447 protein-coding genes, 1 tRNA gene, 1 other RNA gene, 2 pseudogenes, 1 riboswitch and 1 other annotated feature (1 of these 453 cut by a window edge) are annotated in these 458,015 nt (G+C 55.0%); of the genes and pseudogenes, 235 read left to right on the forward strand and 216 right to left on the reverse strand.

The genetic code is table 11. The features are described 5' to 3' along the window. From C0557_RS04345 to C0557_RS04405, 13 genes are all read left to right on the forward strand, one after another. On the forward strand, positions 1-389 hold the 3' end of the coding sequence (locus C0557_RS04345; RefSeq protein WP_208657614.1) for a hypothetical protein. Its footprint begins 676 nt before the window's first position; 389 of the gene's 1,065 nt are visible here — the last part of the coding sequence; its start codon lies beyond the left edge, outside the window; its stop codon occupies positions 387-389. A gap of 13 nt (positions 390-402) precedes the next feature. Further along, positions 403-1,689, forward strand: coding sequence for a beta-ketoacyl-[acyl-carrier-protein] synthase family protein (locus C0557_RS04350; RefSeq protein ID WP_208657615.1), 1,287 nt, complete (start codon positions 403-405; stop codon positions 1,687-1,689). 10 nt (positions 1,690-1,699) lie between these two features. Continuing rightward, positions 1,700-3,106: an AMP-binding protein gene (locus C0557_RS04355; protein WP_208657616.1), complete on the forward strand. Its 1,407-nt coding sequence runs from the start codon at positions 1,700-1,702 to the stop codon at positions 3,104-3,106. Between the two features lie 15 nt (positions 3,107-3,121). Then, complete coding sequence (locus C0557_RS04360) at positions 3,122-3,799, forward strand: hypothetical protein (RefSeq protein ID WP_208657617.1); 678 nt, start codon at positions 3,122-3,124, stop codon at positions 3,797-3,799. 52 nt (positions 3,800-3,851) lie between these two features. After that, positions 3,852-4,514: a class I SAM-dependent methyltransferase gene (locus C0557_RS04365; RefSeq protein ID WP_208657618.1), complete on the forward strand. Its 663-nt coding sequence runs from the start codon at positions 3,852-3,854 to the stop codon at positions 4,512-4,514. A gap of 6 nt (positions 4,515-4,520) precedes the next feature. Then, positions 4,521-5,729, forward strand: a complete 1,209-nt coding sequence (locus tag C0557_RS04370; RefSeq protein WP_208657619.1) for an AMP-binding protein — start codon at positions 4,521-4,523, stop codon at positions 5,727-5,729. After that, positions 5,729-6,538 carry a class I SAM-dependent methyltransferase gene (locus C0557_RS04375; RefSeq protein ID WP_208657620.1) on the forward strand — a complete coding sequence of 270 codons (810 nt, stop codon included), beginning with the start codon at positions 5,729-5,731 and terminating at the stop codon, positions 6,536-6,538. Before C0557_RS04370 ends, C0557_RS04375 begins: the two co-directional genes overlap by 1 nt. A gap of 3 nt (positions 6,539-6,541) precedes the next feature. Then, positions 6,542-7,615 carry a citrate/2-methylcitrate synthase gene (locus tag C0557_RS04380; protein WP_208657621.1) on the forward strand — a complete coding sequence of 358 codons (1,074 nt, stop codon included), beginning with the start codon at positions 6,542-6,544 and terminating at the stop codon, positions 7,613-7,615. Continuing rightward, positions 7,606-8,406 (forward strand): beta-hydroxyacyl-ACP dehydratase, encoded by an 801-nt coding sequence (locus tag C0557_RS04385; RefSeq protein ID WP_208657622.1) that lies wholly within the window; start codon positions 7,606-7,608, stop codon positions 8,404-8,406. Before C0557_RS04380 ends, C0557_RS04385 begins: the two co-directional genes overlap by 10 nt. Positions 8,407-8,549: 143 nt before the next feature. Beyond that, positions 8,550-8,948 (forward strand): hypothetical protein, encoded by a 399-nt coding sequence (locus tag C0557_RS04390; RefSeq protein WP_253073781.1) that lies wholly within the window; start codon positions 8,550-8,552, stop codon positions 8,946-8,948. Position 8,949: 1 nt separating this feature from the next. Continuing rightward, positions 8,950-9,459: a DUF6622 family protein gene (locus tag C0557_RS04395; RefSeq protein ID WP_208657624.1), complete on the forward strand. Its 510-nt coding sequence runs from the start codon at positions 8,950-8,952 to the stop codon at positions 9,457-9,459. A 187-nt stretch (positions 9,460-9,646) separates the two neighbouring features. Next, a complete protein-coding gene (gene gcvA / locus C0557_RS04400; RefSeq protein ID WP_208657625.1) occupies positions 9,647-10,552 on the forward strand; it encodes a transcriptional regulator GcvA in 906 nt (301 codons plus the stop codon). A 137-nt stretch (positions 10,553-10,689) separates the two neighbouring features. After that, positions 10,690-11,580 carry an oxidoreductase gene (locus tag C0557_RS04405; RefSeq protein ID WP_208657626.1) on the forward strand — a complete coding sequence of 297 codons (891 nt, stop codon included), beginning with the start codon at positions 10,690-10,692 and terminating at the stop codon, positions 11,578-11,580. Between the two features lie 139 nt (positions 11,581-11,719). Here C0557_RS04405 and C0557_RS04410 read toward each other — a convergent pair whose 3' ends face one another. Continuing rightward, a complete protein-coding gene (locus C0557_RS04410) occupies positions 11,720-12,181 on the reverse strand; it encodes a hypothetical protein (RefSeq protein WP_208657627.1) in 462 nt (153 codons plus the stop codon). 58 nt (positions 12,182-12,239) lie between these two features. Next, a complete protein-coding gene (locus C0557_RS04415) occupies positions 12,240-13,706 on the reverse strand; it encodes an efflux transporter outer membrane subunit (RefSeq protein ID WP_208657628.1) in 1,467 nt (488 codons plus the stop codon). 89 nt (positions 13,707-13,795) lie between these two features. Here C0557_RS04415 and C0557_RS04420 point away from each other — a divergent pair, with 89 nt between their 5' ends. The 7 genes from C0557_RS04420 to C0557_RS04450 all read left to right on the forward strand — a co-directional run bounded on the left by C0557_RS04420 (position 13,796) and on the right by C0557_RS04450 (position 22,743). Continuing rightward, a complete protein-coding gene (locus C0557_RS04420) occupies positions 13,796-14,410 on the forward strand; it encodes a TetR/AcrR family transcriptional regulator (RefSeq protein WP_208657629.1) in 615 nt (204 codons plus the stop codon). A gap of 74 nt (positions 14,411-14,484) precedes the next feature. After that, positions 14,485-15,594 (forward strand): efflux RND transporter periplasmic adaptor subunit, encoded by a 1,110-nt coding sequence (locus C0557_RS04425; RefSeq protein WP_208657630.1) that lies wholly within the window; start codon positions 14,485-14,487, stop codon positions 15,592-15,594. Continuing rightward, on the forward strand, positions 15,591-18,692 hold the full coding sequence (locus tag C0557_RS04430; RefSeq protein WP_208657631.1) for an efflux RND transporter permease subunit: 3,102 nt from the start codon (positions 15,591-15,593) through the stop codon (positions 18,690-18,692). Before C0557_RS04425 ends, C0557_RS04430 begins: the two co-directional genes overlap by 4 nt. A 319-nt stretch (positions 18,693-19,011) precedes the next feature. Beyond that, the gene (locus C0557_RS04435) at positions 19,012-19,737 is read left to right on the forward strand and encodes a MerR family transcriptional regulator (protein WP_208657632.1); all 726 of its coding nucleotides are present in this window, start codon (positions 19,012-19,014) and stop codon (positions 19,735-19,737) included. Positions 19,738-19,890: 153 nt separating this feature from the next. After that, positions 19,891-20,850 (forward strand): DUF523 and DUF1722 domain-containing protein, encoded by a 960-nt coding sequence (locus C0557_RS04440; RefSeq protein ID WP_208657633.1) that lies wholly within the window; start codon positions 19,891-19,893, stop codon positions 20,848-20,850. A 116-nt stretch (positions 20,851-20,966) separates the two neighbouring features. Continuing rightward, the gene (locus C0557_RS04445) at positions 20,967-21,602 is read left to right on the forward strand and encodes a carbonic anhydrase (protein ID WP_007373397.1); all 636 of its coding nucleotides are present in this window, start codon (positions 20,967-20,969) and stop codon (positions 21,600-21,602) included. A gap of 172 nt (positions 21,603-21,774) precedes the next feature. Then, a complete protein-coding gene (locus C0557_RS04450; protein WP_208662786.1) occupies positions 21,775-22,743 on the forward strand; it encodes a helix-turn-helix domain-containing GNAT family N-acetyltransferase in 969 nt (322 codons plus the stop codon). Between the two features lie 46 nt (positions 22,744-22,789). Here the strand turns inward: C0557_RS04450 and C0557_RS04455 are convergent, their stop codons facing one another. Both C0557_RS04455 and bhsA read right to left on the reverse strand, forming a co-directional pair. After that, positions 22,790-22,999: a DUF1471 domain-containing protein gene (locus C0557_RS04455; RefSeq protein WP_007373399.1), complete on the reverse strand. Its 210-nt coding sequence runs from the start codon at positions 22,997-22,999 to the stop codon at positions 22,790-22,792. Between the two features lie 87 nt (positions 23,000-23,086). Further along, positions 23,087-23,344, reverse strand: a complete 258-nt coding sequence (bhsA, locus tag C0557_RS04460; protein WP_007373400.1) for a multiple stress resistance protein BhsA — start codon at positions 23,342-23,344, stop codon at positions 23,087-23,089. A gap of 250 nt (positions 23,345-23,594) precedes the next feature. On the opposite strand from bhsA, the gene C0557_RS04465 reads away from it, so the two are divergent. Next, positions 23,595-24,230, forward strand: a complete 636-nt coding sequence (locus tag C0557_RS04465) for a TetR/AcrR family transcriptional regulator (protein WP_208657634.1) — start codon at positions 23,595-23,597, stop codon at positions 24,228-24,230. Positions 24,231-24,268: 38 nt separating this feature from the next. Here C0557_RS04465 and C0557_RS04470 read toward each other — a convergent pair whose 3' ends face one another. The 6 genes from C0557_RS04470 to C0557_RS04495 form a co-directional block, all read right to left on the reverse strand. Beyond that, complete coding sequence (locus C0557_RS04470; RefSeq protein ID WP_208657635.1) at positions 24,269-24,559, reverse strand: putative quinol monooxygenase; 291 nt, start codon at positions 24,557-24,559, stop codon at positions 24,269-24,271. 109 nt (positions 24,560-24,668) lie between these two features. Further along, positions 24,669-25,604, reverse strand: a complete 936-nt coding sequence (locus tag C0557_RS04475; RefSeq protein WP_208657636.1) for a GlxA family transcriptional regulator — start codon at positions 25,602-25,604, stop codon at positions 24,669-24,671. Continuing rightward, entirely contained in the window at positions 25,534-26,811 is a 1,278-nt protein-coding gene (locus C0557_RS04480; protein WP_371813230.1) for an MFS transporter, read from the reverse strand. The genes C0557_RS04475 and C0557_RS04480 overlap by 71 nt, the downstream gene beginning before the upstream one ends. A 39-nt stretch (positions 26,812-26,850) precedes the next feature. After that, positions 26,851-27,612 carry an SDR family oxidoreductase gene (locus tag C0557_RS04485; protein ID WP_208657637.1) on the reverse strand — a complete coding sequence of 254 codons (762 nt, stop codon included), beginning with the start codon at positions 27,610-27,612 and terminating at the stop codon, positions 26,851-26,853. 26 nt (positions 27,613-27,638) lie between these two features. Next, positions 27,639-28,454 (reverse strand): SDR family oxidoreductase, encoded by an 816-nt coding sequence (locus C0557_RS04490; protein WP_208657638.1) that lies wholly within the window; start codon positions 28,452-28,454, stop codon positions 27,639-27,641. 139 nt (positions 28,455-28,593) lie between these two features. Beyond that, a complete protein-coding gene (locus C0557_RS04495; RefSeq protein WP_208657639.1) occupies positions 28,594-29,487 on the reverse strand; it encodes a LysR family transcriptional regulator in 894 nt (297 codons plus the stop codon). Between the two features lie 141 nt (positions 29,488-29,628). Here C0557_RS04495 and C0557_RS04500 point away from each other — a divergent pair, with 141 nt between their 5' ends. Beyond that, positions 29,629-30,558, forward strand: a complete 930-nt coding sequence (locus C0557_RS04500) for an aromatic alcohol reductase (RefSeq protein ID WP_208657640.1) — start codon at positions 29,629-29,631, stop codon at positions 30,556-30,558. A gap of 14 nt (positions 30,559-30,572) precedes the next feature. On the opposite strand, the gene zinT is transcribed toward C0557_RS04500, so the two are convergent. Beyond that, on the reverse strand, positions 30,573-31,217 hold the full coding sequence (gene zinT, locus C0557_RS04505) for a metal-binding protein ZinT (protein WP_208657641.1): 645 nt from the start codon (positions 31,215-31,217) through the stop codon (positions 30,573-30,575). A 224-nt stretch (positions 31,218-31,441) separates the two neighbouring features. Here zinT and mntP point away from each other — a divergent pair, with 224 nt between their 5' ends. The 3 genes from mntP to C0557_RS04520 all read left to right on the forward strand — a co-directional run bounded on the left by mntP (position 31,442) and on the right by C0557_RS04520 (position 33,146). Continuing rightward, complete coding sequence (gene mntP, locus C0557_RS04510; protein WP_208657642.1) at positions 31,442-32,011, forward strand: manganese efflux pump MntP; 570 nt, start codon at positions 31,442-31,444, stop codon at positions 32,009-32,011. A 30-nt stretch (positions 32,012-32,041) separates the two neighbouring features. Beyond that, positions 32,042-32,111, forward strand: a riboswitch (Fluoride riboswitch). Positions 32,112-32,189: 78 nt separating this feature from the next. Then, a complete protein-coding gene (gene crcB, locus C0557_RS04515) occupies positions 32,190-32,567 on the forward strand; it encodes a fluoride efflux transporter CrcB (RefSeq protein WP_074776965.1) in 378 nt (125 codons plus the stop codon). Between the two features lie 372 nt (positions 32,568-32,939). Continuing rightward, positions 32,940-33,146, forward strand: a complete 207-nt coding sequence (locus C0557_RS04520) for a hypothetical protein (protein ID WP_208657643.1) — start codon at positions 32,940-32,942, stop codon at positions 33,144-33,146. A gap of 443 nt (positions 33,147-33,589) precedes the next feature. On the opposite strand, the gene C0557_RS04525 is transcribed toward C0557_RS04520, so the two are convergent. Beyond that, on the reverse strand, positions 33,590-33,874 hold the full coding sequence (locus C0557_RS04525; protein WP_007373416.1) for a SelT/SelW/SelH family protein: 285 nt from the start codon (positions 33,872-33,874) through the stop codon (positions 33,590-33,592). Positions 33,875-34,102: 228 nt separating this feature from the next. Between C0557_RS04525 and C0557_RS04530 the strand changes: the two genes are divergently transcribed. The 5 genes from C0557_RS04530 to C0557_RS04550 all read left to right on the forward strand — a co-directional run bounded on the left by C0557_RS04530 (position 34,103) and on the right by C0557_RS04550 (position 40,185). Then, positions 34,103-36,475 (forward strand): TonB-dependent receptor domain-containing protein, encoded by a 2,373-nt coding sequence (locus C0557_RS04530; RefSeq protein ID WP_208657644.1) that lies wholly within the window; start codon positions 34,103-34,105, stop codon positions 36,473-36,475. Between the two features lie 75 nt (positions 36,476-36,550). Further along, complete coding sequence (locus tag C0557_RS04535; RefSeq protein WP_208657645.1) at positions 36,551-37,603, forward strand: hemin-degrading factor; 1,053 nt, start codon at positions 36,551-36,553, stop codon at positions 37,601-37,603. Next, positions 37,600-38,418, forward strand: coding sequence for a hemin ABC transporter substrate-binding protein (locus C0557_RS04540; RefSeq protein WP_208657646.1), 819 nt, complete (start codon positions 37,600-37,602; stop codon positions 38,416-38,418). The genes C0557_RS04535 and C0557_RS04540 overlap by 4 nt, the downstream gene beginning before the upstream one ends. Beyond that, positions 38,418-39,413, forward strand: coding sequence for an iron ABC transporter permease (locus C0557_RS04545; RefSeq protein ID WP_208657647.1), 996 nt, complete (start codon positions 38,418-38,420; stop codon positions 39,411-39,413). The genes C0557_RS04540 and C0557_RS04545 overlap by 1 nt, the downstream gene beginning before the upstream one ends. Continuing rightward, positions 39,406-40,185: a heme ABC transporter ATP-binding protein gene (locus C0557_RS04550; protein ID WP_208657648.1), complete on the forward strand. Its 780-nt coding sequence runs from the start codon at positions 39,406-39,408 to the stop codon at positions 40,183-40,185. The genes C0557_RS04545 and C0557_RS04550 overlap by 8 nt, the downstream gene beginning before the upstream one ends. A 10-nt stretch (positions 40,186-40,195) precedes the next feature. Here C0557_RS04550 and C0557_RS04555 read toward each other — a convergent pair whose 3' ends face one another. The 5 genes from C0557_RS04555 to C0557_RS04575 form a co-directional block, all read right to left on the reverse strand. Further along, positions 40,196-40,930 (reverse strand): proteasome-type protease, encoded by a 735-nt coding sequence (locus C0557_RS04555; RefSeq protein WP_074776972.1) that lies wholly within the window; start codon positions 40,928-40,930, stop codon positions 40,196-40,198. 29 nt (positions 40,931-40,959) lie between these two features. Beyond that, entirely contained in the window at positions 40,960-41,781 is an 822-nt protein-coding gene (locus C0557_RS04560; protein WP_208657649.1) for a transglutaminase family protein, read from the reverse strand. Beyond that, positions 41,778-42,707, reverse strand: coding sequence for an alpha-E domain-containing protein (locus C0557_RS04565; RefSeq protein ID WP_208662788.1), 930 nt, complete (start codon positions 42,705-42,707; stop codon positions 41,778-41,780). The genes C0557_RS04560 and C0557_RS04565 overlap by 4 nt, the downstream gene beginning before the upstream one ends. After that, the gene (locus C0557_RS04570) at positions 42,707-44,140 is read right to left on the reverse strand and encodes a circularly permuted type 2 ATP-grasp protein (RefSeq protein WP_074776974.1); all 1,434 of its coding nucleotides are present in this window, start codon (positions 44,138-44,140) and stop codon (positions 42,707-42,709) included. The genes C0557_RS04565 and C0557_RS04570 overlap by 1 nt, the downstream gene beginning before the upstream one ends. A 170-nt stretch (positions 44,141-44,310) precedes the next feature. Beyond that, positions 44,311-45,204 carry a DMT family transporter gene (locus tag C0557_RS04575; protein ID WP_208657650.1) on the reverse strand — a complete coding sequence of 298 codons (894 nt, stop codon included), beginning with the start codon at positions 45,202-45,204 and terminating at the stop codon, positions 44,311-44,313. 116 nt (positions 45,205-45,320) lie between these two features. On the opposite strand from C0557_RS04575, the gene gcvA (C0557_RS04580) reads away from it, so the two are divergent. Then, positions 45,321-46,220, forward strand: a complete 900-nt coding sequence (gene gcvA, locus C0557_RS04580; protein ID WP_208657651.1) for a transcriptional regulator GcvA — start codon at positions 45,321-45,323, stop codon at positions 46,218-46,220. Positions 46,221-46,971: 751 nt separating this feature from the next. Here gcvA (C0557_RS04580) and C0557_RS04585 read toward each other — a convergent pair. The 5 genes from C0557_RS04585 to C0557_RS04605 are packed head-to-tail and all read right to left on the reverse strand — an operon-like array spanning position 46,972 to position 51,543. Next, positions 46,972-47,667: an ABC transporter ATP-binding protein gene (locus C0557_RS04585; RefSeq protein WP_043954714.1), complete on the reverse strand. Its 696-nt coding sequence runs from the start codon at positions 47,665-47,667 to the stop codon at positions 46,972-46,974. Continuing rightward, complete coding sequence (locus tag C0557_RS04590) at positions 47,660-48,442, reverse strand: ABC transporter ATP-binding protein (protein ID WP_074776977.1); 783 nt, start codon at positions 48,440-48,442, stop codon at positions 47,660-47,662. Before C0557_RS04590 ends, C0557_RS04585 begins: the two co-directional genes overlap by 8 nt. Further along, positions 48,429-49,475 carry a branched-chain amino acid ABC transporter permease gene (locus C0557_RS04595; RefSeq protein WP_208657652.1) on the reverse strand — a complete coding sequence of 349 codons (1,047 nt, stop codon included), beginning with the start codon at positions 49,473-49,475 and terminating at the stop codon, positions 48,429-48,431. The genes C0557_RS04590 and C0557_RS04595 overlap by 14 nt, the downstream gene beginning before the upstream one ends. Then, positions 49,475-50,374, reverse strand: a complete 900-nt coding sequence (locus C0557_RS04600) for a branched-chain amino acid ABC transporter permease (protein WP_074776979.1) — start codon at positions 50,372-50,374, stop codon at positions 49,475-49,477. Before C0557_RS04600 ends, C0557_RS04595 begins: the two co-directional genes overlap by 1 nt. Before the next feature lie 32 nt (positions 50,375-50,406). Beyond that, positions 50,407-51,543, reverse strand: a complete 1,137-nt coding sequence (locus C0557_RS04605) for an ABC transporter substrate-binding protein (protein WP_371813231.1) — start codon at positions 51,541-51,543, stop codon at positions 50,407-50,409. Positions 51,544-52,097: 554 nt separating this feature from the next. Between C0557_RS04605 and dgcN the strand changes: the two genes are divergently transcribed. The 3 genes from dgcN to C0557_RS04620 are packed head-to-tail and all read left to right on the forward strand — an operon-like array spanning position 52,098 to position 54,945. Then, positions 52,098-53,099: an N-acetyltransferase DgcN gene (gene dgcN / locus C0557_RS04610; RefSeq protein WP_208657653.1), complete on the forward strand. Its 1,002-nt coding sequence runs from the start codon at positions 52,098-52,100 to the stop codon at positions 53,097-53,099. Further along, on the forward strand, positions 53,099-54,076 hold the full coding sequence (gene dgcA / locus C0557_RS04615) for an N-acetyl-D-Glu racemase DgcA (RefSeq protein ID WP_208657654.1): 978 nt from the start codon (positions 53,099-53,101) through the stop codon (positions 54,074-54,076). The genes dgcN and dgcA overlap by 1 nt, the downstream gene beginning before the upstream one ends. A 23-nt stretch (positions 54,077-54,099) precedes the next feature. Then, on the forward strand, positions 54,100-54,945 hold the full coding sequence (locus tag C0557_RS04620) for a D-amino-acid transaminase (RefSeq protein WP_074776983.1): 846 nt from the start codon (positions 54,100-54,102) through the stop codon (positions 54,943-54,945). A 1,047-nt stretch (positions 54,946-55,992) separates the two neighbouring features. Here the strand turns inward: C0557_RS04620 and C0557_RS04625 are convergent. The 9 genes from C0557_RS04625 to ampH all read right to left on the reverse strand — a co-directional run bounded on the left by C0557_RS04625 (position 55,993) and on the right by ampH (position 67,846). Then, positions 55,993-56,820, reverse strand: a complete 828-nt coding sequence (locus C0557_RS04625) for a glycosyltransferase family 8 protein (protein ID WP_208657655.1) — start codon at positions 56,818-56,820, stop codon at positions 55,993-55,995. Then, a complete protein-coding gene (locus C0557_RS04630) occupies positions 56,817-58,199 on the reverse strand; it encodes a D-arabinono-1,4-lactone oxidase (RefSeq protein ID WP_208657656.1) in 1,383 nt (460 codons plus the stop codon). The genes C0557_RS04625 and C0557_RS04630 overlap by 4 nt, the downstream gene beginning before the upstream one ends. A gap of 113 nt (positions 58,200-58,312) precedes the next feature. Further along, positions 58,313-59,269, reverse strand: coding sequence for a D-2-hydroxyacid dehydrogenase (locus C0557_RS04635; protein ID WP_208657657.1), 957 nt, complete (start codon positions 59,267-59,269; stop codon positions 58,313-58,315). A gap of 141 nt (positions 59,270-59,410) precedes the next feature. Further along, positions 59,411-60,190 (reverse strand): ethanolamine ammonia-lyase subunit EutC, encoded by a 780-nt coding sequence (gene eutC / locus C0557_RS04640; protein WP_208657658.1) that lies wholly within the window; start codon positions 60,188-60,190, stop codon positions 59,411-59,413. Further along, positions 60,187-61,575, reverse strand: a complete 1,389-nt coding sequence (locus C0557_RS04645; protein WP_208657659.1) for an ethanolamine ammonia-lyase subunit EutB — start codon at positions 61,573-61,575, stop codon at positions 60,187-60,189. Before C0557_RS04645 ends, eutC begins: the two co-directional genes overlap by 4 nt. A 9-nt stretch (positions 61,576-61,584) precedes the next feature. Beyond that, complete coding sequence (gene eat / locus C0557_RS04650; RefSeq protein WP_208657660.1) at positions 61,585-62,961, reverse strand: ethanolamine permease; 1,377 nt, start codon at positions 62,959-62,961, stop codon at positions 61,585-61,587. A gap of 721 nt (positions 62,962-63,682) precedes the next feature. Next, positions 63,683-65,401 carry a lysophospholipid acyltransferase family protein gene (locus C0557_RS04655; protein ID WP_074776990.1) on the reverse strand — a complete coding sequence of 573 codons (1,719 nt, stop codon included), beginning with the start codon at positions 65,399-65,401 and terminating at the stop codon, positions 63,683-63,685. Positions 65,402-65,596: 195 nt separating this feature from the next. Beyond that, positions 65,597-66,568: a porphobilinogen synthase gene (gene hemB / locus C0557_RS04660; protein ID WP_208657661.1), complete on the reverse strand. Its 972-nt coding sequence runs from the start codon at positions 66,566-66,568 to the stop codon at positions 65,597-65,599. A gap of 120 nt (positions 66,569-66,688) precedes the next feature. Then, positions 66,689-67,846, reverse strand: a complete 1,158-nt coding sequence (ampH, locus tag C0557_RS04665; RefSeq protein WP_208657662.1) for a D-alanyl-D-alanine-carboxypeptidase/endopeptidase AmpH — start codon at positions 67,844-67,846, stop codon at positions 66,689-66,691. A gap of 190 nt (positions 67,847-68,036) precedes the next feature. On the opposite strand from ampH, the gene C0557_RS04670 reads away from it, so the two are divergent. The 3 genes from C0557_RS04670 (at position 68,037) to C0557_RS04680 (ending at position 71,047) form a co-directional block, all read left to right on the forward strand. Beyond that, on the forward strand, positions 68,037-68,570 hold the full coding sequence (locus tag C0557_RS04670; protein WP_208657663.1) for an isochorismatase family protein: 534 nt from the start codon (positions 68,037-68,039) through the stop codon (positions 68,568-68,570). Positions 68,571-68,703: 133 nt separating this feature from the next. Further along, a complete protein-coding gene (gene sbmA, locus C0557_RS04675; RefSeq protein WP_208657664.1) occupies positions 68,704-69,924 on the forward strand; it encodes a peptide antibiotic transporter SbmA in 1,221 nt (406 codons plus the stop codon). Between the two features lie 13 nt (positions 69,925-69,937). Then, on the forward strand, positions 69,938-71,047 hold the full coding sequence (locus C0557_RS04680; RefSeq protein ID WP_208657665.1) for a DUF1615 domain-containing protein: 1,110 nt from the start codon (positions 69,938-69,940) through the stop codon (positions 71,045-71,047). Here the strand turns inward: C0557_RS04680 and C0557_RS04685 are convergent. Then, positions 71,044-71,352 carry a DUF2755 family protein gene (locus C0557_RS04685; RefSeq protein ID WP_074776995.1) on the reverse strand — a complete coding sequence of 103 codons (309 nt, stop codon included), beginning with the start codon at positions 71,350-71,352 and terminating at the stop codon, positions 71,044-71,046. The genes C0557_RS04680 and C0557_RS04685 overlap by 4 nt on opposite strands. 280 nt (positions 71,353-71,632) lie before the next feature. Between C0557_RS04685 and C0557_RS04690 the strand changes: the two genes are divergently transcribed. Further along, the gene (locus C0557_RS04690; RefSeq protein WP_208657666.1) at positions 71,633-71,854 is read left to right on the forward strand and encodes a DUF2754 domain-containing protein; all 222 of its coding nucleotides are present in this window, start codon (positions 71,633-71,635) and stop codon (positions 71,852-71,854) included. 3 nt (positions 71,855-71,857) lie between these two features. Here the strand turns inward: C0557_RS04690 and ddlA are convergent, their stop codons facing one another. Then, a complete protein-coding gene (gene ddlA / locus C0557_RS04695) occupies positions 71,858-72,958 on the reverse strand; it encodes a D-alanine--D-alanine ligase (protein ID WP_208657667.1) in 1,101 nt (366 codons plus the stop codon). Positions 72,959-73,109: 151 nt separating this feature from the next. Between ddlA and C0557_RS04700 the strand changes: the two genes are divergently transcribed. The 6 genes from C0557_RS04700 to C0557_RS04725 all read left to right on the forward strand — a co-directional run bounded on the left by C0557_RS04700 (position 73,110) and on the right by C0557_RS04725 (position 79,271). Continuing rightward, positions 73,110-73,748 (forward strand): extensin family protein, encoded by a 639-nt coding sequence (locus C0557_RS04700; protein WP_371813261.1) that lies wholly within the window; start codon positions 73,110-73,112, stop codon positions 73,746-73,748. Between the two features lie 169 nt (positions 73,749-73,917). Then, positions 73,918-75,108, forward strand: coding sequence for a multidrug efflux MFS transporter (locus C0557_RS04705; RefSeq protein ID WP_208657669.1), 1,191 nt, complete (start codon positions 73,918-73,920; stop codon positions 75,106-75,108). A 269-nt stretch (positions 75,109-75,377) separates the two neighbouring features. Then, complete coding sequence (gene iraP, locus C0557_RS04710; protein ID WP_074776997.1) at positions 75,378-75,638, forward strand: anti-adapter protein IraP; 261 nt, start codon at positions 75,378-75,380, stop codon at positions 75,636-75,638. Positions 75,639-75,737: 99 nt separating this feature from the next. Further along, positions 75,738-77,153, forward strand: a complete 1,416-nt coding sequence (phoA, locus tag C0557_RS04715) for an alkaline phosphatase (RefSeq protein WP_208662792.1) — start codon at positions 75,738-75,740, stop codon at positions 77,151-77,153. 91 nt (positions 77,154-77,244) lie between these two features. Continuing rightward, on the forward strand, positions 77,245-77,565 hold the full coding sequence (psiF, locus tag C0557_RS04720; RefSeq protein ID WP_208657670.1) for a phosphate starvation-inducible protein PsiF: 321 nt from the start codon (positions 77,245-77,247) through the stop codon (positions 77,563-77,565). A gap of 182 nt (positions 77,566-77,747) precedes the next feature. Next, positions 77,748-79,271 carry an FAD-dependent oxidoreductase gene (locus C0557_RS04725; RefSeq protein ID WP_208657671.1) on the forward strand — a complete coding sequence of 508 codons (1,524 nt, stop codon included), beginning with the start codon at positions 77,748-77,750 and terminating at the stop codon, positions 79,269-79,271. A 38-nt stretch (positions 79,272-79,309) separates the two neighbouring features. On the opposite strand, the gene proC is transcribed toward C0557_RS04725, so the two are convergent. Beyond that, entirely contained in the window at positions 79,310-80,116 is an 807-nt protein-coding gene (proC, locus tag C0557_RS04730) for a pyrroline-5-carboxylate reductase (protein WP_007373462.1), read from the reverse strand. Between the two features lie 138 nt (positions 80,117-80,254). Here proC and C0557_RS04735 point away from each other — a divergent pair, with 138 nt between their 5' ends. The 5 genes from C0557_RS04735 to ppnP all read left to right on the forward strand — a co-directional run bounded on the left by C0557_RS04735 (position 80,255) and on the right by ppnP (position 83,020). Continuing rightward, positions 80,255-80,716 carry a YaiI/YqxD family protein gene (locus tag C0557_RS04735; RefSeq protein WP_208657672.1) on the forward strand — a complete coding sequence of 154 codons (462 nt, stop codon included), beginning with the start codon at positions 80,255-80,257 and terminating at the stop codon, positions 80,714-80,716. Positions 80,717-80,986: 270 nt separating this feature from the next. Then, entirely contained in the window at positions 80,987-81,511 is a 525-nt protein-coding gene (aroL, locus tag C0557_RS04740; protein ID WP_074777001.1) for a shikimate kinase AroL, read from the forward strand. A gap of 49 nt (positions 81,512-81,560) precedes the next feature. Further along, the gene (yaiA, locus tag C0557_RS04745; protein WP_208657673.1) at positions 81,561-81,752 is read left to right on the forward strand and encodes a protein YaiA; all 192 of its coding nucleotides are present in this window, start codon (positions 81,561-81,563) and stop codon (positions 81,750-81,752) included. A gap of 219 nt (positions 81,753-81,971) precedes the next feature. Next, a complete protein-coding gene (locus tag C0557_RS04750; protein WP_208657674.1) occupies positions 81,972-82,649 on the forward strand; it encodes an AroM family protein in 678 nt (225 codons plus the stop codon). A gap of 86 nt (positions 82,650-82,735) precedes the next feature. Continuing rightward, entirely contained in the window at positions 82,736-83,020 is a 285-nt protein-coding gene (ppnP, locus tag C0557_RS04755; RefSeq protein ID WP_043954677.1) for a pyrimidine/purine nucleoside phosphorylase, read from the forward strand. A gap of 45 nt (positions 83,021-83,065) precedes the next feature. Here ppnP and rdgC read toward each other — a convergent pair whose 3' ends face one another. Then, positions 83,066-83,977, reverse strand: a complete 912-nt coding sequence (gene rdgC / locus C0557_RS04760) for a recombination-associated protein RdgC (RefSeq protein WP_007373468.1) — start codon at positions 83,975-83,977, stop codon at positions 83,066-83,068. Between the two features lie 100 nt (positions 83,978-84,077). Between rdgC and mak the strand changes: the two genes are divergently transcribed. After that, positions 84,078-84,986: a fructokinase gene (mak, locus tag C0557_RS04765; protein WP_208657675.1), complete on the forward strand. Its 909-nt coding sequence runs from the start codon at positions 84,078-84,080 to the stop codon at positions 84,984-84,986. 101 nt (positions 84,987-85,087) lie between these two features. On the opposite strand, the gene sbcC is transcribed toward mak, so the two are convergent. Both sbcC and sbcD read right to left on the reverse strand, forming a co-directional pair. Then, a complete protein-coding gene (gene sbcC / locus C0557_RS04770; RefSeq protein WP_208657676.1) occupies positions 85,088-88,228 on the reverse strand; it encodes an exonuclease subunit SbcC in 3,141 nt (1,046 codons plus the stop codon). Continuing rightward, a complete protein-coding gene (gene sbcD / locus C0557_RS04775; protein WP_208657677.1) occupies positions 88,225-89,427 on the reverse strand; it encodes an exonuclease subunit SbcD in 1,203 nt (400 codons plus the stop codon). The genes sbcC and sbcD overlap by 4 nt, the downstream gene beginning before the upstream one ends. A gap of 201 nt (positions 89,428-89,628) precedes the next feature. Here sbcD and phoB point away from each other — a divergent pair, with 201 nt between their 5' ends. The 4 genes from phoB to proY all read left to right on the forward strand — a co-directional run bounded on the left by phoB (position 89,629) and on the right by proY (position 94,798). Beyond that, positions 89,629-90,318, forward strand: a complete 690-nt coding sequence (gene phoB / locus C0557_RS04780; protein ID WP_007373472.1) for a phosphate response regulator transcription factor PhoB — start codon at positions 89,629-89,631, stop codon at positions 90,316-90,318. 21 nt (positions 90,319-90,339) lie between these two features. Further along, complete coding sequence (gene phoR, locus C0557_RS04785; RefSeq protein WP_074777007.1) at positions 90,340-91,638, forward strand: phosphate regulon sensor histidine kinase PhoR; 1,299 nt, start codon at positions 90,340-90,342, stop codon at positions 91,636-91,638. Between the two features lie 406 nt (positions 91,639-92,044). Beyond that, positions 92,045-93,364, forward strand: coding sequence for a branched-chain amino acid transporter carrier protein BrnQ (gene brnQ, locus C0557_RS04790; protein WP_208657678.1), 1,320 nt, complete (start codon positions 92,045-92,047; stop codon positions 93,362-93,364). Positions 93,365-93,448: 84 nt separating this feature from the next. Then, complete coding sequence (gene proY, locus C0557_RS04795) at positions 93,449-94,798, forward strand: proline-specific permease ProY (RefSeq protein WP_208657679.1); 1,350 nt, start codon at positions 93,449-93,451, stop codon at positions 94,796-94,798. A 120-nt stretch (positions 94,799-94,918) separates the two neighbouring features. Here the strand turns inward: proY and C0557_RS04800 are convergent, their stop codons facing one another. Further along, positions 94,919-95,860, reverse strand: coding sequence for a 2-hydroxyacid dehydrogenase (locus tag C0557_RS04800; RefSeq protein ID WP_208657680.1), 942 nt, complete (start codon positions 95,858-95,860; stop codon positions 94,919-94,921). A gap of 228 nt (positions 95,861-96,088) precedes the next feature. Between C0557_RS04800 and malZ the strand changes: the two genes are divergently transcribed. The 4 genes from malZ to C0557_RS04820 all read left to right on the forward strand — a co-directional run bounded on the left by malZ (position 96,089) and on the right by C0557_RS04820 (position 101,367). Next, a complete protein-coding gene (gene malZ, locus C0557_RS04805) occupies positions 96,089-97,906 on the forward strand; it encodes a maltodextrin glucosidase (protein WP_208657681.1) in 1,818 nt (605 codons plus the stop codon). A gap of 339 nt (positions 97,907-98,245) precedes the next feature. After that, a complete protein-coding gene (locus tag C0557_RS04810) occupies positions 98,246-98,887 on the forward strand; it encodes a hydrolase (protein ID WP_208657682.1) in 642 nt (213 codons plus the stop codon). A 47-nt stretch (positions 98,888-98,934) separates the two neighbouring features. Next, the gene (locus C0557_RS04815; protein ID WP_208657683.1) at positions 98,935-99,480 is read left to right on the forward strand and encodes an antibiotic biosynthesis monooxygenase; all 546 of its coding nucleotides are present in this window, start codon (positions 98,935-98,937) and stop codon (positions 99,478-99,480) included. Between the two features lie 18 nt (positions 99,481-99,498). Continuing rightward, complete coding sequence (locus C0557_RS04820) at positions 99,499-101,367, forward strand: amidohydrolase (protein ID WP_208657684.1); 1,869 nt, start codon at positions 99,499-99,501, stop codon at positions 101,365-101,367. 60 nt (positions 101,368-101,427) lie between these two features. On the opposite strand, the gene C0557_RS04825 is transcribed toward C0557_RS04820, so the two are convergent. Further along, positions 101,428-102,030, reverse strand: coding sequence for a peroxiredoxin C (locus C0557_RS04825; protein ID WP_208657685.1), 603 nt, complete (start codon positions 102,028-102,030; stop codon positions 101,428-101,430). 115 nt (positions 102,031-102,145) lie between these two features. Then, entirely contained in the window at positions 102,146-102,727 is a 582-nt protein-coding gene (gene acpH, locus C0557_RS04830) for an ACP phosphodiesterase (RefSeq protein WP_208657686.1), read from the reverse strand. Between the two features lie 184 nt (positions 102,728-102,911). Here acpH and queA point away from each other — a divergent pair, with 184 nt between their 5' ends. From queA to C0557_RS04880, 10 genes are all read left to right on the forward strand, one after another. Further along, positions 102,912-103,982 carry a tRNA preQ1(34) S-adenosylmethionine ribosyltransferase-isomerase QueA gene (gene queA, locus C0557_RS04835; protein WP_208657687.1) on the forward strand — a complete coding sequence of 357 codons (1,071 nt, stop codon included), beginning with the start codon at positions 102,912-102,914 and terminating at the stop codon, positions 103,980-103,982. A gap of 51 nt (positions 103,983-104,033) precedes the next feature. Beyond that, on the forward strand, positions 104,034-105,161 hold the full coding sequence (gene tgt / locus C0557_RS04840; protein ID WP_208657688.1) for a tRNA guanosine(34) transglycosylase Tgt: 1,128 nt from the start codon (positions 104,034-104,036) through the stop codon (positions 105,159-105,161). A gap of 22 nt (positions 105,162-105,183) precedes the next feature. Continuing rightward, positions 105,184-105,516, forward strand: coding sequence for a preprotein translocase subunit YajC (yajC, locus tag C0557_RS04845; protein ID WP_208657689.1), 333 nt, complete (start codon positions 105,184-105,186; stop codon positions 105,514-105,516). 28 nt (positions 105,517-105,544) lie between these two features. Then, positions 105,545-107,392: a protein translocase subunit SecD gene (gene secD, locus C0557_RS04850; RefSeq protein WP_208657690.1), complete on the forward strand. Its 1,848-nt coding sequence runs from the start codon at positions 105,545-105,547 to the stop codon at positions 107,390-107,392. Positions 107,393-107,402: 10 nt separating this feature from the next. Continuing rightward, complete coding sequence (gene secF, locus C0557_RS04855) at positions 107,403-108,374, forward strand: protein translocase subunit SecF (protein WP_208657691.1); 972 nt, start codon at positions 107,403-107,405, stop codon at positions 108,372-108,374. Between the two features lie 215 nt (positions 108,375-108,589). Then, a complete protein-coding gene (locus tag C0557_RS04860) occupies positions 108,590-109,222 on the forward strand; it encodes a response regulator transcription factor (RefSeq protein ID WP_074777020.1) in 633 nt (210 codons plus the stop codon). 74 nt (positions 109,223-109,296) lie between these two features. Next, the gene (locus C0557_RS04865; protein WP_208657692.1) at positions 109,297-109,950 is read left to right on the forward strand and encodes an Hpt domain-containing protein; all 654 of its coding nucleotides are present in this window, start codon (positions 109,297-109,299) and stop codon (positions 109,948-109,950) included. Further along, positions 109,943-112,450, forward strand: a complete 2,508-nt coding sequence (locus tag C0557_RS04870) for an ATP-binding protein (RefSeq protein ID WP_253073782.1) — start codon at positions 109,943-109,945, stop codon at positions 112,448-112,450. The genes C0557_RS04865 and C0557_RS04870 overlap by 8 nt, the downstream gene beginning before the upstream one ends. 129 nt (positions 112,451-112,579) lie before the next feature. Continuing rightward, complete coding sequence (locus C0557_RS04875; RefSeq protein ID WP_208657693.1) at positions 112,580-114,274, forward strand: glycosyl hydrolase family 18 protein; 1,695 nt, start codon at positions 112,580-112,582, stop codon at positions 114,272-114,274. 267 nt (positions 114,275-114,541) lie between these two features. Then, positions 114,542-115,471: a lytic polysaccharide monooxygenase gene (locus C0557_RS04880; protein WP_217273282.1), complete on the forward strand. Its 930-nt coding sequence runs from the start codon at positions 114,542-114,544 to the stop codon at positions 115,469-115,471. Positions 115,472-115,849: 378 nt separating this feature from the next. On the opposite strand, the gene C0557_RS04885 is transcribed toward C0557_RS04880, so the two are convergent. Then, entirely contained in the window at positions 115,850-116,533 is a 684-nt protein-coding gene (locus C0557_RS04885; protein WP_007373494.1) for a response regulator transcription factor, read from the reverse strand. A gap of 275 nt (positions 116,534-116,808) precedes the next feature. Between C0557_RS04885 and gspG the strand changes: the two genes are divergently transcribed. The 13 genes from gspG to C0557_RS04950 all read left to right on the forward strand — a co-directional run bounded on the left by gspG (position 116,809) and on the right by C0557_RS04950 (position 126,817). Next, on the forward strand, positions 116,809-117,228 hold the full coding sequence (gene gspG / locus C0557_RS04890; RefSeq protein ID WP_043954658.1) for a type II secretion system major pseudopilin GspG: 420 nt from the start codon (positions 116,809-116,811) through the stop codon (positions 117,226-117,228). A 2-nt stretch (positions 117,229-117,230) separates the two neighbouring features. After that, entirely contained in the window at positions 117,231-117,680 is a 450-nt protein-coding gene (locus C0557_RS04895; RefSeq protein WP_208657695.1) for a lytic transglycosylase domain-containing protein, read from the forward strand. Between the two features lie 5 nt (positions 117,681-117,685). Then, positions 117,686-118,864, forward strand: coding sequence for a type II secretion system F family protein (locus C0557_RS04900; protein ID WP_208657696.1), 1,179 nt, complete (start codon positions 117,686-117,688; stop codon positions 118,862-118,864). Beyond that, on the forward strand, positions 118,864-120,504 hold the full coding sequence (locus C0557_RS04905) for a GspE/PulE family protein (protein ID WP_208657697.1): 1,641 nt from the start codon (positions 118,864-118,866) through the stop codon (positions 120,502-120,504). Before C0557_RS04900 ends, C0557_RS04905 begins: the two co-directional genes overlap by 1 nt. Then, on the forward strand, positions 120,482-121,153 hold the full coding sequence (locus tag C0557_RS04910; RefSeq protein ID WP_208657698.1) for a hypothetical protein: 672 nt from the start codon (positions 120,482-120,484) through the stop codon (positions 121,151-121,153). Before C0557_RS04905 ends, C0557_RS04910 begins: the two co-directional genes overlap by 23 nt. A 152-nt stretch (positions 121,154-121,305) precedes the next feature. Beyond that, the gene (locus C0557_RS04915; protein ID WP_074777030.1) at positions 121,306-121,818 is read left to right on the forward strand and encodes a hypothetical protein; all 513 of its coding nucleotides are present in this window, start codon (positions 121,306-121,308) and stop codon (positions 121,816-121,818) included. Between the two features lie 4 nt (positions 121,819-121,822). Beyond that, positions 121,823-122,356: a hypothetical protein gene (locus C0557_RS04920; RefSeq protein ID WP_208657699.1), complete on the forward strand. Its 534-nt coding sequence runs from the start codon at positions 121,823-121,825 to the stop codon at positions 122,354-122,356. Continuing rightward, positions 122,353-122,847, forward strand: a complete 495-nt coding sequence (locus C0557_RS04925; RefSeq protein ID WP_208657700.1) for a hypothetical protein — start codon at positions 122,353-122,355, stop codon at positions 122,845-122,847. Before C0557_RS04920 ends, C0557_RS04925 begins: the two co-directional genes overlap by 4 nt. Before the next feature lie 11 nt (positions 122,848-122,858). Then, positions 122,859-124,730, forward strand: coding sequence for a type II secretion system protein GspD (locus C0557_RS04930; protein WP_253073783.1), 1,872 nt, complete (start codon positions 122,859-122,861; stop codon positions 124,728-124,730). Further along, the gene (locus tag C0557_RS04935; RefSeq protein WP_208657702.1) at positions 124,727-125,200 is read left to right on the forward strand and encodes a type II secretion system protein; all 474 of its coding nucleotides are present in this window, start codon (positions 124,727-124,729) and stop codon (positions 125,198-125,200) included. Before C0557_RS04930 ends, C0557_RS04935 begins: the two co-directional genes overlap by 4 nt. Beyond that, positions 125,187-125,549, forward strand: coding sequence for a type II secretion system protein (locus tag C0557_RS27380; protein ID WP_007373505.1), 363 nt, complete (start codon positions 125,187-125,189; stop codon positions 125,547-125,549). Before C0557_RS04935 ends, C0557_RS27380 begins: the two co-directional genes overlap by 14 nt. After that, positions 125,536-126,072 carry a type II secretion system protein gene (locus tag C0557_RS04945; protein ID WP_208657703.1) on the forward strand — a complete coding sequence of 179 codons (537 nt, stop codon included), beginning with the start codon at positions 125,536-125,538 and terminating at the stop codon, positions 126,070-126,072. Before C0557_RS27380 ends, C0557_RS04945 begins: the two co-directional genes overlap by 14 nt. Further along, on the forward strand, positions 126,062-126,817 hold the full coding sequence (locus tag C0557_RS04950; protein WP_208657704.1) for an A24 family peptidase: 756 nt from the start codon (positions 126,062-126,064) through the stop codon (positions 126,815-126,817). Before C0557_RS04945 ends, C0557_RS04950 begins: the two co-directional genes overlap by 11 nt. 53 nt (positions 126,818-126,870) lie before the next feature. On the opposite strand, the gene C0557_RS04955 is transcribed toward C0557_RS04950, so the two are convergent. Both C0557_RS04955 and C0557_RS04960 read right to left on the reverse strand, forming a co-directional pair. Further along, the gene (locus C0557_RS04955) at positions 126,871-127,755 is read right to left on the reverse strand and encodes a nucleoside-specific channel-forming protein Tsx (protein WP_208657705.1); all 885 of its coding nucleotides are present in this window, start codon (positions 127,753-127,755) and stop codon (positions 126,871-126,873) included. A gap of 292 nt (positions 127,756-128,047) precedes the next feature. Then, positions 128,048-128,590, reverse strand: a complete 543-nt coding sequence (locus C0557_RS04960; protein WP_074777038.1) for a DUF3251 domain-containing protein — start codon at positions 128,588-128,590, stop codon at positions 128,048-128,050. Between the two features lie 153 nt (positions 128,591-128,743). Here C0557_RS04960 and nrdR point away from each other — a divergent pair, with 153 nt between their 5' ends. The 6 genes from nrdR (at position 128,744) to pgpA (ending at position 132,843) form a co-directional block, all read left to right on the forward strand. Further along, positions 128,744-129,193 carry a transcriptional regulator NrdR gene (nrdR, locus tag C0557_RS04965; protein WP_007373510.1) on the forward strand — a complete coding sequence of 150 codons (450 nt, stop codon included), beginning with the start codon at positions 128,744-128,746 and terminating at the stop codon, positions 129,191-129,193. A gap of 2 nt (positions 129,194-129,195) precedes the next feature. Continuing rightward, the gene (gene ribD, locus C0557_RS04970; RefSeq protein ID WP_208657706.1) at positions 129,196-130,299 is read left to right on the forward strand and encodes a bifunctional diaminohydroxyphosphoribosylaminopyrimidine deaminase/5-amino-6-(5-phosphoribosylamino)uracil reductase RibD; all 1,104 of its coding nucleotides are present in this window, start codon (positions 129,196-129,198) and stop codon (positions 130,297-130,299) included. A gap of 89 nt (positions 130,300-130,388) precedes the next feature. Further along, positions 130,389-130,859, forward strand: a complete 471-nt coding sequence (gene ribE / locus C0557_RS04975; RefSeq protein WP_208657707.1) for a 6,7-dimethyl-8-ribityllumazine synthase — start codon at positions 130,389-130,391, stop codon at positions 130,857-130,859. A 19-nt stretch (positions 130,860-130,878) separates the two neighbouring features. Beyond that, positions 130,879-131,298, forward strand: a complete 420-nt coding sequence (gene nusB / locus C0557_RS04980) for a transcription antitermination factor NusB (protein ID WP_074777041.1) — start codon at positions 130,879-130,881, stop codon at positions 131,296-131,298. Positions 131,299-131,372: 74 nt separating this feature from the next. Continuing rightward, positions 131,373-132,350 carry a thiamine-phosphate kinase gene (thiL, locus tag C0557_RS04985; RefSeq protein WP_064568194.1) on the forward strand — a complete coding sequence of 326 codons (978 nt, stop codon included), beginning with the start codon at positions 131,373-131,375 and terminating at the stop codon, positions 132,348-132,350. Then, on the forward strand, positions 132,313-132,843 hold the full coding sequence (gene pgpA / locus C0557_RS04990) for a phosphatidylglycerophosphatase A (protein WP_208657708.1): 531 nt from the start codon (positions 132,313-132,315) through the stop codon (positions 132,841-132,843). Before thiL ends, pgpA begins: the two co-directional genes overlap by 38 nt. A 106-nt stretch (positions 132,844-132,949) precedes the next feature. Here pgpA and C0557_RS04995 read toward each other — a convergent pair whose 3' ends face one another. From C0557_RS04995 to xseB, 4 genes are read right to left on the reverse strand one after another with little or no spacing between them, the layout of a single operon-like run. After that, positions 132,950-133,924, reverse strand: coding sequence for an aldo/keto reductase (locus C0557_RS04995; protein ID WP_208657709.1), 975 nt, complete (start codon positions 133,922-133,924; stop codon positions 132,950-132,952). A 59-nt stretch (positions 133,925-133,983) separates the two neighbouring features. After that, complete coding sequence (gene dxs / locus C0557_RS05000; protein WP_208657710.1) at positions 133,984-135,846, reverse strand: 1-deoxy-D-xylulose-5-phosphate synthase; 1,863 nt, start codon at positions 135,844-135,846, stop codon at positions 133,984-133,986. A 24-nt stretch (positions 135,847-135,870) separates the two neighbouring features. Continuing rightward, positions 135,871-136,770 carry a (2E,6E)-farnesyl diphosphate synthase gene (ispA, locus tag C0557_RS05005; RefSeq protein WP_208657711.1) on the reverse strand — a complete coding sequence of 300 codons (900 nt, stop codon included), beginning with the start codon at positions 136,768-136,770 and terminating at the stop codon, positions 135,871-135,873. Positions 136,771-136,772: 2 nt separating this feature from the next. Beyond that, a complete protein-coding gene (gene xseB, locus C0557_RS05010; RefSeq protein WP_208657712.1) occupies positions 136,773-137,015 on the reverse strand; it encodes an exodeoxyribonuclease VII small subunit in 243 nt (80 codons plus the stop codon). A 214-nt stretch (positions 137,016-137,229) separates the two neighbouring features. Here xseB and thiI point away from each other — a divergent pair, with 214 nt between their 5' ends. Next, positions 137,230-138,678, forward strand: coding sequence for a tRNA uracil 4-sulfurtransferase ThiI (thiI, locus tag C0557_RS05015; protein ID WP_208657713.1), 1,449 nt, complete (start codon positions 137,230-137,232; stop codon positions 138,676-138,678). Positions 138,679-138,820: 142 nt separating this feature from the next. On the opposite strand, the gene yajL is transcribed toward thiI, so the two are convergent. Beyond that, positions 138,821-139,414: a protein deglycase YajL gene (gene yajL / locus C0557_RS05020; RefSeq protein ID WP_007373521.1), complete on the reverse strand. Its 594-nt coding sequence runs from the start codon at positions 139,412-139,414 to the stop codon at positions 138,821-138,823. Further along, positions 139,377-140,288, reverse strand: coding sequence for a 2-dehydropantoate 2-reductase (panE, locus tag C0557_RS05025; RefSeq protein ID WP_208657714.1), 912 nt, complete (start codon positions 140,286-140,288; stop codon positions 139,377-139,379). The genes yajL and panE overlap by 38 nt, the downstream gene beginning before the upstream one ends. Before the next feature lie 139 nt (positions 140,289-140,427). Here panE and C0557_RS05030 point away from each other — a divergent pair, with 139 nt between their 5' ends. Further along, entirely contained in the window at positions 140,428-140,919 is a 492-nt protein-coding gene (locus C0557_RS05030; RefSeq protein WP_072438179.1) for a YajQ family cyclic di-GMP-binding protein, read from the forward strand. A 40-nt stretch (positions 140,920-140,959) separates the two neighbouring features. Here the strand turns inward: C0557_RS05030 and C0557_RS05035 are convergent, their stop codons facing one another. The 6 genes from C0557_RS05035 to cyoA form a co-directional block, all read right to left on the reverse strand. Next, on the reverse strand, positions 140,960-142,321 hold the full coding sequence (locus tag C0557_RS05035) for an MFS transporter (RefSeq protein ID WP_208657715.1): 1,362 nt from the start codon (positions 142,319-142,321) through the stop codon (positions 140,960-140,962). 195 nt (positions 142,322-142,516) lie between these two features. Then, on the reverse strand, positions 142,517-143,404 hold the full coding sequence (gene cyoE, locus C0557_RS05040) for a heme o synthase (RefSeq protein ID WP_035887280.1): 888 nt from the start codon (positions 143,402-143,404) through the stop codon (positions 142,517-142,519). 11 nt (positions 143,405-143,415) lie between these two features. Further along, positions 143,416-143,742, reverse strand: a complete 327-nt coding sequence (locus C0557_RS05045) for a cytochrome o ubiquinol oxidase subunit IV (RefSeq protein WP_043954629.1) — start codon at positions 143,740-143,742, stop codon at positions 143,416-143,418. Next, positions 143,742-144,356, reverse strand: a complete 615-nt coding sequence (locus C0557_RS05050) for a cytochrome o ubiquinol oxidase subunit III (protein ID WP_074777048.1) — start codon at positions 144,354-144,356, stop codon at positions 143,742-143,744. The genes C0557_RS05045 and C0557_RS05050 overlap by 1 nt, the downstream gene beginning before the upstream one ends. Then, entirely contained in the window at positions 144,346-146,337 is a 1,992-nt protein-coding gene (cyoB, locus tag C0557_RS05055; protein WP_208657716.1) for a cytochrome o ubiquinol oxidase subunit I, read from the reverse strand. Before cyoB ends, C0557_RS05050 begins: the two co-directional genes overlap by 11 nt. 19 nt (positions 146,338-146,356) lie before the next feature. Further along, positions 146,357-147,304 (reverse strand): cytochrome o ubiquinol oxidase subunit II, encoded by a 948-nt coding sequence (gene cyoA / locus C0557_RS05060; RefSeq protein ID WP_208657717.1) that lies wholly within the window; start codon positions 147,302-147,304, stop codon positions 146,357-146,359. Between the two features lie 550 nt (positions 147,305-147,854). Between cyoA and C0557_RS05065 the strand changes: the two genes are divergently transcribed. After that, positions 147,855-149,558, forward strand: coding sequence for a molecular chaperone HscC (locus C0557_RS05065; RefSeq protein ID WP_208657718.1), 1,704 nt, complete (start codon positions 147,855-147,857; stop codon positions 149,556-149,558). After that, a complete protein-coding gene (locus C0557_RS05070; protein WP_208657719.1) occupies positions 149,558-150,901 on the forward strand; it encodes a J domain-containing protein in 1,344 nt (447 codons plus the stop codon). The genes C0557_RS05065 and C0557_RS05070 overlap by 1 nt, the downstream gene beginning before the upstream one ends. Positions 150,902-150,943: 42 nt before the next feature. Here the strand turns inward: C0557_RS05070 and ampG are convergent, their stop codons facing one another. Next, entirely contained in the window at positions 150,944-152,419 is a 1,476-nt protein-coding gene (ampG, locus tag C0557_RS05075; protein WP_208657720.1) for a muropeptide MFS transporter AmpG, read from the reverse strand. Between the two features lie 40 nt (positions 152,420-152,459). Then, a complete protein-coding gene (locus tag C0557_RS05080; RefSeq protein ID WP_083416294.1) occupies positions 152,460-153,038 on the reverse strand; it encodes a lipoprotein in 579 nt (192 codons plus the stop codon). A gap of 301 nt (positions 153,039-153,339) precedes the next feature. On the opposite strand from C0557_RS05080, the gene bolA reads away from it, so the two are divergent. The 9 genes from bolA (at position 153,340) to C0557_RS05125 (ending at position 163,764) form a co-directional block, all read left to right on the forward strand. After that, complete coding sequence (gene bolA, locus C0557_RS05085; RefSeq protein ID WP_043954618.1) at positions 153,340-153,657, forward strand: transcriptional regulator BolA; 318 nt, start codon at positions 153,340-153,342, stop codon at positions 153,655-153,657. Between the two features lie 351 nt (positions 153,658-154,008). Continuing rightward, positions 154,009-155,307 carry a trigger factor gene (gene tig, locus C0557_RS05090; protein ID WP_208657721.1) on the forward strand — a complete coding sequence of 433 codons (1,299 nt, stop codon included), beginning with the start codon at positions 154,009-154,011 and terminating at the stop codon, positions 155,305-155,307. 285 nt (positions 155,308-155,592) lie between these two features. Then, positions 155,593-156,216: an ATP-dependent Clp endopeptidase proteolytic subunit ClpP gene (gene clpP, locus C0557_RS05095; protein ID WP_007373538.1), complete on the forward strand. Its 624-nt coding sequence runs from the start codon at positions 155,593-155,595 to the stop codon at positions 156,214-156,216. 128 nt (positions 156,217-156,344) lie between these two features. Further along, positions 156,345-157,619 carry an ATP-dependent protease ATP-binding subunit ClpX gene (gene clpX, locus C0557_RS05100; RefSeq protein WP_043954617.1) on the forward strand — a complete coding sequence of 425 codons (1,275 nt, stop codon included), beginning with the start codon at positions 156,345-156,347 and terminating at the stop codon, positions 157,617-157,619. Between the two features lie 183 nt (positions 157,620-157,802). Then, entirely contained in the window at positions 157,803-160,157 is a 2,355-nt protein-coding gene (gene lon, locus C0557_RS05105) for an endopeptidase La (protein ID WP_043954616.1), read from the forward strand. Positions 160,158-160,367: 210 nt separating this feature from the next. Next, positions 160,368-160,640, forward strand: coding sequence for a nucleoid-associated protein HU-beta (hupB, locus tag C0557_RS05110; RefSeq protein WP_007373541.1), 273 nt, complete (start codon positions 160,368-160,370; stop codon positions 160,638-160,640). Between the two features lie 209 nt (positions 160,641-160,849). After that, the gene (gene ppiD / locus C0557_RS05115) at positions 160,850-162,721 is read left to right on the forward strand and encodes a peptidylprolyl isomerase (RefSeq protein ID WP_074776637.1); all 1,872 of its coding nucleotides are present in this window, start codon (positions 160,850-160,852) and stop codon (positions 162,719-162,721) included. A gap of 156 nt (positions 162,722-162,877) precedes the next feature. Then, positions 162,878-163,258 (forward strand): helix-hairpin-helix domain-containing protein, encoded by a 381-nt coding sequence (locus tag C0557_RS05120; protein ID WP_074776638.1) that lies wholly within the window; start codon positions 162,878-162,880, stop codon positions 163,256-163,258. Positions 163,259-163,356: 98 nt separating this feature from the next. Beyond that, entirely contained in the window at positions 163,357-163,764 is a 408-nt protein-coding gene (locus C0557_RS05125) for a YbgC/FadM family acyl-CoA thioesterase (RefSeq protein WP_208657722.1), read from the forward strand. A 109-nt stretch (positions 163,765-163,873) separates the two neighbouring features. Here the strand turns inward: C0557_RS05125 and queC are convergent, their stop codons facing one another. Further along, a complete protein-coding gene (queC, locus tag C0557_RS05130; RefSeq protein ID WP_208657723.1) occupies positions 163,874-164,569 on the reverse strand; it encodes a 7-cyano-7-deazaguanine synthase QueC in 696 nt (231 codons plus the stop codon). 66 nt (positions 164,570-164,635) lie between these two features. Beyond that, a complete protein-coding gene (locus tag C0557_RS05135) occupies positions 164,636-166,333 on the reverse strand; it encodes an SgrR family transcriptional regulator (RefSeq protein ID WP_208657724.1) in 1,698 nt (565 codons plus the stop codon). Positions 166,334-166,433: 100 nt separating this feature from the next. Between C0557_RS05135 and cof the strand changes: the two genes are divergently transcribed. Continuing rightward, positions 166,434-167,252 carry an HMP-PP phosphatase gene (cof, locus tag C0557_RS05140; RefSeq protein WP_208662797.1) on the forward strand — a complete coding sequence of 273 codons (819 nt, stop codon included), beginning with the start codon at positions 166,434-166,436 and terminating at the stop codon, positions 167,250-167,252. Between the two features lie 41 nt (positions 167,253-167,293). On the opposite strand, the gene C0557_RS05145 is transcribed toward cof, so the two are convergent. Next, entirely contained in the window at positions 167,294-168,340 is a 1,047-nt protein-coding gene (locus C0557_RS05145) for a PLP-dependent cysteine synthase family protein (protein WP_208657725.1), read from the reverse strand. Between the two features lie 115 nt (positions 168,341-168,455). Between C0557_RS05145 and C0557_RS05150 the strand changes: the two genes are divergently transcribed. From C0557_RS05150 to amtB, 5 genes are all read left to right on the forward strand, one after another. Then, on the forward strand, positions 168,456-168,914 hold the full coding sequence (locus C0557_RS05150; RefSeq protein WP_043954606.1) for an Lrp/AsnC family transcriptional regulator: 459 nt from the start codon (positions 168,456-168,458) through the stop codon (positions 168,912-168,914). A 49-nt stretch (positions 168,915-168,963) separates the two neighbouring features. Then, on the forward strand, positions 168,964-170,727 hold the full coding sequence (locus C0557_RS05155) for a SmdA family multidrug ABC transporter permease/ATP-binding protein (protein WP_208657726.1): 1,764 nt from the start codon (positions 168,964-168,966) through the stop codon (positions 170,725-170,727). Further along, on the forward strand, positions 170,720-172,498 hold the full coding sequence (locus C0557_RS05160; RefSeq protein WP_208657727.1) for a SmdB family multidrug efflux ABC transporter permease/ATP-binding protein: 1,779 nt from the start codon (positions 170,720-170,722) through the stop codon (positions 172,496-172,498). The genes C0557_RS05155 and C0557_RS05160 overlap by 8 nt, the downstream gene beginning before the upstream one ends. 256 nt (positions 172,499-172,754) lie before the next feature. Next, positions 172,755-173,093, forward strand: a complete 339-nt coding sequence (glnK, locus tag C0557_RS05165; RefSeq protein WP_002891893.1) for a P-II family nitrogen regulator — start codon at positions 172,755-172,757, stop codon at positions 173,091-173,093. 32 nt (positions 173,094-173,125) lie between these two features. Continuing rightward, positions 173,126-174,412 (forward strand): ammonium transporter AmtB, encoded by a 1,287-nt coding sequence (gene amtB, locus C0557_RS05170; protein ID WP_007373552.1) that lies wholly within the window; start codon positions 173,126-173,128, stop codon positions 174,410-174,412. An 80-nt stretch (positions 174,413-174,492) separates the two neighbouring features. On the opposite strand, the gene tesB is transcribed toward amtB, so the two are convergent. Further along, on the reverse strand, positions 174,493-175,353 hold the full coding sequence (tesB, locus tag C0557_RS05175; protein ID WP_074776646.1) for an acyl-CoA thioesterase II: 861 nt from the start codon (positions 175,351-175,353) through the stop codon (positions 174,493-174,495). Positions 175,354-175,568: 215 nt separating this feature from the next. On the opposite strand from tesB, the gene C0557_RS05180 reads away from it, so the two are divergent. Beyond that, a complete protein-coding gene (locus C0557_RS05180; RefSeq protein ID WP_043954601.1) occupies positions 175,569-176,138 on the forward strand; it encodes a YbaY family lipoprotein in 570 nt (189 codons plus the stop codon). 32 nt (positions 176,139-176,170) lie between these two features. Here the strand turns inward: C0557_RS05180 and C0557_RS05185 are convergent, their stop codons facing one another. Continuing rightward, positions 176,171-176,482 carry an MGMT family protein gene (locus C0557_RS05185; RefSeq protein ID WP_007373555.1) on the reverse strand — a complete coding sequence of 104 codons (312 nt, stop codon included), beginning with the start codon at positions 176,480-176,482 and terminating at the stop codon, positions 176,171-176,173. A 165-nt stretch (positions 176,483-176,647) separates the two neighbouring features. On the opposite strand from C0557_RS05185, the gene ffs reads away from it, so the two are divergent. After that, positions 176,648-176,744, forward strand: an RNA gene (gene ffs, locus C0557_RS05190) — signal recognition particle sRNA small type. Positions 176,745-176,800: 56 nt separating this feature from the next. Here the strand turns inward: ffs and C0557_RS05195 are convergent. Then, the gene (locus C0557_RS05195; RefSeq protein WP_208657728.1) at positions 176,801-178,222 is read right to left on the reverse strand and encodes a PLP-dependent aminotransferase family protein; all 1,422 of its coding nucleotides are present in this window, start codon (positions 178,220-178,222) and stop codon (positions 176,801-176,803) included. Between the two features lie 84 nt (positions 178,223-178,306). Between C0557_RS05195 and C0557_RS05200 the strand changes: the two genes are divergently transcribed. From C0557_RS05200 to C0557_RS05230, 7 genes are all read left to right on the forward strand, one after another. Then, complete coding sequence (locus C0557_RS05200; RefSeq protein WP_208657729.1) at positions 178,307-178,918, forward strand: YitT family protein; 612 nt, start codon at positions 178,307-178,309, stop codon at positions 178,916-178,918. Between the two features lie 90 nt (positions 178,919-179,008). Continuing rightward, complete coding sequence (locus tag C0557_RS05205; protein WP_208657730.1) at positions 179,009-179,551, forward strand: GNAT family N-acetyltransferase; 543 nt, start codon at positions 179,009-179,011, stop codon at positions 179,549-179,551. Between the two features lie 234 nt (positions 179,552-179,785). Continuing rightward, entirely contained in the window at positions 179,786-180,037 is a 252-nt protein-coding gene (locus tag C0557_RS05210) for a hypothetical protein (RefSeq protein ID WP_007373564.1), read from the forward strand. Next, positions 180,034-180,252, forward strand: a complete 219-nt coding sequence (locus C0557_RS05215; RefSeq protein ID WP_007373565.1) for a hypothetical protein — start codon at positions 180,034-180,036, stop codon at positions 180,250-180,252. The genes C0557_RS05210 and C0557_RS05215 overlap by 4 nt, the downstream gene beginning before the upstream one ends. 265 nt (positions 180,253-180,517) lie before the next feature. Continuing rightward, positions 180,518-181,600 (forward strand): LacI family DNA-binding transcriptional regulator, encoded by a 1,083-nt coding sequence (locus tag C0557_RS05220; RefSeq protein ID WP_208657731.1) that lies wholly within the window; start codon positions 180,518-180,520, stop codon positions 181,598-181,600. 105 nt (positions 181,601-181,705) lie between these two features. Further along, complete coding sequence (locus tag C0557_RS05225) at positions 181,706-184,780, forward strand: beta-galactosidase (RefSeq protein WP_208657732.1); 3,075 nt, start codon at positions 181,706-181,708, stop codon at positions 184,778-184,780. A 59-nt stretch (positions 184,781-184,839) separates the two neighbouring features. Beyond that, positions 184,840-185,193: a DUF1428 domain-containing protein gene (locus C0557_RS05230; RefSeq protein WP_043954590.1), complete on the forward strand. Its 354-nt coding sequence runs from the start codon at positions 184,840-184,842 to the stop codon at positions 185,191-185,193. An 8-nt stretch (positions 185,194-185,201) separates the two neighbouring features. On the opposite strand, the gene C0557_RS05235 is transcribed toward C0557_RS05230, so the two are convergent. The 6 genes from C0557_RS05235 to C0557_RS05260 form a co-directional block, all read right to left on the reverse strand. After that, positions 185,202-185,747, reverse strand: coding sequence for a flavin reductase family protein (locus C0557_RS05235; protein ID WP_208657733.1), 546 nt, complete (start codon positions 185,745-185,747; stop codon positions 185,202-185,204). A 29-nt stretch (positions 185,748-185,776) separates the two neighbouring features. Further along, on the reverse strand, positions 185,777-187,351 hold the full coding sequence (locus tag C0557_RS05240; protein WP_208657734.1) for an EAL domain-containing protein: 1,575 nt from the start codon (positions 187,349-187,351) through the stop codon (positions 185,777-185,779). A gap of 211 nt (positions 187,352-187,562) precedes the next feature. Next, positions 187,563-188,222: a methionine ABC transporter permease gene (locus C0557_RS05245; RefSeq protein WP_208662799.1), complete on the reverse strand. Its 660-nt coding sequence runs from the start codon at positions 188,220-188,222 to the stop codon at positions 187,563-187,565. Continuing rightward, positions 188,219-189,010 (reverse strand): methionine ABC transporter ATP-binding protein, encoded by a 792-nt coding sequence (locus tag C0557_RS05250; protein ID WP_208657735.1) that lies wholly within the window; start codon positions 189,008-189,010, stop codon positions 188,219-188,221. Before C0557_RS05250 ends, C0557_RS05245 begins: the two co-directional genes overlap by 4 nt. Beyond that, on the reverse strand, positions 189,007-189,813 hold the full coding sequence (locus C0557_RS05255) for a MetQ/NlpA family ABC transporter substrate-binding protein (protein ID WP_074776656.1): 807 nt from the start codon (positions 189,811-189,813) through the stop codon (positions 189,007-189,009). The genes C0557_RS05250 and C0557_RS05255 overlap by 4 nt, the downstream gene beginning before the upstream one ends. 25 nt (positions 189,814-189,838) lie before the next feature. Continuing rightward, on the reverse strand, positions 189,839-190,867 hold the full coding sequence (locus tag C0557_RS05260; RefSeq protein ID WP_074776657.1) for an isopenicillin N synthase family oxygenase: 1,029 nt from the start codon (positions 190,865-190,867) through the stop codon (positions 189,839-189,841). A 264-nt stretch (positions 190,868-191,131) separates the two neighbouring features. On the opposite strand from C0557_RS05260, the gene C0557_RS05265 reads away from it, so the two are divergent. Continuing rightward, a complete protein-coding gene (locus tag C0557_RS05265; protein WP_043954585.1) occupies positions 191,132-191,392 on the forward strand; it encodes a type B 50S ribosomal protein L31 in 261 nt (86 codons plus the stop codon). A 3-nt stretch (positions 191,393-191,395) separates the two neighbouring features. After that, on the forward strand, positions 191,396-191,536 hold the full coding sequence (ykgO, locus tag C0557_RS05270; protein ID WP_007373577.1) for a type B 50S ribosomal protein L36: 141 nt from the start codon (positions 191,396-191,398) through the stop codon (positions 191,534-191,536). Here ykgO and C0557_RS05275 read toward each other — a convergent pair. Next, the gene (locus C0557_RS05275; RefSeq protein ID WP_208657736.1) at positions 191,533-192,234 is read right to left on the reverse strand and encodes a GNAT family N-acetyltransferase; all 702 of its coding nucleotides are present in this window, start codon (positions 192,232-192,234) and stop codon (positions 191,533-191,535) included. The two genes, ykgO and C0557_RS05275, sit on opposite strands and share 4 nt — an antisense overlap. Positions 192,235-192,331: 97 nt before the next feature. Between C0557_RS05275 and C0557_RS05280 the strand changes: the two genes are divergently transcribed. Further along, positions 192,332-193,777 carry a PLP-dependent aminotransferase family protein gene (locus C0557_RS05280; protein WP_208657737.1) on the forward strand — a complete coding sequence of 482 codons (1,446 nt, stop codon included), beginning with the start codon at positions 192,332-192,334 and terminating at the stop codon, positions 193,775-193,777. Here the strand turns inward: C0557_RS05280 and C0557_RS05285 are convergent. From C0557_RS05285 to acrA, 6 genes are all read right to left on the reverse strand, one after another. Then, positions 193,743-194,222 carry a YlaC family protein gene (locus tag C0557_RS05285; RefSeq protein WP_208657738.1) on the reverse strand — a complete coding sequence of 160 codons (480 nt, stop codon included), beginning with the start codon at positions 194,220-194,222 and terminating at the stop codon, positions 193,743-193,745. The two genes, C0557_RS05280 and C0557_RS05285, sit on opposite strands and share 35 nt — an antisense overlap. 100 nt (positions 194,223-194,322) lie before the next feature. After that, positions 194,323-194,883, reverse strand: coding sequence for a maltose O-acetyltransferase (gene maa / locus C0557_RS05290; RefSeq protein WP_208657739.1), 561 nt, complete (start codon positions 194,881-194,883; stop codon positions 194,323-194,325). A gap of 65 nt (positions 194,884-194,948) precedes the next feature. Further along, positions 194,949-195,167, reverse strand: a complete 219-nt coding sequence (locus C0557_RS05295; RefSeq protein WP_007373583.1) for an HHA domain-containing protein — start codon at positions 195,165-195,167, stop codon at positions 194,949-194,951. Positions 195,168-195,190: 23 nt separating this feature from the next. Then, entirely contained in the window at positions 195,191-195,565 is a 375-nt protein-coding gene (gene tomB / locus C0557_RS05300; RefSeq protein ID WP_007373584.1) for an Hha toxicity modulator TomB, read from the reverse strand. Positions 195,566-196,076: 511 nt separating this feature from the next. Further along, positions 196,077-199,226: a multidrug efflux RND transporter permease subunit AcrB gene (gene acrB, locus C0557_RS05305; RefSeq protein ID WP_208657740.1), complete on the reverse strand. Its 3,150-nt coding sequence runs from the start codon at positions 199,224-199,226 to the stop codon at positions 196,077-196,079. Between the two features lie 22 nt (positions 199,227-199,248). After that, positions 199,249-200,442 carry a multidrug efflux RND transporter periplasmic adaptor subunit AcrA gene (gene acrA, locus C0557_RS05310; protein WP_074776664.1) on the reverse strand — a complete coding sequence of 398 codons (1,194 nt, stop codon included), beginning with the start codon at positions 200,440-200,442 and terminating at the stop codon, positions 199,249-199,251. Between the two features lie 142 nt (positions 200,443-200,584). Between acrA and acrR the strand changes: the two genes are divergently transcribed. Continuing rightward, on the forward strand, positions 200,585-201,238 hold the full coding sequence (gene acrR, locus C0557_RS05315) for a multidrug efflux transporter transcriptional repressor AcrR (protein WP_208657741.1): 654 nt from the start codon (positions 200,585-200,587) through the stop codon (positions 201,236-201,238). 128 nt (positions 201,239-201,366) lie between these two features. Next, positions 201,367-204,723 carry a mechanosensitive channel MscK gene (mscK, locus tag C0557_RS05320; RefSeq protein WP_208657742.1) on the forward strand — a complete coding sequence of 1,119 codons (3,357 nt, stop codon included), beginning with the start codon at positions 201,367-201,369 and terminating at the stop codon, positions 204,721-204,723. Positions 204,724-204,756: 33 nt separating this feature from the next. On the opposite strand, the gene rsmS is transcribed toward mscK, so the two are convergent. Together rsmS and priC are read right to left on the reverse strand one after the other, a co-directional pair. Next, on the reverse strand, positions 204,757-204,900 hold the full coding sequence (gene rsmS / locus C0557_RS05325; RefSeq protein WP_064568146.1) for a pleiotropic regulatory protein RsmS: 144 nt from the start codon (positions 204,898-204,900) through the stop codon (positions 204,757-204,759). A gap of 14 nt (positions 204,901-204,914) precedes the next feature. After that, positions 204,915-205,442 carry a primosomal replication protein N'' gene (gene priC, locus C0557_RS05330; RefSeq protein WP_074776667.1) on the reverse strand — a complete coding sequence of 176 codons (528 nt, stop codon included), beginning with the start codon at positions 205,440-205,442 and terminating at the stop codon, positions 204,915-204,917. 63 nt (positions 205,443-205,505) lie between these two features. On the opposite strand from priC, the gene C0557_RS05335 reads away from it, so the two are divergent. The 9 genes from C0557_RS05335 (at position 205,506) to C0557_RS05375 (ending at position 214,924) form a co-directional block, all read left to right on the forward strand. Next, on the forward strand, positions 205,506-205,883 hold the full coding sequence (locus C0557_RS05335; RefSeq protein ID WP_007373591.1) for a DUF454 family protein: 378 nt from the start codon (positions 205,506-205,508) through the stop codon (positions 205,881-205,883). A gap of 151 nt (positions 205,884-206,034) precedes the next feature. Next, the gene (apt, locus tag C0557_RS05340; protein WP_208657743.1) at positions 206,035-206,586 is read left to right on the forward strand and encodes an adenine phosphoribosyltransferase; all 552 of its coding nucleotides are present in this window, start codon (positions 206,035-206,037) and stop codon (positions 206,584-206,586) included. Between the two features lie 120 nt (positions 206,587-206,706). Then, the gene (gene dnaX, locus C0557_RS05345) at positions 206,707-208,647 is read left to right on the forward strand and encodes a DNA polymerase III subunit gamma/tau (RefSeq protein ID WP_208657744.1); all 1,941 of its coding nucleotides are present in this window, start codon (positions 206,707-206,709) and stop codon (positions 208,645-208,647) included. Next, positions 207,980-208,044 (forward strand) — a sequence feature (DnaX frameshifting element). Its footprint overlaps the gene before it by 65 nt. 81 nt (positions 208,648-208,728) lie before the next feature. After that, on the forward strand, positions 208,729-209,058 hold the full coding sequence (locus tag C0557_RS05350) for a YbaB/EbfC family nucleoid-associated protein (RefSeq protein WP_007373594.1): 330 nt from the start codon (positions 208,729-208,731) through the stop codon (positions 209,056-209,058). Then, entirely contained in the window at positions 209,058-209,663 is a 606-nt protein-coding gene (gene recR, locus C0557_RS05355) for a recombination mediator RecR (RefSeq protein ID WP_007373595.1), read from the forward strand. The genes C0557_RS05350 and recR overlap by 1 nt, the downstream gene beginning before the upstream one ends. Before the next feature lie 109 nt (positions 209,664-209,772). Beyond that, the gene (htpG, locus tag C0557_RS05360) at positions 209,773-211,647 is read left to right on the forward strand and encodes a molecular chaperone HtpG (RefSeq protein ID WP_208657745.1); all 1,875 of its coding nucleotides are present in this window, start codon (positions 209,773-209,775) and stop codon (positions 211,645-211,647) included. 175 nt (positions 211,648-211,822) lie between these two features. After that, positions 211,823-212,467 carry an adenylate kinase gene (adk, locus tag C0557_RS05365; protein ID WP_074776672.1) on the forward strand — a complete coding sequence of 215 codons (645 nt, stop codon included), beginning with the start codon at positions 211,823-211,825 and terminating at the stop codon, positions 212,465-212,467. A 125-nt stretch (positions 212,468-212,592) separates the two neighbouring features. Then, positions 212,593-213,555: a ferrochelatase gene (gene hemH / locus C0557_RS05370; RefSeq protein WP_208657746.1), complete on the forward strand. Its 963-nt coding sequence runs from the start codon at positions 212,593-212,595 to the stop codon at positions 213,553-213,555. A 64-nt stretch (positions 213,556-213,619) separates the two neighbouring features. Further along, complete coding sequence (locus tag C0557_RS05375) at positions 213,620-214,924, forward strand: inosine/guanosine kinase (protein ID WP_074776674.1); 1,305 nt, start codon at positions 213,620-213,622, stop codon at positions 214,922-214,924. A 431-nt stretch (positions 214,925-215,355) separates the two neighbouring features. Here C0557_RS05375 and ybaL read toward each other — a convergent pair whose 3' ends face one another. Both ybaL and C0557_RS05385 read right to left on the reverse strand, forming a co-directional pair. After that, positions 215,356-217,032, reverse strand: a complete 1,677-nt coding sequence (ybaL, locus tag C0557_RS05380) for a YbaL family putative K(+) efflux transporter (protein WP_208657747.1) — start codon at positions 217,030-217,032, stop codon at positions 215,356-215,358. A gap of 229 nt (positions 217,033-217,261) precedes the next feature. Beyond that, the gene (locus C0557_RS05385; RefSeq protein WP_208657748.1) at positions 217,262-218,461 is read right to left on the reverse strand and encodes an MFS transporter; all 1,200 of its coding nucleotides are present in this window, start codon (positions 218,459-218,461) and stop codon (positions 217,262-217,264) included. Positions 218,462-218,630: 169 nt separating this feature from the next. Between C0557_RS05385 and ushA the strand changes: the two genes are divergently transcribed. Beyond that, positions 218,631-220,283 carry a bifunctional UDP-sugar hydrolase/5'-nucleotidase UshA gene (gene ushA / locus C0557_RS05390; RefSeq protein WP_208657749.1) on the forward strand — a complete coding sequence of 551 codons (1,653 nt, stop codon included), beginning with the start codon at positions 218,631-218,633 and terminating at the stop codon, positions 220,281-220,283. Between the two features lie 14 nt (positions 220,284-220,297). Here ushA and ybaK read toward each other — a convergent pair whose 3' ends face one another. From ybaK to C0557_RS05415, 5 genes are all read right to left on the reverse strand, one after another. Then, on the reverse strand, positions 220,298-220,777 hold the full coding sequence (ybaK, locus tag C0557_RS05395) for a Cys-tRNA(Pro)/Cys-tRNA(Cys) deacylase YbaK (RefSeq protein ID WP_208657750.1): 480 nt from the start codon (positions 220,775-220,777) through the stop codon (positions 220,298-220,300). 79 nt (positions 220,778-220,856) lie between these two features. Beyond that, positions 220,857-221,666 (reverse strand): TraB/GumN family protein, encoded by an 810-nt coding sequence (locus C0557_RS05400; protein WP_208657751.1) that lies wholly within the window; start codon positions 221,664-221,666, stop codon positions 220,857-220,859. Between the two features lie 90 nt (positions 221,667-221,756). After that, a complete protein-coding gene (gene copA / locus C0557_RS05405; protein ID WP_208657752.1) occupies positions 221,757-224,255 on the reverse strand; it encodes a copper-exporting P-type ATPase CopA in 2,499 nt (832 codons plus the stop codon). Between the two features lie 191 nt (positions 224,256-224,446). Next, complete coding sequence (locus tag C0557_RS05410) at positions 224,447-224,695, reverse strand: ogr/Delta-like zinc finger family protein (RefSeq protein ID WP_074776680.1); 249 nt, start codon at positions 224,693-224,695, stop codon at positions 224,447-224,449. Between the two features lie 48 nt (positions 224,696-224,743). After that, positions 224,744-225,895 carry a phage late control D family protein gene (locus C0557_RS05415; RefSeq protein ID WP_208657753.1) on the reverse strand — a complete coding sequence of 384 codons (1,152 nt, stop codon included), beginning with the start codon at positions 225,893-225,895 and terminating at the stop codon, positions 224,744-224,746. A 150-nt stretch (positions 225,896-226,045) separates the two neighbouring features. Here C0557_RS05415 and C0557_RS05420 point away from each other — a divergent pair, with 150 nt between their 5' ends. From C0557_RS05420 to C0557_RS05445, 6 genes are read left to right on the forward strand one after another with little or no spacing between them, the layout of a single operon-like run. Then, on the forward strand, positions 226,046-227,227 hold the full coding sequence (locus tag C0557_RS05420; RefSeq protein WP_208657754.1) for a phage tail sheath subtilisin-like domain-containing protein: 1,182 nt from the start codon (positions 226,046-226,048) through the stop codon (positions 227,225-227,227). After that, a complete protein-coding gene (locus C0557_RS05425; RefSeq protein ID WP_208657755.1) occupies positions 227,228-227,743 on the forward strand; it encodes a phage major tail tube protein in 516 nt (171 codons plus the stop codon). A 56-nt stretch (positions 227,744-227,799) separates the two neighbouring features. Continuing rightward, a complete protein-coding gene (locus tag C0557_RS05430) occupies positions 227,800-228,099 on the forward strand; it encodes a phage tail assembly protein (protein ID WP_208657756.1) in 300 nt (99 codons plus the stop codon). A 41-nt stretch (positions 228,100-228,140) separates the two neighbouring features. Continuing rightward, positions 228,141-228,266 (forward strand): GpE family phage tail protein, encoded by a 126-nt coding sequence (locus C0557_RS27385; RefSeq protein ID WP_256371265.1) that lies wholly within the window; start codon positions 228,141-228,143, stop codon positions 228,264-228,266. Beyond that, positions 228,256-231,210 (forward strand): phage tail tape measure protein, encoded by a 2,955-nt coding sequence (locus C0557_RS05440; protein WP_371813232.1) that lies wholly within the window; start codon positions 228,256-228,258, stop codon positions 231,208-231,210. Before C0557_RS27385 ends, C0557_RS05440 begins: the two co-directional genes overlap by 11 nt. Before the next feature lie 11 nt (positions 231,211-231,221). Next, positions 231,222-231,710 carry a phage tail protein gene (locus tag C0557_RS05445; protein ID WP_208657758.1) on the forward strand — a complete coding sequence of 163 codons (489 nt, stop codon included), beginning with the start codon at positions 231,222-231,224 and terminating at the stop codon, positions 231,708-231,710. Here the strand turns inward: C0557_RS05445 and C0557_RS05450 are convergent. The 17 genes from C0557_RS05450 to C0557_RS05530 form a co-directional block, all read right to left on the reverse strand. Then, on the reverse strand, positions 231,694-232,950 hold the full coding sequence (locus C0557_RS05450) for an acyltransferase (RefSeq protein ID WP_208657759.1): 1,257 nt from the start codon (positions 232,948-232,950) through the stop codon (positions 231,694-231,696). The genes C0557_RS05445 and C0557_RS05450 overlap by 17 nt on opposite strands. Before the next feature lie 340 nt (positions 232,951-233,290). After that, positions 233,291-233,734 (reverse strand): tail fiber assembly protein, encoded by a 444-nt coding sequence (locus C0557_RS05455; RefSeq protein WP_208657760.1) that lies wholly within the window; start codon positions 233,732-233,734, stop codon positions 233,291-233,293. A gap of 1 nt (position 233,735) precedes the next feature. Beyond that, positions 233,736-235,061, reverse strand: coding sequence for a phage tail protein (locus C0557_RS05460; protein WP_208657761.1), 1,326 nt, complete (start codon positions 235,059-235,061; stop codon positions 233,736-233,738). Next, positions 235,058-235,666 carry a phage tail protein I gene (locus C0557_RS05465; RefSeq protein ID WP_208657762.1) on the reverse strand — a complete coding sequence of 203 codons (609 nt, stop codon included), beginning with the start codon at positions 235,664-235,666 and terminating at the stop codon, positions 235,058-235,060. Before C0557_RS05465 ends, C0557_RS05460 begins: the two co-directional genes overlap by 4 nt. Continuing rightward, positions 235,659-236,555, reverse strand: a complete 897-nt coding sequence (locus C0557_RS05470) for a baseplate J/gp47 family protein (RefSeq protein WP_208657763.1) — start codon at positions 236,553-236,555, stop codon at positions 235,659-235,661. The genes C0557_RS05465 and C0557_RS05470 overlap by 8 nt, the downstream gene beginning before the upstream one ends. Further along, entirely contained in the window at positions 236,542-236,910 is a 369-nt protein-coding gene (locus C0557_RS05475) for a GPW/gp25 family protein (protein WP_208657764.1), read from the reverse strand. Before C0557_RS05475 ends, C0557_RS05470 begins: the two co-directional genes overlap by 14 nt. After that, positions 236,907-237,491 carry a phage baseplate assembly protein V gene (locus tag C0557_RS05480; protein WP_208657765.1) on the reverse strand — a complete coding sequence of 195 codons (585 nt, stop codon included), beginning with the start codon at positions 237,489-237,491 and terminating at the stop codon, positions 236,907-236,909. Before C0557_RS05480 ends, C0557_RS05475 begins: the two co-directional genes overlap by 4 nt. Continuing rightward, positions 237,491-238,132 carry a phage virion morphogenesis protein gene (locus tag C0557_RS05485; RefSeq protein ID WP_208657766.1) on the reverse strand — a complete coding sequence of 214 codons (642 nt, stop codon included), beginning with the start codon at positions 238,130-238,132 and terminating at the stop codon, positions 237,491-237,493. Before C0557_RS05485 ends, C0557_RS05480 begins: the two co-directional genes overlap by 1 nt. After that, positions 238,129-238,590 (reverse strand): phage tail protein, encoded by a 462-nt coding sequence (locus C0557_RS05490; protein ID WP_208657767.1) that lies wholly within the window; start codon positions 238,588-238,590, stop codon positions 238,129-238,131. Before C0557_RS05490 ends, C0557_RS05485 begins: the two co-directional genes overlap by 4 nt. Beyond that, positions 238,587-239,150 carry a hypothetical protein gene (locus C0557_RS05495; protein WP_208657768.1) on the reverse strand — a complete coding sequence of 188 codons (564 nt, stop codon included), beginning with the start codon at positions 239,148-239,150 and terminating at the stop codon, positions 238,587-238,589. The genes C0557_RS05490 and C0557_RS05495 overlap by 4 nt, the downstream gene beginning before the upstream one ends. Further along, positions 239,147-239,632, reverse strand: coding sequence for a lysozyme (locus C0557_RS05500; RefSeq protein ID WP_305798049.1), 486 nt, complete (start codon positions 239,630-239,632; stop codon positions 239,147-239,149). Before C0557_RS05500 ends, C0557_RS05495 begins: the two co-directional genes overlap by 4 nt. Then, positions 239,632-239,934 (reverse strand): hypothetical protein, encoded by a 303-nt coding sequence (locus tag C0557_RS05505; RefSeq protein ID WP_208657769.1) that lies wholly within the window; start codon positions 239,932-239,934, stop codon positions 239,632-239,634. Before C0557_RS05505 ends, C0557_RS05500 begins: the two co-directional genes overlap by 1 nt. 39 nt (positions 239,935-239,973) lie before the next feature. Then, complete coding sequence (locus C0557_RS05510) at positions 239,974-240,174, reverse strand: tail protein X (RefSeq protein ID WP_208657770.1); 201 nt, start codon at positions 240,172-240,174, stop codon at positions 239,974-239,976. Next, on the reverse strand, positions 240,174-240,671 hold the full coding sequence (locus tag C0557_RS05515; protein ID WP_149289068.1) for a head completion/stabilization protein: 498 nt from the start codon (positions 240,669-240,671) through the stop codon (positions 240,174-240,176). The genes C0557_RS05510 and C0557_RS05515 overlap by 1 nt, the downstream gene beginning before the upstream one ends. A gap of 102 nt (positions 240,672-240,773) precedes the next feature. Further along, positions 240,774-241,688 (reverse strand): phage terminase small subunit, encoded by a 915-nt coding sequence (gpM, locus tag C0557_RS05520; RefSeq protein WP_208657771.1) that lies wholly within the window; start codon positions 241,686-241,688, stop codon positions 240,774-240,776. A gap of 48 nt (positions 241,689-241,736) precedes the next feature. Further along, positions 241,737-242,786, reverse strand: coding sequence for a phage major capsid protein, P2 family (locus C0557_RS05525; RefSeq protein ID WP_208657772.1), 1,050 nt, complete (start codon positions 242,784-242,786; stop codon positions 241,737-241,739). 23 nt (positions 242,787-242,809) lie between these two features. Next, on the reverse strand, positions 242,810-243,643 hold the full coding sequence (locus C0557_RS05530) for a GPO family capsid scaffolding protein (protein WP_208657773.1): 834 nt from the start codon (positions 243,641-243,643) through the stop codon (positions 242,810-242,812). A gap of 159 nt (positions 243,644-243,802) precedes the next feature. On the opposite strand from C0557_RS05530, the gene C0557_RS05535 reads away from it, so the two are divergent. Then, positions 243,803-245,524 carry a terminase large subunit domain-containing protein gene (locus C0557_RS05535; RefSeq protein WP_208657774.1) on the forward strand — a complete coding sequence of 574 codons (1,722 nt, stop codon included), beginning with the start codon at positions 243,803-243,805 and terminating at the stop codon, positions 245,522-245,524. A 2-nt stretch (positions 245,525-245,526) separates the two neighbouring features. Further along, positions 245,527-246,579, forward strand: a complete 1,053-nt coding sequence (locus C0557_RS05540) for a phage portal protein (RefSeq protein ID WP_208657775.1) — start codon at positions 245,527-245,529, stop codon at positions 246,577-246,579. Between the two features lie 481 nt (positions 246,580-247,060). On the opposite strand, the gene C0557_RS05545 is transcribed toward C0557_RS05540, so the two are convergent. The 14 genes from C0557_RS05545 to C0557_RS05610 all read right to left on the reverse strand — a co-directional run bounded on the left by C0557_RS05545 (position 247,061) and on the right by C0557_RS05610 (position 255,970). Further along, entirely contained in the window at positions 247,061-247,300 is a 240-nt protein-coding gene (locus C0557_RS05545) for a hypothetical protein (protein ID WP_208657776.1), read from the reverse strand. A gap of 16 nt (positions 247,301-247,316) precedes the next feature. Further along, entirely contained in the window at positions 247,317-247,529 is a 213-nt protein-coding gene (locus tag C0557_RS05550; protein WP_208657777.1) for a hypothetical protein, read from the reverse strand. A gap of 266 nt (positions 247,530-247,795) precedes the next feature. Continuing rightward, complete coding sequence (locus C0557_RS05555) at positions 247,796-248,434, reverse strand: hypothetical protein (RefSeq protein ID WP_208657778.1); 639 nt, start codon at positions 248,432-248,434, stop codon at positions 247,796-247,798. A 3-nt stretch (positions 248,435-248,437) separates the two neighbouring features. Continuing rightward, positions 248,438-249,436 (reverse strand): ImmA/IrrE family metallo-endopeptidase, encoded by a 999-nt coding sequence (locus tag C0557_RS05560; RefSeq protein ID WP_208657779.1) that lies wholly within the window; start codon positions 249,434-249,436, stop codon positions 248,438-248,440. Positions 249,437-249,584: 148 nt separating this feature from the next. Further along, positions 249,585-251,948, reverse strand: a complete 2,364-nt coding sequence (locus tag C0557_RS05565; protein WP_208657780.1) for a replication endonuclease — start codon at positions 251,946-251,948, stop codon at positions 249,585-249,587. Beyond that, positions 251,945-252,964, reverse strand: coding sequence for a phosphoadenosine phosphosulfate reductase family protein (locus tag C0557_RS05570; protein WP_208657781.1), 1,020 nt, complete (start codon positions 252,962-252,964; stop codon positions 251,945-251,947). Before C0557_RS05570 ends, C0557_RS05565 begins: the two co-directional genes overlap by 4 nt. After that, a complete protein-coding gene (locus C0557_RS05575) occupies positions 252,954-253,826 on the reverse strand; it encodes a DNA adenine methylase (RefSeq protein ID WP_208662803.1) in 873 nt (290 codons plus the stop codon). The genes C0557_RS05570 and C0557_RS05575 overlap by 11 nt, the downstream gene beginning before the upstream one ends. Then, complete coding sequence (locus C0557_RS05580; protein ID WP_208657064.1) at positions 253,826-254,269, reverse strand: hypothetical protein; 444 nt, start codon at positions 254,267-254,269, stop codon at positions 253,826-253,828. The genes C0557_RS05575 and C0557_RS05580 overlap by 1 nt, the downstream gene beginning before the upstream one ends. After that, the gene (locus tag C0557_RS05585; protein ID WP_208657782.1) at positions 254,266-254,490 is read right to left on the reverse strand and encodes a TraR/DksA family transcriptional regulator; all 225 of its coding nucleotides are present in this window, start codon (positions 254,488-254,490) and stop codon (positions 254,266-254,268) included. The genes C0557_RS05580 and C0557_RS05585 overlap by 4 nt, the downstream gene beginning before the upstream one ends. After that, positions 254,490-254,729 (reverse strand): DUF2732 family protein, encoded by a 240-nt coding sequence (locus C0557_RS05590; protein ID WP_208657783.1) that lies wholly within the window; start codon positions 254,727-254,729, stop codon positions 254,490-254,492. The genes C0557_RS05585 and C0557_RS05590 overlap by 1 nt, the downstream gene beginning before the upstream one ends. 3 nt (positions 254,730-254,732) lie before the next feature. Then, the gene (locus tag C0557_RS05595; protein WP_208657784.1) at positions 254,733-254,939 is read right to left on the reverse strand and encodes a hypothetical protein; all 207 of its coding nucleotides are present in this window, start codon (positions 254,937-254,939) and stop codon (positions 254,733-254,735) included. An 83-nt stretch (positions 254,940-255,022) separates the two neighbouring features. Further along, a complete protein-coding gene (locus C0557_RS05600; RefSeq protein ID WP_208657785.1) occupies positions 255,023-255,253 on the reverse strand; it encodes a phage filamentation protein Fil family protein in 231 nt (76 codons plus the stop codon). After that, positions 255,243-255,446, reverse strand: coding sequence for a DUF4761 family protein (locus C0557_RS05605; protein ID WP_071920381.1), 204 nt, complete (start codon positions 255,444-255,446; stop codon positions 255,243-255,245). The genes C0557_RS05600 and C0557_RS05605 overlap by 11 nt, the downstream gene beginning before the upstream one ends. Positions 255,447-255,478: 32 nt before the next feature. Next, the gene (locus C0557_RS05610; protein WP_253073784.1) at positions 255,479-255,970 is read right to left on the reverse strand and encodes a hypothetical protein; all 492 of its coding nucleotides are present in this window, start codon (positions 255,968-255,970) and stop codon (positions 255,479-255,481) included. 96 nt (positions 255,971-256,066) lie between these two features. Here C0557_RS05610 and C0557_RS05615 point away from each other — a divergent pair, with 96 nt between their 5' ends. Continuing rightward, positions 256,067-256,261, forward strand: coding sequence for a hypothetical protein (locus C0557_RS05615; RefSeq protein WP_208657786.1), 195 nt, complete (start codon positions 256,067-256,069; stop codon positions 256,259-256,261). Positions 256,262-256,263: 2 nt separating this feature from the next. On the opposite strand, the gene C0557_RS05620 is transcribed toward C0557_RS05615, so the two are convergent. Continuing rightward, complete coding sequence (locus C0557_RS05620) at positions 256,264-256,482, reverse strand: hypothetical protein (RefSeq protein ID WP_208657787.1); 219 nt, start codon at positions 256,480-256,482, stop codon at positions 256,264-256,266. Positions 256,483-256,605: 123 nt separating this feature from the next. Here C0557_RS05620 and C0557_RS05625 point away from each other — a divergent pair, with 123 nt between their 5' ends. After that, positions 256,606-256,905 carry a helix-turn-helix transcriptional regulator gene (locus C0557_RS05625; protein WP_208657788.1) on the forward strand — a complete coding sequence of 100 codons (300 nt, stop codon included), beginning with the start codon at positions 256,606-256,608 and terminating at the stop codon, positions 256,903-256,905. A 69-nt stretch (positions 256,906-256,974) separates the two neighbouring features. Further along, complete coding sequence (locus C0557_RS05630) at positions 256,975-257,997, forward strand: tyrosine-type recombinase/integrase (RefSeq protein ID WP_208657789.1); 1,023 nt, start codon at positions 256,975-256,977, stop codon at positions 257,995-257,997. A gap of 165 nt (positions 257,998-258,162) precedes the next feature. Here the strand turns inward: C0557_RS05630 and C0557_RS05635 are convergent, their stop codons facing one another. Then, positions 258,163-258,459 carry a TM2 domain-containing protein gene (locus C0557_RS05635; protein WP_007373606.1) on the reverse strand — a complete coding sequence of 99 codons (297 nt, stop codon included), beginning with the start codon at positions 258,457-258,459 and terminating at the stop codon, positions 258,163-258,165. Between the two features lie 171 nt (positions 258,460-258,630). Between C0557_RS05635 and cueR the strand changes: the two genes are divergently transcribed. After that, the gene (cueR, locus tag C0557_RS05640; RefSeq protein WP_208657790.1) at positions 258,631-259,038 is read left to right on the forward strand and encodes a Cu(I)-responsive transcriptional regulator; all 408 of its coding nucleotides are present in this window, start codon (positions 258,631-258,633) and stop codon (positions 259,036-259,038) included. 3 nt (positions 259,039-259,041) lie between these two features. Here the strand turns inward: cueR and C0557_RS05645 are convergent, their stop codons facing one another. From C0557_RS05645 to tesA, 5 genes are all read right to left on the reverse strand, one after another. After that, positions 259,042-259,500, reverse strand: a complete 459-nt coding sequence (locus C0557_RS05645; protein ID WP_074776717.1) for an NfeD family protein — start codon at positions 259,498-259,500, stop codon at positions 259,042-259,044. After that, positions 259,497-260,414 (reverse strand): SPFH domain-containing protein, encoded by a 918-nt coding sequence (locus C0557_RS05650; RefSeq protein WP_035887325.1) that lies wholly within the window; start codon positions 260,412-260,414, stop codon positions 259,497-259,499. The genes C0557_RS05645 and C0557_RS05650 overlap by 4 nt, the downstream gene beginning before the upstream one ends. Positions 260,415-260,499: 85 nt before the next feature. Then, positions 260,500-261,354: a co-chaperone YbbN gene (locus tag C0557_RS05655; protein ID WP_208657791.1), complete on the reverse strand. Its 855-nt coding sequence runs from the start codon at positions 261,352-261,354 to the stop codon at positions 260,500-260,502. A gap of 61 nt (positions 261,355-261,415) precedes the next feature. Beyond that, a complete protein-coding gene (locus tag C0557_RS05660; RefSeq protein WP_208657792.1) occupies positions 261,416-262,186 on the reverse strand; it encodes an SDR family oxidoreductase in 771 nt (256 codons plus the stop codon). 28 nt (positions 262,187-262,214) lie between these two features. Continuing rightward, positions 262,215-262,838: a multifunctional acyl-CoA thioesterase I/protease I/lysophospholipase L1 gene (tesA, locus tag C0557_RS05665; RefSeq protein ID WP_043956930.1), complete on the reverse strand. Its 624-nt coding sequence runs from the start codon at positions 262,836-262,838 to the stop codon at positions 262,215-262,217. Between tesA and ybbA the strand changes: the two genes are divergently transcribed. The 6 genes from ybbA to C0557_RS05695 all read left to right on the forward strand — a co-directional run bounded on the left by ybbA (position 262,809) and on the right by C0557_RS05695 (position 270,124). Then, a complete protein-coding gene (gene ybbA, locus C0557_RS05670; protein WP_208657793.1) occupies positions 262,809-263,495 on the forward strand; it encodes a putative ABC transporter ATP-binding protein YbbA in 687 nt (228 codons plus the stop codon). The two genes, tesA and ybbA, sit on opposite strands and share 30 nt — an antisense overlap. Continuing rightward, entirely contained in the window at positions 263,492-265,906 is a 2,415-nt protein-coding gene (gene ybbP / locus C0557_RS05675) for a putative ABC transporter permease subunit YbbP (protein ID WP_208657794.1), read from the forward strand. The genes ybbA and ybbP overlap by 4 nt, the downstream gene beginning before the upstream one ends. Positions 265,907-266,102: 196 nt before the next feature. Then, positions 266,103-267,254: a porin gene (locus tag C0557_RS05680; RefSeq protein WP_074776723.1), complete on the forward strand. Its 1,152-nt coding sequence runs from the start codon at positions 266,103-266,105 to the stop codon at positions 267,252-267,254. A 301-nt stretch (positions 267,255-267,555) separates the two neighbouring features. Further along, positions 267,556-268,392 (forward strand): MetQ/NlpA family ABC transporter substrate-binding protein, encoded by an 837-nt coding sequence (locus tag C0557_RS05685; protein ID WP_208657795.1) that lies wholly within the window; start codon positions 267,556-267,558, stop codon positions 268,390-268,392. A gap of 57 nt (positions 268,393-268,449) precedes the next feature. Continuing rightward, positions 268,450-269,472 carry a methionine ABC transporter ATP-binding protein gene (gene sfbB / locus C0557_RS05690; protein ID WP_208657796.1) on the forward strand — a complete coding sequence of 341 codons (1,023 nt, stop codon included), beginning with the start codon at positions 268,450-268,452 and terminating at the stop codon, positions 269,470-269,472. Continuing rightward, entirely contained in the window at positions 269,465-270,124 is a 660-nt protein-coding gene (locus C0557_RS05695; protein WP_007373618.1) for a methionine ABC transporter permease, read from the forward strand. The genes sfbB and C0557_RS05695 overlap by 8 nt, the downstream gene beginning before the upstream one ends. Positions 270,125-270,182: 58 nt before the next feature. Here C0557_RS05695 and mnmH read toward each other — a convergent pair whose 3' ends face one another. Beyond that, on the reverse strand, positions 270,183-271,268 hold the full coding sequence (gene mnmH, locus C0557_RS05700) for a tRNA 2-selenouridine(34) synthase MnmH (protein WP_208657797.1): 1,086 nt from the start codon (positions 271,266-271,268) through the stop codon (positions 270,183-270,185). Between the two features lie 322 nt (positions 271,269-271,590). On the opposite strand from mnmH, the gene C0557_RS05705 reads away from it, so the two are divergent. After that, entirely contained in the window at positions 271,591-272,223 is a 633-nt protein-coding gene (locus tag C0557_RS05705) for a hypothetical protein (protein WP_208657798.1), read from the forward strand. Positions 272,224-272,519: 296 nt separating this feature from the next. Next, positions 272,520-273,068, forward strand: a complete 549-nt coding sequence (locus tag C0557_RS05710) for a hypothetical protein (protein ID WP_208657799.1) — start codon at positions 272,520-272,522, stop codon at positions 273,066-273,068. 98 nt (positions 273,069-273,166) lie between these two features. On the opposite strand, the gene purK is transcribed toward C0557_RS05710, so the two are convergent. The 4 genes from purK to ppiB all read right to left on the reverse strand — a co-directional run bounded on the left by purK (position 273,167) and on the right by ppiB (position 276,089). Next, positions 273,167-274,234, reverse strand: a complete 1,068-nt coding sequence (gene purK / locus C0557_RS05715) for a 5-(carboxyamino)imidazole ribonucleotide synthase (protein WP_208657800.1) — start codon at positions 274,232-274,234, stop codon at positions 273,167-273,169. After that, entirely contained in the window at positions 274,231-274,740 is a 510-nt protein-coding gene (purE, locus tag C0557_RS05720; RefSeq protein WP_007373622.1) for a 5-(carboxyamino)imidazole ribonucleotide mutase, read from the reverse strand. Before purE ends, purK begins: the two co-directional genes overlap by 4 nt. A gap of 129 nt (positions 274,741-274,869) precedes the next feature. After that, complete coding sequence (gene lpxH / locus C0557_RS05725) at positions 274,870-275,592, reverse strand: UDP-2,3-diacylglucosamine diphosphatase (protein ID WP_208657801.1); 723 nt, start codon at positions 275,590-275,592, stop codon at positions 274,870-274,872. Between the two features lie 2 nt (positions 275,593-275,594). Then, complete coding sequence (gene ppiB / locus C0557_RS05730) at positions 275,595-276,089, reverse strand: peptidylprolyl isomerase B (RefSeq protein ID WP_074776730.1); 495 nt, start codon at positions 276,087-276,089, stop codon at positions 275,595-275,597. Between the two features lie 173 nt (positions 276,090-276,262). Between ppiB and cysS the strand changes: the two genes are divergently transcribed. Continuing rightward, positions 276,263-277,648, forward strand: a complete 1,386-nt coding sequence (cysS, locus tag C0557_RS05735) for a cysteine--tRNA ligase (protein WP_208657802.1) — start codon at positions 276,263-276,265, stop codon at positions 277,646-277,648. Positions 277,649-277,743: 95 nt separating this feature from the next. Here the strand turns inward: cysS and malI are convergent, their stop codons facing one another. From malI to C0557_RS27555, 5 genes are all read right to left on the reverse strand, one after another. Next, the gene (gene malI / locus C0557_RS05740; RefSeq protein ID WP_208657803.1) at positions 277,744-278,760 is read right to left on the reverse strand and encodes a Mal regulon transcriptional regulator MalI; all 1,017 of its coding nucleotides are present in this window, start codon (positions 278,758-278,760) and stop codon (positions 277,744-277,746) included. 81 nt (positions 278,761-278,841) lie between these two features. After that, positions 278,842-280,341 (reverse strand): PTS transporter subunit EIIC, encoded by a 1,500-nt coding sequence (locus tag C0557_RS05745; protein WP_074776733.1) that lies wholly within the window; start codon positions 280,339-280,341, stop codon positions 278,842-278,844. 286 nt (positions 280,342-280,627) lie between these two features. Then, positions 280,628-280,840, reverse strand: a complete 213-nt coding sequence (gene ybcJ / locus C0557_RS05750) for a ribosome-associated protein YbcJ (RefSeq protein WP_043954536.1) — start codon at positions 280,838-280,840, stop codon at positions 280,628-280,630. Between the two features lies 1 nt (position 280,841). Continuing rightward, positions 280,842-281,708, reverse strand: a complete 867-nt coding sequence (folD, locus tag C0557_RS05755) for a bifunctional methylenetetrahydrofolate dehydrogenase/methenyltetrahydrofolate cyclohydrolase FolD (protein ID WP_007373630.1) — start codon at positions 281,706-281,708, stop codon at positions 280,842-280,844. Positions 281,709-281,852: 144 nt separating this feature from the next. Next, positions 281,853-281,975, reverse strand: coding sequence for a hypothetical protein (locus C0557_RS27555; RefSeq protein WP_256371250.1), 123 nt, complete (start codon positions 281,973-281,975; stop codon positions 281,853-281,855). Between the two features lie 159 nt (positions 281,976-282,134). Here C0557_RS27555 and C0557_RS05760 point away from each other — a divergent pair, with 159 nt between their 5' ends. Continuing rightward, entirely contained in the window at positions 282,135-282,308 is a 174-nt protein-coding gene (locus C0557_RS05760; RefSeq protein WP_208657804.1) for a hypothetical protein, read from the forward strand. 41 nt (positions 282,309-282,349) lie between these two features. After that, positions 282,350-282,426, forward strand: a tRNA-Arg gene (locus C0557_RS05765). Between the two features lie 13 nt (positions 282,427-282,439). Here C0557_RS05765 and C0557_RS05770 read toward each other — a convergent pair. From C0557_RS05770 to C0557_RS05785, 4 genes and pseudogenes are all read right to left on the reverse strand, one after another. Continuing rightward, positions 282,440-282,589: pseudogene (locus C0557_RS05770) on the reverse strand (integrase); the annotation flags it as partial. A 74-nt stretch (positions 282,590-282,663) separates the two neighbouring features. Next, positions 282,664-282,867, reverse strand: a complete 204-nt coding sequence (locus C0557_RS05775; protein WP_208657805.1) for a hypothetical protein — start codon at positions 282,865-282,867, stop codon at positions 282,664-282,666. A 238-nt stretch (positions 282,868-283,105) separates the two neighbouring features. Further along, on the reverse strand, positions 283,106-284,494 hold the full coding sequence (locus tag C0557_RS05780) for a HAMP domain-containing sensor histidine kinase (RefSeq protein WP_208657806.1): 1,389 nt from the start codon (positions 284,492-284,494) through the stop codon (positions 283,106-283,108). Next, entirely contained in the window at positions 284,494-285,171 is a 678-nt protein-coding gene (locus C0557_RS05785; RefSeq protein ID WP_208657807.1) for a response regulator transcription factor, read from the reverse strand. Before C0557_RS05785 ends, C0557_RS05780 begins: the two co-directional genes overlap by 1 nt. A gap of 205 nt (positions 285,172-285,376) precedes the next feature. Here C0557_RS05785 and C0557_RS05790 point away from each other — a divergent pair, with 205 nt between their 5' ends. Next, positions 285,377-286,222 (forward strand): MipA/OmpV family protein, encoded by an 846-nt coding sequence (locus C0557_RS05790; RefSeq protein ID WP_208657808.1) that lies wholly within the window; start codon positions 285,377-285,379, stop codon positions 286,220-286,222. Between the two features lie 303 nt (positions 286,223-286,525). On the opposite strand, the gene C0557_RS05795 is transcribed toward C0557_RS05790, so the two are convergent. Then, positions 286,526-286,756 (reverse strand): hypothetical protein, encoded by a 231-nt coding sequence (locus tag C0557_RS05795; RefSeq protein ID WP_208657809.1) that lies wholly within the window; start codon positions 286,754-286,756, stop codon positions 286,526-286,528. 21 nt (positions 286,757-286,777) lie between these two features. Between C0557_RS05795 and C0557_RS05800 the strand changes: the two genes are divergently transcribed. The 3 genes from C0557_RS05800 (at position 286,778) to C0557_RS27560 (ending at position 287,990) form a co-directional block, all read left to right on the forward strand. Then, the gene (locus C0557_RS05800; protein WP_208657810.1) at positions 286,778-287,125 is read left to right on the forward strand and encodes a hypothetical protein; all 348 of its coding nucleotides are present in this window, start codon (positions 286,778-286,780) and stop codon (positions 287,123-287,125) included. 31 nt (positions 287,126-287,156) lie between these two features. Beyond that, positions 287,157-287,624, forward strand: coding sequence for an Hsp20 family protein (locus C0557_RS05805; RefSeq protein ID WP_208657811.1), 468 nt, complete (start codon positions 287,157-287,159; stop codon positions 287,622-287,624). A gap of 231 nt (positions 287,625-287,855) precedes the next feature. Further along, entirely contained in the window at positions 287,856-287,990 is a 135-nt protein-coding gene (locus tag C0557_RS27560) for a hypothetical protein (RefSeq protein WP_256371251.1), read from the forward strand. 58 nt (positions 287,991-288,048) lie between these two features. Here the strand turns inward: C0557_RS27560 and C0557_RS05810 are convergent, their stop codons facing one another. The 7 genes from C0557_RS05810 to C0557_RS05840 form a co-directional block, all read right to left on the reverse strand. Next, entirely contained in the window at positions 288,049-289,188 is a 1,140-nt protein-coding gene (locus C0557_RS05810) for a response regulator (RefSeq protein WP_208657812.1), read from the reverse strand. Continuing rightward, positions 289,181-290,257 (reverse strand): HDOD domain-containing protein, encoded by a 1,077-nt coding sequence (locus C0557_RS05815; RefSeq protein ID WP_208657813.1) that lies wholly within the window; start codon positions 290,255-290,257, stop codon positions 289,181-289,183. Before C0557_RS05815 ends, C0557_RS05810 begins: the two co-directional genes overlap by 8 nt. A 2-nt stretch (positions 290,258-290,259) precedes the next feature. Continuing rightward, positions 290,260-291,354: a sensor histidine kinase gene (locus tag C0557_RS05820; RefSeq protein WP_208657814.1), complete on the reverse strand. Its 1,095-nt coding sequence runs from the start codon at positions 291,352-291,354 to the stop codon at positions 290,260-290,262. Next, positions 291,354-292,469: an FIST N-terminal domain-containing protein gene (locus tag C0557_RS05825; protein ID WP_208657815.1), complete on the reverse strand. Its 1,116-nt coding sequence runs from the start codon at positions 292,467-292,469 to the stop codon at positions 291,354-291,356. The genes C0557_RS05820 and C0557_RS05825 overlap by 1 nt, the downstream gene beginning before the upstream one ends. A 72-nt stretch (positions 292,470-292,541) precedes the next feature. Continuing rightward, entirely contained in the window at positions 292,542-294,206 is a 1,665-nt protein-coding gene (locus C0557_RS05830) for a methyl-accepting chemotaxis protein (RefSeq protein ID WP_208657816.1), read from the reverse strand. A 100-nt stretch (positions 294,207-294,306) separates the two neighbouring features. Continuing rightward, complete coding sequence (locus tag C0557_RS05835; RefSeq protein WP_208657817.1) at positions 294,307-296,913, reverse strand: EAL domain-containing protein; 2,607 nt, start codon at positions 296,911-296,913, stop codon at positions 294,307-294,309. 514 nt (positions 296,914-297,427) lie between these two features. Next, positions 297,428-299,884 (reverse strand): autotransporter outer membrane beta-barrel domain-containing protein, encoded by a 2,457-nt coding sequence (locus tag C0557_RS05840; RefSeq protein ID WP_208657818.1) that lies wholly within the window; start codon positions 299,882-299,884, stop codon positions 297,428-297,430. Between the two features lie 460 nt (positions 299,885-300,344). On the opposite strand from C0557_RS05840, the gene scpA reads away from it, so the two are divergent. The 4 genes from scpA to C0557_RS05860 are packed head-to-tail and all read left to right on the forward strand — an operon-like array spanning position 300,345 to position 305,772. Next, on the forward strand, positions 300,345-302,489 hold the full coding sequence (scpA, locus tag C0557_RS05845) for a methylmalonyl-CoA mutase (protein ID WP_208657819.1): 2,145 nt from the start codon (positions 300,345-300,347) through the stop codon (positions 302,487-302,489). Continuing rightward, positions 302,482-303,480 (forward strand): methylmalonyl Co-A mutase-associated GTPase MeaB, encoded by a 999-nt coding sequence (gene meaB / locus C0557_RS05850; protein ID WP_208657820.1) that lies wholly within the window; start codon positions 302,482-302,484, stop codon positions 303,478-303,480. Before scpA ends, meaB begins: the two co-directional genes overlap by 8 nt. A 12-nt stretch (positions 303,481-303,492) precedes the next feature. Beyond that, a complete protein-coding gene (gene scpB / locus C0557_RS05855; RefSeq protein WP_074776751.1) occupies positions 303,493-304,278 on the forward strand; it encodes a methylmalonyl-CoA decarboxylase in 786 nt (261 codons plus the stop codon). Between the two features lie 15 nt (positions 304,279-304,293). After that, complete coding sequence (locus C0557_RS05860) at positions 304,294-305,772, forward strand: acetyl-CoA hydrolase/transferase family protein (RefSeq protein ID WP_208657821.1); 1,479 nt, start codon at positions 304,294-304,296, stop codon at positions 305,770-305,772. Here C0557_RS05860 and C0557_RS05865 read toward each other — a convergent pair. Beyond that, positions 305,769-306,641 (reverse strand): LysR family transcriptional regulator, encoded by an 873-nt coding sequence (locus tag C0557_RS05865; protein WP_074776753.1) that lies wholly within the window; start codon positions 306,639-306,641, stop codon positions 305,769-305,771. The genes C0557_RS05860 and C0557_RS05865 overlap by 4 nt on opposite strands. A 477-nt stretch (positions 306,642-307,118) precedes the next feature. Between C0557_RS05865 and C0557_RS05870 the strand changes: the two genes are divergently transcribed. After that, the gene (locus C0557_RS05870; protein ID WP_208657822.1) at positions 307,119-307,661 is read left to right on the forward strand and encodes a hypothetical protein; all 543 of its coding nucleotides are present in this window, start codon (positions 307,119-307,121) and stop codon (positions 307,659-307,661) included. Positions 307,662-308,239: 578 nt separating this feature from the next. Here the strand turns inward: C0557_RS05870 and C0557_RS05875 are convergent. From C0557_RS05875 to C0557_RS05895, 5 genes are all read right to left on the reverse strand, one after another. Continuing rightward, the gene (locus C0557_RS05875; protein WP_007373671.1) at positions 308,240-308,644 is read right to left on the reverse strand and encodes an H-NS family nucleoid-associated regulatory protein; all 405 of its coding nucleotides are present in this window, start codon (positions 308,642-308,644) and stop codon (positions 308,240-308,242) included. A gap of 301 nt (positions 308,645-308,945) precedes the next feature. Continuing rightward, the gene (locus C0557_RS05880) at positions 308,946-309,239 is read right to left on the reverse strand and encodes a hypothetical protein (RefSeq protein ID WP_074776755.1); all 294 of its coding nucleotides are present in this window, start codon (positions 309,237-309,239) and stop codon (positions 308,946-308,948) included. Between the two features lie 42 nt (positions 309,240-309,281). Beyond that, the gene (gene bamA / locus C0557_RS05885; protein ID WP_208657823.1) at positions 309,282-311,705 is read right to left on the reverse strand and encodes an outer membrane protein assembly factor BamA; all 2,424 of its coding nucleotides are present in this window, start codon (positions 311,703-311,705) and stop codon (positions 309,282-309,284) included. A 667-nt stretch (positions 311,706-312,372) separates the two neighbouring features. Further along, complete coding sequence (locus C0557_RS05890; RefSeq protein WP_208657824.1) at positions 312,373-314,631, reverse strand: TonB-dependent siderophore receptor; 2,259 nt, start codon at positions 314,629-314,631, stop codon at positions 312,373-312,375. Positions 314,632-315,053: 422 nt separating this feature from the next. Continuing rightward, positions 315,054-315,959 (reverse strand): LysR family transcriptional regulator, encoded by a 906-nt coding sequence (locus C0557_RS05895; RefSeq protein WP_208657825.1) that lies wholly within the window; start codon positions 315,957-315,959, stop codon positions 315,054-315,056. A 167-nt stretch (positions 315,960-316,126) separates the two neighbouring features. Here C0557_RS05895 and C0557_RS05900 point away from each other — a divergent pair, with 167 nt between their 5' ends. The 4 genes from C0557_RS05900 to C0557_RS05915 all read left to right on the forward strand — a co-directional run bounded on the left by C0557_RS05900 (position 316,127) and on the right by C0557_RS05915 (position 320,110). Continuing rightward, positions 316,127-316,876, forward strand: coding sequence for an SDR family oxidoreductase (locus tag C0557_RS05900; protein WP_208657826.1), 750 nt, complete (start codon positions 316,127-316,129; stop codon positions 316,874-316,876). A gap of 272 nt (positions 316,877-317,148) precedes the next feature. After that, positions 317,149-318,114: a fatty acid desaturase gene (locus tag C0557_RS05905; protein WP_208657827.1), complete on the forward strand. Its 966-nt coding sequence runs from the start codon at positions 317,149-317,151 to the stop codon at positions 318,112-318,114. Continuing rightward, positions 318,080-318,898: a phosphate/phosphite/phosphonate ABC transporter substrate-binding protein gene (locus C0557_RS05910; RefSeq protein WP_253073786.1), complete on the forward strand. Its 819-nt coding sequence runs from the start codon at positions 318,080-318,082 to the stop codon at positions 318,896-318,898. The genes C0557_RS05905 and C0557_RS05910 overlap by 35 nt, the downstream gene beginning before the upstream one ends. A gap of 120 nt (positions 318,899-319,018) precedes the next feature. Next, positions 319,019-320,110 (forward strand): NADH:flavin oxidoreductase/NADH oxidase, encoded by a 1,092-nt coding sequence (locus C0557_RS05915; protein WP_208657828.1) that lies wholly within the window; start codon positions 319,019-319,021, stop codon positions 320,108-320,110. Between the two features lie 57 nt (positions 320,111-320,167). Here the strand turns inward: C0557_RS05915 and C0557_RS05920 are convergent, their stop codons facing one another. The 3 genes from C0557_RS05920 to C0557_RS05930 all read right to left on the reverse strand — a co-directional run bounded on the left by C0557_RS05920 (position 320,168) and on the right by C0557_RS05930 (position 323,054). Then, positions 320,168-320,365, reverse strand: a complete 198-nt coding sequence (locus C0557_RS05920) for a hypothetical protein (protein WP_043954449.1) — start codon at positions 320,363-320,365, stop codon at positions 320,168-320,170. 214 nt (positions 320,366-320,579) lie between these two features. Further along, on the reverse strand, positions 320,580-322,289 hold the full coding sequence (locus C0557_RS05925) for a pectate lyase (protein ID WP_208657829.1): 1,710 nt from the start codon (positions 322,287-322,289) through the stop codon (positions 320,580-320,582). A gap of 57 nt (positions 322,290-322,346) precedes the next feature. Further along, the gene (locus C0557_RS05930; RefSeq protein ID WP_208657830.1) at positions 322,347-323,054 is read right to left on the reverse strand and encodes an oligogalacturonate-specific porin KdgM family protein; all 708 of its coding nucleotides are present in this window, start codon (positions 323,052-323,054) and stop codon (positions 322,347-322,349) included. An 802-nt stretch (positions 323,055-323,856) separates the two neighbouring features. On the opposite strand from C0557_RS05930, the gene C0557_RS05935 reads away from it, so the two are divergent. Beyond that, complete coding sequence (locus tag C0557_RS05935; protein ID WP_208657831.1) at positions 323,857-324,417, forward strand: helix-turn-helix transcriptional regulator; 561 nt, start codon at positions 323,857-323,859, stop codon at positions 324,415-324,417. Here the strand turns inward: C0557_RS05935 and sgrR are convergent. Then, positions 324,414-326,150, reverse strand: a complete 1,737-nt coding sequence (sgrR, locus tag C0557_RS05940; protein WP_208657832.1) for an HTH-type transcriptional regulator SgrR — start codon at positions 326,148-326,150, stop codon at positions 324,414-324,416. The two genes, C0557_RS05935 and sgrR, sit on opposite strands and share 4 nt — an antisense overlap. A 98-nt stretch (positions 326,151-326,248) precedes the next feature. Between sgrR and C0557_RS05945 the strand changes: the two genes are divergently transcribed. Then, entirely contained in the window at positions 326,249-327,067 is an 819-nt protein-coding gene (locus tag C0557_RS05945; RefSeq protein WP_208657833.1) for a shikimate 5-dehydrogenase, read from the forward strand. 72 nt (positions 327,068-327,139) lie between these two features. Here C0557_RS05945 and C0557_RS05950 read toward each other — a convergent pair whose 3' ends face one another. Further along, positions 327,140-328,033 carry a proline iminopeptidase-family hydrolase gene (locus tag C0557_RS05950; RefSeq protein WP_007373690.1) on the reverse strand — a complete coding sequence of 298 codons (894 nt, stop codon included), beginning with the start codon at positions 328,031-328,033 and terminating at the stop codon, positions 327,140-327,142. An 84-nt stretch (positions 328,034-328,117) separates the two neighbouring features. Continuing rightward, positions 328,118-328,870, reverse strand: a complete 753-nt coding sequence (locus C0557_RS05955; RefSeq protein WP_035889779.1) for a LuxR family transcriptional regulator — start codon at positions 328,868-328,870, stop codon at positions 328,118-328,120. A gap of 267 nt (positions 328,871-329,137) precedes the next feature. Between C0557_RS05955 and C0557_RS05960 the strand changes: the two genes are divergently transcribed. The 5 genes from C0557_RS05960 to C0557_RS05980 are packed head-to-tail and all read left to right on the forward strand — an operon-like array spanning position 329,138 to position 334,427. Next, the gene (locus C0557_RS05960) at positions 329,138-330,076 is read left to right on the forward strand and encodes an ABC transporter permease (protein WP_074776767.1); all 939 of its coding nucleotides are present in this window, start codon (positions 329,138-329,140) and stop codon (positions 330,074-330,076) included. After that, entirely contained in the window at positions 330,073-330,918 is an 846-nt protein-coding gene (locus tag C0557_RS05965; protein WP_208657834.1) for an ABC transporter permease, read from the forward strand. The genes C0557_RS05960 and C0557_RS05965 overlap by 4 nt, the downstream gene beginning before the upstream one ends. Continuing rightward, entirely contained in the window at positions 330,915-331,898 is a 984-nt protein-coding gene (locus C0557_RS05970; protein WP_208657835.1) for an ABC transporter ATP-binding protein, read from the forward strand. Before C0557_RS05965 ends, C0557_RS05970 begins: the two co-directional genes overlap by 4 nt. After that, a complete protein-coding gene (locus C0557_RS05975; RefSeq protein ID WP_208657836.1) occupies positions 331,895-332,932 on the forward strand; it encodes an ABC transporter ATP-binding protein in 1,038 nt (345 codons plus the stop codon). The genes C0557_RS05970 and C0557_RS05975 overlap by 4 nt, the downstream gene beginning before the upstream one ends. Next, complete coding sequence (locus tag C0557_RS05980; protein WP_074776770.1) at positions 332,913-334,427, forward strand: ABC transporter substrate-binding protein; 1,515 nt, start codon at positions 332,913-332,915, stop codon at positions 334,425-334,427. Before C0557_RS05975 ends, C0557_RS05980 begins: the two co-directional genes overlap by 20 nt. Positions 334,428-334,496: 69 nt before the next feature. Here C0557_RS05980 and C0557_RS05985 read toward each other — a convergent pair whose 3' ends face one another. Next, a complete protein-coding gene (locus C0557_RS05985) occupies positions 334,497-335,363 on the reverse strand; it encodes a LysR family transcriptional regulator (RefSeq protein WP_208657837.1) in 867 nt (288 codons plus the stop codon). Positions 335,364-335,491: 128 nt separating this feature from the next. Between C0557_RS05985 and C0557_RS05990 the strand changes: the two genes are divergently transcribed. After that, positions 335,492-335,782, forward strand: coding sequence for a YciI family protein (locus C0557_RS05990; protein ID WP_208657838.1), 291 nt, complete (start codon positions 335,492-335,494; stop codon positions 335,780-335,782). A 58-nt stretch (positions 335,783-335,840) separates the two neighbouring features. Here the strand turns inward: C0557_RS05990 and C0557_RS05995 are convergent, their stop codons facing one another. From C0557_RS05995 to C0557_RS06015, 5 genes are all read right to left on the reverse strand, one after another. Further along, positions 335,841-336,773 (reverse strand): nucleoside recognition domain-containing protein, encoded by a 933-nt coding sequence (locus C0557_RS05995; protein ID WP_208657839.1) that lies wholly within the window; start codon positions 336,771-336,773, stop codon positions 335,841-335,843. 151 nt (positions 336,774-336,924) lie between these two features. Beyond that, a complete protein-coding gene (locus C0557_RS06000) occupies positions 336,925-337,023 on the reverse strand; it encodes a YoaK family small membrane protein (RefSeq protein WP_035889721.1) in 99 nt (32 codons plus the stop codon). A gap of 103 nt (positions 337,024-337,126) precedes the next feature. Next, positions 337,127-337,360: a KTSC domain-containing protein gene (locus tag C0557_RS06005; protein ID WP_074776774.1), complete on the reverse strand. Its 234-nt coding sequence runs from the start codon at positions 337,358-337,360 to the stop codon at positions 337,127-337,129. Positions 337,361-337,485: 125 nt separating this feature from the next. After that, positions 337,486-337,713 carry an Hha/YmoA family nucleoid-associated regulatory protein gene (locus C0557_RS06010; protein WP_208657840.1) on the reverse strand — a complete coding sequence of 76 codons (228 nt, stop codon included), beginning with the start codon at positions 337,711-337,713 and terminating at the stop codon, positions 337,486-337,488. A 402-nt stretch (positions 337,714-338,115) separates the two neighbouring features. Then, positions 338,116-338,682 carry a LuxR C-terminal-related transcriptional regulator gene (locus C0557_RS06015; protein ID WP_208657841.1) on the reverse strand — a complete coding sequence of 189 codons (567 nt, stop codon included), beginning with the start codon at positions 338,680-338,682 and terminating at the stop codon, positions 338,116-338,118. Between the two features lie 304 nt (positions 338,683-338,986). On the opposite strand from C0557_RS06015, the gene yjbE reads away from it, so the two are divergent. The 10 genes from yjbE to arsC all read left to right on the forward strand — a co-directional run bounded on the left by yjbE (position 338,987) and on the right by arsC (position 348,070). After that, a complete protein-coding gene (gene yjbE / locus C0557_RS06020) occupies positions 338,987-339,235 on the forward strand; it encodes an exopolysaccharide production protein YjbE (protein WP_074776777.1) in 249 nt (82 codons plus the stop codon). 533 nt (positions 339,236-339,768) lie between these two features. Beyond that, a complete protein-coding gene (locus C0557_RS06025) occupies positions 339,769-341,379 on the forward strand; it encodes a methyl-accepting chemotaxis protein (protein ID WP_208657842.1) in 1,611 nt (536 codons plus the stop codon). Between the two features lie 651 nt (positions 341,380-342,030). Further along, entirely contained in the window at positions 342,031-342,423 is a 393-nt protein-coding gene (locus C0557_RS06030; protein ID WP_208657843.1) for a winged helix-turn-helix domain-containing protein, read from the forward strand. Positions 342,424-342,513: 90 nt separating this feature from the next. Next, a complete protein-coding gene (locus tag C0557_RS06035) occupies positions 342,514-342,966 on the forward strand; it encodes a hypothetical protein (protein ID WP_208657844.1) in 453 nt (150 codons plus the stop codon). A gap of 235 nt (positions 342,967-343,201) precedes the next feature. Further along, on the forward strand, positions 343,202-343,534 hold the full coding sequence (locus tag C0557_RS06040; RefSeq protein WP_007373714.1) for a helix-turn-helix domain-containing protein: 333 nt from the start codon (positions 343,202-343,204) through the stop codon (positions 343,532-343,534). Between the two features lie 156 nt (positions 343,535-343,690). After that, complete coding sequence (locus tag C0557_RS06045; RefSeq protein ID WP_074776781.1) at positions 343,691-344,383, forward strand: heavy metal response regulator transcription factor; 693 nt, start codon at positions 343,691-343,693, stop codon at positions 344,381-344,383. An 11-nt stretch (positions 344,384-344,394) separates the two neighbouring features. Next, the gene (locus C0557_RS06050; protein WP_208662807.1) at positions 344,395-345,801 is read left to right on the forward strand and encodes a heavy metal sensor histidine kinase; all 1,407 of its coding nucleotides are present in this window, start codon (positions 344,395-344,397) and stop codon (positions 345,799-345,801) included. 177 nt (positions 345,802-345,978) lie between these two features. Further along, positions 345,979-346,299, forward strand: coding sequence for a metalloregulator ArsR/SmtB family transcription factor (locus tag C0557_RS06055; protein WP_208657845.1), 321 nt, complete (start codon positions 345,979-345,981; stop codon positions 346,297-346,299). Positions 346,300-346,342: 43 nt separating this feature from the next. Further along, positions 346,343-347,632 (forward strand): arsenic transporter, encoded by a 1,290-nt coding sequence (locus C0557_RS06060; RefSeq protein WP_208657846.1) that lies wholly within the window; start codon positions 346,343-346,345, stop codon positions 347,630-347,632. 12 nt (positions 347,633-347,644) lie between these two features. Next, positions 347,645-348,070, forward strand: coding sequence for a glutaredoxin-dependent arsenate reductase (arsC, locus tag C0557_RS06065; protein WP_208657847.1), 426 nt, complete (start codon positions 347,645-347,647; stop codon positions 348,068-348,070). Between the two features lie 74 nt (positions 348,071-348,144). Here the strand turns inward: arsC and C0557_RS06070 are convergent, their stop codons facing one another. The 4 genes from C0557_RS06070 to C0557_RS06090 all read right to left on the reverse strand — a co-directional run bounded on the left by C0557_RS06070 (position 348,145) and on the right by C0557_RS06090 (position 351,156). Beyond that, positions 348,145-348,399 (reverse strand): DUF1471 domain-containing protein, encoded by a 255-nt coding sequence (locus C0557_RS06070; RefSeq protein WP_074776785.1) that lies wholly within the window; start codon positions 348,397-348,399, stop codon positions 348,145-348,147. A 209-nt stretch (positions 348,400-348,608) separates the two neighbouring features. After that, positions 348,609-349,736 carry a porin OmpC gene (gene ompC, locus C0557_RS06075; RefSeq protein WP_208657848.1) on the reverse strand — a complete coding sequence of 376 codons (1,128 nt, stop codon included), beginning with the start codon at positions 349,734-349,736 and terminating at the stop codon, positions 348,609-348,611. Positions 349,737-350,441: 705 nt separating this feature from the next. Then, positions 350,442-350,798, reverse strand: coding sequence for a helix-turn-helix domain-containing protein (locus C0557_RS06085; protein WP_208657850.1), 357 nt, complete (start codon positions 350,796-350,798; stop codon positions 350,442-350,444). Between the two features lie 103 nt (positions 350,799-350,901). Beyond that, positions 350,902-351,156, reverse strand: a complete 255-nt coding sequence (locus C0557_RS06090) for a YdgH/BhsA/McbA-like domain containing protein (RefSeq protein ID WP_074776789.1) — start codon at positions 351,154-351,156, stop codon at positions 350,902-350,904. Between the two features lie 272 nt (positions 351,157-351,428). On the opposite strand from C0557_RS06090, the gene C0557_RS06095 reads away from it, so the two are divergent. Next, complete coding sequence (locus C0557_RS06095; RefSeq protein WP_208657851.1) at positions 351,429-352,322, forward strand: LysR family transcriptional regulator; 894 nt, start codon at positions 351,429-351,431, stop codon at positions 352,320-352,322. Positions 352,323-352,687: 365 nt separating this feature from the next. After that, positions 352,688-353,584 (forward strand): LysR family transcriptional regulator, encoded by an 897-nt coding sequence (locus C0557_RS06100; RefSeq protein ID WP_208657852.1) that lies wholly within the window; start codon positions 352,688-352,690, stop codon positions 353,582-353,584. On the opposite strand, the gene C0557_RS06105 is transcribed toward C0557_RS06100, so the two are convergent. The 12 genes from C0557_RS06105 to C0557_RS06160 form a co-directional block, all read right to left on the reverse strand. Beyond that, positions 353,553-353,960, reverse strand: coding sequence for a helix-turn-helix domain-containing protein (locus tag C0557_RS06105; protein ID WP_208657853.1), 408 nt, complete (start codon positions 353,958-353,960; stop codon positions 353,553-353,555). The two genes, C0557_RS06100 and C0557_RS06105, sit on opposite strands and share 32 nt — an antisense overlap. A gap of 138 nt (positions 353,961-354,098) precedes the next feature. Further along, a complete protein-coding gene (locus C0557_RS06110; protein ID WP_208657854.1) occupies positions 354,099-355,334 on the reverse strand; it encodes an EAL and HDOD domain-containing protein in 1,236 nt (411 codons plus the stop codon). Between the two features lie 282 nt (positions 355,335-355,616). Further along, the gene (locus C0557_RS06115) at positions 355,617-356,903 is read right to left on the reverse strand and encodes a Zn-dependent hydrolase (RefSeq protein ID WP_208657855.1); all 1,287 of its coding nucleotides are present in this window, start codon (positions 356,901-356,903) and stop codon (positions 355,617-355,619) included. Positions 356,904-356,918: 15 nt separating this feature from the next. Then, on the reverse strand, positions 356,919-358,367 hold the full coding sequence (gene hydA / locus C0557_RS06120) for a dihydropyrimidinase (RefSeq protein ID WP_208657856.1): 1,449 nt from the start codon (positions 358,365-358,367) through the stop codon (positions 356,919-356,921). 25 nt (positions 358,368-358,392) lie between these two features. Further along, the gene (gene preA / locus C0557_RS06125; RefSeq protein ID WP_208657857.1) at positions 358,393-359,697 is read right to left on the reverse strand and encodes an NAD-dependent dihydropyrimidine dehydrogenase subunit PreA; all 1,305 of its coding nucleotides are present in this window, start codon (positions 359,695-359,697) and stop codon (positions 358,393-358,395) included. Beyond that, entirely contained in the window at positions 359,690-361,084 is a 1,395-nt protein-coding gene (locus C0557_RS06130; protein ID WP_253073787.1) for an NAD(P)-dependent oxidoreductase, read from the reverse strand. Before C0557_RS06130 ends, preA begins: the two co-directional genes overlap by 8 nt. Before the next feature lie 203 nt (positions 361,085-361,287). Continuing rightward, positions 361,288-361,935 (reverse strand): TetR family transcriptional regulator C-terminal domain-containing protein, encoded by a 648-nt coding sequence (locus C0557_RS06135; protein WP_074776798.1) that lies wholly within the window; start codon positions 361,933-361,935, stop codon positions 361,288-361,290. Positions 361,936-361,976: 41 nt separating this feature from the next. Beyond that, entirely contained in the window at positions 361,977-362,990 is a 1,014-nt protein-coding gene (locus tag C0557_RS06140; protein ID WP_208657858.1) for an ABC transporter substrate-binding protein, read from the reverse strand. A 42-nt stretch (positions 362,991-363,032) separates the two neighbouring features. Next, on the reverse strand, positions 363,033-364,112 hold the full coding sequence (locus C0557_RS06145) for an ABC transporter permease (RefSeq protein WP_253073788.1): 1,080 nt from the start codon (positions 364,110-364,112) through the stop codon (positions 363,033-363,035). Continuing rightward, positions 364,109-364,990, reverse strand: coding sequence for an ABC transporter permease (locus C0557_RS06150; RefSeq protein WP_074776800.1), 882 nt, complete (start codon positions 364,988-364,990; stop codon positions 364,109-364,111). Before C0557_RS06150 ends, C0557_RS06145 begins: the two co-directional genes overlap by 4 nt. Beyond that, positions 364,980-365,819, reverse strand: coding sequence for an ABC transporter ATP-binding protein (locus C0557_RS06155; RefSeq protein ID WP_208657859.1), 840 nt, complete (start codon positions 365,817-365,819; stop codon positions 364,980-364,982). Before C0557_RS06155 ends, C0557_RS06150 begins: the two co-directional genes overlap by 11 nt. A gap of 509 nt (positions 365,820-366,328) precedes the next feature. Then, positions 366,329-367,096 carry an SDR family NAD(P)-dependent oxidoreductase gene (locus tag C0557_RS06160; RefSeq protein ID WP_208657860.1) on the reverse strand — a complete coding sequence of 256 codons (768 nt, stop codon included), beginning with the start codon at positions 367,094-367,096 and terminating at the stop codon, positions 366,329-366,331. Between the two features lie 182 nt (positions 367,097-367,278). Between C0557_RS06160 and C0557_RS06165 the strand changes: the two genes are divergently transcribed. Together C0557_RS06165 and C0557_RS06170 are read left to right on the forward strand one after the other, a co-directional pair. Continuing rightward, entirely contained in the window at positions 367,279-368,616 is a 1,338-nt protein-coding gene (locus tag C0557_RS06165) for an aspartate aminotransferase family protein (RefSeq protein WP_074776803.1), read from the forward strand. 160 nt (positions 368,617-368,776) lie between these two features. Further along, entirely contained in the window at positions 368,777-369,484 is a 708-nt protein-coding gene (locus C0557_RS06170) for a GNAT family N-acetyltransferase (RefSeq protein ID WP_208657861.1), read from the forward strand. 34 nt (positions 369,485-369,518) lie between these two features. On the opposite strand, the gene C0557_RS06175 is transcribed toward C0557_RS06170, so the two are convergent. From C0557_RS06175 to C0557_RS06220, 10 genes are all read right to left on the reverse strand, one after another. Further along, entirely contained in the window at positions 369,519-370,223 is a 705-nt protein-coding gene (locus C0557_RS06175; RefSeq protein ID WP_208662812.1) for an ABC transporter ATP-binding protein, read from the reverse strand. Next, positions 370,210-371,046: an ABC transporter ATP-binding protein gene (locus C0557_RS06180; protein ID WP_208657862.1), complete on the reverse strand. Its 837-nt coding sequence runs from the start codon at positions 371,044-371,046 to the stop codon at positions 370,210-370,212. The genes C0557_RS06175 and C0557_RS06180 overlap by 14 nt, the downstream gene beginning before the upstream one ends. After that, positions 371,039-371,872: an ABC transporter permease gene (locus C0557_RS06185; protein ID WP_208657863.1), complete on the reverse strand. Its 834-nt coding sequence runs from the start codon at positions 371,870-371,872 to the stop codon at positions 371,039-371,041. Before C0557_RS06185 ends, C0557_RS06180 begins: the two co-directional genes overlap by 8 nt. Next, complete coding sequence (locus tag C0557_RS06190) at positions 371,872-372,921, reverse strand: ABC transporter permease (RefSeq protein WP_253073789.1); 1,050 nt, start codon at positions 372,919-372,921, stop codon at positions 371,872-371,874. The genes C0557_RS06185 and C0557_RS06190 overlap by 1 nt, the downstream gene beginning before the upstream one ends. Before the next feature lie 55 nt (positions 372,922-372,976). Beyond that, complete coding sequence (locus C0557_RS06195; RefSeq protein WP_208657864.1) at positions 372,977-374,545, reverse strand: ABC transporter substrate-binding protein; 1,569 nt, start codon at positions 374,543-374,545, stop codon at positions 372,977-372,979. Positions 374,546-374,732: 187 nt separating this feature from the next. Further along, positions 374,733-375,905 carry a hypothetical protein gene (locus C0557_RS06200; protein ID WP_208657865.1) on the reverse strand — a complete coding sequence of 391 codons (1,173 nt, stop codon included), beginning with the start codon at positions 375,903-375,905 and terminating at the stop codon, positions 374,733-374,735. 129 nt (positions 375,906-376,034) lie between these two features. After that, a complete protein-coding gene (locus C0557_RS06205; protein ID WP_208657866.1) occupies positions 376,035-377,540 on the reverse strand; it encodes an FGGY family carbohydrate kinase in 1,506 nt (501 codons plus the stop codon). A gap of 18 nt (positions 377,541-377,558) precedes the next feature. Further along, positions 377,559-378,977, reverse strand: coding sequence for an L-fucose/L-arabinose isomerase family protein (locus C0557_RS06210; RefSeq protein ID WP_208657867.1), 1,419 nt, complete (start codon positions 378,975-378,977; stop codon positions 377,559-377,561). 36 nt (positions 378,978-379,013) lie between these two features. Continuing rightward, a complete protein-coding gene (locus C0557_RS06215; RefSeq protein ID WP_208657868.1) occupies positions 379,014-379,958 on the reverse strand; it encodes a transketolase family protein in 945 nt (314 codons plus the stop codon). After that, entirely contained in the window at positions 379,951-380,781 is an 831-nt protein-coding gene (locus C0557_RS06220) for a transketolase (RefSeq protein WP_007373752.1), read from the reverse strand. The genes C0557_RS06215 and C0557_RS06220 overlap by 8 nt, the downstream gene beginning before the upstream one ends. A gap of 318 nt (positions 380,782-381,099) precedes the next feature. Here C0557_RS06220 and C0557_RS06225 point away from each other — a divergent pair, with 318 nt between their 5' ends. Continuing rightward, positions 381,100-382,053, forward strand: coding sequence for a sugar-binding transcriptional regulator (locus C0557_RS06225; protein WP_074776813.1), 954 nt, complete (start codon positions 381,100-381,102; stop codon positions 382,051-382,053). 692 nt (positions 382,054-382,745) lie between these two features. Then, on the forward strand, positions 382,746-384,428 hold the full coding sequence (locus tag C0557_RS06230) for a methyl-accepting chemotaxis protein (RefSeq protein ID WP_208657869.1): 1,683 nt from the start codon (positions 382,746-382,748) through the stop codon (positions 384,426-384,428). A 72-nt stretch (positions 384,429-384,500) separates the two neighbouring features. Here C0557_RS06230 and C0557_RS06235 read toward each other — a convergent pair whose 3' ends face one another. The 6 genes from C0557_RS06235 to C0557_RS06260 all read right to left on the reverse strand — a co-directional run bounded on the left by C0557_RS06235 (position 384,501) and on the right by C0557_RS06260 (position 391,787). Further along, positions 384,501-385,589 (reverse strand): ABC transporter permease, encoded by a 1,089-nt coding sequence (locus tag C0557_RS06235; RefSeq protein ID WP_007373755.1) that lies wholly within the window; start codon positions 385,587-385,589, stop codon positions 384,501-384,503. Between the two features lies 1 nt (position 385,590). Continuing rightward, complete coding sequence (locus tag C0557_RS06240) at positions 385,591-387,117, reverse strand: sugar ABC transporter ATP-binding protein (RefSeq protein WP_208657870.1); 1,527 nt, start codon at positions 387,115-387,117, stop codon at positions 385,591-385,593. Next, positions 387,117-387,725, reverse strand: coding sequence for a DUF2291 family protein (locus C0557_RS06245; RefSeq protein ID WP_208657871.1), 609 nt, complete (start codon positions 387,723-387,725; stop codon positions 387,117-387,119). Before C0557_RS06245 ends, C0557_RS06240 begins: the two co-directional genes overlap by 1 nt. A gap of 12 nt (positions 387,726-387,737) precedes the next feature. Next, the gene (locus C0557_RS06250) at positions 387,738-388,679 is read right to left on the reverse strand and encodes a D-ribose ABC transporter substrate-binding protein (RefSeq protein ID WP_208657872.1); all 942 of its coding nucleotides are present in this window, start codon (positions 388,677-388,679) and stop codon (positions 387,738-387,740) included. Between the two features lie 117 nt (positions 388,680-388,796). Further along, on the reverse strand, positions 388,797-389,459 hold the full coding sequence (entD, locus tag C0557_RS06255; RefSeq protein ID WP_208657873.1) for an enterobactin synthase subunit EntD: 663 nt from the start codon (positions 389,457-389,459) through the stop codon (positions 388,797-388,799). A 72-nt stretch (positions 389,460-389,531) separates the two neighbouring features. Next, complete coding sequence (locus tag C0557_RS06260; RefSeq protein ID WP_208657874.1) at positions 389,532-391,787, reverse strand: TonB-dependent siderophore receptor; 2,256 nt, start codon at positions 391,785-391,787, stop codon at positions 389,532-389,534. Positions 391,788-392,040: 253 nt separating this feature from the next. On the opposite strand from C0557_RS06260, the gene fes reads away from it, so the two are divergent. From fes to entF, 3 genes are read left to right on the forward strand one after another with little or no spacing between them, the layout of a single operon-like run. Continuing rightward, entirely contained in the window at positions 392,041-393,249 is a 1,209-nt protein-coding gene (fes, locus tag C0557_RS06265) for an enterochelin esterase (RefSeq protein ID WP_208657875.1), read from the forward strand. Positions 393,250-393,276: 27 nt separating this feature from the next. Beyond that, a complete protein-coding gene (locus C0557_RS06270) occupies positions 393,277-393,495 on the forward strand; it encodes an MbtH family NRPS accessory protein (protein WP_208657876.1) in 219 nt (72 codons plus the stop codon). Next, the gene (entF, locus tag C0557_RS06275; RefSeq protein ID WP_208657877.1) at positions 393,492-397,379 is read left to right on the forward strand and encodes an enterobactin non-ribosomal peptide synthetase EntF; all 3,888 of its coding nucleotides are present in this window, start codon (positions 393,492-393,494) and stop codon (positions 397,377-397,379) included. Before C0557_RS06270 ends, entF begins: the two co-directional genes overlap by 4 nt. A 641-nt stretch (positions 397,380-398,020) precedes the next feature. Here entF and fepC read toward each other — a convergent pair. Genes fepC through fepD form a run of 3 tightly spaced genes read right to left on the reverse strand, consistent with a single transcriptional unit; the run spans position 398,021 to position 400,820 of the window. Further along, positions 398,021-398,830: an iron-enterobactin ABC transporter ATP-binding protein gene (fepC, locus tag C0557_RS06280; protein ID WP_208657878.1), complete on the reverse strand. Its 810-nt coding sequence runs from the start codon at positions 398,828-398,830 to the stop codon at positions 398,021-398,023. Beyond that, positions 398,827-399,819 carry an iron-enterobactin ABC transporter permease gene (fepG, locus tag C0557_RS06285; RefSeq protein WP_208657879.1) on the reverse strand — a complete coding sequence of 331 codons (993 nt, stop codon included), beginning with the start codon at positions 399,817-399,819 and terminating at the stop codon, positions 398,827-398,829. Before fepG ends, fepC begins: the two co-directional genes overlap by 4 nt. After that, positions 399,816-400,820 carry a Fe(3+)-siderophore ABC transporter permease gene (fepD, locus tag C0557_RS06290; RefSeq protein ID WP_074776825.1) on the reverse strand — a complete coding sequence of 335 codons (1,005 nt, stop codon included), beginning with the start codon at positions 400,818-400,820 and terminating at the stop codon, positions 399,816-399,818. Before fepD ends, fepG begins: the two co-directional genes overlap by 4 nt. A 112-nt stretch (positions 400,821-400,932) precedes the next feature. On the opposite strand from fepD, the gene entS reads away from it, so the two are divergent. Further along, positions 400,933-402,168 carry an enterobactin transporter EntS gene (gene entS, locus C0557_RS06295; protein ID WP_208657880.1) on the forward strand — a complete coding sequence of 412 codons (1,236 nt, stop codon included), beginning with the start codon at positions 400,933-400,935 and terminating at the stop codon, positions 402,166-402,168. 263 nt (positions 402,169-402,431) lie between these two features. Here the strand turns inward: entS and fepB are convergent, their stop codons facing one another. Beyond that, positions 402,432-403,355: a Fe2+-enterobactin ABC transporter substrate-binding protein gene (gene fepB, locus C0557_RS06300; RefSeq protein WP_208662817.1), complete on the reverse strand. Its 924-nt coding sequence runs from the start codon at positions 403,353-403,355 to the stop codon at positions 402,432-402,434. 223 nt (positions 403,356-403,578) lie between these two features. Between fepB and entC the strand changes: the two genes are divergently transcribed. From entC to C0557_RS06335, 7 genes are all read left to right on the forward strand, one after another. Beyond that, positions 403,579-404,754, forward strand: a complete 1,176-nt coding sequence (gene entC, locus C0557_RS06305; RefSeq protein WP_208657881.1) for an isochorismate synthase EntC — start codon at positions 403,579-403,581, stop codon at positions 404,752-404,754. A gap of 9 nt (positions 404,755-404,763) precedes the next feature. Then, positions 404,764-406,362, forward strand: coding sequence for a (2,3-dihydroxybenzoyl)adenylate synthase (entE, locus tag C0557_RS06310; protein ID WP_208657882.1), 1,599 nt, complete (start codon positions 404,764-404,766; stop codon positions 406,360-406,362). Positions 406,363-406,372: 10 nt separating this feature from the next. Further along, positions 406,373-407,230, forward strand: a complete 858-nt coding sequence (locus tag C0557_RS06315) for an isochorismatase (protein WP_208657883.1) — start codon at positions 406,373-406,375, stop codon at positions 407,228-407,230. Then, entirely contained in the window at positions 407,230-407,985 is a 756-nt protein-coding gene (entA, locus tag C0557_RS06320) for a 2,3-dihydro-2,3-dihydroxybenzoate dehydrogenase (protein WP_208657884.1), read from the forward strand. Before C0557_RS06315 ends, entA begins: the two co-directional genes overlap by 1 nt. Next, the gene (gene entH, locus C0557_RS06325; protein ID WP_208657885.1) at positions 407,986-408,399 is read left to right on the forward strand and encodes a proofreading thioesterase EntH; all 414 of its coding nucleotides are present in this window, start codon (positions 407,986-407,988) and stop codon (positions 408,397-408,399) included. A gap of 167 nt (positions 408,400-408,566) precedes the next feature. Further along, the gene (cstA, locus tag C0557_RS06330; protein WP_208657886.1) at positions 408,567-410,672 is read left to right on the forward strand and encodes a pyruvate/proton symporter CstA; all 2,106 of its coding nucleotides are present in this window, start codon (positions 408,567-408,569) and stop codon (positions 410,670-410,672) included. A gap of 48 nt (positions 410,673-410,720) precedes the next feature. Then, positions 410,721-410,918, forward strand: coding sequence for a YbdD/YjiX family protein (locus C0557_RS06335; protein ID WP_090118712.1), 198 nt, complete (start codon positions 410,721-410,723; stop codon positions 410,916-410,918). 19 nt (positions 410,919-410,937) lie between these two features. On the opposite strand, the gene C0557_RS06340 is transcribed toward C0557_RS06335, so the two are convergent. After that, positions 410,938-411,681 (reverse strand): SDR family NAD(P)-dependent oxidoreductase, encoded by a 744-nt coding sequence (locus C0557_RS06340; protein ID WP_208657887.1) that lies wholly within the window; start codon positions 411,679-411,681, stop codon positions 410,938-410,940. A gap of 111 nt (positions 411,682-411,792) precedes the next feature. Between C0557_RS06340 and C0557_RS06345 the strand changes: the two genes are divergently transcribed. After that, on the forward strand, positions 411,793-412,380 hold the full coding sequence (locus tag C0557_RS06345; protein ID WP_208657888.1) for a TetR/AcrR family transcriptional regulator: 588 nt from the start codon (positions 411,793-411,795) through the stop codon (positions 412,378-412,380). A gap of 56 nt (positions 412,381-412,436) precedes the next feature. Here C0557_RS06345 and C0557_RS06350 read toward each other — a convergent pair whose 3' ends face one another. The 3 genes from C0557_RS06350 to C0557_RS06360 all read right to left on the reverse strand — a co-directional run bounded on the left by C0557_RS06350 (position 412,437) and on the right by C0557_RS06360 (position 414,253). Next, entirely contained in the window at positions 412,437-412,712 is a 276-nt protein-coding gene (locus C0557_RS06350; RefSeq protein WP_007373777.1) for a type II toxin-antitoxin system RelE/ParE family toxin, read from the reverse strand. Positions 412,713-412,715: 3 nt separating this feature from the next. Beyond that, positions 412,716-412,994, reverse strand: a complete 279-nt coding sequence (locus C0557_RS06355; RefSeq protein WP_208657889.1) for a CopG family ribbon-helix-helix protein — start codon at positions 412,992-412,994, stop codon at positions 412,716-412,718. A 170-nt stretch (positions 412,995-413,164) separates the two neighbouring features. Beyond that, positions 413,165-414,253: an oxidoreductase gene (locus C0557_RS06360; protein WP_208657890.1), complete on the reverse strand. Its 1,089-nt coding sequence runs from the start codon at positions 414,251-414,253 to the stop codon at positions 413,165-413,167. Positions 414,254-414,415: 162 nt separating this feature from the next. Between C0557_RS06360 and C0557_RS06365 the strand changes: the two genes are divergently transcribed. The 4 genes from C0557_RS06365 to C0557_RS06380 all read left to right on the forward strand — a co-directional run bounded on the left by C0557_RS06365 (position 414,416) and on the right by C0557_RS06380 (position 419,385). Then, entirely contained in the window at positions 414,416-415,918 is a 1,503-nt protein-coding gene (locus C0557_RS06365; protein ID WP_208657891.1) for a sugar ABC transporter ATP-binding protein, read from the forward strand. After that, complete coding sequence (locus C0557_RS06370; protein WP_074776838.1) at positions 415,915-416,910, forward strand: ABC transporter permease; 996 nt, start codon at positions 415,915-415,917, stop codon at positions 416,908-416,910. The genes C0557_RS06365 and C0557_RS06370 overlap by 4 nt, the downstream gene beginning before the upstream one ends. A 19-nt stretch (positions 416,911-416,929) precedes the next feature. Beyond that, entirely contained in the window at positions 416,930-417,994 is a 1,065-nt protein-coding gene (locus tag C0557_RS06375; protein ID WP_007373783.1) for a sugar ABC transporter substrate-binding protein, read from the forward strand. Between the two features lie 146 nt (positions 417,995-418,140). Next, positions 418,141-419,385 (forward strand): LVIVD repeat-containing protein, encoded by a 1,245-nt coding sequence (locus tag C0557_RS06380; RefSeq protein ID WP_208657892.1) that lies wholly within the window; start codon positions 418,141-418,143, stop codon positions 419,383-419,385. 452 nt (positions 419,386-419,837) lie between these two features. Here C0557_RS06380 and mtnK read toward each other — a convergent pair whose 3' ends face one another. Continuing rightward, a complete protein-coding gene (gene mtnK / locus C0557_RS06385) occupies positions 419,838-421,037 on the reverse strand; it encodes an S-methyl-5-thioribose kinase (RefSeq protein WP_208657893.1) in 1,200 nt (399 codons plus the stop codon). A gap of 102 nt (positions 421,038-421,139) precedes the next feature. On the opposite strand from mtnK, the gene mtnA reads away from it, so the two are divergent. The 4 genes from mtnA to C0557_RS06405 all read left to right on the forward strand — a co-directional run bounded on the left by mtnA (position 421,140) and on the right by C0557_RS06405 (position 425,595). Beyond that, complete coding sequence (gene mtnA / locus C0557_RS06390; protein WP_208657894.1) at positions 421,140-422,162, forward strand: S-methyl-5-thioribose-1-phosphate isomerase; 1,023 nt, start codon at positions 421,140-421,142, stop codon at positions 422,160-422,162. Between the two features lie 456 nt (positions 422,163-422,618). Then, positions 422,619-423,737, forward strand: a complete 1,119-nt coding sequence (locus C0557_RS06395; protein WP_208657895.1) for an ABC transporter substrate-binding protein — start codon at positions 422,619-422,621, stop codon at positions 423,735-423,737. 44 nt (positions 423,738-423,781) lie between these two features. Then, positions 423,782-424,810 carry an iron ABC transporter permease gene (locus C0557_RS06400; protein WP_208662819.1) on the forward strand — a complete coding sequence of 343 codons (1,029 nt, stop codon included), beginning with the start codon at positions 423,782-423,784 and terminating at the stop codon, positions 424,808-424,810. After that, complete coding sequence (locus tag C0557_RS06405) at positions 424,807-425,595, forward strand: ABC transporter ATP-binding protein (RefSeq protein ID WP_208657896.1); 789 nt, start codon at positions 424,807-424,809, stop codon at positions 425,593-425,595. The genes C0557_RS06400 and C0557_RS06405 overlap by 4 nt, the downstream gene beginning before the upstream one ends. Positions 425,596-425,598: 3 nt before the next feature. On the opposite strand, the gene C0557_RS06410 is transcribed toward C0557_RS06405, so the two are convergent. Further along, the gene (locus C0557_RS06410; RefSeq protein ID WP_208657897.1) at positions 425,599-426,522 is read right to left on the reverse strand and encodes a LysR family transcriptional regulator; all 924 of its coding nucleotides are present in this window, start codon (positions 426,520-426,522) and stop codon (positions 425,599-425,601) included. 309 nt (positions 426,523-426,831) lie between these two features. On the opposite strand from C0557_RS06410, the gene C0557_RS06415 reads away from it, so the two are divergent. From C0557_RS06415 to C0557_RS06435, 5 genes are all read left to right on the forward strand, one after another. Beyond that, positions 426,832-428,121, forward strand: a complete 1,290-nt coding sequence (locus C0557_RS06415; RefSeq protein ID WP_253073790.1) for a PAAR domain-containing protein — start codon at positions 426,832-426,834, stop codon at positions 428,119-428,121. Further along, on the forward strand, positions 428,114-428,506 hold the full coding sequence (locus C0557_RS06420) for a DUF943 family protein (RefSeq protein ID WP_208657898.1): 393 nt from the start codon (positions 428,114-428,116) through the stop codon (positions 428,504-428,506). The genes C0557_RS06415 and C0557_RS06420 overlap by 8 nt, the downstream gene beginning before the upstream one ends. Before the next feature lie 86 nt (positions 428,507-428,592). Then, a complete protein-coding gene (locus tag C0557_RS06425) occupies positions 428,593-428,985 on the forward strand; it encodes a DUF943 family protein (RefSeq protein ID WP_208657899.1) in 393 nt (130 codons plus the stop codon). A gap of 341 nt (positions 428,986-429,326) precedes the next feature. Further along, a complete protein-coding gene (locus C0557_RS06430) occupies positions 429,327-430,751 on the forward strand; it encodes a M20 family metallopeptidase (RefSeq protein ID WP_208657900.1) in 1,425 nt (474 codons plus the stop codon). Beyond that, on the forward strand, positions 430,748-432,022 hold the full coding sequence (locus C0557_RS06435; protein ID WP_208657901.1) for an MFS transporter: 1,275 nt from the start codon (positions 430,748-430,750) through the stop codon (positions 432,020-432,022). Before C0557_RS06430 ends, C0557_RS06435 begins: the two co-directional genes overlap by 4 nt. A gap of 1 nt (position 432,023) precedes the next feature. Here C0557_RS06435 and C0557_RS06440 read toward each other — a convergent pair whose 3' ends face one another. After that, the gene (locus tag C0557_RS06440; protein WP_208657902.1) at positions 432,024-432,497 is read right to left on the reverse strand and encodes a tetratricopeptide repeat protein; all 474 of its coding nucleotides are present in this window, start codon (positions 432,495-432,497) and stop codon (positions 432,024-432,026) included. Positions 432,498-432,854: 357 nt separating this feature from the next. Between C0557_RS06440 and C0557_RS06445 the strand changes: the two genes are divergently transcribed. Further along, the gene (locus tag C0557_RS06445) at positions 432,855-434,132 is read left to right on the forward strand and encodes an oligosaccharide flippase family protein (protein ID WP_208657903.1); all 1,278 of its coding nucleotides are present in this window, start codon (positions 432,855-432,857) and stop codon (positions 434,130-434,132) included. Between the two features lie 38 nt (positions 434,133-434,170). Here C0557_RS06445 and C0557_RS06450 read toward each other — a convergent pair whose 3' ends face one another. Then, a complete protein-coding gene (locus C0557_RS06450) occupies positions 434,171-434,968 on the reverse strand; it encodes an IclR family transcriptional regulator (RefSeq protein ID WP_074776853.1) in 798 nt (265 codons plus the stop codon). A 245-nt stretch (positions 434,969-435,213) separates the two neighbouring features. Here C0557_RS06450 and yiaK point away from each other — a divergent pair, with 245 nt between their 5' ends. The 14 genes and pseudogenes from yiaK to C0557_RS06515 all read left to right on the forward strand — a co-directional run bounded on the left by yiaK (position 435,214) and on the right by C0557_RS06515 (position 445,863). Next, positions 435,214-436,212: a 3-dehydro-L-gulonate 2-dehydrogenase gene (yiaK, locus tag C0557_RS06455; RefSeq protein ID WP_043954346.1), complete on the forward strand. Its 999-nt coding sequence runs from the start codon at positions 435,214-435,216 to the stop codon at positions 436,210-436,212. A 9-nt stretch (positions 436,213-436,221) separates the two neighbouring features. Then, a complete protein-coding gene (locus C0557_RS06460) occupies positions 436,222-436,689 on the forward strand; it encodes a YhcH/YjgK/YiaL family protein (RefSeq protein WP_208657904.1) in 468 nt (155 codons plus the stop codon). Positions 436,690-436,713: 24 nt separating this feature from the next. Further along, on the forward strand, positions 436,714-437,643 hold the full coding sequence (locus tag C0557_RS06465; protein ID WP_208657905.1) for a DUF4862 family protein: 930 nt from the start codon (positions 436,714-436,716) through the stop codon (positions 437,641-437,643). Between the two features lie 52 nt (positions 437,644-437,695). Then, positions 437,696-439,015: an MFS transporter gene (locus tag C0557_RS06470; RefSeq protein ID WP_208657906.1), complete on the forward strand. Its 1,320-nt coding sequence runs from the start codon at positions 437,696-437,698 to the stop codon at positions 439,013-439,015. A gap of 310 nt (positions 439,016-439,325) precedes the next feature. Beyond that, positions 439,326-440,831, forward strand: coding sequence for an FGGY-family carbohydrate kinase (locus C0557_RS06475; RefSeq protein ID WP_208657907.1), 1,506 nt, complete (start codon positions 439,326-439,328; stop codon positions 440,829-440,831). Next, complete coding sequence (gene ulaD / locus C0557_RS06480; RefSeq protein WP_208657908.1) at positions 440,828-441,484, forward strand: 3-keto-L-gulonate-6-phosphate decarboxylase UlaD; 657 nt, start codon at positions 440,828-440,830, stop codon at positions 441,482-441,484. Before C0557_RS06475 ends, ulaD begins: the two co-directional genes overlap by 4 nt. Beyond that, positions 441,484-442,344, forward strand: coding sequence for an L-ribulose-5-phosphate 3-epimerase (locus C0557_RS06485; RefSeq protein ID WP_007373807.1), 861 nt, complete (start codon positions 441,484-441,486; stop codon positions 442,342-442,344). The genes ulaD and C0557_RS06485 overlap by 1 nt, the downstream gene beginning before the upstream one ends. Continuing rightward, the gene (gene araD / locus C0557_RS06490; protein WP_208657909.1) at positions 442,338-443,033 is read left to right on the forward strand and encodes an L-ribulose-5-phosphate 4-epimerase; all 696 of its coding nucleotides are present in this window, start codon (positions 442,338-442,340) and stop codon (positions 443,031-443,033) included. The genes C0557_RS06485 and araD overlap by 7 nt, the downstream gene beginning before the upstream one ends. Positions 443,034-443,130: 97 nt before the next feature. Next, complete coding sequence (locus C0557_RS06495) at positions 443,131-443,409, forward strand: hypothetical protein (RefSeq protein WP_371813234.1); 279 nt, start codon at positions 443,131-443,133, stop codon at positions 443,407-443,409. A gap of 254 nt (positions 443,410-443,663) precedes the next feature. Next, positions 443,664-443,927: a type II toxin-antitoxin system antitoxin HipB gene (hipB, locus tag C0557_RS06500; protein ID WP_208657910.1), complete on the forward strand. Its 264-nt coding sequence runs from the start codon at positions 443,664-443,666 to the stop codon at positions 443,925-443,927. A gap of 20 nt (positions 443,928-443,947) precedes the next feature. Next, positions 443,948-444,174 (forward strand): annotated as a pseudogene (locus C0557_RS27640) (HipA N-terminal domain-containing protein); the annotation flags it as partial. A 168-nt stretch (positions 444,175-444,342) separates the two neighbouring features. Beyond that, the gene (locus tag C0557_RS06505) at positions 444,343-445,239 is read left to right on the forward strand and encodes a HipA domain-containing protein (protein ID WP_371813262.1); all 897 of its coding nucleotides are present in this window, start codon (positions 444,343-444,345) and stop codon (positions 445,237-445,239) included. A gap of 31 nt (positions 445,240-445,270) precedes the next feature. Further along, the gene (locus C0557_RS06510) at positions 445,271-445,600 is read left to right on the forward strand and encodes an SdpI family protein (RefSeq protein WP_208657911.1); all 330 of its coding nucleotides are present in this window, start codon (positions 445,271-445,273) and stop codon (positions 445,598-445,600) included. Further along, positions 445,597-445,863, forward strand: coding sequence for a MafI family immunity protein (locus C0557_RS06515; protein ID WP_208657912.1), 267 nt, complete (start codon positions 445,597-445,599; stop codon positions 445,861-445,863). Before C0557_RS06510 ends, C0557_RS06515 begins: the two co-directional genes overlap by 4 nt. A 90-nt stretch (positions 445,864-445,953) precedes the next feature. On the opposite strand, the gene C0557_RS06520 is transcribed toward C0557_RS06515, so the two are convergent. The 4 genes from C0557_RS06520 to C0557_RS06535 form a co-directional block, all read right to left on the reverse strand. Continuing rightward, a complete protein-coding gene (locus tag C0557_RS06520; protein WP_208657913.1) occupies positions 445,954-447,492 on the reverse strand; it encodes a methyl-accepting chemotaxis protein in 1,539 nt (512 codons plus the stop codon). Between the two features lie 420 nt (positions 447,493-447,912). Then, positions 447,913-448,485 carry a DUF1349 domain-containing protein gene (locus C0557_RS06525; RefSeq protein ID WP_208657914.1) on the reverse strand — a complete coding sequence of 191 codons (573 nt, stop codon included), beginning with the start codon at positions 448,483-448,485 and terminating at the stop codon, positions 447,913-447,915. Positions 448,486-448,594: 109 nt separating this feature from the next. Continuing rightward, entirely contained in the window at positions 448,595-448,786 is a 192-nt protein-coding gene (locus tag C0557_RS27645; RefSeq protein ID WP_208657915.1) for a DUF1778 domain-containing protein, read from the reverse strand. After that, positions 448,786-449,040: a helix-turn-helix transcriptional regulator gene (locus C0557_RS06535; RefSeq protein WP_208657916.1), complete on the reverse strand. Its 255-nt coding sequence runs from the start codon at positions 449,038-449,040 to the stop codon at positions 448,786-448,788. The genes C0557_RS27645 and C0557_RS06535 overlap by 1 nt, the downstream gene beginning before the upstream one ends. A gap of 107 nt (positions 449,041-449,147) precedes the next feature. Between C0557_RS06535 and C0557_RS06540 the strand changes: the two genes are divergently transcribed. Together C0557_RS06540 and C0557_RS06545 are read left to right on the forward strand one after the other, a co-directional pair. After that, on the forward strand, positions 449,148-449,372 hold the full coding sequence (locus tag C0557_RS06540; RefSeq protein ID WP_208657917.1) for a helix-turn-helix domain-containing protein: 225 nt from the start codon (positions 449,148-449,150) through the stop codon (positions 449,370-449,372). A gap of 62 nt (positions 449,373-449,434) precedes the next feature. Continuing rightward, positions 449,435-450,223, forward strand: coding sequence for a hypothetical protein (locus C0557_RS06545; RefSeq protein ID WP_208657918.1), 789 nt, complete (start codon positions 449,435-449,437; stop codon positions 450,221-450,223). A gap of 422 nt (positions 450,224-450,645) precedes the next feature. On the opposite strand, the gene C0557_RS06550 is transcribed toward C0557_RS06545, so the two are convergent. From C0557_RS06550 to C0557_RS06560, 3 genes are read right to left on the reverse strand one after another with little or no spacing between them, the layout of a single operon-like run. Beyond that, positions 450,646-451,188 carry an acireductone dioxygenase gene (locus tag C0557_RS06550; RefSeq protein ID WP_208657919.1) on the reverse strand — a complete coding sequence of 181 codons (543 nt, stop codon included), beginning with the start codon at positions 451,186-451,188 and terminating at the stop codon, positions 450,646-450,648. Then, a complete protein-coding gene (gene mtnC / locus C0557_RS06555; protein WP_208657920.1) occupies positions 451,185-451,874 on the reverse strand; it encodes an acireductone synthase in 690 nt (229 codons plus the stop codon). Before mtnC ends, C0557_RS06550 begins: the two co-directional genes overlap by 4 nt. Continuing rightward, positions 451,871-452,485, reverse strand: a complete 615-nt coding sequence (locus tag C0557_RS06560; RefSeq protein WP_208657921.1) for a methylthioribulose 1-phosphate dehydratase — start codon at positions 452,483-452,485, stop codon at positions 451,871-451,873. The genes mtnC and C0557_RS06560 overlap by 4 nt, the downstream gene beginning before the upstream one ends. 116 nt (positions 452,486-452,601) lie before the next feature. On the opposite strand from C0557_RS06560, the gene C0557_RS06565 reads away from it, so the two are divergent. Further along, positions 452,602-453,762 carry a pyridoxal phosphate-dependent aminotransferase gene (locus tag C0557_RS06565; protein WP_208657922.1) on the forward strand — a complete coding sequence of 387 codons (1,161 nt, stop codon included), beginning with the start codon at positions 452,602-452,604 and terminating at the stop codon, positions 453,760-453,762. A 30-nt stretch (positions 453,763-453,792) separates the two neighbouring features. Here C0557_RS06565 and dsbG read toward each other — a convergent pair whose 3' ends face one another. Continuing rightward, a complete protein-coding gene (gene dsbG, locus C0557_RS06570; protein WP_208657923.1) occupies positions 453,793-454,548 on the reverse strand; it encodes a thiol:disulfide interchange protein DsbG in 756 nt (251 codons plus the stop codon). A gap of 366 nt (positions 454,549-454,914) precedes the next feature. Between dsbG and ahpC the strand changes: the two genes are divergently transcribed. Both ahpC and ahpF read left to right on the forward strand, forming a co-directional pair. Next, positions 454,915-455,478, forward strand: a complete 564-nt coding sequence (ahpC, locus tag C0557_RS06575) for an alkyl hydroperoxide reductase subunit C (protein ID WP_007373826.1) — start codon at positions 454,915-454,917, stop codon at positions 455,476-455,478. A 243-nt stretch (positions 455,479-455,721) separates the two neighbouring features. Continuing rightward, positions 455,722-457,287: an alkyl hydroperoxide reductase subunit F gene (gene ahpF / locus C0557_RS06580; protein ID WP_007373827.1), complete on the forward strand. Its 1,566-nt coding sequence runs from the start codon at positions 455,722-455,724 to the stop codon at positions 457,285-457,287. 211 nt (positions 457,288-457,498) lie between these two features. Here the strand turns inward: ahpF and uspG are convergent, their stop codons facing one another. Beyond that, positions 457,499-457,927: a universal stress protein UspG gene (gene uspG / locus C0557_RS06585; protein ID WP_074775203.1), complete on the reverse strand. Its 429-nt coding sequence runs from the start codon at positions 457,925-457,927 to the stop codon at positions 457,499-457,501. Between the last annotated feature and the right edge of the window lie 88 nt (positions 457,928-458,015).

Raw genomic sequence — 458,015 nt, forward strand, 5'->3', positions numbered from 1 at the left:
TGTCTTTAGACAATGACAGCCGTAATGCGCTGGCTGAATTAACTTCTGTCACTGTTCGCTATTGCCCCAAAGTCAGGTTTGAACAAGAGGACTGGGAAAGTCTGTTGGGTAAACAGCGAACGCAACAGGGAGAACCGGATGTTATTATCAGTTATAACAACGGTATTCGCGCGCAAAAAATAGCGGAGTATTCTGCGCTGGAGAAATTTTTCCCCCGGACCAGGATTATCAATTATAAAGCGAAAACCGGCTACACCGGGAAACTCAATAATATACTGGATATTTTATGCTGCCTTAATGATCCCGCTATTCCTTCAGGAGCCCGGGTCATGCTGAATGGCGCTGGTATCAATTATGGTATCGGGAACATTTGGTTAATTAAACGCTGAGGAACGGATCACAATGAATACCCATTTCGATGCAGATACTTTATGTATCAGTGCATATGGCGCCGTCACGCCATTAGGCAGCAATCTGGATGAAATTCACGCCAGCTTTATGAATGAGCAAAGCGGTATACGGGAGATAAAGAAGTTTGATCATCACTATTTTCAGACACATGAAGCCGGTATCCCTGTAGAAGGCAATGCCGCAATCAGTTGGCCTAAAAAAAGCCCTTTCAGAAACGGCGAGCTTTTTTACGCCGGATTAGCGGCAAAGCGGCTGCACGATCGGCTGCGGCTGCCGGCGTATTATTCTGCGGAAGAAATTGGTTGCATCGTGGGAATCGATGAACCGGCGATCGATATTGAACAGTGCATCGGTTTCTCGGAAAAGGTTCCCGCCGATGCGGATAAACAATGCCTGGTCGATGCCGCGCTGGAGCATTTTAAAATTGGTGATTTTCTCGATCTTGATACCACTGCCGTTTTGAAAACGATACATGACATCATCCCTTTCGCGGGTCTCAGCTTTGCACATTTAGGTCTCTGCTCGGCTTCTACGCAAAGTATCGGCCTGGCTATGCGAGCCATCCGCAGCGGTGAAATTAAAGCGGCAATTTGCGGCGGTGTTTCCGCCAAAGTTACGCCGTTGAACCTTGCACGCTTAGAAGGAATGGGGGTGATCTCGACCGATGAACACTATTGTGGCACCGCGCGTTCGCGGCCCTTCGATCGGCACCGCAGCGGATTTGTCTTAGCAGAAGGCGCGGGTCTGTTCGTCATTGAAAAGCTATCCAGCGTATTGGCGCGGCAGGACAAGCCGCTGGCCTATTTATTGGGCTATGGGGGCGCACTCTGCGCGCAGCATATTGTGATGCCGCATCAAGACGATCTCGAAATGCAATTGTCGATGGAGCGGGCCATCGAACATGCGGGGGTTGACCGTAATACGATTGACTTTGTGAATACGCACGGAACATCGACATTACAAAATGACCAGCACGAAGCCAGCGCAATCAGAAAAGTTTTTGGTGAACACAACCCGGCGATTGTGGCGACGAAATCGTATCACGGGCACCTGATTGCCGCAGCCGGGGCAATGGAAATTCTGGGCGTGCTGGTTTCATTTCAGCATGATCTCTTACCCAAAATTTTGAATTGCGATGAACCCGATCCGCAATTACCCGATGGCATTGCGCTTGTGAAGGAGCATCAGCACCGGCCGCTTAAATACGCATTGAAAAACTCATTTGGTATGGGTGGTGGCGCAGGCAGTCTGGTTTTAGGAAATCCAAAATATCTGTAAGGTAGACATCATGCTAACAATGCATTCCTTATTAGAAAGAAACTGGCAAGTGATTTGTCATGACAGTCAATATTCGTCAGAAGATATAGCTACGATGACAAAGGGCTGTGCCGGTAGCGTGGTCAGATATTTTCGTCAGCGCCCGCAGGCGGAACAAAATAAGCTGTTTGTTTTTGTGATTAGAAATAATTTCGAAGGAATGATCAGCTATTTTGTTGCTTCTGCGCTCAGGTTGAAAGCCTGGATAGTGAATGTTCATGACCTTGGCATTGTTGATATGCTGGTGGATACCGATTGCATTGCGGCTTTTGTTATGAGCAATGAAGTCAGAGATATTAATACGATAAACCAGCGGATTAATATCTCGTTTGATCGCAATCCTTCGCTCGCGAGCGAGACGCTTGATGGTTTTACTGAGTCTCCATGTGCACGCTTTTATTTTTGCACCTCCGGAACAACCAGTACACCGAAGCTGATCCAGTATCATGAAAATACACTGATTGAAAACGCATGCGCGGTGAGCCAGTATCTTAAGCTCGGCAATGAAGATCGCTCATTGTGTTATTTCCCGGTGCAGTATATGTATGGCCTTTCAACCATGCTGTGTGCGTTTTTGTCGGAAAGTAAATTGGTATTTGAAAAATTTCACATCAGCAATATTGGTGAACTTGTTTCCCATTACAGCATTACTAATTTGCCTTTAATCGGTGACTGGATGCTGCCTGTTAGCGAAATTTTTACCAAAAGCCGAATTCACGTAAACAATATCCTGAATGCATCCGATCGTCTGCTTACCGTGCAGGCAGCGAGTATCCTTTCATCCTGCAATACGTTGTGGAATAACTTCGGCCAGACCGAATCCGGGCCTCGCTTATTTCATAATGAGATCCGATCGCCGGGTGATATTGAAAAAACCAGCAAATATGGCGTGGTGGCGCCCGGTAAAGTCATGACGGACAGCATCAAAATTGATTTGCATCCCGTCGATTCGCAGGCGTCTGATTCGGTGTGCCGGATGTTTTATAAAACGCCTTTCGCTTGTGATGGCTATGTTGATAGTTATCTGCAATTAAAACCGCGCGCGGAATGGTTTGATTCCGGCGATCTGTTTGTGAAAGATGAAGCCGAATGCTACTACTGGATAGCCAGAGCGGTGAATGAATTCAAACACAATGGCAAGTTTATTCCGGTTCAGCTTATTTCAAATGATATTGTGAAGTACGCCGGTGGCTTACGACACTATTTTTCAAAAGCGCAGAACGGCGAGCTTTATCTCAATCTTGATATGTCCGCGAACAGTGCGCAGATAAAGATAATCACTAAGATATTAACGGATAAATGGTATCAGTATGCATTTAAAATAAATGTCAGAGAAATCGCGACGACAAAAACAGGGAAGATAAAATGTGCAGTATAGAATTAAAACCATGACATGAATAAAGTGTATGTTAATCGTCATGCAAATAATTATCTGTGCATAGTAAGTCACTCTTTTTATACCGCTTATTTGCATATCGACAGGCTTCATCGTTATTTGCCGGTCTCAACAAAGCGTACAGCGGAAAAGATATTGTATCGTGAAATGGCCAGGGTGCTTTTTGTTGATATATTTAAAAGGATTTTTCCTGGCGTAGATGTGGCACACAGTTCCGTAAGCCATGGACGGAATAAAAGCGTTATGTTGGTGAATAACGATCCGCGGATTCATTCTGTCGGGATTGATATCGAATTTATCGAAAAGGCGAAAGCACCAAGGCCATTTATGTTGAACTACTGTGAAAAATATTGCCGTTTCCCGGTGGGACAGGTGCCGGATAACCGCTTATGCACCACGATATTCAGCTGTATGGAGAGTTTATATAAGGCACTGTGCGCCATTTCTGCGTGTGCTTTTGATATCAATGATTACTTATTAGTTGCACATAACCGGGTGAGATGTGTTTTTCGCTATGTTGGCAAGGTATCCGAATTTAAGGGGAAGATATTTATTTGTAACTGCTATTACCTTGAGCAATCCGTAATAACCGTCGTTTTGCTGGATGCGTCTTTAACATCAATCATTTTAGATGATCTGTTATATGAAGAGATGAACGTCGCAATACCCGGTTAACTTTTTAACACTCCTGTGGCAGAGCCATAAATATATTTAGAGGAATATTGGTATGAACGATTTGCTGGTAGATATCACACCTGAACACTATGAAACTTACGCGACAGAAGGCACATCACCGTGGAATGCGTATTTAAAAGAAAGGATTCTGGAAGAAGCAGCCAGTATTACTTCGCCGAGGAAAAAGATTCTCGATATTGGTATGGGAACCGGCCACATGCTTTTCGACCTGTTCCAGTCGCAAAAACTCACTGATTACTCCTTTTATGGGGTTGATATTGATCCGCGCATGGTGCGTTTTTGCGTTAAAAAATGTAGCGAGCTGAAATGCCAGCATGCATTCAACATTGTTGAAGCCAGCGTCAGTAGTTTACCGTTTCCCGATAATTCATTTTCAATGATCTATGCCCGCTCCGTCATTCATCACTGGGCTGAACCTGCAAAAGGGTTGCAGGAGCTGTGTCGTGTTCTGGATAGCGGCGGTCGCATTATTATCCACGAACCGCTGGCCGATGCAGAAGAAAGCGCACTGGGTGTTTTTAATCAATCACGTAGCGAGTGTGGTGTGACGGATATGTCCACGGAAGAAAAATTCACGCTGGCGAGTCTTACCGCTCTTATGCACTGCTGCGATCTTGACGGGATAAGCTGGACCGTGACGCGCGGAGAAGGTCTTGCTGCCCTGGGCTGTGAAATTTTCATTAAAAAGGCCTGAGTCATCATGGATTATTGCTGCGCTGAGATGTATGCAAAAATGCAACCGCGGATTACGGCAATCACCGGATGCCAGGCATTCGATTATGCGGCCTTCCGTGATTCAGTCAGGATGAGTTCCCACGTTTATTCAACCACTGGCGACAGTGGTTCTTTGACACAACGGGACCCAGCGGCTGAGCAAATACCGATGCTGCTTGGTGCCACAAGCGGCACCACCGGGGCGATGAAAATGATCAGCGTCCGTTTAAAATCCAGTAAGGACGCGGTCAGCGCATCGGAGCACAACTTAATTCATAACCTGCGGTCGCGGCAGGTTTTTTCCGCCGGCGACGTCGTTGGCAACCTCTTTACGATTAACCTGTTTTCATCCTTACACTATTCGGCGTGTGAAATTTTAAAACATTGTCGCGCGCATGTGGTGCCGGTCGGCGATATTGCATTGCTGCGGAAGAGTCATTTCGATTTTCTGGCCGACATTCAGCTCTCGACGCTGTTTGGTGTGCCGGCCACTCTCGTTCAGTTTGTGGAAACCATGATCCGGCTTGGGGTTCCGCTGGCAATTAAAAAAGTGGTTTTTACCGGTGAACCGATGTTGGCCGCACATGAAAAGTATTTGCGCGAGATGCTGGGCGGCGACCTGCGGATAATCGGTTTGTACGGCCTGTCGGAGTGCGGTTTCATTGGGATGTCTGTCGAGGGGCATCATAATAAGTATCTGCTGTTCAGCGATGATTTTTTCTTTGAATATGAAGATAAAAAGGGGCTATTGGTTACGTCGCTGGACCCGGATGCCTCGCGTAAACTTGTCAGATATCCGGTGGGGGATAGGGGCAAATTATCCGTTGAAAATAATCAACTCTATTTTCAGGGTATTAAACGCAACGCTATAGATTTTAATTTCATGGGCAATCTGATTAGCCATGAAAAAATAGCCAGAATGATTAATCAACGATTGCCCGAGGCGATTGTTCAAATCGTCTTGTCGTTATCCGCTGAGAGACAAGAAATTATGGATATTAAAATCTGCTGCGGATTATCTCATGGCGTTGATTTGTCCGAACTGGAGGATGAAATCTGTCATTTGCCGGATATTTATGAAGCCTATATGAAAAACCGGGGGCGTATCAATCTCACCGTTGTTGAGCATAACGCTTTGCTTTTTTCACCCAGAGGGAAATGTCTGCTGGTTTGCGACACAAGGGAGTCATGCTAATGCAACTTGATAACTTACTTCATGAAATTGTGTTAGTGAATTCGCATCCGATTGATGAGCATTCACTCTTTTCTATGGATTTTTACGACAGGCTACAGCATATCAGTACGCAATTTTCTGCTGCGCGCAGAGAGAACGCCGCCGTTTTTAATACCTTCATTAATACCCACAAGGATCTTCTTGCGGAACTGGATCGTAAAGCGCTCGACTATGAAATGAAATATGAAGAGCAGATGTCAGGGATGATGTCCAGGCGCCTGGCGATCCCGCAATCTGAACTCGAGAGTGTCAGCAATAACAGAAATAAGTTTATCGATTTTTATCGCCAACTCTACAACGCAGAAAGGGCGCTTATCCGCAGTGACGCGGCGAATATTTGTCATGTAGGTTGCGGGCCGATGCCAACCAGCGTGCTGATGTGGGCAAAATATTCAGCATGTCAAATCACCGCGCTGGATATTATTCAGGATGCGGTAGCGCAGGCGCAAAATGTTTTCGATTGCTGGCGTATACCTAAAGACGTGGAGGCACATCGCGTTCACTTTTTATGTCAGCCGGGAGAAGCGTTTGATTATAAGGATATGGATGTCATCATTTTGTCCTCCTCCATTATGAATAAGAAAAACCTCTACGCTGCCATTAAAAAAACGATCACCAAAACGGTCGATGTGATAGAGCGGGAACCTAACTTTCTGTATGAGTCAGGGTATCTGAATGCTGATGAAATGGCTGAGCAGCTTATCGCCAAAACCACGCTCAATAATGTCAACATCAGGCTTTACCGCCTATCGCCAGAGCAACAGGAGTAAATCATGTCGGATGATGTTATCGATAATTATGATTTAGATAATAACGTGTTGTTTATTCGTGGATGCAATTTGATCGAGATTGCCGATGCAAACCGTTATTTGCAGAACGCCTGGTTTGCACTGACCGGTAGCCTTGTTAATGAAGAACAGATGGATCGGCTTATTCAGAGCGCCAATACCGAACTGAAACAAACGGACCCTGTATCCAAAATTAAAGCGATGCATCAACTGATCAACGCATTGCCATCACTGACCTTAATGCAGAGATTTATGATGTTATTGTCGCAAGTTGAGGTGTCGGCGGCGCAGTGTAAGGTTATGGCACCGGTAAATGATGGCGACTGTCTGAAAATTATCTTGCTTATGCCGTGGATTATTTCGCTGGCGCGTTCCTCTGAGCCATTTTTTGATTTACCGGCGATCGAAAATTGCAAATCCTTTGAACACTATTTTTGGTTAGCGTTAACCGGGAAGGCGGCGTCTTCCGGCCTGGAGGATGAGGCGCGTTGCCGGTTTATGTCTCTGCTGTTGGGCGGGTTTGGTATTGTGACGCCCACGACCACCACGGTGAGGTTTATTGCCAGTACCAAGAGCGATGTTATTTCTGCATTAATCGGTGGGTTTTGTGCCACCGGGCCTGCACATATGGGCGCCTGTAAATATGCGATCATGAGACTGTCCAGCGTCATTGATGATGTTGAAAAAGGGAATATTGATGCTGCGGTAAACCATTACTGCAAGGACAAGCCCTGGCCGGGGTTTGGACATCCGATCATGCGCAATGATGTCCGGGTTGATTTCTTCTTTTCACGCTTTCAGACGTCGATGCGGCCCTTCAGTGCGCTTGCCCGCGCCATTTCGGACAACACCGGCCTGCAACCCAATGTCGATTTTTTAATTGCCAGCGTCATGAGCGCGCACCGGGTTGCGCCTGAGCTGGGGCTGCTGGCCTTTTTTGTCTGTCGGATGCCGATACTTCTCGCGCACTATCAAGCGCGGTTTAGCGCTCACTCCTTTGGTTTGTCCTCAGAGGATTTAAGAGAAAAATATAAAAAGGTTCCCCAATCATGGCTATAAGTCATCGCATCGAGCCAAATTTCTTGGGGATATGTCAGGGCATCACCTTAACGAAATCGACGGCTGCTTGCGGGCAAATCAATATTTCCCACTGGGATTTAGCGCATAACTACCTGAAACCGGGTTTGTTACTCGAAGCCTTGCATCAATTTGCCGTTCGCTTCGCCACTGCGGTGGCGAAAAATACCGATCCAACCTGGCGCTATCTTCCGGTGATGGTGGAACAGTTTAACTCTGCCGCCAATTTTGATAGCGATCTGTTACGCGTTGAAGGGCATATTGAACTTATTAATGATGCTTACCGTATTCACTGTAAGGCCACTTCCCGCGATAATCACCGTGCTGTTATTGCGCAGGCTATTATCATTGTCAGCAAGGTCTATTTACCTGAATCGGCATCAGACAATGCCTCGCCATCATTCCCCGGTGATTTATATACAGTTTCTCCTTTAACCGGAGATGCTTATCCTTTTTCCTTTAACGCGCATCATCCGCTTTTTCAGGAGCACTTTCCCTCCCGGGCTGTATGTCCCGGTTCATTGTTAATTGACATGGTGCTCGCATTAGTGTCGTGCGAGACGGCGGAAAATATCGTTTCTGTTGCGCTGGAAAAAGTCAAATTCATTGAAGCGGTTTATCCGGGGAATGCCTATCTGCTGGCCATTAAACGAGATGCGGAGTGTGATTCGAGCGGTGTTTTTTATATTCATTCAGAAACTAAAAAACGGTGCACGTGTGGCAAGTTTTCTATTAAATATAGAAAGGATGATGCGATATGTTCAATATTATAATTTCCTTTATTCCGTGGAGTATTTACTCATGGGTGGTAAACGAAAACGTGTTAACCATCTTTGAAAGGTCACTGATCTTAAGTGTGATCTTACTGTTTATTATTGTGGTGAACATTAAAATTGTCCGGCAGGGAGAGCCAGTGATGATTACCAATATTCTGACGGTTATCATCCTGTTTATTAATTACTTTGTCGGCTGGTCTACGCTGTTACTGAATTACCCAACAAGCTTTTGTTATCTGTCACTCGCGTTCGTCTCGTTTGTGAGTCTGCTGGTCAGGAAACCCTTTACCATTTTTTATGCCAGCGCCGGTGTTTCTGAGGAAAAACGCAGGCATATTATGTTTTACCTTATCAATAAATATATTACATGGATTTGGACGATCATCTTTCTTGCCAATGGTCTGCTCAATGCATTTTTTGCGTGGACTCCCCAGCTTCGCCTGGCAACTATTGGCCTGGTCTGTGTTGGTATTCTTTTTTCTAAATATCTTCCTAACATCATGCGATATTTTTATCGCGTCAAACACCATGGTGCATAATATGTCATTATTAAATATTTTGACCGGAACTCCTGTATGGGTCTGGATTTTACTTGTTTTTCTCATTGCGAGGGGAATAAATGCATTGAATGACCGGGAAATGGAAGTTAAACGGCTTTTTCTTTTGCCGTTAATCTTCCTTTTTTGGGGCGGAAGCGGCGTGATTAATGAGCTGGCGTTCCCGCACTGGGGGATGGTATCCATGCTGGCGGGGCTACTTATTGGCGGCAGCGTGGGCTGGTTGCTCTGGCGCGCCGGTCCGCGTTTAAAAATCAAAGAGGGAACGGATTTAATTATTCGTCCGGGTACGCCGTTGACCCTGATATTTATCATTATTGCTTTTGCCACCAAATTCGCGTTGATTTTTTTTCTCAATGTCGAACCGGATTTGAAATACGCGTTTAATTTTAATCTTATGTTTGGTCTGTTAAGTGGGATCATCGACGGTGTGTTTTGGGGCGGAACACTAAATTTATATTTTACGCCCCGCCAGGCCGAGAAAGGCATCTGAATACATTGGCGCCTGCGTATTGCTGCCTGGCCTCCGGGCCGCCGATAAGCGCATACGCGGGAGAATATGCAGAACGCTCCCAGGCTGAGGAGCGTTTCTGAGCGTGTTTTCTCTGCGGCACCGTTTCCCTGGTAATCAATCGAGCCTATTGTGTTATGAGTATTAGCTCATTACAGGGAACAGAAAGATGCGTGACCTTCCTCCTACTGCCACGCTGCGTGCATTCGAAGTGGCAACCCGCCACACGACGTTTACTTCCGCCGCAGAAGAGCTGTGTATTACACAAAGCGCAGTCAGCCATCAGTTAAAAAACCTTGAAGAACTCTGGGGACTGCAACTTTTTCAGCGCGGTAAACCCCTCAGACTGACCCCCGCTGGCGCCGCGCTCGCTCCTCTGGTACGTGAATTTTTTAGCAAACTGGAAACCACCCTTAGCGATCTGCGTGAACAAAAAGGCCGGGTGCGATTGCGCGTCAATACCACTTACTCCTTTGCGCTAAAGTGGCTACTTCCACGGCTGCCGGGGTTAGCGCGGTTGCACCCGGAGATCCTGGTCAGCCTGGAAAGTACGGATAAAGCCATTCACTTCGCCAGCACCGATGCGGATGTGGCGATCCGTTTCGGCCACGGTAACTATCCGGCGCTGCACACGGAATTTATGTTTCGCGAGCAGCTCTTTCCGGTAGCCAGCCCGGCGCTTTTACAGCGGTTTGGCACGCCGGATGAGCCTGCTGAACTGTTGCGCTATCCGCTACTGACGCGTGATGGTGCCGATCTGGTCCCGAAATGGGACGCCTGGTTTAAGCGGGTTGGCGTCAACACCGATGTGCTGCACGAGAGCGTCCGCTTTGCCGATACCAATATGACGATTGAAGCTGCGCTACTTGGGCAGGGGATTGCCCTGGCGCGTAGCGGGCACGTTGAAAAAGAGATTGGCGATGGCTCTCTGGTCCGGCTCTTTGCTATCCCTTTTCCTTCTCCGGCCGCCTATTACTTCGTCTGCCCTCTGGGAACGGAAACCCAGCCCCATATTGTGAAATTCCGCAGCTGGTTGCTGGCCGAATCTCAGCAGGCGCAGCGCAGTTATCGTTAAAGCATGAGTATTTACTCATGGCGCGATGATGACACTTCACTTTTCATCCGTGGGGGCGCTGTTTAGCATCGCTCTGTGCTGACCGCGAGAGCGCGCAATAGGCACGCTGATGATTCAATCAACCAGGAGGGCTCAAGATGTCTGACTATCCTTCCATCGCGCTTATCGGCCCTGGCGCGATCGGTACGACTATCGCTGCGGTACTGCATGAAGTTGATCGCACGCCGTTACTGTGCGGGCGCACTGCTCACTCACAGTTAGTTCTGCGCCATGATGAGGGGGAAATTGTTGTGCCGGGGCCGGTGTTGAACAATCCGGCTGCGATCGAGCATCCTGTCGATCTGGTGTTGGTGGCGGTGAAAACGACCCAGGTCGCTGACTGTGCTGACTGGCTGGCCGTACTGTGCGATGAAAACACCGTGGTGTGCGCGCTGCAAAACGGCGTTGAGCAGAAAAATCAGCTGGAAAGCCGTGTTAACGGTGCCAGCATACTGCCTTCTGTCGTCTGGTTTCCGGCGCAGCGTGAGCCAGATGCTTCAGTGTGGCTGCGCGTCAAACCACGTCTTACGCTGCCGGATGTGCCGCAGGCAAAGCGGGTGGCTGAGGCGCTCAGCGGCACTCGCTGTGCGGTTGAACTGTCGTCCGATTTTACGTCGATTGCCTGGCGCAAGCTGCTGCAAAATGCCGTTGCAGGTCTGATGGTGCTGGCTAATCGCCGCGCCGGAATGTTTTCTCGCGGTGATGTCACGGCACTGGCGCTGGCTTACCTGCGCGAATGCCTGACGGTTGCGCGTGCGCAGGGCGCGGTACTGCACGATAACGTTCCGCAAGAGATAGTAGAGGGTTTTCAACGCGCGCCTGCGGATTTAGGCACCTCGATTCTGGCCGATCGGCAGGCTAATCGCCCCATGGAGTGGGATATTCGCAACGGCGTAATACAGCGTTATGGTCATGCGCAGGGCATCCCCGTCCCCATCAGCGATGTGCTGGTTCCGCTGCTGGCGGCCGGGAGCGAGGGGCCGGGTTAATGTGTTTTCGGCCTCTATGATAATGAGTTGCCGATCGGTAAGGCCATGAATACGCGATAAAGCCCAGCCAGGACAAGACCGGCGCGGTCATTTTGCCGTTGTCGAGCGCGGATATCAGCATAATGGATAAATAACAGCGCTATGGCTGGCGCAATGCAGGACAAGGCGACGTTCGATAACTAAGCTCGATGGAATTTGCTGTTTTGATTGCAGGTAAGAATGCGTGAAGAAGAAAAAGGAGATCATCGATTTGCACAGCGGAAAAGGCCATAGACGGCGTGGCGGTCAGTAAAGCGAGGGTTACCTGGCTCGCTTCACTCTCCGTCTGTACATACACCACGGTTTGTGAAGGCCGGTATGTTGCGGCTTGCTGGTGGTGCTCTGCGGCGCGGGCCGCTGAACTGACAACAATCAGATCGGCTTCGTCGATGACCGCCCGATCGTTATCAAGGATCCAGCAGGGAAATTGCCTTGCCAGATCCTCTGCGCGATGAAGGCTATCGGCGCAGAGAAAAACATGGGCGTCAGGCGCAAGCCGGAATAACCCGGCTAAAAAGATTTCGGTCAGATCAGTGATACCCAGAATGCCGATTCGTTTCACTATTCCCCCTCCTCATTCAGCGCACAGAATTTTTTCACGACGCCAGAACAGCCGCTTTTTAACCGGATTGCTGGGCCGTTCCGTCATCTGACGCGGGTTGCCAGCCGCCACCCAGCGCCGTGAAAGCGGCCACGGCTGCGCGTGCAGAGGCTGTCTGCGCCTGCGCCCTTGCATCGGATGCCTGAAGAAGATTTTCATCGTTATGCAGAACATCAATCAGGCTGGCGGCCCCTTGCTGAAAAGCGACAAAGGAAGCCTGACGCGCGCTGGCCAGCGCGGTTTCGCCCGTCGTCAGCGTCGCTGTCTGCGTTTCCCGGTTGATCAGCGCGGAGAACGCATTTTCAACATCTTCGGTTGCGCGTAATACCGACAACCGGTAAGCGGCAAGCGCTTCCGACTGCTGGCCTTTCGCCTGTTCTATCTGCGCGTTGATACGGCCAAAATCAAAAAGCCGCCAGCGTAAACCCAGCAGGCCAGCCGACTGGCTGGCCCCCGCAGTGAACAGATTCCCGCTGGAGACTGTTGTTGCGCTGCCGAGCAGGGCGTTGAGTGAAAATTTTGGATAATACTCGCTGACCGCCACGCCGATGCGGGCGCTTGATGCGGCCAGGTGGCGCTCCGCCACGATGATATCGGGCCTGCGGCGTAGCAGGTCCGCCGGAGTCCCCATTGAGGCGATCTGCGGTGTTTGCGGGATTGCAGCGGGCGAAGAGAGTTGTGCCCGGTGCGTGCCCGGCGGAGTACCGAGCATCACATCCAGCGCATTCATCGCGGCATCAATGCCGTTCTGCAAAACCGGAACGGTAGCCTCAACCTGCGCCAGCGCACCTTCGGTCTGGTGTACCTGATATTCAGGCGCTAACCCTTTGCTGTGGAGCAGTTGTACCTTTTCCAGCAGTTGTTGCTGCGTATTGACCTGATTCGTTGCAATGGCCAGCCGGGCCTGTAACCCGCGCAACGTAATATAGATATCGGCCGTTTGCGCCGCCACGGCAAGGCGCGTCGCGGCGACGCCCGCCTCAGAGGCTTGATAATCCGCCAGCGCAGCCTGACGCGCGCGGCGCAGCCCGCCGAACAGGTCGATCTCCCAGCTTGCGTTGAGATCGGTTTCATATGAATTACCGTAGCGATTATAATCCGGCGTCGAGTTGAGAACCTGTCCCAGCGGGGTTTCGACCGATTGATACGCGCGAGCGGCTTGCCCGCTGATATTTCCCGAGGGGAGTAGCGCCGCTGTTGCTGTTCCGAGCCCGGCGCGAGCCTGTGTCATTCTGGCGGATGCTTGGGCAAGATCGAGATTTTGTGCGAGCGCGTCTGAAACCAACTGACTCAAGAGAGGATCCCCGAAACCCTTCCACCAGGTGGGGAAACTGACGGGGGCAGATGTATTTCGCTGCTGTTGCGCTGGCTGAGCCTGGTAGCGCTCCGCCAGCGGGGCGGCAGGACGATGGTAATCCGGTCCAACGGCGCAGCCCGCCAGAATGCAGGTACTCACAACCAGAGCAAGAGTACGTTGGGGAAACATGGTGAATCCTTGAGGCGAAATAAGGTTGTGACTACATTACCAAATGGTCACTCGTTGTCAATCCGGGCGCATTGAGCTAAGCTGAAAAAATGACTAAAGATATGAACACCACCCCTTCACGAGGCCCGACGGATCACAATGTCCGCGATCAGGTCGTTGAAGCGGCCACAGAGCACTTCAGCCATTTTGGCTATGAGAAAACCACGGTGTCCGATCTGGCGAAAGCGATCGGTTTCTCTAAGGCGTACATCTATAAATTTTTCGACTCCAAGCAGGCTATTGGCGAAGTTATCTGTGCTAACCGGCTGGCGATGATCATGGACATTGTCAATGCGGCAATCGCCGATGCGCCGACCGCTTCTGAAAAAATACGGCGTTTACTCAAAACGTTAACGGAAGCTGGCAGCGATTTATTTTTTTGCGATCGCAAGCTATACGACATTGCCGCTGTGGCCGCGCGCGATAACTGGCCGTCAGTCATGGCCTACAAGCAGCACCTGCGACAACTGATTGAAACGATCCTTGTTGAAGGGCGTCAGGCGGGGGAATTTGAAAGAAAAACGCCGTTGGACGAGGCCGCGCATGCGATTTATCTGGTCATGCTCCCGTATATCAGCCCGGTTGAGCTGCAATATAATCTGGAAACGGCCCCGACGGCTGCTGTATTGCTGGCGTCACTGATATTGCGAAGCCTGTCGCCATAGATTGTGACTATTGACAATATTGGTCACTAGTTTGAGAATGAGGTTCCTGCTCTGTTAAATAAATAAGGGAACCCATGCTCAGGCCCACACTTGCCACCTTTGCTTTTTGCCTGTTGCCGTTTGCGCTTGTCGCCTGCGGCGACGCTTCCAGCGTCGACGATCCCCGTAGCCAGCCACCTTTGGTGAGGTCTGTAACGGTGGTGGGCGCCGCCGATTCCTCTCGTGCCTTTACCGGTACTGTCGTGGCACGCATTCAAAGCGCTACGGGCTTCCGGGTGTCTGGCAAGATCCTTGAACGTCTCGTTGATACCGGCCAGACCGTCAAAAAAGGGCAGCCGTTAATGCGTCTGGACCCCATCGATCTCCATCTCCAGGCGCAGGCCCAGCAGCAATCCGTTGCGGCAGCGCAGGCGCGCGCCAGGCAGACGGCCGATGATGAGGCGCGTTATCGGGGGCTGGTTGCGGCAGGCGCGGTCTCTGCTTCGGCTTACGATCAGATAAAAGCGGCTGCGGCGACGGCGAAGGCGGAATTGAGTGCCGCTCAGGCGCAGGCCAGCGTGGCGCAAAACGCGATGAGCTATGCGTTACTGGTGGCTGACGCCGATGGCGTGGTCATGGAAACGCTGGCCGAACCCGGCCAGGTGGTCAGTGCCGGAGAGCCGGTGGTCAGGCTGGCCAGAGCCGGGCAGCGCGAGGCGATTGTCCAGTTGCCGGAAACGTTGCGCCCGGCACCTGGAAGCGAAGCGAGGGCGACGCTGTACGGTAATGAAAGCGGAGCCGTGACGGCAAAACTACGCTTGCTGTCAGATGCCGCCGATCCGCTGACGCGTACATTTGAGGCGCGATACATCCTTGAGGGCGCTCTGGCGAACGCTCCGCTCGGCGCCACCGTTACGCTCCATATTGGCGAAGAGAATGTGTCCCATCCGTTACTCCAGGTGCCACTGGCGGCGATTTATGATGCCGGTAAAGGGCCGGGTGTCTGGCGAATTTCAGGTAAGCCCGCCAAAGTGACATGGCAACCCGTGCAGGTGATGAGTCTGGGGGATGATGCGGCAAGCGTGACCGGTAGCCTTAAGCCTGGCGAGCAGGTCGTGGCGCTGGGGGCGCATCTGCTGCATGACGGTGAGGCCGTCCGGCTGGCTAAGCAGAACGATGCCAGTGTCGCCGGGAGTCAGCCATGAGCACGCCACGGTTTAACCTTTCGGCGCTCGCGGTGCGCGAGCGTTCAATCACACTGTTTCTTATCCTGTTGATTACCGTTGCCGGTATTCTCTCGTTCCTTGGACTGGGGCGCGCCGAAGATCCCCCGTTTACCGTCAAACAGATGACCATCATTTCAGCCTGGCCTGGTGCCACGGCGCAGGAGATGCAGGACCAGGTGGCCGAACCGCTGGAAAAGCGTTTGCAGGAGCTTAAGTGGTATGACCGTAGCGAGACCTACACACGGCCAGGGCTGGCTTTTACCACGCTCTCGTTACAGGATGGAACGCCGCCTTCCCAGGTTCAGGAGGAGTTTTACCAGGCGCGTAAAAAGCTGGGTGATGAGACAAAAAACCTGCCCGCAGGCGTGATCGGCCCGATGATCAACGATGAGTTCTCCGATGTCACGTTTGCGCTCTTTGCCCTGAAGGCAAAGGGCGAGCCGCAGCGCCTGCTGGTGCGTGATGCCGAGTCATTACGCCAGCGTTTATTGCATGTTCCCGGCGTTAAAAAGGTCAATATTATCGGCGAACAGACAGAGCGGATATTTGTCTCGTTCTCCCACGATCGGCTGGCAACGCTGGGCATTTCTCCGCAGGACATTTTTTCTGCCCTGAACAACCAGAACGTGCTGACGCCTGCCGGTTCGATAGACGCCCGGGGGCCGCAGGTTTTTATCCGTCTTGATGGCGCTTTCGACGATCTGGAGAAAATCCGCAACACGCCCGTTGTCGCTCAGGGCAGAACATTGCAACTCTCCGATGTGGCGACGGTGGAGCGCGGTTACGAAGATCCGGCCACGTTCCTGGTGCGCAATCAGGGGGAACCGGCATTGCTGCTGGGGATCGTGATGCGTGAGGGCTGGAACGGTCTGGAGCTGGGTAAGGCGTTGGATGCGGAGGCGGCCAATATTAATGCGCAGATGCCGCTCGGTATGACTTTTAGCAAAGTGACCGATCAGTCCGTCAATATCAGCTCGGCAGTAGACGAATTCATGATCAAATTTTTCGTCGCGTTGCTGGTGGTGATGTTGGTCTGCTTTCTCAGTATGGGCTGGCGCGTCGGTGTCGTGGTTGCCGCTGCCGTACCTTTAACATTGGCTGCCGTTTTTGTGGTGATGGAAGCCACGGGCAAGAATTTTGACCGAATAACTCTGGGATCGCTCATCCTGGCGCTGGGGCTGCTGGTGGATGATGCCATCATTGCCATCGAAATGATGGTGGTGAAAATGGAGGAGGGATACGACCGGATCAAAGCCTCAGCCTATGCCTGGAGCCACACCGCTGCGCCAATGCTGGCCGGTACACTGGTAACGGCCGTTGGCTTTATGCCCAACGGGTTTGCGCAATCCACGGCGGGCGAATACACCAGCAATATGTTCTGGATTGTGGGAATTGCATTGATTGCTTCCTGGGTGGTGGCGGTGGTGTTTACGCCTTACCTTGGGGTGAAAATGCTGCCAGACATCAAAACGGTTGAAGGGGGCCACACCGCCATCTACAACACCCGCCGCTACAACCGTTTTCGTGCATTCCTGACCCGTGTTATCGCGCGGAAATGGCTCGCCGCTGGCTCGGTTATTGCGCTTTTTATCATCGCCATTCTGGGGATGGGGCTGGTTAAAAAACAATTTTTCCCCACCTCCGATCGCCCCGAAGTATTGGTGGAAATACAACTGCCTTACGGTAGCGCCATTGAGCAGACCAGCGCCTCGGCGGCAAAAATCGAAAACTGGCTCAAGACACAACAAGAAGCCAAAATCGTCACCGCGTACGTAGGGCAGGGATCGCCACGCTTTTATCTGGCGATGGCGCCGGAACTGCCCGATCCTTCATTTGCGAAAATTGTTGTGCTCACCGACAGCGAGGAAGCGCGCGAGGCGCTCAAGCACCGGCTTCGCGAAGCGGTGGCTGATGGGCTTGCGCCCGAAGCGCGCGTTCGCGTCACGCAGCTGGTGTTTGGCCCCTATTCGCCGTATCCGGTGGCATTCCGCGTGATGGGGCCGGATCCTGCCAGACTGCGCGACATTGCCGACAAAGTGAAAACGGTGATGCAGGCCAGCCCGTTGATGAGAACCGTCAATACCGACTGGGGAACGCGCGTGCCTGCGCTGCATTTCACGCTTGATCAAAACCGCCTGCAAGCGGTGGGATTGACATCAGGCAGCGTGGCGCAACAGCTTCAGTTCCTGCTTTCGGGCGTGCCAGTCACCCAGGTGCGTGAAGATATTCGTTCGGTACAGGTGATGGCGCGCGCGGCGGGGAATATTCGTCTTGATCCGGCAAGAATAGGCGACTTTACCTTAGTCGGATCGGCCGGGCAGCGCGTTCCGCTGTCGCAGATCGGGACGGTTGAGGTACGAATGGAAGATCCTGTCCTGCGCCGTCGCGATCGTACGCCAACCATTACCGTGCGGGGCGATATCGCCGAATCCCTTCAGCCGCCGGATGTTTCAATGGCGATGATGAAGCAACTTCAGCCGATCATGACGACGCTGCCGGATGGATACCGTATTGAGATGGCGGGTTCCATTGAGGAGTCAGGAAAGGCCACCAAAGCGATGGCACCTTTATTTCCTATCATGATAGCCATGACACTGCTGATCATTATCCTCCAGGTGCGTTCTATGTCGGCAATGGTGATGGTCTTTATGACCGCGCCTCTGGGATTGATTGGGGTCGTGCCAACGCTGCTGCTGTTTGATAAACCTTTTGGTATCAATGCGCTGGTGGGTTTGATAGCGCTTTCGGGAATTCTCATGCGCAACACGTTAATCCTTATCGGTCAGATCCATCACAACCAACAGGAAGGGCTTGCGCCGCTCCCGGCGGTTGTTGAGGCAACCGTACAGCGCGCCCGGCCGGTACTGCTCACGGCGCTGGCAGCCATTCTGGCGTTTATCCCACTGACGCACTCAATATTCTGGGGCACACTGGCTTATACGCTGATCGGCGGGACATTCGGTGGAACGATTATTACATTGGTATTTTTGCCCGCGATGTACGCTATCTGGTACCGGATAAAAGTCCCTGCTTCAGCAACCCCACCGGTGGAACATGCAGTAAAACAAACTGAATAATCCTAATTCTGTGCTGGCCCGGCATGCGTTGCGATACCAGCAACGCATGCCGCTGTACTAAAATTATTGCTGACTGAATGCCGGATGATTAACCCCTTACCGCAGTGCTTCCTCGTTCGGCAGGCGTGATGATGGTGACGTCGCTGGTCGCCTGAAACTGGGCCGCATCAGTTACAACTGGACGCAGTGCTATCCTTTGGAGTAGCCCAATAGCAACCTGGACGTGATTACGGCGCTCCGGCTAACGGGCAGGTGCTTCATTCAACAGGGAAATATCCGTGATATATTGAACGTTATCCTCTTTCATCAGGCGCAACCCATGTCCTACTCGATCGGCGAATTTGCCAGGCTTTGCGGGATCCCCGCCACGACGCTGCGTGCATGGCAGCGCCGTTATGGTCTGCTCAAGCCGCTGCGCACGGAAGGCGGGCACAGGTTGTACAACGATAACGATGTGCAGCAGGCGCTTAAAATACTCGACTGGGTAAAAAAAGGCGTGCCTGTCAGCCAGGTGAAGCCACTGCTGGCGCGTCCGGGTAGCCGTCACGCGAATAACTGGCTGACGCTTCAGCAGACGATGCTTCAGCATCTGAAAGAGGGCAAAATCGAATCCCTGCGTCAGCTCATTTATAACTCAGGCCGTGAATATCCAAGGGGGGAGCTGGTGCGCGAAGTGCTGCGCCCGCTGCGCGGCCAGGTGTCGGCCAATGTCGCGGCGATGATGACCCTGCGGGAAATTCTCGATGGCATCATTATTTCCTATACGGCGTTTTGTCTGGAAGGGGATAAAAAAGCGCCCGGCGAAAACTACCTGCTCACCGGCTGGCACCTTAACGATCCCTGTGAAATCTGGCTTGAAGCGTTATTGCGCACCGGGCAGGGGCAACGTATTGATATTCTTCCGTCTCCTCCGGCAATGCTGGCGCCAGAGATTTTCCCGCAGCGCAAATGGCTGCTGGTGACCAGTGGAAAACTCACCGCCGCGCGCAAAAAACAGATTTTACAGTGGCAGCAGGTTGTCTCCCTCGACGTTATCACTCTTTAAAAACGTTCCCGTTAGCTTAATTTTTTGCTGACTCATAACTATTTGTAATGCTTATTCATTAACAAATTTTATCTTTAAAACTTAGACAAACATCCTCTGTTGTGTAACTTTTAAGGTAGGTCTTTCTATACCCGTTAAGCGCAGGGGGCATTTATGAACCATCAACCCACAATTGGGATTAGCGGCTGTCTGACCGGCTCCGCAGTGCGCTTCGACGGTGGACATAAACGCATGGGGTTTGTCATGGATGAACTGGCGCAGTGGGTCACCTTTAAGCCTGTCTGCCCGGAGATGGCCATCGGCCTGCCGGTTCCTCGTCCGGCGCTGCGCCTGATCCAGACTAGCGATGGCGACACCCGCATGCGTTTTAGTCACGATCCGCAGGAAGATGTGACGGCTAAAATGGCTGCTTTCGCCGAACGGTTTTTGCCTTCCGTCAGTAACTTTTCCGGCTTTATTGTCTGCGCGAAATCGCCCAGTTGTGGAATGGAACGCGTACGGCTGTATGACGAGCAGGGCCATCGCGGGCGTAAAGCGGGCATTGGGCTGTTTACCGCGGCGCTGCTGAAAAAATACCCGTGGCTGCCGGTCGAAGAGGACGGGCGCTTGCACGATCCGCAGTTGTGCGAAAACTTTGTCGAGCGGATCTTCGCGCTGCATGAGCTGAATGCGCTGCGTGAAGAGGGGTTAACCCGCAGCAATCTGCTGGCGTTTCACAGCCGCTACAAACTTCAGTTGCTGGCTCATCATCAGGCGGGTTATCGCAAAATCGGGCCCTTTGTTGCCCGGCTCGGCGAGTGGAAGGATCTGGACGCTTTCTTTGTCGCTTACCGCGAGCAGTTTATGGCGCTCCTTAAGCATGTCGCTTCGCGCAAGAATCACACCAACGTGCTGATGCATATTCAGGGCTATTTTACCCGGCACCTCACCAGCCGGCAGCGTGCCGAGCTGCTGTCGGTGATCACCAACTACCGGCTTGGGTTATTGCCGCTCCTTGCGCCATTAACATTGCTGCAACACTATCTGGCGGAATATCCAGACAGTTATCTGCAAACACAGAGCTATTTCGCGCCTTATCCCGCCAATCTTGGCCTGCGTCTCGCCGTGAACTGACGGGACGCAAAAAGAGATGCAGACAGAGAACTATTGCAATTTGCGTCAAGATGCGGGACTTTTGGCGTGAGGTTTTTCTCAAACCGAAATGAAGACCGAAAAAAAGAGAACGTGCTATGCAACATATCATTGAAGGCTTTCTCAGCTTCCAGAAAGAAATTTTCCCACAACGTAAAGAGCTTTTCCGTAGCCTGGCCTCCAGCCAGAACCCGAAAGCATTGTTTATTTCCTGCTCAGATAGCCGTCTGGTGCCGGAGCTGGTGACGCAACAGGAACCGGGTCAGCTTTTCGTTATCCGCAATGCCGGTAATATTGTGCCGTCGTTCGGACCGGAGCCGGGCGGTGTATCCGCGACAATCGAATATGCGGTTGTGGCGCTGGGCGTGACGGATATCGTGATTTGTGGTCACTCCAACTGCGGCGCGATGAAAGCGATCGCTACCGCGCAGAGCCTGGAGCCAATGCCTGCGGTGGCCCACTGGCTGCACTATTCAGATGCAGCAAGAGCCGTTGTTGAGAAGAGAACTTTCGAAAACGAGACCGACAAAGTCAATGCGATGGTCGAAGAGAACGTGATTGCGCAACTGAACAATATCAAAACGCATCCTTCTGTGGCCGTCGGGCTTCGTGACAACGCGCTGCGTTTGCACGGGTGGGTTTACGATATTGAAAGCGGCGAGATCCGTACGCTGGATAAAAACAGCAAGAAATACGTTTCGCTGGCCGAAAATCCGACGGTTTATTTTGAATAAAACTTTATCGCGTGGCTGAAGCGTCAGCCCCGATAAATGCGTAAAGGCTGCCTGGCAGCCTTTTTTTATGCGCGGTGACGGCGCTTTTCCGTGAGCGTCAGTCTGTTGCATTGACAGGATGCACAACAGGTGGTTGTATAGTACAACTAATTATCCTGTACGCGGAAAGATGATGACAGCGCCCAACCTGATTAACGACATTCGTGTCGCCTCCCGGCTGATGGTTCGTGAGCTCGGTTTTATGAATACGACGCTTGCCGCCACGGATTACTCGCCCTCCGCCGTGCATACCTTGCTGGAAGTTGAACATCACGGCGCCATCACCGCCGCGCAGCTGGTCACTATTCTGGGGCTGGAAAAATCCAGCGTCAGCCGCATGCTGGCGAGGCTGATTAAAGCGGGAGAGTTACAGGAAGTTCAGGCCACTGACGATGCGCGCTTTAAGACACTGCAATTGACTGCAAAAGGGAAAGAGAGCGTTGCCCGCATTAACCGCTACGGCGCGATGCGCGTGCGTGAGGCGATGGAGCATCTGAGCGATGCGCAACGTGAAGCGGTCGCCCGTGGCTTATCCGCTTACGCTTTTGCGCTGGAAAGCTGCCGCAACGGGGCGGCGCAACTGGGCGGTGCAAAACCGGAAATTGTCAGCGGTTATCTGCCTGGGATGATTGGCCGGATCAGCGAAATGCATGCCAGCTATTATTCGCAGCACTATGATTTTGGCTATTTTTTTGAAGCAAAAGTCGCGGCCGGGCTGGCGGAGTTTGCCGGGCGGCTGGACAATCCGCGTAACGGCATCTGGCTCGCCGTTCGCCACGGGCGCATTGTGGGATCGGTTGCTATTGACGGTGAGGATCTGGGAAATAACGAGGCGCATCTGCGCTGGTTTATTCTTGATGAGGAGTGCCGGGGCAGCGGCGTCGGGCGAGAACTGCTGGCCCGCGCGATGGCATTTTGCGACGAGCAACAGTTCGACGCGGTACAGCTATGGACATTCAGCGGATTGCATGCGGCCCGCCGCCTGTATGAATCCTGGGGCTTTACACTCAGCAAAGAGTGGCAGGGCGATCAGTGGGGACGCCCGATGCTGGAGCAACAATTCACCCGTTACAGCCATGCGGGTTCGCCTTCGCGGACATAAAAAAAAGCGCCCGAAGGCGCCTCTCACACAGTACATCGCAACAAACTTATTTGGTCAGTTCGGCTGTCATGTGTACGTTGTTATTGGTATTAGCTTCAATAATTTTGTAAGACGCGCCTTCTTTCTGCGCCTGGGCAGCAATCACGGATTCTGCATCATCCAGCGTGCGGCCTGTTGCCGTAACGGTCTGGGCGAAAGCGCCAAAAGAGAGAGCAGAAAGTGCAGCAGCGATAGCGATAGTATTGAAAGTTTTCATGGTGTTATTCCTTAAATTTCTCATTCGTGTTGGGCGTTATTGCCCGAATCTAAAAATCTTCTGTTGCGGCTGGTGAGCAGCCACGTCTTATTTGTAAATAACCGCAGTGCCGTGCAGGGTGTTCGGGCCGGTCACTGAGGTGATACGGAACGATTTCGCGCCCATTTCATCGGCTTTCTGCGCCAGTTCACTTTCCAGCGAAGAGAGGTTGGTACCGGCATTGGCGGAAATCACGCCCACTTTCTGCTGGTCAGCCGGAGAAGACTGAACTTCTACCGCAGCCATGCTGGCGAAAGAGAGGGAACTGAGGACGGCAACGGCGATCAGGGATTGAATGCTTTTCATGTGATTTACCTTTCTAAAATGGTTTGTTTGGGCGTCGTAAGTATTAACTTAACGATCGATAGGTAAATCATAAGTGTGATCTGCATCACTCGTCAATGTTATTTTTATAGTGATCATTAAAATAATTATAAATACTTTATTATTCAATTTGTTATGTGGTGAAATTTTTTTAAAAATCTTCGCTGGTCATCGCCCTTGCAATGTTTTTATAATGATTAGTAATTAAATCCATGTGGACAAGGGAGGAACCATGACAACCGATGTCACATGCGGTACGAAAAAAAGTCGTGGACGACCAAAAGTCTTCGACAGAGCGGAGATGATGGACAAAGCGATGATGCTGTTCTGGCAGCACGGCTATGAAGCGACATCGCTGGCCGAGCTGGCGGAAGCCACCGGCGCGAAAGCGCCAACGCTATATGCGGAGTTCACCAATAAAGAAGGGCTATTTATGGCGGTTCTCGACCGCTATATGGCGCGCTTTATTGCCAAACACCAGGCGACGCTGTTTTGTGATGAGAAGAGCGTAACCCAGGCGCTGCGGGATTATTTCACCGCGGTAGTGGGCTGTTTTACCCGTAGCGACACGCCAGCGGGCTGCTTTTTGATCAATACCTCTGCCACGGTATCATCGTCGGCTGAGCCTATCGTCGAGACGATCCGGGAAAAGCATGCCTCGCAGGAACAGACCCTGCTGACGTTTTTGCAGCAGCGCCAGTTGCGCGGTGAGATCCCGCCGCACAGCGATCTGCCGGTTATTGCGCATTTTTTAATGTGTATTGTGCAGGGGATGGCGGTCAGCGCGCGGGAAGGCGCGACGCGGGAAAAGCTGATGGATATTATCGACACCACGCTGCGCTTATGGCCGGAGCTGGTGAAAGCGTGAAGACAAGAAACCCAGGCCAGAATGCCTGGGTTTGGTTGTCAGGCGACGGTAGTCAGCGTCGTTACCTGCAAATCGGCTAAGCCGTCAATGGCGCTGACCAGCGCTTTGAACGGCGCGGCCTGTTCATGCTGCGCCAGCATTTGCGCCGATTGCCAGCGCTCAATCATCACGAACTGATGATCGTTTTTGCTGTTGACATGTAACTGGTACAGCTCGCATCCCGGCTCGCCCTGAACGTCTCGTTCCACGGTTTTCAGCGCCTGGGCTACTTTGTCGCGCGCGCCTGCATGGGCGGTAATGGTGGCGACAATGGTGATTTTTTCCTGCATTTTTCTGCTCCTTTAAGCGTATAAAACTGCGATCAGTCTACGCCGCCTGGGCGAACAAATAATCCCCTTTCGGGCGACAGCACTTTTATCCGCGAAGAGAAAATAGGGCTTAGCGCCCGGTACGCAACGACTGCGGCGGAATGCCATAGCCGCGAATAAAGACTTCCCGCATATGGCGGCGATCGCGAAAACCCGATTCGCGGGCGATGGCGTCCAGCGACAAACGGCTTTGCTCAATCATTAGCCGCGCAGCTTCCAGACGTAATCCCTCAATCGCCTTGGCTGGCGATTTCCCCGTCTCCTGGCGAAACAGGCGGCTAAGCTGGCGGGCGCTCAGGTGGACGGCATCGGCCAGCAGTTCCACCGTCAGCGCTTTGCTCAGGTTGCTGCGGGCGTATTCGAGCGCGCTTTGCAGACGATCGGAACGCGGCGCCAGCGCCAGCATCTCCGAATGCTGCGTTTGCCCGCCGGAGCGCCGCTGGTTCATCACCAGATTGTGCGCCACCGCGCGGGCGATCTCCGCACCCTGATCTTTTTCCACCATGCCGAGCGCCATATCTAGCCCGGCGGTCATGCCGGCGGAGGTCCAGATCCGGTCATCAATGATAAAAATGCGGTCATCTTCAAGCTGAATGTCGGGATGCAACTGCGACAAACTGCGGGCGTGCGCCCAGTGCGTGGTCGCACGTTTTTTATCCAGTAATCCGGCCTGCGCCAGCACAAAGGCGCCGGTGCAGACTCCCGCAATGCGGCGTGCCCGCAGCGCAGTGGTTTGCAAAAAATGGACGATGCCAGCCGATGCCGGTTCTGCAACCGGTGTCAGTACGCCCGCCACCAGCCAGCTATCCACCTGGGTGTCATCCGAAAGCGGCAGCGAATCCACGCCAATGCCCGATGATGAGCGCACCGTGCCGCCAAATTCGGAGTAGACCACCGGCTGGTAAAAGGCTTTGCCGCTGACCGTGTTGGCAAACTCAAACACGGTCAGCGTGGACAGCGCCAGCATCTGGAAATGGTCGGCAATGATGAAGCCAATTTTGTGCATCGCGACTCCCTAAGATCGCAGGCTGGCGGGCTGGGCAGCGAACGCGTAATCGCTCCGAAATCAGCAGGCTGATTAACGCCAGTAATAAGAACAGGACAGCGCTGAGCATCACACCATAAAAACCCAACAGCGGGTAGATCCACGATGCGACGGCCGAGCCAAAACCAATCCCACAGAACATAAAGGCGCTGGTTAACGCCAGCGAAATCCCGCGCGTTTCGGCCGTGGCGATTTCCACCACTCGCCGCTGCTGGGACGGCCACAGCAGATCTGTAGAGAAAGCCCACAGTACCAGCAGCAGATAAAGCAGCATCAGGTTTGCGGGCAGGATCATCATCGCCAGCATATCCACAATCAGCAGCGTGATACCCACCACCAGTAAACGCTCGGCGCTGTAGCGGCGCGCTGCGCGGCCAACAAACAGGTTGCCAAAAATCCCGGCGACACCAATCACCGCTAAGGCCACAGAAACGCTGGCGGCTGTGCCGTGCCAGTTATCGCGGATCAGCGGAGAGATAAACGCGTACATGTCATAGACGCCGGAAGTGATAAAAAATACCACCAGGAACGCCGCCAGCGATTTCCCCTCCGCCAGCACAGCGACCAACTGGCGAAAGCGGATATCCGCGCCTTTAACGATGTTTGGCACGCTTAACCACACCGCCAGTGCCGTAAGCAGGCTGAATAAGGCGACCAGCGCAAACAGTTCACGCGCCCCCCATGTCGTTGCAATCCAGGCGGCCAGCGGGATCCCCACCATGCTCGCCATTGAAACGCCAAGCAATATCATGGCGATAGCACTACCGCGATCGTGCTGTGCCACTAACTCCGCGCCGAGCGCCACCAGTACCGGGCCAATCAACGAAGCGCCGAGCCCCATCACAATGCGCGAAGCGATCAGCATCGGGTAATCTGCTGCCATCGCAAAGAGAAGTGCGCCGAGGCCAAATACCAGCATCCCGGCCAGCACCTGATATTTACGCATCAGATGCCCGAAAAAGATCTGCGCCAGCGGAGCGGCCAGCGCGAAGGTTAAACCAAAAATGGAGAGCAGGCGGGCGCTTTGCCCGTCACTTAATCCCCATTCATGGGAGACAGCGGCCAGGCTGCCGGCAACCGACAGTGCGCCCGTCGCCTGAACAAAATAGGCCAGGCTCAGCGCCCACAGGGCGCGTCTTTGCGAAAGGGGGATTGGGTTCTGCATCATCAACTCCAGCAAAGGGGCAGCGGGCTGCCCCGTCATCGGTTATGCAACAGGAATGGGGTTATCGACAAGGGACTGGTTGAACGCGTTAACCATCGCATGCTCATTCGCGCCGGGGTTGTCGCGCGCGGGCAGTACGCTGTCCACAATCGCTTCAAGGGTATCGGTGCCCAGTTTGTCGAAGGTCTGCTGAATAAAGTCCTGCAACGGCATCGCGCGCGGATCGCCGCTTTTATAAATCAGGTCGGTATCTACCCACGGCGGCGAAATTTCAATCACTTTGACGCGACTGTCGCGCAGCAGGAAACGCTGCGACAGGGTGTAGGAGTGAATGGCCGCCTTCGTTGCCGAGTAGAGCGCATTCGCCGCCAGCGGCAGAAACGCCAGAATCGAACTGTTATTGATCAGCACCGCATCCGGCTGCTGTTTCAGATGTTCGATAAACGCGGCGCTGACGCGCACTGGCCCCAGCAGGTTAGTGTTAAGCAGCGTGACTGCCATCTCGTCATCCAGCTCACCGGCGGCGTTATCAAACGGCATAATGCCTGCGTTGTTGATCACCACGTTCAGCGCCGGATAGCGTAACAACACCTCTTTTGCTGCGGCGTTGATACTCTCCGCGCGGGTTACATCCAGCACGACTGCGCCCATGCCAGGGTTGGCGGCGGTGACACTATCCAGCAGCGCCTGGCGCCGTCCGGAAATGATCACCTGGTTGCCAAGCTGGTGGAATTTTTCAGCCATCGCGCGGCCAATACCCGAGGTGCCGCCGGTAATAAAAATCGTATTGCCTGTCAGTTTCATGATCTCATTCTCTGTTCTGTTAACGGTCAGTGGGTGACGGTTGCGCGATAGCGCTCTGCCGGTACGTTCGTGGAGAGTTGCGGCATCAGCGCCCGGCGATGCTGTTCCAGTGCCTGCCAGTCGGCGTCGTTATGCAGGGAAGGAATGGTCACCAGCTCGCGCTGCTGAAAGCCCACCAGCGCCGCATCCACCATGTCCGTGGCGCTCATGACAATGGCTTTGTCGAGCTGTTCCAGCGGCAGTCCGCCGTTGTCCCAGAACGGCGTTGCCGTTGCGCCAGGCAGTACGGCCTGCACCTGAATGCCTTTATCGGCCAGTTCGTGATGCAGTGACTGACTAAACGCCAGCACAAAGGCTTTTGTCCCGCCGTATACGCCGTTCAGCACTTCGGGGGCGATGGCGACGATGGACGAAATATTGATGACCGCGCCTGCGCCACGGGCGACGAAGCCGGGCACCACCGCGTAAGTGAGGCGGGTGAGGGCGGTGACGTTCAGGTTAATCATCGCTTCCATGCGATCGATTTCGCTTCCCAGCAGCGGCGTATGCGTGCCGACGCCAGCGTTATTGACCAGCAGTGTGATGCTGGCGTCTTCGCGCAGTCTGGCTTCCAGCGCACGGAGCTGTTGCGGATCGTTGAGGTCGGCGGCGATCGCTTCCACGTTACGCGACGTATCTGCGGTAATGTGGCTGGCCATCTGGTTCAGGCGGTTATGGTTGCGGGCAACGATAATCAAGTCGTAACCCATACGGGCCAGACGGTTGGCGTAAATCGCGCCGATACCGGTTGATGCGCCGGTAATAATGGCAGTGCCTTTGTGGTGTTGTGTTGCGATGTTCATAGCAGACTCCCAGGTTCAACAATGGATGCGATGGAAGCATCATAAGTGAGGCTGGGATGTCTTAAATGACGTTGATAGTGCTGATTCAGGACATTTATAAAAATAACTTCCCGCAACGGAAATCTGCCGATCGCCCGGTTTATTGCTGATTGAGCACCGCTTTACTCCAGTCATAAAATGCCCGCACGGAGGGCGGTAAATAGCGACTTTGCGGGTAAACCAGCGACAGGGGCAAGTCAAAGGCGTAGTTCTCCATACAGCGCACCAGCGCTCCGCTTGCCAGCCAGGGTTGCGCCAGATAACTGGCGACGCGAATCAGCCCCAGCCCTTGTATCCCGGCCTGAATATAGGCATCCGTATCGTCAACGATCAGCGTCTCGCTGAGGCGAATTTCGTGATCGTCGCCTGCGTGGCTCAGCAGCCAGTCGGTGGTGCGCCCGGTGCGGTGATTCAGATAACCCACGGCCTTATGCTGGCGTAACGTCTGTAAATCAGCGGGATTGCCATACTGCGCGATGTACTGTGGGGAGGCCAGCACCACCCAGCTAAATTTCGCCAGCGGGCGGGCCACCAGGGTGGTAGAATCCTCCACTCTGCCGGTGCGAATCACGCAGTCGTACCCTTCCTGTATTACATCCTCAACGTTATCGCTGGAGCACAGCGTCACCGCCAGTTGCGGGTAGCGGTGCAAAAATTCACCCAGCCGGGGCAGAATGCAGTGTCGCGCCAGCGATTGCGGCATGCCGATTTTCAGGCGACCTGCGGGCTGGCCGCGAGTGCCGGGAAAGGAGGACTCCAGCGCGGTGATATCATCCAGTATCCTTTTGCACGCCTCGTAGTAGCGGCTTCCTTCCGTCGTCACGCTGAGTTTGCGCGTGGTGCGCTGTAAAAGCTGCAAACCCAGCCCGTTTTCCAGCTCTTTAATGACCCGCGAGACGGTTGATCGCGGCAGGCCGAGCGCTTCTGCGGTGCGGGCAAAACTGCGCGTTTCCACCACCTGCACATAAACGCGCATTGATTCCAGTTTATCCACTTTTCCCCCTCCGCCTGTTTTCGATTATCCCATTTTAACGAACAGTCTAACCTGAATTTTGTACCTTATCGCCATCATACCTTCGCCGTAATCTTTTGTGCAGTGCAGTAAAACTGCTGCCTGATTGAATGAGGACGCGAAATGAATATACAGAACGAAAACGTATTGGTGCTTGGGGCGGGACAACTCGGCGCGGCGGTGCTGAATGCGCTGGTACCTGCCGTGACGCAGGCGCAGGGCACAGTCACGGTTGTGGTTTCGCCAGGCGCGTGGGATGAACGCGGCCATTTGCGCTCGGCGACACATCAAAAATGGGTTGATCGCGGTGCGAGATTTATCGCTGTCGATATTGCGACCAGCACGGTTGACTCGCTCATCCCGCTGCTGGCGCAGTTTGATACGGTGATCAATTGCATGGGCTTTGTCGCCGGAGCGGGTACGCAGCTTAAAATTACCCGCGCGGTGCTGGCCGCCGGTGTGCGCCGCTATTTTCCATGGCAGTTTGGCGTGGATTACGACGTGGTGGGAAAAGGCAGCGGCCAGCCGGTGTGGGACGAGCAGTATGATGTCCGGGAACTGTTGCGGGCGCAAACCGGCACCGAATGGGTGATCGTGTCGACCGGTATGTTTACCAGTTTCCTGTTTGAACCGGCATTCGATGTGGTGAATCTGGAGCAAAAAACGATAAATGCGCTGGGCGGATGGGAGACGCGGGTGACGGTAACTTCGCCTGCGGATATTGGTCGGCTAACTACCGCTATCTATCTGCATCAACCGCGCATTGTGAACGAAGTGGTGCTGATTGCCGGGGAAACGCTCTCGTATGCCACGCTTGCGGATACCGTTGAAGCCGTAACCGGGCAGGCGTTTAAAAGAGGCGTCTATACGCTGCCTGCGTTAACGGATGCCTTACGCCTGCAACCGGAGGATCAAATGTGCCGCTATCGCACCGCTTTCGCCCGCGGCGAAGGGGTCTGGTGGCCGATGGAGCAGACCTGGAACGCCCGGCATCAAATAGCGACGCAGGACGTTAAAGGCTGGTTGCAGGAACATCTGGCGCAAGCGGGCTGAACCGCCCGCAGACATCAATGGTGCAGCATTTCGTCGACGATCTGCGTTTTGTTCAAATTGTACGGATAGAAGGTCGGCCAGTTATTCATCTCTTTCAGCAGTGCTTGCTGGGATTCATTGCCCATAAAAATATGAAAATGCAGCGACTGGCGCGGCGCAATAATGTGATCGCTGAACTGCACAAATTTCGGTGCTTTTGACTGCGCGTCTTTACATTCAAACAGATAGCGCACGCCTTTCTTGCCGGAGGCGTAGGTCAGAATTTTATAACCGGCGTAGTCATAGCGGCAGCGGGTGACCGTTTTGCCGGTGTGAAACTCAATCACGTTATTTTCAATGCCGATGGTGTCGATGTTGGTCGCATACCCTTTTTTGTAGTAAGCGCGATACTCCTCCACCGTTTTGTCGCCGTGCTGCGCTTTTTTCTTTAGCACCGGATCGAGATCGCCGTTCAGCAGATATGGGTTCAGCGATTGCCAGATGCCGTCCCAGTCCGACAGTGACCGGTCCTTGACATCTTTATCGTCGATAATGCCTTCGCTGGCTTTGCGTTCCACCTCTGTCAGCGGCTTTCCGTGGTGATGATCGTGAGCCATACCCTGTGTGCTACCCAGTAATACGCCCATACCCAGAACAAAGGCGGATTTCTTCATGATCATACTGCGCTCCCTGATGATTTGTCATGTAATGAAATGTTATAATATAACAATATTAGAAATCATCAATGCGTGCAACTTAGCTTTGGTTATAAAACATAGCATCATCTATATGTTGATGATAAATAAGTAATTTTTGCCTTTTTCTCATTGCTGTGGCACCATTGCCGCTCTTTTCGCAGCGCAGTGTTTTTCCCCTCTGTTGAGGCGGTTTTAAAGGGTGAGCAATGAGTTTCTATGCAATGACTATTCTGGCCTTCGGTATGTCGATGGACTCCTTCGCCGCTGCCATTGGCAAGGGCGCGGTGTTACAACGTCCGCCCGTTCGCGAAGCGCTGAGAACAGGGTTGATCTTCGGCATCATTGAGGCTATCACGCCGGTAATTGGCTGGGCTGTGGGGCTGGCCGCCAGCCAGTACATCATGCACTGGGATCACTGGATCGCCTTTGTGCTGCTGCTGGCGCTTGGCGCGCGGATGGTGAAAGAGGGGGTGAGCAAATCGTCTGACGAAAACGTTGAAGCGCCGCGCCGTCACGGTTTTTGGCTGCTGGTGACCACCGCCATTGCCACCAGTCTGGATGCGATGGCCGTGGGCGTCGGGCTGGCGTTCCTCAATGTTAATATCGTGGCGACCGCGCTGATGATTGGCCTGGCGACAACCATTATGGCGACCACGGGCATGTTGCTGGGGCGTTTTCTGGGCGCAGCGATCGGCAAATGGGCGGAAGTGCTCGGCGGCGTGGTGCTGATGGGTATTGGCAGTTCAATTCTGGTTGAGCACCTGGGCTTACTGTAACTTGCCTCGAGGGGCAAAATCATTAACAATGCGCCAGAAGGTGATGGCGTTCCACCTTACCCAACCGCTTCCCGGAGAAGCTGATGACGCCTGATATGACTCTTAAATGGAGGCATGTCGGGCGTTTTTCTTTTGTCCCTCCCGCATGCCTCAACGTGATGTATTGATGAGGTAAAACATGCTGAAGTCTTTATTTGCCGTCATTGTGGGTGGTTCCGCAGGCTGCGTTATCCGCTGGCTGCTCTCTGTGCGTTTAAATGCGCTTTTTCCCAATCTGCCGCCGGGTACGCTGCTGGTTAACTTGCTGGGTGGCATGATCATTGGCGGCGCGCTGGCGTTCTTTACGCGCCAGCCGCATCTCGATCCCACCTGGCGATTGCTGATCACCACGGGCCTGTGCGGCGGCATGACAACGTTTTCAACCTTCTCGCTGGAAATTTTCGCGCAGTTGCAAACGGGAAATTATCTGTGGGCAATGACCTCCGTGCTGGTACACGTGCTGGGATCGTTGCTGATGACGGCGCTGGGTTTTACGCTGGTTAACGCCCTGTATTGAGCCTGTGCGCAGGGGGAGATAAATATCTTCCCCGCTCTTTAACCGTAAAAATGCCAGGACTATTAGCAACCTTTTTATTTTAATCTTGCGAAGATGTTTTTTCTGAATTTTTAAATGGCACCATGAGTGAGTATTGACTAATGACACTAAATAAGCAGAATTAGGAACATTGACGCAACGGACACACACCATATAGCCCGTAATAATTATTAAGAACAAGCGCTTTGGCAATATCAGTTGTTGGAAAAATCTGATAGCGGGAAATATTATATTTGTGTTTTTTTTGTTTTATTTTGCTTGCTGGGAAACGGTAAGCCAAAATGGTTCGCAAACCAGGTTTTTCGCCATTTACATGTGAGTCTGGAGTGGTTGATGGGCAAAGAACAAGAGAGTTACGGAATGCACGATTTTTTCAGAGGTGACACTTCAGGCCATGAAATGATTGAGCGCTATACGTATGTAAAAATTATTAATTTTGATGCGGCTGATACGATTAGTTTTGAGTTTTCCCCATATCAAAAATATTTTATTTCAATTATGGCGAATCGCAAACCACCTGCCGAAATTAGCAATCAATAACGTCCATTACTGAATGTGAAAATAAATTTATTGGCAGCGCAGCGAACGCGCAATGTACTGCCCATCATATTGGACGAAAAATCCGAAAAAGAACCTTCAGACCCAGGAAATCCGCTCTGTGTCTGAAGGCATGCAAATGCATCTTCGTTACTAACAATGAGCGTGCTAACAAATTGTAAAACTATGATCAGAGTACCCCTATAAAACAGGGAGTTGTAATGAAAATAAAAGATCTTTGTGAATGAATATTTTCATCATTAGTGCATTGAAGTTATTGATAATCTGATCATATTTCATCCATTCCGACGTTTGAAACCCTGGTGTCGCACTTGCAGCCGTCCCTTGCGGGCGGCTTTTTTTTTACCAGCTAAAGATTTTTGTTGGTCGCGATGCGCATCATCAGCTGCTGTCTGCGCAGCTTGACGTCTTCCGTACGCTGGAGCCTAATCGCTTTTTTTCTCTACGTGCCCAAGTGGTTTTTCCGGGAAGCAGTAGTCGCGCACGCGGCGTTTTAACTCTGCCGCATCGGGAAAACCGCCTTCCTGCTTGCGATCCCAGATGACTGTGCCATCGATATCAATCACAAAAATGCCGCCGGTGCCGGGGATCAGGCGCACCGATCCGAGATCGGTACTGAACGTATGCAGCAGTTCTTGCGCCATCCAGCTGGCGCGCAGCATCCAGTTACACTGCGAGCAATAATGTAAAGTAATCGCCGGTTTGTTCATTTTCTCGTCCCTCCAAAAGACGAATCAGACAGCAAAGTGTATGCAAATTGCGGACGCAAAGGTGAGAAGTTTATGAACCTATTGCAAGTGATAATCATTATCATTAATATCTAATCTCATAACATAACGATAACCTGCTTTTTTGTCCTGACGTATTCTCGTTTCGTGGAACGACTGGAAGTAAGACGTGAGCCTGATACTAATAAATTCTAAGGCTTACAAAATATTATGTGCAAATCGCAACTTTCTCCGCGTCGCTTCAGGAAGCGCGTGTTGGTGACTTCATTACTCGCAGCCCTGTATCAGAACACCGCGCTGGCAGCGGATACCGATACCTCGACGACTACCGCAACGAATGCGAAACAGGATACGGCCGAACAGATGGTCGTTACGGCACCTGCGCCGGTGCTGAAAGCAGGAAGTAGCCATTCCGTTAGCGCACAGGATTTACAAAACAAAGGCGCGAACGATTTCGGCTCAATCATGCGTTACGAACCGCTGATCAGCGCGACCGGCGCAAGCGGCGGTTCCGGTAACGGCAAAAGCGGTTTTGACCGTGGCGGTTACACCGGTTACAACATTCGCGGCCTGGAAAGTAACCGCGTGGGAATCGATGTTGATGGCATTCCGCAGCCGGATGCAACCGGCCGTAGCTACGTCAGCCGCGCGGGCCTGAACACCTTCGGCATCGGCCGTGACTATATCGATCCGTACATGTACGGCAATGTGGATATTCAGTCCGGCGCGACGCCCACCGATCAAGCGAACACCTCAATTGGCGGCAATGTCTCCTTCCGCCCGAAATCACCGGACGATTATCTGCGCCCGGGCAAAAACAGCTACTTTGGCTACCAGAGCGATTATGACTCCGCCGACCGCAGCTGGCACAACGGCGTGACCGGCGCAGCAGGGGATGAAACCCTGCGCGGCATCTTTGTTTATAGCCGCCGCGATGGTCAGCAAACCCGCAACAACAGCGGCTCCATCGATGCGTACCCGGCGAACTGGCACTCCGATGCGATGATGGCCTCCGGTATCTGGCAGCCCAACGATGAGCATAAACTGACCGGCACGCTGGATTACTACCACAAAACCAATCACACCCATTACGACTCGTGGGACAACAGCGGCAGCACCATCCTTGGCGACGCGCAGCAAACCAGCCAGACTCGCCGCTGGGGCGTCAGCCTGAAAGATGACTGGACGCCAATGAACGACTGGCTAGACAGCATGTCCAGCAAAGTCTATTACCAGCACACCGAAGCGCATGACCGCACTTACATGCCGGACAGCACCACCGCCACCATGGAAACGGTGTACTCCAATTACGATACCGATACCTGGGGCATACAGAATGCGCTGGCGAAAACCCTTGGCCGCCACGATCTGAGCGCCGGTTTCAACGCCAGCACCACCAAAACCAAGCGTCCGTTTAACCAGTCGCCGGTGCCAAGTCTCTTCAGCGAAATCATGCAGCCGGAAGCGGACAGCAGCAGCTACACGCTGGGCGCATTCGTGCAGGATCAGGTTAACTTCGATGCAGATGGCCACCATTTCGCCATCATTCCTGGCGCGCGTGTCGTTCATCAATCAATGAAGCCGGATAACCTCTCCAGCCTGACCACTAACAGCACCGCGCTGGACGAGTCGGAGGTCTCCACCCTGTACGGGAAAAATTCCGACACCCAACTGTTGCCGTCGTTAACCTTCCAGTACGACATCACGCCGCGCCTGATGACCTACCTGCAATACAAGCGCGGCGCCGAGTTCCCGAACGCCAGCCAGCTTTACGGCTCCTGGAACCTGGGTTCCAGCTATGCCGGTAGCCAGCAATATGCGCTGATCGGCAACACCGATCTGAAAACCGAAACCAGCAATAACTTCGAATGGGGCATGAAAGGGGAGGTCACCGAAGGCGTTACGCTGCATACCGCGCTGTTCTACAACAGCTATAAAAACTTTATCGCTTATACCCGTTATACGCGCGCCAAAAACCCGGATAAATTCACCAACGTTCCGTCGAACATCTACACCACTTATCAGGCGGAAAACCGTGATAAAGCCTTTATCTACGGCGGCGAAATCAGCGCGAAATTTAACTTCGGCACCTGGTTTGAGCAGGTCAATGGCCTGAGCGCCACGCTGGCTTACGGCTACACCGAAGGGAAAGCGAAATCCAGCTATATGGGCGACAAATACATCGATCTCGACAGCGTCGCGCCGATGAAAGCGATCGCGGGCGTTGCCTGGGACGATCCGGCGAAACGCTACGGTACCGCGCTGACCGCCACCTTCGTGAAGGGGAAACGCGCCACCGCCACCAGCCGCGAGTCTTACACCAATACTGGCTCCGCGATTAACGACGCCAGCACCGAGTATATGCGCGTGCCGGGTTACGGCCTGCTGGACTGGACGGCTTACTGGCAAGTGGCGAAACACGTGAAAATCAACGGCGGCGTTTACAACATTACCGACCGTAAATACTGGGATTACCTGAGCAGCCGCACGCTTGAGGAATCCACCAATCAGGATGCCTACGACAAAGCGTTGGCCGTCATGCCGGGCCGAACCTGGCAACTGGGCGTCAACGTCGATTTCTGATCGCGCACGTGTTCTGGGTCTTCATCCCCCGGTATCGCTGCCGGGGGTTTTAACCTTATAAAGGAAGCGAATGCTATGCCTGTTTCGTCAAACGATTTTCCCGCAATTTGGCAGCACTATCAGACAATTAAAGCGCAGGAGCCTGCTAAGTACGCCCGCGATATCGCCACCGGGATGGCGATCAGCGAAGCCGAATTAACCCGCTCACGCGTCGGGCATGATGCCGTGCGCCTGAACGGCGATATGCGCGGGCTTCTCGCCGCGCTGGAATGTGTCGGCGACACCAAATGCATCTGCCGCAACGAGTATGCCGTGCATGAACAGATTGGCCGTTTCACCAACCTGCATATCGGCGAACGCGCCGGGCTGGTGCTCAACCCGCGCGCGCTCGATCTGCGCCTGTTCGTTAATCAGTGGGCCAGCGCCTTTAGCCTGCGTGAGCAAAGCCCGCGCGGCGAGCGTCACAGCATTCAGTTCTTCGACCAGCAGGGCGATGCGGTGCTGAAAGTCTACGTTACCGAACAGACTGATATGGCGGCGTGGAGCGAAGTGATTGCGCGTTTCGCGGCGCAGGCCGATCTGCCGTTAGAAATCAGCAAAGCGGTTGCCGAACCGCACGCTGAAAGCGCCGATGGCGCAGCGCTGGATCAGGCATGGCGGGCGATGACTGATGTGCATCAGTTCTTCGGGCTGCTGAAAAAACATCACCTCTCGCGCCAGCAGGCGTTTCGCCTGGTGGGCGACGATCTGGCCTGCAAGGTCAGCAACGACGCGCTGCCGCGCCTGCTGGAGACGGTGTTACAGCAGGGCAATGAAATCATGATCTTCGTCGGCAACCGCGGCTGTGTGCAGATCTTCACCGGTGCGCTGGAGACGCTGACGCCGATGAAAGGCTGGATCAACATCTTCAACGAACACTTCACGCTGCACCTGCTTGAGAGTGGGATCGCCGAAAGCTGGGTCACCCGTAAACCGACCGCCGATGGTCATGTCACCAGCCTTGAACTGTTCGCCGCCGATGGTACGCAAATCGCGCAGCTTTACGGCCAGCGCAGCGAAGGGCAGCCGGAACAGAGCCAGTGGCGCAGGCAAATTGATGCGCTGTGCAACGAAGGACAAACCGCATGAAAACGTTACTGATGCTGCTGGCGGCGCTGCCGCTGATGGCGAGCGCCGCTGCGGAAAAAGTGGTGACGCTCGGCGGTGATGTCACCGAAATCGTCTACGGGCTGGGCGCACAGGCACAACTGGTGGGGCGCGACACCACCAGCAACTGGCCGCCAGAGGCGAGCAAACTGCCGGATGTCGGTTATGTTCGCCAGCTCAACGCCGAAGGCATTCTGTCGCTGCGCCCGACTATCGTGCTGGCCAGCGAACAGGCGCAGCCGTCAACGGTGTTGCAAACAGTCGCCGGGAACAACGTCAAAGTGATCCCGGTTCCGGGCGGGTACACGCCAGCAGCCATTGATAACAAAGTAGCGGTGATTGCCGCTGCGCTCGGTAAAACCGCCGAAGGCGAACAGTTGCGGCAAAAAGTGGCGGCGCAAATCGCCGCGCTGCCGAAAACGGCGCTCAATAAGCGGGTACTGTATCTGTTAAGCCACGGCGGGATAGGCACGATGGTGGCCGGGCAGGAGACGGCGGCAGACGGCGCGATCCGCGCGGCAGGTTTACAGAATGCGATGCAGGGCTTTGCCCACTATCGCGGCCTTTCGCAGGAAGGAGTGATCGCCAGCCAGCCGGATCTGATTGTCATCTCCGCCGATGGCGTGAAAAGCATGGGCGGCGAAGCGAACCTGTGGAAGTTGCCAGGCCTGGCGCAGACGCCCGCCGGGCGGCATAAACAGTTGCTGATTGTCGATGATATGGCGCTGATCGGCTTTGGTCTGCGTACGCCGCAGGCGCTGCTGGATCTGCGCAAAAAAGCGGAGCAGTTACCCTGATGAGCCGCGCCGTTGTTCGCGCGCTGTGGGGAATGTTGTTGTTGCTGCTCGGGCTGACGTTTCTGGCGAGTACGCAGGGTGCCATGCATCTGCCGCTCACCAGCCTGTGGCAGGCGGGCGACGACGCGCTGCGTCAAATCTGGCTGACCATTCGCCTGCCGCGCGTGCTGCTGGCGCTGGTGGTCGGCGCGGCGCTGGCGCTCTCCGGCTGCGTGATGCAGGGGCTGTTTCGCAATCCGCTCGCCGATCCCGGTTTGTTGGGGATCAGCAGCGGCAGCGCGCTGGCGGTGGCCTGCTGGCTGGTGTTGCCGCTGCCGGTGCCCGCGCTGGTGGCGCTCTACGCACCGATGGTGGCGGCCTTTATCGGTAGCCTGGCGGTAATGGTGGTTATCTTCCTGCTCAGCAAAGCCCGCGACAACACACTGTCGCGCTTGCTGCTGGTCGGTATCGCCATTAACGCCCTGTGCGGCGCGGCTGTCGGGGTGCTCTCCTGGCTGAGTAATGATGCTCAGCTTCGCCAGCTTTCGCAGTGGGGAATGGGCAGTCTCGGCCAGGCGCAGTGGTCTACGCTTGCGATCGCCGCCACGCTGATTGTGCCGTCATCGCTGGTGGTGTGGCGCATTGCCCGTCAGCTCAATCTGCTGCAACTGGGCGATGAAGAGGCGCACTATCTCGGCGTCAACGTTCCGGCGCTGCAACGGGTGATGCTGCTGTGCAGCGCGCTGCTGGTGGCCGCGTCGGTCGCCATCAGCGGGATCATCGGTTTTATCGGCCTGGTGGTGCCGCACCTGATGCGCATGTGGCTGGGGCCGGATCATCGCGCGCTGGTGCCCGGTTCGCTGCTGGCCGGGGCGACACTGCTGCTGATTGCCGATACCGCCGCCCGCACGCTGGTGGCTCCGGCAGAGATGCCGGTAGGGCTTATCACCAGCCTGCTCGGCGCGCCGTGGTTTTTATGGCTGATTTTTCGACAACGAGGAACCGCGTATGGATAACACCTTAACCGCCGCACATTTGCGCCTGCAACGCGGGCAGCGCTGGGTGATTGATGATGTGTCGTTAACGCTGAGCGGTGGCGAACTGGTGGCGCTGATTGGCCCGAACGGCGCGGGAAAATCAACGCTGCTGCGGCTGCTGAGCGGTTATCTGCCCGCCGATGCGGGGGAATGTCAACTGGCGGCGCGCGCCCTGGCACAGTGGTCGGCAGAGACGCTCTCCCGCCGTCGGGCGGTGATGCTGCAACAAACGCAGTTGCGGTTTGACTGGCCGGTGGCGGCGATTGTCGCGATGGGGCGCGCACCGTGGGGATCGCAGCGCGAAGCCGACATTGTGCGTGAGGTGTTAACGCTGACCGGCTGCGATGAGCTTGCGCATCGGCGCTATGCCACGCTCTCCGGCGGCGAGCAGCAGCGCGTACAACTGGCGCGCTGCCTGGCGCAACTGTGGCGCGACAGCGCGCCGGAAGGCTGGCTGTTTCTCGATGAACCCACATCAGCGCTGGATCTTTACCACCAGCAACAGTTGCTGCGGCTGCTGAAAAAGCTCACCGCCAGCGGCAAGTTGCACGTCTGTGTGGTGCTGCACGATCTGAATCTGGCGGCGCTGTGGGCCGATCGTATTCTGCTGTTGCATCAGGGAAGGCTGGTGGCGCAGGGGGCGCCGCAGCAGGTGATCCAGACGCCGGTGATTGCGCAGTGGTACGGCGCTGATGTGCAGGTGAGTGCGCACCCAGGCGGCGATGCGCCGCACGTTTTCCTCTGCGCATAAACCGCCCGGCTCAGGGTTTAGTGGGGAAGGGTGTTAACTGGCGGAAGGTGTTGAGCAGCCCTTCGGACCAGGCTTTGCGGATGGCAATAAAATAGGGATCGCTTTCAATAATGCGTTGTTGTTCGCGGGCGTGGAAACTTTCGCGGCGGTAGATCATCACATCCAGCGGCATGCCGACGGAGAGATTGCTGCGCAGCGTGGAGTCGATCGAGATCAGCGCGCAGCACATCGCCTGCTCCAGCGGCGTATCCGGCGTTAACACCCGATCGATAATCGGTTTACCGTACTTGCTTTCGCCAATCTGGAAGTAGGGCGTGTCGTTGGTCGACTCGATAAAATTCCCTTCCTGATAGATATGAAACAGCCGGTGCTCTTCGTTGCCAATCTGCCCGCCCAGCAGCATGTTGCAGCCAAAGTTGGTGTTGCTGCCGTTTTGCTGTGCCTTGCTGTCGCGGTGGATAACTTCCCGCACGGTTTCACCGATCAGCGTTGCGGCGTCGTACATGGTTTCGGCCTGCATCAGGTTGGGCGTCTGCTGGCTCTCAATGCGCGAGGTCAGCAGACTGATAATGCTCTGCGTGGTTGCCAGATTACCGGCGGACTGGATCACCAGCACCCGTTCGCCTTCACGCTGAAAAACGTGAAGTTTTTTGAACGTCGCAATGTGATCGACGCCCGCATTGGTCCGGGAGTCGGAAGCGAAGACCAGCCCGTCGCACAGACGCATGGCCACACAGTAGGTCATTACCTCACCTTTCTACATAACAGTTAACGCTATTGCTGCTGAACCTGTTGCTGCTGTTGCGTAAACAGATTCACTTCAGCGGTGGAAAACAGCTCTTCGCAGCCGCCGCCCAAACGGCTGCCGCGCACCGGGCAGGCATCCAGATAATCCATCCCCACCGCCAGCCGCAAATGCTGGTTGAGCAGGCGGGTATTGTTGGTGATATCAAAACTGTGCCAGCGGTCGTTGATCCAGGCTTCCGCCCAGGCATGCATCGCCACGTGCTCGGTATCCCGGCTATAGACATAACCGCTGACATAGCGCGCCGGGATCTTCAGGCTACGGCAGCAGGCCAGAAATACATGGGTATGATCCTGGCAGACGCCTTTCCCTTTGGCGAATGCGTCCGCTGCGCTGTCCTGCACATGCGTCGCGCCGGGAGTATACGGCATTTTTAGCCGTAATTCCGCCATCAGCGATGTGAGGCTCTCTTCGGGCGCCGCTTCCTGATAATAGCGGCTGGCGAAACCGCGGATCAGATCGTCCGCTTCCGTCAGCGGCGTGACGCGTAAAAAGACCAGCGGCGATAACGTTTCATCGCTGTTATCGTGGCTCTCTTCCACAGTATCGGCGATTTCCACCACCCCTTGAGCGTGGATAAAAATCTCCTGGTGCGGGTTGTCCAGCGTCAGCACATGCATCAGGTTGCCATAAGCATCACGGGTGGCGACGGCCGAGGCGGGCAGCGTCAGTTTCCACTCGCTCACCTGCTGGCGCGCGGAGTTTTGCGGCGTCAGCCGCAAATACTGGGTGCTGAATTTCACCTCTTCATCGTACTGATAATGCGTTAAATGGTTGATGGTGAGTTTCATAGCGCCTCCAGATAAGTCTGGCGAATGCTGTCGGCCAGCTCGTTAATTTGGGTGAGGAAGTGGTTCAGCCAGCTTTGCAGTCCCTGCGCCAGCACATCGTCGAGGGAACCAAAGCGCAGTTCCACATGCAGCAGGTGCGCCTGGCGCAGCGGAACATGCGCCCGTGTGTTACCGATCATCTCCAGTTGCTGCACCAGATCCGCCACGCAGGCATGCAGCGAACGCGGCACATCATTACGAAATACCAGCAGTTCGCTGACGGTTTCGCGGCTGATCGGCTGGCGGTAGATGCTGTGATAGGCCTCGCGGGCGCTTACTGCGCGCAGCAGGGTGTCGAGGCGATAATATTCACGTACCGGATCCGGATCGTTGTTCAGTTGCTGATCTTTAAGCGCCAGCAGTTGGGCGGTGGCGTAGGCGCGCTCAATCAGCGTACCGACACGAATAAAACACTGCGCATCGTTGCGCAGCAGCGTGCCGAACATCGCACCGCGAAACAGATGCGAGCGCTCTTTCACCCAGTCAAAAAAGGTATCAATACCGATTTTATCCACCCCGGACTGACGCAGATTGCGGATGTCGATACGCGTGGTGTTGATGCACTCCCACACTTCTGACGACAGGCTGCCGCGTACCGCGTGGGCGTTATTCCACGCCATTTCAATACAGCTATAAATGCTGCTCGGGTTGTGGCTGTCGAGGGCGAAGAAGTTCAGCAGGTTGTTCATGGAAAAGCGGGCGTAACGCTGCTGAAACAGCTCATGGGAAAAGGTGAGATTGAGCGGCAGCGCCAGATCGTGTTGCTGCTGGCGGTGGCGCGGCATCATTGACAGCTTCCAGGTGACATCCAGCACGCGGGCAAAGCTCTCTGCCCGCTCCAGGTAGCGGGCCATCCAGTACAGTTCGCTGGCTGTGCGGCTTAGCATCATTCATCCTCCTCCATCACCCAGGTATCTTTGGTGCCGCCGCCCTGCGACGAGTTCACCACCAGCGAACCTTCGTTCAGCGCCACGCGCGTCAGGCCGCCCGGCACCAGGCGAACCTCTTCGCCGGAGAGCACAAACGGGCGCAGATCGATGTGGCGCGGCGCCAGTCCCTCTTCGACAAAGGTCGGGCAGGTGGAGAGCGCCAGCGTCTCCTGGCCAATATAGTTGCCGGGGTTTGCCAGCAGCCGCTTGCGGAAATCCTCAATCTGCTGGCGGGTTGATTTTGGCCCGACCAGCATGCCGTATCCGCCCGCACCGTGAACCTCTTTCACCACCATGCTGTCGAGGTGGGCCAGCACATAGTTAAGATCGTCGGGTTTGCGGCACTGCCAGGTGGCGATATTGCCGAGAATCGGCTCCTCGCTGAGGTAGAAGCGGATCATCTCCGGCACATAGGGGTAAATGGATTTATCATCGGCAACGCCGGTGCCGATCGCGTTCGCCAGTACCACGCCGCCCGCCCGGTAGACCGACAGCAGGCCAGGAACACCGAGCATTGAATCGGCGCGAAACGCCAGCGGATCGAGAAACGCGTCGTCAATGCGGCGGTAGATCACATCCACCCGGCACGGGCCTTCGGTGGTGCGCATATAGAGCGCACCGCCTTTGACAAACAGGTCGGCGCTTTCTACCAGCTCAACGCCCATCTGCTGTGCCAGAAAACTGTGCTCAAAATAGGCGCTGTTAAAACGCCCTGGCGTCATCACCACCACCGTGGGATCGTCCACCGGCGTACTTTCACGCAGGGTTTGCAGCAAGTAGCCGGGGTAGCGCTCGACCGGCGCAATATGCTGGCTGGCGAAGAGATCCGGGTAGAGGCGCATCATCATCTTGCGGTTCTCCAGCATATAGGAGACGCCGGACGGGGTGCGCAGGTTATCTTCCAGCACGTAATAGCGGCCATCGCTGTTACGTACCATGTCGATACCGGTGATGTGAGCATAAATATTGTTGTGCAGATCCACGCCCTGCATACAGGGCTGGTACTGCTCATTCGCCAGAACCTGCTCGCGCGGGACAATACCGGCGTTGAGGATATTTTGCTGATGGTAGATATCGTACAGGAAAGCGTTTAGCGCTTTGACGCGCTGGCGGATGCCCTGATCGAGGATGCGCCACTCATGGGCCGGGATAATTCGCGGTACGCTGTCAAAGGGGATCAGGCGTTCAGTGCCGCCCTCTTCACCATAAACGTTGAAGGTAATGCCCACCCGGTGAAATAGCAGTTCTGCCTGTTCTTTCTTTTGATGGATAGCGTGCTGGTCGGTCTGTTGAAGCCACTGCCACCAGGCATCGTAATGCTGGCGTTGACTGCCCTCTGCGCTGAGCATCTCATCGTAGTAAGGTGCTGTCGGAAGCGTTATTTTTATCATTGTCATCCCCTGCATTGCGCGTGTGAAGATTCTGTAAAAATGCAGAAAGCATGCCAGCATGGCTGGCAATGCGTTTTCGTGGCGAGTACAGGCGCAAATGCACCATTTTGAGGCGAAGCGCAGCGGCAGCGCGCTAAAGTGGTGTGAAGGTAAGCGTAGCAGAAGCTGTACTAACGGCGTTTCGCGGCCGTCGGGCTGACCACCAGCCACACCGCCAGGCAGACAATCAGCGCGCCGATAACAAACCCACCGTTCAGCGTTTCGCCCAGCGCGAGGTAGCCCCACAGCACGGCAAACGGCGGGATAAGAAAGGTGACAGTCAGGCTGCGCAGCGGCCCGATATCGGCAATCAGGCGAAAATAGAGAATATACGCCACGGCGGTACAAAGCAGGCCCAGCGCCAGCACGCAGGCCCACACGGACGGCTGCGCCCAGTTGATGGTTGCGCCGCTGCCAATCGACCAGGCGCAGAACGGTAGCAAAAACAGCGTAGCGCCCGCCTGGCTACCGAAGGCGACCAGCGTCGGCTCCAGACCGCCGCGCGCCGTTATCCAGTGGCGGGTGAGAAAACCGGCAATGCCATAGCAGCCGGTCGCCACCAGGCAAGCCGCCACGCCAGCGGCGACCTCCTGCACGTTGCGCATTTCGCCGAGCGTGGTAATCGTCAAAATCCCCACCAGCCCGAGCACAACGCCCGCCCACTTTTTCCCGCTCAGGCGTTCGCCAAAAAACGCCACGCCCGCCAGCGCGCCCATCAACGGCGTGGTGGCATTGAGAACGGCGGAATACCCGGCAGGCAGCCAGCGCGCAGCCAGGCAGTACATCAAAAACGGCAGCCCGGAGTTGATCACCCCAAGCAGCAAGGTCGCGCGCAACTTACCGGAAAACTGAAACGCGCGGCGAAATAGCGCCAGCAGCGCCGCCAGGCCAGCAAAGCCAAACAGCACGCGGAGAAAAGCGGTGTTGATGGCGCCGAATTCCGGTGCGGCAATCCGCATAAACAGAAAGCTGGCGCCCCAGATGGCCGCCAGCATCACTAATCTCAGGTAATCAATGGCCCGCATTGTGCAACTCCTCGTGTTGCGTTTTTAACTAAAAATGTTTTACCCCGGCGGCATCAGGCTGACAAACCAGCATTTTTGCTACAGTTTAGTTGCACTTAATTATGCGGAGAGCCGCGATGACCCTACCGCCCCTGCAGGCGTTGATCTGTTTTGCTACTGTCGCCCGACATATGAGTATGAAAGCGGCGGCCGAGGAGTTATGCATTACCGCCAGTGCCGTGAGCCAGCAAATTGCCAGGCTGGAAGCGTGGCTGAATATCCGGCTGTTTATGCGCGGTCCGCGTTTTCTGGCGCTGACGGCAGAAGGGCACATTTATCTGCGCGCTATCCAGCCCGCGTTTAACCAGATATCGCAGGCCACGCAGCGGCTGATGGATAACGCCTGCCAGAACAAAGTCACCGTCAGTTGCACGCCTGGTTTCGCCATTCAGTGGTTGTTGCCGCGATTGGGCGCTTTCGAAAAACTGCATCCCGGCGTGGAGGTGCAGATTAATACCACTAACCGGGTGGTCAATCTGCGCAATGAAGGGATCGATTTTGCCGTACGTCACGGCGCGGGCGTGTATCCGGGGCTTCAGTCGCACTGCCTGGTGAACGACCATCTGTTGCCGGTGTGCAGCCCGGCGCTGCTGGCGGAAAATCGCCCCGGCTCGCCGCGCGAATTACTGAATTACCCGCTGCTGCACGATGAACACCGGCTGGACTGGCGTTTGTGGTTCGACACGCAGGGCATAGAGGATGTGGATACCGATAAAGGGCCGGTGTTTATCGATTCGAACGGCGTGATTGACGCCGCGCTGGCGGGCAGAGGCGTTGCGCTGGTGCGCCGGGTGCTGGTGGCGGAGGCATTAAGCCGCGGGCGGTTGATCTGCCCGCTGGCCATTACCGTCGCTTCACCGATTGCCTATTACCTGGTGTACGACGAATCCGCCGTATTACAGCGGATGAGCCGGGATTTTCGCGACTGGCTGCTGGCAACGGCGGCCTCCGAGGAGCATCGCTGGCCGCAACCGTGATCTTACCCCCATGCCCGATGGCGCTAACGCTTATCGGGCCTACAGCTTATCGTGCCTGGAAAAAAAAGGTGATCGCTCACCCGCAGGCCGGGTAAGGCGGAGCCGCCACCCGGCATCAAGCCCGGAGCTGATTGCCCGATGGCGCTAACGCTTATCGGGCCTACAGCTTATCGGGCCTGGAAAAAAAGGTGATCGCTCACCCGCAGGCCGGGTAAGGCGGAGCCGCCACCCGGCATCAAGCCCGGAGCTGATTGCCCGATGGCGCTAACGCTTATCGGTCCTACAGCTTATCGGGCCTGGAAAAAAAGGTGATCGCTCACCCGCAGGCCGGGTAAGGCGGAGCCGCCACCCGGCATCAAGCCCGGAGCTGATTGCCCGATGGCGCTAACGCTTATCGGGCCTACAGCTTATCGTGCCTGGAAAAAAAGGCGGTCGCTCATCCGTAGGCCGGGCAAGGCGGAGCCGCCACCCGGCATCAAGCCCGGCGCTGATTGCCCGATGGCGCTAACGCTTATCGGGTCGACAATTTATCGGGCCTGGAAAAAAAGTGATCGCTCACCCGCAGGCCGGGGCGCTCATCCGTAGGCCGGGTAAGGCGTAGCCGCCACCCGGCATCAAGACCGGAGCTGATTGCCCGATGGCGCTAACGCTTATCGGGCCTACAGCTTATCGTGCCTGGAAAAAAAGCGGTTGCTCATCCGTAGGCCGGGCAAGGCGCAGCCGCCACCCGGCATCAAGCAACGAATTCGGCTTACCCGCCGAGATACATCTTTTTCACTTCCGGGTTGGCAAGCACCTCCTGCGCCGCGCCGGAAAGCACAATCTTGCCATTCTCCAGCACATAAGCGCGATCGGCGATGGTCAGCGCCGCGGTGGCGTTTTGCTCCACCAGCAGAATGGTGATGTTCTCTTCGCGCAACTGACGGATGGTGGTAAACAGCTCGCCCACCACCTTCGGTGCCAGACCGAGGCTTGGCTCATCCAGCATCAACAACACCGGCTCACTCATCAAGGCGCGGGCGATCGCCAGCATCTGTTGTTCGCCGCCGCTCATGGTGCCCGCCATTTGCTTACGTCGCTCCTTCAGGCGCGGAAACAGGGTAAACATGCGATCCCGCAGGCGGGTGAAGTTTGCGAGGTTGTTATACGCCCCCATGCGCAGGTTTTCTTCGATGGTCAGGTTGGTGAAGATTTTGCGGCCTTCCGGTACCAGCGCCAGCCCTTTACGCACAATGTGGTGCGTCTGGCTGCGCGAGATATCCTCATTGAGGAAATTCACCGTCCCGGTGGAGCGCACCAGGTTGATGATGCCGTTCAGCGTCGAGGTTTTTCCTGCGCCGTTGCTGCCAATCAGCGTCACAATTTCGCGGTCGTTGATCTCAATATCAACGCCTTTCAGCCCCTGAATTACGCCGTAAAACACTTTTAACTCGCGGGCGCTAAGCATAACGTACCTCTCCCAGGTAGGCGGAGATCACCTCCGGATGTTGGATCGCCTCAGACATCAGCCCGCTAAACAGCGGTTTGCCATACTCCAGCACCATTACCCGTTCGCACAATGCGTTGACGAAAGGCATGTCATGTTCAATGAGCAGCACGCTCAGTTGATAATCCTTGCGCATGCGGAAAATCAGCCCGGCCAGATCCTCCGTCTCTTTCGGGTTCATCCCGGCGGCGGGCTCATCCAGCAACAGCAGTTGCGGCGCCGTGGCCAGCGCGCGGGCGATCTCCACTTTACGCTGGTTGCCGTAGCTCAGATTGGTGGCCTGCAAATTGGCATATTCAGCAATGCCGATATACTCCAGCAGTTCCATCGCTTTTGCCCGTGCGGCGCGTTCAGCCGGGAAGTAGCGGCCAATATGCAACGCCGCTTCCAGCAGCGAATAGCGGCTGGCGTGATCCAGCCCGACCATCACGTTTTCCAGCACCGTCATGGAGTTAAACAGGCGGATGTTCTGGAAGGTACGCGCAATACCGGCATTCACCACCTGGTTGGGCTTCAGCCCTTTGATCGATTTCCCCGCCAGCGTCACGCTACCGCTGGTTGGTTTGTAGTTCGCGGTGATGACGTTAAACAGCGTGGTTTTCCCTGCGCCATTGGGGCCGATAAGGCCGAAAATCTCCGCTTCATCAACATGAAAACTGACGTTGTCGATGGCCCGCAACCCGCCGAACTGCATCACAATATCCTCGACGTGCAGGATGACGTTATTTGCTGTCATGACGGCTCCTTCTGCGCAACTGCCACAGCTCTTTTTTCCCCAGCAACCCTTCGCGGGCGAACAACATAATCAGCAACAGCAGCAGCGAGAAGACCACCATCCGCAGCCCCGGATAGGAGCCAAGATCGTGGCCGAACAGCGACAGCGGCTGGTCAAGGAAACGCAGCCATTCGCCGCTTCCCACCACCACAATGGTGCCCAGCAGCGCGCCGGTGGTGCTGCCCAGACCGCCGAGCACAATGATGATCAGCAATTGGAAGGTGAGCATAAAGTCGAACAGCCCCGGCGAGATCGTCGTCAGCAACGAGGCCAGCAGGCCGCCGCCAATCCCTTCAAAAAAAGCGCTGGTGGCGAACGCGCAGGTCTTAATGCGGAAGGTATTGATGCCCATCGCAATCGCCGCATCTTCATCGTCGCGAATCGCCTTCATCATGCGACCATACTTCGACCACACCAGTTGCAGGATCATCCCGGTTGCTGCCAGCGCGAACAGGCCGCACCAGAACAGCAGATGCGGCTGCTGGGGAATATCGTTCAGCCCAATCGCGCCGTTGGTGATTTGCGGGTTATTAATGGCGAGGATCTTGATAATAAAACCGAAGCCCAGCGTGACAATCGCCAGATAGTCGCCGCGCACGCGGAACACCGGAAACGCCAGACACACCGCCAGCACGGCAGCGCACACGCCGCTGATTAACAGTGCGGGCAGGAAGCTGGCGTGCAGCACCATAATAAATGGGCTCGGCGCCGCCATTTCGAACATATCCATTTTGCTGTCGCTGGAGAGAATAAACAGCGCGGTGACATACGCGCCAACGGCGACAAAGCCGTTGGGTTCCAGCGAAAGCTGGCCGGTGACGCCGTTAATCAGGTTGTAGCTGACGGCGAGGATCATAAAGACGAAAACGGTGCTGATCACCCGCACAATGTAGTCGTTAAACAGCAGGTTAATCCCCACCAGTAGCGCAATGGTGATAAGAATAATCAGCAGGTTACGCCCCTGCGCGGCAAGCGTCGTGGTCGGGTTCAACATCAGAAACGGCTCCTTTCCAGGCGTTCGTCACCCATGATGCCTACCGGGCGGAACAACAAGACCAGAATCAAAAACATGAAAGCGAACGCGTCCTTATAGCCGCCAAGCTCCGGGAAAAGGGCAACTGCGACCACTTCGGTAAAACCGAGAATAAAGCCGCCGAGCACCGCGCCGGTGACGCTGCCAATACCGCCAAGTACCGCCGCCGCAAAGGCTTTCAGGCCAATCAGCACGCCCATTAACGGGTCAATGGTGGGGTAGCTGATGGAATAAAACACGCCGCCCAGCGCCGCGAGGCTACTGCCGAGGGCAAACACCAGCGAGATAATGCGGTTCGCGTCGATGCCCATCAGTCGCACGGTATTAACGTCAAACGCCACTGCGCGGATCGCCATACCATAGCGGGTGCGATAGAGCAGCCAGAGGATCGCCAGCAACAGCAGCACGGTGATCAGCGGCACGATCCACGCCACGTTGGTAATGATGATATGGCCGAAGGTCAGCGTTTTGTTGAAGTAGTCCGGCGCGGAGAAGAAGCGCGAACTGCCGCCAAACAGCACGTTGAACAGGTTTTCGAGAAAAAAACTGACGCCGATGGCGGTGATCAGCATCGAAATTTTCGATGCCTGGCGCAGCGGGCGATAGGCGACCCGGTCAATGAACATGCCCAGCAGGCCGCACAAACCGAGGGTCAGAAAAATGGCTACCCCAAAGGGCAGCCCAATCGAGGAAAACAGAAACAGGGTGGCAAATGCGCCGACCATCATCACATCCGCATGCGCGAAGTTAATCAGGCGCAGAACCCCGTAAACCATGGTGTAGCCGATAGCGATCAGGGCGTACATGCCGCCCAGACTCATGCCGTTGACTACCTGCTGGAGAAAAATGGCGCCATCCATTAAAAAACCTCTTATTAACAGCCGGTTACTGCTTACGGATTGACTACGGTTTTAAAGGCGAGCTGGCCATCTTTCACTTCGTTGATCACCGCACTGCGCACTGCATCGCCATCTTTCAGCGTCAGCGTACCGGTTACGCCCTGGAAGTCTTTAGTGGCGCGGATTTTCTCGTTAACACAGACGCGATCGCGCGGGTTATTACACTGGTTCATGGCGTTGACGATCACGTTGTACGCATCGGCCGCCATTGCGCCCCAGGTGTGGGTCGGGGTTTTGAACTTCTCTTCCCAGGCTTTGATAAACGCTTCGCCGGCTGGCGTCTGCTCTTTGGCGTTCGGTGAGTAGTAATCGGTGGTCATATAGCCGTTGACCGCATCTTTACCCACTTCGAAAAATACCGGGTCTGCCGCCAGGCCATCGCCGCCCACGACCGGTTTGTCGAGGCCGAGCTGTTTCGCCTGTACGGCAATCAGCGCACCTTCGGTGTAGTAAATCGGCATGTAGATCATGTCGACGTTTTTCGCTTTCACGCTGGAGAGTTGCGCTTTGAAATCTTTGCTGCCCGACGGCGCCTGCACTTCGATAGGAATGGTGCCGCCGTTTTTCAGGAACTGGGTGCGGAAGGCTTTCGCCAGGCCAACCGAGTAGTCGTTGCTGCTGTCAAACACGATGGCGGCGGTTTTGGCTTTCAGATCGCGGGACGCCAGGTTTGCGCCAACCACGCCCTGGAAGCTGTCCGAGAAGCAGACGCGGCTGACATACGGATGGTTGCGGGTAACACGGTCGTTCGTCGCCGTCGAAGAGACCAGCGGCGTTTTGGTGTCGTCGGCGATTTTCACCATCGCCAGCGTATTCGAAGAGGTCACTTCACCGATCACGGCATCGACTTTATCGCTGGACACCAGGCGCTGCATGGCGTTCGCCGCTTCGACTTTGTCACTCTTATCGTCGATGACGATAAGTTTAATGGTGTCGCCGTTTTTCAGCGTCGGAGTGATGCCCTGAATCAGATCCAGACCTTTTTGTGAAGGTTGACCATAGCCGCTCAGCGCGCCGCTCAGCGGCAGCACCACACCGATTTTAATTTCTTCTGCCAGTGCACTGTGTGCGCCCGCCAGGCCGGAAATCAGTACGGCCATTAAAGAGACTTTCCCACCAAAACTCTTCATTGTTACCTCACGTCCGTCAGTTGATTGTTTATGTTTAACCATCAATTAATGCGCAACACTGGAATAACGAAGCGGCCGGAATACAGGAATTAACGGCCTGATGCTTTTGATTTATCGCATTTATTTAATAAAGGATTTGCCTGTTAATAACGATTTCACCATACATCCATTAATTAGATTTTTCTCATCCATTCTTCTTATAGATTTGCCCGCCGTGATAGCACTGTTTTGGTTGCCTAAAATAGTGCAGATGCGCCGTTGTGGTGCATGAATAAATAAGTGAGGTAGCGCGCAAAATATTTTTATGCCCTCGCTGTCTGCAATCGTCTTGTTTAAAGATAAAAATATTTTCAGTCGTTTTTTACAAACTCTTTAGCAGAATAAAAAACTGGATAATTGCAATAAATATGGTAATTAAGGCCTGCATTAGCGGTTGTTGACAATAATAAAACCCTTGTTATTCTGCATTGGCAGTCAGTTTATTATTGCATTTTTCAGAAATGTTATTTCTGCGTTAATTATTTTATTCAGTCTTATCCTGAGGGGGATAAATAATGAATATTCAAAAACCCTATCTGCTTTTTTTAGGTGATGCGCACGATCAACTGGCGGCGAAAGTCGCCGAAGGAATTAAACAATGGCATCCGGAATATTGCGTCGGACAATACCGTATGGCGAACTGTCATGCCAATTGTCAGTTGCCGGATATGGATATTGACGCAGCGGTAAAAGCGGGCGCAAAAACGTTGGTGGTCGGCGTCGCTAACCGTGGCGGCATTATTTCAAAAGAGTGGATTTCCATCCTCAGCCATGCGCTGGAAAGTGGGCTGGATCTGGCGGCGGGCCTGCATAATAAACTGGCTGATGTCCCGGAACTGAAGGTGCTGGCTGACCGTCTTGGCCGCTCGCTGTTTGATGTTCGCCACCCGACTCAGCAATATCCGGTCGCCAGCGGGCGTAAACGCAGCGGCAAACGTCTGTTGCCGGTTGGTACGGACTGTTCCTGCGGCAAGATGTACACGGCGCTGGCGATTGAAAAAGAGATCCTCGCCCGTGGCGGCAAAGCCACCTTCCGCGCGACCGGGCAGACCGGCATTCTGATCAGCGGCAGCGGTATCAGCGTGGACGCGGTGGTCTCTGACTTCGTCTCCGGCGCGGTGGAAACCCTCGCCCCGGATAACGACGCCGATCACTGGGACATCATCGAAGGGCAGGGTTCGCTGTTTCACCCTTCATTTGCCGGGGTGACCACCGGGCTTATCCACGGCGCGCAGCCGGATGCGCTGGTGCTGTGCCACGAACCCACCCGCACACATATGCGCGGCGTTGACTATCCTGTACCGGATATTCTCGATTGCATGGCGCTGAACCTGAAAATGGCGCAACTGACGAACCCGAAAGCGAAATTTATCGGCATTTCCGTCAATACCTCGGCGCTGGATAAGGCAGAGGCGATTGCGCTGATGTCCTCCCTGCAGCAGCGTACCGGGCTGCCAGTGGTTGATCCGTTCCGTCAGGGCGTTGGCGCGCTGGTTGACGCGCTGGCGACGCTGTAATGGAACTGTCGGTAGCGCATGAGCGCTGGCCGCTGCGCCAGGCGTTTACGATCTCGCGCGGTAGCCGCACGGCGGCCGATGTGGTGTCGGTCACGTTGCAGGCGCAGGGCATTACCGGGCGCGGTGAATGCCTGCCTTACGCCCGCTACGGCGAAACCGTTGAAAGCGTGATGGCGCAGATTGAGGCGCTGCGCGGCGATCTCGCCGCCGGAATGAGCCGCGAGCAGTTGCAGCAGCGGCTACCGGCAGGCGCGGCGCGCAATGCGCTGGACTGCGCCTTCTGGGACTGGCAGTGCAAACGCAGCGGGAAGAGCATCTGGCAACTGACCGGCAGCGGAGCACCGCACCACCTGCAAACGGCCTATACGCTGTCGCTGGATACGCCAGCGAAGATGCAGCAGGCGGCGCGGGAAAACGCCTGGCGCCCCTTGCTGAAACTGAAGCTGGCCGATGAGCAGGATATCGCCCGCGTGACGGCCGTGCGTGAAGGCGCGCCGCAGGCGCGGCTGATCGTTGATGCCAATGAAGGCTGGAACGAGAGCATCTATTTACCGCAGGCGACGGCGCTGGCGGCGCTTGGTGTCTCGCTTATCGAGCAGCCGCTTGCGGCGGGGCAGGACGCCGTGCTGGCGCAGTTGCCGCATCCGGTGCCGCTGTGCGCCGATGAATCCTGCCATGATTCCGCCACATTGGCGCAACTGGTCGGGCGCTATGAGTTTATCAATATCAAGCTCGACAAGACCGGCGGCCTGACCGAAGCGCTGCGCGTGCGGGCACAGGCGCAGCAGCTTGGGCTGCAAATCATGGTGGGCTGCATGGTGGCGACGTCGCTGTCGATGGCGCCCGCCGTGGTAGTCGCGCAGCAGGCCAGCGTTGTCGATCTCGACGGGCCGTTGCTGCTGGCGGACGATCGCCCGCACGGGCTGCATTATGATGGCAGCGAACTTTTTCCACCGACACCGGCTCTGTGGGGCTGATGGCGAAGCGTAAGGAGAGAATAATGTCACGCACAGTGTATGTGAATGGCGAATACCTGCCGGAAGCGGCGGCGAAAGTATCGGTCTTTGACCGGGGTTTTTTATTTGCCGATGCCGTGTATGAAGTGACCGCCGTGGTGAATGGCAAGCTGGTGGATTTTGCCGGGCACTATGCGCGGCTGGTGCGCTCCTGCGGCGAGCTGGGATTAACGCTGGCGGTGGATGAAAACGGCCTGCGCGAGATCCACCAGCGGCTGATTGTCGAAAATGCGTTGCAGGAAGGCGGCATTTACCTGCAACTGACGCGCGGTAACGCGGGCGATCGGGATTTCCATTTTCCGCCTGCCAGTACACCGCCGACGCTGGTGTTATTCACCCAGGCGCGCGCGGTGGTGGATCACCCGGCGGCCAGCAAAGGCATCCGTGTGGTGACCTGCCCGGATATTCGCTGGCAGCGCCGGGATATTAAAACCGTGCAGTTGCTGGCGCCCTGTCTGGCAAAAGCTTTTGCCGAAGCGCAGGGCGCGGACGACGCTTTTCTGGTGGAAAACGGCTATATCACCGAGGGGAGTTCCTGTAACTGCTATATCGTGCAGGACGATAACACTGTCGTGACCCGGCCGCTGAGCAACAGTATTTTGCACGGCATCACCCGCAAAGCGCTGGTGAAGCTGGCCGAGGAGCACGGCGTGACGATCGAGGAGCGGCTGTTCACCCCGGAAGAGGCGCGCAACGCCCGTGAAGTGTTTATCAGCTCGGCCACCACGTTTGTCTGGCCGGTGATTGCCGTTGACGGGCAGACCATCGGCGACGGTAAACCGGGGCCGATCACCCAGCTTTTGCGCCGGATCTATTTGCAGATGCTTTGAGGTTTTAGCGTCGTTCGGTGAAATCTGCGACGCGAGTTAAGTGCCGGATGGCGCTGCGCTTATCCGGCCTACACATGGATGCCGGTTTGATGTGTGTTGCACAATCCGTAGGCCCGGTAAGGCGCGGCCGCCATCGGGCGATATTGCAAATGCAGGGAGTGATTTCTGTGCCGGATGGCGCTGCGCTTATCCGGCCTGGGCATGGATGCCGGTTTGATGTGTGTTGCACAATCTGTAGGCCCGGTAAGGCGCAGCCGCCACCGGGCGATATTGCAAATGCAGGGAATGATTTCTGTGCCGGATGGCGCTGCGCTTATCCGGCCTGGGAATGGATGCCGGTTTGATGTGTGTTGCACAATCCGTAGGCCCGGTAAGGCGCAGCCGCCACCGGGCGATATTGCAAATGCAGGGAATGATTTCTGTGCCGGATGGCGCTGCGCTTATCCGGCCTGGGCATAGATGCCGGTTTGATGTGTGTTGCACAATCCGTGGGCCCGGTAAGGCGCAGCCGCCACCGGGCGATATTGCAAATGCAGGGAATGATTTCTGTGCCGGATGGCGCTGCGCTTATCCGGCCTGGGCATGGATGCCGGTTTGATGTGTGTCGCACAATCTGTAGGCCCGGTAAGGCGCAGCCGCCACCGGGCGATATTGCAAATGCAGGGAATGATTTCTGTGCCGGATGGCGCTGCGCTTATCCGGCCTGGGCATAGATGCCGGTTTGATGTGTGTTGCACAATCTGTAGGCCCGGTAAGGCGCAGCCGCCACCGGGCGATATTGCAAATGCAGGGAATGATTTCTGTGCCGGATGGCGCTGCGCTTATCCGGCCTGGGCATGGATGCCGGTTTGATGTGTGTCGCACAATCCGTAGGCCCGGTAAGGCGCAGCCGCCACCGGGCGATATTGCAAATGCAGGGAATGATTTCTGTGCCGGATGGCGCTGCGCTTATCCGGCCTGGGCATGGATGCCGGTTTGATGTGTGTCGCACAATCCGTAGGCCCGGTAAGGCGCGGCCGCCACCGGCAAATCAACCGAACCCTGATTTTACGCGTATTCCCACCACAACTTATCTAATTCGTACCACTTATCTCCCGGCTGCGGCGTCTTCTCCCACGGTTTATCAATGATGTAATGGATATTCTTCACCCGCGCGAGATCCCACATCTGCGGATGCTGGAGCGCCAGGGTTTTTAATGCGTTATAACCGTAATGCAACGGTAGCCAGCGATCGCGGAACACCTCGTTGAGAAAATCCTGCTCGGCAAAAACGTACGCTGAAATATCAGCTTTCTCCGCCAGCCGCAGCATCATCTGCTGATACATCGCCTCGTCCGGCGTCAGCACCAGAAAACCGCCGTTGAGGTAGTTATCCAGCGACGCGGGCGGATGGCCGTGCATCCCGGGATCATCACACCAGCTGTAGTAGCAGTTTTCCGGCCGCCAGCTTGCCGGGTAGCTGGCAATGCGATTGGGATTACAGCGACAGGCATGGCAGGCGGCAATGGTGTCTGCGGCGAGCGGCAGCGAAAACACCTCATCCATATTGTGAATCACCAGCATATCGGCATCGAGGAAGGCCACCCGCTGGTATTCCGTCAACCGCCACACCGCCAGCTTGCTCCACACCTCGGCAAAACGTTCATTGGCATAGCGCTGCGCCAGCGCCGGATCCGGGCCTATCACCGGCACTTCCTGCACCCGGCAGCCCCGCGTTTGCAGATGCTGGCGCATCTTGTCATCAATCGCAGGCGTCACCATAACCACCAGCGGCCACGGCGAACCGCTGGCGCGCAGCGAGCGCTGCAACGTCTCCACGCCGCGCAGATAATCCGGCTGCGTCAGCAGCGTCACCCAGGCAAATGCGCCGCTCATGCCAGTAGCTCCGCCATAAAGGCGTTGAGGAATTTCCCCTGCGGATCGAGCTGCTGGCGAACCGCCTGAAACGCCGACCACTGTGGATAAAGCGTGGGCCAGTCGTACAGTGTCGGATCGTAATATTTTCCCCAGTGCGGCTTACCGCCTTCTTCCGCCAGCAGCCGCTCGGCGGCGCGCAGGAATTCCAGCCCCTCTTCAGAGAGCGAGCCATCGGCGGCGTAATAGACCACAAAACCGAAAAAACAGGTCGGTTCCTGCCATGCCGGGCTGAGCCAGGCCTGTGAAGGCCCGGTGCAGCGCAAAATAATCGGGTAGTGCATATGCGGATGCGAGCGGGTATGCCACGCCTTAATTCGCGCTATCACCGCCGGCGCGCGCGCCATGGGAACGCTGATTTCAATATTGATTTGCGGCGTGGCAATCCCCCGGCAAAAAAGCTGGTAAATGTCGCCAATCACATCGGTGAAATCTTTAAAGCGCGTGACGGTGCGAAACGGTTTGCCGTTGTCATCGACAATCTGTGTGTCGTCGCGCATCTGCTCCAGCGTTTTATCGACGGTAGCGTTCATCTCCGTGTCTGTCTCTTCCATCTCGACCAGATCGCCGTGATTGGCGTGCCAGCGCGCCTGCTCTTCGGCGGTGGCTTCGCGGGCCTTCCACGCATGAATTTTATTTTCATCCGGGAACCACCAGGCTTTGCTGAACGCCCATTGTGCGTTCCAGTCGCTCAGATCTTCCGCCAGCGTATCGGCAGGGCTGGCGCTTTTGAAGCAGGTAAAAAGGGTAAAAGGGCGGGTACGCAGTGTGACGGCGCTGATGGCACCGAGCGTGCCCAGACCAAGCTGTGCTGCGCCAAACCAGCGATGCTGGCGATCGATCTCATGCACGTTGCCTGTGGCATCAACCAGCCGGATACGCAGCGCTTCATCCGCCAGCGAGCTTTGCTGCATTCCCTGGCCGTGGGTGCCGGTGGAGATCGCGCCCGCCAGCGTCTGCGCATCAATCACGCCCGGCGAGGCGACCAGCATGCGGTTCATCGCGGTCAGCGTTTCAAACATCTCATGCAACGGCGTTCCTGCGCCAAAGGTCACGCTGTCGTTGTCCACTTCCAGCACGCCCCGCAGGCGAGAAATATCGATAAGCCGGTCTTCCGGGCCGCTAAGCGCCAGCATTCTGCCCGGCGACATCCGATTGCCGATAAAGCGAATTTTGCCCGTCGCAGCGGCGATCATCTCCTGCAATTGCGCTTCGTTCTCCGGCGTTTGCAGGGCATTTTCTGCCGCCAGCGTGGCGTTTTTCGCCCAGTTGAGAATCGCCGGATCGCGTGGGTCCGGGTGCGGCAGGCGGCGCGGAAACAGGGTTTGCGTGGCAATCATCGACGGCTCCTTGCTGAAACAGGGGTGATTAACCAAGCGTAGCCCATCAGGCAATCGCGTGAAGCAGATTGCGCCTGGTTGTACGCTCAAGCGATCAAACGGGCGCCGATCGCTTAATCCACGCGGTTTTGCGGTTGTCCGGCAATAAACGCGGCGACGTTTTCCACGGTTGTTGCAAGAATGCGCCCGCGCGCTTCCACCGACGCCCAGGCAATATGCGGGGTGATCAGGCAGTTTTTGGCGCACAGCAGCGGGTTATCGGCAGCAGGCGGTTCGCTGGAGAGCACATCTACCGCCGCGCCTGCAACATGGCCTTCATTCAGCGCGGCAGCCAGATCCGCTTCATTTATCAGATCGCCGCGCGAGGCGTTAAGCAGCAGTACGCCGGGTTTCATTTTTTGCAGCGTGCTGCGGTTGATCATCCCTTTGGTGGCGGGCGTCAGCGGGCAGTGCAGGCTGATGACATCGGCTTCGGCGTACAGCGTGTCGGGATCGACATAACGCACATTACTGTTTTCCGCCCTTTTTGCTGAGCCTGTCGCGCAGGCCAGCACCGTCATCCCCATCGCCTGGGCGATAGCGCCAACCGCCTGGCCGATGCGGCCATAACCGATAATGCCGATCTTTTTGCCCGCCAGTTCAACCATCGGGTTCAGCCAGTAACACCAACTGTTACGCTGCTGCCAGCCACCAGCGCGAACATCCGCACTGTGTTCGCTGACGCGGTTACACAGCGCCAGCAGCAGCGCGGTGGTGAATTGCGCCACCGTGGCGGTGCCGTAGGAGGGCACATTGGCGACGGCAATACCGCGCAAACGCGCGGCGCTCAGATCGATAATGTTATAGCCGGTGGCGGTGACGGCGATAAATTTCAGCTCCGGACACTGGCTGAACACCGCTTCGCCCAGCGCCACTTTGTTGGTTATGGCAACATCAGCGTTCGCCAGCCTTTCTGCCACTTGCTCCGGCGTGGAGTTGTCATATACCGCCACTTCGCCCAGTTGCTCCAGCCCCTGCCAGCTCAGATCGCCCGGATTAAGAATACCGCCATCTAACACGACAATTTTCATAGGTTACCCGTTTGGTTTTTTTATCACGCCATCAACTTAGACGATGTGCTGCCGGGGAGTAAGCACTTTCTTCATGCCTTTCAGGGGGGAATTAGGAGGGGGGAGAGCAACGTGGCAATGCGGAGCCGCATTGCCAACGGGTTAGTTTGTTGCGGTAATTCGCGGCGTGACGCGGCCATGCAGCGCCGGGTTGTCGCTCTCATCTTTCAGGTGTACGCCGGTCAGACGGCGCAAAAACGCCTGTTCCAGCAGCCACGCCAGTTTGAAGGCTGCCGCTTCGTAATTCAGCCCTTCCGGGCGAATGTTGGAGATGCAGTTGCGTTCCGACTCAATGCGCACGCGCTGCGGTTTCCAGGTGAGATAGACGCCCAGGCTGTCCGGCGAGGACAAACCGGGCCGCTCGCCAATCAGGATTGCCACCGCTTTGCTGCCCAGCGTTTCGCCGATATCGTCGCCCAGCGCCACGCGTGACTGGTGCGCCAGCACAATCGGCCCGAGCGAAATCCCCAGCGTTTCAAGGTAGGGCAGCAGGGCGCGGATTAAGCCCACGGACTGGCGGTGTACCGCGTGCGATGACAAGCCATCGCCAATCACCAGCAGCAGATCGTGCGCGGGCGTGCGGCTGGCGGCGAGATCGGCACGGCTCTCTTCGCTCAGCATGCGCCCCAGATCCGGGCGGTTGAGATAGATATGTCGGTCCGACGCCGCGCTGTGCGCTTCCAGCGTGCTCAGCCCCAGTTCATGGAGCTGGCTTGCCAGGCTGTCGCTGTCGAAGGGCTGATGGATGGCGTCACGCGCCTGGGCGTGAGCAAGACCAAATTTCAGCACTTCATCGGTTGGCAGGCTGGCGCCGCTGCGCCCCAGCGCAATGCGGGCGTCGGTGAATTCGCGCAGCAGGGACCAGGCATCAGGCGAGTTCATGCAGGCGCTCCTTGTGGTATCACGGTCAGTAACGGATGGTTTGCGCCGGTAAGGCGTAACTGGCCGTGGGTGTCGATAATCTGCATCCGCGTCAGCCAGTCGGCGAACTCCGGCGCGTGCTTCAGCCCCAGTAGGCGGCGCGCGTAGAGCGCATCATGGAATGAGGTGCTCTGATAGTTGAGCATGATGTCATCTGCGCCCGGTACGCCAATCAGGAAGGTCAGCCCGGCGGTGCACAGCAGCGTCAGCAGTGTATCCATATCGTCCTGATCCGCTTCGGCATGATTGGTGTAACAGACGTCGCAGCCAATCGGCAGCCCCATCAGTTTGCCGCAGAAGTGATCCTCCAGCCCGGCGCGGATAATCTGCTTGCCGTCATACAGGTATTCCGGGCCGATAAACCCGACCACCGTGTTAACGAGCAGCGGTTTAAAGTGCCGCGCGACCGCATAGGCGCGCGCTTCACAGGTTTGCTGATCGACGCCATGATGGGCATTCGCCGACAGGCAACTGCCCTGGCCGGTTTCGAAATACATCACGTTATCGCCCAGCGTTCCGCGCTTCAGCGAAAGCGCGGCCTCATGCGCCTCCTGCAACAGCGCGAGGTTGATACCAAAGCCGCTGTTTGCCGCTTCCGTACCGGCGACCGACTGAAACACCAGATCCACCGGCGCGCCGCGCTCAATTAGCTGTAACGTGTTGGTGACATGCGTCAGCACGCAGGACTGGGTGGGAATGGCAAAACGGTCGATGATGTCCGCCATCATATGGTTCAGCTTTTGCAGCACCGGCAGGCTGTCGCTGGCCGGGTTGATGCCGACTACCGCATCGCCCGCGCCGTAAAGCAGGCCATCCAGCATGCTGGCGGCAATGCCTTTCAGATCGTCAGTCGGGTGGTTGGGTTGCAGGCGCACGCTGAGGTGGCCGGGCAAACCGATGGTGTTGCGAAAGCGGGTGATGACGCTGCATTTGCTGGCGGCAAGGATCAAATCCTGGTTGCGCATCAGTTTGCTGACGGCGGCGGCCATTTCCGGGGTGATCGCCGGGGCAACCTGGCTCAGCAGCGCGGTATCGGTGGTATCGGCCAGCAGCCAGTCACGAAATTCGCCCACCGTCAGATGGGCGATTAACGTAAAAGCGGCGCTGTCGTGGGTGTCGATGATGAGGCGAGTCACCTCATCTTTTTCATAGGGAACCAGCGGGTTGTCGAGGATCTCGCGCAGCGGTATATCGGCAAGGGCGATTTTTGCCGCCATGCGCTCTTCGGCTGATTGTGCCGCAACCCCGGCCAGCACATCCCCGGAACGTGCCGGGGACGCTTTGGCCATGACCTCTTTCAGGCTGGCGAACCGCCATGTGCGGTGCGCCAGAGTGGTTTTATACATTGCGTCTCCTCAGGAGATAGCGCGCAGTTGCGGGTCCAGCGCGGCACGTTCACGCGCCGATGCGGTTTTACGAAACCACATATAACCGCCCAGCATCATCACGGCGAAAATCAGCGCCAGCAGGGTGTTGTACCAGACCATCGCCACCAGGCAGAGAACCGCCATGCCGAGCGCAAAAGCCGGCGCGTACGGGAACAACGGCGCTTTAAACGGACGCTCAAGTTCCGGCTCGCTGCGGCGCAGCTTGAACAGCGCGGCCATGGAGATGATATACATAACAATAGCGCCAAAGACCGACATCGTCACAATGCAGGCGGTGAGCGGCATGCCGCTGATGGTGATCAGCGAATCGGAGAAGATCGCCGCAATCCCCACCACGCCACCGGCGAGGATCGCCAGAATCGGCGTACGGGTTCTACGGTTCAGGTTAGCCAGGCTGGCAGGCAGATAACCCGCGCGCGCCAGCGAGTAGATCTGGCGGGAGTAGCCCATAATAATGCCGTGGAACGAGGCGACCAGGCCAAACAGACCGAGCCAGACCAGCATATGCAGCCAGCCGCTGCTGCTGCCGACCACCACTTTCATTGCCTGCGGCAGCGGATCGTTGATGTTCGACAGCGTGCGCCAGTCGCCAACGCCGCCCGCCAGAATCATCACGCCAACCGCCAGTACCGTCAGTGTCAGAATGCCGCCGCCGAGCGCACGCGGAATGGTGCGTTTCGGATCTTTGGCTTCTTCTGCCGCCATTGATGCGCCTTCAATCGCCAGGAAGAACCAGATAGCAAACGGGATAGCTGCAAACATGCCCGGCAGCGCGAGGCCGCTGAAGCTTTCTGCGCCAGCCCAGCCGTTGGCGGTGAAGTTGCTCCACGAGAAACCCGGTGCCACCACGCCCATAAATACCAACAGCTCGAAAATTGCCAGCAGGGTGACAATCAGCTCGAAGGTGGCGGCAATACCGACGCCCAGAATGTTAAGCACCATAAAGATGACGTACGCGCCGCAGGCCACCCATTTTGGATCGAGTGACGGGAACTGCACGTTCAGGTAAGCGCCAATCGCCATGGCGATCGCCGGTGGTGCAAAGACGAACTCAATGAGCGTGGCAAACCCGGCGATAAACCCGCCGGTAGGCCCGAAGGCTCGATAGGCGTAAGCGAAAGGCCCGCCCGCATGTGGGATCGCTGTGGTCAGCTCGGTAAAGCTAAAAATAAAAGCGCAGTACATGGCGGCAATCGCCAGCGCGACAATCAGAAAGCCGAGCGTTCCGGCTTGCGACCAGCCATAACTCCAGCCGAAGTATTCCCCTGAAATAACCAGTCCGACGGCAATGCCCCACAGACGGAAGCTGCCGAGTGTTCTTTTTAGTGTTGTTTGTGTGTTCATTCTTTTTACTGCCTCGCCATTAATACAGTTGCAGGCAGAGTTGCAAAGTCAGTGCCAGAAAAAAGAAACCTTCTGGCTCATGGGGTTACAGGCAACACAGCGGTAAATGCACGATAAGAGTGCACCGCCGACGACCGAAAACGGGTGCAGGCTGCCCTGCAATGGTGAAAGCGAGGAAGAAACTCTCTAAGGTGAAATTAACTGTGCAAGTGGGGGCAGAAACAGCCACTGCGGCGATTTTTGGAAATATAATAGGGAATAACTGGAAATTTAAATCCGATAATTCTTACGTCGCTTTGCGCATTGGATGCTTTAATTAATACAACGGCGCTACGTTTATTTTTTTATTTTCACAATAAGTTAACACATTGATTTTATGGCGTGATTTGGCTCTTTTTTGTGAGCGGTTACACATATTAATCAGGTGAATGCCTGATGTTAAATATTCTTCTGGATAATAGATTGACCTGATTTTTCTCAGCCATTAATTTGGAAAAAAACAGTTTCAGGCAAATCCAGGAATATTTAACAAAGGAGGATATATATGGCCTGGCGACCGATTTTATATGTCATCCTGACGCATAATCCTCGTCTGAACAACAGGCGGGCTCAACTGCGGCTGGTGCAGAGTTGAATGCATTCGTGCCGGAAAAGGATGTCGCCTTCTCCGGCACGAAAGCCAGCGCTCAGACCTGCGGCGCGTTACACTTTTTAGCAACATTCAGCCCGCTTTTTGCTCCGGCAGATGCGCGGCGATATAACGCTCGTAGCGGTTTGCTTTCAGCCGCGTTAAATCCACCAGCACCAGACCATCGACACAGTTATTGAAATCGGGATCGCAACCGAAGTCGATAAACTGCACGCCGCCCGGTTCACACAGTTCAGAGTACTGCTTATAGAGCGGTGGAATGCCGCAACCAAGGTTGCCGAGCAGCGATTTCAGCCGGGTTAAATCTTCGGTGTAATCGTCACCGCTAAACTGGGCGAGCACGTCCGGCATCGAGGCGGGCCACGGCCGACGCGATGAGGCCAGAGGCCAGGTTGCCGGGAACCACAAGCGGTAGAACGCTACCAGCAGATCCCGCGCCGCTGGCGGCAGGCCGCCGGAGATAGAGACCGGGCCAAACAGGTAGCGGTATTGCGGGTAACGCGCCAGGTAAGCGCCAATGCCCGACCACAGATAATCCAGGCCGCGACGTCCCCAGTAGCGCGGCTGAATAAAGCTGCGCCCCAGTTCGATGCCGTGACGCAGCACATCGGACATTCGATCGTCGTAATGGAACAGGCTGTAACTGTATAAGCCTTCAACGCCGCGCGCTTCAACCTGCAGTGACGTCGGCATAAAGCGGTACGCGCCGACGATTTCCAGATCGGCCTCGTCCCACAGGATCAGGTGCAGGTAATCGTCGTCATATTTATCCGTATCACGACGTTTACCGCTGCCTTCACCCACCGCACGGAAGGCGATTTCGCGTAGCCGTCCCAGCTCGCGCAGTAACGGCGAGTCTTCCTGCCCGTTGCGCTGCCAGAGGTAAATAACTTTTCCGTCCGCGGTGCGGCCGAGGCACTCGGCATTATTAAGTGCGCGGCGCAGCGTGACGCGCTCTTCCGGGCGCGCGATGGCGCACTCGGTTTTGAAGGGGCCGGGGAGTCCTTTACCCAGACGCAACACATGTTGGCGACACTTATCGGCCAGTTCGCGCGGGGCGAGTTGCGGCGTATGCCAGCTATCCCAGGGAATGCGCTGGCCGATTTTGATCGGCAGGTTGCTGTCCCGGCGGCGAAACATCTGCTGCATAAGCAGCAGGAAGGGCAGCGTATCCGACACCATCGCGCTGGCGTAGAACAGCGCGCTGTTACGCGCGTCGATCCAGGCGGGCAGCAGCGGCGCGCGAAACTTACTCGCCAGTTTGATAAACCCGGCATGCCAGCTTTTATCGCGGATACCTTTACGCGTCATGCGTGAGACTTCTCCCGCCGGGAAGAAGATCAGCACGCCGCCGCCCTGCAAATGGTTTTCCATCTGTTGCAGCGAGGATTTCCGCGTGCGGCCGCCCATGTTATCCACCGGGATAAACAGCGAGCTGAGCGGTTCAAGGTGGGTCAACATGCGGTTGGTGACCACCTTCACATCGCGGCGAACGCGCGAAACCGCGTACATCAGCGCCATCCCGTCAAGCGTACCTGTCGGATGGTTAGCGATGATGACCAGTGGGCCTTGTTCGGGGATTTGTTCGAGGTCGTGAGCGGGAACGGTGCAGCGGATTTGTAGATGTTCAAGCACTTGCTCCACCATATCCAGCCCTTTCAGGTGGGGATGGCTTGCGGCGAACTGCTGGAACTCCTGTTCGTAAAGCAGGCGCCGCAGCAGGTTTTTTTGCCAGGGCGCAGGTCTGGCCTGCGGCCAGAGATCCTCAAGTACGTTGTCGAGACTAAACATGATGGTTTCTCCTCCCGTCTTGCCGATGACAGTAACGGGAGAAGATGACGTTTACATTTCATTACAATGAAGATATGACAACGGCAAGACGGCTGGATGACAGCAAAAGCGGTGCGGAAGGGATGTTTCTCTCCCCCGCAGGGGAGAGAAAGGGGAAGGGATAGCTCTCTCCCCCGCAGGGGAGAGAAAGGCGGCTCAAAGAATGCCGCGTTCGGCGAGGTCGAGGGCGAAGTAGCTGAAGATCAGGTCTGCGCCCGCGCGTTTGATCGCGCCCAGGCTTTCCAGCACCACTTTGTCTTCATCGATTGCACCCGCCAGCGCGGCGAATTTGATCATCGCGTATTCACCGCTCACCTGATAGGCGCCCAGCGGTAACTCGGTGCGTTCACGGATATCGCGCAGGATGTCGAGGTATGCGCCTGCTGGTTTCACCATCAGGCAGTCTGCGCCTTCGGCCTGATCGATCAGCGATTCACGGATCGCTTCGCGGCGGTTCATCGGGTTCATCTGGTAGGTTTTGCGATCGCCTTTCAGCGCTGTTCCTGCCGCTTCACGGAACGGGCCGTAGAACGAAGAGGCGAACTTGGTCGAGTAGGACATGATGGCAGTATCGGTAAAGCCTGCTGCATCCAGCGCATGGCGAATCGCCTGCACCTGGCCATCCATTGCTGCGGAAGGGGCGATAAAGTCCGCGCCTGCGGCGGCGGCAATGACAGCTTGTTTGCCGAGGTTAATCAGGGTCGCATCGTTATCGACTCCGTGATCGCACAGCACGCCGCAATGGCCGTGAGAGGTGTATTCGCAGAAACAGGTATCGGACATCACGATCATCTCCGGCACCGTCTCTTTACAGATACGCGACATGCGCGCCACCAGGCCATCTTCACGCCAGGTGTCGCTGCCGGTCTCATCAGTGTGGTGAGAGATGCCGAAGGTCATCACCGAGCGAATACCGGCTTTGGCGATGCGTTCAATTTCGCGGGCGAGATACTTTTCCGGAATGCGCATCACGCCGGGCATCGCCTCAATGGCTTTGTAATCGTCTAGCTCTTCTTCAACAAAGATCGGCAACACCAGGTCGTTTTTGCTCAGTGTTGTCTCTTCAAACATGGCGCGCAGGGCAGGTGATTTGCGCAGGCGGCGTGGGCGAGTAATTAAATCGGTCATGGTATGCCTGATGTTTGTGGAACAGATGGCGGCATTGTAGCCGAAAAGCTGAGGTTCTGTTTTACCAAAATCGCCGTTAAGGGCAGAGGCAAACGGCGAAACCGTCTGCCTCTGATGTTGTCAGGAGGCGGGGATCACTTGCGGCACGTTGCTGCTTAACGCACTGACCAGATCGTTAACGCCGTCGCTCATATTGGCAAAGCGCGTCAGCGGCGAACGGGTGATGACGACAAAAACGCCGACATTATGCTGCGGCACCATCGCAATGTAGGTGATAAAGCCGCCGCCGCCGCCGGTTTTCTGAATGATCCCAGGATGCCCCTCTTTGGGCGCCATATAGACCCAGCCGAGGCCGAGCGCATCGGCTTTGCCGGGCACATCCATGCCGATCACCCGCGTTAACTGGTTGCGCGGGTAGATCAACGTTTGCATGCGATCCGCCTGGCTGTTACGGGTGTAGAAATCCGACGACAGGAACTGCTGCATCCAGCGCATCATGTCTCCCGGCGTGGAGTAGACGCCGCCGCTGCCGATGGCGGCCAGCGTGTTATTGCACGGGCTGGCGCCTTTCTCGGCGATCATCAGGCGCTTGCACTGATCCGGCGATGGGGTAAAGGTGGTGTCTTTCATCCCCAGCGGGCGGGTGATCTGCTCTTCGAAAAGCTGCGGGTAAGGCTTGCCTGCCGCCTTCGACAAGGCATCCGCCAGCAGATCGAAGGCCAGATTGGAGTAAGCCGCCTGCGTACCCGGCGCGGTTTTCAGCGTGGCGGTTGAGAGCCAGTTCCAGCGCTGTTCGTACGTTGGCCAGACGAAAACGGGACGTCGCGCTGCGCCGCCGGGTTGTTCGCGCGGCAGAGCGCTGGTATGCGTCGCCAGGTTCACCAGCGTAATTGGCGTGCCCAGGTAGGTCGGCACGCGCGTGCCGGGAGGCGCATATTTACTTAACGGATCGTCGAGACGGACTTTGCCCTGATCGAGCATCTTCACCAGCATTTCGCTGGTCATCAGCTTGGAGAGGGAAGCAATACGAATCACCGAATCAAGCTGTGGGCGAACGTTGCTGCCGGGGCGGGTTTCGCCGTAGCTTTTAAACACGCGCTGGTTGCCGTCAATCACCACCATCGCCATGCCGGTTGCGCCACTACCGTAATAAATATGGTTGGCGTAACGATCAACAATATCAGATGCAAATACCGGGTCAGGAGACTGAACAGCCGCCTGAGCGGAAGTCAAGCTCTGCGCGCAGAGCAGCGCAGAGAGAAGCAGACAACGTTTCAACGCAGGATCCATAAATAAATGGGATAGATAGAGCGTATTTATACTACTTAGTGCGGTGTTGCAAAGGCCCAATTAGCGGATTCTTTCCCCCTAATACGTAACGATGGGTAAAAATGGTTATTTTGCCGCCAGACCACGACATTCGCCGGATGTGGTAATCTCCTTCTTTCCCACTGACAGGAGAGAGCAGATGGCAGGTAAACGGGTCGTGATGGTGGTGGATATGCAAAATGGCGTGTTCGCCACCGAGCGTATTCAGCGGGCGCAGTGTGTCGCCCGCATTAACCAGTTAACGCAGGCCGCCGATACGGTGATTTTTATTCAGCATGTGGAAGCGGGCGGGCTGGAAGAGGGGAGCGAAGGGTTTGCGCTGCTGCCGGAGCTGCATCAGCCTGCGAACGCCCTGTACGTCACCAAAACCGCCTGCGACGCGTTCTATAAAACGCAGCTTGAAGCGGTGCTGCGCGAGCACGATATCAATGCCTGGGTGATGTGCGGTTGCGCCACCGATTACTGCGTGGATACCACGCTGAAAAACGGCGCCAGCCGGGGCTATTCCATCACAATGGCGCAGGATGCCCATACCACCGCTAACCGCCCGGCTGCGCAGGCCACAACCCTGATCAATCACTACAACGACGTGTGGCGCACGTTGACCGTGCCTGGCAACCCGGTGTATGTGAAACCGGTCGAAACAATTCTTCACGAATGGCAAGCGAACTAAGGGGTTACCCTCAGGTCTGATACAACGACACGGCGTCGCACTGCGCGGCGCTTTTTTATCCCTGCGCTATGCCCGGTGCAGGAATCCGCTACACAGCATTTTTGTAAATAATAAGAAGTAAGCAGGAGTACCCATGTTTAAATCTTTCTTTCCTAAGCCGACGCTGTTCTTTTTGTCGGCCTTTATTTGGGCGCTGATCGCTGTCGTATTCTGGCAGGCTGGTGGTGAGGGCTGGTTAATGCGCTTAACCGGCGCATCGGCGGAAGTGCCAATCAGCGCCACGCGTTTCTGGTGCCCCAGCTTTTTACTTTTTTATGCTTATTATGCCGTTTGCGTCGGCCTGTTTGCGCTGTGCTGGTTTGTCGCCTCACCGCACCGCTGGCAGTACTGGTCGGTACTCGGTACGGCGTTGATCGTCTTTGTGACCTGGTTTTTGGTGGAGGTGAACGTTGCCATCAACGCCTGGTATCAGCCGTTTTTCGATTTGGTGCAAACCGCGCTCAGTGCGCCCAACAAGGTCAGCCTGAACCAGCTTTATAGCGAGATTGGCGTCTTCCTGTGGATCGCGCTGATTGCCGTGACGGTGGCGGTGCTGAATAACTTTTTCGTCAGCCACTATGTGTTCCGCTGGCGTACGGCGATGAACGAATACTATATGGCGCACTGGGCGCATCTGCGTCATATCGAAGGGGCCGCGCAACGTGTGCAGGAAGACACCATGCGTTTTGCCCAGACGCTGGAAGATATGGGCGTCAGCTTTATCAATGCGATCATGACGCTGATTGCGTTTTTGCCGGTGCTGGTGGCGCTGTCGCCGCATGTGCAGGAGCTGCCGCTGGTGGGACATGTTCCTTACGGTCTGGTGATTGCAGGCGTGGGCTGGGCGTTGTTCGGCACCCTGTTGCTGGCCTTAATCGGTATCAACCTGCCTGGATTACAGTTTAAGAATCAGCGCGTTGAAGCCGCCTACCGTAAAGAGCTGGTCTACGGCGAAGATGACGCCACGCGCGCGCAACCGCCGACCGTCGCCGAACTGTTCAGCGCCGTGCGCCGCAACTATTTCCGCCTCTATTTTCACTACACCTATTTCAACATCGCCCGTATTCTCTATATGCAAGTTGATGTGGTGTTTGGTCTGATTATGCTGTTTCCGACCATTGCCGCTGGCGCGATTACGCTGGGTCTGATGCATCAGATTACCAACGTTTTCGATCAGGTCCGCAGCTCGTTCCAGTACTTGATCACCTCCTGGACGACGCTGGTGGAGCTGATGTCCATCTACAAACGTTTGCGCAGTTTTGAGTATGAATTGAACGGCCAGGAAATTGTGCCTGTGCCTCACCGTTTTGGTTAACACAAGGAACGTTATGGTTTACGTCCCCCGTTTTGGCTGGCTGCTGGCGGCTCTGATCCTCGCCGGTTGTAGCACGCAAGGCCCGGTTTCCCAGCGGGAAGCGGAGAAAGAAAAAGAGAGCAACAAACCGTTGGATGTGGCAAGCGTGGTGCGGCAGAAAATGCCCGCCAGCGTGAAAGATCGCAATGGCTGGGCGCAGGATATCGCCACCACATTTAGCAGCCAGAAGCTGGCGCCGACGCTGGAGAATATCTGCTCGGTGCTGGCGGTGGCGCAGCAGGAATCGAACTATCAGGCCGATCCGGCCGTGCCGGGGCTGAATAAAATCGCCTGGAAAGAGATCGATAAGCGCGCGCAGCGGATGCACATTCCGCCGCTGCTGGTGCATACCGCGCTGAAAATCCCTTCGCCGAACGGCAAAAGCTACAGCGAGCGGCTGGATAACGTCAGAACGGAAAAAGAGCTGAGCGCCATTTTTGACGACTTTATCAATATGGTGCCGATGGGGCAGACGCTGTTTGGTTCCTTCAACCCGGTGCGTACCGGCGGGCCGATGCAAATCAGCGTGGCGTTTGCCGAGCAGCATACCGAGGGTTATCCGTGGAAGATGGATGGCACGGTACGCCAGGAAGTGTTCAGCCGTCGCGGCGGTTTGTGGTTCGGCACTTACCATCTCCTGAATTATCCCGCCAGCTACAGCGCGCCGATTTACCGTTTCGCCGACTTTAACGCCGGGCTGTACGCCAGCCGCAATGCGGCGTTCCAGAATGCGGTCAGCAAAGCGACCGGCGTGAAACTGGCGCTGGATGGCGATGTGATCCTTTACGGCAGCAGCAATACGGGCGCGACGGAACAGGCGGTAAGAAAGCTCGGGCCGAAACTGGGGATGAGCGATCGCGATATTCGCCGTCAACTGGAGCGCGGCGACAGCCAGAAGTTTGAAGAGACGAAGCTGTACCGCGAAGTTTATCGTCTGGCGGAACAGAAAAGCGGGAAAACGCTGCCGAGAGAGATTTTGCCGGGGATCCAGTTAGAAAGCCCGAAGATCACGCGTAACCTGACGACAGCATGGTTTGCGAAGCGCGTCGACGATCGTCGGGCTGCCTGTATGGCGCAGAATTAATCTGAGTGGTGTCGTCGCCAGCGCAGGAAAAGGCCGATGACACCCAACAATGCGCTTCCCGCAAGGAACGGCACGAGACCAAACAGCGTGCCGACGCCAAACCCCAGTTCAACGTGGGGGCGGGAGGCGTCCTGAACCTGCATCAATCTTTCGAACACGCCAGGCGCGTGTACCAGCAGGTTCAACAACTGCGCGCCAGCCCAGAAGCAGAGCAGGACAAACACGGCATAAGCCAAATTGCCTGGCCTTGAGGCATCACGTTTTTTCACGCCCGTGAAGGGTTTTGACAGGGAAAAATCAGCCATAAGACCTCCGGTACTCTTTACTCAATTCGTTGCTTACCTTTCAGTGATGCAGCAGCGGGTGCTGGTCAGAATTCAGGCTAATTGTGACAGTTGCGCCCCGTTGTCAACATCAGAATGGTGATAATTTCCCACCGGGAAGGATTCCGTTTGAACAATTTTTGTTAGTGATCACATTTTTTTAACATTTTCATTATTCAAGTAACATTTCAGATTTTCCATACATCACACAGACCTGAAAGAGAGTCTATGCGATGATGCATTTTTGACTGCCGGAGTTGTCATGAAGCTGCCTGCGAAAATACGCCGTGACTGGCACTATTACGCGTTTGCGATTGGGTTGATTTTTATTCTGAATGGGGTCGTGGGCCTGCTGGGGTTTGAGGCCAAAGGCTGGCAAACCTATGCCGTCGGGCTGGTGACCTGGGTGATTGGATTTTGGCTGGCCGGGTTGATTATCCGCCGCCGCCCGGAAGAGGAGGAGACAGCGGATAAGGCAAAGTAATGCTTAACCGTTGACGGAAATTTTCAGCGTGCTGTTTACCTGATGGCGCGCGATAGCCAGTTCAATCAGGCGGGTGATCAGGTCAGGGTAGCTGATGCCGCTCGCCTGCCACAGTTTTGGATACATGCTGATGTTGGTAAAGCCCGGCAGCGTGTTGATCTCATTGATAACAACTTCGTTGTCCGGCGTCAGGAACACATCGACGCGCGCCATCCCTTCACAGCCCAGCGTCTGGTACGCCTGCACTGCAATCTGGCGGATCTTATCGTTGATCTCCGGCGCGATATCCGCAGGCACCACCACCTGCGCGCCGTTTTCATCGATGTATTTGGTGTCGTAAGCGTAGAACTCGCTGTGCAGTACGATTTCGCCGCAGGTACTGGCTTGCGGATCGTCATTGCCGAGCACCGCGCATTCGATCTCGCGGCCTTTGATGCCTTTCTCAACGATCACTTTTTTGTCGAACTCAAACGCCAGGCGCACCGCTTCATGATACTGCGCTTCGCTGGTCACTTTGCTGACGCCAACGGACGAGCCCTGGTTGGCCGGTTTGACGAACAGCGGCAGGCCGAGTTGCGCTTCAACGTCGCTAAAGGCGATCTGCTGACGGTTGGCGCGCGTCAGGGTAATAAATGGCGCGATAGCTAATCCGGCATCACGCAGCAAACGCTTGGTGACATCTTTATCCATGCAGGCCGCCGAAGCGAGCACGTCGGAGCCGACAAACGGCAGGTTCGCCAGGCGCAGCATGCCCTGCAAGGTACCATCTTCGCCCAACGTACCGTGGACGATAGGGAAAATCACATCAACATCCGGCAGCGGCGCGCTGTTTTGCGCCTGGATAAGCTGCTGCGCACTGTTGCCCGGCACCAGCGCCACGCTGTTTTGCGACGGATTCAGCGCAATACGCGCCGGATCGCTGGCGTTAAGCAGGTAATTATTCGCATCGCTGATATGCCATTGACCCTGTTTATCAATCCCCAGCAGCACAACCTCAAAGCGCGACTTATCCATGGCATCGACAATATTTTTTGCTGACTGTAACGACACCTCGTGTTCCGCTGATTTGCCGCCGAAGACGACCCCTACCCGCAGTTTTGCCATTTCTACGTTCACCCACACTTATTCACAAAACACATACCATAGCACGACGAAACGCACGATTCGCGGCCTTCTGCCATAATGTTTTGAGGAAAACTGAGGGGGAGACGTGCGCGTAAAGAGCCTGATCGTTGTCTGCACTCTGCTGGCGCTGATGCTGGTGGGTTATCGCTATTTACCGTCTTATTACAATCCCTTCGCGCCGCTACAGTTGAGCGATCCGCCGGGACGCATCACCCAGTTTAAGTTACGCCGCTTGTCGCCGTCTGCCTGTGCCGCGCTGCTGGCGCAGGCCAATCAGCAGCGGCTCGTTACTTCTGTTGCGGTAGCGAACAGCGGCGGCGATTGCCCGTTAACCGATGTGGTGCGGGTGCGTGATTTCGGCGCAGTGAAACTGAGCAGCAGTTTTCTGGCAAGTTGCCCGCTGGCGCTCAGCTCTGCGTTGTTTATCGAACAGCAGGCGCGGCCGCTGACCGAACGTTTTACCGGCCAGCCGCTGCGCCAGATCGACCATCTGGGCAGCTACGCGTGCCGCAACATTTATAACCGTGCTGATGCGCGGCGTAGCGAGCATGCCAGTGCTGAAGCGCTGGATCTGAGCGCCTTTCGCCTGGCGGATGGCCAGCGGGTAACGGTGCTCAATGGCTGGCGGCAGCCTGAAACAGCGCCGTGGTTACGGGCGATGCTGAGCGCCAGTTGCGGCTATTATGGCAATGGTCTGGGACCCGAATACAATGCCGCTCATGCCAACCATTTTCATCTGGGGATGCGCGGTTTCGGGCTCTGTCGCTAAGCATAATCCACTGTAAGATCGGGGTTTTTATGCGCGCACTGTGGCGGTGTGCGATGCCGGACAGATAAAACACCGAATTCGCCGTAACCGCATCTCTGGTGACTCATCCGTGGCGCATTCTTGTTAACCTGTGCGCTGTTTGTCAAAACTTCAACAAATACCCGTACTTATGGAATCCTGGAAGGTCAATCTTATCTCGGTGTGGTTCGGCTGTTTTTTCACCGGCCTCGCTATCAGTCAAATTTTGCCGTTTTTGCCGTTATACGTTGCGCAGTTAGGCGTGACCTCGCACGAAGCGTTGTCGATGTGGTCGGGGCTGACGTTCAGCGTGACCTTTCTCGTCTCTGCCATTGTGTCGCCGATGTGGGGGAGCCTTGCGGATCGCAAAGGGCGCAAGCTGATGCTGCTGCGCGCCTCGTTGGGCATGGCGATCGCCATTCTGTTGCAGGCGTTTGCCACCAACGTCTGGCAGTTGCTGATCCTGCGCGGCATCATGGGGCTGACTTCCGGTTATATTCCGAATGCCATGGCGCTGGTGGCATCGCAAGTTCCGCGCGAGCGCAGCGGCTGGGCGCTGAGTACGCTCTCAACCGCACAGATCAGCGGCGTGATTGGCGGGCCGCTAATGGGCGGTTTTCTGGCCGACCATTTGGGGCTGCGCATCGTATTTATCATCACCGCGCTGTTGCTAATCGTGAGCTTTCTGGTCACGCTGTTTCTGATTAAAGAGGGCGTGCGCCCGACGGTGAAAAAGGGCGAGCGGTTGAGCGGTAAAGCGGTGTTCTCCACCTTGCCCTATCCGGCGCTGGTCATCAGTCTGTTTATCACCACGATGGTGATTCAGTTGTGTAACGGTTCTATCGGCCCGATCCTCGCCCTGTTTATTCAGTCGCTGTCGCCGCATACCACCAATATTGCTTTTCTCAGCGGATTGATCGCCGCGGTACCCGGTGTTTCAGCGCTGCTTTCCGCACCGCGCCTCGGCAAGCTGGGCGACCGGATTGGCACATCACGAATTTTGATGGGCACACTGGCTTGCGCGGTGGTGCTGTTCTTCGCCATGTCGTTTGTCACCTCGCCGCTACAGCTTGGCATTCTGCGCTTTATGCTCGGCTTTGCCGATGGCGCAATGCTGCCGGCGGTGCAGACGCTGTTGCTGAAATACTCCAGCGATCAGGTGACCGGACGTATCTTTGGCTATAACCAGTCGTTTATGTATCTGGGAAATGTCGCCGGGCCGTTAATGGGCGCGTCGGTATCGGCAATGGCGGGTTTCCGTTGGGTATTTATCGCCACCGCCGTGGTAGTCCTGATTAATTTCTGGCAACTGGTGCTGGCATTTCGCCGGGTGAAACGCTAATTCTGCAAACGGGCCGAAAATTCTTTTTCGGCCTTACTATAATTATTCCTTATATAAAATAACGCTTCAGCCGCTTCGTATTCCTTTTTTTTAGCACCACTAACAAATTAATTGGTTTGGCTTAAATTTCCGGAGAAACGTTTCGTTACCCCTTTTATTTCTGTGTGTTTAAGGAGTGTGAAAAAATGCACAAAATAAGAGATGTATTTTCTTTGCAACATCAGAACTGAGTGCTAACGTCTTTCCACCTCACATAAGGAAATCGTGCTATGAAAAATCTCATTGCTGAGTTGTTGGTTAAGCTTGCAGAAAAAGAAGAGGAGTCGAAAGAGCTGGTCGCCCAGGTGGAAGCACTGGAAATTGTAGTGACCGCACTGCTGCGTCAAATGGCCGCCTCTGAACAACAGGCGCTGATTCTGAGTATTGAAGGCGCGCTGGACGAAGTGAGGCAGGGAACGCACGTTACCGATCAGGACACGGAGTTGCTGCAACAGTACCTAAAGAAGCTTTTAAGGCATCCGCGTAGCTAAATCTCAGGCTCCCCGCCACTGTCATCTGACTGTCATACGCGCTGCCTATAGTCGCTCTGTTTTATTTTCTTTAAGTATTTGTACATGGAGAATATTAAAGTGAAACAGAGCGCATTATACCTCGCATTATTACCTGTGTTTTTTACCTCTGTTATTTATGCAGAAACAACGGATACCTCCGTTCTTGAACATCGTGCTGCTCAGGGCGATATTTCCACGCCTGGCGGCGCGCGTCGTCTGACTGCCGATCAAACCGCTGCACTGCGTGATTCGCTCATCGATAAGCCCGCCAAAAATATTATTTTGTTAATTGGCGATGGCATGGGCGATTCAGAAATAACCGCCGCACGAAATTATGCCGAAGGCGCAGGTGGGTATTTCAAAGGGATTGACGCATTACCGTTAACCGGCCAGTACACGCACTATGCGCTGGACAAAAAAACCGGTAAACCGGACTACGTGACGGATTCGGCCGCCTCGGCCACCGCCTGGAGCACCGGCGTCAAAACCTACAACGGCGCGCTCGGCGTCGATATTCATGAAAAAGATCATATGACCATCCTCGAGATGGCGAAAGCGGCGGGGCTGGCGACCGGCAACGTCTCTACCGCTGAATTGCAGGATGCCACCCCGGCGGCGCTGGTTTCGCATGTGATCTCCCGTCGCTGTTACGGTCCGACGGTGACCAGCGAAAAATGCGCCCTCAACGCGCTGGAAAAGGGCGGTAAGGGCTCGATCACCGAGCAATTGCTGAATGCCCGTGCGGATGTGACGCTGGGCGGCGGCGCGAAAACCTTCAGCGAAACCGCTACGGCGGGCGAGTGGCAGGGGAAAACGCTACGCGAGCAGGCTCAGGCTCGCGGTTACCAGATGGTGAGCGATGCCTCTGCGCTGGCGGCCATTACCGAAGCAAACCAGCATAAACCGCTGCTCGGCCTCTTCGCCGATGGCAATATGCCGGTACGCTGGGAAGGGCCGAAAGCGTCGCTGCATGGCAATCTCGATCAACCCGCCGTGACCTGTACGCCGAATGCCAAACGTACCGACAGCGTACCGACGCTGGCGGCAATGACCGAAAAGGCCATTGATCTGCTGAGCAAAAACGAGAAGGGCTTCTTCCTGCAGGTGGAAGGCGCGTCTATCGATAAACAGGATCACGCGGCGAATCCGTGCGGTCAGATTGGCGAAACCGTCGATCTGGATGAAGCGGTGCAGAAGGCGCTGGCATTTGCGAAAAAAGACGGCAATACGCTGGTGATTGTGACTGCTGACCACGCGCACGCCAGCCAGATTATCCCGCCGGATACCAAAGCACCGGGGCTGAGCCAGGCACTGAATACCAAAGATGGCGCGGTGATGGCGATAACCTACGGCAACTCGGAAGAGGAGTCGATGGAGCACACCGGTACGCAAGTTCGCATTGCGGCTTACGGCCCGCGTGCTGGTAATGTGGTGGGGTTAACCGATCAGACCGATCTGTTCTACACCATGAAAGCGGCACTGAACCTGAAGTAACGGCTGCCCGGCGGTAAATCTCTGCCGCCGGGTGGTTTTTTCAGTAATTAAGACCATCCTTAAAGGGTCACTTTGACAGAAGGATGGAGCAATGAAAATAACAGTTCTGGTTACCCTCATCTTCGGTCTGTTGTTTGTCGGCGCGCTCAGCGCGGCGGAAAAAACACTGACCCCGCAACAACAACGTATGACGCTTTGTAATCAACAAGCCAAGACCCAAACCCTGACAGGCGATGCCCGTAAGACGTTTATGAGCAACTGCCTGAAAAACACCAAAACGGAGCCGGGGCAAAAAAGCCTGACGCCGCAGCAGCAGCGAATGCGCGAATGTAATGCGCAGGCGACGCAGCAATCGCTGAAAGGCGAAGACCGCAGCAAATTCATGAGCGGCTGCCTGAAAAAACCGCAGTAATTCAGCCGGGTGGGCGTTCCACTTCGCTCACCCTTTTACCCTTCCTCCCGCGTTCTTATTGCCCGTTCCTCAATCTCTGCCAGGCTTAAACGGTGAGCAATGTTTCGCTTTGGTCTCTCTTGGCGGTTGTGCGCTGTCCGGCGTTACGCCCGTTTTTGCAACACTGACCCGGGAGAAAAAATATGAATTATCACTACGTTACTGATTTGAATTCCCTGCCGGAAAACCAGCCGGTGAAAGTTGATGTCGCAGGGACGTCGATGATCCTTATCCGTACCCTTGCGCAGGTTCGCGCCTTTCAAAGTAAATGCCCGCATGCTGGCGCGCCGCTGGAACAGGGCGCGGTGTGCGATGGCAAACTGGTTTGCCCCTGGCATAAAGCCAATTTTGATATCACCAATGGTGAATGGCGCGAGCCGCTGGCGCTGAAGAGCCTCAAACAATATCCGGTCACCCTTGAAGGGAACCGCGTACTGGTTAGCCCGCGCGCGCTCTCGCCTGCCAGCCATACGCTGATCCGTGGCGAACGCCCGCAAACGGCGGTGATCCTCGGTACCGGCGCGGCAGGCAGCGCGGCAGCAATTACCCTGCGTGATGCCGGGTTTAACGGCCATCTGATCCTGATTGATAAAGAGGACAGCGCGCCTTATGACCGCACGGCGCTCAGTAAATTTGTCCCCGCCGGGAAGATGAAGATCAGCGAAGTCCCGCATATTCTCGACGATGCCTTTTATAACCAGCCCGGCGTGGAGAGCTTGCGTGAAGAGGTGACTGACCTCGATTGCGAAGGGCATCAACTGACGCTGGCGAATGGCCGTCACATTACGTTCGACAAATTGCTGCTGGCCACCGGCGGGCAGCCGGTATGGCCGGAGATCCCCGGCAACCATCTGGCAGGCGTGCATGTGTTGCGCGATATCCACCAGGCGCAGGTGTTGCTCAATGAAGTCGAACAGGAGCAGCAACTGGTGGTGATCGGTAACAGCTTTATTGCGATGGAGCTGGCAGCCGCACTGCGCAATCAGGATATCGATGTCACGGTGGTGTCGCGCCACGCGCTGCCGTTTGTGCCGCAATTTGGTGAAGAGATCGGTCAGCGCTTCTTCAACCTGCATCAACAAAACGGCGTGAAATTTGTCACCGGCGAGCCGGTGGCGCTGGAAGGCAACGGCCACGTACAAGGCGTGACGCTGAAAAATGGCCGCACGTTGCCCGCGCATGTGGTGGTTTTCGCCACGGGCGTACAGCCTGCCACCGGGCTGGCTCACGATCTTCATCATGAACAGGACGGTAGCCTGACGGTAGATGAAACCCTCAGCGCGGCGCCGGATGTCTGGGCCGTCGGCGATATTGCCAGCTACCCGGCGCCGGAAGGGCGTCGCCGTATTGAGCACTGGCGCGTGGCGCAACAGCAGGGAAGGGTGGCCGCTCTCAATATGCTTGGCGAACACCGTCCGTTTGATCGGGTACCGTTTTTCTGGACCATGCAATACGGTAACCGCTTCGAATACCTGGGTTACACCCGCGAGTGGGATAGCATGAAAATGCTCGGCTCGTTTGACGACAAACGTTTTGCCGTGCTGTACGGCGAAGAGGGCATGCTGAAAGCGGTGCTGAGCTGCGGCGAGAACAGCGCCACTGCGGGATTGCTGTTGAAGATGCAAAAGCCTCTCAGCATGAAAACGGCCAGCGAACTGCTGGCCTGACAGGACTACGCCCTCTCCTGGCAGGGAGAGGGTGGCGGTTATTTGCTCAGTTTTTCTGACTTGTTCATGCAGGCTTCCATCGCCTCAATCACCGCTGCGCGGAAACCGCGCTCTTCCAGCACTTTGACCGCTTCAATGGTGGTGCCGCCAGGCGAGCAGACCATATCTTTTAACTCGCCGGGGTGTTTCCCGGTTTCCAGCACCATCTTCGCGGAGCCCATCACCGCCTGCGCGGCAAATTTATAGGCCTGCGCACGCGGCATACCGCCCAGCACGGCGGCATCGGCCATCGCTTCAATAAACATAAAGACATAAGCGGGCGCAGAACCGCTCACGCCGACAACCGGATGGATCATCGCTTCGGCAATCACTTCCGCTTCGCCAAAGCAGCGGAAAATATTCAGCACGTCCGCCGTATCTTCCGGCGTGACCAGCGCGTTCGGGGTAATGGAGGTCATGCCCGCATTAACCAGCGACGGGGTATTGGGCATCGCACGTACAATTTTGCGATCGTGCCCAAGTGCGCGCGCCAGTTGATCGAGCGTCACGCCTGCGGCAATCGACACCACCAGCGTCTCTTTATTCAGGCTGGAGGCGATTTCGCCCAGCACTTTCACCATGATGTTCGGTTTCACCGCGCCGAAGACGATATCAGCAATCTGCGCCACTTCCTGCGCGCTTTGCGCGGCGTTAATACCAAACTGATCGTGCAGAGCGGCCACTTTATCCGGCGACGGGGTATAGACCCAAATCTGTCCTGGCAGCACCTGCCCACTGGCAATCAGCCCGCCGAGAATCGCCTTGCCCATATTGCCGCAGCCGATAAAACCGATTTTCTTCTCCATCACGTTTGTCTCTTTTGCTTGTCATTGTGTGTGGCGTATAGCTTAACGTGGAATGGCAATCAGGGCTAAAGCTAAAAGATCTCTGCTTTCCCCTGGGAGAAATTAAAGCGACAATGCGCCACCAACTGAGGAGCGAGAATGGCGATTTGGGTTGATGCGGACGCTTGTCCGAATGTGATTAAAGAAATTTTATTCCGCGCCGCCGAGCGCACGCAGACGCCGCTGACGCTGGTGGCGAACCAGAACATCCGCGTGCCGCCGTCGCGCATCATCCGCTCGCTGCGCGTTCCGGCGGGGTTTGACGTGGCCGATAACGAAATCGTGCGGCTGTGCGAGGCCGGCGATCTGGTGATTACCGCTGATATTCCGCTGGCGGCGGAAGTGCTGGCCAAAGGTGCGGCGGCGCTGAACCCGCGTGGTGAACGCTATACTGAAGCGACCATACGCGAAAGGCTGACGATGCGCGACTTTATGGATACGCTGCGCGCCAGCGGGATTCAGACCGGCGGCCCGGATAGCCTGTCGCAGCGGGATCGGCAGCAGTTTGCCGCCCAGCTTGATAAATGGCTGCTGGAAGTTAAACGCCGTCAGCTGGAGTAAATTCGGAATCGGCAGGCAGGATATGCTACTGTTTGCCGCTTCGTAGACTTGCCAGCCTTAAGTAGATTCAGTAAGGTTGCCGCTACACTGTCGCCACGGAATCTTTACAGGTTGAACCTATGTCAAATCAGGTTTCATTTGTAGTCCATGCCCCGGGTGACATTAATGTGTAACGTTATATTTACGATTAGTATTGTACTCGCTTGATGATATCATCGCTGTCTTATTTTCCGTCCCTCCTCGCGTGGGACCTGGAGGGAACACCTGCTCATGACGCTACCCATTTTTTTAGTCGGCGCACGCGGTTGCGGTAAAACCACTGTGGGCCAGGCGCTGGCGCTGGCGCAGGGATGTCAATTTATCGATACCGATTTCTGGTTACAGGAAACGGCTCAACAGACCATCGCGGATATCGTTGCCCGTGACGGATGGGAGGCGTTCCGCGCCTGGGAAACTGAAGCGCTGAAAACCGTCACCGCACCCGCGCGGGTGATTGCCACCGGCGGCGGTATTATTTTAAGTGAATATAATCGGCACTTTATGCGCGAAAAAGGCATCGTCGTTTACCTTTGCGCGCCTGTCGCGGTGCTGGCGGACAGGCTGGAAGCCTTTCCGGAAGAGGGACAACGACCGACGCTGACCGGTAAGCCGATTAGCGAAGAAGTCAGCGAAGTGCTGGCGCTTCGCGATGCGCTGTATCGCGAAGCGGCGCACCACGTGGTGAATGCGGCGCAGTCGCCCGATCAGGTGGTGTCTGATATTGAGGCCGCATTACAGCTGGCGCGCGCCAGTTAGCGAAACGATTGTCTATACTTATAGCTCGACCGGAAAATGAGGAAGAGCTATGCCGACAAAACCGCCTTATCCGCGTGAAGCCCGCATTGTTGCGATTGAAAAAGGCACGGGAAACCCGACCGTCACCTGGTATCAATTACGCGCCGATCATCCGAAACCGGACTCCTTGATCAGCGAACACCCCACCGAGCAAGAAGCGCTCGACGCCAAAAGGCGTTATGAAGATCCTGACAAAAGCTAAGTCGGGCGACGATTATTCTGACTGAGCGCCTGAACATTACAGAAACGGACTTGCATCACATTTTTTGACTGGCTTAACGCTGTTCAACGGTTACTATTGCATGGTTGCTGGAATTTATTTGAACACGGGAGTGTGATGTTCTCTTTACACGGCATAAGCTGTACTGCCGTGTAAAGAGAGCAAATAAGAACGAGTAGTATTGAAAGGCGGGAAGTAGAAATGAGTGCGACTTTGGCTATCCTGACCATTGGTGTAGTGCCGGTGCAAGCTATCTTACCGCTCCTGACGGAGCATGTTTCAGAGCAGCAGATCACGCATATCAGCCTGCTGGGGAAGATGGACCCACAAGAGGTGCGTGAGGAGTACGGCGCAGAAGCTGGCGAGTTTGCGATTCCGATGCAATTGCGCGATGACAGCCTCGGCATGCTCTCCCGTGCCCGGGTGGAGCGTGATTTGCAGAACGTTATCGAAGTGCTGGATAACCAGGGCTACGATGTCATTCTGCTCATGAGCACCGCCGATATTCGGGGATTTGTAACGCGCAATGCGATTTTAATCGAACCGCAGCGCATTATTCCGCCGCTGGTGGCGTCAATTGTCGACGGGCATCAGGTTGGGGTAATTGTTCCGGTACCGGAACTGATGGCGCAGCAGAAGAAAAAGTGGACGGTTCTGGAAAAAGAGCCGTATTACGAACTGGCGCATCCTTTCCTCACGACAGAAAGAGAATTTATTGATGCCGGACGAGCGTTGCTGGAGCGCGGTGCGGATGTGTTGATGCTGGATTGTCTTGGCTTCCATCAGCAGCACCGTGATTTGCTCCAGAAGGCGCTGGATGTCCCGGTATTATTGTCTAACGTACTGGTGGCGCGCCTCGCATCTGAACTGCTGGTCTAGTCGCAGCGCTGTGCAATTTCGCGTGACAGAAGTGAATACCGGCCCCTATAGTGGCTTTTCATACATTTTCTTTATAAGGGCCAGTCATGCTTCAAAGTAACGAATACTTTTCCGGTAAAGTGAAATCCATTGGTTTTACCAGCAGCAGCACTGGCCGTGCCAGCGTGGGTGTAATGGCGGAAGGGGAATACACATTTAGTACCGCGCAGCCGGAAGAGATGACGGTGGTCAGCGGGGCGCTGAATGTTTTGCTGCCAGGGGAAACCGAGTGGAAAACTTACACGGCGGGTGAAGTATTCAATGTGCCTGGCCAGAGTGAATTCCATTTGCAGGTCGCCGAGCCAAGCTCCTATCTCTGCCGCTACCTGTAATGCAAAACGCCCGGAAAACCCGGGCGTTTCTCTTTTGCTGAAGACTTAGCGCTGAGCTTCGCCGCCCAAACCTTCTACCAGATTTTGAATCAATGCCGCCAGCTCGCCGGTCATCAGAATAAAATCGGCATCAAAGCGCTGGGCGTAATCTTCCCGGTCGATATCTTCGTTCTGATCGCGAATCTCGTCGCAAAACTTCAGGCGTTTCACTGAACCGTCGTCGCAAATCATAAACTGGATGCGCTGCTGCCAGTCGAGCGCCAGCTTGGTCACCACTTTCCCGGCTTCAATGTGCACCGCGATTTCGTCGCTCACCAAATCCTGTTTTTTCGCGCGGATCACGCCGCCATCTTCCAGCATCGCTTTCAGTTCTGCTTCGTCCAGCAGTTGGAAACCCTGCGCCACGTTGCCGGAACGTACCCACTCGGTCAGCGTCAGCTCAATCGGGTTTTCCAGCGCCAGTGGCACAACCGGCAGCGAACCGAGGCTTTTACGCAGCAGCGCCAGCGTATCTTCCGCTTTTTTGGCGCTGGCGCAGTCAACCATAATTAAGCCGTTAACGGTGTCGATCCACATCATGGTCTGGCTGAAACGACTAAACGCGCGCGGCAGCAACGAATGCAGTACTTCATCTTTCAGCGAATCTTTTTCTGTTTTCTTCAGCTTGCGGCCCTGTTCGGCTTCAAGACGGGAGATTTTCGCTTCCAGCGCCTGTTTAACCACCGGCGTCGGCAGAATTTTTTCTTCTTTTCGGGCGCAGATAATAATCTGACCATTGGCGGTATGGGTCAGCGCGTCGCTGTGTGAACCCATCGGTGGAACCCATCCGGTTTTCGCCATATCCTGACTACCGCATGGAGTAAACGATAGTGGGGCAAGCTGTTTTTCCATCTCTTCCGCTCGCAGCGCCACATCGCGGCTGAGACGGTATACCATTAAATTTTTGAACCACAGCATGATTTTTTTCCACGGCCTTGTCGTTAAATGCAGCGGGCATGATAGCGAATTGTTGTCCGCCTTGCATTGCTAATGCGTGGTCCACCATGAGGAGTTTGATGTGCGTATCGGTATCGATTTAGGTGGTACAAAAACAGAGATTATTGCGCTGGGCGAGCGCGGCGAAGAACTTTTCCGCCATCGGCAGGCCACGCCGCGCGACTATCTGCAAACCATAGAGTTGATTGCGACGCTGGTGGATCTGGCGGAAAAAGAGACCGGTCAGCGGGGAACCGTCGGCATGGGGATCCCCGGTTCCATTTCGCCCTACACCGGCGTGGTGAAAAACGCCAACTCCACCTGGCTGAACGGTAAACCGTTCGACAAAGATTTAAGCCAGCGGCTGCAACGGGAAGTGCGGCTGGCCAACGATGCCAACTGCCTGGCGGTGTCTGAAGCGGTCGATGGCGCCGCGGCCGGGGCGCAAACGGTGTTCGCGGTGATCATTGGCACCGGTTGCGGTTCCGGCGTGGCGATCAACGGACATGTGCATACTGGCGGTAACGGCACGGCGGGCGAGTGGGGGCATAATCCGCTGCCGTGGATGGACGATGACGAACTGCGGTATCGCGCCGAAGTACCCTGTTACTGCGGCAAGCAAGGCTGCATCGAAACCTTTATCTCCGGCACCGGCTTTGCCACGGATTATCAGCGCTTAAGCGGCAATGCGCTAAAAGGTAATGAGATTATGCGTCTGGTTGGCGAGCAGGATGCGGTGGCTGAACTGGCGCTCGGCCGTTATGAGCTGCGGCTGGCGAAGTCGCTGGCGCACGTGGTCAATATTCTCGATCCGGATGTGATTGTCCTCGGCGGCGGCATGAGCAATGTCGACAGGCTGTACCAGACCGTTCCTGTGCTGGTGCGCAACTGGGTGTTTGGCGGCGAATGCGAAACGCCGATCCGCAAAGCGTTGCATGGCGACTCCAGCGGCGTGCGCGGCGCGGCCTGGCTGTGGCCGCAGGGCGAGTAAAACCGCAGGCGGAACAGCGGCTTCGCAGGCCAGATAAGGCGAAGCCGCCAGCCGGCAAAACAACCGGTGGCGGCTTCTTTCGCCGGATAACGGTTCAATACCTACGAAACCGCATATTTCCCGTCGAGCTTGCTGTAACCCAGCCCGTTGATTTTCTTCACCTTGATCTGCACCGGGATCCGCTCTTTCATCGCTTCGACGTGGCTGATCACGCCGATGGTTTTGCCGCTGGCATTCAGCGCATCGAGGGCGTCGAGCGCGGTATCCAGCGTTTCGCTGTCCAGCGTGCCAAAGCCTTCATCAAGGAACAGCGAATCGATGCGGGTTTTATGGCTGACCAAATCCGACAGCGCCAGCGCCAGCGCAAGGCTGACAAGGAAGCTTTCACCGCCGGAGAGCGTACGCGTATCGCGCACCGCATCCGCCTGCCAGGTATCCACCACTTCCAGCTCCAGCGCCTCGCTGGCTTTGCGTTTCAGCAGATAACGGCCGTGCAGACGGGTAAGCTGGTTGTTCGCCAGCCAGACGAGGTTATCCAGCGTCAGCCCCTGCGCAAATTTGCGGAATTTATCTCCCTCTTTCGAGCCGATAAGCGCATTGAGATGGCCCCAGTCGTCATACAGCGCACTGGCCTGCTCGATCTCCTGCAACACCGCCTGCTGGCGCGTACGGTTATCGCCATCCTGTTTTAACTGCTGGCGAAGTTCCCCCTGGCGGGTGGTGTTTTCGCGCAGTTGACGTGAAACCTGTTCCAGCGCCTGCGCGATGCTGTCGGCTGTGGCGTTTTCCTCCAGCCCGGCAGGCGGCTGCGCCCGATGGGCGGTAACGGCTTGTTCGGCGCTGGCGGCCAGCGCCTGTTTCTGCTGGCAATCGGCGTCGAGCTTCTGGCGCAACTGCTCCAGCCGCTGGTGTTCATCATCGGAAAGCAGTGCGCTGAGAAACGCGTGTTTATCGGCAAAGACGCTGTTTTCCAGCGCCGCAACGAACTGTTTCTCCAGCGCTTCAGCCGTTTCGTTCTCCTGCGCCAGTTGCTGGTGCAGGGTTTGCCATTGGCTTCGCAGCGACACGCAGCCGTCATGCACCTGGCGCCAGCCCTCCAGCGCCACGTTTTGCGCGTCGGCGGGCGTTTCGTCTGTGGGCAGCGTATCGAGGATGGGCGTAAGCTGGGTGATCTGCTCTTGCAGCGCGGTCTGCTGTTGCTGCTGCTGTTGCCATTGCTCCGCTTCCTGCGCGCGCGCTGCCAGCCACGCGGCTTCTTCGCCTTCCGGCGGCAGAGTCAGATCCAGTTGTCGCAGCGCCGCCGCTAAGGTGTCGCGGCGGGTGGTGACAGCCTGCTGATACTGTTCGCTCTGCTGTTGCAGTTCATTGATTTGAAAAAGTAATGTCTGGCGCTGGTTGAGCAGATAGAGCTGGTGTTCATAGGCATCCTGCGCGCTTTGCCAACTGGTCAATTCGCGGTGCGGATCCAGCGTGACGTTCAACTGCTCGCACAGCGTGGCCCACTCCTGCAATCCCGTTTGTTCATCCTGCTGGAGCGAGCGGACTTCACGCTCGTCTTTTTCATAGCGCTCGGCTAAGCCTTTCAGCCGCTCGCCCAGCGCCACGCCTTCTTCTTTTACCTTTTGCACTTCGTCAGACAGCACCTGACGGCGAGCCTGATTCACTCCCGGCTCGATCGTCTGGTAGTGCGCAACCGCCGGATGTTCCGTAGCACCGCACAGCGGACAGGGCTGACCCGCCTGCAGGCGCGCGCGCTCGCTCTCCAGACTTTTGATGGTGTTTTCCAGCTCGCAGATGGTGGTGACTTCCGTCAGCAACTGGTTCTTTTCTTTATACAACGCGCGCTTTTGTTCCCGCTCTGCGTTGAGCTTTTCCTGCTCGGCTTGCAGATCCCGCAGGCTTTGCTGGCGCAGGCTCAGTTGTTTACGCAGCGGGGCGAAGCGAGCGTGCAGGGCGGCGAGCTGCTGGCGTAACGGGCGATGCTGTGCGCACTGCGCCATTGCCGCAGCCGTCTCTTCTGCTGTCAGTTCCAGCGTGGCTTCCGGCAGCGCACGCAATTTCTGCTGATGTGTCAGCACGCGCTGTTGCAGGCTTTGCCACTGCTTTTTCTCCTCTTCCAGTTGGTTAAACAGCACGCGCCAGCCGGTCAGCTCGCTGTGCCACTGTTGAAAGCGGGCATGTTCGGTCAGCCAACTGGCAACCGTTTTTTGACGGCTCAGCAGACTGGCATGCTGCCCGACGGCGGTTGCGCGGATACGCGCGCGCTGTAGCAGGCTGGCATGTAAGCGAGCATTTACTTCTTCACTCTGGCTGCGGGTGCGGGCCAGCGCTTTATGTTGCTCTTCAAGGCGTTCCCACAGCGGACGTAACTGCAGAGCCGGTTGCGCCAGGGCAAGCCGCGCCAGCTGCGGCTGTGCGGCAGCCAGCGCCTGCTGCGCCTGCACCTGCGCGGCCTGCGCCCGTCCGAGCGCGGTGCGTAGTTCGGCTTCGCGGTTTAGCCATTGCGCCTGCGCCTGCGTGGTTTGTTGCCCGGCCAGCAGCGTTTTTTCTTCGTCAGTAAGTGCCTGCAAACCTGTACTCAGTTGCTGGCGCTGTTCATCATTGAGCAGCACTACGCCTTCCGCCTGCGCCTGTAGCTGTTCCAGCCGGGTTTTGGCCGCTTTATGTTTCTCAAACACCATCGCCGAAATCTGACCATAGATTTCCGTGCCGGTCAGCTCTTCCAGCAGCTCGGCGCGTTCGCGCGGTTTGGCATTGAGGAACGCGGCAAACTGCCCCTGCGACAGCAGCATTGAGCGGGTAAAGCGGCCGTAATCCAGCCCGGTTAATGAGGCGGTGAGATCGAGTTTATCTTTGACTTTATCGGCGAGGATTTTGCCGTCGGCGCAAGCCGCCAGCTCAACGCGCGGCGCTTGCAGATTGCCCTCTGCCTGACCGCGCGCGCGGCTCTGGCTCCAGAAAGCGCGGTAAGCGATGCCTTTTACTTCAAATTCCACTTCCGCCAGGCACTCGGCGGTATCGCGGGTCATCAGATCGTTTTGCGATTGTGACAGGGTGCTAAGGCGCGGCGTTTCGTGGTACAGCGCCAGACAAATGGCGTCGAGCAGGGTGGTTTTCCCTGCGCCCGTCGCGCCGGTAATGGCGAACAAACCGTTGCTGGCGAACGGCTCTTCGGTAAAGTCGATTTTCCATTCGCCTTTCAGCGAGTTGAGGTTTTTTAACCGCAAACTGAGGATCTTCATGCCTCTTTCTCCGCATCCAGCGCCTGGCGCGCTTCACTGAACAAAGCTTGCAGGCGCGCCGTTTGCTTCTCATCGATCTCTTCCTGCGCCAGACGGCGGGCGAAGACCTCTTCCACTTTCAATTCACTGAGCGTTTCCCGCAGCTCACCGGCGAGGATCCGCTCCCGCTGTTCGCGGCTGCGGCGCACCAGCAGCACTTCGACGGGCAAATCTTCGGTAACTTGCTGAATTTTACGTTGCATATCAGCCAGATATTCTTGGCTTACAATTTCAATATCCAGCCAGACTGGCGTGTCGGCGGGCGCATCGCGCCACTGCTCAAGCTGGCGGCAAATCTCGGCGAAATCGCCCTTGATCACCGCCAGCGGCTGCGTGGCCGGAATGTCGAGCGCGGTCACTTCCGTCAGCTTGCCGTCGCTGAAGGTGACCAGATTGACGCTTTTACGCTTTCCAGTTTCATCAAAACTCAGCGGGATCGGTGAACCGCAGTAGCGAATGTGCTGCAGGCCGCCAATTTTCTGCGCCCGGTGAATATGTCCGAGCGCAATATAGTCGGCTGGCGGGAAATTCTCCGCCGGGAAGGCATCCAGTGTGCCAATATAGATGTCACGTACGGCGTCACTTTTGCTGGCGCCAACGGTGGTCAAATGGCCGCTGGCGATAATCGGCAGCGCCTGCTCGCCGCGCAGGATGCAGGCGGCGTCATACTGCTGCTGGTAGTAATCGGTAATGGCCGCCAGCAGATGCTGCTGTTTTTCCTGCCCTGATAATCCGGCCTGGCTGATGACCATGTCACGCGGGCGTAAAAATGGAACCGGACAGAAAACGGCGCCGGGCGTACCATCCCGGTGTTTGAGCCAGAAAGGCGCGGCGCCAGCGCTGGCGACCACGGTGGTGTTCAGGTAAGCGAGGATCTCTTTCGATTCGTTCAGCGTCGCCACGGAATCATGGTTGCCCGCCAGTACCACTAACTGGCAGCCGGTTTGCTGGAGTTTCACCACAAAGCGGTTATATAACTCGCGGGCATAACTGGGCGGGGAACCGGTATCAAAGATGTCGCCTGCGACAATAATGGCGTCGGCCAGGTGCTGTTCTGCCGCATTCAGCAGCCAGTCGAGAAAGGCGTCATGTTCGGCAGCGCGGCTTTTACTGTAAAAGTTCTGACCCAAATGCCAGTCTGAAGTGTGAATAATGCGCATAGCGATTCCGTGGCGAAAATGGATAAACGCGATTATAACATTCAGGGTGTTAGAGACATTAACTGCGTGAATATTCACGCTGTCATAATGCTGCGGGCAGGGTCATCTGGCGGTCATGTTATTCATAAATCTGTCATAAAACTGACGCATAATGGCGCCGCTATACAAACAGACGACTTATATGAGAAAACAGGGCGAATTATGGCGAGACGAATTCTGGTCGTTGAAGATGAAGCACCGATCCGTGAAATGGTGTGCTTTGTGCTCGAGCAAAATGGATTTCAACCGGTAGAAGCTGAAGATTATGACAGTGCGGTGAACCAACTTAACGAACCCTGGCCAGACCTGGTTTTACTGGACTGGATGTTGCCTGGCGGTTCCGGTATTCAGTTTATTAAGCACCTGAAACGTGAGGCCATGACCCGCGATATTCCGGTGATGATGCTGACAGCGCGTGGTGAAGAGGAAGATCGCGTGCGCGGTCTGGAAACCGGGGCGGACGATTACATTACCAAACCCTTCTCACCGAAAGAGCTGGTTGCCCGTATTAAAGCGGTTATGCGCCGTATTTCGCCGATGGCGGTGGAAGAAGTGATTGAAATGCAGGGACTTAGCCTCGATCCCTCTTCGCATCGCGTGATGACCGGCGAAAATCCGCTGGATATGGGGCCGACAGAGTTTAAACTCTTACACTTCTTTATGACTCACCCGGAACGCGTGTACAGCCGTGAACAACTGCTGAACCATGTCTGGGGAACCAATGTTTACGTCGAAGACAGAACGGTTGATGTCCATATTCGTCGCCTGCGCAAAGCGCTGGAACACAGCGGTCACGATCGTATGGTGCAAACGGTGCGCGGCACGGGATATCGTTTTTCGACCCGTTTCTGAAATTTGACAGGAGTGTGACGCGTGCTGGAACGGCTGTCATGGAAAAGGCTGGTGCTGGAGCTCCTCCTTTGTTGTCTACCCGCCTTTATACTCGGCGCGATTTTCGGTTACCTGCCCTGGTTTTTATTTGCCGCGGTAACCGGGCTGTTGATCTGGCATTTCTGGAATTTACTGCGCCTCTCCTGGTGGTTGTGGGTCGATAAAAGTATGACGCCACCGCCCGGCACGGGAAGCTGGGAGCCGCTGTTATACGGGCTGCACCAGATGCAGATGCGTAATAAAAAGCGGCGGCGCGAGCTGGGTAATCTCATCAAACGCTTTCGCAGCGGTGCGGAATCGCTGCCGGATGCGGTGATCCTCACCACCGAAGAAGGGTCGATTTTCTGGTGTAACGGCCTGGCACAACAGCTACTGGGGCTGCGTTGGCCGGATGATAACGGGCAGAACATCCTGAACCTGCTGCGCTACCCCGAATTTACGCAGTATCTTAAAAAACAAGAGTTTACCCGGCCACTGAACCTGGTACTGAACAGCGGGCGCCATCTGGAGATCCGCGTGATGCCTTACAGCGAACAGCAACTGCTGCTGGTGGCGCGCGATGTGACGCAGATGCACCAACTGGAAGGCGCGCGACGTAACTTTTTCGCTAACGTCAGCCATGAGCTACGCACGCCGTTGACGGTGCTGCAAGGCTACCTGGAGATGATGCAGGAGCAGACGCTGGAAGGCGCGCCGCGCGAAAAAGCGCTGCATACCATGCGAGAGCAAACATCGCGCATGGAAGGGCTGGTGCGCCAGTTGCTGACGCTGTCGAAGATTGAAGCGGCGCCGACGCTGCCGCCCAATGAGACCATCGATGTGCCGATGATGCTGCGCCTGGTTGAACGGGAAGCGCAGACGCTCAGCCAAAAAAAGCACAGCCTGGAATTTGAGGTTGATAACGCCTTAAAAGTGCTTGGCAATGAGGAGCAATTGCGCAGCGCCATCTCCAACCTGGTGTATAACGCGGTGAACCATACGCCCGCCGGAACGCATATTATTGTGCGCTGGCAGCATGTGCCGCAGGGGGCGGAATTCAGCGTGGAGGATAATGGTCCGGGGATTGCCGCCGAACATATTCCGCGTCTGACCGAGCGTTTTTACCGCGTCGATAAAGCCCGTTCCCGGCAAACCGGCGGTAGCGGACTTGGGCTGGCGATCGTTAAACATGCCGTCAACCATCACGAAAGTCGCCTTGATATTGCGAGTACGCCAGGCAAAGGGACGCGCTTTAGCTTTGTTCTGCCGGAACGTCTGGTTGCCAAAACTCCTGCTGCCTGACGCCCCTGTCAGCTTATCTTTCCAGCGGCCTGTCAAAACAGGCCGCCATTTCCTGCTGTTTCCCCGCGATGAAACCTATTTTGTACGGGTGATGCTTTTTTGTTCGCATGATCAGCCATGTGTTTTTCTTATAAATGGAGTATTGAACTGGTTATTTTTCTTGATCCAGCATATCCATCTGGTTTTGCGATCCCATCTTGCCTTCAAACGTTATAAGCGTTTAAATTGCGCCCCTGACGTTGTCAGACCGACTATGTTTACGTGGTAAATCGAAAAACTATACTCCGCCACGTTGCGTATTAAGCATTTCCCGCTGATTTTTCGCGGTTTACACGCGTTATTGTTCGGCAGGGAAGGCGAAAAATTCACCATTATTTACAACACCACATCCACAGGCAGTAAAATTATGACCTATCACTTAAAACCACGAGACATAGTTGCTCTGGGCTTTATGACCTTCGCTTTGTTCGTTGGCGCAGGGAACATCATTTTTCCGCCGATGGTCGGCTTGCAGGCGGGTGAACATGTCTGGACCGCGGCATTTGGTTTTCTGATTACTGCCGTAGGCCTGCCGGTGCTGACCGTCGTTGCGCTGGCTAAAGTGGGTGGTGGTGTGGATAGCCTGAGTACGCCGATCGGTAAAGTCGCGGGCGTGCTGCTGGCAACCGTTTGTTATCTGGCGGTAGGGCCGCTGTTCGCCACGCCGCGTACGGCGACCGTCTCGTTTGAGGTGGGGATTGCGCCGCTGACTGGCGATGGCGCAATGCCGCTGCTGATCTACAGCATCGTCTATTTTGCGCTGGTGATCCTAGTGTCGCTCTATCCGGGCAAACTGCTGGATACCGTGGGCAACTTCCTTGCTCCGCTGAAAATTATCGCGCTGACCATTCTCTCGATTGCCGCGATCGTCTGGCCGGCTGGCCCTATCAGCCATGCGCTGGAAGCTTATCAAACTGCGCCGTTCTCTAACGGTTTCGTTAATGGCTATCTGACGATGGATACGCTGGGCGCGATGGTGTTCGGTATCGTGATCGTGAATGCTGCCCGTTCGCGCGGCGTGACCGAAGCGCGTCTGCTGACCCGTTACACTGTCTGGGCCGGGCTGATGGCGGGCGCGGGTCTGACGCTGCTCTATCTGGCGCTGTTCCGCCTGGGTTCAGACAGCGCGGCGCTGGTGGATCAATCCGCTAACGGCGCAGCGATTCTGCATGCTTACGTTCAGCACACCTTTGGTGGCGCGGGCAGCTTCCTGCTGGCAGCCTTGATCTTCATCGCTTGCCTGGTCACAGCGGTTGGCCTGACCTGCGCCTGCGCCGAGTTTTTCGCGCAGTATCTGCCGTTCTCTTATCGTTCGCTGGTGTTTATTCTGGGCATCTTCTCGATGGCGGTTTCCAACCTCGGGCTGAGCCATCTGATTCAGATCTCCATCCCGGTGCTGACGATGATCTACCCGCCGTGCATCGTGCTGGTGGTGCTGAGCTTCAGCCGTTCGTGGTGGAACAACTCAACCCGCGTGATTGCGCCGGCCATGTTTATCAGCCTGCTTTTTGGTATCCTTGACGGCGTGAAAGCATCCGCCTTTGCTGAGCATTTACCGGCCTGGACGCAGCGTTTGCCGCTGGCGGAACAGGGGCTGGCCTGGCTGATGCCGAGCCTGGTGATGGTGATTCTGGCGGCAGTCTGGGATCGCACCGCAGGGCGTCAGGTAACTTCCAGCGCGCATTAACAGTCGCGGATACGGTTTGTTTAACCACGGGGTTTGGCGCCCCGTGGTTTTTTATTTTTGTGTTGAATAATGGCAGTGGAAACAATGGAAAGTACGAATAAGCTGAAGCGCGGGTTAAGCACCCGCCACATCCGCTTTATGGCGCTGGGATCGGCGATCGGCACCGGGCTGTTTTATGGCTCCGCCGATGCCATCAAAATGGCCGGGCCGAGCGTGTTGCTGGCCTACATTATTGGTGGCGTCGCCGCGTATATCATTATGCGTGCGCTGGGTGAAATGTCGGTACATAACCCTTCCGCCAGCTCGTTCTCTCGCTATGCACAGGAAAACCTCGGCCCGCTTGCCGGCTATATCACTGGCTGGACCTACTGTTTTGAAATCCTGATTGTGGCGATTGCCGACGTGACGGCTTTCGGCATCTATATGGGCGTCTGGTTCCCGACAGTGCCGCACTGGATCTGGGTGCTGAGCGTGGTGATGATCATCTGCGCCATTAACCTGATGAGCGTAAAAGTCTTCGGCGAACTGGAGTTCTGGTTCTCGTTCTTTAAAGTCGCCACCATTATCATCATGATCCTCGCCGGTTTCGGCATCATCATCTGGGGTATCGGCAACGGCGGGCAGCCGACCGGGATCAGCAATTTGTGGAGCCACGGCGGTTTCTTCAGTAATGGCTGGCTGGGCACGGTGATGGCGCTGCAAATGGTGATGTTCGCCTACGGCGGCATCGAAATCATCGGCATCACCGCCGGTGAAGCGAAAGATCCGGAAAAATCGATCCCGCGCGCCATTAACTCCGTACCGATGCGCATTCTGGTGTTTTATGTCGGGACGTTGTTCGTCATCATGTCCATCTACCCGTGGAACCAGGTCGGTACTGACGGCAGCCCGTTTGTCCTGACCTTCCAGCATATGGGCATTACCTTTGCCGCCAGCATTCTTAACTTTGTGGTGCTGACCGCTTCGCTTTCGGCGATCAACAGCGATGTTTTTGGCGTGGGGCGTATGCTGCACGGCATGGCGGAGCAGGGCAGCGCACCGAAGATGTTTGCCAAAACCTCCCGTCGCGGTATTCCGTGGGTGACGGTCGTGGTGATGACCGTTGCGCTACTGCTGGCGGTCTGGCTGAACTACATCATGCCGGAGAACGTTTTCCTGGTGATTGCGTCGCTGGCGACCTTTGCCACGGTATGGGTGTGGATCATGATTTTGCTGTCGCAAATCGGTTTCCGCCGCCGTCTCTCTGCCGATGAAGTGAAGGCGCTGAAATTCAAAGTGCCGGGCGGCGTCATCACCACCGTGGCAGGCCTGCTGTTCCTTGTGTTTATCATCGCGCTGATTGGCTGGCACCCGGAAACCCGCATTTCGCTGTACGTGGGCCTGGCGTGGATTGTGCTGTTGCTGATTGGCTGGAAGTTTAAAAAATCCGCCTGATGGCGGCTACGCCTTATCAGACATGCAGGGCTTGTTGGCCTGATAAGCATCGTGCCACCCGGTAATTTCACCCGATATGGCTTTGTAGGCCGGGTAAGCGCAGCGCCACCCGGCAAAAAATTACACCACCGGGGTCAGCATTTTCCCGTCCTGAAAGTAACTCACCAGGTTGTTGATGGTCAGATCCGCCATCGCCTGGCGGGTTTCCGCCGTGTTACTGGCAATATGCGGCAGCAGCACGACATTTGGCAGCTCGCGCAGCGGCAGGGGGATATTCGGCTCGTTCTCAAACACATCCAGCCCCGCGCCGCGTAACTTCCCTTCCTGTAACACCGCGATCAGCGCGTCGGTATCCACCACGCTGCCACGCGCAATATTCACCAGAATCCCTTCCGGCCCCAGCGCTTCCAGCACTTCACGATTAATGACATGATGCGTTTTCGCCCCGCCGGGTAGCGTCAGCACCAGAAAATCCACTGCCCGCGCCAGTTCGACGATGCTCTGATGGCGCTGCCAGTGATTGTTACGGGCTTCCCGTGGGCTAAAATAGTGGATCGGCATATTGAATGCCGCCGCGCGTTGAGCGACGTCGTGGCCGATATTGCCCATGCCGACAATCCCGCAGCGTTTCCCGCTCATTTTCCAGGCACCGGGAAATGCGGCATGCTCCCATTGCCCCGCGCGGGCGAAACGGTCGGCTTCGCAAATTTTACGCGTCACCGCCAGCATCAGCGCTAACCCGGTATCGGCGACGCACTCATTGAGCACGTTTGGCGTGTTGCTGACGGTGATTCCCAGGCGACGGCAGGTTTCGAGATCGGTCGCATCAACGCCCACGCCAAAACCGCTGATCGCCTCCAGCGCCGGAAGCTGCTCAATCAGCGCGGTACTGATCCCTTTGGCCGCGCGGGTTAATGCACCGCGAATGGCATGCGCATGGTCGCGCAGCAGGGTTTGCGCATCCTGCTGCCAGTATTTATGCACCACAAAATGCTGTTCGAGGGTGGTAATCATCGGTTGGGGAATTTCAGTAATGACAAGGATTTCGGGTTTATTTTTCATACTTATTCCTGGCGGTTATCATTTTTAACAGTATAAAAAGCAGCCAGGCCGGAGACTTCGGGCATCGGCACGAAGCGGGCCTGCAAAAATTCACGCATTTGCCCGGCGGTAGCCCTGCCGGATCACATCTGCGCCCCGTCTCTCAGCCCTGTAAAAAAAGCGAAAGAAGGAGGCGGCAGACGTGCGGGTGTGGAAGAGTGGCGTCATTTTGAGCAAAGGGGATTTTTGATGTTGAATGCATGGCACCTGCCCGTCGCGCCGTTTGTGAAACAGAATAAAGATCAGTTAATTATCACGCTCTGGCTAAGTGGGATTGGTTTGCCGGAGCGGGTGATGTTGCGCACCGAAATCGACAATGAAGAGACGCCGCTTGCCATGCACCGGCGGCGGAAAACTGCGGCGAACGGCGTCAGTGCCTGGCAAGTTGCGCTGGATATCAGCAGCGGACAACCGCGCCGCCGCTACAGCTTTAAGCTTCTGTGGGAGAATCGACAACTGTGGTTTACACCGCAGGGGTTTAGCCGTTTTCCGCCCGCCCGCCTCGAACAGTTCGCCGTTGATGCGCCGGATGACGGGCCGCAATGGGTGGCCGACCAGGTGTTCTACCAGATTTTCCCGGACCGTTTTGCGCGCAGCCAGTCGCGCGGTGAACAGCAGGATAAGGTTTACCATCATCATGCCGCGGGTCATCCGATTGTGCTGCGTGACTGGGACGATCCGTTAACGGATCAAGCTGGGGGATCAACCTTTTATGGCGGCGATCTCGACGGGATCAGTGAAAAGCTGCCCTACCTGAAAAAGCTGGGCGTTACTGCGCTCTATCTCAACCCGGTTTTTGTCGCCCCCAGCGTGCATAAATATGACACCGAAGATTACCGCCATGTCGATCCGCAGTTTGGCGGCGACGAAGCCCTGTTGCGCCTGCGGCACAATACGCAGCAACTGAACATGCGGCTGATCCTCGATGGTGTCTTTAACCACAGCGGCGATTCCCATGCGTGGTTCGATCGCCACAACCGTGGCACCGGCGGCGCCTGTCATAATCCCGATTCCCGCTGGCGTAGCTGGTACAGTTTTGACGAGCAGGGCCACGCCCGCGACTGGCTGGGTTATGCCAGTCTGCCGAAACTCGACTATCAGTCGCCGACGCTGGTTGAAGAGATTTATCAGGGAGAGGAGAGCATTGTGCGCCACTGGCTGAAAGCGCCGTGGAACATGGACGGCTGGCGGCTGGACGTGGTGCATATGCTGGGCGAAGACGGCGGGGCGCGTAACAATCTGCACCATATTTCGGGGATCACCCGCGCGGCGAAAGAGACGCTGCCGCAGGCCTATGTTTTCGGCGAACATTTTGGCGATGCGCGCCAGTGGCTGCAGGCGGATGCTGAAGACGCAGCCATGAACTATCGCGGTTTTACGCTGCCGGTGTGGGCGTTTCTGGCGAATACGGATATTGCCTACGATCCGCAGAAGATCGATGCGCAAACTTGCGCGGCATGGATGGATAACTACCGGGCCGGGCTGTCGCATCAGCAGCAGTTGCGCATGTTTAACCAGCTCGACAGCCACGATACGCCGCGCTTTAAAACCGTGCTCGGCAAAGATGTTGCCCGGCTACCGCTGGCGGTGGTCTGGCTGTTTAGCTGGCCGGGAACGCCGTGCATCTATTATGGCGATGAAGTGGGTCTGGACGGGGCGAACGATCCTTTTTGTCGTAAGACCTTCCCGTGGGATAAAAAGCGCCAGGATGCGCAACTGCTGGCGCTCTACCAGCGAATGGCGAAACTGCGCGCGCGGAGCCAGGCGTTGCGGCGCGGCGGCTGCCAGGTGATTTACGCCCACGAGAATGTGCTGGTTTTTGTCCGCGTCTGGCAGCAACAGCGCGTTCTGGTGGCGATCAACCGCGGCGAAGCCTGCGAAGTGGTGCTGGAGGATTCACCGCTGCTGGAAAACCGACGCTGGCAAGCGAAAGAGGGAACCGGTCTGGCGCAGGATGGCATTCTCTCACTGCCTGCCATTTCAGCCTGCGTGTGGATGGGGCATTAACATTATCGGTGGCTGCGCCAGGCAATGTGAAACAGACTGTCCTGGCGCAAAATAAGAATATTCACGACAAAATTGAAGTGTTGCGTTTATTGAGAGTATTAAGAAAATTCAATACCTGATATTTTACCGGAGGAGGGTATTGGGTATTTAAATAATGTCTGGTTATTCCGGGTAATAAATATCGCTAACGCGCCATGTCTCTTTTTTATTTACTCCATTTATTCAAATAGGATGAATCAAAATAAATAGTCTCTATTCCCTCCTATACTCAGAATAGTTTGCCTGTCTGCATCCCAGTGTTTGTGATGCAGTATTTAATTCATTGAACGGGAGGGAAATATGTCGATTCGTGAATTAATTGATGCTGGTAACTCTGCGCTTATCTTTATCGACCATCAACCGCAAATGGCCTTCGGCGTTGCCAGTATAGATCGCCAGCTTCTTAAAAATAACACCGTTGCACTGGCTAAAGCAGGAAAGATATTTAATGTTCCCGTTATTTACACCTCGGTGGAATCAAAAGGTTTTAGTGGCTATATCTGGCCAGAGTTATTGGCTGTGCATCCCAATATTACACCGATTGAACGTACCTCAATGAATTCATGGGAAGATGCGGCTTTTGTGAAAGCAGTAAAAGCAACCGGGCGTAAGAAACTGATTTTATCCGCCCTGTGGACGGAGGTTTGCCTGGCTTTCCCGGCGCTGATGGCGCTGGAAGCGGGTTATGAAGTGTATGTTGTCACGGATACCTCTGGTGGCACCTCTCCTGATGCGCATGAGCGCGCGATTGACCGTGTCGTGCAGGCAGGGGCAGTGCCGGTAACCTGGATTCAGGTGCTACTGGAGTACCAGCGTGACTGGTCGCGTAAAGCAACCTATGACGCAGTGATGGATCTGGTTCGCGAACATGCAGGCGCCTACGGAATGGGCGTGGACTACGCTTATACACTGGTGCATGGCGCACCGCAACGTACTGCGTAAGCCACCGGGCGGGCGACCTCCGCTCCTTCTCAGAGGAATGTTACTGCATGGCGCAAAATAAGCCGGTCACGCTGGTCATAACCCATTCATTACTGCCGGAGCAAGGAGAGAAGTATGAACAGTGGCTGGGCAAAATAATGCCCGTTGCGGCAGAGTTTCCCGGCCATCTGGGGGCGAATGTTATTCGCCCTGCGGAAGGGCAAAATTTGTGGAGTGTCATTATTCGCTTTGACACGCTCGAACACCTTTACGCCTGGACCCAGTCCGACACGCGCAATGCGCTGGTGCAGGAGATTGCGCCGCTGCTGGCTGAGGGAGATAAAACCGAAGTTCATACCGAGGCGGCTTTCTGGTTTACGCCTCCGGCTGCCCATGTACGCCCGCCGAAGCGCTGGAAACAGTTTCTTCTCACTTTGCTGGTGATTTTCCCCAGTACCAATCTGGTTCCCTCGTTGACGGGACTCCTGCTTCCGGGGCTGAAGGGAACCTTACTGCTGCATTTTATTAACGATGCCTGCGTGGTTGCGCTGGTCGTCTGGTTGTGGATGCCCATTGTGACCCGCCTGTTTGCGGGCTGGCTGAAAAAAGCCTGACCGCCCAAGGAGTGCGTTATGCCCCACACTGCAACCCTGATATTAACCCGGGGTAAAATTCATACGCTCGATCGCGAAAAACCGCTGGTCGAAGCGGTGGCGATAGCTGACGGCAAGATTCTCGCTACCGGCAGCCACGATCATATCCTCAGCTATGCAACTGAGGCGACGCAGGTGATCGACCTGCGCGGTCAGACAGCGATCCCCGGTCTTAACGATTCCCACCTGCACCTGATCCGCGGCGGGCTGAATTACAATCTGGAGCTGCGCTGGGAAGGCGTACCGTCGCTGGCGGATGCCCTGCGTATGCTGAAAGATCAGGCGGCGCGAACGCCCTCACCGCAGTGGGTTCGCGTGGTCGGCGGCTGGAGCGAATTCCAGTTCGCAGAACGGCGCATGCCGACACTTGATGAGCTGAATGCTGCCGCACCGGATACCCCGGTATTTGTGCTGCATCTTTACGATCGAGCGCTGCTTAACCGGGCGGCGCTGAAGGTAGTGGGCTACACCAAAGAGACGCCCAATCCGCCAGGGGGCGAGATCGTCCGTGACGAACAGGGTAACCCGACCGGAATGCTGGTGGCGAAACCCAATGCGATGATCCTCTATTCAACGCTGGCAAAAGGGCCAACATTACCGCTGGAGATGCAGATCAACTCCACGCGTCAGTTTATGCGCGAGCTTAACCGGCTGGGGCTGACCAGCGCCATTGATGCGGGCGGCGGATTCCAGAACTACCCGCAAGATTACCAGGTTATTGAGCAGTTGCATGCCAAAAAGCAGATGACCATCCGCATCGCCTATAACCTTTTTACCCAGCGCCCAAAACAGGAGCTGGACGATTTCTCGCGCTGGACGGATATGTTGAAACCGGGACAGGGAACCGATTTTTACCGCGCGAATGGCGCCGGGGAGATGCTGGTTTTCTCTGCCGCTGATTTTGAAGATTTCCTGCAGCCGCGTCCCGATTTACCGCAGGGAATGGAGGAGGAACTGGAGCGCGTGGTGCGTCATCTGGTCGAGCACCGCTGGCCGTTCCGCCTGCACGCCACCTATGACGAATCCATCAGCCGTATGCTGGATGTGTTTGAAAAAGTGAATCGTGATATTCCCTTCAATGGACTGCACTGGTTTTTCGATCATGCGGAAACCATCTCCGAACGCAATATCGAACGGGTAAAAGCGCTGGGCGGCGGGATAGCCGTGCAGCACCGGATGGCGTTCCAGGGGGAATATTTTGTTGATCGCTATGGTAAAGAAGCGGTAAAACAGACGCCGCCGGTGGCGAAAATGCTGGCGCAGGAGGTACCGGTTGGTCTCGGCACTGACGCGACGCGCGTAGCGAGTTATAACCCGTGGACCGCGCTCTATTGGCTGGTTTCCGGGAAAACTGTGGGCGGGCTGGCGATGTATGACGACAATAACCGCCTGTCTCGCGAGGTGGCGCTGGAACTGTGGACGGCGGGCAGCGCCTGGTTCTCCAGCGAACAGGGTAAGAAAGGGCGCATTGTGAAAGATCAGCTCGCCGATCTGGTGGTGCTGTCAAAAGATTACTTCAGCGTAGCGGAAGAGGAGATCAAAGGAATTGAATCGGTGATGACGGTTGTCGATGGCAAAGTGGTTTACGCCGCCGGGCCGTTCAGCCCGTATTCGCCGCCGCCCATTCCGGTTGTCCCTGAGTGGTCGCCGGTTGTGAAGGTCGCCGGACATTACCGCTCAGCGCCGCCGGTTGCCGCAAAAGTCGGGATGGCACAGCAGATGCACCAGTGCATCGGCAGTTGTGGAGTGCATGGGCATCAGCATGATTTTGCTCGCTGGTCTGCGATCCCCGTCTCTGATGTGCAGGCATTCTGGGGTGTAATGGGCTGTTCGTGCTTTGCGTTTTGACAGTTCGCCCAGAGATAACAAAAAGGCCCGCAGTGCGGGCCTTTTGTCAAACGCTGCCGATTACAGGCTGGAGACGTTTTCGCTCAGGTATTTTGCCACGCCGTCCGGAGAAGCGCTCATCCCTTCTTTACCTTTTTCCCACTGCGCCGGGCAAACTTCGCCGTGCTCTTCGTGGAATTGCAGCGCGTCAACCATACGCAGCATCTCGTCGATGTTACGCCCCAGCGGCAGGTCGTTAACTACCTGATGGCGCACGATACCCTCTTTGTCGATCAGGAAAGAACCGCGCAGCGCAACGCCTGCGTCCGGGTGTTCGATACCGTAAGCCTGCTGGATTTCACGTTTGATATCCGCAACCATCGCGTATTTCACCGCGCCGATACCGCCTTTCTCAACCGGCGTGTTACGCCATGCGTTGTGAACAAACTCGGAGTCGAAGGAGACGCCAACCACTTCAACGCCGCGCTTCTGGAACTCTTCGTAGCGTTTGTCGAAAGCGATCAGTTCAGACGGGCAGACGAAGGTGAAATCCATCGGCCAGAAAAACAGCACGGTGGCTTTGCCGTTGGTGTGCTGTTTGAAATTAAAGTTTTCTACGATTTCACCGCTGCCCAGTACGGCTGCTGCTGTAAAATCCGGTGCCTGACGAGTGACCAGTACCATGTGTACTCCTGTGATTTACAAGGTTAATTAGAACGCAACGCGGGCCAGTATAGGGAGAGGGCGAAAGTGGCTCAAAGCGCCATTGACAATCGTTGAGACAGGTTTTGCCTATCAATTAAAGCGTGCGTGAAATTGCCTGGTCCATCATGCGCGGGTAAAACTGCCAGAACAGGCTTTCCAGCTCGGCGTAGTTGGCGTCGAGATCCTGCCAGGAGTCGCGCAGCGCATCAAGCCGCGGGCGGCGGTTCGCCATGCCGTTGAGTACATTCTGAATAAAGGACATCTCCCGGTAGCGCTCCAGCCAGCGTTCCGACCACAGGTAGTTATTCAAATTCACAAAACGCGGCGGGGACTCCGGCAAAATGGTGGCTACCTGCGCATGGGCATAACGAATGAAATCCTCCAGCGAAAAGTCGGGGGAGAGCTGCGCCCAGTGCCGGGAGAGAAAGTGATCCCACATCACGTCCAGCGTGATCGGCGCGACCCGGCGTGTTTGCGCACGGAATCCTTCACGGGCGATTTTGACTTCCGGCAGGTTGTCGGTCAGCACGTCAATACGGCGGTGCATATGAATGCCGTCCACCACGGCTGGCGCGTAGAGATTTTCCGGGTTGCCGCGAACGAAGTCCGCCAGCAGGTTGCCGGGCAGCGAACTCTCCGCCAGGTGTGCAAGATGCAGGTGCGCTAAAAAATTCATGTTCTGTCCATCATTGTCGATTGCAGGTGTTCCGGCTTTCGCGAGCGCCCGGCGGAGCCAGCGCCGGTGCTGTTATGCCACTTTGTCTTTTAGGTTATTTTTTGAACCCAAAGTGGCTAACGGTTGCAGCGAAAGGGCGCGGGCACTAGACTACCCGCCTCTTATTTTGTCTTGAGTTAGTGTCATGCGCGTTGCCGATTTTTCCTTTGAATTACCCGAATCCCTGATTGCCCACTACCCACAGCCCGAGCGCAGCAGTTGCCGCTTACTTTCGCTGGATGGCCCAACAGGCGCGCTGACGCACGGTACTTTCACCGATTTACTGGATAAGCTCAACCCCGGCGATCTGCTGGTGTTCAATAATACCCGCGTGATCCCTGCACGCTTGTTTGGCCGTAAGGCGAGCGGCGGTAAGATTGAAGTGCTGGTTGAGCGCATGCTCGATGATAAACGTATTCTGGCACATATTCGCGCCTCTAAAGCGCCAAAACCCGGCGCGGAGCTGCTGCTGGGCGATGCGGAAGATGTTCAGGCAACCATGGTGGCGCGCCACGATGCGCTGTTTGAAGTTGAGTTTCATGATGAACGCCCGGTGCTGGATATTCTTAACGCCATTGGGCATATGCCGCTGCCGCCGTATATCGACCGTCCGGACGAAGATGCCGATCGCGAACTCTATCAGACGGTCTACAGCCAGAAGCCGGGCGCAGTTGCCGCACCGACGGCGGGCCTGCATTTTGATGAGCCGCTGCTGGAACGTCTGCGTAATAAAGGCATTGAAATGGCTTTCGTTACCCTGCATGTCGGTGCCGGGACTTTCCAGCCGGTACGAGTCGACAGCATTGAAGATCACATCATGCACTCCGAATATGCCGAAGTGCCGCAGGAGGTTGTGGACGCGGTGCTGGCGGCGAAAGCGCGCGGCAACCGTGTTGTCGCCGTGGGAACCACTTCCGTACGCTCGCTGGAGAGTGCCGCGCAGGCCGCCAACGACGCGCTGATTGCGCCGTTCTTCGGCGATACGCAGATCTTCATTTATCCGGGTTACCAATATCAGGTGATCGATGCGCTGGTGACCAACTTCCACCTGCCGGAATCGACGCTGATCATGCTGGTTTCCGCATTTGCCGGATATCAGCACACCATGAACGCTTACCGCGCCGCCGTTGCGCAGGAATATCGTTTCTTTAGTTATGGCGATGCGATGTTTATCACGTACAATCCGCGGGCCATTACTGAACGCGTCGGGGAATAGGTCCGCGGCGCTGGCTTTAAACGTCAGACTGTCTTTCTGGCTGGAGAAAAAATGAAATTTGAACTGGATACCACCGACGGACGCGCCCGCCGCGGTCGTCTGGTGTTTGAACGCGGCGTGGTTGAAACGCCGGCGTTTATGCCTGTGGGCACTTACGGCACCGTAAAAGGGATGACGCCGGAAGAAGTGGAAGCCACTGGCGCACAAATTATTCTGGGCAACACCTTCCACCTGTGGCTGCGCCCGGGCCAGGAAATCATGAAGCTGCATGGCGATCTGCACGATTTTATGCAGTGGAAAGGCCCGATTCTGACCGATTCCGGCGGCTTCCAGGTCTTCAGCCTTGGCGACATTCGCAAGATCACCGAATCGGGCGTGCACTTCCGCAACCCGATCAATGGCGATCCGATTTTCCTCGACCCGGAAAAGTCGATGGAAATTCAATACGACCTCGGTTCCGACATCGTGATGATCTTCGATGAGTGTACGCCGTATCCGGCCGACTGGGACTATGCGAAACGCTCTATGGAAATGTCTCTACGCTGGGCGAAGCGCAGTCGCGACCGATTCGACGGATTAGGCAACAAAAATGCGCTCTTTGGCATCATTCAGGGCAGTGTTTACGAAGATTTACGAGATATATCGGTCAAAGGTCTGGTAGAGATTGGCTTTGATGGCTACGCTGTCGGCGGTCTTGCTGTAGGGGAGCCAAAAGAAGATATGCACCGCATCCTGGAGCATGTCTGCCCGCAAATCCCTGCAGACAAACCACGATACCTGATGGGCGTGGGTAAACCGGAAGATTTAGTTGAAGGTGTGCGTCGCGGTATTGATATGTTCGACTGTGTTATGCCGACGCGTAATGCCCGTAACGGTCACCTGTTTGTGACCAACGGCGTGGTGAAAATCCGTAACGCGAAATATAAAAGCGATACCGGCCCGCTCGATGCTGAGTGTGATTGCTACACCTGTCGCAATTATTCACTCGCGTATTTGCATCATCTCGATCGTTGCAACGAAATATTGGGCGCGCGTCTCAATACGATTCATAACCTGCGGCATTATCAGCGTTTAATGGCTGGTTTACGCAAGGCTATCGAAGAGGGTAAATTAGAGCGCTTCGTAGCGGATTTTTACCAACGTCAGGGTCGACCGGTTCCACCTTTGAACGTTGATTAATTAAATAAATGAGGGAATTTGAATGAGCTTTTTGATTTCTGATGCGGCAGCGGCAGCAGATGCGCCGGCACAGGGCAGCCCGATATCTCTGATCCTGATGCTGGTGGTGTTTGGTCTGATTTTCTACTTCATGATCCTGCGCCCGCAGCAAAAACGCACGAAAGAGCATAAAAAGCTGATGGACTCCATCGCCAAAGGTGATGAAGTACTGACCAACGGTGGTCTGGTCGGTCGCGTAACCAAAGTAGCTGAAACCGGCTACATTGCGATTGCGCTGAACGACACCACTGAAGTGGTAATCAAACGTGACTTCGTAGCTGCCGTTCTGCCGAAAGGCACCATGAAGGCGCTGTAATCATTTCGTTTTCCCAAAGGGAACTGCCGTGTTAAACCGTTATCCTTTGTGGAAGTACATCATGCTGGTCGTCGTGATTATCGTCGGCCTGCTTTACGCACTTCCCAACCTGTATGGTGAGGATCCGGCTGTTCAGATCACTGGCGCGCGCGGCGTCGCCGCCAGTGAGCAAACGCTGATCCAGGTCCAGAAAAATTTACAAGAAGAAAAAATCAACGCGAAGTCCGTGGCACTGGAAGATGGCGCTATTCTCGCTCGCTTTGATTCGACTGACACACAGCTGCGCGCCCGCGAGGTGCTGGTCAGCGCGTTAGGCGATCAATACGTCGTAGCTCTTAACCTTGCTCCTGCAACGCCTCGCTGGCTGACCGCTATCAAAGCCGAGCCGATGAAACTCGGTCTCGATTTACGCGGCGGTGTGCACTTCCTGATGGAAGTGGACATGCAAACAGCGCTGACCAAGCTGCAGGAACAGAATATGGACAGCCTGCGCAGCGATCTGCGCGATAAAGGGATCCCTTACACCACCGTGCGTAAGGAAGATAATTATGGCCTGAGCATCCAGTTCCGCGACAGCGCGGCGCGCGATCAGGCGAATACTTACCTGACCAGCCGCCACCGCGATCTGGTGATCACCAACCAGGGCGACAACGTACTGCGTGCGGTGATGAGCGATGCGCGTCTGAATGAAGCGCGTGAATATGCTGTTCAGCAGAACATCAATATTCTGCGTAACCGTGTGAACCAGCTCGGCGTTGCCGAACCGCTGGTGCAGCGCCAGGGCGCTGACCGCATCGTGGTTGAACTGCCGGGGATTCAGGATACTGCGCGTGCTAAAGAGATCCTGGGTGCGACCGCAACGCTGGAATTCCGTCTGGTAAACAGCAGCGTGGACGCTTCTGCCGCGGCTGCCGGTCGTGTACCGGGTGATTCCGAAGTGAAACAGACTCGCGAAGGCCAGCCGGTTGTGCTGTACAAACGCGTGATTCTGACCGGTGACCACATTACCGACTCCACATCCAGCCAGGATGAGTACAACCAGCCGCAGGTGAACATTTCACTGGATAGCGCGGGTGGCAACATCATGTCGAACTTCACCAAGGACAATATCGGCAAGCCGATGGCGACCCTGTTTGTGGAGTACAAAGACAGCGGTAAGAAAGATGCCAATGGCCGCGCGGTACTGGTGAAACAGGAAGAGGTGATTAACATCGCCAACATCCAGTCTCGCCTCGGTAACAGCTTCCGCATTACTGGTATCAGCAACCCGACCGAAGCGCGTCAGCTCTCGCTGCTGCTGCGTGCCGGTGCGCTGATTGCGCCGATTCAGATTGTTGAAGAACGTACCATTGGTCCAACACTGGGTGCGCAGAACATCACTCAGGGTCTGGAAGCCTGCCTGGCGGGTCTGGTTGTGTCGATCATCTTCATGATCTTCTTCTATAAGAAGTTTGGTCTGATCGCAACGTCTGCGCTGGTGGCGAACCTGGTGCTTATCGTCGGTATCATGTCGCTGTTGCCTGGCGCGACGCTGACCATGCCGGGGATTGCGGGCGTCGTGTTAACCCTTGCGGTTGCGGTGGATGCGAACGTACTGATAAACGAACGTATTAAGGAAGAGCTGAGCAACGGGCGTTCCGTCCAGCAGGCGATTCACGAAGGTTATCAGGGCGCATTTTCATCGATTTTCGATGCGAACGTCACCACGTTGATTAAAGTGCTTATTCTGTACGCAGTAGGTACTGGCTCGATTAAAGGGTTCGCAATTACCACCGGTATCGGTGTGGCGACCTCCATGTTTACCGCTATCGTCGGTACCCGTGCCATCGTCAACCTGTTGTACGGCGGCAAACGCATTAACAAGCTGTCTATCTGAGGAGTGCGTTGTGGCACAGGATTATACTGTTGAACAATTGAACCACGGCCGTAAAGTCTGGGACTTTATGCGCTGGGACAACTGGGCTTTTATCATTTCCGGCGGGCTGCTGATCCTCTCCATCGTTGTGATGGGGGTTCGCGGCTTTAACTGGGGCCTGGACTTTACCGGCGGTACGGTTATTGAAATTTCGCTGGAAAAACCAGCGGATATGGATTTAATGCGTGATGCGCTGGAGAAAGCGGGCTTTGCGGATCCGCTGTTGCAGAACTTCGGCAGCAGCCGTGACATTATGGTGCGTATGCCGCCTGCGCAGGGTGAAACCGGCGGGCAGGTACTGGGCAGCAAAGTTGTCAGCGTAATTAACGAAGCGACCAACCAAAACGCTGCGGTGAAACGCATCGAATTCGTCGGCCCGAGCGTCGGGGCGGATTTGGCGCAAACCGGCGGCATGGCGCTGCTGGTTGCGCTGATCTGTATCCTGATTTACGTTGGGTTCCGCTTCGAATGGCGTCTGGCAGCGGGTGTGGTTATCGCTCTGGCGCACGACGTGATCATTACCATGGGCGTGCTGTCGCTGTTCCATATCGAGATTGACCTGACCATCGTGGCATCGCTGATGTCGGTGATCGGCTACTCGCTCAACGACAGTATCGTGGTATCGGACCGTATTCGTGAGAACTTCCGCAAGATCCGTCGCGGTACGCCGTATGAGATCTTCAACATCTCGCTGACGCAGACCCTGCATCGTACCTTGATCACCTCCGGCACCACGCTGGTTGTGATCCTGATGCTGTATCTCTTTGGCGGCGCGATGCTGAAAGGCTTCTCGCTGACCATGCTGATCGGGGTTTCTATCGGTACGGCGTCTTCCATCTACGTTGCTTCGGCGCTGGCGCTGAAGCTGGGGATGAAGCGCGAACATCTGTTGCAGCAGAAAGTGGAGAAAGAAGGGGCGGATCAGCCGTCAATTCTGCCGTAAGCTTGCTCTCAGCGCTAAAAAACCGCAGCCGGTGCTGCGGTTTTTTTATATCTGCTGATTATAAGAACGCCGTTTTTATCCCCGTTTTAAATTAGTCCTGGAATTAACAAAGCTATAAGCGCGCATTTCTGTTTCATTCGAAATATTCATTCCGCCTGTTTTTGTTTTTTTGATAGAGTCTGCGGCACTTTCATTTTGCCCGCGAGAATCCAGATGTGCTGAAGCTAAAAAAGGTGCTGATTGCTGACGATCATCCTATTTATCTGATGGGATTACGGGCACTGCTTAACCCACTTTCCGGTCAGTATCACATTGTTGATGAAGCCATGACTACCGACGAACTGGTGGTGAAGCTTGAGCAGCAATCTGCGGATATTTTAATCACCGACTTCAGCATGCCGGGTACCCGGTACAATGACGGGCTGGCGCTGATACAGCTTGTGAAAAGACGCTGGCCTGAACTATTAATCATCGTCGTTACCATGGTGAGCAATCCTGGTCTCCAGCGTTCGCTAATGCGTCTTGGCGTACATCGCGTGCTGAATAAAGCCAGCCTCTCTACCGAATTGCTGCATACGATGAAAAGCCTGACCTCCACAATGGCGGCAGGCCGGATCGGTAGCATCAAAGAGCGAACAACGACGAAAACAGCGGTTCACTTAACACCGAAAGAGAATGAAGTTCTGCGTCTGTTGCTGCGCGGAATGACGGTGAATGAAATCAGCGTCAGGCTGAGCCGTACCAAGCAGACCGTTAGCGCGCAAAAGAAGAGCGCGATGCGGAAATTAGGCGCCACGTCGGAGTATGAGCTTTATCAGTCCGTGCAGCAGCTCGGATTAATCAGTTAAGCCAGGTTGTTATGCAGGGATTGCCACTTCTTGTTATTACTCACCGTTGTGAGCAGCAGTACAGATTACAGCGCGTGTACCCACAAAAGCGTGTTGCTGGATTCAACGAAGCACTCGGCCTGCTTAAACAACATCGGTACCACGCCATAGCTGTCGAGCTCGACGAGCAGGAAAAGGCGGGTTGTGACGCTCTGGAAAGCATTCTTGCCGCAGAACTGGCGGGCGAGGTGGCGACAACGCCGCTGCTGCTGGGCTGTGGTGATGGGTCGCAGGCGCAGGAGGAGAATCGGCTGCGGCTCAAAGGCTTTGATCGACTGCTGCCGCGGATGTTTTCTGATGAGCAGGTCAGGGCTATTCCACTCAGGCCAGAGCCGGATCTGCATGAACTCTGCGCGCTGGCCGGTCACCAGCAGCCGGTTATAGAGGCGATGATCCCCACGCTGCTGCGAACGTTAAGCAGCGATCTCCGCCAACTGGAAAACCTGCAACGTGATGGATCGCTGAACCAGATAGCCGATCTGGCGCACCGCATGAAATCCTCTTTTCACCTGTTGGGCATGCGCTATGCCCGGCGCCGTTGCATCACCATGGAAAGATTGCCTGTGCTACTCCACGAGCAACGGGTAAGCGAAGCGCAGGCCACGAAGATGCGCCATCGCTTTGGTATTGCGGTGCATGAAAGTTATCAATTTTTGCAGAGAGCGTTGGGCGTTACATCGAATGAGTAGATCAGACGGGATGGCAAAATACCCGATTTTTCCTTTTCTCAAGCGCGCAGGGGCTGTGCTGTGGCTTCTCTGTACGTTTGTTGTGGCGGCGCAGGGAGCCGATGAGGTGAAGGACGCCCGGCGGCCTTTCTTCTCGCCCAGCGAAAAGCAGTGGATCCGCGAGCATCCGGTCATCCGCGTGCTGGCTTTTGATGCCAGCGCGCCGATGAGTTTTATCGATAAGAAACTGAATTTCAGTGGTATCAGCGCCGATCTGCTGACCATGGTGCGTATCCGTACCGGCCTCAATTTTGTGGTCTCCGATGTCAGCAGTTTCGAGGTGCTGAGCGAAAAGATCGCCGCCGGAGAGGCCGATATGGTGGCCGGTATCCCCGCCGGTCGTTTGCCGGAATTACGCTATTCGCGCGTCTGGCTGACCAGTAAATATGTCCTGTTGACGCGGAGCAAAACGCCAGCGGTAAGCACGCTTGATGCGCTTTCTGAGCGTTTCGTTGCCGTGCGTGAAGGCACGTTGATCGCACGCTATCTCGCTGCGCAATATCCGCAGATCAACGTGATCGGCACCCGCAGTCTGACGGATGCCGTGGATATGCTGTCCGCAGGCCAGGTGGATGCGGCGATTGGCATTGAAGCGAATACGGATTATCAAATCAGACGGATTGGCCGCGATAAAATTGATATTTCCAGCCTGCAAGAGGTCAATCCCCTGCACGTCGCTTTCGGTGTTTCAGCGGCCGCGCCGGAACTGCTCTCGATCCTCGATAAAGTGCTGGATACCATTCCGGATAATGATTATCAGCGGCTTGGCAGCGGCTGGCGCTACGAAGGCGGCGCATTCTGGCAGCGCTGGCGGCAACATCTTTGGCAAATCGGCGTACCCGCAACGATGGTGTTGATTCTCTCGCTGCTGTGGGGGCTTTCATTGCGGCGCCAGGTTAAACAGCGCACGCGCATGCAGTTGCGGCTCAAAGAGCAGCTTACGTATATGTATAACATTATGCATGCCGTTCCCTGGCCGATGGTGGTGCGTAACCTTGAAGGCAAGATGATTGATTGCAATGCTCGCTTCCTGGCTGAAATGAAGGTTGCGCGCGGCGATGTGCTTGGTGAAACCATCGACGTTTTGCCGTTGCCTGAATATCTGAAACGCGGATTTCGCCACGATTATGTGGACGTTATTGAGACGGGACGGCCGCAGATGGGCGATCGGGTACTGGCGCTGGATCACAGCACCAAACCGCGCACCGTTTTCCACTGGATCATTCCTTTCCATGATAGCGATGGGGCGATCGGCGGGGTCTGCGGTGGCTGGATGGATGTCACGGAACGCGAAGAGCTGGTGCAACAGCTTAATGATGCCCGGGATGAGGCACTGGCATCGAGCCGGGCAAAGAGCAATTTTCTTTCGGTGATGAGCCATGAAATCCGCACGCCGCTGAATGCGATTCTCGGCATCCTCGAACTGCAAATTAAGCAGAACGTGAAAGAGCACCACTCTCAGCCGATGCTGGAAGTGGCACATGATGCGGCGAAAAATTTGCTGACGGTGGTGGGCGATATTCTCGATATTGCGCGCATCGAATCGGGCCGTATGGCCATTGAGCCACAGAAAGAGGATCTGATCGCCTTAACCCGTTCGGTGGTGTTGCTCTTCCAGGAAGCGACCGATCAGAAGCAAATCAGCATTGATTTGCGGGTGACTGGCGGCAATACCTGTCTGTTGAAGATCGATCCCTGCCGCTATAAACAGATCCTCTCTAACTTGCTGAGTAATGCCATTAAATTTACCCACGAAGGGGGAATTGAGGTCATTTTGCAGCATCAACCCACTTCTGATGGCAGGGTTGAGGTTGCGCTCACGGTTAAAGACACCGGCATTGGCATCGCACCGGAGGATCAACAGCGCCTTTTCAAACCGTTTACGCAGTTGGGCATGGAGGGAGAAAACTCCCGGCTGGGAACCGGGCTAGGGTTGTTTATTTGCCGTACACTCTGCGACTTGATGAAAGGCACGCTCTCGTTGACCAGTGCGCCAGGTGAAGGGACCACGGTCGCGCTACAGCTTTGTCTGCCCGCGGCTATTGCCAGCGTGGCGAAGCCGCTGGATAAAACGCCCAGAATTAAATCGCTGGTTACCGTTAAGCGAGTATTAATCGTGGATGATTATCCCCCCAATCTCATGTTGTTACGACATCAACTTGAATTTTTGGGCCACCGGGTGAGCGAAGCGCAGAATGGCGAGGAGGCGCTGACGCTGTGGCGAATGTATGACAATTTCGACTACGCCTTAATTGATTGCAATATGCCGGTGATGGATGGCTTCACACTGGCGCAGCGGTTACGCGCAGAGGAGCGGGAAAATGACCGCGATCGGGCAACGTTACTTGGCTTTACGGCCATTGCGCAGGAAGAGGTTCTTGATCAATGTCTGGCCGCAGGAATGGATGGTTGTTTATTTAAACCTTGTTCTCAGGAAGAAATAGCGAAATGGATTAAATAATATTGAGAATATTCAGAATGGACCTCGGTTATTCTCAACTATTAAGAGATGTAACGCATTGGAATAAAATTCGTAGCCCCTATTATTGATGACGCATTTTTAATTCGTTCTTGTAACAGGAGGTTACTTTTGAAAAAGTTATCATTGGCTGCATTAATTACTACGGCGTTACTCTCTCAGTCAGCATTGGCTGAATCAAATAACCATATGATGAGCTATCTGACTTCCTGGGGATTACCTCAGGACGCAGCTACTCAAATGATGAATGCGGAAGTTGATACTTATTTGCTTTCGTTCGGTGGTTGGGATCAGGACGGTGCAATTTATACTTCTGATAATATCGTTGGTGATGTTGCTTATAACGATTACTGGTTACCGCCAGCTTATACTTCCTGGACTCAAGTAAAACTGGCTGCCCCGTATAAAAAAATGATGGTGGCATTCGGTGGCGCAACTTACGAAAGCATTTGGGCGCATCTGTCTAATGATGCCAGCCGTGAAAATATTGCTCAGGGTCTGGTACAACTGCTGCGTAAGGATTTCCCGGTCTATCAAAAAGGCCTGCAGGCGGATCAGGTTCAGGGTCCATGCTCCAGCGCTAACTGGGATGGTTCCTGTAACCTGGCGAACTACCAGAAAGCGGGCACCGTACAGATCGACGGTATCGACTTTGACTTCGAGAAAACCGCTCGTCTGACTCCGGAAGAGAACAACAACCTGATCAAACTGGTTAAACGCGTACGTGAACTGCTGGGTCCGAACAGCGGCAAGCTGATCAGCCTGACCACTTACCACGTGGGTGCTGACCCGCTTGAGTGCTCTAGCTCTTCTGTGACCGACGGTTGCTCCTTTGTTGAAAATGATCGTTCCACTCACCACGGTGAAGTCCTGGATCTGCTGAAAAACAGCCGCGATCTGTTTGATTTCTACAACGTAATGGCATACGACGCGGGTCCGCGCTTCAAGTATGACGTTGCGATGGCTAACTACGCGAAAGCGGTTGGCGATGCGAAGAAAATCATCCTCGGTAACACCCTGACCACCCAGTGGGGCCCGGAAGGTCGCTATGCTGAAACTCGCGAAAACAACATCGCGCGTGCCGCATGGCAGGCTGCAAATGGCTACGGCGGTGTATTCGTATGGGCGATGGGCTCTAACGATACCGGCCTGAGCTTTGGTGACCAGATCGATTACATCAACGATATGAAGAATGCCGCCAGCGGCGGCGTGCCGGAAACCGGCAACACCGTTCCGGTTGCTCGTGCCAGCTACCAGAAAGAAGTGCAGGGTTCAGCGACAGTAACGCTGGATGCTTCCTCTTCTTATGATGCGGATGGCGACACGCTGACTTACACCTGGACTCAGGTTGCAGGGCCGCAGGTTACACTGAACAATGCAAATCAGCAGAAAGCGACTTTCACGCTGAACAGCACCGATGTGGATACCACGCTGGGCTTCAAACTGATGGTTAACGATGGTACAGATGATTCTCTGCCGCTGGAGTTTTCCATCAAGCACCTGGCTGACGATGTAGCAGAAGAGCCGGAAGAACCGGGTGAAGAACCAGGCGAAGAGCCGGGTGAAGAGCCGGGCGAAAACCCAGGCGATAACCCGGGTGAAGATCCGGATGACAACCCGGGCAACGGTGCCATCCCGGCATGGAACGCTTCTACCATCTATGCTCAGCCTTGCCAGAAAGTGGCTTATCAGGGCAAAGTCTGGATGAACGGCTGGTATGTTCAGGGCGAAGCGCCGTCTGACGCTAACCCGTGGGGCGCATGGCGTCCAGAGGGTTCTGCAACCATGCACACCCAGTGTAAATAATATTTTTGTCCTTCGGCGCCCATTGTGACGCCGAAAAAGAAAAGACGAGATATTAATAAAAATATTCGTCTGTTCGGGAAAAAATATAGCAAAGCCATATCCTTCGGGGTATGGTTTTTTTTATTTTATTACCACCATGTCAATAGCAGAATATTCCCGTGTGAGCGGAGGGAATCTTATAAAGTAATGGAATGTTGATATTATTAACACAGCGATAATTCATTAATTTAACCGGGCAGTAAATACTACACATGGATGGAGTTATTAATGAAATTATCAAAAGTTTTTCTCGCAGTCACAACCCTTTGTATGGCTGGCGGCGCTTTGGCGCACGGTTATGTTACCGAACCCGCTTCCCGCGCAGCGTTATGTACTGCTGCTCAGGGAAACCAGAACAAAGATTGTGGCGCTGGTCCGCAGTATGAACCGCAGAGCGTTGAAGGGCCGGATGGCTTCCCTGCTTTAAACGCGGGCCCGGCTGATGGACGTCTGGCGAGCGCTGGCGTGGCATCAATGGTTAACCTGGATCAGCAGAGCGCTTCTCGCTGGACTAAGCATCCAATGAAAGCGGGCAAAAACTCCTTTACCTGGAATTTTACCGCTGCGCATAAAACTGGCACCTGGAAATACTACATCACTAAAGCAAACTGGAACCCGAATCAGCCGCTGACTCGCGGCTCTTTCGAAGCCCAACCTTTCTGCGAGATTGCAGGTAACGGCGCGATCGCGAATACCAATCCGAAGCACGAATGTGACGTACCGGAACGTGAAGGCTATCAAGTCATTATGGCTGCCTGGGACGTCTCTGATACCGGCGCTACCTTCTACAACGTGATTGACGTTGATTTCGGCGGCAACAACCCGGCTCCGGCTCCGGGTGATGAAGAAGAAACCCCGGCACCGGGCGACGAGGGTGAAACCCCGGCACCGGGCGATGAGGGTGATACTCCGGCTCCGGGCGATGAAGGTGATACTCCGGCTCCGGGTGACGAGGGTGATACCCCGGCTCCGGGCGACGATACTGTTGCAGCATGGAACGCCACCACGGTCTACTCTGAAGCTTGCCAGAAAGTGTCTTATCAGGGCAAAGTCTGGGTCAACGGCTGGTGGACTCGCGGTGAAGCGCCGTCCAGCGCTAACGCGTGGGGCGTATGGCGTGAGCCAGGCTCTGCTTCTGCACACACTGCCTGTAAATAAGTCTGCTCTTCTCCGGCGTCCCTTGTGGCGCCGGCATTCTGAGGAGCGCTCGCTCCTCAGAACCCGATTTCGCCCTGGTTCATCATCCCGTCCGCTGTTTCCTCTCTTGCTCCTCTTTCGTTAGAGACCTGTTCCCCGACATTACTGCGGCCAGGCTGATTCTGAGCGCCATTGCATGTAAAAGAAGTGAATGGTGGAGGTGATTCAGGCGCAGTTTTGCAGGCGCGAGCTTCAGTAACGCGAATAAGGAAGGCAATAAAAAACCGCTTTGTGAAATAAAGCGGTATTTTATCGGCGAAAAAGAGTGAGTTTTAAAACAAGGGATAACAACAGAACCAGCGAAATTCTCCGCTGGCGGACATGAATCTGCGTTCGGACTTACATCGCAATATCAAACATACGGGTCTGGAATAAAAGACAATAAAGCTGGCAGTCTGTTCTTACATTCAGTTTTCCCATCGCGCGTAATTTATGGGCGCTCACCGTTTTGATACTGATGTTCATACGCGTCGATATCGTGGTCAGGGAGAGCCCCCGGCATAATAAGCGTAAGACTTCACTTTCACGCGTTGATAGTTCCTGCGGGGTGATGGCTTCACGGCGGAACAGCGAATCCATTAAACCGCGTTCAATATAAACTTCATCCATCATCACGTTGGTGATTGCGCGCCACAGCGTGCGTTCGCTGGTATTTCTGCTGATATAGCCTTTTGCGCCCGCTTCAAGAACAATGCGTACAAGGTTGGTATTGTTATAGGGGGATAAGACAATAATTTTAGTTTTGAGATAACGGCTGGAGATCCACTTAACTAACGCAATACCATCTAATTCGGATACCGGATTACCGGTTTTAACCGTGGTAAGTCCATAGCCCAGGAAAAGAAGATCGACTTTTTGCGTTGCGAGAATGTTAAGTAATTCTGCTTGCTCACTGGTATCGCCAACGACATCGATGTCTAATTTGTCAGTATTTATATTGCTGGTTTTTAATGAGTTTATCATCGAGGTCATCCCCCGACGAATAATAGTGTGTTCATCTGCAATTAATATATTAATTGACATCCTTAAACCTCATTGCTATCTCCATGAATGTTTACCAGAAAAGATACGGATATTATCGGGTTTTTTCTATCTGACCAGTAAGAAAAATCAACATTACCTTTAAGCGGTTTGGTTTAGCGTTGCAGGCAATAAATCGAGTTCTTACTGTATATGTAACGACGTTTCTGGCGGCTTAAAGAATATTCGTTGTACGCGCGGGAGCAATCATCTTTCCTTAAACTGAAAGACCGGGACAATAACAGGGGTGAACAGCAAATTAGAGTGTGCAGGCTATTATGAAAAAAATAGATCTTAAGTTTAAAGCTCAGCAGGGATTTACGCTTCTTGAACTGCTGGTGGTATTAATGATTATTGCGTTGTTGGCCGGGTTTGTCGGGCCGAAACTTTTTTCGAATGTCGATCAGGCAAAAGAGAAAACCGCAATGCGCCAGATGCACTCCTTCGCAGATGCATTAATCCAGTACCGACTGGATACCGGAAGCTACCCGACAGAGCAGCAAGGGTTAAGTGTTCTGGTTGAAAAGCCGTCGGATGCGACCAACTGGAATGGCCCATATCTGGCACAGCAAATTCCGCAAGATCCGTGGGGCCACGAGTACCAATGGCATAACCCTGCGCGAGCAGAACAAAAAGTCTATGAAGTTGAAATTTCCACCGCAGATAAAAACGGGAAGGATATCACTTACGGATTTTAATTATGATCAGGCTGCTCATCGTGTTAGCTCTGCTCTCCGTGCAGCCAGCGATGGCAAATTGCTGGCGTAGCGCTGGCGAACGTTATGGTATCGAACCTGAATTGTTGCAAGCGATTGGTATCGTGGAGTCAGGATTATTGCCCTCGGCAATCAATGGAAATAAAAATGGCTCCACGGATATTGGCCTTATGCAGATTAATAGTCAGCATTTCAGCCAATTAAAAAAATATAACATCACACAACACGCATTAATGAATGACCCTTGCCAGAACATTATGGCGGGAGCCTGGGTTTTAGCGGGGCAGATGCGTTTATTTGGCTACAGCTGGGAAGCGGTCGGCGCATATAACGCCGGCAATGGTCGTGACAGTAAAAGTAAAATGTGGCGCAAGCGCTACATCAAGAAAGTTGCTCCCGTTTATCTGCGGTTGAAAAATAAGCATAAGGATTGAGCTTTATGAGCAAAACGCATAGCTGGGAAGTCACTTATTTAGATAATGGCAAACGCAAAAAAATGCGTACTCAGGCAGAAAGCGCAATAGCTGCCCGTCATCAATTACAGCAAGCGGGTCATGCCGTCGTGCGGGTTATTCCGCAAAAGCAACGGCAGATTAAACGTTTCGCCCTTGGTTTATTTCTTCAGGAGCTGGTGGCGCTGCTTGAAGCGGGCCTGGTGGTCACTGAAGCCATCGAAACGCTGCGCGCCTGCTCTACCGATGAGCAGGTTCTTGAAATGCTCGAAAGGTTGCTGGAAAAACTCTATGCCGGTTGCCAGCTTTCGCAGGCGATGAGCGCACAACCGGAAATCTTCCCGCCTTTACTGGTGAATACGGTGGCTTCATCGGAGCAAACCGGGCATCTGGCCAACGCGCTGAAGCGTTATCACTATTACGAACAACGGATTGAGCAACTGCGTAAACGTATTCGCGGAACGCTCACCTACCCGGTGATTGTGCTGTCAGTAGGTGGGTTAATCATCTGTTTTCTTTTGGGTTTTATCGTCCCCAGCTTTTCACAAGTGTTTGAAGGGATGAACACGCTGACTGACAGCGCCCGGCTTATTTTGTGGTGGGGAAATCTGGTCAAGCAGTCGGGGCAGGAACTGTTGCTGGCGCTTGCCGCCTGTCTGGCGTTTTTCTTCTTTCTTTTCCGACAGCCAGCGGTGAAACAAACCTTGTTCAGCCTGGTGCTGAAAATTCCCCAGCTCCGGCAGCAACAGTTTCTGGGCATTCTGGTGCGTTTTTACCGCACGTTAGGTCTGTTGATTGAGGGGGGCGTCCCCGTGCCGCATGCGCTGCGCCTGGCAAAAGCCGTTCTGCCAGCCAGCCACCATCAGCGCCTTAACCGCGTGCTGGAACACGTGCTGGCGGGCAATACGTTATCGGAATCTCTTGAAAGCCAGCAACTGACGACGCCGGTTGCCATGCGCCTGATCCAGGTGGGCGAGCGCAGCGGCGAACTGGCGGGAATGTGCGAGCGCATTGCGGCTTTTTATGATGAGGCGCTGGAACGCGCCATTGATTCATTTACCCGCATCTTTGAACCCGTATTGATGATGATTGTCGGCGGGATTGTCGGGTTAGTGGTGTTTTTACTCTATATGCCGATTTTCGAAATGGCAGGGAGCATGTCCTGATGAATGTAATGCCGAATGAGATTTCTACCGTAATCGATCGCCTGCTGGCGCTCAGCGAACCCCAGCGCGGAGAGGCGTTGCAGCAGGTTCTGCTGGAACAGCCGGGCGCTTTAACATGGATGGCGGCGGAACTGGGGCTGAAAGCGCTGACAGCAGAAGAGCTGCATGCCGCAGAGATCCATTTTGAATATGTCTCGCTCAACGACGCGGTGGGACGGAAGGTGCTACCGGTGCGCTGGCAGCAGCAAGAGTGGCTGTTGCTGAGCGATCCTTTTTCGCTGGATCTTCGCCAGTGGGCGCAGCGTTTGCCGGCTACGCTGGCGATTGCGCCTCCGCTCTGGCTTCAGGAGCAGTTGCAGGCGCTGGCCGGTCAGCAGCGCACCATGGATCAGCTTGAACAGCAGGTCAATGAAGGGGCGGAAGATGAGATGATCCTTGAGATCACGCCCGCCATCATCGCCAACGAGACGAATCCCATTATCAAGCTGCTCGACGCCACGCTGTACGATGCGATGCAGAGCCGCGCCAGCGATATTCACCTTTCGGCCGTTCCCGATGGCCTTGCGGTGAAATATCGCGTCGATGGGGTGATTCACGCAATCCGCCATTGCCAGGGAATTCACTATTCCGAGCAGGTGATTTCACGCCTGAAAGTGCTCAGCAATATGGATATCTCTGAACGACGGGTTCCGCAGGATGGGCGTTTTAAAGCGATTATTCACCAGCGTCCCGTTGATTTTCGCGTGTCGATTGTGCCCGGCATTCATGGTGAAGATGCGGTTCTGCGTGTGCTGGACAAGTCGCACAGCAGTACGCTTAGCCTGGAAATTCTCGGTTTTGACGATCATACCCTGCGGGAAATTCGCCAGCTGACCAACCGGCCGCATGGCATGGTGCTGGTGACAGGCCCGACGGGAAGCGGCAAATCCACCACGCTGTATGCGGCGCTTAGCGAGCTGAATAACGGTGAGAGCAAAATCATCACCATTGAGGATCCGGTTGAGTATCAGCTCAATGATGTCCTGCAGATCCCGGTGAATGACAAAAAAGGGCTGACCTTTGCCCGTGGCCTGCGCGCCATTCTGCGTCACGACCCGGACACCATTCTGGTCGGGGAAATTCGTGACAGCGAAACCGCAGGTATCGCCGTACAGGCGGCGTTAACCGGGCACCTGGTGTTATCCACGGTGCATGCCAACGATGTGTTTAGCGTACTTGAACGTTTTCTCTATATGAACGTGGAAACGGAAAGCTTACTGACCGCCTTACAGGGCGTACTTGCCCAGCGGCTGGTGCGTAGCGTGTGCCCGGATTGTCAGGAAGAGGTTGAACCGACTGAACAGGATCTGGCGCAGTGGCAGCAGAGCGATCTCAAACATCTGCAACCAGTGTGGCGCAAAGGGCGCGGCTGCCCGTCCTGTCGGCAGAGCGGCTATCGCGGACGGCTGGCGCTGGCGGAGATACTGCCTTTTAACGATGTGATGAAAGAGGCGTTGCAGTCGCGGATGCCGGTGCGGCAACTGCGAGAAATTGCGTTAGCACAAGGGTTTGTCCCACTGCATAACGTGGCCATTCGCGCCGTTCTTGAAGGGAAAACCACATTTCAGGAGATTAACCGTGTTATCACTGCGCCCGCGTAAATTTTTGTGTGAAATATATGAACATCATCTGGTGCTACGCTGTGCGGGTCACCGCATCGGCGAGTGTGAAATCACTGATGATGCCATGCTGGAAGAGGCGATAGATGGCCTGATTGCGCCGCATGTCGGGCGTGTGCCGTGGCGAGACACGCTGGGATTCTGGCTGGAAAGCAGCCGGGTCCACCACTTTACGGTGCCGTGGCAGGAGGGGATTACCAACCCGGAAGATTTTCGCGGTTACGCGGCCTCCCAGGCGTCAAAGCAGTGGCCTGGCGGACAAGAGCAGTCGCTGAAGACCGATTTTATCTCGGTCAACTACGCATCAACGGCACTGGCCGCTACGATCGACGATCGTCTGTGGCAAATACTGCTGTGCATCGGCAAACAGCGAAAACTGCGCGTGGAGGGCATTGCGATTGAATTTCAGGTGCAACTGCATCCGTGGCTGCGGCAGTTGCCGCAGGAGGCGCTGTTTTGTCTGCGCGGCGCGCATTCCAGCATTTACGCAGCGCGACAGCAGGGCGAGTGGCATCAGGTCTGGCGGCTGAATAATGACAGTGACGGAGATGCCCAGCGGCAACTGGCGTTAGTGGCGCGATTGATGGGGCTTGATAATAATGCGCCGCGTCATTTCCTTAATGCCTGTTAGCACGCTGATAATAAAGTGAACTGAAAACATATCTTTTGGCTCCGCAGACCATTTTTCTGACTAGTACTATATCCGTAGTATGCCGTTAGTTTTATTTTGATGGTCTGTATTCAGAACGTCATTTATCAAGACTGTCATTCATGGGAAGAATTATGTCTTTTGAACTCCGTCTAAAAGGAATGCCGTTCCTTTGTAACTATTCACGTTCCGTTTATGCGTGCCCGGTTATTATTATTGCGCTGATCCTGACGCTGTATTTATGTGTGACGATGTTTGATCAATATCAGGAACATCAGATTCTTGATCAACAAAATCAGCATATGACTGCGGCAGCCGACAGACAAAATGAGATTGCCCGTGCGCTAAAAGTCAAAGCGCAACAAAATCAATCAAATGAAAAAGCATCGGTTTCTATTATTCCGATGCTCAACCCTGTTGCGCAGCTACTCACTTCTGATATTGCGATTGTTTCTCTGGATGCTAACCCAAATAAGAAAATCGTCACGCTGGATGTCAGTGCGACATCATTGTCGGCACTGATGGATTTTAGCGCGCGACTTGAGCAAATTCCTGCCCGGGTAGAGTTAAAAAATCATACTCCAGCAAAGAACGCTACTGATAAATGGGCCGTGAATTCGACTCTGATGATCATTTTTGCAGGTTAATCATATGAGACTTTCCTTATCCAATATTCACTGGAGGCTCTCTTGCCTTCTGGAAAAAACGGGGAAAAAAACGCTACTTGCGCTGTTAGTGCCTGTCGGTTTGTTGTGCTATCAGCATATTTATATGCTGCCTGACATCACCCGGTTGCGTGATGACAACACGCGTTTACAGCAACAATTAAAGAAACCGCTACCGGTATTGGCTAACGATAAAGTGCAATTGCAAAACGCGCTGAACGAGACCGAATATCAGCAAGTTAAAACCCTGTTTGATATTCTCCAGCAGAATAATTTACAGGTTGATGGCAGTCATTATCAGTTCAGCAAAGAAGAAAAAAACCGCCAACGTAAGCTTTCGCTTGATATCCCGCTGCAAGGGAAGTGGGCCGGATTAACACGTTCGCTGAGCAAGATGAGAAACAGCCTGATCTTTAATATCGACAGAGTATCGGTTACGCGTGCGAACCCGGACGGTGAGCGTTTGCAAATCAATCTGCAACTGACACTTACGCTGGCGTCACGTCTGGAGCCATCATGAAAATACCGTTATATCTGAAAGTGTCCCTGGCACTCACCTTGGGTCTGGTGGTATGGGCGCAATTCTTTGGTGATGATTCAGCCGTGGCGTTATCCGGCACGCAGACGAAACCCGCCGTCGCGCAAAAAGCGAAGGAAGGTAAAAAGCCTGTGGTGCATAACGAAAGTGATGAACTGGCCGATTTATTTCCTGTGTACACCCTATCCGTAAAAGAGAAACCCTCTACGGCCCCGGTAGTACAGGAAGTTGCTTTTCCTTTTCAGTTGGCAGGGCTCTGGTTAAGCGATAGCCAGAAAATCATCATTATTACAGATGGCACGCGAAACTGGTTGCTTTGTAGCAATTGTGAAAAGAAAGACTTTATTCGGCCCGGCGATTTACTTACCCCGGACTGGAAATTGCAGGCAATAGAACCTGATCACGTGACAATTAAAGCGATGTCCGGCCAGGTTGAAAAACGTATCGATCTTAATTCTCTGAAAATTAAATAACCGTGAAGCAGATGAAAAAAAATATCCTCAGCGTTGCCTGCTCGTTAATTCTGTTAACAGGCTGCGCAAGCGACAGGCTTCCAGAGCCTGAAAAAGTGAATATTGGTAATATTGACACCCTAGTCAGTGAAATACAGCAGATTGATAATTCGATTAAAACCAAACCGGGTGATATTGAACTGCGTACTGAACGTCAGTCAATGGTGACACAATTGGTTAATTATTATCTGTTGGCAGCCAACCAGGCCGTTGCACGTAATGACTACCTCTCTGCGACGAAATTCTGGCGTTCAGCATTGTCGTACCAGCCAGGAAATTTTAGCGCGCAACAGGGGCTAAAAAAGATCGAAGGCTCTCGTGCTCTCGATAAATTATACCAACAGGCTGTTGTCCAGTATAAAACCGAGCCGGAACTGGCGTTGCAAAAAATTCAGCAGGTTCTTGAGGAAGATCCTAACTGGCCGCAGGCTGCTGAAATGCGCGATCATCTGATGCGTGAAATTGCATTGCAGAATCAACCAGAAACAAAAATGAACCGTGAGCTGCGTAAGCCGGTGAGTTTTAATTTCCAGAAACATAAGTTGATGGATATTTTCGCCTCGATTAGCAAGATCACCGGCATTAATATTATTTACGATAAAGACGTTCCGGAAACGGCCACCGCCAGCCTGATTGCTAACGATACCACGGCAGAAAATGCCCTGAATTTACTGCTGCTCTCTAATCAGTTACGTAAGAAGATACTCAACAGCAATACCTTGTTGATTTATCCCGCGACGGCGCAAAAAGAGAAAACCTATCGCGACACCTTAGTGAAAACGGTGTTCCTCGGCTATGCCAAAGCGAAGGATCTCAATGTTGCGCTGCGTAATCTGATTAAGATCCGTGATGTTCATGTTGATGAGCGGACCAACTCGATCACGTTTCGTGGACCGCGCGAAAGCGTAGAGAAGGCGGAACAATTGCTGATGACTCTCGATCGCCCGGAAGCGGAAGTGACGCTCGGTGTGGAAGTGCTGGAGATTAACGCCAAAGACGAACAAATTCTCGGCATTAACTTCCCGGGCCAGGTGGGCGTTGGTTTTAACGCCAGCGAAGACAGCACCAACATTCCGCTGAATGGGTTTAACCAGGGCAATATGTTTATCAACCTTGGCGCCAGCCAGGGGATTTCCGCCAATCTGCAAAAAGTGCGTTCTCATGCGCGGGTTCTCGCCAATCCGCGAATTCGTGTGAAAAACAATAAAAAAGCGGTGATCGATATTGGCGAGCGTATTCCGGTACTGACCAGCAGTATTTCAGAGAGTTTTTCTCAGGAGCAGGTTGAGTATCAGGATGTCGGGCTGAAACTCGAAGTGACGCCGGATATCAGCGTTGATAGCACCATCTCCATGGATGTGAAATTCAATCTCAGCACCATTGGCGGCGCTGAGCATTCGAAGGACGGCGTGGCGTATTACCGCACCAACAACCGTGAAGCCACGACCGTGTTGAGCAGCCAGAATGGCGAAACACAAGTGCTGGCAGGTCTGATCAAAGAGAGCGACAGCGATTCGCTGACCGGCTTGCCCGGATTATCCGATCTCCCGCTGCTGGGCAAACTTTTTGGCAGCAACGATAACAGCACAGAACGTACGGAAGTGGTGTTGCTGATTACGCCAACCATTGAACGTAACATCGATCTGCCGGGAACCCATATCAATACTATTGAGATGGGCAGCGAAGAGTCGCAGGGAGAGAGCGGTTATCTGCCTTCCGCCCAACAAGCGAAGGATAAAAAAGAGACCTTTACACCGCCGCCGCTGATGCCGCCAGCGGACTTCCCGCCGGCCGGTAAACTGCCTGCGCCGACGCTGGCGAAAAGCGAGGGGGATGCGCGGTGAAGTTTCAGCGTGGCTTTACGCTGATCGAAATGATGGTCTGTCTGGCGCTGCTGGCGACGCTTGCCAGTGCCGCCATTCCCATCTATCAGCGGCAGGAGCAGCAGCGTAATGAAGAGGAGTTGCGCGTCGCGCTGCGCGACATTCGCAGCGCAATCGATCGGTACGGGCAGTTGGTCGAGGAGGGGGTTATTGAGAAAGATGCCGATATGACCAACTGGCCTGCTTCGCTCGATCTGTTGGTCGATGGCGTGGTGAATAAAAAGTCCCCGAATAAAGAAAAAATCTATCTGTTGCGCCGGATCCCACGCGATCCCTTTTGTGACTGCGACGGCAGGAAGAACACCGAAACCTGGCGGGTGCGCGCATCCACCCAGGCGCCGGGAGAGACGACAGGTGGCAAGGATGTCTGGGATGTCAGCTCCACCAGCAGCCAGCCAGGATTGAATGGAATACCCTATGCGCAATGGTGAAAAAGGCTTTACGCTCATCGAGTTACTGGTCGTTATGGCGATCATCGCCACCTTAATGACGCTGGTGGCACCGCGTTTTTTCGGCCAGACCGAATATGCGAAAGTCGTGGTGCTAAAACACAACCGTAATGCGCTGCGCTCGGCGATTGCGGCGTATCGTCACGATCGACTGCTCGGCCCGGAAGAGCTGGAAGATCTGGTGAATAATGGTTATCTATTTGAAATCCCAATGGATCCTGTGGCTAATACCCGCGATAACTGGGACGTAAAACGCGATGATGACGGCCAGATAACGGATGTCACTTCTCCCTCGCTGGAAGAAAAGAGCCCGTCAGATGATGAGGAGTAGCCAGCGGCAGGGAGGATTCACCTATCTGTGGGTGTTACTGATGCTGACGATGCTTTCGCTGGCGCTGCTGAAAGAGAGCAGTTACCGCCAGGCGATTTATCGGCAGCAGCAGGAAGAGGAGCTGTTTTTCCGCGGCGTGCAGATCCGTAATGCTATTCAGCAGTATCAGAAAGCGGGGAATGGCTGTCTCCCGCTGAGTTTTGACGATCTGCTGCGCGATCCTCGCGGCAAAAAAGTGGTTTATCACCTGCGCCGCTGGTTTACCGATCCGTTAACCGGATCGCGGCAGTGGGGGATGAGTTACGACAAGCAAGGCCGCTGGGTGGGCGTTTTCAGTAAAGGGAAAGGGCGACCGCTTCGCACGGCGGCATTTCCGAAAGCGCTGGTGGATTTTAAAAAAGCAGACACCTATCCGAAGTGGATCTTTAAAGTGGATGATGCGGCAAACGCGCCACTGCCGTCTGCTTGCCGATCTGCTGACGGCACAACGCACGGCATTACGGTGAAGCAAGATGATCGGTAATACGCTTTTCTCTGCGTTATTAGGCGCGATTCTCGGCAGCTTTGCCAACGTCGTCATTTATCGCTTGCCCCGCATGATGCACGGGGAGGCATTTACGCTGAGCTGGCCGCCTTCGTTTTGCCCGCATTGCCGACAGCGAATCAGAAAGCGTTACAACGTTCCTCTGCTTGGCTGGCTCTGGTTGAAGGGGCGCAGCCAGTGCTGTCATCAACCCATTAGCTGGCGCTATCCTGGCGTTGAATTCATCATGGCGCTGCTGTTTGCGCTGCTGATCGGCTGGCAGGGCGTCAATGCGGCCAGCCTCCTCGATTTGTCATTGCTGTTCTTGTTGGTTGTCATGCTGTTTATTGATTATGACTACCTGTTGCTGCCCGATAAATTGACGTTGCCCTTTCTGGGGCTGGCGATGTTATCGGCATGGACAAAACAGCCCGACAGTGCGGCAATGAGCGGTATTGTTGCGGGCGCGGCGGTGGGCTTTCTCATCCCCTGGGCGCTGAATCGCCTGTTTCTGTGGCGCAGCGGACAAGCCGGGATCGGCGCTGGCGATATGAAGTTGTTTGCCGGTATTGGTGCCTGGCAGGGGTGCGAAGCGCTATTTCACATCATGCTTATCGCGTCGCTTTTAGGTCTGGTATATGGCTATTTCATTATTAAAGCCAGGCGCTCGGAAGCTTTTCCCTTTGGCCCGGCGATAATTATTGCAGCCGTTGGCTGGCTATTCGGGGCAATGTTTACTGCGTGACAGAAATAAAAAAGCCGATCGTGCGATCGGCTTTTTTGTCATTACGCGCGGGTTTAGAAGTTGTAACCCACAACCAGGTAACCACCCCAGCCGGTAGAATGTACGCTGAAGTCGCCGTTGCCGAAGTTCAGGCTGGCGTCGTCGTTCCACTGGCCGCCGTGGTGCCAGTAACGGGCAACAACAGAGTAGTGCCAGTGATCGTAACCCAGAGAGAGGATGTGGCTGGAGGCGATGGAATCATTGGTACGGGTTCTGATGCCGTTGTTCGCGTTACCGCTCTCATCACCCAGATCCGAACCCCAGTCAAAGTTGGTAAAGCCGATGTAGCTTAACTGGCCGCCCCACAGGGTGGTGATCGGTACAAAGTATTTCACTTTGAAGCGGTAGCCATCCCATTCGTTCTGGTTAGCGGCGCCGTAGTTCTGCCACTGGTATTTTGCATACACGTTCAGGGAGAGGCTCATCGGCAGGCCGGTGTCGATGTCGGTACCGAGACCCATATACCAGGTGCTCTGACGACCAGAGGCATTGCGGCCCATGTCGTAGATGTAGTTGTTCGCGAAGTACCACTCTTTGAACGGACCGAAGCTCAGATCGGTACCCGTCAGTTTATCGATGGAGAAACGCGGTTCGATTTCCATAAACAGCGGAGAACCGTGGTTCCAGATACCTTTCGCATCCGTATTACCACCGAAGAATACCGGCGCATCCGCATAACCGTAGAAGTCAAACCAGTCTTTTTTGGCGAACGCTTCGTACTCAAGGTAGGTATCGTTGCGGATCTGCGGTCCGAAGCGGGTGTGATAGCTGCCCACCACGTTGACGCTCTGGTGCCACCAGTCGGAAACGTATTCAGGTTTAGCGTTATCCGCTGCGTTTGCAGTAAAAGACGCAGAAAGCGCCAGAGCAGCACCGGCTGCGAGGATTGTTTTTTTCATCTTTTCGCCACTGATTGAGATCCCAGAAGGGAGTGAAAGAAAGCACGCATTGCAACTAAATATTTCATATTTCTGCGCGCCTATTATAAGTATCCGCGCTCACAAAAATATGTGGTGTTTCACATTATTGACACACGCGTAATCGATTGCGTTCACGTTTGCGTGCAATAAACGAGGCGATTGTACTGGCATTTACCAATATTGCAAATTCGTGAATGTGATGACTGAATGTGGAAAAAGAAGAAAAAGCGTTACAAAGCGCAATAAAGGGCGACATCGTCGCCCCGGGGAATTACTGCGCGCTGGCGGGCTGAATATCGTGGATACGGACGAAACCTAATTGCTCCGGCGTGATGCCGTTCAGCTGCAACGGAATATCGACGTCGCTTGGCGCAAGCGTGCTGGCCGGTGCGTTAATAAGCTGATTCTGTACGTTAACTTCCTGGTAATTCTGCGTAGTGCCCTGAATCTGTCCCCACTCAACCGTACCGCTAAACGCCGGTAACGGATCGTTCGATTCGCCCTGAATGCGCAGCAGAACGCGGGTTCCGGCGGCATTTGGCGCGACGTTTTGCAAAGACATACGCAACATACCAATCTGGCTGTTCAGACGAGCAGGCGTGTTTGCGCCAGGCAGCAGATAGACACCGCTGCCGGATTTCGCATTCAGCGCGTTCTGCTGGGTGATTTTCACCGTTTCTTTGTTCAGTTTGCTCATCTCGCTATTGAGCGTGCTGACGCTTTGATGCAACTGACTGACTTCGCTTTGCTGGGCGCAGGCACTGAGGGCAAAAAGGCTTCCCAGTAAGAGTGTTCTTAGGTAACGTCTTGTCATTATGTCTGTTTCCGTGAAAAGAAAGAGTGTTGTAATGGTAGATCGCAACGGCTGCGTTGCCATCGATCCATTATCTCAAAAACGGTCTGCCTTTGTTGTCATGCCAGTCCAGGGTAAAATAGATTTCAGTTAACTCACACGTCAGGACGCCGTATGCATTGCCCATTCTGTTTCGCCGTGGATACCAAAGTAATCGATTCTCGTCTGGTGGGGGAAGGCTCTTCTGTGCGCCGCCGTCGGCAGTGTCTGGTTTGTAATGAGCGTTTTACCACTTTTGAAGTGGCTGAGCTGGTGATGCCGCGCGTGGTGAAAAGCAATGAAGTGCGTGAACCCTTCAATGAAGACAAGTTACGTAGCGGTATGCTGAAAGCGCTGGAGAAACGTCCGGTAAGCGCCGACGACGTGGAAATGGCGCTCAACCACATTAAATCGCAACTTCGCGCAACAGGCGAACGCGAAGTTCCCAGTAAAATGATCGGCAATCTGGTAATGGAGCAGTTGAAAAAACTCGATAAAGTGGCTTACGTCCGCTTTGCCTCCGTTTACCGCAGTTTTGAAGATATTCGCGAATTTGGCGAAGAGATCGCACGCCTACAGGACTGATCATGCAGGACGAAATGTACATGGCGCGGGCGCTGAAACTGGCGCAGCGCGGGCGTTTTACCACCCATCCGAACCCACGCGTCGGCTGCGTTATCGTCAATAATGGCGAGATCGTTGGCGAAGGTTTTCACTATCGCGCTGGCGAGCCGCATGCCGAAGTGCATGCGCTGCGTATGGCGGGTGAGCGCGCGCGCGGCGCGACGGCCTATGTGACGCTGGAACCGTGCAGCCATCACGGGCGCACACCGCCCTGCTGCGAAGCGCTGATTGCCGCTGGCGTCGCACGCGTTGTCGCGGCGATGCAGGATCCCAATCCGCAGGTTGCCGGGCGCGGTCTGTATCGCTTGCAGCAGGAAGGTATTGATGTCAGCCACGGGCTGATGATGAGTGAAGCCGAAGCGCTGAACAAAGGTTTCCTCAAACGGATGCGCACCGGGTTTCCGTATGTGCAGCTTAAGCTCGGCGCATCGCTGGACGGCCGAACGGCAATGGCCAGCGGCGAAAGCCAGTGGATCACCTCCGCACAGGCGCGCCGGGACGTGCAGCGTCTGCGGGCGCAAAGCCATGCTATTCTCACCAGCAGCGCCACTGTGCTGGCGGACGATCCCTCGCTGACGGTGCGCTGGGAAGAGCTGGGCGCCAACAGCCAGGCGCTCTATCCGCAAGAAAATGTGCGCCAGCCGGTGCGCATTGTGATCGACAGCCAGAATCGGGTTACTCCAGCGCACAAACTGATCGGACTACCGGGTGAAACCTGGTTTGCCCGCACAAAAGCGGATGAACGCAGTTGGCCTGCGAGCGTGCGTGAGATTATCGTGCCGGAACATAACGGCCACGCCGATCTGGTGATGCTGATGATGTTGCTGGGAAAACAGCAAATTAACAGCATTTGGGTGGAAGCGGGCGCAACGCTTGCCGGTGCGTTATTGCAGGCCGGTCTGGTGGATGAACTGGTGGTTTATCTTGCGCCGACGCTGTTAGGTACGGACGCGCGCGGCCTGTGCGTATTGCCGGGGCTGTCGGCGCTTGCCGATGCACCGCACTTTAAATTCAATGAGATACGGCAGGTTGGCCCGGATGTCTGCCTGCATCTTACCCACGCGTGATGCCTGCTGTAAAAGGGAAGCAGCGCGCAAAATATTATGCTAAAATCCGCCCCCCTGCGGGGTCCGAACTGAACCTGTGAAGGAAGTGTATGAACATTATTGAAGCCAACGTTGCTGCTCCGGACGCTCGCGTCGCCATCACCATTGCGCGTTTCAACAACTTTATCAACGACAGCCTGCTTGAAGGCGCGATTGATGCGCTGAAACGCATCGGTCAGGTCAAAGATGAAAACATCACTGTCGTGTGGGTCCCGGGCGCTTACGAACTGCCGCTGGCGGCTGGCGCACTGGCGAAAACCGGCAAATACGGCGCGGTGATCGCGCTCGGCACGGTGATTCGCGGCGGTACTGCGCACTTTGAATATGTTGCTGGCGGTGCAAGCAATGGCCTGGCGCATGTTGCCCAGGACAGCGAAATTCCGGTCGCTTTTGGCGTGCTGACTACTGAAAGTATCGAACAAGCTATCGAACGCGCTGGCACTAAAGCCGGTAATAAAGGTGCGGAAGCCGCACTGACCGCGCTTGAAATGATTAATGTATTGAAAGCCATCAAGGCCTGATTTTAGTAAGGGGAATTCCGTGAAACCTGCTGCTCGTCGCCGCGCCCGTGAGTGTGCCGTCCAGGCGCTCTACTCCTGGCAGTTGTCCCAGAACGACATCGCTGATGTTGAATACCAGTTCCTGGCGGAACAGGACGTAAAAGATGTCGACGTTCTGTACTTCCGTGAGCTGTTGACCGGGGTGGCGACTAATAGCGCATATCTCGATGGCTTAATGCAGCCGTACCTGTCCCGTCAGCTGGCAGAGCTGGGCCAGGTTGAGAAAGCGGTATTGCGTATCGCACTGTTCGAACTGTCCAAACGTGATGATGTGCCCTACAAAGTGGCGATCAACGAAGCTATCGAACTGGCAAAAACCTTTGGCGCTGAAGACAGCCACAAGTTTGTTAACGGCGTGCTGGATAAAGCCGCTCCTGCGATCCGCCCCCACAAGAAATGATCCGTAAGCCGGTGATAAGCGATGCTTTGCGCGCCTGTCCCGGCTTTTTCTTTTTTCTACCGAGGCATTAACGTATGGCATGCGGCGAATTTTCCCTGATTGCCCGTTACTTTGACCGTGTACGAAATTCCCGTCGCGATGTAGAAACCGGCATTGGCGATGACTGTGCTCTGCTCAACGTTGTTGAAAAACAGACGCTGGCGATCAGCGTCGATACGCTGGTGGCGGGCAACCATTTTCTGCCGGAGATCGATCCTGCGGATTTGGCCTGCAAAGCACTGGCAGTGAATTTAAGCGATCTGGCTGCCGTGGGCGCAGATCCGGCGTGGATGACGCTGGCGCTTACGTTGCCGGAGGTAGATGAAAGCTGGCTGGAAAAATTCAGCGACAGCCTGTTTGAGCAGCTGAGTTACTACGATATGCAGTTGATTGGCGGCGATACCACGCGCGGCCCGCTGTCGATGACCATCGGCATTCATGGCTATGTGCCGCCGGGACGGGCAATGAAGCGCTCTGGCGCTAAACCGGGCGACTGGATTTATGTTACCGGAACGCCGGGCGACAGCGCTGCTGGCCTGGCGATTTTGCAGCAGCGTTTAGCCGTCGGCGATAAAGCCGATGCGGAGTATCTGCTTAAGCGTCATTTGCGGCCAACCCCGCGCGTGTTGCATGGTCAGGCGCTACGCAACCTAGCAAGCTCGGCGATCGATCTCTCCGACGGCCTGATCTCCGATTTGGCGCACATACTGAAAGCCAGCCAGTGCGGCGCGCGTATCGATCTGGATGCATTACCTTTCTCCGACGCGTTCAGCCGCCACGTAGAGCCTGAGCAGGCGCTGCGCTGGGCGCTTTCCGGCGGTGAAGATTATGAATTGTGTTTTACCGTGCCGGAGCTGAACCGTGGGGCGCTGGATGTCGCCATCGGCCAGCTCGGCGTGCCTTTTACCTGCATCGGGCAGATCAGCGCCGATGTGGAGGGGCTGCATTTTACCCGTGGCGGCAAGGCTGTCGCCCTTGACTGGAAAGGATACGACCATTTTGCCGAGAGCTAAAGATATAGCCAAAAGCCGTCTGAACTTGCGAAACCCCTGGCATTTGCTGGCAACCGGGTTTGGTAGCGGTTTAAGCCCGATTGTGCCGGGCACCATGGGTTCGTTGGCGGCGATCCCCTTCTGGTGGGCGATGATATTTCTGCCCTGGCAGCTCTATTCGCTGGTGGTCATGCTGGGGATTTGCCTCGGCGTGTATCTGTGCCACCAGACGGCAAAAGATATGGGCGTACACGATCACGGCAGCATTGTCTGGGATGAGTTCATTGGAATGTGGATCACGCTGATGGCGCTTCCGACCAATGACTGGCAGTGGGTCGCCGTCGGCTTTGTGCTGTTCCGTATTCTGGATATGTGGAAACCGTGGCCGATTCGCTGGTTCGATCGCAATGTTCACGGCGGGATGGGGATCATGGTCGATGATATCATTGCCGGGATCATCGCTGCCGGGCTGTTGTATCTGATTGGCCACCACTGGCCGATTGGCTTGATCTGAGGGTGATGCGCCTTATCCGGCCATGGATTGTGCTCTGACATTCGATGATGATGTAGGCCCGGTAAGCGCCAGCGCCACCGGGCATTTTACTTTCTGGGGTTACGGGTTATTTAAATCCTACCACCGGGTGCTGTTTGTACGGGGTTTCCAGCTCGGCAATCTGTTCCGGTTTCAGCGTTAAATCCACCGCGCCTAACAACTCTTCCAACTGCTCTTCGCGGGATGTGCCAATAATCGGCGCAGCGACGCCTGGTTTACTCAGCAGCCAGGACAACGCCACCTGGGCGCGGGAAGCACCGACATCTTCCGCCACACCGGCCAGGCGCTCGGCAATCTGGCTGTCATTTTCATCGGTTTCGCTGTACAGCGTCTTGCCGAATTCGTCCGACACCAGACGCGCCGTGGTTTCTCCCCACGGGCGGGTTAAACGTCCGCGCGCCAGCGGGCTCCACGGAATAATCGCCACGCCTTCCTTGTAACACAGCGGCAGCATCTCGCGCTCTTCCTCGCGATAGATCAGATTGTAGTGATCCTGCATGGTGACAAAACGCGCCCAGCCATTTTCCTGCTGCAAGGCCAGCGCGTGAGCGAACTGGCGAGCGTGCATAGATGACGCGCCGATATAGCGCGCTTTGCCCGCTTTCACCACTTCATCAAGGGCTTCGAGCGTCTCTTCAATGGGCGTGTGGTAATCCCAGCGATGGATTTGCAGTAGATCGACATACTCCATGCCCAGCCGTCGCAGGCTATCGTCGATGGAGCGCAGGATCTGCGCGCGGGAGAGGCCTTCCGCCAGATCGCCCACCTGGTGATAGACTTTGGTGGCGACCACCACCTCGTCGCGGCGGGCGAAATCGCGTAGTGCGCGTCCGACAATCTCTTCGCTGCTGCCATTGGAATAGCTGTTGGCGGTATCAAAGAAGTTAATGCCGCCTTCCAGCGCGCGCTGAATGATAGGGCGGCTGCTCTCTTCCGGTAGTGTCCAGGCGTGTTTGCCCCGGTCAGGTTCGCCAAACGTCATGCAGCCAAGGCAAAGGCGGGAAACCTTAAGGTCTGTTTTTCCTAATGTGTTGTATTGCATGGTTCCACTCCTGCTATGAAAAACTTACGTTTAAGCATAGCAGGAGCGGCAGGGGAGGATCAGGCGAGCCAGTTACGGATGCGGGATTCGATGCCTGCGGCGTTCAGCCCCAGATCGGCGCGGGCTTCATCCTGCGTACCCTGCGGGATGAAGAAATCCGGCAGGCCGAGATTGAGCACCGGCACCGGTTTGCGGTGCGCCATCAGCACTTCGTTGACGCCGCTGCCAGCGCCGCCTGCAATAGCGTTTTCTTCCAGCGTTACCAGTGAGTCATGACGCGCAGCGGTTTCCAGAATCAGCGCTTCGTCCAGCGGTTTGGCAAAACGCATGTCGATAAGCGTTGCGTTCAGGGCTTCGGCGGCTTTTTGCGCTTCCGGCAATAATGTACCGAAGTTCAGAATCGCCAGCTTCTCGCCCTCGCGTTTCACCACGCCTTTACCGATCGGCAGTTTCTCCAGCGGCTCCAACGGTACGCCAACGGCATTGCCGCGCGGGTAACGTACGGCACTTGGGCCATCGGCATAGTGATAGCCGGTAAACAGCATCTGACGGCACTCGTTTTCATCGCTTGGCGTCATGATGACCATGCCCGGGATACAGCGCAGGTAGGAGATATCAAAAGCGCCCTGGTGCGTCTGCCCGTCGGCACCGACAATCCCGGCGCGATCGATGGCGAACAGCACCGGCAGTTTCTGGATCGCCACATCGTGGATCACCTGATCATAGGCGCGCTGCAGGAAGGTGGAGTAGATCGCCACCACTGGTTTGTAGCCGCCAATCGCCAGCCCGGCCGCGAAAGTCACGGCATGCTGCTCGGCAATGGCAACATCAAAATATTGATCCGGGTATTTGCGTGAAAACTCGACCATGCCGGAACCTTCGCGCATCGCTGGCGTGATCGCCATCAGCTTGTCGTCTTTGGCGGCGGTTTCGCACAGCCAGTCGCCGAAAATCTTCGAATAACTCGGCATGCCGCCGCTGCTTTTCGGCAGCGTACCGCTGGTCGGATCGAATTTCGGCACCGCGTGGAAGGTGATCGGATCTTTTTCGGCCGGCTCATAGCCGCGCCCTTTTTTGGTCATAATATGCAGGAACTGCGGACCTTTCAGATCGCGCATATTGCGCAGGGTCTGCACCAGCCCCAGCACATCGTGACCGTCCACCGGGCCAATGTAGTTAAAGCCCAGCTCTTCAAACAAGGTGCCTGGCACGACCATGCCTTTGATATGTTCTTCGGTACGCTTGATCAACTCTTTGATCGGCGGTACGCCGGAAAGCACTTTTTTGCCGCCTTCGCGCAGGGTGGAGTAGAGCTTGCCGGAGAGCAGCTGCGCCAGGTGATTGTTCAGCGCGCCGACGTTCTCGGAAATCGACATCTCGTTATCGTTCAGCACAACCAGCATATCCGGGCGGATATCACCGGCGTGGTTCATCGCTTCGAAGGCCATGCCAGCGGTGATCGCGCCATCGCCAATCACGCAGACGGTGCGGCGCTGTTTGCCCTCTTTGGCGGCGGCGACGGCAACGCCAATTCCCGCGCTGATAGAGGTGGAGGAGTGACCAACGCTGAGAACGTCGTATTCGCTTTCGCCGCGCCATGGGAACGGATGCAGACCGTTTTTCTGCCGGATGGTGTCGATTTTGTCACGACGCCCGGTAAGAATTTTGTGCGGATAGGCCTGGTGGCCGACGTCCCAGATTAACTGATCGAACGGCGTGTTGTAGACGTAATGTAACGCGACGGTCAGTTCGACCGTGCCAAGCCCGGAGGCGAAGTGCCCGCTGGAGCGGCTTACGCTGTCAAGCAGATAGCGACGCAGTTCGTCGCACAGCTTCGGTAGACTCTCTTTCGGCAGCAGACGCAACTCTTGTGTGGTATCTACCAGCGCCAGCGTCGGGTATTTGGCTATATCAAAACTCATCAGCAACTCATCTAGTGTGTCGTTTTATTTATCACGCTGGATTATATAATTCGCCAGTGCTTCCAGTGCCGTCGTATCAAGCGACTGTGCAGCCAGCAGGCTAAGCGCCTGTCGGGCATCGTCAATCAGGTCGCGGGCTTTTGTCCGGGCTTGCTCAAGGCCCAGAAGTGCGGGATAGGTACTTTTCCCCAGGTGCTGATCGGCGCCCTGGCGCTTACCAAGGGTGGCAGTATCGCCGACCACATCCAGAATGTCATCCTGAACCTGGAACGCCAGACCGATGCTCTGAGCGTAGCGATCGAGCTGAGGCAAGGCTTCCCGGCCTCTGTCGCCCGCGCTCAGCGCGCCCATTTTGACTGCCGCACGGATCAGCGCGCCGGTTTTGTGACGATGGATTTGCTCCAGCGATTCCAGCGAGATTTGCTCGCCTTCAGCCGCCAGATCCAGCGCCTGGCCTCCGCACATGCCAGCCACGCCGCTGGAGATCGCAAGCGTTGATACCATCGCCAGCCGATCGTGCGCCGCCACTTCCGGCATCGGCGCATCGGCGAGAATCGAGAAAGCCAGCGTCTGCAATGCATCACCCGCAAGAATGGCATTGGCTTCACCAAATTTAATATGGCAGGTTGGCAGGCCACGGCGTAAATCGTCGTCGTCCATCGCTGGCAGATCGTCGTGGATCAGCGAGTAAGCATGGATGCACTCCACTGCGGCTGCGGGCGCATCCAGCGTTTGCTGGCTGACGCCGAACATCGAACCGGTTGCGTAGACCAGAAACGGACGCAGACGTTTACCGCCTAATAGTGTGCCATACTGGATAGCCTCAACCAGAGGAGTGTTCTGAAAGGGCAACGGAGCGATAAAACGGCGCAGCGCGTCGTTGGCCCGATCGACGCAGGCCTGCAATTGTTGATTAAAATCCATCGTTATTCAGCGTCCGGTGCGAAAGGCTTTAACGCCGCCTCTTCGGAATCGGAAAGCAGGATCTGCACGCGCTGCTCCGCCTGCTGTAACTTTACCTGCCCCTGGCGCGCCAGTTGCACGCCACGTTCGAATTCATTGAGTGCCTCTTCGAGCGGAAGATCGCCGCTTTCAAGACGAGTGACAATCTGTTCCAGCTCGCTCAGCGCTGTTTCGAAACTGGCCGGTGCTTCGTTTTTCTTTGGCATAGTGAATGTCTGACTCTTCTATTATTCATCCTGACGCAATTTAGCTATGGTAGCGGAGTCGTGGCACTTAGCCAATTACGCTCAAGGGTAATGCATTGCGCAAGGTCTATTCGATGGTGGTATACTTCCGCGCCTGGATGCAGCCGCGGGTATGGGCTGCTGTATTATTTTCCCTCACAGGCCCAGCTGGGCTTGCCAACGAACCATTGCCGCCATGAAGTTTATCATTAAATTGTTCCCGGAAATCACCATCAAAAGCCAATCTGTGCGCTTGCGCTTTATTAAAATTCTGACCGGGAATATTCGTAACGTTCTGAAGCACTACGACGAAACCCTTGCCGTTGTGCGCCACTGGGACCATATCGAAGTCCGCGCCAAAGATGAAAACCAGCGTCTGGCTATTCGCGATGCGCTGACCCGCATTCCGGGGATCCACCATATTCTGGAAGTGGAAGATGTGCCTTTCACTTCTCTGCACGATATTTTTGAGAAAGCGCTGGTGCAGTATCGCGAGCAGATTGAAGGTAAAACCTTCTGCGTGCGCGTGAAACGCCGCGGTAAACATGAATTCAGCTCTATTGAAGTGGAACGTTACGTGGGCGGCGGGCTGAACCAGCATGTCGAATCTGCGCGCGTGAAGCTGACGCACCCGGATGTGACGGTGAATCTGGAAATCGAAGATGACCGTCTGCTGCTGGTAAAAGGCCGTTATGAAGGGATTGGCGGTTTTCCGATTGGCACTCAGGAAGATGTCCTGTCGCTGATTTCCGGCGGTTTCGACTCCGGCGTTTCCAGCTATATGCTGATGCGTCGCGGCTGCCGCGTACACTACTGCTTCTTTAATCTCGGCGGCGCAGCCCATGAAATTGGTGTTCGCCAGGTGGCGCATTATCTGTGGAACCGCTTTGGCAGTTCGCACCGTGTGCGTTTTGTGGCAATCAATTTTGAACCGGTGGTCGGCGAGATCCTCGAAAAAGTCGATGACGGCCAAATGGGCGTGGTGCTGAAACGCATGATGGTGCGCGCCGCATCGAAAGTCGCTGAACGTTACGGCGTGCAGGCGCTGGTGACCGGTGAGGCGCTGGGGCAGGTTTCCAGCCAGACGCTGACCAACCTGCGTCTGATTGATAACGTCTCCGATACGCTGATCCTGCGCCCGCTCATCTCTTACGATAAAGAGCACATTATCGATCTGGCGCGTGAAATCGGTACTGAGGATTTTGCCCGCACGATGCCGGAATATTGCGGCGTGATCTCCAAAAGCCCAACGGTGAAGGCGGTGAAAGCGAAGATCGAAGCGGAAGAAACGCACTTTGATTTCGCTATCCTCGACCAGGTTGTGGCGGAAGCCAGCAATATTGATATCCGTGAAATCGCTCAGCAAACCCAGCAAGAGGTGGTGGAAGTTGAAACGGTTAACGGTTTCGGCCCGAACGATGTGGTGCTGGATATCCGTTCGATTGACGAACAGGATGATAAGCCGCTGAAGCTGGAAGGCGTTGATGTGGTGTCGCTGCCGTTCTACAAGCTGAGCACCAAGTTTGGCGATCTGGATCAGAACAAAACCTGGCTGCTGTGGTGCGAGCGCGGCGTGATGAGCCGCTTGCAGGCGCTCTATCTGCGCGAGCAGGGCTTCCAGAATGTGAAGGTTTATCGCCCGTAAACACAATGCCGGATGGCGGCTTCGCCTTCATCCGGCCTGCAAGAGCACGAGCCTGAATCCGGTTGTGCCGGAGGAAGGGCTGGTGTAGGCCGGATAAGCGTCAGCGCCATCCGGCAATCAACGCCTCCGGGCACTGAAATGTCTACGCTTCGTAGTAGTTATAAATCCCCGCCGCCATCACCAGCTGCGACGCCACTTCATGGGCTTTTTCGCGCCCGACCAGCAGATCGATAATCTTCAGGCCAAAATCAATGGCCGTGCCTGGCCCCTGGCTGGTCAATAAATTCACCCGTGGATCCCACACCACGCGCTTATCCTGCCACTGTTCGGGCGGAATCGTCTCTTTCAGCCCCGGGAAACCGGTCATATTGCCAATCGGGAAGAGCTGATGCGGCACCAGCACTGTACCGGCGGCGGCACAAATGGCGGCAACAATGCGCCCGGAAAGGTGGAACTGGCGAACGGTTTCGACCAGCAGCGGGCTGTCGCGAAAGCACTCCGCGCCTTTCAGGCCGCCCGGCAACACGATCGCATCGAAATCCCCATCCGCCACTTCAACCAGCGGCGCATCGGCCAGCAGTTTAACCCCGCGCGAGCAGGTAATAACCAGGTTGCCGTCGCTGGCGACGCTGGCAGTAGTGACAGCAATACCGCCGCGGACCAGCAGATCGATCGTCGTGACCGCTTCGGTCTCTTCACTACCAGGGGCGAGGCATATCAGAGCTGATGCGCTCATACTCACTCTCCTTACGTTTAATCATTTCATACAGACGGGCGTTTTCCGGCACCGCAATACCGTGCGCGCGGGCGCGTTTGAGCAGGTAGCCAGTAATATAATCACTCTCGGTGTGCCGCAGGGCGCGCACATCCTGGAGCATTGATGAAATATTTTCCGCTGTATTTTCGATAATCTGCTTCACATAACTCAGCAAATCATCCGCAGAGATATGGTGGCCTTCACGTTCGATAACGGCAGCCACTTCGCGGGTGATTTTTGCCACCTCATCGGGAAATTCGCGCAGATTGCCATTTTTGCAGTCGTACAGGGCGGTCAATGGATTGATCACGCAGTTCACCGCCAGCTTGCGCCACAGCGCCGGGCGAATGGTGTTGTGCCAGGCTACATCCGGCAGCGCTTCTTGCAGGGTATCCGCCAGCGCGCTGAATTCACCGTCCTGCTGCCGCGCCGGGCCAATATGCGTCGTGCCGCTGGCCACATGCACAATCACGTTACCCTCGCGGCGAGCAGCGTGAGTCGTGGTGCCAATCAACAGGGGATTCGGCAGCGCTTTTAGCTCTTCCACGGTGCCCATACCGTTGTGAATCAACAGTACCGGCGCCGCGGGAGAAAGCGCTGTTGCCAGGCTTTTTACCGCATCAGAAACTTGCCAGGCTTTCAGCGTCACCAGCAGCAGATCGCTACGAGCCAAAAATTCAGGATCGTTAGCCGTCAGGGATTCATTAAAAACCGTGCCGTCTTCTTCCACGACATTCACACTGCAAAAAGGCTGAGGTACGCGTAACCAGCCCTGAACTTCATGTCCCTGTTTATACAGCGCTGTTAACCACAATTGCCCTAAAGCACCGCAACCGAGTACGGTAATTCTCATTGTTCCTCCTCACCTGCAACTGCGCCAGGTGTTACTTCAACCATTATAGTGCTGTCGGCTATGCTTCCAGTATTACAAGTTGAGTTATACCTCGTTGCGGGTATTATGCATCGCAACAAATAGAGAGGGAGAAGAAAAGATGCCATCTTTCGATATCGTTTCCGAAGTTGAAATGCGCGAAGTGCAAAACGGCGTTGAGAATGCGACCCGTGAAGTCGCGACACGCTTCGATTTTCGCAACGTTGAAGCCACATTCGATCTGAATGAAGAAAAGCAGACCATTAAGGTGCTGAGCGAATCTGATTTCCAGGTTAACCAGTTGCTGGATATTTTACGTGCCAAGCTGCTGAAACGCGGCATTGAAGGGGCATCGCTGGATGTGCCGGAAGAGTTCGTCCACAGCGGGAAAAACTGGTTTGTGGAAGCAAAGCTGAAGCAGGGGATCGATGCGCCGACGGCGAAGAAAATCATCAAGCTGATTAAAGACAGCAAACTGAAAGTGCAGGCGCAGATTCAGGGTGAAGAGATCCGCGTGACCGGGAAATCCCGTGACGATCTGCAAGCGGTGATGGCACTGGTGCGCGGCGGCAATTTGGGCCAGCCGTTCCAGTTCAAAAACTTCCGCGATTAATCTCTTTCCCCTCCCGTCGGGGGAGGGGAAAATGACCAGCTTAACCTGCGACAGCCTGTTCGACTTCAAAGCGGTTTGTCACTTTGCTGTCGATCTTCACGTAAGCGCTACGCTCTTCCGCTACGACCAATACTTCACTGACACCCGCCGTTGCGTGCAGACGCTGCTGTAGCGCGTCATCAATAGGCACATCGTCAGGAATAGCAATACGCAGGCTGCTGACATAGGGCGGCTCCTGCATGCTGCTGGCAACCAGCAGCCAGACCACGGCCAGCAATGCACCAAACAGGAACACTGTTTGCGAGTCAAATAAACCATCCACCCAGCCGCCGACCGCGCCGCCAATCGCGACGCCGAGAAACTGGCTGGTGGAGTAAATGCCCATTGCCGTTCCTTTATAACCGGCTGGCGCTTCTTTACTGATTAACGACGGCAGCAGCGCTTCCATCAGGTTAAAGGCGAGGAAGAAGGTCTGTACGCCAATTACAATTTCCCAGAAGTAAGCGCCGGCGCCCCACAGCACGATTTCGGCAATCAGCAGCAGCGCAACGCAGAGCACAAACACGCGCTTCATCCGGCGTTTCACTTCGGCGTAGATAATAAACGGCACCACCGAAGCAAAAGAGATAAGCATGGTGACGAGATAGATTTTCCAGTGCTCTGAGGCCGGGAAACCTGCAGACTCAAGCTGACCGGGTAGCGCCACAAACGTCGACATTAGCAGGATATGCAGGCACATAATGCCAAAGTTCAGCTTCAGCAGCTTTGGATTGACGATCACCATGCTAAAGCAATCTTTGACCATTCCCGATTCGCGGTTGCGCACGTGGTGTTTGCTGTCCGGCACGACCCACAGCGTCAGGATGATGCCGATCGTCGCCAGCACGGCAATCATCCAGAACAGTGCATGCAGGCCTAAAAGATGCGTGATGATCGGTCCTAAAACCATGGCAATGGCAAATGTGACGCCGAAGCTGACGCCGATAAATGCCATCGCCTTGGTGCGATTTTGCTCGCGAGTGAGATCCGACAGCAGCGCCATGACAGCGGCGGCAATCGCCCCGGAGCCTTGCAGCGCGCGGCCAAGAATAATGCCCCAGATGGAATCGGTGAGCGCGGCAATCACGCTGCCCAGCACGAAGATCGCCAGCCCGCCGACAATCAGCGGCTTGCGGCCGATGCGATCCGAAAGCAGCCCAAAAGGGATCTGAAATACCGCCTGGGCCAGGCCGTAGATGCCGATCGCCAGACCAATCAGGGCTTCCGATGCGCCCTGCAGCGCCATACCGTATGTGGTCAGAACGGGCAGGACCATAAACATGCCGAGCATGCGCAGTGAGAATACAGTCCCTAAACCCCAGGTGGCGCGCAACTCGCCCGGCGTCATTTTATAATCGTTCATTACCACCTCAATTTAAAAACCGGACATAGTGTAGTGCGGCGGCAGGGTAGGGTAAACATGCGGTTATTTAACAAATATTACATATCCTTAGATTTCGTCCTGTTATTGGCTTCACCGTCACAGAGCCAGCAAAGGGCTTACTCCGGACGAAAAAAAACCGGGTTTCCCCGGTTTTTCCAGTATGGTGCAGCAAGCTTACCAGACGTATGTCAGCAGGCTGTGTGAATCCGGCACCATAAAGTCCACGGACATCATCACGGAAAGGGAAGTGATAGCAACAATGGAGAACACAAACAGTTTGCGCGCCCACACTTTGTCATCTTCCACTTTGTAACCGCGCAGCGCCATGCCCAGCCACCAGAGGCTTACCGCAGCGGCAACGACCAGGTATTTGTACCCGGCATAGCCGCCCAGCGACAGCATCAGCGTGGCAATGGCAAACGCCAGGATGTACAGCGTGATATGGTTTTTGGCCACGGAAATGCCTTTCACCACCGGCAGTACCGGAATGTTCGCTGCCTGATAATCCTTAAAGCGGAAAATCGCGATGGCATAGGAGTGAGGCATTTGCCACAGGCTGAAAATCGCCAGCAGAATTGCCGCACCGCTATCGAACTCGTTGGTGACCGCGCAGTAGCCAATCACCGGCGGCGCAGCGCCGGAGAGAGAACCAATCAGCGTGCCGTAAACGGAGTGGCGTTTCATGTACAGGCTGTAAACGCCGACATAAACCACGAACCCCATCACCCCCAGCCAGCAGGCCAGCGGGTTGGCGCCAAACCACAGCAGCATAAAGCCAGCAATACCCAACAAGGCGGCGTACACCAGCGAGACTTTTGGCGAGATCAGCCCTCTGACCAGCACCCGGTTTTTCGTTCGTTCCATCTTTTTATCGATGTCACGATCGATGTAGTTGTTAAATACACAACCAGAGGCGACCACCAACGACACGCCAATCAGCGTGTAGAGGAACAGGGGATAGTCGATGTGGCCTTTGGAAGCCAGCAGGAACCCCCCAATCACGGAGATCAGATTGCCAAAAATAATGCCCGGTTTCGTAACTTGCAGGTATTGCTTAAACATACTCGCCGCTCTTAGTGAACCATCATGTTGTAGTTGAGGTTCCACATAATCCAGATGGAACCGACTACCAGGATAGCGATGATAATCACGGTAAAGATAAAGGCGGTAAGGTTCCAGCCTTCATCAGACTTGGTGTTCATGTGCAGGAAGCAAACCAGATGCACCAGAATCTGAACTACGGCGGTAACCAGGACAACGCCCAGAAGTACCGGCTTAGAAGCAGAACCGTTCATCACCATCCAGAACGGGATTAGCGTCAGGATGATCGACAGGATGAAACCTGTCATGTAGGTTTTTACGCTGCCGTGGGAAGCGCCATGATCGTTAGAATGACTCATTACATCGCCCCCATCAGATAGACAACAGAGAACACGCAGATCCATACCACGTCCAGGAAGTGCCAGAACAGGCTCAGGCACATGATCCGGGTACGGTTAGTGCTGGTCAGACCGCGACGGGAAACCTGGAACATCAGAACCGCCATCCAGATCAGACCCGAGGTCACGTGCAGACCGTGGGTGCCTACCAGCGCGAAGAACGCTGACAGGAAACCGCTGCGATCCGGGCCCATGCCTTCGGCAATCAGGTGATGGAACTCATAGAGTTCCATCCCGATAAAGCCTGCGCCAAACAACCAGGTCAACGCCAGCCAGGCAACAACCTGGCTTTTGTTGTTTTTGTACATGGCGATAGCCGCCATGCCGTAGGTGATGGAGCTGAACAACAGCAGCGCGGTTTCAACCAGTACGAACGGCAGCTCGAAAATGTCCTTACCGGTCGGGCCGCCCGCAGTGCCGTTCACCAGAACGGCATAGGTCGCGAACAGACAGCAGAACAGAATGCAGTCGCTCATCAGGTAGATCCAGAAACCGAAGACTTTATTCGGCCCTGCATCGTGGTGCCCGTGTTCGTGCGCGTGGGCGTGCGCGTTGGTCAGAGTATCAGTTGCCATTTTTCAGCCCTGCTTTAGTGATCTCATCGAAATGCTGGTTTTCCAGTTTCTCGATTTCTGCAACCGGTACGTAGTAATCCACGTCCTCGTCGAAGCTCTTCACAATCCAGCTGATGATGATGCCAGCGAAACCAACGATAGCCATCCACCAGATATGCCAGATCATGGCGAAACCAAACACGGTTGCAAACGCGGCGATAACAATGCCGGCACCGCTGTTTTTCGGCATATGAATTTCTTCATACTGCGCAGGTTTTTTGTACGCTTCGCCTTTCTCTTTCAGTTCCCAGAACGCGTCACGTTCGTGAACGTGCGGGACATGAGCAAAGTTGTAGAACGGCGGAGGAGAGGAGGTTGCCCACTCCAGCGTACGGCCACCCCACGGGTCACCGGTCAGGTCACGGTTCTGATCGCGGTCGCGAATAGATACATAGATCTGAATCAGCAGACACAGGATACCGATAGCAATCAGCACCGCACCGCAAGCTGCGACAATCAGCATGGTGTGGAACTGCGGATCAATCTGCTGGCTCAGGCGACGGGTCATACCCATAAAGCCCAGCACGTACAGCGGCATAAATGCAACGAAGAAGCCGATGATCCAGAACCAGAACGCGCGTTTACCCCAGGTTTCGTTCAGGGTGTAACCGAAGGCTTTCGGCCACCAGTAAGTCAGACCTGCGAAGCAACCGAAGACCACGCCGCCGATGATAACGTTATGGAAGTGCGCAATCAGGAACAGGCTGTTGTGCAGTACGAAGTCTGCGCCCGGAACCGCCAGCAGCACGCCGGTCATCCCACCTACGGAGAAGGTCACGATAAAGCCAATGGTCCACAGCATAGAGGAGTGGAACACAATGCGGCCCTGGTACATGGTGAACAGCCAGTTGAAGATCTTCACCCCGGTCGGGATGGCGATAATCATCGTGGTGATACCAAAGAAGGCGTTTACGTTCGCGCCAGCACCCATGGTGAAGAAGTGGTGCAGCCAAACGATGAACGACAGTACGGTAATACATACGGTCGCCCACACCAGCGAGGTATAACCAAACAGGCGTTTACGCGAGAAGGTGGCGGTGATTTCGGAGAACACCCCAAAGACCGGCAGCACCAGAATGTACACTTCCGGGTGACCCCAGGCCCAAATCAGGTTGATGTACATCATCATGTTGCCACCCATATCGTTGGTAAAGAAATGGGTGCCCAGATAACGATCCAGGGTCAGCAGCGCAATGGTGACAGTCAGAATTGGGAACGAAGCGATAATCAGCACGTTGGCGCACAAAGATGCCCAGGTAAATACCGGCATTTTGAACATCGTCATGCCCGGCGCACGCATCTTCAGAATGGTCACGAAGAAGTTGATACCGGTCAGCGTCGTACCGATACCCGAGAGCTGGAGACTCCAGATCCAGTAATCGACCCCAACGCCAGGGCTGTATTCAATTCCCGAAAGCGGCGGATAAGCCAGCCAACCGGTCTGCGCGAACTCACCAACGCCCAGAGAGATGTTGACCAGAATCACGCCCACAACCGTGAACCAGAAGCTCAGGTTGTTCAGGAACGGAAACGCAACGTCGCGCGCACCGATCTGCAACGGAACCACCAGGTTCATCAGACCGATAACGAATGGCATTGCCACGAAGAAGATCATGATCACACCGTGAGCGGTGAAGACCTGATCGTAGTGGTGAGGCGGCAGGAAGCCCGCTTCACCCGCGGAGGCCAGCGCTTGCTGGCTACGCATCATGACAGCATCTGCGAAGCCGCGCAGCAGCATCACAACGGCCACGAGGACGTACATGATACCAAGGCGTTTGTGGTCAACAGAGGTCAACCATTCTTTCCACAGCCAGGACCACTTACCGAAGTAAGAGATCAGGCCAACTACCGCCAGACCGCCGACGATAATCGCAGCTACTGTGACCATGATAATGGGTTCATGGTACGGCACTGCATCCAGTGTAAGTTTTCCGAACATCGTTTTCTTCCTCGACCCCTTAGTGAGAGGTTTCCGCGTGGCTCATGTCCATGCCTTCCATTCCTTCGTGCGCGCTATGCTCGCCTTCCGGTTGGGTCATGTCCATGCTCTTGCCGTGGCCCATAAATTTGTTGATAACGTCTTTAAACAAATCGGGTTTCACGCTGGAGAAGTATTCAACCTTGTTGTATTCGCTTGGCGCAGCAACTTTCTCATACGCCACCATATCTGGCAGGGTGCTTGAAGATTGTTTCGCTTTTGCGACCCACTGGTCGAATGCGGCGCGGTCCGGCGTAGCAATGGCTTTAAACTTCATGCCAGAGAAGCCCGGGCCGCTGTAGCTGGCGGAAATGCCATCGTACGTACCTGCTTCGTTGGCGATGAGATGCAGTTTGGTCTGCATACTGGCCATTGCGTAGATCTGGCTGCCCAGACGCGGAATAAAGAACGAGTTCATCACGGAATTGGAGGTCACTTTGAACTCTACCGGTGTATTCGCCGGGAAGGCGATTTCATTAACGGTAGCAATGCCCTGTTCCGGGTAGATGAAGAACCATTTCCAGTCCATGGCGACCACTTCAATGGTAAGTGGGTGTTCGTCATGTGCCAGTGGTTTGCTCGGTTCGAGCGAGTGGGTGGTTTTCCATGTCAGTACAGCAAGGAACAGGATGATCAGAATCGGCACCGTCCAGACCACAGCTTCCACTTTATTGGAGTGTGACCAGTTCGGGCTATACTTCGCATCTTTATTGCTCGCACGATACTTCCAGGCGAAACCAACGGCCATCAAGATGGCGGGAATAACGACAATCAACATCAGGCCAAAAGCCGTCAGTATCAGCGAACGTTGCTCCAGTCCAATCTGTCCTTTGGGGTCAAGAAGTGCAGAATCGCAACCACTGAGTAAAACAGTGCCGGCGATTAATGACAACCATCCCAAACTTTTATTGTATTTCCTGAGTCTCATTTAACGACCTCAATTCCACGGGATCTGGTGGCGCTTAAAGTGTGCGGGCATTTTACGGAAAGGTTACGTTACTGTAAACATACTTGGCTCTGTGTCAGTAAGGTGTTACTGGGTTCTGCCGTTTATGTCACACGGAATGCAACAAACTGTAAAATCGGGCATTCGCACAGCCTGAAGTTGAGATTATAACGAAAATATTACATTACAATCAGCGCTGAGGGTAAATTGGTATAACCAATCAATTAATTAAACAAATAATTAACATATATTCAGCAATTACCGCACATTATTGGAACTAATGTGAAACCCAATAATTAATAACAGTGCTGAATCGTTAAAGAATAGTCCTTAATTTATAGCGCACAAAATAATTAAAGAAAATGTATACATATAACGATAAATAACCAATTAGGCCGCGAGTAAAATAATGGTTATTAATTGTACGAAATAATAACCATCATGAATTATTTAGTTGAGTTTTTATCCTTGCGATTGATTTTAAAAACAAAAAAATCCGGGGAATTGTTAATTATGAAGGGATGATATTCAGATGGCTGGAAATACCTCGCCGATTATTGGCATCGACTTAGGAACCTCCAATAGCGCTGTCGCCTGGTTCGCTGAGGGCAACACGCAGCTGATCCCGGGCGCGCAAGGGGAGCGCTTAACCCCTTCTGTTATCGGTATCGATGATGAGGGGCACCTGCTGGTCGGCGCCGCCGCCAAAGCGCGTCTGGTCAGCCATCCGCAGATGACGGTCGCCAGCTTTAAGCGCTATATGGGTACGGATAAAACCTGGACGCTCGGTTCGCGACAATTTCGCGCCGAAGAGTTATCCGCTCTTATCTTACGTAAACTCAAAACCGATGCCGAAGTGGCGCTGGGCTGCCCGGTCACCCGTGCGGTGATCACGGTTCCCGCCTATTTTAATGATGCGCAACGCAAGGCAGTAAAAGCCGCCGGGCGCCTTGCCGGGCTTGAGGTAATGCGTCTGCTCAATGAGCCGACGGCTGCGGCGCTGGCTTACGGGCTGGCCGATAACAGCGAGCAAAAATTCCTGATTTTCGACCTCGGCGGCGGCACTTTTGATGTCTCTATCGTGGACATCTTCGAGGGCGTGATCGAAGTGCGTGCCAGCAGCGGTGATGCCTGGCTGGGCGGCGACGACTTTACCGATCTTATTCGCCAGTGGATGTTAAACGCTTCCCCGGCATTAAAGGACGCGCCATTAACCTGCTCGGCGCAATTAACCTCGCTGGCGGAAGAGCTTAAACAGACGCTCAGCGCACAGGAGAGCGCCACCGCGCAGCTCGCTTTTGCCGGTGAAACGTACCGCTGGCAACTGGATGGCGAAACCTTTGCCGGGCAGGCTGCCGGGTTACTTTCACGGCTGAAAAAAACAGTGGTGCAGGTTTTACAGGATGCGCAGTTTGATCCCCGCGATCTTGATCACGTCATCCTGGTGGGCGGCGCGACCCGGATGGCGCTGGTGCGCCAACTGGCAACACGAATGTTTGGCCGCTTTCCGCGTAATGAACTTAATCCGGATAAAGTTGTGGCGCTTGGCGCAGGCGTACAGGCCGGGCTTATCGCCGAAGACCGCGCGCTGGACGACATCGTATTGACCGATGTTATGCCGTATTCGCTGGGCGTGGCAGTGGCCCGGCGGCTCGAAGGCGGCAAAACAGACGACGGCTATTTCATGCCGCTGATTGAGCGCAATGCGTTTGTTCCGGTCAGCGTTGTCGAAACGGTAGAGACGATGAGTGACAACCAGGATCATATTGTGATCGCGGTCTATCAGGGCGAAGCCCGCCGCGTCAGCGACAATTTGCTGCTCGATCGTATGACCATTCCGGTTCCGGCCCGCCGCGCAGGCGAGGTGAAAATCGATGTGCGCTTCACCTATACGCTGGACGGTATTCTGGAAGTGGAATGTAAAGTGCAGAGCGAAAGCACCGCTTCAACGCTGATCATCGAAAAAGCCCCTGGCGTGTTAAGTGAAGAAGAGATCGCCGAGCGTTTACGTCAGCTTGATGGCCTGAAAATGCATCCTCGCGATGTGCCGGAAAACCGGCAATTGCTGGCGGAGGCGTCACGCCGTTACGAACAGCTTTTGGGGCAGCGTCGGCAACTGATCGACCACTACGCCACGCAGTTTGAAACGGCGCTTAATCGTCAGGATGTGCGCGTTATCGCTGCGGCGCGTGATGAACTGCGCCGGGCATTAGAGATGCTGGATGACGGGATGTAATGGCGATGACTATCTGGGAAACCCTTGGCATCGATGCCACTACGGATGAATCCGCCATTCGCCGGGCTTACGCCCGCCAGCTTAAACTGCATCGTCCTGATAAAGATCCTCAGGGTTACCAGCAACTGCGGGAGGCGTTCGATCTCGCAAAGCAATACGCCAGCAATGCGGCGATGTGGCTGGACGCAGAAGAGGTTGAACCCGCAGCGGACGAATCTGACCATAGCGGGGTGACGCTTTCCTGCGCGCAGGATTATCTGCGTACGCTGGAAGGGCATCACGACATCGCCCTGCAACCCGAATGGCAACGCGAGACGCTGGAAGATGACGCAGCGCGTTTTTCCGTCCGGCTGTTAACCGATGAAATGCCTGCGCTGAAAGCGTTGCGTGAGTATCTGGATCATGAACTGCCGGACGCCCTGGACGCGCGCGCTATTTTCAGCCTTGCGCTGGCGCAGGCGTTAAGTGAACGCAAAGGCATTACGCGCAGCCTGGTCAGTGAAGTCTCCACTATTATGGGCTGGGAACTGGACGGTTATCGCGTCAGGCATATCCCGCACTGGGTAGTTGAGGCCATTGAACAGCAGGTTGCGTTGAGTGAAGCCGGGGAGCACTGGGCGTATCTGGCGCGGCAAAGCACAAATGACAGGCAAGCGAAACTGGTCTGGCGGCTGCTGTCTGGCGAGGTGAAAAGGGTGCCGTGGTGGGCGAAACTGATCCCCGGTTTCATGCAACAACTGGTCAATCATGTTGCGACAATTAAATATCACTATCCGCAACTGCTGGAGCGCCTGAATCCCGAACTGCTGGAATATATCTCCTCGCCGCACTTTTTGTTGAGCTGGAGAGAGGTTGCAGCGCTCTGGTTCTGGGGCGTGGCCGCCTGGTTACAGGCGCGGGCCGCACCCGCAATGGCAGGGCAGGCTGCGGCGATAGTGGGGAGCCTTATCGTCTATCTGTGGGTCATGCCGCTTTTACTGGCGTATTATGCACAGGGAAAACGTATCGCCAGGGCAGTGCTGCCGCTCTTGTGGCTGCTGGGATGGATTATGCTGGCGATCCCGTTGTTTCATTTATATGAAGTGGTCTTCAGCTACCCGCCAGTCTACAAAGGTGTTTCTCGCGTCATGATGCTGACCGCAGTACTGGCTTATCCCGTCTGGTGGGTGATGAGCCGTAACCGACATCAGTGGTACGCGATACCCTTCAAAGGGGTTGCGTTTATGTTTATGTTACCCATTGCGTTTCTGCAGCAGTTTTCGCCAATAATCACCGCCGTCGGCGTGATTATTTTACCGGCGCTCTTCACCCACATTCTTCGCGGGTTATTTTTCTTCTATTAATAATAGTGCCAGCGCTTACCGTTTATCGGGTAAGCGCTGCGTTCACATCAACTGCGTTTTGCGCAGCGCCAGCAGATCCAGCAGCCCGCCGAACAGAATGCCGACAATCGCCAGCAGCACGCCGCCTTCGAGAAGCCAGGCGCCAATGGGCCAGTCCGCTATTCCGCTGGCTGTCACAATAAGCACCAACAGCCAGCCGCTAAGTAGCAGGCAGCCGACACTCAGTATGCGCAAGGCCAGACGGTAGGCCGCGGGATATTCGCTGCGCGGCATAAAATGCCCGGTCTGCTGGGTAAATTCCAGCGTCCGCTTACACATCGCCAGCAGTAGCAGGCCCGGCGCAGCGGCAATAATGGAGAAGAGATAAAACGTTGACCAACTGTAGGTTTCTACAAACCAGCCCGCCAGCGGACCGACGTACACGCGTCCAACAGCGGACAGCGCCGAAAGCAGCGCGAACTGGGTTGCGGAGAAGGATTTATTGCAAAGCGTCATTAATAACGCGACAAACGCCGCCGTTCCCATGCCGCCGCACAGATTCTCGAAGAACACGGCGGCACCCATGTTGACGATATCTTTCTGCGTGGTGGACAGCAGCCAGTAACCGGCATTGGAAACTGCCTGTAGAAATCCGAAGATCATTAACGCGCGGAACAGGGAGAGGCGCTGCATTAATACGCCGCCAAACAGCGCGCCGATGATTGTTGCCGCCAGCCCCAGCGTTTTGTTGACCACGCCGACTTCGCCCGCGTCAAACCCGATGCCGCGAATCAAAAAGGTGGTCGTCAGGCTCATGGCGAAAGCATCGCCGAGTTTATACAGCACGATCAGCAGTAAAATCAGCCAGGCATTATTGCGACCGAAGAAATCACGCAGCGGCTCGACAACCGCCTGCTCCAGCGTTTTCGGCACCGGGATGGTGTCCGTTGGCTCCGGCGCCAGCAGGGTGGCAATAATACAAGGGATCAGCAGCGCGGCCATCAGCCAGTACATTCCTTGCCAGCCGAGCCAGCGGTCGGCGAGCCACAGCGCCAGCCCACCGGAAACCAGCATGCCAAGGCGATAGCCGAGTACGCTAATGGCTGCGCCAGCGCCGCGCTCTTCAAAAGGCAGGACATCCGTCTTCCAGGCATCGAACACAATGTCCTGTGAGGCGGAACAGAAGGCAATCAGCACAGCCAGTGCCGCCATCCAGCGCAGATGGTTGGCCGGATCAAGGAAGCCCATACCGGCGATGGAGGCCAGCAGCAACAGTTGCGTCAGCAGTAGCCAGCCGCGACGCCTTCCCAATAGCGGCGGCGTGTAGCGATCCATGAGCGGCGACCAGAGGAATTTAAAGACGTAGGCCTGGCCGACCAGCGAGAAGAAACCGATGGTTTTAAGATCGACGTTTTCGACGGTCATCCATGCCTGAAGCGTACCGCTGGTCAGGGCAAGGGGTAAACCGGAGGCAAAACCCAGGATAAGCAGAATCGCTGATTTGGGCTGCGTGAAGATGCGTAAGTAGTGGCTCGACATGAGTTAAAAACTGGCCCGTAAAACCGGGCCAGTGCAGCAATTAGCGGGCGTTTTGCTTGATGAAATCGTGGACGCTGGTGTCCTGAGACATATCCGCGATAGTGTCGGTCAGCACGCTGTTAACCGCGGTAGTGATTTTGTCGTTAGTCGCCTGGAAAGCGCCTTCGACGTTATAGCTGGCGCGGTAGTTTTTCGTCATCTTGTTGCCATTGGCTGCGGTGGCAATGATGGCGATATCCGCTTTGGTGGCAATATTGTAACGCACGTTGCCCTGAGAAACGTCGGCATACAGTTGGTTAACAATGATTTGCAGGTTTACCGCACCGTTCGGCCCGATCATATAGCCGCGCGCCGTCATCTGTTTCTCCAGCACTTCCTGTAACAGGAAACGCAGATCGCGGGAGGCGGTTAAGGTGACCAACTGGTTGTCACGCGTTACTTTCGCCAGCGCCTGGTCCTGGCGTTGATCGGCACCGGTAATGCTAACGGTCACGCCCATCAGGCTCGGATCCTGCTGCGGCAGGGTGATTTTCGGTGAAACTTCAAGGGTTGTCGGCGGGGTAGCGCACCCAGCCAGCATAAATAAAGCGACCAACGGGAAGAGTAGTTTTTTAAACATGTTCAGGCTCTCAAGGGATCGTAAGCGTTTGGGGAAAAATTCTCGCCATCATAACATTGCCGCCGTTAAGGGGAAGTCCTCAACGTATGTAAATTCATCGCCTTGTGCTTTTTCGGCATCAAAAAACAGGTTGTTGAAGCGGGATGGCAAAAATCCGCCGTCTTTTAGTAGACTTCATCGCGTTGAGCGGGCAAATCAGACGAACGCTAATTTTTTGTTGTTTTATTGTTATGAAAACGGTAAAAGCGGCTAACATTTAAAGAGATGGCTGGCATCTCAGCGTTGTCGGAGGCGTAACATCATGATGATGCGTGAACAGATAGAAGCAAAATTGAAAGCGGCGTTCGAGCCTGTATTACTTGAAGTCGTAGATGAAAGTTACCGTCACAACGTTCCGGCGGGTTCCGAAAGCCATTTCAAAGTGGTGCTGGTAAGCGACCGCTTTACCGGAGAACGTTTTCTTAATCGCCATCGCATGATCTACGGTACGTTGACTGACGAACTGGCAACGACAATTCATGCACTTGCGCTGCATACTTACACACTCAAAGAGTGGGAAGGCTTGCAGGACACCCTCCTGACCTCGCCTGCATGCCGGGGCGCCGGAAGCATCGCTTAGAAAACCAGGTTGCAACCGTCTGAACTTTTCCAGTATGTTGCATGCAGATTATGTAAAAACGGCCTGCGGGCCGTTTTGTTTTGCCTGAATTTTGAGCGAGAAACGCAATTTTTTGAGCGAAATTGCTTCAGAAGTGTGAAAAATGGCGCATCATTGCGCCATTCCCCTTCTCGACTCATATCTGTGATGCCGCTATAATGCTGCGTCTTATTTTTCGGAATGTCTTCGGGATGCTTCTGACGACAGGGAATGTGTTTTCTGATTGGAGAGAACGTCCCGGTTCTGCAAAGCGAAAAGGTTTGCTTCGCAGAGTAGAGTTGACCGAGCACTGTGATTTTTTGAGGTAACAAGATGCAAGTTTCAGTTGAAACCACTCAGGGCCTTGGGCGCCGTGTAACGATTACAATCGCTGCTGACAGCATCGAGACCGCTGTGAAGAGCGAGCTGGTCAACGTAGCGAAGAAAGTGCGTATTGACGGCTTCCGTAAGGGTAAAGTACCGATGACCGTCGTTGCTCAGCGTTATGGCGCTTCTGTTCGCCAGGACGTGCTGGGCGACCTGATGAGCCGCAACTTTATCGACGCGATCATTCAGGAAAAAATCAATCCGGCTGGCGCGCCGAACTATGTTCCGGGCGAATACAAATTGGGCGAAGACTTCACCTACGCGGTAGAGTTCGAAGTGTACCCGGAAGTTGAGCTGAAAGCGCTGGACACCATCGAAGTTGAAAAACCGGTTGTTGAAGTGACCGACGCTGATGTCGATACCATGCTGGACACCCTGCGTAAGCAGCAGGCGACCTGGAAAGACAAAGACGGCGCTGTGGATGCGGAAGATCGCGTCACTGTCGATTTCACCGGTTCTGTTGACGGCGAAGAGTTCGAAGGCGGCAAAGCGACTGATTTCGTACTGGCGATGGGCCAGGGTCGTATGATCCCGGGCTTCGAAGACGGTATCAAAGGCCACAAAGCGGGTGAAGAGTTCACCATCGACGTGACCTTCCCGGAAGAATACCACGCAGAAAACCTGAAAGGTAAAGCGGCGAAGTTCGTCATCAACCTGAAGAAAGTTGAAGAGCGTGAGCTGCCGGAACTGACTGAAGAATTCATCAAACGTTTCGGCGTTGAAGATGGTTCTGTTGCTGGTCTGCGCGCTGAAGTGCGTAAAAACATGGAACGTGAGCTGAAAGGCGCTGTGCGTAACCGTGTTAAATCTCAGGCGATTGAAGGCCTGGTGAAAGCGAACGAGATCGACGTTCCTGCTGCACTGATCGACAGCGAAATCGACGTTCTGCGTCGTCAGGCTGCACAGCGTTTTGGCGGTAACGAGAAACAGGCTCTGGAGCTGCCGCGTGAGCTGTTCGAAGAGCAGGCAAAACGCCGCGTTGTCGTTGGTCTGCTGCTGGGCGAAGTGATTCGCACCCACGAGCTGAAAGCTGACGAAGAGCGCGTAAAAGGCCTGATCGAAGAGATGGCGTCTGCTTACGAAGATCCGAAAGAAGTGATCGAGTTCTACAGCAAAAACAAAGAGCTGATGGACAACATGCGTAACGTAGCGCTGGAAGAACAAGCGGTTGAAGCGGTTCTGGAAAAAGCGAAAGTGTCTGAGAAAGCCACTTCCTTTAACGAACTGATGAACCAACAGGCTTAATCGGCTTCAGCGTTAGCGAAATGTAATAAGCCCGTCACCTGCTGGTGGCGGGCTTTTTTTATCGTATTGACATTTACAGATGTGTGCTAAAAGAGCGTTTCAGTATTAGCGTAACAGCAAAAGATTGTTATGCTTGAAAACAGGCTTGGTCATCCCCACTAAAGAGGGTACTGGCAGTAAAGGCTCTGGCTGATAATCCGTCCGTGAGGGGTCATAGTCAGATCCCGCTCACTCAAGTACAATCAGTAAAGCAGGTTAGTTTATTTTTTTATCCAGGAGACGGAAATGTCATACAGCGGCGAACGAGATAACTTTGCACCCCATATGGCTCTGGTGCCAATGGTTATTGAACAGACCTCACGCGGTGAGCGCTCTTTCGATATCTACTCCCGTCTTCTCAAGGAACGCGTGATTTTTCTCACCGGCCAGGTCGAAGACCATATGGCAAACCTGATTGTGGCTCAAATGCTCTTTCTGGAAGCGGAAAATCCGGAAAAAGATATTTACCTGTATATTAACTCTCCGGGCGGCGTAATTACTGCCGGGATGTCGATTTACGACACCATGCAATTTATTAAGCCGGACGTCAGCACCATTTGTATGGGCCAGGCCGCGTCGATGGGCGCGTTTCTGTTGACGGCGGGCGCAAAAGGCAAGCGTTTCTGCCTGCCAAATTCACGTGTGATGATTCACCAGCCGCTGGGCGGCTATCAGGGGCAGGCGACGGATATCGAAATTCACGCTCGTGAGATCCTGAAAGTGAAAGGCCGTATGAATGAACTTATGGCGCATCACACGGGGCAATCTTTAGAGCAAATTGAACGTGATACCGAGCGTGACCGCTTTCTTGCTGCGCAAGAAGCCGTGGATTACGGCCTGGTTGACTCAATTTTAACCCATCGTAACTAATGCTCAGATTGCATGTGCCGCTATACTATGTGATGCAAGCGGCATCATGTTTGAGTAACGTTTTGCGCCTGGAATGGCATTTGCGTCGTCATGTGCGGCACAAAGAACAGATTAAGAGGTTTTGACTCATGACAGATAAACGCAAAGATGGTTCGGGCAAACTGTTGTATTGCTCTTTTTGCGGCAAAAGCCAGCATGAAGTGCGTAAGCTGATCGCCGGGCCGTCCGTGTATATCTGCGACGAATGTGTGGATCTGTGTAACGACATTATTCGCGAAGAGATTAAAGAAGTTGCGCCGCACCGCGAGCGCAGCGCACTGCCGACCCCGCATGAAATCCGCCACCATCTGGATGACTATGTCATTGGCCAGGAACAGGCGAAAAAAGTGCTGGCAGTGGCGGTCTATAACCACTACAAACGCCTACGCAATGGCGATACCAGCAACGGCGTTGAACTGGGCAAAAGTAACATTTTGCTGATTGGGCCGACCGGTTCCGGTAAGACGCTGCTGGCTGAAACGCTGGCGCGTTTGCTGGATGTGCCGTTCACCATGGCGGATGCCACTACGCTGACCGAAGCGGGTTACGTGGGGGAAGACGTCGAAAACATCATTCAGAAACTGCTGCAAAAATGCGATTACGACGTGCAGAAAGCGCAGCGCGGGATTGTTTACATCGATGAGATCGACAAGATCTCCCGGAAATCCGATAACCCGTCAATTACGCGTGATGTTTCCGGTGAAGGCGTGCAGCAGGCGTTGCTGAAACTGATTGAAGGCACCGTGGCTGCGGTTCCGCCGCAGGGTGGCCGTAAGCACCCGCAGCAGGAGTTTTTGCAGGTTGATACCTCGAAAATCCTGTTCATTTGCGGCGGTGCATTTGCTGGCCTCGACAAAGTGATTTCCCACCGTGTTGAAACCGGGTCGGGCATTGGCTTCGGTGCGACGGTGAAAGGCAAATCTGAAAAAGCCAACGAAGGCGAACTGCTGGCGCAGGTTGAGCCGGAGGATTTGATCAAATTTGGTCTGATTCCTGAGTTCATCGGCCGTCTGCCGGTGGTGGCGACGCTGAGCGAACTGAGCGAAGAGGCGCTGATTCAAATCCTGAAAGAGCCGAAAAATGCGCTGACCAAACAGTATCAGGCGCTGTTCAATCTGGAAGGTGTGGATCTTGAGTTCCGCGACGAAGCGCTGGATGCGATCGCCAAGAAAGCAATGGTGCGCAAAACCGGTGCGCGTGGCCTGCGTTCAATCGTAGAAGCTGCTCTGCTTGATACCATGTACGATCTGCCGTCGATGGAAGACGTTGAGAAAGTGGTCATCGATGAGTCGGTTATCGCTGGCCAAAGCAAACCGCTGCTGATTTACGGCAAACCGGAAGCACAGCAGGCATCTGGCGAATAATTCACCAATTCTTACAATCAGTTAACCAAAAAGGGGGGATTTTATCTCCCCTTTTATTTTTCCGTATTCCCGCCGTTGAATGTGTGGGAAACATCCCCATATACTGCTTTACATGTTAATGGTGCGTGTTGCACAGTCACGTCACCTGATTACCTGGCGGACTTTAAACTAAGAGAGAGCTCTATGAATCCTGAGCGTTCTGAACGCATTGAAATCCCCGTATTGCCATTGCGCGATGTGGTGGTTTATCCGCACATGGTCATTCCCTTATTTGTTGGACGGGAAAAATCGATCCGTTGTCTGGAAGCGGCCATGGACCATGATAAAAAAATCATGCTGGTTGCGCAGAAAGAAGCGTCAACGGATGAGCCGGGTGTAAACGATCTTTTCACCGTCGGGACCGTGGCGTCTATTCTGCAGATGCTGAAGCTGCCTGATGGCACTGTAAAAGTGCTGGTCGAGGGGTTGCAGCGCGCGCGCATTACTACGCTTGCCGATGATGGCGAGCACTTCTCTGCCAAAGCGGAATATCTCGACTCGCCAGCTATCGACGAGCGCGAGCAGGAAGTGCTGGTACGTACGGCGATCAGCCAGTTTGAAGGCTATATCAAACTGAATAAAAAAATCCCGCCGGAAGTGCTGACTTCGCTGAACAGCATTGACGATCCCGCACGTCTGGCTGATACCATCGCTGCCCATATGCCGCTGAAACTGGCTGATAAACAGTCTGTTCTGGAGATGTCCGACGTTAATGAACGTCTGGAATATCTGATGGCGATGATGGAATCCGAAATCGATCTGCTCCAGGTTGAGAAACGCATTCGCAACCGCGTTAAAAAGCAGATGGAAAAATCCCAGCGCGAGTACTACCTGAATGAGCAAATGAAAGCCATTCAGAAAGAGCTGGGTGAAATGGATGATGCGCCGGATGAAAACGAAGCGCTGAAACGCAAAATCGATGCGGCAAAAATGCCGAAAGAGGCGAAAGAGAAAGCCGAATCCGAGCTACAGAAGCTGAAAATGATGTCGCCGATGTCAGCGGAAGCGACCGTCGTGCGCGGCTATATCGAATGGATGGTGCAGGTGCCGTGGAACGCGCGCAGCAAGGTCAAAAAAGACCTTCGACAGGCGCAGGAGATCCTCGATACCGACCATTACGGCCTTGAGCGCGTGAAGGATCGTATCCTTGAGTATCTTGCGGTGCAGAGCCGTATGAACAAGCTTAAAGGGCCGATTCTGTGTCTGGTTGGGCCTCCGGGGGTGGGGAAAACCTCTCTGGGTCAATCCATTGCCAAAGCCACCGGGCGTAAATACATCCGCATGGCGCTGGGCGGCGTGCGTGACGAAGCGGAAATCCGCGGTCACCGCCGTACCTACATCGGTTCTATGCCGGGCAAACTGATCCAGAAGATGGCGAAAGTGGGCGTGAAAAACCCGCTGTTCCTGCTCGATGAGATCGACAAAATGTCGTCCGATATGCGCGGCGATCCGGCTTCGGCGCTGCTGGAAGTGCTGGATCCGGAACAGAACGTCGCCTTCAGCGATCACTACCTGGAAGTGGATTACGATCTCAGCGATGTCATGTTTGTCGCGACCTCGAACTCCATGAATATTCCGGCGCCGCTGCTGGACCGTATGGAAGTGATTCGTCTTTCCGGTTACACCGAAGACGAAAAACTGAACATTGCAAAACGTCATCTGTTGACCAAACAGATTGAGCGTAACGCGTTGAAAGAGAGCGAGTTGACTGTTGATGACAGCGCAATCGTCGGCATCATCCGTTACTACACCCGTGAAGCTGGCGTGCGTGGTCTGGAGCGCGAAATCTCCAAACTGTGCCGCAAGGCGGTGAAACAGCTGCTGCTGGATCCGTCGCTTAAGCACATTGAGATCAACGGCGATAACCTGCATGACTACCTGGGCGTGCAGCGCTTTGATTATGGTCGTGCGGATGATGAAAACCGTGTCGGTCAGGTGACGGGGCTGGCGTGGACGGAAGTGGGCGGCGATCTGCTGACCATTGAAACCGCCTGCGTTCCGGGCAAAGGTAAGCTGACGTATACCGGTTCGCTCGGCGAAGTGATGCAGGAGTCTATCCAGGCGGCGCTGACCGTTGTTCGCGCTCGTGCGGAGAAACTCGGCATCAACGGCGATTTCTACGAAAAACGCGATATCCACGTTCACGTACCGGAAGGCGCGACGCCGAAAGATGGCCCGAGCGCAGGTATTGCTATGTGTACCGCGCTGGTTTCCTGCCTGACCGGTAACCCGGTTCGCGCAGACGTGGCAATGACGGGTGAAATTACTCTGCGTGGCCAGGTGCTGCCGATTGGTGGTCTGAAGGAAAAACTGTTGGCTGCGCACCGTGGGGGCATTAAGACTGTTCTGATTCCTTACGAAAACAAACGTGACCTGGAAGAGATTCCGGACAACGTTGTGGCCGATTTGGATATCCATCCGGTTAAGCGTATCGAAGAAGTTCTCAGCCTTGCATTGCAGAACGAACCCTTTGGTATGCAAGTCGTGACGGCAAAATAGTGACCTCGCGCAAAGTGCGTTGATAAAAACAAGGCTGGTGAGTGATTTCGGACTTGCCAGCCTTTTTTTGTATAGCTAATTTAGATTGCTGGTTGGGTGTGTCATCATCAACTGGTGTTGTAAGGGCATGACAGGCCTGATATAACTGCTGCGCGGTCGCGCTGTGAAGGATTCAGGTGCGATATAAATTATAAAGAGAGGAAGAGAAGAGTGAACAAATCTCAGCTGATTGACAAGATTGCCGCAGGTGCTGATATTTCCAAAGCTGCTGCAGGACGTGCGTTAGATGCTTTAATTGCTTCTGTTACTGAATCTTTGAAATCCGGGGACGATGTAGCACTGGTAGGTTTCGGGACTTTCGCGGTTAAAGAACGTGCTGCACGCACTGGCCGTAACCCGCAGACCGGCAAAGAAATCACTATCGCTGCAGCTAAAGTGCCAGGGTTCCGCGCAGGTAAAGCGCTGAAAGACGCAGTAAACTGATTACTTTCCCCGCGTGGGGAGAGTAAGAAAATACAAGGCGCATCGCGAGATGTGCCTTTTTTTATTTGCGAATTCTTACTTTGTACGAGTTTCTGCACGTTGTGGACTAACAATTGCGCCGGTTTCTTGTCAAAATACGCGCTTACACGCAGCGGGCAACTCTTGCTGCCTGAGATCTAAAGTCACCTACAGCGGAGTGTTGTTACACCATGATGGACAATTTACGCGCGGCGGCGAATCACGTCGTGCTCAAGATCATTCTGGGTTTGATTATCGTGTCATTCATTTTGACTGGCGTGGGTAACTACCTGATTGGCGGTAACAATAATTATGCCGCAGAAGTTAACGGTCAGGAAATTAGCCGTCCGCAGTTTGAAAATGCGGTGACCAGCGAGCGCAATCGAATGGCACAGCAGTTGGGCGATCAGTTCTCTGAACTGGCAGCCAACGAAAACTATATGAAATCCGTGCGCCAGCAAGTGCTCAATCGCATGATTGATGAAGCGCTACTGGACCAGTATGCCAAAAAGCTGCACCTCGGCATTAGCGACGAGCAGGTGAAGAAAGCCATTTTTTCCACTCAGGCTTTCCAGACTAACGGCAAATTCGACAACAACCGTTTTAATGCCATCGTCAATCAGATGGGCATGAGCGCCGATCAGTACGCGCAGGCGCTGCGTAACCAGTTAACCTCCCAGCAGCTCATCAACGCTGTTGCCGGTACTGATTTTATGCTTAAAGGCGAAACCGACGAACTGGCGGCGCTGGTTGCCCAGCAGCGCGTTGTTCGCCAGGCGGTGATCGATGTGAACGCACTGGCGGCGAAGCAGACAGCCAGCGATGACGAAATCACCAGCTACTACGATCAGAACAAGAGCCGTTTCATTGCGCCGGAGCAGTTCCGCGTAAGCTACATCAAACTTGATGCTACTGCGATGCAGGAAAATGCCAGCGATGCAGAGATTCAGGCGTACTACGATCAGCATCAGGATCAGTTCACCCAGCCGCAACGCAACCGCTACAGCGTCATCCAGACGAAAACGGAAGACGACGCTAAAGCCGTGCTTGATGAGCTGAACAAAGGCGCTGATTTCGCCACCATCGCGAAAGCGAAATCCACCGATATTATCTCTGCCCGCAACGGCGGTGATATGGGCTGGCTGGAAGAGGGCACCACGCCGGATGAACTGAAAAATGCCGGCCTGAAAGAGAAAGGCCAACTTTCCGGCGTTATCAAATCTTCTGTGGGTTTCCTGGTTGCGCGTCTTGATGATATCCAGCCTGCGCAGGTGAAACCGCTCAGCGAAGTGCACGATGAACTGGCTGCCAAAGTGAAACAGGAAAAGGCGCTGGATGCCTGGTATGCGCTGCAACAGAAAGTGAGCGAAGCGGCGAGCAACGATAATGAATCTCTGGCTGGTGCAGAACAGGCCGCAGGGGCGAAAGCGGTGCAAACGGGCTGGTTCGGCCGCGATACTCTGCCGGAAGAGCTGAACTTCAAACCGGTGAGCGACGCGATTTTCAATGGCGGTCTTGTTGGTCAGAACGGCGCGCCGGGCAGCAACTCCGATATCATCACCGTTGATGGCGATCGCGCGTTTGTACTGCGTATCACCGATCACAAAGCGGAAGCCATCAAACCGCTGGCTGAAGTGAAAGCGCAGGTTACCGACATTGTGAAGCACAACAAAGCTGAGCAGCAGGCGAAGCTGGATGCAGAAAAACTGGTGTCTGAGCTGAAAGCGGGCAAAGGCGACGATGCGCTGAAAGCCGCGGGTCTGAGCTTTGGCGAGGCGAAAACGCTGGCGCGTACAGGCCAGGATCCGCTAAGCCAGGCTGCGTTTAATCTGCCGCTGCCGGAAAAAGATAAACCGTCTTTCGGCTCGACGACCGATCAGCAGGGTAACGTTGTGGTTCTGGCGCTGGACGAAGTAAAAGCAGGCACCATGCCGGATGCACAGAAAGAAGCGATGGTTAAAGGCATCACGCAGAACAATGCGCAGATCGCTTTTGAAGCGCTGATGAGCAACCTGCGCAAAGAAGCCAAAATCAAACTCGGCACGATCGCTGAACAGCAGTAACGGGTAAAGGCGCGAAGCGTCTCCCAAAAAAAAGCAAAATTTTGCAAATCACAAAGGCCGCTTTCGCGGCCTTTTCCATTTCTGCGTTTTGTCCTTTGCCCCTATTCCGGCTTCTGTTTATCGTTGCCTCACATTGAAAACAAAGGAGAAAGCAGCATGAAACATGGAATCAAAGCACTGATTATTACTCTGAGCATCGCCTGCTCGTCGCTGAGCTACAGCGCGCTGGCCGCCCCGGTAACCGCAGAGAAAGCACCGCTCTCGCTGAACAAAAGTGAAAACGCTTCATCAGGAAAAGCAAAAGTACAGGATATGGCAACCAACGCTGATGAAGGGGGCGGCACGCGGGTAAGTATTAACAGCGCCAGTGCGGAAGAACTCGCGCAGGTGATGAGCGGCGTCGGCATCAAGAAAGCCCAGGCGATAGTCAGTTATCGCGATGAGTACGGCCCGTTTAAAACGCTCGACGATCTCAAGCAGGTGCCAGGTATGGGCGGTACGCTGGTGGAACGTAATCTGGCGCACTTGAAACTGTAAGACGCTTGCGTAGTCGCTAATCTTTGCCAGAATAGAGAGGTCGTACCAGTTATGATCTCTCTGTCTCTATAACAATAAACGGTAAAGGTTAAAGCGCTATGCAGACACAAATCAAAGTTCGTGGTTTTCATCTCGATGTTTACCAGCACGTGAATAATGCTCGCTATCTGGAGTTTCTCGAAGAGGCCCGCTGGGACGGGCTTGAGAATAACGACAGCTTTAAATGGATGACGGCCAATAACATTGCTTTCGTGGTGGTGAACATCAATATCAACTATCGCCGTCCGGCGGTGCTCGGTGATTTGCTTACCGTCACCAGCCATGTACAGCAGATCAACGGTAAAAGCGGCGTTTTAAGCCAGGTCGTCACGCTGGAACCGGAAGGTCAGGTGGTTGCTGATGCGCTGGTGACGTTTGTCTGCATCGACCTGAAAAGCCAGAAGGCGCTGGCATTAGAAGGGGAACTGCGGGAAAAACTGGAGAAGATGATCAGCGCAGGCGATTAATAGTAAAAACGGGCTGGCGAAAACCGGCAAAGACAAAACCGCTGCCCGGCGAGATTGCGGACCGGATGAGCGTTAGCGCCCATCCGGCACAGATCCCGGTGAGTGTTTTTTATTTCAATCCGGTTTTCTGTTTCATGGCTGCCATCACGCCGCTTTTATCCGCGAGGTAATGTCGCAGGCCGTTGGCGCGCAGGTTGCAGGCCGCGCAATGGCCGCAGCCATCGCCTTTAATGCCGTTATAGCAGGTCAGCGTTTCGCTGCGCACCAGATCCAGTTTGCCCCAATAGTCTGCCAGCGCCCAGGTTTCGGCTTTATTGATCCACATCAGCGGGGTTTCAAAGCGGATATCTTTCGCCAGGCCAAGATTGACCGCATGGTTAAGAGCTTTAACAAACTCATCGCGGCAATCCGGGTAACCGGAAAAATCGGTTTCACAAACGCCGGTGATCACGGCTTCTGCCTGCACCTGATAAGCATATACCGCCGCCAGTGTCAGAAACAGAATATTACGCCCCGGCACGAAGGTATTTGGAATACCGGTGGCGTCAGGCTCGTAGTCCGGCACCGGAATGCTGTCGCGTGTCAGGCTGCTGACCGCCAGTTCATTGAGCAAGGTGACATCCAGCACTTTGTGCGCACGGGCGCCCAGCGTTAACGCCAGTTCACGGGCAACATCGATCTCTGCGCGGTGGCGCTGGCCGTAATCAAAGGTGACGCAATGCACTTCGTCATACTGCTGCAATGCCTGCACCAGGCAAGTTGTGGAGTCTTGTCCGCCACTGAACACGACAACGGCACGTTTCATAATTCTTCCTGACAATCGCGAATAAAACGCTATGGTAGCGCGTGCCGCTGACAGCGACCAGCTTCTTCACCGCGCCGGGGCGGGAAGCCACGCCTCGGCAAAGTCAAACCAGCCGCGCGTATTCAGATGGATTCCTTCAACGCCCGGCGGTGCGCTGATACGGTACTGATAATTAAACAGCGGTGTGAGCGTGGCGTTATCCATCAGGGTATCGAACACATCGTGCAGCGCCTGGTAACGCTCCTGCTCATTCGCCTGCCGCTGCACGGCATCCAGCGTCGCCTGCAAATGCGCGAATTGCGGCGCACTAAGCAGGTTGGGCCATAGCGGGTCGCAACGTATCCACTGCTCAAGGGTATATTCCGGCGTTTCGCCAATCAGCCTGTCTCCCATCATCAGGTCGGCAGTCGCAAGCTGGGGGCAGCCATCCCAGTTTTTGCTGTCGTGGAAAATAACCGTCAGTTCACAACCGAGCGTGGCGAGATAAAGCCTGAGTTGCTCCGCCATGATGTGCAGTTCCACCGGAAGATGGTAGAGCAGGGTGAGTTTTGCTGGCAGCGGAACCTGTTCGGCTGGCCATTCAGGCATTTGCCAGCCGGGTAAGAGCTCACGGCTGGGCGTGATCAGATTCTCGTCAAGCGGCAGCGTCTGTACCAGCGAGGTGTGATGAATAATCTGTACCAGACGGCGGGATTGCGCCGGGCTCAGGCGTGCGCCAGGTCGCTGGGCAAGATAACAAAACCCAAGGCTGATGCCGTTACTGACGGGTTGCAGGTGCCGAAGCTCATCCGGCTCGCCAATGGCAATTTGCACCGGATGGCGGCAACTGGTGCCTAAATCCTGCTCAAACAACTGTGGCGTGATCCAGAACTCCACCGCCTTCAGGAATGGATGCCCAAGATGATAGTGGTCGTGGCTCTCCAGCCGGACCAGTTCGCGGCTGTACGTTACCAGGCGAAACGGCCCGGTACCGACCATAGGCTGCTGCGGATGTGCCAGACGGCTGCCGTAGCTGGCAAGACGGTACGGTAGCCAGAAATCCGGGCGGTGCAGTTTGAATGTCAGACACCAGGGATGCGTGATTTCAATGCTCGCGACGCTGGCAAATAACGTTTGCAACACCGGCAATTGCAGCAGCCGATGTAGGCTCTCCTGCAACTGCGCAGCCGTGACGGTATCGCCGTTATGCCAGTGCAGCGTGGCATGCAAATAGAATCGCCAGCACAAACCGTCTGCGCTCACATCCCAGTGATGCGCCAAATCACCCTGCGGTTGAATGCTGTGACGGACAAAACGTGTCAGGCCGCTGAAGATCTGCCCGGCAAGATGCTGTTCCGCGCGTCCGGGAAGAAAACCCGGAACGAGGGGATCAAGGGGGCGATAGTAGGGAATGCGCAGCGTTGGCGTTTCGTTTTGCCACAAGCCGCCGAGAAACGGATTCAGCAATGCGCGCAGATCGTCCGGTGCAATTTGCGCCAGCGCCAACGCATTCTGCTGCTGACCAGTATTGAGCGCCTGTTCGAGCATCTCACTACGTATCGATTCCGGCGTGGCCAGCAACTGCAACTCGCCGCGTTTACCTCGTCCGGATTGTGATTGCCAGCGCAGCCAGCCCGCGTCCTGCATCTGGCGCAGCAGCGTGCGCATATGCCGCTCGCTACAAAAACAGTGCGCCGCCAGCTCGGTTACGCTGGCGGATTGTGTTTCCCCGGCAGAGATCTGCCACAGGCGTTGGTACTGATTGAGCCGATTGAGGAGTCGCATAAACCCGGAACAATATTTGTCATCTATTCACTATTACTTCCGTATATCTCACGTAATACTGGAACGCAACTGTGAATGAGACATAACCGGAGAAAAGATGATGGCGCGTTTGGCTGCTTTTGACATGGATGGCACCCTGTTAATGCCCGACCACCGTTTAGGCGAACAAACGGTCACCGCGCTCCAGCGTCTGCGCGAACGGGATATCACCCTGACTTTTGCGACCGGGCGGCACGCGCTGGAGATGCGTAGCCTGATCAGTAGCCTGGCGCTGGATGCTTTTTTAATAACCGGTAACGGAACACGCATTCATTCGCAGGAAGGCGAGCTCCTGTTCCGTCAGGATCTGAACCCGGAAGTGGCAGATCTTGTTTTGCACAGCACATGGGATACCCGCGCGACCGTTCACGTATTCAATGATTCTGGCTGGCTGACGGATAATGCGCTACCAGAGTTGCTGGAAGCGCATCTGCTCAGCGGTTTTACCTACCAACTGGCCGATCTCAGGCGCTTACCGGCTCACGATGTGACCAAGATTTGTTTTGTCGGCGATCATGACGATCTCTGCCGCCTGCGCATTCAACTGAATGAGGCGCTGGGAGCGCGCGCGCACTTGTGTTTTTCGGCCACCGATTGTCTGGAAATCCTGCCGCCAGGCTGTAACAAAGGTTCCGCGCTGGCGGCGCTGAGCCTGTCGCTGGGGCTGACATTGCAGGATTGCATGGCGTTTGGCGACGCGATGAATGACAGAGAGATGCTTGAAAGCGTGGGACACGGCATGATCATGGGCAACGCCATGCCGCAGTTACGGGAAGCGTTGCCGCATTTACCGGTTATTGGGCACTGCCGGAATCAGGCAGTATCCCACTTTTTGATGCACTGGCTGGACACACCTAATCTTCCTTATTCCCCCGAATGAAAAAGATTTTTCCAGCAAGCCGGGTTCTTACCCGGCTTTTTTTATGCCGTCAGACGGGCGATTTCCGCGCGCCAGGGATCGATATTGCCGATGTTTGCCGCCACCCATTGCGGGTTGTAGTAGGTTTCCAGATACCGCTCGCCGCTGTCGCACAGCAGCGTCACGATAGACCCGCTGCGTCCTTCTTCGCGCATCCGCGCGGCAAGCTGTAGCGCGCCCCACATATTGGTGCCGGTAGAGGCCCCCACTTTGCGGCCGATTTGTGTTTCCAGCCACTGCGCCGTTGCCACACTGGCGGCATCGGGAACCCGCAGCATCTCATCCACTACGTCGGCAATAAAAGAAGGTTCCACGCGCGGACGGCCAATCCCTTCGATTTTGCTGCCTGTTGTGCTGCGCAGGCTGGCGTCGCGCTGCTGCCAGTAATCAAGGAACACCGAGTTTTCCGGATCCACCACCATCAACTGCGTGCCGTAGCCCTGGCTGCGAATATAGCGGCCAATGGTCGCTGAGGTACCGCCGGTGCCTGCGCTCATCACAATGTAATCCGGCACCGGATGCGGCTCATTTTTCATCTGACGGAAGATGCTGTCGGCAATATTGTTGTTGCCGCGCCAGTCGGTTGCACGTTCAGCAAACGTGAACTGATCCATATAGTGTCCGTTCAGCTCTTTTGCCAGCCGTTCCGATTCCGCATAGATCTCACAGGCGCTGTCAACAAAATGGCAGCGACCGCCATAAAACTCGATCTGCTCAATTTTGCGTTTAGCGGTGCAGTAAGGCATGACCGCGATAAAGGGCAGCCCCAGCAACCGCGCGAACCAGGCTTCGGAGACGGCGGTTGAACCGGAGGAGGCCTCAATAATGGTCGTGCCTTCTTTGATCCAGCCGTTACACAAACCATACAGGAACAATGAGCGCGCCAGCCGGTGTTTCAGGCTACCGGTCGGGTGGGTGCTTTCATCTTTCAGGTAGAGATTGATCCCCGGAAAAGCGGGCAGCATCAGGCGAATAAGGTGCGTATCCGCAGAACGCTGTGCATCGGCGTTAATTTCATTGATAGCGTATTTGACCCAACTGCAATTCATGGCGGTTGTCCGTTTGTCATTTTGTGCCCAGTCTAGCGAAAGCAAAAGAAAAAAGGGTTGCCATTTAGCCTTTGTATTAGACTATAAAGAGAAAAATATTCTCCAGGATTCCCAAATGTTAGATAAAGTTGACCGCAAGCTGCTCTCCCTGCTGCAACAGGATTGTTCGCTCTCTTTGCAGGCGCTGGCAGATGCCGTTAATCTGACCACCACTCCCTGCTGGAAACGTCTGAAGCGGCTGGAAGACGACGGGATTTTGCTCGGTCGTGTCGCCGTGCTGGATGCTGAAAAACTGGGGCTGAATTTGACTGCCTTCGTGCTAATTAAAACCCAGCACCACAGTAGCGACTGGTACTGCCGCTTTGTCAGCGAAGTGACGCAAATGCCGGAAGTGCTCGGTTTCTGGCGTATGGCGGGAGAGTATGATTATCTGCTGCGCGTGCAGGTGGCAGACATGAAACGCTATGACGACTTTTATAAGAAGCTGGTGAACAGCGTGCCGGGGCTATCAGATGTCACTTCTAGCTTCGCCATGGAACAGATAAAATACACCACAGCTTTACCCATAGAATAACGCTTAGGCTAAACCAACAGCCGGAAAATCACCTTCAGGATATAACCGCGTGCGATTATTTGCCCAGTTAGGCTGGTACTTTCGCCGGGAGTGGCAACGCTACCTCGGTGCAGTGGCCTTACTTATCATTATTGCTATTCTGCAACTCATTCCGCCCAAAGTGGTGGGGGTGATTGTCGATGGCGTAACCGAACAGCATTACACCACATCACAGGTGTGGATGTGGATTGGCGTACTGGTCGCGGTCGCGGTCGTCACCTATCTGCTGCGTTATGTCTGGCGCGTCTGGTTGTTCGGCGCGTCTTATCAACTGGCCGTGGAGCTGCGTGAAGATTTCTACCGTCAGTTGAGCCGCCAGCATCCGGAATTTTACCTGCGTCACCGTACCGGTGATTTAATGGCGCGTGCAACGAACGACGTCGATCGCGTCGTGTTTGCTGCCGGTGAAGGCGTATTGACGTTAGTGGATTCACTGGTGATGGGCTGCGTGGTGCTGGTGGTGATGTCAACGCAAATTAGCTGGCAATTAACGCTGCTGTCGCTGCTGCCGATGCCGATTATGGCGCTGGTTATCAAGCGTTACGGCGATCAGTTGCACCAGCGTTTTAAATTAGCGCAGGCGGCATTCTCCGCGCTTAACGATCGCACGCAGGAGAGCATGACCAGTATCCGCATGATCAAAGCCTTCGGTCTGGAGGATCGCCAGTCGGCGCTGTTTGCGGCAGAGGCCGCCGACACCGGGGCGAAAAATATGCGCGTCGCCCGTGTTGATGCGCGTTTTGATCCAACCATTTACATTGCGATTGGCCTGGCGAACATGCTGGCGATTGGCGGCGGTAGCTGGATGATTGTCCACGGTACGCTGACGCTCGGTCAGCTCACCAGTTTTGCCATGTATCTGGGGCTGATGATTTGGCCGATGCTGGCGCTGGCGTGGATGTTTAATATCGTGGAGCGCGGAAGTGCGGCTTACAGCCGAATTCGCGACATGCTGGCAGAAGCGCCGGTAGTGAATGACGGCAGTGAGCCGGTGCCAGAAGGGCGCGGCAATCTGGCTATCGCTATCCGTGAATTTCGCTATCCGCAAACGGAAAGCGCCGTGCTGAATAATGTTAACGTGCTGCTGACGCCGGGCCAGATGCTGGGCATCTGCGGGCCGACCGGCGCCGGGAAAACCACCTTGCTGGCATTAATTCAGCGCCATTTTGACGTCGGGCAGGGGGATGTTCGTTTCCACAATATTCCTCTTCAGCAATTGAAGCTCGATGCCTGGCGCAGCCGTCTGGCGGTGGTGAATCAGACGCCGTTCCTCTTCTCCGATACGGTGGGCAACAACATTGCGTTAGGCAAACCCGGCGCTACGCAGGAAGAGATTGAACACGTGGCGAAGCTTGCCAGTGTGCATGACGACATTCTGCGTCTGCCGCAGGGCTATGATACGGAAGTGGGCGAACGCGGCGTGATGCTTTCCGGCGGTCAAAAACAGCGCATTTCGATTGCACGCGCACTGCTGCTCAATGCCGAGATCCTGATCCTGGATGATGCGCTGTCGGCCGTTGACGGTCGTACCGAACATCAAATTTTGCATAACCTGCGCCAGTGGGGCGAAGGGCGCACGGTCATTATCAGCGCGCATCGCCTGTCGGCGCTGACGGAAGCCAGTGAGATTTTAGTCATGCAGCATGGACATATTGCCCAGCGTGGCCAGCATGAGCAGCTTGCGCGCCAGCCGGGCTGGTATCGCGATATGTATCGCTACCAGCAACTGGAAGCTGCGTTGAACGACGTACCGCAGGAGGCCGCCGATGCGTAATCTCGCACGACAATGGCCGACGCTGAAACGCCTGCTGGGGTATGGCAAACCGTGGCGCAAATCGTTAATCAAAGCGGTGCTGATGCTGTGGGTTGCGGCGATTGCGGAAGTCTCCGGCCCGGCGCTGATCAGCTACTTTATCGATAATATGGTGGCGAAAAGCTACCTGCCGCTTGCGCTGGTTTCCGGTCTGGCTGCGGTTTATGTCGGCCTGCAACTGCTGGCGGCGCTGCTGCACTACAGTCAGTCGCTGCTGTTTAACCAGGCGGCGGTTGGCGTGGTACAACAACTGCGTACTGATGTGATGGATGCCGCGCTGCGCCAGCCGCTGAGCGAATTTGATACCCAGCCGGTCGGGCAGATTATCTCCCGCGTAACCAACGACACCGAAGTGATCCGCGATCTTTATGTCACGGTGGTCGCGACGGTGCTGCGCAGCGCCGCGTTGATTGGCGCGATGCTGGTCGCCATGTTCAGCCTGGACTGGCGGATGGCGCTGGTGGCGATGGGGATTTTCCCGGCGGTGCTGATCGTTATGCTGATCTATCAGCGCTACAGCACGCCGATTGTGCGCCGGATGCGTGCCTACCTTGCTGACATTAACGATGGCTTTAACGAAATCATTAACGGCATGGGCGTGATTCAGCAGTTCCGCCAGCAGGCGCGCTTTGGTGAGCGTATGGGGGATGCCAGCCGTTCCCACTATCTTGCGCGCATGCAAACTCTGCGGCTGGATGGCTTTCTGCTGCGCCCGCTGCTGAGTCTTTTCTCGGCGCTGGTGCTGTGCGGGCTGCTGATGCTGTTTGGTTTCTCCTCCGTGGGCACGGTGGAGGTCGGCGTACTGTATGCGTTTATCAGCTACCTTGGCCGTCTGAATGAACCGTTGATTGAGCTGACGACGCAGCAATCGATGTTGCAGCAGGCGGTTGTCGCGGGCGAACGTGTGTTCGAACTGATGGATCGGCCGCGCCAGTCTTATGGTGACGATGATACGCCGCTGCACAGTGGCGCCATTGATATTGAGAATGTTTCGTTTGCCTACCGCGACGATCAACTGGTGCTGCAGGATATTTCGCTGTCGATTGCGCCGCGCAGCTTTGTCGCCTTAGTGGGGCATACCGGTAGCGGAAAAAGTACGCTCGCCAGCCTGTTGATGGGGTACTACCCGCTCACCCAGGGCGAGATCCGCCTCGACGGAAGGCCGCTCTCTGCGCTCAGCCATACGGCGCTGCGCAAAGGCGTGGCGATGGTGCAACAGGATCCGGTAGTGCTGGCGGACAGCTTTTTCGCCAACGTGACGCTGGGGCGCGATATCAGCGAAGCGCAGGTGTGGCAGGCGCTGGAGACGGTACAACTGGCGGAACTGGCGCGCGGTTTGAGTGCGGGCATTCATACCCGGCTCGGCGAGCAGGGGAATAACCTCTCGGTTGGGCAAAAACAGCTGCTGGCGCTGGCGCGCGTGCTGGTCGATACGCCGCAGATCCTGATCCTCGATGAGGCAACGGCAAATATCGACTCCGGTACCGAGCAGGCAATCCAGCATGCGCTGGCAGCGGTGCGTAAGCAGACCACGCTGGTGGTGATCGCCCACCGTTTATCGACCATTGTTGAGGCCGAAACCATCCTTGTGTTACATCGCGGGCAGGCGGTGGAGCGCGGGACGCACCAGCAATTGTTGGCCGCGAAAGGGCGCTACTGGCAGATGTATCAACTGCAACTGGCCGGGGAAGAACTGGCGGCCAGCGCGCGAGAAGAGTCGCTTATCGCCTGATGCACCAAAATTAGGCATGCTACTGACAGGATCCTCTGTTGGTGCAAAAAAGTAACGCACCATGCACTGTTATGGTGCGTTTTTCTTTTCTGGCACCAGGCCGAATCGCGAGCCTGCATTTTTCTCCTTCCGCTTTTCCCGGCCTGTCTGCACTAACAATCTGAAATTCTCCTCGTTTTCATTGTTGGCACACCGCTTGCAATATCTGTCATGTGTTAGCTGCGGCCATTATCGAATTTCGACTGGAGGGGGATCTATGAAGCTGGTTACCGTGGTGATTAAACCATTCAAACTCGAAGACGTTCGTGAAGCACTGTCTTCTATTGGTATTCAAGGGCTGACCGTGACTGAAGTTAAAGGTTTCGGGCGTCAGAAAGGTCATGCCGAGCTGTACCGCGGTGCGGAATATAGCGTCAATTTCCTGCCCAAAGTGAAAATTGATGTGGCGATTGCTGATGATCAACTCGATGAAGTGATCGATGTGATCAGCAAAGCGGCCTACACCGGAAAAATTGGCGACGGCAAAATTTTCGTTGCTGAGTTGCAACGCGTCATTCGTATTCGTACCGGCGAAGCCGACGAAGCGGCACTGTAATAGCTGGCCACACAGTGATAGGGATTGGAACAATGAAAAACACAACATTAAAAACAGGTCTTGCTTCACTGGCATTGCTGCCAGGTCTGGCGATGGCGGCTCCCGCTGTGGCAGATAAAGCAGACAACGGCTTTATGATGATTTCTACTGCGCTGGTGCTGTTTATGAGCATTCCGGGCATCGCGCTGTTTTACGGCGGCCTGATCCGCGGGAAAAACGTGCTCTCTATGCTGACGCAGGTGGCTGTCACCTTCGCGCTGGTGTGCGTTCTGTGGGTGGTTTATGGCTACTCTCTGGCTTTTGGCGAGGGCAACAGCTTCTTCGGCAGCTTCAACTGGGTAATGCTGAAGAATATTGAATTGACTGCGGTCATGGGCAGCATCTATCAATATATCCACGTTGCTTTCCAGGGCTCTTTCGCCTGTATCACCGTCGGCCTGATTGTTGGTGCGCTGGCTGAACGTATTCGCTTCTCTGCGGTGCTGATTTTCGTGGTGGTATGGCTGACGCTCTCTTATGTGCCGATCGCGCACATGGTATGGGGCGGCGGTTTGCTGGCAGCGCATGGCGCGCTGGACTTCGCTGGCGGTACGGTGGTGCATATCAACGCCGCTGTTGCAGGCCTGGTGGGTGCTTACCTGATTGGTAAACGTGTGGGCTTTGGCAAAGAAGCGTTCAAACCGCATAACCTGCCGATGGTCTTTACCGGCACCGCTATCCTCTATGTCGGTTGGTTCGGCTTCAACGCGGGTTCCGCAAGTGCGGCTAACGAAATCGCCGGTCTGGCCTTTGTGAATACCGTTGTGGCTACCGCGGGCGCAATCCTGGCGTGGGTGTTCGGCGAGTGGGCGCTGCGTGGCAAACCGTCTCTGCTGGGTGCATGTTCCGGCGCGATTGCAGGCCTGGTAGGTATTACTCCGGCGTGTGGTTATGTCGGTGTCGGCGGCGCGCTGATTGTGGGCCTGGTTTCAGGTCTGGCAGGTCTGTGGGGCGTTACTGCACTGAAACGTATGCTGCGTGTTGACGATCCGTGTGACGTGTTTGGTGTGCACGGCGTGTGCGGTATCGTTGGCTGTATCCTGACCGGCATCTTTGCCGCAACGTCCCTGGGCGGCGTTGGTTACGCACAAGGCGTGACGATGGGTCAGCAGCTACTGGTTCAGCTGGAAAGTATCGCACTCACCATCGTGTGGTCCGGCGTCGTGGCCTTTATCGGCTACAAACTGGCTGACATGACTGTGGGCCTGCGTGTACCGGAAGATCAAGAGCGTGAAGGTCTGGACGTTAACAGCCACGGCGAAAACGCCTACAACGCCTGATCGAATTGAGTTATCTCCTGAGCATAAAAAAGCCTCCATTCGGAGGCTTTTCCTTTTGTAGAGCCTTATTTTGTAAAGCCTTAGTTGCGGTTGCGCATTACGCCTTCCTGCACGGTTGACGCCACCAGCACGCCCTGTTGTGTATAGAACTCGCCGCGAACAAAGCCGCGCGCCCCGGAGGCCGACGTACTTTCCACGCTATAAAGCAGCCATTCATTCATATTGAATGGGCGATGGAACCACATCGAGTGGTCGATGGTGGCGACCTGCATACCGTGCTCAAGGAATCCCACGCCGTGCGGCTGGAGCGCTACCGGCAGGAAGTTGAAATCAGAGGCGTAGCCCAGCAGGTATTGATGGACGCGAAAGTCTTCCGGCACCACGCCGTTCGCGCGGATCCATACCTGGCGCGCAGGCTCGGCAACATGCCCTTTCAGCGGGTTGTGAAATTCTACCGGCCGGATCTCCAGCGGTTTATCGCTGAGGAATTTCTCTTTCACCAGCGGCGGCAACAAATGGGAAAGTGCATGCGCGATATCGGTTTCGGATTTCAGTGAATCCGGTGCGGGCGCATCCGGCATCGTTTTTTGATGTTCGTAACCCGTCTCCGGTGCCTGGAACGAGGCGGTCATGTAAAAAATCGGCTTCCCGTTCTGGATCGCCGCCACGCGGCGGGCGCTGAAGCTGTTGCCGTCACGCAGAACTTCCACGTCATAGACAATCGGTTTCTGGCTATCGCCAGGACGCAAAAAGTAGCTGTGGAAGGAGTGCACCAGACGCTCGGCGGGGACGGTCTCTTTCGCGGCGTACAGCGCCTGGCCAACAACCTGGCCGCCAAAGACCTGGCGTAACCCTAAATCTTCGCTCTGGCCGCGAAACAGGCCTTCTTCGATTTTTTCCAGATTCAACAATGACAGCAGGTTAGAGAGTGCCTGACTCATAAATTTCCTCAAATAAATAGCGGCTGACTGAGCGAATAATCCGATAAGTATAACCTGGAACAATGAGTGGTCCGATGGGTTCAATAATCTGAATAAATGGGGCTTTGCAGGAATATATCGCGCTTATGTGCCAGACTTGTTCTCGTTACGATGGTTTAACCACCCATCCTGGCAGGCAAGCGTTCTGCCGGTGCATTGAAGATAAGGAGAAATCAATGAAACTCGTGCACATGTTAAGTGGTTTGGCAGTTGCAGTTGCGCTCTCTGCCTGCGCTCAAAAAGGCGCTGACATTCCGACACCAGCACCTAATCCCAGCGCGCCTGCGGCAACCAATAAAGCTGCGATTGCGCAACCTAACGTCTCCGGTACGATCTGGATCCGTCAGAAAGTGGCGCTGCCGCCAAATGCGGTATTAACCGTGACAGTTTCTGATGCGTCCCAGGCGGATGCGCCGTCGAAAGTGCTGGCGCAGAAAGCCGTGCGTACCGAAGGTAAACAGGCTCCGTTCAGCTTCGTGCTGCCGTTTAACCCGGCTGATATCCAGCCGAATGCCCGTATCCTGCTGAGTGCGGCCATTACCATCGACGATAAAATTGTCTTTATCACCGATACGGTTAAACCGGTTATCAACCAGGGCGGAACCAAAGTGGATCTGACGCTGGTGCCGGTGCAGCAAACGGCTGTGCCGTTGCAGCAAAACAGTGGCGCCGCCACGACCGTGCCTTCCACGTCGCCCACGCAAGTGAACCCGTCTGAAGCCACTCCGGCGCCGACACAATACTGATAACGGCTCCTCTCCTGCGGGGGAGGAGCGTTTTAGTAGATCCAACGGTAACGCTGTAAATCGATTTGCCCGCTGCCTGACACCACCACGCCTTCGGCCAGTAATGCCTGGCGCTGACGCTGTAAATCCGGCCCGGTCAATGAAATGCAGCCATGACGATTCACCACCCGATGCCACGGCAACGTACTTCCTTCCGGTAAGCGTTTCAGTACGCCGCCAACCTGTCGCGCGGCGCGCGGAGAGCCAGCCAGTTTCGCCACATCGCCATACGTGGTGACGTAACCTTCCGGTATTGCGGCAACGATTTGCCAGACCCGCTGCGGGAAAGAATCCTGTATATCCATGCTGATATCCTGAGGGAAGACTTTGCAGCATAAACAGCATAAAGCGTGCTGTGAAGAGACAGTTGCGCAATAAACCAGCATCCGCCCCGACGCGGCTTGCAATTGCCATCCTGGACAGGGATAATGCGCCAGCGCGTTGATTAACAACGCTCTCAATGGGGGCCCTGTTGGTTCTCCCGCAACGCTACTCTGTTCACCAGGTCAGGTCCGGAAGGAAGCAGCCAGGGCAGACGACGTGTGTGCCGGGATGTAGCTGGCAGGGCCCCCACCCATTTGTGCTTTTGAAGCCCCCTGATCCCTTTCCCTCTTCTTCCGGTATTACACCATGCTGCGTTTTAACGGGAGTTGCGAGTGGTTGAGTGCGAGCCATAGCGGTTTGATACGCAGTAATGCGTTTTCCAGCTCGGTTAATTCCAGTGAGAAAGGCATCCGTAAATAGCGGTCAAAGGCGCCGGAAAGTCCAAAACGTGTTCCCGCACCGAGGTGAATGCCGATAGTTTCCGCACGGGCGGCAAACTGGGTCGCCAGCATATCAGGCAGCTCTACCCAATAGGAGAGGCCGCCCTGCGGTGCCTGAAAGCGCCATTGTGGAAAATGTTCGCGCATTAACGCCGCGCAATCATCACGGCGGCTGGCGAGCATTTGGCGACGGCCGGGCAAAAATGCCTCTGCGTTTTGCATTAGCCACAGCGTTGCCAGTTGCTCCAGTAACGGGGAACCCAGATCCAGCGTGTCACGGGTCTGGGCGAGGGCGGCAATTGTGCGCGTTGAGGCGCGGATCCATCCCAGGCGTAAGCCACCCCAGAAACTTTTCCCCGCCGAACCGAGCGTGATCACGTTTCCAGCAGTATCGAAGGCCGCCAGTGGCGGCGGCGGCGGCGCGTCGTACCACAAATCCACCATCGTTTCATCGACCACCAGCGTCGTGCGCGTGCGCGCCGCGATGGCGGCGATGGTTTCGCGGGTATTGATATCCATACAGCGCCCGGTTGGATTGTGAAAATCGGGCATCAGATAGGCCAGGCGTGGCGCAGTCTGCGCCAGCGTGGCGGCAAAACCGTCGCAGTCCCAGCCGGTTTGTGGCAGCGATACGCCTACGGGGCGGCATGAAGCGCCCTGGATCGCGGCAATCGCCAGCGGGTAGGTTGGATGATCGACCACCACGCGATCGCCCGGCCCGGTCAGCATGCGCAGTACCAGCGCCAGTCCGCTGACTGCACCATTCACCACCATCACTTCATCGGCGTGAGTTGGCAGCCCGCGCGCGGTATAGCGTGAGGCAATGGCTTCACGCAGCGGCAGCAAGCCGAGCTGACCATAGCCAGTTCGCGTGAGGTAGTGCGGGATCATGCTCAGCGCGTGGGTATAGGCCTGGTGGATCTCCGGCCCGGCGCTCAGCGCCGCCGTAGAGAGATCCAGTGCCGTACCTGCTGTGGCGAGCGTTGGAACGCTACGGCTATCAGGCAGAATCACCCGCGATCCGCTACCGTGGCGGCTCTCCAGGTAACCCTCATCGCGCAAGTGCGCCAGCGCACTGGCAACGGTGGTGCGACTGATTTCCAGCGTCGAGGCCAGTTCGCGCTCGCCGGGCAGACGCGTGTCCAGCGCCAGCCTGCCATCAAGAATCAGCAAACGCAGGGCATCGGCAAGCTGACGCCAGAGCGGCATACGGGACTCGGATTGTTGCCAGTGCCCTAACAGGCGCTGCAAAGATTGGCTACCAAAGCGACGGGATGACATATGCAGTCCACTATATGAAAACTGGACATTAATCATAATGCCATTTGCGGAGAAGATGGAAGCATGAACAATCGGAGAACAAAAATGCTACGTCGATTACTGCAACTCTATATTGGTTTGGTCCTGTACGGTGTTTCTACCGCGATGTTTGTTCGCGCGGATTTGGGCGCCGATCCGTGGAACGTTTTCCACCTTGGTGTGGCGAAACTGCTGTCGATGGATATCGGTACAGTGATGATCGCGACCGGCGCGCTGGTGCTGTTGTTCTGGATCCCGCTGCGCCAGCGTCCGGGTCTGGGAACCATCAGCAATGTGATCGTGCTTGGGCTTGCCGCCGATGCTGCGCTGGCATTGATGCCGCCGCTGGAGACACTCCTGGCGCGCAGCGTAATGCTGGCGGCGGCGGTGATTGTCAATGCGCTGGCGACCGGAATGTATATTGGTGCCGGGTTTGGCGCAGGCCCGCGTGATGGCCTGATGACCGGTATTCATGCCCGCACGGGCTGGTCAGTGCGCAGTATCCGTACAGCGATTGAGATTTCAGTCCTGCTGGCAGGCTGTCTGCTGGGCGGTACATTTGGTGTCGGCACGGTATTTTACGCGCTGAGTATTGGCCCGCTGATTCAGCTTTGTCTGCCGTGGTTTCGTCAGAAACCGGCGCTAAGTGTGACGCCGCAAACCGAACCGGTGGCCTGATTTTTTCGTTAATATAGCGAAAATTCCCCGTTCTGGCGGAGCGTCTGCAATACTTGCTTCTCTCAGGAAGAAAAGGAGCGATCACCTGTGATGACACCAGAGCTTCAAACGGCACGTCTGCTTCTCAAACCGCTGGCATCGGAAGATGCCACGCAAATTCAGCGCATTTTCCCTCGCTGGGAAATTGTCCGTTATCTGGTCGCCAGCGTTCCCTGGCCCTATCCGGATAACGCGGCGCAGAACTATGTCGATAATGTTGCGCTGGCGGCAACGCGCGCCGGGAAAGGCTGGTTCTGGACGTTGCGGCGTAAAGAGCATGCCGATGAACTCATGGGCGTGATCTGCCTGATGGATACGCCGGACAATAACCGGGGATTCTGGCTGGCTCCGGAGTGGCAAGGGCAGGGGTATATGACGGAAGCCTGCCATGCGGTAACGGATTTTTGGTTTAACACACTCGAACGTGATGTACTGCGTGCGCCCAAAGCTGTCGCCAACGATCGTTCGAAGAGGCTTTCTCAACGCAGCGGTATGCATTTAGTTCGCCTGCAAAAAGGTGAGTACGTTTCCGGGGAACTGGAGACGGAGCTGTGGGAGATAACCCGCGAAAAATGGAACCAACTGCACCACTGAAACCTGTCAGCGTGCGCGCTGGCGGGTTTTATTCCCGCGATTAGCATTATATTTATTCGTTTTAAATTATAATGTCATTTAATTGAAATATTATCTTCATTTTTCTGTCATAAATATAAGGCAGATTATTTATGGGGATTTTTCGCCCTGTTATAATATTGAAATATAAATCTGGATCGGTTTCATAAGTTCGTGTATTAATTAGCATGTTTATTCACACAAGAAGGGATAATCATGGCCAGTGCAGTATTAAACGTCAAAATTGATGAAGCGCTAAAAGAAAAGCTGCGTCATTACGCAGAAGTAAATAGTGAAAATTTAAGCACGGCGACAGAAAAACTGCTGCTGCTGGCGTTTGAAGCAGCGGAAGAGGCGGGAGTCTCGGAAGACGACATTGACAACCAGCACACGGAAGAAGAGAGTGCAACTCCGTTCACTCCTAAAGAGATCAAAGCATTACGTAAACTCCTGAAGAAGAAAAAATGAACCAACAACTGCTATCAACCGCCAGTAACTACGGCGAAGCCTGTGCGATGTTGCGCTCAGGTTTTGTAAAACAAGTACGACTGGACTGGAATATCGGAAGTGATGAGTTTTTTCGTATCGCATCGGACTGGTGTGACGCTGGCGCGAAAATCAAAAAAGAGGGAAACAGTTTTATTATTTCAATAAAAGGATTTCCTATTCCTCGCCAGCAGTAACCTTGTTGTCATGAAACCGTCATTTAAATTGCATTAAAAACTGTGATGATTGTTTCATAATAACTCTACAGAACCATCTCAAAACACATTACGGATGATGTTTCCGGCGAGCCTTATGGTTCGCCGATATTTCTTTTTATCCCATTATCCCACGCAATATATTTTTTTACCGGTTGTCGTAATTCCTGGTATTTTTCACGAAGCGCTCACAAGCAGATCCGGGCAAAACGGATATACTTATGATCCCTTTGCTGCCAGGAACGCCATGAAAACTATCACACTTTACGACGTTGCCAGCCATGCAGGCGTCTCTTACCAGACCGTATCCCGGGTGATCAATGATGCGGCCCATGTTTCAGTTCGTACCCGTGAAAAGGTGCTCGCCGCCATGGCCGCGCTGCACTATGTTCCCAATCGTGGTGCCCAGCAACTTGCGGGCAAACGCAGCAGAACGCTGGGGCTACTGACTACCGATCTGGCGCTCCATGCGCCGTCACAAATTGCCTCGGCGGTGAAATCCCGCGCCGGTCTTGCCTCCACGAGCGTTATTATTTCGATGCTTGATGAGCATGACGCCGCCAGCTGTAGCGCGGCATTGCAGGAGTTGTTGGCACAGCGTGTGGAAGGCGTGCTGATTAATGTTCCGCTGGAAGATGCGCTGGCGCAGCAGTTGGCGGCACAGGCGCAGCCGACGCCGGTATTATTTCTGGATGTCAGTGATAAGGCGGCCGTTAACAGCCTGGTGTTTGATGCGGAGCAGGGCGCGCGACTGAGCGTGGAACATGTGCTGTCGCAAGGCCACCAGCGCATTGCCCTGCTGGGCGGGCCGCAGAGTTCGGTTTCAGCCCGCGCCCGTTTTAGCGGTTGGCTGGCGGCATTAGCGCAGGCGAAACTGGCCCCCTGCGCCAGCGAGCATGGGGACTGGAGTGCCGCATCGGGGTATGAAAAAGCCCATCTGCTGCTGGCGGGTCCCCGGTTGCCGCAGGCGATTCTGGTGGCCAACGATCAGATGGCGCTCGGCGTGATTCGCGCCTGCGCCGAGAAGGGTATTGATGTGCCAGGCCAGATTTCAGTGGTGGGGTATGATGACACGGCGGACAGCGCCTGGTTTTCTCCGCCGTTGACCACGGTGCGCCAGGCGTTCAAAGAAGCGGGCGAGCGTAGCGTGGACTGGCTGCTTAACCCGCCCGACGAGGAATTGACCCTCAGCCAGATTCGGCTGCCCGTCACGCTGATCGAACGCCAGTCTACCGCTCCGGCGCGCGAACGACAGATCCGCAGCGGTGAAACCCTGGCCCGGCAACTGAGTGAACTGGCGCAGCAGGTTGCCATGCTGGATCGCCGCTAATGCTTTTGTGATCCTCTTCGCTTTCAGCCGATCGCGGGCTTTACCCGCGATTAAAAATGCGTCATTGTTTCCCAAATTGTGAGCGCTTCGCAAAAAAGAGGTTTTATGTCTGCTACCGCGTTAAGTTCGCTGGTTTCCCGCCGCGACTGGGAAAATCCGGCGATCACCCACTGGCACCGTTTACCGGCTCATGCGCCCATGCGTAGCTGGCGCGATGAAAATGCGGCGCGCGATGATGCCGCTTCACCTGCGCGACGCCTGCTGAATGGCGAATGGCGCTTCAGTCTGTTTGGCTCGCCGGAAGCCGTACCAGAACGCTGGATAACAGAGGATTGCGCCGATGCGGTGGCGATGCCGGTGCCATCGAACTGGCAGATGCAGGGATTTGATACGCCCATTTATACCAATGTGACCTATCCGATTCCGGTGACGCCTCCGTTTGTCCCGCAGCAAAATCCGACAGGTTGTTACTCGCTCACATTTGTAATGGAAGAAGAGGCGCTGGCGCAGGGGCAGACGCGGATTGTTTTTGATGGCGTCAATGCGGCGTTTTATCTTTGGTGTAACGGCCAATGGATCGGCTATTCGCAGGACAGCCGCCTGCCCGCCGAGTTTGACCTCAGTAAGGCGCTAAAAGTGGGAGAAAACCGGCTGGCGGTGATGGTGCTGCGCTGGTGCGATGGCAGCTATCTGGAAGACCAGGATATGTGGCGGATGAGCGGGATTTTTCGCGATGTCTCCCTGCAACATAAACCGCAGACGCATATTGCCGATTTCCACTATACCAGCGAACTGAATGCGGAACTGACTCATGCGCAATTGCAGATTACCGTGCAGCTGGCCGGGGCGTTTGCAGAGTGTCGCGTTGCCGTTGCCCTGTGGCGCGACGGAAAAAACGTTGCCGCCGCGCAGCAGTCGCCGGGCAGCGCCGTGGTGGATGAGCGCGGCGCGTGGGCAGAACGCCTGTGCGTGACGCTGCCGGTTGCCGCGCCCGCGCTGTGGAGCGCGGAAACACCGAACCTCTATCGCCTGACATTAACCCTGCTCGACGTCCAGGGAAACGTACTGGAAGCGGAAGCCTGCGACGTGGGTTTCCGCAAGGTGGAAATCCGACATGGTTTGTTGCTGCTTAACGGTAAACCGCTGTTGATTCGTGGCGTAAACCGTCACGAGCATCATCCGGAAAACGGACAGGCCATTGATGAAGCCACCATGCGGCGCGACATTGAACTGATGAAACAGCACAACTTCAATGCCGTGCGCTGTTCTCACTATCCGAACCATCCGCTGTGGTATCGCCTGTGCGATCGGTACGGCTTATATGTCGTGGATGAAGCCAATATTGAAACCCACGGCATGGTGCCGATGAGCCGCCTGGCGGACGATCCGGGCTGGTTGCCGGCCATGAGCGAACGCGTGACGCGCATGGTACAGCGCGATCGCAACCATCCGTCGATCATTATCTGGTCGCTGGGCAACGAATCCGGTCACGGCGCGAACCACGATGCGCTGTATCGCTGGCTGAAAACGACCGATCCGACGCGTCCGGTGCAGTATGAAGGCGGCGGCGCGAACACGGCAGCCACCGATATTGTCTGCCCGATGTATGCCCGCGTCGACCAGGATCAGCCCTTTCCGGCTGTGCCAAAATGGTCGATTAAAAAATGGATCGGTTTGCCCGGCGAAAATAGACCGCTCATTCTCTGCGAATACGCACATGCGATGGGCAACAGTTTTGGCGGTTTTGCCAAATACTGGGAAGCGTTCCGCGCTTTCCCGCGTTTGCAGGGCGGTTTTGTCTGGGACTGGGTTGACCAGGCATTAACCAAAACCGGTGACGACGGGCAGCCATTCTGGGCCTACGGCGGCGATTTTGGCGATACGCCAAATGACCGCCAGTTCTGTATGAATGGGCTGGTGTTTCCCGATCGCACGCCGCATCCGGCGCTGTATGAAGCGCAGCGCGCGCAGCAATTTTTCCAGTTCAGCCTGCTTAGCACCACGCCGCTGGTGCTGGAGGTTGAGAGCGAATATCTGTTCCGCAGCACTGATAATGAATACCTGCGCTGGTCTGTCGCCCGCGATGGCGATGTGCTGGCGCAAGGAGAAATCACGCTGGATATCACGCCGCAAGGCAAGCAGCGTATTGAACTGAACATACCCGCGCTGGAGGCCGCGCCCGGCGAAGTCTGGCTGAATGTGGATGTTTTCCAGCGCGCGGCGACGCGCTGGTCGGCGGCGGATCATCACTGTGCCTGGGATCAGTGGCGTCTGCCCGCGCCGTTGTATATCGCTCCGCATGCGGTGCAGAACTCGCGCCCGACATTGCAGGCCAGCGAGCAGGAATTTGTCATCACGCATCAGTCACAGAGCTGGCACTTCTGTCGCCACAGCGGCAACCTGCAACAGTGGTGGCGCGATGAGCAGCCGACGCTGCTGACCCCGCTGAGCGACTGTTTTGCCCGTGCGCCGCTGGATAACGACATTGGTATTAGCGAGGTGACGCGCATCGATCCCAACGCGTGGGTGGAACGCTGGAAGGCGGCAGGCATGTACGATCTGTCGGCTGAACTGCTTTATTGTGACGTTGAAGAGCGCAGCAACGGGATCGTGGTGAGCACCGCTCAGCGCTGGCTGGGCGCAGGGAAGACCGCGTTTATCAGCCATAAATGCTGGCGAATTGATGGTGACGGCGCACTGCATGGCGATGTCACGGTTCAGGTGGCACGCGATATTCCGCCGCCCGCGCGGGTGGGCCTGGTCTGCCAGCTGGCGGAGAGGCATCCGCAGGTAAGCTGGCTGGGACTGGGACCGCATGAAAACTACCCGGATCGCCAGTTGGCGGCGCGTCAGGGACGGTGGACGCAGCCGCTGTCGGCGCTGCACACGCCCTATATTTTCCCCGGCGAAAATGGGCTGCGCTGCAACACGCGCGCAGTGTGGTACGGCGCACATCAGTGGCAGGGAGATTTCCATTTTTCCCTCGGCTGCTACAGCGATGAGCAACTGCGGGAAACCACGCACCACCACTTGTTGCGCGAAGAAGCCGGTTGCTGGCTGCATCTCGATGCTTTCCACATGGGCGTTGGCGGCGATGATTCCTGGAGTCCGAGCGTGTCGCCGGAGTTTATCCTGCGAGATGAGACGGTGCGTTACGCCTTTTGCTGGCGGCAGAACTAAACTTATCGGGTCTGATGCAGCGGGGCTGTCCCGCTGCGCAGTCATGCGGAGGCCGATGCATGAAATATGTCGATGGTTTTGTGGTCGCAGTGCCAGAGGATGAAAAAGAGGCGTATTGCCAGCTCGCGGCGAAAGCGGCGCCGATCTTCAAGGAGTTCGGCGCAACGCGCATTGTCGAATGTTGGGCTGACGATGTGCCGGATGGCAAACTCACCGATTTTCGCATGGCGGTAAAAGCTGAAGACCACGAAGCGGTCGTCTTCAGCTGGATTGAATACCCGTCCAAAGAGGTGCGCGATGCGGCGAATCAAAAAATGATGGCCGATCCCCGCATGCGCGAACTGGGCAATGCAATGCCTTTTGACGGTAAACGCATGATATACGGCGGCTTTGTGCCGGTACTCGATGAGTAATACAAAACTCAGGAGACTTTGGTGAAAAGCGCTTTGCGCTCAAGCACATCGCCATCGGTACGGAACACACCGTCACCGGTGTAATGCAGCGTTTGCGGCCACGCGGGTTCGCGGTTTACCCGCGCAGCAACCACTTCAAAAATAAAGAAGTTGTAGGTATCCACCATCGCGTCGTCATAAAGGCGGCATTCAAACTGGCCGTAGCACTCTTTAATGGATGGCGCGGACACATGCTCGCTTTTTTCGGCCGTCAGGCCAAATTGAGCAAACTTATCGACTTCATCGCCCGTACAGTTACCAATGCGGGAAACGGTGTCGATCATGCTGGCTTCAGGCAGGTTAATGACGCACTCTCCGCTTTGTCGGATGCGTTCGAAGCTGGCATTGCCACCGGAAATCATGCAGCCGACCAGCGAAGGGGAAAACTCCAGAATCGTGTGCCAGCCTAAGGTCATAATATTATTCCACCCTTGCCAGTGGCTGCTCAGCAGTACCACCGGGCCAGGTTCCAGCCAGTGCCGGACATCGTGCAGCGGCCAGGATTGTTTTTTCATTGTGCTTCCTCCGCGTTGTTAAAACCCTTTTAACAGTAGCAGAGCGCTTTCTCATGAAGGTTATTTTCCGCCCAGCGAATAAACACCTCCGCCGGTAGCGCTTTGCTGTAAAGCCAGCCTTGCCCATATTCCACGCCGCACTGTTTTAACCACTGCAACTGGGCTTCGGTTTCGATACCTTCGGCAACCATCGCCAGTTTTAAGGCTTTTGCCATCTCGATAATGTGCGGCGTTACGGTTTTTTGCTCCAGCGCATCGACAAATGATTTATCGATTTTAATGGTATCGACGTCGAGGTTTTGCAGGTAGCTCAGGCTGCAATAACCGGTACCGAAATCGTCAATGTAGATCGCATAGCCTGCGGCGCGCAGCGTGTTGATCGCCGGGCCGCTAACGACCGGATCGGCAAAACCCCGCTCGGTCAGTTCTAAGGCGATTTGCGACGGCGAAAGCTGCCAGCGCTGTAGTAATTCCGCGAGTAACGTCGGCAGGCCTGGATCCAGCAGATCGGCGGGTTCCAGATTGATAGAGATATGCTGCTCCGGGTGTTGTTGCAGCCATGGCCCCATATCGGCAAACACATTTTCAATAATCAACCTGGTTAACTGCGGCATCAGGCCGCTGTGTACCGCCAGCGGGATAAAGATATCCGGCGACAGAAAAGAGCCGTCCTTTTGCTGCCAGCGCGCCAGCGCCTCGGCTCCGACGATACGCCCGCTTTCCAGCGCCATAATCGGCTGGTAATGCGCCATGATTTCACGGCGATGGATGGCCTCTTGCAACTGATAGTGCGGTGATTGCAGACGACGCAGCACTTTGAGTAAAACAAAGGCGAGCAATAAACTCATCAGCAAGCTGAACGGAACCCAGATAGTCAATAAACGATGCCAGTTTTTTTCCAGCGGCGTGTCCGGCATCCAGGTCACGGTGGCCAGCCCCAGGCTGGCATCGTGTTTAATGTGGTAGGTTGATTCCCGGAAATGCTCTGTCGTTTGCGCGCGTTGCGCCATCTGCTCAAGTACGGCGCGGGGGATCTCCGTGCTGCCCGCGATGATTTGCCGGGTGCTGGTATTGACCAGCGAGAAGTGCAACGGAAGCGAGCCGTAAGAGAGGACATCGATAAACGACTGGGGATCGACCATCACGACATAATGCTCATTACCGATGGCAATCATGTACCGCGATAATCCCAAATCATTGTGACGCGTGAGCCAGACGCGAAAATTATCTGCGGTAATTTTCTTTGGCGGCGGGAAGGGAGACGTTGACGTGCTGCTTTGCAATGATGAGCAGCGCGGCTGAAGATCGTCAACGTATAAGACTTCCTGCACATAGCGATGGGCGTAAGAAGCGCGTTGCATCTCCAGCAGATGTTCGGCGGTACAAACCGGGCCTCGCCAGTTTTCCAGTTGCCGGAGCGCCGCTTTACCTTCGTTAACGACACGCAATGTGCGCATATCCGCCAGCTTTGAGTAGCTCTCAAGCTGATCCATAAATGTTTCTTCAGCCTCGCGATGGGTCATCCAGATACTCAGCCCTGGCGGCAGGATCAGCGCGAGCGCCAGAATCGCGATAATAAGCGTTACCAGCCGTCGATTAGTCATGATCAAAAATCCCTCTTTGATACTGATAAACATAGCGTATCTTTCACCCGCAAATGTTATATCACGCGGCAGCGGTTGTTTTCTTTCTGGATGAGCGGGGTAAAGGAAAAAAGAGTCTGTGGTGCAGGTTAGCTAAGAAATTTTTATCAAACAAGAAGGGATAAACGGCGTCTCTCTCCCGGTTGTCGGGGCAGCGAAACGCCGGAACAGCTTATCGGCGGTGTGCCAGTCGGCGAACCAGGCGATCTCCCACCATCTGCACGCCCTGTACCATCACCACCAGGATAATCACGGTGCCGAACATGACCTGGTTGTTAAAGCGTTGATAGCCGTAACGAATGGCTAAATCGCCCAGTCCGCCACCGCCAATGACGCCTGCCATCGATGAGAAGCCAATCAGCATCACCACCGTTAAGGTAATCCCGGCCAGCAGCGTGGGAAGCGCTTCCGGCAACAGCGCTTTCGCAATCACATGCCAGAGGTTACCGCCCATGGATAAAATGGCTTCAATGCGCCCGTAATCCACTTCGTCGAGCGCGGTTTCCGTCAGGCGCGCGAAGAAGGGAAATGCGCCAATGGTCACCGGCACGACGGCGGCGGTACTGCCCAGCGTGGTTCCGATCAGTAATCGGGTAAAGGGGATCAGCGCAATCAGCAGCACAATAAATGGCAGCGAGCGGCCAATGTTGATAATCGTACCGAGCAGCGCATTCAGCTTTGGCATTGGCGCTAAGCCATTGCTGCGGGAAATAAACAGCAGTACGCCCAGCGGCAGACCAATCAGCACGGTAAAGAGTGCCGACAGGCCGACCATGTAAATGGTCTCCAGCGAGCCGTTTAACAGCAGCGGCCAGAGATCCTCCCAGCTCATGCGACCCCACATAATGGCCTCCCGGTCACACCATGACGGGCAAGAAATGCCTGCTCTGCCTGCGGATCGTGCAGCAGCGCCTGGCGCAGCCGCGACCACGGAGCGACCAGCAAATCAGCGAGTTTTCCGCTCTCTATGACTTCGCCATTTTCCAGCAGCGCCGCGTGATCGCACAGCGTTTTGACCACTTCCAGTTCATGGGTGATCAACACAATGGTGAGTTGCAGTTTTTGGTTGATGTCCGCCAGTAGCTCCAGCACTGACGCGGTAGTTTCCGGATCCAGCGCGCTGGTGGCTTCGTCGCACAGCAGCACATCCGGGTGTGCCGCCAGCGCTCTGGCAATGCCGACACGCTGTTTTTGTCCGCCGGAAAGCTGTGACGGGAAGGCGTGCGCTTTTTCGCTTAATCCCACCAGCCACAGCAGTTCTTCTACGCGCGCCTGACGCTGCTCTTTCGCGACACCGGCGATTTCCAGCGGCACGGCGACATTATCGGCGACCGTACGCGCATGCAGTAAATTGAAGTGCTGGAAAATCATGCCGGTGCGCAGACGGTGCTCGCGAAGCCCGGCCTTATCCAGTTGGGTGATGTCATTACCGTTAACGATAATGCGGCCCGCAGTGGGCCGCTCCAGCAGATTAAGGCAACGGATCAGCGTACTTTTCCCGGCGCCGCTGCGCCCGAGGATGCCGTAAATCGCGCCTTTCGGTACGCTCAGCGACACCTCTTTTAACGCCGGTCGGCCTGCTCCGGCGTAGATTTTACTCAGCCCTTCAATCTCAATCATGACTGCGGCGCAACCGGGATCACGGAACCGTTATATTGCTTGCGGATAAACTCCGCGACCTGCGGTGATGTCAGATCTTTGGCCAGTTCTTTGATGCGCGGATCGTTAGCCAATTGCGGGTTGGTAACCAGAATATTGGCATAGGGGTTGTGCTTCGCACTTTCCAGACCGAGCGCATCTTTCGCCGGGCTTAGCCCTGCTTCCAGCGCGTAGTTGCCGTTAATCACCGCCAGATCGACATCATCCAGCGAGCGCGGGATTTGCGGCGATTCAATCTCCAGGATCTGCAAATGTTTCGGGTTCTGCGCGATGTCTTTTGGCGTCGCCAGCGTGGTGGCCGGATCGGTAAATTTGCTGTCGAGCTTGATCAATCCCTGGGCTTGCAGCAGGAACAGAGCCCGGCTCAGGTTCGTGGCATTGTTCGGCACGGCCACTTTGGCGTTATTCGGCAGCGATTTGAAATCCTTGTATTTATGTGAATAGATGCCGAGCGGTTCAATGTGTACCGTCGCGGCAACGGCAAACGTCTTGCCCAGCGCCTTTTCCTGATCCTTCAAGTAAGGCACATGCTGGAAGTAGTTGGCATCGACATCGCCGTTCGCCAGCAGCTCGTTAGCATTGGCGCCGTTGGTTAACTCAATGACTTTCAGATCCAGTTTCGGATCGATCTTTTTGATGTAATTGAGGATCTCCGCGTGCGGCACCGGGTCGGCGGCGACGCGCAGCGCTTCAGCCTGGGCGGAAGTCCATACCAGAGAAAGAGACAGTGCTACCCCTGCCAGAGTAAAAGCGGCATGTTTCATGATGTGTGTTCCTGTGTTGTTATGGTCAGACGATCAATTGTTCAGTGCGTTCGCGCAGCACATCGCGGTAATAACGTTCCGCCACATCCGGATGGGAGCGCAGGCGGCCTTTCAGGTAGTTCCAGCCGACGTCGCGCAGCAGCGGATTGTGCGGATCGCTCTCCGGCCCGCGCGCCTCTTGCGCCAGCTTCGGCGGCAGGGTGTACAACGGCACCACCGCATCAAGCTGGGCGCCGAGGAAGAAAGCAATCGACAAACGCTGCTGTTCCGCCGGGGGCGAAACCACGCGGTGAACGGTGGCGCGCAGATAACCGTTGGTGGCCAGTTCCAGCAACTCGCCAATGTTGACGACGAAACTGCCCGCCAGCGGCGCGGCATCGATCCAGTGGCCTGGTTCGACTTCCACCTGCAGCCCTTTTTGCTCGTCCTGCAGCAGAAAACTGAGAAAGCCGGAATCTTTATGGGCGCCAACGCCTTGCGCGCTCTGGGTCGAGTGCTGGCCAGGGTAACGGATCAGTTTGATATGCTCGTTCGGTTTATCGCCATACAGCGCGTCAAAGGCATCCGCAGGCAGTTGCAGTGCTTCGGCAAACGCCCGCAGTAGTGTGATGGCCATACCGGTCATCGCCTTTTGCCAGGCGAGCAGGGCGGGTTTCAGCGTAGGCAAGGCTTGCGGCCAAAGATTCGGGCCTTGTAAACGTCGCCAGCCGGGATCGCTGTCGCTGAACTGCAGCGCCGGGCGTTCCGCGCCAATATCGAACTGTTCGCGCCAGTCCGGCTGCCCGCGGGTTATCTCTGAGGCTGCGCGGTTATAGCCACGAAAATGGGGGGAGTGGATCATCGCCACTTGCTGTTTTTGCTCATCAGTCAGGGCGAAAAAACGTCGGGATTCTTGCTGGACAGCGTGTTGCAGTGCGTCATCGACGCCGTGGTTAATCAGGTAGAAGAAGCCGATATCGCGCGCAGCGTGGCGCAGATCGGCAAGAAAGCGTTCGCGTTCAGCGCCGTGTGTGTAGCGGGAAAGATCGAGGATCGGTAACGTCGTTGCGTTCATTGTGTTCTCCGAAGGCAGTCAATAATCGTGTTCTGGTCAGGCTCAGGGTTCGGGGACAACAACAGCGCATTTTCTTTTTCCTCTTCGTCAGGTGTGATGACAGCTTGCCTCAGGGGCAACAATTCAACCAATAACGTTCTTTTCTAATATATGTTCGCGCAGGATCACGTGCTTTTGCGAAAAACGCATAACGCGGATGGCTTGAAATGGAGAAATAATTTCGATAGACTTTTGTTATGTTATAACAAAACAGATGAGCGAATTATGAAAGCTGATATCCATCCTCACTATCGTACGGTGGTTTTCCACGACACCAGCGCCAACGAGTACTTTAAAGTGGGTTCAACCATTAAAACGGAACGCGAAATTGAACTGGAAGGCGTGACCTATCCGTACGTCACCATCGACGTTTCGTCGGCGTCGCATCCTTATTACACCGGTAAACAAAAAGTGATTGCTAATGAAGGCAGCGCGGCACGTTTCCAGCAACGTTACGGTCGCTTTTTTAGCGATAAAAAGGAGTAAGTGATGCAGGTGCTGAATTCATTGCGCAGTGCGAAACAACGCCACCCTGACTGCCAGATTGTCCGGCGCAAGGGGCGTTTATATGTGATCTGTAAATCCAATCCGCGTTTCAAAGCGGTGCAAGGCAAAAAGAAAAAACGTTAAGCGCGAAGTGATGCCAGGGAACTGCGCTGCTTGCCATCGGCCGTGAAGTTGTCGGCGGCAAGCCAGCGTTGCAGCGCGCGGTCAATCTGTGGCCATTCACTGTCAATAATTGAAAACCAGTCGGTATCGCGATTATGGCCTTTGAGCACCAGCGCCTGGCGGAAACGGCCTTCATACTGAAAACCGAGACGCAGCGCCGCCTGGCGTGAAGGCGCATTCAGGCTGTTACACTTCCACTCGTAGCGCCGGTATCCCAGCGTGGTAAAGGCATAGTTCATCAATAGCCATTGCGCTTCCGTCGAGGCGGGCGTACGAGCCAGCAACGGCGAGAAATGCACGCTTCCCACTTCCATAACACCGTTTTTCTCATCAATACGCATCAGCGCGAGGCTACCGACCGGCTGCGAAGTTTTGTTGTCTATGACGGCAAAATGCAGCGGATCGTGCAGCGTGCAGGTGCTGGCTATCCAGTCGCGAAATGCCGCTTCATCTTTTTCCGGCTCCCGCAGCAACCACGTCCAGCTCCGGTCATCGCCTGCTTGTTGATGCGCCTGAAACAGCGCGCTGGCGTGCTCAGTGCCCAGCGGCTCAAGACGGCAATAACGGCCCTCGAGAGTAACACGCTGCGGGAAAGGGCGCGGCTGCCAGTCGGGCAACGCATCGCCGATAGGTTGTTGATAGTGATTGAACTGGCTCATGGTGTCTCCTTGTGTATGCGGAAGCAGCGTAACGCCGTGCTGGTTCCATAAGAAGAACCATAAGGTTATAGTTTTATGGAGCCACGCGGAGAAAATAATGAATATTCCTGAGGAAGGATTGTACGCACTGCTGCGCCGGGCGCTGGAGGAGCGCGCCAGCCTGACGCGCCAGCGCGCGCTGTATGTGGCGTTGCGCGATGCGGTACGGCAGGGGATGTTAAAGCCCGGCAGCCTGTTGCCGGGATCGCGCGTACTGGCGGAGAGGCTGCATATTTCGCGCAATACCGTGAATGCGGCGCTGGAACAGCTGGCCGTTGAAGGGTATGTGTTGCGCGATCGCCAGGGAACACGAGTGGCGAAACTGGCAACAGTTGAGCGAACGGACCCAGCACCATCGGTAACGCTCGCGCAGCGTGTACAACAACTGCCGGGCGGGGCTTTACGTCATTCGCCCGCGCTGGCGCTGACGCCTGGCATTCCGGCGGCAAATTACTTCCCGCTGGCTGTCTGGCGACGGCTGGCTGAACGGGTGTGGCGCGATGAAGGCAGCCTGTTATTGAATTATGGTGAATCCGCCGGTGAATGGCGGTTACGTGTAGCGATAGCGCGCCATCTGGCGATATCTCGCGGCATTGATTGCGATGCTGAACAGATAGTGATCACCGAAGGCGCGCAGGAAGCGCTGATGCTTTGCGTGCATTTGCTCAGTGACGTGGGCGATCATGCATGGGTGGAAGAGCCGGGTTACGGAGGAGCCAAAAGCGCTTTTCTCGCCGCAGGCCTGGACGTTTCGGGGATGCCGATCGACGACGAAGGAATGGTGCTGAACTCTGCGGCCCCGCCGCCGCGCATGATTTACACTTCGCCGTCACATCAGTATCCGCTGGGCAAGGTAATGAGCGCGGCCCGGCGGCTGGCGCTGCTGGACTATGCCCGGCAAGTGGGAAGCTGGATTGTAGAAGATGATTACGATAGTGAGTTTCGCTATCCGGGCGAGCCCATTCCGGCGATGTCAGGCATGGTGGCGAATCCGCCCGTGGTTTATCTTGGCACTTTTAGTAAAACCTTGTTTCCCTCGTTGCGTATCGGTTTTATGGTGATGCCGCCCGCGCTGGCGCAGGCTGCCGGGCCAGCAATCGGTAGTTTGTTACGTGGCGGTCATCGTGCCGAGCAACTGACGCTGGCGCGTTTTATTGAAGATGGGCACTACGCACGTCATCTCGCCGCGATGCGTCGGCTGTATCGCAAGCGGCAAGCGCATCTGCTGGAAGCCGTTCGCAATGAGCTGCACGTTGCGCATCAGGTTTATGGCGGCGGCGGTGGGCTGCACTTAACGCTGGCGATCCCGGGGATTGATGATGAGGCGGTGGTCCGCGCGGCGCGGCAATGGCAACTTGCGCCCCATGCATTAAGCCGTTTCTGGCTGCACAAAAGTGCTGTATCCAGCGGGCTGGTTCTGGGTTACGGTAATACGTCCGCCAGCCGGTTTACGGCGGCGGTACGTACGCTTAACCGATTGATTGAGCAGTCTCGGGGCGGGTGAGGGTGAAGACGTCGTAAAACGAGAGTTCGCCCTTACGCGCGACCATTTTTTCCAGCCGGGATTTGCTCTCTTGCTCGACCTGCGGGGATTGCAGGATCGCGTTAATCAAACCTGACGGAACAAATCGCGTGTTGTACCACTCGCCGTTATAGCAGACCCGGAAATCGAGCACATCGATATCTTCGTAGTGGTAACGCGGATAAACGTCAAAAAAGAAGAAACCGTTCAGAACCACGAAGAGCACGATCAATAGCCAGACGGAGCCGGAGAGGGTTTCGGACTGCAGCATCACCGCCAGCGTGGCAAGCCAGGCCAGATACATGCCGACAAACAGGCCGGGGTGTTTGCGAATAAAACTGATGCTGAAGCGCGGGCGGTTATCCCGTTTCTCGCGCTGGTTGATCTCTTCAATCGTTTCGGTGAGCAGCCGCTGTATCTCTGTCATCTTACGCCTTTACTGATACTGTTTTGCAGGTGGACACGCTATTTTAAGTTGCCATTTTGTATGAAAAAAGTAACAGTTTTGCCGCAAAAAACGATAACAGTTAGATGGCTGGCAGAGGTTTGATGATACGCGCCGGGTTGCCGCCGACCACGACATTGGCCGGAACATCTTTCACGATGACCGCGCCGGAGGCGATGACGGCGTTATCGCCAATCGTTACGCCTGGGTTGATAATGGCGCGGCCACCTATCCAGACATTGTGACCAATGGTGACAGGTTTGCCATATTCCACGCCGCTGATGCGTTCGGCGGCATCCAGCGGATGCGTTGCGGTGTAGATATGCACGCCGGGTGCCAGCATACAGTTATCGCCGATATGAATTGGACAAACATCGAGCATGACGCAGTCGAAATTGGCGTAGAAATTGCGGCCGAGAAAAATATTGTAGCCATAATCGCAGCGAAAATTCGGTTCGATATAGGCCCCATCACTGTGGCCGAGAAGGCTGGAGAGAATATCTTTACGCTCGGCTTTTTCTTCCGGCGCCGAATGATTGTATCGATGCAGCAACTGCCTGGCCCGCAGACGATCGGCGCGCAAGACTTCATCTGCCGAAAGGTAGGGCAATCCGGCAATCATTTTTTGCTTTTCGTCATTCATCTGATTCGAAGACACTCGTCACGGAATCTGAACGCTCTGTTTGCGCAGAAAAAGAGTTAGCAGAATTATCGTACAAATTTCCACACGGAGGAGGGGATTTTGTCATACAGCTTATTCATGGTCAGTTCTGCCAGACGATGATCGGCTGCTGAATAAAACACCGCGAGTTCCTCATCCGGAAGTTCGTATTTATTTTTTTCAATTACACGTTCAAGGGTATCAATTGTCTGACAACGTCTGAGACGCATCAAATAATCAACTTTTGTTAATGGTTTTTCGGACATACCTTCACCTTAGTGTTGAAAAATTAACAAGAGTGGCTAACAGGATTAGCCTTGCTTACATTGACGAAGCAGCGGAACAGCTTGTTGCCTGTTTTACGCCATTTCTGTAAGTCATGTGTATTTATGCCATAGCTACTGAACAACATAAACGTATCGTCAAGATATTCGTCTATCTGTTCAATCAGTTTATTATCTTCATTGTACTTAATTTTATAATTAAGTGCGAAGGTCGCTATGTGTTCTATCAGCTCATTTAACTGCAGATTGACCGCTGATGTAGGATCGTTAACCCACCCATGATGGCTCTCTTCGAGATTAACAAGGCAGTCATGGTACAGCGTTTCGCAGAGAAATTTGAGCTGCGCGATATCATGCCTTTTTGGCGAGTATTCGTCCATAACGCATCCCCTTCTGAGTGGTAATTTTTTTACTGACCGACTGCTGTTTCAGGATGGGAACTTCTGCTCTGACCAGAGACAGACGCTGCTTTATGTTTGTCAATATAACTATAAGCTAGTCTGAATGGGATTTCATTGTGCTATCACGAAAAATTACAAATAATGTTTTTTTTGAGAAAAATGGACAAAATAGGAACATGACGTCGGGATGAAGCTTGTTACGCCCGTGGGCGTTATTGCTTGTTCATCCTTGAGATTCATTAAGTTAGCATGGCAGAGATTATTCCAGCCCGAACGGTATTTTTATACCAGGAATCGTCTGAGTTAAACTGATTGTACCAGATAATTAAGTTTTATAAATGGTAAATGATCGCTGCTTTCAAAATACATAGTTATTATAAGCCTTATATCGGCAGGACAAAATAAACAAACAGACAATAAATGCTTTTAATTGCGGATGTGCAGATATGAAAAAGGCCGCTAAGTGCGGCCTTTTCTATTAGAGAAACAATCAGTGTTCCTCAACCTTATGGCTGTGCTCAATATCCTCACCGCGGCGGCTAAAGCGGCGGCGTACCACCACGAAGAACACCGGAACGAAGAAGATAGCCAGTATGGTTGCGGTGATCATCCCGCCCATTACGCCAGTACCTACTGCGTTCTGCGCGCCGGAACCTGCACCGGAGCTGATAACCAACGGCAGCACCCCAAGGATAAATGCCAGCGAGGTCATCAGAATTGGACGCAGACGCATACGAACCGCTTCCAGCGTCGCCTCTACCAGGCCTTTGCCTTCTTTATCCATCAGGTCTTTGGCGAATTCGACGATAAGTATCGCGTTCTTCGCCGACAAACCAATGGTTGTCAGCAGGCCCACCTGGAAGTAAACGTCGTTGGTCAGACCGCGGAAGGTGGCAGCCAGCAATGCGCCCACAACACCCAGTGGTACAACCAGCATGACCGAGAACGGAATCGACCAGCTTTCATACAGCGCTGCAAGGCAGAGGAATACCACGATCAGCGAGATAGCATACAACGCAGGCGCCTGGTTGCCGGAGAGACGTTCCTGGAAGGACATCCCCGTCCAGTCATAACCGATACCGGTCGGCAGCTTACTGGCCAGTTGTTCCATCATCGCCATTGCTTCACCGGTACTTTTACCCGGTGCCGCCTGGCCGAGGATTTCCATCGACGGCAGACCGTTGTAACGCTCCAGACGCGGTGAACCGTATTCCCAGTGTGTGCTGGAGAAGGCGGAGAACGGCACCATCTGTCCATCGGTCGCCCGCACGTACCAGTTACCAATATCGCTTGGCAGCATGCGGTATTTGGCCTGCGACATGACGTACACTTTCTTCACGCGACCACGGTCGATAAAGTCGTTAACGTAGCTGCCGCCCCAGGCTGCACCCAGCGTGGTGTTGATGTCGCTAATCGACACGCCCAGCGCCTGTGCTTTTTCCTGATCGATATCGATCTTGAACTGCGGTGTATCTTCCAGGCCGTTAGGACGCACGCCCACCAGCAGATCCGGATGCTGAGCGATTTCGCCAAACAGCTGGTTACGCGCCTGGGTTAATTTCTCATGTCCCAGGTTCGCCTGGTCAATCAACTGGAAGTCGAAGCCGGTTGCCGTACCGAGTTCAACAATCGCTGGCAGGTTGAAAGCGAAGACCATTGCATCTTTAATCGATGCAAAGTGCGCGCTCGTACGGCCTGCGATTGCCGGTACTTTATTCGCTTCACCAGGACGTTCGTCCCAGTTTTTCAGCGATACGAACGCCAGACCGGTGTTCTGACCGCGACCAGAGAAGCCAAAGCCGTTAACGGTAAAGACGGAGTTAACGTTGTCTTTCTCGTTTTCCAGATAATATTTCGTCACTTCATCCAGCACCTTCTGCGTACGCTCTTGCGTCGCACCCGCAGGCAACTGGGCCATAGTGAGAAATACGCCCTGGTCTTCATCCGGCAGGAACGAACTTGGCAGACGCACAAACAGCACCGCCATACCCGCAACGATGACGATATAGAGCAGCAAGTAACGACCGGTGCTGCGCAGAATGTTCCCTACGCTGTCGGTGTAGTGGTGCGTGCTCTTCTCAAACATGCGGTTGAACCAGCCGAAGAAGCCTTTTTTGCCTTCACCGTGGTCGCCTTTGGCAACCGGCTTCAGCATCGTGGCGCACAGCGCCGGCGTCAGGATCAATGCGACCAGCACAGACAGCACCATCGCGGAAACGATAGTAATGGAGAACTGGCGATAGATAGCACCGGTAGAACCACCGAAGAACGCCATCGGGATAAATACCGCTGACAGCACCAGCGCAATACCAACCAGCGCGCCCTGAATCTGCCCCATGGAACGGCGCGTCGCCTCTTTTGGCGGCAGGCCTTCTTCCATCATCACACGTTCGACGTTTTCCACCACCACGATAGCATCGTCTACCAACAGACCTATCGCCAACACCATACCGAACATGGTGAGGGTGTTGATGGAGTAGCCAAAGGCGGCGAGTATCGCGAATGTCCCGAGCAGTACCACCGGCACCGCGATCGTTGGGATCAGCGTTGCGCGGAAGTTTTGCAGGAACAGGTACATGACCAGGAATACCAGTACGATCGCTTCAACCAGCGTTTTCACCACTTCGTTAATCGAGATCTTAACGAATGGCGTGGTGTCATACGGATAAACCACTTTCAGGCCGTGCGGGAAGAAAGGCTCCAGTTTGCCGATAGTCGCACGTACCGCTTCGGCAGTATCGAGCGCGTTCGCGCCGGTTGCCAGTTTGATACCGAGACCCGCAGCCGGTTGGCCGTTATAGCGCGCGATTACGTCATAGCTTTCGCCGCCCAGTTCAATCTTCGCCACGTCGCGCAGACGAACCTGCGAACCGTCAGCATTTACTTTCAGCAGGATCTTACCGAACTCTTCCGTGGAGGTCAGACGGGTTTGCGCGATGATAGAGGCATTTAACTGCTGCCCTTTCACCGGCGGAGTACCGCCTAACTGACCTGCCGCGACCTGGGCGTTCTGCGCTTTGATAGCCGCAATCACGTCAACTGGCGTGAGCTGGAAGTTATTGAGTTTGCTCGGGTCCATCCAGATACGCATCGCATACTGCGCACCGAACAGCTGAACGTCACCGACGCCGGAAGTACGGCTGACCGGATCTTTGATGGTTGCGCCGACGTAGTCCGCAATATCTTCCTGCGTCATGGAACCATCGGTACTGATCATCCCGAGAACCATCAAGAAGCTGCTGGATGATTTCTCGACGCTAACGCCTTGCTGCTGCACTTCTTGCGGTAACAGCGGCATGGCCAGTTGCAGTTTGTTCTGCACCTGAACCTGCGCGATATCCGCATCCGTTCCGGAATCAAAAGTAATTGTAATTTGTACCGTACCAGAGGAATCACTGGCAGAGGACATATAAAGCAGGTTATCGATACCGTTCATGTTCTGTTCGATGACCTGCGTCACGGTATCCTGTACCGTTTTCGCATCAGCACCCGGGTAGGTGGCCGTGATCTGAATTGCAGGCGGCGCAATGGTTGGATATTGCGCTACCGGCAATTTGAGGATCGAGAGAGCCCCTGCCAACATGATGATAATCGCGATAACCCACGCAAAGATGGGGCGATCGATAAAAAACTTAGCCATGTCTTAACGGCTCCTGTTTTAGTTAAGACTTCGGTTTTTCTGACTGGCCGCCTGCCTGGGCTTGCTCTTTGTTGTCAGAAGTCACTTCCTGAGCTTTAACCTGCACGCCCGGTTTGACTTTTTGTAAGCCGGCAATAATCACACGATCGCCGCTTTTCAGACCGTCAGTCACCAACCATTTGTCGCCAATGGCCTGGCTTGCGACGATATTACGGACTTCAACTTTATCGCCTTCACCCACCACCATCGCCGTTGCGTCACCGCGCGGCGTACGGGTAACACCCTGCTGTGGAACCAGCATGGCATTCGGGTTGACACCTTCTTCCAGTTTGGCGCGGACGAACATGCCCGGCAGCAACGAGTGATCCGGGTTCGGGAACACCGCACGCAGAGTGATGGAACCGGTGGTCTGGTCTACCGTCACGCCAGAGAACTCAAGCGTACCTTCCTGGGCGTATTGAACACCGTCGTTGGTAACGAGCTGAACTTTCGCTTTGCCGTTGTCCTGCTTCAGCGTACCGTTCGCCATTTCCTGCTGCAGACGCAGGAAATCATTGCTGGACTGGGTAACGTCAACGTAGATCGGATCAAGCTGCTGCACGGTAGTCAGCGCAGTGGTTTGCCCGCTCTGTACCAGCGCGCCTTCCGTGACGGTGGAAGTCCCGGTACGACCGCTGATGGGGGAAATCACTTTGGTATACGCCAGGTTGATGCGCGCGGTTTCTACTGCTGCTTTCGCTGCGACAACGGTAGCGTTAGCCTGCTGAGCGTCCGCCTGCGCGGTATCGTAATCCTGTTGGCTGATGTACTTGGTGCCCAGCAGTTTCTGATAACGGTTGACGGTCATCTGCGCGATGTTGGCAGCTGCTTGCGCTTTCGCCAGATCGCCTTTGGCGCTGTCATAAGCTGCCTGATAAGTAGCGGGATCAATCTGATAGAGCGAGACACCTGCTTCAACGTCACTGCCTTCCGTGAAGTTGCGTTTCAAAATAATGCCGCTGACCTGAGGACGCACTTCCGCAATGCGAAAAGCCGTCGTTCGGCCCGGTAGCTCAGTGGTGATTTGCAGAGGTTCCGTCTTGACCGTGACGACACCAACTTCCGGCATCTGACCCGCACCCTGCTGAGCCGGTTTTTCATCACATCCTGTAAGCGCTAAGCTGCCCGAAAGCATCAGAACGACCGCCAGAGGCGTAAACCCTCTGTTTTTGTTCATATGTAAACCTCGAGTGTCCGATTTCAAATTGATCAATGGATCAGTGGCCCAAAAACCCATTGCTGCGTTTATATTATGGTCGTGCTATGGTACAAACATTCACAAATGTATGTAAATCTGACTCCTGTAAATTCACCGACATATGGCACGAAAAACCAAACAACAAGCGCTGGAGACGCGACAGCACATTCTCGATGTCGCCATACACGTGTTTTCCCGGCAAGGCGTTTCTTCTACTTCGCTGGCTGACATTGCGCAGGCGGCAGGTGTGACTCGCGGCGCGATTTACTGGCACTTCAAAAATAAGTCGGATTTGTTTAGTGAAATTTGGAAATTATCAGAGTTCAGTATTGACGATCTTGAGCTTGAGTATCGGGCAAAATTCCCTGGCGATCCACTCTCAGTATTAAGAGAAATATTGGTTTATATCCTTGAAGCGACAGTCGTTGAAGAGCGGCGGCGATTAATGATGGAGATCATTTTTCATAAATGTGAGTTTGTCGGGGAAATGACGATTGTGCAAGAAGCGCAGCGTAACCTGTGCCTCGAAAGCTATGATCGAATCGAGCATACGCTTGCCCAGTGTATTCAGGCAAAATTGCTGCCCGCTAATTTACTCACTCGCCGCGTAGCGGTATTAATGCGCGCCTATATTTCCGGCATTATGGCAAACTGGCTGTTTGCGCCGCAATCTTTCGATTTGAAAAAAGAAGCGCGTGATTACGTGGCGATCCTGCTGGAGATGTGCCAGTTATGCCCGACGCTGCGAACAGACCCGGGCGTCGTCAGCGCCTGACTATCAGAGCCGCCAGGATTTCTCCTGGAGGCGAGTCACTTTTCTAGGTTGTTGCATAATGGCGTGATATTCTTGCGTTCGCGGCTATTCCGGCCGCCTTTCCCGTACAGAAAACGATCGCTCAAATTATGTTGCACAACTACCGCACGCGAAACACGCTCGCTGCTTTTGCCGCCGCACTGTTCCTTCTCTTCGCAAGCCTGGTGAGTAACGCCGCCCTTGCGCAGACCACGAACGATTTACCTTCCCGCAGCGACATACAAAGCCAGCTTGATACGCTAAACAAACAAAAAAATCATACCGCGCAGGACAAACTGGTTATTCAGGATTTGACCGAGACGCTGGACACGCTCGACAAAATCGACCGCGTGAAGCAAGAAACTGCGCTGCTGAAGCAAAAAATTGCCCAGGCGCCGGATAAATTGCGCCAGGCGACCGATTCCCTGAATGCGTTAAGTGATAAAGATAGCGACGACGAAACGCGCAAAACGCTGGCCTCGCTCTCCCTGCGCCAGCTGGAATCCCGCATCTCGCAATTGCTGGAAGATTTACAGTCTGCCCAGAACGATTTATCGAACTACAACAGCCAACTGGTCTCGCTGCAAACGCAGCCCGAGCGCGTACAAAACTCCATGTACTCCGCTTCCCAGCAGTTGCAGCAGATCCGTAACCGTCTGAACGGCACCGCGGCAGGCGAGGGCGCGCTGCGTCCTACGCAACAAACTCTGTTGCAGGTGCAACAGGCGTTGTTGAATGCGCAGATCGAGCAACTGCGCAAAAGCCTTGAAGGCAACACCACATTACAGGATACGCTGCAAAAACAACGCGATTACGTGACGGCGAACAGCAATCGCCTTGAGCATCAGTTGCAGTTGTTGCAGGAAGCGGTGAACAGCAAGCGTCTGACGCTGACGGAAAAAACGGCCCAGGAAGCGGTAACGCCGGATGAAACGTCGCGCATTCAGGCCAACCCGCTGGTGAAACAGGAGCTGGATATTAACCATCAGCTCAGCCAGAAGCTGATTGCCGCTACGGAAAATGGCAACTCGCTGGTGCAGCAGAATATTAAGGTGAAAAACTGGCTCGACCGCGCCCTGCAATCCGAACGTAATGTTAAAGAACAGATCTCGGTGCTGAAAGGCAGCCTGTTGCTGTCGCGTATTTTGTATCAGCAACAGCAGACATTGCCGTCGGCGGATGAGCTGGAAGACATGACTAACCGCATTGCGGATCTGCGTCTTGAACAGTTTGAAATCAACCAGCAGCGTGATGCGCTGTTCCAGAGCGATACCTTTGTCGCCAAACTGGAGGAAGGTCATTCCAGTGAGGTCAACGATGAGGTGCATGACGCGCTGTTGCAGGTTGTGGATATGCGCCGTGAACTGCTCGATCAACTGAATAAACAGCTGGGTACTCAGTTGATGATGGCCATCAACCTGCAAGTTAACCAGCAGCAGTTGATGAGCGTATCGAAAAGCCTGCAGGAAATTCTGACGCAGCAGATCTTCTGGGTGAACAGCAATAAGCCAATGGACTGGGACTGGATCAAATCCTTCCCGCAGGCGCTGCATGACCAAATCAAATCCATGAAGATCACCGGCAACTGGGAGAAAGCCTGGCCTGCGGTAGCCATCGCGTTCCTTGCAGGGCTACCGTTGCTGCTGATCGCCGGGCTTATCCGCTGGCGTCTGCGCTGGCTGAAAGATTATCAGGCGAAGCTGGCGGCGCAGGTTGGGCAACTGCGTAACGACAGTCAGTTGCATACGCCGAAAGCGATTCTGATCGATCTTATCCGCGCGCTGCCGGTGTGCCTGATTATTCTGGCGATTGGCCTGATTCTGCTGACCATGCAGCTTAACGTCAGCGAATTGCTGTGGGCATTCAGTAAAAAACTGGCATTGTTCTGGCTGGTCTTCGGCCTGTGCTGGAAAGTGCTGGAGAAAGACGGTGTCGCCGTCAGCCACTTTAACATGCCCGCCCAGCTTACCAGCCACTGGCGGCGGCAAATTGTGCGTATCAGCCTAGCGCTGTTGCCGCTGCACTTCTGGTCGGTCGTTTCTGAACTCTCTCCGCTGCATCTGATGGATGACGTGCTGGGGCAGTTTGTCATCCTGCTGAATCTGCTGGTGATCACCTGCCTGGTCTGGCCGATGTCCCGCGAAAGCTGGCGCGACAAAGAGTCTCACGCTATTCGCCTGGCAACCATCACCGTGCTGGCCATCGTGCCGATCGCGCTGATGGTGCTGACCGCGACGGGGTATTTCTATACCACGCTGCGTCTTTCCGGGCGCTGGATTGAAACCGTCTATCTGGTGATTATCTGGAACCTGCTTTACCAGACAGTTCTGCGTGGCCTCAGCGTGGCCGCCCGACGTATTGCCTATCGCCGTGCGCTGGCGCGTCGGCAGAATATGGTAAAAGAGGGGGCCGAAGGCGCTGAACCGCAGGAAGAGCCGAGCATCGCGCTGGAACAGGTTAACCAGCAAACCCTGCGTATTACGATGCTGGTGATGGTCGCGTTGTTTGGCGTGATGTTCTGGGCGATTTGGTCAGATCTGATCACTGTATTTGCCTACCTCGACAGCATTACGCTGTGGCACTACAACGGCACCGAAGCCGGTGCTGCGGTAATGAAGAGCGTAACGCTTGGCAGTCTGCTATTTGCGGTGATTGTTTTTGTTGTGGCCTGGGCGCTAATCCGCAACTTACCGGGTTTGCTGGAGGTGCTGATCCTCTCCAGGCTCAATATGCGGCAGGGCTCTTCGTATGCCGTGACGACGATCCTGAACTACGTCATCATCGCCGTCGGGGCGTTGACGGTATTCGGCTCGCTGGGCGTTTCGTGGGATAAACTGCAATGGCTGGCGGCGGCGCTGTCGGTTGGTTTAGGTTTCGGCTTACAGGAAATTTTCGGTAACTTTGTCTCCGGTCTGATTATCCTGTTCGAACGTCCGGTGCGTATCGGCGATACCGTGACCATCGGCACCTTCTCCGGAACGGTGAGTAAGATCCGCATCCGTGCGACCACCATTACCGACTTTGACCGTAAAGAGGTGATCATTCCGAACAAGGCGTTTGTTACCGAGCGTCTGATCAACTGGTCGCTCTCCGATACCATCACCCGCGTGGTGATCCGCCTCGGCGTGGCGTATGGGTCCGATCTGGATAAAGTGAAAAAAGTGCTGCTGAAAGCGGCGATGGATCATCCAAAAGTGATGCACGATCCGGAGCCGGCGGTGTTCTTCACCACTTTCGGCGCCAGCACGCTGGATCATGAACTGCGTCTGTACGTACGCGAACTGCGCGATCGCAGCTATACGGTTGATGAACTGAACCGCACCATCGACAAGCTGTGCCGCGAGAACAATATTGATATCGCCTTTAACCAGCTCGAAGTCCACCTGCGCAATGGCAAAGGTGATGAGCTGACTGAAGTTAAGCGTGAACTGAAAGGCGACGATCCGACGCCTTCTCAGGCGGGGTAAATCCTGTCGATCCTCTCCCCTCAGGGGAGGGGATCACTCCTCAAGTTTCTTCTCAAAATCCCGTTTGACGATCTCCAGCGCTTTCAGCACGACGTCTGGCGCAATCTCATGTTGTTCCAGCAACATGATCAGATCCACGGCCAGTTTGATCTCCTCCGGAGCGTTTTCCAGCGACATTTTCTCTCCTCACTTTAGCGGGTTAAGCGCGCCAGCACGCGCTCAATATTGTCCAGCGCCTGTCGGCAACGGGCGAGTCTGCCAGCCAGCGCCTCCACTTCTTTATGTAGCTGCTGCTGTTCGACCAGCGTGCTGACGGCGTTTAAGCGTTGCTCGCGCGCCTGTTTCATCGCCAGCAGACGACGCTCATACTCCTGATGCTGCAAACGCCTGCGCTGCCAGCGCGCAATGCCTGGCGATGCATGATCCCACTCGCGCAGCGGCCAGACGGCGCTTTCACGCGTGAGAGCGGCAATTTGCGCCGTCAGGCGTTCCGCCAGCCAGGCAACCTGCTCCAGATGGTTGCCCTCCACGGCGCGGCGCAGCGCCGCCAGATTGGCCGCCGCCTCATCCAGACAGGACTGCATCAACGTACTGCGGGTCTGGAAAAGATGGCGATCAAAGCGCGCGCCGATCGTCGCATGCTGCGCCAGCGGCGCGGCCAGCTGGCGTAGTTTGTCCAGTTGCTGCTCCAGCGCGTTTAAAAGCGCAGCGTTTTTCACGTCTCTTCCCCCGGTAAATATCAGTCTGTTACATTAACCGTTCATTTTCTGATGAAGCGCGCTATGCAACGGACTATTTTACTCATCATTGGCTGGCTGGCGGTAGTGCTAGGCACGCTTGGCGTGGTACTGCCGCTTCTGCCGACAACGCCGTTTATTCTGCTGGCGGCATGGTGTTTTGCGCGCTCATCGCCGCGTTTTCATCACTGGCTGCTCTACCGTTCCTGGTTTGGCGGCTATCTGCGGCACTGGCAAACGTACCGTGCCATGCCGCCTGGCGCGAAGCCGCGCGCCATTGCGGTGATTTTGTTGACCTTTGCCGTTTCTTTGTATCTGGTGAAGATGTGGTGGGTGCGCGTGTTGCTGCTGGTGATCCTGGCCGGTCTGCTGCTATTTATGTGGCGTATTCCGGTGATTGATGCAAAACAACAAAAACCATAAACCACAGCAATGACAGTTGCAATTGTGGCGCACAGTCAGTAAATTCGGGCGTTTTCGAGCACGGGTACGGCTGATTAAATGTTAATCAGTGGTTACATAAAGTGTAAACGCGTGTACCGTGAGTAATACCGTTTCTATCAGGCAAAAATCCATGACAGCGACTGCGCAGCAGCTTGAATTTCTTAAAAACAGCATCAAAAGCATTCAGGATTACCCAAAGCCGGGCATTCTGTTCCGTGATGTCACCAGTTTGCTGGAAGATCCGCAAGCGTATGCTCTTAGCATTGAATTGCTGGTTGAGCGTTATAAAAACGCCGGCGTAACCAAAGTAGTGGGAACCGAAGCGCGTGGCTTCCTGTTCGGCGCACCGGTTGCGCTGGGTCTGGGCGTTGGCTTTGTGCCGGTGCGTAAACCGCGTAAACTGCCGCGTGAAACCATCGCCGAGAGCTATGAGCTGGAGTACGGTACTGACCAGTTAGAGATCCATGTTGATGCGATCAAGCCGGGCGATAAAGTGCTGGTGGTCGACGATCTGCTGGCAACGGGCGGCACTATCGAAGCCACAGTGAAACTGATTCGCCGTCTGGGCGGTGAAGTGACCGACGCGGCATTCATCATTAATCTGTTCGATCTTGGCGGTGAACAACGCCTCGAAAAACACGGTGTTAACTGCTACAGCCTGGTGCCGTTCCCGGGACATTAATGCCATGTCCGCCTCCTCATCCTTCAGGCCTGCGCCTGAGGGATGAAGTGTATTAACAGCATGTGCTGTGTTAGCATTATCCCTTCGTAAATCCACCTTCCAGCGTTTCAGAGCCTGCCAATGAGTTATCAGGTCTTAGCCCGAAAATGGCGACCGCAAACTTTTGCTGACGTCGTCGGCCAGGAGCATGTGCTGACCGCACTGGCGAACGGCTTATCATCAGGACGCATTCATCATGCGTATCTGTTCTCCGGCACCCGCGGCGTCGGCAAAACCTCTATCGCCCGTCTGCTGGCGAAGGGGCTGAACTGCGAAACCGGCATCACCGCAACGCCGTGCGGCGTGTGTGATAACTGCCGCGAAATTGAGCAGGGCCGCTTTGTCGATTTAATTGAGATCGACGCCGCGTCGCGTACCAAAGTTGAAGATACCCGCGATCTGCTGGATAACGTGCAGTACGCCCCGGCGCGCGGGCGTTTCAAAGTCTATCTGATTGACGAAGTGCATATGCTCTCGCGTCACAGCTTTAACGCGCTGTTGAAAACGCTTGAAGAGCCGCCTGAGCACGTCAAATTCCTGCTGGCGACTACCGATCCGCAAAAACTGCCGGTGACCATTCTTTCCCGCTGCCTTCAGTTCCACCTGAAAGCACTGGATGTCGAGCAGATCCGCAGCCAGCTTGAGCACATTCTGACTGACGAGAAGATTGAACATGAACCCCGTGCGCTGCAACTGCTGGCGCGTGCGGCTGACGGCAGCCTGCGCGATGCGCTAAGCCTGACCGATCAGGCGATTGCCAGCGGCAACGGGCAGCTCTCCGCGGCGGTGGTCAGCTCCATGCTTGGCACGCTGAATGACGACCAGGCGCTTTCATTAGTTGAAGCGGTGGTTGCCGCCGACGGCGAACGCGCTATGGGGCTGGTGAACGAGGCTGCATCGCGCGGCGTTGAATGGGAAGCCTTGCTGCTGGAGATGCAAGCGCTGCTGCACCGTATCGCCATGGTGCAGCTGACGCCTGCGGCGCTCGGCAGCGACATGGCCCCGATTGAGCAGCGTTTGCGTGAACTGGCTCGCACCGTGCCACCCACCGATGTGCAGCTCTACTATCAGACGCTGCTGATTGGCCGCAAAGAGCTGCCTTACGCCCCGGATCGTCGCATGGGCGTTGAAATGACGCTGCTGCGCGCGCTGGCGTTCCATCCGCGCGCGCCGCTACCAGCGCCAGAAGTGCCTCAGCAATCTTTCGCGCCTGTGGCGCCCACTGCCGTAATGTCGCCGCAGCAGGTTCCGCCTGCGCCGCAGGCTCAACCAGCGGCGGCACCGGTGCAGAATGACGCACCGCTGCCCGAATCAACCAGCTCGGTGCTGGCGGCGCGCAGGCAGTTGCAACGCGCTCAGGGAGCAGACAAAGCAAAAAAGAGTGAACCGGCAGCCGCAACCCGCGCGCGGCCGGTGAGTAATGCCGCGCTGGAGCGTCTGGCTTCGGTCACCGAGCGCGTGCAGTCGCGCCCGGCGCCGTCGGCGCTTGAACAGGCTCCGGCTAAAAAAGAGGCCTACCGCTGGAAAGCAACCACTGTTGTCACCGAGACAAAAGAGGTTGTTGCCACGCCCAAAGCGCTGAAAAAGGCGCTGGAACACGAGAAAACGCCGGAGCTGGCGAAAAAGCTGGCGGAAGAGGCGATTGAACGTGATGCCTGGGCGAAAGAGGTCAGCCAGCTAAAATTGCCAAAACTGGTTGAGCAGGTGGCGCTGAATGCCTGGAAAGAGCAGGAGGGCGATCGCTGGTGTCTGCATCTGCGCAGCGCGCAGCGTCACCTTAATTCGCAGGGCGCACAGAAGGCGCTTAGCGACGCGCTTAGCGAATTGCACGGTTCGACGGTTGAACTGACTATCATTGAAGATGATAATCCGGCAGTGCGAACGCCGCTGGAGTGGCGTCAGGCAATCTATGAGGAAAAGCTCGCGCAGGCGCGTGAGGCAATTATTGCGGATAATAACATTCAGACGCTGCAACGGTTTTTCGATGCGGATCTGGATGAAGAGAGTATTCGCCCCCTTTGACGGCAAGCTGCGGCTTTCCGTTTTCAACCCTGAATGTGACTTATCACTCTGGTCAGTCACCACAGCTAAAGAGAGAAGCCTATGTTTGGAAAAGGCGGTCTGGGTAACCTGATGAAACAGGCCCAGCAGATGCAAGAAAAAATGCAGAAAATGCAGGAAGAGATCGCACAGCTGGAAGTGACCGGCGAATCAGGCGCGGGCCTGGTGAAAGTGACCATCAACGGCGCGCATAACTGCCGTCGCGTGGAGATCGATCCGAGCCTGCTCGAAGACGACAAAGAGATGCTGGAAGATCTGGTCGCCGCTGCATTTAACGATGCTGCGCGCCGTATCGATGAAACCCAGAAAGAGAAAATGGCTTCTGTTTCCTCCGGCATGTCTCTGCCGCCAGGCTTTAAGATGCCGTTCTGATGCAGACCAGTCCGCTGTTAACGCAGCTTATGGAAGCACTGCGCTGCCTGCCGGGCGTTGGCCCGAAGTCGGCGCAGCGCATGGCGTTTACGCTGTTGCAGCGCGATCGCAGCGGCGGTATGCGGCTGGCGCAGGCGCTCACCCGGGCGATGTCGGAAATCGGCCACTGCGCCGATTGCCGTACCTTTACCGAGCAGGAAGTGTGCAATATATGCAGCAACCCGCGGCGCCAGGAAAACGGTCAAATCTGTGTGGTGGAAAGCCCGGCGGATATTTATGCCATCGAGCAAACCGGGCAGTTCTCGGGGCGCTACTTTGTGCTGATGGGGCATCTGTCGCCGCTGGACGGTATCGGGCCGGATGATATCGGTCTCGATCGGCTTGAGCAGCGCCTGGCCGCAGAAAAACTCCAGGAAGTGATCCTCGCCACCAACCCGACGGTGGAAGGTGAAGCAACGGCTAACTATATTGCGGAGCTTTGCGCGCAATATGGTGTGGAAGCCAGCCGCATCGCGCACGGCGTGCCGGTGGGCGGTGAGCTGGAGATGGTTGACGGCACCACGCTGTCGCATTCGCTGGCCGGTCGCCACAAGATTCGTTTTTAATCAAACGGAGGCAGAAATTTTTGCCTCCGCTTGAAAATTCCCGCTTCTGTCCCCACTTCCCCCTCAACGCACTTTTTACCTTGTAAATGGCATTGTTGAGGTTTTCCCGATGAAAGGACAAGAAACTCGCGGTTTTCAGTCTGAAGTTAAACAGCTTCTGCACCTGATGATCCATTCTCTCTATTCGAACAAAGAAATCTTCCTGCGTGAGCTGATCTCCAACGCCTCGGATGCGGCGGACAAACTGCGTTTCCGCGCGCTGTCCAACCCGGATCTCTACGAAGGCGACGGCGAACTGCATGTCCGCGTCTCTTTCGATAAAGAAAAGCGTACGCTGACCATCGCCGATAACGGTATCGGTATGACCCGCGATGAAGTTATCGATCATCTGGGCACCATCGCCAAATCTGGCACTAAAGCGTTTCTCGAATCAATGGGCTCCGATCAGGCCAAAGATAGTCAGTTGATCGGTCAGTTCGGTGTCGGTTTCTACTCGGCGTTTGTCGTCGCGGATAAAGTGACCGTGCGCACCCGCGCGGCGGGCGAGAGCGCAGAAAACGGCGTTTTCTGGGAATCTGAAGGTGCGGGCGAATACACCGTCGCCGATATCACCAAAGCCGATCGCGGGACGGAAATCACGCTGCATCTGCGCGAAGGGGAAGATGATTTCCTCAATGACTGGCGCGTGCGTTCCATTATCAGCAAATATTCCGACCATATCGCTCTGCCGGTCGAGATCGAAAAACAGGAAGAGAAAGACGGCGAAACCGTGGTTTCCTGGGAGAAAATCAACAAAGCGCAGGCGCTGTGGACGCGCAACAAGTCTGAAATCAAAGACGACGAATATAACGAATTCTACAAACATATCGCCCACGACTTTACCGATCCGCTGACCTGGAGCCACAACCGCGTGGAAGGGAAGCAGGAGTACACCAGCCTGCTTTATATCCCGTCGCAGGCGCCGTGGGATATGTGGAACCGCGATCATAAACACGGCCTGAAACTCTACGTGCAGCGCGTGTTTATCATGGACGAAGCCGAACAGTTCATGCCGAACTACCTGCGCTTTGTTCGTGGCCTGGTGGATTCCAGCGATCTGCCGCTCAACGTTTCGCGCGAAATTCTGCAGGACAGCAGCGTCACGCGTAATCTGCGTACCGCGCTGACCAAACGCGTGCTGCAAATGCTCGATAAACTGGCGAAAGATGACGCAGAAAAATACCAGACGTTCTGGCAGCAGTTCGGCCTGGTGCTGAAAGAAGGGGCTGGCGAAGACAGCGCCAACCTGGAAGCGATTGCCAAATTGCTGCGCTTTGCCTCCACGCACAATGACTCTTCTGCGCAAACCGTGTCGCTGGAAGAGTACGTGTCGCGCATGAAAGAGGGCCAGGAGAAGATCTACTTCATTACCGCAGACAGCTACGCTGCGGCGAAGAGCAGTCCGCATCTGGAACTGCTGCGTAAGAAAGGTATCGAAGTGCTGCTGCTTTCCGATCGCATCGACGAATGGATGATGAGCTACCTGACCGAATTCGACGGCAAACCGTTCCAGTCCGTGGCAAAAGCTGATGCGTCGCTGGAAAAACTGGCCGACGAAGTGGACGAAAGCGCGAAAGAGGCGGAAAAAGCGCTTGAGCCGTTTGTTGAGCGCGTGAAAACCCTGCTTGGCGATCGCGTGAAAGAGGTGCGCCTGACGCATCGTCTGACCGAAACGCCAGCGGTGGTCGTAACCGATGCCGACGAGATGAGCACGCAGATGGCGAAACTGTTCGCGGCTGCCGGTCAGAATGCGCCGGAAATCAAATACATCTTTGAACTGAACCCGGATCACGCGTTGGTGAAACGTGCTGCGGAAACCCAGGATGACAGCCAGTTCAGCCAGTGGGTTGAGCTGTTGCTCGATCAGGCGCTGTTTGCCGAACGTGGCACGCTGGAAGATCCGAACCAGTTCATCCGCCGTATGAATCAGTTGCTGATTGCCTAAGTTTCTGTTTTTAGTCTGACCTTACCCCTCTCGTTTCACGCGAGAGGGGTACTCCCCAAAGTAATCTCTCTCATTAACCGTTTCAGCCAGCCCGGCTTCCTTGAGCGATACTCGTTCTGGTGGTATCTTTTAACGCTTTTGAAAAATTGAACCAACTTTTGAGGGGATTTTCGCAATGCGTATTATTCTGCTTGGCGCTCCGGGCGCGGGTAAAGGAACTCAGGCTCAGTTCATCATGGAGAAATACGGTATTCCGCAAATCTCTACCGGTGACATGCTGCGCGCGGCTGTTAAATCTGGCAGCGAACTGGGTAAACAGGCGAAAGACATCATGGACGCGGGCAAACTGGTGACCGACGAGCTGGTTATCGCGCTGGTGAAAGAGCGTATCGCCCAGGAAGATTGCCGTAACGGTTTCCTGCTGGACGGCTTCCCGCGTACCATTCCGCAAGCGGATGCCATGAAAGAAGCCGGCATCGCCGTGGATTACGTACTGGAATTCGATGTTCCGGACGAGCTGATCGTTGATCGCATCGTAGGTCGTCGCGTACACGCCGCTTCCGGCCGCGTTTATCACATTAAATTCAATCCGCCGAAAGTAGAAGGCAAAGACGACGTGACCGGCGAAGAGCTGACCACGCGTAAAGACGATCAGGAAGAGACCGTGCGTAAACGTTTGGTGGAATACCATCAGTTGACCGCACCGCTGATCGGCTACTACCAGAAAGAAGCGCAGGCGGGTAACACCAAATACGCTAAAGTGGACGGCACCAAAGCCGTTGCTGATGTACGCGCAGAGCTGGAAAAAATCCTCGGCTAAACGCGTTTCCTCACCCGGTTCCCTCCGGGTGAGAATATTTCTCATCTCACCTTTCGCTGCAATTGGTTCCGTTTAAACGCTTTTACGCTACAATTATCAACCATTCAAAAGGTTAAGAGGCGTGAATGAGTCAGGCGAAAACCGGCATCCTGCTTGCCAATCTTGGCACCCCCGATGCACCCACTCCGGCAGCAGTAAAACGTTATCTGCGGCAGTTTTTAAGCGACAGACGCGTTGTTGATACGTCGCGCTTGCTGTGGTGGCCGCTATTACGCGGTGTGATCCTGCCGATTCGTTCACCGCGCGTGGCAAAGCTATACCAGTCTGTCTGGATGGAAGAAGGTTCGCCGCTGATGGTGTACAGCCGCAGGCAGCAGCAGGCGCTGGCGGCGCGGTTGCCGGACGTTCCCGTGGCGCTCGGCATGAGTTACGGTTCGCCGTCGCTGGAAAGCGCCGTGGATGCCCTGCTGGAACAGGACGTTGACCATATTGTGGTGCTCTCGCTCTATCCGCAATACTCCTGCTCAACGGTGGCGGCGGTATGGGACGAACTGGCGCGAATTCTGGCGAAGAAACGCCATATTCCCGGCATCTCCTTTATCCGCGATTACGCCGACGATACGGATTACATCTCTGCGCTGGCCAACAGCGCGCGCGCCTCTTTTGCAAAGCACGGTGAGCCGGATCTGCTGCTGCTCTCTTATCACGGCATTCCACAGCGTTACGCGGCGGAAGGGGACGACTACCCGCAGCGCTGCCGTGATACCACGCGTGAACTGGTCTCGGCGCTCGATCTGCCGCCGGAAAAAGTGATGATGACCTTCCAGTCGCGCTTTGGCCGCGAACCGTGGCTGACGCCGTACACCGATGAAACGCTGAAAATGCTGGGTGAGAAAGGGGTGAAACATATTCAGGTGATGTCGCCAGGTTTTGCTGCAGATTGCCTGGAGACGCTGGAGGAGATCGCGGTGCAAAACCGTGAGTTTTTCCTTGAGGCGGGCGGCGAGAAGTATGAATACATACCAGCGCTGAATGATTCGCCAGAGCATATCGAGATGATGGTCAACCTGACAGCCAAATATCGCTGATCGTGCGCCGGGCTGAGAATGTGTTAACATTCACAGCCCATATGTTCAGCGCTTATTACAACCCATGAAATTTCCCGGTAAACGTAAATCCAAACACTATTTTCCCGTCAACGCCCGCGATCCGTTATTGCAACAAATCCAGCCAGAAAATGAAGTTGGCACCTGCTGGGTGGTCGGTATCGATCAGACACTGGTGGATATCGAGGCGAAAGTGGACGATGCGTTTATCGCGCGTTATGGTCTGAGCGCCGGGCATTCGCTGGTGATCGCCGATGATGTGGCCGAAGCGTTGTACCAGGAACTGGTGAGTAACGATCTGATCACCCATCAATTTGCTGGCGGCACGATCGGTAACACCATGCATAACTACTCGGTGCTGGCCGATGACCGTTCGGTGTTGCTCGGCGTGATGTGCGACAACGTGAAAATCGGCAGCTATGCCTACCGTTATCTGTGCAATACCTCCAGTCGTACCGATCTGAACTATCTGCAAGGCGTGAATGGCGCGATTGGTCGTTGCTTTACGCTGATCAGCGATAGCGGCGAGCGGACGTTTGCCATTAGCCCCGGGCAGATGAACCAGCTTCGCCCGGAGAGCATTCCGGAATCGGTGATTGCGGGCGCGTCTGCGCTGGTGCTCTCTTCGTATCTGGTGCGTTGCAATCCCGGCGAGCCGATGCCGGATGCCACCCTGCAAGCCGTAGCCTATGCCAAAAAGTATAACGTGCCGGTGGTGCTGACGCTGGGCACCAAATATGTGATTGCCGATAATCCGCAGTGGTGGCGCGATTTTCTCAAAGAGAACGTCTCGATTCTGGCGATGAACGAAGAGGAAGGCCATGCGCTGACCGGCGAAAGCGACCCGCTGCTGGCTGCCGATAAAGCGCTGGACTGGGTGGATCTGGTGCTCTGCACCGCCGGGCCAGTTGGCCTGTATATGGCCGGTTTTACCGAAGAGGATGCGAAGCGCAAAACCCAGCATCCGCTGCTGCCGGGCGCGATTGCCGAGTTCAACCAGTATGAGTTCAGCCGGGCGATACGCCATAAAGATTGCCAGAACCCGCTGCGAATCTACTCGCACATTGCCCCCTATATGGGCGGGCCTGAGAAGATCATGAACACCAATGGCGCGGGAGATGGCGCACTGGCGGCGTTGCTGCACGACATTACGGCGAACAATTACCACCGCACTAATGTGCCGAATTCCAGCAAACATAAATTCAACTGGCTGACCTATTCGTCGCTGGCGCAGGTATGCAAATACGCCAACCGCGTGAGCTACCAGGTGCTGAACCAGCATTCGCCGCGCTTAACCCGTGGCCTACCGGAGCGGGAAGACAGCCTCGAAGAGGCGTACTGGGAGCGTTGATTTCGTTTGTTTCGCCGGATGGCGGCGTTGCCTTATCCGGCCTACAAAATCGGCATTTATACGCAGGCCCGGTAAATGAAGCACCACCGGGCAATTCAGCTCCGCAGGTCCGGTAAACGAAACACCACAGGGCAATTCAGATCGTATGCCCGGTAAACGAAATACCACTGGGCAATTCAGATCGTATGCCCGGTAAACGAAACATCGCCGGGTAATCAGACTCGTAGGCCGGATAAGCGTAGCGCCATCCGGCAATTCAGCTCCGCAGGTCCGGTAAACGAAATACCACCGGGCAATCAGACTCGTAGGCCGGATAAGCGTAGCGCCATCCGGCAATTCAGCTCAGCAGATCCGGTAAACGAAACACCGCCGGGCATTCAGATTCGCAGGCCGGATAAGCGTAGCGCCATCCGGCAATTAAAGCCGTTGGTTTACCCCGTCACCGCTTCTTCAACCGGTGGTTTCTCCAGCAGTGTCAGCATGGTATTGGCGATTTCGCGTTCCCCCATCACCACCTGATTGGCGCCGCGCTCGGTAATGTAATCCACTTCGTCGTCGTAATGCGCACGGGCAATAATTTCAATGTCCGGGCATTTCTCACGCGCGGTCGCGACAATCTCCCCGGCTTCGTAACCATTCGGAATGGTCAGCAGCAGCCAGCGGGCGCAGTCGAGATGCGCCAGATTCATGATCTCTTCATTGGCGGCATTGCCCAGTACGGCGCGGATCCCACGCTCGCGCAACTCATCCACCCGGGTGCGCGAGGTTTCAATCACCACCAGCGGAATGCCCTGCGCCATCAGTTTTTCGCCCAGCAGGCTACCGACGCGGCCAAACCCAACCAGCAGCGCATGGTTGCAGATATCCACTGGAATCTGCTTTTCCTCTTCGATGGCTTCTTCCAGCGTTTGTTCTTCCAGCGTCTCGGTTTTGTCGAGGTACTTCTCCAGCAGCGTAAACAGCACCGGGTTGAGCATAATCGACAGGATCGCGCCCGCCAGCACCAGATTTTGCCCGGCCTGCGGCAGCAGCCCCAGCGACATCCCCAGGCCCGCCAGAATAAAGGCAAATTCACCAATCTGCGCCAGACTGGCGGCAATGGTCAGCGCGGTGCGCGGCGAGTGGCCGAACAGGCGCACCAGGAAGAAGGCGGCCAGCGATTTACCGAAAATGATAATCGCCAGCGTACCGAGCACCGCCAGCGGCTGTTCGATCAGCACCATTGGGTCGAACAACATACCGACGGAGACAAAGAACAGCACCGCAAACGCGTCGCGCAGCGGCAGAGTGTCGTGCGCAGCCCGGTGGCTGAGCTCGGATTCGTTCAGCACCATACCGGCGAAGAACGCGCCAAGAGCAAAGGAGACATCAAACAGCTCGACGGCGCCAAAGGCGATGCCGAGCGCCAGCGCCAGCACGGAGAGCGTAAACAGCTCGCGCGAACCGGTTGCGGCGCTACGCGCCATGATCCACGGCACCAGACGGCGGCCAACCAGCATCATAATGGCGATAAAGGCCACCACTTTACCGATGGTGATGCCCATATCCAGCGCCAGCGATGCCAGCCCAGCGTTGCCTTTTTCCATCATCCCGGCGACGGCAGGCAGCAGCACCAGTGTCAGCACCATCACCAGATCTTCAACAATCAGCCAGCCGATGGCGATTTGCCCGCGCTGGCTGTCGATAAGCTGCCGCTCCTCAAGCGCGCGCAGCAACACCACCGTACTGGCGGTGGAAAGACATAATCCAAACACGATACCGGTCATAAGAGACCAGCCAAGCAGTGCGGAAAGCGCCATACCCAGCAGCGTCGCGACGGCAATTTGCGCTATCGCTCCGGGAATGGCGATCGACTTTACCGCCATCAAATCCTTTAAAGAGAAGTGCAGCCCAACGCCGAACATCAGCAGAATCACGCCTAATTCCGCCAGTTCGGGCGCCAGTTGAGTATCAGCGACAAAGCCCGGCGTAAATGGCCCGGACAGCACACCCGCTAACAAGTACCCCACCAGAGGAGAAATTCGCAGTTTATTGGCAAGCATGCCGAGAATAAAGGCCAGTACAAGGCCGCCGACAATGGTGGTGATAAGCGGTGTGGCGTGATGCATTCCGTCTCCTTTCGTTGATGCGTGGATCCCACGGTCGATGACCGTTAACTGAGTTACAGTTTATGACAATTTTCGCCAGTATGTTTATGAATAATTGTTGAATTATGAATAAAACGGCAATTTGGCAGAAAAAAAGGCGCAACAGGGTCATCCGTAACAGAAATCGTGCGACAAGTGAGGAGAGGCAACAGAAAGCAGCGGCCAAAGAGGGATTTTGGCCGCAAGGAAATCAATGTTGTGGGCGGTTATCGGGCAGGAATATCGTCAGAATCCCGAGTAATGGCAGGAAAGCACATATTTTGTAGACCAAATCGATGCTGCTGTGATCGGCAACCAGCCCCAGTACCGCAGCGCCAAGCCCGCCCATACCGAAGGCGAAACCAAAAAACAGCCCGGAAACCATGCCAATACGCCCTGGCAGCAACTCCTGGGCATAGACCAGAATGGCGGAGAAAGCCGATGCAAGAACAAAACCAATTATCACCGTCAAAATTCCGGTCCAGAACAGCGATGCATACGGTAAAACCAGCGTGAAAGGGGCAACGCCGAGGATAGAGCCCCAAATCACATACTTTCTGCCGATCTTATCGCCTAAAGGCCCGCCAATAACGGTGCCCGCGGCAACCGCAAACAGGAAGATAAACAGATGCATCTGCGCGTTTTGCACGGATAAATCAAACTTGTGCATCAGATAAAAGGTGAAATAACTGCTGATACTCGCCATATAGAAGTATTTGGAGAAAATCAGAATCAGCAGGATGCAGACCGCCAGTATCACTTTATTGCGTGGCAGCGGACTATTCACCACAGCTATCTTTTTACCTTTGTTCACGCGGTGCTGGGCTGCATACCAGCGGCTCACCTGCATCAGTACGATGATCGCCAGCAGGGCGGCCAACACAAACCAGGCGACGTTGCCTTTACCGTAGGGCGCAACGATCACCGCCGCCAGCAATGGGCCGAGCGAGGCACCAAAATTGCCGCCAACCTGAAAAATGGATTGCGCCAGCCCGTGACGGCCGCCGGAAGCCATCCGCGCTACGCGCGATGATTCCGGGTGGAACACCGATGAGCCGGTTCCGACCAGCGCGGCAGCAATCAGCACCGTTGTAAAATTACCCGCCAGCGCCAGCAGCACCAGCCCGCTGAGGGTAAAACACATGCCAATGGGCAGCGACCACGGCATCGGATGTTTGTCCGTCCAGTAACCGACCACCGGTTGCAGCAGCGAGGAGGCGACCTGGAAGGTGAGGGTGATAAACCCAATCTGCACAAATGACAGGGAAAAATCGGCCTGCAACAGCGGGTAAATCGCCAGTAGCAGCGACTGGATCATATCGTTAAGCAGGTGCGAAAGGCTGATAGCGCCAAGAATACCGAACGAGGTGCGCGCGACCGGAGGAGTCTGCGACGTTTCACTGATTGCCATAAATACCACGTATGTTTTGTCAGAAGAGAAAAGAAGAGCGGTAATTGTTATCTGCCTAACATTACCTGCGTGGATGTGTTGAAGGAAGTCGCAACGCTAAAAACATATTTGTCTATTATTGTTCAGCATTGTAATTTCGGGTTTTTATCAATGGGTCAGGGAGAGAAGCATGAATTGGCTACCAAAGAGCACCACGTTGGCGCTGCTGGCAACGTTGGGCATGGCAAGCTGGCAGGTGCAGGCGTACGAGCAGGACAAAACTTATAACGTCACCATCCTGCATACCAACGATCACCACGGTCACTTCTGGCGCAGTGATTACGGCGAATATGGACTGTCGGCGCAAAAGACGCTGGTGGACGGCATTCGTAAAGAGGTGGCGGCCGAAGGTGGCAGCGTACTGCTGCTCTCCGGCGGCGACATCAATACTGGCGTACCCGAATCCGATTTACAGGATGCTGAACCGGATTTTCGCGGCATGAACCTGATTGGTTATGACGCCATGGCCGTCGGCAACCATGAATTCGATAACCCGCTCAGCGTTCTGCGTCAGCAGGAGAAGTGGGCGAAGTTCCCGTTCCTCTCCGCCAATATTTATCAAAAAAGCACCGGCGAACGTCTGTTTAAGCCGTGGATGATCTTTAATCGCCAGGGGCTGAAGATTGCCGTGATCGGTTTAACCACCGATGATACCGCCAAAATCGGCAACCCGGAGTTTTTCACCGACATCGAATTCCGTAAGCCTGCCGAGGAAGCGAAGCTGGTGATTCAGGAACTCCAGCAGAACGAAAAACCAGACGTGATCATCGCCACTACTCATATGGGCCATTACGACAATGGCGAGCACGGCTCGAATGCACCGGGCGATGTGGAGATGGCGCGCAGCCTGCCGAAAGGGGCGCTGGCGATGATTGTGGGTGGTCACTCACAAGATCCGGTGTGCATGGCTTCCGAGAATAAAAAGCAGGTCGATTACGTGCCGGGAACGCCGTGCGCGCCCGATCAGCAGAACGGTATCTGGATTGTGCAGGCCCATGAATGGGGTAAATACGTTGGCCGCGCCGATTTCCAGTTCCGCAACGGTGAGATGAAACTGGTGCGCTATCAGCTGATCCCGGTCAACCTGAAGAAGAAAGTCACCTACGATAACGGCAAAAGTGAGCGCGTACTCTATACGCCGGAAATTGCTGAAAACCCGCAGATGTTGTCGCTGCTGACGCCGTTCCAGAACAGAGGCAAAGCGCAACTGGAGGTGAAAATCGGCAACACCACCGGTCACCTGGAAGGGGATCGCAGCAAAGTCCGTTTTGTGCAAACCAACCTGGCGCGGGTGATTCTGGCTGCGCAAATGGCGCGCACTGGCGCGGATCTGGCGGTGATGAGCGGCGGCGGCGTGCGTGACTCCATTGAAGCGGGCGACATCACCTATAAAGATGTGCTGAAAGTGCAGCCGTTCGGCAATACGCTGGTTTACGCTACGCTGACCGGCAAAGAGCTGACGGATTATCTCACTGCTGTGGCGCAGATGAAGCCGGATTCCGGCGCTTATCCGCAGTTTGCCAACGTCAGTTTTGTCGCGAAAGACGGCAAGCTCAACGAACTGAAGATCAAAGGTGAACCGGTTGATGCCGCGAAAACGTACCGCCTGGCAACGTTAAGTTTCAACGCCACCGGCGGTGATGGTTATCCGCGTCTTGATGATAAAGCGGGCTATGTGAATACCGGTTTTATCGATGCTGAAGTGCTGAAAGAGTTTATTCAGAAAAACTCGCCGCTGGATGCGGCTGCTTTCGAACCGAAAGGGGAAGTGAGCTGGCAGTAACCAGCTCATCAGCGTTAATCGCGGCGGGCGATATCGGCAAATTTCGCGTCCAGCATTTTTGCCAGATCGATCGCCGCCAGTTCAATATCCAGCCCGCGTTTGCCGCCAGAAACGTAAATCGAGGCGAATTCCTGCGCCGGTGCGTCAATCAGCGTCGGCAGGCGCTTTTTCTGCCCCAACGGGCTGATGCCGCCCACCAGATACCCGGTGCTGCGCTGTGCGGCCATCGGATCGGCCATATCCACTTTTTTTGCCCCCAGCGCTTTGGCGACCTTTTTCAAATCCAGTTGACCGGCGACCGGCGTAACCGCCACGGCCAGATGTTTCATATCGCCGTTAATCGCCACCAGCAGCGTTTTATAGACCTGATCGGCATTCAGCCCCAGCTTGCGCACCACTTCATCACCAAAATTAGTTTCGTTGGGATCGTGATCGTAAGTGTGCACCTGAAAAGAGATGTTGTTTTTTTCGAGTAATTTCACGGCGGGAGTCATAGCAAATCCTTCTTACCACAGTCATTTCACGCCATAAGCATACGCCTGTGTGCCTCAACAAAAATAGTACCATCTTGCGCTATTGCGCCATCCGTTGTTGCAGCAGCGCAGGAAGATTGCCATCGCCATAGAGATGAAGCGCGCCGGCTGCCACCACATAACGCCCTGGCGGCAGCGCGAACAGGCGATCGCACCACGCCTGATTACGCTGATGCATCAGAACATCATGCAGCGGCTGGCTGAAGGTTGACGGCAAGCTGAACAACTCTGCGGCAGGCGGCGTTTCCAGCCACCAGCTCATCATCACCTGTAGCAGGCGCGCATTTTCATGCCAGTGCGTTAAGGTGTCCTGTAGCAGTTCGATGCCGTCATCGGGTAACTGGCGCAGGATATCCAGTTGGCTGGTGGTGCCTTCCAGCTCCAGCACGCTGACCTGGTGCTGCTGGGCCTCCTGCAACAGTTGATAATCGACGCCATACTCCGGGCGCAGCCCCAACCGTTGAGCCTGGGTTGCCTGCAGCACCAGCGCAATATGCCAGGCCGGGCGCTGTTCAAACTCCTCGCGCGACAGCGAAAGGGTTTGCAGCGTCTGCTCAAGCTGGCTCAGGAGCTGGGGATTCAGGCGCTCTTCGAGTGGTACTGCGGGAGGAAGGTTATCAAAAGGGGAATCGGAACCGGCAATGTCTGCTTCGACGATCAGCGCATCGGCATGACGCAGTTTTTGCAGCAGTAATTCCGGCAGCGGCGACATGCCATAGGTGCCCATATGAATACTGCCGACCAGATGCAGATGCTGGCCGCCGGGCAGCGTGATATCCATTGCTGGCCAGCGATAGCGGCGCACACGAAGCGCGAGAAAGAAGTTTTTCAATCGTTGAAACAGAGTCATACGCGCTTTCCGGGTGAAAAATCCCATGCTAACGCGGCAGGCTGCAAGGTGCAAACCCCGCCGCCTGAACGGCGGGGTAACATTTGCGGGCTACTGGTGAGGTTTAAAACGCAGCAGGCGGTTAGCGTTGCTGACCACTGTAATGGAGGAGAGCGCCATTGCTGCACCCGCCACAACCGGGTTGAGCAGGGTGCCGGTCAGCGGCCAGAGAATCCCGGCAGCAATAGGAATACCCAGCGAGTTATAGACAAACGCCCCCAGCAGGTTTTGCTTCATATTGCGCAGCGTCGCTTTGGCAATCGCCAGCGCATCAGCCACGCCCAGCAAGCTATGGCGCATCAACGTTATCGCGGCAGTTTCAATGGCAACATCGCTGCCGCCGCCCATGGCGATCCCGACATCGGCCTGTGCCAGCGCGGGCGCGTCGTTTATGCCATCACCCACCATCGCCACCTGGCGGCCCTGCTGTTGCAGGTTTTTGATCGCTTCGGCTTTGCCGTCAGGCAGAACGCCGGCAATCACTTCATCAATCCCGGCCTCTTTGGCAATCGCGTTGGCCGTAATGGGATTATCACCGGTAAGCATCACCAGGCGATAACCGGCGCGGTGCAGGCGTTGCAGGGCTTCTATGCTGTCATCGCGTAGCGGATCGCGAATAGCGAACAGCGCCGTGGCGATGCCATCCACCGCCAGCAGCACTGGCGTTGCTCCGAGACTGGCCTGCGTGGCTATCTCATCGTCGAGCGCGCGGGTATCCACATTTTGCTCTGCCAGCAGAGCCTGATTGCCGAGCAATACAGTGCGTCCATCGACAATACCGCTAACGCCCAGCCCGCGTAATGTGCGGAATTGATTCACCGTCGGCAGCGCATCGCTGCCCGCTTTTTCCATGATCGCCCGTGCCAGCGGGTGGCTGGAACCTTGCTCAAGTGCCGCTGCCAGACGCAGCGCCGCCGAATCATCGCCCTCCAGCGTTTTGACGCTGACCACTTCCGGCTTGCCGCGCGTCAGGGTGCCGGTTTTATCAAATACAATCGTATCCAGCGTACTGGCGCGTTGCAGGGCGTCGGCATCGCGTACCAGCACGCCAAATTCCGCGGCGCGACCGACGCCGGAGATAATCGACATCGGCGTTGCCAGCCCCAGCGCACACGGACAGGCAATAATCAGCACGGTAGTGGCGATCACCAGCGTATAAACGATTTGCGGCGCAGGACCAGCGAAGTACCAGATTGCGCCGCTGAGCAGCGCGATAGCGACCACTACTGGCACAAATACCGCCGAAATACGGTCGGCCAGTTGACCAATTTCCGGCTTGCTGCTTTGCGCCTGGCGCACCATCCGGATGATGCGCGAAAGCGTGGTGTGGCTGCCGACCGCGCTGGCGGTAAACAGCACGCTACCATCCTGCACCACCGTCCCGGCGTGAATACTTTCGCCGATACTTTTTTCCTGCGGCACGGGTTCGCCGGTCAGCATCGCTTCATCGAACCAGGCTTCGCCCTGGCTGATTTCGCCGTCTACCGGCACGCGATCGCCAGTGGTAAGACGCAATGTCATTCCCGGCTGTACTTCTGCCAGCGGCAGATTTTTCTCGCCGTCAGCGGTGACGACTCGCGCGGTTGGCGGTGTTAAATCCAGTAAGCGTTCCAGCGCTTTCGATGAACGCTGGCGGGCGCGGGCTTCCAGCATATGGCCGAGATTAATCAGGCCGATAATCATCGCGCTCGCTTCGTAGTAGAGATGGCGGGCTTCCATCGGGAACCACTGCGGCCAGATGTTAACGCTCATCGAATAGAGCCAGGCAGCACCGGTTCCCAGCGCCACCAGCGTATCCATGGTGGCGGCGCCGTTACGCAGGCTTTTCCACGCGCTGGAGTAGAAGTGTCCACCGGCGACAATCATCACCGCCAGGGTAATCAGGCCGATAAACAGCCACAGAGCGCGATTGCTGTCGGTGACCATCATATTGTCACCCATCATGCCCCAGACCATGATGGGCACGCCGACCACCAGCGCGACAATCGCCTGCCAGCGGAAACGCTTCATGGTGGCGAGCGCGGTTTCCTGCTGGCGCTCGCGGCGCTTAATATCGTCTTCTATGGCTTCAGCGCCATAGCCCGCTTGCTCTACGGCACTGACTAATTCAGCGGCGGGCGCGCTCCCCATGACTAACGCGGTGCGCTCCGCCAGGTTGACCCGTGCCTGCGTCACGCCCGGTACGGCCTGCAAGGCTTTTTGTACCCGGGAAACACAACTGGCGCAGCTCATGCCGTTGATTAGCAGCTGTTGGCTGTCATCAAGGTCGCTGGCTGCCGGAAGCTCAGAGGGGGCCGCTGTCAGTGCTTCCGACGGGAGTGATGACTCTGTCAGCGGTTTAGCCTTTGGGTGGCTTAAGCTCGCGCCGTATCCGGCTTCTTTAATGGTCGCGATCAGCGCGTCAGCGCTGGCGCTGCCGGTAACTTCCGCGCGTTCAATGGTTACGTCCGCCTGTTCAACATCGGGGCGTTTTTCCAGGCTCTCTTTGACGCGTTTAACGCAATGGCCGCAGGAGAGGCCATCCAGGTTTAGTTCTATGGTGTGAGACATGGTAAATCTCCTTGGTTGTGATGCTTCAATACTGAGTGAAATGAAGCTTAAACCTTCCATCAAGGGGAAGGTCAAGTTTTTAAATTACTGATTGAAAGGGATTTTTAAAATCAGTGTCCACATAGCGACCACACTTTGACAAAAGTGCCTGCTTTACAATGACAAAGCCCCGCTAAGGAGCGGGGCTTTTATTATGGCAACAGGCTTAGCTGATCTCTTCCATAATGTGTGGCAGGAAATGCATCGGTAGGGATGAAATTATCTGGTAGTTTTTCACGCGGGCCGCGCTTCGTTACCAACTTTTCCACACTGTTCAGTGTGGTAAATGTGATGCTGCATTCAAAATTCTGGCACTGATGGTACTGACGGATCGTCATCTCACTGAGACGGCGACTGGTGCGTGTGCGAGCGACAGCACCACAAATGGGGCAAACAAACATGATGGCCTCCCATGGCGGGAGTTGAACTCGCTGTTATTATGGCTTCGTTTATTCAGTCTCTGCAATCCATTCCGGTATTTTGGCTTCCAGCTCCAGGCGGGTTTTAAATCCGCTGTCATCAATTGAATGTGCAGCACGGGCGATAATCCAGTCCTGAGAATCAATATCGGATTTAAACCCCGCCACAGTTCCATGCATTTCCGGGTAGAGATCGGCTCGCCCACGGGCCAGTGTTAACGTAAATTCCGCAGCACCCCGTTTGAGCTGTTGCCATTTGGCAGCAGCAGCGCGCTTTGCCGCTGTTTCACTGATGTATGTTTTGCGTAATACATAGACATTACCGTCTTCACCCTCCAGATAATCCCCGTCTCTGGCGCTGCTGCGAGGTGGTTTTTTCTTTTTCGGCTTGCGGCTTTTGACCGTTACTTTTTTCTTCTTACCGAATTCCAGATCCAGCCAGTATGCCCTTACGCCGGTATAGGCATCACGATCGGCAATACGGAATGAATGGCGATCGCCACTTGAACGGGTGATAGAGAATTCCGGCAGCGGTTTACCACTGGCGCTGACGCCTCCGCCGGGAAGAATAAACAACAGACTGCCATTTTTGATTGTGGCGATGGCTCCCAGCATTTCCGCCATTCTCGTCAGGAAAGACATATCACTTTCCTGCGTCTGGTCGGCGTGATCGATCTCAATGTTGATGAGCTGCTCAGAAATAACCGGCGTCAGTTTATACCGGTGCGCGATGACGGAAATGACGCGCTCAACCTTAACATCATGCCAGGACACTTCGCGCTTTGTGTTGAATTCATCCCTGAAATCAGCGCTACGTGCCGTCAGCTCCAGGCGATCAGGCGGCCCGGAGTGCGCCACTTCATCCAGGGTATAAATCCCTTTATAGACCAGCGGCTCACCACGCCAGCCGATGGACACTGACAGTTCCGCCCCGCGCGGCGGCAGCTGCAACTGGCCGTCACTGTCAGCAATAGTGATCGTCAGTTCGTCGGCTTCAAATCCCCGGTTGTCGGTCAGTTCCAGTGAAATAAGCCGGTCATCCAGTATGGTCAGTGCCTTGCCTCCAAGCATGATACGGAAAGCCGGAACCGGTGACAGCTCATCCTGAAAATCCTGAAATGTCTGTGCGCTCTTATCCAGTTGTGCTTTGGTTTTGCTGATTGCGTCTGCTGACAGTGCCATGTGAACTCCTCCGGCGCTGATAGTTTCATGCGCGCGCGAAGCAGAAAACTGTCGTTTGTTGTCGCAAACATCCGACATCCGGCAGTGCGTGTCGGGCGTGTTTATTTTGTGGAATATAGCCCCGAACTCACAACATGATGGCGGTACAGCATGACCGACAACTTTTTCCACGGGGCGCGTGTTAAGGAGGAAACCGACCTCCAGACAGCGATCAATGACATTGATTCCACTGTCATTGGGCTTGTCGCTGTTGCGGATGACGCCGACCCCGAAACCTTTCCGCTCAACACGCCAGTGCTGCTGACGCGTGTTATCACGGCTCTGGGGAGTGCAGGCAAAACAGGCTCCCTCTACAAATCCCTGAAAGCCATTTCCGACCAGGTGAGCACCCGCGTGATTGTGGTACGCGTTGCGGAGGCGAAGGCAGGGGAGAACGAGCCAACGCAATCCCAGCTCATCATCGGTGGCACGCAGGCGGACGGCAGTTATACCGGGATGTTTGCCCTCCTGACCGCCGAACAGAAAACCGGTTATCGCCCGCGCATTCTCGGTGTTCCGGACTATGACACTCAGGAAGTCACGGCGCAGCTGCGCGTGATCGCGAAGCAGCTACGTGCATTCTCTTACAGCTATTGCGATGGCTGCGAGACTATCGCCGAAGCGAAAACCTACCGCGAACAGTTCGCTGAGCGCGAGGGCATGCTTATCTGGCCCAACTTCATCGCCTACAACTCACAGACCGGCGTGAATGAAGAGTTTCCCGCCGTCGCCTACGCGTTAGGGCTTCGCGCGCTGATCGACAATGAACAGGGCTGGCACAAGTCGCTATCCAACGTTGCAGTCAGGAATGTGCTCGGGATTGCCAAAGATGTTTTCTGGGCGCTTCAGGCGGAAGACTCGGACGCTAACGAGCTGAACGCCAATGAGATCACCACGCTTATCAAACGTGACGGCTTCCGTTTCTGGGGCAACCGCACCACGGATACGGATGAATACATTTTTGAGGTCTATACCCGCACAGCCCAGATTCTGGCGGACAGCATCGCTGAAGCGCAATTCACGACTGTTGACACGCCACTGACGCCAGCAAACGTCAAAGACGTGGTGAGTGGGATTAACAGCAAGCTTCAGGCGCTGGTCACTGAGGGCAAACTGACTGGTGCATCCTGCTGGTTCGATATCGTTGATAACCCGACGACCGGCATCCGGCAGGGTAAAGCTGTGGTGCGCTACAACTACAGCCCGGTGCCACCGCTGGAAGATCTGACGATGATTCAGACGTTCACCGATCAGTATTACGAAGCGGCATTTTCATCCCTCGGAGGTGCGTAAATGGCGATCCCTAAAAAAATTCGCTTGTTCACGCTGTTCGTCAATGGCGTGAACTACATCGGGAAAATCCCCAGCGTGACGTTACCGAAGCTTACCCGCAAAACTGAGGATTTTCAGGGCGCCGGGATGCTCGGGGCGGTTGCTGTGGATCTGGGTATTGATTCTGGCGCGCTGGATGCCTCAATGGTTGTTGGCGGCGTGGTTGAAGAGTTGCTCCTGAAATACGGTGGCGACATTGACGAACTGCGCCTGCGTTTTGCTGGTGAGATTTACAGCGGCGGAACCAGTTCCCTGATGGAAGTGGAAATGCGCGGGCGTATTACTGAGATTGATCCCGGTGATGCAAAGCAGGGTGATGACACTAACCACACCTACGCCATCAAAAACACCTATTATAGGCTGTCAGTTGATGATAAGCCGCTGCTGGAAATTGACCTGCTGAACTTTATCTACAAGCGCAACGGGGAAAATCTCTACCCGGATCGTATTTCTTCCGCGCTTGGCCTGAATAGCTGACTGCTTTCACTTAACCCTTTAACGGTGGCACAGGTTGCCACCCAGGAGATTGACCCATGGCTGTAATACTGACGAAACCCATCAAACGCGGTAACGATGAAATCACCGTTGTGACCATCACCGAGACGATTAAACAGGCTGGTTCACTTCGTGGCCTGCGCCTCGTTGACGTGCTCAATTTCGATTTTGAATCCACCTCAACACTGCTTTCCCGCGTTACCTCGCCAGCGCTGACCACGGCGGATATTGCCGCAATGGATACGCAGGATTACGTGGCACTTGCCGAAGAAATTACGCCTTTTTTGACGAAAGCGGCGCCATCCGTACCGAACGCGGCGGCGACGGCGAACGAATAAGGGAAGCTCTGTTTAGCAGCGTTGAGGATCTGATTGCCGATATCGCTGTCATTTTCCACTGGCCGCCCTCTGTCATGTATGACATGGAACCGCGCGAACTGATGGCATGGCGGCAGCAAGCCGCCATCCGTAGCGGCAACCATGAGGATGAAGCCGATGGATCTTAATATCCGCGTCGCGTTCAGTGCGATCGATAAACTCACCCGCCCGACCAGTGCCGCCAGCAAAGCTGTTGGCGGCCTTGCCGAATCACTTAAAAAAACACAGGACGCAGTTAAACAGCTCGACAAACAAACGTCAGCGTTTGACAAGCTGCGTGCCCAGGCCAACGATACCGCGCAAAAACTCAGCCGCACGCAACGGGCTTTCGATGGCCTCAACCAGAAACAGCGGGAAGGGGGCCAGCTTACTGAGGCCCAGGCGGCACACCTTGAAACACTGCGCGGAAAAATTTCCCGGCTTAACCAGACCTATAGCCAGCAAACCACCCGGCTACGTGAAGCAACACAGGCTATCCGTCAGCACGGCGTTAACCTGACCGCCGGAAGTGGCGCGGTGCAAAGCGCCCTGCGCAGAACTGAGCAATACACGCAGGCGCTGGAGCGGGAACGCCAGCAACTGGCCGCGATTACAAAGGCTCAGGCTCAATATTCACGGGCAAAAGAAACCGGCGACAAATTACGGGGCGCAGGGACGGGCATGGCCCTCGGTGCTGCCGCTGCGGGCTATGGCGCGGGGCGCTTTTTATCAACGCCTATCGGGTTTGATACTGATATGTCACGCGTGATGGCGCTGACACGGATGGATAAAACCGATCCCCGGTTTAAGGGGTTGCGCGATCAGGCCAAACAGCTTGGCGCAGACACCGCATTTTCCAGCAGTGACGCCGCACAGGGCCAGGCCTTTCTCGCCATGGCCGGATTTACGCCGGAGGCAATCAAGGCGGCGCTCCCTGGTGTGCTGGATACCGCTATCGCTGGCGGTGCGCTCAGTGGTGATATTTCTCTGGGTGAAACTGCTGATATCGGTGCCAGCATTTTGAAGCAGTTCAGTCTGAAATCTACAGACATGGGAAGAGTAGGGGATGTTCTTGCGGGAACGTTCACCCGAACAAGTACCAGCCTTCGTGATCTCGGCGAAACAATGAAGTATACCGGCACGGTTTCTTCCGGACTTGGCATTGACCTTGAGCGGGCCGCAGCTATGGCGGGTGTACTTGCGAACGTCGGCATTAAGGGCAGTGATGCTGGTACAGCCATGCGCGCATCTTTGCTTCGCCTCGCGGCACCTACTGGAGCTACAGCTAAGGCACTAAAAGAACTTGGTGTATCTGTTGCAGACAGTACTGGGAAGATGAGGCCAATTGAAACTCTTCTCAGTGATTTGTATAAGGCGACCAAAAAATACGGTGATACAGATCAGATAAGTTTTTTCAAAGATATAGCTGGTGAGGAGGCGGTTACTGGGTTGCAAAAACTGGTTGCAGCCGCAGGTAGTGGCGAACTTCAGAAACTCATCGCTGAGCTGAAAAAAGCACAGGGTGAATCGGCTGGCGTTGCTAAAAAAATGTCGGATAACCTTGGTGGCGATTTGTCCAACCTCAGCAGCGCATGGGAGGGGCTACAGACCGAAATATCCGATACGGTGAATGGCCCGTTGCGCAGTCTGATTCAGTGGCTGGATGAGACAATCACGCGTGTGGCCGGGCTGGTCAAGGCAAACCCCGAGCTGGCAAAGACGCTGTTAATCGTTGGGGCTGGCGCGCTGGCATTAACGGCGGCGCTGGGTACGGTATCGATTGTCACAGGCATACTGATTGGCCCGCTGGCAAAGTTGCGGCTGGGTTTTACCCTCCTGACCGGAGGGAAGGGGATATCAGGCACCGTTGCCGCGCTTCGCTCGCTGGGAACCGTTGGTGGCCCGGTGCTTGGCAGAATGAGCGGCTGGGGCGCGCTACTCGGTTCATTTTCTAAAAATATCGGTGGCGTAACCGGTCTTTTACCGGCGTTGCGCGGCGGGCTGCTCACCGCATTCCTTTCGCCTGGCGCGGCAGTTGGCTCACTGGTGAAAGGTATCGGCGGTCTGGCATTACGCCTGACCGGGCTGCCTGCCATCTGGGGGCTGATCACCACGGCGGTATCGGCCCTCGGCGGTGTGCTTTCATTTTTGCTCAGTCCGATAGGGTTGATTGGTGCGGCATTTGTGGCCGCAGGGTTGTTGATCTGGCGGTTCTGGGAGCCGATTAAAGCTTATTTTCTTGGCTTTTTTAGCGGCGTCTGGCAGGCGCTTACGCCGCTACGTGATGCTTTTTCCGCTCTGTCACCAGTCTTTACCCTGATTGCAGGCGGCATTCAGACCGTGTGGGGATGGTTTCAAAAACTGCTGTCGCCGATGCAGACCAGTAAGGAAACCCTGGAGCAGTGCACCAGTGCCGGTGAGACTTTTGGTAAGGTTTTTGGTTTCGCGTTGCAGGCGCTCCTGACACCGCTGACCCTTTTGATGGAGGGGGTGGGGTGGGTTCTGCAAAAGCTGGGGCTGATCCCGGCAGGGCTTGATGAAGCGAAGCGAAAGGCGGAGAGCCTGACACCCAAAGCGCCGGTTATGTACGAGTGGGATCCCCGGCAGAAAAAGATGGTTCCCAAAAGCTGGAACTGGTCTCCCGATGCCCCGGCGAAAACGCCTCCTCCGGTTACCACTCCGCCTGTCATCCCCGAATCCGGAACGGCGCGGCGTCTCAAGGAAATATCAGATAACACCAAAACCACGGCGGATAACACGAAGAAGATCGGCCCTGGCGATATCGTTTTCAAAAATTTGCCACAGGCGCTGGCATTACGCGGTGCATACCAGGAGGCGCGGGTAATCCCTCAGCCTGTGCCGGGTGTTGCTGCATCGGCGGCTGGCGGAGTCCTGTCCGTTCCGGCGGCCACGCAAGGGGCAGTTGCAGCGCCGGTTGCTGCACCTTCCGCTGCGCCGGTGTTTCAGATCAATTTCAACGACGTTGGGAGTAAGTCAGTGCCGGAGCTTGAAAAAATGGTACGCGATGCCGTTCGTGATGCACTTGCCACCACCAACAGAGCTAACCGTGGTTCGTTCCGCGACCGCGATTAAGGAGCGTTTTTATGATGATGGTCTTTGGGATGTTCGTTTTTATGCTGCGCACCACGCCCTATCAGCAGTTGCGCCACTCGCAGGAGTGGCGGCACGTTAAAAACGAAAGAGTTAATCAGTCTGCCAGCTGGCAATACATCGGCGTGGGCGACGATACCGTGACGCTGGAGGGCGTGCTTTACCCGGAAATAACCGGCGGTAACCTGTCCCTTTCAGCACTTGAAACGATTGGCTTTGCCGGTCGGCCCTGGCCGCTGATTGAGGGGGAGGGGCGGATTTACGGGATGTATGTGCTGACGCGCCTGGAGCGCGGTAAATCGGAGTTTGACCAGTACGGTAATCCCAGAAAAATTGAATTCACGCTCAGTCTTAGCCGTGTCGATACCGATTTCAGGGAGAAATTGCAGAGCGCATCTGTCAGTGATGCGCTGGCCGAGTTAAAAACCAGCGCAAATAACGCGATAAATCAGATCAGCAATTCATTCAAGAGTCTGTTTTAGATAATCGTTCTGCATCGGGAGAAGGCTCAGATGACGATTGCTTTTCAATTTTATTGATATTTTTTCTGCCCGTTAATAGTTTTCCAAACGTAATCCCTCGTCTCTCAACAAAATAATAAGAGATGACACTGAAAACTATCGCAAAACTAAGTGCTGATGCTGCCGGGACAAAATAACCGTATCCATTCAGAAAAATTTTATTGAAAAGGAAAAGGAAAACACCATGAGAAAGATAGAGAGAGTAACTGATGCCCCCTAACCATTTGATCGACGCTATATTTAGCAAACCGAACACGGAGCAACCTTGAGTGATGGAGAGGAAAAGCATGAAAATCCCAAGCAATGATGGGAAGGAGTATACATTAAATTGCAAATACAGTGATACTAAACATATGATTATGCCAATCAACGCAAAAATGTTACTTTTTAGAAGATTCCGAAAGCCGTCACTTCCACAGTTCATTGTTATCGCTGCAAAACCACCTGCAATAAAGCTAAGGAATATCCCCCCATTATTCCCATCAAAGAATTTTAGATATATTAAGCCGCATACCATTAAAAATAAAAAAGATAATGAAAAGAGCGCAACTCTCCGACAGCAAAACTGACATATTAAGGGGTATAAAAAATAGAATTTCCATTCTACGTTGAGTGTCCAGAGTACACCTGCAATTATCAAATATTTGTCAATATGAGAAGATATTGTCATTGGGGTACTCAGGCCAAACGTAAGCCACGATACAATAGAAAGAATGTATTCTTGCGGAGTATTGTAATGATAATATCCGGTTAGAAATGACACAAGCAGAATAAATAATGCAATAAAAGTATATGCTGGTACTATTCGGAAAAAACGGCCAATGTAAAAATTTTTAAAATCAATGACACCATTCGCCCTGATTGCTTTATCACAAAAAAGGAATCCGGTAATCATAAAAAACAGTATTACTCCCCCTCCACCAAAAGAAAATATTACATTTGCTACAGAGTCAGATATAGGCGCAATTTTGCTGTTAACCGGCTGCCACGAACCGTGATTAGTAAGGTTATAAGAAAAAAAAGTATGGCTAATCGCGACTAAAGAGGCGGCAACGCCCCTTAAAGGTTCTATTTTATTATATAGACCAGAATCCCCTTCAAAAGAAGATGTTATATTTTTAGGGGCTAAGGCTTTAACGAGATACATAATTAATACAGGAACAAACAAAATTCCAATCAAACTATATGTACTAATTTCCATTTGCTCACTAACCATAGATTATGATGGCGTAAGGATATAATAAATACAATGGAATTGCATCAGTTAGCTGTATGGCTCAATCATCAGATATGATGAACTAACCGTTGTCACGATAAAAATCAATACAAAATAAAGTTTCTTCCTGGCTAGCCTCAATGACATCCGTATCTCCAATGGATGTGAGCATGCTGACACCTGTCCCTCGACTAGCCAGTGTTTATTTTAAGCACCTTCTTTGTAGTAGCTCCCTGAAACAAATAAAAATGATGTTCCGACTCAACCAACTGAAAAATAAAGTTTATTTTCTGGGTAAGTCAAATCTTCACGCTGTACACTTGATCTACTCCACCGGAGTAGTTGGCCAGACAAATGCCTCATAACTGGCCTTTTCTGTTATTGAACTAAAGTCCAACGATTGAAGTATATTGATATAACTTATCCAGGCTATCAGTGATGCTTTGTTGTCATCACTGATTATTCCCAGCTGCAACTCAGTCTGCCATATTGATATAGTGTTCTTCGCTGAGGAAATGAGATTAGCCTGCTTTGCTTTCGCTTCTACAAGAAGCTCACCTGTTGTTGGTGCTGGCGTCTCTACCCAGACGGGAACGCCAGATGAATTCGATCCAAGTCGTTTCCCATCAGGTGGAGTGGAAAGAAAATCACCCCAAATTTCATCTGTTATTTCGACCAAATCATCAGGCCAAGAACCTGCTGCCACATATGCACTTTTTAACGAGGCATCATAGAAACCAAGTTTAGAAGGTGAGAAATATTTAGACATTTTAATAACCTATCGATTCCCAATACACGGTAATATTGCCAGCAGTTGGCGCGCCGCTGGTGTTCGACGAAAGTGACATTCCTCTCAGAGTCGCCCCTGTCGTAGATAATGCTGTCGGTCTGCACGTTTCACATGTTCCGCCAATTACATCCGTCAGAACAGACGCCTGAAGGCTCAGGGGAGCTGTAGGGAAAGTGGTTGGAAAAACGACAGGTGCATTGCCTTCTACAGCATTTTGCTGAACCGTAAGCGATATAGTCGCAGTTCCCCATTGCTTAATTAAATTGCTCTTCACACCATTAATTATCATTGGTGTCGAAATATACCCGCTCGTTCCCATTGTGCCCGAACAAACCCCAGCCATAGCAATTTCCCCTAAACCAAGGTATTCGAGAAGAGCCGCTACAGATTTCCCGGATAACGCCGTGAGGGTGTTATCAAGTGGTTGCTTCCCCGCCAGCGCATTAGTCATGGTGGTGGCAAAGTTTGGATCGTTACCAAGAGCGGCGGCCAGCTCATTGAGGGTGTCAAGTGTTGCCGGAGATGAAGCTACCAGTGCGGCAATTGCAGCTTTAACAAATGCCGTGGTGGCAAGCTGCGTGTTGTTGACTGATTGCGCTGCTGTGGGCGCTGTCGGAACACCTGTCATTGCCGGGCTTGCCAGTGGCGCGTAATCGGCAACAACTGATTTGACATGCGCTGTGGTTGCCAGCTTTGTGCTGTTATCCGCTTTGACTGGCGTTGGTGCTGCCGGGGTTCCGGTAAAGGTCGGGCTGGCAATCGGCGCATACTGCGTGTGCGGGTTGCTGGCCGCAATATGCTGGCTCAGCAAATCATCTGCATAGGCCTTTACCTCGATCACTTTATTATCGACGTATTGTCGCGTAGCCAGCACCACGGCAGGATCAATCTTCAGCGTGACTGCTGCTGTGGATGATACGATCAGTACCATGCGAATGGTTTGCGTACGTCCGCTACCTTCCTGCAACAGCGGTTTATAGGTTTCCGGGCAGTTTGCTACGGCAACCAGCACGCCGCTGTCATCATAAAGGCCGATTTCACGGATCCAGTATCCGCCCTCGTTTTCCGGTATCACCTGCTCAGCGATAATCTGACTGCTGTTGTTGGGGTCAATCGACAGCATATTCAGTGCCGCGATGCGTTTCTGGTTAATCAGCGCAGTCTGCGCCGGGTCAGGGGTGGGTAGTACCCCATTGGCATCGCCAACCGCCATCTGCGTGATGTTGAGTGTCGTACCAAGTGCCGCCGCATTCGCCAGCCGCGCGGCGCCCTGATTGGTCAGAATGGCAAAATATTTTGCTGTCATGCGTTAACTCTCGTGTTCTCTATCAAATGTATGGCCGAAGCCGGGTAGTAATCACCGCCAACGGCGATCTCTTCCGGCAGGTAGGGGTAAACCGTCACCGCTGCGCCATCAAACGTGGCGGCGCCAACGTATAATTCACCGGCGCTCTGAAGCTGGATCGACAGCCCGATCAGATGCCTGCTCAGCGGCTTCGCATCCTGAATCAGCCGCTCAAGCTCCTGATACGTTTCCTCAGTGATGCCCTGTTCCTGCACGCCGATATCCAGCCGGAAAGTGCCCGGCTCTTCGCCGGTCTGCCACCATTCAGTTACCCGAATCAGAAAGCCGAACGGCTCCACAACGCGGCGCAGCGCGTGGATGGTTCCTTTCTGGCGATGAACCATAAAGGCGGCTCTGATGACGGCGCGCTTTGTCTGTTCAGACCAGTTTTTATCCCAGCGATCGACCGACAACGCCCAGGCGAGATAGGGCAGGAATAGCACGGGGCACTCATCCGGATCCCACAGCTTGTGAAGCTCGACGGGGATAGCGTTAATCCTTGCCGTGGCGGTTTCGGTGCGGCGCAAAAACTGACTGGCGGTGGGGGGCAGCAGGCTGTTACTCATTGGTGCCTCCCTGGCTGACAGTGACGTTAACGCACACCGCTGATTGCGTATCATCGATCACGATATCTGCGGCAGGGGTCGTCAGCTCAACGCGCTGTACACCCTGAACATGTAACGCCGCCATCACCGCGCTGCGGGCAACATCCCGCCCGATTTTCCCCTGGGCTGCCAGCCATGCCGTCAGTGAGTCCTGCGCAGCTGTCAGAATGGGTTCGGATTCCGGCCCCGGATAGAGATAAAGCGTGGCCTCAATCTCATAGGTGACGATCTCCGCACTTTGCACCGTAAGACGATCACCCACCGGGCGCCGGTCTTCTGCGGACAGTGCCGCATTCACGACAGCCAGCAACTCCGGTGAAGCCGTGCCATCACCTTCGGTTGATAACACCGACACCACAACCACGGCAGGAGAGGGGCTGACTGCTTTTGCGTCTGCCACTTTGCCGCTGGCGCTTCGGGCGTAGTACTCGTAAGCGCCGGTTGGCCCGGCCACGCTCAGACCTTCAAACGCGGTTTGCGCGCGCAGGCGCAGGGCCGTATCGCTCTCCATCACGGCATCGCTCGTGTCTGTCTCGGGTGTGATTTCAAGCCTGGCGGTGTTGAGGTTGGCGGCCAGATTATCCAGATCGGTGGACGCGGCGTGACTCAGCATGCAGGCAGCAGCACCTTCGTTTATCTGCTGGCGTAACATCATCTCCCGGTATGCCACGACCTGCGCAATGACATTCAGTGGCTCAGATTCGAATCCCAGCGCAGCGGTTATTGCAGACTGCTGATCTGCCGGGAACGCGGCGATAATGACGGCTTTTACATCGAGTAAAATCCCCTCGAAATCCAGCGTTTCGATAATTTGCGGCTGCGGCAGCTGCGATAAATCAACCGTTGCCATTGCTGTCGCCCCTGAGTGTGATGGTGGTGGCCTGCTGTTCCATGGTTTCCGTCAGCATGCCTGACATATTCGCTGTTACCGCGCCGCTCGCAGAGAAAGCCACATCCACGGTGCTCAGCGCTATTCGTGGCTCCCACGTTGCCAGCGCGATGACAATCGCGCTCATCAGCTGCATGCGGGTAACGTTGTTCTGCGGGTTATCGATAAGATCCTGAACCAGCGAACCATAGTTACGGCGCATCAGCCTGGAGCCAATCGGGGTGCGGAGGATATCGCTCACCGACTGCCAGACATGATCGGCATCCGTAAGCGTTCCTGTCCCGTCCGGGTTCATGCCCGTATAGCGCGCTGTCATTGCGTGCCCTCCGTCCAGCTCCCGCCACGCTGCACACTGCCGTGCGAATGGTTGTCCACCTGCACGCCGTTTGATATGAACGTCCCGTTGCCGTGAGTGAAGTTCCCCTCCAGATTCCCCCCTTCAGAAACAGTGAACGTCCGGGTTTTCAGCAGATTGGTACATTCAACAACTGGCGTATCCAGAGTGACGCTGACAGCCGCTTCCAGCCTGGCGGTTTTGATTCCGGAGACGGTCAGCGCCCCGGCGCTGGCGTCGTAATGAAACCGTGCGCCGTCCGGTGCGGTCATGACCATCTCGAGTGCTGATGCACCCGGCGCCGGGTTGTCGTTGCTGTACAGGCTCCCGCCAATAATGGCGGTTTCGGGGTTTCCGCCCATGCACAGCAGCCAGACCTGTTCACCCACAGCAGGGGGAAGCCATACACTGAATGCGCCCGCGCGCTGCGCATTCCAGCGAAGCCAGGTGGTGGTAAGTCCGCCGCTTTCCACGCGCACGCGCCACCGGCTCACATCGATCTCAGTTACCGTGCCGGTACGGACAACGTTTTCCAGCAGACGGATCAATTCAGCGGCATCCACTATTGCACCTCCAGCGAATCAATGACCTGACGGGCGATCGCCATGCGGTCAGCTTTGCTCAGCCCCAGCAACTGGCGGCGTGGATAGGTTGCCACCGCACCGCTTTTGTTCACTTTGTCGCGCAGGCCGTACTGGTGCACGCGGGCAATCCTTGCGGCCACCCCGGAAAAGCCAACGGTCGCGCTGTCAGCGTCAGCGCGCGCTTTCAGAAACCGTGCCGTTCGCAGACGGCGAAACATCGGATCGGGCTTCGTGGTATCACGGCGAACTTCCGTAAAACTGACATCGAGATAGCGCTCAATGTCTGCCCGATAGAAAGTACGCACCGCACCACGCTCTTCATCAAATCCCGTCAGCATACGGCCACGACTCCCCCGGCTGGCCTGCCAGTTTTTCAGGCGCCGGGTTTCACCATTCCAGATAAAACTGATGCCAGCCTGTGAGCGCAAAACGCGTCGGCGGCGCTTCTCAAACTTGCTGCCGTCCGGGGCTTCCTGCCGCCCGATGCGCTGGCTCTGACTGCGGCGAAGGGTGGTGGCAATATTTCTGGCCGTGCGCAACCGGCCCGCCGGAGCCATCCCGGCCAGGATGGTGGCAAACACATCATCAAGCTGCTGAAACAGCGCGGTATCATCCCTCATGGCACGACCTCACCGGCATCCGGATCGAGGAAAACGGCATCCCACTCACCATGGCAAAATCGCGGGCGGTCTTCCGGCAGATGTGTCGCCACGGCAACACCGCTCTCATTACTGACCATGACGCGCTCCCATACCGGGAGCGTAAACAGGATATCGGCTGTGTCATCGCTCAGTATGTCGGCCTCAAATTCAATTTTTCTGTTGCTGTCAGGGTTCAGAAGCAAATCGGGTTGATGCTTCCAGACCCAGGCCAGCAGGGGGAGCATGAGATCATCGACATGACCGGGAAACTCCATCGCCAGCACTTTGATTTCGTAGCGGTACATAAACGAGCTTTCACCGGTTGCCTGAATTTCAATACTGCCTTTCTCCGTCCAGACCGTGATTTGCTCTGGTCTGGCTCTGCACCACTCATTACCGGCAATCAGCGCCCCGCGCAGCAGTTCTGTTTTTTTCATGGTTTTGCTCCTGTAAATCCGGTTTGCGTACTCTGCTGCGCCCGCTGCTGTTCTATCTCGCGAATGCCCGCCAGCTGATTATTTGCCGTTTCGACAGCCGCCAGCAGTGGCTGGATCCACAACACGGCCTGGCAATAGGTCAGCGTGTCGGTGGCAGCGGTGCGATCACTGGCTGTGTCAGACCCGGAGGGATCGGCACCGAGGGCGCTGGCACGTAAACGGTTTGCGTACCCGAGCAACCCGCGAGCAACACTGACAGGCACAGCAAAATCACAGGTTTTTTCATGGCGGAGGATCTCCCGGTATTCGATTACGGCTTCATCCGAGCTGGCACTGGTGAGCGCATTGGCATGTGCGGCATTCGCTGCTGTCTGATTGAAGCGGTTGATATTGAAAACCTGAGTCGCAATTGCCTCGCGCTGTAGTGCGTTATCAGACGCCAGCACACGCTTATCGCTTTCCGCTGCGCTCAGGTCTGCTCTGGTGGAAACCAGCCACACTGCGAGCGCGGCGATAATTGCCAATGCTGTTGCGCCTGCAATGACCGTAATGCGGTTCATTTCTGGCCCCACAGACACACCTCGCGCTCAACTTCGCGACGATTCATCAGCCCTTTCCACTTTTTGCCGCCAGCGTAAATCCACTGACGCAGTCCGTCACAGGCGGCCCTGTAATTACCGGTATTAAGCTGACGCAACAACGCGGAGCGCTCAAACGCTGTAACACCGACGTTGTAACTGAACGTGATAAGCGCTGCTTTCTGGTACTCGCTGGCGGGCACCTTAACGGAGCGATCCACAGACTGCGCGAAAGGCACAAGGTCTTTTTGCAGAAGTGCACGGCATTCGGTTTCGGTGTATTTTTTACCCGGAATAATGTCCCTGCCTGTATGCCCGTAACAGACCGTAAGCACACCCGCGACATCGTGGTAAGGCGTGTACCGGACACCCTCAAGGTCGGGGATCATCACCCCTGCGATGGTAATTGCGCTGGCGCCAGCCATGCCTGCCAGCCTGTTTTTTAATGAAGGAGACATCGCCATTATTCACCTACCTTTTCCAGCGCCTTGACCGCCACCTGCACTGCCGCCGGGCGCTCATGTGAGGGCTTATCTTTCACCTCGTTGAGGTAGCCACTCAGCATCTGCGTACGCTTTTCATCTTCCTTACGGCGACGGCGCGCATCCAGCCTCCCGCTTACATAAGAGGCCAGGGAAATAATCAGCCCTGCTGCACCAAAGAACATGTACACCAGATCCTGTGTGGTAAATCCTATAGCTGCCGCCAGCGCGGCAATCCACGCAAAGATCTGCGTGAAGATATTCCCGGAATCATTCATTTTCATGCGCTCCTGCCTCGCTACGTGCGTAAGCCGACCGATTGATTAACTCCATAGCTGTACGGTCTCCGTGGCTGCCGGTTCGCTGACTTCGGGTAATTCCACCTCCTGACCGGCAGTCAGAAAAAGCTGGCCGGAAATGCCCTTATTGGCCGACACCACTGCCTCGGTCACGCTGCGTGTCAGACCGTAATGCCGCTGACACAGCAAATCCACGGTATCCCCCTGCAAGGCCCTGACCTTCATCAGAAAGCCTCCGTGAAATTGCGTGTGGCGCCACGGATATCCGCAATGGCCCAGCGCACATCGCGCCAGAGATCCTGCGCCTGAGTGGAGAGGGCAACGGCGCGTTTTTCACCGGCATCGCCGGTGGTATCAACATCGCGAAAAGTCTCAAGCAGAAGGGCGCGGGCGCAGCTGAATACCGCGCGGCGGTAGCGATGGATTTTCACGCTCTGCCCGTCAACCTGCATGGCCGGGACTGCGACCAGCGAGGCATAACCCGCAGCAATCTGTTCTGTCTGCCATGACGCCAGCTGCTCTGATACGTGGATCACCGCTTCCGTCACCACATGTTTGAGACGGGTGGTGGTCACGGCACCATTGATACGCATTTCAAGGCGTACATCACTCAGGGCGATTTCCGGCCAGAACGAACCGGCAGTGACTTTTTCGCCACCATCATTGACGTCCGGCACATCTTCCGCAGAAGGTGTGACGGCGCGACCCGCTACAAAGCTCATCGTGTAGTCTCCTGAAAAGGTGGCGGTGAGCGGATGGAAAAAAGTAAACGCCAGGCGCTACAGATTTCCGCCCGCGCCGCCAGCGCACGGGGCGCAAGTCGGTTATTTCGTCTTCTCTGTCGGCGCTTTCCGTTTTCGGGTTTGTCCGCCTGACTTCGCCCCGGAACGCGCTTTTGCACTTGTGTTGCGCCGGGTTCGGGTTGTAGTTTTTTCGGCGACAGTGGCAGGTTGTTCTGCGATGCCGTCCGCTGCTGCGGAAGCTGGCTCCGCACCACCTGAACCTGTGTCAGTTGCGGCACTGGCATTACCCGTGTCATCTGTTGCGCCGTCAACGGAACCGGCTGTTGCGCTGGCTTTTTTAACCACACGCGCCAGGCGGTCGATCTCTTTTTTCACCCCGGCCCCGGCATCAAGCGTCAGCGCCTTACGCAGCAGGGAAAGGGCGGTTTCCTGCTCTTCGGCTGTGCCGCTTCGCAGTGCAAACGCCCTGGCTTTGCAGAGCTTGGCGCGAACCACATCCGGCATATCGCTGTTTGCGGTGATCTCTTCGATGTCATCGAGCACCGCCAGATAAGGCGTTATGTCGGTGCTGTCATCGGCCTTGACCTGCACCAGAATGGGATCGCAAATTTCGTCAACCAGTACGGTGGCAGGCGTGCGGTTAAACCGGTCTGGCATCAGCAGGTTGTGGGAGACGACATAGCGCCCGATACGCACGGCCAGTGCGTAATCGCCCGCGTCCACCGCCCATACCATCAGCGTGGTGATCACTTCATCCTGCCGTCCGCTGCCGCCTGCCAGTGTCCCCTCGATCCAGCCCTCATAATTGGGAAGTAACTGGCGCTTCATGGCGGCTTTTGCCTGGTCGGACTGCACTTTGCGCAATGCACTCTGATCCATGCGCAGCCGGTGCAGGATTTGCTCATGCGCGGTGCGCGCGGTGTCGGTCTGCTCGTCTGTTTTGCCATGGCGTTCAGCCATGACCTTCTGAAAATGTTTTTGTGCCGGTGTCAGCATGGTTCTGTCCCCGAGTGAAGCGGGCCGCAAAGCGCAGCCCGCCCGGTGTTACGCGCCGCCCTCAGCCGCTTCGGCGAAGGTGATCCCGTCGATAAACGCCACTGCGCCATAATCTTCAACAATGAAATCGTCATTGGATGACTGGTAAGTTGCGACGCGGTTGTACTCCGGCTCTTCCTTGATAGTCCGGCGCAGGGAGCCGCGCTGGAAGTAGAGCGACAGGTTTTTGAACGGCGTGATGAGGATGCCGTTGCCGGGGAAGTAGGGCGCGATGAAGGTCGGCATATTCCCCACGCGCTCCTGCGACACAATGAGCTGCCCCGCCAGCATTTCCGTATTGGGATTGGCCTGGCTCATGGCATTGATGGTCGGGAAATTACTGGTCGTCAGCAGGTCGCCAGCGAGGATCACCACGTTGTCAGGGTTGCGCTTGTGCCACTCATCCATAAGGCTGTTTTTGGCGTCGTATACCGCTGCCGTCAGGTTGCCGTATGTCCCGGCGGCGACAATTTTGTTGTCCTGATCGCGGGAAGTGACTGTCACGCCCGTGATACGGCGATGCGGGGCTTCATTGCGGATTTTCTGCAACCAGCCGATGCCACAATCCTGCAACAGCGGATTCGCTGCGCGATCAGAAGGATCGGAATAGCCTGCCCCGTTGAAACCGATCATGATTCGGTCAAGTGACATCTGACGGGCCATTGCACTGCTGATCAGCGGCTGAAAGTTTGGCTGATGCGCCCAGGCATCAAGCTGTGCGTACGAGATACCGTAGTCGTAGTTGGTCTTGCGGCAGAGGTAGCCGTAAGGATCCATGTTGTCACTGGATGCCGGGTTGCGGCGCGTGGTGGTGCTGTTGTTCACCCCGGCCAGCGGCCCTTTGCTGCCGATCAGGATTTTCTGGCCGATCTGCTCATCAACGCCGAACACGTTAATTTGTTTCAGAAAGGCGTCACTTTCCTGCGCGGCGGCTTCAAGGCGCTGTTGCGCAGTCGGATCAACGCTGAACTGTGCCGAAACGGCGGCGGCTGTCACGCCGTTAAGCTGCGCCTGCCGTGCCACATACTGATCGAACAGTTGACGGGTATTATTTCTCATCTCTTTCTCTCTCGTTGCTGATATCAGTAGTCAGCCAGCTGCGCGTTATCACCACCGCTGGCAGGCGGGCGGCGGCTGAAGTTGCCGTCCGTGGTTTCAAGTTTCTGGCGCAGTGCAGCCAGATCGGTTGTCAGCTGCTGAATGGCGGCTTTGTCCTGTGCGCGGCCCTGCTCAACGCTGCTGAACTGCTCACTGAGTTCAACCTGTGACTGCGCCACGGCCTCAACAGCCTGATGCACCTGGCTGAATCGCTCATCGTCGGTCTTCTGACCTTTGCCAAGGATGCCCATGACACGGGAAAACCACTGTTTGCTCTCATCGCTGCGCTGGCCGGAAAGCTCGATCACTTCCGCCTCAATGGCTTCGGTGATCATCGGCGGTTCTGCCTGCTGATTGTTGAATGCCATCACCTGCGCACGCTGCTGAGCAGCAAATTTCAGGCGTTCAGTGCCAAGGCTGGCGGGCGTGTCTGTCATCGCGAGGCCCATCACATAGGCCTTGCCGTTGAGCGCAAACTGCGGGTGCAGTTCAATGCTGGAATAAACCTTTTGCCCTTTGTCGGTCATTTGCTTCATACGGTCGGACGCTTCAATCTCCGCATAGAGCGCGGTGCGCCCGGCCAGCGGCCCGGTGGTAATATCCTCGGCGCTTAATGCGGTCACATCGCCCATCGCCCCGAAATCACTGCCCGGATAAGGCGAGAGGTAATGCTCAATGTTGACGCGCGCCCCGTACACTTCCGGGTTGTAATTCGCTGCTGCGTCGTGGAGATGTTCCGGCTTAATTTCACGGCCATCGACGGTGGCCCCGGAGACAGCAACACGGAATTTTTTGCGGGTTTTCGTTGTGCCAGCCATGTTCGTTTGCTCGTTGTGAGTGAGTTCAGCGAAATGATGGCAGGGGCGGCATTGCCGCCTCAACGCGTTGTTGTTGTAGGGGAAACACAACAACCAGAGGTGCGGGAAAGCATCCGCGCGCGCGGGTTAATCTCCCCGGCATACAGCGAGGAGAAGCGAATGTCGGTTGAGGAAGCGTTTATCAGGCAGCGGGCAAGACAACTCTACTGGCAGGGTTACCCGCCAGCAGAAATTTCACGCCTGATGGGGATCAATCAGAACACAGTCTATGCCTGGAAAAAGCGTGACGAGTGGGACGACACGCCGCCCATCCGGCGTGTCACCACATCCATTGATGCGCGTCTGATTCAGCTGACCGGCAAGGATAAAAAGACCGGCGGTGACTTCAAGGAAATCGACCTGCTGACCCGACAGCTTAAAAAGCTGGATAACGGCACCCCGGCCACGCAGCCGAAAAAGAAGCTGCGCAAGAAACAAAATGCTTTCTCGGAATCGCAGATTGCGGCACTGCGGGAAAACATTCTTGGCTCGCTGCACTGGCACCAGCGCGGCTGGTTCGACAATCACCACCACCGCAACCGCGCCATACTGAAATCCCGCCAGGTGGGCGCCACCTGGTATTTTGCGCGCGAAGCGTTGTTGCGTGCGCTGTCTGACGATGTGAAATACAAACATCAGCGCAACCAGATATTCCTTTCCGCCAGTCGCCGTCAGGCGTATCAGTTCCGCAGTTTTATTCGTTCTGCCGCTGAGGAAGTGGACGTAGAACTGAAGGGCGGTGACATGATCCAGCTGGCGAACGGCGCAGAGCTGCATTTTCTTGGCACCTCAGCCGCAACAGCGCAGTCATACACCGGCAATCTCTATTTTGATGAGTTTTTCTGGGTGGGGCAGTTTGCCAACCTGAAGAAAGTGGCCGGGGCAATGGCAACCCTGAAAGGGCTGACACGCACCTATTTTTCCACACCGTCAGCAGAAAGCCACGAAGCCTATCCGTTCTGGAGTGGTGAAGCGTTTAACAAAGGCCGCAGCCATGGCAAACGGATTGAGTTTGACACCAGCTGGAAAACACTCAACAGCGGCCTGATGTGTCCGGATAACATCTGGCGCCAGATTGTCACCCTTCAGGACGCCATCGATCACGGGTGGGATCTCACTGACATTGAGGAAATTCAGCAGGAGAACAGCCCGGAGGAATACGACAACCTGTATGGCTGCGTGTTCATCAAAAACGGCGAAACCGCTTTCGATTACAACCAGTTGCTGAGTTGTGGTGTTGATGGGTTTGACGACTGGACCGACTGGAAACCGTACGCCATGCGCCCGATGGCAGATCGCGCGGTGTGGATTGGCTATGACCCCAATGGCGCCAGCGGCAAAGGTGACAGCGGGGCAATATCGGTTAATGCGGCGCCGCTGGTTCCCGGCGCCAAGTTTCGTACCATCGAAACCCAGCGCATACGCGGCATGGAATTCGAAGCGCAGGCGCAACTGATCATCAACATGCTGACCCGCTACAACGTCCAGCACATTGGCATTGATGGCAGCGGCATCGGCGAGGCGGTTTATCAGCTCGTGAAGAAGAAATTTCCGGCGGCAGTGTGCTACCAGTTTTCGCCCGCCAGCAAGCGCATGCTGGTACTGAAAATGCTGCAAATGATCCGCGCCGGTCGCTGGGAGTATGACCGGGGAGAGTATGACCTGATCACCGCGTTCAGCGCGGTGCGAAAAGTGGTCACACCAGGTGGTGTGATCACGTATGACACTGACCGCGCCCGTGGCGTCAGTCACGGTGACTTAGCCTGGGCGACCATGCTTGCCACTATCAACGAACCGCTGGGCGCTGACGGCGGCAATACCATGACCGTTATGGAGTACTGACTTTGATCCCAAAAAAATATCCCGGCGCGCGGCAGCATTCCGGGGAACAGACAGACCTGGTTTCTGCACTGAAAACCCAGCCGGGACTGAGTTCTTTCACCTTTGACGGGCCATGGCCGGTCACGTCATCTTATGACCTGCTGGACAGTATGTATTGCGCCAACAATGGCCGCTATTACGAAACACCGATCAGCTGGTACGGGCTGGCGCGGCAGTTTGGTTATGCAAGCTGGCACCAGTCCGCGCTGATGTTTAAACGCAACGTGCTGGCCGGGTGTTTTATCCCGCACCGGTTGCTGTCCCGTCAGGTGTTCTCTGCCTTTGCGCTTGACTGGTTTGTGTTCGGTAACGCCTACCTTGAGCTGCGATCAAATATGCTTGGCGGCCCGCTGGGGCTGCGCCATTCACTCGCCAAATACACCCGGAGGGGTTCCGATCTCGATACCTACTGGTTTATTCAGGCGGGCCTGGATGATCACCAGTTCAGGACTGGCTCTGTGTGCCACGTCATCAATCCGGATATTCACCAGGATATCTACGGTATGCCGGAGTATTTTGCGGGCCTGCTGTCGGCCAACCTGTCGCACTCGGCTGACAAGTTCCGCAAGCTTTACTATGACAACGGCAGCCATGCAGGTTGCATTGTTTACGTGAACAGCGCCATTGCCGATCAGGAAAGCCTCGACAAACTCAAGAAAACGCTGACGGATACGCGGCGTGGTGGGGCATTCAAAAACATTCTGCTGCATGCGCCTGGCGGCGGGAAAGACTCGGTTCAGATCCTGCCGTTCAGCCAGATATCGGCGAAGGATGAGTTTATCGGTGTGAAGTCGGCAACACGCGATGACATTCTGGCCGCGCATCGCGTACCGCCGCAACTGATGGGCGCCATCCCGGAGGGGAATGGCTCATTCGGCGATGTGGAAAAAGCCGCCAGGGTGTTTGCCATCAATGAGCTGACGCCGGTGATGGAAGCCATGAAACACGTTAACGACTGGCTGGGCGAGGAGGTGATCCGCTTCAACCCCTATGCACTCCTCTCCGACAGCGCCTGAATATCCTGCAGACACCATCGGGAGTGATGGTGTTTTGTCTGCACTCCCGAAAATCCTTCTGATTTTTTCACCTTCCGGCACTGCCCGCCGCCTGTCGGGCATCGTTTTCCGTACCCCTCACCAGACGCGCTGTAAGCCGCTCTGAGGCGGCATTTTCCCACCTGCTCCCGCGCGGCCGGAGCGAGCGCGCGGCAATACAGCGCGGCTCAGGCCGCGATTCCGGAGGTATACGACCCCCTGCCTGCCCCCCCAAAGCGCGCGCTTGCTCCCCCGCCTCGCCTGCGCGCTAAACGGGCCTCTTTTTGTGCACTTTTGCAACCCTGCCTGATTCGCAGCAGACTTGGCGAGATAATGGATTAATAGCATCAAAAAAATTGTGCAAAAATGTGCAAGATTGTTCAGGCAGAAGATAATACAGGAAAGCAGGAAAAGCCGCTTTGAATCGCAGCTTTTCCGTTAGGGCTAGTTAATGGCAGCGACATCACACTGCTGGCGGTGTCTCACGGGCGATTGCAGAAAGTATCTGGGCTAAACCAAGGTCTTTATCAGCATTCTGAACCTCCATACTCATCCCTTTTCTACCGGTATGTACGTTGCATATGAAGTTAGTTTTTGTGTCCCGATATACGGTCTTATAATCGAAGACTTCTCCGCTGATATTTAATTTTTCAAAGCACTGGCGAATCTTGGTCGCATGAAAAGGAGTAATAGGGAAAACCATTTTAATTCCTTACAAATTAGTCATATTTGCTCAAGGCGGCAGGGGATATATCTAGTAGTTTTGCAATGTCAGTTTTATTCATTTTTGCATTGCGTAATATGTAAATTAAATTTTTACCATCATCACTAATGCGTCCACCAGGAGTTTTGGCGATGTTTATGATACTTTCAAGAACCTCAACCTTTGCTTCTAGGCTGGCTATTTGTTTTTGAATTGGGCTTATTGCCATGTTGTTTCTCTCTTGTTGATGCTTTGATAACTTTTAAATTTATAGGTTAAGTTTAAAAGTTTGTTGTGTTTTGCTTAACTTACAAGTGGTTGGTGAAAAGGGCATTGATTTAAATCAATTTTCGTGTATTTCTTTTGTGCGCTTTTGAAACTTAGCTGAAGTCGCTTCAGAGCTGGCGCGGAAGGGGATTACTAGAATCAAAAGGAGTGTGCAAAATTGTGCAGCAAGTAAATCAATAAAAAAGGGCTTTGATAGCCCTTATTTTTTTACCTTCCCCACTCCCGATCGGGAAGTCGATCTTTGAAGGCAAGGTAATCGTAAAACTCACGTGTATGGGAAAAAATACATTCGCACATTGCAGCGCCAGAGTTTGAAAGAGCCAGCTTCAACATGCCGTCAGGTTTAGGATTGCTAACCAAATTTTCATAAACTTGAGCCTGATCTGTACCGTGGACACATAACAAAAGCGACGACTCAAATGTAACAACTGCATCCAATAAACGCTGATGAACCACGGCAAGGGCTGGTTGGTTTGCAACAATAGCAGTCAAACAGCGCCGATCACCTGTCATGAAGATAGCTTCCGGGTTCTCTATGCATGAGGCAAGCAATAGCTGTTCGCCTACATCAATTCCGGACACACCCCCCAAAAGCTCAATAAGTTGGGAGTCATGGACTTCCGGGATATCCTGTACAGATTCGATGAAAGCTCCCACCTGCTCGAAAATAACTTGGCTACCACATTTCCGGATTGCTTTATCGGGGTTTTTCGGCAGAAGCTGAAAACGAGCAGCAGGGTTAATGAAGATTTGTTCGGGGGGCTGATTAAAAACCACTGGTAGTTGTGATAAAAGATTGCACTGGGCCAGCTTCAAAATGACATCATTGTCAGAAAGAACAATCACTTATTACTCCCCGATTAGATTTTCTAAAACCTTAAGATCATCTTCGTGGATATTTTCTAAATCCATCCCGCTTTTCATCATGGCCCTCACAAAATCCTGATCTGAGTCTTCACCAGCACAGAGCGATTTGACCGCGTTAACGGCAGCGCCCCAGCAGTTCTGCGCGAAACCATAGTTTAAAGCGATGTGAGTAGGGTCAATGTGATTGGCACTACCATATTTTTGAGCAGCCAGAGCCAGACGAGGCCCATTCAACCGGCCAGCAGTGGGAACGATACGCAAAGATTTCTGCCCCGAAATGACTTGAAACGCAAATTCGTTGGCTTCTTTCTCTACGTTGTCAGTCGAAGCATTCTCAATTTTCGCATCAACATGACATTGCCCGTTTTCTGCGTTCAAATGCCCTCTGGCGATATGGCCTAGCTCATGCGCAAGATCAAACAGCATATAGCCATACTTCTGAGGCTGAGTAAGAACGATCACCGGTCGCCCGTGGCTCATTAATGCAAGTCCAGCCATTTTCTTAGCAGCTTGCGGGAAAGATTTTAGATAAACAACAGGAATACCAATTGAATGGCAATACGATACCAAGCTATCGAGCGATACCCATGATTCCTTAGTAAGGATTTGGGTTCTTATCGCCAAAGGATCCAACACGACACTGGCATCGTAAGGTGTTTTGAAATTAGATGCGACAATGCCCGCTGCAGTATAGGCAACAGCAGTCGCAATATCTAAATCGTTCTCGGCAACATTTTGGCGATGTTTATATTTATGGTTGCCACCAAAATTAAAGCATACCCCTTCGCTACCATCTTTCAGGCTATCCGGGAGAATGCTAAACATACGCGCAAGGTGCAGGCACGCATACTGGCGCCCTGAGGGGGTTTCAGCAAGTTTCTCATCCCACCAATCAGGTAACAATCTGCGGATGTATGAGAGATTAAACCCGGCTTGGCCGAATTTAGAATAAATTTGACTCATCTGATTATGGTTCGTCATAAGAGCCTCCTAACTGCGTGTGTAAGCGAAATGCCATTTATTATTAACTTAGTTATGACACAAAAACGCGCACACTATAAGCAGAAAACGGCGAAAGTCATAACTATTTTGGTTGTGCGAAAAGTGAGTAATTGCTTCTTAGAGCGGCTTATATCGGCTTAGTTCCGCGAAATGCAGCTTTCATCCTGTGCACAAGGTCACTTGTTTTTTGCTTCGCCGCCATCACCTGCGACGACAGCTTATTCAGCCCGGAAGCGGCGCGGTTGCCGGATATCAGATGCCCGTCCCGTACGATCATAACGAGATCACCGCATGCCACTGACGCACCGGCCATCATCGATCTGACCATTCCGGCGCTTGCATCAATCCCGCGCAGCGCCAACAATTCCCTGATTTGCAGCTCTTTAACTGATAGCCCGGCCTCTTCTTCCCGTTCCGGTGGCCGCTTTTTACGCTTACTCCGCACTTCATTACTAAGCCGCTGCGCCAGCTCCCTCTTTTCTTGGCGGGAAAGTGACTCAAAATTCACCGTCTCGCCCACTTCGTGATCGGCATGTTCAACATCGTCAGTACCTGCCGCTGGATCCCGCGTACAGTTATTGACAGAACTCCGAGGGGCGGCGTTGCCGCCTGAAAAACCAACGTCAACGGCCACACCGTCAGTGCTCAGGCGCTTCGGCACGATTTTGTATTGAGTGGTGCGGGTGAAGATCAAAGAGTCATTGCCCGTAATCGGGCAGTAGATACCGGTGATTCGCTGGACGTTATCGCCGTAAGCGTTGCCGTTTTCGGTGGTTTCATAATTCAGACGGATGCGCAGCTTATCGCGCTCAACCAACGGGCCACCCTGGGCTAACACGTAGTTATCCCATTCACCACCGTTAGCAGCCTGCCGGGCGGTTTCCAGTTCAGGGTGTAACACCAGTTCACGATCACCCAGGCGGCGAAGTTCGCGATATACCGTGACCGGCGCACCACCGATCTGCTGAAATTGGCGAATAGACCAGCGCGACGCCCACGCGCTGACGCGGAGTGACATTTCTTTCAGGTCTTCCCCAGTTTCGTCGTCCTTCTCACCATCCAGCGCGAAGCCGTCGATATTCTTCGAAATGTATTTCGCTATGTAGCCAGTTGCACTGCCATGGGCATCGTCGATCGGCACAACCTGAAAGCGGTTTTCCTGCGCTCCTTGTTCGTGTCCGTCTTCTTTCAGAGCATATTTACGGAAGATTTCGCGTGCCTGTTCGATGCGTTCAGGGCGCATGAAAAGGAGTAAATGCCAGTGCGGCGTTGCATCGTGGTGCGGTTCAACCACACGGAAGCCAAAGACACGGATCCCTTTTCTCTTCCACGCGGCGCGGGTTCTCGCCCAGACCTTGCAAAGATATTGCTGGGTTTCACGTGGTGACGCGCCACAGTATTTATTATTGCGGCGCCCGTTATGCTGCATGGAGTGATAACGGGAAGGGGCTGTCAGCGTGTAGAAGTCACCGGCCAGCCCTTCCAGCTTCGCCAGATCTTCAAATCCGCGCATTCTCGTCATGAGTTCGCGGCGACGGTTTGCCGGATTGGCAACACTACCGGCGACTTTATCGATCAAGGAAATGCGTTCGCCCGTGTCCTGGTCTTCCAGCTCCATAGCCTTAAGGTATTCACGGTTGGCCTTTTTCTGGGCCAGCCATTCCGTTAGGCAAGGGGCGCTACTATAGGGGGCGGATTTTTTCTGGACGTATCCCGCCGCGATCATCAAATGCTCACGCCAGCGGGCATGGATACGGCGCAGGCGGCTTAACCACCATTGCGGTGACTCAAGGCGAAGCACCGCGCGTAACGCGTCCTCCGCTTCCAGTTCTTCATTGCAATAGGCTGTCCAGCCGGGGACTGGTGTTTTCAGATGTACCGCCAGCGACGCAATACGGCCATAGCCAGAAAGCGCAGCAAGCTCAGGATCGCCGGTACGCGCCAACTGATGATCGGACTCGCGTATAAACTCGCTTGTGAAGATATCGGTAAGCGTATAAGCCAGTCTTTTTAACTCTTTTTTCCCTGCCCAGAGCATACGAAAAAGCTGCTCGCGGATTGGCAGCAGAATGCCTGGCATCACGCTATCAGGCTGGTAAAGACTGTTCACACTGTCAATACGCGTTAATACGTGGCGTTCAAAGGTATTTACCAGCCAGAGATCAGCCGCTTTGCGGTTTTTCGCGTCCAGCGCATCCAGCTTCGTAGCAAAGTGGCGGCGGACATACTGCGGAAGAGAAGCCAGACGGCGGCGCAACAACTTACTACGTTCCAGCTTTTCGTCCTCTTCGCACAGGTCGGCTATATCAATGTGCTTGCGGGTGCCGTCCGGTGTAAGGTAATCAAAGCCGCTAATGGAAATCGGCACATCACGACCAATAGCCTGGCGGGGTTTGTTCCACTCATAGGCGTACCGGGTAGCATCATCAGAGCTACCCGGAAACGGAGGCGGTGGAGAGGGGGCGCGACGGCCACGGGCTTCCGCGGTCATTCGCAAACTCCGGCATAAATGCTGCTACAAACTGCCATGTCATTAGCGGAAGCGAGTAAATCAAACTGACTTCCTCCGCGTGTTGTAAGCGCCCAGTCACGATAACTTTCTATTCCGTAGGCTTCGACCGTGATGACATCAATTCTTCTTTCGGCACGTTTGGGGTCATGTGTGGAGGGGAAAAATGTGGAATTTCCACGGCGTGAACACGCCGCTACAAGTCGTTCCCATGAGGCCACACGCTTAACTTCCTCCGGCCAGCGCTGAAAGATTTCCGCCAGCTCAGATTTTCGTGCATGGATACAGGGCATGCAGCCGACACGAGAACAACCTTGCTGATAGAGGGGATTGGGTTTTATTCCATGGCGCTTCGCAATTGCGAATACATCTTCATGCAACCAGCTTAGGATCGGGCGAAATACATGCAGGCCCGGCGTGTTATCTGCATCTTCCTCCCAGACGGGTAAACCGGCCCGCGCCGCTGATTCCTGCGCGCGAACACCCTGCCAGCTAATTACCTCGTCGAATTCCTCCAGCGCAGGCAATACCACCTGAGTACGTACAGGTTCATGTTTGAGATCAAAGGTACAAAAACGGGCTTTAGCGGAAGGAAAACGGCCTTTCCACATGCACAGATCCAGAAAAGGAACGCCAGTCGGGTGCAGGATTTCCAGCGCCATTGCAACACGTTCCGACGCCTCATCGGCAGACATACCGCATTCTTCAACCAGTGAGACAGGCCAGCGCTCTGCGATGAACCTGCGTTTTCCCTCAATCCGCTGAGTGAAATCGGCCTTTACACGCCTTATTACCCCTAACTTTTGTTCCAGATAATCCAGGTATTCCATCGTCTGTGGATGTTCATGCCCGGTATCAGCAAAAACTTTTACAGGTGATAAGCCATGCTCAACGGCGTACAGGCATTGGGCCAGGCTGTCCTTACCTCCTGACATGGAGATGATGTTGATGGTGTTTTTGGCGAAACATATTTCCGGGATGGGGTGCTTATTTGGCATGAATCCTCCCGGCATCTGAACCATTGAAGCCATTGGCCGGATCGAAACCAATCCACGAGGTATATGGTCTGCTGTTCGAAACGGCGATCACTTCAGGGGCTTTTTTCCCATTGCCAGCAGCAACACCAATACTCCGCGATGCGCGTATGCGATGGATGGTGAACGCGCGATACAGTGAGGAAACCAGCATTGTGTCGGCGTTGGATGCGATAACCGGAAAACCTTCCTCCGCTAGCTGCGTTAGCACGGATGCCAGGCAATACTGATCGTCCTCACTAAAACCTTTGGTGTGATACGCAGAAAACACGCCGTCATACGGTGGATCGCAGTAAACAACATCACCGGCCTGCACCATGCTCAACGTTTCTTCAAACCCCGCACAGATGAAGGTTGCGCGTGTGGCTTTGTCAGCAAATGCACGTATCTCAGCTTCAGGGAAATAGGGGGCGCGGTAGTTGCCATATGGCACATTAAAACCGCCACTGCCGTTATAGCGGCACAGGCCACGGTAACAATGGCGATTCAGGTACAGAAAATAAGCCGCTCTGGTGCTGAGTGGCAGAGCAGCATCCTGATTAAATGTGTCCCTGATGTGGTAATAGTCGTCAGAGGTGGGGTAGCTTTCGAAAACGATCTGAGCCAGCTCAATGAATGCTTCGTAATCGCTGGCAATGGTGCGATAGAGATTAATCAGATCAGGATTGATATCTGCAACAAGATAGGCCGGATAGTCAGTTGCCATCATCACCGCACAGGAACCCGCGAAAGGTTCAACCAGGCGACGGCGGCCTGCGGGAAGATGCTCTAACAGGTCTGGCATAATGGCGGTTTTATTGCCCGCCCATTTGAGAATGGTGCTAATCATGATGCACCACCTTCTGACGATTTTGACGGTAAGCGGGCATCATCTGCATATTCCCATTTTCCGTCCGGAGAGACTAACGCCCCACCAGAAGTCCCATCCTGTGGGTTACGGTAAGCCGCAAGACCAATAGGGTGCAGGATCTCCCGGTTGATTCTTTCAAGCAGCCCCATGGCGCTGAGCTGGTTCCAGTCCAGCCATGAACAGCCACCAATTTTTTCGCGATCGGCTGGCTGTTTTGGAACTTGCTGAGTAACCAGTTCCTCCCAGCGAGTTACCGTTGGCGCAACAATAGTTATTCGTGTAAGTGAGCGGCGCTCGCGCAGTTCCAGTGCCATGGCGATTTCGTGAGTAGTTGGCTCAACCCCTTCAATTGAACCGGCAATAATTTCGTTGATAACGGCATCCGGCAAAGGTTTAACATTCAGTTTTGTGTTGTTCACAGTGCACCTCTGTAGTGTTTTGTTTTTAATTCGCTAAGGCTCTGGCAGGTCACGCACAGCTCTACCCCAGGTACGGCAATACGGCGTGCTTCCGGTATTGGCGCGCCGCAACAACCGCAGGTCAGGCGGGAAACGGAAGTTGGTTTGCTGCGGGCGTTCAGGATGTGGCGCTCCCGCTCCTCATGTTCGTACTGCTGCGCAATATCAATTTCGTCCGCCATCAGAGGATCTCCCCGATGGCATTGGCTACGTTGATCGCCTCTTGTCTCAGAAGCTCACTGGCTTCTTTGTAGCCGAGCTGGCGGCTGGTAATTCTTCCAGCCAGCGAATCCAGCCTCGCAGCCATGGCCTCCATGCGGGCGCGGCGCTCATCCATGCGGGCGGCAGTCAGCAGATCGTTCAGACCGGCATCATCGGGGCCGATTTTTGTTGTGCGGGTTTCGATATTTCGGCGTTGCATCTTTTAAGCTCCGTATGCAGACGATGAGGAATGGCGCTGCAATTCTTCAATGCAGTGCTGACGCAGGTTCTTAACGAAATCTTCAGCAATAGAACCGTGAGCGGATAATGTTATTTCGCCGTCGCGCTGGGTTTTTATTGTCAGCCCCTCGCTTTCTATAGCTGGCAAAATAATATGCAGAATGAAATTAAACTGATCTCGTCTCGTCATGATGTTTTCTCTTTTCAAAGATGAGTTAATCCGCCACCGTTTTTAATCGGTGGTGATAGCAGGAACGATTTTTTAAGACCGAATTACTTAACCAGTTTTTTAATTAATTCGACCAGTGCGGTAGCAAATCCTTTATTAATCTTTTGGACATAAACAAAAGGTTTATTCAGTCCTTTGATAAATTGAACTTTCGCCGGTTCGGGCTTAAAAAATCTCCCGTCCGGAGTTTCGAGCCATCCGCGCGAGTTCTTAAAGTGTGTGACCTGACAGCCATTGCGCAGGAGGCTTGCCAGTGTTGGGCCGTCATCGTGCATTGTTGCCCCCTTGCTTTAACATGCTGTCTACCGTTTGCATTGCTTCGGCCAACGCGAAATCGCGGCCAAAATAATTGCCGTCATTAGATATCACATACGTATTTGACATTGTTATGGGATTACGCGGGCACTTTTGAATAGTGAACCCGCGATATACATAACTATGTCGGCTGAGTTGAATTAATTGGCTCATTAACGTGTCCGCTTATTATTCGTTATTAATAATCAGACTCGCCCGGATTGAGTGGCGCGACTATTCCTTTTCAATACAGTGTGCTTATTACCTGTGGTGCGCCGGTAACTTGCCTTATCGCGCATTAATCTGTCGATATAGTGTTTTTCTTCCGGGGTAACCAGGGCGCGACAGTGAGCGACGGCCTCCCAATATTCCTGAAGCATAATAAAACGCTTCGGGCGCTTAGAGCCTGGCATACCTTCGCGGTGCACAGGTAACTGAGCGCGATCCATCAGATTGCGAACCGATTTGAGTGTGCGTCCTGTGAGGTAGGCAAACTCAACAGGTGTTACAAAAATCTGTTTCTGTAACTCTTCGGTGTTCATATCGCGGATGCTTTCTGCTTGCGAAGCGGACATTTTGCACGTCCGAGCCACGCGTGCCGGGTCTAACGGAAATTGTCTGCTCACGTCTGGAATTAAATTATCTTGCATATCAAACCCCATGTTTTCGTTAAGAATTTTTCCGGGGTTTTTACCCATGCCCCGGCGCATGGTTCTGTGGTATTTTGTTTTTTGCCCATTTTGGTTCTGACCGGAATTAATGGGTTTTCAAAAATACAACAGAGGGAATTACTGATGACTCATGAAGAAAAAGTACTGTTCCTTTTTTCTCAGACTTGCACTGTGCTCAGCTCACAAAGCACACCTCAAAGTTCACCGCTAGGCGGCGCTGCGATACGCCTCTCTCCGGCAACATACCTAACGCGTAATTTCGATGAGGTTTACTCTGCTTTAGCGCAGAAGCTCAAAGAGAAACTGGATCAGCAGTAATCTCATTTAAGAGTTGCTGCTATTTCAAGTACTTTCCAAAAGTCAGAGCCAGAGAGTGCGTAATTAGACTCTTTGGCTTTTTTTTCAATAAAATCAACCAGCTCAACTGCTAAATCAACTTTCTGGCGCGGTGTCATCTGCAAACTTCCTTGCTCCCCACCTGAGATCTCACATTTATGTTGAGATCCGGTCTTTAATTCGTTTTCTCGTGTTTGTGCCATTTGGTAGACTCCTTTGTTAACGCTAGTTGAGGCTTATTAAGTCTGACTTTGCGTAATGTGTCATATGTTGTAGTTAAGCAATATATGACTTGATACGTATAAATATGACGAGAACTCATCATCATGTCAATCACGCAAGGCGAAAAACTGGGGCTTATCAGGGATTCTGAACGCCTATCAAAAAGGCAACTAACTGATTTGGTTGGCTTAAATTACTCAACTTATGTTGGTTATGAACTTGGCAGAACCAAGATGACTTTAGAGTCTGCCATCAAACTTTTTGGTCACCCTCGATTCCACAAATACCAAGACTGGTTTATGTATGACCGCACTGATCCCGACCGGGGCCAGATTGCTCCGGCTCTCGCACACTCTGGGCGAGAAAGAACGGAATCAGACCCCTCCGAGAAACAGACTGGCTAACAATTTATAAACATTACATTTTCACTATTTGTTACCAGGATAGTGATATGACCGTTGGAGAGATTTCTTATGTCGATTAAGAAACTTGAAGATGGTCGCTATGAAGTGGACGTAAGGCCTCGCGGGCGCGACGGAAAGCGCATTCGGAGGAAGTTTGAACGTAAGGCGGATGCTCATGCTTTTGAGCGAAGCATTATTGCGAAGTACCAGAACCATGATTATCTGAACCGGCCTGCGGATAAGAGGCGGCTTAGTGAGTTCATCTCGCTGTGGTGGCTGCTGATAGGGCGGAACAAGAGTTATGCAAACCGGCGTCTAAGCGCTGTAAATTGCATCTGCAAAGATATGGGGGATCCGATGATTTATCAGATTGATGCGCGATGCCTTATTGATTATCGCGCGTACAGACTGGAGCAGGGCATTAAGGCTTCAACCATAAACCATGACCTGTTTGCATTGAGTGGTGTTTTTAAATCAATGGCAGAGATAGACGAGTTTCATGGTGAAAACCCCGTATCAGCAATAGCTGCCCTGAAAGAGCCGAAAACAGAGATGTCATATCTCACTCAGTCTGAGGTCGATAATCTGCTTTCCATGACCAAAGGTGATTACTACCGTATCGCAGTTTTGTTGCTGGCGACCGGCGCGCGGTGGGGGGAAGCTCATCAACTTAAAGCTGAGAACATTGTTGGCAATAAGGTCGTGTTCACGCTCACGAAAAACGGGGAAAGGCGGGTTGTCCCTATTTCTGACGATATAGTGAAAATTGTCAGTGTCCGTGAATCAGGCAAGCTGTTCCGCGTGAGCTATTCCAGGTTCCGGCGGTTGATGAAGCTGGCAAAACCTAACCTGCCTGACGGACAGGCGGCACATGCGCTGCGGCATACCTTCGCCACTCATTTCATGATGAAGGGCGGGAACATCATCGCATTGCAAAGAATCTTAGGGCATTCGGATATTTCACAAACCATGACGTATGCGCATTTTGCACCTGACTATCTACAGGACGCAGTGAGCTACAATCCGCTTAGTGACGTGTCCACATTGTGTCCACACAATGGAGGCAATTCGGGGGTTTTGAAGGTTAGTTGAGTATCTAAATTGTTGAATTGGTGCGGTGCGTTGCGGCACTGCGCCACTTGACAACCCACCATCAAGGGGAAGGTCAAGGCTTTATGTTCACGGTGATGCCATTAGCGGTTTATAAACAACAAACCCCGCATCGGGCGGGGTTTGTTGATTGTCAGCGAGTCAAACTCAACCGTATTTACGGGCAAATTCCTGATCGGAGTTGCACAGATAAATAATAAATTCGACGAAAGAGATGATCGCCGGAATAAAGGTCCAGCAAAACAGAAGATAAAGGATCCCCTGTCCTGGTTTCCCTAAATAAAACTTGTGTGCACCAAAACCACCCAAGAAGAAGGCGAACAACGCGGCGGAAATTCGGCTTTTCTTTCCGGCAATATTTTGTGGCGCGCCGCAATGCGGGCAGGCCACCGCTTCTTTATGTATTTCCTTTCCGCAACCACGGCAAAACGCCATATCACTCATAAACACTCCTGTGTGTAAATCATTTATCATTCTTTGAAACATCCGGCTACATGTTATAGCGAAGCGGCAAGGTGGGTAAATAAAAAATATATTAGTTACATGGATATATTTGGTTGATTACATGATTGCGATTTATATTATAAATCAGAGGTTCGGCAGCAAGGTGAAAAAATGAATATCAGCGATGTGGCAAAAAAAACCGGTTTAACCAGCAAAGCGATTCGTTTTTATGAAGAGAAAGGGCTGGTGACGCCGCCGCTGCGCAGCGAGAACGGCTACCGCAGCTACAGCCAGCAGCATCTGAACGAACTGACGCTGCTGCGCCAGGCGCGGCAGGTTGGTTTTAACCTTGAGGAGTGCGGCGAGCTGGTGACGTTGTTCAACGATCCGGCCCGCCACAGCGCCGATGTGAAAGCGCGGACCTTACAAAAAGTGGCGGAGATTGAGCGTCATATTAAGGAATTACAGGTCATGCGCACGCAGCTGCTGGCGCTGGCGGATTCCTGCCCTGGCGATGACAGCGCCGACTGCCCGATTATTGATAACCTTTCCGGCTGCTGCCATCACGCGAAGGGGTGAGCGCTATTTGCTCACGGCTTTAACCCGCAGCGTAATGCCTTCCACGGCAATCACTTCGACGTGCGTACCGGCGGCGAGATCGTCGTCGGCGCTGACCGGCCACGAACTGTCGCCGACGCGCATATGGCCGCGCCCATTAACCAGTGCGTTATCTAACTGAAAGCGGCGTCCCATCAGCTGTTGCCCGCGCAGATTAAGCGAGGCATCGGCGGGTTTCTGCTGTTTCACCCGGCTGCTCAGCCATTTCCACCATAGCCAGGCCGCCAGCAGGGTGAGCAGGGCAAACAGCACCCCTTGCCACTCCCAACTGAAAGGAATGAGCCACGCCAGCAAACCGGTGATCACTGCCGCCACGCCGCTCCACAACAAATAGCCGTTACCGCCGAGCATTTCAGCGGCGAGCAGCAATCCGCCCAGCACCAGCCAGGCGAGGTGGGTGTGTTCGAGCAGCATCGCGATCATCGTTTAGTCCGCTCGCTGGAGCTGTCTTTGATAAGCTCGGCGATCCCGGCGATCGAGCCCATCAGGCTGCTGGCATCCAGCGGCATCATCACCACCTTGCTGTTATTCGCAGAACCTATTTGTTGCAGCGCTTCGGTGTATTTCTGCGCCACAAAGTAGTTCACCGCCTGAATATCCCCGGCGGCAATGGCCTCCGAAACCATCTGCGTCGCGCGAGCTTCCGCTTCGGCAGAACGTTCGCGCGCTTCAGCTTGCAAGAATGCCGATTGACGATCGCCTTCCGCTTTCAAAATCTGCGACTGTTTTTCCCCTTCGGCTTTGAGAATTTCCGCCTGGCGAATCCCTTCAGCTTCAAGAATATAAGCGCGTTTGGTACGTTCGGCTTTCATCTGCGCGTTCATCGAGGCAATCAGTTCTGCCGGTGGGCGAACGTCGCGGATCTCAATACGGGTTACCTTCACGCCCCACGGATTGGTGGCTTCATCGACGATGTGCAGCAGGCGCGTATTGATGCTGTCGCGCTGCGAGAGCATCTCGTCCAGCTCCATCGAGCCGAGCACCGTACGAATGTTGGTCATCGTCAGGTTGATAATTGCCAGTTCCAGATTGCTGACTTCATAAGCGGCGCGCGGCGCATCGATCACCTGAATAAAACAGACCGCGTCGATGGTGACGTTAGCGTTATCTTTCGAGATAACTTCCTGCGAAGGGATATCAAGAACCTGCTCCATCATATTGATTTTACGACCAATACGATCCATAAACGGCACCACCAGGCTCAGGCCCGGCTGCAGGGTTCGGGTAAAGCGACCAAAGCGTTCTACCGTCCACTGGAAACCTTGCGGTACGATTTTGACGCCGGAAATAACTACTACCAGCGCGACAAAGATAAGAACCAGAATGACGATTGGCATCAAAAAAACCTCCTGTTTAATTTGATGCCATCTTAGCCCGATTTGGCGATCAAAGCAGCACGATCGCCAAATTTAGCAGGGGGAATTAGTAGAGCAGGGAGTAAAGCTGGCGGCGGTATTTCGAGGCCAGCGCGTCGCCGGTTCCCAGTGCGGCAAGAATTTCTTGCAGCATTTTACGCGCTTCGCCGTTGGCGGCACTGAGATCTTTGCGCAGGTGGCTGAACAGCAACTCCAGCGCTTCTTCGTTGCGCCCGACCTGATGCAGTTGCAGCGCGAGTTGTGTGGCCAGCAGCGCGTCCTGCGGATTGTCGGCAACCTGTTTTTGTAACTGCTGGATCTCCGGCGTATCGGCGGCTTTTTTCAGCAGTTCAATCTGCGCGACCAGCCCCTGATAGCGGGTATCCTGATCCTGTAACGGGATGGTTTTCAGCACGTTTTCGGCTTCATCCGCGCGGTTCAATACAATCAGTGTTTCCGCCAGCAGCAGGCCGATTTCGCTGTTTTGCTGCGAAAGCTGCCAGGCCTCTTTCAGCAGCGGCAACGCTTCTGCGTGCTTGCCTTCCTGCATCAACTGCATCGCCTGTTGCGCTTTCAGTTCCTCTTCACGCGGCAGGACTTTATCCAGCAATGCGCGGATGGCTTCTTCCGGCTGCGGCCCCTGGAAACCATCAACCGGCTGGCCGTTCTGGAACAGGTAGACGGTAGGAATGGCGCGCAGACCAAACTGCGACGCCACCATTTGCTCGGCGTCGCAATCGACTTTCGCCAGAATAAACTGTCCGTTGTACTGCGCGGCCAGGCTTTCCAGCACCGGTGTCAGTTGCTGGCAGTGCTGGCTACGATCGGACCAGAAATAGAACAGCACTGGCGTGCCCATCGACTGCTCAAGCACCTGTTGCAGATTCACTTCGGTAATATTGACAATATTCTGTACGGACATAGGAAATTCTCTGTTTTTTAACTCATTGTTCTTACATGGGGGAGGATATTGCGCCTTCAACTCACCCCTGCAAAATTTTATCCATCATGCGCCCAGGCAGCAGGCGTTTCAGCAGGCTCACCGCCCAGGTCACCAGCGTAACCGGATAGCGCATTTTGGGATGCGCGCTTTCAAAAGCATGGCGCACTTTTGCCACTACCGCCTCTGGGCCAAGGGTAAAACGTGCCGCGATGCCGGGGTTTTCCACGGGTTTGTCGCGCTGCGTCTGATTAACGTTGTCGGTAAAACGGGTACGGATAGGGCCCGGCTCAATCAGGCTTACTTTGACGCCGCTGTGGCGTAGCTCCATTCGCAAAGCGTCGGACCAGGCTTCCAGCGCATACTTGCTGGCGGCATAAGCGCCGCGGCCGGGCGTAGAAATAAGCCCCATCACCGATGAGGTCATCACAATGCGGCCTTCGCCGTGCGGCGTCATGGCGGGCAGCAGGCGCATCGTCAGTTGGTGGGTGCCGAAAAAGTTACTGGAGAACTGCTGTTCCAACTGCTGGCGGCTGATGGTTTCCAGCGAGCCGTAAACGCCGTAACCCGCGTTATTGAACAGGCCATACAGGCGGTTGTCGGTCAGAGCGATCACTTCATCGGCGGCGCGATCGACGCTCGCCGGATCGTCAAGATCCAGCAAAATACCGGTAAAGCCTTCCTGGTTCATGCGGGCGACATCGTCCACTTTGCGGCAGGCAGCCAGTACGCGGAACCCCTGGCGTTTGAGTTCGCGCGCGCTTTCCAGACCGATACCGCTGGAACATCCTGTTATTAAGACCGTTTTTTGCATAACTTTACCTGCGGGCGTGCCTGAATGCTCAGGAGTCGTGGTTAACTAAGGGAGCCAGTCGCGTCGCCATCCAGTCGGCAATAAACGGCTGGGCATCGCGGTTGGGATGAATACCATCATCCTGCATCCATTGTGGTTTCAGATAGACCTCTTCCATAAAAAATGGCAGCAGAGGGACATCCAACTCTTTGGCGAGCTTAGGATAAATGGCGCTGAACGCCTCATTATAGCGGCGACCGTAGTTGGCGGGCAGCCGAATTTGCATTAACAGCGGTTTTGCATTGGCGGCTTTGATTGCCTGCAATATCTGACGCAGCGTCTGTTCTGTCTGCTGTGGCGCAAAACCGCGCAGGCCATCGTTACCGCCCAGCTCGACCAGTACCCAATGCGGCTGATGTTCTTTAAGCAGCGCGGGCAGGCGAGACAGCCCTTGTTGCGAGGTATCCCCGCTGATGCTGGCGTTCACCACCGTCGGCTTCTGCTGCCATTTGTCATTGAGCAGCGCGGGCCACGCCGCGTTCGCCGCCATGCGGTAACCGGCGCTCAGGCTGTCGCCCAGAATCAGTAACGTGTCCGCCGCCGCGGCGCGAAAGGTTAACAAAAGCAACAACAGGAAGGGCAAATGCCAGCGGAAAACATTGTTGAAGTTCATCGTCTTAAGAAGTCCGTCGGTCAGGGGGAGCATGAGCTTTCCATCCTTACCGGAGTTGAGCTTGTTGTCAAACCAGCCGAGACCATCGCCCTGATTGGCGAATCGGGGTCCGGTAAATCGACCCTGCTGGCGATCCTTGCCGGGCTGGATGATGGCAGCAGTGGGCAGGTTCATCTGCTGGGTAAGCCGCTGCATGCGATGGATGAAGAGGCGCGAGCGACACTGCGGGCGCAGAATGTGGGTTTTGTTTTTCAGTCATTTATGTTGATTCCCACGCTTAACGCGCTGGAAAACGTAGAGCTGCCCGCCTTGCTGCGCGGAGAAAACGGCGGCCAAAGCCGCGGCAGCGCCAAAGCCCTGCTGGAAGAGCTGGGGCTGGGCAAGCGCCTCGATCACCTGCCTGCGCAACTTTCTGGCGGCGAGCAGCAGCGAGTGGCGCTGGCGCGCGCCTTTAACGGCCGCCCGGCCGTGCTGTTTGCTGATGAACCCACCGGTAATCTCGATCGACAGACCGGCGACAAAATCGCCGACCTGCTGTTTTCCATGAATCAGCAGCACGGCACAACGCTCATTCTGGTGACGCACGATCAGCAACTGGCGGCGCGCTGCGGCCGGCGTTTACGCCTGGTCAACGGCGAACTGCGGGAGGAAGCATGATTGCCCGCTGGTTCTGGCGTGAATGGCGCTCGCCCTCGCTGCTGATTGTCTGGATGGCGCTCAGCCTTTCTGTCGCTTGCGTGCTGGCGCTCGGCAATATCAGCGATCGGATGGAAAAAGGGCTGAGCCAGCAGAGCCGCGACTTTATGGCTGGCGATCGGGCGCTGCGCAGTTCCCGCGAAATCCCATCGGCATGGCTGGATGAGGCGCGCAAACTTGGCCTGAAAGTGAGCGAGCAAATCAGCTTTAACACCATGACTTTCGCCGGAGATACGCCGCAACTGGCGGATGTGAAAGCGGTCGACGATCTTTACCCGCTTTATGGCGAGCTGCAAACCCGTCCGGCCGGGCTGAAGCCGCAGGTGGGCAGCGTCTTGCTGGCACCACGGCTGATGGCACTGCTCAATTTGCAGGTTGGCGATACGATCGATGTTGGCGATGCGACGTTACATATCGCCGGTGAAGTGGTTCAGGAACCGGATTCCGGTTTCAACCCCTTCCAGATGGCGCCGCGCCTGCTGATGAATACGGCGGATGTGGCGAAGACCGGCGCCGTACAGCCAGGGAGCCGGGTAAGCTGGCGCGCAAAATTTGCCGGTACGCCCGCGCAGCTCAATGCCTACGAAAAGTGGTTGCTGCCACAGCTAAAACCGGAGCATCGCTGGTACGGCATGGAACAGGATGAAGGGGCGCTCGGTAAATCGCTCCAGCGTTCGCAGCAGTTTCTGTTGCTTTCGGCGCTGCTAACCCTGCTGCTGGCAGTGGCTGCGGTGGCCGTGGCGATGGGGCACTACTGTCGCAGCCGTTACGATCTGGTGGCGGTGCTGAAAACCCTTGGCGCCGGGCGGGCGCAACTACGCAAACTGATTGTTGGTCAGTGGCTGTTGGTACTGGCGCTGGCAGTGGTGACGGGCGGCGTGCTGGGGCTGGCCTTTGAAAGCCTGTTGATGGTGCTGCTCAAACCGGTGCTTCCCGCTGCGTTGCCGCCTGCCAGCCTGTGGCCGTGGTTGTGGGCAGTTGGCGCGGTGGGGGTGATTTCGCTGTTGGTGGGATTGCGTCCTTATCGCTTGCTGTTAGCCACGCAGCCGTTGCGCGTATTGCGCCGCGATGCGGTGGCGAACGTCTGGCCGCTGAAGTTCTATATTCCAGTCATCTGCGCCGTGGCGGTTTTGCTGCTGGCCTGGCTGATGGGCGGCAGTATGCTGCTGTGGTCGGTGCTGGCGGGGGCAGTGGTGCTGGCATTGTTGTGCGGCGTGGTCGGCTGGCTGCTGCTCAATGTTTTAAAGCGGCTTACCCTGAAAGCGCTGCCGCTGCGTCTGGCAGTGAATCGCCTGCTGCGCCAACCGTGGTCAACCCTGAGCCAACTGTCGGCATTTTCCCTCTCTTTTATGTTGCTGGCGATGTTACTGGTACTGCGCGGCGATCTGCTGGATCGCTGGCAGCAGCAGTTGCCGCCGGAAAGCCCAAACTATTTCCTGATCAATATCGCGCCGGAACAGGTGGCGCCAATGAAAGCGTTCCTGGCGGAACATCATGTGCGCCCGGAATCGTTCTATCCGATTGTGCGAGCCAGGATGACGCAGATTAACGGTCAATCCACCGAGGGAAATCAGGATGAAGCGCTGAACCGTGAACTGAATCTTACCTGGCAGCAGCAACGACCGGAGCATAATCCGATCACCGCTGGAAGCTGGCCGCCAAAATCGGGTGAAGTGTCTGTTGAAGAAGGGCTGGCAGAACGGCTTGGCCTGAAGCCGGGCGACAGCGTAACCTTTATGGGCGATACGCAGGAGTTCAGCGCCAGAATCAGCAGTTTGCGTAAAGTTGACTGGGAAAGCATGCGACCTAATTTCTTCTTTATCTTCCCGCAAGGGGCGCTGGATGGTCAGCCACAAAGCTGGCTGACCAGCTTCCGCTGGGAAAATGGTAACAGCATGTTGACCCAGCTCAACCGGGAATTCCCCACCGTCAGCCTGCTGGATATTGGCGCAATTTTAAAACAGGTCGGTCAGGTGCTGGAGCAGGTAAGCCGGGCGCTGGAAGTGATGGTGGTGCTGGTCACTGCCTGCGGTCTGTTGCTGCTGCTGGCTCAGGTTCAGGTAGGCATGCGTCAGCGTCACCAGGAACTGGTGGTTTATCGCACGCTGGGCGCAGGAAAACGGCTGTTGCGCGCCACGTTATGGTGCGAATTTGCCTTGCTGGGCGCGGTCTCCGGGTTGGTGGCGGCCATTGGCGCGGAAACGGCGCTGGCGGTACTGCAAACCCGGGTGTTTGATTTTCCCTGGCAGCCGGACTGGCGGCTGTGGATCACCCTGCCGCTGTGTGGCGCGCTGCTGCTCTCCGTCTGTGGCGGTTGGCTTGGTGCGCGTCTGCTAAAGGGCAAAGCACTGTTTCGTCAGTTCAGCAGTTAATCATTTCTCAATAACTTCTTAACGAAAAACACACCATTGATTCTGATGGTGTGTTTCCATTTCAAAGTGTAAATACTTGGTTTCAAAGTATTTAGTAGCACAAAAAATCAAAAAATCCCCAACAGACGCGAACTTTTAGACGTTAGTATTTGGCCGCTAGTACTTACTAGTGGAGTCTATCCATCAAGGAAAAACCATGAAAATAAAAACAACCGCCCTGGCGACAGCCATTGGCGCAGCAGTGGCATTAACATCTTTCGCAACTCAGGCGGAAATCACCCTTCTGAAACAGGATCCACAGGCTGGCGATCCGCTGAGCCGTCTGAACTTCACCGTTGGGGGTTCTATCCGTCCGCAGTTCGATAATGCGATGGGCAACAGTGACAAAGGCTCGTACAAACGTAACGGCTATGATGGCGGTACCCGTTTTCGTTTCGCCTCCGACTATTACCTGTTTGATGATATTAGCTGGGTAAGCTACTACGAACTGGGTGTGAACATTCCTGCGCTGTTCGACTGGGATAATCACTACGCAGCAGGTTCTACCAATACTACCCGTCGTATGCTGTACACCGGTCTGAAAAGTAAAACCTGGGGTACGATGACCTTTGGTCAGCAGAACAGCGTTTATTACGATGTGGTGGGCGCGAAAACCGATATCTGGGATTACGACATGAAAGCCCAGGCGCCGGGTAACGGTATCAAAGGTGATTACGACGGTTCTTACCGTTCACGTAAGATGCTGAAATACAAAAACACCTTTGGTGATTTTGATCTCTATGCCGCTTACCTGTTCTCCGATAGCGATCTGTTGCTGAAAAACAGCAGCATCCGTTACAAACGTAATGGCGGCGGTTCACTGGGTGTGGATTACCACATTGCCAAAGACCTGACCTGGGGTACGGCGTGGAACTACACCAAAGCCAATGTGCGTAACAGCAGCACTGGCGATACTGACTCCTACAGCCAGAACATCTATGGTACAGCGCTGAGCTGGACGCCGGATAACTGGACCTTCTCCTTCGGCGGCGGCTGGTACGAAAACTTCCTGACCACCGGTCAGAAAAATGTTCACGACTACTTCGCGGGCGACGCGTGGGGTATTGAATATTTTGCCGGTTATAAAATCCCGGTGGGTCAGTACGCGCTTAAATATGTTCAGCCGTACGTGATGGGCGACCGTTTGCAATACACCACTGGCCGCGACTATCAGCGTATCGACAACGGCGTCGGTGTGACCTTCCAGCTGGATTACGGTTTCCGTGTCGATTACGAACACGTATTTACCAGCAGCAGCGACAAGTCTCTGGCTGATATGAACATTGTTCGTCTGCGTTACGACTTCTGATAAGTCAGGCGCTGCCGGGTTTAGCGCTTAGTTTAAATCCGGCAATGCTTATCAATAAAAGGCATAACGAAACGGCGTATTACCCGCGAAAAGTGGGGCTTTTCGTTATGCTTCATCACCTTATCCTGAAAATATCTCCCCACCATTCAGTGACATAGTTCACAGCATAGTGAATTTTTTTCAATTACCGCTGGGCCGCGTTTGTGCCATCTTATCCTCCAGCCTTATTCACAGGGTGAAAATGGAACGCGGCGCATTGCACGTCGCGCCACACAGCATCTCAACTCGTTAGGGAGAATTTATGGGACGTCGTCTCAGCTTACGCGCTACCTTCGGCGCACTACTTCTGGTATGCGGTTTACCTTTTGCTCACGCCAGCAGCGATCCGCACACTATTGTCTTTGGCGTTGCGCCCGGTCCTTACGGCGATATGGTGAAACAGGCGATCGCGCCGTCGCTGAAAGAGAAGGGCTATAAAGTGGTGGTACGTGAATTCAGCGATTATGTGCAACCCAACATGGCGCTGGCGAACGGCAGTATTGATGCGAACCTGTTTCAACACAGCCTCTATTTTGACAAATTCACCGCGGATAAGGGGCTGAAGTTAAGCAAACTGATCAGCGTACCGACGGCGGGAATGGGTTTTTATTCGCGTAAAATCAAAAGCCTGGATGAGTTGAAAAAGGGCGATATTGTCACGCTTTCCAACGATCCGACCAACCTGGCACGCGGGCTGCGTTTCCTGCAATCGCTGGATCTGATCACCATTAAAGATTCGATTGATCCGACTAAAGCCTCCGAGCGTGATATCGCCAGCAACCCGAAAGGGCTGGTGTTCAAACCGCTGGAAGCGGCACAACTGCCGCGCACGCTGGATGGGGTGACCGCTTCACTGGTTAACGGTAACTTTGCTATCGCCGCCGGGCTGAAGCTCTCTTCCGCACTGAAGCAGGAACATCTGGATGAAAATCTGAAGAATATCATTGCAGTACGTACGGAAGACGCCGATAAACCCTTCGCGAAAGATATTATTGAAGTGGTGAAATCACCGGCTTATCGCGCAGTTATTGACGATCCCAATAACGTTTATGGCGCTTTCCAGAAACCCGACTGGATGACGCAAGCGGACAAGAAATAAGTTTCCGCTTGATTTGACTGGCAGGCTGCGGCCTGCCTTTTGTCGTTTGAGGTTTGCATGATTGAGATAGAGAAGGTTTGCGTCGATTTTCCCGCAGGTCGCGGGAGCGCAAGTGCTACGCGCGCCGTTGATACGGTCTCGCTGCGCATCGCCGCAGGTGAAATTTTTGGCATTGTCGGTACCAGCGGCGCGGGCAAGAGCACACTGCTGCGCACATTAAATGCACTCACGCGTCCCAGCCAGGGCCGCGTAAATATTAATGGCGTGGAAATCTCCGCGCTGGATGGTGCAGCGCTGCGCCAGGCGCGTCAGCGCATTGGTATGATTTTTCAGCACTTTAATCTGATGCACACCCGCACGGTGGCGCAAAACGTGGCCTTTAGCCTGAAAGCAGCGGGCTGGGAGCGCAGCAAAATCGCCCCGCGTGTAGCGGAAATCCTGCAACTGGTTGGGTTGAGCGATAAAGCGCATCGTTATCCGGCACAGCTGAGCGGCGGGCAAAAACAGCGTGTAGGTATCGCGCGCGCGATTGCCAACCATCCGGATGTATTGTTGTGCGACGAGCCGACTTCTGCGCTGGATCTGGAAACTTCCGCCACCATTCTGGCGCTGCTAAAACAGATCAACGAACAACTGGGGATCACGATTGTGCTGATCACCCATGAGATGAATGTGATCAAATCGATCTGCGATCGTGTGGCGGTCATGTCAGGCGGTAAAGTGGTGGAAGAGGGGGAAGTATTTGATATTTTCGCCCATCCACAGCATGCATTCACCCAACAACTGGTATCGCACACGTTGAACCTGACGCTACCGGAGCGTTTACAACAACATTTGCCGGGGCAATTGCTGAAGATCCTGTTTATTGGCGACTCCGCTGAACAGCCGGTGCTCTCCGATGCGGCGGTGAAATTTGGCGTGGCGGTGAATATTCTGCACGGCAAAATTGAGTATATCGGCGAGCGCGCGCTGGGGATGCTGGTGGTGCAATTGTCCTCTGCTGAAAATCCGCATCGGGTGGCAGAAGCCGTTGATTACATTCGCAACCGTACCGCACAGGTGGAGGTGATCCGTGGATGATTTACTGGCCGATTTAAGCCTGGCTTTTGGCGAAACCTTCCAGATGTTGAGCATCTCGACGGTGCTGGCGATTGTTGGTGGTTTGCCGTTAGGTTTTTTGATTTTCGTAACCGATCGCCACCTTTTCTGGCAAAATCGCGCGGTTTATTTAATCAGCTCTGTGCTGGTCAATATTATCCGTTCGGTGCCGTTTGTCATCCTGCTGGTGTTGCTGCTGCCGTTAACCCAATGGCTGCTCGGCAATACCATTGGGCCGATTGCCGCTTCCGTGCCGCTGTCTGTCGCGGCTATCGCTTTTTACGCCCGGCTGGTTGATAGCGCGCTGCGTGAAGTGGACAAAGGGATAATCGAAGCTGCCGAAGCCTTCGGTGCCAGCCCGCTACGCATTATCTGTACGGTGCTGCTGCCGGAGGCCAGCGCTGGCTTACTGCGCGGTCTGACTATCACGCTGGTGAGTCTGATTGGCTACTCGGCCATGGCGGGAATTGTCGGCGGTGGCGGCGTGGGCGATCTGGCGATTCGTTACGGCTACTATCGTTATGAAACGCAGGTGATGATTGTCACGGTGGTGGCGCTGATCGTGCTGGTGCAGGTGGTGCAGATGTTGGGCGACTGGCTGGCAAAACGCGCCGATAAGCGCGATCGTCATTGATATCCCACGAGCGGGTTCATGCGGTCGGCCCGCTCGCCGCGCAGAGTGAGGGATCGTATTACTGCTGGTTATTTTGCGCCGCCAGCCAGGCGGCCGTTTCGTCGAAATTGCCGCGGAAGATAATATCTTTCGCGCGCTTTTCTAACTGATAGCGATACATCGGGTCGTAATACTCTTCAAGCAGCGGCGCGAGCCACACAAAGTGCGCGCTTGTGTTACCGGTGCGCTGTTGTTGAATCAGCGCTTCCTGCTGGCGGGCGCTAAGCTGTGCGAAACGCTGTAGCCCAAGACGGCGGCGAATCGCAAACAGACCGTGGCGCAGGTACTCTGCGTAAGCCAGCCAGCCTGCTTCTTCACCATCGCGCTGGATAAAGGCTTGTGACATCTGCAAAAAATAGTCGTTACGCAGGCGCTCAAGCCGCTGCTCAAACGGCTCTTCCACCACCACCAGCGGCGATTGCGCCATGCGCTCACGCAGTATTGCTGGCAGATGGTTCGCGCCAATCGCGTGCCCTTCATCCTCCAGCAGCCAGAAGACGGGAGACGTTTTCAGCAGTGCCGCAGCCAGTTGATTTTCAAAACTGGCCTGCGAAAGTTGCGCTTGCAGTGTGCGGCCAAACGACGAGCCGCGATGGCGGGCAAGCTCCTCAAGATCGATCCCGTTACGTCGGGATGCCACCAGTAACGTTTTGCCGCTGCCGGTACAGCCGCCAATCAGCAACAGCGGGCGCTGCAAACGCTGATGTATCGCCTCTATTGCTGCCTGACGCAAAGCCTTGTAGCCGCCAGTGACCAGCGGATAATCAACTCCTCGCTCGCGTAACCACTGCTGAACGATGTGCGAACGCTGACCGCCGCGCGCGCAGCACAGATAGCCGCGCGGATTTTGCGCGCAGGCCTGGAGCCATGCCTGCATTCGTTGTTCCCGTAATTCGCCCTGAACCAACTGATGACCCAGACGCAACGCTGCTTCCGGCCCCGCTTTTTTGTAGCAGGTGCCGACGGCGGCGCGCTCGCTGTCGTTCATCAGCGGCAGGTTGATGGCGCCAGGCAGGGCGCCCTGGTGAAACTCAATCGGTGCGCGGACATCAATAAGGGGAGTGGTATCACGCAGGATAGTCAGGTAATCCGTCGTGTCGTTCATGAGGCTTCCTTCTGCAAAACGCTGGCGGTAACCGCCGCGTGCAGATTTTACGCCTGAAGCGGCGGAGAGCAAAGGCAGGGGAAGAGGGTTCTTTATCTGCGTTCGGAATATTGCTGTGATATTCCAAATCCTATCCAGATTCAATCTCTGAGAGGGGGACGGGGAAATAATTTTTATTTAGTGATATTTTAATAATATTAAGTATCTTATGCAGGGTGAGTATTATCTAATTAATTAATAGCAATTAGCTTGTGGTCTGTTTATCTGTAAATTATATTTTATATGTTATTATTAATTTGAGTTAAATAAACAAGGACAGGCTATGTTTAAATGGTTCAAGAGGTTTGGACGGTTGTGCTGTGGGCCTAAAAATAAGGAGGCTCCCGCTTACTTTTATTATGATATAGGAACGAGCTTTAAATGTTGGTTCACCGATCCAGGCAACAATAAGTTCTCATCATTTTATTATTATGACACGGAAACGAGTGAGTTTTGCCGAATTCGACTGGAGTTGAACCGTCGAACGAACCGCCATGACGATGGAAGAGCCGCCGTTTTTTATCGCAATAATAGAATAGTTGGTTTTTCATCACGTGATGACCTTGATGTTAGCCCGCGTGCGTGGCACATTCAAAATACATCATCAGGTAGCCGATTATTTTATAGAAACCATCTGATTCTTGAGTCGGAGCCTGGGCCGAATGCGCAACATGTTTATGACTGTTCTGATTCGAGCCCATTCATCCATGCAGGAAATCCGGTCATTCCTCTTGAAAACGCCGTTTTACCTCCAGGCGTCATGATGGAACATTTACTGCATTTAGCCAGAGTTTCCACTTCCTGGAAACGCGATCTTTATCTTACGGCTAAAGATGCCACACCTACTCAACTGGCGTATAAAATTCTGGCGGCAGTCAATATCCCTCTGAATGACGCGAATGTCTCGAATGTTTGACGCGATCGCTTCGGGCATATACAAAGAGTGAAAAGAATAACCCCGGTGTAGTGTTATACGCGATGTAGCATATCTTATGATTTATTTACCGGGGCATTGAGCTTACATCTGCATGCTGGTGATAACTGCCAGCTTGCAGAATCGGATTATCGACACGAATAAAGCTGAACCGTTGAAATGTCTTATTAGTGTATTGTTTTTAACTTATTTAATGCTTCTCTAATTGTGGTTAGGTAATGGTTATGGGCAGTATTTACCAGCTAGTTTGCTTTAATTAAATATACAATGGAGGATGTATGTTTAAATGTTGGTTTACTGCACCGAAAAATAAAGGGTTTTCATCCTTTTACTATTATCAGCCCGATACGAAAGAATTTTGTCGTATCCGTCTGGAACTCAATCGCTATTCACGGGGACGGGATGATGGCAGGACCTCGGTTTTCTATCATCCCTACAGAGCAGTGGGTTTTTCTGCCAGAAATGATCTTGATTACAACAAGCGACAACTGTGGCGTATCCATAAAATAGGCAAGGGCGATCGTTTACTTTATCAAGGGGGGCTTTTACTCAATGCTGAACCTAATAGAGATGAGAAATATATTTATGATAGTGCCAATACGTGTTTGGGGATTCATAAAGGAAACCCGGTGATTCCTTTTGACGAAGCGATATTACCGCTGGGTATCAGGAAATATCATTTGCTGAAATTAGCGAAAATCGCCGTTATGTGGAAAAAAGATATTTATCTGACGCCAAAAAATGCCTCCCCCGAACAGTTGGCAAATAAAATTCTGGCGGAGATTAATTTCCCGCGGATGATTTGTGATGTTGTGGCGCGGATCTGATATGTGTACAGGACGTTCAGGAGAGCGGACTGCTTTAAAGGGACGCGGCAAGTGAAATTTAAAACGCTGGCGATGGCCGCCAGCGTTCAGATCCCGGATTATTGCAGTTTTGACTGCGCCCAGGCGATGCCGCTGGCATATTCCGGCGGTAACAGCGGAACCAGCGCTTCCAGCGTGGCGCTCAGACGGTCGGTATCGCTGTCGTTGAGGTTCAGATGGCCCACTTTACGCCCCGGACGCACCTCTTTGTCGTACCAGTGCAGATGCACCAGCGGCAGCTTCAGCCAGTCGTAATTGAGATCGCTGCCAATCAGGTTGATCATCACCGACGGGCTGTTGACCACCGGCGGCGGCAGCGGTAAATCCACTATCGCGCGCAGATGCAGTTCAAACTGACTGATTGAGGCACCGTTTTGCGTCCAGTGGCCGCTGTTGTGAACACGCGGCGCCAGCTCGTTAATCAGCAGCCCGGCCGGGGTGACAAAACACTCCATCGCCATTACACCAACGTAGTTCAGCTCGTGCATGATTGCCGAAAGCATCTCTTCGGCCTGCTGCTGCTGTTCGGCATTGGCCTGCGGGAAAACCACGCTGGTACGCAAAATGCCGTCCTGATGCAGGTTGTGCGTCAGCGGATAAAACACCGTGCTGCCATCATGGGCGCGCGCGCCAACCAGTGACACTTCACCGGAAAAGTTGATGCCCTGCTCGACGATGCACTCGCCGTAGCACTCTTCCGGCAGTTGATCGGTATCGGCAGCCCGCAGACGCCACTGGCCGCGACCGTCATAACCGCCGACGCGGCGTTTGACGATGGCCAGCTCGCCCAGACGCGAAAACACGCCCGGCCACTCGCTTTTCTCCGCCAGCAGTTGCCATGGCGCGGTAGCGAGTTGCAGCTTGTCAAAGAGTTGTTTCTGCGTCAGGCGATCTGCTATTACCGGGAATACGTCGCGGTTTACAAACGCCGGGTGACGTGCCAGTTCGCGGGTCAGCGCTGTTTCCGGCCAGCGTTCAATTTCCGCCGTGATTACGCTCTGCTGAAACGGCACCGCTTCCGGCGCCGCGTCGAGCCCGACCGGCCACACTGCAATGCTCAGCGGCTCACCGGCCTGGCGCAGCATGCGGCCAAGCTGGCCGTTACCTAATACGCAAACCTGCTTCATGCCGCACCCCGGGGATCCGGATTGTCCAGCACTTCGTCGGTCTGGGTTTTACGCCACTGCGCCAGACGCTGATGCAGTGCAGCATCATGCTGAGCGAGGATTTGCGCGGCCAGCAGCGCCGCGTTTGCCGCGCCAGCTTTGCCGATCGCCAGCGTACCAACAGGAATACCGCGCGGCATCTGGACGATAGAGTAGAGGCTATCGACGCCGCTCAGCGCGGCGCTTTGTACTGGTACACCCAGCACCGGCACCAGTGTTTTAGCCGCAATCATCCCGGGCAAATGCGCCGCGCCGCCAGCACCAGCGATAATCACCTGAAAACCGTTCTGCTCTGCGCTTTCGGCGAAGCTAAACAGTTTATCCGGAGTGCGGTGTGCTGAGACGATTTCAACATGGTGCGGGACGTTCAGGGTATCGAGAATTTCTGCGGCGAACTGCATGGTTGCCCAGTCGCTTTTCGATCCCATAACAATGGCGATGCGCGCCGGTTGGTTGCTTGAAGACATGCGTCTCAAAACTCCTGTGGGTGTACTTCAGACGACAAAAGAGGGCACAGAGAATAGCACGTAAAATGGCGAAGGAAAACGGTTGCGTGGCGATGTTTTGCGCGTTTGCCGCCATCCTGGCGTTGCTAATCAGAAGGGAAAAAAGAGCAGTTCGACACCGGTTTCGCTGACGCGCACCATTGAGCCTTCGCTGTGCCAGGCACCGAGAACGGCGCGATAAGCCGGGGCATTATTGGCCATCAATTCATGTACTGCCGGGCGGTGCGTATGGCCGTGGATCAGCCACTGAACACGGTGCTTTTCCATCGCCTCGATGACGGCTTGCGGGTTCACATCCATGATCGCCTGCGATTTACTGCTGTTAGCGGCTTTACTTCCGGCGCGCATTTTTGCGGCGACACGACGGCGGATAAACAGCGGCAGGGCGAGAAACAGGGTTTGTATCCACGGCGTGTGGACTTTCTTGCGAAACGCCTGGTAACCGGCATCGTCAGTACACAGCGTATCGCCGTGCATGATCAGCACATTGCGGCCATACAGGTCGAGCACTTGCGCTTCCGGCAGCAGTTGCATGCCGCTCTGGCGGGCAAAGCGTTTGCCGAGCAGAAAATCACGGTTGCCGTGAATGAAGTAACAGGGTACGCCGCTTTCAACCAGCGATTTGATGGCGCTGGCGATTTGCTGGTGCAGCGGGTTGGGATCGTCATCGCCGATCCAGGCTTCAAACAGATCGCCCAGAATATAGAGCGCGTCCGCCTGGCGAGCCTCTCCGGCTAAAAAACGCAGAAAACCGGCGGTGATCGCCGGTTCTTCTGTTTGCAGGTGCAAATCTGCAATAAAGAGTGTCGCCACGCTTACTCGCTGACGGTCACGTTTTCAATCACAACGTCTTCTTTCGGAACGTCCTGATGCATGCCGCTACGACCGGTGGAAACGCCTTTGATTTTATCAACTACGTCCATGCCTTCAACCACTTCGGCGAAGACACAGTAGCCCCAGCCTTGCAGGTTTTCGCCGCTGAAGTTCAGGAAGTCGTTGTCTGCCACGTTGATGAAGAACTGCGCAGTCGCGGAGTGCGGCGCCTGAGTACGCGCCATTGCCAGCGTACCACGGCTGTTTTTCAGACCGTTGTTGGCTTCGTTTTTGATCGGTTCTTTAGTGACTTTCTGATTCATGCCCGGTTCGAAGCCGCCGCCCTGAATCATGAAGCCGTTGATAACACGGTGGAAAATCGTGTTGTTATAGAAACCTTCACGGCAGTAGTCCAGGAAGTTTTTAACTGTTTCAGGCGCTTTATCGTCAAACGTTTTGATTACGATGTCGCCGTGATTAGTGTGGAAAGTAACCATTATTGCATCCTGTTCTGATAGTGTAGTGCGCAGACCCGCCAGTGGGTCAGAGATAGTCGCCTGTTATAGCATAACCGCGAGGTGGGATCACCTTGCAAAGTGTGCTGCTTCGGGTTTGAATTACGGGTAATATATGCGGTTTTCGTTCCACACACGTCCAAATGGAATCTTCGATGTTAAAAATCTTTAATACACTGACGCGCCAAAAAGAGGAATTCAAACCTATTCATGCCGGGGAAGTCGGCATGTACGTGTGTGGTATCACTGTTTACGATCTGTGTCATATCGGCCATGGCCGCACTTTTGTTGCCTTCGACGTAGTTGCACGTTACCTGCGTTTTCTCGGCTATAAGCTGAAGTATGTGCGTAACATCACCGATATTGACGATAAAATCATTAAACGCGCGAATGAAAACGGCGAAAGCTTTGTCGCGCTGGTCGATCGTATGATCGTTGAGATGCATAAGGATTTTGATGCGCTCAATATCCTGCGTCCGGACAGCGAGCCGCGCGCGACGCACCATATTCACGAAATTATTGAAATCACCGAACGCCTGCTGGAACGCGGTCACGCTTATGTGGCTGACAACGGCGACGTGATGTTCTCCGTGCCGACGGATCCGACTTACGGCCAGCTTTCCCGTCAGGATCTGGATCAGCTGCAGGCGGGGGCACGCGTGGAAGTCGCGGAAGTGAAACGTAACCCGATGGATTTCGTCTTGTGGAAAATGTCTAAGCCGGGCGAGCCGAGCTGGCAGTCGCCGTGGGGCGAAGGGCGTCCGGGCTGGCACATTGAGTGCTCAGCGATGAACTGCAAACAACTGGGTTCACATTTCGACATTCACGGCGGCGGTTCTGACCTGATGTTCCCGCACCATGAAAACGAAATCGCGCAGTCGACCTGCGCCCATGACGGCGAGTACGTAAATTACTGGATGCACTCCGGAATGGTAATGGTTGACCGTGAAAAGATGTCCAAATCGCTGGGCAACTTCTTTACCGTGCGCGACGTGCTGAAGTATTACGACGCGGAAACCATCCGCTACTTCCTGATGTCCGGTCACTACCGCAGCCAGTTGAACTACAGCGAAGAGAACCTGAAACAGGCACGCTCTGCGCTGGAGCGTCTCTACACCGCACTGCGCGGCACGGACAGCGCGGTGCCAGCGGAAGGCGGCGAGGCGTTTGAAGCGCGTTTCATTGAAGCAATGGATGATGATTTCAACACGCCGGAAGCCTACTCGGTGCTGTTCGACATGGCGCGTGAAGTGAACCGTCTGAAAACGGAAGATGCGCATGCGGCCAACGCGCTGGCGTCACATTTGCGTAAGCTGGCGGGCGTGCTCGGTCTGCTGGAGCAGGAGCCGGATGTTTTCCTGCAAAGCGGTGCGCAGGCGGACGATGGCGAAGTGGCTGAGATTGAACAACTGATCCAGCAGCGCCTCGATGCGCGTAAAGCAAAAGACTGGGCGGCGGCCGATGCCGCGCGTGACCGTCTGAATGAGATGGGCATCGTGCTGGAAGATGGTCCGCAGGGTACCACCTGGCGTCGTAAGTAAGAAAAAAGCGGCTTCGGCCGCTTTTTTTATCTCTGGCCTATTTTTCTCTGCCATTCGGTAGCAAGCACCGGACGCCGTTTGTCAGACGCGCTTAATTACGCTGATTCGCGGGCGATAAGCTGCCCGGAGAGCGTAATGCGCTGGGTTTGCAGTTCTGGTTCTTTCAGTTTGCGCAGCATCAGCCCGGCAGCCTGGCGTCCGGTCTCTTCACTGGCAGAAGAGACATAGGTGAACGAGGGCGAGGTGAGATTGACGTGCAACATATCCTCAAAGCCTATCAGCGCAACTTGTTGAGAAAGAAAGACATCTTTACCGATGGTGCGCCCGGTGTGGTGAATACCGGATATCGAGCCAATCATCGCCGCCGGAGAGTGACAGAGCAGGGCGGTGATGGTGTTGTTATTTTCCAGCAGTTGCCGGGTAGCGTAGCTTGCCGCCTGGGTGTCGTCGCTGCAATCCGGCGTTGAACCTTCACGCAGCACCAGCCCATACTGACTCATCACGCTGCGAAAACCCAGCAGCCGCTGCTGGCGAAGTAAATCGCCTTCGACGCCGCCAATATAGGCAATGCTGCGGTGTCCGCGTTCAATCAGGTAGCGCGTCGCCAGGCTCGCTGCCTGCCGGTTATCACGCATCACCAAATCGCAGTTTTCGTTGAGCAGCGACTGTGAAACCACCACCAGCGGAAGCTGGCACTGGCGGATCTGTTCAGGCAGCGAGGCGCTGCGCGTATCCGAGGCCAGATAAATCACGCCCGCCACGCCCTGTTGCTGGAAGGAGAGCAGGCAGCGTTCCAGATGTTCGCCATCATTAAGCGGCTGGCCGAGGAACACCATATATCCCTGTTTTTCTAGCTCCTGAACGATACTGGCCATCACTTTGATAGAAAAGCTGTCGCTGAAATCGCGCAGGATAAGCCCAATCAGGTTGGAGGTGTTGGCGCGCAGGTTAGCCGCCGCGACGTTTTGCACATAGCCAAGCGCCGCGATCGCCGCATGGACTTTCCCGATCGTCGCTTCCGAGATTTTCCCTTTCTGACGCAGCACCAGCGAGACGGTGGAGACGGAAACGCCCGCTTGTTTTGCAACATCAATAATGCTGACTTTCTTCAACTCTGCTCCCTGAATTTCCTGCTTATCCGCCGGGTTAGCGCCTCGGGTAACCTGGCACAGAGGCGCCAATCCGGCATAGTATTATTTGCCGATCATCGTGGACATAGTTTGTGCGATAAATTGCGCCCTCGCGCCAAAAATCACCTGAATACCGCTGTCGCCCACGAACACCACGCCGCGTGCGCCTAACCCGTTAAGGCCATCTTTATCCACCATTTCGCTCTTCGCCACTTCGAGGCGCAAACGGGTGATGCAGGATCCCACGGAATCAATATTCTGCGCGCCGCCCAGCAGACCGATAATTTCTGTGGCCAGTTCGGTATCGGTTTTATCGTCCGCCACCGCGGTCACGTCGGTACGGCCTGGCGTTTTGACATCAAAACGGCGGATCACAAAGCGGAAGGTGAAGTAGTAAATCAGCGCCATCGGAATACCGACGATAATAGCGTTCAGGAAGTTGGTCTGATAGCCATTAAACGAAGGCAGAATGCCGAATGACAGGTAATCAATAAAACCGGCAGAGAACGATTTGGCGATGTGCGCGTGCAGCAGATACATCGTCATATAGGCCAGGCCCGCCATAATGGCATTAAAGACATAGAGGATCGGCGCGACAAAGATAAAGGTAAATTCAACCGGCTCGGTGATCCCGGTCAGGAAGCAGGTCAGCGCCGCCGAGAAGAGGATACCGAAAGCAATCTTTTTGTTGCGGGTCTGCGCTTCGTGATACATCGCAAGGCAGGCCGCCGGCAGCGCGAACAACATCAGCGGGAACTCGCCCTGCATAAATTTCCCGGCGTTCTGGTAGGTGTCGCTGCTGAACGATTTCACCCCTTCTTCCAGCATTTTGAACCAGATAGTCTGATCGCCGTGGATCACCTGACCAGCCTGCGTGGTGTAATCGCCAAACGAATACCAGAACGAGGGATACCAGATGTGGTGCAGGCCGAGCGGGATCAATGCGCGTTCTACCAGCCCGAAAATAAAGGTCGAAGCCGCCTGATTATCGCCGTTGACGATCACCGACAGCGCATCAATACCCGCCTGGATGTGTTGCCAGACATACGGCAGCAGCAGGCCGAGCACAAATGACAGGAATGCCGTGGCAATGGCGACAAAGCGCTTGCCGGAGAAGAAGCCGAGAAACTCCGGCAACTGCATCGTGTGGAAACGGTTATAGCACCAGGCGGCGAGAATACCGCAGATCAGGCCGCCAAAAACGCCCATTTGCAGCGTCGGGATCCCGACCACCATGGAGTATTTCCCGCCCTGCGAGGCCATCTCCGGCGTAATGCCTAACATGGTGCCGATGGTGATGTTGGTGATAAACACCGATACCGCCGCCGACAGCGCCGCAATCCCGGATTCGGATGCCAGCCCGACTGCCGAACCGATGGCGAAAAGCATGGGCAGGTTATCAAAAATGACGCCGCCTGCGTTCATCATCAGCGGCAGATGGAATTTGTCGCCGAAGGCCAGTAATAAGCCCGCAGCCGGTAACAGCGAGATCGGCAGCATCAGCGCGCGACCAATCATCGATAATTTAGACAGCGATTTAACAAACCCTGATATCAGACTCATGCTGATTTCCCCCGAAGTAGCGCATTTTGCGCGTTATTATTGTCAGTAGAACGTTTTAGTAGAACGTTCTACCTATCGTGAGATAAGGGCAAAAAAGCTGCAACTAAATTTTCACATTCAGCCAGATCAATTAATGATTATTTGAGGTTGATCGGTAATAAACCGTGATAATTGCGGGGTGATTAAATAAGAAAGGCCGGATGGCGGCTATCGCCTTATCCGGCCTGGAAACGTGTAATTTGCAGGCGTTGACAGGTGCAGCGCCATCCGGCATTTTGGCAGAGACTCAGGCGGTGACGGTCACGCTCTGGCCGTCAAAACTCACCGTCTGACCGGCGACGATTTTGCAGCGTTTGCGCGTTTCCACCGCGCCATCCACATTCACCAGACCTTCAGCAATGGCGATTTTCGCTTGCGCGCCGCTTTCGCTCCAGCCTTCCAGTTTCAGCAGATCGCACAACTCTACGTGCGGATGTTTTCCCAGGGAAAATGTTGCCATCTTATGCGCCTTCTACATCATGATATTCTTCACACGCTTGCAGCGTGTTCTGGATCAGGGTGGCGACGGTCATCGGGCCGACACCGCCCGGAACCGGGGTAATATACGCCGCGCGGGCGGCGGCTTCTTCATAAATTACATCGCCGACCACTTTGCCGTTTTCCAGGCGGTTGATGCCGACATCGATAACAATCGCGCCCTCTTTGATCCACTCGCCCGGAATAAAGCCCGGTTTACCAACCGCGACGATCAGCAGATCGGCGTTCTCAACGTGATGACGCAGATTTTTGGTGAAACGGTGCGTCACGGTAGTGGTGCAGCCCGCCAGCAGTAGTTCCATGCTCATCGGGCGGCCGACAATGTTGGACGCGCCGATCACCACGGCGTTGAGGCCGAAAGTATCAATGTTGTAGCGCTCCAGCAGCGTCACAATCCCGCGCGGTGTGCAGGGACGCAGACGCGGCGCGCGCTGGCACAGGCGACCCACGTTATACGGATGGAAACCGTCAACATCTTTATCCGGCGCGATACGTTCCAGCACCTTCACATTGTCGATACCGGCGGGCAGCGGCAACTGCACCAGAATACCGTCGATGGTGACATCAGCGTTCAGCTTGTCGATAAGTTCCAGCAGCTCGGCTTCGCTGGTGGTTTCAGGAAGATCGTAAGAGCGGGAGATGAAACCCACTTCCTCACAGGCTTTGCGCTTGCTGCCGACGTAAATTTGCGATGCCGGGTTGCTGCCAACCAGTACGACTGCCAGGCCTGGGGCGCGTTTCCCGGCCGCTACGCGCGCCCGTACTTTTTCCGCAACCTCAGAGCGCACCTGCTGCGCAATCGTTTTACCATCAATAATCTTTGCTGCCATCAGAGAGAGGATTCCATCTGTCGTTTCAACTAAGGGGGATGTGACTATTTTGTCAGAAGCGCAGCGTGCTGTCAGTTATCGTTTGCGTATTTCACCTGCAAAGGGGACGGCGGAGAGCGGAAAATGCCCCGCGCGGTCCCGGTTTTAACGAAATTTCAACAATTCATCATCCTCAGGAAAATTAAAGCCCCGGCGGATATTTTCATCTTCATTACGCGTTGACTTTATTGCGGCGGCAATCGCTTTGCCTGCAGAGATTAATTTCACTGTGCTTTCCGGGAGAGAGGGAAAAAGCAGGAAGTGAATCTCGTCTGAATTATATCCTTACAGGAAAAAGCTGTTTTAGCTGACATTAAGTGTCGCCAGGAACCAAACACTATTCGGCAGGAGGCAAGCCGGATGTGCGTATTCACGGCGCTTTGGCAGATGGCTGAGTTCGTCGCCGTAAAGGGCATCGTTATCGAAAGGCGCGGAAAAGAGGTCATTAGCTGTGAGGAATTGGCCTTGAAACAGCAGGGATGGCGCGAAATTGCGCGCAGCCGTTCACTAAGCAAGCAGCCAGCGGAAAATACATTGACTCATCAGGCGCTGACCGTATAATTCCAGCCGTTTCCACCGCAAAGGTGGAACATCCGCGCAATGCGCCCTTAGCTCAGTTGGATAGAGCAACGGCCTTCTAAGCCGTAGGTCACAGGTTCGAATCCTGTAGGGCGTACCATTAAATCAATGGCTTACGCTAATTTTGATCCAGCCTGATTTTCTCCCTGTGTCGTGTTTGTGTCATGGTTACCAAAAATGGCATCAATTTTCCGTGCGTGTTTGGTCAGGTGGTTCGGTGCAAGGTGTGCATATCGCTGAACCATTGCAATGCTTTCCAGTCCGATCGTGTAACACCTTACAGGCAGTTTCATTCAACGCTACCCAATAGCGCGGTTTGATTTGTTGTCTCCAGAATCTACCCGCACAACGACTCGTTAAACCTGAGCGGTTTTGGTAGCTCAACACTTTCTTTCGCAACGCGGGTATCTTTGTGCAGCACGCTGTCCAGACGCTCATTGATTGCTTCTTCCGTGACGGCGCATCCTGTCCTTGCCAACTCCATCACTACGTAGCCGATAGCCTTCGCCATCTCATCTGCATCACTTTTATTCGTCTGCATAAGCCCACCTTAAAGCTAAGGGAATTCAACTTATCTGACTATTACTCCTTCATGTGCGAGGTTACCAGGCAGTTCCAGTTGTTCCGGTTGTTCTATATATATTTTTAGGCAGTAACTTTATGTATTTACTGAATTATATGATTTATATATGGAACGGCGCTGGAGCAATATTGAAAGGGTTTGGAACCATCAAATCGGGGCGTGTTATTTTGCGGCATAGACAGCCTGGTGTTTTCTTTCAGGCGGGTCTGCGATTTGGGAAGTCAACAGTAACCATGAGGCCACCTTCTGCAGACGTACTTAGGCTCACGCTGCTGTTGTGTAGTTGCGCAACCGCTTTGACGATTGCAAGCCCTAACCCACTCCCGCTTTGCATCTGATTGGGATCGCGAAAAAATCTATCGAACACGCGCTCTCTCAATTCAACGGGAATGCCGGGCCCGGCATCTGAGACACGTAGCTGCGTGGAGTCATCTAATGATCGCACCTCGACCTCAACCCGCCCGCCCTCAGGACTGTACTTGATGGCATTTTCAATGACGTTGTCGAGCAGCGACATCAGGCGTTCCCTGACGCCTGTCAGCCAGATTTCATCATGCGAGTAGAATTCAAGCTCAATCCCGCGCTCAGCAGCCAGCGGTGCCAACATCGCCATTCGCTCTTGTATCAGCGTCGTTAGCGGCACAGGCTCCATAATCGTGTCAATGCGCGCCTCGCTGTGCATCAGCAGCAGCAGCTGATTAACGAGACGCGCCGCCCGGCTGTTGCTGCGAATAATCCCTGCAAGCAACTCCTGTTGACTATCGCTACTTACATAGGACTGCAAAGCCTCAACATTGATTCGCATCGCAGCCAGCGGGGTACGCAGCTCGTGAGCGGCATCGGCAATAAAAACCCGTTCCCTTTCCGTGCTTTCTCGCACTCTGGCAAGAAATACATTAACAGCGTCCACCATTTGGCGAAGCTCCATATGCTTTGGCACGGCTTTTAAGGGAGAGAGATCTTCTGGAGTGCGTGAGGAAATCTCATTTACCACCTTGTTCCAGGGGCGCATTGCAATGCGGATTGACAGCCACGCGGGAAACAAAAGAAAAGGGATGCATACCAGCAGCGGCAATATGTAGTATCCACGCGAGTTCAGGTAAATAAAGAAGTTCCAGCCGCCGGCAGGGGTGACGAGTGTGACCTCCGCGTTGGAATTCCCGGATTTTAGGGTACGGCTAGTCCAGGTGCGACCTTCACTCTCAATACTCTGAATTTTCCCGTATAGGGTGTTTTTCACCCCTGTCGGCGCGCCATCCGATGAATAAATTATCGCGTTATTCTTTCGAACGATAAGGCTGATTGACAGTTCTGGATCTTCGCCTCCGCCATAACCTTCCCGCAACGCCTTGCTGAACTTTTCCAGCACATCAGTGAGATCCTGCGGGCGATCGTCCATCCGATCAACCAACGTAAGAATGGTTTCGTAAGTCTGGTTGCCCAATAACATAGAGGGGCTACGCAAGTTCTCCCACAAAATGTAGGTCAGAAAAAGACACCAAAGCAGCGTAAGCAGTAGCATCTGGGCGATCATAATTCGCCGTACGAGCGTCGGGGTTTTCAGGCGGCGGAAAAAATTTCGCATCACCCAGTCCCTTTCTGAATCGGTACGGTATCAATGACATACCCTACGCCTCTCACCGTTCGCACATAGCCGTCGCCGATTTTGCGACGCAAATTCCCCATATGCACATCGAGAGCATTGCTCATGTTTTCTTTTGAGCCGAATATCCTTTCTTCCAGAAAACCTCGTGTCAGTACGCGGTCAGTGCGCAACATTAACGTTTCAAGCAGCGCGTATTCACTTGCCGTCAACTCAATGTTACGCGTATTCACTGTTACGCGACGCGTCGGCACGTGAAGAGATAATCCGCGAATTTCTATCACCTCATTCTGAAAACCATAACTGCGGCGCGCAAGCGCTCTCACCCTGGCCAGCAACTCGGCGAGAACAAAAGGTTTGACGAGATAGTCGTCTGCACCGGCATCCAGCCCGGACAGGCGATCTTGCAGGGTGCCGCGCGCAGTCAGGATGATGACGGGGATGCCCTTGAGCTGCTGACGCAAGCTCGCCATCAGGCTCATGCCATCGCCGTCGGGCAGCCCGAGATCGAGCAACACAAGTTCTGGCGCGCAGACATCGAGTTGATGCAGCGCATCCACTTTGCGGCGAACCCATATGACATCTAATCCTTGATCTGCAAGGGCAATACGTACGCCATTGCCGAGATCCAGGTCGTCTTCGATGAGGAGAATTTTCACAATGGTTACGGTATCAACAGTGAATGAAGAACGTCTGAAGAAAAAAACGGTATCAGGAAATCTATCAGCTTTGCAGCCTCTGTACTTGCTTCAGTATTTCTTCATTTTGGGCTCATGAGAACTTTAGGGTGCGCATTCAAACTGAGCGTTCTGGCGTTTAAAACCGCTTGTATCGTAATCATTTGAATCCACAAGGACTTCTTTCATGAGAAACATCGAACTGCGTCATAAGTTCCCCCCTTCGCGCTCGGGGCGCATGCTGAAAAAAATGGTGCCGGGAGCTGTCCTGGCCTTACTGGCGACCCCGATACTGGCGGCAGAACTGAAACCGGGCAACGAGTTGACCCTGGGAGGCGGCGTGGATGTTGCGCCACGCTATTCAGGTTCGGATGAAAGCCGCGTCACGACTGCCCTGGTGCTTGATTACGCTATGGCAAATGGTTTCTTCGTCAGCACCACGCGTGGTATCGGTTACGGCAACAACATCGGCAAGTTGAATTACAGCACTGCGCTGAGCTATCGCACAGGTCGTAAGGATCGTAACGTGGACAGCGATGCGATCAGCGACGGCAGCGACGGCAGCGACGACTTGCGAGGTATGGGCGATGTCAAAGGTTCGGCTCTCGGCGTGCCTGCCTTGGGGTACGAGGTGACCGACTGGCTTAATGTGCAATTGCAGGCTGAGGTGCCGATCTCTCAGCGAAGCAACGGTGAGGCCCTGCATTTCAGTATTATCAGCCCGTTCTATAAGTCAGCGAAAAATTCCGTGACGCTGGCGCTGACCGGCAGTTGGGGGACCAGCAAGTACATGCAGACTTACTACGGGGTCAGCGCAGCGCAGTCGGCCGCATCGGGGTTTAGCCGATATGATGCCGGATCGGGTATTTATGCCTGGTCAATGAATATGGACTGGACGCACAAGCTCAACGAGGACTGGAGCGTGGTTGCCGCAGCAGGCTTTACGCAGTTGGCTGGTGATGCACGCAACAGCCCAATTGTGCAACGAAAAGCATCGCCCACTGGCAGCCTGAAAGTGACATATAGCTTCTGAGCGCTGGACGTGTGCTTCCCGGCAGCGTGTATAAATATGCCTTCGATCCGCCCCGGTTCAGATGACGGGGTGGTACTGACCCGAAATCCTGCGCCATTCAGAAACAACATTCCTGATGGGCGCGCCTTAATATGATCGTCAAGAAACCGTTAACGGCTTTGTGCGTTGAGACGGGAACAGGCGAATGGCGTTACTGACGTCCGGAGTGCGTGGAGCCGTTCCACTTCGTGTTGGCGGAGAGACAAAGCGGAGAAGAACTTATTGTTGATTCCTCTCCAACTCAGGATCAGCGTGGAAGGAGAGTTAAATCTTCGCGCCTACAATTCTGGAGGCAACCGCTTTTGCCGCTTCAAGCTTTGCTTTCCCGGCTTCAGAATGTGTGCCAGATTCAAATGCTTTGAAGTTAAGCTCAATGTTCTCTATGGCTTTATCGACGAACAATTGCGGCAGTTCTGAGCAAATGGACTGAAAAATTATTTCATACGCTAAAGCACGAGACTGCAGATCATCAATCGCTTCTTCTACTGGCTTCATAATCTCTCCTTACGAAATACTATGGCGCTCACCGGCAAACAAGAAATGCTCTGTCGCGAGTACCTGTGCTATGTGAATATTAAATATCGTTCAGTTAGACAAATAAAACCAGAACAAGCCATGGCCAAACTGGACCGGGCGATCACAGAAATTGAAGGGAAATCAGCAAGTGAGACAAAAAGTTCGGATGGGTGGCGCAGCGGGTCATGCAGGCCACTATTTTCAGCCGCTTTACATCCCTGCTGGTTTGTACCTGCCGGAGCAACTGCCCGAAACGCATACGCAAAAAAAATTTATTTTGTGGCCTTGAAAAACAGGTGGGAGGAATTATTTATTGGATCGGACAAGCAACGCTTGCCTTTACGTTGAACTTTTGAATGGATTATTCAGGAGGTTAATTATGGCACTCAGAACCTTGTCAGCACTTCCGGGCTTTTCTGATTCTGCTTTTGCTGACCGTTTTAATCGTATCGACAGATTGTTCAGTCAGTTAACGGGCGACTCTCCGGTTGCTTCACTGCCCGCTTATGACCTGAAAAAAATCGATGCAAGCAATTATCTGTTAAATGTAAGCGTACCTGGCTGGAAGGAAGACGAACTCGAAATCGAGACGGTCGGCGGAACGTTGAATGTTTCTGGTAAACGCGCTGAAAATGAATCTCAGGATGAGCAGGGCTGGATCTATAAAGGCATCCGCCGTTCTGATTTTCGTTTGAGTTTCACTTTGCCGGAGCACACCAAAGTCAGTAATGCAAAACTGGAGAGCGGGATCCTGCAGGTTTCTATTTATCAGGAAATCCCGGAGAGCGAAAAACCACGCAAAATTGCGATTGAGAATACACAGAAAGCCATTGAACATCAGGCTTGATCATTGACGTTATGCATCATTTTTCCGGGCCCGCTCAGGCGGGCCTTTTTTATTTTCCGCTTCATTTGGCTGTAACAAACGAAGTGGAAAATAAAAACTGGCAGCCACGACATCGTTTCTGCCAGTGAAAGAAGTTACTGCTTGTCAGAAGTTATATCCCTTATGCATGTTATAACTTACCTTCATACAATTCACTAATCGCAAATTTCTGCATTCTGATTCAGAAATTTAATGATCCTGGTACTAATGCTTGCCGCGACTTCAAGCCCGCTTATCGTCCTGCGCGGAATTTGTACGATGTCACTCCTTGCCCGCCAGCAATGCGACAGCAACCAGGCCGTCAGAACCACGTCTGACGGCCGTTGATCAAGGGGTTTGGGCGGATAGCCGCCGGGCAGAAAGCCCTCTCCCGGCGGGAACCTCTTCAGGACGCGTTTTTACCCGGCAGGCCGCGCACCCGAATGGGCTCTTCGACGGCGTTCGCGGCGAGCAGGCGCTGAAGGGCGGAGATCGCGGTATCAGTCAGTTCATGTCCTTTGGTCAGCACCATTAATCCATTTGTGGTGCGAATATCTTCATCGACGACCCAGCCCGGCATCAATTCACGGATACGCGCGGAGCGAACCCCCTCGACATTCGAGCGAAAATCTGACAGCGCTTTGATGAGATATTCGGGCAGCGCCGGACGCGCTGCACGCAGGATTTCCCACGGGCGCTCCAGGCTCCAGCCGCGCGCGGCGTGGCGTTCCAGCTCCAGTGCGGCGCGCAGTAGCTGAGCGCCGCGTACCACTTCTAACGGTGCGTCGGCAGGCGCTTCTTTCGCCTGGTGACGAATGATCGCTGCAACCAGTTCAAGGCGTGGAATTTGCTCTACCAGCCGGCCCGCAACGTCCGGATGTTCATGCAGCAGTTTTACCTCCTCCGCCGTCAATTTACGCTGCGCAGCATCGGCCTGAACGATGTCGGCAGGAATGCCAACGCAGCCGATCTGACTTAATGATGCCGCAAGGGTGTAGAGCCACTCATCGTGCCACCCCAGTTTCGGCAACGCGTGGCGGACGCAGGACTGCGCGAAAGCCGCTCGCTGAAAAGCCCAGGGGGCAACCATCGCCAGTATTTCTGTGAGCGTTTTTACCGAAGCAGAAAGCGTGGTCGCCAGGAGCTCTTTTTCTGCGCAAACAAGCCGGTGCTGACGAACCGCATCATTCAATGTCGCTATCAGATCCTCTTTTGGGCACGGTTTGCAGAGATAGCGGAAAATAGCGCCTTTATTGATGGCCGCGATCGAGGACTCCACATCGGCCTGTCCGGTAAGGAGGACCCGCACGCTGTCCGGCGAGACTTCCCGCGCGCGGGACAAAAAAGTCGCGCCATCCATTCCCGGCATGCGCATGTCGGAGAGGATCACCGCAAAAGGTTCTCCGCTGCGAATCGCATCCAGACCGGCTTCACCGCTGTGCGCTGTCACCACATCAAACACATCAAACAGATTTCGCGTGATGGCCGCGAGCACATTGGGTTCATCATCGACGCATAACACGCGGGGTAAGGAAGTATCAGTCATTGAGCATCTCCTGCCATGCGGGCAGTTGGTCCAGCATGCCGGTTTGTTCGAGATAACGTTTATCGGGAACGCCATGATTGGCAAGGGTGACCGCAACATGGACGACACCGAGCATGCCAAAGGTTTTTTCTGCTGAGCGTGAAGGTTGTACATGACCTGCGACGGCTTCAACGATGTCCATCGGCAACCCCCACAGCGCCAGTAAATAGGCGCCGATGGCGGCGCGCAGCGGGATATCACCCTGCTCAGTCGTCGCCTCGTCGCGGGTGGTTCTTAATTCAGGAATGAGCAGTGCAATATTGGCCAGCAGTGCCGCCGTGGCTTCCCGTTCCCGGTGCCTGGAAATACGCGCTGCCAGCATTGAGGCGCGAAGGGCGGTCTGCTGTAGCTTATCCACATAGGGATCGGTAGTGGCATCGGCATAAACCTGGGACGCCAGTACCAGCAACTTCACTTGTTCCTGCCCCAGATGAACGATCGCATTATTAATGTCATGAATTTGTGCTCCCCGGCTGAACCAGGCGGAATTCGCCAGTTGCATAATCCGGGCGCTGAGCGCCGGGTCGCTCGCCAGCAGCTCGGCAATCTCCCGGGTATTCGTCCCCGGATTGGCAAGAAGGCGGTTAATTTCCGCAAATACTTTCGGTGCGGGGGGAAGCTGGTTAATTTTCCCGACCAGCTTGACGACGGTGGGATCCTTGAAAAGCGTGCGCAGTGCCAGCGCGTTTGCCACCATCGCCAGTAATTGCGTGCTGTCGCAGGGTTTGGCGACGAACCGGTGCGCAACGCCCAGCATACGAACCGTGGCCTCGGGTTCGGAGTAACCGGACAAAATGATGCGGATCGTGCCGGGCCAGCGGTCACGAACCTGCGCCAGGAACTCCGCTCCGTCCATCAGCGGCATGCGCATATCCGACACCACAACGTCGGCCGGGGTTTCTTCCAGCAGGCTCAACGCTTCGTGACCGCTGGTAGCGAAGCGGCATTCCCACTCGCTGTCCTGCATCATTAAGGCGCGCTCAATACCCGAGAGGATGCGTGCTTCGTCATCCACGAACATCACTTGCATGCTTACTCCTCCTGCTGCACGACGAGGGGAAACCGCATGATGAATGTGGCGCCTGAACCGGGTTTCGACTCGCAGCGAATCTGCCCATTATGCTTGTCCACCACGGTCGAGTAGGCAATGGCCAGCCCCTGACCGGTGCCTTTGCCAACCGCTTTGGTGGTGAAGAAGGGATCGAAAATGCGCTCGCGTATCGCCTCAGGGATGCCGGTGCCATCGTCGGCGACGCGGATCTCCATCATATCGCCGACCTGTTCCGCAGAGACGACGATATGCCCTTTTTCCTGCTTGCGGCTCTGAAGGCTGTCCGCAATGGCGTGTGCCGCATTGACGATAAGGTTAAGCATCGCCTGGCCGACCATGTCGCGCAGACAGGGCAGGAGCGGCAAATCGCTGGCGAAGCGGGTTTCCAGTTCCGCCACGTATTTCCACTCGTTGCGGGCGACGGTCACAGTGGTATTGATGATGTCGCGTATATCCACGTACTCCTTTTTATTTTGCGAGGGATGAGAAAACTCTTTCATGGCGGCGACAATCCGGGAGATATGGCCAAGCCCGTCGAGTGATTCATCTAAAGACTGGGGGATCTGACGGCGCAGAAACTCAATTTTGCTGCTCTTAAGGAGAGTATCGAAGGCCGTAAGCGTTGGCTCGTCGGCCATTTTTTCCCGCATCACGGCGGCCATGGCGATCGCCGCATCCAGCAGGCTGAGCAGCGAACGGTTGGCGGTCTTCACAAACCCGACGTTGTCAGAAACATACTGCGTGGGCGTATTAATTTCGTGGGCGATCCCGGCGGCAAGCTGGCCGATGGACTCCATCTTTTGCGCCTGAAGAAGCTGCGCCTGCGTGAGACGCAACTCAGCAAGCGCCTTCTCTAACTCATGGCGCTCGTTTTCCAGTTCGATGGTTTTACGGGCGACCACTTTCTCCAGGCCCACATTCTGCTCAAGAATAGCGAACGGGGTCATATGGCTGTGCCGGCTTTCCTGCGCGATGCGTCGCTTTAACACCTCGATGGTTTTATCCCGCGCGACAAGTTTGCGCTGATAATCGGTAAGGGAGAGTGTTGCGACCGCTGCTTCAGTTGACGGAGACATTATTTACCTCCTATTGCCACGCCCGTGAATGTCTGGTTGACGTGCAGTCCGTTGTACTGCTCGCCGTAGGTTGAGAAACCCACGATCCGGTTTTGCACCATAAAATTGCCGATCTGCAGGTCAAGCTCCTCCTGCTCAAACTGCAAACGCCGCAGGATGCAGTCGCAGCCAATAATCACCGCCGGTTCTGGTATGATTTCATGAACTTTTTCCAGCGCCTTGCTGAAGGTTTCGAGCGGATCTTCCGCCATGCCAATCGAGACGATCAACCCTTCTTCAATGGCGCAGTAGCAGGTCAGCGAGAGATCGTCGTTCATTTTCTGGATCGAGCGGACATAAGGTTCGTCGCCAAAAGAGAGCACCAGCGGATTGCGGGAAAAAACAGTGGGTGTTAATTCTGCAACGGTGATGCCCAGCGATTCGGCATACACCTGCGCGGCAGGCTCGCCGTTGATTTCCCGAATCAGCCGTTTTTCTGGATCGGCCTCGGTAATGATGAGTTCCACCTCGCTGGGTTCGAAGTGCTGAACTTTAAAAATCGCCACCGGCGCGGCAGTTTCGATGACCGCGAACACCGCGGCATCGGAGATAAACTCACCTTCACCGTTATAGACATAGCTCTTTTCGAAACGCAGATCGTCGCCCGCAGAGCCGCCGATAACAGGAATATTTCCTGTCTGCTGATAGAGATTAGCGATGAGCCGCTCCTCAGCCATCGACAAGCCATCAACCAGTAACAAACCAAAGCGTTGCAAATCGGGTCTGGCCGCGCTGTCGCGACGGATCTCCTCGGCAATCTCTGCAATGGTCGCGGAGTAATCGCTCAGGGGGTGAATCACAAAATAGCGGGTGCGAAAAGCAGCGCTCAGACCCAGCCCTAATATCCCGGAGTGCTGAAAACCGTCGGTGCCGATCTGCCCGGAGGAGGTACATCCAATACAGGGGCACCGAAAGGTTTTTTGCATCTCGCGGCCCAGAATATTCAGATCATAGTCAGGGGAACAGAAGAAAAGGACCGTTTCTGGCTCAGCCGGAAGCATCCGCCGGGCAAATTCCGCAACCGCCAGCACGGGGTCAGTCAATTCGCTGCTTGCATATCGGATCTGGAAATTCACATTATTTCTCCCAATGCTAAAGCGTCAGCGTCGCTGGTGGCGTCGTACAATCAACGCCGCAGCACGTCAGGTTTAAAAGGATTGCCAGTTTTCGTTGGCGGTCACGTTACGGGTTGCTTTGCGCGCAGACGGATTCGCCGCCGTGGCGGTTTTGGCGGCCTGTCCTGCAAGGCCAGTCACGGGGTGAGCTCCTAAATCAAAGAGCGCGATGGCGTCGTTTAATCGCCCGGCTTCTTCTTCAAGTGCGATGGCATTCGCTTTGGCCTCCTGAACCAGTACCGCGTTCTGCTGCGTCACCCGATCCATTTCAGTCATCGCCTGGCCAATCTGATCGATGCCCTTGCTCTGCTCGTCGGAAGCAATGGTGATTTCGCCCATCAAGTCATTGACCTGGCCTACGGTGTTGATAATGGTCGACATCGCCTCGCCAGCCTCTTGAACCTGCTCTGCGCCCGTTTGCACTCTGTGAACGGATTCACTAATCAGTGCTTCGATCTCTTTCGCGGCCTGGGCGCTACGCTGTGCAAGTAAGCGCACTTCACTGGCGACGACGGCGAAGCCTCGCCCCTGTTCGCCGGCGCGCGCTGCTTCCACTGCCGCATTCAGCGCCAGCAGGTTGGTCTGGAAAGAGATGCTGTTTATGACGCTGGTGATATCGGCAATCTTCTGCGAGCTTTCCGAAATACCGTGCATCGTGGCGACAACCGTCGACGTAATATCTCCGCCTTGTTTCGCCACCTGCCGGGCGTTTCCGGCCAGTTTTTGTGCTTCACGTACGTTATGCGCGTTGTTTCTGACGGTCGAGGTCAGCTCTTCCATACTGGCGGCGGTTTGCTGAAGCGCAGCGGCCTGTTGATCCGTGCGGCCGGAAAGCTCTTCGTTCCCGGTGCGGATTTGGTTGGTGCTGGTAAAGATGGTGGTTGAGCTACCCTGAATCGCCTGCACCGTTCTGAAAAGATTGTCCTGCATCCCCTGAATAAAGGGGATCAAACGACCGGCGCAGTTACGCCCAAACTCTTCAAGCCTGGTGTGCAGTTTGCCGCTGGCAATGGTTTCAAGGTGTCGGGTAATGGTATCAAGCGGTTTAACCAGATAATTGACGAGATAACGATCGGTTAATAACAGCGTCACAATACCGGCGATTAACGCACTGATCAGGACCAGTTTGTTAAAACTGACTTTCGCCGTGGTTTGGGTCAATATGTCATCTGTTTGAATAGCTTGCGTATATTTTTCTGCGGTCACGCCAAATTGCACGCTCAGCGGCGGATAGGTTTTGCGAAACAGTTCGCGGAATCGATCGGCCTGCTTATCCTGCGCGGCTTTATACATAGGAATAATGCCGTTGTTGAGCAGTGTTTCCCAGTCCTGAACCATGCTCTGAACAACCTCATCGCTGACGCCAGGATGGCGGCTCTGGCGGAACTTCGCCAGCATATCCTGGCTGATCTCCAGCGCTTTGCCTGCGGAAACCAGCGTCTTATCTGCATTGGCATCATCACCGGTCTGGCGGTAATCCATAGCGCGCAGCATGCGCGTTACCGTACGGAAATATTGGTCGTTGCCTTTAACCAGATAAGAGTATGAGTTTTTTTGTGTGGCGTTCTGCGTTAATAACGTTTCGATGGTGGCGAAGTTAAATAATGTCATCGCCGTGGCAATGCCCCAGATGCAACTGAACAGCACCAGGATGAGTAAAACCATTTTTCTGATTGTTATATCGCGAAGTATTTTCATCGTATTTCCCCACTACGTGTTGGGTAAGCTTTTTCTTACGGCGCCGCTGCGCGCTGCAAGAAAAAGAGTTCACTTCTCAAACTGCAGTTATTGTTGGTTGTTATAGGGCCGCACTACACCTCGCTTCGATATTACATTCAATAATGTGCAGGTTATCCTTGACGACCTCTAATGAGACTGGACGACCTATGTAATATCCTTGTGCAATGTCACATTTGTATTTTATTAATTGCTGCAATTGCTCTTGTGTTTCAACGCCTTCAGCGGTTACTTCAAGGTTATAATCTTTGCCAAGCCCAATGATCTTTTCCACAATGCTTTTTGCCGATTCCGAATCGGACATCGCGAAGATAAAGGACTTGTCGATTTTAATGCCATGAAAAGGAAAACTGTGCAGGTAATAAAGCGAGGCATAGCCGGTACCGAAATCATCAATCAGCAGTCTGATGCCTAAGCTTTTTAATTCCTGCATGACGATCTGTGCGTTTTCGGGGCTACATAATGTCACATTTTCAGTGACTTCCAGTTCAAGACGTTCCGCCGGGAAATGGGTTGTCGCCAATGCGTTTTTAATGCGTGCGATAACATCGCTGGCTTTGAATTCGATCGGGGAAATATTGACTGACACGGAAATATTGTCAAATTCCTTGCCGATATCCCGACAGGCATTGACCAGCACCCAATCCGTCAGGTTGGTAATAATTCCTGACTCTTCGGCCAGGGGAATAAACTGATCCGGCATCAGTAACCCGTGACGCGGGTGTAGCCAACGTACCAGCGCTTCGACAGAGTTAATGCAGCCTGCATGAATATCGAAGCGAGGCTGGTATACGAGAAATAATTGATTTTCTTTAATCGCTTCCCGTAATTCATTTTCCAGTTCGCGTCGTTGGACGATCTGTTTTGCCATGTCCGGCTGATATAAAACAAAACTGTTACTGCCGAGGTTTCTGGCTTCATACAGCGCAATGTCTGAGTAGCGTAATAAATCGCTGGCCGTCAGGGCATCTTGTGGTGATTGCGCCGCGCCGATGTTGACGCCAATAGAGACTTCATTGCCGGACACGATAAACGGCTCGTTGATGACAGCAACAATAAGCTGGCAGAGCGAGCGGATATCCTCTTTTTTATGAATCGCAGGCGCGATAATAATAAATTCATCACCGCCCTGGCGTGCGACCAGATCGGTTGCGCGTAAACAGTTGCGCAATCTCTGCGCCACCTCGCCCAGCACCTTATCGCCAGCGCCGTGGCCGTAGATATCATTGACCAGTTTAAAATCGGTCAGATCGAGGCTGAGCATTACCAGCGTGCTATTCGCTTCGCCGCGTGGGTGCAGTTTCCCGTCGAGGAACTCTTGCATCATGACGCGGTTCGGCAGGCCCGTTAACTCATCGTGATGGGAGAGGAAGCGAATACGTTCACTGGACTCCACTTCCAGCGTCACGTCCGAAGCCGTACCGCGAAAACCCAGCGCGCCATCCGGCAGGGTGATCCTTTTTAACGTGATATTGCAGTAGCGCTGGCTGCCGAGCGCGGAAACATAACGGCAGTGCGATAACGTTAAATAATCACCCTGATGCGGCAGCGTTAACCAGTCGCTGATGGTTTGCTGGCTGTCGACTAAGAAATCGGTAAAGCTGCGCCCCAGCCATTCGTCGATGTGATGGCCTGTGATCACCGGAAAACGGGCAGAAATCCAGGTAAGATCCAGGTTTTCATTGGCTTCCCAGATCCAGTCCGTCGTGGTTTCAACAATATCCCTGAAACGCTGTTCGCTGGCGGATAACGCTGCGCGACTTTGTTCCAGCAGAAAGGTTTTTTCATCATTCATGCGCGCTCTCGTCAATGCCTTACGCATCAAACTGATGGCGAACAGCACGGAAACTACCATCAACAGCACCAGTAAAGGCAGCACTTTGCTTAACAGTGTTTCGACGGGGTTTTTGCTCTGCCATTCGACATACATGCGATCGTTTCCGGCGGTGAGAAACATCGCATCTTTGCGCATTGATGCCACTTCAGGCGGCAAAGTGCGTAACCCCTGGATTTCGTATTCGTTGCCAAGTTGCTGAAACTTTTGTGGCGTGAGCTTATCAACAAAGATCATCACCGCATGCTCTGCAGGATTCATCCCGGCGGCCGTGTAATCATCCGACGTGATCCATGATGCGGCGACGAGCGTGGGCTGGTTATGGATAGCGATCAGCCGGGAGAACGCAGCGCCCTGGTTGTTGGCTAATGTTGTGATTAACGAGTCGGTCAGATTGACGCCTAACCACGCTTCAAAGGAGACCTGTCCGGGCTGCCCCTCCAGCATGCTATAGCGGGTTACGCCATCCGGCGACAGGACAAAAACGCCTTCATACTGAAACTTATTAAAAAGCGATTTTCCCAGGTTCTGTCTGTCCCATGCCCAGTGCACATTGACGCTGCTTGTCAGATTTTGAAAAGCTTCATCCCAGTTGGCGTAATCAGTAAGATGTAATCGTAAGCTTTCCTGCCTGTTTTCAAGCGCTTTAGTCAGCAAGTGCATTTTTTGCCGATGTTCAGTTTGCTGAAGGTCGCTTTTTGTCTGGATGAGGGTGAAGAGGATGGTAAAAAAGATGAATGTCATCAGCGCCAGCATCAATGTCGCTGTCTGCTTGAGTATCCCATGCGTATTACCTGCCAGCGAAGGCAGGTTTTTATCATCGAGAACATGCATGCTTCACCTTTTTCTTGTGATGAATAAAATACGCCGGGTCTTTTTACATTAACGGCCTGTGATGCGTTTTATTTAATGCAAATATCACCGTTAATACTTTTTTGTGATAGTTATCAAACTTCATTCTGTTTTTAATTTTTGCGAACGCGGAAATATTAATTTTTCCTTAAATTATTAGCCTGGGTATCATAAAAACAGTTTTTTTCTGCAGGTTAATGTTTTTTTGAGTAGCAGCGACCAATAATATGAAACGCTGGTTTTGAATATATTTTATATTCTTGCTTTGCCGGTGGTGTATTTATCGCATGCAAAATCCATATGTTGCTTATTAGTAATAAGTATTTTCTTATACAGAATAGTGTAAATAACTCCAGATAGGTATTTTCGGCGTTTGTTTGCCAGCTGGACGACAGAAAAAGAGGCCTGCGGGGAAGGCTTTATTGCGTGTCATGCCGATCCCCGACGGGCTTTTTGCGGTGGGAGGCCATTGCGCTCCCACCGGGTTTACATCACATCAGAACGATTTACGCAGACGCAGGCTGACTGTCTGGGCGTCGAAGTGCGGCGCAGTAGAAAGGTCATAACGCGCGCTGAGGCTCAGGTCGTCATTCTGTACCAGCGCCACGCCGGCACCGATATCCGCGGTATCGGACACCGGCGTAGCGCCGAAGCTGGTGAAACGCGTTTCGCCCAGCGAATCGGCGACGTAGCTGGCGCTGGTCGCGGTGCGGCTGCGGTCATATTCGTGCGTCCACATCGCCTGCACAAATGGCACCACATCGCCGATTCCTGTGCTCCAGCTATGCTCCAGTTTCGCGCCCAGCGAGCTGCGCACCGACTGCGTATGGCTGGAATCCACTTTCAGCGCGGCGCCCTGATCGCTGTGCTCTTTATAGTCATCCTGGTGCAGGTAGCTGTAACTGACGGCAGCGAGCGGGGTCAGCGTGGTTCCCTGGGCGAAGAAGATCGGGTAGCCGACTTCTGCTTTGGTCATCACTTGCTGCCCGTTGAAGCTGCCATCCGCCTGGCCGGCAAAGCCGTCGAAACCGATGCGGCGCTGGCTATCATATCTCTGCGTGCTGACGCTGGCGGTCAGGTTGACGTACAGCGGGTTGCCGCTCCAGCTTGCGTAGGCAATGCCGCTCCAGGCATCAACGTCCGTGTGGCTACCCGTCAGGTTGTCGCGGCCATTGACGGAGGAGTGCGCATAGCTGAATGCGCCGCCCACACGCCAGTCGTCAGCGATCTGACGATCCGCTCCCAGCACCACACCGCCGTAATGCGCGGTGTAACCGCTGACGTTATCAATCATGCCCTGGCGAGCACTGCCGTAGAACGGCTGGCCCCAGACGGCCCAATCCAGCGCATCATCACCGGTAGCAATACCGCTTTGTGAACCGTTACGGGCGAGACGCGTGCTGTTCATATGGTTGTTCACCACGGCCAGCGCGCCGGAAGAGGCGGCGGCTGCGGTGCTGCTGGCTGCGCTGTTCTGTACTGGCGACATTTGTTCACCGGCACGGTTGGCTTCTTCGCGGCTGCCGATCGCCATGGAGGCGTTATAGAGGTTGAGCAGGCCTTCAGAGAAGCCGCTGTAGTTACCCAGCCCGCGCAAAGAGGCGATGGCATTTGGTGTCGTGGCAAAACCCGTGTTCGGGGTAACCCCTGGCGTTGTTGGTGTCGTCGGCGTGGTGGGTGTTGTCGGTCCTGTCGGGGTTCCCGGAGTCTGGCCGTCGAGATAAACCACGAGGCTGTTAGTGCCATCAATCGTTACCGCTTTACCGGTCACCGTACCGTTGTAACCCGCGACATGGTAGGCCAGCGCGTTCTCATTGTACTGCGTTCCCGAACCGGAGGCCTGCACCACCAGGAAACGCTGGCCGTTGGCAAAACCATAGCTATGGCCTGTCGTTAGCAGCGAAACGCTGGAATTCGCAGCAAAAATTGCATCGCCGGTCACCACCAGGCGACCATAACCGCTGTCCAGCGTGTTGCCGTTGGCAATCGCGCCATCGGCGACGCCGATAGCCAGCTCGCCTTGCGCCTGCTGGAGGTAGTTACCGTTAATTGTCACCGTACGGTTAAGTAATAAAGAAGCACCGTCGTTGATAACGCTGTGCGTGCCCATCTGGAAATCATCATCCACGGTGAGCTTGCCGGTGCCAAAGTGCAGATCGGCTCCGGAACTGTAGACCCTGCCGCCGCTGTTATAGCCGGTCAGCAGGCTGTCGTAGCTGCTGCCGCCATTAATGGTTAACGGGTTTGACGTGTTGTTCCAGATGTTGCCAGCCAGCGTGCCGTTGTTATTAATGACCGACAGTGCGCCGATATTGTAAATAGCAGCATCGATGCCGCGCAGCGTACCATTGTTGGTGATGCCGTTGGTCATCGTACCGGCGTTCTGCACGGCGTAGGCACCCTCAATCAGGCCGTTGTTGGTGAAATCGGTGATGGTGCCCCAGCTAATCACACCGCTGTTAGGGCCCTGAATTGTCCCCTGGTTGATCAGTGAGGTAATTGTTCCGAAGTTATTCAGCGCGACGTTACTCGTAATCGTGCCGTTCACACTGTTTTCCAGCGTGCCGATGGTTCCCCGGTTATACAGCCCGTAAGCGCCAATAGTGCCTGAGTTACCGGCGAGATAACTGTTGTTGGAGAACAGATCTACAGACGAACTATCATCGATATACATGCCGGAATCGTTGTAGTTACTGCCGGAACTCATGATCGTGCCGTTGTTAGTAAAGGTGCCCATATCAACAGACTGGAATGAGAGCGCGTTACCCGTAGGGCTGACGACACTTCCGGTAGAGGTGATCGTCACCGAATCAAATGAACCGATAAAAGAACTTTGGCCTTCTGATGTGGAAATCTCCGTACCAATGGATGCCTGAGTGACAGGGGCGAATGACACCCAGGCAGCCGCCATCGCGATCAGTAGTGGCTTCTTACGAAAGACAGGTTTATGCATATGCTATTCATCCAAAAATGAAATGTTACTGCTGAATCTTTGTCCAGGCAGGCGTGGCGGCAGAAAAGGACACTCCTGAAACCAGGGGCGATGGTGTCCTTAACCGATATTAAGTTATCGGCGTGTCTCTGAAGGGCTGTAGGGGAGAGGAGAAAATATATCGTGCATTTATTTTACCTCTTTTACCTGCTGCTTTTGCGAAGGCGGGTTGCCTGCAAATGAGAGCCAACTGGCGGCAGGAGATAAGAAAGAGCTTACCTGGATTGTGGTTTTTATCCGCACCAACTCTCTGGCGCAGTAAATAAAGAAAAATGCCCTCTTAATATTTATCCCGTCAATTAATCAGGACCTGCGGCAAAAAATGAACTTCCGCAGGTCCTTTTTTGCTGGCGACAACCACAATGACGAAAATTATTATTTTCACCAGTTAATTTATTGACCTGGAATTACGGAGCGGTCTATGTCAAATAAACTTGAATGGCAAAAAATAGCGAATAAAGAGCTCAGTCGGAAAGGAAAGACGATTGATTCGCTGGTAAAACCGACGCCTGAGGGTATCGCCATTAAACCTCTATATACCCGTGAGGATCTCGACGAACTGGATATTACCCGGTCACTGCCAGGGCTGCCGCCTTTTACGCGCGGGCCGCGGGCTACTATGTATACCGCTCAACCCTGGACGATTCGCCAGTATGCTGGTTTTTCAACGGCAAGAGAATCGAACGCCTTTTATCGCCGTAATCTTGCCGCCGGGCAAAAGGGGTTGTCGGTGGCCTTTGATTTGGCGACGCACCGGGGCTACGATTCGGATAATCCGCGCGTGGTGGGCGATGTGGGTAAAGCGGGTGTCGCCATTGATACCGTTGAGGATATGAAAATCCTTTTCGATAATATTCCGCTGGATACCATGTCGGTTTCCATGACCATGAATGGTGCGGTATTACCAATTATGGCCTTTTATATTGTTGCCGCGGAAGAACAGGGTGTCACCCCGGAGAAATTAACCGGCACCATCCAGAATGATATTTTAAAAGAGTATCTGTGCCGGAATACGTATATTTATCCGCCGAAACCGTCAATGCGAATTATCGCCGATATTATTGCCTGGTGCTCGGCCAATATGCCGCAGTTTAATACCATCAGCATCAGTGGCTACCATATGGGAGAAGCGGGCGCGAATTGCGTTCAGCAGGTGGCGTTTACCCTTGCAGATGGCATTGAATATATTAAAGCCGCAATTTCTGCCGGGCTGAAAATTGATGACTTCGCACCGCGCCTCTCTTTTTTCTTTGGCATCGGCATGGATCTGTTTATGAACGTCGCCATGCTGCGTGCCGCCCGTTATTTATGGAGCGAGGCCGTCAGCCAGTTTGGTGCCACGAATCCAAAATCGCTGGCGCTGCGCACCCATTGTCAGACATCCGGCTGGAGCCTGACGGAACAGGACCCTTATAACAATATTGTTCGCACTACCATTGAAGCGCTCGCCGCCACTCTCGGCGGCACGCAGTCTTTGCATACCAACGCGTTTGACGAAGCGCTTGGGCTACCAACAGATTTTTCGGCGCGCATCGCGCGTAACACCCAGATTATTTTGCAGGAAGAGGCGGAAATCTGCCGCACGGTCGATCCGCTCGGCGGCTCTTATTACGTCGAGTCGCTTACCGCCCAGATCATCAAAGAGGCGCGGGAGATTATCCGGCAGATCGATGAAGTGGGCGGCATGGCGAAGGCCATCGAAGTTGGGCTGCCGAAACGCATGATTGAAGAAGCTTCCGCGCAGGTGCAGTCAGAGATCGATCAGGGCAAACGCGTGATCGTCGGCGTAAACAAATACAAGCTGGAGCAGGAGGCTATTACGCCGGTGCTGGAGATCGACAATGTGAAGGTGCGCAATGAGCAAATCGCCGCGCTGGAGCAGATCCGCAGCACGCGTGATGCGGCTGCAGTTCACGATGCACTGGCGGCGCTCACCCATGCGGCACAGCATAATGAAAATCTGCTGGCGGCCGCCGTTCACGCGGCGCGGCTGCGCGCCACCCTCGGGGAGATTTCCGATGCGCTGGAAGCCGCGTTTGATCGCTATCTGGTTCCCAGCCAGTGCGTCACCGGCGTGATCACCCGCAGCTACCAACAAAGCAAGGATGCCGCAGCGGAATTCGACGCCATTGTTGATCAGACCCGGCAATTTCTCGCCACCTACGGCCGTCGCCCGCGCATTTTGATTGCCAAAATGGGGCAGGATGGCCACGACCGCGGCGCGAAGGTTATTGCCAGCGCCTACTCCGATGTCGGTTTCGATGTTGATCTCAGTCCGATGTTCTCAACGCCGCAGGAGATTGCCCGTCTGGCGGTAGAAAACGATGTGCATGTTGTTGGCGCATCGTCACTGGCCGCCGGACATAAGACGCTGATTCCCGAGTTGATTGCCGGGCTGAAAGAGTACGGGCGGGAGGATATCTGCGTCGTCGCGGGTGGCGTCATTCCGCCGCAGGATTATGCCTTTTTGCATGAACAAGGCGTGGCGGCTATTTACGGCCCCGGCACTCCGATGCTGGAAAGTGTGCGCGACGTATTAACACGGATTAGCCACCAGCATGATTAACGAAAAAACACTGGAAGCGACAATTCATCGGTTGTGTGCCGGCGATCGTGTCGCGCTCGCTCAGGCGATGACGCTGGTGGAAAACCAGCTTCCGCAGTATCAACGCCTCAGCCGTCAGTTGCTGGATATCATTATGCCGCTAACCGGCAGGGCGCTGCGCATTGGCCTTACCGGTACGCCTGGCGCCGGGAAAAGCACTTTTCTGGATACCTTCGGCATGCTGCTCATCCGGCTCGGTAAGCGGGTCGCCGTGATTGCTGTTGATCCCAGTAGCCCGCTGAGCGGCGGCAGTTTGCTCGGCGACAAGACGCGGATGACATCGCTGGCGCGTGCGGAGGCGGCATTTATTCGTCCGGTGCCCTCCGGCGGCTATGCCGGGGGAGCCAGTCAGCGTGCCGCTGAGCTGATCCTGCTATGCGAGGCGGCGAATTATGACGTGGTGATCGTTGAAACCGTGGGTGTTGGCCAATCGGAAACGGAAGTCTCTGGCCTGGTGGACTGCTTTGTCTCGCTGCAAATCGGCGGCGGCGGTGATGATTTACAGGGGATTAAAAAAGGCATCATGGAGATGGCCGACATCATTGTTATCAACAAGGACGATGGCGATAACCGCGCGGCGGTTGCGGCCGCGCACCAGGTATACGAGAGCGCGCTTTCGATGGTGCGACATAAATACCCGCAGTGGTCACCGCAGGTGCTGACATGTAGCGCACGGGAAAAGCGCGGTATTGAGGATGTCTGGCAGTGCATTGTCCGCTTTAGCGACGTCATGGCGCAAAGCGGGGAACTGGCGCAGTTGCGCCAGAAACAGACGATGAAATGGCTTCAGAAGCAGGCCGAAGAGGAAGCGCTGCGACAGCTTTTTGCCCATCAGATTTTTCGCCAGACTTTCAGCCAGATGCTGGAAGGCGTGAAAAATAACCAACAGGCTCCGCGCACCGGCTTACAGCACATCCGTGAATTTCTTCAGCATCACTATTTTGAACAATAAGAAGGTATCTTTATGTCGTATCAGCATGTTGTCGTCACGATCATACAAAAAGTGGCTGTTATTGAATTTAACTATGCCCGCAAATTGAATGCGCTCAGTAAGGTATTTATCGATGATTTGATTCAGGCTCTGGAGGATCTCAACACACCGGAGATTCGCTGCGTAATACTCCGCGCTCCGCATGGCGCGAAGGTTTTTTCCGCCGGGCATGATATTCACGAGCTGCCGACTGGCCGCCGCGATCCGCTCTCGTATGATGATCCGCTGCGGCAGATTACCCGCATGATCCAGAAATACCCGAAACCGGTTATTGCGATGGTTGAGGGGAGCGTCTGGGGCGGCGCTTTTGAGCTGATCATGAGCTCAGATCTGGTCGTGGCCGCTACAACGTCCACCTTCTCAATGACGCCGGTAAACCTCGGCGTGCCGTATAACCTTGTCGGCATCCATAATCTGACGCGCGATGCTGGTTTTCATATCGTTAAAGAGATGATTTTTACCGCAGCGCCGATTAGTGCTGATCGCGCTCTGGCCGTGGGTATTCTGAACCATGTCGTGGACGTGAATGAACTGGAAGATTTTACCTTGCTGATGGCACATCAGATCTGTGAAAAAGCCCCGCTTGCAATCGCCGTTATTAAAGAAGAACTGCGGGTTCTGGGGGAAGCGCATACCATGAACGCGGATGAATTCGAGCGAATTCAGGGCATGCGTCGTGCGGTTTATGACAGCCAGGATTATCAGGAAGGTCGAAGCGCCTTTATGGAAAAACGCAAACCGCATTTTCTGGGCTACTGAGCAACGGAGAACAGCATGAAAGAGTCCTGGCCCCGGCTAAGCGCTGACGAGGCGGCCGCGCTCATCCGGCATGATGAAATGGTGGCATTCAGTGGTTTTACTGCCGCCGGTTCGCCTAAAGCGCTACCCGCTGCGATTGCCCGGCGCGCGCACGAGTTGCATCAGGCGCAGCAGCCTTTTCAGATTCGCCTTCTGACCGGCGCATCCATTGGTGCTGCTGCCGACGATGTATTGTCTGAAGCGGATGCAGTCTCCTGGCGCGCTCCGTACCAGTCGGCAGCGGGCATGCGGCAAAAAATCAATCAGGGTAGGGTGAAGTTCGTTGACCTGCATCTGAGTGAAGTGGCGCAAATGGTGAACTATGGCTTTTTCGGCGACATTGATGTCGCCGTTATCGAGGCCTCCGCACTAACGAGCGATGGCAAGGTCTGGCTTTCCAGCGGTATTGGTAATGCGCCAACCTGGCTGCGGCAGGCAAAACGGATAATTATTGAGTATAACCATTATCACAGCCCGCAGGTGGCTCAACTGGCTGATATCGCCTCACCCGGCGCACCGCCGTATCGCAACAGTGTCGCTATTTTTAGCGCGCTGGACAGAATTGGCCTGCACTATGTGCAGATTGATCCGCGAAAGATTATCGCCGTAGTGGATACCGAATTGCCGGATGCCGGTAACACGCTGGAGGAGGAGAAACCAGTCTGTCAGCAGATTGCGGACAACGTAGTGACCTTCCTGCTCAATGAGATCGCACACGAACGAATTCCTCCAGAGTTTCTGCCGTTGCAAAGCGGTGTCGGCAATATCAATAACGCGGTGATGGCGCGCCTTGGAGAAAACCCAGAAATCCCGCCGTTTATGATGTATTCCGAAGTGCTACAGGAGTCGGTGGTACATCTGCTGGAAACGGGAAAAGTCAGAGGGGCCAGCGCATCCAGCCTGACGGTTTCCGACAAAGCGCTGCGGAAAATCTACGACAACATGGACTTTTTCGCCGAACGCATTGTGTTGCGGCCGCAGGAGATCTCCAATAACCCGGAGATCATTCGCCGCCTTGGCGTCATTGCGCTGAATGTCGGGCTGGAGTTTGATATTTACGGTCACGCCAATTCAACGCACGTGGCAGGCGTTAATCTGATGAATGGCATTGGCGGCAGCGGCGACTTTGAGCGTAATGCTTACTTATCGATTTTTATGGCGCCCTCGATTGCAAAAGAGGGGAAAATATCGACGATTGTGCCGATGTGCAGTCACGTCGATCACAGCGAACACAGCGTCAAAGTGATCATTACCGAGCAGGGGATTGCCGATCTGCGCGGGCTTTCGCCGATTGAGCGAGCCCGTACCATTATTGAAAATTGCGCCCACCCGCTATACCGGGATTATCTCCATCGTTATCTGGAATCCACGTCCGGCGGGCATATACGCCACGATCTTAGCCGCGTCTTTGAACTGCACACTGCGTTACTGAAAACGGGTTCTATGCTGGGTTAAACCGTCGTACCGTCGCGATCGTCAGCAATGTACTGACATATCGCGGCGGTATGCCGCTGGTTTTTCAGTGAATAAAGATACTCCTGCATCACCATCGGACCGTTCGGTGCATCGAAATACGTTAATGTCTGCGGGTTAACCAGCGGCCAGGCGAACCAGGGGATCACAGTGAGAAATTGCCCGCGTTCCACCGCGCTGATTTTGGCCATAAAGCTGTATGCCCGATAAATAATCGTCGGATGAATGCCGCATGAGCGGATGTGGGCATCCAGCATGGCTTCAAAATTGGCACGGTTCTGGAAACGCATTTGCAGCCATGGCAACTCGCGCAGCAGTTCCTGCGGCTGTTTATCCTGATAGCGTCGCGAGACAAGAAAACCGAGTCGCAGCGGTGGCAGTTCGGTAACCATCAGGTTTTCCAGTTCCTGAACGCGTGGCGAGACCAGCTGTGGTGAAATAATAAAATCGAGCTGATGGCCCAACAGATCGTCAATCACCCCATTTTCACTGAATTCAACCGCCTGGGTGCTGACGTTCTCATATTTATCGCCCAGGCTTATGAGCTGATCGAAAATAATGGTTGGGTAAGTGTTATCAATACCGAGCACCACTTTCTGTGAGCGCTGTGCTGAGTTATGAAGTTCGTTTTCAATGGCCGATAACCGTTCATAAACCGGGAAGAGTTTCTGGTAAAGCTCCTGACCAGCTTTATTCAGACAGATGCTGTTATCTTTTCGGCTAAAAAGCGGGTAGCCAATCTGCGCTTCCAGCGCGACGATGCTTTTGCCAAAGGGCGATGCGGTCATATGAATTTTTTCCGCCGCTCTGGCAATGCTTTTGGTCTGCACCAGAACAATAAAATTACGCATCCTTTTGGAAATAAAAATAGAGTTGCTCACCTGAAAATCCCTCTCGGTTCCGATAACCAGTATGTTTGGCAATCCGTGCCATTGTTAGCATGCTATTTATTGCTGCGATCAATGTTAGCACACAGTGGCGCAGTGGGGACCACTGCAATCCGTCAGAGATGGGAGAAGCGCCGCATTTCACCTGTTGTGTATGCCAGATGACCTCTTCGGTCAGTGTGACAGTATTAAAAGAAGCCGCGGTGTTTTATTCTTTTATACGCATTGTTGGTGTGGTTTATCATTAAGATGAGAATGAGATTCATCTCATGCTTTAATTTATTTAAAATATTAAGAAAGCATTAATTTTCATTTTATTGATGCATTTTTTTTGCGAGATGAGTACCACAATTGATTCATTGATAAATGAATCGCCTGTGGTAATGTTTCATTTAAAATCAATGTTAGGCTTACCTGTGGAGTGAGTATTATAGTTGCATCATGGTAGATAAAAACATTTACTTCGAGCTGCAAAAGCTATCTTTAGCACTATTTTTAGCGACGAAAGGTTCAGCGGCGCGATTATTTATCGACGATGATAACCAACCTGTTAATAATTCAGAGGTTAATGAACCTTTCGAGGAGATCGACGCGGAGGATCCTCATACCCGGTTGCATGTGCGTCATTTTTGCAACAACGTGCAGCTGTTGAAAACGCATACCCGCGCGAGTGAATGTCTGCAGATCATCGAGGCCTGGTGCGCTTACGGTAACGACTGCCTGATGGATGGCCAGTCGATGCCGCTGCTTAATCTTGTCCAGGGCTGGGTGTTGCTCGAGACCTGCCAGTCGCATAACGATGGCGGTACGACGTCACCTGGTTTTGATGAGTGCGGGACATTGCATAGTGCAGACGCTATTTTTCAGCAATGTTTGCCTGCGCCAACAGCATTAACTACACAGATACGGGGAAAAAACGCCTGCGGCCAGCATTGCTGTCAGTTGAATATTTCTCATATGCAGAGCTACTCATCGGATAAATAAGTCGCATGATTCGTCTTATTTTAATGGTAATACATTAGATAGCCTGATTTATTAACATTCGCCCCGGATGGGGCGATGGGCATTTACCGTACTACGGGTAGAACAGACACAATGGAATAACGTTAAGGCCCTATTAATATCAAGGAGAATTCTTCACGGTGACGGCTATGTTTGTTTTCTCGCTGCGCCTTGCCCGATCTTTCGGATAACATGCTCTACGACATATCCGCTAATTCAACAAGCTGTGTAATGAATGACGAAGCGCAAGAATAGTCACTCAACATCTCCGGCAGGAAGTTGATCGGGCAACAAATTGTGTGCCGGATAATAAACCCTGCCGCCAGCATAGACGAGAACGTAGTTGGCAAGCAGCATGCCCAGGGAAAAGTTAAATAAATGTTCGATGGCAGGTGCCGATCGTTTCGGTGTCACGTGACGATTGTTCTGTGCGGCAGTAAAAGCTATCAGATGTTACTCAAGGGATAAACGGTAGCGGCGATGGGGAAAGGTCAGAAAAGAAAGCTGAGGGGCTGGGCAGAAATAAAAAAAAGGGGCAGTTGCACTGCCCCTGATACATTTTAGAGCTCGAAGTCTTCCAGCTTTTTGCCGCCTTCAATGGCTTTTGCAATCGCTTTCGGCGTACGACCCTGGCCGGTCCAGGTTTTTTCGCTGCCGTCTTCGTCAATATACTTATATTTAGCAGGGCGAGGCGCACGAACAGATTTAGACTTCGTGGTTTGCCCTTTCAGGGAAGATAAAAGCTCGGTTGGATCGATTCCTTCATCCAGCAGTTTCTGACGGAAAGCCGCTAACTTGGCTTCTTTCTCTTCTTGTTCTTTGCGAATTGAAGATTCTTCCTCGCGGCGTTCTTCAACGACAACAGACAGTTTCTCAAGCATCTCTTCCAGTGCTTCGAGCGTAACTTCACGAGCCTGAACTCTCAGGGTGCGAATGTTATTTAATGATTTTAATGCTTCTGACATAGCGTCACTCCGTGTGCAGAGAAATGTAAATTCTATCGGAATTAATTTTTAGTGATCATGAGATAAAAATCAATACTGAATTATATTTTTTAGCAAATATAAATTCAATTTTGTAAACATGCGCTACCTCATACATGTGGATAAAGCGAAATTTAGCCAGCGATATACGAGAAAAGACCATATCCTTTAAGGGTTATTTTAATGTTGAGCCGCATTTAATGCCGCCTGGCTTGTTGAGGAAATAATGCGCAACTCATCGTTTTTTCATCCATACAAAGGTAAGATTGCTCCCAAAAGCCTGTCATTCCATGTTTAGCGCTTGTTTCAACCGATGAAAATTATCTCTGAAGAGGCGCGTCTTCTCTTTCTTGTTGGTAGTTTCATCAACAGCGATTTCAGCACTGCTAAATGTTTCGTTAAACATTACCACATATTGATGGCTCAGATTCCGACACAATAAGTAGCTAAGGAATTTCGCCCGCGTCAAACATTGTTGAGAATAATCCCGATCCGTCGCCAGTACGGCGCGCTCCAGCTCATAGCGGAAATCAAAGAAATCCACTTTGTTGACGGTCATATGTGGTTTTTTCTTCATACCATCCTTTTTTTCTTCTGCCAGGTAATGACGTATGCCGCGTTACCAGGTTTTGCCAATATTAAACTGGAACTGTTCGGCTTTATCGTTCGCATATTTTTTAAAAGGCTGCGCATAAGAGAAGACCAGCGGTCCCAGCGGCGACATCCACTGTAAGGCGATACCTGCGGAAAAACGGATATCATAAGGATCGCTGTAATCTGGCAGACCCGCTGCCAGCGTTTGTGCCGTGTTATGCCAGGAGGTACTCCAGACCGTTCCGGCATCGACGAATAATGAGGTGCGCAAGCTGTCGGCATATTTATCGCTGACAAAGGGCGTCGGGACGATAAATTCACTGTTCAGCACCACCATCGCATTTCCGCCCACCGCATCATCTGAATTTTCCAGTGGGCACCCGCTATAGCTACTTTCTGATCCGTTACAGCGGTAATAAGCCGATTTTGGTCCAATAGTATTTGAGGAAAAGCCGCGAACGGACGACGATCCGCCAGCGTAGAAGTTGTCATAAAACGGTACTTCTTTGCCATTCAGCCCGCCAGCATATCCTGCACGCAGACGTTCCATCCACACCCAGTTTTTATCGCTGTTTAATGGCAGATACTGCGCGCTGTCGAAACTGATTTTGTAATAGCTGTTATCGGAACCCGGAATGGTTATTTTGCCGGTTAAGCTGCTTTTATTACCGGAACGGGGGAAAAAGCCGCGATCCAGCGAGTTATAGCTCCAGCCCAGCGAGGCAAAGAAGTCATTGGCGCTATATTCCGCGTTGCTGTCTTCATCTTTGGTCACAACATCAGGGTAGATACCGCGTGAATTAAGGTAATTCCAGGTGGTGAGTTCCGGTTCCATATTGGTTAATCGGTTATGGACATAATCCAGCCCGAGATTGATCGTATTATTTTCGCTGACCGGGAAGCCCATATTCCCGCTGAGGCCATAACTTTGCTGATTGTAGCTACCGGTGTCGGCATCAGTGGCATCGTAACTGTTATAGAAAATTTTGCCGCCGAGGCTTACCCCATCAACAGTGAAATAAGGATCGGTGACGCCCAGTTCAATATAAGACTGGTAACTACTGCGCGTACCGTTAAAACTGACGGTGTTGCCGGTGCCGAGCCAGTTATCTTGCGAAACGCCCAACTGGTAACTGATACCGCTATCCGTACCGTAGCCGAGGCCGACATTAAAAGAGCCGGTATTACGCTCCTTCACTTTATATTCGACATCCACCTGATCCGGCTGGCCGGGAACCGGTGTGATATGGCTCTCCACGGTTTCGAAATAGCCGGTGCGTTCCAGCCGCGCTTTCCCCTGTTGCACTTTCTCATCATTCAGCCATGCGCCTTCCATCTGGCGCATTTCCCGGCGCAGTACCGAATCGCGGGAGGTATCGTGGCCGGAAAAACGAATCTGGCGTACTGAGTAGCGACGTCCGGCATTGACATTAATCCGCAACGTGACGCTACGGTTTTTGTCGTCAATCTCCGGCACGGTATTGACCTGCGGCCAGGCATAACCATCCTTGCCGTACAGTTTTTTGATCGCCTCTTCGACGCGGGTAATACTCGCAGCGCTATAAGTTTGTCCTTGCAGCGTGTGCGCCAGCGCATCCACCTCTGCATTGCGCTGCGCCAGCTCGCCGTTCACCAGTGTGCTGACGACCTGATAGCGCTCACCTTCGGAAATATTCAACGTGATATACAGCGATTTTTTATCCGGCGTCATACTGACCTGGCTGGAGTTAATCGCGAAACGCGCAAACCCGCGATCGAGATAATAGCTGCGGATAGTCTCGATATCGGCTTCAAGTTTTTGCTTCTGGTATTTCTGATCGCCAAGCACATTCCACCACGGTACTTGATCGTGTAATTGCAACTGATCCAGTAAGGTCTGATCGCTGAATGCATGGTTGCCAATAATATTAATCTGGACGATTTTGGCAGAAAGCCCTTCCTGAAAAACAAATTTCACATCAACGCGATTGCGCGGTAATGGCGTTACCACGGAATGAACCTGAGCGCTGTATTTCCCCACGCTGTAATAAAAATCCTGCAACGCTTTTTCTATTTCCGCAAGGTTATTGCGATCCAGCGCTGAGCCTTCCTGAATACCATTGGCACGCAGATTCTCTTTAAGCACATCCTCTTTTATCGCTTTATTTCCGGCGAAGCTAATCTGTGCGATTGTTGGGCGTTCTTTGACCTTTACCAGCAATGTCTCGCCTTCGCGCAGGATCTGCACATTATCGAAACTGCCGCTGGCGTACAGCGCACGTACCGATTCGCTGATATCGTCATTGGTGACATCTTCACCCGCTTTGATCGGCATACTGAGCAGTGCTGCCCCAACGGTAACGCGCTGCAAACCTTCAAACTGAATATCATTGATTTTCAAAGAGGTGGCGGCATGCAAAGCGCAAGGAGACAATAATAAACCGGCGATGATATTGTATTTTTTAAGCATGAAAGTTTCGTCTAAGAGATATTTTCAAAGAGAACGGCTGCGAATAGAAATGCAGGATTGCATTTAATCATGGGGAAATAATGGAGAAAGCATGGATATACACCGCAGGTAAAAATAATATGCGTGCGTGGAACTTTATTTGAATATCAATATCGAAAGATTGTCTGCGAGGAGTGTAATATTATTTTCAACTATTGTATTAAAAAAGCCCCCTTCCTGAACGGGGGGGAAGGGGGAAGAGTCTATTAGGAATGATGTTCTCTGCACTCAACAAAGAACGCTGAGACAATAACAAATAATGCGTCAGTTAAAATGAAGAAAACATGGATAATATATGTATGAAAAAAGCGAGGGACGCCGGACATAAATTCATTAGGCAAGGAAATCTTTAATAAAGAATGCAGTAAAGGGAAATCCCCCCTCCACCGCATGGCTGCGGTTGGGATTTGGAAGGGGGGATGGAGTACTACTTTTATGAAGGAGTGGTATTAAACCACAGTTGATTTCTGCTGGATCCATTCCCGCCGAACTCAACTGAGCTAATAATAAACCCGCATCGTGAAAGGATTATGCAGAAGCGATGAAGATTTTGTCATCATATATAACAGCGCGGATTTAGCGCACAAAAAAGCCGGAAAAGTAACCTGTTCCGGCTTTGATAGCGATATCAGAAATGGGTGTTCACGCTAACATAAAAGGTGCGTCCGGATTCATTATACGTTTCTGCGCCTGCGCCGTACAGGTAAGCACCGGTGGTGCTGTTGCCGGTGGTTTGCGCATTACCGGCGCGGTAGTGGCGGATATCAAAGATATTGTCCACGCCGCCGGTCAGGCTCAGGTTTTTGTTCACCGTCCAGGTCGAGCTCAGGCCGACCACGCTGTAAGGGCTGACTTCATTCAGCTCGCTGCCGGAAACCGCTTCGCCTTTATAGTTGAAGCGTTTGGGTTTCTGGCGTCCGTACCAGGTAAAGGTGCTTTGCAGCGACAAGTCATCGCGTACCTGCCAGGCCAGCGTCGAGTTCAGGGTAAATTGCGGGATCACCGACAGGCGATCGCCGGTAGTTTTGTTCTTGCTTTGCAGCATCCACGTCATATTGTTGCTCCAGTTGACGCTTTCGCTGACCGGAACATTCAGCGTGCCTTCCAGCCCTTCGACTAACGCTTTTGGCACGTTTTCCCACTGATAAATATTAGTGGTGCCATTGCTGGCGGTACCGACGGCGGAATAACCGGATTCGATCTTGTTGTGGTAATCGTTACGGAAGTAAGTAATGCCGCCCTGGAAGCCGTTGTGTTTGTACTCAATGCCGATCTCTTTGTTAACGCTGGTCTCGGCTTTCAGATCGCTGTTACCCATCAGATAACAGGCTGAGCTGCTGGCATAGCATCCCTGGCCATTACTGTAGAGGATGTAGTTCGGGTTGAGCTGATAAAGATTCGGCGCTTTATAGGCGCGTGCAATCCCCAGTTTCAACGTCCAGTCTTCCGCCAGCCCTTGCGACAGGTTCAGCGACGGGCTCCAGTTGTTGCCGACAATCGAATGGTGATCGAAACGCAGCGCCGGGGTCAGCATGGTGCTGTCGGTAAGGGCGATATTGTCTTCGGTAAACAGCGAGAAGATCTCCGCGCTGGAGTAAGGGCTGCGGTTGGTGCTGCTGACGCCATCAATCGATCCGTAAGAGAGCGACTGAGTTGTCGAAACGCCATCTTTCATGCGCTGCTGGTTCCACTCGGTGCCGATAGTCAGGTTCTGATCGACACCCAGCGTAAACGGGATGTTGACCTCGCTGTGCAGCAACACATCGGAAAGATCAATATCGAAGAACTTATCGCTGGAGAAGATCCCTTCCGTGCCGCCAGCCAACCCTTCGCCGAGCCGCGAGTTGCGGGTGTGTTCATACTGGGCGTAGGTGTTGGTTGTCACACCATTGTCCCAGCTGCCGGTCCAGGTCACGCCCCAGTTCTGGCGGTAAAGGCGGTTGGTCTCTTTGCCATACATACTTTTCACCAGCGTGCTGGTGTTGGTGTTCTGCGTATCGCCTGCGTACAGGTTGCCCTGACGGCTGTAGCCGGATTCAAACTCCAGTGCCTGCATCGGGGCGAATTCCCAGCGCACTTTGCCGTGAATATCTTTATTGATCGCCCCTTCACGGCCTGCCGGGTAGGAACCGGCGTAGGAGCCGGTGCGTGCGGCTTCGTGGCCGGAGTTGATGTCCTGCGCGTCGGCCTGGGTTTTGCTCAGGTTGCCCCACAAATTAAAGCTGACGGTATCGGAAAGCGGGCCGTTCAGGCTGAAGTTGGTGCGTTTCGTCGAACCCTCTTTGCGATGCTGCGGCGCGTTCAGATAGGTGTTCCACGAACCGTGCCATTCGCCGGTGGTAGGTTTGGTGATGATATTCACCACGCCGCCCATCGCACCGTTACCGTAGCGCGCGGCGGCCGGGCCACGGATCACATCGATACGTTCGATCATTTCCGCCGGTACCCAGTTGCTGTCGCCACGGCTGTCACGATCGCCACGCCAGCCATAGCGCACCGAGTTACGGCTGGTCACCGGTTTGCCATCCACCAGAATCAGCGTGTTTTCCGGCCCCATACCGCGGATGTCGATCTGGCGGTTATTACCGCGCTGGCCGCTGGTGGAGTTGCCGGTCAGGTTGACGCCAGGCTGCGTGCGGATAAGTTCAGAGACATCGCGGGCGGGTGGGTGTTTGCGGATTTGTTCGGCGGTGATGGTGGAAACGCCGGAAGCCTGCAACGTCTGTTTGGCGGCGGTCACCACCAGCGTATCTTCCTGCGTTTTGGCTGTCTCCGTCGCAGTTTGGTCAGAAGTATTACTGGTGTCAGCGGCCTGTACCGGAAGCGCCAGACCCCACAGCGCCGCGTGAATCAGCATAGCCAGTGGGTAATGCGAAGCGTGTTTCATGCCATATTCCCTGTATTTTTATGTGTGCGGTTCTCGCTTTTTTCGGGCGTAGTGACGCCTCCCTGAGCCGTGGCATAAAAAAGAGAATACATGCCCGGACTGCGGCGGTTATCTGCGTCATTAAATGAGTAAAAAACGAGAGGGATTATTTGCACGATGGGGAAAACGTTATTCGCCAGAGAATCCTCATCATGCGGGAATGACGTTAATGGAAATGAAATTTATTATCAAGATAATAACTATTCAAAATTTACAAATTTAAATATAGTTTAAAATCAGTATGTTACAAATATATCTCCGGGTTCAATTGAGCGATAAATAAATAAGAAAAAATAAAATATCACCGTTAATCCATAATGCTTTCAAATTTTCTTCATTATTAACTTTGTTATTCGTTGAGTCACGAAAATAATATGCCGACATTAGCGGCTAACATTTTTCGGGAAACTCTCCAGCAGCCAGTCAATAAAAACCCGCAGGCGATGCGTGACGTGGCGGTTTTGCGGATAGACCACATGGAAAGGGTAGGGCGCGGGACGCCACGGGCGCAAAATTTCTACCAGCGCGCCGCTCTTCAGTGCGCTTTCCAGCGCATAGCTGAAGGTCTGAATAATCCCCAGCCCGGCCAGACCGGCAGCCAGATGGGCGTTACTCTCGTTTACGCCGATGTGGTGATCGACCTTGATTTCACACTTTTCGCCGTCGCGCTCAAAACGTAAGGGGAAGGCTCTGCCGGTTTGCGGCGACAGATAACTCACCAGCCGGTGGCCGTTTTTCAGCTCATCCGGATAGGCGGGCGTGCCAAAGGCTTTCAGATACGCGGGCGTGGCGCAGGTCAGCAGCGTTGCGGCACCAATCTGGCGGGCGATCAGCGAGGAGTTATCCAGCGGGCCGCCGCGGATCACGCAGTCCACGTTGTCGCTGATCAGATCCACCGCGCGGTCAGAAACGCCAAGATCGATACGGATATCCGGGTAGCGCGCCAGAAACTCCGGCAGCGCCGGGATCAGCACATCGCGCGCCGTGGAGCCGCCGACGTCAATCCGCAACTGACCCCGCGGATGGCTGCGCACGCTGTTAAAGGAGGTATCGATATCCTCCAGATCGCGCAGAATGCGCGCGGTCTTGTCGTAATAGTCTCGTCCTTCCGGCGTCACCGTCACCCGGCGGGTGGTACGCTGCAACAACCGCACGCCGAGGTGCGCTTCCAGCTCCTGCACCAGTTTACTCAGCGTGGCGTTGGGCATCTCCAGTGAATCTGCCGCCCGGGTAAAATTCCCGGCTTCCACTACGCGGGCAAAAGCCCGTATTGCCTGCAACTGATCCATACATTTCCCCTTTACTGGTGCAAGCTGATTATACACAACGGTGAATAGTCATTTTCATTTTTCGCTATTTTTCAATAAAAACGCCAGCGCTACAGTACAGCCATACCGAAGACGTCAGCCCGGCTGACCGTTGGTAAACCCTAAAACCCAAACTGAGGAACAGAAAAATGACGAAACCACTGAGCGGAAAAATTGCCCTTGTCACCGGCGGCACCAGCGGTATCGGCCTGGCAACGGCGAAAGAACTGGTAGCCCAGGGTGCACGCGTCTTTATTACCGGCCGTCGGCAGAAAGCGCTGGATGCAGCAATCGCTGAAGTGGGCGCCAACGTAACCGGCATTCGTGCGGATGCGTCCGTTCCGGCGGATCTCGACGCGGTGTATGCGCAAATCGCCAAAAGCGCCGGGCGACTCGACATCCTTCACGCCAACGCCGGGGGCGGCGATATGCTGCCGCTGGGGTCGATTACCGAAGAGCATTTCGACCGCATTTTTGCCACCAACGTACGCGGCGTGCTGTTTACCGTACAGAAAGCGCTGCCGTTGCTGGTGAATGGCGCATCGGTTGTGCTGACGGGTTCTACCGTGTCGATCAAAGGGACCGCCAACTTCAGCGTCTACAGCGCCAGTAAAGCCGCCGTGCGTAACTTTGCCCGCTCGTGGTCGCTGGATCTGCAAGGCCGCGGTATCCGCGTCAACGTGGTCAGCCCTGGCCCCATCCGCACACCGGGTCTTGGCGATTTAGTCCCGGATGAACACCGTCAGGGCCTGTTTGACGCGCTGGCCGCGCAAGTCCCGCTGGGCCGTCTTGGCGAACCGGAAGAGGTCGGCAAAGTGGTGGCTTTCCTCGCGTCGGATGCCTCCAGCTTTATCAACGGCATTGAGCTATTTGTTGATGGCGGTATGGCGCAAATCTGATGGTCAACGCCCTTTATTACTGCTCAGCGTGCTGCTGGGATTGAGCGGTTTGACGCAGGCCGCCGGGATCAAAACAGCCGGAATCGATCTCGCGAGGGTGTGCGTTACGACGTGGCGCAACAACATATCGACGATCGGCGCGGCAAAGTGGCCTGAGCCGCACTGCCCGGCGTTTTGCCATTTTCAGCAATAGTTACGCCATTTAAGTTGGTTGTGATTTCTGCCGTTCCCTCACATCGTGACGCGAATCAGTGCAGAGAGTGTATGAGTGAATGGCAAAACGTCGTGCGGTTTATTTACATGAAGAACAACGTGATTTTATCCAACAGCGCGCCCGCAGTTTGCTGTGGCGCTATGAGCTTCCCACCTGGACGGTGATTATTGCCGTGTATGGCGGCTGGTTCGCCACGCTGGCGAACTGGCAAACCTTAGGTTTGTGGCCGGCAACGTTGCTGCTGATTGTGTTTACCTGCTGGTATCTCTCTGTACAGCATGAATTAATCCACGGTCATCCAACGCGCTGGCCGTGGTTTAACCAACTGCTGGGCCTGCTGCCGCTGGCGGTCTGGTATCCGTACGGCCTGTACCGTGATTCCCATCTCGCGCACCACAACACGCCGGAACTGACGCTGCCGCACGCGGATCCTGAGTCTTATTATTTTGCCCCTCAGCGCTGGCTGCGTTTCTCGCGTGTGCTGCGCGAAATCATTCGTCTGCGCAACACATTCCCCGGACGGTTGCTGCTGGCGCCGCTGCTCGATATCGGGCAACTGCTGGCAGGCATGATTCGCGCGTTTTATCGGCGGCAGACGAAAACTATCGCCATGTGGCTGGTGCATGGTGTATTGCTCGCGGCGCTGTTTACGTGGATGGCGCATTGCGATTTTTCGCCGCTGTGGTTTGTGCTGGCGGTCAGTTATCCGGCGCTGGCGGTGACTAAAATCCGCTCTTTTCTCGAACATCAGGCGGCGGACGATCCGCTGGCGCGCTCGGTGATCAATGAAGCGGCGCTGCCGTGGCGCATTCTGTTTCTGAACCTCAACTATCATTCCATCCACCACGATCTGCCTGGCGTGCCCTGGTATGGATTGCGCACGCTCTACCTGCGTGACCGGCAAGCTTACCGCCAACGTAATCGCGGATTTCTGGTTCGGGGCTATAGTGAATGGTTACGACGCTTTTTGTTTACATCGGTGGACGTGAATGCACACCCAGGCTGCAAGCAACACAACGACTAACCTGTTCTCTTTGCCCATGTACGATCTGCACCGCGCAGACACCGTGGCGCTGGGCGGTGTGCTGAAAGAACTGTTCGCCGCTCGCGGCATCATCGCAACGCATGTCTGGCCGCCGCCGGATCTGTTGACGCACTGGCAGGAAGATGCGCTGCTGTTAAGCCAGACTTGCGGTTATCCGCTGGTCACGCAGCTTGATAAAGTGCAAACCGTGGGCTGTTTTCACTATCAGGCTCCGGGTTGCGAAGGTATTCGCTACTGCAGCTTCCTTGTGGCGCGTGAAGAAGAGAGCGGGAAAACGCTGGAGGATTTTCGCGGTCAGCGGGCGGTCTGCAACGCCATCGAATCACAATCGGGCTATAACGCCTTGCGGAAAATGGTCGCTGCGCTCTCCGGCGGGAAACGTTTTTTTGCCGCAGTGGAGTTTAGCGGCAGCCACCGGCAATCGCTGGTGGCCTTACAGCAAGATCGTGCGGATATCGCCGCCATCGACTGTGTCACCTGGGCGCTGCTCCAGCGCCATCAACCGGATTTACTCGAAGGGCTGACGATTATCGGGCAAAGCCCGCTAACGCCCGGACTACCGCTTATCACCTCCGCTTCAACCTCCGCCGCCAATCTGGCGCTGCTGCGGGAATCATTACAGCAACTGGTCAGCGATGCGCAGTATCACGATGTTTGTGCGGCGGCATTAATTGGCGGTTTTGCTGCTGTTACACGCGAGGATTACGCTTTACTGCTGGAGTGGCGGGATGACGCGGCAGCGCACGGCGTGGTTGATTTATAAATATTGAAATATTTCATCATGTTGTGAAAAACAAAAGCCAACAAACGGCACGTTCCGCTAAAGACAATCGCGCGCGGCAGGCAGAAAGTCATGAGCCGTAGCCGGAATTAAGGAGAAGAAATGAGCAAATTATTTACGCAAGCAAACGTGGGCCGCGTTGCGCTGGATAACCGCATTGTTATCGCTCCTATGTGCCAGTATTCCGCCGAGGCGGGGAAAGCGACCGCCTGGCACCGCATTCATTTGGGCAACCTGGCGCTTTCCGGTGCCGGGTTACTGATTATTGAAGCCACCGCCGTAGAGCCGGAAGGGCGTATCTCGCCGCAGGATCTGGGCTTGTGGGATGATGAGACACAGCAGGCGCTGCGCGTGGTGCTGGATGATATTCGCCACTATTCACCGATAAAAGTGGGCATCCAGTTGGGCCATGCGGGACGTAAAGCCTCCGTCAGCGCGCCGTGGCTGGGCGGTAAACAGCTCAGCCTGGAAGAGGGCGGCTGGCAAACGATCTCCGCTTCGGCCGTGCCGCACGATCCGGGCGAACGCCCGCCGCGCGAAATGAGCCAACACGATCTGCAACGCGTCAAACAGGGCTTTGTTGACAGCGCGCGTCGCGCCGTGGCGCTGGGTATTGAGGTGATCGAACTTCATGCCGCTCACGGTTATCTGCTGCATCAGTTCCTGTCGCCGCTCTCCAACCAGCGTACCGACGAGTACGGCGGTAGCCTCGAAAACCGCCTGCGCTTCCCGCTGGAAGTCTTCAGTGCGGTGCGTGACGCTGTGCCGTCATCTGTGGCGGTTGGCATCCGTATTTCCGCCACCGACTGGATAGAAGGCGGCTGGGATCTGGAGCAATCCATCGAACTGACGAAGAAAATCGAAGCGGCGGGCGGCGATTATGTTCACGTCTCCAGCGGTGGGCTGTCGCCGTTGCAGAGCATTAAAGTGAGCGCCGGGTATCAGGTGCCGTTCGCCAAAGCGCTGCGTCAGCAGACCAGTATGTCGGTGATCGCCGTTGGGCTGATTACAGAGCCTCAGCATGCGGAAGAGATTCTGCAACAGGGAGACGCGGACTTCATTGCGCTGGCGCGCGGTGCGCTCTACGATCCACGCTGGCCGTGGCATGCCGCCGCCGCGTTGCACGGCGCGGTGCATGTTGCGCCGCAGTATCGTCGCGCGGAGCCGCACGGCGTGAAAGGCACGGTAAAATAATCAATTCAGGCGAGCCTGGCCGCAGCAGGCTCGCCTGCCTGAAAGCATTAAGCGGAGCTAAACGCCTTTGCGTACCAGCTCCGCTGCTTGCAGAAAAACCTCATCTTCAACCCCATCACCCCGGCTTCTGCCTTGCCGTTCGATCTCCTGAATAATGTTGTCGCGGTTAATCGCCTTCCGTTCCGAAACCAGTCCAATTACTGCTGCGCCAATGGCTAATCCAATGAGTCCCGTGTGCTCATCATTGAACTTCATGCTCCACTCCTCCTGATTGTTGGTATAGGAAAAATCTAGCACAGGGGGATATTTTCGTCATTTTCCCAAAGTGCCACGCGATCAGCAGGACAGGACCGCTATACGTCCCTATTTTTCAAAGAGTTGCGGCAGGGTTGTGCAGGTTATTAGCGGGCTGTTCAGGGACAAATCAACAAGATGGCCTCTCACTGGTTGGCAGTGAGAGGCCACTTAATCACTTTTTACCGTTAGGTTTTAACTGCTCGCCCGGCTTGAGTTTGAACAACTCGTCGTCGCGCGTGGAGTAGCGCACCGTACCATCATCCAGCCGGTATGCGCCTTCGGTAAACCCTGCGCCATTGAGGAACGGTGCCACCGCATCCGGTTTACCGCGCATCGCCGCTTCCAGCGCCAGCAAGGCATAAGGGGCGATATTGTCGATATTGGCGTAAATATACTGCTGATCATCGACGAAAAAGCCATTCAGGCGTTTGTGGGCAAGAATGTTGTCCGCCACTTTATCCGCCAGCGTGAGGTAGCTTTTATCGCCGGTTGCCTGCGCCAGATCGATCAGCGCAAAGATGGCGTACGGCTCGCTGTTTTGCGTGTTGAGATCCAGTTTGTGGTTTTTGCCTCCGGGTTCGCCGATATCACCCAGCCCCTGGCTACGGGCAACCCCGCGCGCCACTTTCCATATCTCTGTATCCGGCTCCAGCGTCCAGGCGCGGGCGTAAGAGAGCAGGAATTCATTGCCTGCCGGATAGGGCTTCAGCACGGTACCTTTTTTGCCGTAGTAGCCGTCACGTTTCACGGTATAACCCGACAAATCGCTGCCGTTTGCCAGCATTGGCCGGAAGGTGTTGCTGTTCGCGTCATAGGCATATTTGGCGAAAGCTTTCAGGCCATCCAGCGTCCATTTTTTGATGTCATCCCCGTCGTGTCCGAGAGATTTCGCCAGCGCCAGTTGCATCAGCGCGTTTTCCGAATAGAGCGTGCTGGTGCGACCTTTCAGCATCATATTGCCTTCCAGCGCATCCGCGCCAAACTCCGGGCCAAACTGGCGCTGTGCGCGGTCGCCATATTTGGAGTTGGTATCGCTGTCGTCGCTGGTTTCAGCGCGTTTTAACGCCTGGGTAAATTGATAAACGCCCAATCCGGTCTTTTTATCGCGCGGCAGGACATACTGTTCCGCCAGCCGTTTTGCCCAGGTGAGCGCGCCTTTGTCACCATCGTGTTGATAGAGCAGCGAGGCGGAGTAGATCAGATCGTTCCCGGCATTGAGGAAACTCAGGCCTTTGGTGGCAAAGAACGGCGGCTGTTGTTCAAACTCGCTGTTCCACAGTTTGCCCATTGCTTTGTCGTATTCTCCGTGGCGGCTGGTTTCCAGGATCTTCCAGTCGTAAACATGCGCATTCCAGAACGCACGGATAAAACGTTCGGTCGCCGGTTTATCAACGGCAAACATCAAGTCATAGTAGGGGTAGGCGTTCTTTAATTCATGAACCTTCTCTTTCTCGCTTGGCCCTTCCGGTTGCAGCGTGTTGAGATCGATAAAGCGGTGCCCGCCCCACAGCAGCAGCCCGCTCTTGTCCTGATAATGGCGGAAATAGTAGCGAACATTATCTTCGGCCAGCTTTTTGTATTTTGCCTCGCCGCTCAGATTACTTAACCCAACCAGCACGCGCATCAGGTTCTGCTGCGCAGAAAAATTCGACAGCACTGCGGTTTTCCCATCCGGGAAGATCCATTCCATCTGCTTGCCGGTGCGCGGATCAACGCCATCGGCCAGTAACGGCACGTTAGGCTGGTTTTGCGCGGCGGCCTTCGCCATCACCGTGTCGGCAAAGGCTTTGACGCTGCTCAGGCGCGCGCTCTCTTGCGCAATGGCCGCGCAGGAGAAAGTACTCAACATCGTTAATGTCAGCGTTATTTTTGACAGTTTCATTATTCGCCTCTTTAAAAATAAGGATTTCTGCCGAAATCCTTATTTATATCCGGGTTATCAGAAATTATATTTCACACCGACGCGATAACGAGTTTGACGTTCGTCCGTATATTTACTGCCGGATACATTACCAATCGCAACATACGGCGACCAGTTTTTATCAAATTTGTAGGTTAATTTCACATCATGCGTCCAGTCGTAATTTTCATTATCGGCTATCAGCACACCAGCGGAAGTTGCGTGTTTATAATCCAGTTCGTAGTCGAGTTGATAATCATTAAACAGTTTCCATGAAAGGACGGCCGTCAGGTTGTAGCCGTTTTCGCTGGTGTCTTTTGTGGTGCCGATGTTGTTGGAGTTGCGCTTGCGCTTGAAGTAAGGGCGGTAGCGCAGCGTAGCGCCGACATCGCTGGAGAAGTTGACCTTGCCGCGCAGATACGGGCGATAGTTATTCGAGGTTGAACTGCTGTCCAGTGAAAAACCCGGTTCAATCTGGAAGGTTGGATTAATTTTATAAACATAACTGGCGACCACTTCCGTACCATTACTGACGGTTTCGTGATACGCCTTGTCTTTATTTTGTGAGCCTTTCCATTTCCCTTCCAGCGATAAACCAAAGCCATTTGCAAAGCGGTGCGACATTAATAGACGATCTTTGTGGTTATTACCGCCACTGTCATTTGTTTCATGACGATAATCAAAAGTCACTGCCTGAGCCGCAATACTGAACAACGGAATGGTAGTTAATAACAACGTGCGCAACATAATATCCCCTATTATTTTAATCCAAAGGTACAGAAGGTTCTCCGCAAAAGAATTGCAGATAGTTTTAATTCAGCGGGAATGCGATATTCCCTGCTGATAAAAATTGATATAATTAGCAGGCGTAATAATTATGACAAATATAATCACTGTGCCGGTAATGTGGTGTGTGGTGCCGGGTGCCTCCCGGTGAACTGGAAGCCGATCTCTCCAGTTCGCCCATAAAAATGAAACATAATTGAGGATAACCTCATATCAGCATGACCCCGCCGCTGAGGGGGATTCACCACACAGAATACGTTATCAACCAAATTGTCAGGATTAATCGGATGCATTAATCTTGCTGTTTTCATATCTCTGTTAATCAACTGGAACGCACTTTTACACAATTTAAAATGATGTTTTGAGACTGAGATCGAACATTTAAATACAGACGAAAAATTATTTAAATGGTGAGATTAAAGATAATCTTATTCGAAATAAATCATTTATAAACAACAAGATAAGTTTTCTAAGTGAGGTAATAGTTAAAGGAAAGTATTGTTGGTTGACCGTCATAAATAAATAATTGGATAAATTTATTCCTGGAATAAATTGCGAACATTTGACGAAAAATGCAATACACTGAGCGCAGCAGGGAGAGAACGAAATGCAGAACCCGACGGGATGTCATTAACAACCTAAACGAAAGCTAAACAAGGCAGTCAGCCAGGCTTGATCTGCCTTAAAACATCCCTAACACTCAGGAAAAAACATGCCTCCGTTAACGGAGCGGAAAATATAAAAATTATCCTCTGGAGCCGCTATGACAATCTATGGAAAGGATCGCCTTTTCATCTACGGTATTGAGAAAATACTCAGGCAACTGAGCAGAGAAAAAGGCAGCCGTTTTCGCAGCGATGGCGCCGCAATATATGTGACCGCGGGAATGGATATCGTGGAAATGTATTCACTGTTTTTCTCCAGCCCGCCGCCGCATTACTCTATTTTCATCTCCTCTGAACGCCATTTCGATTCACTGACGCGACTTTTCCCTGGACTGGTGAAACTCTGCCTCGCAGAAAATGTTCATGTGCATGAGCTGCGCCAGGCGCTGGACGTGATGATCCTGCTTTGTCAGCAAAACCAGCAGCCTGGTTATATTCACGGCGCCTTTAAGTTCACCAGCGCCGAGCAGCAAATTATGCGCTTGCTGCTGCGCGGACATTCAGTGGAGGATATCGCGCGGATACGCGGCGTCAGCCCGACCACCGTCAGCGTGCAGCGCAACAGCCTGATGAAACGTACCGGCACCAAAAGCTTGCAGGCGCTGTGTTCGCTCTATTCAGCGATGCGCACCGGGAGCGAACCCGCGATGTGCCGCTAAGGTTTTGGTCGCGTGTCCGGCACAAGCCAGCTGCTGCTGAAATCAAACCAGCCGAGATTATTCAGGGCGATTCCCTGCGCGCTGTCCGGCCCTTTTAGCCGCATCCAGTGGTGAAACAGCGGTTGCAGCCAGCCAGTGCCGATAAACGTATCGAGCAGTTGCTCCGCGTCTACCCGCTGAGCGCGCCAGTCGGTTTGCCACTGTGCCAGCCGTTGACTATTCGCGTCGTGCACCGCTTTTCGCAGCAGCGGAGAACTCAGCAGCCACGCGCCGACATGCCAGGCTTCCGGTAACGCAAAATTGACCGTTCCCAGCCACAGATCCGCCTCACTTTCGCCTGCGGCCCACGCGGTGTAATCCAGTTCAATGCCCTCAAGACGCACGCCGTGCTCTGCCAGCAATGTTTGCATGATTGCCAGCAGCATCGGCAACTCCGGGTGCTGGCGATACCAGGCGAGCCGCAGAACCTGCGTTTCGCCGTTGCGGGTGAATGGCGCTGAGATCGCGCCCGCATCCCACGAATGCGACCAGCCTGCCAGCATGCTCTGCGCCGGGGTCCACAGCGGGCGAATGGCGGCATTCAACCGTTGTGCAATCGCCTGCGGATTAAGGATCTGCCGCAACCAGCGTCGCGGTTCCGCGTGATGCCAGTGCGGCGAGCGGCTGTCGCACAACAGGAAATAACCGCCGCGCTCAAGCACGATCCCGCGCAGCGGATCGACAAATGCGCCGCTGGCATCACGCACTTTTCCGGCGGTGTAATCCGCGTCGCTGAGGCCAGAGCTGAGCAGGGTTGTCGCGCGCTCATCGGTAGAGCGGGTCAACGCCGGCAGGGTGACAATTTCAATCTCATCCAGTAACCCGCGCAGGCCGAAATAGCGGTCAAAAGCCAGCATTTGCAGATGCCAGTCATTATTCTCCACCACGCGATAGGGACCCGTGCCGACAGGGCAGGCGGGAAGTTGCACATCCTGAGGCTGGATCAAAGCATCAATATGGCTGAGCAGAAGCGGTAGCTGGTTATCCTGCTGGCTGAGGGTGATTTCAATACTTCTTGGGCTGATGGCGCGCACTTTGCGCAGATGGGAGAAGAGCGGCAGACGGGCGCTGCGTGTCAGCGATGCCGCCACGTCTTCGCTGGTCAGTTCGCGGCCATCGTGCCACAGCACCGCCGGACGCAGGTAGAAGCGCCAGTGCAGCGCATCCTGTTGCTGCCAGCTATGGGCCAGATCGGTTTGCACTTCGCCGGTGCGATCGTTTATGCGCGTCAGCCCGCTGAAAATTTGCTGCACCAGATGTTGTTCAGAGCGTCGCAACGGCTGGCCAGGACGGAGCGTGGGCATGCTGCGGTAATAGGGGATGCGCAGGCGCTGATAATCGGCCCGCACGCTGTGCCCGAGCCGGGAACGCAGCAGTTGCGCGACCAGTTGTTGGTCCGCGCCCAGCAAGCGGATGGCGTCGTTGAAGTGACCGGCATCCAGCAGTTGTTCCGCTTTTTCGCGCAGCAATTCCCCTTCAGAACGTAACAGATGCAGCCCGGCGCGGTGCCCGCGTCCGGGGCGAGCCTGCCAGCTTATCCATCCGGCTTCCTGCATCTGGAGCAGCAGGCTGCGCATATAGCGCCGCGTGCAAAACAGCGCATTGGCCAGCTCTTGCAGCGTCACGCTTACCGGCTGGTTGCCATAAATAGCCAGCAGCTTGCGGTATTTCTGTTCGATCTGTCGCTGGGACATAAAAGGGGAACTTTTTTAGCAAGAAATGAGCAATTTTTAATATCACCTTTTTGCCGAATAATCCAACCCTGGTCACGATGGATAACGGGAACACAAACATGGCAAGACAACTGAATAAAGACACGCAGGTCTGTATGTCGCTCGCCGCAAGGCCCAGCAACTTTGGCACCCGCTTTCATAACTATCTGTATGACGCGCTGGATTTGAACTATCTCTACAAGGCCTTTACCACCACCGATTTGCCGGGGGCGATCCGTGGGGTACGCGCGCTGGGGATCCGGGGATGCGCCATTTCGATGCCGTTTAAAGAGGCGGTGATCCCGCTGGTGGATGAACTGGATGCGTCCGCCCGCGCTATCCATTCCGTGAATACCATCGTCAACACCGACGGTTATCTGAAAGCCTATAACACCGACTATATTGCGATAGCCAGCCTGCTGGCGCAGTACCGGGTGTCGCCCGACAGCGTCTTTGCTCTGCGCGGCAGCGGTGGGATGGCAAAAGCGGTGGCCTGTGCATTAAAAGATGCCGGTTTTCGTCACGGTTATATTGCGGCGAAAAATGAAACTACCGGTCAGGCGCTGGCTGAACTTTATGGTTTCCAGTGGCGGCAGGATATCGCCGGAATCGCGGCAGATCTGCTGATCAATGCCACGCCAATCGGCATGGCGGGCGGCCCGGAGGCGGACAACCTCGCCTGGCGCGAGCAGGAAGTGGACGCCGCCAGCACGGTGTTTGACGTGGTGGCGCTTCCCCCGGTCACACCGCTGGTGCGTTATGCCCGCCAGCAGGGGAAAACGGTGATCGCTGGCGCGGAAGTGTTTGCGATCCAGGCCGTGGAGCAGTTCGCACTCTACACCGGGATCCGCCCGGACGATGAACTGTTCCAGCGGGCGGCGGCGTTTTCACGCCAGTGACGGGGCAATAAAAAAAGCGCCTGGCCGGCGCTTAAAAACAACAAACACAATCCACCTGGTGTGGGCTGAGAATCAACAGGTTTTCGCCAAAAAATCACTGACGGTCTGCATGCACAACGACCGCTCTTCGACATGGGGCATATGGCTGGAGGATTCGAAAATCACCCATTGTGCCCCGGTAATATGATCCATAAACGGCTGCACCACTTCTGGCGTGGCTTCGTCATAGCGCCCGGAAATCAGTAATGTCGGCACGCGCACCTGCGGCAGACGGTCAATAATCGTCCACTCTTTCATGCTGCCGATAACGTGGAATTCTGTTGGGCCGTTCATCGCGTGATACACCGTCGGATCGGCGTCCATGGCGTCAAAGGTGCGCTGTACTTCCGGCGGCCATGGTGAGAGACGGCAGACGTGACGTTGGTAAAACACCTGGCTGGCCGCTTTGTATTCCGCGCTGTCCAGCGTGCCCGCCGCTTCGTGCGCCAGCAGCGTCTGCTGCACGTCCGGCGGAAGCTGCGCGCGCAGTTTCGCCGCGCCTTCCAGCCACAGCGCCATTGATGCCGGTGAGTTGGCGATAATCATCGCTTTCAACCCTTGCGGCTGAGTGACCGCATGTTCTGCCGCCAGCATTCCGCCCCAGGATTGCCCCAGCAGCGCGTAGTTGTCGGCAATCTCCAGCGCCTGCAGCAGATGATTCAGTTCGTCGAGAAATAGCGAGGGCTGCCAGAAATCGGGGCTTTTCTCCGGCAGATGGGTGGAACGTCCGTTACCCAATTGATCGTAGTGGATCACGGCGCGCCCGGTTTCGGCGATATCTTTGAACGCATCGACATAATCGTGAGTGCAGCCGGGGCCACCGTGCGCGACCACCAACGGCGTCTGACCGTTGTGCAGATCGCCGCAGATGCGAAACCAGGTCTGATATCCCCGGAAGGGGACATAGCCTTCTCGAATGGTGTACATGAGTGACGTTTACCCTGTTAAGTGAACTGGCTTTCAGGTTAGAACGTCACTGCTCGCGCTGAACACTAGCAAAAATGCTAGTTCTTAACTGTCCAGCAAACGGTAATGCAACGCACGGACAACAGCCTGCACGCGGTTGGTTGCGCCGAGCTTTTTCGCCGCCGTGTTCAGATGCAGCGTAACAGTCGCAACTGAGCGGTGCAGCTTGCGGGCAATCTCTTTCGCCGTCAGCCCTTCGGCGGACCACGCCAGACATTCGCGCTCGCGGTTGCTCAGTTTGACATGGCGGCAGGTAAGCATTGAGGCGTCAAACAGCGGAAACGCCGACTCCTGAAAGCGGTGCGCCAGAAAGGTTAGCTGCGCCAGCGTTTCGCTGATATCCCGCTCTTCCCGCTGGTCGGTCACAATGCCGGTTAGCGTGACAAAACCGCCATTGGGCAGATGCAGCGGCACGGTAGCACCGCAGGGCATATTGTTATCGCGCATGTAGTGCGTCACTTCTTGCGCGTTCTCATCCAGTCGCCCCTGCAATGCGCTGCGATCCGGGCGTTGATAAGACCAGACGAACGGCGCGCAACTCTCCAGCGCAAAATGCTGAACCGGATCGACCTGATAGTAGCCGCGCTCGCACCACAGCCTGCGCATATCATCCGGCACATTGCGCATCTCCAGCAGCGATGGCGTAATCAGCGCGCCTTCCAGCGAACGCGGCACCGGCGTGTAGTCGTAAATCACCGCATCAAACCCCAACGCCTGCGTCCGGGCAAACAGCCCGGCAAAAGCCTCTTCAAGCCTGGTGGCGTTGGTTGCACCAGGGCTTTCGATATCAATACGCATAATGAACTCCCCCAAGGTAAACGGTGCCATGCCACGGGCACGGTTTGTGCAATTTCCCCGTGGCTTCGCCAAAGCATGCAATTCCGGTGCCGTCCTGCGGGAAAGGTAAAACTAGTATTTTTGCTAACTACCCAGCCCTGAATGATGTCGTTAGCGTAAAGAAAACGCCCGCTAAGGTTGGTCGGGTGCAAATTTATGACGCAGGGCTGCACTACGGCGGAGCGATTTTTTAACCTTCACCACCGTATGCACCATGGGAGTTCGCTGATGCATCGTTACCGTTTTCTATTATTTCGACCCTTGCAACTGCTGCCCGTGCTGCTTGGGATCAGCATCATCACCTTCGCAATGGTACGGGCGATTCCCGGCGATCCGGCGCGCATTCTGCTCGGCGTACGCAGTACGCCAGAGGCGCTGGCGCGTATCCGTGCGCAGTTTGGTCTTGATGAACCGTTATGGGTGCAGTACGGCTACTTCCTGCGCAATTTATTGCAGGGGGAACTGGGCAAATCGATTGTCTACCGCGTCGATACCCTGAAGCTGATTAACTCGCGGCTCGAACCGACATTGTGGCTGGTGCTGGGCAGCGTGCTGCTGGCGGTGATGCTCACGGTTCCGCTGGCTTCGCTGGCAGCGCGGCAGCGCGGGCGGGCGGCGGATCAACTGATCCGCCTGTTCACCACTGCCGGGTTAGGGTTTCCGGCGTTCTGGCTCGGCATCATGATGATCATCATTTTTAGCGTGGTGCTTGGTTGGTTCCCGGTTTCCGGTTACGGCAGCGATTTTGCCGACCAGTTGCACCATATGGTGCTGCCGTGTCTGACGGTAGCGCTGGCGCTGTCGGCGGTATTGACTCGCAACCTGCGCGCCAGCCTGCTGATGGAGATGAGCAGTGATTATGTGGTAGCGGCCAGGGCGCGGGGCCAGCGCGAAAACCGTATCTTCTGGCGTCACGTATTGCCCAACTCACTGGTGCCGACGCTAAACCTGCTGGCGGTGAATATTGGCTGGCTGATTGGTAGCACGGTCGTGATTGAGAGCGTGTTCGCCATTCCGGGGCTGGGCCAGTTGCTGGTGAAAGCGATTTTTAGCCGCGACTACATGGTGGTGCAGGGCGTGGTGATGGTGTTTGCGCTGGCGACCGTGGTCGTCAACCTGCTGGCCGATGTGCTGACCGTGGCGCTGGATCCGAGGGTGAAATTATGAGTGCTCTCAGCGTGATTTCCGGGTTACGCCGCCGGGCGATCCCACGCCAGCACGCGCTGCGCGCCGGGATAGTGATTGTCGGGCTGTGGCTGTTTATCGCCCTGTTTGTTCCGTGGCTGGCACCGTTTGATCCCATTACGCAGGATGCCACATCAAGCCTGCTTCCCCCCGGCGGCGCGCACCTGTTCGGCACCGATAACTTTGGTCGCGATATCTTCTCGCGCGTGCTGTGGGGGGCGCGGGTGGATCTGCAAATCTGCCTGCTGGGGGTTATCTTCCCGTTTTTGCTCGGCACCACGCTCGGCGCACTATCCGGTTATCTCGGCGGTGTGGTGGATGCGACCATTATGCGGCTGATCGACATCGTGCTGGCATTTCCTTTTCTGGTGCTGATGCTGGCGATCATCGCCATCCTCGGGCCGGGGCTGGGCAGCTTCTACATTGCGATGGCGATGGTCGGCTGGGTCTCTTACGCCCGGCTGGTGCGTGCGCAGGTGCTGACGCTAAAACAGCGGGATTTCATTGTCGCGGCGCGCAGCCTTGGCTATGGCCACGCGCGCATTCTGTTCCGCCATCTGTTGCCGAACGCCATCACCGGCGCGCTGGTGTTCTCCATGTCCGATTGCGTGCTGGTGCTGCTGAACGGCGCAGCGGTCAGCTACCTTGGGCTGGGCGTGCAGCCGCCTACGGCGGAGTGGGGCGTGATGGTGGCGGAGGGGCAGAGCTTTATCACCACCGCGTGGTGGATAACCACCTTTCCGGGGCTGGCGATTGTGCTGCTGGCGATGGGCTTCAGCCTGCTGGCCGATGGCCTCGGCGATAAACTGGGAGCGCGCGTATGACACTGCTGACAGTCTCAGAACTGACCATTACCCGCGAGCCGGATATCGCGCTGGTCGATAAAGTCTCATTTACGCTGAATGCTGGCGAGATGCTCGGCCTGGTCGGCGAGAGCGGCTCCGGGAAAACCGTGACCTGCCGCGCGTTGATGCGGCTGTTGCCGGGCCAGGGGCTGGCCATTACCGGCGGCGAAGTGCGGCTGGGCGGCCGCGACTTACTGTCGCTCAGCGAAGCGCAAATGTCGGCGGTGCGCGGGCGCGAAATGGGGATGATTTTCCAGAACCCGGCCAGCCACCTCAACCCGGTGATGACCATTGGCGAGCAAATTGCCGAAAGCCGCCGCCGTCATTTCGGCGCCAGCCGCGCACAGGCGCGGGAAGATGCCAAAGAACTGCTGCGCCAGGTTGGTATTCCCGATCCGCAAAACCGTGTTCATAACTATCCGCATGAATTTTCCGGCGGCATGCGCCAGCGCGCGATGATCGCCGTGGCGCTGGCACCTGAGCCGTCGCTGCTGATTGCCGACGAGCCAACCACCGCGCTGGATGTCACCGTGCAGATGCAGATCCTGCGTCTGCTCAGCGATTTGCGTCAGCAACTGGGGCTGGCGGTGATCATGATCACCCACGATCTCGGTGTGGTGGCGCAAACCTGCGATCGCATCGCCGTTATGTATGGCGGGCGGCTGTGCGAAGTGGGCGGTAAGCGCGATGTGCTGGCGCAGCCGCTGCATCCCTACACCCGTGGATTAATTGATTGCCAGCCGGCCAGCGAAGGCGGGCAGGGGCGACTGGTGACCATCAGCGGCCAGCCGCCGGTGGCGGATAACTTCCCGGCCGGTTGCCGCTTTCATCCCCGCTGCCAGTACGCCAGCGCAGCTTGTCAGCAACAGCCTGCGCTGCGGCAGGGGCGCGATACACTGGCGCATGCGGCGGCCTGCCATCACGCATTACAACCACTTAGCCTGCGGGAGGGCGCATGACGACATCAGCAAACTGGCCCCTGTTAGAGGCGGACAACGTCAGCGTGACCTTTCCGGTTTCCGGCGGCCTGATGGGTGCCAGGCGGATGGTGCACGCTGTGAATGACGTGACACTGAAAATTCACGCCGGGGAAACCCTCGGTCTGGTGGGCGAATCCGGCAGCGGCAAAAGCACGCTGGGGCGGGCGTTATTGCAGCTTGAGCGGGTAACGGCGGGCGAGGTTCGTTTCGATGGACACCGCATTACCCATGGGCTGAAGAGCGATGTGGCGCGGTTGCGCCTGCAAACGGCGATGATTTTTCAGGATCCTTTCGCCTCGCTTAATCCGCGCCAGACCATCGGCGACAGCATTGCGGAAGTGTTGCGCGTGCATCATAAAGTGCCGCGCAGCGGAGTGAATGCGCGGGTGGCTGAACTGCTGACGTTAGTCGGGTTGCGCCCGGAGCAAGCGAAGGTCCGGCCCGGCCAGCTCAGCGGCGGGCAGTGCCAGCGTGCCGGGATTGCGCGCGCGCTGGCGATCGAACCCCGGTTGATTGTGGCGGATGAGTGCGTGGCGGCGCTGGATGTCTCCATTCAGGGGCAGATCGTTAACCTGCTGATGGAGCTGCGCGAAAAGATGGGGCTGGCGATTTTGTTTATCGCGCACGATCTGGCGATTGTGCGCCGCCTGTGCGATCGCGTGGCGGTGATGTACCTCGGGCGCATTGTCGAAGAAGGCCCGTCCGAAGCGGTGTTCACGCAGCCTCGTCACCCTTATACCGCCGCGCTGGTGGCGGCAATCCCGGAAATCGATCCTGATAAACCGCTGCCCGCGGAGCCGCTCGGCGGCGAACCGCCCAGCCCGTTATCCATTCCACAGGGTTGCGCTTTCCATCCGCGCTGCCCCTATGCGCAGGTGCAGTGTCGCACCGGCGCGTTACCTCCAACCCGGCAGATTGCCGATCACGCATATTCCTGTGTGTTGACCCACACAGGCGATGAGACTGTTTTTCCTTTAACCAGGAGATCTTTTGATGAAGCACAGGCATGTTAAGTTGTTGGCGGCCAGCGTTTTTCTGGCGCTCAGTGTGGTCAGCGAAATGGCGCAGGCGGCAGGCGTATTAACCATTGGCCGTCGCGAAGACAGCACCACGTTCGACCCGATCAAATCGGCGCAAAACGCCGACAACTGGGTGTTTTCTAACGTCTTTGATCCGCTGGTGCGGGTGGATAAAACCGGCACAAAACTGGAGCCAGGCGTGGCGGAAAGCTGGAGCATTTCGCCGGACGGCAAGGTCTATACCTTTAAAATTCGCGACACCAAATTCTCCGACGGTACGCCGGTGAGCGCCAGCGATGCTGCGTTTAGCCTGCTGCGTATTCGTGACGATGCCGGTTCATTGTGGCGCGATTCGTACAGCATTATCGAGAAAGCCGAAGCGCCGGATGCGCGCACGCTGGTCGTCACGCTGAAATCGCCGTCTGCGCCGTTCCTGTCACAACTGGCATTGCCGAATGCGTCGGTGATCTCGGAAAAAGCGCTGAAGGACGAAGGGGCAGAGACGTTTGCCGAAAAACCGGTCGGCTCTGGCGCGTTTAGCGTGAAAGAGTGGGTGCGCGGCGAGAAAATCGTGCTGGTGAAGAACCCGAATTTCTGGCAGGCGAAGAACGTCAGCCTCGACGAAGTGGACTGGCTGACCATTCCCGATGACAACACCCGCATGCTGAAAGTGCAGGCCGGTGAGCTGGATGCCGCGCTGACGGTGCCGTTCTCGCGCATTGCCTCACTGCAAAAAGACAGCAATCTGAAGGTGGAGCTGGATCCGTCAACCCGTGAAGATCATCTGTTGATCAACCACTCGCACGGCGCGCTCGGTAAAGTGGAAGTGCGCCAGGCGCTGGACTTCGCCATCGACAAAGATGCGATTGTGAAGACCGTGACCTTTGGTTACGGCCAGGTGGCGAACTCCTATATTCCGGCTGGCGCGCTGTATCACTACAGCGATAACCTGCGTCGCGCCTATGATCCGGAAAAAGCCAAACAGATGCTGAAAGCCGCTGGCGCTTCCGATTTAACGCTGAATTATGTGGTTAACGCCGGGGATGAAGTGGATGAGCAGATCGCCATTCTGCTGCAACAGCAACTGGCGAAAGCGGGCGTGAAGGTCAACCTGCAAAAAGTCGATCCCAGCCAGAGCTGGGACATGCTGGTGGCGGGCGAATACGATATTTCGGTGATGTACTGGACCAACGATATTCTCGACCCGGATCAGAAAACCACCTTTGTGCTGGGCCATGATGCGAACATGAACTACATGACGCGTTATAAGAATGACAAGGTGAAAGCGCTGGTCGCTGCGGCTCGCGTTGAAATGGATCCGAAAAAACGCGAACAGATGTATATCGATCTGCAAAAAATGGCCAAAGCCGACGTGAACTGGATCGACCTCTACTACAGCCCGTATCGCAACGTGAGCCGGAAAAATATCGAAGGTTTCTATCAGAATCCGCTCGGTCGCTTCTTCCTCGAAGATACGGTGAAGAAATAACGTTTTGCCTGATGGCGTACGCAAGCCGGTCCTGGGGGAGTGAATCCACGCCAGGCCCGGTAAGCGGCGCTAATCGAAAGCCGCGAGGAGACGTTGCACCAGCGGCTTTGTTTCATTTTTTCTCCACACCAGGTGCAGCGCGATCTCCAGCGGTAGCCATGGCAAAGCCACTAATGCCACATTCTCCGACGCAATGCGCGCCAGGCTTTGCTGAATAAAAGTGAATCCCAGTCCTGCTTCGACACAAGAGAGCGCGGCCAGCGGGCCGGAAACTTCCAGGCTGATGCGCGGGGTGAAGCCTTTTTCCTGACAGGCCCGAAGTAACTGCGCGCGCGCTGCCGGGTTCAGGTTTTCCTGCTCGGCTATCCACGGATATTGCTCAAGCTGCGCGGGTGTGGGCGCGGACAGAGCCATCTCTTTCGGCATCGCCAGCAGCACCGGCTCGGTAAGGACGATTTTCTGGCAAAACTGCGCGTCGCTTGACGGCGGCAGCGTGTATAAGAACGCCACATCAATTAGCCGCGCCTGTAGCTGCTCAAGCTGCTGTTTTGAACGCATCGAATGCAGCTTGATATCGATCTCTGGCGGTAGCGCTAATTTTGCCAGCGCATCGGGCAGCAGGCGTGAGTGAATGGCCGCTTCGACATAGCCGATATCGATACGTCCGGCGTTGGCCTGACCCAGATGTCTGGCGTGATCTTTCAGCCGATCGTAGTGCTGGAGAAAAGGCCCCACTTCGTCGAGAAATTTTTCCCCTTCGGTGGTCAGATGGAGGCGTTTTTTCTCGCGATGAAACAGCGTGACGCCTAATTCATCTTCCAGCATCTGAATTTGTCGGCTCAGCGGGGATGAAGAGATATTCAGCCTTTCAGCCGCCTGGCCGATATGCTCAAGCCGGGCAACAACGGTAAACGATCGCAGCAGTTTGATGTCCACAGCAAATCCGGTCTCAACTGGGTTAAAAATGGCAATAGCCTGAACGGCTATTTAACCGCAATATAACCCTTATGAATACTGCACCGTAACGTGTTGATAATTAACTATTCATAGAGAGGAGTCTGCGCATGTTTATCGTAACGCTGAAATATAAAAAACCGTTAAGCGAGGTCGATCGCTTTGTTGAGGCGCACCGCACGTATCTCGACGCGTGCTTTAAAGAGGACTATTTTCTGGCGGCCGGGCCAACGAACCCGCGCAGCGGCGGCGTGATTTTAACCCGCGCGCTGGCCCGCCCGGCGCTGGATGCGCTGCTGCAAGAAGATCCCTTTTACCGTGAAGGTGTGGCCGATTTCGAGGTTGTGGAATTCGAGCCGATGAAATGCAGCGCCGCAATGGCCGCCGCGCTGGGAAAATAGCGCTACCGTGGCAACAAACTCAGCAGGGCACAAATCGTGCCCTTGTGCTTTTCCTGCGTTAAAACACCATCACATGTAACAGCGTGCGGACCAGAATGCCGACAATCGCGCCGGGCAGTACAAAGCGGAACAGGCGGACAAAGCGGCTGGCGATACCGAGGAAAATGCCAATCCCCGGTAAATCGAGGGTTTGCACCAGGAAGCCCGCCGAGGCGTTGATCTGCTGCGCCGTCAGTTGACCGTGCTGCGCCATCTCCGAGGCCACGCCAAAATAGGCCGTTCCGCCCGCAAGGCATTTGGTCAGCGTCAGCAGCACATATACCGTGGAAATATGGAAGAACGCCAGCATTGGCGTTAACAGCGACGTCAGCGCTTCTACCACGCCTGCCGCTTTCAGTAAGCCCACCACCGTCAGCGATAACAGCAGCATTGGCAGCGACCCCAGCGACAGGCGAATCGCATCTGCGCCCGCGCCGTTAATCACCGAAATCAAACTCGCGCGCGGCTTATCTTTATTCAGTTCACCCTCTTCATCGCGCAGGTTGGCGGCAGAGAGCCTGCGTCCCGTCACATACCAGGTCAGCGTTGAGGCGGCAAGACCGCCAATCAGCGAAATCACAATCGCTATGCCCCAGTGCAGGCCAAACGGAGTCAGAGGGTAAAACACATTCGCCTGGCCCATGGCGAACAACATGGCGAGCGTGGCGGCAAGATGGCGGTCAGAGGTTCCGCGGCGCTCCATAATCGCCAGCGCGGCGAGCGGGGCGGCAAAGCTGACGAAATTAAGCTGAATCAGGGCGAAAATCCCCATTCCGCTGATACCAAAAGGCTTTAATACCGGGGAGGTGAGACGAACAATGCCATCCAGAACCCCTTTTTCCTCCAGATACTTCATTATGATAAGCATCACCACCATGATCGGCAGCAAGGTATACAGCGCAACATCCACGGAAACCTTGCCCGCCGACATGATGATTTCAATGATATTCATGAACCACTCCGGTAAACGTACTTGTCCGGTATTTTACACCCGCTAACGGAACGGCAGGCTCATTCATTCCATTGGTTTTACTTATTTTCTGTAAGCGGATACGGCATTGGCGAAAGCGCCGTCGGCATACATCGGAGGGCGGGGAAAGACGTCAGGAACCCGGATTGGCGTAGCCGCCAAGGATAAACCAGGCCAGGAAAGCGACCGCTACAATAAAAACCAGCACCGGAAAAGCAATACCAATTCTCATAGACCCTCTTACGTTGTCAAAAGCCTTAGTCAACAGGAAGCCGCGTCGTCTGCGCGGGGAGACAACGTTAACACAAAAACACTAAAAATGACCGTGTTACAGACTAAAAGCGGCTGCGATGCGCCTGTTCAACGGTGATTTTTAAGTAGCTGTTGGCAATATTTTCGCGGAAGTACGTTTCCTGCTGCTGGCTCATCAAAAAACCCTGCCAGATCTTCGGTGGTACGCCGAGATACTGCTCAACGCGGCCATTACTGTGCTCAAGCTCCAGTACGCTGGAGTTCGGGTCATAACCTGCCGCCTTTAGCGCCCTGCAAGAAAGGGGATGTCTTTTCATTTTTTGTCCTGCTCAACCTCAATGTCACAAAAGGCTTTTAAGCTATCGGCAGGCGACTAAGAATGTTTACCACTGATACAAGACTCTTTTTGTATAACCAAGGCGAATGAATAACGCTCAGCGACCTACACATTGCGCCATGCGCTGGCCGGGACTTTCAGCCAGCGGCAGCGGTGAACAAGTTCGGCACGGCGATGATCGCTGGCACTGATCAGCGCTTCCAGTTCAATTCCGGTCAGTTTTTGGCGCCGAAATTCATAAATTTCTTCGACCGCATTGAGCGAAGAATAGCGGCGTAAAATACGCAGATAATAGTGGCGCAGGGCTGTCATACTACAAAGGTTAGTAGGCATAGTAATTTTCTCTTGTTTTTAAATGAATAAGTGTTTTCAAAATAACGTTCAACGTTTGTAGTGAGGCCAGTCTTATTTTCTGTATCAACTATTGACGTTTAACGCTGTTCATCAGTAAATAAAGCATCCTCTCTCTGGAGTACACAAAATGATCATCATCGAACTGACTGTGATTGGTGTGCTACTGGTTATAATCGCTTTTTCATTCTATAAGCATTTAAAAGTGGTCCGTGCCAGGAACGTCGGCAACACCAAGAAATATTACCGACGATAGTCTTACTACTATTATGTTTTTACCCTGTCTGTTTCGAACGTAAACAGGTACAGAGGATATATCGCAATACTGATTTATTATGGTTTACGTTATGAACATCAGGTTTTTATTTAAACTTCTGATAATGATCAGCCGTAGGCCACCAATCTACGATTTGGCGTTTTTTGCTGGGGGAAGGGCATTATTTCATCCTCATTTTCTGCCAGTCCACTATCTTTGAATGGAAAAATACTGAAAGCGTAGAAAATATCAATTCTGGAGTTGGCTGAGATTTTCTTCTTAATGTTGTCTTTATGAGATGAAACCGTTTTCTTGTTAATACTCAATAGGTTAGATATCTCATCGTCGCTCTTCTCGAATATCATGCCCTTCAGTATTGCGATTTCTCGACGACCCAGTCGAATGGTTTTTACATGGCTACTGACGCGTCCATTTATAAATTCAGTTAAAATGTCAGCTAAAACATCCACTTGTATTTTATCGGGGATCACAATGATAGGTGTATGTACCAGAGTAAACGGTGAAAAATGACCTTTAGTCACAACCAGCATCCCTCGGTTGGAAAAAGGCGCACTAAAATTAATGGCAATATGTATTTCACTGCAATTTCTAATTTCTTTCACTAATTGAATTATACCTTTTTTAGTATAAGAGCAATTAATTTTGAACAATACGATATCTATATTTCTTCCCATGTTAACATCCTCCCGGATCGTATGAAACTGTGTGTAAAAACATTGGCGAGTAAAAAAATGGTTTCTGCTTTCGATCCTTCTTCTCTTTCTAGTTTGATCTGTATCATACTGCCAAAAAGTTGTTAACTGAGGATATTCTTATTTTTGTTTTATGCAAGATGTTGCCGCTTCGTTTAGATAATTAAATAGAACTGAGGAATCTCCCAATTGTTTCCATATTGTCGAGGAATGTCTTAATTTGCGATCTTATTTTGTGATGGCGATTTAAAGTGCGAAAGCTCCCAATAAAATATGAGGGTTGGACATGACGCATTTACATCGCATTATTTTGGTCGTTAGTTTTATTATTTCTGGATTGGCACACGCAGCTCCTGTAGCCGAAGGCTCTGCCGCGGGAAGTAATGCTTCCGACAGCGCCATTGGAAATTCGGCGTGGGTGGGTGTCGCGGGTGTTGCCGCCGTCACCGGGCTGGCATTGCTGGCATTGGGCGGCGGGGACAACGGTAGTAACACGTCAACCACTACCACCACCACTACTACCACTACGCCGTAGAAGTGAGGTGAATTAAGATCGTAACGTTATTGACTGAGAAAAAAGGGAGCCAGGATGACTCCCTGCTTCGGCGTTAGCCGCCAGGGCCACCGGCCAGATCCGGGCATAACGGATAACATCGACCAGTGTTCGATTTTTACCCGTCTGTCTGGCACCCATGAAAGACCGTCAGTACGCGATTGCAGTATTGCCTGCAACATCATCATTGACCGCAACGCACCTTAAGCGAATCCCTCCAGAGATGTGAATCGTTAATAAGTAATAAGGAACCCGCATTTCACCAACAAATACTCTAACTGCGTATCACTGTGGGTAACGGCGGTGCACCCGGATTCTTCTTTATTATTGGGCGGTTCCTTTTATTGCCAGCGCTTATCCTGCGATTACACCGGCAATAAACCCCGGCAGTCGGCCTGATAAGACGCTGCCGCCCATCGTAATTTCATATTTTCCGTAAGGTTATAGCCTTCGTATAGTGAAATCGCACCCATTACACAGCTTGCGGAATTCGTTGAAACACTACGAGGGACACTATGCGAGTCATCAAACCCTTCTCTCTTGGTGCGCTTTTAGGCACCGGTTTTGCCGCCATTATTGTGATCAGTTTTCTGGTGGCGATTTTTGGACGGACACAATTACTCAGCACCAGCAAACACATCGAATATTACGAGAAATATCATCTGACTAACCTGCTGGCGATGCAGGAGCTAAAGGACACATTAAATAACGCCACCAAAGCGACCTTTATTATGGTGTTCCAGGATGACGCCGATAAACAGGAGGCCGAAGAGAAGGTCACCGAAGCGGCAATCCAGCGTATCGACACGCTGGTCAAACAGTTACAGCAGAATATTCAGGACAGCGATATCCAGCAGATGTTGGATCGTTTTAAACAGACGCAGGCGCAATACGTCGCGGTTGTGCGCCAGACGGTGAGCATGGCGAAAAATGGCCAGATGCTCGACTCCCAGTCGATGGCGGTGGATAAACTGCAACCGGTTCAGGCACAACTGTTTAATGAAATCACCTTGATGATCCAGCGCCAGCAGTCCAGCACGACCACGGCAGCGGCGGAGAGCACCGGCGGTGCGCGCGCATCCGGCGATCTGCTGCTGATACTGGCGGCAGCGGCCACGCTGCTTGGCGTGTTGATCGCCTGGTTTGCCACGCGGCTTATCAAGCGGCAACTGGGCGGTGAACCGGCTTATGCGCTGCGTGTGGTACACGATATCGCCGAGGGCAATCTGGCAATGCCGGTGACGCTGGCGGCTGGCGATCGTCACAGCCTGCTGGCCGGGATGGAGGCGATGCGTCAAAGCCTCAACCGCATTGTGGCGCAGGTTCGTGAGAGCAGCGAATCAATCTCGGCAGGCGCCAGCGGCGTGGCGGCGGGCAGTATGGATCTCAGCCAGCGCACGGAACAGCAGGCGGCCAGCCTGCAACAGACGGCGGCATCAATGGAGCAAATCGGCCAGACCATTCGCCAGAATGCTGACACGGTACGCGTCACCAACCAGCAGGCCACCGCCGCCAGCGACATTGCCGCCAAAGGCGGAGAAGCGATCGACAACATTGTGCGCACCATGGACGAGATCAGCCAGAGTGCGCGCAAAATCGGCGAGATCATTGCTGTTATCGACGGCATCACTTTCCAGACCAATATTCTGGCGCTTAATGCGGCGGTAGAAGCAGCGCGTGCCGGTGAGCACGGGCGCGGTTTTGCCGTGGTCGCCGGGGAGGTGCGTTCACTGGCGCAGCGCTCCGCCACGGCGGCGAAAGAGATCAAAGGGCTGATTCAGGCCAGTATTGATTGTGTGGATAACGGCGCTACGCTTGTCAACAATGCCGGTTCCACCATCGGCGAGCTGGTTAAGCAGTCGCACCATGTCGCGGAAATGATTAACGAAATCGGCATGACCACCCAGGAGCAGGAGCTGGGCGTTGCGCAGGTGAACGATGCGATTGCCCAACTCGATCAGGTGACGCAGCAGAATGCTGCGCTGGTGGGCGCCTCCAGTTCGGCGGTCGATCATTTGCGCGATCAATCCCGGAATCTGGTCGCGCTGATGAGCGTTTTCCGCACTGAACACGCCCGGCGGGAAAATTCGCCGCAGCTTGCCTCCGGTGTGCTGGTGAATACCTGACGGTTCTGAACAAACGCGATGCCAACCAGACAACGGCGTCGCAGAACGAGGGACAAGGATGTCCCGATAGCGATCTCCTTCCTCATTGATTTAATCCGCGACGGGCAGCACGCGTATAGCTTAATCATTAAGCCATCGTGAATGGGCGGATTATATCGCCAGCGGCAGTCAATCCTGTGGTTTCAGCAAGTGCGAGCGACCAAAGGAAATTAGCTGGATATCGTCATTTTTTTCGCAATAGATTCGATGAATGTGTTATTTATTCCGGAAAAATTCTGGAAATTGATGTTTTTATTTTATAAAAATATGGGTTAATACTTTTATTTTAATAAGGCAAAGGGGCTGGATGTTAGTGGTGCGTAATTTCTGGTTGTTTTTTATCCTTGAGATCGGTTTTTTGTTTGGTTAAATCTTCCTGCTAAAGTGGATTGTTTTTAGTTATTGCCACTGAAGCTTTGTTATTGTCTTAATGAAATAAACATGCTTTTATCTTGCGGCAGTTAACCAGGGATTACTGCTATGTGAATATTAATAGTGTTCACATGCAAGAAATAAATGTTATTTATTATGCGAATAACATACGGCGCGTTGTTTTTATTTTGACGATAAAGTCGTGCGATGGACACATCTGTGTAAGCGCTAAGGAGGGGTATGCCAGACAAGGAAAATAGAGCGCTTTCAGTCATGGGCTTCCTTATCGAAAAGAGAGTGATTTATGACTGTAGAACAAAAAGACTCATCTGCCTTTATGGTACGGCGAAACCTGGTTCTCTGAGAAAAACCCAGTCGTACTTGCTGGAATATCTATTGAATCATGGGGTTAATAACGTTGTTTCTGATGACATGCTGATGGTTGATGTCTGGGAACGAAACGGCCTTCGCGCGTCAGCTCAGCGGGTTTGGCAGGTGATAAATGATCTCAAATATAACGTGAGTAAATCAGGTGTCAGTGATGAGTTTATCCTGAGGGTTTCCCGGAAAGGATATTTTATTAGATCAAGCAGCGTGCAAACTTTATTTTATCATGCAGAAAATGAATGCTGATTTTCGTTGGATAAAAATAACGTTACGGTTGAGTGGTAATACATTGGTTGTTTTTAGTTGATGTTAATAATGTCAGGTTTGAGGTTATCGATGAAAAAATTTTTATTGTCCGTTGCTGTCTCTGTAGCGATTACGATGCCTGGATTCGTTCACGCTGAGGAAACGGCGACGGTAAATCAGGTGGCGCGACCGGAAGTGGCTGAAAGGGTCAAGGCTTATGAAGGGGCTGAAGGCGTCATTGTATGGACACTGCGTTATGGTAAACCGGAAGAGAAAAAATTAATTGTGCAGGTGACTGATATTGATCATCCATGGAATAAAAAAATACATTTAATGAATGTGGATGATGTGGGGGCAAAAAAATATATTTACACACAGGTTGATGGGGAAAAATTTACCGTCTTGTTTTTTAATAGTCATGGGTGGGGTGAGCTTAACCTGCCGGGAGAAAATAAAGCGATACCAATATATTACAGCAAAGCATACTCCTCCGAAGGAAATGCCCAGGCTTTTCTGACTGATTATCTTGAATCGGATAAATAAAAAAGCAGTATCTGCTCTCTCGCGACCAAATCCTACGCGTTACGACGAAGAGGCAAGATTGAGCCAACCACAGTTGCTGGCATAAGTTAGCGACTGTGGCGGCGTTGCTAAGGATATCTGGCGTAAAAACTACCCGGCAGGCGTAACAAAACTGACAGGATTATCATTTTCGCGTCACTTTTGAGTCAGTATGGCTGCGTTAAGGTGAACGCTCCTTAAGAAGGAGGCTTTCACGATGGGTATGCAACAGATGGTGGTACATGAGATCCAGCAGTGGATCGATGAAAACCTCGACCGTCCGCTCAGAATTCGCGATGTTGCCACGCGGGCCGGTTATTCAAAATGGCATTTACAGCGTCTTTTTCAGGAAGTGATGCAGGTGCCGTTGGGGATTTATATCCGCAATAAGAAGCTGGAAAGTGCCGCTGAAGCGTTGCTGACAACGGAAGATTCGATCATCACTATTTCCACGCGTTATGGTTATGACTCACAGCAAACTTTCACCCGCACCTTTGCCCGTAAATACCATATGCCGCCGGGCGTATGGCGTCGGTACCATCAAAGCTAGCGCAGAATTGATGCCACGATATGCGGTTAATCATCAGGTTGCATTTTGTCGCTAAAACGGTGAAAAAATGTCAGCTAAATGTCAGCCCAACAGCGGTAACATTGCGGCTATGAATATGTTTGCGGCAGGTGCCGGAACGTTGAAGGAGTCGCCCCTTTGAAGCTGTTACTCATCGAAGACGAGGAAAAGACCTCGTCATATATTAACCGTGCGCTGAGCGAACAGGGTTTCACTCTCGATGTCGTTGATAATGGCGTCGAAGGGCTGCACCTGGCGCTGGAGTACGAGTACGACGCGATTGTGCTGGATATCATGTTGCCCGGTATGGACGGTTACCAGATTCTGGAGCGGCTGCGCGCCTGTAAACAGACGCCGGTGCTGATGCTCTCGGCGCGCGGCTCGGTTGAAGAGCGGGTAAAAGGGCTGCGCCACGGCGCGGATGATTATCTGCCAAAACCCTTTTCGCTGATCGAGCTGGTGGCGCGCATTCAGGCGCTGCTGCGCCGCAGACCTGGCGACGGCGCGGACATCACCCAGTTGCATATCCACGATCTGCACCTCGATCTGCTGGCGCGGCGCGTAACGCGAGGCGGCGACCGTCTGGAGCTAACGGCGAAAGAGTACGCGCTGCTGAGCCTGCTGGCGCGTCACCAGGGCGAAATCTTGTCGAAAATGATGATCGCCGAACAGGTCTGGGACATGAATTTTGACAGCGATGCCAACGTGGTCGAAGTGGCGATTAAACGCCTGCGCGCCAAAGTTGATAATCCCTATCCCGTTAAGCTGCTGCACACGGTGCGTGGTATGGGGTATGTACTGGAAACCCGCGTGGAGAGTAAAGCCAGTTGAACGCGCTCTCTCTGTGTAAACACTCGATTGCCGGACGCATGGCGCTGATGTTCGCCGTGGCGTATGTGTTTGTCGTCGTCACTTTTGGCGTTGTGCTCAGAAGCTCGTTGTATGAGTCGCTGCAAAGCCAGATGCATAACGAATTATTATTCCGTGAATCGCTGATGGCACCGTGGGTGGAAAACCGGCAATCCATCGACGGCTGGAAATCCCTGTCCACCAAATTTAGCACGCTCTCTTCCTATGAGGGCGGGCGCGTGAAGTACTGGCTGGTGGCCGATGATCCCCGCTTTGATATGGGCGGCCCGCCGCCGAAAGGCGTTGAGTGGGCTTCGCTGAAAGAGGGGTTCAGCACCGCGCCCGGCGAAACGGAAGCCTCCTGTCTGCTGTTCCTCTACTCCCGTGAAATCCCGGCGAGCGGCGAACGCCCGGCGATGCGCTACGTGGTGGCGATCGATTCCACGCCTTATATGGGCACGCTGTATGAATTTACCTGCGCGCTGGTGCTGGTCAGCTGTATCGGCGTCTTCCTGATTGCGCTGCTGGGTTATCTGATCGCCCGTTTCGGTATGCGGCCGGTGAATACATTGAGCGAGCAGGCGCACCAGCTTGCGCCGGGTAATCATGGTCAGCGTCTGCAGGCGCACACCTTGCCGGACGAACTGCAAACGCTGGCCGTCTCGTTTAATGGCGCGCTGGAGCGCCAGGAGATCGCCTGGCGCCAACTGGAGAGCTTTAATGCCGATGTGGCGCACGAACTGCGCACCCCGCTGACCAACCTGATTGGCCAGACGCAGCTTGGCTTGTCGCGTCAACGCTCCATAGAAGAGTTACAGGATCTGCTGGAGTCTAACCTCGAAGAGCTGGAGCGCATGACCTCCATCGTCAACGATATGCTGTTTTTATCCCATGCCCAGGCGGGCGAACACGCCACGCAGCTCACCACGGTTTCTCTGCGCGAAGAGGCTTACAAAACGTTTGAGTATGTCGAGCCATCGTTTGCCGAGAAGAATCTCCAGGTGCAGGTCGAGGGGGATGTGACGGCATCCATTGACCGCCGTCTGTTCCACCGTTCGCTGGCCAATTTGCTGGAAAACAGCGCCCGCCATGCGCCGCAGGACAGCACAATCATTGTGCGGCTGCAAAACGTCGGTGAACTGGCGCACGTCGCGGTGTCGAATAACGGCGAGGAGATCGCGCAAAGCCACCTTGCGCGGCTGTTTGAGCGTTTCTATCGTGTGGATGCCTCCCGCACCCGCAGCGATACGCACCACGGTCTGGGGCTGTCGATTGTCCGCGCGGTGGCAAATATGCATCAGGGCGATGTGTTTGCCACCAGCGCAAACGGGATCAATACCTTCGGCTTTACTCTGGCGCTAAAGCGCGAGGCAGCCAGCCGCGAGGCGGAAAAGCGCTAAGGGCAAATACCTTATGCTGAAGCGGCGGGGAAGATTCCGCCGTATTCTGCGCGACGCATGTTTCGCATAAGCGAAACGCTTCATTCTTCTACGCCAGACGCTTTACCTCACGTGTCGCTTTAAATCATTACATATGTGATTTATCATATATGTAAATAGACACCTTTGGGGCTCAGCATGCTACATCCGGTTCAGCTTTTCAAAACGCTCTCCGATGAAACCCGCCTGTCAATTGTGATGCTGCTCCGCGAAGCCGGAGAACTCTGCGTCTGCAATCTCTGTGCGGCGACAGGAGAATCTCAGCCCAAAATTTCCCGCCATATGGCGATCCTGCGCGGATACAACCTGGTTATCGACCGGCGAGAGGGGAAATGGGTTCATTATCGCCTCTCCCCGCATATTCCGGCCTGGGCCGCTGGCGTCATCGATACCAGCTGGAACTGTCTGCGCGAAGAGACACGCGAAAGGCTAAAAGTCGCAGCGTCCGGCATGTGTTGAAGTTTCAAACATATTCATAAATTCAGATGTGATGGAGTAAGCGATGTTACTGGCAGGGGCAATTTTTTTGCTCACTCTGGTGCTGGTTATCTGGCAGCCGAAGGGGTTGAGTATTGGCTGGAGCGCGGTGATTGGCGCCGGGCTGGCAATGGTCTGCGGGGTGATTCACCTCAGTGATATCCCGGTGGTATGGAATATTGTCTGGAATGCGACGGCTACCTTTATTGCTGTCATTATTATCAGCCTGTTGCTGGATGAATCCGGCTTTTTCGAATGGGCGGCGCTGCATGTTGCTCGCTGGGGAAACGGGCGCGGTCGGCTTCTGTTCACTTATATTGTCTTGCTTGGTGCTGCGGTGGCAGCATTGTTCGCCAATGATGGCGCGGCGCTGATCCTGACGCCGATTGTTATTGCCATGCTGCTGGCGCTGGGGTTCAGCAAACGTGCCACGCTGGCCTTTGTGATGGCGGCCGGGTTCATTGCGGATACGGCAAGCCTGCCGCTGATTGTCTCGAATCTGGTCAACATCGTCTCGGCCGATTTCTTCCGGCTCGGATTCAGGGAATATGCCTCGGTGATGGTGCCGGTGGATATCGCGGCGATTATCGCGACGCTAATCATGCTCCATCTCTTCTTTCGCCGGGATATCTCGTCGGTGTATGACATGGAAAAACTGCGAGAACCGGCGCTGGCGATTAAAGATCGTGCAACATTCCGCGCCGGTTGGGTTGTTCTGCTGCTGCTTCTGGTCGGTTTTTTTGTGCTGGAGCCGCTGGGCATTCCGGTCAGCGCCATTGCGGCAGTTGGTGCGCTGATTCTGTTGGCGGTGGCGAAAAAAGGCCACGCCATCAATACCGGGAAAGTGCTGCGCGGCGCACCGTGGCAAATCGTGATTTTTTCGTTAGGGATGTACCTCGTTGTCTATGGCTTGCGCAACGCCGGATTAACCGCGTATCTCACCGACATTCTGAATATGCTGGCCGGGAAAGGATTATGGGCGACCACGCTGGGAACGGGGTTCATTACAGCGTTCCTCTCTTCGGTGATGAATAATATGCCGACCGTGCTGGTGGGCGCGCTGGCCATTGATGGCAGTACGGCAACCGGCGTAATGAAAGAAGCGATGGTTTATGCCAACGTGATTGGCTGCGATCTTGGGCCCAAAATCACGCCAATTGGTAGCCTGGCGACGCTGCTGTGGCTGCATGTGCTTGCACAAAAAAATATACGCGTAAGCTGGGGCTACTACTTCCGTACCGGTATGGTCATGACGCTGCCGGTACTGTTTGTCACGCTGGTAGCGCTGGCGCTGCGCCTCTCTATTCATCCGTAACGGGACACAGCTATGAGCAACATCACTATTTATCACAACCCGGAGTGCGGCACGTCACGCAATACTCTGGCGATGATCCGTAACAGCGGCGAAGAGCCGACCGTTATTCTCTATCTTGAAACGCCGCCATCGCGTGATGAACTAAATACACTGATTGCGGATATGGGTATTTCGGTGCGGGCGCTGCTACGTAAAAACGTCGCACCTTACGAACAACTGGGGCTGGCGCAGGAGACATTCACCGATCCGCAGTTGATCGATTTTATGCTGCAGTATCCGATCCTGATTAATCGCCCGATCGTGGTGACGCCATTGGGGACGCGGCTGTGTCGTCCTTCGGAAGTGGTGCTGGATATTCTGCCCGGTCAGCAAAAAGGGGCATTCACGAAAGAAGATGGCGAGCAGGTTGTGGATGCCGCAGGCAAGCGAATCGTATAACGGCTTTTCAGGATGCGAAAAGAGAAGGGGGGCACGGCTGGCCCCCCTTTTTCGCCGGATATCCGGCCTGCGGCTTATTTATACAGCGTCGCAACGCCATAATATTTATCATCGCCACCGGCGGAAACGATTTTAAAGCTGCTGGCACCGTCTTGCGTTGCTTTCTGCTTCAGCTGGTGTTGCAGGTCGCTTAAGGTATCGGCACCGGACACCGAGACGCTGCCAATCGGCTGCATTCCGGCTGCGGAGGTCACTTCCGTTGCTGCCCAGGTTGCCGTTGAGAAAATAACCAGAGTCGTTGCGAAAAGCGCTGCTGTAACCTTTTTCATCTTAACCACCTCATATTTTACAGAAGTAAAAAATCGTCCTTACAGCGGCTATTTTACGCAGCGAGGCTGACAAGATTCTGACCTGAAAATTACGAACTTGTCAGATAACAAAACTCAACAATTCTTTTAATAAAAAGAGGTTACGCACAAGGAAGAATACAAAATCAGCGGGGAAAAGAAGAGGCGGCGAGCGCCGCCTCTGTACAGAATCAGAACTGATAAACCATACCTACAGCGACAACGTCATCGGTATTAACGCCAGCCGCTTCGGTGAATTTATCGTCATCGATCAGGTTAATTTTATAATCGACGAACATATTGAAGTTTTTGTTGAAATAGTAAGTTGCACCCAGGTCAACATATTTTTCGATATCTTCATCACCGTAGCTAACACCGCTGGTATTGCTGCCGATTTTTTTGCCTTTCAGCGCGTTATACGCAACGAACGGCTGTAAGCCAAAGTCGAACTGATAGCTGGCATAGGCTTCAAAAATCTGCGATTCGTTCGCATAACCGAAGGTCTGCGTATCGCTGGATGAGCTACCGAAGCGTGAAGCGTTATAAGCCTGAGTAAACATGGCTGACAGATAAATACTGTTGGCGTCATATTTGATTGCGCCGGAATAGGCTTCAGCACGTTTACCGCTGCCATAAATATTGGCCGTATCATTCTGCGCATTAGTACGATCGGCAGAACTCATCGCACCGACAACGCTTACGCCTGCGCCAATGTTATATTCCAGCGACATACCGTAGCCGTCGCCATTCTGGCGCAGCACATTACGTCCGGCGCCAGATTCGCCCGCGCCGTCATTTTTACCCTGATATTGCAGGGAGAAATTCAGACCATCCACCAGGCCGAAGAAATCAGTGTTGCGGTAAGTCAGCATGCCGTTACCACGGCTGAACATAAACTGATCGGAACCGTAGGTCATGCCATCGAATTCAGGCTGCATATCGGTATAACCCAGTGAGTCATACAAAACGCCTTTATTACGGCCGTAATCCAGTGAGCCATAATTGGCGAATTTTAAACCAGCAAAACCATAACGCGTACGCGGTGTATTGGTGTCGCCTTCGGATTTATTGGCATCGATATGCATCTGCCACTGGCCGTAACCCGTGAGTTGGTCGTTGATTTGTGTTTCACCACGGAAGCCAAGACGCATATAAGTCTGGTCACCATCCCAGCCGCTATTATCAGAAAAATAATGTTCTGCTGAAATCAAACCATATAAGTCTAACTTATTACCGTCTTTATTATAGATTTCCGCAGCCTGTACAGAAGAGCACAGCACCGCAGCAGAGACTAAAAGACTCAGTTGAGAAATTTTCATATAAATAAACCCTTAGAAATTGCCACTGTTTTTTAATAGCAACAAGAATCCGCCGCCATTTATGAAAATGGTTCATGGTTAATTCAGGTTGTACCCCACTGTTTATCATCGGGGATCCGTTTCTGTAAATATGTAAATTGTTTTTAGCACAGATTGATAAATATTTACGTTGATCCGGTTGAACTATTTTTTATCGCACATATCGATAATATTTTTGCGCCGTAGGTGGGGTAAGTTAACAGCGTTTTATTAACCTCATTGCATTTTTTTAGTTGTCTATTGCTTATTTTTTAATATCCCCGGGGTATTCCCCGGGAGCTTTATTGGCAATATGTGATTTTAAATTTGCAGGGTTAATCAGGTGGCTATATTTGCTAGCCGCTAATAGCGGATATTTTATTTTCAAATATCCGCCGCTGCTGCATGGCTAAATATAGTTAATATGAGTAAGTAATTAAAATAGCAGCAAATAAAAAAGGCCGGAAATTCCGGCCGTTGGCTTGAAATGATTCATCGTCCTCATCGATGTTTCGCGTGGCGCCAGTTTTCGCCACCGCGTTCGATACGAGCGACATCTTGCAACCGCGCCGGTGAGCCGTCGCCGATGCGATGGTGCCTGCAAGCATCACAATAATCGCCAGCATCCTGGCAGGATGATGAAAAATTCGATATCCAGGCATTCTCAAAAGCAAAGGGCAGGCAGAATCAAATTGGCGCGTGGGTGGTTTCTGTCTTGCCGTTTAAACGCCGAAAGCGGGAGGGCGGTAAACTGTATTTTTTTGCAAAACTACGGGTGAACGACTGCTGCGAGTCGAAGCCATATTTCCACGAAATGGTGAGTATGCTTTCGTCACTCTGGATTAAATCGCGCGCCGCCATTTCCAGTTTTCTGTCGCGAATATAATTCGCCAGGTTGGTATTTTTTACCTGATAGAAAACGCGTTGCAGATGCCACTTTGAATAACCGGAACGCTGCGCCACATCTTCTATTTTCAACGGCTTATGAATATTGTTGTCAATCCAGATGAGCAATTCATCAATGATATGTTCGAGTTTGACCACTGAAGCATCCTTTTTAGTAACCTTGATTTTTTGTCAATTACAATCCCGGTTGATTAAAATGCCAGACGTCTTCGGTGAATGAGCGGAGGGGATTGTCGTGCCGTTATTTATAGATTTCGGCATCACCGTGCAGTTTATTATTGCCGGTTGTCGCTAATACCCGAAAAGCGCTCGCACCCTGCCGATCGGCTTTTTCAGCAAGCTGATTCACCAGTTCATCCAGCGTCAGCGCATTGCTGACGGAGACCACGCCAATTCTTTGTTTGCCGCTACTGTCGCTAATTTGTTCGGCGGAAAAGGCCTGTTGTGTCGTGCCTAAAATAAATAGGGCAGCCGTGATAAAAGTAAAATTTTGCATAAAAACCTCGTCAGTTTTGTGGGGGGTATTACTGCCATAACGATCGTGATATTACCGTCTGGATGAGCACTGATTAAGAGGTGATTATTACTTGAGGTTATGAAGTAAATTCATTAAAGGTATTTTCAAAAGGTGTCTATAACATGAAAACAAGTGATCTTCTTCGCAATTAGAGCCATTTTGCCGCACGATTCGTGAATTATGAACATATATTTAATAGCAGGCAGAGTGTAGCATAACCCGTCATGACATAATCTGACAAAGGGGCAGAAATGCTAAAAGATAATTTTAACGATCTGTTCTATTTAATTGTAGTAGCGCGGGAGCGGAGTTTTACCCGCGCGGCAGCAAAATTGGGTGTATCGCAATCGGCGCTCAGCCATGCTATTCGCGGGCTGGAAGAAAGACTGCAAATTCGCTTATTAACGCGTACTACCCGCAGCGTTGCGCCAACCGAAGCGGGTGAGTTATTAATTAATAGTATTGGCCCGCGTTTTAAAGAGATTGAGGAAGAACTGATTGCGCTGACTGATATGCGCGATCGTATGGCGGGGAATATTCGTATCACACTTGGCGAACACGCTTTGCATTCCACCGTGTGGCCTGTGCTGCAGCCGTTTCTCGAAACCTACCCCGACGTGCATGTTGAATTAACCATTGATAATACCCTGACCGATATTGTCGCTGAACGTTATGATGCCGGTATCCGCCTTGGCGAGCAGGTCGCCAGAGATATGGTCGCGGTGCGTATTGGCCCCGACTGGCGCATGGTTGTGGTGGGTTCTCCAGCTTATTTTGCGCGTTACGGTAAACCGCAAACACCGCATGATTTACAAAGCCACAACTGTATTAATCTGCGCTTGCCGACGCTCGGCGGATTATATGCATGGGAATTTTCTAAAGACGGGCAGGAGATCCGCGTGCGGGTCGAAGGGCAATTAACCTTCAATAATCTCGCTTCGCGTATTAATGCGGCAACCAGCGGAATGGGGCTGGCGTTCGTCCCGGAAGATTGCGTAACCGATGCGGTGGCGCAGGGAACGCTTGAGACAGTGCTCGATGAATGGTGCGAACCTTTTCCCGGCTACTTTCTCTACTATCCGAGCCGCAAACAGCATACCGCCGCCTTTGCGCGTTTAATTGACACGCTGCGCTACTCGGCGTGAATCAGTTCGATGGCGCAGCACCGTCGGGCCTGCGGTTTACCGCATCGCCCTATCACTCTGAAAGATGCGGGTGGTGAGAAAAAATATAAACCGGTTATTCATGCAATTATGCAGCATGTGTTTATGAGTGATATTCATAAATAAAAGCAGTGGCGAAATAATAGATGTAAGAAAATGAAATCTAACAGTAAGCTGACAGCGTGATGACATTGCGGTTAGCTGTGCACGCAATATTTCAATTGGTAAGAATAATAGCTTGAAGTGTTAACTCCCTTGTCGAAATATCAGCGTATGCTGACGCCGGGAGTTGCCTGAAAAGGATTTCTGCACATAAAAATTAACGTTGGGAATAGCGCATAAAATCAATGCTACGAGAGAATATTGTCAATCTATTATCCTTTATTGAAGTGGCTCGTGAGTGCAGTTTTACGAAAGCGGCGGCAAGACTCGGCGTTACCCAATCGACGTTAAGTCATTCGGTGAAAACGCTGGAGGAGCGTCTGGGGGTGAAGTTGCTGATCCGCACCACGCGTAATGTCGCGCCAACGGAAGCTGGCGAACAGTTGCTGAATATCCTTGTTCCGCGTCTGGGGGAAATTGATGAAAAGATCAACGATTTAGCGAGTAATAACAGTTTGCCGGTGGGGAATATTCGCATTGCCACCAGCGAACATGCTGCGGACGCTTATTTATGGCCAAAGGTAAAAGAATTTCTGGCGGCCTGGCCAAAAATTAATGTCGAACTGTTTATCGACAATGGTTTTAATAATATTGTCGCTGAACGTTTTGATGCTGGCGTCAGGCTGGGAGAATTCATTGAAAAAGATATGGTTGCGGTACGCATCAGCCCTGATTTTCGTATGAAGGTCGTTGGTTCTGCCGACTATTTTTCACAGCATTCCGCGCCTGTGACACCGGATGATTTATATCAGCACGAGTGTATTAATTTTCGCCTCTCGACGAGCGGAGGTATCTATTGCTGGGAATTTGCCAGGGCCGGGCAGGAAATAAAAGTTAAAGTGAAAGGGCGGTTTATTGTCAATACCGTGAGGCAGTGCGTTGAAGCGGCAAGCGCCGGTCTTGGTCTGGCTTATGTACCTGAGGATCTGGTTAACGATGCGCTGGCATCCGGCGAATTGGTACAGGTGTTAGAGGAGTGGTGCCCGGTTATTCCCGGTTATTTTCTCTATTACCCGAACCGGCAACAGCACAGTAATGCCTTCCATTTATTTATTGAAGCCGTGCGTCGCCATCCGCTTTGAAAAAACCTTCCCGACAATAAAGTTTAAGCACCATCTCATTCGGGATCATATAACCTTTTCCCGCCACCCGCAGTATAAAATCTTCTGGTAAATCAAATTGCTCCAGCTTGCGCTTCAGGTTATTCATTACCTGCCACAAACGCTGGCTGGAGCAGCGCAGGCCGTGGTTTTCCCACACCTGAACCTGCAATGCTTTATCCGCCACCACGGTGCCAACCGCATGACTTAACAGGTAGGTCAGCAAATTAGCCATTGTTAGCCGTAAACTGACGTTGCCTTCCGCAGAACCATAGCGGATAAGGCTTTTTTTTAACGGTAAAAATTCTATGTCGCTATTTTTACCCAGGCGATAGCCATAAACAGTGAGTTTTTCCATCGTTTTAATCCAGAAGCACAGGGAAGAGGATGAAAAGCGCAAAGCGCCTCTTTTCCGTCTTCTCTGAAAAGGCGGCCGCCGGAGGGAAAAACTTAAATTGTGGCGTAAAAAAACTTTCGTCTCTGTGCGGGTTTTGCCTCAGAGGCTGTCAGAAGGAATATCGTTGGTCCATTTGGTTGCCGCTTTAATCAGCTCCGCAATCATGCTGCGGTTGAAACCCAGGCGGTGACCAAGGGCGCTGACCTCTTCCCACTGGTGCTGTTCGTAGAGTTCGATCAGGCGCAGGTAAGGATACAATGTGCCTTTCTTTTCCCGCAGCGCCAGCATGACGTTGGCGGAAATATCGATCTGGCTTATCAGATCTGCCATCGGCATTTCAAAAATGCTGTCGAGTTGTGAGAAGAGGCCGACGATAAACGCATCGTCTGCGGAGTGGCGGCTGATCGAGTGCGCCGAGGCCAGTTCGCAAAACTTGGCGCGAATCAGGCTCTGGCGATAAATATCATCGGTCTCGTCTTTATTGACCGATGTCAGGCAGGAGACCAGCACGAAGCGGCGCAGCTCATTGGTGCCGAGATAAAAAATAATGTCTTTTAACGACTGGCTGCGAATATGTTTAATGCCGCGGGCGTTAAAGACAATATTTTGCGCATAACGCATGATTTTGAACGATAGCGCCAGATCCTGCTTCAACAACGCTTCGATCTTATTGAAATCCGGCGAATCGGTATTCACCTCTTTCATCAGTTTCAGGGTGATGGCCTGATTTTGAATCAGCTTGTTGCCGGAGTGGATCACCGGCCTGCTGAAAAAATGGCCCTGAAACAGCGTGCAGCCCATATTTTTAAAGCACTCATACTCTTCCTGCGTTTCGACTTTTTCCGCCAGAAACACCGTATCTTTTAGTAAGGCACCTTTGTCTTTGATATAGCCGCTTATTTCTTCCGGCGTGTTTACCCGCACATCGAATTTAATGATGCTGATATAGGGGAGAAAGGCATTCCAGCCATCGCCAAGTTCGAAGTCGTCCAGCGCAATGCGAAAGCCGTGCGCAGAGAGCTGTTTTACCGTGTGCAGCAGCAGCGGCGTCGGTTTGGCCGTTTCTAGAATTTCCACAATCACTCTATCTTTCGGCAACGTTTCCGCCATGCCCTGCACCAGCAATTCGTAGGGGAAATTGACGAAAATAGCGCTGTACTCTTTCAGACGGCCCAGCGGCGCGCCGAGAAATTGTTCCACAATAATTTGAGCAGTCGCGTACTCCGGCGTTACATCGGGAAACCGGTTCGTCATACTGTCTCTGAACAACAACTCGTAACCGACTGTGTTCATATTTGCATCAAAAATCGCCTGGCGGGCGACAAAAGAGAACATGCGAAACTCCACTTACAGATGCCTGCAAATCTTTTAAAAGTCGGTAATGCGCGAGTTTGACCTGGTCAATCCCCGCCATTTTTCCGCAGGGTAAAATGGAAGCCTGGACGAAAACGGAAAAGACGCAAGTCGGAGCTGGGGAAGGCAGTGTCTTTTGTAAACTTCTGAGGAATTTAAGTCAAATTCAGAATGGCAGAATCATACAGTATTGCGATATTTATCGGCAACTGAGGCAAGAAAATAACCCGACGGCAGACAATCGGGCTATTTCCCTTGCTGACATCAGTTATTGCGCGCCACCACTCCGGCTTTTTCCAGCATCGCATGCAATAACACATTGGCACCGGCGCTCACCTGTTCTGGCGACGAATACTCAATTTCGTTATGGCTGATGCCGTCTTTGCAGGGAATAAAGATCATTCCGGTCGGTGCCAGCATGCTCATATATACGGCGTCATGTCCGGCGCCGGAAACAATATCCATATGAGAATAACCTAATTGCTGCGCCGCCCGGCGTACAGCCTCCTTGCAATCGGCATGGAAGGGCGCAGCCGGGTACTGCGATACCTGGCGCAAAGCGATATCCAGCCCGGTTTTCTGCGCCGTTTGCTGGATCACGGCTTTCAGCGCCGCATCCATCTTATCGACCTCGGCATCGGTCATATTGCGAAAATCGATGGAGAAGGTAACGCTGCCCGGCACCACGTTACGGCTGTTAGGATGCACCTGCACCATGCCCACCGTTCCGCGCCCGTGCGGGGCAAACTGGTGAGCGATGGCGATCACCTCCTGCATCAGGCCAGTTGCCACTTGCAGCGCATCTTTGCGCATCGCCATTGGCGTTGGGCCAGCGTGCGACTCCATCCCCGTGACCGTGCAATCGTACCAGCGGATCCCCAGCACCGCCTGCACCACGCCGATGGCGACATCCTGCTCTTCCAGAATCGGCCCCTGCTCAATATGCGCTTCAAAATAGGCACCAATCGGATGCTGGCCTGGCGTATGCTCGCCCGCATAGCCAATGTTGAACAGCTCATCGCGTACCGTTTTGCCTGCGGTATCGGTCGCCGCATAGGCCTGCTCCAGCGGAAAAATCCCGGCAAAGACGCCAGAACCCATCATCACCGGAACAAAGCGCGAACCCTCTTCGTTAGTCCAGAACACCATCTCGACGGGGGCGTCGGTTTCAATGCCGTTGTCGTTGAGCGTGCGGATCACTTCCAGCGCGGATAACACGCCAAAGTTACCGTCGAATTTGCCGCCGGTCGGCTGGGTATCGATATGGCTCCCGGCGACGATGGGCGGCAGGCTGTTATTCCGCCCGGCGCGGCGCATAAAGACATTGCCGATTTGGTCTATTTCCACCGACAGCCCGGCCGCTTTGCCCCAGCCGACCACCAAATCGCGCCCCTGGCGATCAAGGTCGGTGAGCGTCAGGCGACAACAACCGCCTTTCGGCGTCGCACCGATTTGCGCCAGATCCATCAGCGACTGCCACAGGCGCTGGCCATTAATACGCAGGTCGCCCGTCGCAACCACGGCGTCCGGCGCGGAGATCGTTTCACTCATCTTTTTTCTCCCCAATTAACGTTGCACGGCCTGCGGCGCGCGATGGCGCTCCCAGACCGCGGCGGCGCTGAAATCCGGTCCGAAGGCCGGGCGTTTGATATAGCGTCCTGCGCCTTCACGCGCGCGCAGTTCACCGTCAGCCCAGACCACCACGCCCTGGCTGAGGGTATAGGCCGGGACGCCGGTAACGACGCGGCCCTCGAAAATATTAAAGTCGTTGCGTGAATGATGGGTCGCAGCGGACAGCACCTTGCTGCCCTGCGGGTCCCACAGCACCAGATCGGCATCCGCGCCGGGCGTGACCACGCCTTTACGCGGGTAGAGGTTAAAGAGCCGCGCGGTATTGGCAGAGGTGATGGCGACAAACTCACTCGGCGTCAGACGGCCACTGTTAACGCCTGCATCCCATAGCACCATCATCCGTTCCTCCACGCCGCCGCAGCCGTTCGGGATTTTGGTGAAATTATCCCGTCCGGCGGCTTTCTGGCTGGCGCAGAAGGTACAGTGATCGGTGGCGGTGGTATGAAGCTGACCGGACTGCAAACCGTGCCACAGCGCAGCCTGGTGCGATTTATCGCGAAACGGCGGGCTCATGACATGGGGGGCAGCGAAGGCGAAATCGGGGTGACGGTAAACGCTGTCATCCACCACCAGATGGCCCGCCAGTACTTCGCCGTAAACGCGCTGACCGCGGCTACGCGCGCGGGCAATCGCTTCTGCTGATTCCCGGCAGGAGACATGCACGACATAAATTGGCACGCCCATAATGCTGGCGACGGTGATCGCGCGGTTGGCGGCTTCGCCTTCCACTTCCGGCGGTCGCGAGAGGGGATGCGCCTCCGGGCCGGTGATCCCTTGTTTCAGCATCTCCTGTTGCAGCAGATACACCATCTCGCCATTTTCCGCATGCACCGTGGGCATGGCGCCTAACTCCAGGCAGCGGCGGAAACTGTTCATTAGCGTTTCGTCGTCGCACATGATGGCGTTTTTGTAGGCCATAAAGTGTTTAAAACTGTTCACCCCTTCCTGCTGTACAAGCTGCCCCATATCCTCGCGCACGCTCTCATCCCACCAGGTAATGGCGACGTGGAAGCTGTAGTCGGCGGCGGCTTTTTCTGCCCAACCGCGCCACTGCTGATACGCCTCCATCAGCGGTTGCTGCGGATTGGGGATAACAAAATCGATAATCGTCGTGGTGCCGCCCGCCAGCGCGGCGGCGGTGCCGCTGTAGAAATCATCGACCGTCGTCGTGCCCATAAACGGGAAATTCATATGGGTATGCGGATCGATGCCGCCGGGCATCACATACAGGCCTCCGGCATCCACGACTTCCGTGTGTGCCGGAAGATCCCACAGTGAGGCGTCGCCGACGGCGGCGATCAGGCCATCAACGCACAACACATCGGCGCGGCGCTGGCAGTCCGCATTGACCACCGTGCCGCCTTTAATCAACACATTACGCATGCTCTTCTCCTGTGCCTGACCCGGTTTACGCCGTGGTCGCCATCGGGTTATTGGGGTGGGTTGTCCAGTTGGCGTACTGGTCGGAAACCACGTTTCCGGTGCGTTTATCGACTTCGCCGGGTTGCAGGTGACGCAGCGAAATACAGTTTTCTACCGGGCAAACCGAGGCGCAGAGGTTGCAGCCAACGCAATCTTCCTCGCGTACGGCAAAGTGGCGCTCGCCCATCAGGCTGGTGGAGATCGCCTGGTGCGAGGTGTCTTCGCATACCAGGTGGCAGCGCCCGCACTTGATGCAGCTTGTCTGGTCGATGACCGCTTTTTCGACGTGATTGAGGTTGAGGTAGCGCCAGTCGGTCACGCTGCCCAGCGCCATGCCGCGAAAATCCTCCAGCGTGCGAAACCCTTTCTCATCCATGTAGTTTTCCAGCCCGCTTACCATGTCGCGCACAATCTGGAAGCCGTGCACCATTACTGCCGTACAGACCTGGACGGTGCCGCAGCCCAGCGCGATAAATTCGGCGGCATCGCGCCAGGTGGAGATACCGCCAATGCCGGAGATCGGTAAACCGCGCGTTGGCGCGTCGCGGCCAATTTCCGCCACCATATTCAGCGCAATGGGTTTCACCGCCGGGCCGCAGTAGCCGCCGTGGGAACCCTGATTGCCGGTGTGCGGCGTCATCAGCATCTGGTCGAGATCAACGCCCATCACCGAACTGATGGTGTTAATCAGCGAAACGGCATCCGCGCCGCCCGCTTTTGCCGCCCGCGCCGGGTAGCGAATATCGGTGATGTTCGGCGTCAGTTTGACGATCACCGGCAGGCGGCAATACTGTTTGCACCAGCGGGTGACCATTTCGATATACTCCGGCACCTGGCCGACTGCCGCGCCCATGCCGCGTTCGCTCATGCCGTGCGGGCAACCGAAGTTCAGCTCAATGCCGTCTGCGCCGGTGGCTTCCACCTGCGGCAGGATCCATTTCCACGCCTCTTCCTCACAGGGCACCATAATCGATACCACCACCGCCCGATCCGGCCAGCGCTGCTTAATCCGCGCGATCTCTGCAAGATTGGTCTCCAGCGAGCGGTCGGTGATCAGCTCAATATTGTTCAGCCCAAGAATACGGCGATCCGCGCCGCGCAGAGTGCTGTAGCGCGGCCCGCAGACATTGACGACGTGCGGATCTATACCCAGCGTTTTCCACACCACGCCGCCCCAGCCGGCCTGGAACGCGCGTTCGACGTTGTACTCTTTATCGGTCGGCGGCGCCGAAGCCAGCCAGAACGGGTTGGGGCTGTGAATGCCGAGAAAATTACTGTGCAGATCAGCCATGAGAAGGCTCCTGGAAAAAGGTGGCATTGGCGGCATCGGCCTGCGAAATGGCGAGTGCCAGCAGGATGGAGCGGGCGGCGGCTTTGCCCTGTTTAACCGCATCGACGGTGAGATCCAGCCCGTCTGCGCAGCAGTCGCCGCCGGCCCAGACGCCGGGCAGGGAGGTGCGTCCTTCCTCATCAACGGCGATGCGCCCGCCGCTTAACGCCACGCCCTGCGCCGGGCGCGGATCGTAGGTTTGCCCAATCGCTTTCAGCACCATATCCGCCGCCAGCGTGAAGGTTTCACCGCCAGGCGTCAGCCCGGCGTCGGTCTGTTGCATCAGGGAAAAGGTCACGCCGGTTAAGTGGTTATCCTGCTGTTCAAAGCGCAGCGGCGCGGCGAGAAAGCGCAATGTGACGCCGCACGCTTTTGCCCACTGCTGCTCTTTCAGGGAGGCTTTCATCTGGCTTTCGCCACGGCGGTAAACCAGGGTGACTTCGCGCGCGCCAAGCTTTTTCGCCTGTACGGCAGCATCCACCGCGGTCATCCCGCCGCCAATCACCACCACATTGCGGCCCACCGGCATCTGGCTGAGATCGGCGCACTGGCGCAGCTCGGCAATAAACTCAACGGCTTCGCGCACGCCGAACGGCTCTGGCGTGTCGCTGTCGAGCGCATTCACGCCTGCTAAACCGGGGCCAAGGAATACCGCGTCATACTCTGCGCGCAGTTGCGCCAGCGTGAAGTGCTGGCCCAGCGTTTTGCTGCAATGCAGGGTGATGCCGCCCACCGACAGCAGCCACGCCACTTCCTGCGCCGGAAAATCCCCGGTCACTTTGTAACGGGCCAGGCCGTATTCGTTCAGGCCACCGGCTTTCGCACGGGCATCAAACAGGTCAATCTCATGCCCGGCAAGCGCCAGCGCATGTGCCACGGTTAGCCCGGCAGGCCCGGCGCCGACAATCGCCACGCGTTTGCCGCTGCTGGCGGCGCGGCTAAACAGCGGTTTGCCGGGAGCGGCGAAAAAGCGATCGGTGGCGTAGCGCTGCAAACGGGCGATATCCAGCGGACGGCCATCCTGCGCATTGCGCACGCAGGCCTGTTCGCAGAGGGTTTCAGTCGGGCAGACGCGAGCGCAGGTGCCGCCAAGAATATTGGCCCGCAGGATCACTTCCGCCGCGCCGCGATCGTTACTCTGCGCAATGCGCTGAATAAAGCTCGGTACATCGATCTCCGCCGGGCAGGCGCGGGTGCAGGGGGCATCAAAGCAGTAGTAGCAGCGTTCCGCTTCCAGCACCGCCTGAGTGGAAGAGATCGCGGGGTCGCCATCGCTGAACGCACGGGCATACTCCGCGGGCGTCAGCCGACCGGGGCAGATCCCCGGCGTATCGAGTGTGTTCATCATGCCTCCTGAATAATCCTGACCAGATGGTTAAGTTTTCACAAATAGCCATGCGATTTGTGTGCCATCTTGGCGCGAATGGCGGCAGGGCAGGAGAAATCAGCGGTTCAGGGATCTTCAGGATCGATTGCACTAAAATGATCGTCGCATTTTGGTGCATTTCGCACCAAATTTGCCGATTATTGCTGCATTTAGCAGCAAGAAGGTTATTCCAGCCCGCAGATACGCCAGACGGCGCTCAGCACATGCTGCGTGGCGCGCGCCTGCATTGTGTCGCTGTGGGCATCTTCGCCGCAGACGGCTTCCACCTGGATATCGAAATCGGCATAGGTTTGCGTCATCGACCAGACGGTAAAGAAGAAGTGCGTGGTATCCAGCGCGCGCATTTTACCGGCGGCAATCCAGCCATCGAGGATGCGCGCTTTCTCTTCCACCAGTTGGCGCAGTTCGCTTTTCAGTAACGGATGCACAACCTGCGCGCCTTGCAGGATCTCGTTGGCAAAGAGTTTGGAGGCTTCCGGGCGGCTGAAACTGAAGTGGATTTTGCGCCCGACATACTCCGCCAGCGCGCTTTTCGGCTCGGCGCTGGCGCAGATCCCCTCCAGCGGCGACAACCAGTCGTGGAGAATGTTTTCCAGCACCCGCAGGTAGAGATTGTGTTTGTTGCCAAAGTAGTAGTGCAGATTGGCTTTCGGCAGGCCTGCGGCGTCGGCAATCTGTTGCATCGTCGCGCCGCGAAAGCCGTAGCGGGCAAACACGCGCTCCGCCGCTGGCAGGATAATGGCCTCGTTATCCTGACGAATGCGTCCCTTATCGGGTGACTCCACCACGCCGTGGAGAAGAACCTCATTCATAGTGTGCTCCGTGAGAAAACCGCCCTCCCTGGCGGCGGGGGTTATTTCAGTTTGGCGGCGGCGTCCCAGACTTCGTGCGTCATACCGCTGTCACCCGGATCTTTCTTGATAACCGGTGTATCGCCGCCGCTGTGCAGCAACACGTCGATAGTGCGGCGGTACGCGGCCGGATCGAGATAGCCGATTTTCGGCGTATTGGCGTTGGTGATAAGCTTCGCCACGTTCTCCATCTGGCGAGTTTGCACCTCTTCCGTGGCAGCGCCGGAGGCATCTTCTGCCACCACGATTTTCGCCGCTTCATCCGGGTGTTTCACCGCGTAATCCCAGCCTTTAAACGACGCTTTGAGGAATTTCGCCATTTTGCTGACAAAGGCCGGATCTTTCAGATCGGAGCCAAGAACATACAGCCCATCTTCCAGCGTGGAAACGCCCTGATCCTCATACGGGAAGGTGATTAAGTCGTCCTGCTTCAGCCCGGCATCGATCAACTGCCAGTATTCGTTGTAGTTCATGGTCGAAATACAGGCGGCCTGATCCTGCAACAGCGGATCAACGTTAAAGCCCTGTTTTAAAATGGTGATGTCTTTACCCGGTTTGAGGCCCAGCTTGTTCATCCAGTTAAAGAACGGATATTCGTTGCCGCCGTACCAGACGCCAAGGGTTTTGCCTTTGAAATCGGCCGGGGTTTTGATGCCGCTCGATTTTTTACAGGTCAGCATCATCCCGGAACGATCGTACACCTGGGCGATATTCACCAGCGGCACGCCCGCTTCGCGCGAGGCCAGCGCATCCGGCAGCCAGTCGACAATCACATCGGCGGATTTACCGGCAATCACCTGCACCGGGGAGATATCGGTGCCACCGGGTTTAATGGTGACATCCAGCCCTTCATCCTGATAAAACCCTTTTTGCTGCGCCACGTAGTAACCGGCGAACTGCGATTGCGGCAGCCACTTCAGTTGCAGTGTGACTTTCTCGGCAGCGGACGCCTGAAAGGCCAGTACAGACATTGCCGCCAGCAACAAACCCCGGCGCAAAGCGAAACTTTTTATCATTAGAGAACTCCTCGGGTTAGTGAGCCTACTTCGATTAATGTTTTACTTCTGAGTGGCGCTCCCACGTAGCGTGGGGTGCCAGAAATTCACGCGCCGGTCGAGCTGAACCAGCAGGCTGTAGAACAGGGAACCGGCGATCGAGGCGACAACAATCGCCGACCACACCACCGGCATATGCATGCGCGCCGATTCGGTGGAGATGCGAAAGCCCAGTCCGGCGGTCGGCGAACCGAAAAATTCCGCCACAATCGCGGTGATAAGCGACAGCGTGGCATTCACTTTCAGGGCGCTGAAAATAAACGGCATCGCGGCAGGCAGACGCAGCACCCGCAGGCTTTGTCCTGGCGTGGCGGCGTAGCAATACATCAGTTCCTGCTCCAGCTTGCCGCTGGCTTTTAACCCGGCCAGCGTATTGACCAGCGCCGGGAAGAAGGTCACCAGCGTGACCACCGCGGCTTTGGAGGGCCAGTCAAAGCCAAACCACATCACGGCAATCGGTGCGACGCCGACCAGCGGAACGGTGCTGGTGAGGCTGGCCACCGGCAGTAATCCGCGTTGTAAAAACGGCAAGCGATCAATAAGAATCGCCACGCCAATCCCCAGCCCGCTGCCGAGCAGATAACCTGCCAGCACGGATTTGATCACCGTTTGCAGCACATCGCCCGCCAGCAGCGGCACGCTATTGACCAGCGCGGCAAGAATGTCCAGCGGCGCAGGCAGGATCACCTGGGGCACGGCGAAACCGGTCACCAGAATTTGCCAGAACCACAACAGCCACAGGCCGAGCAGTGCCGCGACGCTGGCGGCCGGAAGCATTGAACGCGCCAGACGTTGCACGCTGACCATCGCCAGCAGCGCCACGGCGCCCAGCGTCAGACCGTGAATCGGCTGCCACGCCAGCCACAGTACGCTCGCCAGCAACGTGACGGCGAACAGAGTGCCGCGCAGACGGCTGAAGGCGGCGGTGCAGCCTGCCAGCGCGCACAGCACCAGCAGGACATTGACCAGCAACAGCGGAGCCGGTAGCGGCGTTTGCCCGCTCAACTGGATCAGCGACAGCATCAACAGCAGCAGTGCGCCGACCAGCAAAAACGTGCCAGGTATCGCAGTGCGTTTCATCATCCCCCCTTACGCTGGCGCATCACCAGCCGTTCCGTGAGTGTGACCAGCCCGGTTAACACCAGCCCAAGCAGCGAGGCCATTACCAGCGCTGACCAGATTTGAATAGTGTTGCCATAGTAGGAGCCGGTCAGCAGGCGCGCGCCCAGCCCGGCCTGCGCCCCGGTGGGCAACTCGGCCACCATCGTGCCGACCAGCCCGCTGGCAATCGCCACGCGAAACGCCGGAAACAGATACGGCAGCGAAGAGGGCAGGCGCACCGTCCAGAAGATATCAACCCGCCGGGCAGCCCAGGTGTGCATCAGTTCCATCTCCATTTTTTGCGGTGAGCGCAGCCCCTGCACGGTGGCGATGGTGACCGGGAAGAAACAGAGATACATGGCGATAGTGGCTTTGGGCAGCATGCCGGTGATGCCGACGCTGCCCAGAATGATCAGCACAATCGGCGCTATCGCCAGCACCGGAATGGTTTGCGAGGCGACGATCCACGGCAGCAGGGCTTTATCCAGCGTGCGCGAATGAACAATGCACACCGCCAGCACTACGCCGAGCACTACGCCCATGGCAAAACCCGTCAGCGCTGCGCTGGCGGTGACCCAGGTATGCAACAGCAGGTTACGCGGCGAGGTGAGCGGCCACTGGGTGATGCTGTTCCAGATATCGATGGCAATCTGGTGCGGCGCGGGCAGCAGCGGACGGCTGGCATTCAGCGCCGCCTGCATCACATCGTGATAATTCCACGCGCCGCGCGGGGCCAGTACGCGGTCAATCACGCCGGGCGCATTCAGCGCCAGCGCCAGCAAATACCACAGCACCAGCGCGACCAGCAGCACCATGCCCACCGGCAGTGCGTTTGCAATAAGACGCCGCTCAGCGATCATGATGCCCCTCCACCAGCGCTTCGCGCACCTCCTGCGCCAGCGCGAGGAATGCAGGCGTATTGCGGATCGCCAAATCGCGCTGTGCCGGAAGCGGGGAGTCGATCACCTTCACGATGCGCCCCGGACGCGGCGACATCACCACGATTTTGGTCGACAGATAAACCGCTTCGGCAATGGAGTGGGTAACAAACACCATCGTGCGCTGCTCGTTGTACCACAGTTGCTGAAGCTGCTGGTTGAGGTTGTCGCGGGTCAGTTCGTCGAGCGCGCCAAAGGGTTCATCCATCATTAAAATCTTCGGCTCAAAGCCGAGCGCCCGCGCGATAGACACGCGCTGCTGCATGCCGCCCGAGAGCTGCCACGGGTACTTTTTCTCAAAACCCTTCAGGCCAACGCGTGAAAGCTGCTCACGGGCGATTTCATCGCAGCGCTCCGGCGGTACGCCCTGGATCTGCAACGGCAATTTGACGTTGGCTACCACGGTGCGCCACGGCAAAAGCACCGGCGCCTGAAAGACATAGCCGTAAGCTCCGGCCTGGCGCGCTTCTGACGGCGACATATCGTTCACCAGTACATCGCCGGAGGTAATCGGCTCAAGATCGGCAATGACCCGCAGCAGGGTGGTTTTGCCGCAGCCGGATGGCCCGATAAACGAGACAAACTCGCCCTGGCGAATCGTCAGATTAATGTCCTGTAACGCGTGTACGGGTTTATCCGCCGCCGGATAGATAACGCTGGCCTGACTGACGGTTATGGCGGGCCGCGCTGTGGCGCTGGCGCTCTTTAAGGACACCACGGCGCTCTCCTCAGCAAACATCACCTGGCTCATCCTGCTCCCCCTGTTTTTTGACTAACTGGTTAGGTTTCTTTTTCACCATGCCATTTTTGTGCCAGGGGTTAATTTCCGCATTTTTACCGCATTTGGCTGCACGATAATGAATTTTACTCATCAATTTAGTGCAGATGTCGGCGCGTTTGCTTTGTGATGGGGCAGGAAAGGGATCGGGGCGGGGAAAAGCAGCATAAACAGGCGCAGTGCGCGTGGTTAGTGACAGTTGTCGTATTTCTGCGTGCCAGTGGCGCGAAAAGAATGATCGACGTCATACATCTTTCGTGCTGTGCGCTTTACGTATTGCCAGGATTAATCCGATTGACTACTATGACTACACCCCTTACAGAGCTAACGCCACATCAATTGTGAGTGCCGGAGATAAGCGCCGGGCGGGGTAAAACCTTGCAGTACTTAGCGACACTTAAAACACCAGGCCCTGGCATCAGCCGGGGCGTTTTATTTTGTACGTCAGCCAAACCCCCTTCCCGCAGGAAGAGGGCGGTCACTCAGTCACGGTCGATGGCAAACGGCTGCCAGGCCTGGCGTACCGGCATCACTTCCACGCGGTTGATATTCATATGATCCGGCAGCGTCGCGATGTAGAACATCTGTTCGGCAATATCCTGCGCGGTCAGCGGCGTAGTGCCGCGATAGAGGCTATCCGATGCGGCCTGGTCGCCTTTGGTGCGCACCAGCGTAAATTCCGTTTCCGCAATCCCCGGCGCCAGATCGGTCACGCGCACGCCGGTACCGAGTAAATCGCAGCGCAGGTTATAGCTGAACTGCTTCACAAATGCTTTGGTCGCGCCATAAACATGGCTGCCAGGGTAGGGCCACTGCCCGGCAATCGAACCAATATTGATAATAGACGCGCCTGCGCCGTGTTGAATCAGCGTAGGCAGCAGGGCGTGGGTCACGTTGACCAGCCCGGTCACGTTGGTGTCGATCATGGTCTGCCAGTCTTCAAGATCCACGCGCTGCGCAGGTTGTGGCGACAGCGCCAGCCCGGCGTTATTGATAAGCGCGGTAATATCGGCGAACTCAGCCGGCAGCGACGCCACGGCGCTTTTCACTGAATCTTTATCGCGGACATCCAGTTCAATAATATGCACCGGTACTTTTCCCTGAAGGCGGTCTTTAAGGCTTTCGAGACGCGCCAGACGACGCCCGCTCAGCACCAGCGACCAGCCCGCATCGGCAAACACCTGCGCTGCCGCTTCGCCAAAACCGGAGGTTGCGCCGGTAATAAACACCACTTTCTTTGCTTCACTCATCGTCTTCTCCTGTGCGGGGTTGTGACGTCACTATAAAAACGCCCGCCCGCGCCAGACAGTGCCAGTTGCTCTGTCGCGGTGTGACACCTGTGTCACATGTTGCTAACACGACTGGCTCTATCCGGCGTTTGCCCGCGCGCCGCATGATACGGACAACAATAACGGCATGAGAGGAGCAGGATATGAAACTGGCACTTCAGAGCGAGATGGCGATAACCAACGACGACGTACGTCAACTGGACCGGTCGTATGTGTTTCATTCATGGTCGATGCAGGGCAACCTTAACCCGATGGTGATTGCCGGAGCGAAAGGCTGTGAGTTGTGGGACTACGAAGGCAATACGTATCTCGATTTCAGCAGCCAACTGGTGAACGTCAATATTGGTTATCAGCATCCGCGCGTGCTGGCGGCGATGAAAGCACAGCTCGACGAACTGGTGACGATCGCACCGGCGACGGCCAACCTGGCGCGCGGCGAAGCGGCCAAACGCATTGTCTCGCTGGCGCCGGAAGGCTTCAGTAAAGTCTTCTTTACCAACGCCGGGGCGGATGCCAACGAAAACGCCATCCGTATGGCGCGTCTCTACACCGGGCGCGACAAGATTTTCTCCGCCTACCGTTCCTATCACGGCAATACCGGTAGCGCGATTGCCGCCACCGGCGACTGGCGGCGCGTACCGAACGAATATTCACGTGGACATGTGCACTTCTTTAACCCGTATCTCTATCGCAGCGAATTCAACGCGACGACGGAAGCAGAAGAGTGCGCACGCGCGCTGGCGCACCTGCGCCGCATGATTGAGGTTGAAGGGCCGACGTCTATCGCCGCGATCCTGCTCGAATCCGTACCGGGAACGGCCGGTATTCTGGTGCCGCCGGAAGGGTATATGAAGGGCGTGCGCGCGCTGGCCGATGAGTTTGGCATTGTGCTGATCCTGGATGAAGTGATGGCCGGTTTTGGCCGCACCGGTAGCTGGTTCGCTTTTGAGCAGGATGGCATCGTGCCGGATCTGATCACCTTCGCAAAAGGCGTTAACGCCGGTTATGCGCCCGCAGGCGGCGTACTGATTTCGGAACCGATTTCGCGCTACTTTGACGATCACTTCTTTGCGGGCGGTCTGACTTACTCTGGCCATCCACTGGCAATGGCCGCGATTGTCGCCACGCTGGATGCGATGAAAGAGGAGAAAGTGGTGGAAAATGCGGCGCTGGTGGGTAACGGCGTGCTGCGTCCGGGGCTTGATGCGCTGGCGGCGAAACATGCGCTCATTGGTGATGTTCGCGGGCGCGGTATGTTCCAGGCGATGGAACTGGTCAGCGATCGGCAGAGCAAAAAACCGCTGGCGGCGACAGAGATGGGGGCCATCAAAGCGGCGCTCACGCAGGCCGGTATTTTGAGTTTTATCGTCGAAAACCGCATCCACGTGGTGCCGCCTTGCACCATGAGCGCGGAAGAAGTGAATAAAGGCCTGGACATCTTTGACCGTGTTTTGGCGCAATTTGGTCACTTCGCGAAATAATTCCTCCGGCGTCAGAGCTTTCTGACGCCAAATCCGATCAGTTAACTGATTTGAAAAGCTTTTTTAAAAACGAACCCCCCAATTTTTAGCACTATATTCCGGCGCGCAGACTTGATAAAACATCTCTTTTACATCTGTCTTTTTTGCCAGGGAGATAAACGTGCCGGAAACCAATCACTTCGGTCAAACAGTTGGCGACAGGTTGCCGCGCTGGAACGGTGTTCAGCCGTTGCCGTGCAGCGTGTTGCCGGGCCAATATTGTCGGCTGGAACCGCTCGACGCCAGAACGCATACGCACGATCTCTTGCAGGCTTACGCGCAGGCGGAAGATGACAGCGGCTGGACCTGGCTGGCGGGCGAACGGCCTGACGGGCTGGAAAGTATGGCGCGCTGGATCGTCGGTAAAACCATAGACACCCACGTAGTGCCTTTTGCCGTGGTGGAAAATGCCAGCGGCGATGCGCTCGGCGTGATTGCCTGGCTGGCGATCAACGCCGACAACGGTTCGGTAGAGATTGGCCATGTCACCTGGTCGCCGCAGATGCAAAACAGCGTTCTCGGCACGGAAGCGATATGGCTGATGCTGCGCCACGCTTTTGCCTGCGGTTATCGCCGCGTGGAGTGGAAATGTGATTCGCTGAATGTCGCCTCGCGCCGCGCGGCAGAACGCATCGGTTTCACCTGGGAGGGGCGTTTTCGCCAGCATATGGTGCGCAAAGGGCGCAATCGCGATACCGACTATTTATCGATGCTGGACAGCGAGTGGCCGCTGCGCGACAACGCCATTTCCGCGTGGCTGAACGCGGATAACTTTGACGCGCAGGGGCAACAAAAGCAGAAACTTGATAGCTTCCACGAACAGCAGTAAGCCACCGCGCACCGGTGGCTTCCGGTGCGCCGCATTACCCCATCCGGTGTTCGCCGCGTACCAGCGCGCCACGGTCAAAGAAGCGCTCAATCACGCCATTGGCCATAAATGCTGCCCGGTCAGACATATGGGCAATCACATCGGCATCATGGCTGACCAGCAGATAGCTCATGCCGTGCTGCTGCTTCAGGCGGTTAAGCAGGTTAAGAATTTCAGCCTGCACCGACATATCCAGCGCCGACGTCGGTTCATCCAGCAGCAGAATTTTTGGTCGCAGTAACAGTGCGCGGGCGATCGCCACGCGCTGGCGCTGGCCGCCGGAGAGCTGGTGCGGGTAACGCCGCGCGGCATCAACCGGCAGCCCGACCTGCTCCAGCGCGGTAGCCACTTGCTGGTCAATTTCCGGTTCGCCGTGGATTTTCAGCGGCTCCGCCAGCGTGCGCCACAGCGTATGGTTCGGGTGCAGCGAGGCGTAAGGATCCTGAAAGACCATCTGCACATTGCGCCGCAGCGCGCCCTGATAACGCGTTCCGGCTTTCACCGGCTGGCCGAACAGCGACAACTGGCCCTGCCATTCGCGCTGCAAACCTGCCAGCACGCGCAGCAGGGTGGATTTTCCGCAGCCGGACGCGCCAATCAGGCTGAAGGTTTCGCCTTCTTCAACGCGCAAACTGGCGCCTTTCACCACCGTTTTCTCAGCAAAAGTGACCTGCAACTGCGCGATATCAACGATGCTCATCATTCGCCTCCGTGAAGGAGTGGCTGCGATCCAGCGTCGGCAGCATCTGGCCCCAGGTTTCCGCGCCCGGTCGGCAGGTCCACAGCGTGCGGGTGTAGGGATGCTGCGCATCAGGCAGATCGCTTGCCGCCATCGTATCCACACATTCCCCCTGATACATCACCATCACCCGGTGGCAGTGCTGCGCCACCAGCGGCAGATCGTGGCTGATGAGCAGCAGCGCCATTTGCCGTTGTTCGCACTGGGCGACCAGCAGTTCAAGGATCTGGTTACGCAGGCGCGCATCCAGCGCGGAAGTGGGTTCATCGGCAATCAGCACCTGCGGATCGTTAACCAGCGCAAGAGCGATCATGACCCGCTGCCCCATACCGCCGGAGAGTTCGCCGGGGTAACGTTGCAGTACCGTCGGTTCAAGTTCCACGGCTCGCAGCGCCTCATGGATCTTCTCCAGCCGCTGCTTGCGGTTCAGCCGCTGGTGGAGCGTCAGCGCTTCATCCAGCTGTGCCAGCACGGTTTTCACCGGGTTCAGCGCGTAGCGTGCATCCTGTAACACCATGGCGATATCGTTGCCGCGCAGCGCGCGCCAGCCGCGATCGTTGAGCGTGGTGACATCCCGTCCCAGCACATTCAGCGTGGTGGCGCTGACGTAACCCGGCTTGCGTACCAGCCCCATCAGGGCGCGGGCGGTCATTGATTTTCCCGAACCGGATTCGCCGACCAGCGCCAGCCGCTCGTTGCCCAGCGTAAAGCTCAGGTTTTTCACCACCCGCGCGCCGGGGTAGTCGATATTCAGGCCGCTTACCGCGACGCGTGTCTCAGTCATGTTGCGGCTCCAGTACATCGCGCAGGCCATCGCCCTGCAGGTTGAACGCGAGGCTTGCCAGTAAGATCACCGCACCCGGCGCTGCGGCAATCCACCATTGATCGAAAATCACCTGCATACCGTCGGCGATCATCGCGCCCCATTCCGCCATCGGCGGGCGCGCGCCTAAGCCTAAGAAACCCAGCCCGGCGGCAGCCAGAATGATACCCGCCAGATCGAGCGCGAGGCGCACAATCGCCGAGGGCAAACAGAGCGGCAGAATATGGCCAGACAGCAGCCGCCAGCCGCGAATGCCCATCATTTCGGCGGCGGCCAGATAATCACTGTGGCGTAAACGCTGGATCTCGCTGCGCGCCTGGCGGGCGTAGGCAGGCCAGGTGGTGAGCGCCAGCGCCAGCGCGCCGTTCACCAGCCCTGGGCCAAGCATGGCGACAAAGGCAAAGGCGAGGATCAGGCGCGGCATCGACATCACCACATCGGTAAAGCGCATCAGCACTCGCTCCAGCCAGCCGCCGTAATAGCCGGAAACAATACCGATCAGTAGCCCGACAGGCAGAGTAATGGCGGTCACCAGCGCCACCAGACCGAGCGCCGGGCGGGTGCCGTAAATCAGCCGCGAGAGCAAATCGCGCCCGTAGCTGTCGGTGCCAAGCCAGTATTGCGCACTGGGTGCCTGCAAGCGCGCGGCGGCGTTCTGCCAGTTGGGATCGCGCGGCGCGAGCCACGGCGCGAACAGCGCAATCAGCAGTAGCAGGGTGACAATCAGCAGCCCGCTAAACGCGGCGGGCGAGCGGCGCAGACGGCGCAGAAAAAGAGTCGTCGGCATCAGCGCACCCTCGGATCGGTTAACCGTACCAACAGGTCGGTCAGGTTATTGATCAGCACAAAGCAGACACCGATCACCAGCGTACCGCCCATGATGGCGGTGGTGTCGCCAGCGAACAGCGCGGTGGTGAGATAACGGCCAATGCCGGGCCAGGAGAAGACCGTTTCGGTGAGTACCGCACCTTCCAGCATGCTGGTGTACGCCAGTGCGATCACCGTCAGCAGCGTACCGCGAATATTCGGCAGCACATGGCGCAGCAAAATGGTCATCTCGCCTGCGCCTTTGGCACGCGCCAGCAAAATGTACTCTTTGTTCATCTCGCTCAGGCAGGCAGAGCGGGTAAGGCGGGTAATGCTTGCCAGCGAATAGTAGGCCAGCAGCAGCACCGGCAGCAGCAGGTGGCTGAGCGCATTTTTAAACGCGCCGCTGTCGCCGGAAAGCCAGGTATCGATCAGCGCAAAACCCGTGCGCGGCGTGACGGTGTACTGGTAGATATCATCGAGCCTGCCCGGCCCGGCGCTCCATTGCAGGCGGGCGTAAAACAGCGCCAGCATCAACAAACCCAGCCAGAAAATCGGCACCGAGTTGCCGAGCAGCGTAAAGGTGCGCACCGCTATATCCCACAGCGAGCCTTTAAAGCGCGCGCATAAAACGCCCGCGATCACGCCGAGCACGCTGCCGACAATCAGCGCCAGCGTCGCCAGCTCCAGCGTCGCCGGAAACGCGGCGAGCAGATCCTGCAACACCGGTTGCCCGGTCGCGCTGGCGGTGCCTAAATCGCCATGGGCCAGGTTCACCAGGTAGTGCCAGAACTGCACCGGCAAAGGCTGGTCCAGCCCCAGTTGATGACGAACCTGATCGTAGGTGGACTGGCTGGCATGATCGCCGACAATCTGCAAAACCCGGTCAACGGGGGAGAAGGCCGACAGTGAAAAGGTCACCAGCAGCAGGCCAAAAAGCGTCAGGGCCAGCGTGAGCAGCCCCTGAAATAGCGCGAGCAGAGGGCGTTTTACGCGCCGCTCTGCTCTGTTGGGTGAAACCACTGACATGGAAAAACTCGTCTTCAGCGAAAGAACCCTCCCGCGCGGGCGGGAGGCGGAAACGTTACTTGGTGACGCGGTCGTACCACACCATATCCGCATTCAGCCCCTGCTGGTAGCCTTTCACGTTATCGCGCACCACAATCTGCGTTTTGCCCTGATCAACAAAGACATACGGCGAGTTGTGCTGCAACTCCTGCTGCATTTTCTTGTACAGTTCGAGGCGTTTTGCCGCATCCGGCTCGGCCACCGCCGCCAGCGTCTCTTTATTCAGCTGCGGGATCTGCCAGCCGTTCAGCCCGGCCACGGTGCTGGATTTGCCATCGTTCCAGGCAAAGGCGCTGGCGTTAGAGTGGGCGTCGAAGTAATCCGGGATCCACAAACGAATCGCCGCCTGATGCTGTTTCGCGCGCACGCGAGCGTACACCTGGCTACCCGCTGCGGGCAGCAGATCCACTTTCACGCCGCCCTGGGCGAAGCTAGCCTGCATTGACTGGGCAATGGTGATAAACGGCGGTTTGTTCTCGACATCCAGCGTGAAGTGCGCGTCTTTAATGCCCGCTTTGGCGAGGATCGCTTTGGCTTTCGCCGGATCAAAGGTGAACGGGTTATCCTCCAGCGCGCCCGGCAGGCCGACCGGCAGGAAGCTCTGGTGCACAAAATACTGGCCTTTCAGCAGATCTTTGGTGATGCCGTTGTAATCAACCAGCCAGCGCGCGGCTTCCCAGAACGCCGGGTTGTTCAGCAGCGGGTTGGCGCTGTTGGCGGTGTTAAACACCAGGTAATTCTGCTCGGCGGATGGAATGCTCAGCACTTTCACGCCTTTCTTATCCGCCAGCGCGCTGATTTGATCGGAGCCCAGATCGCGCGCGACATCGGCATCGCCCTGCTGGATCAGCAGACGGCGAGAAGCCGGATCCGGCACGTTTTTAATGATGATGTTTTTAAGCTTCGGCGCGCCGCCAGGCGCGCTGGCGTTGGCATCCAGCACGATGGCCTGGTGCGGCTGGTAGACGCGCATTTTAAATGCGCCGCTGCCCGCCGAGTGCATCTTCAGCCAGGCGTTGCCGAAGTCATTGCCCTGCACATTGGCGCTGACCAGCTTCTCATCGACGATCGAGGCAATCGGCGTGGAGAGAATATTCAGCGCTACCGCCGGGCTGACATCCGCCGTCCAGTGCAGTTGCAGGGTGTGGTCATCCACTTTCTTCAACTGGCTGGCAATATTATCCGGCTGCCAGCCCAGCACGTTGAGGATAAACGCCGGGGATTTGTTGAGCGTCACCGCGCGGGTATACGAGAAAATCACATCTTCCGGGCGTAGCGGGTTGCCGGAGGCAAATTTCGCGTCGCGCTTCAGTTTGATGGTCAGGGTTTTTGCCGCTGCGTCCGCCTGCCAGCTTTCGGCCAGGATCGGGGTGATTTTTTCCGGGTTTTCACGATCGGGTTGCACCAGGCGCTGGTACAGGCTCGGCACGGTCTGAATACTGGAAAGCTCGTTCGCTTCCGCCGGATCAAGGCTGACAATATCGTCTAATCCCTGGGCAACTACCAGCGTATCCGGCGGTGTTGCCGCGTAGCTGGCAGCAGAAAGAAGCGCCAATATGACAACCGATAGCAGTTTTTTAGTCATAAGAAATCCCTGAAAAGTTAATACGATGTGATTATTTTGTACCGCTAAGGTAGGCCAGCTGCCGCCGTTTCTTAAAGTTTAAATTCATCTTTCTATATGCTGCCTGCGCATAAGCCAGATTGTTTTGTCATTAGGGAAAGGTGATGACGACGGTTGGATTAGACCGCGCAGCACCTCTACCAGCTCGTCACCAATCAACATTTGGGCTGATATCGTTACCCGTTACTTGCTTGTAGGTTGCACGTAACTCTTCGAGCAATTTTTCCTTAAAAGGCTGGTACGGCCGACGCCCTCTGGTGGGATCGAGTTGCAGAAGTAACAAGGTTATTTTCGCCAGATCGCGAAATACCTCTGCTGCCGTTTGCGGTTTGGGGGAGCCATGCACTAAGGCGTTGGTTTCCTCGATTAAGCGATCTATTTCCTTACCGAGTATTTCAATATTTTTGGCCTGTTCTGGCGCGGCAGGAACAACATTAGAAATAAAAGCCCATATACGGTTGCGAAATTTCGCGACATCAACTTTGCGCCCTTTATAGAGCTCGTTACGCGGGGGAAATAATGTATTGGCCAGTTGTTCAATATAGCGCCGTGCGGAAATACCGACCTGGGCGAAATCTTCGCTGTTTTTTGCCCGATTGAGCGTGCGAACCGCTGCGCCTAACACATCAAAGAGTTTCGGGTTGAGATCCTCAAGCATCATCACCAGTTCCTCAGCTTCGTCATCTCCTCCCGGCAGGGTGGTGGACAACAGATCCTGCACATTGAGGAGTTGTTCAAAATGCTCGGGAGTATTGTAATCATCGAACAAAGTACGATAAGCGCCGCTATCCTCCCAGTTGACGGTGGTAAATCCGAGCGCACGAAGTTCATCGGCTTCGGATTCATCTTTTTCATCATCGTTTCCCATGCCGTAAAAGCGGGTACACTCTGACCCCTGAACCCGACAATATTGCGGCATCAAATTCCGATAAAACAGAAGATGCGGGATAAGGTGGTAATCTACGGCCTGCATGCCTAAATACGCGCTCTCATTTCGTAATGCGTTATCTAATGACTGTGCTACATCCAGTGTGATGTTCTGGACTACCCATGCCCATATCGTTTCATTTTCATAAGTGGCACGGAGTTTGTCGCCATCAATGGTTGACCATGTCCCGGCGAAAAATATTTCTTCTGCGAAAAAAGAATAATCATCGGGTGATTGGCAATGCATAAAGATCAAAATATCACCATGCAGAATTTTTAATTGCCGGCCTGCATTTTGCAATATCTTTGTTTTAAAGATCGTGTTGCGAATAGGGGGTCCATATATTCCCTGAAATTTGGGATCGTCTGAATTAAAAAGTATTGCAACGATCATCAAGCACTCCTTTCCGCGTTCATTGTGGCGTCAACTGCATCACTATCTTTTATTCCCTTAGGCAGTTCAATGTGATCGAAAGAATGAATTCAAAAAGCAGCGCGGGACGAGCGCCCCGCGCAGAGAGAATTACTTCGTCGAGCGCGCCAGTTGCACTGCGTTTTGCCAGTCAAACCAGCGTTTTTGCAAGCGGCCATGACGCGCTATATCCGGCTGAAAAGTAATGTGTTCCGGCAGGTAGCGGCGCAGCTGCTCGGCATCAATGCGCAGCAGCGCTTTACGCGCCAGCAGCGCCGCGCCGATTGCCGACAGCTCCGGAACATCGCTGCGCATCACCGGGCAGCCGAGCAGATCCGCCTGGTACTGCATTAGCCAGTCATTCTTCGTCGGCCCGCCGTCCACCATCAGCGCCTTCAGCGTGAAATCGCCGTGCTGGCGCATGGCGACCACCACATCAGCAATCTGATAAGTGATGGACTCCAGCGCGGCGCGAATCAGATGCGCGCGTTTAACGCCGCGGCTTAAACCGTGGATCAAACCGCGCGCCTGCTCATCCCACCACGGCGCGCCCAGCCCGGTCAGCGCCGGAACAAAGTAGACGCCAAGCGTGGAATCTACCGATGCGGGCAGCGCGCTGAGCGCCTGCGCCAGTTCGGCTTCCGGCAGCTCGCTCAGCCCGGTGCTTTCAACCATCCACGCCACCGCATCGCCGGTATGCGGAATATTGCCTTCCAGCCCGTAAACCAATTTTTCGCCGTCGTGCCAGGCGATGGTCGTCGCCAGTGATTTCACGTCACTCTGCGCTGGTGCGACCGGCACCATCACCGAAGAACCGGTGCCGTAAGTTGCTTTAACGCAGCCCGCCGCGCCCAGCCCGTGGGCGAACAGCGCAGCGTGGGAATCGCCAATCATCGCCAGCAGCGGAATGCCGTCCGGAATGCCCGCCAGCCCCTGGGTGTGACCGAACAATCCGCTGGAGGGGCGGATTTCGGGCAGCGCCCGGCGCGGAATGCCGAACAGTTCCAGCATGCCGTCATCCCACTCGCCGCGTTGCAGATTGAGCAACTGGGTGCGCGAAGCGTTGGAATAATCACAGCAAAACGCCGCGCCGCCGGTGAAGTGCCACAGCAGCCAGCTATCGATCGTGCCAAGGCAAATCTCGCCCTGTTCCGCCAGCGCGCGGGCGTTGGGCGTGGCATCGAGCAGCCAGCGCATTTTCGACGCGGAAAACAGCGGCGCGACCGGCAAGCCGGTCACGGCTTTAATCTCCGCTTCGCGCCCCTGTTCACGCAGGGCGTGGCAAAAATCGGCGGTACGCGAACACTGCCAGCTTAGCGCCGGGCCTAACGGTTGCCCGCTGGCGCGATACCAGCCGATGGCGGTTTCGCGCTGGTTGCTGATCGCCAGCGCCGCGACGTTGTGTGCGCCAACGGCGTCAATCACCTGGCGCACCACGGAAAGCGAGGCTTCCAGCAGCAGCTCGCCGGACTGCTCCACCCAACCTTCGCGCGGCGTCTGGATGCTCAGCGGCCGCGCGCATTTGGCAACCACGGCACCGCTGGCGTCCAGCGCAATGGCTTTCGCGTTGGTGGTGCCTTCGTCCAGCGCGATAATGATCTCTTTATTCAGCGACATGGCGTCTCTCCCGGCGGCTTATTGATGGAGATACGTTTCGACGCCGAGATAACGGGTAAAGGCTTCGTGCAGGATCTCCGCGCTGTCCGCATGGTTCATCGCCACGTGGTGTTCGAAGCCGTTACGGCAGATCCACGCCAGCAGGTTTTCCAGGTTGGGCACCTGAATCACCGCGCGGCAGCCGACGGTATCGAGCGGATCGTCAACCGACTGCCCGGAACCGACATAGGCTTTGATCTCGCCGCTCAGATCGTCAGTACTTAAGCGGAAGTAGGTGAGTGCGCCCGCTTTCAGGCGGCCATGCACCGCGCCGCAGGTGTTCTCTTTGCCGACAGTGGTGCCGATGATATCGGCGGTGCCCATATGCGGGCTTTCCAGGCTGGCGGAAGCGAAGTTACCACAGTGAAAAAGCACACATTTGTTGCGATCGTCGCCAAAATTGTTGTTCCAGTCGGCAATGGAGGCCGGGCTCATATTGGCGCTCGCCAGCGCATACATTGACAGCGCGCCCATCACGTCCACTTCGCAGGCCGACGGCATCAACTGGCCGGACATCACGCTCATGATCGAACAGACGTTAATGCCGAGATTCTCCTGCAACGAGGTCCAGCACTGGATGGCGGTAGTGTCGATATCGTTGGCGATCACCCATTCGCTGATCACCACGAACAGTTTCGCCATCGTCACCAGTTTGTCGGCGGGAATGGCGCTGGCATCGGCGTTATCCAGCAGCAGGCGGCGTTTTTCATCGACGCGAATATCGTCATCGCGCAGGGTTTTGATGCGGGTAAAGACTTCGGAAAGATCGAGGGTTTCCACTGCAATCCCCAGCCGTTCGAGCAGTTTTTCGCTGTAACGCACGGTGTTGAATCCGGCAGGCCGCGCGCCAATTGCGCCAACGCGCACGCCGCGCATGCTGCTGACCACCCGGCAAATCTGCTCAAAACGCTTCAGGTCTTTTTCAAACACCTCGCCGCTTAACGCGCAAACATGCTGGGTGGTAAGGGTAAAGGGAATGCCGTACTGGCGCAGGTTATTGCACAGGGAGATTTTGCCGCAGAAACTGTCGCGGCGCGTCGCCAGCCCCATTTTGTCCAGATTATCCTCTTCGGCCTGCACCAGCACCGGCACATTTAACCCGGAAAGGCGCAGGGTTTCCGCCACCGCTTTTTCATCGCCAAAATTGGGCAGCAGCACTACCACGCCGTGGATCTCATCGCGGTGGGCGCGGAACAGTTCCGCGCAGATTTTCGCATCCTGGCGGGTTTCTACACCGCCGAGTTCGGTTTGCGTTTCATCGAGCATAATGGTGTTGATGCCAAGACGGCTGAACAGCGCGACGGCCTGCTCGCGGGCTTCGGCGACCAGATAGCTCGGGAAGAAGCCACGGTTGCCAATGATCACCGCCATGGTCAGTTGTTGCGGAATTCGGGACATTGTTCTCTCTCCAGTAAGATGTTCTTTTTATTGTTATTACCGCGCGCTCAGCAGTTCGCGGGCATTTTTTACCACGCCAGCCGCATCGATTTGATGCCGGGCGCGGGTTGCCGCGCGATCGGCGGCGATGGCGTATTGCCCGTCGGCAATGCCAAGCCGACGCAGCGGTAGCGCGCATCCGGCTTCGGCCAGTACTTCAGCCACCAGGCTGCCGACGCCGCCGTTGATGTTGTGCTCTTCGACGCTGACCACGGCGCGGTGGGATTTCAGCGCGGCCAGTAGCTGGGATATATTGCAGGGACGAATAGACGGTACACTGATAACACTAGCCTCAATACCTTCTGCTGCCAGTTGTGTGGCGGCTTCGACAATTTCATGGACCGTCGAACCCATCGCCACCAGCGCAATATCGCGCCCGCTCCGCAGCACATCGATGTTGCCCGGCGCAAAGCGGTAGCTTTCGTCATGCAGTTCCGGCAGCGCTTTGCCATCAAGACGGATATAGACCGGGCCAACGTGGGCGAGGGCGTAATCAATTATTTGCCGACACTCCAGCGGGCTGGATGGGGCATAGATTTCGATATTGCCAAAACCGCGCAGCACCGAGATATCGTCGATACTGTGGTGCGTGCTGGCCAGCGGGCCATAGCTGGCGCCCGCGTTAAGGCCAAACAGCTTCACGTTGGTGTTGTTGTAGCAAATATCGACTTTGATCTGCTCGTTGGCGCGGGAGATCAAAAACGGCGCGGCGTTACAGGTGACAGCGATTTTGCCGCCCAGCGCGAGGCCTGCCGCGGCGCCGACCAGCGTCTGTTCGGCGATACCGACGTTTACCACGCGGCCGGGGAATTTCTGCATAAACGGCGAGATTTTGGCGGTGGAAGTGGAATCCGCCACCACCGGCACCAAGTCCATACCGCTGTCGACCGCGTCGATAAAGGCGTTCACCATCACCGTTGCCAGGTGTTCACTGTTACTCATCTTTCAACTCCTCCAGCGCCAGTTCAACTTCGTCGCCTTTCGGCACGCGGTGGTGCCACTCCGGCCGCCCCTGAATAAAGGAGATGCCCGCGCCTTTGGTGGTGTGGGCAATCACCACATGCGGTTTACCTGCGGGCCGTAAGCCTTCCAGCGTGCGCACCACATCGGCCATATCATTACCGCGACATTCCGTGACCTGCATACCAAAGGCGCGCCACTTGGCGTCCAGCGGATCGGTATTGAGGATCTCTTTGGTTGGCCCGGCGAGTTGCAGGCTGTTTTTGTCGTTAATGATGATCAGGTTGTCGAGCTGGTAGTGCGCGGCTACCAGCGCCGCTTCCCAGTTGCTGCCTTCCGCCAGTTCACCATCGCCAGTGACCACGAAAACGCGGCGCGCGCTGTTGCTGCGTTTGGCGGCCAGCGCGATGCCGACAGCGACCGGCAAACCGTGACCGAGTGCGCCGGTGTTGAGTTCAATGCCGGGGGTTTTGTGTTTCACCGGATGGCCGGGCAGGTGCGAATCGGCATGTTGATAGGTGGAAAGCCAGTCGACAGGAATAAACCCGGCTTCGGCCAGCACGCAGTAATAACCGCCGACCGCGTGGCCTTTCGATTGAATGTAGATGTCCCGCTCATCGCTCTCTTTGGTCTGCGGCGAGCAGTTCAGGATGCGAAAATAGAGCGCAGTCAGCACTTCTACCTGGGATAAATCAGCCCCGGTATGCCCGCCAGCCGGGCTTTCGGCATTAAGCACGATGATGCGACGACGCACCGCGCGGGCTTTTTTTTCAAGCTCATCCACAGAGAGTGAAAACGGATTCATAGCGTACCTCTTGAATGTATAATCTGTATTGAATAAATATTCAATCAGAGTGTGAAAAGGTTTCCGCAAAGCAGGTTACAACGCATTATCGTCAGTTTTTACGACCGGTTGTGACTGAATTGGAATATATATTCACTACTGATTTATTATTCATGGTTAAAGATATGCCGTGTGTTAAGGTTTGTCTATGCCCGGATCGGGCAAATTTGGAAGAAAGGAGAAAAGGATCACATTTGGATGGGGGTTGCCGCGTCGGGCTGGCTTGTTATCTATTCAATGATGAATAAAAATATCAGGCATCAGAGAAAGGGGAATCTCATGTCAAAGCAGGATGAACAGCGGCTGCTGGTGAAAATTGCCACGCTTTATTACAACGAAAATAAAAAACAGTCTGAGATCGCGACGCTGCTGCACCTTTCGCAATCCTTTGTTTCGCGCGCGCTGACGCGCTGCCAGAAAGAGGGGCTGGTGAAAATCACCGTCGTGCAGCCGACCAATATTTTTGTCGCGCTGGAGAAGGCGATTGAGCAACAGTACGGCATCCGGCAGGCGATTGTCGTGGATGTCGGGGAAAATCCCGCGAACGCGGCGATCAAGCACGCCATCGGCAGCGCGGCGGCGCACTATGTCGAAACGCGTCTGCGCCCGGAAGACCTGGTCGGGATCTCGTCGTGGAGCAGCACCATTCGCTGCATGGTGGATGAGATGCACCCGCAGAATATCCGCGCTGCCGGGGTGATTCAGCTGTTGGGCGGCGTCGGGCCGAACGGCAACGTGCAGGCGACGATCCTGACGCAGCAACTGGCGGCGCACCTCGGTTGCCCGGCGTGGCTGCTGCCGTCGCAGAGCATTGAGCATTCGGTGGATGAGCGGGCGCGGCTGGTGAACAGCCCGGACGTTGCCGCCGTGGTGGCGAAATTTGCCGAAGTGGACGTGGCGATTGTCGGTATTGGCGAGCTGGAGCCGTCGCAGTTGCTGAAAAATTCCGGTAACTACTACAACGAAAATATGTTGAAACTGCTGGCGGAGCGCGGCGCGGTGGGCGATATCTGCCTGCACTATTACGACGCGGCGGGCAACCCGGTGCTGAGCCACGAAGAGGATCCGGTGATCGGCATGGAGCTGGCGCAGATCCGCCAGTGTCCGCAGGTGATTGCGCTGGCGGGCGGCGTTGAAAAACGTAACGCCATTCGCGGCGCGTTGCAGGGCAACTATATCGATGTGTTGATCACCGATTATCCGACGGCCCGCAGCCTGGTGCAGGCGGAGTAAGGCCTGGCGGCCTTCGGCAAGATTGCCCGGTGGCGCTGCGCTTACCGGGCCTACGTAATTACAGCAACGCATAAGCTATCTCTTGGCACAATTCTCACAGCGAGGGGGTTGTGGTGGGAATTGCCCGATGGCGCAGCGCAAACCGGGTCTGCAAGTTTAGCAAAACCGCTGACTCAGCATATGAGAAAGGGTTCCGTTCACCAGGCGTTCAGTAGTTTCAGAAACGTGGCATCACGTGAACGGGACAAGGGGAGCTGCCGCGCTCCCCTTGTCAATCCCCGCGGCCCCGCGGGAAATCGGTGCTGCGCACTGTGCTCACCTCCCGCGCATCTGCCTGCGGTCGGCTCAACTCGACGTCCTGTCTCGGTTCGCCTCTGGCCGCCATCCATGGCGTCCAGACCTTGTCATCTGCGCTTCGGCTCGCCGATTTCAGCGGGGACACAACCCCTCGCGGCGAGAGTTGTGCCTGAAAATAGCTTATGCGTTGCTGTGAATGTGCAGACCCGGTTCGCGCTGCGCCATCGGGCATTCCCCACCACCACATTCGCCGGGATTGTTATCGCTGTTTTAAATAAAGGTTATTGCGTTACTTCTTTTTAATCTTAATTAACTTCGCCGCAACGCCGATGGAGAGTTAAGCAGCGCTGTATCGCTGTTATTCCTTTTCTTCACAGCAATTTACCGGGGTTTTTATGCACATTATTCGAAATTTAAAAATCAAGGTCGTGATGCTTGCGATCCTGATTATTTTTACTCTGCTCTGGGGCGGCGTGTCGTTTTTCTCTCTGCATGCATTAAGCGGCTTAACGGACGAAGTGGAACTCACCAATGTTCAGCAGGTGAACGGCGATATTATCAATAACGCCAGCGACCGTTACTATCAGGTGAAACTGCTGATGGATCGCGCAATCGTTTATCAGGCAAATAACGATACCCAGAACTACCAACAAACTATCGAGCGCATCGGCAAAGATATCGACTTTCTGCAGGGCGGGTTGAATCAGTTTAAAGTCACTGACCATGCCAATATCAGCACCACCGCCACGGACAATATCTACAACAGTTCGCTGACGCTGTTTAACCAGGCCATCACCCCCATGTTTGCCGCCATCAAGGAGAACAACGCCGCGAGCTACGCGCAACTGTCGAAAGATCAGTTCAGCCCGCTGCGCAGCGGTTTTTCGCAGGCAATCGTCGCTTATAACCAGGAGATTCACGATCTGAAATCCGCGGCGAATGGGCGTATTGCCAGTTGGGTGTCGGTGACGCGCACCATCATTATTATCGCGATGGTCATTGGCCTGGCGATGTTGGTGCTGTCGGAACGCTACCTGGCGCTGTGCCTGGCGCGTTCGCTGGAGTGGGTGAAGCAGCATTTGCAGGTGCTGTCGGTCGGGAGCCTGGATAAACCGACGAAAGATCTGGGGCACAACGAAGTCGGGCAGTTGATCCCGTACCTGGCAACGATGCAGGAGAACTGGGTGAAAACCGTCGCCCAGATCCGTAACAGCGCCGGAGAAATCTACCAGGGCGCCAGCGAAATCGCCTCCGGGAATACCGATCTCTCTTCGCGCACCGAAGAGCAGGCTGCGGCGCTGACGCAAACCGCCGCCAGCATGGAGGAGTTAAGCGCGGTGGTGAAACAGAACGCCGACAATGCTAATCAGGCCAGCCAACTGGCGAAAACTGCGTCGGAAGCAGTGAACACCGGCGAAGAACGGGTGCAGGCGGTCATCGCCAGTATGAAGAACATTACCAACAGTTCGCAGAAAATCACCGACATTATCAACGTGATCGACAGTATTGCTTTCCAGACCAATATCCTCGCGCTGAACGCCGCCGTGGAAGCCGCGCGCGCCGGTGAACAGGGGCGCGGTTTTGCCGTTGTCGCCAGCGAAGTGCGTAACCTGGCGCAGCGCAGCGCCGGGGCGGCGAAAGAGATCAAAGCGCTGATCGAAGAGTCCGTGGTGAACGTCAATAACGGCTACGACCAGGTGACGCTGACCAGCGAATCGATGGATAACATCCTGCGTTCGGTCACCAGCGTGACGGACATCATGGGCGAGATCGCCTCGGCATCCAGCGAGCAGAGTAAAGGGATTGGCCAGGTCGGCACGGCGATTTCGCAAATGGATGGTGTTACCCAGCAGAACGCCGCGCTGGTGGAAGAGTCCTCCGCCACCTCCAGTTCGCTGGAGCAGCAGGCTTACCAACTGACCGAAATCGTGTCGGTGTTTAAACTGCCAGGCGATGCTGCCGCGCAAAGCGCCGCCAGCAAACCGGCATCTAAAGCACCGAAAGCCGGAAAACCGGCGCTGCGCCCGGCGTTAGGTAGCGCCAGCAAAGCACCGGATACTGAGTGGGAAGCGTTTTAATAAAAAAATACCCGGCCGCATTGTGCGAGCCGGGCGGTAAAAACCCGGCGCATCAGAGCCGGGTAAGCTGGTCTATTTACCTTCCATTACCGCCTTCTGCGCGACCACTGCCGCTTTCTGCTGCATACGGTTTTGCATCTGATCGATAATCACTGCCACGATAATCACGATCCCTTTGATCACCATTTGCCAGAATTCGCTGACACCCATCATCACCAGCCCATCGGCGAGAAAACCGATCACGAACGCGCCAATCAGCGTACCGAGTACGGTGCCGCGACCACCGGCCAGCGACGTACCGCCCAGCACCACGGCGGCAATGGCGTTCATTTCAAACGCCGTACCGTTAGCCGGATGGCTCGCCAGCAACTGCGCCGAGACCACAATGCCCGCCAGCGCGGCGCACAGCCCGGAGAGGGTATAAACCCAGATTTTCACCTGCTTCACCCGCACGCCGGAGAGCTCGGCGGCGCGCTCGTTATCGCCAATCGCATAGACATGGCGGCCAAACGGCAGACGGCGGGCGATATACGCAATCACCGCGGCCAGCACAATCATCAGCCAGATGGCCCACGGAATGCCAAACAGCGTCCCGGCGCCAATTTCATCAAACCCGGTATTGCCGAGCAGCGGGTTGCCGGCAAGCCCCGGAAACGTCTGCCCGTCGGAGGTCAGCATCGCCGCGCCGCGCAGCACATACATGGTGCCAAGGGTGCAAATAAACGGCGCAACGTTGTAGCGGGTGATGATCCAGCCGTTCACCGCGCCGATAAGCCCACCAGTCAGCAGCACCAGCGGCACAATCACCCACACGCTGGGGAAAATGGCGATGCCGAACATCGGCAGCACAATGCCTTTGGTGATCATCCAGCCAGCAATCATCCCGCACAGCCCGAGCGTTGCGCCAATCGACAGATCGATCCCGGCGGTGATGATCACAAAGGTAATGCCCAGCGCCAGAAAGGCGTTGATGGCGATATGTTTAATCATGATCAGCAGGCTGCCGGTGGAGAGAAAACCCGGCACGGTGGCGGTAAAAAAGCCGACTATTAAGAACAGCGCGATAAAGGTGCGCAGCTTCAGCAGTAAAAGCAGAATGCTTTCGCGTGATAACGATGCGCCCGCGCGCGGCACGATGGCCATAGATTGTGTTGTTTTCATATCAGAACCCCTGAGCACTTGCTGTTACCAGTGCCGACTCTTCGGCCCGGGCGCGTTCAATATCGGCCGTCAGTTTGCCGCCGGACATCACCATAATGCGGTCAGAAACCGCCATGATTTCTTTCAAATCGGAGGTGGAGAAGACCACCGCGATCCCCTGTTGCGAAAGTTGCACCATCATGCGGAACACGTCGGCTTTTGCGCCGACATCAATGCCGCGCGTTGGCTCGTCGAGAAACAGCACTTTCGGGTTCGTCAGCAGCGAGCGGCCAATCACCACTTTCTGCTGGTTGCCGCCGCTGAGCGCCTGGATCTCCACCTCCGGCGAGGAGACTTTAATCGACAGGTTGCCAATGGTGCTGGCGACCACTTCTTCTTCATCCTTTGTGGCAATAGTGAAACCGCGCTGCAAGCGCCGCCACAGGCTGGCGATGGTCAAATTAGTCGCCACCGACGAGATGGGAAAGATGCCGGTGCGTTTGCGATCTTCCGGTACCAGGCTCATGCCCATGCGGATGCGTTCCGCGGGCGTCAGCCGCTGCGGCACCGGTTTGCTATCGAGCCACAGTTTGCCGAGATAGTTGCGTTCGGTGCCGAGCATGCACTCAAACAGCTCGGTACGCCCGGCTCCCATCAGGCCGTAGATACCGACAATCTCACCGGCATGCACTTTAAAGCTGACATCATTGACCGTGGTGACGCCGCTGGCGTTTACGCAGGTGATGTTTTCCGCTTCCAGAACCGGTGCGCCGAAGGTTCTTCCCGGCGAGAGGAAGTTACTGACCGGATCGCTGCCGAGCATTTCGCGCACGATCCACGGCACATCGATATCGCAGACCTGCGCTTCGGCCTGGAATTTGCCGTCGCGCAGAATGGTGATGACATCGCCAATCGCCATTAACTCTTCCAGTCGGTGCGAAATGTAGATAATCGACACCCCCTGGCGCGTGAGTTCGCGGATCACGCGGAACAGGATCTCCACTTCCGTTTTACTCAGCGCCGAAGTGGGTTCGTCGAGGATCAGAATATCGGCATCCTCGGCCAGCGCTTTGGCGATCTCGACCAGTTGCTGCTGACCAACTTTTAAGTTGCCAACCAGTTCGCGCGGCGAGATGGGCTGATCGAGGCGCTTGAGCAGCTCCGCGGTGCGTTTTTCCTGCTCCGCTTCGTTAATCGGCATCACCCCGTTTTGCAGTTCGCGGCCGAGAAAAATATTCTCTGCGACGTTGAGGTTCTCAAACAGGTTCAGTTCCTGGTGCACCATGCCGATACCGTGCGCGGCGGCAGAGCGGGTGTCGGAAAAGTGCACCGTTTCGCCATTCAGTTCGATGGTGCCGACGCTCGGCTGTTGCACGCCAGCGAGAATTTTCATCAGCGTCGATTTGCCCGCGCCGTTCTCGCCGATAATCACGTTCACTTTGCCGCGCCAGACGTTGTAATCGACGTTGTCCAGCGCCACGGTGCCGGGAAACAGCATCGACACGCCGCGCGTGCGCAGAATGATGTCGTCCACAGGTACATCGCTCATTACTGTGCCTCCTGTTGCAACTCCAGTGCCACGGCGTCATTAAGCTTGCCGCCGCTGAGCGTGACCGCCATCAGTACGGTGACCGGTTTTCCGGCCCAGCTGGCATCGACTTTTGGCAGATGTTTTACTGCTTCACGGTTATAGGCGCGGGAAAGCTGCGCAAACTGGACCTGGTTGGTAAAGTCTTCAAATTTAAAACCGGTAGCGTCGCGAATCGCGTTACCGCGTATTACCGGGCCAAGCTGCACCGGCAGCGATTGCCCGTTAACGTTAATCAGCAACTGCTGTTCGCGTTCATTACTGGTATCAATGCGTTCGACCTGGCTTGTCAGCCGGACAAATACGCTCTGCGGCGCGGCGGCCGGGTTTTTTTGTTGGGCGGCCAGCGTGTCGGCGCTCAGCGCATGCTGATGCGCGGCGTTGATCACACGTTCCTGCCAGGTTTGTTGCGCGATCTGCTGCGGTGTCTGGTTGTCAAAGCTGGCTTTGGCATGTGGATCGGCAGGCATAATCGGCTTGCCGTTCTCATCCAGATCCACCACGGTGCAGGCCGTGAGCAACAGGGCGACGCACCCTGCGAGCGCGTTACCCCATTGTTTTAACCACATAGCGCCTCCGCGTTACTTGCTGAGGTTGAACATTTTCAGTTTGCTGGCGTTGCTGTCATCGATCAGCATGCAGTCCATCAGTTGTTTCTCTTCCTTCTGTGCTTTGCCGTTTTTCAGGAAGTAATCAGCCTGTACGACGGCCATTTGCGCCTGCTGCCAGCCGGGTTGCAGCACGGTGGCTTTGATATTGCCTTTGTTGATGATCGAGTCGCGCACGTAGTCGCTGCCGTCAAAACCGACCACAATGACGTTGGTTTTTCCGGCGGCTTTCAGCGCCGCTTCTGCGCCAAGCGCCATGGTGTCGTTGCCGGAAATCACGCCGACAATGTCCGGGTGCGTTTGCAAAATGGCTTCCATACGAGTGAAGGCTTCGGTCTGGCTCCAGTTGGCGGTTTGCTGCGCCACCATTTTCATCTCCGGGTTGTCATCCAGCACATCGTGATACCCCTGTGAACGTACGCTGGCGTTGGTGTCCGACTGGCGGCCTAACAGCTCAACGTACTTGCCTTTGCCGTTCAGCAGCTTGGCGAACTTCTCCGCGCCCAGTTGCGCGCCCTGATAGTTGTTGGAGACGATTTGCGCCACCGCCACGCCGGTTTTGTTGATTTCACGATCGATCAGAAAGGTGGGCACGCCTGCTGCTTTCGCTTTCTCCAGCGGGCCGACGGTGGCATCTGCCCCGGCGTTATCCAGAATGATCGCTTTCGCTTTGCGGGCGATCGCCGTTTCAATCAATTGGTTCTGTTTGTTGACATCGTCGTCATGAGAAGCGACCAGCGTGGTGTAGCCCAGCTCTTTCGCTTTGGCTGCTGCGCCATCGGCTTCTGCTTTAAAAAACGGATTGTCGTGGGAAGGAGTAATGATCGCGATCAGGCCGTTATCTGCGGCGAATAGCGAGCCGGATGCAGCGATCATCGAAGCCAGTACAACGGATTGCAGTAGGGTCTTTTTCATCTTTTTCTCCACATTGAATATATATTCAATAATGATTTATTATTCAAAGTAACGATAATTCGACGATGGCAAACTGTCTACGGTTTGCGCAGCTAATTTCTTAAAAGGAGAAAAGGATCACGATCCGAACGGTAAACCCACGGCCAGCGTTATCACCTGTTCGTGGTCGGCTTGCCAGTAGACGTTTGCTTTTTTATCAACCAGTTGTGGGGAAAATTCCGCCAGAAAATGCAGCTCAAGATGCTGTTCGTCAATGGCGGTGATGTGCGCGCTGGCAAAGCCGGGGAAGGGGTTCGCCTGCGGGGAAAACGCTTTGTAAAGGCTCTCTTTCGCGCTGAAAGCGAGCGTTAGCGCCAGCGTAAACGGCAGAGGGCAGGCGGCCAGCAGCGCATGTTCCTGCGCGTTAACAATACTTGCGGCCAGTTCATCGCACAGCGCCGGGCTGAACTGCGCTTCAAGATCCACGCCGACAAGGTGCGACGCCACCACGGCAACGGCGCGCTGCCCGCTGTGGCTGATGCTACCCGATACGCCTTGCGGCCAGCAGGGTTCGCCTGCGGTGCCAATGGCCGGAACCGTGCTGAAACCGTGCTCCTGCAACGCGTGCAGCGCGGCGATCCGCCCGGCCAGATGCTCGGTCTGGCGCTTTAACGCGCAGTGCGCAAGCGAGGCGTGATGCGGTAGCCAGAGAAGATCGGCGTGGGTAAACGTCGCGGGAAGAAAATCAATCAGATGAAGCGTGTGACCAGCGAGGGAAACGGTGTGATGAGTGGTGTGCATGGCGTTTCCTCGCCCGGCCCTCTCCCCGCCGGGAAGCGGGGGATCTTCCGTTGGGGAGAAGGCGGGTGCAACTTAGAAGTGGGTGTTCACACTCATATACCAGGTGCGGCCCGACTCGTTATAAGTTTCTGCGCCAGCGCCGTACATCCAGCCGGTGCTGCCGCCGGTGCTCTGGGCGTTACCTGCGCGCCAGTGGCGTTTGTCGAACAGGTTATCGATACCGGCCGTCAGGCTGACGTATTTGGTCACATCCCAGGTGCCGCTCAGGCCAACGATGCTGTAAGGGCTGACTTCGTTGGTGGCGGAACCGGTCACGCGGTTGCCCTGATAGTCATACTTTTTCGGTTCCTGTTTGCCGTACCAGGTAAAGGTCGACTGAACAGAAACATCCTGCACAATCTGCCAGCTCAGGGTGGAGTTTATCGTGTACTCCGGAATGATCGACAAGCGTTCGCCGGTGGTTTTGTTTTTGCTTTGCAGCATGTACGTGAAGTTGTTGCTCCACGTTACCGCATCGCTGACCGGCACGTTCAGGGTGCCTTCTAAACCTTCCACCACCGCTTTCGGCACGTTCTCCCACTGGTAGAGATCGGTTTTGGTACTGCCGACAGAGGTCTGGCTCAGCGGTGAATAACCGGCTTCAATCTTATTGCGGTAATCGTTGCGGAACCACGTCACCCCGGCCAGCCAGCCTTCATGTTTGAATTCCAGACCAATCTCTTTGTTGATGCTGGTTTCCGCTTTCAGATCGTCGTTACCCATCATATAGCAACCTACGCCGGTGCCGCTGGCGTAGCAACCCTGGCCCTTACTGTAGAGGATATAGTTCGGGTTGGTTTGATAGAGACTTGGTGCTTTGTAAGCGCGGGCGATACCCATTTTCAGCGTGAAGTCATCGCCCAGACCCTGCGACAGGTTCAGCGACGGGCTCCAGTTATTGCCGACAATGGTGTGATGATCAAAACGCAGGGCTGGCGTCAGCATGGTGCTGTCGGTCAGCTCCATGTTGTCTTCTGCGAACACTGAGTAGATATCAGCGCTGGAGTAGGGGCTGCGGTTGGTGCTGCTCAGACCGGAAATCGGGCCGCCCTGGAAAGCCTGCTTATTCGACGCCATGTCTTTCATTCGCTGCTGGTTCCACTCGGTTCCCAGCGTCAGCGTCTGGTTGACCAGCAGATCCAGCGGCAGGTTCACTTCGTTATGCAGCATCACGTCCGAGAGATCGATATCGGTGAACTTATTGGTGTTGAATAACCCTTCCAGACCGCCCGCCAGACCTTCGCCGAGACGCGAGTTGCGCGTGCGTTCGTACTGAAGCCAGTTATTGGTGGTCACACCGTTATCCCAGCCGCCATTCCAGGTGACAGAGTAGTTCTGGCGATAAAGACGGTTAGTCTCTTTGCCGTAGTTCTCTTTCACGTAGTTATTGGTGCTGCTGTCGTTGTTGGTGTTCTGCGTATCGCCCGCGTAGAGGTTGCCCTGGCGGCTGTAACCGGCTTCAAACTCCAGCGACTGCAACGGCGCGAAATCCCAGCGCACCACGCCGTTGATATCTTTGTTGATCGAACCTTCACGACCGGCAGCCATGGTGTTGGCATAGATCCCGGTACGTTCGGACTGATGATCCTGGTTGATATCCCACGCGTCGGCCTGGGTTTTTGCCAGGTTGCCGTACAGGCGGAAGCTGACATCGCCGCCCAGCGGGCCGCTCAGGCTGAAGTCGGTACGTTTGGTGGAACCTTCGTCTTTATGTTCCGGTGCGTTGAAATAGGTGTTCCACGCGCCGTGCCATTCGTTTGTTTTATCTTTTTTGGTGATGATATTCACCACGCCGCCAGCTGCGCCGTTACCGTAACGCGCCGCTGCCGGGCCGCGAATCACTTCGATGCGCTCGATCATTTCCGGCGGCACCCAGTTGGTGTCGCCACGGCTGTCACGCTCGCCGCGCCAGCCAAGGCGCACGGAGTTGCGGCTGGTAACCGGTTTGCCGTCAATCAGGATCAGGGTGTTTTCCGGGCCCATACCGCGAATATCGATCTGGCGGTTGTTGCCGCGCTGACCGCTGGTGGCGTTACCGGTTAAGTTAACGCCCGGCATGGTACGGATAATTTCAGAAACGTCGCGCGCTGGCGGGTTTTTGCGAATTTCGTCAGCGGTGATGGTGGAGACGCCCGGCGCCTGCAAATTTTGCTGCGCGGCGGTAACCACGATGGTGTCATCATTCGCGGTGGAGCTGGTGGTAGTGCTGTCTGCCGCCATGGCGGGCAAAGCAGCACCGTAGATCCCCAGATTGACCAATAAGGTCAGGGACTTGATTTTGTTATTCATTGTTTTACCTGCTTTTCATCGCCGCTTCCCCGGTTAATCCATTCCCAGGGGGAGAGGAGGCGGCATCATGGAGCCAGCACAAAGCGAGCTGCTCAGCCCTGAGTAGCATCGACAAAGGTGGCCTCTTTTGTGAAAGACGCGCTTCCCACAGCGCGCTAATACGCTATTGCAAATGCAAATTGTTATCAATAATATTATCAACAAATTTAGAAGTGCAAGCAAAAATTTCCACAGCATATTTGGGGTAATAGACGTGACGTCAACAACGGGAAGTGATGCCTGGTGGGAGTCAAAACAGGGGCCGGAATGGGTGCAGGAAGCGGGCGGATACCGCGTTACGTTTTGGTGGCGAGATCCAGCAGGCACGGAAACCACATCTCCCATTCAACGGGTCTGGCTCTATATCACCGGCGTGACCGATCATCATCAAAATGCCCGGCCGCAATCGCTTGAGCGCATTGCCGGTACCGATGTCTGGTACCGCGAGATTCGCCTTGAAGCGTGCTGGCGGGGCAGCTATTGCCTGATGCCTTCGCAAAATCACGACGACTTTTCCCCCGCTGTGTTTGCTGCCACTCCACCGGATCGCGCCGCCCTGCGCGAAGGCTGGCGCAAGCTGCTGGCGCAGGCGATTGCCGATCCGCTTAACCCGCAAAGCTGGCGCGGCGGGCGCGGTCATCCGGTTTCGGCGCTGGAAATGCCCGATGCGCCGCTACAACCGGGCTGGCAGGCATCCGATACCCCTTTCAATGAACCGCAATTACTGCGCTGGCGCAGCCAGCGGCTGAACAATACGCGTCGCGTGTGGATCTACACCACCGGCGAGGAAAACGCCGCCGAACGCCCGCTGGCGGTGCTGCTCGACGGGCAATTCTGGGCGCAGAGTATGCCGGTCTGGCCCGCGCTGGCCGCGCTCACCCATGAGGGGCAACTACCGGCGGCGGTCTATGTATTGATCGATGTGATTGATAACGCGCACCGCACGCACGAACTGCCCTGCAATGCTGATTTCTGGCTGGCGGTGCAGGAAGAGCTGCTGCCGCAGGTGCAGGCGCTGGCGCCGTTCAGCGATTGTGCTGAGCACACGGTGGTGGCCGGGCAGAGTTTTGGCGGTCTCGCTTCACTTTATGCCGCGCTGCACTGGCCGCAGCGTTTTGGCTGCGTACTGAGCCAGTCCGGTTCTTACTGGTGGCCGCATCGCGGTGCAGAGCAGGACGGCATCCTTATCCAACAACTTCAACGCGGTGAACTGCACCCCTCTGGCCTGCGCATTGTGCTGGAAGCGGGCGCGCGCGAACCGCTGATTTTTCGCGCCAATCAGGCGCTTTTTTCCCTGTTACAACGCATACAGCAGCCGGTTTTCTGGCGTCAGGTTGACGGCGGACATGATGCGCTTTGCTGGCGCGGCGGGCTGACTTCCGGGCTGATTACCCTCTGGCAGCCTTTGACCCGCGCCCGCTGACGCGCCCTTCTATGACAGGAGTTTGCTATGGAGTTCACCAACCCCTTCGATAATCCGCAAGGGCGGTTTTATATTCTGCAAAACAGCCAGCAGCAATACAGTTTGTGGCCTGCACAGTGCGCGTTGCCTGATGGCTGGCGCGTGGTGTGCGAACCGCATCCGCAGGATGCCTGCAATATGTGGCTTGCCGCTCACTGGCAGAGCTTAACCCCGGCGCACTACGTGACAGCAAGGAGCGGCCAATGACGCAACGTTTACCGCTGGTCGCCGCCCAGCCTGGGATCTGGATGGCGGAAAAACTCTCGTCGTTGCCCAACGCCTGGAGCGTGGCACACTATGTTGAGCTGAAGGGCGATATTGATGCCGCGCTGCTGGCGCAGACGATTGTTACCGGTATGGCGCAGGCCGATACGCTGCGCATGCGCTTTGAGGAAGATAACGGTGACGTCTGGCAGTGGGTGGATGAATCGCAACAGTTTGTGCTGCCCGCCATCACCGATTTACGCACTTACAGCGATGCGCATGCCGCCGCGCTGAACATTATGCGCGCCGATCTGGCGCAAAACCTGCGCGTCGAGAGCGGCAAACCGCTGGTCTGCCATCAGCTCCTGCGCGTGGGCGAGCAGCGCTGGTACTGGTATCAGCGCTATCACCATTTACTGGTCGATGGTTTCAGTTTCCCGGCCATTACCCGCCAGATCGCCGCAATTTACAGCGCCTGGCGACGCGGCGACGAAACACCGTCATCCCCCTTTACGCCGTTTGCGCAAGTGGCGGAAGAGTATCAGCGTTATCGCGACAGCGATGGCTGGCAGCGCGATGGCGCTTTCTGGGCGAAACAGCGCAGCGAACTGCCGCCGCCGGTTTCACTCTCTTCAATGCCGCTGCCGGGACGCGCGGCGACCACCGATATCCTGCGCCTGAACGTTGCGCTCAATGCTGATGATTTCCGCCGTTTAACCCGCGCGCTGCCGAACAGCCAGCCTGCCGATCTGGGGCTGGCGCTGGTGGCGCTATGGCTCGGTCGCCTGTGCGGGCGGATGGATTACGCCGCCGGATTTATTTTTATGCGCCGCATGGGTTCCGCCGCGCTAACCGCTACCGGACCGGTGCTGAACGTGCTGCCGTTAGGCATTCATATCAATGGCGCGCAAACCCTCGCGGAACTGGCCACGCAACTGGCGGGCAGCCAGAAAGCGATGCGCCGCCATCAGCGTTACGATGCCGAGCAGATTGTCCGCGATGCGGGCCGCGCCGCAGGCGATGAGCCGCTGTTTGGCCCGGTATTCAACGTCAAAATGTTTGACTACCTGCTGGATGTCGATGGCATTCACGGCACCACGCATACGCTGGCGACCGGGCCGGTCAACGATCTGGAGATTGCGCTGTTCCCGGATGACGAGGGCGGCCTTGCCGTTGAAGTGCTGGCGAACCGCAGCCGTTACGATGAAGCCACGCTGCGCGGCCATGTGGCGCGGCTGGGCCAATTACTGGCGCAGTTTGCCGAAAACCCGGCGCTGCGCAGCGGCGATGCCGATCTGCTTGCCCCGCACGAAGCGCAACAGCTGGCAAACATTAACGATACCGGCATGATGCTGCCGACCACCACCTTAAGCGATTTAGTGGCGGCGCAGGCGGTGAAAACCCCGGACGCGCCTGCATTGCGCGATGCCCGCTGGCAATTCAGCTATCGCGAAATGCGCGAACAGGTTGTCGCGCTGGCGCAGCATCTGCGTCAGCTTGGCGTGCAGCCCGGTGACAGCGTCGCGGTGGCGTTGCCGCGCTCGGTCTTCCTGACGCTGGCGCTGCACGGCATTGTCGAAGCGGGCGCCGCCTGGCTGCCGCTGGATACCGGCTACCCGGACGAGCGTCTGCGGATGATGCTGGAAGATGCGCAGCCAAGGTTATTGATCACCGCAGACGATCAACTCGCCCGCTTTAGCGATATTCCGGGGCTGGCGCACTTCTGCTACCAGCAGCCGCTGGCCGCGCAGGGCAGTGACGCGCTCAATCTGGCGCGCCCGGAACAGACGGCGTATATCATTTTCACCTCCGGCTCGACCGGGCGACCGAAAGGGGTGATGGTCGGCCAGACCGCCATCGTCAACCGCCTGCTGTGGATGCAGGAGCAGTATCCGCTGAACGCGCAGGATGTGGTGGCGCAGAAAACGCCGTGCAGTTTTGATGTTTCGGTGTGGGAATTCTGGTGGCCGTTTATCGCCGGGGCCAGCCTGGTGATGGCCGAGCCGGAAGCGCACCGCGATCCGCAAGCGTTACAGGCTTTCTTTGCCGAATATGGCGTGACCACGACCCATTTCGTGCCGTCGATGCTGGCGGCCTTTGTCGCTTCGCTGACGCCGGAAAGTGCGCAGCAGTGCTGTCGTTCGCTGAAGCAGGTGTTCTGTAGCGGTGAAGCGCTGCCAGCGGAATTGTGCCGCGAATGGCAACTCCTGGCCGGCTCGCCGCTGCATAACCTGTATGGCCCGACGGAAGCGGCGGTGGACGTAAGCTGGTATCCGGCGCATGGCGAAGCGCTGGCGCAGGTGCGCGGCAACAGCGTGCCGATTGGCTTCCCGGTGTGGAATACCGGGCTGCGTATTCTCGACGCCATGATGCGCCCGGTGCCGCCGGGCGTGGCGGGCGATCTCTATCTGACGGGTATTCAACTGGCGCAGGGCTATCTGGGACGTGCGGATCTGACCGCCAGCCGCTTTATCGCCGATCCGTTCGCCTCCGGCGAGCGCATGTACCGTACCGGCGATGTGGCGCGCTGGCTGGAAAATGGCGCGGTGGAATATCTGGGACGCAGCGACGATCAACTGAAAATTCGCGGCCAGCGTATTGAGCTGGGCGAAATTGATCGGACGATGCTGGCGCTGGCGGATGTGGTGCAGGCGGTGGCTCATGCCTGCGTCTTTAATCAGGCGGCGGCCAGCGGCGGCGATGCGCGTCAACTGGTGGGCTATGTGGTTTCCGCATCCGGTTTGCCGCTCGATACCGCCACGTTGCTGGATCAACTGCGCGGGCAACTGCCGCCGCATATGGTGCCGGTGCGCCTGCTACAACTGAGCGCCTTGCCGCTGAGCGCGAACGGTAAACTCGATCGCAAAGCGCTGCCATTGCCGGAACTGGCGGCGACACGCCGTGGTCGCCCGGTGAACGCCGGGATGGAAACACGTGTGGCGCAGGCGTTTGCTGTGCTGTTGGGCTGCGAGGTGCAGGATGCGCAGGCCGATTTCTTTGCGCTCGGCGGCCACTCGCTGCTGGCGATGCGTCTGGCAGCGCAGCTCAGCCGTGAGCAGCAAAGGCCGGTGACGCCGGGGCAGATTATGGTCGCTTCGACGGTGGAGAAACTCGCCGCGCTGCTGGCGCAGAGCCTGACGGCGGAGCAGGCGCAGCGCCTTGGTATGGAAACGCTGCTGCCGCTGCGCGAAAGCGACGGCCCGACGCTGTTCTGCTTCCATCCGGCTTCCGGTTTTGCCTGGCAGTTCAGCGTGCTGGCGCGTTACCTTGCGCCGCGCTGGTCGATAACCGGCATTCAGTCGCCGCGACCTTTCGGCCCGCTACAGCAGGCAGCAACGCTGGATGACGCCTGCGAGCAGCATCTTGCCACGCTGCTGGCGCAGCAGCCGCACGGGCCTTATCACCTGTTCGGTTACTCGCTTGGCGGCACGCTGGCGCAGGGCATTGCCGCGCGTTTGCGGGCGCGGGGCGAAGAGGTGGCCTTCCTTGGCCTGCTCGACACCTGGCCGCCGGAGACGCAAAACTGGGCGGAAAAAGAGGCAAACGGGCTGGCTCCGCAAGTGCTGGCAGAGATTGAGCGTGAGCGGCAGGCCTTTCTTGCCGCCCAGCAAGGGCAAAGCTCCGGCGAGCTGTTTTCGACTATCGAAGGCAACTACGCCGACGCGGTGCGTTTGCTGACCACCGCGCACAGCCTGCCGTTTGACGGCAAGGCGACGCTGTTTGTCGCTGAGCGCACGCTGCCCGCAGGTACCGATCCGCACAAAGCCTGGGCGCCGTGGGTGCGGGAACTGGCGGTCTATCGCCAGGATTGCGCCCATGTCGATATTATTTCGCCGCAGGCGTTTGAGCGTATCGGGCCGGTGTTAAGGGAGATATTGGGAGAGTGATATGGCCTGTTGCCCGGTGGCGCTGACGCTTACCGGGCCTACGCGTTTAGCGGGCCTGCAAAGAGGTTTGCGCCGTAGGCCGGATAAGGCGTAGCCGCCATCCGGCGTTTGTGGATATTGGGAATATTGTGGAATTATTCCGTTCACCAGAAGACTGGCAGACACTTATGCTTTGTCGCTCGTGAACGGGAAAAGGGGAGCTACCGCGCTCCCCTTTTCAATCCCCGCGGCCCCGCGGGAAATCGGTGCTGCGCACTGCGCTCACCTCCCGGGCATCTGCCTGCGGTCGGCTCAACTCGTGATTACTCGTCCCATCCATGGGACTCGCCCCTTCGGGGCCAGCGCAAGCGCTGTTCAAAATTGCTCCCGGCAATTTTGTCCTGCTCGACTCGCCTCTGGCCGCCATCTCTGGCGTCCAGCCCTTGTCATCTGCGCTTCGGTTCGCCGATTTCAGCGGGGACAAAAACCATCGCTTCAGCACCTGTGTCCACTGGCAAAATAGTATCGCTGCCGGGAAATGCCCGGTGGCGCTGACGCTTACCGGGCCTACGTGTTTACCGGGCTGACAAAGGGGATTGCGCCGTAGGCCGGATAAGCGTTAGCGCCATCCGGCAATCGGGCGATGCAGTCAATCGATCGGCTTATCCGGCTGGCATGCCGCTGCGCCCCAGCGGCACCACCAGCGGTGTATGCGCCACCGGATCGTCAATGATCATGCAGCGCAGACCGTAGACCGCTTCTATCAATTCGGCGGTAACTATCTCTTTCGGCGCGCCCTGCGCGACAATTTTGCCATCGCGCAGCGCAATCAGATGCGTGGCGTAGCGGCAGGCCTGATTCAAATCATGCAGCACCGCCGCCAGCGTATAACCCTGCTCACGGTTCAGCGCGCTTAACAGCTCCAGCAGATCGATCTGGTAGCTGATATCGAGCCAGGTGGTGGGTTCGTCGAGCAGCATGATGGCGGTTTCCTGCGCCAGCACCATCGCAATCCACGCTCGCTGCCTCTGGCCGCCGGAGAGCGTATCGACACTCTGGCTGGCCAGCAAATCCACGCCGGTGGCTTTCATCGCCCGCGCCACGGCGTCTTGATCCTCTTTACGCCAGCGGGTGAACAGCGGTTGATGCGGGTAGCGCCCGCGCGCCACCAGCTCCTGCACGGTGATATCGCCCGGCGTGGTGGCGTTTTGCGCCAGCAGCCCGACGCGCCGCGCCACCTCTTTGCTGGCGAAGCGCTGGATCTGCTCTCCATCGAGATAAACATGCCCCTGTGCGGGCGTCATCAGTCGGCTTAGAGTGCGCAGCAGCGTTGATTTACCGCAGCCGTTGGGGCCGATAATGGCGGTGAAATGGCCGTCGGGAATGGCAACGCTTAGCTGCTCAGCAATAATTTTTTTGCCATAACCCAGCGTTAAGTCTGCGCCGCGCAAACGGGAAGATAAGTCGGTCATTTCTTGCGGGACTCCTGAATTAACAAGGCGATAAGGTAGATACCGCCAAGGCTGACGGTGACCACGCCCACCGGCAACTGATAAGGCGTAAACCCTTGCTGGGCGATAAAATCTGCCAGCAGCAGCAGCAGCGCGCCGCACAGGGCCGACTGCGTTAAGCCCCAACGAGCGGTGGCGCTAATGCGCCGGGCGATATGCGGGGCCACCAGCGCGATAAACGAAATCGGCCCCGCCAGCGCGGTAGCCGCCGCCGTCAGCGCCACCGCCACCAGCATTAACAGCAGGCGCGAACGCTCGACGCGAACGCCGAGCGCGCAGGCGCTGTCATCGCCCATCTCCAGCAACCGCATCCGCCGGGCGAGCAGGGCGGCGCACACGAACATTGCCAGAATAATTGGCGCAGAAGGCAGTGTTTTCGCCCAGGTCAGGCCGTTCAACGAGCCAGCATTCCACAGCCCGGCGGTGAGGGCGGTTTCCAGCGATGCCCGCAGCAGCAGCCAGGTATTGAAGGCCACGAGCATTGCACGCACGCCAATGCCGACAATAATCAGGCGGAAGGTTTCAATGCCATTGCGCCAGGCCAGCAGCCAGACCACCAGCGAGGTGAGCATACCGCCCGCCAGCGCTGCCAGCGCGATGGCCGTTAAATGCTGACCAAACAGCACCATCGCCACCAGCACGCCGCTCCATGCGCCGGTGTTAAAGCCCATCACATCCGGGCTGCCTAACGGGTTGCGCATCAGCGATTGAAAAATCGCGCCGCTGACGCCGAGCGCGGCACCGACCAGCAGCGCCATCAATACGCGCGGTAAACGCCACTCCATCACCACCCGTTGCATCGCGCGCGGCGCATCGCCGGTTAATGCGTGCATCACCTGGGTCAATTCCAGCGTTACTGCGCCGCTGCGCAGGCTCCAGACCGCCATCAGCACGGCACAAAGCCCCATCAGCAGACAACTGGCGACTAAACGACGGGACGGCGACATCACAGGCCACCTCCGCGCGCGCGGCGCACCAGTACAATCAGCACCGGCGCACCGAGAAAGGCGCTGACCACCGATACGCGCAGCTCACCGGGCACAATCAGGCGGCCAATAATATCGGCGAACAGCAACAACGCTGGCGTTGCAAGCAGTGTGACCGGCAGCGACCAGCGGTGATCCGCGCCCACCAGCCAGCGTGCCATGTGCGGCATCATCAACCCGATAAAGGCAATCGGGCCGACCACCGCCGTCGCGCTGCCGCACAGCACGGTGATGGTCACTAATCCGAGTAATTGCGTGCGCGCCACCTTGCTGCCAAGCGCCGTGGCGGTATCGCTGCCGAGGCTCAAACTGTTGAGCGAACGGCTCAACATCAGCGTGATTGCCGCCGCCAGCAGCACCGGAATGATCACCATTTTCAACGTTTGCAGGGTGCGGATATCCAGCGATCCGGCCTGCCAGAATCGCAACTGGTCGTAGACATCGGCATTCAGCAGCGCAATCCCGCTGGAGAGCCCTTCCAGCACCGCGCCAAGCGCCACTCCCGCCAGCGTCAGACGCACCGGACTGAGCTGCCCGCCGCCCTGGCTGCCGGTAAAGGCCACCAGCAGCGACGCGGCTAGCGCGCCGCAAAACGCCAGCAGCAATTGCTCCACCGGAGACGAAATACCGAGCAGCGCTGCGCCGAGCACAATGGCGAAACTGGCACCGGAATTCACGCCAAGCAGACCGGGATCGGCCAGCGGATTACGGGTGAGGGTTTGCATCAACGCACCAGCAAGGCCCAGCGCGCCACCGGCCAGCAGACCCGCCAGCGTGCGCGGCAGGCGCGCATCGCGGATGACGGCGCAGTCCGCGCTCTGGCAGACGCCGAAGAGGGCGTCGATCACCACGGAGGCGGGCATCGGTTTGGCACCGATAAACAGGCTGAGTGCGGCGGCGACAATAAGCAGTATCAATAGTCCGGCGAGAACAAAGGGGCGCGCCGGAAAAGCAGAACACGACATAAGACGTCCCAAATTTGATAATGATAGTAATTATCGTTATCGATCTTGTTTTGATATGTTAACATGCGAAGCCGACATATGGACATAAAAAGTACGTATTTAAGGCGCTGTGATGAAACAACAATCCTGGCTGTTGAACCTTAGCCTGCTGCGCACGCATCCGGCTTTTCGCGCGGTGTTTCTGGCGCGTTTTATCTCGATTTTATCGCTGGGCCTGCTTGGCGTAGCGGTGCCGGTGCAGATTCAGGCAATGACCCACTCCAGTTGGCAGGTGGGGTTATCGGTCACGCTGACCGGTTCGGCCATGTTTATTGGCCTGATGTTTGGTGGCGTGCTGGCGGATCGCTATGAGCGTAAGAAACTGATTTTACTGGCGCGCTCCACCTGCGGCGTTGGGTTTATCGGCCTGTTTCTGAACGCACAACTGGCGGAGCCTTCGCTGGCGGCGATCTATCTGCTGGGTTTGTGGGACGGCTTTTTCGGCGCGCTCGGCGTGACGGCGCTGCTGGCGGCAACGCCTGCGCTGGTCGGGCGGGAAAACCTGATGCAGGCGGGGGCGATCACCATGCTGACGGTGCGTCTGGGGTCGGTGATTTCGCCAATGTGCGGCGGTCTGCTGCTGGCTTCGGGCGGCGTAGTGTGGAACTACGGTCTGGCGGCGGCGGGGACGTTTATTACCCTGTTGCCGTTACTCAGCCTGCCTGCATTGCCACCACCGCCGCAGCCGCGCGAGCACCCGCTGAAATCGCTGCTGACGGCGCTGCAATTTTTATTTCGTAACCCGTTGATTGGCGGCATTGCGCTGCTCGGCGGGCTGTTAACCATGGCCAGCGCCGTGCGCGTGCTTTACCCGGCGCTGGCGATGAGCTGGAACATGTCGGCGGCGGAAATCGGCCTGCTGTATGCCGCGCTGCCGCTTGGTGCGGCGATTGGGGCGTTGACCAGCGGCAAACTGGCGCACAGCGAACGACCTGGCGTGATTATGCTGATGACCAGCGTCGGCGCTTTTGTCGCGATAGGGCTGTTCAGCCTGATGCCGGTGTGGGCGCTCGGCGTGCTGTTGCTGGCGTTATGCGGCTGGCTGACCGCCGTGAGTTCGCTGTTGCAGTACACCCTGCTGCAAACCCAGACGCCGGAAGCGATGCTCGGGCGCATCAACGGTTTGTGGACCGCGCAGAACGTGACCGGCGATGCGATTGGCGCGGCGCTGCTGGGGGCGATGGGATCGATGATGACGCCCGCCTCATCGGCGAGCATCAGCGGGCTGGTACTGGCGGCGATCGGTTTAGTGCTGGTGGTGGCGCTCGGCGAGCTGCGCCGTTTTCGTCAGACGCAGCCTGCCGCGTAGAAAGCTGTTTGCCGGAGGGCGCTGTCGCTTATCCGGCCTACGTCTGCCGTACCGCTTTATGTAGGCCGGATAAGGCGCAGCCGCCATCCGGCAAAACCGCCGATTTCGGCGGAGGCACACCCCCAGCGCTTCAGCAGCTTTGCTTACAGGGAAAAGGGTGTCGCTGTGGGAAATGCCCGGTGGCGCTGACGCTTACCGGGCCTACGTCTGCTGTACCGCTTTGTGTAGGCCGGATAAGGCGCAGCCGCCATCCGGCAAACAGATTAACCAAACAGCGCCGACAAACGCTGCAACACGCGGGTAGCGCTGTAGTAATCCAGGCGGAAGGTTTCTGCGCCGAGGGCGTAAACGCGTTTGTTCTGTACCGCACGCAGATGCGCCAGCAGCGGGTTCGCACTCAGCGCGTCGGCATCTTGTTGATCGCTGGCGAACAGGAACAGCGCTTCACCGTTCAGCCCGGCGGCAAGGTTTTCGCCGCCCAGTTGCACGATGTCGTGGCGTTTACCCTGGCTCTGGCTGGTTTGCAGATTGGCCGGTAGCTGCGCAAGGGCGAAGCCCAGTTGCTGCAACAACTTGCCCTGCGCGGAGTCGCGGGTCCACAGGTTGGCGCTGTGCGCGGCGGGAGTATAAACCAGCGCTGTAACCGGCTGCGGCGGCAGTTTCATCCGCGCTTTGGCGTCGGCCAGTTGCTGGTTGAATTCGCTGATGCGCGCCGCGGCCTGTTTTTCCTGGCCGGTGATTTCACCCAGTTGAGTGAGCAGCGCCTGCCAGCTTTTATCGTCGTAATTGATGACCAGCGTCGGCGCGATGGTGGAAAGCTGGTCGTACAGGGCAAGGGCGGAATCGCCGCCGGTGGCGCTGATGAGGATCAGATCCGGCATCTGCGCGGCAACGGCTTCGGCATTCGCTTCACCAATGTAAAGACGCGCGACGTTGCGTTGTTTCGCCACGTCGCCCCACTGGCGCAGAAAGCCTTGCGCGTCGGCAAAACGGTTATTCGGCGTGGTTGCACCACTGGCAATCACCGGTGCGTCAATCGCCAGCAGCGATCCGGTAAGGGTGACGCTGGTTGACACAATGCGCAGCGGCTTGCTGTCGAGCTGATGCGTACCGCGGCTGTCGGTGACCTGGCGAGGCCAGTCGGCGGCGGTTGCTGAGGTTAGTCCTAAAACAAAAATGCCCAGCATCACTAAGGGCTTACGGAACAAAAAAGAAAATCTCACGGATTGCGTCCTGTTTTTGTTGAGGTTAATGCTTCTCATTTTCATCATTGCATGAGGGGGATGCAAGCATTAGCGACGCAGAAGAGGAATCTGCTGTTGACAGCGCGGGTAATAACTTTTTATCTTACAGAAACAAAACGCAAATGATAATTATTATTAATCTTACTTATAGTTGTTGGAGGATGATATGGATATGTCCCTGGCTGAGGATATCCAGCAGTCTGCAAAAACACTGGCCGCGGATCAGTTTTTGTTTATGTCGCCGTACCGCAGTTTTATAACCTCCGGGTGCGTTGCCCGTTTCTCTGAACCTGCCGTCAGCGGTGATTCTCCAGAGAGCGCCTTCCAGAGCAAACTGGCGCAGGCCTTTGCCGATGCGAAAGCGCAGGGCGTGGTCCGGCCGGTGATGGTCGGCGCAATCCCGTTCGATACCACCCAACCTTCGGCGCTGTTTATTCCGGCGTCATGGCAAACTTTCTCCCGCCCGGCGCGCCAGCGTTCTGCCCGCTATTTCAACGCCAGCAGCATGCCGAATGTTGTCGCGCAACGCGAAATCCCGGAGCAGGAAACCTTCATGCAGATGGTGGCACGCGCGGCGCAGAAGACCGCCACGCCGGAAGTGGACAAAGTGGTGCTCTCCCGCCTGATCGAGATTGCCACCGACAGCCACATCGACGGCGGCGTGTTGCTGGAGCGGCTGATTGCCCAGAACCCGGCCAGTTTCAATTTCCACGTTCCGTTGCCGGATGGTGGCGCGCTGCTGGGTGCCAGCCCGGAACTGCTGCTACGCAAAGAGGGCGACCATTTTAGTTCGCTGCCGCTGGCCGGTTCCGCCCGTCGCCAGCCGGATGACATGCTGGATCGCGAAGCGGGCAACAAGTTGCTGGCGTCGGAAAAAGACCGTCACGAGCACGAGCTGGTGACGCAGGCGATGAAAAAAGTGCTGCAACCGCGCAGCCGCTCTCTGACCTTGCCGGATTCGCCGCAACTGGTGACCACGCCGACGTTGTGGCATCTGGCGACGCCCATTGAAGGCACGGCGCTGGCGGGGGAAAACGCCCTGACGCTCGCCTGCCTGCTGCACCCGACGCCTGCGCTGAGCGGTTTCCCGCATCAGGTGGCGAAAAAGCTGATTGCCGAGCTGGAGCCGTTCAACCGTGAACTGTTCGGCGGCATTGTCGGCTGGTGCGATGACGAAGGAAATGGCGAGTGGGTGGTGACCATCCGCTGCGCCCGCATTCATGAAAACCACGTCCGGCTGTTTGCCGGTGCCGGTATTGTGCCCGCTTCCTCGCCGCTGGCGGAGTGGCGCGAAACCGGGGTGAAACTGACCACTATGCTGAACGCATTTGGTCTGCACTGAGGAACGACGATGAGCATTCCTTTTACCCGCTGGCCGGAAGAATTCGCCCGCCGTTACCGCGAAAAAGGGTACTGGCAGGATCTGCCGCTTACTGACATTTTGACCCGCCATGCGCACAGCGATGCCACGGCGGTGATCGACGGCGAGCGCCCGTTGAGCTACCGCCAGTTGCATCAGGCTTCCGATAACCTGGCGTACAGCTTACAGGCGCAGGGGATCGCGCGCGGCCAGACCGCGCTGGTGCAACTGGGCAATGTGGCGGAGTTCTACATCACGCTGTTTGCCCTGCTGAAACTCGGCGTGGCGCCGGTGAATGCGCTGTTCAGCCATCAGCGCAGCGAGCTGACCGCCTATGCCGCACAGATCAAACCGGCGCTGTTGATTGCCGATCGCGATCATGCGCTGTTTGCCGACGACGCGTTTATTCGCACGCTGGATTCTGTTCGCGTGGTGCTGCTGCGCGGCGAACAGGGCGAGCGCGCGCTGGAGGCGGCGATTGCCCGCCCGGCGGATAACTTCGTCGCCACGCCGACACCGGCCGATGAAGTGGCGTTTTTCCAGCTTTCCGGCGGCAGTACCGGCACGCCGAAGCTTATCCCTCGCACCCACAACGATTATTACTACAGCATTGCGCGCAGCAACGAGATTTGCGGCTTCACCGCGCAAACCCGCTACCTGTGCGCACTGCCCGCCGCGCACAACTACCCGATGAGTTCTCCCGGCGCGCTGGGCGTCTTCCTCGCGCAAGGTTGCGTGGTGCTGGCCGCCGATCCGAGCGCCACGCTCTGCTTCCCGCTGATCGAAAAACACCAGATTACCGTCACTGCGCTGGTGCCGCCTGCGGTGAGCCTGTGGTTGCAGGCGATCACCGAGTGGGGCAGCAATGCGCAACTGGCATCGCTCGAACTGTTACAGGTCGGCGGCGCGCGGCTGTCAGCAACGCTGGCGGCGCGTATTCCGGCGGAAATCGGCTGCCAGTTGCAGCAGGTGTTTGGCATGGCCGAAGGGCTGGTGAACTACACCCGGCTGGACGATCCCTTTGATCGCATCATTAATACGCAGGGCCGCCCGATGTGCCCGGATGATGAAGTGTGGGTGGCGGATGAACACGGCAATCGGCTGCCGCCAGGCCATGTCGGGCGGCTGATGACGCGCGGGCCGTACACCTTTCGCGGCTATTTCAACAGCCCGGAGCACAACGCCAGCGCCTTCGATGCGAACGGCTTTTACTGCTCCGGCGATCTGATTTCGCTTGATGAGCAGGGCTACATCACCGTGCAGGGGCGGGAAAAAGATCAGATCAACCGCGGCGGCGAGAAGATCGCTGCCGAGGAGATCGAAAACCTGCTGCTGCGCCACGAGTCGGTGATCCACGCCGCGCTGGTGAGCATGGAAGACAGCCTGCTGGGGGAAAAAAGCTGCGCGTACCTGGTGGTGAAAGAGCCGCTGCGTGCCGTTGCGGTGCGTCGTTTCCTGCGTGAGCAGGGCGTCGCGGAATTTAAGCTGCCGGATCGCGTGGAGTGCCTGGCGGCACTGCCGCTGACGCCGGTCGGCAAAGTTGATAAGAAAAAGTTACGTCAGTGGCTGGCCGAGCGCGCCACCGCGTAAAGGAGAGAAGATGGCGATTCCAAAATTACAGGGCTACGCACTGCCTGCTGCGGCTGATATCCCGCAGAACAAAGTCAGCTGGCCGTTTGAGCCGGAGCGTGCGGCGCTGCTGATTCATGATATGCAGGACTATTTTGTCAGTTTCTGGGGCGATAACTGCCCGATGATGCAGCAGGTAGTGGCGAACATCGCTGCGCTGCGCGCGTTCTGCAAACAGCACCACATCCCGGTTTACTACACCGCACAGCCGAAAGCGCAGAGCGATGAGGACCGCGCGTTACTGAATGATATGTGGGGGCCGGGGCTGACCCGTTCGCCGGAGCAGCAGAAAATCGTCGCCGAACTGGCCCCCGATGAAGCCGATACGGTGCTGGTGAAGTGGCGCTACAGTGCGTTTCATCGCTCGCCGCTGGAGCAGATGCTGAAAGAGACCGGGCGCAACCAGTTGCTGATCACCGGGGTCTATTCGCACATTGGTTGCATGACCACCGCCACGGATGCGTTTATGCGCGATATCAAGCCGTTTATGGTGGCCGATGCGCTGGCGGATTTCAGCCGCGAAGAACATTTGATGTCGCTGAAATATGTCGCCGGTCGTTCCGGCCGCGTGGTGCTCACCCAGGAACTGCTGCCGGTGCCGGTGCCGGGCAGCAAAGCGGCGCTGCGCGCGGTGGTATTGCCGCTGCTGGATGAATCCGACGAGCCGCTGGATGACGAGAACCTGATCGACTACGGCCTGGATTCCGTGCGCATGATGGGGCTGGCTGCCCGCTGGCGCAAAGTCCACGGCGATATCGATTTTGTCATGCTGGCGAAAAATCCGACCATCGATGCGTGGTGGGCGCTGCTCTCGCGCGAGGTGAAATAATGGCCAGCCTGGATTTTACCGGCAAAACCGTGTGGGTGACCGGCGCAGGCAAGGGCATCGGTTATGCCACCGCGCTGGCCTTTGTTGCGGCGGGCGCGCAGGTTACCGGCTTCGATCTGGCCTTTCCCGGCCGCGATTATCCCTTCTCCTGTGAAACGGTGGATATTGCCGATGCCGCGCAGGCGCAAGCCGTCTGCAAACGCCTGCTGGCGCAGCACGAACGGCTGGATGTGCTGGTTAATGCTGCCGGGGTTTTGCATATGGGATCGACCGATGCGCTGAGCGCAGAAGCCTGGCAGCATACGTTTGCCGTGAATGTCGGCGGCGCGTTCAACCTGTTCCAGCAGACGATGGCGCAGTTTCGCCGTCAGCAGGGCGGGGCGATCGTCACGGTGGCGTCCGATGCGGCGCATACGCCACGCATCGGCATGAGCGCGTATGGCGCGTCGAAAGCGGCGCTGAAAAGCCTGACGCTGACCGTCGGCCTTGAGCTGGCGGCAAGCCGCGTGCGCTGTAATGTCGTTTCGCCGGGTTCGACGGACACCGATATGCAACGCACGCTGTGGGTGAGCGATGATGCTGAACAGCAGCGCATTCGCGGCTTTGGCGAGCAGTTCAAGCTCGGCATTCCGCTGGGCAAAATCGCCCGGCCGCAGGAAGTGGCGAACACCGTGCTGTTTCTGGCGTCCGATCTGGCCAGCCATATCACGCTACAGGATATCGTGGTGGATGGCGGCTCAACGCTGGGGGCGTAGATGATCTGGAAACGTCACTTAACGCTTGAAGAACTGAATGCCAGCAGTGAAAACACGCTGGTGGCGCATCTGGCCATTCTCTATACCCGCATCGGCGACGATTTTATCGAGGCCGAAATGCCGGTCGATGCCCGCACCCATCAGCCATTTGGCCTGTTGCACGGCGGCGCGTCGGCGGCGCTGGCGGAAACGCTCGGTTCAATGGCGGGCTATATGATGACGCGTGACGGCCAGTGCGTGGTCGGCACCGAGTTAAACGCCACGCATCACCGCCCGGTTGCCGAGGGGAAAGTGCGCGGCGCCTGCCAGCCGTTGCATCTTGGGCGGCAAAACCAGAGCTGGGAAATCGTGGTGTTCGACGAACAGGGACGCCGCTGCTGTACCTGCCGCCTGAGCACCGCCGTGCTCGGCTAATTTCTCCCTCTCCCTGCGCGGAGAGGGCATTCTTGCGATCCCGTTAACACAATCATGTAAATACCTGGTTGCAGGGCAAATTTTCCATGTTTCAAAGTTGTTAAAAGCCGTGGGTTGATATAGATACAAAATGTAACATCTCTCTGTTTCTCACACGGACAACCGCTATGAACAACCCAGGGAAATACCTTATCTGGGCAATCCTCTCCCTCGTCGGAGCTTTTGCCCTCGGCTATATCGCGCTCAATCGCGGCGAACCGATCAACGCGCTGTGGATCGTGGTTGCTGCCGTCTGCATTTATCTTATTGCTTACCGGTTTTATGGCCTCTATATCGCCAAAAATGTGCTGCAGGTTGATCCGACGCGCATGACTCCGGCGGTACGGCACAACGATGGCCTCGACTATGTGCCGACGGATAAAAAAGTGCTGTTCGGTCACCATTTTGCGGCAATTGCCGGGGCAGGCCCGCTGGTGGGACCGGTGCTGGCGGCGCAGATGGGTTATCTGCCTGGCATGATCTGGATCCTCGCAGGCGTGGTGCTGGCCGGGGCGGTGCAGGACTTTATGGTGCTGTTTATCTCGACCCGCCGCGACGGCCGTTCGCTCGGTGAGATGGTGAAAGAAGAGATGGGATCGACTGTTGGCGTGATTGCGCTGGTGGCGACCTTTATGATCATGGTGATCATCCTCGCGGTACTGGCGATGATTGTCGTCAAAGCGCTGACCCACAGCCCGTGGGGCACCTGGACCGTGGCATTCACGATTCCGCTCGCCATTTTTATGGGCATTTATATTCGCTATCTGCGCCCCGGGCGCATCGGCGAAGTCTCGGTGATCGGCCTCGTGCTGCTGGTGTTTGCCATTATCTCCGGCGGCTGGGTTGCCGCCAGCCCGACCTGGGCGCCGTTCTTCGATTTCACCGGCGTGCAACTGACGTGGATGCTGGTGGGCTATGGTTTTGTCGCCTCGGTACTGCCGGTGTGGCTGCTGCTGGCGCCGCGTGATTATCTCTCCACTTTCCTGAAAATCGGCACCATTATTGGCCTGGCGATTGGCATTTTGATTATGCGCCCGACGCTGACCATGCCGGCGCTGACCAAATTTGTTGACGGTACTGGCCCGGTGTGGACCGGCAACCTGTTCCCGTTCCTGTTTATTACCATTGCCTGCGGCGCGGTCTCCGGCTTCCATGCGCTGATCTCTTCCGGTACCACGCCGAAGATGCTCGCCAGCGAAGGCCAGGCCTGCTTTATCGGTTACGGCGGTATGTTGATGGAGTCGTTTGTGGCGATCATGGCGCTGGTCTCGGCGTGCATTATCGATCCGGGCGTTTACTTCGCGATGAACAGCCCGATGGCGGTGCTGGCGCCCGCAGGCACGGCGGATGTTGTCGCTTCAGCGGCGCAGGTGGTCAGTAGCTGGGGCTTTACCATTACGCCGGATGCGCTGACGCAGATTGCCAGCGAAGTGGGCGAACAGTCGATCATCTCAAGAGCGGGCGGTGCGCCGACGTTGGCGGTGGGGATGGCGTACATCCTGCACGGCGCGCTCGGCGGCATGATGGACGTTGCGTTCTGGTATCACTTCGCCATTCTGTTTGAAGCGCTGTTTATTCTGACGGCGGTCGATGCCGGTACGCGCGCGGCGCGCTTTATGTTGCAGGATCTGTTGGGTGTTATCTCGCCAAACCTGAAACGGACCGAATCGCTGCCTGCTAACCTGCTGGCGACGGCGCTGTGCGTTCTGGCGTGGGGGTACTTCCTGCATCAGGGCGTGGTTGATCCGCTTGGCGGCATCAACACCTTGTGGCCGCTGTTTGGTATCGCCAACCAGATGCTGGCAGGCATGGCGCTGATGCTCTGCGCGGTGGTGCTGTTTAAAATGAAACGCCAGCGTTATGCGTGGGTGGCATTAGTGCCGACCGCCTGGCTGCTGGTGTGTACGCTGACCGCTGGCTGGCAAAAAGCCTTCAGCCCGGATGGCAAAGTCGGCTTCCTCGCCATCGCCAACAAGTTCCAGGCGATGATCGACAGCGGCAACATTCCGGCGCAGTATACCCAGTCACAACTGGCGCAACTGGTGTTTAACAACCGCCTCGATGCCGGGCTGACCATCTTCTTTATGGTGGTGGTGGTGGTGCTGGCGTTTTACTCGCTGAAAACCGCGCTGGCGGCGCTGAAGGTGAATGAACCGACAGCGAAAGAGACGCCGTACGAGCCGATGCCGGAGAATCTTGAGCAGATTGTCGGCCAGGCCAAAAGCGCCCATTAATGATTTCCCCCTCTCCCTTGCGGGAGAGGGTTTTCTCAGGGGGAAAAGATGTTTGATACGCTCTCAAAAGCCGGAAAATATCTGGGCCAGGCGGCAAAGATGATGATTGGCGTGCCGGACTATGACAACTACGTTGAACATATGCGCGTTACGCACCCGGATCAGACGCCGATGACCTACGAGGCGTTTTTCCGCGAACGCCAGGATGCGCGCTACGGCGGTAAAGGCGGCGCGCGCTGCTGCTGACGCGCCGCCTCTGCTGGCGTTATGCGTTCGTGCCTCCATCCACCACGATATCGGTTCCGGTGATCTGCTTCGCCGCCGGGCTGGCCAGGAAGGCGACCGCTTCGGCGATATCCTGCGCTTCACCGTAGTGGCCCAGCGCGATAAAGCGACGTTGCTCATCGGAGGTTTCACCGTCCACCGGGTTCATATCACTTTCCGTCGAGCCGGGTTTCACCATATTGACGGTAATACCGCGCGGCCCCAAATCCCGCGCCAGCCCGCGCGTTAACGAGTTCAGCGCCGATTTGGTCATTGAGTAAACCGCAATCTCGCGCAGTTGTACGCGGTCGGAAAGATTGCTGCCGATATTGATAATGCGCCCGCCTTTTGGCAGATGGGCGATGGCTGCCTGTGTCGTATAGACCACACCGCGAATATTCACGTTGATCAACGCATCGATATCTTCCTGCGACATCGTTTCCAGCAAACCGCCGCGCGCAATTCCGGCGTTATTGACCAGAATATCCAGCCCGCCCAGTTGTTCTACCGTCTGCGCAACCGCCGCGCGTGCCGCCTCCGGCCTGGCGCTGTCGGCCTGAATAGCAACGCCGTTACGCCCAAGGGCGCGGATTTCTGCGACAACCGCTTCGGCTTTCTCCGCTGATTTCTCCCAGGTGATGGCGACATCCGCCCCGGCGCGCGCCAGCGTTAAGGCAATGGCTTTCCCCAGACCGCGGCTCGCACCGGTGACCAGTGCGCGTTTTCCTGCAAGTGAGTGTGACATGAGTGGCTCCTGAATTATGTGTCGATTGATACATAATTAAAATAATCACGCTTCCATGTATTCGTCAATACTATTAATATACCGATCAGCACAAAATGTGAGGATGCCGAAGTGAGCCGTGGAAGACCCCGGGAATTTGATCGCACGGATGCGCTGAACAAAGCGATGAAACTCTTCTGGCAGAAGGGTTATACCGCGACGTCGATGAACGATCTCTATGCGACGATGGGGATTAAATCCCCCAGTCTGTACGCCGCGTTCGGCAGCAAAGAGGATCTCTACGACGAGGTGTTGCAGCACTATGAAGCGTGCGTTGCGCCGCATATCTGGGGCGGCATGGAGAGCGAGCCGTCGCCGAAAAAGGCGGTTGCGCAGTGGCTGGAGCGTTCAGCGGAAACCTTAACCCGCAGTGATTTACCGCACGGCTGTATGGTGGCGCTTTCGGCGGTGGCCAGCGAAGGTAACGAACGGCTCGGCGCGCGGGTTCAGCAACTGCGTAACAGCGGCTATGAACTGCTGAAAGCACGCCTGAGTGAAGCGCAGCAGCGCGGCGAATTACCGCCATCAACCGATATCGACGCGCTAACGCGTTTGTATGTCAGCATTCAGCAGGGGATGTCGATTCAGGCGCGGGACGGCGCAAGCCGCGAAACGCTGCTCGGCATCGCGCGAATGGCGATGGGGCTGTGGCCTGCATGAGTGGCATGAATAAACCCGTAGGCCGGATAAGCGCCAGCGCCATCCGGCAATGAGCGCTAGCGGTCTTCTTTTGTATGCCAGATTCGCAGGATGATGATATGGCTGTCCGTCAGTTCGTAAATCATTTCATAACTGCCAACAAACAAAGAACGGACTTCGCGCGGATACCAGCTTTCATCCGGCGGGCCTATCTGCGGGTGTAGCAAGAGCATTTCAGGGGCGTCAGCCAACATGATGACAACTTTGCGGGCCGCTTCAGGGTTTTGGATAAACAGGAATTTTGACAGTCTCTCTACATCCTGAAGCGCGAGTCGAGTCCATTCTAACTGCATTCATCATCCCCGCTTTTTAACGCCTGGCAGTGGCAGTGGATTTGCCGTCCCCAGACTTTTAAGCCAGGTCGCCGCTTCTGCATGACTGACGGTTTCACCGCGTTCAACGGCATCCAGGCCTTGCTGAATCATGGCCTGGCGTAATTCTGCACGCTCAATATATTCCGCGAGCGCACGCTTGATAATCCAGCCCCGCGAGCGTTCGCTGCTTTCGGCAAGTGAATCGACTTTATCGGCGAGTTCAATGGGTACATGCGCTGTCAGTACTTTCGTCCCAGGCATTTGGGCACCTCAATCAGTGTGATTTTTTAAAAATCGTAGCGATTAGGTGGAAGAGATTCAACCTGTTTTTTGACTGTCTGTCGGGGGAAGCACGATGAAAGATGCTTGCCGATTTACGTAGCAGGATTCTCCGCCAGGATAAACAGAATAAGCACCATCCGGCGTTATGATTAGCGCGACAGCGCTTCGACTTTTTCAAACGCCGCTCGCAGCGTGTCGGCGGAGAGGTTTACCGGCAGGTAGTGGATGGATTCCACCGGACGCAGCGTGTGAGCAATCACTTTCTCCAGCTCGGCGTGATTGTTGATATCCACCTCCAGCGCCGCCAGCGTGGTGGGCAGGTTGAAGCGCTGATACGCATCGATCAGTTGCGCCAGCACATCGTCCTGGCCGAGCAGGGCGCTCTGCACCAGAATGCCGTAAGCGACTTTGGTGCCGTGCAGGAATTTATCCGTTTGCGGCAGTACCGTCAGGCCGTTATGCACGGCATGCGCGGCCGCCACGCGGGTATAGCGCTCGCCCAGCCCGCCAACCATACCGCCGCCAGCAATAATGGCGTCCACCACATCACGAAACGCCTGCGTCACTTCGCCGCGCTGCTGATCGGTCAACGCCTGTTCGCTGCTTTCCAGTAGCACATCGCGGATAGCCAGTGCGCCATTAATCCCCAGCCGCACAGTCAGCGGCAGGTTTTCTGGCTGCGGTGCCAGCACCACGGCTTCATACCACTTCGCCAGCGTATCGCCGATGCCCGCCAGCAGGTACTCCGCCGGTGCATTGAGGATGATTTGCGGCTCGACCAGTACAAGGAAGTTGGCATCATCGAAAATCTCAAAATGCAGCGCCTGGCCGGCATCGTTGTACCACACCGACAGCGGCGTCCAGGCTGCGCAGGTCGCAGCAATGGTCGGGATCGCCACGATCGGTAAGCCGAGACGGCGCGCTACCGCTTTGGCGGTATCCAACAGTGCTCCGCCGCCAACGCCAATCACCACCGCCCGGTCATCGCCGGATTGCTGCACCAGTTCGGCCACGTCGCGTTCGCTGCAATGGCCCCGAAACAGAATGTGCTTTGCGTCCGGCGCGTTAAACCCTTGCGGCAGAAAGGCTTTGGCCCCGGCAAAAGCGCGTTCGCCGTAGATCCACACCGCGCGTGAGAGCTGCTCTGCGCTGTAGAAGTCGTGCAAACGCGCAAGGCTTCCGGCATGGGAATAATAATTGGCAGGGCCGGGTACGACGCGAATATCAGTGTTGCTCATGTGTAGTGTCCTTGTGCGTGTTTGCTAACCCGATGTTATGTCTGGACATCCGGATGGCTAATAATATTTTGCTTTATCTTATGCATTTTCCGTCGTTGCCAGTCAAGCGAGGCTGTGAAAAATTCGTTAAATCAATCTATTAATTGCAGGGATTCATGCACCATGAGCCGTAACCACCTCGAAATGCGCACCATTAGCCTGGCCTTTGGCGGCTTCAGGGCGCTGTCGCACGTGGACTTCAGCCTGCACGGCGGCTCGGTGCATGCCTTAACCGGGGCAAACGGCGCGGGGAAATCGACGCTGATGGCGGTGCTGTGCGGCACGCACGATCACTACGAAGGTGAAATCAGCATCAACAATCAGGTGGTGTCCATTCGCACCCCGCGCGACGCCAAACAACTCGGTATTCATCTGGTGCAGCAGGAAGTGGATGTTGCACTGATCCCCGGCTTAAGCATTGCCGAAAACATCATGCTCGATACGCTGGCGGAAACCGGGCACCGCTTCCGCTGGAACGAGATCCGCCAGCAGGCGCGTGTTGCGCTGGCGCAGCTTGATGTTCAGCTTGATGTAAAACGCTCCATTGATAGCTGCACGCTGGCGGAGAAGCAGCAAATTCTGCTGGCGCGGGCGCTGTCGCACCACTGCCGTTTTTTGATTCTTGATGAACCCACCGCACCGCTCGATCAGCATGAAAGTGAGCGCTTGTTCACCGTGGTGAAACGCCTGCAACAGCAGGGTATTGGCGTAGTGTTTATCTCGCACCGCATTCACGAGCTGAAAGCGATTTGCGACACCTTAACGGTGCTGCGCGACGGCAAGCTGATTGAATCCGGGCCGATGGCGGAGCTGAGCGGCGAAGAGATTGTCGAGAAGATGCTTGGCCACGAATTAAGCGATATCTATCCGCCTGCGCGCCCGCCGCACAGCGATGAGGTGCTGCTGAGTATTGACGGTCTGCACGACGAAGGGCTGCTGAAAGATATCTCACTGCGTCTGCGCAAAGGCGAAATTCTGGGCATCGCCGGGCTGGCGGGCGCGGGGAAAACCGAATTGTGCAAGGCGCTGTTTGGCGCAAGTAAAAGCCGCATCAAGCGTGGCGAGCTGAATAATCAGCCGTGGCGGCCGCGCGATCCGGCCGATTCCGTGATACGCGGTCTGGCGCTGGTGCCGGAAGAGCGGCGCAAAGAGGGTATCTTTGTTGACGAGCCGATCAGCATGAACCTCGCTATCAGCGCGGATAACAGCTTTTCACGCTGGGGACTGTTTGGTCATCGCCTGGCCTGGCGCTGGGCGGAAGAGGTGATTGCCCGCGTCGGCATTCGCACTACCGGCCCGGCGCAGACGCTGCGCCGCCTTTCTGGCGGTAATCAGCAAAAAGTGGCTATTGGGAAATGGTTGCGCGGCAACGCTAACGTGGTGATTTTCGACGAGCCGACCAAAGGCGTGGACGTGAAAGCGAAGACCGACCTGTTCCAGTTGATTGACGGGCTGGCGCGGGAAGGGAAAGGCGTGATCTATGCGTCGGGTGAATTCGCCGAGCTGGTTGGGCTGTGCGATCGGATTTGTGTGCTGTGGGACCGGCGCATCGTAGCTGAAGTGGCGGGTAAGGAGGCCCGTGAAGAGACATTACTTTATTATTCCACCGGAGGAGCGGCGCTGTGAGTAAGGCCCTGTCAGTCAATGCGGCGGTAACGCCCCGCCAGCAATTTTTTGATTTTCTGTATAAATGGGGCATGTTGCTCACCGTGGTCTTGTTGATCGCGGTTTTTGGCCTCGCGTCGGACAACTTCCTCGACCCATTCAACATTATCAATATCTTACGCTCAATCGCCATTGTGACGGTGATTGGCGTGGGCGTCTCGATTTCGCTGACTATCGGCGGCTTTGATCTCTCCGTAGGTTCAACGGCTTCGCTGGCGAATGCGCTGGTGATTTCGCTGTTTGTCTGGCACGGCTTCGGCACGACGGAGGCCATCGTTATTACCCTGGCGCTCTGTACGCTGGTCGGCCTGTTCAATGCTTTTTTGATTGTGGTGCTGCGGATTCCCGACATGCTGGCGACGCTCGGCAGCCTGTTTGTTATTCAGGGCGTAGCGATGACGTACAGCTACGGCGGCTCGATCACGGAAAATATGGTGCTGCCGAGCGGCGATATGGCGGAAGGGACGATTCCGGCCGCTTTTAGTCTGCTTGGCCAGGTGCCGACGATCGTGATCATTATGCTGGTGGTGACGGTAGTGGCGCAGCTTGGCCTGTCGCTGACCACGCACGGCCGCCGGATGTACGCCATTGGCGGCAACCCGGAAGCAGCGCGCCTCTCGGGTATTCGCACCACGCGCTATAAAGTTACGGCGTACGTTATTGCTTCGCTGCTGGCGGGCCTTGGCGGCATTCTGCTCGCCTCGCGCATTGGCTCTTCGCAGGTGAACGCGGGCGGAAGTTATTTGATGGATGCCGTGGCAGCGGCGTGGATCGGCTTTTCGCTCGCCGGTTCCGGAAAACCAAATGCGCTCGGCACGCTGGTGGGCGCGGTGATCCTTGGCGTGCTGCAAAACGGGCTGGTGATGCTGTCGGTGCCCTACTATGCGATGGACATTATTAAGGGGCTGGTGCTGGCCGGTGCTCTTGCGTTGACTTACTTCCAGCGTCGTTAATTTTCAGGGGAAAACAGACATGAAAAAAATTGCACTCTCACTGTTAGCGCTGGGGTTACTGAGCGCGCTTCCGGGCCATGCGGCCACGCCAGCGCCGGTACCGGATGCCATCGCCAATCACAACGGCCCGGTGCGCATTGCGCTGATCCGTAACCTTGGCTCGGACGATAACACCACGCAGTTCGTCTCCGGCGCCTTACAGGAAGGTAAAAAACTCGGCTTTAAAATCAGTACCTTTTTGAGTAATGGCGACGATGCCAAATTCCAGGACTTTGTAAACCAGGCGATCAGCCAGAAGTATGACGGCATTATCCTGTCGCAGGGCCGCGATCCCTATTCCACCGATCTGATTAAAAAAGCGGTGGCCGCCGGGATCAAAGTATCGGTGTTCGATACCGCTGTTAACGGGGAGATTCCGGGCGTGACCGTCACCCAGCAGGATGATGCCTCGCTGACCAAACTCTCCTTCGGTGCGCTGGTAAACGATTTCAACGGTAAAGCCAACATTATCAAACTGTGGGTCGCCGGTTTCCCGCCGATGGAGCGTCGTCAGGCGACTTACGCTGAGCTGCTGAAAGCCAATCCGGGGATTAAAGAGCTGGAGTCTATCGGCGCGGTCTCTTCCGATGTGCAGGGCGATACGGCTAACAAGGTCGGCGCGGTGCTGGCGAAATACCCGAAAGGTAAGATTGATGCTATCTGGGGTACCTGGGATGCTTTCAGCCAGGGCGCGTATAAGGCGCTGAAAGAGAATGGCCGCACGGAGATCAAACTCTACAGCATCGACATTTCCAACCAGGATCTGCAATTGATGCGTGAAGCCAACAGCCCGTGGAAAGTGAGCGTGGCGGTGGATCCGAAGCTGATTGGCGCGACGAACGTCCGTCTGATTGCCAATAAGATTGCCGGTGAGCAGACGCCTGCAACCTACGACTTTAAAGCGGCGGCAATCCCGCAGGCACTGCTGGCAAGCCAGCCGGGGGCGGTGAACGTCGCGTCGCTTGGCAAAATCATTCCGGGCTGGGGCCAGACGGAAGATTTTATTGCGCCGTGGTTCGCGACGCTGGAAGCGAAAAACAAATAACTTCGCCGGATATGTTTGCTGGCGATTGCCGGATGGCGCTAACGCTTATCCGGCCTACGAACGTGCACATTGCGTCGGGCTCGTAGGCCGGATAAGGCGCAGCCGCCATCCGGCATTTTGACATCCGGCATCGGAAAGGATTAATCATGGCAACTGAACTTCCGCGTCCCGAATACAGCCGCAACATGCGGTTGATTGGGCACAGCGATCAGGGGGGACGCCCGGATGGCGTCCAGTTGATGGTGCATCGCGGCTTTGCGTATATCGGCCATATGGTGTCGCAGGGGTTTTCGATTGTTGATGTCCGCGACCCGAAAAACCCGAAACCCGCAGGCTACGTACCCGCGCCGCCGGGCACCTGGAATGTGCACTTACAGGCGCATGACGATCTGCTGCTGGTGATTAACGCCCGCGATCTGTTCGCCGATGCGCGCTTTGCCGATGAAAAGGTTTACTACACCCGCTCGGTAGGCGACACGGTCAGCGACGTGCAGGATAAAGGCTGGAGCGCCGGGCTGCGCATTTTTGATATCTCCACGCCGGATAAACCGCGCGAAATCAGCTTCCTGTCGCTCAATGGCATTGGCATCCACCGCATCTGGTACGTCGGCGGGCGCTGGGCTTATGTATCGGCGCTGATCGACGGTTTTACCGACTACATTTTTCTGACCATCGATCTGGCCGATCCGCGCAAGCCGCAGGTCGCCGGGCGCTGGTGGCTGCCGGGTATGAACCAGCAGGCCGGAGAAACCCCCACGTGGCCGGAAGGCAAACGCTATGCGCTGCACCACGCGATTATCAGAGGTGACACCGCCTACGGAAGCTGGCGCGACGGCGGCTTAACGCTGCTGGATGTGAAAGATCGCACTCAGCCGAAGCTGATCAGCCATCGGAACTGGAGCCCGCCGTTTGGCGGCGGTACGCATACCGCGCTGCCGCTACCGGATCGCGATCTGCTGGTGGTGCTGGATGAAGCGGTGCTCGACAATCAGGAAGATGGCGAGAAGCTGATCTGGCTGTTTGATATTCGCGAGCCGTCGAACCCGGTCAGCATCTCAACCTTCCCGCAGCCGGACGAGACGGATTATGTGGCGAAAGGGGCGCACTTCGGCCCGCACAACCTGCACGAAAACCGTCCCGGTAGTTTTATCAGTTCGACGCTGATTTTCGCCACCTACCAGAACGCCGGTGTCCGCGCTTACGATATTTCCAACCCGTATCGCCCGGTGGAAACGGGTGCGCTGGTGCCCGCTGCGCCCGCGAAGATGATGGATACCCGGCCAGGACGCCCGCGCGTGATCCAGTCGTGCGATGTGTTTGTTGATGCGCAGGGGATTATCTACAGCACCGATTACAACGGTGGGCTATCGGTGATTGAGTATCTGGGGTGATGAGTAGGCCGGGTAAGGCGTAGCCGCCACCCGGCAAAACCGCTAATTCGGCGTATGAGGAAGGATTCCGTTCACCAGATGTCTGGCAGGCAGATAATCTCTGTGGCACGTGAACGGGAAAAGGGGGCGCCGCCGCGCTCCCCCTTTTCAATCCCCCGCGGCCCCGCGGGGAAATCGGTGCTGCGCACTGCGCTCACCTCCCGCACATCTGCCTGCGGTCGGCTCGACTCGACGTCGTGTCTCGACTCGCCTCTGGCCGCCATCCATGGCGTCCAGACCTTGTCATCTGTGCTTCGGTTCGCCGATTTCGAGCGGGGACACAACCCCATTGCTGTAAGGGCAGTGCCTGGAAATAGCGAATGTGTTGCTGTAGCGCGGGGACTGAGTAGGCCGGGTAAGGCGTAGCCGCCACCCGGCATTTAATATTGGAGCACAATGTTTGCCGGATGGTGTTACGAATACTGGCGCACCCGCGCAATTAGCTCTTCCGCGCTGTCGATGCGTTCGGCAATCACGATCAGCGCTTTGCCGAGCGAAATGGCGTGACGCAGGCATTCATGGCGCATCTCTTCATCTTTAATGGTGTCGATATCCGCCACGTGCGACAGCCCGACGCTGCGGCGAATCAGTTCGGTGCCGCAAAAACCAATTGCATCGGCCCACACTTTTTTCAGGAAAGCTGAAGCATAACCGGGCTGCGCCAGCGCCACGTCGCGGGTTTTTTCCGTTGCCAGCGCCTGGAAGCGCTCAGCAAAGGTGGTCCACAGCGTCTGAATATCGGCGAGGCGCTGTTCGCGCGCGGCGGCGGCATCGCGAATGCCCAGATGCCCCGGCAGACCGCAATAGTTGAGCAGCAGGTTGCCAATGGCGGTACCGACGTCAAAACCGATCGGCCCGAAATAACCAAACTCAGCATCGATAGCTTTCAGGCTGCCCTCGGCCACAAAAATCGAGCCGCTGTGAATATCGCCGTGCAGCAGGGCTTCGGCGTGAGAGAAGAAACGGTGCTTCAGCGCCGCGACGGCCAGTTTGAACTGCGCGTCATCGCGCAGGGCGGCAACATCCGCTTCCAGCTCCGCCGGATAGTTGTTGCGCTCGTGGATCTGATACGGATCGTTGAAGAACAAATCTTCGGTGATTTCGCACATTTCCGGGTTAATAAACTGCGCCACCTGCGCTTTTTTCTGATGCGGATGCAGGTAGAAATCGCTGGTGTGGAACAGGGTTTGCGCCAGGTAGTTGCCGAGTTGCGCGGCTGCCTGCGGGTAATAGACATTGGCGATCAGTTCGCCGCGCCAGATCTTATGGTCGGAGAGATCTTCCATCACCATCACCGCCAGTTCCGGGTCGAAGTGGTGGATTTTCACCGTGTGCTGCGGGCTGTGCTGGTAGTGTTCCACCAGCGTTTGCGCTTCCAGCCTGGCTCTGTCCAGCGTTAATGGCCAGGATTCGCCAACGCAGCGCACGTAAGGCAGCGCCTGTTTCACGATGATGCGGCTGACGCCCTGCGCGTCGAAAATTTTAAACACCAGATTGAGGTTACCGTCGCCCACCTCCTGCGCGTCCACCAGTTCGGACGGGTTGTCCAGACCGCCAAATTGTTGTGCATACGCCACGGCATCACGGGCGGAGAAGGTACGGTATTGCGACATTGCCTCGATCCTCTTTTTGCTGATTAAGCCATTTAGACGTCTATACATCTGAATATCATCCTGACACAATACGACACAATAACGCAACAGGGATTTAACGATATGCACGCATTACAGACCACCAGCCTGCGAGTCGCCGACAATCACTTATTTATTCTCGATCAACAGGCGCTTCCGCAGGAGAAACGCTGGCTGTCGGCGAATACGGTAGCGGAACTTGTCGGCCATATTCACGCTTTGCGCGTGCGCGGCGCGCCGCTGATTGGCCTCTCCGCCAGCCTGTTGCTGGCACTGCTGGCTGAACAGGGCGCAAACCGCGACCAGTTAGCACAGGCGCTGGAAACGCTGCGCGCGGCGCGCCCGACGGCGGTCAATCTGATGAACAACCTTGATCGCATGAAGCAGGCGCTGGCGCAGCAGGCGTTCGTTCCGGCGATGACGGCGGAAGCGCTGCGGCTTATTGATGAAGACAAACAACTGTGCGACAGCATCGCGCAGGCGGGCAGCGCGCTGGTCACTGCTGGCAGCCGCCTGCTGACGCACTGCAATACTGGCGGGCTGGCGACAGCGGGTGTCGGCACGGCGCTTGGCGTTATTGCGCTGGCGCATCAACAGGGCAACGTGGCGAATGTCTGGGTGGATGAAACGCGTCCGCTGCTGCAGGGCGGTCGTTTGACGGCCTGGGAGCTGGGTGAACTGGGCGTGCCTTACCGGTTAATTACCGATTCGATGGCCGCCAGCCTGATGGCGAAAGGGCAGGTGGATGCGGTGTGGGTCGGCGCTGATCGTATTGCTGCCAACGGCGATGTGGCGAACAAAATCGGCACTTATTCGCTGGCGGTACTGGCGAAGTTCCACAACGTTCCGTTCTATGTTGCCGCGCCGCAGACCACGCTCGATCCGTTGTGTCCGAATGGCGATGCGATTCCGATTGAGCAGCGCGCGGCTGCGGAAGTGACTGGCGTGGCGGGCAGTTTTGGCGCGGTGCAATGGGCGCCGGAGAGTGCGCAGGTCTACAACCCGGCGTTTGATGTGACCCCCGCGGCGCTTATCAGCGGCTGGGTGCTCGACAGCGGCGTGGTGACGCCAGCGGATGTGGCGAACGGCGTATTCCAGCCGAAATAATCACTCCGGCACAATGCCCGGTGGCGCTTCGCTTACCGGGCCTACAATCCAGGCGCGTTTCAGCCGAAATAATCACTCCGGCACAATGCCCGGTGGCGCTTCGCTTACCGGGCCTACAATCCAGGCGCGTTTCAGCCGAAATAACTACTCCGGCACAATGCCCGGTGGCGCTTCGCTTACCGGGCCTACAATTCAGGCGCGTTTCAGCCGAAATAACTTACTGTCGGAGCGATCGTAGGCCGGATAAGCGTTAGCGCCATCCGGCACATTGCCCGGCAACGCGATCATTTTCCAGATAATCCGTAATAAATGATGTCAGCCAGAGAGAAAACGGATCAGGATGTTAAAGCGGGGTTGCGCGACAGCGCATTATTGATGTTGTATATGATTCGTTTAGTTTAACATGATAATAATTATCAGAATCATTACAATCAAACTCTCAACAAGGTTGTTTTTATGCAAGGAAAATCCTTCAGCAAGCTCGTTCTCGCCGCTTTTCTCGCCGTTCCGCTGCTGGCACACGCGACACAATATCCCCTGACGGTGACCGATTTTTCCGGCCAAAAAGTGACCATCGCGCACGAACCGCAGCGCGTGATTTTGCAGGACGGCCGCGACATTATGGCGATGGCGCTGCTCGATCGTGACGATCCGTTTAAACGCCTGGTGGCATGGAACAACCTCGCGAAAAAACAAGATGTTGCCACCTGGGAGATGTTGAAAACCCAGTGGCCGGAAGCGACCGGCATTATGGATATGGGCTTTAGCGACAAAGGTAATGTCGATCTGGAAAGCGTGCTGGCCAAACAGCCGGATCTGATGGTCGCCCAGCTACGGGCCAAACCGGCGCTCGCCGATAGCGGCGTGCTCAGCAAGCTGGCGGCGCTGCATATTCCGGTGCTGTTTATCGATTATGAAGTCAATCCGGCGAAAGATACTGCTTCCAGCGTCGATCTGTTGGGAAAAGTGCTGAACCGCGAGAGCAATGCGGCGGCGTATACCACTTACTATCGCCAGCAGTTAACTGCCATCGAACAGAAAACCGCGACCATCAAACCGCAGGCGAAAGTGTTTGTTGAAGCGCTGGCCGGTAATACCGATGCCTGTTGCTTTACCCACGGCCATAGCGGCTGGGGCGGGCTGGTGGAAGCTGTCGGCGCGAAAAATATCGGTTCTGAATTGCTGCCGGGCGCCAGCGGTTTTATCGCGCTGGAGAAGGTGATCAGCGAAAACCCGGATGTTTACATCATGACCGGCTCGAAACGCGGTAACAGCCAGGTGCTGCCGCTGGGGCTGAAAACCTCGCCGCAGGAGGTGAATGCCCAGGCGCAGGTGTTGTTGCAGCGTACCGGCGTCGGCCAGATCCCGGCGGTGGCGGCGAAACACGTTTATGGCGTTTATCACCACTTCTACAACCATCCGTACAACATTGTGGGGATGGAGTATCTGGCGAAAGATATCTATCCGCAGGCTTTCGCGGATCTCAACCCGGATGCGACGTATCACCACATCATCAAAAACTTCACCAAACTGCCGGACGACAATTTCGTCTTTAGCTGGCAGCAGAGTAATTAACCGTGAGTACGACCATTGAACCGGGAACGTCGCAGACCGACGGCCTGATGCTTCACTACCGCGCGATTTTGCGCCGCCGCGTCAGCCTGCTGGTGGTGCTGGCGGTATTGATTGTGGCGTCGATGCTGCTCGATTTTACCCTTGGCCCGTCGGGCCTGCCGCTGGATACGCTGTGGCAGACGCTGGTTGATCCGGCAAGCGTCGATGCCGGGACGCGGGTGATTGTCTGGGATATTCGCATGCCGTACGCGCTGATGGCGATTATCGTCGGCCTGACGCTCGGCCTTGCCGGTGCGGAGATGCAGACCATCCTCAATAATCCGCTTGCCAGCCCGTTTACGCTTGGCGTTTCGTCGGCGGCGGCGTTCGGCGCGGCGCTGGCGATCGTGCTCGGCATTGGTATTCCGGGCATTCCGGCGCAATGGTTTATCTCGGCAAACGCCTTTATTTTCGCGCTGCTGGCGGCGCTGTTGCTGGATGGTATCACCCGCTGGACGCAGGTGGCGACCTCCGGCGTGGTGCTGTTCGGCATTGCGCTGGTGTTCACCTTTAACGCGCTGGTATCGATGCTGCAATTTATCGCTAACGAAGATACTTTGCAGGGGCTGGTGTTCTGGACGATGGGCAGCATTGCCCGTGCATCGTGGGATAAACTCGGCATTCTGCTGCTGGCGCTGGCGGTGATTATGCCGCTGTCGATGCTCAGCTCGTGGAAACTCACGTCGCTGCGCCTTGGCGAAGACCGGGCCATCAGCTTCGGGATTAACGTGCGCCGTCTGCGGCTGGCGACGCTGCTGCGCATCAGTATTCTGTCGGCGTTGTCGGTGGCGTTTGTCGGGCCGATTGGCTTTATCGGTCTGGTGGCGCCGCATATTGCACGTATGCTGTTTGGCGAGGATCACCGCTTTTATCTGCCGGCCAGTGCGCTGCTCGGCGCGCTGGTGCTGTCGCTGGCGTCCATCGTTTCGAAAAACCTGATCTCCGGTGTCATTATCCCGGTCGGTATTGTCACCTCGCTGGTGGGCGTACCGTTCTTTATCACCATCATCGTGCGTCACCGGGGGAGTGTATGAGCCACAGCGGTTTGAGCCTGCGCGGGTTTGGCGCGGGCTATCACAAACGGCAGATTATTCATGATCTTAATATAGCTGAGCTGCCGCGCGGCAAAGTCACCATTTTGCTGGGGCCGAACGGCAGCGGGAAATCGACGCTGCTGCGGGCAATGGCCGGGTTGAATAAAGCCGAAGGCGAGTTGCTGCTGGATGATGTCGATCTGCTGAGCCAGCCGTTTGCCAAACGGGCGGAGCAGGTGGTCTACCTGCCGCAGTCGTTACCGGCGGGCGTGCATCTGCATGTGCTGGAGTCGATCATCGTCGCCCAACGCGCCTCTGGCGGCCTGCACAGCGCGGCAAAGCAGGCGGAAGTGATGACGCTGCTGCGCCAGCTCGGCATCGAACATCTGGCGCTGCATTTTCTCGATCAGCTCTCCGGCGGGCAGAAACAGCTGGTGGGGCTGGCGCAGTCGCTGATCCGCCAGCCTTCGCTGCTGCTACTGGATGAGCCGCTGAGCGCGCTGGATCTCAACTATCAATTCCATGTTATGGATCTGGTGAAGCGCGAAACGCAGCAACGCAACATTGTCACGGTGGTGGTGGTGCACGATATCAATATCGCCCTGCGCCACGGCGACCATGTATTGATTCTCAAGCAGGGCAAGCTGTTAGCCAACGGTAAACCCGATGAGGTGATCACCCCACAAAGTCTGGCGCAGGTCTACGGCGTGCGCGGGCGTGTGGAACCCTGTTCGCAGGGGATGAAACAGGTGATTATCGACGGGCTGACCGACGCGGCGTACTGACCGTTACGCCAGTTGCGCCATCCAGTTGCTGTGCTCCTCACCGAGCATCTGCGTGGCCATTTGCAGAAACGTTTCTACCGCTGCCGGGCGGTGTCGGCTGCCCGGTACCTGAATCTGTAACGTGCGCTGGCTGAGCGAGGTGTTGTTAATGGCTTTCAGCGTCATCGCATCCAGCCGGGCGCGCCACAGCACGCTGAAATGGCTGCATACGGTAATTGCCTGCGCGGTATGGCGGGTAAACTCGTACAGCGCCGAGAAGTTATTGCTGCTGAACGCCGGTTCCAGAAAGGTGCCCGCCATCCGGCAGGAGAGATCGAACAACTGGCGAATCGTCGTTCCCGCTTCCGGCAGCACCAGCGGGTAGTGATGCAGCGCGTCAAGGGTGACGCTCGCCTGTAGCGTTAGCGGATGTCCGGCATCAAGCAACAGCAAGACTGGTGCGGGCCATGCGGCAATGATCTCCACTTCGCGCTCCGGCGCAAGGCTGAACTGAAACGCGACATCGCACTCGTTATGGCGGATCCACTGCGCCACCTGCAACGCTGTGCCAACCTGCAAATCAAAATTGACGCCGGGATGCTGCTGGCGAAAACGCGCCAGTAAGCCGGGCAGCAGATCAAACGCCATGCCGTCGGTGCAGGCAATGCGCACCAGCGCTTTGCGTACCGCTTTTAGCCCCTGAATTTCCGCCAGCGCAAACTCCATATCGCGCATGCTTTTACGCACATGATTAGCCAGAATTTGCCCGGCATCGGTCAGCACCATCCCGCGCGCATGGCGCTCAAACAGCGTGACGCCAAGCCGCGCTTCCAGCTTCTGGATCTGTCGGCTGATCGCCGAACCCGCGACAAACAGTTGCTCGCTGGCGGTACTCAGCGAGCCGGAGGTCGCCACCGCGAAAAAGTAGCGCAGCTCATTGGTCAGCATGGTGATAAGGCTCCATTTGGGAAAGGAAGAATAGTGTACGTTAAAGTTGTTTTTTGTACTGGCATCAACGGGTCGTACAGGGCAAAACGGCTAACAGGCCTGAATTAGCGGCAGACTGTTAAACAGTGGATGTGACAGGATACCGTCCCGCCCGGATTTGTCGCATCCTGGTTCTTTACCGGCAATCAAAAAACAGAGTTTTGTTTGAATCCACCGCACAGTTTGGCGACAAACTCTCCCCGGCTGTTTTTCATCTGTCTGATAGGGAAGTATTATTGCTGGTAATAACCTTACGGAAGAGGTGGTTTTATGTGGCGGGATGAGATTGACGGTATCGGGCAGGGGCATCACGGGGACAAGACAACAACCGGGGCAACCTGCTACAGCAGTTTGCAGGAATCGTACTGGATCGGTTCACCGGCTCCGCTACGGAAAGGTGACAGAACGGGGATTTGCCCGGCCTGTGGTAAAACCGGCTCCATCGGTGAAGGCACGATGAGGCGCCAGTTTGGTATGGTTCCGGTCGCGCTTGATGGCGCGGTTATCAACTGCGGTTGTCCGCGCGGCACTAACCGGCTGATTGCCCGTGCCGGAACGTGGTTCGGCCCGGGTGAACCACCTCATGCTTACGAACCGATGCATGTGGTGCTAGCCCGCATGAACAGTGAGACAACCGCAGAACCAGAGCAGCACGCGCAGGCTGCGAAAAAAGAGGATAAACCTGCGCCGCTGCCCCTTCCTGCGCTGATTTACCAGACCGCACGCAAGATGGATGACCATCAGGCCAGAGACATGCGCCATGGCGATCTGGACATACTGACGCTAAGGAATACCTTCCGGCTTGATGTCGATGAAGTTTCCATGAAGGTGAACCCACGAACCCTTACGCTGAAAGATCCGGCGGACCTTTTTGCTTTCTATTCTCCCTACGTTCATCCCGATTTTCAGCCAAAACCGATGCCCCGGGTCAGCCGGGAAAAGGCGGCGGCGCTGATGTTTGATGAGTTCCGGCAACTGGCGCAGATGTTCTCTTTTCACGGCCCCTACAAAAACATCATCACGGAAATGATTACGCATATGCAGGGCAACAGCGGCAGGCCATACAGCAGCCCGCTGCTGGACCGGGCGCTGAAAGAGCAGATTCTGGGTGACCATTCGGAACAAAGTTCTTTGCTGAGTATTAAAAAGGCTTTGAATAGGGCTGTTAGCTATGAATATGGATTTATTCCGCTGGATAACACAGGCGATTTATATGATGAAAAAGGGAATTTTAAGACACTGGGTTCCTCAGTTCTGCCTCAATTTGACCGCCTGATCGACCGGACTAACGGACTGGTGATTTCCGTTCATGATAGCTGGTCAACACGTATCACGCTGGCGTCGCTGGACGTTGAGAGAGATGTTTATCGGGCGAAGGTGCATTACCGGATTCAGGATCACTTTGGTCTTGATGATGCGGATGTACTGAATCCCCTGTACCGCGAGTTCCGTATCTTCCGGCTGTGGTTCGCGCTTCAGCGCTGGGATGAATACGGCTACCGGCCGTTTATCACCGAGATGAATGCGACTGTGGAAATCACCGGGAGGCGCGATGAATAAGCGACGGATGGCGAAGGTTATTGCGGCTGCGGCCTGCGGTTATCTGCTCTGGCAGTATCTGACTCCGGTTGAGATTGTGGCAGTGCATAAGAACGATATTATCCTCGTCAGGCATTTTCCGTACCTGAAAAGCCGCCAGATAGCCTGGTGGGAAGCCAATAAGGAGATGATAAAGGCGAAGTACAACATTCCTCGCAAGTCTAAAGATGGTTCCTGGCAGGTATTTATTATGGATTTTGGCGACGGCTATCGTATCGACAGAGGGACAGATGAAGATTCGGATCTGCTTTGCTTCGATGATATGCCCGTAGCAGCAAGATGCATTGAAAAAAACAGGCTCCGCTGGATCGGCTGGAGCCCAAATACAGGGCAGGTTTATTGGTAGTTATCAGGGGGCAAAATTTGAACGCCTACCCGATCGGACGAACATCACCGGGATGAATACCACCGTGGAAATCACCGGGGGGCGCGATGAATAAGCGACGGATGGCGAAGGTTATTGCGGCTGCAGCCTGTGGCTATTTGCTCTGGCAGTATCTGACTCCGGTTGAGATTGTGGCCGTTCACGACGGAGATACGATACTTGTCAGGCATTTCCCGTACCTGAAAAGTCGCCAGATAGCCTGGTGGGAAGCCAATAAGGCGATGATAAAAGCAAAGTACGGGATTCCTCACAAGTCTAAAGACGGTTATTACAGCGTGCATATTATGGATTTTGGCGACGGCTATCGTATCGACAGAGGGACAGATGAAGATTCGGATCTGCTTTGCTTCGATGATATGCCCGTAGCAGCACGATGTATTGAAAAAAAGCCGCTCCGCTGGATTGCCTGGAGCCAAAATACAGGGCAGGTTTATTGGTAGCTATCTGGCGGCAAAATTTGACCCTCTGCCCGACCGGACTGGTGATTTTCGTTCATGATAGCTGGTCAACACGTATCACGTTGGCGTCGCTGGAAGTTGAGGGTGACGTTTATCGGGCTTAGGTGCATTCCTGAGTTCAGGACCATTATTCTCCTGTCAGGCATTTCTCATACTTAAACCCCCTTCCTCTATTGCCCTGGAATTGTGCAGTCTACCCTTATCAAAAAAGCAACGCCAAATTGCAATTATTATTATTGTGGCAACGCTCTGTTCTGGTTTAGAACAAAAAGACAACAACAGACATTTGCGCCACCGGCAGCAAATCAGACAGGGCAAACAACATGACAACACAACAAATTATTGCGCAGGCGCTGGCATGGTTTGATAGCGGCCATTTCAAAGAGACGCTTGCCGCACGCGTGGCGATCCCCAGCGAGAGCCAGCGCACCGATCGTGACGACGCATTACGCCGTTATTACGACGAGGCGTTTATTCCGGCGTTTCACGAAATGGGCTTTCAAACCGAGATCATCGCGAATCCGGTGAACGCCGCGCGGCCTTTTTTGCTCGCCAGCTATCAGGAAGATCCCGCCTTGCCGACGGTGATGTGCTACGGCCACGGCGATGTGGTGTTTGGCGATGATGCACGCTGGGCCGAAGGGCTTTCGCCGTGGACGTTGACCGAGCGCGACGGCAACTGGTACGGGCGTGGTACGGCGGATAACAAAGGCCAGCACTCGGTGAACCTGGCGGCGCTGGCGCAGGTTTATCATGCGCGTAACGGGCGTTTGGGTTTTAACTGCGTCTGGCTGTGCGAGATGGGTGAAGAGATGAGCTCGCCGGGGCTGGCAGAGGTGTGCAAGCAGTTAAAAACGCGCCTTAACGCCGACCTGTTTATCGCTTCGGATGGCCCGCGCCTGAGCGCCGATCGCCCGACGCTGTTTCTTGGCTCGCGCGGTTGCGCCAATTTCCGCCTGACCATTCATGCCCGTGCCAAAGATTACCACTCCGGTAACTGGGGCGGCTTGCTGAGCAACCCCGGTACGCAACTGGCGAACGCCATCGCCAGCCTGGTGGACGGCAAAGGCGAAATCCAGATTGCCGCGCTGAAACCACCCGCGCTGACGCCGGAACTGAAAGCGATCCTCGCGGATATTACGCCCGCGCGCGGTAAAAACGATCCGGCCACCGATGCAAACTGGGGCGAGCCGGGCTTAACTGCTGCCGAAAAACTGTTTGGCTGGAACACGCTGGAAGTGTTGTCGTTTCTCACCGGCAACCCGGCGCAGCCGATGAACGCTATTCCCGGCCAGGCGACGGCGGTATGCCAGCTACGTTTTGTGGTCGGCACTGACTGGCAACAACTGGAACACGCGCTGCGCGCGCATCTCGATGCGCACGGTTTTTCGATGGTCACCCTCAGTGAAGTGCGTGGCACGCCAGCCACCCGCTTTGACCCGACCGATCCGCTGGTGCATTGGGTGCTGGAGGCGATGGCAGAAACCTGCGACAACAAACCGGCGCTGCTGCCAAACCTCGGCGGCTCCTTGCCCAACGATGTGTTCGCCGGGATTTTAGGCCTGCCGACGCTGTGGGTGCCGCACTCTTATCCGGCCTGTGGTCAGCATGCGCCGGATGAGCATCTGCCGGTGGCGATTGCCCGCGAAGGGCTGGCGATCATGACGCGTTTATTCTGGGATTTGGGCGAACAGGGCGCAGCGCTGCTGGCGCGCCACCGCCTGCATCAGGCCGGAGGTGCGCAATGAGTACGCTGGCTCGTGAAATGGATCAGGGCGGTACTCGCCCGAGCCTCTATAAAACCCTTTTCGCCACCTGTATTGGCAACGCGCTGGAGTGGTTTGATATTGCGGTTTACGGCTTTTTTGCCAGCTATATCGCCCACGTCTTTTTCCCGAGCGCTAACCCGACGGTGTCGCTGCTGCTGGCCTTTGGCAGCTTTGGCGTCGCCTTTCTGATCCGCCCGCTGGGCGCGATTGTGCTGGGGGCGTATGCCGACAAACACGGGCGCAAGGCGTCGCTACTGCTGTCGATCAATTTGATGATGCTCGGTGGCGCGATGATCACCTTTATGCCCGGCTATGCCACGCTGGGCGTTGCCGCACCGCTGTTGATTCTGGTCGCTCGGTTGATTCAGGGCTTTTCGGCGGGTGGCGAGTTTGGCAGTTCGACGGCGTTTCTGGTGGAACACTTTCCCGAACGCAAAGCCTTTATCGCCAGTTGGCAGTTTGCCACGCAGGGCGCGAGCACGTTGCTGGCCTCCGCGTTTGGTCTGGGGCTGGCGCAGTGGCTGACAACGGAGCAGTTGCAGGAGTGGGGCTGGCGAATTCCGTTTGCCTTTGGCCTGCTGATTGGCCCGGTCGGGCTGTGGATCCGCCGCCATGTTCATGAACCGGCAGCCTACGCTCAGGCAGAAAAACCTGCCCATCCGGTGAAGTTGCTGCTCGGCGCGCAGAAGCAGTTGGTGCTGCTGGCGATTGGCCTGATGGTGGTTTCGACGGCGATCAACTACATGCTCAACTACGTGCCGACGTGGGCGACGAAAAGCCTCGGTTTACCGCCATCTTCCGCGTATAGCGCCACGCTGCTGGCCGGGGTGATCCTGACGGTAGTCACGCCGATTGGCGGCCTGCTGGCTGAACGTGTTGGCCGCGTGAAGTTGCTGTGGGTGGCGCTGGTGCTGATGGCGTTCACGCTACTGCCCGCCTTCTGGTTGACCAGCCTGAACGTCACGCCGCTGTCGTTGGCCTTGTTGGTAGGCTGGATGGCGCTGCTGAAAGCGATTTACTTCTCGACCATTCCGTCGCTGATGGCCGATATCTTCCCGGTATCGACCCGCGCCAGCGGCATGTCGATCAGCTATAACGTGGCGGTGACGGTGTTTGGCGGCTTTGCACCGTTTATCTGTACGCTGCTGATCGGCGCTACCGGTAGCCACTTTGCGCCGGGGTTGTATCTGATGGTGACGGTATTCCTCAGCGTAATAGCGCTGTGGCAAGCGCAGAAACAGCACCGGTAGCTCAACCTTCAGGGCGTTGGGCGTATTCGCGCAGCGCCCTGGCGTAAGGCGCAGTGCGCGTATCGGGGTGCTGTGCAATACAGTTGAGCAGCACGCTGACCGCCTGTTGATGTTCGCCGAGATTGTGCAGGCACAAAGCATAAAATGGCTGCACTTCAGTAGATTGCGGCCAGCGGGTAAGGATCTCTTCAAACAGGGTTTTTGCCTGCGTGTACTCCCCCAGGCAGCGCAACGTTGAGGCCAGGCCAAAGCGGGCTTCAAATTCATCTTCGCCTGTCAGCCCCGCCTCCAGTGCGGCACGGTACCACTGTTCTGCTTCCTGCTCATTACCTTCGTTATCATACGACCAGGCGATATTCAGCAACGCCAGCGCGCGTAGCGCCGGTTCTTCGACAAGCGCTTTCAGCGCCTGGCGGCTTTGTTCGTACTCACCCTGTTTTCGCAGCGCAATCGCTGCCTGCAATCTGTTAGCCATTTATTGGTTACCGATTAAACTGAAATTACTTAGCAAACTCATCGTACTAAATATTTAAGGAAAATCCTATATTCTTAAAAGCGCTGGTGAAGCCACAAGGGATGTTTTAATATTGCTATTAATTTGTAGTTATAATGAAATTGCGCCGAGTTTAATTAGCGCCTGTTAATTATATTTTTTATTTGTTTTTCTTGGCTCACACAGCAAAGGTAATCATCATGGTCTGGATTGCATTGATTTTCATTGCAATCATAGCTGCGCTTGTCATTTTTGTTATAAAACAAAGAAATTCAATGGATGTCATAAAATTCATTGACTTACTTTATAAAGATAATGATGACACGCGGCGGTGATAAAATGAAGAGTAGATCGCTGATAAATTCATTCTGGCTGGTTATGGAGAAAATTATCTCCATGGTCGGTCTTTTTTTGGTCAGCGCTTTTGTCGCTAAATATATTGGCCCAGAGTTGGTGGGGAAAATAGCGTTAGCTGTAGCCAGTTTTCAAATTGTTATGGTGGTTGCGCAGTTTGGCAGTGAAAATATTATTATCAGACGATTGTCGAGAAATATCTATTCTGGCGTAGTGCTGGCCAGAATATCGCTGTTATTACGCTCGGGGATTTATATTATTATTGCGCTTCCCGTGCTCTGGTTCAGCCATAGTAAAGATATGATTGAATTTGTCTTCTTTTGCGCGGTGGCGGTGGCCAGCTTTTTTACCACCATTGATGTTGTTGCCACCTACAATGACACAACGCTGAATTCAAAAATCAATGCGGTTTTCAACGTGGTCGGGTTGATTGCGGCGCTGATTCTGCGCTTTTTTATTGCCGAACTGAAATTAAACCCCTTATTACTCACCATTCCGATTGTCGTGACAACGATATTGCCTTTTCTGCTGCGGTTGATCCATTTTGCCAGAAATGGCAATAAAAAAGCGCTGGCGGAGAAAACAAAGAAACCAGCAACTTACCTGAAGTATCTGGTTGTTACCGGCAGTTCGATGTTGATTGCTAATATTTCCGTGGCGATATATCCACGTATTAATCTGTTTTTTCTCTCCGGGTTAAGTGATGCCCACCAATTAGGCATTTACTCAGTGGCGGTCACGTTAGCGACCTCGTGGAGTTTTGTCGTGCTGGCGCTGGTGACGTCCTATTTTCCGGCTGTTTATAATGAAAAAAATGAGGGCGCGGCGGCGCTGAAAGCCACGGAACTGAATATTGCCATTGCGGCGATTTCGTTGTGCGTGATTGTCGGTTTTGCTGCCGTGGGGAAAATGTTTATTGGTATGTTGTATGGCCCGGCATTTGCCGATGCCTGGTTACCGGCGCTGATATTATGCGTTGGCACGATGCTTTCCACGATGGGCGCCATTTCGTCACGCTATATTTTAAAAACGTCGGGTTACCGTTATCTCTCCTGTAAGTCATTAATCGCGCTCATCTTGTGCGTGCCGCTGTCATTCTTTTTTATCACTTCAGAAGGGATTGTCGGTGCCGCCATCTCGGTGGTGGTGCTGGAATTTATCTCTCTGACGCTGCTGAACTACGGCTACAAAAAAGGCACCGTGCTGAAGATGCACCTGCTGATGTTTGGCGCGTTACCGGGCATGGTGCGAAGGATCTTCTGACAGCGGCCGGAAAGCCGTGGCTTTCCGGCGTCGTGCAATCAGGCGGTTTTTTCTTCGTAGCCCAGCTCCTGGGAAATCGCGCTGGCGGTATTTTTCAGCGCCGCAAGCAGACGTGCTTCACCTAACAACTCCAGCCGCGAGGTGGAGAGCGAAATGGAGACGGCGTACGGCACGCGGCCCTGAATGTCGAACACCGGCACCGCGAGGCAGGAGACGCCTAACTCATTCTCTTCCCTGTCTTTTGCCCACTGCTGCGCGCGAATTTCCTGCAACTCCTGCTGCATCACATCGAGCTTATCGATGGTGTAGCGGGTGAGCGGCTTGATCATCTCCCGGTGGTTTGTCCAGTACTCGACAACATACTCCGGACGGCCATAAGCCATGTAGATTTTGCCCATCGCCGAGCAGTACAGCTCCTGGTGCTGGCCGATATAGGCCCGCGTTCTCAGCATGCCGGTGGTCGGCTCAAGTTTATAAATCAGGATCGCGTGATCATCTTCGCGGGTGGAGAAGTTGATGGTTTCACCGATCTCCAGGTTCAGCGCTTCAAGATGCGGCGCGGCAACATGAATGATGTTTAATGACGACAACGCCTTTTGCCCGATGGCGATGCATTTGGTGGTTAAACGGTAACTACCTGCCGCCGGTGCGGGTTTGACATAGCCACAGGATTGCAGACCCTGCAACAGGCGGTGCACCGTACTTTTGTTCAACTGCGCCAGTTCAGAAAGATGCGCTAACGGGCATCCATTTGGGTAGTTACTCAGAATATCCAACAGTTGTAATCCCCGAAACAGACTTTGGCTGCCCGACGGTTTCTCTTTTTCTTCTTGCATTGATGCGCTCTCGCTTCCTGCCACTTACGGACCCGTTAAATTTGCCAGCTTCAATACTAACGCAAAATGGAACGGGCCACACAAAATCACACTGCGTTTGTAACTCATTGATAGTAATCAACTTAGAAATTTAAAGTGACGTGATGATCACACATTTGTATTTTACTATACGGAATGCTATTTCGTATTTTGAAATTCAGGGGTATAAAAAAAGCACAGATGTTCGATGCAATCAGGAGAAAAAAATGAAGGTAACCTTCGAAGAGCTGAAACACGCTTTCAAACGCGTGCTGCTTTCCCGCAAGGTGCGTGAAGAGACAGCCGATGCCTGCGCAGAGATGTTCGCCCGCACCACCGAGTCCGGCGTTTATTCCCACGGCGTTAACCGCTTCCCGCGTTTTATTCAGCAACTGGATGCCGGTGACATCATTCCGGAGGCGCAGGCTAAACGCATCGCCAATCTTGGCGCGATTGAACAGTGGGATGCGCAGCGCTCGATTGGCAATCTGACGGCGAAAAAGATGATGGATCGCGCTATCGAACTGGCATCGGATCACGGCATTGGCCTGGTAGCGGTGCGTAACGCCAACCACTGGATGCGCGGTGGCAGCTATGGCTGGCAGGCGGCGGAGAGAGGTTATATCGGTATCTGCTGGACCAACTCCATTGCCGTGATGCCGCCGTGGGGTGCTAAAGAGTGCCGTATCGGCACCAACCCGCTGATCGTCGCCATTCCCTCCACGCCGATCACCATGGTGGATATGTCGATGTCGATGTTCTCCTACGGCATGCTGGAAGTGAACCGGCTGGCCGGGCGCGAACTGCCGGTGGATGGCGGCTTTGATGATGACGGCAACCTGACGAAAGAGCCGGGCGTGATTGAGAAAAACCGCCGCATCCTGCCCATGGGTTACTGGAAAGGTTCTGGCCTGTCGATTGTGCTGGATATGATTGCCACGCTGCTTTCTGATGGCGCATCTGTCGCGGAAGTGACGGAGGATAACAGCGACGAATACGGTATTTCGCAGGTCTTTATCGCCATTGAAGTCGATAAGCTGATAGACGGCGCTTCGCGCGATGCCAAGCTGCAACGCATTATGGATTACATCACCACTGCGGAACGCGCCGATGAAAATGCGCCGGTTCGCCTGCCGGGCCACGAGTTTACCCGCCTGCTGGAAGAGAACCGCCGCAATGGCATCACCGTGGATGACAGCGTGTGGGCCAAAATCCAGGCGCTGTAAGGAGGAACGATGATCTTCGGCCATATTTCACAGCCCAATCCCTGCCGCCTACCGGCAGCGATTGAAACCGCGCTGGAATTTCTGCGCACCACCGATTTCCGCACCCTGCAACCAGGAGTAGTGGAAATTGACGGGCGCACGGTCTTCGCGCAGATCCTTGACCTGACCACCCAGCCCAGGGAGCAGCAGAAACCGGAAGTTCACCGCCGCTATCTGGATATTCAGTTTCTGGCGTGGGGCGAAGAAGAGATCGGTATTGCGATTGACCGCGGAAATAACGTTATTCAGGAAGAACTGCTGGCCCAGCGCGATATTATTTATTATCAGGGCAGTGAAAACGAATCCTTTTTTGAAATGGTCCCAGGCAGCTACGCGATATTTTTCCCGCAGGATGTTCATCGTCCGGCCTGTAATAAACATCGCGCAACGGCTATTCGTAAAATTGTTGTGAAGGTGGCGATTTCTGCATTGAATTAATTCGCCGCTGAGCAGGAGCGAAATATGAATAATAATGCCGGTTATATTATCGGTGCGTATCCCTGCGCGCCGTCGTTTCACCAGCAGGGTGAACAGCAGGAACGGGATTTCTGGCGGCAACTGGCGGATACGCCGCACATTGCCGGGCTGGAACAGCCTTGTCTGGAGAATCTGCATCCGCTTGGCGATGCGTGGCTGCTGAAACACACGCCGGGCGAGTGGCAGATAGTGGTGACGGCGGTGATGGAAACCATGCGCCGCCGCGCGTCGAACGGCGGTTTTGGTCTGGCCTCCAGCGATGAACAACAGCGCCGCGCCTGCGTTGATTATTACCGCCATCTGCATAACAAAATCCGCGCGGTCAATGCCCGTTTTCCCGGAAAAATCATCGCGCTGGAGATGCAGGCCGCACCGCTGGCGGGTAATACCAGCGTGGAACAAGCCACCGACGCGTTTGCCCGTTCAATCGCGGAAATTGCCCACTGGGACTGGGATTGCGAGCTGGTGCTCGAACATTGTGATGCCATGAACCAGCCCGCGCCGCGTAAGGGCTTTTTGCCGCTGGAAAATGTACTGGAAACGCTGGCGGGCGTGGAGATTGGCGTGTGCATTAACTGGGCGCGCTCCGCCATTGAAGGGCGCAATACGACATTGCCGCTCACGCATACGCAACTGGCGCAACAGGCCGGAAAATTGCGCGGCTTGATGTTCTCCGGCACCACGCAGCAGGGCGCTTATGGTGAATGGCAGGATTTGCACGCGCCATTTGCTCCGTTTTGCGCCGAGAGTTTATTAACGGTCGATGGTGCCAGCGCGTTATTTAACGCCACGGCAAACGATAATTTATTATTCAGCGGCATTAAATTACTGGAAATTGATGCCGAAGCCAGTATTGACCATCGCGTCGCGATATTACGCGACGGCATTAACGCATTAAATAAAGCCAGACAATAAATACAACAACCTCTGTCATCGCATACCTGTTACTTTTAACGAGATGCTAATTATGAATACATCCTCTTACTCTACACCTGCGGATATTCCGCATCAGCGCTGGTTAAGAATAATTCCCCCGATTCTTATCGCTTGCATTATTTCCTATATGGACCGCGTGAATATCGCGTTTGCCATGCCCGGCGGGATGGATCAGGAACTCGGTATTACCGCGTCGATGGCCGGTCTCGCCGGGGGGATTTTCTTCATCGGTTATCTCTTCTTGCAGGTGCCTGGCGGCAAAATTGCCGTGCACGGTAGCGGCAAGAAATTTATCGGTTGGTCACTGGTGGCCTGGGCGGTGATCTCGGTGCTGACCGGGTTGGTCACCAACCAGTATCAGTTGCTGGCGTTGCGCTTTTTACTCGGCGTGGCGGAAGGCGGCATGTTGCCGGTGGTGCTGACGATGATCAGCAACTGGTTCCCGGATGTGGAACGTGGCCGCGCCAATGCGATTGTGATCATGTTTGTGCCGATTGCCGGTATCGTCACCGCGCCGCTTTCCGGCTGGATCATCACCGCGCTGGACTGGCGCTGGCTGTTTATCATCGAAGGTCTGCTCTCCATCGTGGTGCTGGTGTTGTGGTCGATGACCATCTATGACCGCCCGCAGGAAGCGCGCTGGATTTCGGAGACCGAGAAAAAATATCTGGTTGAGACGTTGGCGGCAGAACAGCGCGCGATTGCCGGGAAAGAGGTGAAGAACGCCTCGCTGAGCGCCGTGCTCTCCGACAGAACCATGTGGCAACTGATTGCGCTCAACTTCTTCTACCAGACCGGCATCTACGGCTACACCTTGTGGTTGCCCACCATTCTGAAAGAACTCACTCACAGCACCATGGGGCAGGTAGGCATGTTGGCCATTCTGCCGTACATCGGCGCAATTGCCGGGATGTTTATCTTCTCTTCCCTCTCTGACCGGACCGGTAAACGCAAGCTGTTTGTCTCGTTACCGCTGGTGGGTTTTGCGCTGTGCATGTTCTTGTCGGTGGCGCTAAAAGAGAGCATCTGGCTGTCCTATGCGGCGCTGGTTGGCTGCGGCTTCTTCCTGCAATCGGCGGCGGGCGTGTTCTGGACCATTCCGGCGCGGCTGTTCAGCGCGGAAATGGCCGGTGGCGCGCGCGGCGTGATTAACGCCCTGGGTAACCTCGGCGGTTTCTGCGGCCCGTATGCGGTGGGCGTGCTGATCAACCTCTATAGCAAAGATGCCGGGGTTTATTGCCTGGCGATTTCCCTGGCGCTCGCCGCGCTGATGGCGCTGCTGCTGCCAGCGAAGTGCGATGCGGGAAACGCCGCCGTTAACCCGCTCGGCGCGCACAAACGCGAAGCCTGACTGCGATGCCCGGTGGCGCTTCGCTTACCGGGCCTACAGATAAGCGGTGACCCGTAGGCCGGATAAGGCGCAGCCGCCATCCGGCAGTGAAGCCCGGAGCTGTGCTTACCGGGCCTGGAGATAAGCGGTGACCTGTAGGCCGGATAAGGCGCAGCCGCCATCCGGCAGTGAAGCCCGGAGCTGCGCTTACCGGGCCTGGAGATAAGCGGTGACCTGTAGGCCGGATAAGGCGCAGCCGCCATCCGGCAAATGAAGCACGGTGGCGGGATCGCCTGGCCGAATAAGCGGCAATAGCAACGAGAGCATAAAGATGAGTGAAAAAGAGACCTTCTGGCTGGGTATCGATTGCGGCGGTACTTATCTGAAAGCCGGTTTATATGACAGCCAGGGCCGGGAGCACGGCATTGAGCGCCAGCCATTGAAAACGCTCAGCCCGCAACCAGGCTATGCCGAGCGCGATATGCACGCGCTGTGGACGGCGTGTGCCGAAACGATTTCCCGCCTGCTAAAACAGACCCACACACCAGGGAAACTCATTCGCGGCGTGGGGATTTCGGCACAGGGGAAAGGGTTATTTCTGCTCGATAAAAACGACCAGCCATTGGGAACGGCGATCTTGTCTTCCGATCGCCGCGCGCTGGATATTGTCCGGCGCTGGCAACAGGATGGTATTCCGCAAAAACTCTATCCGCTCACCCGCCAGACATTATGGACCGGGCACCCGGTTTCGCTGCTGCGCTGGGTGAAGGAGAACGAACCGCAACGTTACGCACAGATTGGCTGCGTGATGATGGGGCACGACTATCTGCGCTGGTGCCTGACCGGCCGCAAAGGCTGCGAAGAGAGCAATATCTCCGAATCCAATCTCTACAACATGGAAAGCCAGCGCTACGACGCGCGGCTGTCGCAGTGGCTGGGTATTCAGGAAATTGACGCCGCGCTGCCGCCGATTGTCCGCTGCGCCGAAATCTGCGGGGAAATCACCGCTCAGGCAGCCGCCATAACCGGTCTGGCGGCGGGTACGCCCGTCGTTGGCGGTCTGTTTGATGTGGTTTCCACCGCACTCTGCGCCGGATTGCAGGATGAGCAGCGGCTCAATGCGGTAATGGGAACATGGGCGGTGACCAGCGGTATTGCTAACGGGCTTCGCGATCATGAAGCACATCCTTATGTTTACGGTCGCTACGTCAATGACGGCCAGTACATCGTACATGAAGCCAGCCCGACCTCCTCCGGCAATCTGGAGTGGCTCACCGCGCAGTGGGGCGACATCTCTTTCGACGAAATCAACCAGGCAGTAGCCAGCCTGCCGAAAGCGGGCAGCGAGCTGTTCTTCCTGCCGTTTCTCTACGGCAGCAACGCTGGGCTGGAGATGACCAGTGGCTTTTACGGTATGCAGGCGCTGCACACCCGCGCGCATCTGTTGCAGGCGGTGTATGAAGGCGTGGTGTTCTGCCATATGACTCACCTCAATCGCATGCGGGAACGCTTTACCGCGGTACGCGCGTTGCGGGTTACCGGCGGCCCGGCGCACTCCGATGTGTGGATGCAGATGCTGGCGGATGTCAGCGGCTTACCGGTGGAATTACCGCAGGTGGAAGAGACCGGCTGCTTTGGCGCAGCGCTGGCGGCGCTGGTCGGCACTGGCATATTCCGCGATTTTCACCACGCGCAGCAAACGCTGAAGCATGACATCCGCACGCTCACGCCCGATATGGCCGCGCACGCCGCCTACCAGCGCAAATACGCGCATTACCAGTTTTTGATTGAAGCACTACAGGGCTTTCACGCCCGCATTAAGGAGCATACGTTATGAGCCGACCATTACTGCAACTGGCGCTCGACCATACCAGCCTTGCGGCTGCACACCGCGATGTGGCGCTGTTACAGGATCACGTGGACATCGTTGAAGCCGGCACTATTTTGTGCCTTAGCGAAGGGCTAAACGCCGTGCGCGCCCTGCGCGCTCAGTGCCCGGAGAAGATCATCGTTGCCGACTGGAAAGTGGCCGATGCCGGAGAAACGCTGGCGCAACAAGCGCTGGGCGCGGGCGCGAACTGGATGACCATTATCTGTGCCGCGCCACTGGCGACCATTGAGAAAGGCCACGCCGTGGCACAGGCGCATCACGGCGAAATTCAGATCGAACTGTTCGGCAACTGGACCTTTGATGATGCCCGCGACTGGCACCGCATTGGCGTGCGTCAGGCGATTTACCACCGCGGACGCGATGCACAGGCCAGCGGCCAGCAGTGGGGCGAGGCTGATCTGGCGCGGATGAAAGCGCTGTCGGATATCGGCCTTGAACTGTCGGTGACCGGCGGACTGCAGCCTGCCGATCTGCCGCTGTTTAAAGATATCAACGTCAAAGCCTTTATTGCCGGGCGCGCGCTTTCCGGCGCGGCGGATCCAGCGCAAACCGCAAGCGATTTCCACGCGCAAATTCGCGCCATCTGGGGAGACAACTAATGCGTACGCATCCGTTAGGCATCTATGAAAAAGCGCTGGCGAAAGAGCTGAGCTGGCCAGAGCGGCTGGTGCTGGCGAAAAGCTGCGGTTTCGATTTTGTCGAAATGTCGGTGGATGAAACCGACGAGCGCTTATCGCGGCTGGAGTGGAGCACCGCGCAGCGGGCATCGCTGGTGGAAGCGATGCTGGAGACCGGCGTGGCCATTCCCTCGATGTGTCTCTCTGCGCACCGCCGTTTTCCGTTTGGCAGCCGCGATGAAGCGGTGCGCGAGCGGGCGCGCGACATCATGCGCAAAGCGATTCGTCTGGCGCGCGATCTCGGTATTCGCACCATTCAGCTTGCCGGTTATGACGTCTATTACGAAGAGCATGACGAAGGCACGCAGCAACGTTTTGCCGAAGGGCTGGCATGGGCGGTGGAGCAGGCCGCTGCCGCGCAGGTGATGCTGGCAGTCGAGATCATGGATACCGCTTTTATGAACTCGATCAGCAAGTGGAAAAAGTGGGATGAAATGCTCGCATCGCCGTGGTTCAGCGTCTATCCGGATGTCGGCAACCTCAGCGCGTGGGGCAACGATGTCAGTGCCGAACTGTCGCTGGGTATCGACCGTATTGCCGCCATTCATCTGAAAGACACGCAGCCGGTAACCGATGACAGCCCCGGCCAGTTTCGCGATGTGCCGTTTGGTGAAGGCTGCGTCGATTTTGTCGGCGTGTTTCGCACGCTGCAACAACTGAACTACCGCGGTGCATTTTTGATTGAGATGTGGACCGAAAAAGCCAAAGAGCCGGTGCTGGAAATTATTCAGGCGCGGCGCTGGATTGAAGCGCGTATGCAGGAGGGGGGATTCGCATGTTAGAACAACTGAAAGCCGAGGTGCTGGCCGCCAACCTGGCGTTGCCCGCTCACCATCTGGTGACCTTTACCTGGGGCAATGTCAGCGCCGTGGACGACACGCGCACGCGGATGGTGATCAAACCGTCTGGCGTGGAATATGACGTGATGACTGCCGACGATATGGTGGTGGTGGAGATTGCCAGCGGGCGCGTGGTGGAGGGCAGCAAAAAACCCTCCTCCGATACGCCGACGCACCTGGCTTTGTACCGCCGTTTTCCGCAGATTGGCGGCATTGTGCATACCCACTCGCGCCACGCCACTATCTGGTCGCAAGCCGGGCTGGATCTGCCCGCGTGGGGCACCACGCACGCTGATTACTTCTATGGCGCTATTCCCTGTACGCGGCTGATGACCGAAGAGGAGATCAACGGCGAATATGAGTATGAAACCGGGGAAGTGATCATCAAAACCTTTGAACAGCGCGATATTGACCCGATGCAGATCCCGGCGGTGCTGGTGCATTCGCACGGCCCGTTTGCATGGGGCAAAAACGCGGCGGATGCGGTGCATAATGCGGTGGTACTGGAAGAGTGCGCTTACATGGGGCTGTTCTCGCGCCAACTGGCGCCGCAGCTTGCGGATATGCAGCAGGCGCTGATGGACAAACACTATTTGCGTAAGCACGGTTCGCACGCCTATTACGGCCAGTAAACGCCAGGCCGGAGGGGAGCGTCCTTGGATCCTGGATTCGATTGAAGAGGGCGATCTGGCGTGGATAACGCTTAAGTCGCAGCGCATTGACATTGGCATGATCGTCACTGCCACTTTTGACAGTGACGATGCGAACAACATTGTGCTGATCCCGATGCTGAGCGGCTATCGCGATGAAAAGACGCTGGATCTGCATGTCGAGCACAACTACAGCGCGTGGTACGCCGAACACAATATCGAGCTGGCTTCCGGGCCGCGCCCGGCGCTGGATTTCCGCAAAGTGCTGTTGTTATCACAGGTTGAGAGCCTGTCGCTGTTTGACCCGGCGCAGGTGCTGGCAATGGGGATTCATCGCCAGCGGGAGCAGCAAGCGTAACCCGGTATGCCGGATAAGCACGCCATCGGCAACGTCTTTCTTGCACAGTAGCCGCTCCGCCATCATCGGCTGCGATGACAGCAGTGTGTCGTGAAGCGATCCGCCAAGGTGTTATCCCCACTAAGGGATATTGGAGTTTTTATCCTTTAGTGGGGATAATTGCGAAAAATCCGGCATGTTTGACAATATCCCCTGGAGGGTATAAAACCTGAATTATCCCTTAGTGAGGATAAGTTGCCGGAAAAGCGAACCCCATGACACTTTCAGGAATCTACAGCCCCGTTCAACTGGCGAACACGTTAAAGCTGATACGGCAGAAAAACGGCTGGACACAAAATGAGCTTGCGAAACGCATTGGCATCAAGCAGGCCACGATTTCTAACTTCGAGAATAATCCTGATAAAACTACCCTGACGACCTTCTTTAAGATTTTGCAATCGCTTGAACTGTCACTCGTTCTGCAAGAAAAAAACAGAACGGATGGCGGAAACCGTAACCAACAGGACTTGGATTGGTAATGCAAAAACTGAGTACATGGATGAACAACGAGCAGGTAGGGGAGCTGACGAAGCAAACCAACGGCGCGCACACTTATAAATATGATGCGAGCTGGCTGCAAAGCGAGCGCGCCAGACCCTTTCACTATCATTACCGTTGCAGTTCGGGAACATTACGTCCGATGCCGTGTATAACTACTTCGATAATTTGCTGCCGGACAGCCCGCGTGTGCGCGATCGTATCGTTAAGCGTTATCACGCAGTGTCAAAACAACCCTTTGATCTGCTTGCTGAAATAGGAAGAGATAGCGTTGGCGCTGTGACGTTACTTCCGCCCGGAGAAGAGGCCGTCTCCCTGGCGTTAAACTGGGTAAAGCTTAACGAAACGAGGCTTGAAGCGGTGCTGATGTCCTACCTCGGTGATATTCCTTTAGGTATGATCGAAGGCGAGGATGATTTCAGGATCTCCATCGCTGGGGCACAGGAAAAAACAGCGTTGTTGAAAATAAACGACGATTGGTGCATTCCCCGTGGGATCACGCCAACAACACATATTATCAAGCTACCGATCGGGGAAATCCGTCAGCCGAATGCGACGCTGGATTTAAGCAACAGTGTGGATAATGAATACTTGTGTTTGGCTGTTGCGCGGGCGCTGGGTTTTGCTGTGCCAGAGGCCGAAATTGTGAAGGCGGGCAGGATTCGGGCGCTTGCTGTAGCGCGCTTTGACCGACGCTGGAACCGGGATCGAAGTGTTTTGTTAAGACTACCGCAGGAAGATCTCTGTCAGGCGTTTGGGTTGCCATCATCGGTGAAATATGAGTCCGACGGTGGACCTGGTATTGCCAGGATTATGGCCTTGTTGTCTGGCTCCCGGGAAGCCCTAAAAGATCGCTATAATTTTATGAAATTTCAGGTTTTTCAGTGGCTGCTTGGTGCAACTGATGGGCATGCAAAAAACTTCTCCATTTTTATCCATGCTGGAGGCAGCTATCAACTGACTCCTTTCTACGACATCATTTCTGCGTTTCCGCTTCTGGGGGGCGCAGGTTTGCACATGAGCGATCTGAAATTAGCCATGAGCCTGAAAGCGAGCAAGGGCAGGAAAAATGTGGTCGATAAAATCTCGGCTCGTCACTTTTTGGCAACCGCGAAAGAGGTGAATTTCGCGCAGGATCAAATGATGGCGATCCTGCGCGATTTCGCCGATGACATCCCTGACGCACTCAAGACAGCAACACAATCATTGCCGGATGATTTTTCCCAGAGCGTTGTACAAGCCATATCGGCAAATGTCCTGAGACTGCATGCAAGGCTCATTCAGAGCCTTTAGGCTGTGACGCCATGACAAAGGAGAGGCACTCATGAACGAGACCTTCATTTACCTCAGCATGGGATGCCTGGTGCTGATGGCGCTGGCGATCCCGCTGGCGCGGCAGCGCATTAAACCGAACCGTTTTTACGGTGTACGCACGGCGCGTACGCTGCGCGATGAGGCGGCCTGGTATCGCGTGAATCGCCTGTTTGGTGTGGCGATGCTGCTGTGCGGCGCGGCGTTTTTTCTGCTCTCGGCGCTGCTCGGCAACTGGCGCGAGGCGAGTAGCCCGGCGATCAGCGTGGTGTTGTTTTTGCTTGCGGTGTCGGTTCCGGCGTTAGCGGTGCTGGTGACGAACAAAAGCGGAGAAGCGCGATGATGGGCGCAAGAGTGAAAGCCTTTGGCGCACGCTTCCTCGGGCGCGTGGACGCTGAAAGGCTGCAATTTGCCATCGATTATGTGGATTACAACGAAAGCGGGCTGGCCTTTGAAACGATCTGCGATTACCTCATTGAAGCGAATGCTCCCATCAGCGAAGAAGAGTACCGGCTGGCGGAAGAGCTGTACCGCGATATGGAAATGAAATGGGGCGGCAGTTGCCTGAGCTATATGAAAGCGCAGATCGTAAAAGGAAAACCGTGATAACCCTCAATCCCCCAATCGGGCTATTGCGCAGCCGGAGAAGGATTTTTGCCCGATGCCGGATGGCGCGCATGCCACCCGGCATTTCGGCTACAGCCTGAATGCATTCACATCATTCAGCAGCTTCCCGGCCTGGTGGCTGAGCGAATTGGCGGCGGTCGCCATCTGTTCGACCATTGCGGCGTTCTGTTGCAGATTGCCCTCCATCTGGCTGACGGCAATATTCACCTGCTCAATACCGTGGCGCTGCTCGCTGGAAGAGTTATTCACCTGATTAATCAGCAACGTGGTTTCGTCCACTGCGCCCAGCGCATTATTCATCCGCGTGGTGACGCTGGCGGCATAACTGACACCTTCACTGACATTCTTAATCGCTTCATCGATCAGCCCGCGGATATCCCGTGCCGCGACGGATGAGCGCTGCGACAGCGAACGTACTTCGCCCGCCACAACAGCAAAGCCTTTGCCCTGTTCACCCGCGCGGGCGGCTTCCACCGCCGCATTCAGCGCCAGAATGTTGGTCTGGAAGGCGATGCTGTCAATAATGTCGGTGATTTCAGAGATCTTCGCCGATGAAGCGGAAATATCGTCGATCGATTTTTGCAGGGAATTCAGTTCGCGATGACTTTCATTCATCATCGTCTGCAGACGGCCAATAAAGGTATTCGCCTCCTGTGCGTTGTCCTTATTCTGTTTCACCGTCGCCGAAAGCTGGTTCATGCTGGCGGCTGTCTGTTCCAGCGAAGACGCCTGTGATTCGGTGCGTGAAGAGAGATCGTCGTTGCTTTTGGCGATTTCAGTGGCGGCGGTATCCACTTCGCTGCTGGCCTCTTTCACGCTGCTTAATACATTGCGGATTTTGTCCATCAGGCCATTAAAACTTGCCGCAGTGGCACCCAGTTCATCTTTTTTCGTGAGATCCACTTTCAGGGTTAAATCCAGTGATTCGCTGATAGTGCCCATGCTGGTTTGTAGGTTTTTCAACCCTTTATTCAGATAACCAAGAATGATCGAGGCAAATACAGCAATCAGCACTAATAAAAAGATAATTGTTGAAATTAATAACCAGAACGTATTTTGATACTGCGTATGGTTATTTACCGCATATTCCTTAGCGATAGTATAATTATGCTTCAACATTTCAGAAATATTTGCACTCAATGCGACGGAAGCATTGGCGGTAACTCCGCCATCCGATACCATCTGCCGTGCAGCATCGATGCCGTCACGGTGATAAACGCCTGTCATCGATTCTGCTTTCTGTGCGTAATCATCAAAGGCTTGTTGCGTGCTAGCCAATTTCCGGGCATCGTCATCATCACTGATTAAATTCGCTTTATAATATTCCAGTATCGCTCTGGTTTTATTCAACTCATCTTTCGCCTGCGCCATATGCTTAGTAAAAACGGCTTCATCATTAATCAGCAGCGACATCAGAATTTGCCGCCTTGCCTCTTCGCGATGCTGTAGCGCCTCGCTGAGTTTACTGATACTTGGCAGACTATTATCAATAACATAATCAAAGCGTTCTTGTGCTTTGTCTAATGCACGAATACTCAAACCGCCGAGCAGAAGCATGGCGACAAAGGTAATGGCAAAAACAAATAGCAGTTTTTTTAAAATAGTCATAAAGGCCTCAGGTACATTCCATTTCCAGGGGTAACGTTATTTTTATCGGCGACTAAAGGGAAATCTTCATGGTTAAAATAATAAAAAATCGTTTTTGTGATATCCCTGAATAACGATTAAAAAAACCATGTAATACAAAGAGTAAATATACGAAGTATGATTTTACTGTGTGGCCTGTATAATATATTTTCTGATTTTTGATTTCTTGTGATAAATATATTCTACATCTTTACATATTGCTAAAGACTTAATGTAGCGTTACTGAAGTAGAGTTAAGTCGCAGAATAGAAATAACGATTAACGCTCTCTGATTATCCATCGACAGATGATGCGCTGAGTGCTTATAAGCGACGACCAGTTATGTCACCCAAGGGAACATAGCTGGCCGGTTTTTGTGAGCAGAGAAAGCGGGGTAAAATATTAGCTGAGATCGTGCAGATCTTTCTCCAGCAGTGGCGTTAATGCCATGTCAGTAAAACTCACTGCCAGCCCGCTTCGCTCCGGCGTGCAACACATCACGCCGACTGCACAACGCGGATGGGGAAAATGGCACAGCCGCAGCAGCGGCCAGACGCGTCCGTCGGTGGAGTATTGCAGCCGCAGGGCATCGCCTTTGCGGCTCAGCCGCAGCCAGAAATCCCCCGCATCGCCGGTGAAAATACCGGTCGCCCAGTCCGAAAAGCCCTGCGTTAGCACGCTGCCGATGGCGGGCGCGCCGTCATTAAACTCTATCCCGGCTTTTAACCAGTTCTGATCATCCGCCACCAATAGCACACCCGCTTGATCGTACAGCGCGGAGAAATGCGCCTGGATCCGCACCTGAAAGGTGAAATCGCCCGTCACATCATGCACATAACCGTGGCCGCTGAAGTGCTCAAACCCGTACCAGGTTTTGCGCCAGAAATCGGTGTCACCATCGGTGAGCACCTCGATTTTGCCCTGCGCTTCGCGCCAATGTTGCGGCTCATTGATCCAGTAAAAATCGCCCGACATGTTTCGCTCCTTTTGACTGTGTGCGGCTTAAGGAGTGTTGCTGGTGGCGGGGGAGATTGCCAGTGAAAAAGGGAAATAAGAGACCTGGAGGGAGCGACTAATCATGGGCTCAGAATTTCAGACGTTGCAGGCGGTTGGCCGCGTGTTTGAGTTTTGCATTGGGTTCGGGCGGGTTTTCCATTGCGTTTATTACCCGATTCCATGAATCCTCATTCAGGATAAGCTGAACGCACTTATCCCTCTCCACATTGGGGAGAGGGCGAATGAGAAAATCGTCTAATGTTTCTTTCTTGTTCATCATTAGCGGAAAGACTTGCGAAAACGTCGTTCGATCTTGTTCCCTTTCTTATCTCTGTAGCGTTCTGGCCAGATGGTTTCAGGTTCCAGTTCAAGTGCTTTCGCAATAATTGATTCGCCTTTTGGCCAAGGGCGCTGCAAAGCATTTGCCAGTGTTGATGATGCCAGCCCTGCTTCTCGGGACAGTGCGGCCAGACTGGTTCCGCGTTTTTTCAGCGCGGCAATGATGTCTGCATGATGCCAGTTATGACTTTCCATTGTGTTCTCCTTACACGTAGTTATTATGCGTTCAATTATCCTGTTTTGGGATAAAAAGGCAGCGGGGAGATATTCGATTTCGGGATATTTATCATGGAATCGATCGTATGGCATCCGTCTATTCAGAAGAGTATCAGCGCGTGATCACAGCGCTAAAAAAAGCCCGTAAAGAACGAGGCATCACTCAGGCTCAACTTGCTGAGGCGCTTGGTCGCCCACAATCTTTCATCGCCAAAATTGAGAGTGGTGAAAGAAGGTTAGATGTGGTGGAGTTTGTGCATTTGGCGAGATTGGTGGGGTTAGATCCGGAAGAAGTTTTTAAATTTATATGAAATGAGTACGAGCGAAAACAATAGAAAATAGAACTATTTATCAATGGCTAAATAGGGATTTTATGAGTGATTTAACGAGTACTGTGATCGCGGAAAGTAAAAGTGTTTTTCTGGAAAGATTTAAAGGGCCTGCCTATGTCTATATGTTCAGTGCAGTTATTTTATTTAACTGGGAAAATATATTAATTCTGTTTCTGTCACATAAAGAAATAGAGGAAAGGATTTCTTTAGTATGGGTCGTTTGGGATGGTTGGCTTTACTTTTGGAAACCGGTTCTTCTTGGTTTGGGTGCTTCGATAATAATTCCTTTTATATCCCTGCTTGTTTACTTTATTACCTCTTTCGCTGTTCACGGTGTTAATAAGATTAATGATCTTACTGGCGATATTCTCCAGACGTTTACCAAATGGCGAAAAAATGAAATTGGTAATATTGAAAAAAATATAGCTGATATAAAGGTTGTTCTGGAAAATAAAAAACAAGAGCTTGAGAAAATTACTGGTTCAATAAGTTATGGTCAGGCTCAAATTGATAATATGCGAGATGAGTTGGTAAAGGTGATAGCAAGAGTTGTCTTTATGGCTGGTTATGTAGAGACGCATGATAAGGATGCGAAATCTCTCGAAAATTTAGTCAGAAGGCATGGTTTGCTTTATAATAATAATGAAGATGAGGCAAATAAAGCTTATTTGTTGTTAGAAGACTTACTGGAAGGTGATAAATCGAAAACTGATATGGAAAATGAAATCAAAAAGTCTCTTTCATATATGTCAGATGAAGAGCATATGAAAAGAATAGCTAAATGGCTTAAAAAGCCAGATAATTATACTGATAATAAAGTAGCGGAATAGCAAACTTTATCCAGAAAATGCCGGATTGCGCGAACGCTTATCCGGCCTGCTAACTGGGCCAGTAATGAACACAATCCCGGATACTCTGCCGCGACGCCATTTCTGGAAGCGTCGCAGATAATAGCTAATTCTGTATTGTATTAATCATTAATATCCTCTGTTGTGTGTTTTTACATTACAGCTTAATCCTGAAAGATAATTTAGTTTTTTATGTAGGTCTGGAATGTGAAAACGAGCGCTTTTTTTCGATATGACACGATGAGAAATGATCTTTCTGTATTTAATAAGCCGCGGATAAGACGAATGCTATAGCGGGATGATTAACATTGGGGGGGTATTGTTGATGTGAATAATTTGGAGAGTGATGTTCTGCCTGTCTTTGCTATGCGCAAAAACAGGCATACAGGATAAATTTTTTCTTATTACGCCAACCGCGGATACCCTTCCGCAATATCACTCCCGGTAAACTGCGCGATCCAGCCTTCGGGGTTATCGAAAATCCGGATGGCGGTGAAGTTCGGCTCTGAGCCCATATCAAACCAGTGCGGGGTGCCGGCGGGTACGGAAATCAGGTCATTCTTCTCACACAGCACCTGGTAGATCTCGCTGCCAATGTGCAGGCAGAACAGGCCCGCGCCTTCAACGAAGAAGCGGACTTCATCTTCACCGTGGGTATGTTCGTTGAGGAATTTGGCGCGCATCGCCTCTTTTTGCGGGTTGTCGGCGCGCAGGCTGATCACATCCCAGCTCTGATAACCTTTTTCGGCCACCAGTTTGTCGATGGCGTGCTGGTAAGCGGTGATCACCGTGTCTGACGTCGGGTTAGCGCCCAGATCGCGGTCGGCCTGCCAGCGCTCAAAACGTACACCTTTGGCGTTTAGCTGCTGCTGAATTTCACTGGCCTCTGTACTGTGCCACACCGGCGTGCTGGCATCTTTATCGGTATAAATCGTCAGTGCGCTCATGAAGGGATCTGCTCCGGCTTAATGTTGCTGAAAGAGTGAACCTGGTGATGATGGCTGGCTGCGTCATCATCGCCGCGAATCAGTTGCGTGGTGCGAAAACCTGCCGCTTCGGCGGCGTCCAGCTCCTGATGAATATCGGAGAGGAACAGAATGGAAGCGGGCGGCTGGCCAATTTGCGTCGCAATATTGCGGTACGACTGCACATCCCGTTTCGCACCGACCAGCGTGTCGAAATATCCGCTGAACAGATGAGTAATATCACCTTCGTCGCTGTAGCCAAATAACAGTTTTTGCGCCGCTACTGAGCCAGAGGAATATACATACAGATCAATGCCCTGCGCTTTCCATTTTTCCAGGACAGGCAGCACGTCCGGGTAGAGATGGCCTTTAAAATCGCCATTCACATAGCCGTCGCGCCAGATGATCCCCTGCAACGCCTTCAGCGCCGTCGATTTACGATCTTCATCCATAAAAGCAAACAGCACCGCAATCAGTTCGGCGGTGGTTGCCTCCGGCTGCGCCACTTCTTCACGCAGATTATTGAGGATGGTGCTAACCGGCTCTTTGTACTGCTCTGCGGTGACAAACCCGGCCAGACGCTCGCGGGCGTACGGGAACAGGACGTTGTGCACAAAGCGAATGTCACTGGTGGTGCCTTCAATATCGGTAACGATAGCGCGGATCATGATCTCTCCAGCAGGCGACGCTGCATTTCGCATTCAAATAAAAATTCCAGCCCTTCCAGATGGCGACGGGCTTCGGCGACATCGCGCCCCCAGCAGGTCAGCCCGTGGCCGCGCAGCAGAAAACCATAGCGCAGCGGATGTGTCTGCGCGTAGTCGGCAATGCGTGCGGCCAGCGCGTCGATATCCTGATCGTTATCGAAAATTGCCACCGGCACGGTGTCGAGGTGCGTGGTCTGGCCGCTGAGGGATTTTTGCATTTCAAAACCGTTCAGCAGCAGGGCAGGGGATTTCTCCACCCGCGAGAGCACCGTGGCGTTCACCGTGTGCACATGCAGCACCGCGTTAGCTTGCGGGTAGAGGCGATAAATCAGAGTGTGCAGGCCGGTTTCCGCCGAGGGTTTTCGGCCAGAAGGCGCATGGTTATCGGCAATGGAAACCTGCAAAAAATCCTCGGTCGTCAGGCTGCCTTTGTCTTTGCCGGATTCGCTCAGCCAGCACCAGTCGGCATCCTGGCGAACGGACATATTGCCGCCGGTGGCGGGCGCCCAGCCTTTCGCGCCGATCCAGTGGCAAGCGGCGACGAGTTGTTGGAGTTGCAGGTTGTCTGTCATAACCCTTCCTTATAAGGAATATTGTTATCGTATAGACGTCTAAGCGTCTTGATTGCCAAATACTAACATCGTGTTATAGTGGCAGCAACACGCGTATTACAAGCAGGCACATGACGATGAGCAATAACGCATTGATTCCGCAAAGTAAACTCCCCGCTTTAGGCACCACCATCTTCACGCAAATGAGCGCGCTGGCGCAGCAGCACAAGGCCATTAATTTGTCGCAGGGCTTCCCGGATTTCGACGGCCCGCGCTATTTGCAGGAGCGTCTGGCGTTTCATGTGGCGCAGGGGGCGAATCAGTATGCGCCGATGACCGGTGTGCTGGCGCTGCGCGAAGCCATTGCTGATAAAACGGCGGAGCTATACGGCCATAAACCGGATGTGAACAGCGACATTACGGTGGCTGCCGGGGCGACGGAAGCGCTGTACGCGGCGATCACTGCGCTGGTACGTCAGGGCGATGAAGTTGTCTGTTTTGATCCGAGCTACGACAGCTACGCGCCTGCGGTGGAGCTTTCCGGCGGTGTGCTGAAACGCATTGCCTTGCAGCCGCCGCACTTTCGCGTCGACTGGCAGCAGTTTGCCGCGCAGCTTAGCGATCGTACGCGGCTGGTGATTCTGAATACGCCGCACAACCCGTCGGCAACGGTGTGGCGCAAAGCGGATTTTGCCGCGCTGTGGCAGGCGATTGCCGATCGTGAAATCTACGTGCTGAGCGATGAAGTCTACGAGCACATCTGTTTTGCCGAAGAGGGCCATGCCAGCGTGCTGGCGCATCCTCAACTGCGTGAGCGCGCAGTGGCGGTATCGTCATTCGGTAAAACCTATCATATGACCGGCTGGAAAGTGGGCTATTGCGTCGCGCCTGCCGCCATCAGCGTCGAGCTGCGCAAAGTGCATCAATATCTGACTTTCTCGGTCAATACCCCGGCGCAACTGGCGCTGGCGGATATGCTGCGCGCCGAGCCGGAACATTATCGTCAGTTGCCGGAATTTTACCGCGCGCGCCGCGATGTGCTGGTGAATGCGCTCAGCAACAGCAAGCTGGAGGTTTTGCCGTGCGAGGGAACTTACTTCCTGCTGGCGGATTACAGCGCGGTTTCCGATCTGGATGACGTGAGTTTCTGCCAGTGGCTGACTAAAGAGGTTGGCGTGGCGGCGATCCCGCTGTCGGTATTCTGCGCCGATCCCTTCCCGCACAAGCTGATTCGCCTGTGCTTCGCGAAACAGGAATCGACGCTGCTGGCCGCGGCAGAGCGCCTGTGTAAGCTGTAATGATTTCCGGCGGCGCGGTCTGCGTCGCCGTTATTTATCGCCCATAATGGTTTTCAGTTTTTCCGCGTCCGGCAAGCCCACTTCCTGCTGCAACACGTTATCTTCGTTCATGTAGTAAATCGCTGGCGTGGCGTTCGCGCCGAGATCGTCCATGATTTTCTGGTTGATATTGAGCTTTTTCATGATCTCCGGCGGCACGGATTTCGGCAGCGTCAGCTCTATCTTGCCGTTGGACTGCTCATAATCGTGCCAGCTTTTCGCCGGATCTTTCGCGCTCATGATCGCCGCAGCGGCCGCCGGGCTTTCCGGTTTGATCACGCCAACCAGTAACGTGCGCAGTTGCACTTTGCCGGATTCCACCCACGGACGCGCCTGCTGCCAGAACTGTTTGCAGTACGGGCAGTACGGGCAGTACGGATCGGCGAACATGTAGACCACGCGCGGCGCCTCTTTTTTGCCATCGAGGATCCAGTCGGCTTTTTCCATCTGCTGCCACAGCGCGCGGCCCGCCGGGCCGTAAATCTCTTTGGAGATTAACTTCTCGCTGAGGTTGGTGCCCGCCTCGTCGTACATATAGCCAGAGATGGCGTGTTTACCGTCCGGCGTGACGTAAATGGTGACACCCATCTCCTGATATTTGCCGAGATACCCCTTCATACCGCCTGGCGCATCGAAGGATTTGATGATGGTGATGCCTTGCTTTTCGATGGCTTTTACCGGCGCAGGTAGCTCTTCGGCGTGTAGGGTCAGCGGCAGCAAAGTCAGCATTAACAGGCGCTTAAGCATAAAAATCCTTACTAATTAAATGGTTAATATTCGACTTAGGGAAAACCTATCACAATCATCGGCAGGATCGCGAAATGAAACGTTGTCGTCAGCCGTCAGCAATGTTCTAATCGAACGGCTTGATGACCTTTTAGGTTATGAGCGCAACGCATAGCCAGCTTGCTGGCGCTGAAGCACCCACGGGTATTTCAGGTATCGAGGCCACCCGTCGCGGTGGCCTTTTTACTTTTGGCAAATCAGCCGTTCACATGGTTGCTCGTTAGGGTTTGTTAGCTAACGCTTATTGATTTGATAAAGCAAACACATTGGCTCGATCAAACAAAGTTCGTTAACTTACACCCCAACGAAAACACGGAGGAAGTATAGATGTCCTTAATTAATACCAAGATCAAACCTTTCAAAAACCAGGCGTTCAAAAACGGTGAGTTCATCGAAGTAACCGAAAAAGATACTGAAGGCCGCTGGAGCGTCTTCTTCTTCTACCCGGCTGACTTCACTTTCGTATGCCCGACTGAACTGGGCGACGTGGCTGACCACTACGAAGAGCTGCAAAAACTGGGTGTAGACGTTTACTCTGTCTCTACCGACACCCACTTTACCCACAAAGCGTGGCACAGCAGCTCTGAAACCATCGCGAAAATCAAATACGCGATGATTGGCGACCCGACTGGCGCCCTGACCCGTAACTTCGAAAACATGCGTGAAAACGAAGGTCTGGCTGACCGTGCCACTTTCGTTGTTGACCCGCAGGGCATCATCCAGGCCATCGAAGTAACCGCTGAAGGCATCGGCCGTGACGCCTCTGATCTGCTGCGTAAAATCAAAGCGGCTCAGTATGTTGCTTCTCACCCAGGCGAAGTTTGCCCGGCTAAATGGAAAGAAGGCGAAGCGACTCTGGCTCCTTCCCTGGACCTGGTCGGCAAGATCTAAATTTCCCGGCGTCTTTCACGTCATAGCGGCGTTGGCGTCACCTGCTCACCCCGGTCACTTACTGGTGTAAGCTCCCGGGGACTCTCAGGCTAGCCGCCTTGCTCTGACGCGAAATACTGGGGAAATTATTCTGCAAACGGGTGCTTTTGGGTGCCCGTTTTATTCAGCACCATGATGCAAGTTGCATTGATGCAGCCTGAACAACGCGGCTTGCATGATGATGTTTTAAGCGAGGGACTAAGAATGCTCGACACCACAATGAAAACCCAGCTCAAGGCTTACCTTGAGAAACTGACTAAACCTGTTGAGTTGATTGCTACGCTGGATGACAGCGCGAAATCGGCAGAAATCAAAGAACTGCTGGGCGAAATCGCTGAGCTGTCTGACAAAGTCTCCTTTAAAGAAGACAACAGCCTGGCGGTGCGTAAACCGTCATTCCTGATCACCAACCCAGGCTCAACCAGCGGCCCGCGCTTTGCCGGTTCGCCGCTGGGTCACGAATTTACCTCACTGGTGCTGGCGCTGCTGTGGACCGGTGGGCATCCGTCGAAAGAGGCGCAGGCGCTGCTGGAGCAGATCCGCGATCTCGACGGTGACTTTGAATTTGAAACCTATTACTCGCTCTCCTGCCACAACTGCCCGGACGTAGTACAGGCGCTGAACCTGATGGCCGTGCTGAACCCGCGCATTAAACATACGGCGATTGACGGCGGTACGTTCCAGAACGAAATCACCGATCGCAACGTAATGGGCGTTCCGGCGGTGTTCGTGAACGGTAAAGAGTTCGGTCAGGGTCGTATGACCCTGACGGAAATCGTCGCCAAAATCGATACCGGTGCGGAAAAACGCGCGGCGGAAGAGCTGAACAAACGCGATGCTTACGATGTCTTGATCGTCGGTTCCGGCCCGGCGGGCGCGGCGGCGGCAGTCTACTCTGCGCGTAAAGGTATTCGTACCGGCCTGATGGGCGAACGTTTCGGCGGCCAGGTGCTGGATACCGTGGATATCGAAAACTATATCTCCGTACCGAAAACCGAAGGCCAGAAACTGGCGGGTGCGCTGAAAGCGCACGTCGCGGATTACGACGTGGATGTGATTGACAGCCAGAGCGCTAAAAAACTGACCCCGGCGGCGGTTGAAGGCGGTCTGCATCAGATTGAAACCGCGTCCGGCGCGGTGCTGAAAGCGCGCAGCATCATCATTGCCACCGGTGCGAAATGGCGCAACATGAACGTTCCGGGTGAAGATCAGTATCGCACCAAAGGCGTGACCTACTGCCCGCACTGCGATGGTCCGCTGTTTAAAGGCAAACGCGTGGCGGTGATCGGCGGTGGTAACTCTGGCGTGGAAGCGGCTATCGACCTGGCGGGGATTGTTGAGCACGTGACGCTGCTGGAATTCGCGCCGGAAATGAAAGCTGACCAGGTATTGCAGGATAAAGTGCGCAGCCTGAAAAATGTCGACATCATTCTGAACGCGCAGACTACCGAAGTGAAAGGCGACGGCAGTAAAGTAACCGGCCTTGAGTACCGTGACCGTATCAGCGGCGACGTACACCAGGTCGCGCTGGCCGGGATTTTCGTCCAGATTGGTCTGCTGCCGAACACCACCTGGCTGGAAGGCGCAATTGAGCGCAACCGCATGGGCGAAATCATCATCGACGCCAAATGCGAAACCAGCGTGAAAGGTGTGTTTGCGGCGGGCGACTGCACCACGGTGCCGTACAAACAGATCATCATTGCGACCGGTGAAGGCGCTAAAGCCTCTCTGAGTTCGTTTGATTACCTGATTCGCACTAAAACTGCATAAGCAAAATAAGAAAGTAAGCAATACCTGCAAATGAAAGAGGCTACCTTCGGGTAGCCTCTTTTTTTTATGCCGGATGGCGCTAACGCTTACCCGGCCTACGGGTTTTGTAGGCCCGGTAAGCGAAGCGCCACCGGGCGTGATTGCCAGCGTAAAGGCAATGAACCGCCAGGCCGGATAAGGCGCAAGCTACCATCCGGCGAGCAAGCACTATTTACCGAACCACCAGCACCGGAATATGCGCGTGGCGCACGATGTTGGCGGCATTGGAGCCGAGCAGGTGAGTGGTAATTGACGGATTGCGCGAGGCGATAACCACCATATCCGCGAGCAGCTCTTCGGCCAGCTCATTGACCACATCGCGCACGTTGCCAAAACGCACATGGGTGCGCACGCGTGTCGGCTCAATAGAAAAATGGGTCTTCATGGTGTCGAGGCGGGTTTGCGCTTCCTGCTGCAAATGCTCTTCGAAGCGGCGCAAATCGGCAGCAAAACGGTGCAGACTCATGCTGGCGGAAGCGGGTAATACATGCAGAAGATGAATCACGCCCTCGCGCTGGGCGAGGAATTCAGCGTGGCGCACCGCTTTGTCGCTCAGTGCCATTTCGAAAACATCAACCGGCATAATAATGGTCTGATACATAAACGCTTCTCCCTGTGGGTTATGTTGTGCTGATTGAACCATAAAGGGCGTGAATTTTTTGCAGCGTATATGGCAAATATGAAGAATA

Source organism: Kosakonia sp. MUSA4, from assembly GCF_013085925.1.
GTDB classification, from domain to species: Bacteria; Pseudomonadota; Gammaproteobacteria; order Enterobacterales; family Enterobacteriaceae; genus Kosakonia; species Kosakonia sacchari_B.

Excerpts from the sequence above, each read along its gene's own strand:
- thiI (WP_208657713.1), top strand. The coding sequence starts at position 137,230 with ATGAAGTTTATCATTAAATTGTTCCCGGAAATCACCATCAAAAGCCAA.
- C0557_RS05930 (WP_208657830.1), bottom strand. The coding sequence starts at position 323,054 with ATGTTGCGCACGTTGTTATTAACTACCATTCCGTTGTTCAGTATTGCG.
- C0557_RS04355 (WP_208657616.1), top strand. The coding sequence starts at position 1,700 with ATGCTAACAATGCATTCCTTATTAGAAAGAAACTGGCAAGTGATTTGT.
- C0557_RS05645 (WP_074776717.1), bottom strand. The coding sequence starts at position 259,500 with ATGATCGCGATGCTGCTCGAACACACCCACCTCGCCTGGCTGGTGCTG.
- C0557_RS04530 (WP_208657644.1), top strand. The coding sequence starts at position 34,103 with ATGTGCAAATCGCAACTTTCTCCGCGTCGCTTCAGGAAGCGCGTGTTG.
- acrA (WP_074776664.1), bottom strand. The coding sequence starts at position 200,442 with ATGAACAAAAACAGAGGGTTTACGCCTCTGGCGGTCGTTCTGATGCTT.
- yajC (WP_208657689.1), top strand. The coding sequence starts at position 105,184 with ATGAGCTTTTTGATTTCTGATGCGGCAGCGGCAGCAGATGCGCCGGCA.
- queC (WP_208657723.1), bottom strand. The coding sequence starts at position 164,569 with ATGAAACGTGCCGTTGTCGTGTTCAGTGGCGGACAAGACTCCACAACT.
- yajL (WP_007373521.1), bottom strand. The coding sequence starts at position 139,414 with ATGAGCGCATCAGCTCTGATATGCCTCGCCCCTGGTAGTGAAGAGACC.
- C0557_RS05680 (WP_074776723.1), top strand. The coding sequence starts at position 266,103 with ATGAAAATAAAAACAACCGCCCTGGCGACAGCCATTGGCGCAGCAGTG.
- C0557_RS04950 (WP_208657704.1), top strand. The coding sequence starts at position 126,062 with ATGATCGGTAATACGCTTTTCTCTGCGTTATTAGGCGCGATTCTCGGC.
- ybaL (WP_208657747.1), bottom strand. The coding sequence starts at position 217,032 with ATGCATCACGCCACACCGCTTATCACCACCATTGTCGGCGGCCTTGTA.
- C0557_RS04555 (WP_074776972.1), bottom strand. The coding sequence starts at position 40,930 with ATGACCTACTGTGTGGCCATGCGTCTGTGCGACGGGCTGGTCTTCGCT.
- C0557_RS06360 (WP_208657890.1), bottom strand. The coding sequence starts at position 414,253 with ATGAGCAACACTGATATTCGCGTCGTACCCGGCCCTGCCAATTATTAT.
- sbmA (WP_208657664.1), top strand. The coding sequence starts at position 68,704 with ATGTTTAAATCTTTCTTTCCTAAGCCGACGCTGTTCTTTTTGTCGGCC.
- iraP (WP_074776997.1), top strand. The coding sequence starts at position 75,378 with ATGAAAAATCTCATTGCTGAGTTGTTGGTTAAGCTTGCAGAAAAAGAA.
- C0557_RS06395 (WP_208657895.1), top strand. The coding sequence starts at position 422,619 with ATGCAAGGAAAATCCTTCAGCAAGCTCGTTCTCGCCGCTTTTCTCGCC.
- C0557_RS05875 (WP_007373671.1), bottom strand. The coding sequence starts at position 308,644 with ATGTCAGAAGCATTAAAATCATTAAATAACATTCGCACCCTGAGAGTT.
- eutC (WP_208657658.1), bottom strand. The coding sequence starts at position 60,190 with ATGAACTCGCCTGATGCCTGGTCCCTGCTGCGCGAATTCACCGACGCC.
- C0557_RS05705 (WP_208657798.1), top strand. The coding sequence starts at position 271,591 with ATGTTTAAATGGTTCAAGAGGTTTGGACGGTTGTGCTGTGGGCCTAAA.
- C0557_RS04680 (WP_208657665.1), top strand. The coding sequence starts at position 69,938 with ATGGTTTACGTCCCCCGTTTTGGCTGGCTGCTGGCGGCTCTGATCCTC.
- thiL (WP_064568194.1), top strand. The coding sequence starts at position 131,373 with ATGGCATGCGGCGAATTTTCCCTGATTGCCCGTTACTTTGACCGTGTA.
- C0557_RS04350 (WP_208657615.1), top strand. The coding sequence starts at position 403 with ATGAATACCCATTTCGATGCAGATACTTTATGTATCAGTGCATATGGC.
- C0557_RS04415 (WP_208657628.1), bottom strand. The coding sequence starts at position 13,706 with ATGTTTCCCCAACGTACTCTTGCTCTGGTTGTGAGTACCTGCATTCTG.
- ykgO (WP_007373577.1), top strand. The coding sequence starts at position 191,396 with ATGCAGGTGCTGAATTCATTGCGCAGTGCGAAACAACGCCACCCTGAC.
- ppiB (WP_074776730.1), bottom strand. The coding sequence starts at position 276,089 with ATGGTTACTTTCCACACTAATCACGGCGACATCGTAATCAAAACGTTT.
- C0557_RS05980 (WP_074776770.1), top strand. The coding sequence starts at position 332,913 with ATGAAGCACAGGCATGTTAAGTTGTTGGCGGCCAGCGTTTTTCTGGCG.
- C0557_RS05945 (WP_208657833.1), top strand. The coding sequence starts at position 326,249 with ATGGCAAGACAACTGAATAAAGACACGCAGGTCTGTATGTCGCTCGCC.
- C0557_RS05790 (WP_208657808.1), top strand. The coding sequence starts at position 285,377 with ATGAGAAACATCGAACTGCGTCATAAGTTCCCCCCTTCGCGCTCGGGG.
- proC (WP_007373462.1), bottom strand. The coding sequence starts at position 80,116 with ATGGAGAAGAAAATCGGTTTTATCGGCTGCGGCAATATGGGCAAGGCG.
- C0557_RS05820 (WP_208657814.1), bottom strand. The coding sequence starts at position 291,354 with ATGTCTCCGTCAACTGAAGCAGCGGTCGCAACACTCTCCCTTACCGAT.
- aroL (WP_074777001.1), top strand. The coding sequence starts at position 80,987 with ATGACGCTACCCATTTTTTTAGTCGGCGCACGCGGTTGCGGTAAAACC.
- rdgC (WP_007373468.1), bottom strand. The coding sequence starts at position 83,977 with ATGCTGTGGTTCAAAAATTTAATGGTATACCGTCTCAGCCGCGATGTG.
- C0557_RS05375 (WP_074776674.1), top strand. The coding sequence starts at position 213,620 with ATGAAATTTCCCGGTAAACGTAAATCCAAACACTATTTTCCCGTCAAC.
- C0557_RS05870 (WP_208657822.1), top strand. The coding sequence starts at position 307,119 with ATGGTAGATAAAAACATTTACTTCGAGCTGCAAAAGCTATCTTTAGCA.
- C0557_RS05810 (WP_208657812.1), bottom strand. The coding sequence starts at position 289,188 with ATGACTGATACTTCCTTACCCCGCGTGTTATGCGTCGATGATGAACCC.
- C0557_RS05530 (WP_208657773.1), bottom strand. The coding sequence starts at position 243,643 with ATGGCTGGCACAACGAAAACCCGCAAAAAATTCCGTGTTGCTGTCTCC.
- gpM (WP_208657771.1), bottom strand. The coding sequence starts at position 241,688 with ATGCTGACACCGGCACAAAAACATTTTCAGAAGGTCATGGCTGAACGC.
- C0557_RS06235 (WP_007373755.1), bottom strand. The coding sequence starts at position 385,589 with ATGAAAACAACACAATCTATGGCCATCGTGCCGCGCGCGGGCGCATCG.
- C0557_RS06015 (WP_208657841.1), bottom strand. The coding sequence starts at position 338,682 with ATGGGAAGAAATATAGATATCGTATTGTTCAAAATTAATTGCTCTTAT.
- purK (WP_208657800.1), bottom strand. The coding sequence starts at position 274,234 with ATGAAGCAGGTTTGCGTATTAGGTAACGGCCAGCTTGGCCGCATGCTG.
- C0557_RS06230 (WP_208657869.1), top strand. The coding sequence starts at position 382,746 with ATGCACATTATTCGAAATTTAAAAATCAAGGTCGTGATGCTTGCGATC.
- C0557_RS05535 (WP_208657774.1), top strand. The coding sequence starts at position 243,803 with ATGTCGGTTGAGGAAGCGTTTATCAGGCAGCGGGCAAGACAACTCTAC.
- C0557_RS05420 (WP_208657754.1), top strand. The coding sequence starts at position 226,046 with ATGACCGACAACTTTTTCCACGGGGCGCGTGTTAAGGAGGAAACCGAC.
- C0557_RS04670 (WP_208657663.1), top strand. The coding sequence starts at position 68,037 with ATGGCAGGTAAACGGGTCGTGATGGTGGTGGATATGCAAAATGGCGTG.
- cysS (WP_208657802.1), top strand. The coding sequence starts at position 276,263 with ATGTTAAAAATCTTTAATACACTGACGCGCCAAAAAGAGGAATTCAAA.
- C0557_RS04590 (WP_074776977.1), bottom strand. The coding sequence starts at position 48,442 with ATGACAGCAAATAACGTCATCCTGCACGTCGAGGATATTGTGATGCAG.
- C0557_RS05470 (WP_208657763.1), bottom strand. The coding sequence starts at position 236,555 with ATGGCAACGGTTGATTTATCGCAGCTGCCGCAGCCGCAAATTATCGAA.
- ompC (WP_208657848.1), bottom strand. The coding sequence starts at position 349,736 with ATGAAAATTTCTCAACTGAGTCTTTTAGTCTCTGCTGCGGTGCTGTGC.
- tomB (WP_007373584.1), bottom strand. The coding sequence starts at position 195,565 with ATGGACGAATACTCGCCAAAAAGGCATGATATCGCGCAGCTCAAATTT.
- C0557_RS04620 (WP_074776983.1), top strand. The coding sequence starts at position 54,100 with ATGTCACGCACAGTGTATGTGAATGGCGAATACCTGCCGGAAGCGGCG.
- C0557_RS06365 (WP_208657891.1), top strand. The coding sequence starts at position 414,416 with ATGAGCCGTAACCACCTCGAAATGCGCACCATTAGCCTGGCCTTTGGC.
- C0557_RS05255 (WP_074776656.1), bottom strand. The coding sequence starts at position 189,813 with ATGAAACATGCCGCTTTTACTCTGGCAGGGGTAGCACTGTCTCTTTCT.
- C0557_RS05475 (WP_208657764.1), bottom strand. The coding sequence starts at position 236,910 with ATGACAGCGCGCTATACGGGCATGAACCCGGACGGGACAGGAACGCTT.
- brnQ (WP_208657678.1), top strand. The coding sequence starts at position 92,045 with ATGACCTATCACTTAAAACCACGAGACATAGTTGCTCTGGGCTTTATG.
- C0557_RS05485 (WP_208657766.1), bottom strand. The coding sequence starts at position 238,132 with ATGAGGGATGATACCGCGCTGTTTCAGCAGCTTGATGATGTGTTTGCC.
- C0557_RS05905 (WP_208657827.1), top strand. The coding sequence starts at position 317,149 with ATGGCAAAACGTCGTGCGGTTTATTTACATGAAGAACAACGTGATTTT.
- C0557_RS05890 (WP_208657824.1), bottom strand. The coding sequence starts at position 314,631 with ATGAAACACGCTTCGCATTACCCACTGGCTATGCTGATTCACGCGGCG.
- ispA (WP_208657711.1), bottom strand. The coding sequence starts at position 136,770 with ATGGATTTTAATCAACAATTGCAGGCCTGCGTCGATCGGGCCAACGAC.
- entF (WP_208657877.1), top strand. The coding sequence starts at position 393,492 with ATGACGCAACGTTTACCGCTGGTCGCCGCCCAGCCTGGGATCTGGATG.
- araD (WP_208657909.1), top strand. The coding sequence starts at position 442,338 with ATGTTAGAACAACTGAAAGCCGAGGTGCTGGCCGCCAACCTGGCGTTG.
- ybaK (WP_208657750.1), bottom strand. The coding sequence starts at position 220,777 with ATGACTCCCGCCGTGAAATTACTCGAAAAAAACAACATCTCTTTTCAG.
- C0557_RS05350 (WP_007373594.1), top strand. The coding sequence starts at position 208,729 with ATGTTTGGAAAAGGCGGTCTGGGTAACCTGATGAAACAGGCCCAGCAG.
- C0557_RS06070 (WP_074776785.1), bottom strand. The coding sequence starts at position 348,399 with ATGAAAAAGGTTACAGCAGCGCTTTTCGCAACGACTCTGGTTATTTTC.
- C0557_RS04365 (WP_208657618.1), top strand. The coding sequence starts at position 3,852 with ATGAACGATTTGCTGGTAGATATCACACCTGAACACTATGAAACTTAC.
- scpA (WP_208657819.1), top strand. The coding sequence starts at position 300,345 with ATGTCAAATAAACTTGAATGGCAAAAAATAGCGAATAAAGAGCTCAGT.
- C0557_RS04895 (WP_208657695.1), top strand. The coding sequence starts at position 117,231 with ATGATCAGGCTGCTCATCGTGTTAGCTCTGCTCTCCGTGCAGCCAGCG.
- maa (WP_208657739.1), bottom strand. The coding sequence starts at position 194,883 with ATGAATGACGAAAAGCAAAAAATGATTGCCGGATTGCCCTACCTTTCG.
- crcB (WP_074776965.1), top strand. The coding sequence starts at position 32,190 with ATGCTGAAGTCTTTATTTGCCGTCATTGTGGGTGGTTCCGCAGGCTGC.
- C0557_RS05775 (WP_208657805.1), bottom strand. The coding sequence starts at position 282,867 with ATGCAGACGAATAAAAGTGATGCAGATGAGATGGCGAAGGCTATCGGC.
- C0557_RS05460 (WP_208657761.1), bottom strand. The coding sequence starts at position 235,061 with ATGACAGCAAAATATTTTGCCATTCTGACCAATCAGGGCGCCGCGCGG.
- C0557_RS05035 (WP_208657715.1), bottom strand. The coding sequence starts at position 142,321 with ATGAACGATTATAAAATGACGCCGGGCGAGTTGCGCGCCACCTGGGGT.
- C0557_RS06440 (WP_208657902.1), bottom strand. The coding sequence starts at position 432,497 with ATGGCTAACAGATTGCAGGCAGCGATTGCGCTGCGAAAACAGGGTGAG.
- C0557_RS06110 (WP_208657854.1), bottom strand. The coding sequence starts at position 355,334 with ATGTTCTCTTTTGTCGCCCGCCAGGCGATTTTTGATGCAAATATGAAC.
- C0557_RS06145 (WP_253073788.1), bottom strand. The coding sequence starts at position 364,112 with ATGATGAAACGCACTGCGATACCTGGCACGTTTTTGCTGGTCGGCGCA.
- C0557_RS05335 (WP_007373591.1), top strand. The coding sequence starts at position 205,506 with ATGCAACGGACTATTTTACTCATCATTGGCTGGCTGGCGGTAGTGCTA.
- C0557_RS06055 (WP_208657845.1), top strand. The coding sequence starts at position 345,979 with ATGCTACATCCGGTTCAGCTTTTCAAAACGCTCTCCGATGAAACCCGC.
- C0557_RS05210 (WP_007373564.1), top strand. The coding sequence starts at position 179,786 with ATGGCCAGTGCAGTATTAAACGTCAAAATTGATGAAGCGCTAAAAGAA.
- C0557_RS04945 (WP_208657703.1), top strand. The coding sequence starts at position 125,536 with ATGATGAGGAGTAGCCAGCGGCAGGGAGGATTCACCTATCTGTGGGTG.
- acpH (WP_208657686.1), bottom strand. The coding sequence starts at position 102,727 with ATGAATTTTTTAGCGCACCTGCATCTTGCACACCTGGCGGAGAGTTCG.
- C0557_RS05915 (WP_208657828.1), top strand. The coding sequence starts at position 319,019 with ATGAGCAAATTATTTACGCAAGCAAACGTGGGCCGCGTTGCGCTGGAT.
- C0557_RS04535 (WP_208657645.1), top strand. The coding sequence starts at position 36,551 with ATGCCTGTTTCGTCAAACGATTTTCCCGCAATTTGGCAGCACTATCAG.
- C0557_RS05205 (WP_208657730.1), top strand. The coding sequence starts at position 179,009 with ATGACACCAGAGCTTCAAACGGCACGTCTGCTTCTCAAACCGCTGGCA.
- C0557_RS05805 (WP_208657811.1), top strand. The coding sequence starts at position 287,157 with ATGGCACTCAGAACCTTGTCAGCACTTCCGGGCTTTTCTGATTCTGCT.
- C0557_RS05995 (WP_208657839.1), bottom strand. The coding sequence starts at position 336,773 with ATGAATATCATTGAAATCATCATGTCGGCGGGCAAGGTTTCCGTGGAT.
- C0557_RS05830 (WP_208657816.1), bottom strand. The coding sequence starts at position 294,206 with ATGAAAATACTTCGCGATATAACAATCAGAAAAATGGTTTTACTCATC.
- entA (WP_208657884.1), top strand. The coding sequence starts at position 407,230 with ATGGCCAGCCTGGATTTTACCGGCAAAACCGTGTGGGTGACCGGCGCA.
- C0557_RS05860 (WP_208657821.1), top strand. The coding sequence starts at position 304,294 with ATGAAAGAGTCCTGGCCCCGGCTAAGCGCTGACGAGGCGGCCGCGCTC.
- C0557_RS06350 (WP_007373777.1), bottom strand. The coding sequence starts at position 412,712 with ATGCAGTTAGAATGGACTCGACTCGCGCTTCAGGATGTAGAGAGACTG.
- C0557_RS04585 (WP_043954714.1), bottom strand. The coding sequence starts at position 47,667 with ATGCTTAGCGCCCGCGAGTTAAAAGTGTTTTACGGCGTAATTCAGGGG.
- C0557_RS05495 (WP_208657768.1), bottom strand. The coding sequence starts at position 239,150 with ATGAACCGCATTACGGTCATTGCAGGCGCAACAGCATTGGCAATTATC.
- ahpF (WP_007373827.1), top strand. The coding sequence starts at position 455,722 with ATGCTCGACACCACAATGAAAACCCAGCTCAAGGCTTACCTTGAGAAA.
- C0557_RS06160 (WP_208657860.1), bottom strand. The coding sequence starts at position 367,096 with ATGAGTGAAGCAAAGAAAGTGGTGTTTATTACCGGCGCAACCTCCGGT.
- eat (WP_208657660.1), bottom strand. The coding sequence starts at position 62,961 with ATGAACACACAAACAACACTAAAAAGAACACTCGGCAGCTTCCGTCTG.
- C0557_RS04820 (WP_208657684.1), top strand. The coding sequence starts at position 99,499 with ATGCCCCACACTGCAACCCTGATATTAACCCGGGGTAAAATTCATACG.
- C0557_RS05970 (WP_208657835.1), top strand. The coding sequence starts at position 330,915 with ATGACACTGCTGACAGTCTCAGAACTGACCATTACCCGCGAGCCGGAT.
- ushA (WP_208657749.1), top strand. The coding sequence starts at position 218,631 with ATGAATTGGCTACCAAAGAGCACCACGTTGGCGCTGCTGGCAACGTTG.
- C0557_RS06380 (WP_208657892.1), top strand. The coding sequence starts at position 418,141 with ATGGCAACTGAACTTCCGCGTCCCGAATACAGCCGCAACATGCGGTTG.
- cueR (WP_208657790.1), top strand. The coding sequence starts at position 258,631 with ATGAATATCAGCGATGTGGCAAAAAAAACCGGTTTAACCAGCAAAGCG.
- C0557_RS05260 (WP_074776657.1), bottom strand. The coding sequence starts at position 190,867 with ATGAACGCAACGACGTTACCGATCCTCGATCTTTCCCGCTACACACAC.
- C0557_RS06245 (WP_208657871.1), bottom strand. The coding sequence starts at position 387,725 with ATGTGGTTAAAACAATGGGGTAACGCGCTCGCAGGGTGCGTCGCCCTG.
- C0557_RS04485 (WP_208657637.1), bottom strand. The coding sequence starts at position 27,612 with ATGAAACTGACAGGCAATACGATTTTTATTACCGGCGGCACCTCGGGT.
- C0557_RS04395 (WP_208657624.1), top strand. The coding sequence starts at position 8,950 with ATGTCATTATTAAATATTTTGACCGGAACTCCTGTATGGGTCTGGATT.
- C0557_RS05950 (WP_007373690.1), bottom strand. The coding sequence starts at position 328,033 with ATGTACACCATTCGAGAAGGCTATGTCCCCTTCCGGGGATATCAGACC.
- tig (WP_208657721.1), top strand. The coding sequence starts at position 154,009 with ATGCAAGTTTCAGTTGAAACCACTCAGGGCCTTGGGCGCCGTGTAACG.
- cof (WP_208662797.1), top strand. The coding sequence starts at position 166,434 with ATGGCGCGTTTGGCTGCTTTTGACATGGATGGCACCCTGTTAATGCCC.
- fepB (WP_208662817.1), bottom strand. The coding sequence starts at position 403,355 with ATGCTGGGCATTTTTGTTTTAGGACTAACCTCAGCAACCGCCGCCGAC.
- C0557_RS05595 (WP_208657784.1), bottom strand. The coding sequence starts at position 254,939 with ATGACGAGACGAGATCAGTTTAATTTCATTCTGCATATTATTTTGCCA.
- C0557_RS04550 (WP_208657648.1), top strand. The coding sequence starts at position 39,406 with ATGGATAACACCTTAACCGCCGCACATTTGCGCCTGCAACGCGGGCAG.
- purE (WP_007373622.1), bottom strand. The coding sequence starts at position 274,740 with ATGTCTTCAAGCAACCAACCGGCGCGCATCGCCATTGTTATGGGATCG.
- C0557_RS04595 (WP_208657652.1), bottom strand. The coding sequence starts at position 49,475 with ATGTTGAACCCGACCACGACGCTTGCCGCGCAGGGGCGTAACCTGCTG.
- clpX (WP_043954617.1), top strand. The coding sequence starts at position 156,345 with ATGACAGATAAACGCAAAGATGGTTCGGGCAAACTGTTGTATTGCTCT.
- C0557_RS05745 (WP_074776733.1), bottom strand. The coding sequence starts at position 280,341 with ATGAGTCTGATATCAGGGTTTGTTAAATCGCTGTCTAAATTATCGATG.
- C0557_RS05465 (WP_208657762.1), bottom strand. The coding sequence starts at position 235,666 with ATGAGTAACAGCCTGCTGCCCCCCACCGCCAGTCAGTTTTTGCGCCGC.
- C0557_RS05410 (WP_074776680.1), bottom strand. The coding sequence starts at position 224,695 with ATGTTTGTTTGCCCCATTTGTGGTGCTGTCGCTCGCACACGCACCAGT.
- C0557_RS05550 (WP_208657777.1), bottom strand. The coding sequence starts at position 247,529 with ATGGCAATAAGCCCAATTCAAAAACAAATAGCCAGCCTAGAAGCAAAG.
- C0557_RS05600 (WP_208657785.1), bottom strand. The coding sequence starts at position 255,253 with ATGCACGATGACGGCCCAACACTGGCAAGCCTCCTGCGCAATGGCTGT.
- C0557_RS04955 (WP_208657705.1), bottom strand. The coding sequence starts at position 127,755 with ATGAAAAAAACAATCCTCGCAGCCGGTGCTGCTCTGGCGCTTTCTGCG.
- scpB (WP_074776751.1), top strand. The coding sequence starts at position 303,493 with ATGTCGTATCAGCATGTTGTCGTCACGATCATACAAAAAGTGGCTGTT.
- cstA (WP_208657886.1), top strand. The coding sequence starts at position 408,567 with ATGAACAACCCAGGGAAATACCTTATCTGGGCAATCCTCTCCCTCGTC.
- C0557_RS05400 (WP_208657751.1), bottom strand. The coding sequence starts at position 221,666 with ATGACTCTGTTTCAACGATTGAAAAACTTCTTTCTCGCGCTTCGTGTG.
- ribD (WP_208657706.1), top strand. The coding sequence starts at position 129,196 with ATGCAGGACGAAATGTACATGGCGCGGGCGCTGAAACTGGCGCAGCGC.
- ybbP (WP_208657794.1), top strand. The coding sequence starts at position 263,492 with ATGATTGCCCGCTGGTTCTGGCGTGAATGGCGCTCGCCCTCGCTGCTG.
- C0557_RS06450 (WP_074776853.1), bottom strand. The coding sequence starts at position 434,968 with ATGCAAGAAGAAAAAGAGAAACCGTCGGGCAGCCAAAGTCTGTTTCGG.
- C0557_RS04690 (WP_208657666.1), top strand. The coding sequence starts at position 71,633 with ATGAAGCTGCCTGCGAAAATACGCCGTGACTGGCACTATTACGCGTTT.
- C0557_RS05045 (WP_043954629.1), bottom strand. The coding sequence starts at position 143,742 with ATGAGTCATTCTAACGATCATGGCGCTTCCCACGGCAGCGTAAAAACC.
- C0557_RS05605 (WP_071920381.1), bottom strand. The coding sequence starts at position 255,446 with ATGAGCCAATTAATTCAACTCAGCCGACATAGTTATGTATATCGCGGG.
- C0557_RS06545 (WP_208657918.1), top strand. The coding sequence starts at position 449,435 with ATGAGTGATTTAACGAGTACTGTGATCGCGGAAAGTAAAAGTGTTTTT.
- C0557_RS04995 (WP_208657709.1), bottom strand. The coding sequence starts at position 133,924 with ATGCAATACAACACATTAGGAAAAACAGACCTTAAGGTTTCCCGCCTT.
- C0557_RS06200 (WP_208657865.1), bottom strand. The coding sequence starts at position 375,905 with ATGATCGTTGCAATACTTTTTAATTCAGACGATCCCAAATTTCAGGGA.
- C0557_RS05230 (WP_043954590.1), top strand. The coding sequence starts at position 184,840 with ATGAAATATGTCGATGGTTTTGTGGTCGCAGTGCCAGAGGATGAAAAA.
- C0557_RS05525 (WP_208657772.1), bottom strand. The coding sequence starts at position 242,786 with ATGAGAAATAATACCCGTCAACTGTTCGATCAGTATGTGGCACGGCAG.
- entE (WP_208657882.1), top strand. The coding sequence starts at position 404,764 with ATGAGCATTCCTTTTACCCGCTGGCCGGAAGAATTCGCCCGCCGTTAC.
- C0557_RS06030 (WP_208657843.1), top strand. The coding sequence starts at position 342,031 with ATGCCAGACAAGGAAAATAGAGCGCTTTCAGTCATGGGCTTCCTTATC.
- ribE (WP_208657707.1), top strand. The coding sequence starts at position 130,389 with ATGAACATTATTGAAGCCAACGTTGCTGCTCCGGACGCTCGCGTCGCC.
- C0557_RS04360 (WP_208657617.1), top strand. The coding sequence starts at position 3,122 with ATGAATAAAGTGTATGTTAATCGTCATGCAAATAATTATCTGTGCATA.
- entH (WP_208657885.1), top strand. The coding sequence starts at position 407,986 with ATGATCTGGAAACGTCACTTAACGCTTGAAGAACTGAATGCCAGCAGT.
- C0557_RS04870 (WP_253073782.1), top strand. The coding sequence starts at position 109,943 with ATGAGTAGATCAGACGGGATGGCAAAATACCCGATTTTTCCTTTTCTC.
- C0557_RS06025 (WP_208657842.1), top strand. The coding sequence starts at position 339,769 with ATGCGAGTCATCAAACCCTTCTCTCTTGGTGCGCTTTTAGGCACCGGT.
- C0557_RS04705 (WP_208657669.1), top strand. The coding sequence starts at position 73,918 with ATGGAATCCTGGAAGGTCAATCTTATCTCGGTGTGGTTCGGCTGTTTT.
- C0557_RS06375 (WP_007373783.1), top strand. The coding sequence starts at position 416,930 with ATGAAAAAAATTGCACTCTCACTGTTAGCGCTGGGGTTACTGAGCGCG.
- C0557_RS04405 (WP_208657626.1), top strand. The coding sequence starts at position 10,690 with ATGTCTGACTATCCTTCCATCGCGCTTATCGGCCCTGGCGCGATCGGT.
- C0557_RS04480 (WP_371813230.1), bottom strand. The coding sequence starts at position 26,811 with ATGATGCAGAACCCAATCCCCCTTTCGCAAAGACGCGCCCTGTGGGCG.
- recR (WP_007373595.1), top strand. The coding sequence starts at position 209,058 with ATGCAGACCAGTCCGCTGTTAACGCAGCTTATGGAAGCACTGCGCTGC.
- C0557_RS05840 (WP_208657818.1), bottom strand. The coding sequence starts at position 299,884 with ATGCATAAACCTGTCTTTCGTAAGAAGCCACTACTGATCGCGATGGCG.
- C0557_RS06250 (WP_208657872.1), bottom strand. The coding sequence starts at position 388,679 with ATGAAAAAGACCCTACTGCAATCCGTTGTACTGGCTTCGATGATCGCT.
- C0557_RS05160 (WP_208657727.1), top strand. The coding sequence starts at position 170,720 with ATGCGTAATCTCGCACGACAATGGCCGACGCTGAAACGCCTGCTGGGG.
- C0557_RS04725 (WP_208657671.1), top strand. The coding sequence starts at position 77,748 with ATGAATTATCACTACGTTACTGATTTGAATTCCCTGCCGGAAAACCAG.
- C0557_RS05910 (WP_253073786.1), top strand. The coding sequence starts at position 318,080 with ATGCACACCCAGGCTGCAAGCAACACAACGACTAACCTGTTCTCTTTG.
- C0557_RS05385 (WP_208657748.1), bottom strand. The coding sequence starts at position 218,461 with ATGGCAATCAGTGAAACGTCGCAGACTCCTCCGGTCGCGCGCACCTCG.
- mtnC (WP_208657920.1), bottom strand. The coding sequence starts at position 451,874 with ATGATCCGCGCTATCGTTACCGATATTGAAGGCACCACCAGTGACATT.
- C0557_RS05215 (WP_007373565.1), top strand. The coding sequence starts at position 180,034 with ATGAACCAACAACTGCTATCAACCGCCAGTAACTACGGCGAAGCCTGT.
- C0557_RS05500 (WP_305798049.1), bottom strand. The coding sequence starts at position 239,632 with ATGGCGATGTCTCCTTCATTAAAAAACAGGCTGGCAGGCATGGCTGGC.
- copA (WP_208657752.1), bottom strand. The coding sequence starts at position 224,255 with ATGTCTCACACCATAGAACTAAACCTGGATGGCCTCTCCTGCGGCCAT.
- proY (WP_208657679.1), top strand. The coding sequence starts at position 93,449 with ATGGAAAGTACGAATAAGCTGAAGCGCGGGTTAAGCACCCGCCACATC.
- gcvA (WP_208657625.1), top strand. The coding sequence starts at position 9,647 with ATGCGTGACCTTCCTCCTACTGCCACGCTGCGTGCATTCGAAGTGGCA.
- C0557_RS06150 (WP_074776800.1), bottom strand. The coding sequence starts at position 364,990 with ATGATCGCTGAGCGGCGTCTTATTGCAAACGCACTGCCGGTGGGCATG.
- yjbE (WP_074776777.1), top strand. The coding sequence starts at position 338,987 with ATGACGCATTTACATCGCATTATTTTGGTCGTTAGTTTTATTATTTCT.
- C0557_RS04450 (WP_208662786.1), top strand. The coding sequence starts at position 21,775 with ATGACAGCGCCCAACCTGATTAACGACATTCGTGTCGCCTCCCGGCTG.
- C0557_RS04575 (WP_208657650.1), bottom strand. The coding sequence starts at position 45,204 with ATGCGGGCCATTGATTACCTGAGATTAGTGATGCTGGCGGCCATCTGG.
- C0557_RS04625 (WP_208657655.1), bottom strand. The coding sequence starts at position 56,820 with ATGAGCGGCGCATTTGCCTGGGTGACGCTGCTGACGCAGCCGGATTAT.
- C0557_RS05650 (WP_035887325.1), bottom strand. The coding sequence starts at position 260,414 with ATGCCAATCGTCATTCTGGTTCTTATCTTTGTCGCGCTGGTAGTAGTT.
- C0557_RS05265 (WP_043954585.1), top strand. The coding sequence starts at position 191,132 with ATGAAAGCTGATATCCATCCTCACTATCGTACGGTGGTTTTCCACGAC.
- C0557_RS04900 (WP_208657696.1), top strand. The coding sequence starts at position 117,686 with ATGAGCAAAACGCATAGCTGGGAAGTCACTTATTTAGATAATGGCAAA.
- C0557_RS06535 (WP_208657916.1), bottom strand. The coding sequence starts at position 449,040 with ATGGAAAGTCATAACTGGCATCATGCAGACATCATTGCCGCGCTGAAA.
- C0557_RS06485 (WP_007373807.1), top strand. The coding sequence starts at position 441,484 with ATGCGTACGCATCCGTTAGGCATCTATGAAAAAGCGCTGGCGAAAGAG.
- C0557_RS05050 (WP_074777048.1), bottom strand. The coding sequence starts at position 144,356 with ATGGCAACTGATACTCTGACCAACGCGCACGCCCACGCGCACGAACAC.
- C0557_RS05490 (WP_208657767.1), bottom strand. The coding sequence starts at position 238,590 with ATGAAAAAAACAGAACTGCTGCGCGGGGCGCTGATTGCCGGTAATGAG.
- C0557_RS05200 (WP_208657729.1), top strand. The coding sequence starts at position 178,307 with ATGCTACGTCGATTACTGCAACTCTATATTGGTTTGGTCCTGTACGGT.
- C0557_RS05565 (WP_208657780.1), bottom strand. The coding sequence starts at position 251,948 with ATGACCGCGGAAGCCCGTGGCCGTCGCGCCCCCTCTCCACCGCCTCCG.
- C0557_RS06430 (WP_208657900.1), top strand. The coding sequence starts at position 429,327 with ATGACAACACAACAAATTATTGCGCAGGCGCTGGCATGGTTTGATAGC.
- C0557_RS06260 (WP_208657874.1), bottom strand. The coding sequence starts at position 391,787 with ATGAATAACAAAATCAAGTCCCTGACCTTATTGGTCAATCTGGGGATC.
- C0557_RS06205 (WP_208657866.1), bottom strand. The coding sequence starts at position 377,540 with ATGTCGCTGAATAAAGAGATCATTATCGCGCTGGACGAAGGCACCACC.
- sgrR (WP_208657832.1), bottom strand. The coding sequence starts at position 326,150 with ATGTCCCAGCGACAGATCGAACAGAAATACCGCAAGCTGCTGGCTATT.
- C0557_RS04630 (WP_208657656.1), bottom strand. The coding sequence starts at position 58,199 with ATGATTGCCACGCAAACCCTGTTTCCGCGCCGCCTGCCGCACCCGGAC.
- C0557_RS05185 (WP_007373555.1), bottom strand. The coding sequence starts at position 176,482 with ATGGATATACAGGATTCTTTCCCGCAGCGGGTCTGGCAAATCGTTGCC.
- C0557_RS27380 (WP_007373505.1), top strand. The coding sequence starts at position 125,187 with ATGCGCAATGGTGAAAAAGGCTTTACGCTCATCGAGTTACTGGTCGTT.
- dxs (WP_208657710.1), bottom strand. The coding sequence starts at position 135,846 with ATGAGTTTTGATATAGCCAAATACCCGACGCTGGCGCTGGTAGATACC.
- ahpC (WP_007373826.1), top strand. The coding sequence starts at position 454,915 with ATGTCCTTAATTAATACCAAGATCAAACCTTTCAAAAACCAGGCGTTC.
- C0557_RS06510 (WP_208657911.1), top strand. The coding sequence starts at position 445,271 with ATGAACGAGACCTTCATTTACCTCAGCATGGGATGCCTGGTGCTGATG.
- panE (WP_208657714.1), bottom strand. The coding sequence starts at position 140,288 with ATGAGAATTACCGTACTCGGTTGCGGTGCTTTAGGGCAATTGTGGTTA.
- queA (WP_208657687.1), top strand. The coding sequence starts at position 102,912 with ATGCGCGTTGCCGATTTTTCCTTTGAATTACCCGAATCCCTGATTGCC.
- C0557_RS04470 (WP_208657635.1), bottom strand. The coding sequence starts at position 24,559 with ATGCAGGAAAAAATCACCATTGTCGCCACCATTACCGCCCATGCAGGC.
- C0557_RS04440 (WP_208657633.1), top strand. The coding sequence starts at position 19,891 with ATGAACCATCAACCCACAATTGGGATTAGCGGCTGTCTGACCGGCTCC.
- C0557_RS06425 (WP_208657899.1), top strand. The coding sequence starts at position 428,593 with ATGAATAAGCGACGGATGGCGAAGGTTATTGCGGCTGCAGCCTGTGGC.
- C0557_RS06415 (WP_253073790.1), top strand. The coding sequence starts at position 426,832 with ATGTGGCGGGATGAGATTGACGGTATCGGGCAGGGGCATCACGGGGAC.
- C0557_RS06105 (WP_208657853.1), bottom strand. The coding sequence starts at position 353,960 with ATGGAAAAACTCACTGTTTATGGCTATCGCCTGGGTAAAAATAGCGAC.
- arsC (WP_208657847.1), top strand. The coding sequence starts at position 347,645 with ATGAGCAACATCACTATTTATCACAACCCGGAGTGCGGCACGTCACGC.
- C0557_RS05865 (WP_074776753.1), bottom strand. The coding sequence starts at position 306,641 with ATGCGTAATTTTATTGTTCTGGTGCAGACCAAAAGCATTGCCAGAGCG.
- C0557_RS06405 (WP_208657896.1), top strand. The coding sequence starts at position 424,807 with ATGAGCCACAGCGGTTTGAGCCTGCGCGGGTTTGGCGCGGGCTATCAC.
- mtnK (WP_208657893.1), bottom strand. The coding sequence starts at position 421,037 with ATGTCGCAATACCGTACCTTCTCCGCCCGTGATGCCGTGGCGTATGCA.
- acrB (WP_208657740.1), bottom strand. The coding sequence starts at position 199,226 with ATGGCTAAGTTTTTTATCGATCGCCCCATCTTTGCGTGGGTTATCGCG.
- tesB (WP_074776646.1), bottom strand. The coding sequence starts at position 175,353 with ATGAGTCAGGCACTCTCTAACCTGCTGTCATTGTTGAATCTGGAAAAA.
- C0557_RS06225 (WP_074776813.1), top strand. The coding sequence starts at position 381,100 with ATGTCAAAGCAGGATGAACAGCGGCTGCTGGTGAAAATTGCCACGCTT.
- clpP (WP_007373538.1), top strand. The coding sequence starts at position 155,593 with ATGTCATACAGCGGCGAACGAGATAACTTTGCACCCCATATGGCTCTG.
- C0557_RS04885 (WP_007373494.1), bottom strand. The coding sequence starts at position 116,533 with ATGTCAATTAATATATTAATTGCAGATGAACACACTATTATTCGTCGG.
- C0557_RS05815 (WP_208657813.1), bottom strand. The coding sequence starts at position 290,257 with ATGCAAGTGATGTTCGTGGATGACGAAGCACGCATCCTCTCGGGTATT.
- C0557_RS04800 (WP_208657680.1), bottom strand. The coding sequence starts at position 95,860 with ATGAAAAATAAACCCGAAATCCTTGTCATTACTGAAATTCCCCAACCG.
- C0557_RS06270 (WP_208657876.1), top strand. The coding sequence starts at position 393,277 with ATGGAGTTCACCAACCCCTTCGATAATCCGCAAGGGCGGTTTTATATT.
- C0557_RS06130 (WP_253073787.1), bottom strand. The coding sequence starts at position 361,084 with ATGATGAACACACTCGATACGCCGGGGATCTGCCCCGGTCGGCTGACG.
- dnaX (WP_208657744.1), top strand. The coding sequence starts at position 206,707 with ATGAGTTATCAGGTCTTAGCCCGAAAATGGCGACCGCAAACTTTTGCT.
- sbcD (WP_208657677.1), bottom strand. The coding sequence starts at position 89,427 with ATGCGCATTATTCACACTTCAGACTGGCATTTGGGTCAGAACTTTTAC.
- amtB (WP_007373552.1), top strand. The coding sequence starts at position 173,126 with ATGAAAAACACAACATTAAAAACAGGTCTTGCTTCACTGGCATTGCTG.
- C0557_RS06470 (WP_208657906.1), top strand. The coding sequence starts at position 437,696 with ATGAATACATCCTCTTACTCTACACCTGCGGATATTCCGCATCAGCGC.
- fepD (WP_074776825.1), bottom strand. The coding sequence starts at position 400,820 with ATGTCGTGTTCTGCTTTTCCGGCGCGCCCCTTTGTTCTCGCCGGACTA.
- C0557_RS06540 (WP_208657917.1), top strand. The coding sequence starts at position 449,148 with ATGGCATCCGTCTATTCAGAAGAGTATCAGCGCGTGATCACAGCGCTA.
- C0557_RS05655 (WP_208657791.1), bottom strand. The coding sequence starts at position 261,354 with ATGTCCGTACAGAATATTGTCAATATTACCGAAGTGAATCTGCAACAG.
- C0557_RS04520 (WP_208657643.1), top strand. The coding sequence starts at position 32,940 with ATGGGCAAAGAACAAGAGAGTTACGGAATGCACGATTTTTTCAGAGGT.
- C0557_RS05835 (WP_208657817.1), bottom strand. The coding sequence starts at position 296,913 with ATGCATGTTCTCGATGATAAAAACCTGCCTTCGCTGGCAGGTAATACG.
- cyoB (WP_208657716.1), bottom strand. The coding sequence starts at position 146,337 with ATGTTCGGAAAACTTACACTGGATGCAGTGCCGTACCATGAACCCATT.
- C0557_RS04600 (WP_074776979.1), bottom strand. The coding sequence starts at position 50,374 with ATGGATGGCGCCATTTTTCTCCAGCAGGTAGTCAACGGCATGAGTCTG.
- preA (WP_208657857.1), bottom strand. The coding sequence starts at position 359,697 with ATGGCTGATCTGCACAGTAATTTTCTCGGCATTCACAGCCCCAACCCG.
- ulaD (WP_208657908.1), top strand. The coding sequence starts at position 440,828 with ATGAGCCGACCATTACTGCAACTGGCGCTCGACCATACCAGCCTTGCG.
- C0557_RS04880 (WP_217273282.1), top strand. The coding sequence starts at position 114,542 with ATGAAATTATCAAAAGTTTTTCTCGCAGTCACAACCCTTTGTATGGCT.
- C0557_RS05070 (WP_208657719.1), top strand. The coding sequence starts at position 149,558 with ATGGCGATGACTATCTGGGAAACCCTTGGCATCGATGCCACTACGGAT.
- C0557_RS04380 (WP_208657621.1), top strand. The coding sequence starts at position 6,542 with ATGTCGGATGATGTTATCGATAATTATGATTTAGATAATAACGTGTTG.
- C0557_RS05880 (WP_074776755.1), bottom strand. The coding sequence starts at position 309,239 with ATGAAGAAAAAACCACATATGACCGTCAACAAAGTGGATTTCTTTGAT.
- C0557_RS05145 (WP_208657725.1), bottom strand. The coding sequence starts at position 168,340 with ATGAATTGCAGTTGGGTCAAATACGCTATCAATGAAATTAACGCCGAT.
- C0557_RS04385 (WP_208657622.1), top strand. The coding sequence starts at position 7,606 with ATGGCTATAAGTCATCGCATCGAGCCAAATTTCTTGGGGATATGTCAG.
- acrR (WP_208657741.1), top strand. The coding sequence starts at position 200,585 with ATGGCACGAAAAACCAAACAACAAGCGCTGGAGACGCGACAGCACATT.
- ppnP (WP_043954677.1), top strand. The coding sequence starts at position 82,736 with ATGCTTCAAAGTAACGAATACTTTTCCGGTAAAGTGAAATCCATTGGT.
- C0557_RS05685 (WP_208657795.1), top strand. The coding sequence starts at position 267,556 with ATGGGACGTCGTCTCAGCTTACGCGCTACCTTCGGCGCACTACTTCTG.
- C0557_RS27560 (WP_256371251.1), top strand. The coding sequence starts at position 287,856 with ATGATCCTGGTACTAATGCTTGCCGCGACTTCAAGCCCGCTTATCGTC.
- C0557_RS04545 (WP_208657647.1), top strand. The coding sequence starts at position 38,418 with ATGAGCCGCGCCGTTGTTCGCGCGCTGTGGGGAATGTTGTTGTTGCTG.
- hemB (WP_208657661.1), bottom strand. The coding sequence starts at position 66,568 with ATGACCGATTTAATTACTCGCCCACGCCGCCTGCGCAAATCACCTGCC.
- C0557_RS05780 (WP_208657806.1), bottom strand. The coding sequence starts at position 284,494 with ATGCGAAATTTTTTCCGCCGCCTGAAAACCCCGACGCTCGTACGGCGA.
- C0557_RS05505 (WP_208657769.1), bottom strand. The coding sequence starts at position 239,934 with ATGAAAATGAATGATTCCGGGAATATCTTCACGCAGATCTTTGCGTGG.
- C0557_RS04525 (WP_007373416.1), bottom strand. The coding sequence starts at position 33,874 with ATGAACAAACCGGCGATTACTTTACATTATTGCTCGCAGTGTAACTGG.
- C0557_RS05570 (WP_208657781.1), bottom strand. The coding sequence starts at position 252,964 with ATGCCAAATAAGCACCCCATCCCGGAAATATGTTTCGCCAAAAACACC.
- C0557_RS05450 (WP_208657759.1), bottom strand. The coding sequence starts at position 232,950 with ATGGAAATTAGTACATATAGTTTGATTGGAATTTTGTTTGTTCCTGTA.
- C0557_RS04490 (WP_208657638.1), bottom strand. The coding sequence starts at position 28,454 with ATGAACATCGCAACACAACACCACAAAGGCACTGCCATTATTACCGGC.
- C0557_RS06515 (WP_208657912.1), top strand. The coding sequence starts at position 445,597 with ATGATGGGCGCAAGAGTGAAAGCCTTTGGCGCACGCTTCCTCGGGCGC.
- C0557_RS05895 (WP_208657825.1), bottom strand. The coding sequence starts at position 315,959 with ATGGATCAGTTGCAGGCAATACGGGCTTTTGCCCGCGTAGTGGAAGCC.
- ampG (WP_208657720.1), bottom strand. The coding sequence starts at position 152,419 with ATGTCGAGCCACTACTTACGCATCTTCACGCAGCCCAAATCAGCGATT.
- C0557_RS04375 (WP_208657620.1), top strand. The coding sequence starts at position 5,729 with ATGCAACTTGATAACTTACTTCATGAAATTGTGTTAGTGAATTCGCAT.
- C0557_RS06000 (WP_035889721.1), bottom strand. The coding sequence starts at position 337,023 with ATGAGAATTGGTATTGCTTTTCCGGTGCTGGTTTTTATTGTAGCGGTC.
- C0557_RS04635 (WP_208657657.1), bottom strand. The coding sequence starts at position 59,269 with ATGAAAATTGTCGTGTTAGATGGCGGTATTCTTAATCCGGGCGATCTG.
- C0557_RS05560 (WP_208657779.1), bottom strand. The coding sequence starts at position 249,436 with ATGACGAACCATAATCAGATGAGTCAAATTTATTCTAAATTCGGCCAA.
- C0557_RS05955 (WP_035889779.1), bottom strand. The coding sequence starts at position 328,870 with ATGCGTATTGATATCGAAAGCCCTGGTGCAACCAACGCCACCAGGCTT.
- C0557_RS04420 (WP_208657629.1), top strand. The coding sequence starts at position 13,796 with ATGACTAAAGATATGAACACCACCCCTTCACGAGGCCCGACGGATCAC.
- C0557_RS05975 (WP_208657836.1), top strand. The coding sequence starts at position 331,895 with ATGACGACATCAGCAAACTGGCCCCTGTTAGAGGCGGACAACGTCAGC.
- C0557_RS06460 (WP_208657904.1), top strand. The coding sequence starts at position 436,222 with ATGATCTTCGGCCATATTTCACAGCCCAATCCCTGCCGCCTACCGGCA.
- C0557_RS05125 (WP_208657722.1), top strand. The coding sequence starts at position 163,357 with ATGCAGACACAAATCAAAGTTCGTGGTTTTCATCTCGATGTTTACCAG.
- C0557_RS04915 (WP_074777030.1), top strand. The coding sequence starts at position 121,306 with ATGTCTTTTGAACTCCGTCTAAAAGGAATGCCGTTCCTTTGTAACTAT.
- C0557_RS06005 (WP_074776774.1), bottom strand. The coding sequence starts at position 337,360 with ATGAAAAGACATCCCCTTTCTTGCAGGGCGCTAAAGGCGGCAGGTTAT.
- C0557_RS06550 (WP_208657919.1), bottom strand. The coding sequence starts at position 451,188 with ATGAGCGCACTGACGATTTATACCGATAAAGATGCCAGCACGCCGGTG.
- adk (WP_074776672.1), top strand. The coding sequence starts at position 211,823 with ATGCGTATTATTCTGCTTGGCGCTCCGGGCGCGGGTAAAGGAACTCAG.
- C0557_RS05225 (WP_208657732.1), top strand. The coding sequence starts at position 181,706 with ATGTCTGCTACCGCGTTAAGTTCGCTGGTTTCCCGCCGCGACTGGGAA.
- C0557_RS06505 (WP_371813262.1), top strand. The coding sequence starts at position 444,343 with ATGATCGAAGGCGAGGATGATTTCAGGATCTCCATCGCTGGGGCACAG.
- C0557_RS05280 (WP_208657737.1), top strand. The coding sequence starts at position 192,332 with ATGAATATTCCTGAGGAAGGATTGTACGCACTGCTGCGCCGGGCGCTG.
- C0557_RS04815 (WP_208657683.1), top strand. The coding sequence starts at position 98,935 with ATGGCGCAAAATAAGCCGGTCACGCTGGTCATAACCCATTCATTACTG.
- bhsA (WP_007373400.1), bottom strand. The coding sequence starts at position 23,344 with ATGAAAAGCATTCAATCCCTGATCGCCGTTGCCGTCCTCAGTTCCCTC.
- dgcA (WP_208657654.1), top strand. The coding sequence starts at position 53,099 with ATGGAACTGTCGGTAGCGCATGAGCGCTGGCCGCTGCGCCAGGCGTTT.
- C0557_RS05240 (WP_208657734.1), bottom strand. The coding sequence starts at position 187,351 with ATGACTAATCGACGGCTGGTAACGCTTATTATCGCGATTCTGGCGCTC.
- C0557_RS04645 (WP_208657659.1), bottom strand. The coding sequence starts at position 61,575 with ATGTATAAAACCACTCTGGCGCACCGCACATGGCGGTTCGCCAGCCTG.
- C0557_RS06420 (WP_208657898.1), top strand. The coding sequence starts at position 428,114 with ATGAATAAGCGACGGATGGCGAAGGTTATTGCGGCTGCGGCCTGCGGT.
- C0557_RS05195 (WP_208657728.1), bottom strand. The coding sequence starts at position 178,222 with ATGTCATCCCGTCGCTTTGGTAGCCAATCTTTGCAGCGCCTGTTAGGG.
- C0557_RS05445 (WP_208657758.1), top strand. The coding sequence starts at position 231,222 with ATGATGATGGTCTTTGGGATGTTCGTTTTTATGCTGCGCACCACGCCC.
- ybcJ (WP_043954536.1), bottom strand. The coding sequence starts at position 280,840 with ATGGCAACATTTTCCCTGGGAAAACATCCGCACGTAGAGTTGTGCGAT.
- C0557_RS05610 (WP_253073784.1), bottom strand. The coding sequence starts at position 255,970 with ATGGGTAAAAACCCCGGAAAAATTCTTAACGAAAACATGGGGTTTGAT.
- C0557_RS05635 (WP_007373606.1), bottom strand. The coding sequence starts at position 258,459 with ATGAGTGATATGGCGTTTTGCCGTGGTTGCGGAAAGGAAATACATAAA.
- phoB (WP_007373472.1), top strand. The coding sequence starts at position 89,629 with ATGGCGAGACGAATTCTGGTCGTTGAAGATGAAGCACCGATCCGTGAA.
- bamA (WP_208657823.1), bottom strand. The coding sequence starts at position 311,705 with ATGCTTAAAAAATACAATATCATCGCCGGTTTATTATTGTCTCCTTGC.
- yaiA (WP_208657673.1), top strand. The coding sequence starts at position 81,561 with ATGCCGACAAAACCGCCTTATCCGCGTGAAGCCCGCATTGTTGCGATT.
- C0557_RS06090 (WP_074776789.1), bottom strand. The coding sequence starts at position 351,156 with ATGCAAAATTTTACTTTTATCACGGCTGCCCTATTTATTTTAGGCACG.
- mnmH (WP_208657797.1), bottom strand. The coding sequence starts at position 271,268 with ATGAACGACACGACGGATTACCTGACTATCCTGCGTGATACCACTCCC.
- C0557_RS05425 (WP_208657755.1), top strand. The coding sequence starts at position 227,228 with ATGGCGATCCCTAAAAAAATTCGCTTGTTCACGCTGTTCGTCAATGGC.
- C0557_RS05180 (WP_043954601.1), top strand. The coding sequence starts at position 175,569 with ATGAAACTCGTGCACATGTTAAGTGGTTTGGCAGTTGCAGTTGCGCTC.
- C0557_RS06180 (WP_208657862.1), bottom strand. The coding sequence starts at position 371,046 with ATGACTGAGACACGCGTCGCGGTAAGCGGCCTGAATATCGACTACCCC.
- C0557_RS05630 (WP_208657789.1), top strand. The coding sequence starts at position 256,975 with ATGTCGATTAAGAAACTTGAAGATGGTCGCTATGAAGTGGACGTAAGG.
- C0557_RS06165 (WP_074776803.1), top strand. The coding sequence starts at position 367,279 with ATGAAACTGGCACTTCAGAGCGAGATGGCGATAACCAACGACGACGTA.
- C0557_RS05275 (WP_208657736.1), bottom strand. The coding sequence starts at position 192,234 with ATGAGCCAGTTCAATCACTATCAACAACCTATCGGCGATGCGTTGCCC.
- C0557_RS06560 (WP_208657921.1), bottom strand. The coding sequence starts at position 452,485 with ATGACAGACAACCTGCAACTCCAACAACTCGTCGCCGCTTGCCACTGG.
- C0557_RS05990 (WP_208657838.1), top strand. The coding sequence starts at position 335,492 with ATGTTTATCGTAACGCTGAAATATAAAAAACCGTTAAGCGAGGTCGAT.
- C0557_RS04500 (WP_208657640.1), top strand. The coding sequence starts at position 29,629 with ATGAATATACAGAACGAAAACGTATTGGTGCTTGGGGCGGGACAACTC.
- C0557_RS06175 (WP_208662812.1), bottom strand. The coding sequence starts at position 370,223 with ATGAGCATCGTTGATATCGCGCAGTTGCAGGTCACTTTTGCTGAGAAA.
- C0557_RS04920 (WP_208657699.1), top strand. The coding sequence starts at position 121,823 with ATGAGACTTTCCTTATCCAATATTCACTGGAGGCTCTCTTGCCTTCTG.
- entS (WP_208657880.1), top strand. The coding sequence starts at position 400,933 with ATGAAACAACAATCCTGGCTGTTGAACCTTAGCCTGCTGCGCACGCAT.
- C0557_RS06335 (WP_090118712.1), top strand. The coding sequence starts at position 410,721 with ATGTTTGATACGCTCTCAAAAGCCGGAAAATATCTGGGCCAGGCGGCA.
- lon (WP_043954616.1), top strand. The coding sequence starts at position 157,803 with ATGAATCCTGAGCGTTCTGAACGCATTGAAATCCCCGTATTGCCATTG.
- C0557_RS05065 (WP_208657718.1), top strand. The coding sequence starts at position 147,855 with ATGGCTGGAAATACCTCGCCGATTATTGGCATCGACTTAGGAACCTCC.
- nrdR (WP_007373510.1), top strand. The coding sequence starts at position 128,744 with ATGCATTGCCCATTCTGTTTCGCCGTGGATACCAAAGTAATCGATTCT.
- mscK (WP_208657742.1), top strand. The coding sequence starts at position 201,367 with ATGTTGCACAACTACCGCACGCGAAACACGCTCGCTGCTTTTGCCGCC.
- C0557_RS06520 (WP_208657913.1), bottom strand. The coding sequence starts at position 447,492 with ATGACTATTTTAAAAAAACTGCTATTTGTTTTTGCCATTACCTTTGTC.
- C0557_RS05440 (WP_371813232.1), top strand. The coding sequence starts at position 228,256 with ATGGATCTTAATATCCGCGTCGCGTTCAGTGCGATCGATAAACTCACC.
- apt (WP_208657743.1), top strand. The coding sequence starts at position 206,035 with ATGACAGCGACTGCGCAGCAGCTTGAATTTCTTAAAAACAGCATCAAA.
- C0557_RS05965 (WP_208657834.1), top strand. The coding sequence starts at position 330,073 with ATGAGTGCTCTCAGCGTGATTTCCGGGTTACGCCGCCGGGCGATCCCA.
- C0557_RS05030 (WP_072438179.1), top strand. The coding sequence starts at position 140,428 with ATGCCATCTTTCGATATCGTTTCCGAAGTTGAAATGCGCGAAGTGCAA.
- C0557_RS04445 (WP_007373397.1), top strand. The coding sequence starts at position 20,967 with ATGCAACATATCATTGAAGGCTTTCTCAGCTTCCAGAAAGAAATTTTC.
- C0557_RS06040 (WP_007373714.1), top strand. The coding sequence starts at position 343,202 with ATGGGTATGCAACAGATGGTGGTACATGAGATCCAGCAGTGGATCGAT.
- C0557_RS06410 (WP_208657897.1), bottom strand. The coding sequence starts at position 426,522 with ATGCTGACCAATGAGCTGCGCTACTTTTTCGCGGTGGCGACCTCCGGC.
- C0557_RS06190 (WP_253073789.1), bottom strand. The coding sequence starts at position 372,921 with ATGTCAGTGGTTTCACCCAACAGAGCAGAGCGGCGCGTAAAACGCCCT.
- C0557_RS05415 (WP_208657753.1), bottom strand. The coding sequence starts at position 225,895 with ATGGCACTGTCAGCAGACGCAATCAGCAAAACCAAAGCACAACTGGAT.
- C0557_RS05795 (WP_208657809.1), bottom strand. The coding sequence starts at position 286,756 with ATGAAGCCAGTAGAAGAAGCGATTGATGATCTGCAGTCTCGTGCTTTA.
- htpG (WP_208657745.1), top strand. The coding sequence starts at position 209,773 with ATGAAAGGACAAGAAACTCGCGGTTTTCAGTCTGAAGTTAAACAGCTT.
- C0557_RS05625 (WP_208657788.1), top strand. The coding sequence starts at position 256,606 with ATGTCAATCACGCAAGGCGAAAAACTGGGGCTTATCAGGGATTCTGAA.
- hipB (WP_208657910.1), top strand. The coding sequence starts at position 443,664 with ATGACACTTTCAGGAATCTACAGCCCCGTTCAACTGGCGAACACGTTA.
- C0557_RS06565 (WP_208657922.1), top strand. The coding sequence starts at position 452,602 with ATGAGCAATAACGCATTGATTCCGCAAAGTAAACTCCCCGCTTTAGGC.
- ppiD (WP_074776637.1), top strand. The coding sequence starts at position 160,850 with ATGATGGACAATTTACGCGCGGCGGCGAATCACGTCGTGCTCAAGATC.
- C0557_RS04605 (WP_371813231.1), bottom strand. The coding sequence starts at position 51,543 with ATGAAGAGTTTTGGTGGGAAAGTCTCTTTAATGGCCGTACTGATTTCC.
- hemH (WP_208657746.1), top strand. The coding sequence starts at position 212,593 with ATGAGTCAGGCGAAAACCGGCATCCTGCTTGCCAATCTTGGCACCCCC.
- C0557_RS06240 (WP_208657870.1), bottom strand. The coding sequence starts at position 387,117 with ATGAGCGATGTACCTGTGGACGACATCATTCTGCGCACGCGCGGCGTG.
- xseB (WP_208657712.1), bottom strand. The coding sequence starts at position 137,015 with ATGCCAAAGAAAAACGAAGCACCGGCCAGTTTCGAAACAGCGCTGAGC.
- C0557_RS06220 (WP_007373752.1), bottom strand. The coding sequence starts at position 380,781 with ATGAATCCGTTTTCACTCTCTGTGGATGAGCTTGAAAAAAAAGCCCGC.
- C0557_RS05245 (WP_208662799.1), bottom strand. The coding sequence starts at position 188,222 with ATGAGCTGGGAGGATCTCTGGCCGCTGCTGTTAAACGGCTCGCTGGAG.
- C0557_RS04425 (WP_208657630.1), top strand. The coding sequence starts at position 14,485 with ATGCTCAGGCCCACACTTGCCACCTTTGCTTTTTGCCTGTTGCCGTTT.
- C0557_RS05935 (WP_208657831.1), top strand. The coding sequence starts at position 323,857 with ATGACAATCTATGGAAAGGATCGCCTTTTCATCTACGGTATTGAGAAA.
- dgcN (WP_208657653.1), top strand. The coding sequence starts at position 52,098 with ATGAATATTCAAAAACCCTATCTGCTTTTTTTAGGTGATGCGCACGAT.
- C0557_RS06185 (WP_208657863.1), bottom strand. The coding sequence starts at position 371,872 with ATGCCGACGACTCTTTTTCTGCGCCGTCTGCGCCGCTCGCCCGCCGCG.
- C0557_RS06195 (WP_208657864.1), bottom strand. The coding sequence starts at position 374,545 with ATGACTAAAAAACTGCTATCGGTTGTCATATTGGCGCTTCTTTCTGCT.
- mtnA (WP_208657894.1), top strand. The coding sequence starts at position 421,140 with ATGCACGCATTACAGACCACCAGCCTGCGAGTCGCCGACAATCACTTA.
- C0557_RS06315 (WP_208657883.1), top strand. The coding sequence starts at position 406,373 with ATGGCGATTCCAAAATTACAGGGCTACGCACTGCCTGCTGCGGCTGAT.
- C0557_RS04905 (WP_208657697.1), top strand. The coding sequence starts at position 118,864 with ATGAATGTAATGCCGAATGAGATTTCTACCGTAATCGATCGCCTGCTG.
- C0557_RS04735 (WP_208657672.1), top strand. The coding sequence starts at position 80,255 with ATGGCGATTTGGGTTGATGCGGACGCTTGTCCGAATGTGATTAAAGAA.
- C0557_RS06095 (WP_208657851.1), top strand. The coding sequence starts at position 351,429 with ATGCTAAAAGATAATTTTAACGATCTGTTCTATTTAATTGTAGTAGCG.
- C0557_RS04825 (WP_208657685.1), bottom strand. The coding sequence starts at position 102,030 with ATGGTACTGGTCACTCGTCAGGCACCGGATTTTACAGCAGCAGCCGTA.
- C0557_RS06155 (WP_208657859.1), bottom strand. The coding sequence starts at position 365,819 with ATGAGCCAGGTGATGTTTGCTGAGGAGAGCGCCGTGGTGTCCTTAAAG.
- C0557_RS04475 (WP_208657636.1), bottom strand. The coding sequence starts at position 25,604 with ATGCACAAAATTGGCTTCATCATTGCCGACCATTTCCAGATGCTGGCG.
- ybbA (WP_208657793.1), top strand. The coding sequence starts at position 262,809 with ATGCCAGCGGAAAACATTGTTGAAGTTCATCGTCTTAAGAAGTCCGTC.
- C0557_RS06100 (WP_208657852.1), top strand. The coding sequence starts at position 352,688 with ATGCTACGAGAGAATATTGTCAATCTATTATCCTTTATTGAAGTGGCT.
- C0557_RS05660 (WP_208657792.1), bottom strand. The coding sequence starts at position 262,186 with ATGCAAAAAACGGTCTTAATAACAGGATGTTCCAGCGGTATCGGTCTG.
- meaB (WP_208657820.1), top strand. The coding sequence starts at position 302,482 with ATGATTAACGAAAAAACACTGGAAGCGACAATTCATCGGTTGTGTGCC.
- C0557_RS05150 (WP_043954606.1), top strand. The coding sequence starts at position 168,456 with ATGTTAGATAAAGTTGACCGCAAGCTGCTCTCCCTGCTGCAACAGGAT.
- rsmS (WP_064568146.1), bottom strand. The coding sequence starts at position 204,900 with ATGTCGCTGGAAAACGCTCCGGAGGAGATCAAACTGGCCGTGGATCTG.
- C0557_RS06355 (WP_208657889.1), bottom strand. The coding sequence starts at position 412,994 with ATGCCTGGGACGAAAGTACTGACAGCGCATGTACCCATTGAACTCGCC.
- C0557_RS04685 (WP_074776995.1), bottom strand. The coding sequence starts at position 71,352 with ATGGCTGATTTTTCCCTGTCAAAACCCTTCACGGGCGTGAAAAAACGT.
- bolA (WP_043954618.1), top strand. The coding sequence starts at position 153,340 with ATGATGATGCGTGAACAGATAGAAGCAAAATTGAAAGCGGCGTTCGAG.
- C0557_RS06135 (WP_074776798.1), bottom strand. The coding sequence starts at position 361,935 with ATGAATGAGGTTCTTCTCCACGGCGTGGTGGAGTCACCCGATAAGGGA.
- C0557_RS05285 (WP_208657738.1), bottom strand. The coding sequence starts at position 194,222 with ATGACAGAGATACAGCGGCTGCTCACCGAAACGATTGAAGAGATCAAC.
- C0557_RS04540 (WP_208657646.1), top strand. The coding sequence starts at position 37,600 with ATGAAAACGTTACTGATGCTGCTGGCGGCGCTGCCGCTGATGGCGAGC.
- C0557_RS05455 (WP_208657760.1), bottom strand. The coding sequence starts at position 233,734 with ATGTCTAAATATTTCTCACCTTCTAAACTTGGTTTCTATGATGCCTCG.
- C0557_RS04750 (WP_208657674.1), top strand. The coding sequence starts at position 81,972 with ATGAGTGCGACTTTGGCTATCCTGACCATTGGTGTAGTGCCGGTGCAA.
- C0557_RS06435 (WP_208657901.1), top strand. The coding sequence starts at position 430,748 with ATGAGTACGCTGGCTCGTGAAATGGATCAGGGCGGTACTCGCCCGAGC.
- C0557_RS06340 (WP_208657887.1), bottom strand. The coding sequence starts at position 411,681 with ATGTCACACTCACTTGCAGGAAAACGCGCACTGGTCACCGGTGCGAGC.
- cyoE (WP_035887280.1), bottom strand. The coding sequence starts at position 143,404 with ATGTTTAAGCAATACCTGCAAGTTACGAAACCGGGCATTATTTTTGGC.
- C0557_RS05620 (WP_208657787.1), bottom strand. The coding sequence starts at position 256,482 with ATGGCACAAACACGAGAAAACGAATTAAAGACCGGATCTCAACATAAA.
- C0557_RS05920 (WP_043954449.1), bottom strand. The coding sequence starts at position 320,365 with ATGAAGTTCAATGATGAGCACACGGGACTCATTGGATTAGCCATTGGC.
- mntP (WP_208657642.1), top strand. The coding sequence starts at position 31,442 with ATGAGTTTCTATGCAATGACTATTCTGGCCTTCGGTATGTCGATGGAC.
- C0557_RS04570 (WP_074776974.1), bottom strand. The coding sequence starts at position 44,140 with ATGATAAAAATAACGCTTCCGACAGCACCTTACTACGATGAGATGCTC.
- folD (WP_007373630.1), bottom strand. The coding sequence starts at position 281,708 with ATGGCAGCAAAGATTATTGATGGTAAAACGATTGCGCAGCAGGTGCGC.
- malZ (WP_208657681.1), top strand. The coding sequence starts at position 96,089 with ATGTTGAATGCATGGCACCTGCCCGTCGCGCCGTTTGTGAAACAGAAT.
- yiaK (WP_043954346.1), top strand. The coding sequence starts at position 435,214 with ATGAAGGTAACCTTCGAAGAGCTGAAACACGCTTTCAAACGCGTGCTG.
- C0557_RS06010 (WP_208657840.1), bottom strand. The coding sequence starts at position 337,713 with ATGCCTACTAACCTTTGTAGTATGACAGCCCTGCGCCACTATTATCTG.
- C0557_RS05250 (WP_208657735.1), bottom strand. The coding sequence starts at position 189,010 with ATGATTGAGATTGAAGGGCTGAGTAAAATCTACGCCGGAGCAGGCCGA.
- entC (WP_208657881.1), top strand. The coding sequence starts at position 403,579 with ATGGATATGTCCCTGGCTGAGGATATCCAGCAGTCTGCAAAAACACTG.
- C0557_RS06210 (WP_208657867.1), bottom strand. The coding sequence starts at position 378,977 with ATGTCCCGAATTCCGCAACAACTGACCATGGCGGTGATCATTGGCAAC.
- C0557_RS04430 (WP_208657631.1), top strand. The coding sequence starts at position 15,591 with ATGAGCACGCCACGGTTTAACCTTTCGGCGCTCGCGGTGCGCGAGCGT.
- C0557_RS05925 (WP_208657829.1), bottom strand. The coding sequence starts at position 322,289 with ATGAAACTGTCAAAAATAACGCTGACATTAACGATGTTGAGTACTTTC.
- C0557_RS05220 (WP_208657731.1), top strand. The coding sequence starts at position 180,518 with ATGAAAACTATCACACTTTACGACGTTGCCAGCCATGCAGGCGTCTCT.
- C0557_RS04810 (WP_208657682.1), top strand. The coding sequence starts at position 98,246 with ATGTCGATTCGTGAATTAATTGATGCTGGTAACTCTGCGCTTATCTTT.
- C0557_RS06465 (WP_208657905.1), top strand. The coding sequence starts at position 436,714 with ATGAATAATAATGCCGGTTATATTATCGGTGCGTATCCCTGCGCGCCG.
- C0557_RS04435 (WP_208657632.1), top strand. The coding sequence starts at position 19,012 with ATGTCCTACTCGATCGGCGAATTTGCCAGGCTTTGCGGGATCCCCGCC.
- C0557_RS05430 (WP_208657756.1), top strand. The coding sequence starts at position 227,800 with ATGGCTGTAATACTGACGAAACCCATCAAACGCGGTAACGATGAAATC.
- C0557_RS04700 (WP_371813261.1), top strand. The coding sequence starts at position 73,110 with ATGCTGGTGGGTTATCGCTATTTACCGTCTTATTACAATCCCTTCGCG.
- entD (WP_208657873.1), bottom strand. The coding sequence starts at position 389,459 with ATGCACACCACTCATCACACCGTTTCCCTCGCTGGTCACACGCTTCAT.
- C0557_RS04390 (WP_253073781.1), top strand. The coding sequence starts at position 8,550 with ATGATTACCAATATTCTGACGGTTATCATCCTGTTTATTAATTACTTT.
- C0557_RS06115 (WP_208657855.1), bottom strand. The coding sequence starts at position 356,903 with ATGAGTGAAACGATCTCCGCGCCGGACGCCGTGGTTGCGACGGGCGAC.
- C0557_RS05545 (WP_208657776.1), bottom strand. The coding sequence starts at position 247,300 with ATGGTTTTCCCTATTACTCCTTTTCATGCGACCAAGATTCGCCAGTGC.
- C0557_RS06140 (WP_208657858.1), bottom strand. The coding sequence starts at position 362,990 with ATGATAAAAAGTTTCGCTTTGCGCCGGGGTTTGTTGCTGGCGGCAATG.
- C0557_RS05615 (WP_208657786.1), top strand. The coding sequence starts at position 256,067 with ATGACTCATGAAGAAAAAGTACTGTTCCTTTTTTCTCAGACTTGCACT.
- C0557_RS06215 (WP_208657868.1), bottom strand. The coding sequence starts at position 379,958 with ATGAGTAACAGTGAACACCTGGCAACGGTGATGGTGAACGCCTTTATC.
- C0557_RS04370 (WP_208657619.1), top strand. The coding sequence starts at position 4,521 with ATGGATTATTGCTGCGCTGAGATGTATGCAAAAATGCAACCGCGGATT.
- glnK (WP_002891893.1), top strand. The coding sequence starts at position 172,755 with ATGAAGCTGGTTACCGTGGTGATTAAACCATTCAAACTCGAAGACGTT.
- C0557_RS04560 (WP_208657649.1), bottom strand. The coding sequence starts at position 41,781 with ATGAAACTCACCATCAACCATTTAACGCATTATCAGTACGATGAAGAG.
- gcvA (WP_208657651.1), top strand. The coding sequence starts at position 45,321 with ATGACCCTACCGCCCCTGCAGGCGTTGATCTGTTTTGCTACTGTCGCC.
- C0557_RS04960 (WP_074777038.1), bottom strand. The coding sequence starts at position 128,590 with ATGACAAGACGTTACCTAAGAACACTCTTACTGGGAAGCCTTTTTGCC.
- C0557_RS04565 (WP_208662788.1), bottom strand. The coding sequence starts at position 42,707 with ATGCTAAGCCGCACAGCCAGCGAACTGTACTGGATGGCCCGCTACCTG.
- C0557_RS27645 (WP_208657915.1), bottom strand. The coding sequence starts at position 448,786 with ATGATGAACAAGAAAGAAACATTAGACGATTTTCTCATTCGCCCTCTC.
- C0557_RS05120 (WP_074776638.1), top strand. The coding sequence starts at position 162,878 with ATGAAACATGGAATCAAAGCACTGATTATTACTCTGAGCATCGCCTGC.
- sbcC (WP_208657676.1), bottom strand. The coding sequence starts at position 88,228 with ATGAAGATCCTCAGTTTGCGGTTAAAAAACCTCAACTCGCTGAAAGGC.
- C0557_RS05515 (WP_149289068.1), bottom strand. The coding sequence starts at position 240,671 with ATGAGCTTTGTAGCGGGTCGCGCCGTCACACCTTCTGCGGAAGATGTG.
- psiF (WP_208657670.1), top strand. The coding sequence starts at position 77,245 with ATGAAAATAACAGTTCTGGTTACCCTCATCTTCGGTCTGTTGTTTGTC.
- C0557_RS05800 (WP_208657810.1), top strand. The coding sequence starts at position 286,778 with ATGGCGCTCACCGGCAAACAAGAAATGCTCTGTCGCGAGTACCTGTGC.
- C0557_RS04465 (WP_208657634.1), top strand. The coding sequence starts at position 23,595 with ATGACAACCGATGTCACATGCGGTACGAAAAAAAGTCGTGGACGACCA.
- sfbB (WP_208657796.1), top strand. The coding sequence starts at position 268,450 with ATGATTGAGATAGAGAAGGTTTGCGTCGATTTTCCCGCAGGTCGCGGG.
- uspG (WP_074775203.1), bottom strand. The coding sequence starts at position 457,927 with ATGTATCAGACCATTATTATGCCGGTTGATGTTTTCGAAATGGCACTG.
- ddlA (WP_208657667.1), bottom strand. The coding sequence starts at position 72,958 with ATGGCAAAACTGCGGGTAGGGGTCGTCTTCGGCGGCAAATCAGCGGAA.
- C0557_RS04925 (WP_208657700.1), top strand. The coding sequence starts at position 122,353 with ATGAAAATACCGTTATATCTGAAAGTGTCCCTGGCACTCACCTTGGGT.
- hydA (WP_208657856.1), bottom strand. The coding sequence starts at position 358,367 with ATGCGTAATGTGTTGATTAAAGGCGGCACGGTGGTCAATGCGGACTGC.
- fepC (WP_208657878.1), bottom strand. The coding sequence starts at position 398,830 with ATGACCGACTTATCTTCCCGTTTGCGCGGCGCAGACTTAACGCTGGGT.
- C0557_RS06525 (WP_208657914.1), bottom strand. The coding sequence starts at position 448,485 with ATGTCGGGCGATTTTTACTGGATCAATGAGCCGCAACATTGGCGCGAA.
- C0557_RS04930 (WP_253073783.1), top strand. The coding sequence starts at position 122,859 with ATGAAAAAAAATATCCTCAGCGTTGCCTGCTCGTTAATTCTGTTAACA.
- C0557_RS05900 (WP_208657826.1), top strand. The coding sequence starts at position 316,127 with ATGACGAAACCACTGAGCGGAAAAATTGCCCTTGTCACCGGCGGCACC.
- C0557_RS05585 (WP_208657782.1), bottom strand. The coding sequence starts at position 254,490 with ATGGCGGACGAAATTGATATTGCGCAGCAGTACGAACATGAGGAGCGG.
- C0557_RS04655 (WP_074776990.1), bottom strand. The coding sequence starts at position 65,401 with ATGTTTAGTCTCGACAACGTACTTGAGGATCTCTGGCCGCAGGCCAGA.
- dsbG (WP_208657923.1), bottom strand. The coding sequence starts at position 454,548 with ATGCTTAAGCGCCTGTTAATGCTGACTTTGCTGCCGCTGACCCTACAC.
- C0557_RS05235 (WP_208657733.1), bottom strand. The coding sequence starts at position 185,747 with ATGAAAAAACAATCCTGGCCGCTGCACGATGTCCGGCACTGGCTGGAA.
- C0557_RS05080 (WP_083416294.1), bottom strand. The coding sequence starts at position 153,038 with ATGTTTAAAAAACTACTCTTCCCGTTGGTCGCTTTATTTATGCTGGCT.
- zinT (WP_208657641.1), bottom strand. The coding sequence starts at position 31,217 with ATGATCATGAAGAAATCCGCCTTTGTTCTGGGTATGGGCGTATTACTG.
- C0557_RS05710 (WP_208657799.1), top strand. The coding sequence starts at position 272,520 with ATGTTTAAATGTTGGTTTACTGCACCGAAAAATAAAGGGTTTTCATCC.
- C0557_RS05510 (WP_208657770.1), bottom strand. The coding sequence starts at position 240,174 with ATGAAGGTCAGGGCCTTGCAGGGGGATACCGTGGATTTGCTGTGTCAG.
- gspG (WP_043954658.1), top strand. The coding sequence starts at position 116,809 with ATGAAAAAAATAGATCTTAAGTTTAAAGCTCAGCAGGGATTTACGCTT.
- tesA (WP_043956930.1), bottom strand. The coding sequence starts at position 262,838 with ATGAACTTCAACAATGTTTTCCGCTGGCATTTGCCCTTCCTGTTGTTG.
- C0557_RS06495 (WP_371813234.1), top strand. The coding sequence starts at position 443,131 with ATGATCGTCACTGCCACTTTTGACAGTGACGATGCGAACAACATTGTG.
- C0557_RS05760 (WP_208657804.1), top strand. The coding sequence starts at position 282,135 with ATGGCTGAGTTCGTCGCCGTAAAGGGCATCGTTATCGAAAGGCGCGGA.
- C0557_RS06035 (WP_208657844.1), top strand. The coding sequence starts at position 342,514 with ATGAAAAAATTTTTATTGTCCGTTGCTGTCTCTGTAGCGATTACGATG.
- cyoA (WP_208657717.1), bottom strand. The coding sequence starts at position 147,304 with ATGAGACTCAGGAAATACAATAAAAGTTTGGGATGGTTGTCATTAATC.
- C0557_RS06445 (WP_208657903.1), top strand. The coding sequence starts at position 432,855 with ATGAAGAGTAGATCGCTGATAAATTCATTCTGGCTGGTTATGGAGAAA.
- tgt (WP_208657688.1), top strand. The coding sequence starts at position 104,034 with ATGAAATTTGAACTGGATACCACCGACGGACGCGCCCGCCGCGGTCGT.
- C0557_RS06475 (WP_208657907.1), top strand. The coding sequence starts at position 439,326 with ATGAGTGAAAAAGAGACCTTCTGGCTGGGTATCGATTGCGGCGGTACT.
- C0557_RS05590 (WP_208657783.1), bottom strand. The coding sequence starts at position 254,729 with ATGCAACGCCGAAATATCGAAACCCGCACAACAAAAATCGGCCCCGAT.
- C0557_RS05960 (WP_074776767.1), top strand. The coding sequence starts at position 329,138 with ATGCATCGTTACCGTTTTCTATTATTTCGACCCTTGCAACTGCTGCCC.
- C0557_RS04455 (WP_007373399.1), bottom strand. The coding sequence starts at position 22,999 with ATGAAAACTTTCAATACTATCGCTATCGCTGCTGCACTTTCTGCTCTC.
- C0557_RS06060 (WP_208657846.1), top strand. The coding sequence starts at position 346,343 with ATGTTACTGGCAGGGGCAATTTTTTTGCTCACTCTGGTGCTGGTTATC.
- C0557_RS05135 (WP_208657724.1), bottom strand. The coding sequence starts at position 166,333 with ATGCGACTCCTCAATCGGCTCAATCAGTACCAACGCCTGTGGCAGATC.
- C0557_RS05295 (WP_007373583.1), bottom strand. The coding sequence starts at position 195,167 with ATGTCCGAAAAACCATTAACAAAAGTTGATTATTTGATGCGTCTCAGA.